Source organism: Bacteroides mediterraneensis, from assembly GCF_900128455.1.
In the GTDB taxonomy this organism is placed as follows: Bacteria; Bacteroidota; Bacteroidia; order Bacteroidales; family Bacteroidaceae; genus Phocaeicola; species Phocaeicola mediterraneensis.
On the sequence record NZ_LT635783.1, the window covers coordinates 269,480 to 730,852 of the forward strand.

Sequence of the window (461,373 nt, forward strand, 5' to 3'; positions counted from 1 at the left end):
TACTGCTGGTTTGCACCCGTAGGAAGCCCGCTTTTAATCTCTCCCAGTTCGGTCCATGCTTTTCCATCTGTGCTGGTAAACAGCTTGATGTGGGTCGGGGCTGCATTTCCGTTTTCAAAGCGGGTCCAATAGTCCAGCTTGATGGATTGGATAGGAGCAGTCAGTGTCACATCAATGTAGTTACCGTAAGTGGCATTTGTCACTGGTGTACCCCAGTTGGAGTGGAAGTGCAGGCCGGCGCCGAGACCGTCAATCAGACCAGCATAACCCGTTCCGTCACCTTCAGCAATGGAGTTTGCCTTAAATTGGCTGGCTTTCAGCACCAGTTTGTCTGGAGAGTAAGAAACACCCAACAGAACGGTTTTTTGAGTCGCTTTGATTTCCAGGCCTTCCACGCTGGGGTTGGAAATGGTAAGAGGAAGAATATATTCTCCCATTTGCAGGGCAGTCCGATTGAAAGTGACCTCCATTGTGGCAGTAGTGGCCGCTTCGGCGAAAGTTACCACACCATTGTTGGGCAGGGTGTAAGCGTTTGCCGGAAGTTGTTGGTAACGGTTACCGTTCTGTGCATTGTATTTCTTGAAAGCCTCTACCGCTTCTTCGTTGCAAGTCACGCTGCATTTCAATCCCCAGGCATTCGGAGTGGGCAGGGCCAGTTCCACCGTATGGGTCTGTTTGGCTTCCCCCTTGGAAGTGAACTGGACGGCACTTACGAATCCGGTACTGGTCAGTTTGAGCGAAGGAGCCTTGATGTCGGGAGCAATGATGAGCAAGCTGTCGTGTACGGAAGCCCCGTTGCCGTGGAGCAGCAAGGGCAAGGCATATTTCTGTCCGTGATTGCTTTCCTGCAGTTTCAAGATGTCTCTTGTTTTCAACACGACGTTCATTATTTTGTAGCGTTCCTGTGCCGAGAATTGCAGTTCCTCGTTCGGCATTGTATAATATGCGGCAGGCAGATAAGCATATTTCAGTGCATTGTTGGTACAATATGCCTGAAAAGCTTCTTCCGTCATCGGGACAAGTGTTCCGTTGGCGGGTACATCCCCCTTGCTTCCGGTTTTCATGATGGAAATAGGGATGGTTCCTTCCGCTTCGGTAGTATATAATTCCGTGTTACGGATGCCTGCATCCTTGATGTTCAATACGCAATGGTATTGTGCAGGGAACAGTTCGTCATATTTTTCGCAACTGGATAGGGCCAATGTGCCTCCTAAGACACAGATTGCCCCAAATAGATTATGTAGTTTCATATTAAATACTTTTTAATAGCCTGGTGCCTGAATAAGTTGTGGGTTTTTGTAAACTTCATTTTCAAAAACAGGAAGGAAATACATGCGGTTCGTCCATTTGAAATTCTGGCTGATAACCACCGGCGTGTTGAATTCCTCAAAGGTCGGGTCGAGCTTGCTCATGGCATTGAGTCCCTTGCGTACGCCGGCACCCATGTATTCTGGGGCAATCATCCAGCGGCGGATGTCGTAGTAACGGTGACCTTCTCCCCACAGCTCGACAAAGCGTTCATTCTGTACCCATTTCATGATAGGCATGTCGTTGGTGACGTCTTTGGCTTCGAGGTTTCTGATTCCGGCACGCTGACGGATAATATTCAGCTGTTCCAGGGCCTTAGAAGTTTCACCGAGAGCTGCATAACATTCGGCCAGATTCAGATACAATTCGGCCATACGGATCAGTGGTCTCGGCTTGTCCTGCTTTTCTTCGGCACTGGCAGTCCAGGCGAACGTAGGCTCAATGAACTTTTGAGACAGGTAACCGGTCACACAGTTATCGCGGTTGAACAAGGACGGATTGTAACCGTGAAGTTCCGATTTGCGCATTTCCAGTTTCAAGGGCTGTCCACCATAGACACGGCTTCCCATGTCGCCGCCATCGAATGCAATCCAGGCATAGAAGCGGGGCTCACGATGAGCATTCAGTTTGATGATGTCACTGCGATTGTTTACGCCGGCACTCTGGAACCATTCATTCTCACGATAGAATTTTTCGTCTTTTTCGATGGGCACTCCGTTTTCTGTGTAGAATTGCTCCACTGTATTTAGAGTGGGGGATACTCCGGAATATCCGGCTTTCCAAGTTCCCTGGTTGTTTTTGATGACACGGTGCGGAAGAGAACCGATAATCATGGTTCCCTGGTTGGCATGTCCCCAGATGGTTTCGCGGTTACCTTCCTTATAGCGGGTGGTGACCACGTATCGCATCAGCTGTACGCGTTCCATGAATTCTTTGTCCTTGTCGGCTGTTCCACCACTTTCGCTCTTGAAAGGAACGAACGGGAGCGGCAGATTGGCTTGTTTATACAAGATGCGTGCATCTTCCAGGCTGAACAGTTTATGTCCGGCTGCTTTTGCGGCTTCAATGGCTTCCAGACAGGCCTTCTTGGCTGCTTCCCATTTCTTGGGGTCGTATTGTTTGCTGATTAGTTCCTTGCCATAGCCCGGAGTCTCGAAATTCGTGTTTTCCCAGTCCTTGTAAGGGAAGCTGCCGTTGTATAGCGGAGAAGCGGCATATACCAGCAGGCGGGCCTTCAGGGCTTTGGCCATGACCGAAGTGGCTCTTCCCCATTCATCCCCGCTGCGGGTGGCAGGAAGCTGTCCGTCTTCGCAGACCTCATCGAATTTCTGGCAAATCCAGTCTTTCACGTAGTCGAAGTGCATACGTCCCCTGTACTCTGATTCAGGAGTAGCCTGGTCGATATAGGTGTCGGTAATAGGGCAAGGACCATAGGCTATCAATGTAGCCATGTGGTAGTACGCCAGCAGGAAGTTGGCTTCTGCTGCCCATGCCCTTTTCTGTTCGTCTGTCACTCCTCTGGCATTAGGCAGTTCCTGCAGGAAGAGCAGACACTGTCCGATGAAGCGGTAGTTGCTTCCCCAGCTCCATCCGTCGGCGATGTTGGTCGGGAGGTTCAAGTCCCAGGTAATTTTTTGTGAACCGGTGTTCCACAGAGGAGGAAGCACGTATTCATCAGCACCGGCTTCCACCGTCTGATAATCGAACGGACTTCTCACTCCTCCGTAGCAGGAGAAAAGAAAGCCCAGTGTGGCTTCCGGGTCTTTGGTGGCATCTGGCAAGGAGGCTTGTTCGGGTGGTACTACGTCGAGGTAGTTACATGAAGTGGTTCCTCCACATAAAGCCAGTGAGAGTAAGGCGATTTTTCCTATGTTTTTAAAAGTCTTCATCGTAATTAGATTTTTTAGAAAGTTAACTGTAATCCGATATTAAACGTTCTCTGTAAGGGGTAGCTGTTCCATGCCAGTTCCGGGTCCCACAACTTGAACGGACTGAATACGAACAGGTTATTTCCGCTGAAGTACACGCGGGCATGCTTGAAGCGGTATCCGATTTCCAGCGTCTTGAAGCGGATAAAGTTACCGTTTCTCATCCAGTAGGTGCTGGCCTGGGTGTTGTTGGCCGTCTGTGCGTCGGTCAGTCCCAGACGCGGATACGCCGCATTGGGGTTCGGGTTGGCTTCAGTCCAGTAATCATCCGCAATGAACTGCATGACGTTGAAGTCGTCTTGTCCGAACGGAGTGATACCGCTGATCATGAGGGTACGCATGGCCGAACCGTTGAAGAATACGCCGAAATTGAATCCTTTGTAGTCGATGTTCATGCCCAGACCGTACTGGATGCGCGGCATGTTGCCGTATTCTGAAATCATGACTTGGTCTTCTGTGTTGATGATGCCGTCACCGTTTACGTCGCGGTATTTCACGTCGCCTACCATTACGCTACTTCCCAAGTTTTGTGTCGGGCTGTTGTCAATCTCTTCCTGGCTTTGGAACAGTCCGTCGGCGATGTAACCTTTCTGGTGGCTCAAAGGTTTGCCGGTCACGGTCTGCCAAGTATAAGGATAGAGCGGTTCGTCGTAGTCTACGTATTTATTCTGGGTGTAGGTAAAGTTTCCTTGGAAGTCTACGGCCAGGTCTTTGTTGAACTGCTTGCGGTAGTTGACGCTGAGTTCATATCCCCAGTTGTTTACTTTTCCTTTGTTGCTCCAAGGTTTGGCAGAGTCATATCCCAGAGACTGCGGCCATGCCTCGCGGTGCAGCAGGATGTTGTAGCGCTTGTCATAGAAGAAGTCGAAGGTCAGGCTCAAGCTGCGGAACAGTTCCATGTCGAAACCGACGTCCAGTTTTTTCACACGTTCCCATCCGGCGTTCTGCACGGCATACTGAGTGACCACAGGACCGTATTTGGTGACATTCAGGTCTTCTCCAAAGGTGGCTCCCGGGCGACCGTCGCCAATCACATTCACCTGGTCGATGTACAAGAAGTGAGGTGAGCCTTCAGGACCGGTTTCGTCGCTACCTACCAGACCGTAGGAACCTCTCAGCTTCAAAGACGATATGACCTTGCTGAGGGGAGCGAAGAATTTCTCGTTGGAAACCACCCATCCCAGAGAGATGGCCGGGAAGAATTCAAAGCGGTCGCCTTTTGCCAGACGCTCGGTACCGTTGTAACCGAAGTTGATTTCAGCCAGATAACGCTGGTCGAAGTCGTAGGTGAAACGTCCGGAGAAACCTTGGTTGCGGTTCGGCAGCACGGCATTCCGGTATTCACGCTGCATATAGAGCAACATACCGCTTACGCTATGTTTTCCGAAACGGCGTTGATAGTCGAGGGTAAACTGCAGGAAGAAAGTGTTGTCACCGTCTTTTGTGATGTCCGACTGTGAGATATAGTCTGTTCCGCTTGTACCCAGTCTTTCCAGGGTATATTCTCCTGTAGAAGGATTGAAACTTCCGTCTTTAATGCGGTAGTAGTAGGGTTCGATGCTGCGGCTATACCAGTTGGACGACCAGTTCTTGAAGTTGACCAAAGCCGTGGCACTCAGTCCCTTGGTGATGAAATCAAGCTGCTGGCTGATTTTCAAAGAGGTGTTCAAGGTATTTTCCTGCATCTGCTTGTAAGAAGAGAGCATGTAGGCATACGGGTTGGTGCGCAGGTTGGTTCCGCTCAGGATGGCATTACCGAAACGGATATGTGTGTCGCCTTCCTCTGCCGGGAATGTGACAGGGAAGTTGATCGGGTTGGTGGTCAGGGCCATCTTGAACAAATCGGATGTATTATAGTTAGGACCCTGGTTGTTGCGTATCTGCGCATTCATTCGTAAGTCTACGGTCGTAGTAGACGTCAGCTTGTATTTGATGTTGTTCTGGAAGTTGTAGCTCCAGTTGTTGATGTTGTTGTTATAAGAATATACTTTTCGGGTATTCAGCAATCCGGAGTCATGGTTGGCCTGGATACTCATGTAGTAAGTGGCTCTGGAACCACCACCCTGTACGTTGATATTGGCCCGTTGGCTCATAGCCATGTCTTTGAAAATCACGTCATTCCATTTCACGCTGGGATACATGTAGGGATTGGTGCCCAGGCGGGTGTTTTCAATCTGTTCTTGCGAATATTTGGGGGCTACGCCCGGATTGCGGGTGGTCTGTGCCTCGTTGTACATTTCCATCCAGGTGGCACCGTCCACGAAGTCCGGGAAATTGGTCATGACGTTGAACGCGTTTTCCACCGTCACGTTAATCTGTGTACGTTCATTTTCCCGTCCCGATTTGGTGGTAATCAACATTACACCGTTGGCACCGCGGGCACCGTAGATGGCGGTTGCCGAAGCATCTTTCAGGATAGAGAAACTTTCAATGGTTTCCGCCGGAATGTTGTTCAGGTCGGCAGCCGAGATTTCCACGTCGTCCAGCATAATCAGCGGAGTAGCTCTTCCGCCGAACGTGCCGATACCGCGGATATAGAATTCGGCAGCCTGTCCCGGCGCACCGCTGGAAGTCTTGGCGATGACACCTGCCAGCTTACCGGCAAGGGCATTGGTCAAAGAAGAGGTAGGGGTGACAAGAGAAGAACCTTTTACACTGGTGATAGAACCGGTGACACTGACTTTTTTCTGCGTACCGGCACCGACTACTACGACTTCGTCCAGCATCTCATTGTCCGACCGCAGTTTCACGTTGATGACACCGAGGTCGGCCACGGAAATCTCACGGGTTTTGTAACCGATAAAGCTGACCACCAGGATGTCTTTGCTGGTGGCTTCGATAGAATAATTACCCTCAAGGTCGGAAATGACGCCGGTATTTTTCCCTTTCAGGACAATGTTGGCTCCGATGATAGGCGTTCCGTCGGAAGCATCGGTAATGGTACCGGTGATGGTTCGTTTTCTGGGACTTTGTGCAGTAGCCTCGATGTCTTTGGTTTCATGAAAGGAAACTGCTGGAAGGGGGCTTGCATCGAGTGTGGCACTGGATACAGCCCAGGAGGAAAGAGGTAGCATACATAATGCCAGTCCAAGTTTTTTTCCAAACTTGTTCGTTTTTCCTTGTTGCATGTCAGTAAAATTAAGGTTATTAAATTTAGGTATTAAGCTCTTGTGGAAGAGGTTTCAAGGTAAAAAATGGTAAGGGTGTAATAAGGTTGTTCAGTTTTCGTTTTTTGGGGTTTTTAGGTTACAAGGTTTAATAATGTAATTTTTTGATTATATATTTCTGTTTAGTATTAATTCTTGGTTTTATATTTTTGGTTTGTCGCAAAAATATAGTAATGGAATATATGAAAGAAATATTTTTTATTAATAAATGAAAAATAAAAATTTTTAATTTAGGAGGAAGGAGATGTTTTGTGTTGAGAATCAATGGTTTACAGGTTCTGGGTAAGGTGTCAAAAAAACGCACTTGCGTTTGCTCTTAAACGCAAGTGCGTTTTGCACAAAACGTCCTTGCGTTTGAGGTAAAACGTAAGGACGTTTTTTCAGGGATGATTTTATGCGTATAAACCGTATATTTATCCGAAACAGATACCCATCCGGCGGCCCTGTACCACCAGGTCGTGCTCTTCCGTCACCAGTTTCAGCTTTCCGGCCACTTCGCTCAGTGGTACCGAATCAATGGCGTTTCCTTTCAAGGCCACCATCCGTCCGAACAGGCCCTGTGCAATCAGCTCGGTGGCATGTCCTCCCATGCGTGTGGCCAGGTTACGGTCGTAGGCCGTAGGACTTCCTCCGCGCTGGATGTAGCCCAGCACCGTTTCGCGTGTCTCGAATCCTGTTTCGTATTCGATTTCTTCGGCAATGTATTGTGCCGCTTTTTTGCCTCCCAGCGTAGGAATACCTTCTGCCACCACCACGATGGAGTAGGGCTTACCCTTTTTGAGCCGGTTGATGATGGCATCGCCGATGCGGTGGATGTCGAACGGGATTTCCGGCAGCAGGATGATGTCACCTCCTCCAGCCATGCCCGAATAAAGGGCAATCCATCCGGCCTTGTGTCCCATCACTTCAATGACCATGACCCGCTGGTGCGCGCTGGCCGTGGAGTGCAGGCGGTCGATGGCATCGGTGGCGATGGATACTGCCGAGTCGAATCCGAACGACACGTCGGTTCCCCACACGTCGTTGTCGATGGTTTTAGGAATGCTCACCACATTGACTCCCGTTTCCGCCAGTTTGGCCGCGGTCTTCTGGGTGCCGTTACCGCCGATGCACACGATGCAGTCCAGCTGCCGGTCGCGGATGGTCTGTAGCAGGAGAGCAGGCTTGTCTTCCGAGACGGCAGTTCCCTTCTTCTTGAAAGGTTTTTCACGCGAGGTGCCGAGAATGGTCCCTCCCAGATTGAGCAGTCCGGTGAGCGAACTCTCGTCCATCGGAATGATGTCGTTGTCCAGCAGGCCCCGGAAGCCGCTGCGGATGCCATACACCTCCATTCCGTAATGATTGATGGCTGTCTTGCAAACCCCTCGGATTGTAGCATTTATGCCCGGACAGTCACCCCCTGAAGTCAAGATTCCTATCTTCATGTTTTGTGGTATTAATCGATTGTGTGGTAAAGGTAAGAAAAAACTGTATATTTGTCGTGAGGGAGGAAAAAATAATGTTCCTGCCTGCTGAATTAGGCAGAAAAAATCTACCTTTGCAACTGCCACAATAAGGATTTGAAATTTAAAACGAATGAATTCAACAAAGTTAATAGGAAAGATATTTGCTCCCAGACAGAGAGAAATCGACCTTTATGGGACAAAGGCCGAAGAAATTCAGGACCGCGTATTCCGAAAACTGATACAGAGAGCTTCCGCCACGGAGTGGGGCACAAAATATGATTTCAACCAGATCCGGAACTATACGGATTTCCAGCGGGTTCCGGTGCAGACCTATGAAGATGTGAAAGGATATGTAGACCGCATGCGCCACGGAGAAAAGAATGTGCTGTGGCCGGGAAAAGTCATCTGGTATGCCAAGTCGTCGGGTACCACCAACGACAAGAGCAAGTTTATTCCTGTCAGTCCGGAAGGTCTGAAAGGTATTCATTACCGGGGAGGCACGGATGCGGTGGCACTTTATCTGCGCGAAAATCCGCAGAGCCGCTTCTTCTCGGGAAAGGGTTTGATTCTGGGCGGAAGCCACAGTCCGAACTACAACGTGAAGGACAGTCTGGTGGGTGACCTCTCGGCCATCCTGATTCAGAACATCAATCCGCTGGTCAACCTGATTCGGGTGCCGAAAAAGGAGATAGCCCTGCTGAGTGAGTTCGAAGAGAAGGTAGAACGCATTGCCGATACCACGATTCACCAGAATGTGACCAACCTGTCGGGGGTACCTTCGTGGATGCTGGCTGTGATACATCGTATTCTGGAGAAAACCGGAGCCAAACATCTGAACGAGGTATGGCCAAATCTGGAAGTGTTCTTCCATGGGGGCGTATGCTTTACGCCCTACCGTGAACAGTACAAGCAGCTGATTCCTTCCGACAAGATGCATTACATGGAGACGTATAATGCCAGCGAAGGTTTCTTCGGCTTGCAGAGTGACCTGCACGACCCGGCCATGTTGCTGATGATTGACTACGATGTGTTCTATGAGTTCATTCCGCTGGAAGACATTGACAAACCGAATCCGGCCATCGTGCCGCTTTGGGGTGTGGAAGTGGGACGTAACTATGCGATGGTCATCACGACCTCGTGCGGCTTGTGGCGTTACCTCATCGGTGACACGGTGAAATTTACGCAGAAGAATCCTTACAAATTCATCATTTCCGGCCGTACGAAGCACTTTATCAACGCCTTCGGTGAGGAACTGATGGTGGACAATGCCGAAAAGGGGCTGGAGCGTGCCTGCAAGGAAACGGGGGCGCAGGTGCTGGAATATACGGCGGCACCGGTGTTCATGGATGCCAATGCCAAATGCCGTCACCAGTGGCTGATTGAGTTCAGTGTGATGCCCGATTCGCTGGAGAAATTCACGCAGGTGCTCGATACAGCCTTGCAGGAAATCAACTCGGACTACGAAGCCAAACGGCATAAGGACATCACCTTGCAGCGGCTGGAAGTGATTGTGGCCCGTGAGGGACTGTTCCACGACTGGCTGAAACAAAAAGGCAAGCTGGGCGGACAGCACAAGGTGCCCCGTCTGAGCAACAGCCGTGATTATATTGAAGAAATGTTGAAACTGAATAACTAGATTCTGACTGATGAAGCCTATTCCTAAATATCTGGCCTTTCTGCTCGTGATTATCGGGTTTTATGCCTGTGCGAGTACAGGTATGCCCGACGGGGGACCGTATGACGAGACACCGCCCAAATTTGTGCGGGCTACTCCTGAACCCAATGCCACCAATAACAAGCGCAAGAAAATCTCCATTGAATTCGACGAGTATATCAAGCTGGACAATGCTTCGGAGAAAGTGATTATTTCTCCTCCGCAGAAGGAAGCACCAGAAGTAAAGGTAAGCGGACACCGTGTGCTGGTGCAATTCTTTGATACACTGCAGGAAAATACCACGTATACCGTTGATTTTGGGGATGCCATTGTGGACAACAATGAGGACAATCCGTTGGGGAATTTTGCTTATGCCTTCTCTACCGGTGCACACATCGATACGATGGAAGTATCGGGTACGGTACTGAACGCCGAGAATCTGGAGCCGGTGAAAGGGATTCAGGTGGGACTTCACAAGAACTTGGAAGACAGTGCGTTTGTGAAACTCCCGTTCGACCGTATTTCGCGTACTGACAGCCGGGGACATTTTACCATCCGGGGAGTGGCGCCGGGAAAATACCGTATCTATGCCCTGATGGACGGTAACCAGAATTATCTGTTCGACTCGAAAACCGAGGCGATTGCTTTTCAGGACTCGCTCGTCGTGCCCGACATGCGGCAGGCTGTACGTCAGGATACGGTGTGGAACGAACTCGATACATTGGCCTACGATACGATTTACGATGTGCACTACACGCGCTTCCTGCCCGACAACCTGATTCTGCGTTCCTTCAAGGAAGAGAATCCGATGCAGTATCTGGTGAAGAGTGAACGGGAACAGTTGAACCGCTTCTCGCTGTATTTCAGTGCTAAAGCGGATACACTTCCCACAATCAAGGGACTGGATTTTGACGAGAAAGATGCGTTTGTCATCGAAAGCAATCCGCGCAACGATACCATCCGTTACTGGATTAAGGATACGGTGATGTGCGAACGCGATACATTGACTTTCCAGATGGATTACCTGGCTACGGATACGCTGGGTCAGCTGGTGCCGAAAACCGATACGCTGCGCATGGTGAACAAGATTGACAAGAAGCGGCGCATGGCTTTGGCGGAAGAGGCTTTGAAGAAGGAGGAAAAGGAACGCAAGCGCCGGGAAAAGAAGGGTGATACGCTGAAGGTACAGCCCAAGTTTTTTGCCATGTCGGTGGATGCTCCTTCCAGCCTTGACCTGAACCGGAACATTGTGCTGAAGTTCGACGAGCCGGTGGAACACATCGATACGGCAGCCATTCACATGGCGGTCAAGGTGGATTCCTTGTGGGAGACTATTCCGTTTATTTTGATGAAAGACTCGGTGGCCCCTCGTCAGTACCAGATTTTGGCCGACTGGCAGCCCGGACAGGAGTATCAGTTCAAGATAGATTCATTGGGCATCAAGGGTATTTACGGGCTTTATACGGACAAGGTGGAAAATGAACTGAAGGTGAAGACGCTGGAAGAGTATGGCACGTTGTACCTGAACATTGTGGGTGCCGGTCCTCATGCCATCGTGCAATTGCTGAACGGCAGTGACGAGGTGGTGCGCCAGCAGCCGGTGACGGAAAAGAACACGTGCGACTTCTATTTTCTTCAGCCCAGCACGAAATATTATATCCGTCTGTTCAATGACGATAACAACAACGGGGTGTGGGATACCGGCAATTACAGCGAAAAACGCCAACCGGAAGAAGTGTTCTACTTCCCGAAAGTCTGGGAAATGAAAGCCAACTTTGAGTTTGAGGAGACATGGGATGTCCATGCTACGCCGCTCGATAAGCAGAAGTTGGACGAGATAAAGAAACAAAAGCCCGACGAGGCGAAAAAAATCAAGGACCGCAACAAAGAGCGGGCGCGTAAACTAGGAAAAACATGATTAAGAAACTGATTCTTTGCCTTTTCCTTCTGGTAGGAGGAATGGCAGCCAACGCACAATGTGGTGCTGTAAATGATGCAATCAAGCCAGGGGAGACGCTCTCTTATGAGCTGAAGTTTAACTGGAAGTTTGTCTGGATCAATGCCGGATGGGCAAAGATGACGGTCAACGAGACAAAATACAGGGGCGTTTCGTGCCTGAAGACGGATTTGCAGTCGTACACGAACAAGAAGATTGACTTCTTCTTCAAAATGCGTGACACGCTGACCTGCATCACTTCGAAAGACCTGGTGCCGCTGTATTTCCGGAAAGGGGCGGAAGAAGGTAAACGCTATACGGTGGACGAAGTGAAGTTCAGTTACCAGAACGGGAAGTGTATTGTCGACCAGCAGCGTACGTTGCGGGGCAATACCGACAAGCATCACGAGGAACTGCCGGTGTGTGTGTATGACATGTTGAGCATTCTTTTGCAGGCCCGTTCGTATGATGCGACGGATTACAAGCCCGGACAGAAAATTCTTTTCTCCATGGCTACTGGAAGAGAGGTGGAGAAGCAGACACTGATTTACCGTCGCAAGGAGAACTACAAGGCCGAGAACGGGGTAATCTACCGTTGTCTGGTGTTCTCGCTGGTGGAATATGTGGGCGAAGAGAAAAAGGAAAAGGAAGTCATCACGTTCTATGTGACTGACGACCGGAACCATTTGCCGGTACGCCTGGACATGTACCTGAATTTCGGTTCGGCCAAGGCTTTCCTGACCGATATCAAAGGTAACCGCCATCCGCTGACTTCCATCGTCAAGGAAAAATAATCTACAAAAAATCCTCAACTATTCCTGCGGGGTAGCTGAGGATTTGTTTTATGAGGTCCAGACATTAATCACGTAGAAACAGGATTCTACGCCGTGGTCTGTGTTTCCTGTGTGTCTTTCTCTGGCGCGTCTGCAAGCTGAAACGCCGCTTCTTCTGCTTCTGCTATAATCCGTTCCACGTCATCGTTTTTCTCTGTTGTCATAACTTCTTCTTCTGTCACTTCCAGAGAAGCTGCTTCTTCCTCCCGGACAGTCGTAGGGAGGGGTGTGTGGTCCGTCTCCGGAGAATCGGCGACTACATTCTGGGCTTCTTCCGCCGCTTTTTCACGGGCTGCTTTCTTGGCAAAGATGGCATCGATAAACTGAGGGTCGTTCTTGATTTTGTTCAAGGTTTCGTGTGCAGCCTCCTGTTGCGATTCTTTCTTGGAATATCCTTTTCCTTGTCCGGCAGGAACCTGTTCCACTACGACCTGTGTCTCGAATACCGGGTTCTGTTCTTCATCGACCGACTGTTCCAATAGGTTGAACTCGATGAGGAAGCGGTTTTTCTGTCCCCATTCAATCAGTTTCGACTTGAAATTGACCTCCTTGCGTGACAGTTTATCGAGGTTCAAATAAGGCTTGATAATGCGTTCTTCCATGAAGAGCTTGCAGGTTTCGTATCCTCTGTCCAAGTAGATGGCCCCAACAAGTGCTTCAAATGCATTGCCACACATGTAACTGTTGTGTGACGACTGGCGGGTGGTGTATTTAATCAGCTTGTCCAGTCCGATTTGTACCGCAATCCGGTTCAGTGTTTCCCTTTGTACGATTTTAGATCGCGTGTTGGTCAGAAATCCTTCCCGTTTCCCCTCAAACCGTTTGTAGACGATGTCGGCCACGACCGCATCCAGAATGGCATCTCCCAGAAATTCCAGTCGCTCGTTGTTGAGCAACCGGCCTTTGGCTTTTACTGAAGAAGATTTGTGCAAGAGAGCCTGCTGGTAGATTTCGATATTCCGCGGATAGAATCCCAGCATCTTATAAAAACAAAGATAAGACTCCTTATCCTTGCGAAAAAGGAGCCTTATCTTATCTAGTATATTGCTAAACACAGTTTATTCAGTGTATTTTTTAATGATTACACATGCATTGTGTCCGCCAAATCCGAAGGTGTTGCTCAATGCGGCACGTACAGTACGCTGCTGTGCTTTATTGAAAGTGAAGTTCAGGTTATAGTCGATGTTTTCATCGTTATCGCCTTCTTCGTGGTTGATGGTCGGAGGAACAATGTCATTTTTCACAGAAAGTACACATGCAATTGCTTCTACGCCACCTGTTGCTCCCAAAAGGTGTCCGGTCATAGACTTGGTGGAACTGATGTTCAGTTTGTAGGCATGTTCGCCAAACAAGTCTTTGATAGCTTTCACTTCTGAAATATCACCTACCGGAGTAGAAGTTCCGTGTACGTTGATATAGTCGATGTCTTCCGGTTTCATTCCGGCATCTTCCAAGGCACTCTTCATAACCAGTTTCGCACCCAGACCTTCAGGATGAGAAGCTGTCAGATGATAAGCGTCGCCAGAAGCACCTGTACCGGCCAGCTCTGCATATATCTTCGCGCCACGAGCTTTTGCGTGTTCCAGTTCTTCAAGAATCAGACATCCGGCACCTTCACCCATTACGAAACCGTCACGGCTTGCGCTGAACGGACGTGAAGCATGAGTCGGGTCATCGTTGCGGGTAGACAATGCATGCATGGCATTGAAACCACCTACTCCTGCGGGGAAGATGGCTGCTTCGGCTCCACCGGTCACAATGATGTTGGCTTTTCCCAAACGGATATAGTTGAACGCATCAGCTATGGCGTTGGAAGAAGAAGCACATGCAGAGGTAGTGGTGAAGTTAGGGCCATGGAAGCCATACATAATGGAAATCTGTCCGGCAGCGATGTCTGCAATCATCTTAGGGATGAAGAACGGATTGAATTTCGGTCCGATTGTATCTTTCGTCTTTTCATATCCGGCAACTTCTTCTTCGAAAGTATGGATACCTCCGATTCCGACGCCGAGAATTACTCCGACTTTGTTCAAATCTTCTTTTTCTACGTCAATTCCGGCATCAGTAACCGCTTCTTTTGCTGCTACTACGGCATATTGTGTATAGAGGTCCATCTTGCGGGCTTCCTTACGGTCAATATGGTCGGCAGCATTGAAGTTCTTCACTTCGCAAGCGAACTGAGTCTTGAACTTCGACGCATCAAAATGAGTAATAGGTCCTGCTCCGCTGACGCCGTTCAGGAGGTTGTTCCAGAATTCCGGAACCGTATTACCTACCGGGGTCAACGCACCAAGACCTGTTACTACTACTCTTTTTAATTCCATAGGTAGAATTAATTATTTAGCGTTAGCCTCGATGTAAGAGATAGCGTCGCCTACAGTCTGGATTTTTTCTGCCTGATCGTCAGGAATAGAGATTCCGAATTCTTTTTCGAATTCCATGATCAATTCTACTGTATCCAAAGAGTCAGCACCCAGATCGTTAGTGAAGCTCGCAGTTGGAACAACTTCTGATTCTTCTACGCCCAATTTATCTACGATAATTTTCTGTACTTTTGATGCGATTTCAGACATAATTCTAATTTTTTAAGTTTATAAATAATGTAATTTATTGATTTTTCGTTGCAAAGGAATAAATATTTCTGCTTTTAAACAAGTATTCTAGCAAATAAATGCACTCCCTTTGCACATTTTTATACATTCTGTGCACGAAAACATGCATTTTTGTGTCTTATTCTCTTCGCAAGGGATAGTCTCCACGGAGTTGCTCGAACTGTTCCGGATGTGCCCGTAAATGGTCGCAGTCGGTGTGGGGATTGTATTGCTGGAGAAGTTGCAGATTCTCATCGCCGGAAAGGCTGTGACGGGGAACCTCCGATAAAGTGAGATGGAAGTTTATCGGTTTATGGAAAAAACGGCAGAAGGCTTCCAAAACCATGCGTGTGGCATTGGCTTTTCCGTCGGCGGAGTAACCGGCAATGTGGGGGGTACCGATAAAGACTTTGTCGAGTAGTTCCCGGCTGATGTGGGGTTCGTTTTCCCATACGTCGATTACGGCCCCTGCCACCGCGCCCGTGTTCAGGGCGTCCAGCAGGGCTTCTGTTTCTACCACTTCCCCACGGGAGGTATTGAGGAGGTAAGGCTTTCGTTGCAGCTGCTGGAAAAAGGTCCGGTCGGCCAGGTGGAAGGTCCGGTATTTCCCTTCCCGAATCAATGGGGTGTGGAAGGTCAGGACATCGCATTGTCTGGCCAGTGTGTCCAGTGAAGTGAATCCTTGTTCGCCCGCATCGGCTCGTGGAGGGTCGTTCAGAAGTACTTTCATGCCGATGCGTTCTGCCATCCGGCGGATGCGTTCGCCCACATGTCCCACACCGACAATGCCCAGACAGGCTCCCTTGAGTTGGAGCCCTTTTTCCTGTTGCAGCAACAGCAGGGCGGCATGTACATATTGCTCCACGGCTCCGGCATTGCATCCGGGACAGTTGCTCCACGTGATGCCGGCTTCCTGACAGTATTCCGTGTCGATGTGGTCGAAGCCGATGGTGGCTGTTCCGATAAATCGTACTTTGCTACCTTCCAGCAGCTGGCGGTTGCAGCATGTGCGGGTGCGGATGAGCAAGGCATCTGCTTCTTTCACCACTTCCGGAGTAAAGTCTTTTCCGGGAAGATAAATGACTTCGTCTGCCATCTGCTCGATGATGCCTTTTATATAAGGTATTTTGTTGTCTACGATTACTTTCATTGGTGGTGAGATTTATTGGGGTGCAAAGTTAGTATTTTCCTTGAGTGAGTGTAGTAAATTTTGGAAGACTATCAGTTGTTTATTAAGGAAACAATCATTATTTTTGTTTTTATTATTCACCGTTTAAATTGAGTTATTATGACTTTTACAGAATTATGCCGTCCTATCTTCGAACAGGCTATAAATGATTATCATAAGACTGATAATGTAGATTCTCCAATCCACAATCCTTATCCACTGAAAAGTATCGAATATTATTTGTACCTGAAAAATTGGATAGATACTGTACAGTGGCATTTTGAGGACATTATCCGTGACCCGAATATTAATCCAGCTGAAGCTTTGGTTTTAAAACGTAGAATTGATAAGTCGAATCAAGACCGCACAGACCTGGTTGAACTGATAGACAGTTATTTTCTGGATAAGTATAAAAGTGTAGTTCCATCTGCTGAGGCAACGATTAATACGGAAAGTCCTGCATGGGCTATTGACCGTTTGTCAATATTGGCGTTGAAGATTTATCATATGCGTAAAGAAGTGGAACGAACAGATACGGATGAAATGCATCATAAACAATGTGAAGCCAAGCTGGCTGTGTTGTTGGAACAGCAAAAAGATTTGTCACAGGCTATTGACCAGCTGATTGCGGATATTGAAGCGGGACGTAAATACATGAAAGTATACAAACAGATGAAGATGTACAATGATCCGGCCTTGAATCCGGTGTTGTATGGTAAAAAATAATCCGTTTCCTTTAGCGTATGTCAAGGATTCTGGTTATTCGTTTTTCGGCACTGGGAGATGTGGCAATGACAGTCCCGGTGCTTTATTCTTTTGCAAAGGCATTTCCACAACATCAGTTAGTGGTTTTAAGCCGTCCCAATATGGCGGCTTTGTTTCAGGAATCACCTCCCAATCTTTTGTTTCGGGGAGTGGATGTGAAGAAAGAATATGCCGGAGTAAAAGGGTTGTTTCGTTTGTTTCTTCTTCTTAGGCGTGAGCATTTTGATTATGTGGCTGATCTGCATGGGGTGTTGCGCAGTCGATTCCTTTCTTTCTGTTTTAGGACCAGTGGCATAAAGGTGGCTTGTATAGACAAGGAAAGAAGTAAGAAAAAGAAATTGATATCTCAAAAAAATAAGGAACTGGTGCCTCAGACTACTTCTTTCTCCCGTTATACACTCGTTTTTCAAAAATTGGGATTTTCATTTCCTGTATCTTTCCATTCTATTTATGGAACAGAAAAGGGGAATATTGAGGGTATACGGCAGTTGGTGAAATGTAAGAAAGAGAAAGAACATTGGATTGGATTAGCTCCATTTGCAGCCCATAAGGGGAAAATTTATCCGTTGTATCTTCAGGAACAGGTGTTGAAAGCACTCTCTCAAAAAGAGAATGTTACTATTTTTCTTTTTGGCGGTGGAAAAGAAGAAGTTCTTCAGCTGGAGAGATGGGCGCAGGCATATCTACATGTAATATCTGTAGCCGGAAGGTGTAAGATGGCGCAAGAATTGGCGTTAATGAGTCATCTGGATGTCATGATAGCTATGGATTCTGGGAATATGCATCTTGCTTCATTGACGGGAGTGCCAGTTGTTTCAATTTGGGGAGCTACCCATCCTTATGCCGGTTTTATGGGATGGGGACAAAGTGAGGACAATGCCATACAAGTAAATTTGCCTTGTCGTCCTTGTTCTATTTTCGGAAACAAGCCCTGTTTAAGGGGTGATTATGCTTGTCTGAATCAGATAACTCCTCGTCAGATTATACAAAAAGTGGAGAGTCTTTTATGACTTCTCCACTTTTTATTCTTATAGTGACTGCATGTCGTGCAGTCGCTTGTAATAGCCGTTTTTTTGAATCAGTTCGTCATGAGTACCCCGTTCCACAATTTCTCCTTCATAAAGTACGCATATTTCATCTGCATTTTTGATGGTAGACAATCGATGGGCTATGGCAATTGTGGTACGTGTTTTCATCAGTCTTTCCAATGCCTCTTGTACCAAGCGTTCTGATTCTGTGTCGAGTGCGGAAGTTGCTTCGTCCAAAATTAGAATTGGAGGGTTCTTCAATATGGCGCGTGCGATGCTGATGCGTTGTCGCTGTCCGCCAGAAAGCTTGCTGCCGCGGTCACCGATATTGGTGTTGTATCCTTCCGGCTTTTCCATAATGAAATCGTGTGCATTGGCAATTTTGGCAGCTTCAATCACTTGTTCCATGGTAGCTCCTTCCACTCCGAAAGCAATGTTGTTAAAGAAGGTGTCATTAAAAAGAATGGCTTCTTGGTTCACGTTTCCAATCAGGCTACGTAAATCATGAATGGCAATGTCTTTGATGTTCGTTCCATCAATGGTAATAGCTCCTTGCTGTACATCATGATAACGGGGAAGCAAATCTACCAGTGTTGATTTACCAGATCCGGATTGTCCGACCAAAGCCACTGTTTTACCCTTTTCCACGGTCAGGTTGATATGTTTCAATACTTCTTTCTTGTTGTCATAGCTAAAGGAGATATCTTTGAACTCAATCTTGTTTTTGACCTCTTTCAGCGGGTGTGGATGGGCCGGATCATGAATGGTGTTTTCTGCTTTCAAGATTTTGTCGATGCGTTCCATGGAAGCCAGTCCTCGAGGGATGTTGTAGCTTGCTTTGGAGAACTCTTTCAGCGGATTGATTACGCTGTATAGAATAACCATATAGAAAATGAAGGTAGATGCATTGATAGAGGAATGATTGGACAGAATCAGAGATCCGCCGAACCAAAGTACAGCTACAATCAGTAGTGTTCCCAGAAATTCACTCATCGGGTGAGCGGATGATTGACGGATAGCAACTTTATTCACAGCATCCCGATAATCATTGCAACATTTTTCAAACCGTGCTGTCATTTTCTTTTCTGCAATAAATGCCTTGATGATGCGTAATCCTCCCAATGTTTCTTCCAGCTGTGACATGGTGTCACTCCATCGGTTTTGTGCATCCAATGATTGTCGTTTCAAGGCACGCCCCACTTTTCCCATGACCCATCCCATGGTGGGGAGTACAAGAATGGTAAATAAGGTCAGTTGCCAGCTGGTCACAATGAGAGTGGCAAAATAAGAAATTATCAGAATTGGATTTTTCAACAACATATCCAATGAGCTGGTGATGGAGGTTTCTACTTCGTTCACATCTCCGCTCATGCGTGCAATGATATCTCCTTTTCGTTCTTCAGAGAAGAAGCCTAAAGGGAGAGATACTACTTTTTTATATACCAGAATGCGAATATCTCTTACCACGCCAGTCCGCAGAGGAATCATGATGGCTGAGGAACCAAAATAACAGGCTGTTTTCAATAATGTCATTCCAGCAAGGAACAGCCCGAGGAAAAGCAACGTGGTAGCAGGTCCAAAGCTGTCTATTAATTGTGTGGTATAGTAGTAAAAGTTATTGGTAGCTACTTCTTTGAAGTCTGCGCTTCCCCATTCCATCAGTTGGCTTACACTTTTGTTTTCTCCGGTTTTGAACAAGATATTTAATATTGGAATCAATAGTGAGAAAGAAAAGATATTAAAGACAGCGGACAATACATTCAACAGTATTGACCATCCCAGGAACTTCTTGTACGGTGAAACGAATCGCCGCATCAATTGAAAGAATTCTTTCATCATGTTGTTTGAGGGTTTGAAAATAATAGGCAAAGATAATGTAAATCTGCAAGTTTAACCTGATAAACCTTCTGAAAAAGCAGGAATTTTGTAGTTTTGCATTGTTTTTGTAAAAAGAGATTCCATGAAATTTGTATATTATCTTGTTTTTGCGTTGTGGTATTTATTGTCGCTTTTGCCTTTGAAAGTGCTTTATTTTTTTTCGGATCTTTTGTTTGTGCCTTTATATTATGGGGTTCGTTATAGAGGAAAAATCGTGCATAAGAACCTGGTAGAGTCATTTCCGGATAAGAATTTAAAGGAGATTAAGAGTATAGAAAAAAAATTCTATCATTTCTTTTGTGATTATGTGGTGGAAGTGATAAAAATGCTCTCCATTTCCCAAAAAGAGATGAAACGTCGCATGGTATTTACTAACCTTGATGAGGTGCGGGCTGAGTTGGAAAAGAATGATAAGAAATTTTGTTTTCTTTATTTAGGTCATTATTGCAACTGGGAATACATTGCTTCTTTGAGTGCCTGGATTCCAGGTATGCATGGAGGTCAGATTTATCATCGTATTTACAATCAGGCTTTTGATGAACTCTTTTTGCGGTTGCGTGGTCAGTTTGGCGGAGAATCCATTTTAATGAAAGATACACTTCGGCGAATCTTGACGTTGCGTAAGCAAGATAAAAGAGTCATGATAGGTTTTATTTCTGACCAGCTTCCCAAATGGGAAAATATGAATCACTGGACGTATTTCCTGAATCATGATACTTCTTTTTTCATTGGAGCCGAACGAATTGCCAAGCAGGTAGATGCTGCACTTTATTATGTAGATGTGGAACGAGTAAAAAGGGGATATTATCGAGCCACTTTCCGTTTGATGACTCTTCATCCTCAAGAATATCCGGATTATGAGTTGACCGATATGTATGCGCGTATGCTGGAGAAAATGATCCAGCGGGAGCCTGCCTATTGGCTTTGGAGTCACAACCGCTGGAAACGTACGAAAGAAGAATGGGAACGAAGACAAGCAGAATAATGATTAGATACATGCTTTGTTCTTTTTTATGCTTGTCCTGATATTGTTCCATCCAATAACAAAATAGAGTTTGCAGAGGAACTTTATTTTATTCCATCCTTTATCAAGCTCTTGAATGACTCGGATATTTTCTTTTAGTCCTTCAATTCGTCGTGTATTGGAAATGCCTGTACGGTCGTATATGGAAACTATTACTGGAATGTGCCGGAATTTCCTGTTTGTCAGATAGCAGAATTTGAAGAAGTAGAAATCCGCAGACATTTTGAAACGGGTGTCAAAGGGATGTTCTTTCATAAGAACCGTTCGTACAAAAACAGCCTGATGGCAAAAAAACATGCGTTGTTTGTTGCATGGTTCCAATGCCTTTTTTACAATCTTCTCGTTGTTCTTGAATGTGAAGATATCTCCATAAATAATTTCATCCTCTTTATTTCTTGTGAAAGGAAATACTTTTGTCAGCACGTCATTTGCCGAAAAAACATCTCCTGCATTTAAAAAAAGAATCCATTCACCTTGTGCATGTGAGAGTCCTTTATTCATTCCCTGATAGATACCTCCATCGGGCTCAGAACACCAGAAAGCAAGGTGTTTCGCATGTTTTTTTATAATTTCGGCCGTTCCGTCGGTAGAACCTCCATCAATGAGAATATATTCTTTTGCTGGAAAGTCCTGTTGCAGCACACTTTCAATTGTTTTTTCAATCAATGTACGGCAGTTGTAAGATACGGTTATAATTGTAAATGTTATTTTGTGGGGATGATGGTCCATATTCTTATTTGAATTTCCTGATGAGTTGAAAAAATCTTTCCAATAGAGTATTTTTCCAGCTGTGTGCACACAGATGAATAGCATAGGAGGCTGGTGTGACTTCATGCTTGTTACCTGCAAAGATTTCAGAGCGGAAAATATGCATATTCCCATCCAGGTCTTGGTCTTTGTCCAAGTATAGGAATCCGTATTTTTCTGCGATTTTGGCGTAAATCAGAGGAGCAAACATGTCTGGAGATAATTCTTTGGAGAATTGCTTGTGAATATACCAGTCGAGTACATCTTTTATAAATGGACATTGGGGTTCTGCTCCCATTACGGCGGCTTGAATCTGCATTCCGGAAATGTAGTCATCTCCTATGCGTTTTCCTTCAGGACTGATTCTATGAACAGATCCTGTTTGCTCTAACTGGCTAGGGTGATATTCTAGGCTGGAGAAGAAAGAGTAATGCAGAAAATCATCGAACCGTTTTAATATCTTTACATCAGAGTCCAGATAGATACCACCTTCTGTATAAAGTGCATACATACGAATGTAGTCTGCGGCGAAAGCCCATTTACGTGCTTTGATTGCTTCTTGTACATAAGTCGGGGCGGTTGAGACATTGAAAGTCTCCATATTCCAAAGTTTTATTTCGTAGTCGGGCATGATTTTTTTCCAGGTTTTCATGCATTTTCGAATCTTTTCAGGATATGGATCTCCGCTTAACCAGCAGAAATGGATGATTTTAGGTATCATAGGACTTTATTTTTTTAAGAATCGTTTTATTTTTTCCTTCCGGATATGCTTCTGTTCTAATTTTTTCAGATAATAGGTGGTATGTGTGAGGGTTTCCTCCTCATCCCATTTCCTTTGTCGGGCATATTCCCGAATCATGAATTCGAATAAATCTCTTCGGTGGGTAAGCGTGCTCAAATTTTTTAGACATTTTTCTTTTGGCGGACATGTATCGAAGAAAACGGAGCGGTTGATGTCGATTACCTGAAACTGATAGTGTGATTGAGGTGTCGGTTTCCGAAACAGAAAATTGCCGAAATTCAAGTCACCGTGTATAATTCCTTTCTGGTGCATGAAAATAATGAATGAAATCAAATCTTTGGCAAGTGCCTTGTCATAATTTTCCTTTGGGACCAGATAAGGGAAAGCAGGGGGATCCGGGCAGGCTGTACAAATAAAATAGCCAGTAGTGAACAATCCATGTTCTTTGGTTTCTATGAATGCGATCTCATGTGGCGTTTCAATTCCTCGTTCTCTAAATATTTTTGCGTAGCGGAAAGCTCTTTCTGCCTTGGTGCTTCGAAAGAATGAATAGGCTATTTGTTGAAAGAAATTAACACGTTTAAAACGTTTGGCTATGACTGGCGTACCTTGAATGGTGAAACGACATACCAGATTCCTGCCTGAATAGACAATCTCTCCCTGTTCCTTGTCGAACATACGTGGAATATCGAAGAGCTCTTTTGCCATGTATTGATAATCTGGAGAAATTTCTATTTTCATATTTGTTCTTTTTCTAGAAGTGAGTGATACAGATTCATCAGTTCGTCTGCTTGTCTTTTTTCAGAGAAACGAGTGACGTATTTTAACCCTTGTTCTATAGTATATTTCCTTTTTTCCGGGTTGTTCAATAATAAGTGAATAGCCTTTTTCATCCCTTCTATGTCATCCGGATGGACATACATAGAATCTGGTCCGCCGGCTTCTTCCAGGCAGGAACCCGTAGCAGCAATGACGGGTATACCCGAGTGAAGAGCTTCAATGATGGGAATGCCGAAACCCTCAAATCTGGAAGGATACACGAATATTTCGGCTTGCTGGTAAATGGCCGGAAGATATTGGAAGGTCACATTATGAAGAAGATGTACGCGTTGTTCCAGCTGATGGGCAGCTATAAAGGAATCAATCTGGCTGGTATAGCTGGTACGCTTTCCTACTAGAACGAGATGTACATCCTTGGGAACCCCGGTCATGGCTTTTACGGCCAGCAGGGCATTTTTCCTTTCTTCTATACTCCCTACACAAAGTATGTATCTGGCCGGGAGATGGTATTTGGCTTTGGCTTCTTTTTTGAGTCTTTCTTCTGCTGGATGTGTGAATGATTCATCGCATCCTTGGTAGATAACCCGGATTTTACGTGCATCAATGCCGAAATAGTGGATGATGTCCCGTTGGGTGCATTGGCTGATAGCGATAATGGCGTCTGCATCCTGACATGCCTTACGGAACTTATAAGTATAAATAAGGCGGTCAATAAATGGATAGCATTGTGGGTAATGCAGGAAAATCAGGTCGTGAATGGTTACTATACTTTTGGTATGGGATGCTTTTCGGATATTAAGCGGAAGTTCGTTGCTCAGGCCATGATAGATGGTTACGTAATCTTTTTTCAGATTGTAGGTGATGCCGATGGAACGCCACACAGAACGGCATTTTCTCCATATCCCTTTGGGAGAGATGCAGAGCAGTTTAGGGCATACAGAACGTAAACGGTTGAACGGGGGATTCGAACGGATACGAGGGGCATAAAGAATGTATTCGTTTTCTGGATAGAAACGATAAAGAATCTCAATCAGGTAACGGCTGTAGTTGCCTAATCCGGTAAAGTTCTGTACGGCTCGTTTGGCGTCAAATCCTATCCTTATCATGGGCATATCTGGTTAAGAAGTTTACAAAGGTAGGTTTTCTTCTTAATTTTACCAATGGAATAGGTATTTCATTCGTGCTTTCTAGTAAAAAAAGGCTGTACTTTTGTGTAAACATCTCTCTTTTTAGGGGTAGTATTCGTACTAAACATTTAAAAGAGAACTGTTAATTCGTACTTTTTATGTAGCTTTGCGAAAAGCATAAGCAAAAATTAATATTATCGGAACACGATGGAAAAGTACGACTATTTGATTGTGGGAGCCGGATTGTTTGGAGCTGTTTTTGCCCGTGAAGTCAAGCTGGCAGGAAAAAAATGTCTGGTAATAGATAAGCGTAGCCATAAAGGAGGGAATCTGTATTGTGAGGATGTGGATGGAATTCATGTCCATAAATATGGAGCTCATATTTTTCATACAGACAATAAGGATGTTTGGGACTATGTGAATGCGTTGGTTCCTTTCAATGGTTTTATAAACTCTCCGTTGGCGCGTTTCCAGGATAAATTGTATAATCTTCCGTTCAACATGAACACATTCCATCAATTATGGGGAGTGGTAACTCCGGCGGAGGCCAGAGAGAAGATAAAAGAGCAGTGTGCGGCATACAGTCATATTGTAACGCCGTCCAATTTGGAGGAACAGGCGTTGAAATTATGTGGAAAAGATGTGTATGAGCGTTTGATCAAGGGATATACTGAGAAACAGTGGGGACGTTCAGCAAAGGAACTTCCTGCATTTATCATTCGTCGGGTACCTTTGCGTTTTGTGTATGATAACAATTATTTCAATGACCGTTACCAAGGAATTCCCGAAGGGGGATATAATGAGTTGATCGATGCTTTATTGAAAGGCATCGAAATGAGACTGGATACCAATTTTTTTGAGAATCGTGCTTATTGGGAGGAAGTGGCCGACCGGATACTGTTTACAGGGTGCATTGATGAATTCTTTGATTATCAGTGCGGACATCTGGAATACCGTAGCCTGCGATTTGAGGAAAAACGACTGGAAATGGATGATTTTCAGGGAAATGCCGTGGTAAATTACACTGCACGTGAGATTCCTTATACCCGTATTATCGAACATAAACATTTTGAATACGGAAAGCAGGCACATACTGTCATTACGTATGAATATCCGGATGCATATGAACCGGGAAAGGAACCTTACTATCCGGTGAATGATGAACGTAACGGGGCAATGTATCGTCGGTATCAGGAGCTGGCTTTGCAATGTAAAAATGTGATATTTGGTGGACGGTTGGGTCTGTACGCATATACGGATATGGATGACACAGTGGCAGCTGCATTGAAATTGTGGAAGAATGAATGTAATCGATAGAAAATATGAGAAATTGTTATTTGTCACGCAATTATAAAGGAGTGGACGGAGCCGGGAATAAGGCAAAAACCGATATTGAGCGAATTATGGAGGAAAACGGTTATGTGAATGTAGGTTTACGTCAGACTCGCTACACCAATACGATACTTGCTTTTCTGGTCACATTGGCGGGAGTGTTAAAGCTTCCTTTTTCGTTGAGAAAAGGTGACCGTCTGGTGCTCCAATATCCATTGAAAAAGTATTTCACGTTTGTCTGCCGGATGGCTCATTGGAAAGGTGTCAAGGTAATTGTCGTGATTCACGATTTGGGTAGTTTCCGTCGTAAGAAACTTACAGTGGAACAGGAAATCCGACGTTTGAGCCATGCCGATTATATCATTGCACACAACACGCGAATGAAACAATGGTTGCTGGATAATGAATGCAGGGTACCTTTAGGCGACTTGGAAATCTTTGATTATCTTTCTGAAACAAATGCTTCTCCACATACAGCCCCTTCACATCCATACAGAGTGGTGTATGCCGGGGCTTTGAACCCTCGTAAGAATACCTTTTTGTATGAGGTGGGCACTTACATTCATTCTTATCAGTTTAATTTGTATGGGAATGGTTTCGAACTGGACAAGGCGAAAGGAAAAGAATTTTTCCATTGTAAAGGATTTGTTCGTTCGGACGAACTGATTGCCACGGTGGAAGGGGATTTCGGGTTAGTCTGGGATGGCTTTTCCGTGGATGCATGTACTGGTGATTTTGGAGAATATCTGAAGTATAATAATCCACATAAGACGTCTTTATACATTCGTTGTGAGTTACCGGTTATTATTTGGGAGCAAGCCGCTCTTGCAGATTTTGTCCGAGCTAATGGCATTGGGCTTTGTGTGTCTTCCTTGGCAGAGTTGGATGCTGTCTTGTCTTCTGTTACTCCGGAGCAGTATGTGGCAATGAAGCAGCGAACTGCGGAGATAAGCCGACGGTTAAGTCAGGGATATTACATTCAAAAGGCATTGTCGGAAGTAGTGTTTTAAGGTTATGGTGAAAGAGACTATACATATTGCTTGTAACATAGATACGTCGTATGTGAAGTATTGCATTGTGATGCTGACTTCTTTGTTTGAGAATAATCGGGAGGCGAAATTTCATATACATGTGATTGCTGGAGAACTGTCCGAAGAAGCTCGTCGGCAACTTCATAACTGGGTAGAGAGGCATTATTTACAGACACTGACAATTTATGAGGCCGGAGAAGAGCTGTTGAAAGGTTGTATGATTTATGGAGAAAGTCATATTTCGTTGGCTACTTATTATCGGATTTTTCTGGAAACCATTTTGCCACAGGATTTACAGAAAGTCATTTATTTGGATTGTGACTTGATTGTAAACGGTGCTATTCAGAATTTTTGGGATACCGATATCAGAAATTATGCAGTAGGATGCATAGAAGATATGTGGAGTGGAAAGTCGGAAAATTATACTCGTTTGCATTATGATGCTTCTTTTTCTTATTTTAATGCAGGCGTGCTGCTGGTGAATCTGGCTTGCTGGCGACAGATGAAATTTCAGGAACTGGCTGTGAAATACATCTCTCAGCATATAAATGAGTTAATTTTCAATGATCAGGACGTATTGAATGCCTTGCTTCATGACTGTAAACTGTTTTTACCGTTCCGGTACAATGTGCAGGATGGCTTTTTGCGCCGCAAGCGTCGTATCCGCCCGGAAGTATGGGATGTTTTGGATAAGGAGTTGCTTCATCCGGTTATTATCCACTATACGGGTGGGAAGAAACCTTGGCAATATAAGTCGCAGCATCCCTACAAGAAACTTTATTTCCATTATTTAGACTTGACTCCGTGGAAGGGAGAACGTCCGATTGTTCCTTTTTCCTATAAACTCAAAAGGTGGGTTGACAACTTTTTGTATTTCACAAAGCTGGCTAGACCTAAATACCGTTCTCTTCCAGAGCAAGGATGATGTCAAGGCAAATATTCAATGCTTGGTTTAAAGGTAATTGCATCTAAGCATCCACGCTTTACTGCATCCTTGAACTTTTTCTTGTCTTCTTTACTGTCGGGCCTTTTATTAATGCGATGTAAATAAATACGGTATCTGTTCAGCAGGGAGATGTAGTAAACAAGTGCGTTCTTTTTCCGGGAACGGTTTATGTACGACATGTTTCTGGCATGGTAATAGAATTTCCATGCAGTATCTACTGGAGCCGTTTGGATTTTGGGGCCATAATTTACGGCTGTTTTATGTACTACTACACTTTTCTCAATGTAGAATCCGTCATAATGATGTTGGTGTATTCTGCTTGTATATTCTAGGTCGTCAGCCCAGATAAAAAATTCTTTGATGGGTAGTCCAACTTCGCGTACTGCTTTGGCGCTGAACAGGACAGATACGAAACTACAGGATTCACATGCTAGGCCCGCAGTCTGTGGGTTGTTTTTTTGCTCGTATTTTGTGGTAATAGAATCTGAAATAAGATTGGGCCCATTCATTTTATGCAGGCTGCCATCTGTCCAGATTACCTTACTGCATACAAATCCGATATGTGCTGAAAGTGAAAGTCCTTTCGCCAGTTCTTCCAGCGCATTGTTTGTCGGAATGGTATCGTCATCCATAATCCATACATAGTCGCATCCTGCAAGTACAGCTTGTTTGATACCTTCATAGAATCCCCAAGCTCCTCCTTTATTCTCTGGAAGGTGGATAATTTCCATATGCGGATCAGGGGAAAAGCTGTCTAGAAACTCCCGGGTTCCATCGGTGGAGCAATTGTCTATAATGAAAATTTTATGAAGTTGAAGGGTTTGTGCTTTAAGTGCTTGTATATTTTCTTTGAGCAGGTTAAGTCGGTTGTAGGTTACAACGACGCAGTTTATAAGAAGAGATGTGGTGAATGAGCTCATATTTCAAAAAGTTTAGGAGGAATCAGTTAAAGTGGGTGATGGGTCAGTTTGTCATACAAGGTCGGTTGGCCTTCTGTTGAATGCGTATGCATCTGTTTGTAGCTGAGTTTATGAAATAGTTGCTGTTGGCATAACTGGAAGAATTCTTGTTCATTATAAGGTTGGTTCATCATTCCTTCCATGTCAGATAATCGTGTATGGCTGGTTGGCATAGCATTTAATGCCTGTGTGACGGAAGGAAGATTATAATAAGCGGTTGCAATTACGTAGTCAATCAGAAAATAATCAAGCAGCCTGTTTTCTTTTTCCCAGTACTGGAAAAATACTTCCCTGGTAAAACTGCATAGAATCCCTTTGGGAAAGCTTCCTAATATGAAGCCGGCCCATCTTCCTTCTGAGATGTTGTCTGTGGTAATGTGGCTGGCTACAGTAAACAACTGTTTCTGGAAGATTTCTTCCGGAATGGGTTGGCTTACATAGACGGTGGCATCTATCCATAAACCACCATGTTCGTGAAGAAGACACATGCGCAGGATATCGGAAAAGTGGGTAAATGAGATATTCCCTTTCTGTACTTTTTGCAGGATGTGCTCTGGTATGGTAACATATTCTGAGATGTTTTTTTGTGTAATGAGGTGGACTGGATGATTACCTGCCTGCTTGCATAAAGAACGAAAGCAGGTTTGTACGATAGGAGGCATGGACTCTTTTCCTTGCCACCAGCAAACCCATATCGGAGCTTGGGATGATGAATGAGGAGTTACTTCTTTTTCCTGTGTGTATTTCAGGATAAGATTTTTGTACTCTGTTTGTAAAAAATGTAATATGGCTTGTTGTTTCCGCTTTCTGCGTGCGATACGGGTTGTCCTGCTGCCAAAGTGTGGAAGGATGGCCATGGCATATATGTTATGTATACCTGCTACGCTCCATGCGTTTAGTATATCACATATTCTTTGCCTAGTTTTTCGTATCAACTTAATTTTCATAAGCATTCTGCTTATTTAGTTTGTATTCTTCTATCCGTTTCATATATTTCCGGTCTTTTTTATTCTTGCCTGGCTTGAAATTCAAGTGTTCAGGAATGTTTTTCCCATAATCAATAATCATGGGCTTTGTCCCGGATTTTATAATGTCCAGTGAATCATATAAATTGCCGGCTGGCACTTCATAGGCACTCAGGCTGAGGGTATCTCCATGAATGCGGATATATTGGTAATATCGGCTTTCAATACCATACTTATCAAAACGCTGGTCGAAGGTTATCCGGTAACTTTTGGGAGAACAGTGGCTGACTGTGTAAACAGGAGTCATTGCCGAACCTTGTTCATCGTGGAGTGTCATGCGAGCATAGGCATGTTCATGTCCTTGTAGTACAAGGTCTACTTTATATTCTTGGAGCAATGAATTAAAGATGGTTTTCTGTATCAGGTTGTTGTATTTTCCTTTTACTGAATATAAAGGGTGGTGTAACACAACGATTTTCCATCGTGCATTGCTGGCTTTCAACTCTTTTTCCAACCATTTCTTTTGTGTCCATAAATAGAAAAACTCCCGGTCGCTGTCAAGTAGGAAGATTTGCAGGTCATTGTATTGAAGTGTATATACTTGGTTGTCTCCCACCATAGAATCTTGAAAATAAGAAAATACCAGTGAAAAGCGGCGCTCCAGCTTGCGGATGAGATATTTGAGGTACTCGTGATTGCCCGTTACATTCAACACCGGATAATGTTGGCCAATGGAATCAAGCCCAGAAAAGGTTTCAGCCCAGTAGGAATCCATGGGGCGTTCCGTCAGGTCACCGCCAAAAACAAAAAATTCAGTTTTGGGGTGTGCCTGCAATGCCGCTTTCAGGTATTGGTTGACTTTGCCGTTTATGGTGTCTTGCACGTCACCTACATAGATGAAAGAGTAATCGTTTCGGATGGGCTGGTTGTATGTTCGGAAACTGTACCAAGGAGAGAATTTCCCGTCGTTGCTCACCCGGTAGCTGTAATAGGTGGCTGGTTTAAGTGACCGAAGCCGGGCAGTATAGTAAGCAGCTTTTCCACTGCGTGACTGGAAGACTTCCCCTTGTGCTTCTATGCGAACGGTATCTTTTTCCAATGTATCGGCCAGTTCTACGAAAGATGAAGAAGCTACCACCGAGTCATATTGCCAACTGATATTGCGCGACAGCTCTTTTTGGTTGCCGAATGTGAGCAACACTCTTCCAGGCTCTTTTAGAGGCAGATAGGCTGGTTCCTCCGGATTGCCGAACCATACATGCCAGCGAGAATTAATCCAAAAACCTAGCACAAGTAGAATGAGGATAGATGCGCCAATGGTGATACGTTGTTTTTTCTTCATCTTTGATTCGTTTAAAATACAAAGATATGAAGTTCTCCAAATTTATCGTTATTTTTGCCGTTCAGTATTTGTAAAAAGATGAGAATAATGAAGAAAGAATTGTTTGCCAATGTGCTGACACTGGCCTGGAATCTGGTGCTCGTTTATGTGTGTTACACTTTATGCCGCTTGGTGTTTTTGTTTGTAAACTGGGATACGTTTAGTGGACACCTGACATGGGGATATGCTGTCAGCTTGTTCGGAGCGGGTATTATCTTTGATACGACTGCCATACTTTATAGTAATGCTTTATTCATTTTGCTGTTCCTGTTTCCTTTGCATTGGAAGGAGACTCCAATGTTCTATAAAGTTGTGCGGTGGCTTTTTGCAGCTGTCAATACGTTCTTTCTGATAACCAATTTAATAGACTGCGTATATTTTCGCTTTACGGGAAGACGTACTACAATGACGGTGTTGCAGGAATTCAGTCATGAAGGAGAAAGCAAGCTGACTTCAATCTTTTTGGATGAGTTTATCACTTACTGGTATCTGGTATTGCTGGCTGCTGCATTGTTTTATGCATTATATAAATTATATCGTGCGCCGAAGCTTTTCCCGGTGAAACAAAAGCTGGCTTATTATGTCGTACAGCTGGTTATCTTGCTGGTTGCCATTCCTTTTACTGTATTTGGTATGCGTGGAGGTATGACTACTGCCACCCGTCCGATTACCTTGAGTAATGCTAATCAGTATGTGGAGCGTCCTTTGGATGCAGGGTTGGTGCTGAATACTCCTTTCTCTTTGTTCCGGACTTTGGGAAAAGCGACATTTGTGATTCCAGATTATTTACCGGAGAAGGAAGCAGAGGCTGTATATTCTCCCATTCATTTGCCGGCTGATTCCGTAGCATTTCGTCCGATGAACGTAGTGGTGATTATCTGGGAGGGCTTTAGTAAGCAACATGTCGGTTCCTTGAATCCACAGTTAGAGAATGGAGCTTATAAGGGATATACCCCCTTTATTGATTCTTTGTTGGTAAAAAGCCTGACTTTCCAGCATTCATATAGTAATGGCCGTAAGAGTATTGATGGAATGCCATCAGTATTGTCATCTATACCAAGCTTTGTGGAACCATTTTTCTTGACTCCTTCAGCTTTGAATGATGTATCCAGCATTGCTGGTGAGTTGACTAAAAATAAGGGCTATACATCTGCTTTCTTTCATGGCGCGATGAACGGTTCAATGGGTTTTCAAGCTTTTGCCCGTTCCGTGGGCTTCCAGAAGTATTTTGGGCGTACCGAGTATAATGAGGATCCGAATTATAATGGTGATGCGGATTTTGATGGGACCTGGGCTATCTGGGATGAAGAATTTTTGCAGTTCTATTGTGACCGAATGTCGGAGATGAAGCAACCTTTTGTAACTTCTGTGTTTACGGCTACATCTCACGGGCCTTTTGATTTGCCGGAACGCTATAAAGGGAAATTTCCCACAGGAAAGGATCCGTTGTTTGAAACTGTAGCTTATTCAGACTATGCCATCCGGCGTTTCTTTGAGAAGGCGGAAAAACAGCCATGGTTTAAAAATACGTTATTTGTGATTACAGCGGACCATACTAGCGGAAACTCTTATCCGGATTATGTGACCGATTTGGGATATTACAAGGTGCCGGTTATTTTCTATGCACCCGGTATGCCAAAATTGAAAGGATTGGATCAAGAAAAGATTGTGGACCAGATAGACATTATGCCGACAGTATTAGGCATTTTGGGATACGACCGTCCGTATGTGGGTTTCGGACAGGATGCTCTTCATACGCCTGCCGCAGAAAAGTTTGCGGTGAATTATTTGCCTTCAAGCGGCATCTACCAGTTCCTGAAAGGAGACTACCTGATTCAGTTCGATGGGGAGAAAGTGATTCATGCCTACCGTTTCCGTACGGATGTGCTGATGAAGGACGATGTGAAAGACACCATGCCGCAAGATACCTTGAAGGCAATGGAAACCCAGCTGAAGTCTCTCATCCAGCAATACATGGAGCGGATGAACGGCAACAACCTGGTGTATCGGGAAAAATAAAAAAGAACAGCAGATACAAGAAATCCGGGCTTTTAAGGGAGATTCCTCGAAAGCCCGGATTGTTTGTATTCAGAAATGTGCGATTATGCATTCTTGTTGGCACGCTTGCGTTCCGTCTCATCCAGGATGATTTTACGCATACGCATGCTCTTCGGAGTCACTTCCACGTATTCATCTTCCTTGATGTATTCCAGTGCCTCTTCCAGTGAGAAGATGACCGGCGGAATGATACGGGCCTTGTCGTCCGAACCGGAAGCACGCATGTTGGTCAGCTTCTTTGATTTGGTTACGTTGACCACCAGGTCGTTCTCATGTACGTGTTCACCTACCACCTGTCCGGCATATACCTCGTCCTGCGGATAGATGAAGAACTTACCGCGGTCTTGCAGCTTGTCGATGGCGTAGGCAAAGGCAGTTCCCGATTCCATGGCAATCATGGAGCCGTTGGTGCGGCGAGGGATGTCACCTTTGAACGGCTGGTATTCCTTGAAGCGGTGAGCCATGATGGCTTCACCCTGAGAAGCAGTCAGCACGTTGGTACGCAGACCGATGATACCGCGCGACGGCATGTCGAACTCGATGTTCACACGGTCGCCCTGTGTTTCCATGGACACCATCTCACCTTTGCGGCGGGTAACCATATCAATCATCTTGCTGGCAAATTCTTCGGGCACGCTGATGGTCAGCTCTTCAATCGGTTCGCACTTCACACCGTCGATTTCCTTGTAGATAACCTGCGGCTGTCCTACCTGAAGTTCGTAACCTTCACGGCGCATGGTCTCAATCAACACAGACAAGTGGAGCACACCACGTCCGGATACAATCCATTTTCCATCTTCGTTTTCGGTCTTGCGTACGCGCAAAGCCAGGTTCTTGTCGAGCTCTTTCATCAGACGGTCGTGGATGTGACGGGAAGTCACATATTTACCTTCCTTTCCAAAGAACGGAGAGTCGTTGATGGTGAACAGCATGCTCATGGTCGGTTCGTCGATGGCGATAGGTGGCAGCGGTTCCGGATTGTCGAAGTCGCAGATGGTATCACCGATTTCGAAGCCTTCCACACCGATGATGGCGCAGATGTCGCCCGAAGATACGGATTCCACTTTCTTGCGTCCCAGTCCTTCGAAAGTATGTACTTCCTTGATTTTGGACTTCACCATGGTGCCGTCACGTTTGGCCAGGGTGATGTTCATGCCTTCTTTCAGGGTACCTCTGTGCACACGGCCTACGGCGATACGTCCCGTGTAGGAAGAATAGTCGAGCGAGGTAATCAGCATCTGCGGCGTACCTTCCAGCTGTTGCGGAGCCGGGATGTATTTCACGATGGCATCCAGCAGCGGGGTGATGGTACCCGTCGGCGTCTTCCAGTCTTCGCCCATCCAGTTGTTCTTGGCCGAACCGTAGAGCACGGGGAAGTCCAGCTGGTCTTCTGTGGCGTTGAGGCTGAACATTAGGTCGAACACCATTTCGTACACTTCTTCCGGACGGCAGTTCGGCTTGTCCACTTTGTTGACCACTACAATCGGTTTCAGTCCGATTTGAAGGGCTTTCTGCAGCACGAAGCGGGTCTGCGGCATCGGGCCTTCGAAGGCGTCTACCAGCAGAATACATCCGTCGGCCATGTTCAAGACACGTTCCACTTCTCCACCGAAGTCGGCGTGTCCCGGAGTATCGATAATGTTGATTTTCGTACCGTTGTAATTGATGGAAACGTTTTTGGAAAGGATGGTGATACCTCTTTCCCGTTCCAGGTCGTTGTTATCCAATACCAGTTCACCGTTGGTCTGGTCATTGCGGAACAGGTGTCCCGCCAGCATCATCTTGTCCACGAGCGTGGTTTTCCCGTGGTCAACGTGAGCAATAATGGCAATGTTTCTAATATCTTGCATACTATACCTATAATTTGTGTGCAAAGGTACGATTTTTCTTCGAAAAAATTATTGTAAATAAAAAGAATAAGCAGGTGAACCCTTACGGATTTATCGGCTTCTCACTTTTTTATTCTGCTTCAGTTTGGGGAAAGAGGATTTGGGGCTGGTCGGAAGATGCCTTCCGGGGGGATTGAAACAGGCTTCGGTAGATTTTTGCGGAGTAAATTCTGCAAATGAAGGTCACTTTTCCGTAGGAACTTACTAACTTTGCGGTCCGTTTGTGAAAAAGTGAAAAGAGATGAACGAGGAACAGCTTAAGCAAAGAGTGCAAAAAAGAATTGTGTTGATTTCTTTTTTGATACTGATTGGAAAGTTCGCAGCCTATTGGCTGACTAATTCTGTAGGAATCCTGACGGATGCCATGGAAAGTATTGTCAATGTAGTGGCGGGGGCCGTCAGCCTTTACAGCCTGCATTGGTCGGCACGGCCCAAAGATAAAAGCCACCCTTTCGGACATGGAAAAATGGAACAGATTTCGGCTTCCGTCGAAGGCATTCTGATTACGTTTGCCGGGGTGCTGATTGTGTATGAGGGGGTATCGCACTTGTTTTTCCCGGTGGGTATACAGAAATTGGATGTGGGTATCTACATCGTCGCTTTTTCCGGACTGGTCAATTACCTGATGGGCTGGTATAGTGTGCGTATCGGGAAACGCTATAATTCGATGGCCTTGATTGCAGGGGGGAAGCATCTGCAGTCGGATACGTATTCTACCATCGGACTGGTGGCAGGGTTGCTCTTGCTCTATTTCACTAAAATAGTTTGGATTGACAGTGTGCTGGCCTTCCTGTTCGGAGGAATTATCATCGTGACGGGAATTTCCATCTTGCGCAAGACGATTGCGAATCTGCTGGACAAGGCGGATGAGGCTTTGCTGAACGATATCGCCCGGGAACTGAATGAGAAGCGTTCGCCCGACTGGATAGATATTCACAATGCCAAAGTCATCAAGTATGGAAGTTACCTGTATATGGATTGTGATTTGACGCTTCCCTGGTTTTATACCATTGAAGAGGGTCATCGTGAAGGGGCCCGTTTGAAACGCATTCTGGAAAAGAAATATGCCGACCGGATTCAGCTGACGATACATTTGGATCCGTGTACTGTTTTTGCACAGGCAAAATGCCGGAACTGCCCTTGCCTGAAATGTGTGACACGCAAAATGGAATTTAAGCAGATTGAACCGATTACATCGGCCACTTTCATTGAACATGCCAATGAGCTGAAGGCTTGAACCCTTTTTGACTTGTTTGTGAAAAAAAGTCGTAAAACGCTTGTAGTCTGAAAGATTATGCTTACCTTTGCATCCGCAAATCAAATTTATACATTTTAATAAACAGTCAAATTATGTATTTAGACGCAGCTAAAAAACAAGAAATCTTTGGAAAGTACGGAAAGTCTAACACTGATACTGGCTCACCTGAAGCGCAGATAGCATTGTTTTCATACCGTATTTCTCACCTGACTGAGCACATGAAGCTCAACAGAAAAGATTATAGCACTGAAAGAGCTTTGACAACTTTGGTAGGTAAGCGTCGTTCTTTGCTGAACTACCTGAAGAGCCGTGATATCGAAAGATATCGTAACATTGTCAAAGAACTTGGTCTTCGTAAGTAATCCGTTACTTGCTGCAGGCAAAAAAACAAGCCGCTTTTCCTTCCGGGAAGAGCGGCTTGTTTTTTTGTACCCTCGTCGGGAATCGAACCCGAATCTAAAGTTTAGGAAACTTCTATTCTATCCGTTGAACTACAAGGGCAACTTTCCGCAAAAGTAAGTCTTTTTATTGAATATTCCTGCCTTTGGTTTGAAAAAAGCGGTTTTCGCCTGATTTTTCGGCTATTTTCCTCCCTTTTTCCGGCTGTGGAAACGCCTCCAAAAAACGCACTTGCGTTTTCCTCTAAACGTCCTTGCGTTTCAATGAAAACGTCCTTACGTTTTGGAGTAAACGCAAGTGCGTTTTTCCGGGCAAAATAATCCGTGGATTTTCAGCCGGTTATGTTCGAAAAAATGATACTTTTGGAGGTCAGAATATAAAAGCTATTGATTCTATGGGAAAAATAAGTCAGTTTGTGAAAGCAAGCCTCCTGTTGCTGGCCGTGGCAGGATGCAGTTCCTCGGGAAACGGAGGAAAGGATGCGGAAATGGACCGTTTTGTCAGCGACCTGATGGGGCGGATGACGTTACAGGAAAAACTGGGGCAGTTGAATCTGCCGGCAGGAAACGATCTGGTGTCGGGGGCGGTGAAGAACAGCCAGCTGGCGGAGGCCATCCGTGCCGGGGAGGTGGGCGGCTTCTTCAATGTGAAAGGAGTCGGCAAAATCTATCAGCTTCAGCGCATGGCGGTGGAGGAAAGCCGTCTGGGTATTCCGTTGATGGTGGGGGCCGATGTGATTCATGGGTATGAGACCATTTTCCCGATTCCGCTGGCGTTGTCGTGCAGCTGGGATACGGCGGCTGTGGAGCGCATGGCGCGTATTTCTGCCACGGAAGCCAGTGCCGACGGGGTGAGCTGGACGTTCAGCCCGATGGTGGATATCTGCCGGGATGCCCGCTGGGGGCGTGTGGCGGAAGGAAGCGGGGAGGACCCGTACCTCGGTGCGTTGATGGCGGGGGCGTATGTGCGCGGTTATCAGGGCGACGGCATGAAGCGGAACGATGAAATCATGGCTTGCGTGAAGCATTTCGCCCTTTATGGGGCTTCGGAGTCGGGGCGCGACTACAATTCGGTGGATATGAGCCGCAACCGGATGTACAATGTGTATCTCCGTCCGTACAAAGGAGCGGTGGATGCCGGAGTAGGCTCGGTGATGAGCTCGTTCAATACCATCAACGGCGTGCCGGCGACGGCCGACAAGTGGCTGCTTACCGATTTGCTGCGGAACGAATGGGGGTTCAAGGGGTTTGTGGTGACAGACTACAATTCCATTCAGGAGATGAAGACACACGGGGTGGCCGACTTGCAGGAGGCTTCTGCCCGTGCCTTAAATGCGGGGACGGACATGGATATGGTGGCGCATGGCTTCTTGCATACCTTGGAGGCTTCCCTGAAGGACAAGGCGGTGACGCAGGAGCGCATTGACGAGGCTTGCCGTCGGGTGTTGGAGGCCAAGTACAAGCTGGGGCTGTTTGAGAACCCGTATAAATACTGCGATACGTTGCGTGCACGGAAGGAGCTGTTTACGGAAGCACACCGCAAGGCGGCGCGTGAGATTGCTGCGGAGACTTTTGTCTTGCTGAAGAACGACGGGCAGCTCTTGCCTTTGCAGAAGAAAGGACGCATTGCGCTGATTGGTCCGCTGGCGGATGCGCAGAACAACATGTGTGGCACGTGGAGCATGAATTGTGCGACCGACCGGCATGTGACGATGTATGAGGCGTTCCGCCGTGCCGTGGGCGACAGGGCAACGGTTTCTTATGCCAAAGGTAGTAATCTGTATTATAGTGAGGATACGGAGAAAGGAGCGGTGGGCCCGCGTCCGTTGGTGCGTGGGGATGACCGTCAGTTGCGGGCGGAGGCGTTGCGTGTGGCGGCCTCGGCAGATGTGATTGTGGCGGCACTGGGCGAGTGTGCCGAGATGAGCGGGGAATCTGCTTCGCGTACGGAGATTCGGCTTCCGGATGCACAGCAGGATTTGCTGAAAGCACTGGTGGCTACCGGAAAGCCGGTGGTGCTGGCGTTGTTCACTGGGCGCCCGCTGGATTTGTGCTGGGAAGCTGCGCATGTGCCGGCCATCCTGAATGTGTGGTTTGCCGGCAGCGAGGCAGGCGATGCCATTGCCGATGTGGTGTTTGGGGAAGTGTCTCCCTCCGGAAAGCTGACTACCAGTTTCCCGCGTGCCGTAGGGCAGTTGCCGCTGTACTACAATCACCTGAATACCGGGCGTCCGGATGCGGATGACACCTGTTTCAACCGTTATGCCAGCAATTACATTGACCAGAGCAACGAACCGCTGTATCCGTTCGGCTATGGTTTGAGCTATACGACGTTCCGCTACGGTGGTTTGCAGCTGAGTGCGGAGCGTATGCCTGAGGGCGGACAGCTCAAGGTGACGGTGCCCGTGACGAATACGGGCCGGTACGACGGAGTAGAGATTGTCCAGCTGTACCTGCACGACGTGTATGCCGAAATTGCCCGTCCGGTGAAGGAGCTGAAGGCTTTCCAGCGGATATTTCTCAAAAAAGGAGAAACGCGGAAGGTAGAGTTCGTGCTGGATGACGAGGATTTGAAGTATTATAACTCTCGTCTGGAATATGGATATGAACCGGGAGAGTTCGAAGTGATGGTGGGCCCGGACAGCCGCAATGTGCAACGGGCTGCTTTTGTGGCGGAATAAGGCCGGGCCATTTTTTGTCATTCAAGCACGACGTTGCGCACGTGTACGTCGGCGCTGTGCAGGAAAACGGAAGCGGACTCGCGGAACTTCTCTTCCGATTCTGTGGTGAGGAATTCCCGCCGTTTGTTCTTCGAGCAGCGGGCATCCATGTCCGGGTGGCGCGAAAGATAGTCTTTCAGGCTTTCGCTCACGTATTCGCCTTGGGTCACCAGCTGGATGTGGGGTGGGGTGAACTGCCGTATCTTGCGCAGCAGCAGCGGATAGTGGGTGCATCCCAGAATCAGTGTGTCGATGTCCGGGTCTTTTTGCAGGATGGCATCAATGTATTCTTTCACGAAATAGTCGGCTCCGTCTCCATCGTATTCCTTGTTTTCTACCAGCGGCACCCACATGGGGCAGGCCATTCCCGTCACTTGAATGTCGGGATAAATTTTTTTGATTTCCAGTGGATAGGATTCGGAACGCACCGTGCCTGCCGTGGCCAGCAAGCCTACGTGTCCGTTGCGCGTGATGTCGCCGATGCATTCCACTGTGGGACGGATTACTCCCAGCACGCGCCGGGTGGGGTCCAGATGGGGCAGGTCGTTCTGCTGGATACTGCGGAGGGCTTTGGCCGAGGCTGTGTTGCAGGCCAGAATCACCAGCGGGCAACCCAGTTCGAACAGTTTCTTGACCGCCTGGAGGGTAAAGTCGTAGACCACCTCGAACGAACGCGTGCCGTAGGGGGCGCGGGCGTTGTCGCCCAAGTACAGGTAGTCGTACTGTGGCAGGTGTTCGATGAACTTTCCAAGGATGGTGAGGCCTCCGTAGCCGGAATCGAAGACTCCGATGGGGCCGGTGTGGGGAGCGGATAGCGGATGCATGGATAAAACGGTTGAAGTGGTTGAAAAGAAAAATGTCATTCAGAGAAACCTTTCCGTGTTTCTCTGAATGACATGAGAAGTCAGGACGACAAAGAACCTTTGCTTACTGAGCCGGAGTAGCTGCAGGAGCGGCAGCCGGAGTAGCCGGAACGGCAGTCAGGCTGATGCCCAGTTTGGTCTTGATGTCGTTGGTAATATCTTTTGACTGAGTTTCATCGATGTAAGGGATGTCTGTACGGTTCAGGTCGAATACGTAAGTGTACGCACCGGCTTTACCTACAGCCTTTACAGCATCTTCCATTTTCTTGTAGATGGGTTCCATCATGTCAGCGTATGCTTTCTGCAGCTGCTGCTGGGCGTCCTGCTGGAACTGCATGCCCTTTTCGCTCAGGTCCTGCAATTCTTTCTGGCGGCGTTCCTGAATGTTCTGCGGCAAGTTCTTCTGTTCCTGCTGGTATTCTGCATATTTCTTGTTGAATTCATCGGAAGCACGTTTGATTTCGTCTTCGTATTGTTTCTGCATGGTCTGGATGTCAGTCTGTGCCTTTGCGTATTCCGGCATTACCGGGATGATATCCATAGATTTGAAATGCGCAAACTTCTGTGCGAATACACTCATCGGTGCGATGAGCAAAAGTAAAAAAGCAATTTTCTTCAACATAATTTCAAGTTTCTATTTGTTATTAATTATTTCAATGTAAAAATGGTCTTTATAAACCCCGGCTGCAAATGTATAAAATTAATTTGAATATCCTAGTTTTGCAAGAACCTCATTGCTGATATCGATGCGTGGAGAGGCAAAAATCATGCTTTGGGCCGATGCACGGTCAATCACGGCATCATATCCACGCTGGGTGGCGATGGTCTTCACGGCATTGTAGATGGCATCCTGAATCGGAGCAATCAGTTCCTGACGTTTCTTCATCAGCTCTCCTTCCGGTCCGAAATATTGCTTGCGGAGTTCAGCCGCTTCTTTTTCCTTGGCTACGATGGCATCTTCCTTGCTGGTCTTCTGGGCAGCCGAGAGGGTGCCTGCTGTCTTCTGGTAGTCTTCATACAGCTTCTTTGCTTCGTTGGCTTTGGCCTCAATCTGGCTTTGCCATTCCTTTGACAGTGACTCCATCTGTTGGTTGGCCTGTTGATAGGAAGGAATCTGCTTGAGGATGTACTCCATATCTACCAGTGCGAATTTCTGTGCTGAGGCCATGCCTACGGCGGCCACTAACAGCAAAACGGATAAAACGAGTCTCTTCATAATTCTTTGGTTTTTTAAGTGTTAGAATTCTTGTCCGATGATAAAGTGGAACTGGCTTCCGCTGTATTGCATTGAACCGTCAATCTTGTCGAAACCGTATGCCCAGTCAATACCCATCATACCAATCATCGGCAGGAAGATACGGACACCGACTCCGGCCGAACGTTTCAACTTGAAGGGGTTGAAGTCGGTTACGTTGTTCCATGCATTACCGGCTTCCACGAAGCCCAAGGCATAGATGCTGGTAGAGTTCTCGAGCATCAGCGGGTAGCGGAGTTCGGCACCCAGACGGATGTAAGCATAACCTTCACTTCCGTACGGGGTGAGTGAACCGTTTTCATATCCACGGAGGGCGATGGTTTCGGATGCGTAGTTGTAGCTGTAACCCGTCATACCGTCACCTCCCACGTAGAAGGTTTCAAACGGTGAGCGCTTGTACTTGTTGAAGTGGCCGAGGATACCGAATTCCGTACGGGTCATAATGACCGGACATTTCTGAATATCCATCAGGGCCGTATAAGTTTTGGCTTTGAATTTCCACTTGTGGTATTCAATCCACTTGTACATGCTGGCTGCATCTTGGTAGTTGTCTTTTCCGTAAGTAGAGTAATCCTTCTTGCTGAACAGAGAGTACGGCGGTGTAATCTGCAAGGAAGCCGAGAACTCAGAACCGTAACGCGGGAAAATCGGATTGTCCGTAGAGTTACGCGACAGGGTCAGGTTCAGGCTCAGGTTGTTGCAGTTACCGGTGTTCATATACTGTCCGTTGTTCAGCTTGATGTAGAGGTAGCTCCAGTCTTTCAGCATGAATCGCTGGTAAGACAGTTCGGCCGACAAAGTAAAGTAGTCATCCGGCCAGCGCAGACGCTTACCCCATCCTACAGATACACCGAACATTTTGATAGACTTGTCGGGGTCGTAGTAGGATTCGTAGTTGTCGTAGTAGTTTCCGTATCCTCCGTAGTAACCATAACCGCTCAGCATGTTGTAGTAGTTGTTCATGTAGGCAGAGTTGTAGTACTGGCTGCTCACGTCGGTCTGTACGGAATAGAAGGCCGATACGGAGAAAGAGTTCGGTCGTTTGCCGCCAAACCAAGGGTCGAAGAACGATACGCTGTATGACTGATAGTAACGTCCGTTGGTCTGTCCGCTGATGGTCAGGGTCTGTCCGTCACCCTGCGGCAGGATACCGCGGTAGTTGTCGTTCTTGCGGAACAGGTTGGCAAACGAGAAGTTGGTGAATTTCAAGCTCAGCTTACCGATGACACCAGTCTGTCCCCAACCTGCGGAGAATTCCACCTGGTCGTTGGCCTTGGATTCCAGTCCCCAGTTGATGTCCACCGTACCGTCCTGGAAGTTCGGCTGTACATCCGGTTTGATGTTTTCCGGGTTGAAATGTCCCATCTGTGCAATTTCACGGTAAGAACGTTCCAGCGCTTCCTTGCTGAAAAGGTCGCCCGGACGTGTACGCAGTTCGCGTCGTACGATGTTTTCATACAGACGGTCGTTACCATTGATGCGCACATGGCTGATGCTGGCCTGCGGACCTTCGGTGATACGCATTTCCAGGTCGATGGAGTCACCGTCGATGTTTACTTCCACGGGGTCCAGACGATAGAACACATATCCACGGTTGTAGTAGTTGTTACCGATGGCATCTTCATCGTTTGAGATACGGTCGTTCAACAGTTTCTGGTTGTACACGTCGCCGCGTTTCATACGGAGCTGTTCGTTCAACAGGTCGGAAGGATATACCGTATTGCCCACCCACGTGATGTCGCGGAGGTAATATTTCTGTCCTTCGTAGATTTTCATGTACACGTCTACGGTCTTTTCATCGTAAGGTGACACGCTGTCGGTAACGATTTGTGCGTCACGGTATCCCAGCTCGTTATATTTGTCGATGATTTTCTGCTTGTCTTCTTCGTAGCGCTCTTCGATGAACTTCTTCGCACGGAACAGGTTGATGAGCTTGCCTTTTTCATTGGTCTTCTTCATCACACGCTTCAGTTTCTTGTCGGTGAGCACCTCGTTGCCGTCGATGGTAATTTTGTGTACCTTGACTTTTGCTTTCTTGTCGATGTTCACATCTACATATACCTGCTCCTTGTTTTCCGGGTCTTCCCGCTCGATGATATTGACTTCCGCGTTCTTGAATCCCTTTTCATCAAAGTGTTTCTTAATCAGAATCTTGGCTCGGTCAATCAAGTTCGGGGTTACCTGCGTACCCTTGGCCATACCCAGTTTGGCCTGCAAATCTTCGCGTTCACTTTTCTTCACGCCGTGAATCACGATGTCGGTGATACGCGGGCGTTGGGTCAGCTGGATGGACAAGTAAATCTTGTTGTCCACAATCTTGTCGGCTACGATTTTCACGTCAGAGAACAAACCGTGCCGCCAGTATCTTTTTACGGCGGAAGTAATGTCGTCGCCCGGCACGGTAATGGTCTGTCCTACGGCCAAGCCGGAGATTCCTATCAGGACATAATCCTCATAGTTCTTCACACCGCTGACCTTGATGTCGGCGATTTCATATTTCTTCGGCGTTCCGTTATAGAGGATAACCGGTTTGTTGCTTGGTTCAGTTGTATTATTATTGTCTTGCGCCTGTCCCCCAACCGAAACAGAAGAGAGGCAAGCTGCAATCAGCAGGATAAGTGAAAAACGATTTTGCATTGTTCTCTGTTAAATTTGTTCACTGGTTTTGCCAAATCGGCGTTCTCTTTTTTGAAAGTCACAAATAGCCTTGCATAACTCTTCGGCCTTGAAGTCCGGCCAGAAGGTGTCGCAGAAATACAGTTCGGTGTAAGCGCACTGCCAAAGCAGGTAGTTGCTGAGCCGGATTTCACCGCCTGTTCTGATTAGCAAGTCCGGGTCGGGCATATAATGAGTGGCCAGGTTCCGGTCGATGGTCTGGTCAGTAATTTCTTCTGGAGCGAGTCTGCCTTCTTTCACTTCGCGGGCAATGGCTTTAACGGCTTCCGTAATTTCCCATTTGGAAGAATAGCTCAAAGCCAAAGTCAGACACAAACCCGTGTTTTTCGAGGTGCGCTCGATGCACTGGTTCAGGCGGGCAAGCACATTGTCCGGCAATTTTGCGGTATCTCCGATAATCCGGAAGGTGATATTGTTTTTCATGAAAGTCTCTTCCTCGATGGAATCCATGAGCAGGCTCATCAAGGCAGCTACTTCGTCTACAGGACGGTTCCAGTTCTCGGTGGAGAATGTATAAAGAGTCAGGTATTTCACTCCCAGACGTGCTGCTTCTTCCGCAATGACATGTACGGTCTCAGCACCGGCCTGATGTCCGACCGTGCGGGCTTGTCCCCGTTGTTTGGCCCAGCGTCCGTTGCCATCCATGATGATGGCGATGTGTGCCGGTATCCGGCTTCTATCCAGTTGGTCTTTATATAACATAGTCTCTTGTTTTCAAGGTTAATGTCTTACCACTTCGGGTTGAATCCCAGTCGGTTGATACGTCCGCGGCTGATATCTCCGTTTTCCCATACAATCCAGATGAAGTTACCTTTGGAAGTACTATTTTCCAGTTTGGGAGTGACCGCACACGAATAGTTACCGTGGTGTGTAGTATATAAATTTTTGAAATCGGATGGGAATGCCATACATTCGGTCACCGGTCGCCAGCAAAGTCCGTTGTCGATAGAGCAATAGAACTGGCTGAAAGGTCTGATACTTTTGGGTGTATAATCCCCTCCAAAAGCATACAGTTTCCCATCATAATATATCATCGTCACATTTTGCAAGTTAGGCAATGGCAGGTTCTGCATTCTCATCTCCCATTGGTTGCCGGTTGATGTACGGCTGAAGACAAGGGCAGTCGTGTCGTTGGAAGCGGTACCTTGGTTGTAGCACAGGGCTATTGTGGTAGTCAGGTCGGCATTGTAAGAGGCGGTAACCGTGTTCGAGAAGAAGGGCTTGCCTGAGGGGAACTGACTGTAGGCATTCTCGTCTGCGCTCCAGGCTCCTCCTTTATATATACCACTCTTCCCGTCTTTTACGGTATAAAGTTCGTTTTTGATATCATTCCCTCCAATCAGCATATCGAAAGTCTCTGTGCTCTCTTCAGTGACCTCGTTTGTTTCGGCGTTGAGTTTATAGAGCTGTTTCCCGCTTGTTCCTGCCAGAAAATAAATGTTTCCTGCCCATACAGTAGCAGAATATGTGTCGATGCCGGCCGGCACATTGGTTGTAACCGGTGTCCACGAAGTGGGATTGTCGTCTGCTACATTGGTGAATTCAATGTGAGGATTGTTTCCGTTTTTCCCGAAGACGAATACTTTGCCATTGGCGTAGACCGCTTTCTGTGCACTCAGGTTTCCGGCACTGAACGCGTTGTTGAATTGTTTCCATGCAAGCGTGTCGGGCACCTGCTGGTGTACGTTGACTTTGATTGTATAGGCTTTTCCGATGGCACCGCTATAGGCGTAGACTCTAAATTCCACAGGCTCAGTGAAATCGATGGAGTCGGTGGAAGTCCACACCGTGTCACGTTCCGCTCCTTTGGGGCGATAGCCCAGTGCACCGGCATCGTAAGTGATATTCGTTATTACTTTGTCAATATGCGTGCCATAAGGAAGTGAGTCCTTATTTTCGATTTCTCTTGTCATCTGGTTAATGGTAAATGGATAATCAGCACAGTTAAGTGTATCTACGTATGCGCTGTCCTTTCCATTCTGGTCTTTACCGACGCGGTCAATGTTCAATGTCCCCAATGAGAAGCCCGTGATGCTGGTCTCGGAAGTATAAGTAATTTGTTCTACATCATTGTTCAAACACGATGTCATTATGGATGTTGCGGCAAAGAGTGCTACAACCAATGGCAAAAACTTTATTTTCATCTGCAAATGAGTTCTTTTAATTACAAGTTGCAAAAGTAGAAAGTTTTTCTTCGATTCCTCTCTTTTGAAGTAAGTTTTATATAAAATTATATTGTGATATGCGGTTTATCAAGCTGTGTTTCATATTGTCCTGTTTTGTTAAATAGAAAAAGGTCGGTTGGAATATTGTCGGGGCAGGGGCTTGGGGAGAAAGAAAGTGGGCAGAGAAGGCTTGTTTCAGATTGTAAATCGATATTGTCCTATATAAAACAATTTTATGCAATTCATTTCACGTAAGAACGGATAATTTTGCAAACAAGTTTAATGAGAAAATGATGTATAATCTAAGAAAGTCTAATCAATGGAAAGCATGCGTGTGTTTGATATGCATGTTTTTAATCGGGGTATCTGGAAAGGCAAGCGATGTATTGCGTTCGCCCAACGGAAAGATTGTGGTAAGTGGTGTTCCTTCTGCGAAGGGATTCAAGGTGTCTTATAAAAAAGGAAATGAAGCTGTTCCGGTGGTAGATATAAATAATGTGGGGCTTCAGTTCTTGCAGGCGGACACCGATTGTGTGTATGTGGATTCTTCTCCTGTAGTTCCGGTGGAAGAAGATTACACGATGGTGACAGGCAAGCGCCGCCATTGTACGAATCAGGGGAACCAGCAGGTGTTTCATTTCAAGAATGACCGGGATGTGTGCCTTGACCTGGAGTTTCGGGTGTACAACGATGGCATTGCCTTTCGCTATGTACTTCCTGAATTGAAAGAAGAAATAGGTATTGCCGGAGAAAAGACCACTTTCCAGTTTCAGGACGGCATTACCCGCTGGACCCAGAAGCTGAGTCAGGCGTATGAAGATTTCTATTTGAAGAGTAAAGGTCGTGTGGCCGACTATTCCAAGAACCAATGGGGATTTCCAGCTTTGTTTGAGGTCTCGGATGCCGTTTTTACACTGGTTTCGGAGGCTAATATCGGGAGAGGCAACTGTGGCTCCTGGCTGAACAACGTTTCCGGCGAGTCTGCTTATCAGGTAGAAATGGCCCAACCGGCAAAAGTTTCCGGCAAATGGTGTTCTCCCTGGCGTGTGGCCATCATCGGTTCCTTGGCCGATGTGGTGGAATCCACTTTGATTACGGATGTCAGTGAGCCTTGCCGCCTGACGGATGTGTCTTGGATTAAACCGGGAGTCGTTTCCTGGATTTACTGGGCTTACAACCATGGCTCGAATGACTACCAGATTGTGAAGAAATACATTGATTTTGCAGCTGATTTTCATCTCCCATACGTTCTGATTGATGCGGAATGGGATGGAATGGCAAACGGAGGCAATGTGGACGATGCCTTGCGTTATGCGAAAGAGAAACACGTTTCCCCTTTGTTGTGGTATAATTCTTCCACTGCCTGGTGTCTGTACGGTCCTTTGTATCGGTTGAACAAGCCGGAAACACGTCAGAAGGAATTCGCCTGGCTGGAATCGGTGGGGGTGAAAGGAATAAAAGTCGACTTTTTCCATCCGGACAGCACTTCCGTGATGAATTATTTTATGGATATTCTGGAAGATGCGGCAAAGTATCATTTGATGGTCAACTTTCACGGGGCTACCATTCCCCGTGGCTGGCAACGTACATATCCTCACATGATGTCGGTGGAAGGCGTGTATGGAGCTGAATGGTATAACAACAAGGAAGTGCTGACAGATAGTGCGGCTTGGCACAACTGTACGCTGCCTTTTACCCGGAACGTGGTGGGACCGATGGACTATACCCCCTGCACCTTTACCGATTCGCAGCATCCGCATATCACTTCCAACGGGCATGAACTGGCCTTGCTGGTGGTCTTTGAGTCGGCTCTTCAACATCTGGCCGACCGTCCGGAAGGATATCATGCCCAACCGGCTGAGGTACGTTCGTTCATTTCTTCTCTGCCCACTGTCTGGGAAGACACGAAATTGCTTGACGGCTATCCTTCTCACCATGTGGTCATGGCCCGGAAGAACGGCAATTGCTGGTATGTTGGTGGACTGAACGGAACCAACGAATCCATGCCGCTTGCGGTAGATTTAAGTTTCATTCCCGAAACGATCAAAGGAATCACCTTGTATGCCGATGGCCGGGAGAGCAATCAGTTTGCTGTCCGCAACCTTTCGGGTACGGAAAAGAATGTGCAAGTGGACTGTCTCCCACGAGGCGGGTTTGTGATGAAAGTGGAGGTAGAACCTCAATAAATAGTGTAAAAGTATAGGTTTTCAGTATAGCCGGCGGTATTCTTGAGGAGTCACGCCGGTTATTTTTTTGAACAGGCGGTTGAAATAAGAATAATCCTCAAAGGCCAGTCGGAAGGCAATTTCTTTGACTGCCAGTTCTTCTGTTATCAGGAGCAGCTGCGCTTTTTCTATTTTCTTTTGGTTGATGTATTGCAGAGGAGTGGTTCCCATTCCTTTTTTAAAGAGTCGGATAAAGTGGTCCTTGGACAGACAGGCAATTTCGGCAAGCTTCTCCAGTTCAATCGTTTCGGTGATATGCTTGTGGATGTAACGTACGGTTTTGACAATCCGGTTGTCTTTCATTTCGGTTTTGGGCTGGGCATGTTTCAGAAAGTGTGACAACAGTTGCAGCACGATTCCCCTCGATTCCACTTTGTCGTAAAACGCTCTTTGTCGGTTCCGGAGCAGGTTGCGCATGAGTGTCGGATTATTGTCATAAGTAGTAGGGTCGGACTTCGGGAGCATCATGTGTGGGTTGATTTCACACAGGCGCTGAAAAAGTGACAGATCAAGTGGTCCCGCTTCTATTTCTACAGGGAATGTCCAGTGTTCCAGCCAGTCGTCTTCCGAATAGTGATCTTCGTAAATATGCAGGTAGTAGTGTGTGAAAGATGAGTCGCAGATATTGGTGTGTACCGTAAAGGCCGGTATAAAATACATGTGGTTGGGGGATAGGGTGTGTATTCCGTCGGGAAGTTCTATTTGAGCTGTTCCTTCGGTGACATAGTACAAGCGTGTAAACGGGCTGTTTACATTTTTCCAGTTCCAGTCGGCGTCATGAATGGCCAACCCTATATTTAAAACGAGCGGATGCATTTGTTCTACTTGAAGATTCATAAGCAAAGGTTTTTTCGCGATAAAATTACAGGATTCTTTTTTCTTTTCCGCATGCTTTCTTCAATAATCGATATTAGTCGGTGAAAATCGACGCAGTGATATTCAGATTGTGAGATATTTGTATAGGATATCGATATTGGCCTATAAACACACAGTTTAATCCTATTTCTCTCCCGAACTTCTCCGTACATTTGTCATTATTAAAACATAAACTTCAATCGTACTTATGAAAACAAAACTCATACTAGCTTCTTTATTTTTATCTGTCAGCGGACTGGCTGCTCAAACCTATCAGGTGCCGGTTTCGGAGAAAGACGAACCGATGATGAAAGGCAAGTTCGAACCTACCTGGGCTTCGCTTGAAAGCAACTATCAGGTGCCGGAATGGTTCCGGAACGTGAAGTTTGGCATTTGGGCGCATTGGGGGCCCCAATGTGTGGAAGGTTCCGGCGACTGGATAGCCCGTTCCATGTATATTGAAGGCTCGAATGAATATAAGTTCCATGTGGAACACTATGGCCATCCGTCGGAGGTGGGTTTCAAGGACATCATTCCGTTGTGGAAGGCCGAGAAATGGGACCCCGACAAGCTGGTGGCCTTTTATAAGGAAATCGGTGCCCAGTATTTCTTTGCTTTGGGCAATCACCACGACAACATGGACTTGTGGGACAGCAAGTACCAGCCTTGGAACTCGGTAAACATGGGACCGAAAAAAGACATTCTGGCCGGATGGGAGAAAGCTGCCCGGAAATACGGGTTGTATTTCGGCATCAGTTTCCATGCCGACCATGCGTGGAGCTGGTATGAACCCTCACAGCGTCATGATACGATTGGCCCGAAAAAAGGTATTCCTTACGATGGAAAGCTGACCAAGGCCGACGGAAAAGGTAAGTGGTGGGAAGGATACGACCCGCAGGATTTGTATGCACAGAACCATCCGTTGAGTGAAAACAGTTGGGATAATGGAATGATTCACCGACAGTGGGCGTGGGGAAACGGAGTGTGCATTCCTACCCCGGAATATTGCACAAACTTCTATAACCGTACGGTAGACGCCATCAACCGTTACAATCCGGATTTGATTTATTTTGATGTGACGGTTGCTCCTTTCTATCCCATCAGTGATGCGGGACTGAAGATTGCAGCACATTTCTATAACCACAACATGGCTACACATCAGGGAAAACTGGAAGCGGTGATGTTCGGGAAGATTCTGGATGAGAACCAGCGGAAGGCATTGGTATGGGATGTGGAACGCGGGGCACCCAATCAGATTATCGATCAGCCTTGGCAGTCATGCTCCTGTATCGGCGGGTGGCATTACAATACGTCTATCTATGAGAAGAATGAATACAAGTCGGCTGCCTATGTGGCCAAACTGTTGATTGACATCGTGAGCAAGAACGGCAATCTGTTGTTGAGCGTGCCGTTGCGGGCCGATGGCACTTTCGATGAGAAGGAAGAGAAAATCTTGAAGGAGTTTGGTGAATGGATGAACATCAACAAGGAAGCCATTTACGATACGCGTCCGTGGAAGGTATTTGGCGAAGGCCCGATTGCGGAAGAAGATATTCCCTTGAATGCGCAAGGCTTCAATGAAGGTTCCTATAGTCAGGCGGGAGCCAAGGAAATCCGGTTTACCCAAACCCCGAAAGCTTTGTACGCCACCGTACTGGCCTGGCCGGAAGATGGCAAAGTGACCGTCAAGTCGCTGGCAGCTGGCAGCAAACTTTATGAAGGAAGTATTCAGCGAGTAGAGTTATTGGGATACGGAAAAGTAGATTTTGTGCGTACGGCCGAGGGTTTGCAGGTGGTGCTTCCGGCTCAGCCGTTGAACCAGATTGCCCCCGTACTGAAGATTATCAAATGATTAATGTAAAAATGAAATGGGGAAAGTAGAAGGATATCGAGTAAAAGAATATGGAATGCCTGTCAAACGTTACTGCCAGACACTGGATTTGAAGAATAATCCTGAACTGATAGCGGAATACCGGAAAATACATAGTCGTGGAGAGGCCTGGCCGGAGATTCGGGAAGGTATCCAGTCGGTTGGGATTCTGGAGATGGAGATTTACATCATCGGCAGCCGCCTGTTCATGATTGTGGAAACTCCGCTGGATTTTGACTGGGATACCGCGATGAAACGTCTGGCCCAGTTGCCCCGTCAGGCTGAATGGGAAGACCACGTGGCCCGTTTTCAGGAATGTGTGCCGGGCAGCAGCTCGGCCGAAAAATGGCGGTTGATGGAACGAATGTTTTATTTGTATGAATCTTAAATAAAATAACTATGCAATACCATGAAATTGGAAAAACGGGGATGAAAGTTTCAGCCCTGAGTTTTGGAGCTTCTTCATTGGGAGGAGTGTTCCATGACATTAAGGAAAAAGAAGCCTTGGAGGCCGTGTTTACAGCTATCGATTTGGGGATGAATTTTATTGACGTATCCCCTTATTACGGACATTACAAGGCGGAGACCGTGTTGGGAAAGGCGTTGAAGGATATTCCTCGCGACAAGTATTACCTTTCCACGAAGGTAGGACGTTACGGAAAAGATGGGGTGAACACGTGGGATTATTCCGGCAAACGGGCCACGGAGAGTGTGTACGAAAGTATGGAACGCCTCCACATTGATTACATCGATTTGATTAACGTGCATGATATCGAGTTCGCCGATTTGAACCAGGTGGTGAATGAAACTCTGCCAGCCTTGGTGGAATTGAGAGAAAAAGGGGTGGTAGGTCATGTGGGCATTACCGACCTTCAGCTGGAGAACCTGAAATGGGTGATTGACCATGCCCCGGACGGTACGGTGGAATCGGTGCTGAATTTCTGTCATCACTGCCTGTGCGACGACAAGCTGTTGGATTTCCTGGATTATTTTGAATCGAAAGGTATCGGTGTCATCAATGCTTCTCCGTTGTCTATGGGACTGCTGACAGAGAGAGGTGTTCCGGCCTGGCATCCGGCACCTCAGCCGCTGGTCGAAGCTTGCCGGAAAGCGATGGAGCATTGCAAGGCCAAGCATTATCCCATTGAGAAGCTGGCCATGCAGTATGCGGTCAGCAATCCGCGGATTACCACGACATTGTTCAGTACGGCTAATCCGCAGAATGTGAAGAAGAATGTAGCGTATGTCGAGGAGCCGATGGATGAGGAACTGGTACGTGAAGTGCGGGAAATCATCGGCGACCAGTTCCGCGTGAGCTGGGCTAATTCATAAAGGAGGAGTTGTATATGGGGTTGATTATAGATGCACATTCTCACTTGTGGTTGAGGCAGGATACGGTGGTCGATGGACTGCCTGTCCGTACCCTGGAGAATGGGCGGTCATTGTTTATGGGGGAAGTGCGTCAGATGCTTCCCCCGTTTATGACCGACGGAGTGAACAGTGCCGAGGTATTTCTGTCGAACATGAATTATGCGCAGGTGGCTGCGGCAGTGGTGACACAGGAGTTTATCGACGGTTTTCAGAATGATTATCTGGCGGAGGTGGCTGCCCGTTATCCCGACCGTTTCTTTGTGTGCGGCATGTGCGAGTTTCGCAAGCCGGGGTATTTGGAGCAGGCACGTCAGCTCATTGCTCGCGGGTTCCGGGGCATCAAGATACCGGCCCAGCGCCTGTTGCTCAAAGAAGGCCGTGTGTGGCTGAACTGTGAGGAAATGATGCAAATGTTCCATCTGATGGAACAACACGGCGTCTTGCTGTCCATTGATATGGCCGACGGGGCTACGCAGGTGGGTGAGTTGGAAGAGGTGATTCAGGAATGTCCTGACCTGAAAGTGGCCATCGGCCATTTCGGGATGGTGACCACTCCCGGTTGGACAGAGCAAATCAAGCTGGCGCGCCATCCGAATGTGCGTATTGAATCGGGCGGCATTACCTGGCTGTTCAACGATGAGTTTTACCCGTTCAAGGGGGCTATAAGGGCCATTCGGCAGGCAGCCGATCTGGTCGGCTTCGAAAAACTGATGTGGGGCTCGGACTATCCGCGTACGATTACGGCCATCACGTATCGGATGTCATACGATTTCGTGAGCAAGTCGCAGGAGCTCTCAGACGAGGAAAAATCCTTGTTCCTTGGAGAAAACGCCCGTCGTTTTTATGGCTTTCATGAGTTGCCGGAACTTCCTTATATCAAGAATATGTCGGAATAAGCGAAAAAGCAGGATACGATGAAAAACAAGAGTTATACACTTCCGCTGGCACTGGTGTTCAGTCTGTTCTTTTTGTGGGCCATCAGCAGCAACCTGTTGCCTACCATGATCCGGCAGCTGATGAAGACCTGTGAGCTGAATACCTTTGAAGCCTCTTTTACGGAAACGGCTTATTGGCTGGCTTATTTTATTTTCCCGATACCGATTGCCATGTTCATGAAGCGTTACAGCTACAAGGCCGGTATTGTGTTCGGGCTGTTTCTGGCGGCGGTGGGAGGACTGTTGTTCTTTCCGGCAGCCATCTTGAAAGAATATTGGGCGTATCTGTGCATCTTCTTCATTATTGCCACCGGAATGTGTTTCCTGGAGACGGCGGCCAATCCGTATGTCACGGCTTTGGGTGAGGCAGCCACTGCTCCCCGGCGCTTGAACCTGGCGCAGTCGTTCAACGGGCTGGGTGCCTTCATCTCGGCCATGTTCTTGAGCAAACTGGTGTTGAGCGGTACTCATTATACGCGTGAAACGTTGCCTGCGGATTATCCGGGCGGATGGGATGCCTATATCCAGTTGGAAACGGATGCCATGAAATCTCCTTATCTGGCACTGGCCGTATTGTTGCTGCTCATTGCCGTGGTCTTCCTTTTCGCCAAACTGCCGAAGATTGGTGATGAAGGACACCGGGAGGCCACCAGGGAGAAACTGATTGACTTCGGGGTATGGAAGCGGTCGCATCTGCGCTGGGGAGTAATTGCCCAATTCTTCTATAACGGCGGGCAGACAGCCATCAACAGCCTGTTCCTGGTGTATTGCTGTACGTATGCAGGCATTTCGGAAACCGTGGCTACCACGTATTTCGGATTGTATATGCTGGCCTTCCTGCTCGGACGATGGATTGGTACCGGGCTGATGATTCGTTTCCGCCCGCAGGACATGTTGCTGGTGTATGCACTGGTGAACGTTGTGCTGTGTCTGGTAGTGGCCGTGTGTGGTGGGAGGACCGGGCTGTATGCCATGCTGGGCATCTCCTTCTTTATGTCCATCATGTATCCCACCCAGTTCTCGCTGGCATTGAAAGGGTTGGGCGACCAAACCAAGAGCGGGGCCGCTTTCCTGGTGATGGCCATTGTGGGAAATGCCTGTCTGCCTCAGTTCACGGCCTATCTGATGCATGTCAATGCGCAGATGTATCATGTGGCTTATCTTGTTCCGATGGTTTGTTTCCTGTTCTGTGCCTATTATGGCTGGAAGGGATACAAGGTGTTGGATTAAAATAGAAATGTAGAATTAAAAATAAGAAAAAATGAAAGCTGTTCAAATTGCAGCTCCCCAGCAAATGGCGGTTGTGGAGATTGAAAAACCCGAACTGCACGAAGGGGAGATATTGGTAAAGATTGAGTATGTAGGTTTTTGTGGCTCTGATTTGAATACGTATCTCGGGCGGAACCCGATGGTGAAGATGCCGGTCATTCCGGGACATGAAGTCGGTGCCGTGATAGAAGCTGTAGGGGCGGGAGTACCCGACAGTTTCAAGAAGGGCATGAGTGTGACGCTGAATCCTTATACGAATTGCGGCAAGTGTGCTTCGTGCCGGAACGGACGGGTAAATGCTTGCGAGCACAACGAGACTCTCGGCGTGCAGCGCAAAGGGGTGATGTGCGAATATGCTGTACTGCCCTGGAACAAGGTGATTCCGGCAGAGGGTATTTCTGCCCGTGACTGTGCCCTGATTGAGCCGATGAGCGTGGGCTTCCACGCAGTGTCACGCGGACAGGTGGTCGACAATGAACTGGTAATGGTCATCGGTTGCGGAATGGTCGGTATGGGAGCCATCGTACGTGCGGCCTTGCGTGGCGCTACGGTGATTGCCGTCGATTTAGATGACGAGAAACTGGCTTTGGCTCGCAGAATGGGTGCTACGTATGTCATCAACTCACAGACAGAGAATGTGCACGAACGGGTGCAGGAGTATTCCGGCGGCATGGGTGCCGATGTGGTGATAGAAGCCGTGGGCAGTCCGGCCACTTATGTGATGGCTGTCGATGAAGTGGGTTTTACCGGCCGTGTGGTATGCATTGGTTATGCCAAGAGCGGGGTAGAGTTCCAGACAAAATATTTCGTACAGAAAGAGCTGGACATCCGGGGCTCACGTAATGCATTACCGGCCGATTTCCGTGCCGTGATTCACTATATGAAGGCTGGCCACTGCCCGACGGAAGAACTTATCTCCCGTATCGTAGCTCCCGAAGGGGCCGCGGAAGCCATGGCTGAATGGGCTGCTCATCCGGGAAAAGTGTTCCGTATTCTGGTAAAATTTTGAGGTGGAAAACGGGTATTGAAAAAACGCCCTTGCGTTTGTTTTCAAACGTCCTTGGGTTTGGTGTGAAACGTAAGGGCGTTTTAGGGAAAACGTACTTGTGTTTGAAGGAAAACGCAAGTGCGTTTTTTTATGCCCGAATTTTGCCTATTTGTGTTAGAAATGTTGTACTTTTATCGGGAAAATAGACATTATTTATTGAAAACACTAAAATTAGTATGCAAATGAATATCAGAAAGATGATTTTGATAGCTTGCTGCCTTTCTTCCATTTCGGTATATGCACAGCATATTCCCACGCTGGAAGAGGTGGTGAACGGAGGATTGGTGGTCACGAAGGGAGGAAGTCAGGTAAACTGGCTTTCTGACGGAGGCAAGTATTCGAAGAAAGAAAAGAATCCCGCAGGCGGATACGACATCGTGTCGTACGATGCCTCCGGAAAGGGCAAACGGGAAGTACTGATACCAGCTGCCCTGTTTGTCAAACCGGGTACTTCCGATACCTTGTCGGTCAGGAGTTTCAGCTTTGACGCTTCGCGCAAGCAGGTGCTGGTCTATACGAATACGAAGCGGGTATGGCGCTACGATACACGCGGCGATTACTGGGTGCTTGACCGGGAAACGGGCCGGTTGCGTCAGCTGGGAAAAGATTTTCCGGAGAGCAGCCTGATGTTTGCCAAGTTTTCGCCCGACGGGACGCGGGTGGCCTACGTGAGCGGGAACAATATTTATGTGGAGAATGTGGCCGACGGGAAAATCACCCAACTGACACACGATGGAAGCAGTACGATTGTGAACGGAACTTTCGACTGGGTGTATGAGGAGGAATTCTTCTGCCGGGATGGTTTCCGCTGGAGTCCCGACGGTAAATACATTGCTTATTGGCAAAGTGATACGGAAGGTACCGGCTGGTTTGATATCATCAACAATGTCGATTCTCTGTACCCGAAAATCATCCGCTTCCCTTATCCGAAGGCTGGAACCACTAATTCAGCCGTAAAGGTGGGCTATGTGGCAGCTGCCGGAGGCGAGACCACTTGGATTGATTTGCCCGGTGACCCTCGTCAGAATTACATCATGCGGATGGATTTCATTCCGGAAAGCAACGACTTGTTTATCCAGCAGATGAACCGTCCGCAGAATACAAATAAGGTATGGATTGCGACCATCGGAGGCGGTACACCGAAAAATATCTTGACCGAGACGGATGCAGCCTGGGTGGAAACCAACGACCAGGTAACCTGGTTGAAGCACAATACGTATTTTACCTGGCAGAGCGAACGGGACGGATGGCGGCATCTTTATCGGGTGAGCCGTGACGGAAAAGATATCCAGCCCATCACAAAAGGCAATTTCGACCTGATTGAGCAGGCGGGCATGGACCTGAAGAAAGGACTGGTGTATTTTATCGCCTCGCCGGACAACTACACGCAGCGTTATCTGTATTCAGCCAACCTGTTTGGCAAGGGAGAAGTGAAACGCCTTTCCCCGCTGAACGAACAGGGCCAGCACCGATACAATATCTCTCCCGACGGGAGGTACGCCGTGCATACTTTCAGTAATGCCGTCACCCCTCCGCGGATAGAGATGGTGGCCTTGCCGTCGCACAAGACCTTGTCGGTTATTGAAGAGAACAAGGAAGCATTGGCACAATATCAGCAGCTGCAGCTGCGTCCGAAGGAATTTGTCAAGACACATTCCGGTGATTTGGTACTGGATGCCTTCATGATCAAGCCGGTAGATTTCAATCCGGCAAAGAAATATCCGGTCATCATCGATGTCTATGGGGAGCCGGCCAGTTCCACGGTACAGGACGTATGGCAAGGAGGTGATATGTGGCACCAGTTCCTGGCCAATCAGGGTTACATCGTAATCAGCATCGACAATCGGGGAGCGGCTGTCCCTCGCGGACGGGAATGGCGCAAATGCATCTACGGAGAGGTGGGTACCTTTGCCTCACAGGATCAGGCACAGGGAATCCTCGATTTGGCCCGTCAGTATCCGTTCATCGATACTTCCCGCATTGGCATCACAGGCTGGAGCGGGGGAGGAAGCCAGACCCTCAACTGCATGTTCCGCTATCCGGATGTGTTCCGCACGGGGATTGCCATTGCGTTCGTAGCCGACCAGCGGTTGTACGACACCATTTACCAGGAACGCTACATGAACACGCCGCAGGCCAATCCGGAAGGCTATCGCAAAGGTTCGCCCATCTCGTATGTGGAAGGCTTGAAAGGAAACCTGCTCCTCATTCACGGCACCGGCGATGACAACGTGCATTATCAGAACTGCGAGATGCTGGTCAACGAGCTGGTGAAACACGGCAAGGTGTTCTATCAGCTGTCCTATCCGATGCGCTCGCATGCCATCAACGAGCGGGAAGGTACCACGTATCACCTGCGGAAATCCATGACGGATTATTTCCTGAAGAATCTTCCGGCAGGGGGGGAATAAGCAAGGAAAGGCTGGCTGGTGCCGGCCTTTTATGTTTGCGGATAGTCAATCGCATGTTTTGTGGCTTATTGCCTGTCACTTTTTGCCGTAAAGAACCAATTGTAGCGATTTGGTGGGGCAATGTTTGCAAGACATATAGAAAAATACTACTTTTGCGCTCTCTTAGAGAAAGGGAATGGGACTTCCCTGTTATAAACCGCTGAAAAGCTGATAGTTCCTGTGTGAGTTGGTTCTTTGACGAGAATTGGCAGGAATTATTGCGTGTTCTTCCGTCATTATCTGTCACTGTTCCACTCATTAGACTTGTTTTATTGTTTGACAGATATATGAAAGAGAAAATTAAAAACTACATTTACCGGGTGAGGTTCGAACAGGTTATTTTCGGGTATATTCTTAAATGGATACTGATTACTGCGGTGGCCGGGGCATTGATAGGTTCTGCTTCGGCATTATTGCTGTCTTCACTGAATTGGGCTACGGATTACAGAGAGAGCCATTTGTGGATAATAGGTCTTTTGCCTCTGGCGGGACTGGTTATCGGTTTGATTTATCATTATTTTGCCGGGACAGCCGCGAGAGGGAATAACTTTCTGATTGAAGAGATACACAGTGCCCATAATATCATCCCGTTCAAAATGGCTCCACTTGTCTATATAGGGACTGTGCTGACCCATTTGTTTGGTGGCTCAGCCGGTCGTGAAGGTACAGGTGTACAGATGGGAGGAGCCATTGCGGACTTCATGTCACGTGTCTTCCGAATGCATCCATACGACCGAAAGATAATGATACAAATAGGTATTGGTGCCGGATTTGCCTCTGTTTTCGGGACTCCACTTGCCGGAGCTGTATTTGCCTTGGAAGTAATCATTGTAGGCAGGATGAGATATGATGCCATACTTCCCATCTTCTTGGCTTCATTTTTTGCGAACTATGCCTGCCATGCATGGGGAATTAAACACACAGTATACCACATAACCCAAGTTCCGGAGCTGGGCGCGGATATCTTGTTGTGGGTTTTGCTGGCCAGCGTCTTTTTCGGACTGACGGCAAGACTGTTCTCGCGTTCCATTGAGTTTTGGAGCAGGACGGCAAAGAAGTATGTGGCTTATGCACCGTTTCGTCCGCTGTTTGGAGGAATATGTATCGCTTTATGCGTATGGGTTATGGGGACTACCAAATATATAGGACTTGGTGTGCCGGTGATTGTAAACTCCTTTTCTGAGACCCAGATGTGGTATGATTTCCTGCTCAAGCTGATATTGACCACGTTTACCATCGGTGTCGGATTCAAAGGGGGTGAAGTTACACCTCTTTTCTTTGTCGGAGCAACCTTGGGAAGTGCTTTGTCTGCTGTTATACCGCTGCCTTTGTCATTCATGGCTGGTATCGGTTTCGTGGCTGTATTTGCCGGAGCAACGAATACGCCTATCGCATGTACCTTCATGGGCATTGAGCTTTTTGGTGTGGAGGCGGGAATCTATTTGGGCATAGCCTGCGTGGCATCCTATCTGTTTTCAGGACACACTGGAATCTATACGGCGCAGATTGTGGGAAGTCCGAAGCATATAGCCTACTGGAAGTCAAAAAAGGGGACTACAATAGACTAAGTTCTCGTATTCTAAGAACAATACACTCAGTGTAGCTGTCCTTGGGCAGATAGGTATAACTCCCAAAGTCGTGGAGAAGCATATCGCCAAGATGAAGGCTGAAGGAACGTTCAAGCGTGTGGGACCGGATAAAGGCGGACACTGGCTGATTGTAGAAAAAACGGATTGACTTTTCCATCAGTCGCTTGTTCCCGCTGCCGTCTGTACTAACTTCTATGGACGGAGAGGACATGGGTGTCTGATGCGTGTTCTTTAACCGCAGAATTTGCGGTTTATTATCCGTATGGTAGAATGATTCAACGTAATTTCTGAGTGGTTTGAATGGAGCGCTATTAACAAGAAAGACTGCTTGAAAGTACTTCTCTCACATTATTCATATTTTTTAGAATGGAACTGCCGAGTATCCTTCTTCATCTTGATATTGGAGTGACTTACCCCATTGGCCAAACAGACAGGTGTGGTGTATGAGTGACGGGCGGTGTGTGTGGTCAGGTTCTTCTTTATCAGGCAAAGGTCGGTAATCTCTTTCGGATAGCTGTGTGTCTTTATTTCTGTCGGATAAGCTCGGCAAGATAGTGCTTGCAGCTTTCATAACGGCAAACGTTAATCAGGGCGTAGTCTTCCCCGACCAGGGCATGGCATTGGTCATTGGGCTTCTGCATGGTGCCGATAAGGGTGCGGACCGCCTCCGGTTTTTTGTTCTGTCCGAAAAAGATTTATCTCCACCTTTTGCTCCACCTCGAACGGTAATATTTTGCCGTTTTTTGCGTGCCTGGGGAAAACAAAAAATCCCGATTTCGCTTGGAAATCAGGATTTTACTATCTTTTGCTTTTCTTCAAAGTGGTGCCACCAGAAAAATCAATCCGTTTTTTCTACGACCTGCCAGTGTCCGCCTTTATCCGGTCCGATACGCTTGAGTATTCCTTCTGCCTTCATCTTGGCAATATGCTTTTCCACAGCTTTAGGGGTTATGCCTATCCGCTCGGCAAGGGCAGCTGCACTTAGTGAATTGTCTTGAGATAGCAGAGCAATAATTTTCTCCCTACTTTTCACCTTTTTCTTCCTACTTTCTGTCAGTTTCTCCCCACTTTCCGGAATATCTTCAATGGATTTCCGATAAGTTTCAATGTCATGAGTAAGATTCTTCTCCATAGTGGCAGTCATAAAATTCCGGAATATACTTAAATCTTCATTTTCCCGGGTTTCCACCAATGCTTTGATGTATTCCTCCTTATCATCCTTAAGGATTTTGGTCGGAATCAATCCAAACTCAAATTGAAGCATGTTCATTACAAGACGTGCCATTCTGCCGTTACCATCAGCCCACGGATGTATAGTCACCAAATGATAATGGGTATCAAAACTGAGCTCGTATAATTGTGCAACACTTTTGCTTGCATAATTTTTTCGTTCTTGATTCAGCCAATTGCAAAATTCCGCGAGTTTTACCGGGACTTTACTGTAATTCATATACGATTTTCCTCCAACTCCTGCCGTAACATTCAACAGGCGTAAGTCTCCCTGTGCAGATGAGAAATCCCCCAATGCAGTCTTATACTCCTGTCCGGTATTTTTCATGACAAGAGCAGAGAGACTTTTCAATAAATCAATAGTGATATCAGTATGTGCATGAGCTAATTTTATAGCAGCCTCATAAGCGTTTTTAAGATCAAGGTTCATGTTCTGCTCCGTGATACTTTTCCCTTTCAGGCTGATTCCCTGGTCGAACATGATTTGATTTTCAAGCTCAGTTATAGTCGATCCCTCGATGGCCGTGGAATGAGTAATGAGTGAATATAAATAGAACTTGTCATAATCTATCTGCTTGTCTATTTCCAATTCCCGATAAAGGGAAATCAATTTTTCAAGTTCGGTTTTCATATTATCTTCTATTTTTCACAAATATATATTTTTCTCCCTACTTTCCATTGTTTTCTCCCCACTTTATTTGCTTTTCTTCCTACTTTTTGTAATAAAAAATAGAATCTGTATCACCTATCTGTTTGACAGGTGATACAGATTCCAATAGAGTGATACCGATTTTATTCATTAAGTCTGTACGCCTCCTTGTACCCTTTCATCAGTGTCTTTTCTATGTCGGAAGCCCGGTAGAGAATCTTGCCGCCTACCTGTGTGTAAGGCAGAATGCCGTTGTTGCGGTAGTCCTGCAGAGTTCTTCGGCTTACTTTCAGCAGATATGCCACTTCCTTGTCCGTCAGCAGTTCATCGCCATAGGCAGACGGTTGCCGTTTCTCCAACACTTTTTCGAGCAGGGCCAGCAGCCTGTCGAAATTCGAGTGGAATGTCTTTACCCACTCGTGGTCCTTTTCTCTGATTTCATTACTCATACGCGTTTGATATTGGTTTATACATTATTCTTGAAACTCGTTCAAATGGTCTTGCCTTTCCAACGGGCTTCCTTGCGCTTGTCCTCCACGTTGCCGACTACCCGTTCCACATCGTCAGGACGATAGTAAGTCCGGTTCCCGATTTTGGTAAAGGCAAGCGTCCCGTTATCCCTCAGGGTCTGCAAGGTTCTCGGACTGATGCGCAACCTGCGGCAGACCTCATGGTTGTCCATCCATTCACCTGTTTCCTTCCCGCCGTGTTCACTGCACAGACTTTCCACCCGCTGCACGAAGTAATCCAGCTTGGCGGCAATCTCCTCGAAAGTCCTCTTTTCAAAGCTGATGATTTCCATTTTCTTCATTATTTTCAGTTAAACATATATTCAAAATTCCGGAAAAGGACAGGTCTTTTACAGCCGATATTCCATCATGTCTCATTGTCCTATTCTCGGCTGGAAATGTGACTGTCTTATCCTGTTCCCACTGCAAATAAAAGCAGTAGAAATCACACTGCAATGGATTTTCAGACCGGTGACGATGCGTTGCCCGGAATGACATCATGTTACATATCAACTACATACAATGAGCCTTCTTCATAAACGGAATCCGCTTGAACAATCCGGTATGGAAGAATCACTCCGGCAAATCACGGCAGGCAGCACCGACCGTCCAATCGGTATTGTGCATAGGGTAACATAATTGCCACGGTATCTCCATTTGCTTGATTCTGTTCACTATACACATTTCCTTTGCTCACGACAACGAGTCAAGGTGCGCACCGAGACCAGTGAGTAAACCGATTAAAATCAAAAATGTATGGTAACAAAAAAGAAATTGACCAAAGAAGAATGGGAGGCCATGACGGGTACGGACATGTCATTCATTCTCCCGTCAGATGGCAGTATTGAAACTGCCCTGGAATCATCCTTGAATGATACCGGAAATAGAGAACAGGCAAAGTCAGTAGAACAAGTAGAAGTTCCATTCGAGCCCCAGCAACCTCCAACAGGAAGAGAGGAAGCCGTTCCCGTATCTCAACGTCGCATAAGCAGTAGGCAGAGGAAACTTTCTCTGGACGAATACCGGAAAGCCTTTCTTCAGGTTCCGAGAATAGAAGACCGCAAGCCTGTGTTTGTTAGCGGCGAGGTACGTGACAGGCTGGACGAGTTTGTCCGAAGGTTGGGAGGACGTAAAATGAGTGTTTCCGGACTGCTTGAAAACATCGCCCGGCAGCATCTTGAAATCTACTCGGAAGACTTCGAGCAGTGGCGAAAGCTGTGACATTTTCAGGAATGACAGACTTGCTTACTGACTCCAGTCATTACTGTATTCAGACAGTCAGTAGCCGACCTGAGGGGGTAACGGACAAAACTTCAGTTTTGGGAGTTAGCGAGGTTATCTTTCGGGCATCCCGAAAAACCTCGCTCCACTCCCGAAGAGTGGAGGCAATCCGCTCCCGGTGGTCGCAGATTGTGAGAAAAAGAATAATCAGAAATCAAACGAAGAAAATATGAATGACAGAAAGAAAAACAGACCGAGAGGACGCCCCAGAGTAAGCGGAGTGTGCAAACTCAGCAAAGCCGTTACAGTGAAATTCTCGAAGATAGACTACGAGCGGCTATGCCGACGCAGCAGACAGGCCAACCTCACGCTGGCGGAATTTCTTCGCGTATCAGCCTTTGAGACGACGATAACGACCAGGCACTCTGCCGAGGAGACTGCCTTCATACGCAGCCTTACGGGTATGGCGAACAACCTGAACCAGCTGACCCGGCTGTCCCATCAGGCCGGATTCCACCGTACCCAAAGGACGGTGACAGAACTCCTTCAGAAACTCAAGGAGATTATTGTCCGGTACAGGCACGGAGAAAGGAGGCCGTCATGATTGGCAAGATCAAGAAAGGGAAATCCTTCGGCGGCTGTATCCGTTACGTGATGGGCAAGGACAGCGCGGAAATCATCGACTCCGACGGCGTACTGCTGGAAAATATCCGGGAAATAACGGACAGTTTCAACTACCAGTGTGAGCTTAATCCGAAGATAAAACAGCCTGTCGGGCATATCGCATTAAGCTTCAAGCCGGAGGACAAGGCATTGCTGACGGATGAATTTATGGCTAAAATAGCCCGGGAATACATGGAGCTGATGGGCATAAGGAACACCCAGTTCATCCTGGTTAGACACCATAACACAGACAATCCGCACTGCCACCTGGTCTACAACCGCATCGGGTATGACGGCAAGGTAATCTCTTCCCAGAGCGATTACAAACGCAATGAAATCGCCACGAAACTGCTTAAGGACAGGTACGGGCTGACATATGCCGAGGACAAGGGCAAGACTAACGTGGAGAAACTCCATGCTTCGGAACGTGTGAAATACGAAATCTTCAATGCCGTCAAGGCGGCTTTGAAGCATTCCAAAACATGGAAAGAGTTCAACGATTACCTGCTTCGCCGGGGCATCAGGTTGGAATTTGTAAAGCGTACCAGGGAGATAAAAAGGCCGGAGGACATACAGGGAATCCGGTTCACCAAGGACGGGCAGACCTTCAAGGCTTCACAAATCAGCCGGGAGTTCAGCTTTGCCAGACTGAATGCCCGGCTGGGCTGGAAGACTTCGGAATCCCAACAGAAATCCGAACGTAAGGTGCAGCAAAGGATACCGGACGGAGGCCATCTTCTCGAAAGTACGGGACCGGGACTGTTCAGCCCGACAAGCGGCACCGCTCCCGAAGAGCCGTTATCTCAGGAAGAACTCTTGCGCAGACGCAGGAAAAAGAGACAAAAAAGGAAAGGTTTCGGATTGTAGTCCGTCCTTTCCCATTCAAATTATTCATGAACATTAAAATTGCAGGAATATGAAAATGGAAGAATGTATCGAGAGCATCTTCGGATGCCTGGAAAGAATCGAGGACAAAATCAACGGGTTGTCCGTCCCCTCGCCGGAAGGCAACAGCCCGACAGTTAATAATACACAGGATGAGTTCGTGCTGAATGAAGTCCGGAAAGGTCATGAGACATTTCGCAAATTGTTGGCTCGCGTATACGAAGGCCTTGCCGCCATCAAGAACGATATGGTTTCCATGGACAGGAAAAACTCGTCACAGGAAAGACTTGGACAGGTCTTGTCGGAAATGCATAATGAACAGCGGCAGAACCAGGAGAAAGTGGAAAACCTGTTTTGTGAGACCAATGACACAATCAGGAAGAATGCCGTCAAGACAAGCAACATCAACCATCATTTCAGCCTGAGCTTGGAATCCCCGTACATCCTTGGGAGTTTTTCCGTGATGTTCGCGGCAATCGTGGCCCTGTCCGTGGCGCTCTATTTTTCGGCAAGAACAGATAACGAGCAGGCCGATAATGATCTGAAGTACCGTTATGTCAAGATGAAAGGAGAGGCTACCCCCGAGCAACTTGTGGAACTTGAGAACCTCTTTGGACCGAACCGGGATAACGAACGGATAGAACAGATGCGTGAGGACGTGGAAGCCTACGAGGAAGCGGTACGGAAACAGGCCACCCTGACCGAGCAGGCACGGCTGAAAGAACAGGCCGCGAGAGAACTGGACAGCAAGGCGAAGTCCATCAAGGACAAGTCTATTACGGACGAACCCAAAAAGTAAGCCCATGGCCAGTGTTAAGATAAAAATTAGACTTTATACAGCCATATGGCTCTTTCATTTAATACTAAAACTTCCCTGAAAGATGGGACTTATATTTAAATGAAAAAGCCATAATACTGCCGTAGATAAAGAGTGTATATGTATAATCAATCTTCTATCATTAGTGTCCACTAAAAAATCATAGAAGTTCCTTGAAATTATTGAAATTCAATTTGTTATAGGGGATTTTGGAGAGAACGGATTTGAATTTACTTTTGTGGTAATTTTCAGACCGTTATGCATAAAGACCCATATATTTTTGCCCAATTAGTTAAGTTCCTTGACCGAAGTAAATTCAATCGTATCGTTACAAAGTATGAAGGCGATAAATATATCAAAAGCTATACCTGTTGGAATCAACTACTTACGATGATGTTCGGTCAGCTATCTAATCGAGAGAGTCTCAGAGATTTGATTGTGGCTATGGAAGCTCATGCTGGAAAACTTTACCATCTAGGAATCGGGAAGTCTGTAACTCGGAGCAATCTTAGTAAGGCTAATGAGCAACGTAACTACCGCATCTTCGAAGAGTACGCAACATTCATGATTGCCGAGGATCGCAAGCGTAGAATCAATAAAATATTCGAACTTGACGGTCATGTTTATGCATTTGACTCTACAACGATTGATCTGTGCCTGTCAGTGTTTGAGTGGGCTAAATTTCGCAAACATAAAGGCGGAATAAAGTTGCATACGCTCTACGATATTGAAGCGGAAGTACCTGCATTTGTGCATATTACATCTGCCAATATTCACGATTCAAAGGCTATGTCTGAGATTCCATACGAATCAGGAGCGCATTACATATTCGACCGAGGGTATAACGATTTCAGCAACCTTAATACAATAAATCGTATAGGCGCTTTCTTCGTTGTACGAGCCAAAACAAATGTACGGATCAAGCCTAAAACCTGGAAACGAAGATTGCCGGAAGGTGTAGTTTCGGATGTAATCGGCTGCTTTACGGTTTATAAAAGTTCTAAGGATTACCCCGAAGAACTTAGAAAACTCATCGTTGAGAATCCTGAAGACGGTACACGATACATCTTTCTGACGAATAATCTTAATGCATCTGCGGAGTTAATATCATCGCTTTATCGAAACAGATGGAGTGTTGAACTGTTCTTCAAATGGATAAAACAACACCTCAGAATTAAGAAGTTTTGGGGAACATCGGAAAACGCTGTACGCATACAAATCTATTGTGCGATAATCACTTACTGCCTAGTAGCAATAGTCCAACACGATATGAAATTAGAACGCAGCATCTATGAAGTTCTCCAAATTCTCGGAATTTCTCTAACTGACAAAACACATCTCAGTGACTTGTTTGACAAATCGAATTTCAAAAATGTCAAAGACCGATATGATTCAAGTGAATCGAATTTATTTAATTTTTAACCTTGTCCATTTTTAGTGGACAGTAGTGATCTTCTATACAAAATTCGTAATCAGATAAAAATATATCAGATTTTATATACTTTCGCTTTTTGAAGAGTAGATTTAAAGGACTTTTAAAAGAGGCGTATCATTACTCAATACAAAGCTTGATACGCCTTTTCTTTTAGAATGTTAAATTTTAATATTTTGCACACTATCACGTTCCATATAATGTTGGTTAATATCTGCTCTGTTATATCTGTTTATTATAAAAGTATAATTTTATATGCAATCGCAATGCACAGAGCGATATTTGTTGAGACATTTCTCAATTTTAGTCTTAATGCTCATTCTGTATTTATCTGGAGCTAGGACTTCAACATCAGGTCCAAAAGCTAGAATTAATTGGTCAAGTTCTCGTGTTGGTATTACTTTGATAGTAACTATGCACTTGTATTCATCAATAATTTTCTGTGAGGTGTGCAGTGGCTTTGAAACAATGTATTTAAATCGTTCTGAACTAAATTGCAAAATAATTGTTTCGGCTTCCTGTACTTCATAAGGCACCGATACCCCTACAATATCATCAAAGTAAGAGTTAAAATCCACAAGGTCATTTTTACAGAATGGTACATCACTTCTACTTATCCCTTCAATTCGGTCAAGGGCTCGGTTGACAATATAATCTCTCCCATTAATACGTCCGAATATGAACCATCTGTTATTATATTGTTTCATATAATATGGATGAAGCACATTTGTTGAACTAATGCCTGCGTGTGTTGTGTAGCTTACTTCGAGGGGCTGGTGATTGATTGTTGCGTCTATGAGAGTTGAAAGGTATTCAAGCCCTTTTAAACATGAGTTACACTGAAATGAAATAAGATTTTCTCTATCCGATTTTACTCCAAAACGAAGTTCTAGATTGGAGATAACATCTTCAAGCCAAGCATTACCAGTAACTCCACGATATTTACTAAGCATTTCAATTATCGAGCGTAAAGAATTAACCTCTTTAACCGATAGACCATTCTGGTAGATTGAATAGTTTGGCTTAGAATATCTGTAGTAGCATTTCTTTCCTCCAAATGGTTTGGCATCAAGATAGATGTTATCGGGTAGCATCTTTCTTATGGCATTTAGGTCACCTCGTAACTGACGCAACTTGATGGTAGAGTCCGAACCTTCCAATTCATAAAGATGATTGTTGACTATTTCAAGGAGATCTTCGATAGTATATTTCTTATTCCAGTCACTGAAGCATCTGTCCAGCACTTGATAACGATACTGAGCGTTTCTATTTTCTGACATTGTTAGAGTTGCTTATATGAGATGGTGTAAAGTATTCCGTTTCCTATCTGCTGTTTATTGAACAGTTCGAGATCTATATTCCAATCTTCTCTGAAATCGCGGTCGGTGCATTCAGCGTTATCTCTTCCAAATGGTGCCCATCCTTTTGCTATACCTGCATCTGGACGTATACAGACCTCTGCATTATCCGCTTTAACCGTCAGACACCGTTCATGCTCAACATAACCTGTATCTTGAATTTCCGGTTCTATTCCGGTCAGTTCAAATATAGCATCCTTCAGGAAATGATTTCTCTTCTTACCGTTGGCAAAATCTTTTATAGCATTTACTGCCACATCTGAGTCATTAATTGAGACGATATTTGTGACGATAACCTTAATTGATACCAAGACTAAGTCTGCTTCATTCTTCAGACTGGAAATCATTTTTGCCAAAAGCATACAGCCTAAGGGCGTTTTTAGGTATCTATCAGAATATTCAATAGAAACAGCCTTGCCTCGTAGGTTAGATATTATTCTATTCCAATTACCAGTTTCCGGAGCTTTCAGAGAATCAAAAAAACGACCCAACGAGCTGTGTTCTCTTATTCTATATTCGAACATAAAGGAAGAATCGTCCGATGAAAAGGCGCTCAACAGTTGCATTCTATTTATGTCGGCATAAGACAATGAATTTGGCTGTGTGGTTATGAATACATCTCCACTTCCCCAATTCTTAGAATAGGATGTATCAATATTTTTCCCAAAGTATGTTTTGACGATTCCGTCATTCATAATCACGACCATCAACGGAAATAATCCTGTCGGCAGTGTGTTTTCAAGACATTTAAAGTTGGTTTTAAATACCTCCGCAATTAAAGTTGCACTGTCAGCTGACGAGAGCGATTTTACATCTGGTACGCTTGGCAGTATAAAGGCAACGTCAACTCCTTCTAGAGATAGTTCTGTGAGAATTTTTTTAAATGGGAATGTTTCCGCATCCCATTGAGAAATGTTGTCGTCGACAAATATTCTGATACCAGAGATGTCCTTGTTCCGTGTGAGCTGATAAAACTCGGTCGTGATGTCTGATGTCACAGCATGAGAATCAGGCATTAAATAAATAATTTCCTTTGGGGCAACACGGGCCTTGACTTCCTGTCTTAACCATTCTAGAGCCTTAGGCCGGTTAAGATAGTTCGTATACCATTGCGATCTGCGATCTATAAGGCACTTCGTGCAAGACCGTTCACAGTCGCATCTTTCAAGAGTCTCCAAAGCCATTTTTAGGACTTCCTCTTTATATTCTCGGAAGAGCAATGAATAACCTGCACCACCGAGAGCAGTATCATATATGAAAATAGAATGATTTATGCCATCATAGCCGAATTCAATCTCTCCATCGTTGACTCCGAGCAGCTCCGTGAGTTTACGGCTAAGAATCACGCCGAGAGAATAGAGTGTCTCTGTGTCTTCTACCAGATTGTTGTCCTTGTCATAAAACTTGATCTCAACAAAGTCAGTCTGGTATCTTCCGACCAACAACACATGACGTCTTACTGCAGCACCGTCATTTTCGCCACCGGGACAAGAGGTCGAAGCTAGAAGATGTTTATGGTGCGACAGCATCCGCTCTGTGGAGTCTGGTGATTTTTCTGATTTCATTCTACCGCAATAAGGACAGAAAGCATATCCATACCCACTCGTTCCTTTATTATAAAAGAGAATCTCAGACCTTGGCGTTGAACAGCGGATAGACATTTTTGCAGAATTTGTCTTCAGAAGCCAGGCATCCATTTCAAGCAAAATAGGCTGAATGAAATTCATACTGCCGAGAGAGTCCATTTTTCGTGTCGGGGTCGAATCCCATGCTACGGAGAATGCAGCAGGTTCAACGACCTCTGTAAAACGCTGATCTGTCGATAGTGAGATGTCCTTTATGCCATGCATAGTTCCATGCCGACCGCACTTGGGACAATCCGTCTTAGCACTTCCATAGATAATAGTTGTATAACCACAATGAGTGCAATTTTGTATGATATACCTTGAAGTGCTGTCATCGTATTTTGTCTTCAGACGAATACCATTGGGCTCATAGACCCATTCGTTTTTCACTACTGGATTACCGGGAGCATAAGAGGAGATGGCCTGACTTATATGCAATGTCGGTGAGTTACCGTCAACCTTTTCCTTACCGCCTAGCAGACACTCAACTAGTCCTAAGGGTAAACCTGCACTTGGCAGAAAAGAATTTTCAGCAAGATATGACAACATCGAGGTCTTTAAAAGATTTTCCTCTTGTTTCTCTATAGCTTTGATAGCATTGGTCGTTCCTGATTCATTCTTCAGAGATTCAATCGCCTTTGCAAGAGCTCCTTTATGAGCATCAAAGACATTGTAAACAGCAACAATGTCTTTCTTGACTACTTGTGCGGCATCCGCCAATGTTATCTGAGCAAGACTTGTTCCCTTGATTAATTTTGAATATGGTTCTTGAAGACGTTCAACCTTTCCGCTGATTACACTATCAATATAATTTAGAAACTTATCAAAGAAAGACATCCCTTCTGCCGTGACAAAAAAATCCCTAAGAGTTGCCGTAACCCTGATTCCCCCTTGATCTGCTACAAAGGATGCGAATACCATCGCATTAACATGACGTTGAATCAACTGACGGCTTTCCAATTTTAACAACGGAGTTTCTGTTACATGTGTAATCGGATAATCTGGATTGTTCCATGTATGAGTTCCAATAGGATTGGGAGCACAAACAGTTAAAGCCAAAGCTTTAGTTTCATTTCTTCGCCCTGCACGTCCCGTACGCTGAAGGTAGTTTGATGATTTTGGCGGCACATTATTCATGACGACTTCTGTAATACCACCAATATCAACCCCCATCTCCATTGTTGTTGAGCAAGAAAGAATATTGATTTTCCCCTCATTAAACTCTCTTTCGTATCGGTCAAGATCTTCTGACGATTGCTGAGCAGAATGTTCAGCCGATATAAAAATCGGTTTTGAAGCAAATACTCTGGAGTTCATAACCCCGAACACACCAGCAGCCTTTTGTTCAAAGAAGTTCTTCTCAATCCATTCCATGACATTCTTTTCTGTCTGATCCGCAGACTTGAATGGGAAAAGCGGATTTACAAACTCCGTCTTGATTTTGAATCTATCGAAATTTTCACGACCGATGTAACCGTTCATTCTTGGGCTATAGCCACAGAACGGTGCATCTATAATAACATTGTCAACAGGACAGAGATAACCTTTTTCGATAAGTTGCAGCTTAACTTTATCCCCCATGAGATCGAGCATATATCCTTGATTTTCTACATCTGTTGCTTCAAGAACATTTTGTCTCAGAAAATCCCATGCGGCATCAAGCATTGAGTTGATGTCAGCAATCTTTATCTGATTGATTTGAGAAATATCATCATAACCTAGAACTGCACATAGAAGAAGAACGAGTCTATTCTGATTCTCATTAATACCTTTTGAACTTACATTGACTTTAAACCATTTCGATACAGGGCTCCCATTCTTCCTCAGTTCTGAATTTGAAGGATATATAGGAGAACAGTACTTATTTTGTGTAAGGTAATCTTTATAAGCTCCAGAAAGCATATAATGACGACCTCCACGAATGACATAATCCATACAAATCTTGAGAAAATTCTGCCAGTCGGTGTCTGTACATCTTTTCTGAAGGAGTGCTGGGCATTTCGCATTTTTAAGTGCTGGATAGACAAGACGTACGAATCCCATCGTTTCCAATGAGTTCGCCCGTTTAGGAATCCATCCGAATTGGTCGACAAGAAGTGCTTTCAGATAGTCCGTTGCATTCTTGAAATTTTTTCTGCCACGTGCTTTATCAACATGTTCATACAACTTCTTGAAATTTGAGTCATTTTCAAGAGACTGGCTTATTTGCCCCCATGACACCTCCTCTGGATTGGGGATTACTGGTGTGCCATTCTTTTTTTCTTCAAGTCGTTTAAATTTTTCAAAAAGTAAGGTCGGAAGATGTTCCCGAATACTCAGATATGCATTGTATTCTGCTTCCTCATCAGGAGTCAGACCACCAGGTTTCACATCATTCAAACGCATGTCGGCAAGTTTATGAAAAATGGAAGCTCGAATCCATGAACGTTCTACATCCTGATTAAGTCCCATCGCAGAACGTGCAGACCCTTGACGACTATCGGTAAATGTTATATACTTTCGGCCTTCATATACAACGTCTGCGTCATTACTGTCAATGGGTTCAGCATTATCAAGAAGCAATGTTGCTAAAGTACGTCCAATTTGAGTAGCACTTATTCTGAGATAATCAAGGTTTTTAAACTCGCTGAGATTATTGCCACAATGAGGACAAAGAACGTGATTATCTCCTGAGTGTCGAAGAGATTGATATATTATAGGAATACTTTCTTCACTTTTTAAAGAAGTAAAACACTTGTTGCTTCTATTGTCTTCAGGGACAAGTTCTATTTTACCATTCCGATGATTGAAGATGTGATATGTTCTATTCGCATTTTTCCTTAGACATGCTTTCTTCGGAATGGCGAAAAAGAAGCGAGAAAAGCCATCCGCCTCATTTTGCTCAACATCTTCTATATTTCCCATATCTTCCAAATCAATGAGATCTTCCTTTTGCTCATAGAAAAGACTCTTGTCAAGATCAATTACATTGGTGTGCATCCTAAATCCCTTAGTTGTGCTTGTTTCACCCACTATAATGGGAGAGCCGCAAGACGAACATGTAGCAAGTTCCAGCATCTTTGATTTACAAACTGGACAATTCATATTTTGATATGTTGTCAGACTTCCTATCGACAATCTATATCCCTTATGACGCTGACAATCGGGATTGGTGCAAACATACACTCCACTTATCGATCTAACAAATAAATGAGCACGTGTTGGCAATAAAGCTCCAAGGCCGCCTCCTTTGTTTATACCTTTCATTTTTTCCCCGAGAGCATCTATTATTTCCAATGAGGTATCCACATTTTTCCCAATTCCTTTATCAAGCATACGACCGATTTCCTTTGCTTTCAATACCGGCGAAGAGTTAAGCTTTTTTCTCAACTTCTCAATATCAGAATAACTCAATTCGATACTAAACTTTTTGTTTATTTTGGACAATTGATCTTCTGCAATTCCCTTGTTTAGTTCTGGAATAATGCGCTTGCCACTAATTATTTTTATATCTTCAAATGGTTTTCCAGTGAGTTGAGACACAAAAGTTTTTAGCTTTATCGTCGTTTTGGGGTCACTTTCATCCCCGATAGTCGCTGATGTTACAGCAAAATTCACTTGATCAATAGTTACGCCAAAAGCATCTAGTACACGACGGATTTGCAATGATAATTCAGCGGCTGAAGAGCCAGTATAAGTATGTGCTTCATCTAAAAGAATCCATTTGAGCTTCCCTTTGGATTTTTCCAAGATTTCACGGTCTTCTGCTCGTACCAACATATAGTTGAGCATAGTTGGATTAGTAAAGAGAATCTGAGGCGGAGTTTTCCTTATTTGAGGCCTTGTTACGAGCTGTGGATAATGAGATGCAGTATATCTGTCAGACCGATTTTCTTTGTCGGTTTCTCCATTATATATCGCATAGGTAACCTTTTCGGGAAGAGCTTTGCACCAAGCATGAATACGTTTCTGTTGGCTTTTCATCAGTGCATTCAAAGGATAAAGAAATATGGCCTGAACACAATTTTTTTCATTGGTTTTAGCCAAATCTTGCAACACTGGTATCATAAAACACTCTGTTTTACCTGATCCTGTTCCGGTAGTCACGACAATGGTTTGTGGTCGAGAAGAAAGCATAGTTCTCCAGCTTTCTGTTTGATGCTTATAAGGATGCCTGTCTAATGGAAATCTCAAATCCTTGTCAACTTCTTCGCTACTCAGTGCATTAACAAATGAAGAAGTTAACAATCTGAGTTTAGAAGAATGTTCCTCAAAACTGTCGGCACTCTCCTCCCAAGGGAATATTGATTGGAATACAGGTTCTGCAAAAAGAGGCTCATCCTTAGTCAAAATCCTCTTGATATATTCTTGTTCTTGGGCTTGACCCTTGAACCAAAGAGAGGCAAGAGAATCTATTAATAATTCCTTGGCCTTATTGTAGAATGAAAAATAATTCATATTCATTTGTTTACAATTTGTTTTACTGTCCCAATGAATATCTCACTGTAGGTTTCTTTAAAGTATTTTCGGTAAAAATTAGTGATACGAGCATAGTCTCGACTTTCCAATAAAAAAAGATTTGTGCGATTTTTTACTTGTGCGAAGTTTTCCGCAGCACACATTGCGGACTCAATCATTACACGATAGGACTTGTGCATCTCTTGATCTACATAATATTTATTTTGAAGTACAAATCGGGTTAGAGGTAGGTCTATATTGTTATCTGTACACCCATGTATTTTTGATTTAAATTGATTTATGTCCGCTCTTGAGAAAATCCTGGCATTTCCGATATTCCCTCCCGCAACATATTGGGTAAGTTCAGACGCAACTTCTGCAGATAGTGTAGCGTTGAAAAGTGCATTTATCAGTTCTGTAATCTCACCTAATTTTGTATTCATTATATTAATGAGTGTTGGAGGAAGCGAACGTATGAAACTCTCAATACATTTTCCCCACACAGTGTGCGGAATCCAATGTACTGCAATGTTTAATTCATCTTCAAAACGGTCAATTTCTTGAATGAGAACGTCGGAAGCGCCATTAATCCAACAAGCTAATATTAAGTTAACCAATAATTTAGGCTCACAACCAATAGCTTTGAAAGCATTATATGTGGTAAATGGAAGATTAAATTCTGAAATAATACGGAATGCTTTTACTGTCTTTGCCCAATACTCGCCGGCAAAAACATCATCCTTGCAAAGCCTTTCACTCCAAAGTATTGTGTTAGCAGCAGACATCTCTCCACGTACTTCCGAACTGTAATCTTCTTGTTCAAAATTGTAATACTTAGGAACAAGCCTGCGAGAACTTTCGGGACCAGAGAAAAGAATTGCTTCCGAATTCAAAAGCTCATCAGGAATTGTAAACAAGTTCATTTGTCGATTATACGGCTCAAGCTTTATCTGCACTAATTCAGCTGGTTTTATATTTTCTGAAACCGGCAATGCATATACATCACCGTCATATATGAAATCGGAAGTGTCTTCGCTGGTATAATCTGTGATTCGAATTTTATCTGAACTCAACTCACTATCAAGAACAAATTTTCTTATATAGATGCGTTTGTCAAATATTTTTAGTTCTATGGAACTACTACGGTCAAAAGTATTTGCACCATATAATTGAAACATTCTTGCAAACAAATCACGATAATCGGATAATGGAACTATACCTTCAATTACTGGACTCTTAAGATGCTTGATTGTATTGTCATCCTTTATTTTATCAGATTTGTAAGTTACATCTATCATACCAGACTGTCCATGACTGATTATATTAAAATATCTCAGGTTATCATAAGATATGATTTTTCCCGATGGCACAATTTTCCCTTCCAAATCAGATATTACTATACCCTCAAACGGTGCTACAACAGATACTTTCAAAGGAGGATTATTCTCGGCAATTATTTTCAAATTACACGTAGGAGAATATTTAGAAGCACAGGCATCTCTGGAAATCCTCCAGGTATTTTTATCCGTCATTTCAACAGATAAGTTTTCGCATTCATCAACTTTTGCAGAGATAACATGGCGAGAATATAGGTGTAGCTCTGTGGAAAACATTGTTTCGTTGCGAGAGACAAATGTCATATCGTCTATGAAATAAAATGTTTCCATCACGTATTTATTGTCAGGAAATTCAACCTTGATATCAACAAGTCCAAATGGCAAAAGGCATGAATTGGACAAATTCCGCCACTCAGCCTTACTATTATGAACACGATATTTAGGCTTGATATTCCCGACTCTAGTGCCAGTTTGGTCAAAAACGCTTATTACTGGAATGCGAGTCAATAACTTAAAATTAGATTGCTCTACCCATTGTATATATGTACCTCTGAATTCAGCGCTATAAGGCGTGAACTCATTGGTTATGGTTATATCCTCATTCGACATGCAATTGTGTAAATCTACTTTATCAGTAAACTTAATCGCCGAATAAAGTTCTCCATTTAGTAATAGATTGTGACTACCATCACACTTCCAATTAGTGGAGAAAACAGCTATATTATTTTCAGCATTCGCTGTCGATTTCAAAGAATATACATTATCATCAAGCATTTGGAAAACCTGAGGGCATTCAAAATTCGGAGGATAACTACCACATAAAGTTGGAAACAATCTGTCATCGTTGTCACACCTGATCTTAACTTCAACTACAGGTTCTCCACTCCACTTTATATCATTTGCTACGCCAACAGTTATACGAGAATATATCGCACCGATAACCTCTCCTTTGTCATCTTTAACTAGGGATTTTCTTACATACTTTCCAACAAGTATACCAGAGACAAACACATCGAAGGTGTAGCACGATTGATAGTTTAGACCTTCAATAGATTTTGATGAAATCTCTTTTACTATATTTAAATTGACAAAAAGATTTGCAGTTTTACTTGAGGTCAAACGAAGTTTCCAACTTAGAGAAAGTGGTTTGGTTCTATGTTCACTCTTAACTCGCCGGTATTCTCTTTTTAAGGATTTAGTCAGTTCCGACAAAGAGGAATCCGTATCATCATATGGTAGCCAGCGGTCTTCTTCGGATATGATTGCATGAGCAATCTGTAATGAAACATCGTAAATATTGTCATTTTTGAACGCTTTCCCAAGATAAGCTATACAATTAAAATTCTTGATTAAATCTATATTATTATCATCCCAATCAATATTTATTGAAGACAATTCTTCAACCAATCCAATGAGAAAACGTGAAAACCCGCTAAGATTAGTTCCGTTCTTTATGTAATTTACAGGAAGACCTCCTTGATTTAGTAAAGTTCTAAAATATTCATTCCCCTTGAGAGAGTGAATAAATGCAAATCCATGACTTTTAAGCCCATGACGTGCAGCTTTATATAGTTGCTCCCAACAATAATGAGGCAGTCCTAATCCGACTGCAACATCTTCTCTGGAAGGAATTCCTCCATTATAGTCTCTTCTCCACCATTCAGCGTAACACAAGGCCGCCTCTATTCCAAAATCTTCTAATCGATACGCATTTTGGACAAGAGTCTCCTTTAAGTTTGTATATTCTTCCTCGGTTAATTTAAGTTTCCAAAGGGGCATATCTGGGGTTATGGACGGTCTGTTACGAGTATCCAAAATCCTCATCAAAACAACATGCTGTTCACTATTGCATATATTAACCATGTTCTAAAAATCAATTGGTTTATGTTATGTAGGTCGGCGGCATTGCTGCCGCTTTCCCCATTAAGAACTGTACGTGCGACTTTCACCGCATACAGCTCCGATAATTCTAAATTTAATTCTCATAAAATTAAATCGGCTCGTAATCATCTTTCGATGACTTGTTTCCGATAAAGTTTTCTTTACGCACGTCGACGGGCACTTTTGAGTTTCCGCCTTTCGAAGTATTCGTCCCATACTGGGTCAAACGGATTGGCTTCGCATTTTATCTTTATGTGTCGCTTGATTGGAATCTCAGTCAGTTGTTGTAATGTGAACTTCTCCTTTATTCCTCCACATTCATATACAAATCCGAAAATCCAATTTCTGCCACCTTCATGTATAAAATACTTCTTTCTTATCCATTTCCTTGACTTGTTGGTATGTCTGTTATATGACCATCTTTTAAGCTGGTTTATTAAGATATGGTCGCATCGGCAGAACACCTCCTTTGATACCACATGGCTGTAGTAGTTGCCCCATCCCCTTATTATAGGATTGAGTTTCTCTATCAACTCCTGCTGGGATAGTGACTTACCTTTGGTCAGCACAACCTCATGCAGCTTGTCAGTGAAGCGTTTCTGACTTTTCTTTGACGGCTTTATTAACAATGTTCCGTTGTACTTCCGTACATTGAACCCTAAAAAGTCAAATCCTTCACTGATGTGTGTTATCAGTGTCTTCTCCTCGGATAGTGTAAGCCCTCTTTCCTTTAAAAAGGCTGTCAACATTTCCTTTATTTCAAGTAATGTTTCCCTTTTATCGGCTGTGACAATGAAGTCGTCCGCATATCTTACAAGATTGACTTTGGGACAGTACAGTTTTCCATTGACATAATTTGCCTTGTACTTCTCTTTGAGCATTCTTTCCATGCCGTCCAGAGTTGCATTCGCAAGTGTCGGTGATATGATACCACCCTGCGGTGTCCCTTCAAGTGTCGGTTGAAGCAGTTTGTTGAACACAACTCCACTTTTAAGCCATTTCCTTAATATCTGCCTGTCGATTCGTACGTTATCGAGAAGCCAATCGTGGCTGATATGGTCGAAGCAGCCTTTTATGTCTCCCTCCAATATCCATTCGGGAGAGCAATCCCTGCTTAGCCATCTGTGGAGTGCATCTATCGCATCTGCCGTGCTTCTGAACTTTCTGAATCCGTAAGAGTTTGCATCCGCTTCACTCTCCGTTATGGGTTCCAATGCCATAAGGTACAGTGCCTGCATGGCTCTGTCTTTCATGGTCGGTATCCCTAACGGTCTTGTCTTGCCGTTTGCCTTGGGTATGTTGACCCTTTTCAATGGGAGGGCTTTATATCCTTTCCGTGTCAAAGAACGTATAGCTTCTATTCTCTTAGCATCGGTGTCCCACTTTATGTGGTCAACCCCTGCCGTGCGTTTGCCTTTATTGGAGGTCACTTTCCTTATCGCCAGTGCCTTGGCCTCGAACGAAGTGACAAGTAGGTGCTGCAAGGCTTTCACCTTGTTGTACCTCTTTTCTGTATGAGCCTTTGCTATTCGGACTTGCAGCTTTCTGACCTTGCACTCACACTTATGAAAGTCAATGTCTTTCCATGCAGTGTTATACTTGGCTGAAGATGCACACTCGGCTTTCGCCTCGCTCCTTTGCTGTTTCTTCATTTCGTTAAAGTTCTACAATCGTTTCACAAAGAATTACCCTGCGGAAGTCTGCCTGCTTTCGCATGAGGTGACGTTAAAACCTCTATCCTCCGCATTACACGGAAGCGTTCGCTTTCTCCGCAATCCTTTACCCGCACCTCATTAGGCTTCTCTTGCGATTGGCTTACCTGCTGTATAGCTATAGGCAGGAGAAATACGGGCTTACCAAGTTCCGTACAAGTAACTGACGACCGACTTAGAGTCCGCCCTTCCACCGGCAGTGCTGTATCCGTGTAGTCCTAAAAACCAGAGAACTATCCTGACTGCATGCCTTTTGGCTATAGCTTGTTAATATCCGTAAGCTATTTCTTTATTACGATGGTGCAGCGGTTCACATCTGTTACTCATATCGGTCAGCCTAACAGCCTATACATTGGATATTTCTGCATAGAACCATATTGTCAAGAGGGCTTCGCACCAAACAATTACTCGTAAAGCACGCCTCTTTAGGCTACTGTTGACGGAACAACAGGTTCAGACATCATGCTGAACAATTACTTGTACGACTTCTTGTCGCACAATCTTTTGTAAAGATAGCGCAATTCTGTGCAATCACAATGCACAGTAAACAAAAAATCCAAGATGGATACATTTCTTTCCATGTATTGATAAATGACTTAGTTACTAGACTCACTTAAATTTGTTGGTATTGCAATAGATTTGGAGCGATAATCGAAAATAAGAAGTCAAAGCAATAAACGATTTTACCAAAATTCTGCAATGAAGATATAGAGAAAGTAGACACTGGACATTATCCATATTTTGCAGTCCATCTAGCTTTTCTCCAAAGGCAAGGGATGATTTAAAAACTAATATGCACAGTATTGTTCTTCGTTTGAAAAGCTTGTTTACTATTCCTTTTTCCCTAACAATTGTTTTGGCAATTATAGAAATACTCCGTATTTTTGCATTTAATAGAGCGTTCTTTTGGTTAATGCAAAACAAGAAAAATATAGAACTTCGCTCGTTTCTAAATCGTTACCTGTTAAAAAATATATTCTTATAAACTGCTTATTTTCAGTGTGTAGGATAAATGGTGATGCCTAGCAACATGTGTAGTCAGGTTCTTCTTTATCAAACACAGGTCGGCAATCTCTTTCAGGTAGCTGTTCATCTTCTGATTGCAGGGGACAGGCAGTAATACTCCTTTCTTTTTGCAGGCAGGATAATCTGCATATTTTCTCAGGATTTCCAAAGGAATATCCAACAGCGGGATATTACACATGTTCTTTGTTTTCTGACGTGGCTTTCTGATCCACAGGTTTCCATTGTTGTCTTTTACGATATGCTCAGGGGAAAGTTGTTGCACGTCGATGAAAGCCAGACCGGTAAAGGCGGCGAAAATAAAAACATCACGGACTACGGTGATTCGCTCCAGAGGAAACTCCTTGTGGTAGATAGTCAGCAGTTCGTCCATGGTAAGAAATTCACGGATTACTTCTTTTTCGTGGAATTTGATACCGATAAACGGGTCTTTGGCTATCCATTCATTGGCCAGTGCCAGATTAGTAATCTTCTTCAGACACTTCATATAACGGATGACGGTATTCTGCTGACATTCCTTTTCCGTTTTCAGATAAAATTCAAAGGCACGTACCAGCTCACCGTTGACTTCCGCCAGCGGCAGATCATCCTTTCCGTATTTCTGTCTGATAAGTTCGGCAAGATAGCGCTTACAGCTTTCATAACGGCGAATGGTAATCAGGGCGTAGTCTTTACCGACCAGGGCACGGCATTGGTCATTGTGTTCCTGCATGGTGCCGATGAGGGTGCGGACCGCTTCCGGTTCTTTGTCTTGTCCGAAAAATATTTCCTGCAACAGACGCGCTGTTATAGGCTGGTTCTGTTCTTCCAGCTCACAAAAAATCTGATGTAATTTGATTCTCGCATTTTCGATATAGGCATTCAGATCGCATGATTTGCGGCTTTTTCCTCTGGCAGATTCCTTTGCCTGACTCCAGAGAGACGGATCAATGCTTTTACGGATGTTGTTTTCAACTCGCGTACCATCTACTGTAATACGCATACAAACGGATGCTTCTCCGTTTTTCAGCAGCTTGGTCTTCTTCAAGAAGAAAAGCACATTGAATGAACTTCTTTTCATTTTTCCTACAGTTTTTAGTTTGTACAAAAGTAGGAAACCGAACCCGTTTTCTTGCTATGCAAAATATTGACAATCAGTGAAAAAGAGCCTAATTCGGTGGAGATTTTTGCTCCACCTTTTATCTCCACCTTTTGCTCCACCTCAAACGGTAATATTTTGCCGTTTTTTGCGTGCCTGGAGAAAACAAAAAATCCCGATTTCGCTTGGAAATCAGGATTTTACTATCTTTTGCTTTTCTTCAAAGTGGTGCCACCAGGAATCGAACCGGGGACACAAGGATTTTCAGTCCTTTGCTCTACCAACTGAGCTATGGCACCATTGTTTCTTGTTTGCGGTTGCAAAGGTACGTAAACTTTTGAAACCTGCAAACTTTTCAGTAGAAAAAATGCGTTTTTTGTGTAAAAAGAGGCTTTCTGTATGCAAAATGCACGGATGTTGCACAAAAAAAACTTCCTTTTCGCTCCGAAGAAAAGTCGGATTGCGAAAAGGAAGGTCTTATTTCCCGGTTGTAAGATAATTTTATCCTTTCAATGGATTCCAGCCTTGCGCTTTCAGTTCCAGCTCGTTGCCGTCGCGGGTGACCAGTGCACAGCCCAGTTCAGGTTTGGTGATATGACCGATGATTTTGACATCCTTCATCTGGGCTACCGTTTCGTGGGCCGTTAATGGTACGGTGAAGAGCAGTTCGTAGTCCTCGCCGCCATTCAGGGCACAGGTGCTCAGGTTCATGTTGAACTCTTCGGCCATGACAGCTGTCTGGTAGTCGATGGGGATACGCTCCTCATAGACCCGGCAACCTACGTGACTCTGTGAGCAGATGTGCATCAGTTCGGACGACAGACCGTCGGAGATGTCCATCATAGCCGTAGGCCGAAGACCGGCTTTGGCCAGACTTTCTACGATGTCCTTGCGGGCTTCCGGTTTCAGGAAGCGTTCCAGCAGGTATTCCTTTCCGGCAAAGTCGGGTTGTACGTCCTTTTCGCCCTGGAACACGGCCTTCTCGCGTTCCATCAGTTGCAGGCCCATGTAGGCGGCTCCGAGGTCACCCGATACACAGATGAGGTCGGTTTCCTTGGCGCCGTTGCGATAGACCACCTTGTCCTTGTCGGCTTCCCCGATACAGGTGATGGAGATGGCCAGACCTGTGACGGAAGAGGTGGTGTCGCCACCCACGAGGTCCACGTGATGCTGTTCGCAGGCCAGGCGCAGGCCGTCGTAGAAGTCTTCCAGGTCTTCGATGCAGAAACGCTTGGAGACAGCCAGTGAGACGGTAATCTGTTTCGGTGTACCGTTCATGGCGTAGATATCGGAGAAGTTCACCATGCCCGATTTATATCCCAGGTGCTTCAGCGGGGTATAGACCAGGTCGAAGTGTACGCCTTCCATCAGCAGGTCGGTGGTGACCAGTACCTGCTTGCCGGGAAACTCCAATACGGCGGCATCGTCGCCCACTCCGTATTTCGTTTCCGGATTTTGCAGTTTGATGTCTTGGGTGAGGTGCTTGATGAGGCCAAATTCACCCAAGGTGGAGATTTCAGTTCTGTTTCCTTCGTGCATAGTATTTTTACGCTCTGTTGATAAGTTCTCTCATAATGGTGGTCATGCGGGGCTGTGCTTCATCGGCTGCCTTCTGCACTTCTTCGTGGGATACTTCCACAATCTTGCCTTCCACGCCCAAGTCGGTGATGACCGATACGCCGAACACCTTGATGCCGCAATGGTTGGCCACGATGACTTCCGGTACGGTAGACATACCTACGGCGTCCGCGCCCAGGATACGGAACATCTTGTATTCCGACGGGGTTTCAAACGTAGGTCCTTGCGTACCGATGTACACGCCTTGTTGTACTTTGATGCCCTTTTCCTCTGCAATTTCCAGGGCTTTGGCTATCAGTTCCTTGGAATATGCCTCGCTCATGTCCGGGAAACGGGGTCCGTAGTCGATGTTCTTGCCGCGAAGCGGATGTTCGGGGAAGAAGTTGATGTGGTCGGTGATAATCATCAGGTCACCGATTTCGAAATCCGGGTTCGTGCCTCCTGCAGCGTTCGATACGAACAAGGTCTTGATGCCCAGTTCACGCATCACACGCACGGGGAAAGTCACTTCCTTCATGGAATAGCCTTCGTAAAAATGAAAGCGTCCTTGCATGGCCATGATATCTTTGTTGCCCAATTTCCCGAAAATCAGCTTGCCGCTGTGTCCTTCGACGGTGGAAACCGGGAAGTTCGGAATCTCCGAATAGTTGATTTCATACTTGTCGGTGATTTCATGCACCAGACTGCCCAGGCCCGTGCCCAGGATGATGGCTGTTTCGGGATGAGTGTGCATCTTCGCCTTCAGGAAGGCGGCGGTTTCTTGAATTTTTTCTAACATACTCAATGATTTTGGGGTTAAATACTAGTTCTCCTTTGTGCAGGAACTCCACTTCTATGGGGAGCACATAAATATAGGGTTTCAGTTCGTCGGCGAGCTGCGGGTGGCCGATGAGCCGCGAAGCATCCTTTTCGGTGGTCAGGATGAGGCGGCGGGCTACGGGCAGCCGGTGGAACCGTTGTGCAATCTGTCGCATGTCGGTGCCGTCAAAATTGTGGTGGTCGCCGAAGAGCAGGGGAGTGACGCGGGCGGCGTGGCGGTCGACTTCCTCCAACAGAGGGGCCGGTGAGGCGATGCCGGTAACCAGCAACACTTCTCTTTCTTTCAGCATGTCGAGCGGCTGTGCAGGGGTATCGGCAAACAGTGGATACAGCTTTCCGTAGACCAGAGTCGTGAAGCATACTTCCTGACGGGGAAGGGGGCGGATACGCTGCCGGATACGTGTACAGTCTTCCAGGCTGAGGCCCGGCGGACATTTGGTCACCACGAGCAGGTCGGCCCGTTGTTTGCCGCTGGCAGGTTCCCGCAATCGTCCGGCAGGCAGAAGCTGGTCACATTCCACGGGACGGTGGTAATCCATCAGCAGGATGCTCAGACCCGGCTGTACGTAGCGGTGTTGAAAGGCATCATCCAGCAGGATGACTTCCGTATCGGGTGCTCCTTCCGGTGCTGTCAGTCGGCGGATACCTTCGCAGCGGTCTCCGTCCACGGCGATACGGATGTCGGGAAACTTGCGGGCCATCTGATAAGGCTCATCTCCGATGTCCTCCATGCGGGAGGCAGGAGAGGCCAGCACGAAGCCTTTCGATTTCCGCTTGTAGCCCCGGCTCAGCACGGCCAGCCGGAACGACTGGTGCAGTAGGCGGATAAGGTATTCCGTATGAGGTGTTTTCCCGGTGCCGCCTACGGTCAGGTTACCGATGCAGATGACAGGCAGCGGAAAGCGTTCCTGCCGGAGCAGTCCCCGGTCGAACAGAAGGTTCCGTACCCTCACCCCGATGCCGTAGAGGACACTGAAGGGCCACAGTCCCCAATATATCTTGCATTTTCCATTCATGCACGTGCCTCCGCTTATTGGATGTGGAGGTCGAACGGCAGGCGGGCCTGCAGACGGTCAGATTCTCCGATGTGGCGTATCCAGTCGAAACTGCGGTAGTAATCGCCGAAGGTCTCCTGCAGCTGGCTGTGGATATAGCGGTCGGTACGGGTGTTCAGCAGTTCCGTCAGGAAGTCCTGTTTGCCGGGATAACTTTTCAGTGTATAGTTTTTCACTTTCCCCAGTTGGGCAGCCAGTTGGATGGCGGTATCCAGTCCGCCCAGTTCGTCCACCAGTTTCAGGTCTTTGGCCATGCTGCCCGTCCATACGCGTCCTTCCGCAATCTTGCAGAGCTCTTCCAGCGGAATGTTCCGTCCTTCGGCACAGCGTTTTGTGAACAGGGCATATCCCTGGTTCACCATCTGCTGCATCAGGGCCGATTCTTCCGCATTGAACGGGCGGCTCATGCTGCCCATGTCGGCCATCTTATGAGTTTTGACTCCGTCGAAATGGAGTCCCAGTTTGTTGTTCAGTAGTTCTGACGCATCGGGCACCATACCGAAGATGCCGATGGAGCCGGTCAGGGTGGTCGGTTCGGCCACAATCTTGCTGGCGGCACATGAGATGTAGTAGCCGCCGGAAGCCGCATAGTCACCCATGGATACTACCACCGGTTTTTCTGCTTTCAGCAAAGTGACTTCCCGCCAGATTTGTTCCGACCCGTAGGCACTTCCGCCCGGAGAGTTCACGCGGAGCACTACGGCTTTTACATTCTTGTCCTTGCGCAAGTCGCGCAGGTCTTTGGCCACTTTCTCGGAGTTGATGCCTTCGTCGTACGACGAGCCGTTGTCGATTTCTCCGTAAGCGTAATATACTGCCACTACGTCGCGGGTCTTGCTTTTCGGGACAGCCGGCTTGACGCGGGTCATTTCGTCCAGACTCAAGGTCTGGAGGTCTTCGTCGTCCGACAGGCCAGTGAGCGATTTCAGGTAGCTGAGCACTTCATCCTGGTACATCAGCGTGTCGGCCAGTCCGCAGCGCACATAAGTCTCTGCCGGTTGCAAGTCCATGTTTCGGTCGGCCAGCAGGTTCAGGGAGTCGGCCGACAGGTGTCTGGAGTCGGCCACATCGTTCAGGAGGCTGTTCCAGGTAGATTCCAAGAAAGCCTGCGTCTGTTCGCGGTTGGCCGGACTCATCTCGGTGCTGGTGAGCGGTTCCACAGCCGATTTGTAGGTACCCACCCGGAAAATCTGCATCTTCACGCCGATTTTGGCAAGGAAATCTTTCAAAAACATGGTTTCACTGGCCAGTCCATGCCAGGACAAGCTGCCCACGGGATTGACGATGACCTTGTCGGCTACGCTGGCCAGGTAGTATCCGCCCTGCGTGTAAGCATCGGCGTAGGCAACCAGAAACTTGCCACTTGTTTTGAAGTCGGCCAGTGCCCGGTGAATGGCCTGCAAGGAGGCGGCCGAACAAGCCAGTGCTCCAGTGTGCAGGTAGATTCCCTTAATCTGGTCGTTTTCCTTGGCCTTCTGGATAGAGTTCAGAATATCTTCCAGTCCGTAGGTGGAAATCTGGTCTTCAAAGAACTGGTCGATGGGGCTGGGCTGATACCGTTCCTCTACGGTTCCTTTCAAGTCGAGGGTAAATACGGAATTTGCCGGGACGATGGTCTCGGTATCAGACGAAATCAACATGCCGGCCAGTACGCTTATTCCCAAGATGATAAAGATGAACCCGCAAATCAGCACACCCGTAATGGTGGCCAAGGTACTTCGAAGAAATTCTTTCATGATAAGTCGTTTTAGGATTGATAAACAAAGTTATTCTTTTTGCCTGAGAAAAACAAAGATGCGGCTGCTTAAATTTCTTTTTGCCGGTTTACCGGCATCTTGTTTTAAAAAATTTCGATGCTTTTTAAAGGGAGGAGTTAATTAATATAATATATAGGTGGGCGGGAGGGGCTTTTTAGGGAAGTCTGATATAAAAAATGTGAAAATTTTTATAACTAATTGTTTTGCAGTGTGTTAGGTGGTGGCAACCTGTATGCGAACCCTTGCAGAAATTTTCTTGTCGCAGAATGGGGTCGAAAGGGGGGGAGAAAACCTCTTTGCGTTTGTTCCAAAACTCTTCGACGTTTTCCTTTAAACGCACTTGCGTTTCGGTTCAAACGCACTTATGTTTGAGGGAAAACGTCCTTGCGTTTTTTGCGAAGTGGACTAAAATAACTTCCGATTTATTTTGTTTTTTTACGGAACTTCCCCAATTTTGCCAAAATTGATTTTGTGAACTTTAAATGAATACGATATGGCAGAAGAAATGATTGTCAAGGAGCTGGACGATGTGGTTGTCCGTTTTTCGGGTGACTCCGGCGATGGAATGCAGTTGGCCGGCAATATGTTTTCGAATATTTCGGCAACCGAAGGAAATGATATCAGTACCTTCCCGGACTATCCGGCCGATATCCGTGCCCCGCAAGGTTCATTGACGGGAGTATCCGGCTTCCAGGTACACATTGGTTCTGGAAAAGTGTACACTCCGGGCGACAAGTGCGATGTGCTGGTTGCCATGAATCCGGCCGCTTTGAAAACACAATATAAGTTTTGTAAACCTCAGGCCGTCATCATTATCGATTCCGACTCGTTTACCAAACGTGATTTGGAAAAAGCGAAATTCTCGCTCGAAAATCCGTTCTCCGAACTGGGCATCAAGAACGAGGTGGTATCGGCTTCCATCACGACTATGTGCAAGGAAAGCCTGAAAGACAGCGGTCTGGACAACAAGTCCATCCTGCGCACCAAGAACATGTTTGCTCTGGGACTGGTGTGCTGGCTGTTCCATCGCGACATCGCGGTGGGCGAGAAAATCCTGCGCGAGAAATTTGCCAAGAAACCTGAAATAGCCGAAGCCAACGTGAAGGTGCTGTACGATGGCTATCACTTCGGCGAAAACACTCATGCATCGGTCTCCATCAGCTACACGGTGCCGAGCAAGGCACAGAAACAGCCGGGACGCTACATGGACATCAACGGCAACAAGGCCACGGCCTATGGATTGATGGCGGCGGCTGAAAAAGCGGGCTTGCAGCTCTATCTGGGTTCTTATCCGATTACCCCGGCTACAGACATCCTGCATGAGCTGGCCAAGCACAAATCGCTGGGTGTGAAGACTGTGCAGTGTGAGGATGAGATTGCCGGCTGTGCTTCTGCCGTAGGCGCTTCGTTTGCCGGAGCTTTGGCCGTGACCACGACTTCCGGACCGGGTATCTGCCTGAAGAGTGAGGCCATGAACCTGGCGGTGATTACGGAACTGCCGCTGGTGATTGTGGACGTGCAGCGCGGCGGACCTTCCACCGGACTACCGACAAAATCGGAACAGACCGACTTGCTGCAGGTTTTGTTTGGGCGTAACGGTGAAAGTCCGATGCCTGTCATCGCGGCTTCTTCGCCGACCGACTGCTTTGACGCGGCTTATTGGGCTTGCAAGATTGCCTTGGAGCACATGACGCCGGTGGTGCTGCTGACGGATGCCTACATTGCCAACGGCTCGGCGGCATGGCGTCTGCCCGACCTGAAAGAGTATCCTTCCATCTGTCCGCCTTACGTGAAACCAGAAATGGCGGATTCCTGGACACCGTTCTTGCGTGACCCGCAGACGGGGGTACGTTACTGGGCGACTCCGGGCATGCCGGGCTTCATGCACCGCATTGGCGGATTGGAGAAGAGCAATGAAACCGGAGCTATCTCAACCGAACCGGAGAACCATTTCCTGATGACCAAGTTGCGTGCCGAAAAGGTGGAAAAGATTGCCGATTCGCTTCCTCCTCTCACAGTTGAAGGTGATTCCGATGCGGATTTGCTGATTGTGGGATTCGGAGGTACGTACGGTCACTTGCATTCCGCCATGGACCAGTTGAATGCCATGGGCAAGAAAACGGCGCTGGCACATTTCCGCGTGATTAATCCGTTGCCGAAAAACACGGCGGAAGTGCTGCGGAAGTACAAGACTATTGTGGTGGCCGAGCAAAACATGGGACAGCTGGCAGGCTATCTCCGCATGAAAGTGGAGGGTATCCATCTGCATCAGTTCAACCAGGTGAAAGGCCAGCCGTTCGTCGTGAAGGAACTGGTAGAGGCGTTCAGCCAACTTTTTTAATGATTCATCAATAAATGTTCTGGAGGAATAACCATGAGTGAAACAAAATATACGGCAGCAGATTATAAGTTCGGACAGCCGCGCTGGTGTCCGGGTTGCGGCGACCACGCTTTCTTGAATTCTTTTCACAAGGCTCTGGCCGAACTGGGAGTGCCGCCCCATGAAATTGCGGTGATTTCCGGCATCGGATGTTCTTCGCGTTTGCCTTATTACATGAATACGTATGGCATGCACACCATCCACGGACGTGCAGCGGCCATTGCCACCGGAGCCAAGGTAGCCAACCCGAATCTGACCATCTGGCAGATTTCCGGCGATGGCGACGGACTGGCCATCGGCGGTAACCATTTCATCCACGCCATCCGCCGTAATGTGGATATCAACATTGTGTTGTTGAACAACCGTATCTACGGATTGACCAAGGGACAGTATTCGCCGACTTCGGCCCGTGGTTTCGTGAGCAAATCTTCTCCTTACGGGACGGTGGAAGATCCTTTCCGCCCGGCAGAACTGTGCTTTGGAGCCCGTGGACGTTTCTTTGCCCGTTGTGCGGCAGTCGATGGAGGTCCTTCCATTGAAGTGTTGAAAGCCGCTGCCCGCCACAAAGGTACGTCGGTGGTGGAAGTGCTGCAGAACTGTGTCATCTTCAACGACGGTACGCACAATGCCGTGGCCAAGAAGGAAGACCGTGAGCGAAACGCCATTTACCTGGAGCACGGCAAGCCGATGTTGTTCGGTCCGAACAAAGAATTCGGTCTGATGCAGGAAGGTTTCGGTCTGAAGGTGGTGAAGCTGGGAGAAAACGGGGTGACGGAAAAAGACATCCTGGTGCACGATGCCCATTGTGAGGACCACACCTTGCAGCTGAAGCTGGCTTTGATGGAAGGTCCGGATTTCCCGATTGCTTTGGGGGTAATCCGCGACGTGGAGGCACCGACCTACGATGCAGCAGTGGAAGCCCAGATAGAGGAGGTTTCAGCCAAGAAAAAATACCACACGTTTGCCGAGTTGCTCGAAACGAACGATACGTGGGAGATTAAATAAGCGAAATGAGATAAGATAAAAGGAGCCGATAAGGCATTGCTCCTAATCTGGAAGTGTAGTATCTCAAAGAGGCCGTTTCAATGTGGTTTGAGACGGCCTCTTTGAGATTACGTCTTTTTGGGGTGGTTTATTCAGTTGCAATGCTATCTTTTGTGACTTGTATGGAGTCTTTTTGGGTTCTGTATAGCCTTCCTTTTGTATCGTCTCCTAGTAAGTTACTCAACTCGTCTAGTTCTTTTTGGCTGATACCCAGTACTTTCTTGTTCTTTTCGTTTAATTCCTCCACTGCATCCATTATATTGTAGATTACTGGTACAAAAAGATTCAATTTAAGATAAACTGCCATTATTTCTGGATTCTTTAAATAGGATTTTGCAACTTTGTACACATCATATTCAGTGTATTGAGTCATAATGTCGGCTGTATTTTTGTAACTGTATTGTGAAAGTTTTTGCTCTATCTCAGTAATACGCTTTTCACTCATATCTAGAAAACTATAGCAGTTGCTGATTCGACCTATTACTTTCTCGTCATCCAGAAATTCCCAGACTTCAAAACTGCTCGAAAAGATTTCTTCAGATTTTGTATCCTGTGCCCTGGAATTTTCATAAAGCAACAGGTTTATGCATTGGCTTAAAGAATCTTCTGGCAGTTCGTCAAGCTTATCGGGCATATATGACTGTAATTTCGCGTAAACGGAATCTTTCATCATCAGTTGTTCACAGCTGTTGGTTATGCTGTTTAAGCGCACGTCAATGTTGTGAAGTGTGATTTTCGCAATTTTACGTGTCATCTCTTTTTGGTTCTCCATTTGCTGCCAATAGGTGATTCCTACGGTCAGCACGATACCTAGGATGGTACCGAAAGTAGAAGCTAAAGCATTCATCCACCATTCCGAAAGATGGAACATTTTCTTGAAATTTGTCATTGTTGTTCGTTTTAAAAATGATAAAGATGGTTATCGGTAGTCATGCCGTGGCAGGCCTTTTGGGGACCTGCCGGTTTTATTCTTTTTCTCCATAGCACAAATCGCCGGCGTCTCCCAGTCCCGGTACGATGTACGAGTGGGCGTTGAGTTCCGGGTCAATGGCACCGCACCACACTGTAGTCTTTTCTGCAGGGAATACTTTTTTGATATGTTCGATGGCTTGGCGGCTGGCAATGACCGAAGCAATGTGTATGTGTGCCGGTTCCCCTTTGGTGAGCAGTGCCTCGTAGGCCAGTTCCATGGAACTGCCGGTGGCCAGCATCGGGTCGGTGAGAATCAGAATCTTGCCGTCCAGGCGGGGCGAAGCGATGTATTCGATGTGAATGTCGAAGTTATCTTCATCGATGTATTTGCGATAGGCCGACACGAATGCGTTTTCGGCATGGTCAAAGTAGTTGAGAAAACCCTGATGCAGCGGGAGTCCGGCACGGAGGATGGTAGCCACCACCGGCTGTTCGGCGGGAATGTTCTCTACCGCTGTGGCCAGCGGAGTTTGTATGGAAACCGGATGGTAGGGAAGGGTGCGGCTGATTTCGTAGGCCATGATTTCGCCCACCCGTTCGATGTTCCGACGGAAGCGGAGCGAATCGCCTTGTACATGTACGTTACGGATTTCAGACAGGAACTGGTTAAAGAGGGTGTTGGTTTGGTTAAAGTTGATTATTTTCATAAACATTTTCAGGTGCTTAGGGGTTGTATAATTAAATTTTCGGGCTGCAAAGAAACAAAATAAAATTGATTTGTAATGTAGATTTGGCAAATTTGTTATACAAGTATAAATCTTTGAATGATTACGGATTTTTTTCAGTAATAAATTCTTTGAATAAAAAATAACTACTACTTTTGTAGCGCCTAAAACAAAGAGATGTTGAAGAGCAGAAATGGAGAGAAATTAGGCTTATGCTAAGGTAGAGAAATAAACATTTGATATAATAACCAAATTAATCATTTGAACAATGGCAAATTTAGATCTTACTAAGTACGGTATCACTGGAACCGTAGAAATCGTACACAATCCTTCTTACGACGTATTGTTCGCTGAAGAAACAAAAGCTGGTCTGGAAGGTTATGAAAAAGGTCAGGTAACTGAACTGGGTGCAGTAAACGTAATGACTGGTATCTACACTGGTCGTTCTCCTAAAGATAAATTCTTGGTAAAAGACGCTACAAGTGAAAACACTGTATGGTGGACTTCTGAAGAATACAAAAACGATAACAAACCTGTTACTACTGAAACTTGGAATGCTTTGAAGGCTTTGGCTTCAAAAGAATTGTCAAACAAGAAGTTGTATGTAGTTGATGGTTACTGCGGTGCAAACGAAGCTACTCGCTTGAAAGTTCGTTTCATCATGGAAGTTGCATGGCAGGCTCACTTCGTAACTAACATGTTCATCCGTCCTTCTAAAGAAGAACTGGAATCATTCGAACCTGACTTCGTTGTTTACAACGCTTCTAAGGCTAAAGTTGAAAACTACAAAGAACTGGGTCTGAACTCAGAAACTGCAGTTGTCTTCAACTTGACTACTAAGGAACAGGTCATCCTGAACACTTGGTACGGTGGTGAAATGAAGAAAGGTATGTTCTCTATGATGAACTACTTCAACCCGTTGCGTGGTATCGCTTCTATGCACTGTTCTGCTAACACAGACAAAGAAGGCAAGAGCTCAGCTATCTTCTTCGGTCTGTCTGGTACAGGTAAGACAACTTTGTCTACTGACCCGAAACGTCTGTTGATCGGTGATGACGAACACGGATGGGATAACGAAGGTGTATTCAACTACGAAGGTGGTTGCTACGCTAAGGTTATCAACTTGGATAAGGAATCTGAACCGGATATCTACAACGCCATCAAACGTGACGCTTTGCTGGAAAACGTAACTGTAGATGCTAACGGCAAGATTGACTTCGCTGACAAGAGCGTAACTGAAAACACTCGTGTTTCTTATCCTATCTACCACATCAACAACATCGTTAAACCGGTTTCTAAAGGTCCTCACGCAAAACAAGTTATCTTCTTGTCTGCTGATGCATTCGGTGTATTGCCTCCAGTATCTATCTTGAACGAAGAACAGGCTCAGTACTACTTCCTGTCAGGATTTACTGCTAAGTTGGCTGGTACAGAACGTGGTATCACTGAACCGACTCCGACATTCTCTGCTTGCTTCGGTGCTGCTTTCTTGTCATTGCACCCAACTAAATATGCAGAAGAATTGGTTAAGAAGATGAAGATGACTGGTGCAAAAGCATACTTGGTTAACACTGGTTGGAACGGAACTGGCAAACGTATTTCTATCCGTGATACTCGTGGTATCATCGACGCTATCCTGGATGGTTCTATCGAAAAAGCTCCGACTAAGACTATTCCTTACTTCGACTTCGTTGTTCCGACTGAATTGCCGGGTGTTGATCCGAAGATCTTGGATCCGCGTGACACTTACGACTGCGCTTGCAAGTGGGAAGAAAAAGCTAAAGACTTGGCTGCTCGCTTCATCAAGAACTTCGCTAAGTTCACTGGTAACGAAGCTGGTAAAGCTTTGGTTGCTGCTGGTCCGAAATTGTAATTCTGACTTACAAATTCTTAAATATGAAAGCGGTTTCCTTCGGGGAACCGCTTTTTTTGTTATATTTGGTCGGATGGCGGCAGGGATAGCGGGAAACTTGTCGTCGGGAGAAGAGGAAAAACGGCTGTTCTGACAGCTGGTGTGGGGAAGAGAACGAAAGAAATTGAAGATTGAGCTAATCAAAGATAAAGCGTATGAAAAAGATGATTTATTCGATGCTGGGGGCAGGCTTGCTCTGTCTTTCCAGCTGTGGCGGTCAGACACAGCAATCACAGCCGGCTGCCGAGAACGAGGCTGACAGTACGAATCAGGTTATAGAGACCATCATGGCACGTCGCAGCGTGCGGAAGTATCTGCCACAACCGGTAAATCGGGATACGATGCAGGTGATTCTGGACTGTGGTATTAATGCGCCTAACGGACAGAACAAACAGTCGTGGGCAATCCGGGTAGTAGACAATCCGGAATTCATCAATGGTCTGACAGAGGTGTACAAGAAAGCTAATCCCAAAGCGGCTGAAGACCCTGATTTCCGGAATATGTTCCGCAATGCACCGACGGTGGTGTTTATTGCCAACGACACCGCCTACGATTTCTCACAAGTGGATTGTGGACTGTTGGGTGAGAACATGATTCTTTCTGCCTGGTCTATGGGCATCGGTTCCTGCTGCCTGGGTGGTCCCATACGTTTCATGAAGACCGACCCCGGAGCCGCAGAATACCTGAAACGTCTGAACATTCCCGAAGGATATGACCTGTTGTATTGCATTGCCTTCGGATATCCGGATGAATCGCCGGCTGCCAAGCCTCGTGATGCATCGAAAGTGATGTTTGTGGAGTAATAATGTGTTATCGCGCTCCCAAATCATCGTAAGAAGATTGTAGAATCGCTTTCCCCAGTTCTGTGCGTCGTGCGTTCGGAGCTGGGGATTCTATTAATGCCTTGCCGGAGTTGTTGTCTATCAGGGTGACGCCGGTACTGTCGCAGAAGGCAAAGCCGTTGTTGTAGGTGTAGTAGGCAAAGGGGTATTTGTAATCCTTGCCCAGCACGTTGCGGCTGAAGTTGAATTCTTTGTGGCTGAGTCCCAGCTGTGCCAGCAGGGTAGCGGCCATGTCGCTTTGGTTCATCAGCTTGTCGATGACCCTGGGTTGCTTTACGGCACCGCCCAGCCAGAGCATCGGGATGTGATGGATGCGCGGGTCGTGCACCAGTCCCTCTTCCGGATAATAGAAGCCATGGTCCGGCAGGCAGACAATGAGCAGGTTCTTCCATTGTGGAAGCGCCTTGAGCTTGTCGATGAATTTTCCCAGGCAGTCGTCCGTAAAGGCGAAGGCATTGGGAATCTTCTCGTTCAGGCGATGGTAAGGCACCTCGAAAGGTTCGTGGCTGCTGAGAGTCAGAAAGGCCGTGTGCCAAGGCTGGTTGCCTGTGCGTGCCTTTATCTGTTGGTAGAGATATTCAAAAGTGATGTCATCGTTCACTCCCCATGGATTCTGTCGCTCCTCCAGACTGAAATCCACATCGGCCGTGAGATGCTGGTAACCACTGCTTAACAGGTAGCTCTTCATGTTGGTAAAGTTGATGTCACCCCCGTACAGAAAGTCGGTGGCATAACCTTGCTCCCGCAGCTTCCCGGCAATGGAAGGCAGCGTACGGCTCTTGGCCGGTGACTTCATGACCGACACGGTAGGGAAACTCTGGTAGCCGCTGAAGGTGCAGACCGTGCCCCGGTCGGTGCGGAAACTGTTGGCGTAACAGTTCGTGAAAAAGACTCCCTCCTTGCTCAGCCGTTCCAGGTTGGGGCTGACATCCGGGAGACCTCCCAGCGATTCCACAAACACCCCTCCGAAGCTCTCCATCAGGACAATCAGTACGTTGGGGCGTTGCGTGTTCAGCAGGGATACCGTGTTTTCTCCGGTGTCGGTATACAATCCGTCGAACAGGCTGGCCCGTTTTTCCTCGTCAAAGAAATTGAACTGCTGGGCGAAATCGGTCGTCTTGCTGATGGACGACAGCAGGCTGAAATCCGGATTGACCGCCGAGTGGTTCAGGAACTCGTTGTCGCAGAAATACGCCTGTCCTACGTTACTGGTAGATTCGGTGACACCGCCTCGGATGATGATGAAGAGGATACCTCCCAGCAGAATCGTGACCAGACTGCCTGTGAGACGTTTGCGGACCTGCGGCACTTGGGGGAGTTGGGCTGGCGTCATTTTATACAGTCCCCACGTGAGCAGGGCCGACAATATCAGGATACATAGCACCCGTATCAGGATGAAACCGACCGACACACTGGCCATGGCATTTTTCGGAGAGTCCAGATAGAGGAAGATGGAGGCATCGAGCTTGAATCCCCAGAACGGATACAGGGCCATGTCGCCGATGAAGACGAGGGTGGTAGCCAGTGCAATCAGCGCATAGTAGCCCACGAGGAGCTTTCGCAGCGGGAAACGGCGGAACCAGATACTCACCAGGATAATCAGCCAAGGGAGAGCGGTGAGATAACCCGTGGTGGCTGCATCGAGGGTAAAGCCGTGATACAGCACTTTCAGGTAGTCCACGAAGGATACCCCTTTCTCGCAAGCTCCGTTGTAGAGCATGAACACTGGTTTCTGAAGCAGGAAATAGCCTAAAATAGCGGCAAAAATACATCCCAGGTAAGCAAGTCTCTTTTTCATCTGTCTAGGTCTGATTATTTACGTCCGAAATCGGCGGGGACTTCCCCCCATGATTCTGTTTCCCATTTGCGCAAGGGAGTGGTGTAGGTGTTTTCCTTCAGCCATTTCTCTGCCCGTTCAATCAGCTGGAACAGGGTTTCGGTCTTGGCATTGCGTTCCAGTTTGGTCTTGCATTTCTTCTGTTTCACCCACAGGAGGGCGTTGCGGCTGTCGGAGTAGAGAGGCATGTCCAGCTGCTTCTGTTTAAGAAGGGCCAGCCCATGTACGATGGCCAGAAACTCTCCTATGTTGTTGGTGCCATACACCGGTCCGAAATGGAAAATCTCCTGTCCGGTAAGCAGATACACTCCACGGTATTCCATGGGGCCGGGGTTTCCACTGCAGGCCGCATCTACTGCCAGGCAGTTCAGGTCGAAATTTTCCGGAAGCTGTTTGGCGGAAGGTTCTTTGGGAGCCGAAGTCCGGTGGCGTTGCAGGTACACGTGTGCCGGAGTGGCAAAAGCCTGTGCGGCTTCTTCTTCTGTGTCGAATGATTTATAGATGGCTCCTTTGTATCCTTGGATTTGCAGCCGGCATTCAGTCCAGGAAGCATACACCCCCGGATTCACACCCTTCCACACTACATAGAATTTTTGTTTCGCCATAAAAAGATAAGGAGGTTAAAAAAGTCGGGTGGCTCCCTCGCCACCCGCTATTTTCAAATGAATTACATGCGTTCAGGCACTTCGATGCCCAGCAAGCCCATGGCCAGCTTGACAATCTTTCCTACGTTCTGACTCAATGCCAGACGGAAAATCTTCACAGCCTCGTTCTCTTCACGCAGAATACTGAAATCGTGATAGAACTGGTTGTATTCCTTCACCAGGTCGTAGGCATAGTTGGCCAGGATAGACGGGTTGTAGTCCGTCCCCGCCTGTTTTACCACGTTGGGGAAGTCGGCCAGCATCTGAATCAGTGCTTCTTCCTTGGTGCTCAGTTCGATACCTTCCGGAATCGCAGCCGGAATCTGTATACCGGCTTCTGCGGCCTTGCGGAGGATAGACTGGATACGTGCGTAAGTGTACTGGATGAACGGTCCCGTATTTCCGTTGAAGTCGATGGATTCCTTCGGGTTGAATGTCATGTTCTTGCGGGCATCCACTTTCAGGATGAAATACTTCAAGGCACCCAGTCCCACGATACGGGCGATGTCATCGGCCTCTTCCTTCGTCAGTCCGTCCAGTTTGCCCAGTTCGCTGCTGGTTTCCTTGGCCGTTTCAATCATGGCTTCCATCAGGTCGTCCGCATCGACTACGGTACCTTCGCGGCTCTTCATCTTACCTTCTGGCAGTTCCACCATACCGTAGGAGAAGTGAACCAAGTCCTTGCCCCATTCGAAGCCCAGCTTGTCGAGCAGGATAGACAACACCTGGAAGTGATAGTTCTGTTCGTTACCTACCACGTAAATCATCTTGTTGATGGGATAATCCTGGAAGCGCAGCTTGGCTGTACCGATGTCCTGTGTCATGTAGACCGAAGTACCGTCTGCACGGAGCAGCAGTTTCTGGTCCAGTCCTTCCGGAGTGAGGTCAGCCCATACAGAGCCGTCTTCCTTGCGGTAGAAGAGTCCTTTTTCCAGTCCTTCCAATACCTTGGCCTTTCCTTCCAGGTAAGTCTGTGATTCGTAATATATCTTGTCGAAGCTGACGCCCATCATCTTGTACGTCTCATCAAAGCCGGCATATACCCAGTCGTTCATCTTCTTCCAGAGCGCGCGTACTTCCGGGTCGTTGGCTTCCCATTTGCGGAGCATCTCGCGGGCTTCCAGCATCAGCGGAGAGTTGGCTTCTGCCTGAGCCTTGGCTTCTTCCTCGTTCATGCCTTCCGCTTCATACTTTGCCATCAGTTCTTTCACTTCCGCCTTGTAGTGCTTGTCGAACGCCACGTAGTAATCGCCAATCAGGTGGTCACCCTTCTTTCCGGAGGATTCCGGAGTCTCGCCGTTGCCATATTTCAGCCAAGCCAGCATGGACTTGCAGATATGGATACCGCGGTCGTTTACAATGTTGGTTTTCACCACCTTGTTGCCGTTGGCCGCCATGATGTTGGCCAGGGCGTTACCCAGCAGGTTGTTGCGCACGTGTCCCAGGTGGAGCGGTTTGTTGGTGTTCGGAGAAGAATATTCAATCATCACCAGCGGCGCATTGTCGGCAGCTTTCTGGATACCCCATTGACTGTCCGCCTGGATGCGGTTCAGCAAGTCAATCCATACGCTCGAAGCGATGGTCAGGTTCAGGAATCCCTTGATTACGTTGTAGCTGGCAATGGCAGGCTCATGCTGCTTCAGGTACTCTCCAATTTCCTGTGCGGTCTGTTCCGGACCTTTCTTGGACATTTTCAGGAAAGGGAAGACAACCAGTGTGAGGTGGCCTTCAAACTCTTTCTTGGTCTTCTGCAGCTGTACCATCTTGGCGGGAACTTCCTGCCCGTACAACTCCTTCACGCCGTTGATTACGGACGCCGTCAGTTTATCTTCTATTTTCATGCGTGTATGTAGTTTTATGATAATCCGTTCAATGGCGCAAAGATAGTGAATTTATTTCGTTCTTCCGACAGGGTGTTTCTTCTATTTGTGTTTTGTATTATTGTATCAGTTTGCTGCGTCCGTACCGTGACACGATGAATCCATAGTGCTCTCATAGGTACATTGTCGGGGGAATCAGGCGTCCGGCTCTTCCTTGGTGGGAGGAAGGTTTTGTGAATCCTTTTTCCAGGTCGAGGGAGAACAGCCTTCCTTTATCTTGAATTGCTTGCTGAAGTGGGCAAGGTCGGCAAAGCCTACCTGCTCGGCTACCTCGGCCAGACTGATGTCCGGATTACTGCGTATCCGGAGTTTGGCTTCTTCAATCCGCAATCCGTTAATCCATCCGTTGAAGTTTGTGTGGAAGGTTTCGTTGATGAAGTTTGAAAGGTATGTACGGTTGACGCCTATTTCCTTGCTTATGTCCTGAATGGTAAGGCTGGGATGAAGATAACTTTTGTCGGCCATCCATTCATTCAGTTTCTCTTCTATCTTTTCATAGTTCCATTTGTAGCTCTTTTTTGTCTGCAGCGCAGAAGAAGGAGTGGAAGAAGGTTGTTGCGTTTCTGGCTCCTCTTGTTGTTTCACTAGCGGGAAATCGGCTATGAAGATACCATAGTTATGATATTGCAGGGCGAACACGATGTAGAATATGGTGTAAATGCCTGTGAATATCAGTTGGCTGATGAAGTGGGGATAGATATTTATAATCACGGAGAGAGCGAAGACGGCACACAATCCGATAAGAAGCGGGTGTACTCTCTTTTTTAAATAAGGCATACGATCAGGGTGTACCTGTACCCAACGTTTGGAGATACGAAGATACACATGGACATAGAGGAACAACAGGCTGACGTAGCAGGTCATAAGTATATAGTAAAAAATACTTCCTGTTTGTCCGTCCATGCCAAAATAATAAATCAGGTTGGCAGCAGCCAGCAGAAGTGTATAAATCAACTGCCGCCGCAGGAAGCCCTCCAGCCTGTGCCCTATATATATAGGGAAGGTGATGGCCCAAAGAAACAGCAGGGCCTGGATGGGGGCCAGGCTCTGGATAAAGAAGGCTTTCAGTGTCTCATGATAATTTTCAGTAGAGAATGCAATGCCCAATGAGGTCACGCCTACCAGTGCGTAGGCTGCTTCTACATAAATCCGGCTCTGTTTGCTGCGGGTGCTCATTTCTCCTTTCGGTACTCTGGAGAAGTGGAGAAAAAGGGCGAGCAGCAAATTACTGATGCCGGAGAATGTTTCCATAGTAAAAAAAACTTTGTCCATGACTTGTTGTTTTTCGTTTGTAGTAGCGAAACCAATTAAGTCCTTGTTGGATTAGCTCCTTACTCCCGTCTTGCTTGTCAGAATATATACAAAGGCTCCATTTATCTTTTCGCAAAGTAAATTTAATAAATAGACAACTCTTTTTTTGTCGTTTTTTTGTTAATATTTACTATTGACAAAGAATGAATAGTTATCCGATGGATTTTCGTGACTATTCAGGCAAAAAAATTGCTATGACAATGGCGCAAGAACTTGTCATTCAATAAAATTATTCTACATTTTTTCTCCAGACGGAAGGAGATACTCCCTCATGCAGCTTGAATTGCTTGCTGAAATGAGCCAAATCGGTGAAACCGATTCGTTCGGCTATTTCCGACAAGTTACGCTTGGGAGACTGCTTGATGAGTATCTTAGCTTCTTCTATGCGTAGACGATTAATCCACAAGTTAAAATTCACCCCATACGTGGTGTTGATGTGATTGGACAGATAAGTTCTGTTGATTCCAATAATTTTGCTTAACTGGATGATGGTTACTCGAGCGTTTAAAAAACCCTTTTTTTCAATCCATTCTGCCAGTCTGTCTTTGATTACTTCATTCTTTTTCATAGTTTCTATTTTTCCTCGAAAGTAAGAAGTTTTAAAATTTTATGGAAAGACAAAATGTCCGATTTGGGAATATTTGTCTGTATCCAGTGATTAAGTGGTTAAAAATATATACTATCCGGTCTTTAATTTACTGATAGATTAATGTGGAAAGATAATCCTCGGCCAGTACTTCATTGGCTATATCGAGCAATTGGGAGGTGGTGAGGCTTTCAATCCGTTTAAATACCTCCTCTTTTTCCTCGTAGGTCTGGTAGTGGAGGAAGCATTTTCCCATGTTGAGAGCATTGTTCTCAAAGTTGTCGCCAGCCACTCCTATCTGTCCGATAATTTGCTTCTGGGCCGCATGGAGCTGCAAGCTTGTCAGCGACTTGTCGCGAATCCTTTTGAGTTCTTTATGCACCAGCGAAATGCAACGTGCCGTATCGTGCGGGTCGCAGCCAAAGTAGATGCAGAACGTACCGGTGTCTGTGTAGGAGGTGAGGTTCGACTCTACATTGTAGACCAGGCCTTTTTTCTCGCGCAGGGAAACGTTGAGTCGGCTGTTCATGCCAGGGCCTCCCAGGATATTGTTGAGCAGGTAAAGTCCTGTACGTCGTTCGTCGTAAGCATGATAGCCCCTTCCTCCTATCATGACGTGTGCCTGATGGGTGTCCTTGTGAAGTGTCAGCTGACGGGGGCGGTAGGCGGCAGGCTGTGTACGCAGCTGTTTTTCTCCATTAAAGAGAGGAAGGTCTGCCGTGACCTTTTCCAACGTGCGGATGACTTTGGAGAAGGGAATATCGCCTTGCACAAAGAATATCATGTTTTGAGGCTGGTAGTGCCTGTGTACGAAACGCTGGGCATCTTCGCTGGTGAACTGGCGGAGCAGTTCAGGGTTGCCAAGAATATTTCGTCCCAACGGATGGTCGGGAAAGATTAATTCTTCGAAATCGTCGAAAATGAGTTCAGCCGGACTGTCCTCGTAACTTTGTATCTCATCAATGATGACTTCCACTTCTCTTTCTATCTCGTTTGAAGGAAACAGGCTGTGAAACACGATGTCGGCCAGCAGCTCTGCCGCCCGGTCGAAATGTTCTTTCAGAAAGGCGCTGTAGATGACGGTTTCCTCCTTGTTGGTATATGCGTTCAGGTCGCCTCCCACATTTTCCATGCGGTTCAGAATATGCCAGGCCTTTCGTTTCCGGGTTCCTTTAAAAATCAGGTGTTCCACGAAATGGGCCATCCCTTGTTCCTGCGGCAGCTCATCACGTGTACCCGTGTCGATGGCAAAGCCACAATAGGCCACATTGGTAGGGCTTGTGGTGTGGATAATCCGCAGTCCGCTGGGGAGGGTGAAAGTTGAATATGCCATATATCAGGGGTGTAATTTTTATTTTGGCGCAAATTTACAATAAATACTTATTGCCTTTCCTCAAAAAATGCAGATATTTGCACCAAAGGATATTTAAAACTAATATATGAATAAAATTGCAGTCTTTTGTTCAGCTTCGGATGCCATTGCTCCCGTGTTTATGGAGAAGGCAAAAGAACTGGGAACATGGATGGGGCAGCATCGTAAATGGTTAGTTTACGGAGGTTCCAATACCGGACTGATGGAGGTCCTGGCGAAAAGTGCGAAGGAAAACGGTGCCATGATTATGGGTGTGGTACCCACGAAACTGGAAGAGCATGGAAGAGTGAGCGATTTGCTCGATGTGACGTTTCATTCGGTGAACCTGAGCGACCGGAAAGACATCATGGTGCAGGAGGCGGAGGTCATGGTGGCTTTGCCTGGCGGAATAGGTACATTGGACGAGGTGTTCCATGTAATGGCTTCATGCAGCATCGGCTATCATGACAAGCGGGTAATCTTTTATAATATCGATGGTTTCTGGAATGACATCTTAGGCTTTATGAAGCGGCTGGAGGAACAGCATTTTGCACATCGTCCCTTAAAGAATTATTTCGAGGTGGCAAATACGTTCGACGAGCTGACTCGGTTGTTGGAATAAAATTATCATTTAATCATACTCTATATGAACTCATCAATTAAAGAATTGTTACAGCGTGAGGCTCAGGCTGTGTTGAATATCCCGGTGACCGACGGGTACGAGAAGGCGGTACAGCTGATTGTGGAACAGGTGCATGAAAAGGGGGGAAAGCTGGTGACAAGTGGAATGGGAAAGGCAGGGCAGATTGCCATGAACATAGCTACGACTTTTTGTTCTACCGGTATTCCGGCCGTGTTCCTGCATCCGAGTGAGGCGCAGCATGGCGACTTGGGTATCTTGCAGAAGAATGACTTGCTGCTGCTGATTTCCAATTCAGGAAAGACCCGGGAGATTGTGGAACTCACGGACTTGGCGGCGCGGCTGGACCCTACGCTGAAGAAAATCGTCATTACGGGAAACCCGGACAGTCCGCTGGCTGAGGCGGCTGATATCTGCTTGGCTACAGGGCATCCCGACGAGGTGTGCCTGTTGGGAATGACGCCTACCACTTCGACCACAGTCATGACTGTGATAGGAGATATTCTGGTAGTGGAAACAATGCGCAAGACAGGCTTTACCATCGAGGAGTACAGTAAGCGCCATCATGGAGGTTACTTGGGAGAGCGTTCCCGTGCTTTGAGCAAGTAAAGCGGAAGATTCATACAATAAAAAACGTGACAGCACTGCTGCCACGTTTTTTTATTGCGCCACGTTTCTCAGGTGAGCTTATACTCTTCCGGATAATAGACGAAGTCGATGATGGCTTTTTCGTAATCAAACAGCTCTTCGGGTTTGAAGAAACGGGCAATTTCTTCGGCGGCTGTTTTGGGCGAATCGGAGGTGTGGACGATATTTTCCTGCGAACTGACGCAGTAATCTCCGCGGATGGTGCCTGGCACGGCTACCCGTCCGTTGGTGGCTCCAGTCATGGAGCGTACCACTTGGATGGCGTCGACTCCCTCATAGCAGCATACGATAACGGGACACGCCATCATGGAGGCTTTCACGCGGGGAAAGAAAGGTTTTCCTGCCAGGTGGGCATAATGTTCGTTGAGCAGGTCTTCTGTGAGCTGCATCATTTTCATGCCTGCTAGGCGCAGGCCTTTCCGTTCAAACCGATGGGTGATTTCTCCGATAAGCCCGCGCTGTACGGCACTGGGCTTGAGAATGACTAATGTTCTTTCCAGACTCATAGTTCGTGTATTTTAAGGTGATACAAAGATTTCTTTACGTCCTCAAATATAACGAAAAATGGACAGGTGTCCTCAAAAACCTTTATTTTTTTGTGAGAAATCATTTGTGGCCTAAGGGGATGATGCCCAAATGGATGGCTTTGAGCACGAGGTCGACAGCATTTTTGGCTTCCAGCTTGCTCATGAGGCTTTTCCGGTGTGATTCGATGGTATTGCCCGACACATGGAGGAGGTTGGCAATCTCCCTGGTGTTGTATCCTTTGGCGATGGCCTGCAGCACTTCCATTTCTCTCAGCGTGAGCTGTTCCTTGAGCTGTTCGTCTGTGTGTAGACGGTTCAGGATGGTCCGGAACCGCTTGCAGAGGTATTGCCCGCCTTTCAGGATGGTTTGGATGGCCAAGGTCAGTTCGTGGATGTCGGCCGATTTGAGTATGGCTCCGCTGATGGGCGTTTGGCTGAGTCTTTTCAATATCCAGATTTCTTCGTGCATGGTATTGATCAGGATGCGGGCTTCCGGATATTTCTGCCGTATTTGTCCTATCAGGTCGAATCCGTTGGCATCGGGCAGTTCTACGTCGAGCACATACAGGTCGAAAGGTTGCGTGCGTATCAGGAGCAGGGCTTCCGCGCCCGAAGAGGCTGTGTACACTTTGTCTATCTCGGGCATTTGTGTGATAACGTGTCGGATGCCTTGTAGTATCAGGGTATGGTCGTCGACCAATAGTATGTTTGCTTTTGCGCTTGTCATGCAGGGTGTTTTTTATGCTGCAAAGAAAAAAATATTCATTGAAAAGAATCTCACTGAAAACCGTGATTTTTCCCGTGAAGGCGTACACGGATCTGCATGCTTATTCCTCCGTCTCTGTTCTCTATTTTGTAGTTTCCCCCGATGGTTTTCAGCCGGTCGTGGATGGTCCGCAGCCCGATTCCTTTGGTGGTTTCCGCCTGCTGGTTCCATTGTCCGTCGTGCCGAACATCGATGGCCAGTTCCTCGTCGTGCTCGTCCAGTGCAATGTGGATGAGGCTTGCATGGGCATGCTTCAGGATATTTCCAGTGGTTTCCTGCATGATACGGTATATTTCATATCCGACGTGTTCCGGAATATGTGCCCATTTTGTTTGCGGTCCAGGCACGTAGTGTATGATGACTCCTGAAACTTCCTGCATCTTGGAGAAGTAGTCGGCCAGCATCTCGTTCAGGTTGGTGAACTGGAAGTTGGGGGGCATCAGTTCGTGGGAAATGGCCCGTACGCCGCTCCGTATTTCTTCCAGGGTGCGGAGGGTGGATGTTTTCAGTGCGTCGGGTGAGGTCTGTTGCTGTATTTGCAGGATGGCCCCCAGCAGGTCGTTGCACACCCCGTCGTGCAGGTCCTTGGCCAGCCGTTTGCGCTCATTCTCCAGCCCTTCGATGTATTGCCGGGCGGCAATCAGCTCTGTTTCCTTTTTCTGTAGTCTCCGTTTGTAGAGGAGGATGGAGATGGCTACCAGCAGCAGGAGGATGACGCTGCTGAAATAAACGGTGTTTCGCAGACGGATTTCCTTTTCTTGTGCCTGTCCTTTTTCCAATCGGGCTATTTTCAGTTCTTTATCGCTAATCCGGAGTTTCTCGTTCAGTTCCGACAGTTCGTCCTTGATTTTTCCATTGAAGATGGAATCCTGATACACACATACGTCCTGCAGGTACTGGTAGGCTTTCTGGTAGTTGCCTAGCCCTTCGTAGTTACGGGCCAGGAGGGTGTGGAACTTGTCATAGGGCACCTGTGTCTGAATCAATGGATTGCCGGTCAGTATCTGGAGACTTTTCTGATATTCCCCTATCCATTGGTAGAGGCTGGCTTGTATGCTGTAGAACTCAAGGGCGGTCGGGCTGTTCCGGGGAATTTTCCGGATGAGCTCCTCTCCTTTCCGTAAAACAGTCCGGACGGAATCCTTTTTGTTCCATGACTGATAGGTGCTGAGTAAGGGGCAGAGGGAACCCATGGCCAGCAGGGGCTGCTGGATTTCCAACGCTTTGCGGATGTTGGCCTTGAGAATCTGGCAGGCTTCGGCGTATCTCCCCAGTCTGCTGTAGCTGCCTCCTACGAGGCTGTTGGCATAGAGTTCCATCAGCACGTCGTGGGCTTTCCGGGCATATTCAGCCGACAGGAGGCCCTGGGTCAATGCCTCTTCATATCGTTTGTGGAGATGATAGAGCACACCAATGTTATAGTAGGTGGAAGACACGTCTTCTGGTTTTCCGGCTTTTTTGCAGAAGTCAATGGCACGGTTATAATGATATATGGCGGAATCGAACATCCCCAGTTTGCGGTAGCAGACACCGATGGAAGATTCCACGACTCCTTCCAGGTCGTATGCTCTTTTCTTGAGTTTGCGGGCGTGCGTGGCTACTGTTTTGAACGTTTCTTTGGCCTGCTCCATTTTTCCCTCCATGAACCAGTAGTTGGCCAAGGAGTTAATCAGCTGCAGGTAACCTTCCTCCTCGAAAGCAGGCTGGGGGTAGAGGGCAAGCCCTTTCTGTAGGTATCTGTAGGATGAATCGTGGTTCAGGGTCTCATATTCAGCCCCTAATGACTGGTATAGTTCGGTCAGTCTTTCCCGGGTGGCCCTCTGTTTTTCGGCAGCTTGTATCTCCCGTTTCAGGCTGTCGATGGTGGCTGTTTCTGTTTGTGCGTGCGGGTGCGCAGCGATTCCTAGCAGGATTAGGAATAGAAGAAATGTCTTTTTCATGGGGCGTGTATTGGTGATTTGCCTAAAATAACCTTTTTTGTTGGAATATACAACTTGTCGGTAAAAAATAGACAAAGTGGGAGAGATTTGTTTGGGTTGGGGAAAAGGGAACTGTAGGATTTTAAAATGAGTGGAACCGTGATAGCAGCTTTTTCTTGTGCTTTAGGGAGACTTGCAGCTCTTCTACGGAATGAAAAGGGGCAGACAGCAGGCAGTGCCGGTCTTGAATTATTTGTAGATAGTGCAAGTTTATCACATAAGATTGGTGAATTTGGACAAAGGTCTCATTGTAACTGCATAAGTTTTCGGCGCGCAAATTTCCTCTGAGGCGTATGAAAGAGCCGTCCCTCAGTGCCACTTCCCAACTTTTTTGGGTAGAATTATACCGGAAGTAGCCAATGTCGTTCGGACGTAACACACGCAGGTTGCCTGTAACGGTGTGAATGAGTAGAGGCTTTCTAAGTCTCAGGTCGGACAGTTTTCTTAAATGCTCCAAAGCTGTTTTATATCGTTGGATGTGGATGGATTCCATTCGCTATGATATTTGTATGTCTAGCAAATATAGCGGGTTTGACAAGAGAGAAAAACACGGGAAACCGTGATTTGTATTTTTAGGTACAAAGGAGTCCTCCTCGATAGGGAAGCTACTGATAAGAATTCGGACAATGCTGTTTCCCTTTGTCTTATTGGGGGATATGGGCGAGAGGCTGCAGTTGGCGGAGGTTTATCCAGCCCAGTTCTCACGGTCCAGATTACGATAGCTGATGGCTTCGGCCAGATGTTCCGGACGGATGGTAGCACAGCCTTCCAGGTCGGCGATGGTGCGCGATACTTTCAGAATGCGGTCGTAGGCCCGGGCAGACAGGTTCAGTCGGTGCATGGCATTTCGTAAGAGTTCCAAACCGGCAGTGTCAGGCTGGGCGTAACGGTGCAGGAGTCCCGGTGTCATCTGGGCGTTGCTGTAGATACCGGGTTGGTCGGCAAAGCGTTGGGCCTGTATCTGCCGGGCACGGATTACCCGTTCGCGGATGGCGGCACTGCTTTCTCCCGGCGTGTTTCTGGCTATTTCCTCGAAAGGGACGGGGACAATCTCTACCTGTATGTCGATACGGTCGAGCAGGGGGCCTGAAATCTTGTTTAAGTAGCGTTGCACCTGTCCCGGACTGCACACACAGGGGCGTGTCGGATGGTTGTAATAGCCGCAGGGACAAGGATTCATAGAGGCTATCAGCTGGAAATTGGCAGGATATTCCAAGGCGTATTTCGCCCGGGAGATGGTGATTCGATGGTCTTCGAGTGGCTGACGGAGCACTTCCAGCACACTTCGGCTGAATTCGGGAAGTTCATCGAGGAATAACACCCCGTTGTGTGCCAGGCTGATCTCACCAGGTTGAGGCGTGGCACCTCCGCCTACCATGGCTACCTGCGAGATAGTGTGGTGCGGACTGCGGAACGGGCGGGTGGCAATGAGGGAGGAGCCTTTCTTCAGTTTCCCAGCCACTGAATGGATTTTGGTGGTTTCCAGACTTTCTCCCAGTGAAAGGGGCGGAAGGATGCTGGGCAGGCGTTTGGCCATCATGGATTTTCCACTGCCAGGGGCGCCGATGAGCAGTACGTTGTGTCCTCCGGCAGCGGCTACCTCGAGAGCCCGTTTCACGTTTTCCTGTCCTTTCACTTCTGCAAAGTCGAAGGGGAATGTGGATTGATGCTTATAAAACTCTTCGCGTGTGTGGACGACTGTGGGTTGTAGTGTCTGGCCGCCGTTCAGAAAATCGATGACTTCCGTAATTTTTTCTGCACCGTATACGTCCAGATTGTTTACGACGGCTGCTTCCGATGCGTTCTGTTGCGGGAGAATGAGGCCTTTGAATCCTTGCTGGCGTGCAGCGATAGCGATGGGAAGAGCACCTTTAATCGGTTGCAGGCTTCCGTCCAGACTCAGTTCTCCAATAATCAGATAATCTGCCAGGTGTTCAGTCGCTATGGTTTCGTTGGCCGCCAGGATTCCGATGGCCAAGGGAAGGTCGTAAGAGGCTCCTTCTTTCCGGATGTCTGCCGGTGCCATATTGACCACAATCTGGCGGGTCGGGAATTTGTATCCGTTTACTTGCAGGGCCGAGACAATCCGTTCATGGCTTTCCTTTACGGCTGAATCGGGGAGCCCCACCAGATAAAACTTTATGCCGCGTGAGCAGTTTACTTCAATGGTGACAATGGTGGCGTCAATGCCTTGTACTGCGGCGCCGAAGAGTTTGACTAGCATTTAAGGTCGGTTTTAAAGGAGGTTTTATTTTGTTTTCTTATCTTCCGCCGCCAAGGCTTCCAGTTTATCCTTGAGTTCATTGCCATAGAGGTTGCATCCTAGGATTTTCCGGTTCCGGTCTATCAGGACGTTGAAAGGAAGGTCATGCACTTGTAGCTGTTTGATAATCGGATTATCCCATCCTTTGTAGTCACAGACTTCAATCCATTGCTCGCTGTCTTTTTCCGTATGGTCCAGCCATTCCGTTTTCTGGTAATCCAAGGAGAAATTGACAACCCTGAGGTCTTTTTTCAGCGTGGTTTGACATAAAGCGTACAAAGAATCTTTACGGTTCAGGCTCTCCGGATTCCAGCTCGCCCAAAAGTTGAGGAGTGAATATTGTTTCTGATTGCTGCCGCTCCATGACAGGTATTCACCATCTCTTTTCTTTATGGAGATATAGTTCAGGTAGGTTGGATTGCTTTTCTCTTTGTCGGGTATCTTTTGCAGCACTTCACTTAATATCCGGCAATCCTTTATTTTTCCGGTGAGCGGCTCTGAGAGTTTTGCCAGAAGAGTCAGGTCCGGATTTTCCGTTTGGCTGAAATATTGCCACAAGATATAGGCAGAAGCGTAGGATTGCGGGTGGCTCTGAATAAATGTTTCCGCCTGTTGTCTGATTTGTGTCGGGTTGGTGAGTGTCTGAATCGCCTGCCGGAACTCCTGATATTCATCGTTGGGACCGTTCCCTTTGATTTCCGGACGGGCAAAGCTGCCCTTTATGGAAACTTCCCATCCTTTGTCGGCAAATACGGGAATAGATTTTCCTGAATCATTGACCAGGCGGAACAGGTTCAGCGTATCGGGGGTAAACGTATAAGTGAACTTGCCATCTCTTGGATAGATGGTGTCCAGTCGGGCTTCTGGATCGTCGAATACGACCAGTATCATGTCGGAGGTAAAACCGTTTAGTTCGCCTTTCAGTTCAAATTCCTTGCTTTGTTGGCAGGAGTCCAAGCAGAACAGGAGGTACGCGGAAAAGAGAAGCAGGTATAACTTTTTCATAAACTGAATTTTATTTCTGCGAAAATACAATTTTTCATTTTATAATCTTACAAGTTCCCTACATTCTTTCCCGAAAGTGCATAAAAAAACCGGAATCACGCGGGGTGACTCCGGTTTTAATCAGTAATTTATCGGATTACTTTATTTCGTTTGCATATTTTGCAAATTCACGGTCGTTCTGAGCTTTAGCAGCCAAAGTAGCATCCTGCTGTTTTACTTTGTCCATGCTGCTCTTAACCAAGTCAGCGTTGTTGGTTCTAGCACCTACAATTGCCATCAGGTAGTTAGTGTAAGCGTCCGGATTCTTCACTGCAGACAGAGTAGATTTAGCTTTGTTGTAATCCTTAGCCAGGATCTGAGCCAAAGCAGCTGAGTTTGTCTTCGTGTCACCGAATGCCTGTACGGCACGGTCATACTGACCTTGTTTGATGTACAAGTTACCCAGAGCTTCGTTAGCAGTGTTTGCACCTGTTGATTTGCTCAGGTAAGTTTCAGCGTCAGCTACGTTACCCTTAGTCAGTGCAATCAAACCAAGGTTAGTGTTCACTTCAGCAGCGTTAGCGCTCTTGCTGGCAGCCTGTTTGAAGTAGTTTTCAGCAGCAGCCAAGTCACCGTTAGCATAAGCCATCATACCCAGGTTGTTGTAAGCACGATAGTCGTTCGGATACAATTCTACAGTTTTCTTGTAGATAGCTTCCTTACGTGCGTTATCGTTAGTCAGAGTAGCAGCATACAGCAATTCATCGTTGCTCAATACTTTTGCGTCAGTATCGAATGCAGCGTTGATTTCTTCGTCGCTACGTCCGATTACATCGTAGTTGGCAGTCAAGCGAGCACGACGCAACTGCGGCAGGATTTCGTCAGCCAAAGTTTTGTAAACTGAAGAAATGTTCTTGATTTCAGTTTCGCGCTGTTCAGGATCGCTGTACATAGAAAGCACACGCAAGATCAGGTCTTTATCCTGGATGTTTGATTTAGAAACCAATTCCTGGAATCCGTCCCAGTCCTGAGCTGTGTATTTAGCATCTACTTCAGTTTCAATCTTACCTTTCTTCAGCTGCTGGTTCATATACTTTTCAGTATTGTTCTGACGGTTTTCAGCCAGTGTAGTGTTCAGTTTTACACCACCATCAGGTGAAGCGTAAGCAGAAATTTCGATGTTGTTCAGTTTGTAGTTCTTAGTGTCACCGGCTACAGCAACCACCTGTTTGTGGAATGCTTTCAAGCTGTCTGACTTCAGTTCGCTGGCACGCAGGTTAGCTTGCTGGATCAAGAACATGATCTGAGCTTCCTTAGCCTGTTTGATGATACGCTGGAATGCATCCGGAGCGTAAGCAGCGTTAGCTGAGTTTACAGTCGGAAGTTCTGAAGTAGCGATTACACCGTCGGCAATCTTTACAGAAGGAATAGTGTATTCTTTTTTACCTTTCTTAATTTTGAAATCCAAGTAAAGTTCAGACTTAGCCATTTCAGGAACATAGTCGAAAACGGCTTTCATAGTATAAGTACCACCAGTCTTGTAAGAGATAGTCTGGTCGTTACCTTGTACTTTTTCACCCTGGAATGTAGCCGGCTGGCCTTTAGCTTCACCGCCTTCCCATCTCAAAACCGGAGTAACTTCAACAGTTGCGTTTTTCTTGAAGTATTTTTCCGGGAATTTTCCTGTAATGGTTACAGGCACCTTACCACCAATAGCTTCCAACACTTCAGGGTTGGTTGTGAAGTAGTCAGGAGACAATTCGCCCATCTTGCTACATGAAGAGAAAGCAAGGACTAACAATGCCACTAACGGCAAATACAACTTCTTAATCATGATGTTAAATATTTAGTTTGTATAAATGAATAATTCTATTCATATTTGGGGGCAAAGATAAGAAAAACTCTATTATGTGTTAATCATTGTCTGCTTTTTTTTGAAGATTCATTGGGAAAAAAGCTTAAAAAATGGGGATTTTATTCATTTTTGTGTAAATTACGCGGGTGATGTTCCAGAATTTCCTGTCGCAGGCGGCTGCGGTCAAGGTGGGTGTAGATTTCCGTGGTGCCGATGCTCTCATGTCCGAGCATGCATTGTATGGCCCGCAGGTTGGCTCCTCCCTCCAGCAGATGGGTGGCAAACGAGTGTCGGAAAGTGTGGGGGCTGATGGCCTTTTTCAAGCCGGTTTGTGCGGCCAGTTCCTTGATGATATGAAACACCATGATGCGCGAGATGTTCTTCCCGAACCGGCTGATGAACACAAAGTCCTCGTATCCCGGTTTGATGAGTCCTTGGTTTCGGTCGGTAAAATAGAGCTGCAGTTCGTGGATGGCCCGTGGGGAAATCGGTACCAGCCGTTGCTTGCTTCCCTTTCCTTCCACCCGGATAAACTTTTCTTTCAAGTACAGGTCCGAAAGCTTGAGGTTGCACAGTTCCGATACACGCAGTCCGCAGCTGTAGAGCGTTTCCAAAATGGCCCGGTTGCGCTGTCCTTCGCGTGAGCTGCGGTCGATAGCCCCGATCAGGCTGTCAATCTCTTCCACGCTCAGCACGTCGGGCAGATGCTTGCCAATCTGTGGTGATTCCAATAACTCGGAAGGGTCTTGTGCGATGTAATCGTCGAGCACCAGAAAACGGAAAAAAGAGCGGATGCCCGACAGGATTCGGGCTTGCGAGCGGGGATGGATGCCGATGTCGCGGAGTCCGGCTGAAAAGGTTTCCAGATTTTCCAGCGTCACGTCGGTGAAGTCAATGCCCTCCAGTTCCAGAAAGGCCAACAGCTTGTCCAGATCCGTGAGATAAGCATCTACGGTATTGGCTGAGAGCGACTTTTCCAGCTTCAAGTATTGCTTATACTTTATTATTATGTTTTTTTTATCGGCCTTTTTCATTTCTTTTTCGTATCTTTGCGCCAAATTCTTCTACAAAAGTATTAAAAGTTCAGCAGAAGTAAACAGATGAAAATACAAATAATCAATGGCCCGAACATTAATCTGTTAGGCAAACGAGAGCCTTCCATTTATGGAGCCGAATCTTTTGAAAGTTATCTGGAAAAATTGAAAGAACGGTATCCGTCGATTGAGTTTGCGTATTACCAGTCGAATGTAGAAGGGGAACTGATCAACAAAATTCATGAAGTAGGCTTTTCATACGACGGTATAGTGCTGAATGCAGGTGCCTACACCCATACTTCCATCGCTTTGCAGGATGCCATCCGTGCCGTGACCACTCCAGTCGTGGAGGTTCACATCTCGAATGTGCACAAACGGGAAGAGTTTCGTCATAAATCCATGATTTCCTGTGCCTGTGTAGGCGTTATCTGCGGATTCGGCCTGGATTCCTATCGTCTGGCCGTAGAATCCTTTTTAGTAGACAACAACAAATTATAGTATATTTATTATGATGCTTAAACAAACAAAGATCGTTGCGTCCATCTCGGACTTGCGCTGCGAAGTAGATTTTATCAGAGACCTTTTTAATGCAGGTATGAACGTGGTACGTATGAACACCGCACATGCCAGCCGTGAAGGTTTCGAAAAGTTGATTAATAATGTGCGTACCGTTTCCAACCGTATCGGTATCCTGATGGATACAAAGGGACCGGAAGTACGTACCACGGCCAGTGCAGAAGGCCCGATTGATTTCAAGACCGGTGAAAAAGTACGTATTGTAGGCAATCCGGAACAGGAAACCACTCATGAGTGCATTTCGGTGACTTATCCGGGATTTGTACACGATTTGTCTGTAGGCGCTGACGTGCTGATGGACGACGGCGAACTGGAACTGAAGGTTATCGACAAGAACGAAGATACGCTTTTCTGTGAAGTCTGCAACGACGCGACTTTGGGAAGCCGCAAGAGTGTGAATGTGCCGGGCGTGCGCATCAACCTGCCTTCTCTGACAGAAAAAGACCGCAACAATATCCTTTATGCCATCGAAAAGGACATCGACTTCATCGCTCACTCTTTCGTGCGCAACCGTCAGGATGTATTGGACATCCGTGAGATTCTGGATGCACACCACAGCGACATCAAGATTATCGCCAAGATTGAGAACCAGGAAGGTGTGGACAACATCGACGAAATCCTGGAAGTGGCCGACGGTGTGATGGTAGCCCGTGGCGACCTGGGTATCGAAGTGCCGCAGGAACGTATCCCGGGTATCCAGCGTATCCTGATTAAGAAATGTATCCTGGCCAAGAAGCCGGTTATCGTGGCTACGCAGATGCTGCACACGATGATTAACAACCCGCGTCCGACCCGTGCCGAGGTAACCGATATCGCCAATGCCATCTACTACCGTACCGATGCCCTGATGCTGAGTGGTGAAACAGCTTACGGTAAGTATCCGGTAGAAGCCGTGAAGACCATGGCGAAGATTGCGGCTCAGGCAGAAAAAGACAAAATGGAAGAAAACGATATTCCTATTCCTTTGACTCCGGCCAATACCGATGTGACGAGCTTCCTGGCCAAGCAGGCGGTACGTGCTACGAACCTGATGCCGATTCGTGCCATCATTACCGACAGCTTCAGCGGTCTGACTGCCCGCAACCTGGCTGCGTTCCGCGGCAAATATCCGGTGCTGGCCATCTGCTACAAAGAAAAGACCATGCGTCACTTGGCGCTGTCATACGGTGTGGAAGCAATCTATATGCCGGAAAAGGCCAACGGACAGGAATACTACTTCACTGCCCTGCGCAAGCTGATTAACGACGGTGTGCTGGCCGAAAATGAAATGGTGGCTTACTTGAGCGGTGGCAAACAGGGAACTCATACTTCTTTCCTGGAAATCAATCAGGTGGGCGACGTGCTGAAAAGCGAAGAAGAATACGTGTTGCCCAACCGTAACCGTTACTTGTAATCATGAAAGAGACAGACGCGCTCGATGAATACATTCTTCAGCATATCGACGAAGAAAGTGACTACCTGAAAGCGCTGTACCGGGCGACGCACGTGAAACTCCTGCGTCCCCGTATGGCTTCGGGCCACTTGCAGGGAAGAATGCTGAAGATGTTCGTGCAGATGATACGTCCGAAGCAGGTGCTTGAGATAGGTACTTACAGCGGATATTCTGCGCTTTGTCTGGCAGAAGGTCTGGAAGACGGAGCAATGCTCCACACTTTCGAGATCAACGACGAGCAGGAAGACTTCACCCGTCCATGGCTGGAAAATTCTCCGTATGCCGATAAAATCCGGTTTTATATCGGAGATGCCTTGCAGATGGTGCCCGATATGGACGTTGTGTTCGACTTGGCCTTTGTCGACGGAAACAAGCGTTTCTATGTGGAATACTACGAGATGATTCTGCAGAAGATGCATTCCGGCGGCTACATCATTGCCGACAACACCCTGTGGGACGGGCATGTGCTCGAAGAACCGCACCACACCGACACGCAGACCATCGGCATCAAGAAATTCAACGACCTGGTGGCTGCCGACCCACGGGTGGAGAAAGTCATCCTGCCCTTGCGCGACGGTCTGACTATCATACGTAAAAAATAAAGAAGTAATATGGAAACAACCAGACAAAACAAGATTGCCCGCCTCATTCAGAAGGAACTGAGCGAGATTTTCCTTTTGCAGACCAAGTCCATGCCGGGCGTGCTGGTTTCGGTCAGCATTGTCCGCATCAGTCCCGATATGAGTTACGCGCGTGTATATCTGAGCGTCTTCCCTTCGGAGAGAAGTGAAGAAATCGTGAAGAACATCAATGCCAACATGAAGTCCATCCGCTTTGAACTCGGCAACCGGGTGCGCCATCAGCTGCGTATCATTCCGGAACTGAAGTTCTTTGTGGACGATTCGCTGGATTACGCGGAGAAGATTGACGAATTGTTGAAGAAATAACCACATGTAAAAGACCAGTAAGAACTCACAGAAGAGGAGGGCTTTGTTCCCGGGGCTTCTGTGGGTTTTTATTTATCTATCTGAATATATAAATAAGGTATAACGGTGAATTTCCCTTTTTACATAGCCCGGCGCTATTTGTTTTCCAAGAAGTCACACAATGCCATCAATGTGATTTCCGGTATTTCGGTATGCGGAGTGGCGCTTGCCACCCTGGCCTTGGTGTGTACCTTGTCCGTGTTCAACGGTTTTCAGGACCTGGTGTCCAATCTGTTTACGGCTTTCGACCCGGAGCTGAAGGTGGTACCGGCTGCAGGGAAGGTGTTCGACGGACAGGACAAGTCCATTATGGCCATCCGGAAAATGCCCGAAGTGGCCTTGGTGTGCGAGTCGCTGGAAGACAATGCCCTGGTGCAGTATCAGGGGCGGCAGGCCATGGCCGTGGTCAAGGGAGTGGAAGACAATTTCACCGAGCTGACTCCGATTGATACCATCCTTTTTGGAAAAGGAGACCTGCTGCTTCACGACGAGGTGGCAGACTATGCCATTCCCGGCGTGCAGTTGCTGGCCAATCTGGGCACCGGTATCCGTTTTCTCGACCCGCTGGAGGTGTATGCCCCCAAGCGTGGGGCCAAGGTGAACATGGCCAATCCGGCTGCCTCCTTCACCGGGGGCAACCTGTTTTCTTCCGGACTGGTGTTTGCCGTCAATCAGGAGAAATACGACGGCTCCTACATCCTAACCTCGCTGAAGTTTGCCCGCAAGCTGTTTCAGTACACCACCGAGGTCAGTGCCGTCAACCTGAAGCTGAAGCCGGGCACCGACGTGGATGCCTTCAAGCGTAAGCTGGGAACACAGTTGGGTGAACGTTTCCGCGTGCTCGACCGCTACGAACAGCAGGCCGATACGTTCCGCATCATGAAAATCGAGAAGTTCATTTCCTATCTCTTTCTCACCTTTATCCTGATGATTGCCTGTTTCAATGTCATCGGTTCCCTGTCCATGCTCATCATCGACAAGCGTGACGATGTGACTACCTTACGCAATCTGGGAGCCAACGACCGGCAGATTGTGCGTATCTTTCTCTTCGAGGGGCGCCTGATATCGTTCATTGGTGCAGTGGCAGGTATCGTGCTGGGCGTATTGCTCTGCTGGTTGCAAGAGACCTTCGGGTTGATTTCACTGGGGGCTTCCGGCAGTTTCATTGTCGATGCCTATCCGGTCAGCGTGCACTGGCAGGACGTGGTGCTGGTGTTTGTCACCGTGCTGGCGGTAGGTTTTCTGTCGGTGTGGTATCCGGTGCGCTACCTGAGCCGCCGTCTGCTGTCGAAATAAGTTGTCCGGTGGGGAGCACGTAGATTTTGTGGGGTGCTCTTCCCTGGGTGTCCAGTTTCTTTTCCTTTACCCATTTGCTCAGGTCTTTCCAGGCCTTCGACTTCTGTAGCCCGGTCAGTTCTCCGTATTTTGTACGTGTGATGAACGGGTATTGTGTCAGGTATTCCATGACCAGGTCCAGTCGTTCCTGTTCCGTGTAGCGTGCAGAACTTTGCTGAAACTTCCATTCGGCTTTGGCCCGTGAGAGCTGTTGTCCGCGGCATCGCTGGTTGAAACTCTTGGCCGTGCGGAACCTCACCTTGTCGAAGCAGATGTTCTGCGCGTGTATTCCGTTTTCATCTGTCACTTCCTTTTCCGCTTTCAGGTTGGCTACGGCGTAGGCCATGTGTCCTATTTCCACGGACTCTCCACGGGCGATGTAGTAAGCCGTCCATTTTTCCACTTCCTCCATCACCCCGATGACCGTGCCTTCCTTGAATCCGGAAGAACGGGCTATCTGCCGGATGATTTCACTGAAGGGTACAGCCCCTCTGGTCACGAGTTTCGGATAAAGTTTCGGGTTCTTGTCTTCGTTTTTTGTTCCCGGTACGGGAAGAAAATCATATTGTGCTTCCATGGTTTTGATGATATGTATAATTGTTTTTTATGTTTTCGCAGGCGGAAACGTATGGTTTCCGCACGGAAGACATACGTTTCTCTTGTGGAAAACGTACGTTTCCTTGGTGGGAAACATCAAAATTTCCAGTGCGAATATAAGAAGATGTGCCGGGGCTTTGTAGACTTATGTAGACCTCTGTAGACTTATGTAGACTTAATGTTGTAATTTTATGCAGAACTGGTGAGATTTTGAAGCAGGACGAGGTAGGCTGGTTTAATAAACAGTTATCTTTGTCATATCAAAAAATGTCAGGATTTATGAAAAGCATATTTATTTATATTGTTCTTGCTGTTTTATCGGTCTTATTTTATGATTGTAGTTTCAGTGTTGAAAACAAGTATCAGCGTTATGCTGACTTTCCAGTGAATAGGAAGCTTGTATTGGCAGAAGAGATAGATTGCGACGATATTTTTTTACGCTATCCTTACCGGGTGGAAATAATGGATAGTCTTGCGGTTGTTCTCGACCTGCATCCTGACAGTTGCTTTCTCCATGCATTCACCTATCCGGAGTGGAGATATGTCACTTCATTCGGTAGGCGCGGAGAAGGACCGGAAGAGATACTTTCTGCCGAACGCGTTAGAATCTGTTCTCCTGACTCCGTTTGGGTTCTTGACTCTAACCGTCGTCAGATAACACGCTGGCGAATATCAAATTGTAATGCGGAACGCGCGGAAGAAATATCTTTGGATGACAGACTCATACGTACTTTGGACTTCTGTGCCGAAAACGGAGCATCCCCACCCACTCTGAACGGCTTAATCCATCCAGTTTTACCGCTAAATTGGCCTTGAAAAGTGCCTGAAAAACGGAGTATATCCGTTCATTTCAGCTAAAAACGCCACAAAACGCCATAAAAAACGGAGCATATCCGTTCAGTGGTTTTGGATTACGATAAAATGTCCGTTTTAGTATACAGAAATCGGAGTATATCCGTTCAGAGATAAGAATGTAATGATACAATAATCAGTTGTTTACATTCGAAAAACGGAGCATATCCGTTCACCTTCTCACAGAAACGACAATGCCTGCATAAAAAACGGAGCATGTCCGTTCACTTGCTACTCTTTTCCCGTATCTTGTATGCAGAAAACAATCTTCATACAATACGACTATGGCAGGAAAAAGTAAGAATATGAGCCAGATCAAACAACTTCTTCTACTAAAGAAGAGCGGAATCTCCAACCGCAAGGCTGCCGATATAATCGGCATGAACAAGGAGACAGTGAACAACTACATGAACAAGGTCAACGCTGACAGCCTGAGCCTTGATGAACTTATCAGGTTGGATGATCCCATTCTTGAGCACCGTCTCAAGGGCGGCAATCCTGCATATAGCGACAAGCGTTTTGAAACATTCAAAGCCCTTCTTCCATATCTTCAGGAGGAGATGAAGCGCAAGCATGTCACGCTGAAGCTGCTTTGGGAGGAATACCGTAATGAGCATCCGGATGACCACTACAGCCTGACACAGTTCCGTTTTCATTACAATCAGAACACAGAGGCCAGGAAGGAGTCGCCATCCACCATACTTGCCGACATGCGTACGGGCGGCGAAAAGCTTTTCCTCGATTTTGCCGGTGATACTATGGGATACGTTGACATGGAAACCGGTGAGGTCGTCCAGTGTCAGGCTTTTGTAGCCACTCTGCCTGCAAGCGACTACGGTTATATCCTCTTCGTACGTTCACAGCGTACAGAAGACTTTGTATATGCCATAACGCAGTGCCTGAAACATCTTGGCGGCGTACCAAAGATGCTTGTCCCTGACAACCTTAAAGCTGCCGTTGTCAAGACAGACAGATATGAGCCTTCGCTTAACCGTGTAATGGAGGATATGGCCAATCATTATGGCACGGTCATCATACCGGCACGTCCCGCACACCCAAAAGATAAAAGCAACGTGGAAGGGACCGTGAGGCTTGTCTATATGCGTGTGTTTGCCGAACTCCGCAATGAAACCTTCCATTCACTGGAAGAGCTTAACCGGGCAGCCTCACTCAAAATGAAAGCGCACAACCAGAAACGCATGCAAAAGCATCCTTACACGCGTGAGGAACGGTTCCTTGCCGTAGACAAGCCAAATCTTATGCCACTGCCTGACAGAGATTTTGAGATTGTGTCATATACCGATTTGAAGGTGTCAACCAACTGCTGTATCTATCTTGGACGTGACCAGCACTATTATACAGTACCGTATCAGTATATATCCAAAACCGCACATGTCGCATATACACGCACACTGGTAAAAGTATATGTGGACGGTGAGCTTGTAGCCACTCACCTACGTGATTACAACAGGGGAAAGTATACTATCGTAAAGGAGCATCTTGCAAGCAACTCCCTGGAATACAGAGGGATGAGCGCAAAATCATACATAGAGCGTGCCGAGCGTGCATCCGGCATACTTGGAGATGTAATCCGCCGCATATTTTATTCTTCCACAATGCCTCCGGAGACTCATTACAAGACCTGCGACGGGCTTCTAAACCTGCAAAGGAGCAGTGATCCGGCCGTCTTCCAGAAAGCCTGCGAGACAGCCTTGGATGTAGACAGATGCAGCTACCGCTTTATCCGTTCGCTGGTAGAGAGCAAGTGTGCCGGTGTAGGGCAGCCTTCATCTTCCTTTGCTCCTCCGCAGCACTGTAATATCCGTGGAAAATCACAGTTCAAATGACAGACTTCTAACACTCAAAACAAATAACGATGGATGAAATTATCAATGCTCTAAGAAACCTTAAGATGCCTGGAATGGCCCATTACTGGGCTACCATGCAGGAGACGCGACAGGCAGAGTCGCTCTCCTTGAAAGACGGTCTGCAACTGCTTATACAGGCTGAACTGGATAACCGGAATCAAAGCCGGAATGCCCGTCTGATAAAAAAAGCACACTTCCGTTATCAGGCATCCATAAGCGAAGTTATCTATGACAGCAAGCGTGGCGTGGACAAGCAGAAAGTGCTTAATCTCGCCACTTGTGACTATGTGAAAAACGGGGTATCCATACTTATTACGGGTGCTGCCGGTACCGGTAAAAGCTGGTTGGGTACAGCGTTTGGTCATCAGGCCTGCATGAACGGATATAAGGTTGCTTATTATAACCTGTACAGGCTCTTCGAGGAAATAAGCCTTGCCCGTATATCCAGTACCCTGCATCGTTTCTTCGCCAAGCTGGCACAGACTGACCTGCTTATACTGGACGACTTCGGCATGAAAGTTCTTGACGGACAACAGTTACTTGACTTTATGGAGATTATAGAAGACCGCCATGGACAAAAAGCTACGATCATCATATCACAACTGCCGGTTGCCAACTGGTACGATGTGATGAAAGGCAACACGACTGCAGCTGATGCAATATTAGACAGGTTGGTACACACAAGTGTGCGCTTCGAGCTACAAGGCAGCAGTTTACGTCAAAAAAGACATCAAAACTGCAACGTTACAGACGAAAATCAATAAATTTGCATCGCCATAGGTAAAGAGTATGAAAAGTGAACGGATATCACCGTTTTGGGTGAACGGATATCAACCGTTTTCAGCACTTCTGTAAGACCGCAGAGGGATTTCTGGTAACAGATTATACTGGCAATTACCGTTATCATGTACTTGACCAACATGGGAAAATCATTCAAAGTGTTGGCCATGTACCGAGTGAAAAGGATGTTGATGATTCCGATAAGCCAGCTCTATCTCAGGCATGGCGCAGTTTTATGGATTATAATCCGAAGAATGGTGTGCTAGCAATTGTAACACAACTTGGTGAGGTTGTCGAGTTGTTTAATCTAAAGACCGGAGAGCACAAGGTCTATTATGGTCCGGGAGGTGAGCCAGTGTTTTCCGTCTTAGCTAGTGAAGCCATGCCAAAAGGTATTAAAGGCTTTAATGATGTGGTGGTTTCAGATTCATGTATATATGCTATTTTTGATGGTACACCATTCAAAGACCGTATCAATTCGTTGCGATCAGGCAGGAAACTTTCAGCCGGAGGTAATAATATTTATGTATTCGGCCTTGATGGCTATCCACTGAAAAAAATGTCAACAGAATGTTCAGCTTTTGGTATTGAGTTTATAAGAGGTAATATCTATATTGTAGGCAATGATAAAGATATTCCTTTGTATTCATATAAATGTCCATAAAATTGCAGATGAAGATAAAGAGACATAAATAACTTCTCTTCGGCCTTTCTTACAATAAGAGTTTTTGATGTATACTGTTACAATTCATAGGGAGAACATTTATTAAGAGCCTTATCTGATATTTCTAAGAATATCAGATAAGGCTCTGTAATTCGTATGAAAATTTACTGAGTTGGATAGAGTTATCCTGACTTTTATTGGCATGAATCATAATTAAAGACTAATTTGTAACCTTTTCCTCTAATGGATACAACATTGATGTCCAAAATTGCGATACATTCTTTTAGTGATTTAATTAAGTGATAAGCCCGATCTTTTGTTTCTACACTTTCTACTTTTTCATATAGTTTGGATATGTCAGCATGTGATAAGAAGAAATCCTCCTTTGAAATAAACTTACGGAAAATTTTTATATTATAGCCGCTTAGAATAACTTGTGTGTTGTTGTATCTTAAAGTATTGTGATTATTGTCCCAGTAATATCCTTCATGAATCTCAATCCATTTAGTTGATTGGTATTTTCTTTGTTTTATAAGGTTTCCATCCTCATTATTTATCCCTTTTGAGAGATTTTCTTTTTTGTTTCTATTATTATAGATTATGTAGCAGGTTATCGGAATGAGCATTACAGCAAATAGAATATATGTATTTATATTATTCAGTAAAAGTACATACGCTGGGGTATATATATAAGCCTGTAATATTATATCAGATTTGTTGTTATAGTCTTTTCTAAATTTATATTCCTGTACAAGTGTAGCTTTACTGATAAACTTTTCATCGCGTGAATTATACTTTTTCCCGTTGTATGAATATCCAATGGCTGTATTAGTGTATTTGTTTATTTTATGCATTTCATCTCTGAACAAACTGTTTAAATGATTTCTTTCTGAGTCTTTTGCAATAAAATAGGCCTGATCACTCCAGTTTTTCTTTTCTTCACCTCTTATTTCATTTGGAGAATTCTTTTGATGATACTGTACGTTAATCTGTGAGATATACAGATCCTTTTCCTTGTTGATGGCATTTGCGAAAGCATTTTTAGCGCTTTCGGTAATATTTATCTTTTTTGTATTGAAATTTACGCAGATTACAATAATTGTTATTAGTGCGTATGTAGTATATGCAAAGATACGTTTTGGTTTAGTCCATTTCATGATTTGAGTCTTGCTTTCTGAAAATAATCTGAAACAAATTAGAAATCTTCCTGAAATTTTATATGATTAAATAATAGATATACAGGTAGTTATAATTTTATTCAGAAAATTTTCAGCATTTTTTCGTCATTTATTATCTACATTTGTCACAAATATACAAAGATTTTAAATGTTATGAAAGCATTGTTATTTTTAATTTTAGCAGTATTATGTATCTGTTTTGATGCGCAGCAAGGTAATGAATTGAAGTTAGGGATGGATCAACTTTTTTTGAGTAATGTAGAAGCATTAGCCAATAATGAAGGGGTTAATTATTTTTGCTATGGTGAAGGTGACATTGATTGTCATGGTATGAAAGTTGAATTTAAAGTAGAAGGTTTGAGTTTAGATTATTAACCGTACTAAAATCATAATTTCAAACTGTAAATGAGAAAGCTTGTTTTTATCTTATTTTCTTCTTTGTTTCTTTTTTCTTGCACAGATGATAAGAAACATGACATTGAAGTTTTAGTTAAGGAATGGAATAACAAGGAAATCCGTTTCCCCGATAATCCGGTGTTCACGCGTTTCGTCACAGATACGGTTCCTTATAGGATTCCAAAAACCGACTACAAGGTAGTAGTCTTTGTCGATTCTGCCGGATGTATCAGTTGCAAGCTTCAGCTACCAAGATGGAAGGATTTTATGCACGAAGTGGATTCGCTTAGTGACGGAAATGTCCCGTTTATATTCTTCTTCCAGACAAAGGATGAGCGTGAATTGAGATACATCTTGAAACGAGATAATTTTTCGTATCCTGTATGTATAGATACAGAAGACATTTTCAAAAAATTGAACCGTTTTCCTGAGGAAATGATGTTCCAGACATTCCTTATAGATTCTGAAAACCGTGTGAAGGTGATAGGAAACCCCATCCACAACCTGTCCGTAAAGGACCTTTACCTGAAGGAAATAGCCGGAATAGAAGTCGTTCCACTGTCAGTCACTACAATTGAGGCAGATTCTACAGAATATCACTATGGCGTGGTAGGAGAAAACATGACTGCAAGCAGGAAGATTATCCTGAGGAATACCGGAAAGGAAGTGTTCCGAATAAAGGGCACAACAACTTCATGCGACTGCATGACTGCGGAATACGACTGGGATGAGATACCACCCGGAAGGAAAGCTGCAATGACGATTGAATACAAGGCAGAAGAGCCCGGAGATTTCTGGCGAACCATAACTATATATGGAAATATTCCAAAAAAATCCGTTACACTGGATTTCTGGGGAACAGTCAGAAAGTGAGAGATAAAAAAAGAGTGAAGATATGAAACCTAATGTCTAGCAAACGTTTGTATCCATATCCAACTCAATGTTAAACCTATTAAAATAAGGGAGGTATCTATTATGTAAAGTTAAATCTATCTTAAGCGTGTTAAATTTATTATTTTGTAGGAATTATTAATAATTATCAAAAACTCAATTAAAAATGAAAAAGAACATTTTCACAATATTTTTTGCAACTGCATTTGCTTTGGTTGCAGGGTATAACATATATGCTTCACAGCAAAAATTTGAACTGTCTGATTTGGCTTTGGCTAATGTGGAAGCTTTAGCACAAGATTATGAATCTGGAGGAGTTGAAATTATTTGTGGACGAAACAGTGGTCCTTGCTGGATGAAAACAGGAATGCTGTGTTTTGTTGGTGAAGCACATGATTATGCTTGTCAGTTTGTTGGGTATACTTGGACTAGCTGTTCAAGTTTATGTAATTAATCTTATAATGTAGAGCAGAAAATTATTATAAGCATATGTTATTCCTATTTTATTCTTTGAGAATGATTATAAAACAAGTGTTTATGATTCGATTTGTTTTGTAAAAAGTGTAACAATTTAAAGGTGCTGAAATCTACACAACATTATTGTTTTGGACTGTTGGTCAGGAGTTTAATTTAAATCCCTGACCAACATAAATAATAAAAATTATGATAAAATGAAGAACTTAGTACATATTCATGGTTTTATATTGATAATTCTTGTATTTGCAATATCTTGTACAGAAAGGGAATCACATGGGAATAAAACAAATATATACTATTCTGAAAATGAAGATTTGCCTATGGGGAATTTCATTGACAGAATAGAGATAATTCCCCTTGAGACCGACAGTATGAATCTCATAGACCAATATCATAAAATAGAGTTTTATGATGATTTTGGCGGATACCTGATAGTTGACAAGAGACAAACAGTGTACCTGTTTACAAAAGAGGGGGATTTTATATCCAGCTCCCGTAAGTGCCGGGGAGATGGCCCCGATCAATATAATATTCTGGTTGATGCTGTTTATAATCCATATAACAAAAGTATAGAGATATTAAGTCCGTTCGGTAGTATATACTCGTATGATTTATCCTTTAATTTTCTTGGAAAAAGAGATTTGCAGGAGAAGAGTATCCATACATTCTCTCGTTTTTATCCTCTGAGCGATGATTCTTATATTTTATTGCCTACTTTGCTGGGGGAGAAAGATGCCGTAATGTGTTTTTGTGACTATACTCGACAAAGCATCATTTCCGTGGAAGATTATACTGCCGATTTTATCAGTACGCTTACAATGAATCATAATCCTTTTGTGCGATTGAATGGAGAACTTTATTTTCTTCCAGTATGTCTTGACTATAACATATATCGTATTGATGAAGATTCTTGTAAGTTAAGCAAGTATATTAGCTATTCATTTGGAGAAAATATTAATAAAGAGGATTTGGAGAAACGTTTTGGTGATATGTCCGACCGGAAGTCAGATGAAGAAAGTCTGAAGAAATCCTTTGCTGTTATGGAAAAGGTAAATAATTATCTTCTTCAATCTGATACTCCTATACCTGTGATAAAGCAGATGAATAATTCATACTTATATTTTTATATGATTAATAATGGAGTTAGAGAGACCGTAATATATGACAGAAAGTCTAAAAAGTCAATTCTTCATTCAAATAAGCATCCTGTGTGTCTTAATTTCTGTTTTTATTTAGATAAGAATTCATTGTATACAATCATTTACCCTTATGAAATGGATAAATATATAGACAAATCTCTGTTGGATGGGAATGAATTGAAGAAACTTGACCGTGTGAAAGATGATGATAACCCTATAGTAGTAAGATATGTATTGAAAAAAAGATTATGATATGAATCACAGTGAAACAGCATCATATTATGAGGATTAAACGATGTCTTTGAAAAGGTGTAGATTAAAAAAATAATAGAAATAGAACCCTATGAAAAGTAATGTCTTAAAAGCAATGCTGATAGTTTCTCTTTGTTCGTGTTCATCGGCGAAGACCTATAATGAACCTCAGTTTATTGAAGAACATGAGATAACTGGTAAATGCCTTTCCGATGACTTGATGATAAGTTATGCTTATGATATGGCAGTTGACAGCCGCTATGTCTATATACTGGCACTGTCGGAGGGCAAATGGTTGCATGTATATGACAAACATGATGGAAGGTATTTGGGCAGCACTGTTCATGCAGGGCAAGGTCCGGGTGAAATTCATACGGCTTTGTCTCTGATGGTTGATGGAGATAATCTGCAAATATATGACCAGTCTCAAAAAAAACTGTTTAATTATTCTGTCAACAATGAGGATGACAGCTTGCAGGTCTCGTTTGTCGATGATGTCAATTTTTCCTCCTGTAGCGGTATAGTCCGTAGAGCATGGGAATTGGGTGGTCAGTATCTTGTAGATGGGCAGTTGGGAGTTGAAAAGACAGGCCAGAAACGTTTTCAGCTGTATGATGGGAATTCTGTAGTTTCTCAGTACAATGATTTCCCTGTTGAAAACGAGGACATGAAGAAGGCTTTTCTTTCACCTAATGTATGTTTTTCTCCGTCTAAAAATAAAATGGCAACAGGAACATTGTATGGAGGGGTATTGGAAACATTTGACTTATCTTCAACTTCCATATCATTGTCAGGCGTTTATCGGTTTTATGAACCTTTGGTTTCTTTTAAGGCAGGAGAGTTGGTTCCGGCTACAGATATGAAGTATGGATTTTCTGCAATGTGTGCCACTGACGATGTGATTTACAGTGTATTGATAGGTGATTCAGACCCTAACAACCTATATAATATTTCAATATTTGACTGGAACGGCAAAGGATTGGCACAGTATAAGACAGACAGGCAGATTTTCAAGTTGTCTTGCTATTCAGGTACTCCGTCCGAACTGTATGCACTGACATATTCTCGTTCAGAGGGATTTTCTTTATATCTCTATCGCGTTGAAATATAATTATGTGTTGTTGGTTAATTTATAAATGAGCTATAGCTAAATATCTTAATTTATGAAGAACGTTTTATTTTTAGTGTTGTTTGGGCTGGTTCCTTTTTTTATGACGGCTCAGGTACGGAAAAAGCCTTATGGGGTTACTACGATTACCACTTCAGCAGGGAGTAAACTTGCTCCGGCCCCAAGTGAACTGGCCTTGAAATACAAGCTTGACATACCCATCAGAAGGAATGGCGATTTTTCTCTCGAATTGAAGGAATACCGGCAGGGAGTTTACGTGAAGGATTTGTTGGATGATAAAATCATCGGCGGTAAGGTCAATGAAGGTGACCGTATGGAATTCGTCCAGTTTTTGGACTTTAAGGGAGGGAAAGAATTCCAATTGTTTACTTATGTCGGTACCTCCATGTGGTATAAAAAGAAGAATACGGAAAAGAAGTTTGATTATGTACAGTATGAAGGAAATTCAAACATTGGCACATCGTTCACCTGTCCACTTTTCCTGATTTACGAGGACGACGAGAAAGGTGTATGTAAGAAGCAGCTGAGCAAGTTGTTGAAGGGGGGGAAACTGCCGGACAAATATACGCCGGAATCTGAAGCGCTGAAAAAGCTGCCCCGTTTTTTTATCGTTTGTTATCGCTATTAATCGTTTCACTGTTTATAATATGATGCATTTAGGAAAGAGTTGCTTGTTTGTGATAATCTGCTGTCTGGCATCCGCTTGCGGACACCGGATGTCGTATGATAATGCCACGTCATTTTCCTGGTCCGATTTTCAGCCGGTGGAATGTGGCGATACATTGAAACTGCCGCATGACTGTTTTCTGTCAATGCCGTTGCGCATCTTGTGCGTGGATTCGACCTTGTTTGTCCAGAATCGAAAAGGTGACGGCTTTATCCAAAGATTCAGGCTGCCCCGGCTTACTCCTATAGGAGAGGCTTGCATTTCAATGGGGAATGGTCCACAGGAACTGTTGAACGCTTATCGTATGCAGGCAATGGATTCGTTGTTCGGAATTTCCGACCTGATGGGAGGGAGTGTCATGTTCTATCCTAAAGATTCAGCCTGCAATGCGTTTCATTTCCCGTCGGGACGAAAGGTCCGGTTGGAGGAGCCGTTCAGTGATGTCGTTTTCTTGTCCGGCCGTCCACAGTTTGTCACGACCGTCTTGAATACAGAACATAAGCGTCTGACTTTCTTTGCTGCGGATGGCACCTCGCGGCAGACCACAGGAATGTACCCTACCTTTGGAACCGAACTGTCTCCTTTGGAGCAAATGGAAGGTTACGCCTGTGAGATGGCGGTTGATCCGTCGAACAGTCATATCTGGCTTTTCTATAAATCGACAGACCTGATAGAAATTTATGATTATGAAGGGAGGCTGGTTAAGCGTCTGCATGGTCCTGACCATTTTTTTCCTGCTGTAAGGGAACTTTCCAGTGAAGAGGGTCTTCAGAAAGTAAGTTCTGTTTCCGGAGAAACGCGTGATGCATATTTCTGCCCTCTTTATTCGGGTGGAAAGATCTACGTATTATATTCTGGTAGGGTGTACCACGAGGGTCAGTCTGCGGATGCTTACCTGCTGGATACCTTGCTGTCTTTCAACTTGGACGGAACTCCTGATAAGGCCTATAAGCTTCCTGTGCCTGTGTTTACATTTGCAATAGATGAAACAAACAGGACTTTATATGGCCTGAGCTTTGTGCCTGAATATCATTTGGTAAAGTATGCTTTTTAATGACAGAACACATTTGAGAAAACAGAAATAGTTTTGGTATATTTAATTATGAAAGTGCGTGTGAAAAAGATTTTTTTTAGTTTTTGTATTAGGATAAGAGACTGCCCGGTGAAAGTGCCGTTCTGACAGTGAAATATAAAGCTGAGCGCCTTATAGTAGATTAAAACTAAGAGCACGACTGTCCCGTAAAAGTGGATAAATAGTTCTTTGAAATTATTGAAACATAGTCAATTACACGGTTTTTTGAAATGAAACGGGATTGATTTTGCAACTTTGCAGTCTAATACAAATGGCTGCTATGTTCCAAGACAAATACGTATTCTCTCAATTAACCGCTTTTCTGAACAGGACTCAGTTCAACAACTATGTTCGCAAGTATGATGGCAACCGATATGTGAAACATTTCACTTGCTGGAATCAGAAGTTTGCAATGATGTTTGGGCAACTGAGTAACCGTGAGAATCTGCGAGACTTAATCGTTGCTTTCGAAGCGCATAGGGCCAAGCAATATCATCTTGGGGTAGGTCGTGAACCGATAGCCAAGACAACTCTTGCGACAGCCAACCATATATGATGAAGGAAGCCTGCGAGAAGTGGACGACCAACATCCTTGACATTTCTGGAAAGAAATATGCGTTTGATTCAACAACGATTCCGTTATGTCTAGCCACATTTCCATAGGCGAAGTTCCGAGGGAAGAAAGGAGGCATCAAAGCACGATTCTACAACAATGTCTTCAATCGTCCAGCATGATATGAAGTTGAAACGCTCAACCTATGAAGTTATGCAAATTTTCAGCATATCATTGACTGACAAAACCCACTTGCGTGACCTGTTCGACAAGACCAATTTCAATGATGTCAAAGATCTAAATGATCCCCTGATTCCGGGCTATTTGATTAATTGTTTAACTCGTCCCATTTTAACGGGACACTAATGTAAGAATATATGAAAATGCACTTATTTAAAATTACCGGTGTTATATTAATTTCTATTATAGCATCATGTACTAATGTACAAACTAAAAAAAGTTCATATACAGTTGATGTAGACCTAGGCAATGCAATTTCTTTGAAGGAAGAAACATCCTCTGTAGAAGTAATGTGCTTAAATGATTCTCTGTCGGAACATTTCCCAGGTGATATGACAAAGGTAAAATGGACAGGGAATTCTATTCTGGTTCTAGACTCATGGAAAGATCCGGGGCTTTATCAATATGACTCTGAAGGGCTTCTTATCAACTCATTTACAAATAGAGGAAACGGTCCCGGTGAATTTGTCAGGGTTGTAGATTTTAATGTCACATCATCGGGAATAATACTTCTGGATACATATTCTGAATCACAAAGACTGTTTCTAGATAAGAATCTTTCGTTCCTATACAAAAAAGATGCAGAAAAACAATCAAGTCATTTTTACCAGGAAGAGAGCAAAGAAGGCGGCGTGTGGTATGATAGAGGCAATGTAGCTTATGGAGAAAACAAGAACAAGCTAGTATATGAAAAGGATGAAAAGAAAAAGACTGTATTGCCTGTACCAAGTGAAATAGAAAATGTAACATTTGCCAGTTATAATGTCTTTGCCGGAATTGCAAATGACACTGTACTTTATTTGCCGGCTGTTGAACCTAGGATATACAAATGTTATGATGGAAAGGCCGAAGTGTTTTGTGATTTGAATTTCGGAGACTTATGGCCGGATTTTTCTGGAGTTGACAAAAGTAACCCATTGGAACTTATGCGCAGAATTGTAGACGAAGGGAAGATTTATTCCACAAATATCGTTTCTGACGGCAATGATTTTGCCATTTCTTTCTTCTGTAAAGAAAAATGTTATATAATGTTATTCAGATATCCCGAGAAAGAGCCATACAAATTACTTTACGCCGACAAGAATATAATTGAGTCGATCGGTAATCTTGTCTGCATGAAGGATGGTTGCCTTGTTTTTGGGAAGCCTGGTAAATTATTAAAATTCGGGATTAAAATGAAATAAAATATAGAGCATGTTTCTATATTAAGGAGGAATCGGAATGGAATCAAGATATTCAATACTGCGTATTTGCGTAATGATGATTTTGGGGGGCTATGTGTTTTGTGCAGCTGCTCGGACAATAGGGAAAGGCGGATGGAAAAGGTACTCGAAATGGCAAGGACAAACCGCACGGAACTGGAAAAAGTGATGGACACACTACAGGGAGGATGCCTGAAGCTGCGTGCGGCACGGTTCCTCATAGAAAACATGCAGTATCATTTCTCGGTAAACGAGAGATTCGTTTCAAAAAAAGGGAAATCATACTATTCGGACATAACACGCTTTGGAGGGGCGGCTTCCGTAAAGAGGCACTGCGACTCGCTGGTGGCTACGGGATGGAATATAGACAGGAGGACGGAGTATGCCATAAGGTGCGTGGATGCGGAATTCATGATAAGGTACATAGAAATGTCATTCAGGGCATGGGAAAAGCCATGGGATTCGGAGGTCTCATTCGGGGACTTCTGCAGGTACATACTTCCATACCGCTTGCAGAATGAGCCACTGTCGTATGCAAGAGAGAGGCTCATGGAGCGTTATACTGCTCTGCAGGGTTCTGTAGGGGCGAGAAATACGATGGAGGCGTGCCGGATTGTAAATGCAAGACTGAAGGAGGAGACGGAGGCTTCGGGAAGGGGTACATGCGACGCACTGTGCAACTACACCACAATGGTGATGCGAGCGGCGGGTGTTCCGGTTGCGGTGCAGCAGACGGTATGGACAAGGATGGATAGGGGGCTTGTGGGGTGTGCTGTGCTACATGAAGGGACATTCCACGACTTATCAATGGGGGATGTTCAGCCCGGTGAGTAACAGGCATGTGCTGGCTACAGTAAGATACCTGATGCCGGCAAAGGCGTACAGAAGGCATTTTGAATCGTACATGTCCGTACTGCCGGAAAAGGATGACGGATTTGTAACCTATCTGAAGAACCCCTGTTGGAGAATGTGACGGACGTACAGGAGATGGAGGTGTATGGCGTTGCCGTTACAAACAGGGGAGACGCTTCAGGGGGATTGTGTATCTTTGCAATAACAATGCAGGGAAATGGGTCCCCGTAGCCATGGGAAGGAGAAGTGAAGGTAAAAACATCTTCAGGAAAGTGACGGGAAGGAATCTGCTTGCCGTAGCAGAGACTGACGGGAAAGCAGGGCTGGAATTCATAAGCGACCCGTTCCTTGCAGGGCCAAGCATGGAAAGGCTTGTTTCCGTCAGGTTCGTGCGGAATGAAGGCATAACTCATGCTCGCTATACTACTGGGACAACGGCGGGGACTTCAAGGACATTCCATGCACTGCAAAAAAGACAGTGTATGGGTTATACGGCAATGTTCCTGGCAATGCCCTACAGCTGAATGTCACCGACGGAAGGGAGTATGACTCATCCGTTAGGATTGAGAAGGATGGTGTGTTCAATAGTGAATCATGGTTGTAAGATTATGAAGAAATGGTTTGATATAATAACGAAGATTGCCTTTGTGTGTATATGCTTGTTCCTATTGTGGATTCTGGCACAAGTGTTTGTGTTTACATCCTTCCGGATACCAAGTGATTCCATGTCGCCTGAACTCCGAGAGGGCGATTATGTTTTGGTGTTGAAACCGGTCGTTGGGGCACGGTTGTTTAATTTGAACAAATCGCTCAATCTGGAACAGACTGAAATATACCGTCTGCCGGGATTTAGGAAGATAAAGCGCAATGATGTGGTAGTCTTCAATTTCCCGCATCCAAACGACTGGAGCCGTATAGAGATGCACATAATGAAGTATTATATCAAGCGCTGTATCGGATTGCCCGGAGATACGCTCTCCATAAGGAAGGGGATGTTCAAGGTGAAAGGTGTAGACATGCCTTTGGGGAACGTAGCCTCACAGAAGCACATAGGATTGACGCGTCCCGAGGATTGTCCGGAGGGCGTGTACAGGTGTTTCCCATACGACTCCCTGCTGGACTGGAATATACAGGAGTTCGGACCTCTGTTTGTTCCCGGCAAGGGGGATGTGGTGAAGATGGACCGTACGGGTGGTGTATTGTACCGCAAACTCATTGAATGGGAACAAGGGAAGAAGATGTATGTAAAGGGAGATACAGTACTGCTGAACGACAGTGTGATAACTTCTTACCAGTTCCGTAAGAACTATTATTTCGTGGCGGGAGACCGTGGGGAGAACTCACAGGATTCCCGTTACTGGGGGCTGCTTCCGGAGGAGTATATCGTGGGGGTGGCTTCAAGGATATGGAAATCCGTGGACAGCTATACGGGCGATATTTGCTGGGACAGGGTATGGAAGAAGATTGAATAAAAAGGAATATGGAACTTTTTTGAGCGAGCTATGCATATTATGAATGTTGAACTAAGGAAATGGTTATGCAGAGTCATACCGTGGTTGGCAGGTCTACTGCTTGCAGGACTTACGAGTGGAACCGTGCTGGTGACAGACGGAAGTTTACCGTCCGACCTTCAGGGAAAGCAGTGGATGTGGCTTTCTGCCGTGATGACTGTTGTATTGCCTTTGTGGCTTGCCGGATATATTGTGAATCCACAGCGGACTGTCCGTATTGTGTCGGAGACAGTACAATGGGTGCTGATGGGATTCGGGGTAGTGGAGGCTCTGCATGGTCTTGGTCAGATTGCAGGTATATATCCGTCAAACCATTCGCTTTTTGTCCTTACGGGAACATTCTATAACCCGGGTCCATATTCAGGCTATCTGGCGGCAGTTCTTCCGGTAGCCCTGTACCGGATATTAATATTGAACGGGAAGAAAGACCGTCTTTCGGTTGTGCAGTATTATCTATCGATGTGTGTGCTGTTGCTGATATGCTGTGTGCTTCCGGCGGGCATGAGCCGTGCGGCATGGTTTGCTTCCCTGATTTCGTGCGGATATGTGGTTCTCAGGGTTTACCGTGTGAAAGTAAAATCGTTTGTATCGGAACACAGATATGCCGTATTAGGCGTGCTTTTAGTCGGTGCGCTGTTTGCCTCCGGTGCGTATTTCATGAAACGTGATTCGGCAGACGGCCGTTTGCTGATATGGAAGATAACTTCCCGGGCCATTACCGGCAATCCTTGGGGTGAAGAAAATGGAAGGACATTTTCCGCCATTTACGGTGATGCTCAGGAAAGATACTTCACTGATTGTGAATATTCGGAGTCGGAGGCATTGGTGGCCGGAACACCCGATTTTGCCTTCAATGAATATCTGCAGATTGCAGTTGAATATGGTGTGTGGGTATCCGTATTGTTTATAACTTTAGTACTTGTGTTGTTGAAGATAGCCGGGAGCCGTAAATCTCTTGCGGGAATGGGCGGATGCCTTGTATCGCTTATGGTATTTGCCTGCTTTTCCTATCCGCTCCATATCCCGGCTATTGTTTCCGTATGGTTACTGACGGTAATGGCGCTTTGTGGCGAGGGGCTGGTGAAGATAAAACGCAAATCGGTTGCCGTGATAATCCTGCTGCCGGTTGTTGTGGCCGGATTAACAGCTTCGGTGAATAGGTATGGTATGTACTCCGCACGCACACGGTCTGTTCGCCAGTGGATTCCTGTCAGGGTTCTGTATCATTCCGGAGCATTTAGGGCGGCAGTGGAAGAATATGGAAAGCTTTATGATAAAATGTCCTGGCATAAAGATTTCTGTTTTGAGTACGGAAGGGCATTATACAAAACCGGAAGTTACGGCAAAGCAGAAAAAGTTCTTTTGAAAGCCATGACGGTGAGCGGAGATCCGATGATATTGAATATTCTGGGACGCAGTGCGCAGGAGAGCGGAGAGTATGAGAAAGCGGAGATGTATCTGCTACGTTCCACCCGCAGATTGCCGGAGCGTGTATATCCCCACTATCTGCTGGTAAAGCTTTATGCGGAATCTGAGTATTTTGACAGGGTAAAGCTAATCAGGGAGGCAGAATATGTGCTTAACGCTGAACCTAAGGTGAATTCTACCGCTATAAGGGAAATGCGTCAGGAGGTGAAGAATATTTTAAAAGATAAAAGCATGCAATAAATTAAAACAGTGGATATTTATTAATGGTTTATGATGTCTTTTATGAGTAAGCTGGATGTGAATAGATTAAGACTGCTCGTATTTCAAGGTGCGGTGGTTCTGTTTCTGATGTCAGGATGCATAAGCAGACCGGACAGGCTGGAATATGCCCTGGAGTTTGCGGGAAAGAACAGAGTGGAACTTGAAAAGGTTCTTGAGCATTATAAAGGAGACACTATGAAATACCGTGCGGCATGTTTCCTGATAGAGAACATGCCACGGTGGTATTCATACGACGGATGGCAGCTGGATACCCTTCATGCTCTTCTGGAAAGGCAGCTGGCAGGCACATTGAGAGAATCGGACAGGATGTGGCACGGGTTTGACTTCCACACGCTTGAAAAGGTTTATGATGCAAGGGTGATTACATCGGACTATCTTATCCGTAATATAGAGATGTCATTCAGGGAATGGGAGGAAAGGCCGTGGAACCGCACACTGCCGTTTGAAGATTTCTGTGAGCTTATACTTCCTTATCGTATAGGCAATGAGAGACTGACGGAATGGCGCACGCTGTACAGGTCGTATTACGGCAGTTTATTGGATTCACTGTATACAGGCAGCGATGTGCTTGAGGCATGTAAGATCATAAATGATGAGCTGGCAAGACAGGACTGCAGGTATTGTGTGGACTGGAATGTTCCACACCATGACGCAGACCATCTTTTTCATACAAGAATAGGCTATTGCAGGGAAAACAGCGACCTGATACAGTATGCCATGCGTTCGTGCGGCATACCTGTAGCCGCCGATTTTATGCCATACTCTCCCGATTACCGCTATTCGCACGAATGGAACGTAGTACGCGATACCACAGGAAAATATATCCAGTTCGGCTATGATGGGATTGACCCCTTACGCAACAATACCCAGAGTGACGGACGTAAGAAAGGAAAGGTTTTCCGCTACTGTTTTGCCATGCAGAAAGAGAGGGAGGAAACCTGCAATGCAGCCGGTTGGAATACCGGAGGTATGGAAGGGAAGTACTGGAAGGATGTTACGTCCGGATATTTCGGCGAAAATGAGGCAGTGGTCGGGCTGTCTGCTAATGTGAATTCGCCGGTAGGACTGGCCGTCTTTTCTACCGGTGGATGGAAGGTTATAGGCGAAGGGATACGTAAAAGTGGCAATAGGGTCTGTTTCAGGAATATCGAGCCATCTATAATCTATATGCCTGTTACTTTAGATTCCAACGTACATCCCGCAGGATATCCTTTCATGCTTTGCAGAGACGGGCATGTGGAGGAGTTTGTGCCCGATACAGTAAACCAAGAAAAGGTGGTGCTCAGCAGGAAAATGGCATTGATACCAAGAGTGGCAGCCTGGGGATACTCACAGATTGGGGCACGTATAGAAGGTGATGTAAATGTTGACTTTGGCAATCCTAAGCTGATAGCCGAAATAAAAGATACCATTGATTATACATTCGGAATATTTGAAAGCAGTTGTCATGTTCCTGTCAAATATGTAAGGTATGTTCCGCCTTTTGGACTGACACAGATTGCTGAACTTAGAATGTATGATGATTCTGAGATGGAAAGGGAAATAAAACTCAGTCCGGTCACAGATTTGCCTTATATTGAAAATGTGACAGATGGCAATATATTGTCGCACTTATATCGTAAAACCGGTACGGTCTCTTCTCCACTGGTATTTGAACTTGACAGACCGTCACGGATAGAGAAGGTGTATTACATCCCGAGAACCGATGATAATTATGTATGGAAGGGGGATGTCTATGAGCTGTTGTACAATGACGGTGTGAACGGATGGAAATCTTTGGGAACGAGGACTGCTTCCGGCAAGAACATCACATTCTCTGCACCGAAGAATGCTTTGCTATGGTTGCGTGACAAGACCAAAGGAAATGAAGAACAGGTATTTATCTACAGGAATAACAGACAATGGTTTAATTCTGATTTCATATAGGGCACTTGAGTTTGCCATATTGGGAAAAAATATTTATTGAGGAAATATATTTAATATGAGAACATACTACGTATATGTGCTGCTGCTTGCCGCCGGAATGTGGGCAGGCTGCGGCGAGAAGAAAGACGACACTTCCGGAAAGGAAAAGGAAGGAGTGGAAACGGTTCTGCCCTCACAGGCGAACGAGGTGACGGTCATGACGCTGAAGAGGACCACGTTCAACCATGAGCTGGTGAGCAACGGCAAGGTGACGGCCTCACAGTATGCCGACCTCTCGTTCCGCCTCACATCGGAGCCGGTGGCGCACATCTATGTGAAGAACGGCGATGCGGTGAAGAAAGGACAGAAGATAGCCGAACTCGACCTGTTCACCCTGGAGAACAGCCTGGAGAAGGCGGAGATAGCCCTGCGCCAGTCGGAACTGGAAATGAAGGATGTGCTGATAGGTCAGGGGTATTCACCGGACCGTATGCAGGAAATCCCCAAAGACATAGTACGGCTTGCCGAGGTGAAGAGCGGCTACGGCCAGAGCCGTGCGGCATACGAGCTGGCAAAGTTCGAGCTGGAGCAGGCGGTGATCACCGCACCGTTCGACGGGGTGGTGGCCAATCTGGAGACGCGGGGTTTCAACCGTCCGGACGGTACGAAGCCCTTCTGCCGCGTGATAGGAAGCGGGGGCATGGAGGTGGCCTTCAAGGTGCTGGAGAGCGAGCTGCCGCTTGTCAGGCGGGGAGACCGGGTGGAGGTGGCCCTGTTTGCCGGGACAGCCGGGGCATGCAGCGGTACGGTGTCGGAAATCAACCCGCTGGTGGACGAAAACGGGCTGGTGAGCGTAAGGGCCAGGGTGAACGGCGGTGCAAGACTGTTCGACGGCATGAACGTGCGTGTAAGCGTGAAACGCTCCGTTCCCGGCCAGCTTGTGGTGCCGAAGACGGCGGTGGTGCTGCGCACGGGCAAGCAGGTGGTGTTTACCCTGAAGGACGGCAGGGCGGTGTGGAACTATGTGACCACCGGACTGGAGAACATGACCGAATATACCGTGACAGGCGAGGGCATGGAGGAAGGGGCACAGGTCATCGTGACCGGAAACGTGAACCTTGCGCATGAGGCTCCTGTAAAAGTGATACATTAAAACATGTCCGTACTATGGTAAGATTTCTGATAAAAAGACCGATAGCGGTACTCATGGCTTTCACCGCCTGCTTCATCGTGGGGCTGGTGACTTACTTCTCGCTGCCCGTATCGCTGCTTCCGGACATAGACATTCCGCAGATCACCGTGCAGGTGAGCGGGGAGAACTCGTCGGCCCGCGAGCTGGAGAACACGATGGTGGCTCCTTTGAGAAGGCAGCTCATGCAGGTGTCGGGGCTCAGCGAGATGCGGAGCGAGACGCGCGACGGTTCGGGCATCATCCGCCTGTCGTTCGGTTTCGGCACGGATACCGACCTGGCCTTCATCGAGGTGAACGAGAAGATTGACGCGGCCATGAACAGCCTGCCCAGGGATGCGGCAAGGCCGAAGGCCGTCAAGGCGAGCGCGACGGACATCCCGGTGTTCTACCTGAACATGACGCTGAGGAAGGATGTGCCTTACCGGGAAACGGACGGGAATGCCTTCCTGGAGATGTGCACGCTGGCGGAGAACGTGGTGAAGCGGCGCATCGAACAGCTGCCGCAGGTGGCCATGGCCGACATGACGGGGGTGCCGCAGAAGATGCTGCGCATCGTGCCGGATATGGGCAGGATGGAGAGCCTGGGCCTGGGCATTGCCGACCTGGAGGCCATCCTCTCGTCGAACAACGTGGAGCCGGGGAGCATGCTGGTGCGCGACGGGTATTATGAATACAACATCCGCATCGCCTCCATCCTCCGTACGCCGGAGGACGTGCGGCAGATCTGGTTCAACCGCAACGGACAGGTGAGGCAGCTGGGGGACATCTGCGACGTGCAGACGGTTACCTGCAACGAGACGGGGCGCTCGCTGGCAGGAGGAAAGCGGGCGGTGACGCTGGCCATCATCAAGCAGGGCGAGGAGAACATGGACAACCTGCGCCGTGAGCTGAAGGAGACCACGGACTATTTCACAAGGATATATCCCGACATTGAGTTCAGCATCAGCCGGAACCAGACGGAGCTGCTGGACTATACCATATCGAACCTGCAGCAGAACTTCACGCTGGGCTTCCTGTTCATCTTCATCGTGGCGGTGTTCTTCATCGGCGACGTGCGTTCGCCGCTGGTCATCGGCATCACCATGATTGCCTCGGTGGTGATCACGTTCTTCTTTTTCTACCTCTGCCGGGTCTCGCTCAACGTGATCTCGCTTTCGGGACTGATCCTGGCGGTGGGCATGATGATTGACAATGCCATCATCGTGACGGAGAACGTGTCGCAGTACCGTGAGAAGGGGTATTCGCTGAAGCGTGCGGCCGTGGCGGGAACCTCGGAGATGATCACGCCGATGCTGAGCTCGTCGCTCACCACCATCGCGGTGTTCGTGCCGCTGGTGTTCATGAGCGGGATAGCCGGGGCCATCTTCATGGACGAGGCGTTTTCCATCACGTCGGGACTGATGGTGTCGTATTTTACGGGCATCATGCTGCTGCCCGTGCTGTATGTGCTGTTCTACCGTACGGGTATCAGGAAGCACAACTGGTTTACCGCCAACTTTAAGAACCTGCTGAAGAACGAATGGCTGACACGGTTCTATGATGCGGGCATTGAGTGGGTGTTTGCACATAAGACTGTTACCATGTTTCTTGCCATCGTATCGCTGCCGCTGTGTGTGCTGATGTTCATGGTGATTGACAAGGAGCGTATGCCGGAGATTGACCAGAACGAGGTGGTGGTGGGCATTGAATGGAACGAGAACATCCATGTGGACGAGAACAACCGCAGGGTGAACGCCATGCTGGCCCTGGCCGATTCGCTGGTGGTGGAGCATACGGCCTACGTGGGCATGCAGGACTATCTGCTGGGCACGGAGAACGAACTTTCCACTTCCGAGGCGGAACTGTATTTCCGGACGGCTGAGCCGGAGCAGATTCCGGTACTGACCGGACTGCTGGAAAAGGCCGTCCGGAAGGATTACCCTGCGGCTGTGGTGACTTTCTCGCCGCCGGTGACCATCTTCGAGAAACTTTTCGTCACGGGGGAACCCGACCTGGTGGCGCAGCTCCGCAGGGCCGACCGCGCATCGGTTCCGGAGGCGGGGGAAGTGCGGGCCATAGAGGATGCCATGGCCAGGGAGACCGGCTGTGCGCCCGAGGGCACGCCTTTCCGCAGCCAGCTGGACCTGGAGGTGGACCGCAGCCGCCTGCTCCTGTACAATGTGGACTATGACGAGGTGGTGAGGGTGCTCCGTACGGCCCTGAAGGACAACCAGGTCTCTACCCTGCGTTCGTACCAGCAGTATCTGCCCATCGGCATCGCCGGAAGGGAGATGAGCGTGAACCGCATCCTGGCGGAGACGCTGGTGGAGACCCGGACGGACGTGGCTTCGGGAGATAGGAACTACATTCCGCTGCGCGAGCTGGTGCGCATCGTTCCCGGAGAGGACCTGAAGGAGATCACCGCCGGACGCAACGGGGAGTACATCCCGGTGAACTTCTATGAGGTGAAGGATGTGCCGCAGGTGATGGACGGCATACGCAGGGCGGTCGACGGTGACAGCCGCTGGGAGGTGTCGTTCGGCGGAAGCTTCTTCTCGAACAGGAAGATGATGGGAGAGCTGACGGTGATCNTGCAGGACTATCTGCTGGGCACGGAGAACGAACTTTCCACTTCCGAGGCGGAACTGTATTTCCGGACGGCTGAGCCGGAGCAGATTCCGGTACTGACCGGACTGCTGGAAAAGGCCGTCCGGAAGGATTACCCTGCGGCTGTGGTGACTTTCTCGCCGCCGGTGACCATCTTCGAGAAACTTTTCGTCACGGGGGAACCCGACCTGGTGGCGCAGCTCCGCAGGGCCGACCGCGCATCGGTTCCGGAGGCGGGGGAAGTGCGGGCCATAGAGGATGCCATGGCCAGGGAGACCGGCTGTGCGCCCGAGGGCACGCCTTTCCGCAGCCAGCTGGACCTGGAGGTGGACCGCAGCCGCCTGCTCCTGTACAATGTGGACTATGACGAGGTGGTGAGGGTGCTCCGTACGGCCCTGAAGGACAACCAGGTCTCTACCCTGCGTTCGTACCAGCAGTATCTGCCCATCGGCATCGCCGGAAGGGAGATGAGCGTGAACCGCATCCTGGCGGAGACGCTGGTGGAGACCCGGACGGACGTGGCTTCGGGAGATAGGAACTACATTCCGCTGCGCGAGCTGGTGCGCATCGTTCCCGGAGAGGACCTGAAGGAGATCACCGCCGGACGCAACGGGGAGTACATCCCGGTGAACTTCTATGAGGTGAAGGATGTGCCGCAGGTGATGGACGGCATACGCAGGGCGGTCGACGGTGACAGCCGCTGGGAGGTGTCGTTCGGCGGAAGCTTCTTCTCGAACAGGAAGATGATGGGAGAGCTGACGGTGATCCTGTTCATCTCGGTGCTGCTGATGTATTTCATCCTCTGCGCCCAGTTTGAGAGCTTCCTGCAGCCGCTGATCGTGCTGGCGGAGATTCCGATGGACATCGCCTTCGGACTGGTGCTGCTGTGGGCCACGGGGCATACCATGAACCTGATGTCGGCCATCGGCATCATCGTTTCCTGCGGTATCGTGGTGAACGACTCCATCCTGAAGCTGGACTCCATCAACGAGCTGCGCAGGGAAGGCATGCCGCTGCTGGAGGCCATCCATACGGCAGGTCACCGGAGGCTGAGGGCCATCATCATGACGACGCTGACCACGGTGTTCGCCATGGTGCCCCTGCTCTTCACGTCCGACCTGGGTTCGGAGATGCAGCGTCCGCTTTCGGTGGCGATGATCGGCACCATGATGGTGGGCCTCGTCATCAGCCTTTTTGTAATCCCTCTTATTTACTGGTTTATCTATAGAAAACATGAAGTCAAGAAGATTTAGCATACTGTTCCTGCTGCTGCTCTGCGCGGCGGGAATGAGGGCCCAGCGTGTGCTGCGGCTGGATTTGAAGGAGACCATCACGATGGCCAACGACAGCTCGCTGTCGGCCTTCCGTTATCAGAACATGTACCTGTCGGGCTACTGGGAGTACCGCAGCTACAAGGCGGCGCGCCTGCCGAGCCTCACGCTGAACATGACCCCGGCGCAGTATTACCGCTACATCACGCAGCGTTACGACTCGCAGGAGAATGTCGACGTGTACCGCGAGCAGCAGATGCTGAGCGCCAGCGCGGGGCTGAGCGTGGCGCAGAACTTCGACCTGCTGGGCGGTACGTTCTATGTGGACACGCAGCTGGACTACATGCGGAACTTCGGCGACACGAAGTCGACGCAGTTTTCCAGTATCCCTTTCCGTATAGGCTACCAGCAGGAACTGCTGGGCTTCAATGCCTTCCGCTGGGACCGGAAGATAGAGCCTTTGAAGTTCGAGAAGGTGAAGAAGCAGTATCTCTACAATGCAGAGAGCGTGTCGGAAGAGGCGGTAAGCTATTTCTTTACCCTTGCCATGGCGCAGGCCGATTATGAGCTGGCGCGGGACAATGTGGCCACCACCGATACGCTGTATGCCGTCGGGGAGCAGCGCCAGAAGATTGCGGCCATCTCACAGGCCGACCTGCTGACGCTGAAGCTGGACAAGGTGAACGCGCGCAACACGCTGAAGAATGCGGAGATAACGCGCAAGCGTGCGATGTCGGCCCTGGCCACCTTCCTGAACCTGGACCGCAACGCGTACATCGAGCTGGAGCTTCCGTCGCGTCCGCGGTATGTTGACGTGCCGGCCGACCGGGCCATGGTGCTGGCGCGGGAGAACAATCCGACGTACCTGGAACAGCGCCAGAACGTGCTGGAGGCGGAGCGTGAGGTGGACCGCACGAGGAAGGAGTCGCGCTTCAATGCCAGCTTCAATGCCAGCGTGGGCTTCAACCAGGTGGCCGACAACTTCAGTGCGGCGTACCGGAACCTGCTTCAGCAGGACCTGGTGTCGTTCACGGTTTCCATTCCGCTGGTAGACTGGGGCGTGAGAAAGGGCAAGTACAACATGGCCAGGAACAACCTGAACGTGGTCAAGATTGCCGCCCGTCAGGAAGAGATCAGCCTGGAGGAGGACGTGATGATGACGGTGAGTGACTTCAACGTGCAGCAGGACCTGATAGCCAGCGCCTCGGAGGCGCTCGACCTGGCGGAGCTGGCCTACGACCAGACGCGCAGGCGTTTCATCATCGGCAAGTCGGACATCAGCAGACTGACGCTGGCCCTGAACCGCCAGCAGGAGGCGCGGAAGAACTACATACAGGCGCTCCAGAACTACTGGCTGAACTACTACAAGATCCGCAAGCTCACGCTGCACGACTTTGAGACGGGCATGTCGCTTTCCGACCGTTTTGATTTTGAGAACCGTTTGAGATGAAGGGGCCATGAGCAGGAAAGAGAAAACAGAAGGCCGGCCGCTGGTCTGGTCGTCGTTCACCCTGATAGTGACGTTCGTGTGCCTGTCACTGGTGGGACTGGCACTGGCACCTCTGCTGCCGGTGAAGCTCTCGCCTTCGCGCGACATGCCGGGGCTGTCGGTGTCGTTCTCCATGCCGGGCAATTCGGCCCGGGTGGTGGAGACGGAGGTCACCAGCCGTCTGGAGGGCATGCTGGCCCGGGTGAACGGCATCCGTAGCATCAGTTCCACTTCCGACAACGGGGGTGGGCGCATCGACATGGAGCTGGACCGCCATGCGGATATCGGGGTGACCCGCTTTGAGGTGTCCACCCTTATCCGGCAGTTGTGGGCACAGCTTCCTGAAGGGGTGAGCTATCCGCTCATCTCCACGCAGCGGAGCGACGAAAACGCCTCGCGTCCTTTCATGACCTACACGCTGAACGCTCCCGCCACGCCCATCGTGATACAGAAGTACGGCGAGGAGCACATCAAGCCGCTGGTTGCGGCATTGGACGGAGTGTATAAGGTGGAGCTGAGCGGTGCCACGCCCATGGAGTGGCGCATCGTGTACGACAATGTGCAGCTGGAGCGCATCGGGGTGGGGGTGCAGGATATCCTGACCGCCATTGAGGAGAGGTACGGCCGGGAGTTTCTGGGGATTTGTGAGCTGGAGACGGCCCGCGGGACGGAATGGATACGGCTGGTGCGTACCACCGAAGGCAGTCCGGAGGGGTTTGTCCCTTCGGAGATTGCGGTGAAGGCGGCCGACGGGAGCATGGTGCCGCTGGACCGGCTGGTCAGGGTGACGCGCACGGAGGAGGAACCCACATCGTACTACCGCATCAACGGGCTGAACTCGGTGTATCTGTCCGTCACCGCCTCGGAAACGGCCAACCAGCTGGCCCTGGCGGAGAAGGTCAGGAAGGTGATAGCCGAAGCGGAGGCCGTGATGCCGGCCGGATACGAAATCCATACGGGCTATGATGCCACGGAATACATCTCGAAGGAGCTGGACACGATTTATTTCCGTACGGGAATCACCGTGCTGATCCTGTTGCTGTTCGTGGCGGTGATTACGCGCAACCTGCGGTATCTTTTCCTGATAGTGGCCGGGCTGGCGGTGAACATTGCCGTGGCCGTCATCCTGTATTATGCGCTGGGGCTGGAAATCCAGCTTTATTCGCTGGCGGGCATCACCATCTCGCTGAACCTGGTGATAGACAACATCATCGTCATGACCGACCATATTCTGAGAAGGCGCAACCTGAGGGCGTTCATGTCGGTGCTGGCGGCCACGCTGACCACCATCGGGGCGCTGGTCATCATCTTCTTCCTCGACGAGAAGATACGCCTGAACCTGCAGGACTTTGCGGCGGTGGTGATTGTCAACCTGGGCATCTCGCTGCTGGTGGCCCTGTTCTTCGTGCCTCCGATGATAGAGAAAATCGGTCTGCAAAGGGGAAAGCCGGCGCATCCGCGGCTGTGGGTGAAGCGGGGGGCCGTGCATTTCACCCGCTTTTACCGGGGGATGGTCGTGCTGCTGAGCCGCTATCGGGCGGTCGCCTTCCTTCTGCTGGTGCTCGGTTTCGGACTTCCGGTGTTCATGCTTCCGGAGAAGATAGAGGACGCGGAGCAGAAGGGGGCATGGGCAGAGTGGTATAATAAGATTTTCGACAATACGACCTGCCGGGAAGACATCAAGCCTGTAGTGGACAAGGTGCTGGGCGGTTCTCTCCGTCTCTTTGCCGAGAAGGTGTACGATGGTAGCTACTTCAACCGTGACGAGAGTGAGGTGGTGCTGTATATCAACGCCACCCTGCCCAACGGCAGTACGCTGGAGCAGATGAACGTGCTGATTAAGAAGATGGAGACCTACCTGAGCGGGTTCAAGGAGATACGCCAGTTCCAGACATCGGTGTACAATGCGCGCCGGGCGAGCATCCAGGTGTTCTTCAAGAAGGAGTACAGCCATACGGGCTTTCCCTATGTGCTGAAGTCGGACGTGGTGAGCAAGTCGCTGACCCTGGGCGGGGGAAGCTGGAGCGTGTACGGATTGCAGGACCAGGGCTTCAGCAACGACGTGCGGGAGAGTGCCGGCAGCTTCCGCGTGAAGATGTACGGCTACAACTACGACGAGCTGGGCCGCTGGGCGGAGGAGATGAAGAAGCTGCTGCTTTCCCACCGCCGCATCAAGGAGGTGACCGTCAGTTCGGAGTTCTCGTGGTGGAAGGACGACTATACGGAGTTCTATCTGGAGTTTGACAAGCGCAGGATGGCGGAGGAGAACCTGACGGCCTACGACCTGTTTGCGGTGCTGCGTCCGGTATTCATGCGCGACCAGCTGGCGGGCAGCATCCTTTACGACAACGGCGTGGAGTATCTGCGGCTGTCGTCCGCCCAGAGCCGGGACTATGATGTATGGGCTTTCATGTCGGTGCCGTTCCTGGTGAAGGGCAAGCAGTACAAGCTCTCCGACCTGGCCGTGCTGGCGAAGGGGCAGGCCCCGAAACAGGTGGCCAAGGAGAACCAGCAGTACAGGCTCTGCCTGCAATATGAGTACATCGGCTCGTCGGAACAGGGCAAGAAACTGCTGGAGAAGGACATCGAGACCCTCCGGAAGCGCCTTCCGATGGGGTATACCGTGGAGAGTGACAGTGCCTACTGGAGCTGGGGGAAGGAAGACCACAGCCAGTATTTCCTGCTGCTGATTGTCATTTCCATCATCTTCTTCATTTCGGCCATCCTCTTCAACTCGCTGAGCCAGCCGCTGGCCATCATCTTCGTGATTCCGGTGTCGTATATCGGCGTGTTCCTCACGTTCTATCTGTTCGGCCTGAACTTCGACCAGGGAGGTTTCGCTTCCTTCGTGCTGTTGTGCGGCATTACGGTGAACGCAAGCATCTACATCCTGAACGAGTATAATGCCATCCGCAGGAATTTTCCGGGACTGTCACCGCTGAGGGCCTATACCAAGGCATGGAACGTGAAGGTCATTCCCATCTTCCTGACGGTGATGTCGACCATCCTCGGTTTCGTGCCGTTCATGATAGGCGAGAAGACCCCGTTCTGGTTCCCGCTGGCCGCCGGAACCATCGGCGGACTGGTGATGTCGGTGATCGGTATCTTTATCTATCTGCCGGTATTGAGTGTGTCGGGTACGATTCGGAAAACCATACGGAGAAAAAGGAAATAGTATCAAATATAAGTTTTATTGTTTGTAAAAGAAAAAACCGCTGAATAACTGTATTCAGCGGTTTTCATGATTTTTCGTTGTTAAAAGTGGTGCCAACGGGAATCGAACCAGTGACACAAGGATTTTCAGTCCTTTGCTCTACCAACTGAGCTATGGCACCGTGGTTTTGCGTGTGCAAAGATAGGTCAAAAACTTGAATCTCCAAAATAATCGGGGCGAAAAAGAGAAAAAATAATTTTTTATGAAAAAAAAACCGTTTTTCTTTTGCAGGTATTAAAATTATATCTACCTTTGCAACCGCAAACGACAAACAAACGTTGCAATCGGAATGTAGCGCAGTTGGTAGCGCACTACGTTCGGGACGTAGGGGTCGGGCGTTCGAGTCGCCTCATTCCGACGAAAAGCGGCAGATGATTTCTATCATTTGCCGCTTTTTCATACTACTCTCTCCTGTATAAATAATTCGGTTATTATTTTGTGTGACATGAGATTATTTATATCTTTGCAAGTGATTGGATGAAAAAGGTGGAGGGGCGATTAAGCTCCTTTTTTTGTTCTTAATAGTTAATACATGATAGATAAAAACGTTGTAGCTCGGATTGTAGAGGAGTGGCTGGCAGACAAAAGCTATTTCCTGGTCGACGTGAATGTGAGCCCCGATGACAAGATTGTAGTGGAAATCGACCACGCAGAGGGCGTGTGGATAGACGACTGTGTGGAACTGAGTCGTTACATCGAGTCAAAATTAAGTCGTGAAGAAGAAGATTACGAACTGGAGGTCGGTTCTGCGGGAATCGGTCAGCCGTTCAAGGTCCTGCAGCAGTATCTGGCCCATGTGGGATGTGAGGTCGAAGTGATGGACAAGTCCGGCAAGAAATGGACCGGCGTGCTGACGGATGCCAATGAAGAGAACTTTACCCTTACGGTAGAGGTGAAGGTAAAACCGGAAGGAGCCAAACGTCCGAAGCTGGTGGAACAGAATGTAACTTTTACGTATGATGAGATAAAATACACCAAATACTTAATTAGCTTTAAATAATTATGGCCAAAAAAGAAGAAACAGTCAGCTTGATTGACACATTCTCGGAATTTAAGGAGTTGAAGAATATTGACCGCACCACCATGGTGAGCGTGTTGGAAGAATCATTCCGCAGCGTGATTGCGAAGATGTTCGGTACAGATGAAAACTATGATGTGATTGTAAATCCGGATAAGGGGGACTTTGAAATCTGGCGTAACCGTGAAGTGGTGGCAGATGACGAACTGACGAATCCCAACCTGCAGATTGCTCTGTCGGAAGCACGTAAGATTGATGCATCATACGAGGTGGGTGAGGAAGTGACCGATGAAGTGATTTTTGAGAAATTCGGCCGCCGCGCGATTCTGAATCTTCGCCAGACACTGGCTTCGAAGATTCTGGAACTGGAAAAAGACAGCTTGTACAACAAATATATTGATAAAGTGGGTACCGTCATCAGTGCGGAAGTTTATCAGATATGGAAGAAGGAAATCCTGTTGCTGGACGATGAAGGTAACGAACTGCTGTTGCCGAAGACAGAACAGATTCCGAGCGATTTCTACCGGAAGGGAGAAACAGCCCGTGCTGTGGTAGCCCGTGTGGACAACAAGAACAACAATCCGAAGATTATTTTGAGCCGTACTTCTCCGGTGTTCCTGCAGCGCTTGTTCGAACAGGAAGTACCTGAAATCAACGACGGGCTGATTACCATCAAGAAAATTGCCCGTATCCCGGGTGAACGTGCCAAGATTGCCGTAGAGTCATACGACGAACGGATTGATCCGGTAGGTGCTTGTGTAGGTGTGAAGGGTTCCCGTATTCATGGTATCGTCCGTGAACTGCGTAACGAAAATATCGATGTCATTAACTATACATCCAATACGCAGCTGTTTATCCAGCGTGCCTTGAGCCCGGCTAAAGTTTCTTCCATCGTTATGCACGAGGATGAAAAGAGAGCTGAAGTTTATCTGAAGCCGGAAGAAGTGTCTTTGGCCATTGGTAAAGGCGGATTGAACATCAAGTTGGCCAGCATGCTGACAGAATACACGATTGACGTATATCGTGAACTGGGCGAGGATGCAGGTACCGACGAGGATATCTACTTGGATGAGTTCAAGGATGAAATCGATGAGTGGGTTATCAATGCTATCAAGGGTATCGGCATCGATACAGCGAAGGGGGTATTGAATGCTCCGCGTGAGATGTTGATTGAAAAGGCAGACCTTGAAGAAAATACGGTGGACGATGTCCTGAGAATTTTAAAAGCAGAGTTTGAGGAATAACGCTTTGAAGCGGTAAACAGAGGAGAATGAATTTCATTCTCGTCTGCTTATTTATCTGTGACTGATATAATATTTCCCCTGAACTCTATTAAAATGTGATGAATTATGACTATAAGATTGAATAAAGTAACAAGAGATTTGAATGTCGGAATAACCACGGTGGTAGACTTTTTGCAGAAAAAAGGCTATACGGTCGAGGCTAATCCAAATACCAAAATTACCGAGGAACAGTATGCTGTGCTGGTGAAAGAGTTCAGCAAGGACAAAGATTTGAAAATAGAGTCGGAGAAAATTATTCAGGAGCGGCAAAATAAAGACCGAAACAAGGCTTCTGTTTCTATCGAAGATATCCACCCGGAACTGAAAAAAACGGAGGTGATAGAGACAGTGGTTCCGGATGATGTGCGCCCTAAATTCAAGCCTGTAGGAAAGATAGACTTGGATACCCTGAAGAGAAAAAAGAAACCGGCTGTGGTTGAGCCTGCTGAAGTTCCTGCCGCGCAGGAAGGGCCAGCTAAGCCAGAACCTGAAAATAAAGAACCTGAGGTAGAGAAAGTGGAAAAGGTGGAAACGGTGGAAGTTCCCACCCCCCAGCAACCTCAGCAAGTAGAAAAAGAAGAAACGAAACAGCCGGAGATAAAGGCAGAAGAATTGAAATCAGCGCCGATGGAAGAAGAAAAAAAACAACAATCCGTTCAGGAAAATAAAGAAGACGAAGTTTTTAAAATTCGCCCGACAGAATTTAAATCAAAGATTAATGTAGTAGGCCAAATCGATTTGGCTGCATTGAACCAGTCAACCCGCCCGAAGAAGAAATCGAAGGAGGAGAAGAAGAAAGAGAGAGAGGAAAAGGATAAGTTGCGCCAGGAACAGCGCAAGCAAATGAAAGATGCCATTATCAAGGAAATCCGGAAAAGTGATGATAAAACAGACAAGGGTGGCCTGAACGATGAGGCTTCGAAAAAGAAAAAACGTAACCGGATCAACAAGGAACGTGTAGACATCAACAATGCTTCGGCCAATGTAGGTGGTGCTCCACGCAATGAGAAGGGTGGCAAGTCGAACCAGAACCAGTCACAAGGCGGAAAGCATAACAAGGACCGTTTCAAGAAACCGGTGGTAAAACAGGAGGTCAGCGATGAGGATGTAGCTAAACAGGTGAAGGAAACGCTTGCCCGCCTGACCAACAAAGGAAAGAACAAGGCTGCCAAGTACCGTAAGGAAAAACGTGAGAATATCCAGAACCGCCAGCTGGAACAGGAAGAATTGGAACAGGAAGAAAGCAAGGTATTGAAGCTGACGGAATTCGTGACGGCCAACGAGCTGGCCAATATGATGGACGTACCTGTTACGCAAGTTATCTCTACTTGTATGAGCGTGGGTATCATGGTGTCTATCAACCAGCGTCTGGATGCGGAAACCATCAACCTGGTAGCCGAAGAATTTGGATTTAAGACAGAATATGTGAGCGCCGAAGTGGCACAGGCCGTAGAAGAAGAGGCCGATGCCGAAGAAGACTTGCAGCCGCGTGCACCGATTGTGACGGTGATGGGACATGTAGACCACGGTAAGACTTCTTTGCTGGACTACATCCGTAAGGCGAATGTAATTGCCGGTGAAGCCGGTGGTATTACCCAGCATATCGGTGCCTATAACGTGAAACTGGAAGACGGACGTCGTATCACTTTCTTGGATACGCCGGGACACGAAGCCTTTACGGCCATGCGTGCCCGTGGTGCGAAGGTGACCGACGTGGTAATCATTATCGTAGCTGCCGATGACAACGTGATGCCGCAGACCAAGGAGGCCATCAATCATGCCATGGCGGCAGGTGTACCTATCGTGTTTGCCATCAATAAAATTGATAAACCGAATGCCAATCCGGACCGAATCAAGGAAGAACTGGCTGCCATGAACTTCCTGGTGGAAGAATGGGGCGGAAAGTATCAGTCACAGGATATCTCGGCAAAGAAGGGTACGGGTGTACACGAATTGCTGGAAAAAGTGTTGCTGGAAGCCGAAATGCTGGATTTGAAAGCTAATCCGAACCGGAAGGCTACAGGTTCCATCATTGAATCTTCTTTGGACAAGGGACGTGGTTATGTGGCTACCGTGCTGGTTTCCAACGGAACCTTGCATGTAGGCGATATTGTGCTGGCCGGAACTTCATACGGTAAGGTAAAGGCGATGTTCAACGAACGTAACCAGCGTATGAAAGAGGCCGGTCCTTCTGAACCGGTGCTGATTCTGGGATTGAACGGTGCGCCGGCTGCGGGTGATACATTCCATGTATTGGATACGGAACAGGAAGCCCGTGAAATTGCCAACAAGCGTGAACAGCTGCAGCGTGAACAGGGCTTGCGTACCCAGAAGATGCTGACCCTTGACGAAGTGGGCCGCCGTCTGGCACTGGGCGACTTCCACGAACTGAATGTCATTGTGAAAGGTGACGTGGACGGTTCTGTAGAAGCCTTGAGCGATTCGTTGATCAAACTGTCTACCGAACAGATTCAGGTGAATGTCATCCACAAAGGCGTGGGACAGATTTCCGAATCGGATGTGTCACTGGCTGCCGCTTCCAATGCCATTATCGTAGGTTTCCAGGTTCGTCCGTCAGGAAACGCCGCGAAACTGGCTGAACAGGAAGGTGTGGACATCCGCAAGTATTCTATTATTTACGATGCGATTGAAGAAGTGAAATCGGCCATGGAAGGTATGCTGGCCCCGACTTTGAAGGAACAGGTGACTGCTACCATCGAAGTACGCGAAGTGTTCAACATCAGCAAGGTGGGTATGGTAGCCGGTGCGGTAGTAAAGACCGGAAAGGTGAAACGTACAGACAAGGCCCGCTTGATTCGCGACGGTATCGTCATCTTTACGGGTTCAATCAATGCCCTGAAACGTTTCAAGGACGATGTGAAGGAAGTGGGTACCAATTTTGAATGCGGTATCAGTCTGACAAACTGCAACGACTTGAAGGTAGGTGATGTGATTGAAACATACGAAGAAGTGGAAGTAAAGCAGACATTGTAAAGACATAGCGTCTGACCATTGTTTGGGTGCAAATAAATACATTTGTCATTCAGAGCAAAGCGAAGAATCTTGTATTCACCCATCAGTCATGGGCACAAGTTCTTCGCTTTGTTTGTTGATTTACACGTAGGGATGGAGACACTCGATTGGATAATTGTAGCCGTGCTGGCCGTGGGAGCCGTTTCAGGATTTATGAAGGGCTTTTTCAAGCAACTGGCTTCCATTGTGGGACTCGTGGCCGGATTGCTGGTGGCACGTGCCTTGTTTGCCGGTTTGGGCGAGCAGCTGGCGGTGAAGGTAGGAACTTCCGTGACTTTCGGGAAGATACTGGCCTTCCTGCTGATAGGACTTGTGGTGCCGCTGGTGTTGTCTCTGTTTGCTTCGGCATTGACCAGGATAGTGGATTGGGCAAGGCTGGGTTTTGTCAACCGCTGGCTGGGTGCCGCACTTGGGGTGCTTAAATATGCCCTGATAGTCAGCCTGGTCATTCATTTTATCGATTTTGCAGACTCTAAAGATAACTTAATACATTCAACCACTAAAAGGAGTTCATTGTTATATTATCCGATAAAGGATTTTTCGGGCTTCTTTTATCCGGTGATAGAAAACCTAAGAGAGAAATTTATAGAAACAGATAATAATCAAATTTGATATGCAATTAGAACCCAACAAATATGTGAAGGAACTGACGCAGGAGAAGTACAAATATGGCTTCACTACGGACGTACACACAGATATCATAGAGAAGGGACTGAACGAGGAGGTCGTGCGGCTGATTTCTTCCAAAAAGGGAGAGCCCGACTGGCTGCTGGAGTTCCGATTGAAGGCGTTCCGCTACTGGCAGACGCTGGAAATGCCTACATGGGCACATTTGAATATTCCGGAGATAGATTATCAGGCCATTTCATATTATGCAGATCCGACGAAGAAGAAAGACGGGCCCAAAAGCTTGGATGAAGTGGATCCGGAACTGTTGAAGACTTTCGACAAACTGGGTATTCCGTTGGAGGAACGTATGGCCCTGAGTGGTATGGCCGTGGATGCGGTCATGGACTCGGTGTCTGTAAAGACAACCTTCAAGGAAACGCTGATGGAAAAAGGCATTATTTTCTGCTCTATCAGTGAAGCGGTGCGTGAACACCCGGATTTGGTGAAGAAATACCTGGGCTCGGTGGTGGGCTATCGGGACAACTTCTTTGCCGCATTGAATTCGGCGGTGTTCAGTGACGGATCGTTCGTGTACATCCCGAAAGGGGTACGTTGTCCGATGGAGCTGTCCACTTATTTCCGTATCAATGCAGCCAATACGGGGCAGTTTGAGCGTACCCTGATTGTGGCCGACGATGACAGTTACGTGTCCTATCTGGAAGGCTGTACGGCACCGATGCGTGACGAGAACCAGCTCCATGCTGCTATCGTGGAGATTGTGGTGCTCGACCGTGCGGAAGTGAAATATTCAACCGTGCAGAACTGGTATCCGGGGGATGCGGAAGGCAAGGGAGGTGTGTATAACTTTGTGACCAAGCGAGGCAACTGCAAAGGGGTAGACAGCAAACTTTCCTGGACGCAGGTGGAAACGGGTTCCGCCATTACGTGGAAATATCCGAGCTGTATCTTAAGCGGGGATAATTCTACGGCAGAGTTCTATTCCGTGGCCGTGACCAACAACTATCAGCAGGCCGATACGGGTACCAAGATGATTCACCTGGGTAAGAATACCCGTTCTACGATTGTGAGCAAGGGTATCAGTGCCGGAAAGAGCCAGAACTCTTACCGGGGTCTGGTGCGTGTGGCCGAAAAGGCAGACAATGCCCGAAACTACAGCCAGTGTGATTCTTTGCTGCTGGGAAGCCAGTGCGGGGCACATACCTTCCCTTATATGGACATTCACAATGAAACGGCGGTGGTAGAGCATGAGGCAACCACGTCGAAGATTTCCGAAGACCAGATTTTCTATTGCAACCAGCGAGGAATCACTACGGAAGATGCCGTGGGGCTGATTGTGAACGGCTATGCAAAGGAAGTGCTCAACAAATTGCCGATGGAGTTTGCCGTAGAGGCGCAGAAATTGCTGTCTGTATCGTTGGAAGGCAGTGTGGGATAAATATAAAATTAAAGTATTATGTTAGAGATAAAGAATTTACATGCCAGCATCAATGGCAAAGAGATATTGAAAGGAATTAACCTGACCGTGAAGTCGGGAGAAGTTCATGCGATTATGGGACCGAACGGTTCAGGAAAGAGTACGTTGAGCAATGTCCTGGTGGGACATCCGGCTTACGAAGTTACAAAAGGTTCGGTGACTTTCGATGGCAAGGATTTGCTGGCCTTGAGTCCGGCTGACCGCAGCCACGAAGGATTGTTCCTGTCATTCCAGTATCCGGTGGAGATTCCGGGTGTCAGCATGGTGAACTTCATGCGTGCAGCTGTCAATGAGCAGCGGAAATATAAAGGACTGCCGGCGCTGACTGCCAGCGAGTTCCTGAAACTGATGCGCCAGAAAAGAGAAATCGTAGAACTGGACAGCAAGCTGGCCAACCGTTCCGTGAATGAAGGTTTCTCAGGTGGAGAGAAGAAGCGGAATGAGATTTTCCAGATGGCTATGCTGGAGCCGAAGCTGAGTATCCTGGATGAAACGGACTCCGGACTGGACATCGATGCCCTGCGCATTGTAGCCGAAGGAGTGAACAAGTTGAAAACGCCGGAAACCAGCTGCATCGTGATTACACATTATCAGCGTCTGCTCGACTACATCAAGCCGGATATCGTGCATGTGCTGTACAAGGGACGTATCGTGAAAACGGCAGGTCCTGAACTGGCACTGGAACTGGAGGAAAAAGGTTACGATTGGATTAAGAAAGAACTGGGAGAATAAGCATGAAAGCAGAACAGCAATATATAGATCTTTTCACGCAGTGCGAGGCGATGATTTGCCGGCAGAGTGCGGAAGTGTTGAACGCACCGCGCGCCAAGGCTTTCGCCGATTTTGAACGGCTGGGTTTCCCCACTCGCAAGCAGGAAAAGTATAAATATACGGAAGTAGGCAAGTATTTTGCCCCGGACTATGGGTTGAACCTGAACCGGCTGGAGTTCCCGGTTAATCCGTATGAAGTGTTCAAGTGTGATGTGCCCAACATGAGTACGTCGCTCTATTTCGTGGTGAACGATACGTTTGACAAGCATGTGCATCCTTCCGCCCAGTTGCCGGAGGGGGTCTGCTTTGGCAGTTTGAAGGATTTGGCTGCACAGCATCCGGAACTGGTGAAAAAGTATTACGGAAAGCTGGCGGATACGTCGAAAGATGCGCTGGCTGCCTTCAATACCATGTTCGCTCAGGATGGTGTGTTTATGTATGTGCCGAAAAACGTAGTAGTGGAACGCCCGATACAGCTGGTGAACATCCTGCGTGCGGACGTGGACTTTATGGTGAACCGCCGGGTACTGATTATCTTGGAAGAAGGTGCACAGGCCAAGTTGCTGGTGTGTGATCATGCGATGGATGACGTGAATTTCCTGTCTACTCAAGTGGTGGAAGTCTTTGCCGGAGAAAATTCAGTGTTCGACCTGTATGAGCTGGAAGAAACTCATAACAGTACGGTGCGCTTCAGCAACCTGTATGTACATCAGGAGGCCGGAAGCAATGTGTTGTTGAACGGGATGACCCTGCACAACGGAACCACCCGCAATACGACGGAAGTTACACTGGCCGGAAAGGGAGCGGAAATCAACTTGTGCGGAATGGCCATTGCCGACGCGAATGAGCAGGTGGATAACAATACTTTCATCGACCACAAGGTGTCCGACTGTACCAGCAATGAGCTGTTTAAATATGTACTTGATGACCAGGCCGTAGGCGCATTTGCCGGTAAAGTGCTGGTGCGTGAAGGTGCGCAGCATACTTCTTCCCAGCAGACCAATCGGAACCTGTGTGCTACCCGTGAAGCACGTATGTATACTCAGCCACAGCTGGAGATTTATGCCGACGATGTGAAATGCTCGCATGGAGCTACGGTAGGTCAGCTGGATGAGAACGCCTTATTCTACATGCAGCAGCGAGGCATCAGTCTGAAAGAAGCCCGCCTGTTGCTGATGTTTGCGTTTGTGAACGAGGTGATAGACCATATCCGTATGGATGCGTTGAAAGATCGCCTGCATCTGTTGGTAGAGAAACGCTTCCGTGGAGAACTGAACAAATGTCAGGGTTGTGCCATCTGTAAGTAAATAGAAGGAACAGACGATTTTAGTTATATTTAAGCGAGAATTTATGCAGTACGATGTCAACAAGATAAGGGAAGATTTCCCCATCCTTTCACGGACCGTGTATGGAAAGCCGCTGATTTATCTGGATAACGGAGCCACTACCCAGAAACCTCGTTGTGTGGTGGAATCCATTACAGATGAATATTATTCGGTGAATGCCAACGTGCATCGTGGGGTACATTTCCTTTCCCAGCAGGCCACGAACCTGCATGAGGCTTCGCGCGAGACCGTGCGTAAGTTCATCCATGCGCGCAGCACCTCGGAGATTGTCTTTACGCGTGGAACGACCGAGAGCATCAATCTGGTGGCTTCTTCCTTTGTGGACAGCCAGATGAATGAAGGCGACGAGGTGATTGTTTCAGTCATGGAGCATCACAGCAACATCGTTTCATGGCAGCTTCAGGCAGCCCGGAAGGGGATTGTGCTGAAAGTGATTCCGATGAACGACCGTGGTGAACTGCTGTTGGATGAATACAAGAAGCTTTTCTCGGAAAAGACGAAGCTAGTTTCTGTGGCGCATGTATCGAATGTGCTGGGTACTATCAATCCGGTGAAGGAAATCATCGACTTTGCCCATTCACAGGGGGTTCCTGTGCTGGTGGACGGTGCACAGAGTATTCCCCACATGACAGTGGACGTGCAGGCGCTGGATGCCGATTTTTATGTGTTCAGCGGACATAAGGTGTATGGCCCTACGGGCATTGGGGTACTCTATGGAAAGGAAGCGTGGCTGGAGAAACTGCCTCCTTATCAGGGAGGAGGGGAGATGATTAAGAACGTGTCGTTTGAAAAGACGACTTTTAATGAGCTTCCGTTCAAGTTTGAGGCAGGTACACCCGACTATATAGGTTCTACGGCATTGGCAAAAGCGTTGGATTATGTGTCGGCCATCGGCATGGACCATATTGCAGCCTATGAGCACGAACTGACCCAGTATGCAATGAAACGCTTGAAGGAAATCCCGGGCATGCGGATTTTTGGAGAAGCGGAGCAGAAAGGTGGTGTCATTTCATTCCTGGTGGGTGACATCCATCATTTTGATATGGGTACGCTGCTCGACCGTTTGGGGATTGCCGTACGTACCGGACATCACTGTGCGGAACCGTTGATGCATAGATTAGGCATTGAAGGCACCGTACGTGCTTCTTTCGGTTTGTATAATACTAAAGAAGAAGTAGATGCTCTGGTGACAGGCATTCAGCGTGTGAGCCAGATGTTTGCTTGAGTGAAGAACTCTTGAGTGAAAAAATAAACTCTCCCGGCTGGTTTTCTTGGAAAGGAAAATCGGTCGGGAGAGTTTTTTATGTGGGTCGGTCAGCAGACAGCCATCGTGGCTTTTGCCAGCCATTCTTTTTGTTCCTGAGGCAGGAACGGAGACAATGATGTGTACACTTGCTGGTGATAGCTGTTCAACCATTCCTTCTCTTCCGGGCTGAGTAATTCCGGCAAGAGCGGCTTGAGGTCGATCGGACATAGGGTGAGCGGTTCGAATTTGTAGAACTCACCAAATTCAGTCGTCTGGTCTTTGACTATCAGCATGGTGTTTTCTGTACGTACTCCGTAGTGTCCGGCTTTGTACACGCCCGGTTCGTTGGTCACTGTCATTCCCGGCAGGAGCAGGGCCGGCATGTGGTTCATGCGGAACTGATGAGGCCCTTCGTGTACGTTGAGGAAATGCCCTACTCCATGCCCCGTTCCGTGTCCGTAGTTCATACCTGCCTTCCAAATGAACTGACGAGCCAGCACATCTAATTGCGTGCCGCAAGTGCCATACGGGAAGTGTGCCATGGAAAGCTGGATGAATCCTTTCAAAATCAAGGTATAGTCTTTTTTCTGGTCTTCAGTGACAGGACCCAGGGAGATGGTACGGGTGATATCCGTGGTTCCGTCTAAGTATTGCGCTCCGCTGTCGAGCAACAAGAATCCTTCCGGCTGTAGCGTGGCGGCTGTTTCTTCTGTCGCTTCATAATGTACGATGGCTCCGTGTGCCTGATAGCCGGCAATCGTATCGAAACTGATGCCCTTGAAATCTTTCTGGGCCGCGCGGAAAGCATACAGTTTCCGGTCGATGGTGATTTCGGTTTCTTTTCCGCTCTTTACCGCTTCTTCCAGCCAGTAAAGGAAATTCACCATGGCCACACCGTCGCGGAGCATAGCCTGATGGAAACCGGCAATCTCGGTCTCATTTTTGATGGCTTTCATGTATAAAACCGGGGAATCATGGAGCAGAACTTTGCTGTGACGGCTGGCTGCCTGATATAATGCATAATTGGTAGAACCGGACAGTTGCAGGTTCTCTTCTTTATATTCTTCCAGGTCTTTGGCCACGCGGGAGTAGTCTTTGACCTGAATTTGATTTTCAGTCAGGTAGCTGCGGGTCTCTGCTGTCAGCTTGTCGGGATGAATATAGAGGGTAGCAGCATCAGCCGTAATCAACAGATAGCCGACGAAGACCGGGTTGCAATGCACGTCCGTACCTCTCACGTTCAAGACCCAAGCAATTTCATCCAAGGCTGAAATCAACAGACCTTTTGCTCCATTTTCTTTCAGCACTTGTTTTATCCGGTCGATTTTCTGCCCGCATGGCTCACCGCTGTATTCCAGAGGAAGAATAAAAGGAGGGTCGAGGGGCAGGGAAGGACGGTCTTTCCATAATGTATGGAACGGGTCGTCCACGGTTACCAGTTCCAACCCGTATGATTGAAGAGCCTTTTTCAGTTGCATGGCTTCGGAAATGCTGTTAACCCATCCGTCAATACCGACCTTATCGCCTGCTTTCAATACACTTCCCAGCCATTCGGCGATGGTAGGTGTTTCCGGCAGTCGGTCTTTAAATAAGGTAAGACCGCTTCCTTGAAGTTGATCGGCCGCTTGTAGAAAATAACGGGAGTCAGTCCACAATCCGCCGTCGGAGAGGGTGATGACTGCAGTACCGGCGGAACCTGTGAAGCCGGATATCCATTTCCGGCTTTCCCAATGTGCCGGCACATACTCGCCCGAATGAGGGTCAGTACTGGGGACGATAAAGGCAGAGACTCCTTCCGCAATCATTTGTTTGCGTAAGGCATCAATTCTTTCAGCTATAAGATTCATGATGTAAATGAATTAAATAAAAAGTATAAACCTATCAGGCAAAAATAATAAATCTGTCAGAAAGGGCCGCTTCAGTGTGTTCTTATCTTTGTTTTTTGAATAAAATATACTGGAAAGTTTTGTAAATAAAGAAAGTATGTGTAATTTTGCGCCGCAAATTGACTGCGGAATAATTTAATAACAACATACTTAATTTTAAAAACATGATTGTAGTACCAGTAAAAGAAGGCGAAAACATTGAAAAAGCGCTGAAGAAATTCAAAAGAAAATTTGAAAAAACAGGTGTTGTAAAAGAACTGAGAAGCAGACAGCAGTATGACAAACCGTCTGTTTTGAAGAGACTTAAAATGGAACGTGCGATTTACGTTCAGAAAATGCATCAGAACGAAGATTAATAATTTCACGAAACACTTGAATTATTGAATTCTTTTTCATAAATTCGTTGCTGAGAATAAAAGCGATGTCTCTATGTGGAAAGATTCTTTTCTGAAGTATCTTCTTTTCGAAAGGAACTATTCGGAGAAAACGATTATAAGTTACGGAACGGATCTGGACGAATTTGAGGTATATTTCAAAGGAGTGGATGAGGAACTTGATTTCACGAAAGTGGATGCCGATTTAATCCGTGGGTGGGTACTCTCATTGATGGAGGAAGGTTGTGCAGAAACAACGGTGAATAGGAAACTGAGTTCGCTCCGGTCATTTTATCGCTATTTGTTGCGCCAAAAGGTGGTAGCGGTGGACCCGGCCGCAAAAGTGGTAGGTCCGAAGAAAAAGAAGCCATTGCCGGTTTTCTTGAGGGATGAAGATATGGATTCGTTGCTTGAAGAAAATGGATTTGCGCAGACCTTTGAAGGGATTCGTGACAGGACGATGCTGGATGTTTTTTATTCAACTGGTATTCGTCGGGCGGAATTGATTGCTTTAAAGGATGCAGATGTAGATTTTTCTTCCTTGGTGATAAAGGTGACGGGGAAAAGAAATAAACAACGGCTGATTCCTTTTGGGGTTAGGCTGAAAGAGGTGCTGGAGTCTTATCTGGCAGAAAGAAATCGTTTTTATGCAGGTGCGTGTGAGACATTTTTTATCCGAAAACAAGGAGAACCATTGTCTCCATCGTCTGTAAACTATATTGTGAAGCGATACCTATCGAGGGTGGTGACACTGAAGAAGAAAAGCCCACATGTGCTGCGGCATACCTTCGCAACCACGATGCTGAATCATCATGCGGAGCTGGAAGCTGTGAAGGAGCTGTTGGGGCATGAAAGCTTGACTACAACAGAGGTGTACACACATACCACTTTTGAGGAGTTAAAACAAGTTTATGAACAAGCTCATCCTAGAGCGTAAAGAAAAGGAGGTTTTTATGGAAGTAAGAATTCAATCCATTCATTTCGATGCATCTGAAAAATTAGAGGCTTTTATTCAGAAGAAGGCCGAGAAGCTCGAGAAGTTTTGTGACAATATAAAGAAAGTAGAGGTGTCTTTGAAAGTAGTGAAACCTGAAACAGCGATGAATAAGGAGGCTGGTGTGCGTATTTTGGCACTTAATTCAGAGTTTTACGCAGAAAAAGTAAGTGATACATTCGAAGAATCGATAGATGTGTGCATGGATGCACTGTCTAAGCAACTGATGAAAGCCAAAGAAAAACTTCAAGGAAAATAAAAAAAGTTGCGTAAAAGTTTTGTGATTAAAAAATAATATCTAACTTTGCAGCCGCTAAGTCGTGGAAAATAAAGCGGCTGCAAAGTTTTTTAAATCTCGCCTCTTTAGCTCAGTTGGCCAGAGCACGTGATTTGTAATCTCGGGGTCGTTGGTTCGAATCCGACAAGAGGCTCGAAGAAAAAGAGGTGGTGTTAACCATCTAATTTGAGAGTGGGGCAAATACCAGAGTGGCCAAATGGGGCAGACTGTAAATCTGCTGGCTTACGCCTTCGGTGGTTCGAATCCATCTTTGCCCACTTGATTTGCGGAAGTAGCTCAGTTGATAGAGCATTAGCCTTCCAAGCTGAGGGTCGCGGGTTTGAGTCCCGTCTTCCGCTCTCTTTTTTCTTCTTTTGCTGTTATAGCTCAGCGGTAGAGCACTTCCTTGGTAAGGAAGAGGTCCCGGGTTCAAGTCCCGGTAACAGCTCGTGAAATTGTAAAGCTGATTATTAATCAAAATAAATAAGTAAAGCTATGGCTAAAGAGAAATTTGAACGCACCAAACCGCATGTGAACATTGGTACGATTGGTCACGTTGACCACGGTAAAACAACTTTGACTGCTGCTATCACTAAAGTATTGGCAGAAAGAGGTTTCACTAAAGCTGACGAAATCAAGTCTTTCGATCAGATTGATAACGCTCCGGAAGAAAAGGAACGTGGTATTACCATCAATACTTCTCACGTAGAGTATGAAACAGCAAATCGTCACTATGCTCACGTTGACTGTCCGGGACACGCCGACTATGTAAAGAACATGGTTACTGGTGCTGCTCAGATGGATGGTGCGATCATCGTAGTTGCTGCAACTGATGGTCCGATGCCTCAGACTCGTGAACACATCCTGTTGGCTCGTCAGGTAAACGTACCGCGCTTGGTTGTATTCTTGAACAAGTGTGATATGGTTGACGATGAAGAAATGTTGGAACTGGTTGAAATGGAAATGCGCGAATTGCTGTCATTCTATGACTTCGACGGTGACAATACTCCTATCATCCGCGGTTCTGCACTGGGTGCTTTGAACGGTGTGAAAGAATGGGAAGATAAGATTATCGAACTGATGGATGCAGTTGATAACTGGATTCCTCTGCCTCCACGTGATGTTGATAAACCTTTCTTGATGCCGGTTGAAGACGTATTCTCAATCACAGGTCGTGGTACTGTAGCAACAGGACGTATCGAAGCTGGTCGCGTAAAAGTTGGTGACGAAGTTGAAATCTTGGGTCTTGGTGAAGATAAGAAATCAGTTGTAACTGGTGTTGAAATGTTCCGTAAGATTTTGGACGAAGGTGAAGCTGGTGATAACGTAGGTTTGCTGCTTCGTGGTATCGACAAGAATGAAATCAAACGTGGTATGATTCTGTGTCACCCGGGTCAGGTTAAAGCTCACTCTAAATTCAAAGCTGAGGTTTATATCCTGAAGAAAGAAGAAGGTGGTCGTCACACTCCGTTCCACAACAAATATCGTCCTCAGTTCTATCTGCGTACTATGGACTGTACAGGTGAAATCACTTTGCCGGAAGGTACAGATATGGTAATGCCGGGTGATAACGTAACTATCACTGTGGAATTGATTTACCCGGTTGCATTGAACGTAGGTCTGCGCTTCGCTATCCGTGAAGGTGGTCGTACAGTAGGTGCTGGTCAGATTACTGAACTTCTCGACTAATACATCTCTGAATAAATAGTTAATAGTTCCCGGAGTCATTCGGGAACTATTTTTACGGGAATAGCTCAGTTGGTAGAGCATCGGTCTCCAAAACCGAGTGTCGGGAGTTCGAGTCTCTCTTCCCGTGCCAAAATTAAAGGAATATGTTTAAGAAGATAACGAATTATTGTAAGGAATCTTACGACGAACTAGTCCATAAAGTATCATGGCCTACTCGTTCAGAACTTTCTAGCAGTGCAGTGGTTGTTTTAACTGCTTCCCTCCTCATTGCACTCGTCGTTTTTCTAATGGATTCTGCCTTCCAGTTCATCATGGAAGATGTTATCTATCCGCACTAATAAACAGTAAAAAGAATGTCTGAGATTGAAAAGAAATGGTACGTGTTGCGTGCCGTAAGTGGAAAAGAAAGCAAGGTAAAAGAATATCTTGATGCAGACATCAAGCATGGTAACCTTGGCGATTATGTATCTCAGGTGTTGATTCCTACCGAAAAAACATATCAGGTGCGCAATGGTAAGAAAATCGTAAAAGAGAGAACTTACCTTCCTGGTTATGTGCTGGTGGAAGCTGCTTTGGTCGGTGAGGTGGCTCATCATTTGAGAAATACCCCGAACGTAATCGGTTTCCTGGGAGGAATGGATCATCCAGTCCCTCTGAGACAGTCGGAAGTGAATCGTATTCTGGGTACGGTGGATGAACTTCAAGAAGGTGGTGAGGATTTGAATATCCCTTACACCGTTGGAGAAACAGTGAAAGTTAGCGTGGGACCGTTCAGCGGATTCAGTGGACTCATTGAAGAAGTGAATGCGGAAAAACGCAAACTGAAAGTAATGGTCAAAATATTCGGACGGAAAACTCCGTTGGAATTAGGCTTTACGGATGTGGAAAAGGAATAATGCATTTTGTTACGTGCAGTTGTTCCATTCGTTAAATACTTATATAAAAATTACAAAAGAAAATGGCTAAAGAAGTTGCTGGACTAATCAAATTACAGATTAAAGGAGGCGCTGCAAATCCATCACCTCCCGTTGGACCTGCTTTGGGTTCTAAGGGTATTAATATCATGGAATTTTGCAAGCAATTCAACGCCAGAACCCAGGACAAGGCAGGTAAGGTATTACCTGTAATCATTACCTACTACACAGACAAGTCTTTTGATTTCGTAATCAAAACTCCTCCTGTAGCTATTCAGTTGCTTGAGGCTGCCAAAATCAAGAGTGGATCTGCAGAACCGAACCGTAAGAAAGTGGCTGAACTGACTTGGGATCAGATTCGTGCAATCGCTCAGGATAAGATGGTTGACTTGAACTGCTTTACTATCGAATCTGCTATGTCAATGGTAGCAGGAACAGCTAGAAGTATGGGTATCGCTGTAAAAGGTGACTTCCCGGGTAATAACTAATTAACTTCAATTGATAATGGGTAAACTGACAAAAAATCAAAAGTTGGCTGCAGAAAAGATTGAAGCAGGGAAAGCATACTCACTGAAGGAAGCTTCTGAACTGGTAAAGGAAATCACTTTCACTAAGTTTGACGCTTCATTAGATATTGACGTACGTTTAGGTGTAGACCCTCGTAAGGCTAACCAGATGGTAAGAGGTGTGGTATCTCTTCCTCATGGTACAGGTAAACAGGTACGTGTGCTTGTTCTGTGTACACCGGATGCTGAAGCTGCTGCAAAAGAAGCTGGCGCTGACTATGTTGGTCTTGATGAATATATTGAAAAGATCAAAGGTGGATGGACCGATATTGATGTAATCATCACTATGCCGTCTATCATGGGTAAGATTGGTGCGCTGGGTCGTGTGCTCGGTCCTCGTGGATTGATGCCGAACCCGAAAAGCGGTACTGTAACTATGGATGTAGCTAAAGCTGTTAAGGAAGTTAAGCAAGGTAAGATTGACTTTAAGGTTGACAAGAGCGGTATCGTTCATACTTCAATCGGTAAGGTGTCTTTTACTGCTGACCAGATCCGTGAAAATGCGAAAGAATTTATCGCTACTATCATCAAACTGAAACCGACCACAGCTAAAGGTACTTATATTAAGAGTATTTATCTTTCAAGTACTATGAGTAAGGGTATCAAGATTGACCCGAAATCAGTAGACGAAATCTAATAATTAAGGAGGAATCATGAGAAAGGAAGATAAAGGCGTAATTATTGGTCAGTTGGCTGATACCGTAAAGCAATACGGACATTTTTACTTGGTAGACACAACTGCAATGGATGCAGCTGCTACTAGCGACCTTCGTAAGAAATGTTTCAAGGCTGGTATCAAACTGATGGTTGTGAAGAATTCTTTGCTTCACAAAGCTTTGATGAGCTTGGATGTAGACTACTCACCCTTGTTTGATTCTTTGAAGGGTACTACTTCAGTAATGTTTTGCGAAACAGCTAATGTACCGGCAAAACTGTTGAAGGAATATAAGGACAGTGTTCCGACCCTGAAAGCTGCTTATGCAGAAGAAGGATTCTATGTGGGTGCAGACCAGTTGGAAGCTCTCGCAACAATCAAGAGCAAGAACGAAGTTATTGCAGACATTGTGGCTTTGCTGCAGTCTCCTGCAAAGAACGTTATTTCGGCTCTTCAATCAGGTGGCAACACCATTCACGGTGTTCTTCAGACTTTGGCAGAACGTGCAGAATAATGGCACGCTGTGCATAAGTCAAGAAACCAAAACAACTTTAATATTTAAATAGTACAAACAATTAAATTTCATACAAAAATGGCAGATTTGAAAGCTTTTGCAGAACAATTAGTTAACTTGACAGTAAAAGAAGTTAATGAACTTGCAACTATCCTTAAAGAAGAATATGGTATTGAACCTGCTGCTGCAGCTGTAGCTGTTGCTGCTGGTCCTGCTGCTGCTGGTGCAGCTGCTGCTGAAGAAAAAACTTCATTCGATGTAGTTTTGAAGAGCGCAGGTGCTGCTAAACTGCAGGTTGTTAAGGCAGTGAAAGAAGCTTGTGGTCTTGGCTTGAAAGAAGCAAAAGACTTGGTTGACGGTGCTCCTAGCACAGTAAAAGAAGGTTTGGCTAAAGACGAAGCTGAATCTTTGAAGAAAACTTTGGAAGAAGCTGGAGCTGAAGTTGAACTTAAATAAGATTATCCTGTAAATCAGGTAGTTCGGTTAAGAGTCCTCTGTAAAGAGGATTCTTAACCTTTTTGCGTCTATATTAAGTTCACTAGGTTTCAATTGTCGGAACTGTGAGAGTTCCCCGACTGTAATTATCCTAGGTTTTACATTTTAAACTCCATACAGATGTCTTCAGAAACTCAAAATCAACGAATTAATTTTGCTTCTATCAAGAATCCGATGCAGTATCCGGATTTTCTGGAAGTACAGTTGAAGTCATTTCAGGACTTCTTACAATTAGATACCCCACCCGAAAAGCGAAAGAACGACGGTTTGTATAAGGTATTTGCGGAAAATTTCCCGATTGCAGATACACGCAACAACTTCGTGCTCGAGTTCCTTGACTACTATATCGATCCGCCTCACTATACCATCGACGACTGTCTGGAACGTGGATTGACTTATAGTGTTCCCTTGAAAGCTAAACTGAAGCTTTATTGTACCGACCCCGATCACGAAGATTTTGATACAGTGATTCAGGATGTGTATCTGGGTCCTATCCCTTATATGACTCCGAAAGGCACTTTCGTCATTAACGGTGCAGAGCGTGTTGTAGTATCTCAGCTCCATCGTTCACCGGGTGTATTCTTTGGACAAAGCATCCATGCGAATGGAACAAAATTGTATTCTGCCCGAATTATCCCATTCAAAGGATCTTGGATTGAGTTTGCTACGGATATCAACAATGTGATGTATGCGTACATCGACCGTAAGAAGAAGCTTCCGGTAACTACGTTGTTGAGAGCTGTAGGATTTGAAAATGACAAGGACATCCTTGAAATATTCAACTTGGCTGAGGATGTAAAGGTCAATAAGACGAACCTGAAGAAAATCATCGGACGTAAATTGGCTGCCCGTGTATTGAAGACATGGACGGAAGATTTTGTGGATGAAGATACTGGTGAAGTAGTTTCTATTGAACGTAACGAGGTGGTTATCGACCGTGAGACGGTCATTGAACCTGAACACATCGACTTGATCATTGAATCGGGTGTACAGAATATCCTCGTTCACAATGAAGAGGCAAATGCTTCCGACTATTCAATTATTTTCAACACTCTGCAGAAAGACCCGAGTAACTCGGAAAAAGAAGCGGTGCTGTATATCTACCGTCAGTTGCGTAATGCAGACCCTGCAGATGATGCAAGTGCACGTGAGGTAATCAACAACCTGTTCTTTTCTGAAAAACGTTATGACTTGGGTGATGTGGGTCGTTACCGGATCAACAAGAAGTTGAATCTGGATACTCCGATGGATGTCAGAGTGTTGACAAAACAAGATATTATTGAGATTATCAAATATCTCATCGAGTTGATTAACTCAAAGGCAGACGTGGATGATATTGACCACTTGAGCAACCGTCGTGTTCGTACGGTGGGTGAGCAGTTATCAAATCAGTTCGCTATCGGTCTGGCTCGTATGTCTCGTACGATTCGTGAACGTATGAATGTACGCGATAACGAAGTATTCACTCCGATTGACTTGATCAATGCGAAGACAATTTCGTCTGTCATCAATTCATTCTTCGGTACCAACGCCTTGTCACAGTTCATGGACCAGACCAACCCGCTGGCTGAAATTACGCACAAACGCCGTTTGTCTGCCTTGGGTCCTGGTGGTTTGTCACGTGACCGTGCCGGTTTCGAGGTGCGAGACGTACACTACACTCACTATGGTCGTCTGTGTCCGATTGAAACTCCTGAAGGTCCGAACATCGGTTTGATTTCTTCTTTGTGTGTCTATGCAAAAATCAATGAACTGGGATTCATTGTGACTCCTTACCGTAAGGTGAAGGACGGAGTAGTAGATTTGTCAAATGAAGGCATTGAATATCTTTCTGCAGAGGAAGAGGAAGACAAAATCATTGCGCAGGGTAATGCACCGTTGAACGATGACGGTACATTCATCCGCGATAAAGTAAAGGCTCGCCGCGATGCCGATTATCCGGTGGTTACACCTGACCAGGTAGAACTTATGGACGTGGCTCCTCAGCAGATTGCTTCTATCGCCGCTTCTTTGATTCCGTTCTTGGAACACGATGACGCGAACCGTGCATTGATGGGTTCTAACATGATGCGTCAGGCAGTTCCTTTGTTGAAGACAGAAGCTCCGATTGTTGGTACAGGTATCGAAAAACAGTTGTGTGAAGATTCACGTACGCAGATTGCCGCTGAAGGTGACGGTGTGGTAGATTTCGTAGATGCAACGACAATCCGTATTCTGTATGACCGTACGGAAGATGAAGAATTTGTAAGCTTTGAACCGGCGTTGAAGGAATATCGTATTCCGAAATTCCGTAAGACTAACCAGAGCATGACCATCGACTTGCGCCCAATCTGTAACAAGGGACAGCGCGTGAAGAAGGGAGATATCCTGACCGAAGGTTATTCTACTGCGAACGGTGAACTGGCTTTGGGTAAGAACTTGCTGGTTGCTTACATGCCGTGGAAGGGCTACAACTACGAGGATGCCATCGTATTGAACGAACGTGTGGTACGTGAGGATATCCTGACTTCTGTACACGTGGATGAATATATCCTGGAAGTACGTGAAACCAAACGTGGTATGGAAGAGCTGACTTCTGATATTCCGAATGTCAGCGAAGAAGCTACCAAAGATTTGGATGAAAACGGTATTGTACGTGTGGGTGCTCGTATCGAACCGGGTGACATCTTGATTGGTAAGATTACTCCGAAGGGTGAATCAGATCCTTCTCCGGAAGAGAAACTGTTGCGCGCCATCTTTGGTGACAAGGCTGGCGACGTGAAGGATGCTTCTCTGAAGGCTTCTCCGTCACTGCGTGGTGTGGTTATCGGCAAGAAACTGTATTCACGTGTAATCAAGACACGCAGTGAAAAGAATGCAGACAAGGCAATCCTGCCGAAACTGAATGAAGAATTTGAAGAAAAAGCTGCGGCTCTGAAGACTATCCTGATTGACAAGTTGTTGGTTTTGACTGCCGACAAGGTTTCTCAGGGTGTGAAAGATTATCTGGGAACAGAAGTCATTGCCAAAGGAGCCAAGTTTACTAAATATGATCTGGAGTCATTGGATTACACTGTGATTCAGTTGAGCAAATGGACAGCAGATGCGCACAAGAACGACATGATCCGTGACCTTATCATGAATTATTTGAAGAAATACAAGGAGCTGGATGCCGAACTGAAGCGTAAGAAGTTCGCGTTGACTATCGGTGACGAACTGCCTTCAGGTATTATTCAGATGGCGAAGGTTTACATCGCCAAGAAACGTAAGATTGGTGTCGGTGATAAGATGGCCGGTCGTCACGGTAACAAGGGTATCGTTTCACGTGTAGTGCGTCAGGAAGACATGCCGTTCTTGGCTGACGGTACTCCGGTAGATATCGTATTGAATCCGTTGGGTGTGCCTTCTCGTATGAACATCGGTCAGATTTTCGAAGCTGTATTGGGACGTGCCGGAAAAGAATTGGGCGTGAAGTTTGCTACTCCTATCTTCGATGGTGCTACCTTGGAAGATTTGGATAAATGGACAGACAAAGCCGGATTGCCACGTTATTGCAAGACTTATTTGTATGATGGTGGTACAGGTGAACAGTTCGACCAGCCGGCTACGGTAGGTGTGACTTACATGTTGAAACTGGGTCACATGGTTGAAGACAAGATGCACGCCCGTTCAATCGGTCCGTACTCTTTGATTACGCAGCAGCCGCTTGGTGGTAAAGCTCAGTTCGGTGGTCAGCGTTTCGGAGAAATGGAGGTTTGGGCCATCGAAGCCTTCGGTGCGGCTCATGTACTTCAGGAAATCCTGACAATCAAGTCGGATGACGTGGTTGGACGTTCTAAGGCATACGAAGCAATTGTGAAAGGTGAGCCGATGCCTACACCGGGCATTCCTGAATCTCTCAACGTATTGTTGCACGAACTTAGAGGTCTGTGCTTGAGCATTACGCTGGAATAACTTTTTCAACTGAAGAATGGGGTATCGACTCCCATTCTTCCTGATTAAATTCTTCATTATCATAAAATAGAAAGTATGGCTTTTAGAAAAGATACTAAGATAAAAAGTAATTTCTCAAAGATTACGATCGGTCTGGCATCACCCGAAGAGATTCTGGAAAATTCTTATGGCGAGGTGTTGAAACCGGAAACCATCAACTACCGTACCTATAAACCGGAGCGTGACGGCTTGTTCTGTGAACGTATCTTCGGTCCGGTAAAGGACTATGAGTGCCATTGTGGTAAGTACAAGCGTATTCGCTACAAAGGTATCGTCTGCGACCGATGCGGTGTGGAAGTAACGGAAAAGAAAGTTCGCCGTGAACGTAGCGGACATATCCAGCTGGTAGTGCCGGTGGCTCACATCTGGTATTTCCGTTCTCTGCCGAATAAGATTGGTTATCTGTTGGGCTTGCCGACCAAGAAACTGGATGCAATTATTTACTACGAACGCTACGTCGTTATCCAGCCGGGTGTGAAGGCTGAAGACGGAGTAAGCAAATACGACTTGTTGTCTGAAGAAGAATATCTGGACATCATGGATACACTTCCAAAGGACAACCAGTATCTGGAAGACAGCGACCCGAACAAGTTCATCGCCAAGATGGGTGCAGAAGCTATCTACGACTTGTTGGTAGGACTGGATTTGGATGCGTTGTCATACGAATTGCGTCACAAAGCAAACAGCGATTCTTCTCAGCAGCGTAAGAACGAGGCCTTGAAACGTTTGCAGGTAGTGGAATCTTTCCGTGCTTCACGTGGCCGCAACAAACCGGAATGGATGATTGTACGTATCGTGCCGGTTATCCCGCCCGAACTTCGTCCGTTGGTTCCGCTGGATGGTGGACGTTTCGCCACTTCCGACTTGAACGATTTGTATCGTCGTGTGATTATCCGTAACAATCGTCTGAAACGACTGATTGAAATCAAGGCTCCGGAAGTAATCTTGCGTAATGAAAAACGTATGCTTCAGGAAGCTGTCGATTCATTGTTCGACAACTCTCGTAAGTCGAGTGCAGTGAAGACAGATGCCAACCGTCCGTTGAAATCTTTGTCAGACAGCTTGAAAGGTAAGCAAGGACGTTTCCGTCAGAATCTGTTGGGTAAGCGTGTCGACTATTCAGCCCGTTCCGTAATCGTCGTAGGTCCGGAACTGAAGATGGGTGAATGCGGTATTCCGAAACTGATGGCTGCCGAATTGTACAAGCCGTTCATCATCCGCAAGCTGATTGAACGTGGTATCGTGAAGACCGTGAAATCTGCAAAGAAGATTGTAGACCGCAAGGAACCTGTGATTTGGGATATTCTGGAACACGTAATGAAAGGTCATCCGGTATTGCTGAACCGTGCGCCGACATTGCATCGTCTGGGTATTCAGGCTTTCCAGCCGAAGATGATCGAAGGAAAAGCTATCCAGTTGCACCCGTTGGCTTGTACCGCATTCAACGCCGACTTCGATGGTGACCAGATGGCCGTACACTTGCCGTTGAGTAATGAGGCTGTATTGGAAGCTCAGATGCTGATGTTGCAGTCACACAATATTCTGAACCCGGCCAACGGTGCGCCTATCACCGTGCCTGCACAGGATATGGTTTTGGGATTGTATTATATTACCAAACTGCGTAAGGGTGCCAAAGGTGAAGGTTTGATTTTCTACGGACCGGAAGAAGCGATGATTGCTTACAACGAAGGAAAGGTAGATATCCACGCCATCATCAGTGTGGTTGCCAATGACTTGGATGAAAACGGCAACATCGTGAAGAAGATGATCAAGGAAACCTCTGTAGGTCGTGTGATTGTCAACGAACTGGTTCCTGATGAATGTGGTTATTTGAATACCATCATTTCCAAGAAATCTTTGCGTGACATCATCAGCAACGTAATCAAGGCTGTGGGTGTGGCTCGTGCTTGCGAATTCTTGGATGGAATCAAGAACTTGGGTTACAAGAAAGCATTCGAAGGTGGTCTGTCATTCAACTTGGGTGATATTATTATCCCGAAGGAGAAAGAGGAACTGGTAAAACGTGGTAACGAAGAAATCGAACAAATCATGATGAACTATAACATGGGATTCATCACCGATAACGAACGTTACAATCAGGTAATTGATACTTGGACACACGTAAACAGTGACTTGTCAGACATTCTATATAAAACAATTAAGAACGACGACCAGGGATTCAACTCTGTATTTATGATGCTGGATTCCGGAGCCCGTGGTTCTAAGGAACAGATTCGTCAGTTGTCTGGTATGCGTGGTTTGATGGCCAAGCCGCAGAAAGCCGGTGCCGAAGGTGCTCAGATTATTGAAAACCCGATTCTTTCTAACTTTAAGGAAGGTCTTTCGGTGTTGGAGTACTTTATCTCAACCCACGGTGCTCGTAAGGGTCTTGCCGATACCGCGTTGAAGACAGCCGATGCCGGATACCTGACTCGTCGATTGGTAGACGTTTCTCACGACGTCATCATCAACGAAGAAGACTGTGGTACATTGCGTGGTCTGGTTTGTACAGCGTTGAAGAACAACGATGAAGTAATCGCTACGTTGTACGAACGTATCTTGGGCCGTGTATCTGTACACGATATCATTCACCCGACTACTGGTAAGCTGATTGTAGCTGCCGGTGAAGAAATCACGGAAAGCATTGCGGAAGAAATCGAAAATTCTCCGATTGAAAGCGTAGAAATCCGTTCCGTATTGACTTGTGAGTCTAAGAAGGGTGTATGTGCGAAATGTTACGGACGTAACTTGGCTACCAGCCGTATGGTGCAGAAAGGTGAGGCTGTCGGCGTAATCGCTGCGCAGTCAATCGGTGAACCGGGTACTCAGCTGACTCTGCGTACATTCCACGCCGGTGGTATCGCCGGTAACATGGCAGCCAATGCAAGTATCGTAGCGAAGAACGATGCACGTCTGGAATTCGAAGAATTGCGTACAGTAGATGCTGTAGAAGAAACAGGCGAACCAGTGAAGATTGTCGTAGGCCGTTTGGCAGAAGTTCGTTTCGTAGATGTCAATACGGGTATCGTATTGTCTACACACAACGTACCTTACGGTTCTAAACTGTATGCTTCAGACGGTGAAGTCGTAGAAAAGGGCAAGCTGATTGCGAAGTGGGACCCGTTCAACGCCGTTATCGTGACGGAAGCTGCCGGTAAGATTGACTTTGAATCTGTGATTGAGAATGTCACTTACAAGGTAGAATCCGATGAAGCTACCGGTTTGCGTGAAATCATCATCACTGAGTCTAAGGATAAGAACAAGATTCCTTCATTGCACATCTTGGATGAAAATGGTGGAATCATCCGTACATACAACTTGCCGGTAGGTGGTCACGTAGTGGTTGAAGACAAGCAGACCGTGAAAGCGGGTGATATTCTGGTGAAGATTCCGCGTGCCGTTGGTAAGGCAGGTGATATCACCGGTGGTCTTCCGCGAGTAACCGAGCTGTTCGAAGCCCGTAACCCGTCTAACCCTGCAGTCGTATCTGAAATCGACGGTGAGGTGACAATGGGTAAGATTAAACGTGGTAACCGTGAAATCATCGTGACTTCCAAGACAGGCGATGTACGCAAGTACTTGGTTGCATTGTCCAAGCAGATTCTGGTTCAGGAAAACGACTACGTACGTGCCGGAACTCCGTTGTCGGATGGTGCCATCACTCCTGCCGATATCCTGGCCATCAAAGGTCCTACAGCCGTTCAGGAATATATCGTAAATGAAATTCAGGACGTGTACCGTCTGCAGGGTGTGAAGATCAACGATAAGCACTTCGAAATCATCGTTCGTCAGATGATGCGTAAGGTACAGATTGACGAGCCGGGTGATACCCGCTTCCTGGAACAGCAGGTAGTTGACCGCATTGAATTCAATGAAGAAAACGACCGTATCTGGGGCAAGAAAGTGGTAGTAGATGCCGGTGACTCTCAGAACCTGCAACCGGGACAGATTGTCACAGCCCGCAAGCTCCGCGATGAAAACAGTATGTTGAAGCGTCGCGACCTGAAACTGGTGGAAGTACGTGATGCAGTTCCTGCTACTTCTACTCAGATTCTGCAGGGTATCACACGTGCCGCATTGCAGACTTCAAGCTTCATGTCGGCTGCTTCCTTCCAGGAAACAACGAAGGTATTGAACGAAGCTGCTATCAACGGTAAGGTGGACAAGCTGGAAGGTATGAAGGAGAACGTAATCTGCGGTCACCTGATTCCGGCTGGTACCGGTCAGCGTGAGTTTGAAAAGATTGTGGTAGGTTCTAAAGAAGAATACGACCGCATCTTGGCCAACAAGAAGAACGTGTTGGACTATAGCGAAGTTGAATAACTCAACCGAATATAAAAAGAAAAGAGGCTGTCTCAAATTGAAATATAATTTGAGATGGCCTTTTTTGTGTCTGCAAAAAAAATCGGGCAAGCCCCAACTTCGCTCAGTCAGGACTTGCCCGTCTCCCTAATTTTTTGTATCTTAGGGAATCAAGCAATATATCCCAAAGATAATGTTTAAAAACTATACCTCCAACGATAATCTGCTTTTACCTCCGTGTTTAGGCGATTTTATTCCCCAGAACGACCCGGTCCGGGTTGTTCACCGTATCATTGAACAGATCAGCCTGGAAGAACTTTACCGCAAGTACTCCGTCAAAGGCTGTCCGGCCTACCATCCCCGCATGATGCTGCAGATTCTGGTATATGCCTATCTGCGCAACATCTATTCCAGCCGCCGCATCGAAGAGTTTTGCCGCAATGACATCCGCTTCATGTGGCTGACCGGCAATGTGACTCCTGACCACAACACCATCAACCGTTTCCGCAGCAGTCGGCTGAAGGATGTGCTCAAGACCGTCTTCGCCACCATCGTGAAGTTCCTCGTGGCGGAGGGCTTTGTAAGTCTGGACGTGGCCTGCACCGACGGGACGAAGATGGAAGCAAACGCCAACCGTTATACGTTCGTCTGGGGCAAGTCCATCCACACCCGCATCTCCAGAATCGCGGAACAGCTTGAGGAAATATGGCGGTACGCCGAGTCCGTCACCAAGCAGGAGTTGCGCGACTCCGCTCCCGTCACTTACCAGGACATCACCCCCGAGAAGGTGGAAAGGGCGCTGGAGCAGATACATGAAGCCTTGGAGGGAACGGATGCGGACCGGAAAGTGAAGGCCAAGGTTCGGCGCGTGAGGAAGGCATGGCCCGAACAGCTGAAGAAATATGAATCCCAGGGAAAGATTCTCGATGGGCGCAACAGCTACTCCAAGACAGACCCCGACGCCACGTTCATGCGGATGAAGGAGGACCACATGAGGAACGGGCAGCTCAAGCCCGGATACAACCCGCAGGTCAGTACCAACAGACAGTTCATCCTGAACTATACCCTCCACCAGTGTGCCGGTGACACCTCCACCTATCCCCTGCACATGGAAGACTTCCATTCCCTGTACGGCAGATATCCTGACGTGTCCGTCTGTGACGCCGGATACGGAAGCGAGGAGAACTACCTGTACGCCTTCAGGCATGGCATTGAAACCTTCATAAAGTACAGCTATTTCCACAAGGAACAGAAAAGGAGCTTCAGGAATGACCCGTTCCTGTCTGCCAACTTTTACTATAATGAAGAAACCGACGGGATGTACTGTCCGATGGGACAGAGGATGAAAAGACTCTCCGATGTAAAGCGGACGACGGACAACGGTTTTGTACAGACCATCTCAAGGTACAGGGCCCGGAACTGCAAGGGCTGCCCGTTAAGATGCCGGTGTCACAGAAGCCGGTCGGAAAGGATTGTGCAGGTAAACCACAGGCTGAGGAAAATCAAGGAAAGGGAACGTGAGAAACTCCTTTCTGCGGAAGGTCTTAAATACCGGAGCCAGCGGCCGCAGGATGTGGAAGCCGTATTTGGAAACCTCAAGAACAACAAGCACTTCAAGAGGTTCCATCTCCGTGGACTGAAGAAGGTGGAAATTGAATTTGGCCTGCTGGCCATAGCGCATAATCTTGCAAAAGTAGCCTCTTAGGAGGCTTCTGACCAAGAAAAAACCGTTTAAAGCGATGAAATCTGTAGAAAGAAACTTGTAAATTCCTTTTTTTGAGAAAAATCCAAACGACTTCAGTCTGATATGAAACGACAGAGGCCATCTCAATTCATTTTGAGACAGCCTCTTTTTTTATGCTTGTCATCCTGCGTCAGCGGTTTCGTTTCCTTTTCCAGAAGAGCCGGATAAAACGCCCTCCGGTGGCAATGAGCGCCAGAGAGAGTCCAGTATAGAACACGGCGATGAAACTTTCCGGCAACAAATGTGCCTTGCGGATGGTGACGCCCATCCCAATCATGAACGCCATGACAATCCACCCCTTCATATCGAAGAAAGAGAAGGGACAATGCCTTTCCCGCTTTCCCGAAGTGATACGCTGCGTATGCTTGCGGTAGAGCTTGTGGAAAACCATGCAGAAGAACAGCAGGAACACCAGACTGGCCTCACAGACCTTCAGGAGCCAGTAGTGCGTGTCCGTAATCCAGCAGGAGACGCCAATTTGCAGAATATTGAGGCCCGCTACCAGCCACACCACGCCAGCCGTCAGCAACAGGGTATTGGAAGAAACTCCGTACTTCATCTTAGCTTAGAACCATTTGATTTTCCGGAAAATGACGAATGCGGCTGCCGACAAGAGAATCGAGAAGCAGACAATCAGGGCAAACGCATGGGGCAAGCCTTCGATGTGAATATCCACGTTCATACCGTAGAAACTGGCAATCAGCGTAGGCACCATCAGGATGATGGAGAGACTGGTCATACGTTTCATGATGGTGTTCACGTTGTTGGAGATAATGGACGCGAAGGCATCCATCGTACCCGTGAGGATGTCACTGTAGATGTTCACCTGGTTGTGAGCCTGTTTCAGTTCGATGAGCACGTCGTCGGTCAGTTCCGCGTTCTGGTAATCCTGTTCATTAAAAATGTTCTGCAGCTTGCCTATCATGACCTCATTGCCACGGATGGACGTGTTGAAGTACACCAGACTCTTCTGCAGGTTCATCAACCGGAGCAAGTCTTCGTTACGGATACTCCGCTCCAGTTCCTTTTCCGCACAGTTCACTTCATTGTTAATCTGTTTCAGGTATTTCAGGAACCACACGGCCGAAGAGTAAATCAGCCGCAGAATCAGTTCGTATTTGTTGGGCACGTTGATGCCCTTGCGCTGCGTATGTTCAATGAAGTCGGGCAGCATCTCCGTAGAGTAGTAGCACACCGAAATCACCAGTTCATTGTTCGTGATGATGCCGATGGGCACCGTGACATAAGGCACCTTCGAATCGGGCGTCTGCATGGGGATACGCAAGATGGTCAGCAGCCAGTTGCCTTCCGTATCCGTACGCGGCCTTTCGTCCGTATCGGCGATATCGTTCAAGAAAGATCGGGGAACTTTCAATTCATCTTGCAGGAAGCGGAAATCCGACTCATCGGGACATTCCACATTAATCCAGCAGTTGGGCTGCCAGTTCGTTTTTTCTACGAAACCTGCTTCACAAAAAAGATACTTTCTCATGTTTCTGCTCCTTTCCTTCGTTTTAAGCCCGGAGGAGCATCTTCAGAGTAAGGTACAATCTACTCACGACACTCCTTCAGGAAGTGGTTAAAATAATGATAATACGTTCGCGAGTAAGAATCGTCCATATCGTTTCGTTTTAGGGTATAAAAAAAGTTCGTTTTTAGCAAACGAACTCTCAAGCTCTTCAGGTTGGACTTGAACCAACGACCCTCTGATTAACAGTCAGATGCTCTAACCGACTGAGCTACTGAAGAAAGTTTAAACATGTTTTCCTAAAAAGGAGCTCTTCAGGTTGGACTTGAACCAACGACCCTCTGATTAACAGTCAGATGCTCTAACCGACTGAGCTACTGAAGAAGGTTCAAACATGTTTTTTCAAAAAAGGAGCTCTTCAGGTTGGACTTGAACCAACGACCCTCTGATTAACAGTCAGATGCTCTAACCGACTGAGCTACTGAAGAAGGTTTTTCCTTAATTGCGCTGCAAAGGTAGTAGGATATTTTGAATTATGCAATATCTTTGCAAAAAAAATAAAGCAAAATGGATAAAATATTAGGAATGGGCAATGCGTTGGTAGATGTTTTGGTGAGAATTGATGACGATTCTTTATTGGAGAAGCTCCATCTGCCCAAAGGAAGCATGCAGTTGATACAGGAAGATACGCTGGCTGAGATACGTAAATCCACTGCCGGCATGAAGATACACCGGGCCACGGGCGGTTCGGCCAGCAACACGGTAAGTGCCTTGGCCGCCCTGGGGGCCACTCCCGGATTTATCGGGAAAATCGGAAAGGACGAGACCGGACAGTTCTTCGACGACACCCTCCGGCAGCGGGGAGTGAAAACCGCGCTGAAAACCTGCGATCTGCCTTCCGGCATAGCCTCCACGTTCATCTCGCCCGACGGGGAACGCACGTTCGGCACCTATCTGGGAGCAGCTGCCACCTTGCATGCCGACGACCTGTCGCGCGATATGTTTACCGGTTATGATTATCTCTATATCGAAGGCTATCTGCTGCAAGACCACGACCTGATGCTGCGGGCCATGCAGCTGGCCAAGGAAGAAGGTCTTCAGGTATGTCTCGACATGGCCAGCTACAATGTGGTGGAAGCCGAGTGCGACTTCTTTGACCATCTGATTGTGAAATACGTAGACATCGTGTTTGCCAATGAGAGCGAGGCACGGGCCTATACAGGCAAGGAACCCCACGAAGCCTTGGAAGAAATCGCCTCCAAGTGCAGCATTGCCGTGGTGAAGACCGGGAAAGAAGGCTCCCTCGTGAAGAAAGGCACCGAAGTCATCCAGCTGCTGTCGTGTCCGATTGAGGGCGTGGTGGATACCACCGGCGCCGGCGATTTCTATGCCGCCGGTTTCATGTACGGCCTGACCTGCGGCTATTCGCTGGAAAAATGCGTGCAAATCAGCACCATCCTGGCCACGGCCGTGATTCAGGAGGTAGGCACCACCCTGCCCGGAAAGAAATGGGACGAAATTAAGTTAAATATTGACGCACTTCTGCAAGTCTGACCGGAATAATGTGTTTATTTGCAGGAAGAAATAAATTGAAAACAAACGACGTATGAATGCAAGAAAAATGCTGGCCGGAGCCTTCATTGTGATGCTGGGCATGGGGATGACCAGTTTCAAGGAAGACGACCGCAATTTTCAGATATCGAAAAATCTGGACATTTTCAACTCCATTTTCAAGGAACTGGACATGTTCTATGTCGATACCGTGAATGCCGAAAAAATGATTCAGACCGGGGTGGAAGGCATGCTTTCGCTGACCGATCCCTATACGGAATACTATCCTGAAGAAGAGGTGAGCAGCCTCAAGGAGATGACGACCGGAAAATACGGGGGCATCGGAGCGGCCATCCGCTACTATGAAGCCAAAGACCGCATCGCGGTGGTAGAGCCTACCGAGGGCATGCCGGCAGCTGAGGCTGGCGTGAAGGCGGGCGACATCATCCTCTCGGTGGGAGGAAAGGAGATGGTGCGCGGCAACATGAAGCCCCAGGAGTTTTCTTCGAAAGTGAGCGAAGCCCTGCGTGGAGAGCCGGGCACCTCGTTCGTGCTGAAAGTGCTGCGCCCGTTGAAGAACGACAGCACGGTGATGGAATTCAAGCTCACCCGTAAGAACATCCGTACCAATCCCGTGCCCTATTACGGCATGGTGAAAGACAGCATCGGCTATCTGGCCCTGTCCAGCTTCACCGAAAATTCAGCCAAGGACTTCAAGAAAGCCTTCATCGAACTGAAACAGAAAGGCGCCAAGTCGCTGATTATCGACCTGCGCGACAACGGAGGAGGTTCCTTGTCGGAAGCGGTAGACATCGTCAATCTTTACGTGCCGAAGGGACAGGAGATTGTGGTGACCAAAGGCAAGCTGCGTCAGGCACAGGGTTCCTACAAGACCCAGAACGAGCCGGTCGACACCCAGATTCCGCTGGCCATCCTGGTGAACGGTTCCACGGCTTCGGCTTCTGAAATCGTGAGCGGTTCGTTGCAGGATTTGGACCGCGCGGTGATTATCGGTACGCGCACCTTCGGAAAAGGACTGGTACAGACCATCCGTCCGTTGCCCTACAACGGTACGCTGAAAGTGACTACCTCCAAATATTATATTCCCAGCGGACGTTGCATCCAAGCCATCGACTATGCCAAGAAGAACGCCGATGGTTCCGTAGCCCGTACGCCCGACAGTCTGACCACCGTATTCCACACTGCCGCCGGACGTGAGGTACGCGACGGGGGAGGTATCCGTCCCGACATCGAAGTGAAGGGCGACAAGATTCCGAACATCGTATTCTATCTGATGAACGACGACCTGATTTTCGATTACGCCACCCAATATTGCTGGGATCATCCCACACTGGCTTCGGTAGACGAGTTCAAGTTGACCGATGCCGACTATGAGGCGTTCAAGAAACTGGTGAAGTCGCGTAATTTCACCTACGACCGCCAGAGCGAAAAGCTGTTGAAGAGCCTGAAGGAAGTGGCTGAGTTCGAGGGCTACATGACCGAAGCATCCGAAGAGTTCAAGGCCCTGGAGAAGAAACTCAACCACAACCTGGACCGAGACTTGGACTATTTCGCCAAACCGATTAAGGAATATCTTTCACAGGAAATCGTGACCCGCTATTTCTACCAGCGTGGAGCCGTGATGGAACGGTTGAAAGATGATACTGACCTGGAGAAAGCCATCGAAGTTTTGCAGAATCCCGTCCGTTACCGGGAAATTCTTTCGGCACCGGTAAAGACAGACGAACCGGCCAAGAAGGAAGAACCGAAGAAATAAGGCCTCAGAAGGGCTTCTGGAGGGCCTTCAGGCAAGGCCCGGAAAACGCAAGGACGTTTTGTTTCAAACGCAAGTGCATTTGGAGTAAAACGTCCTTGCGTTTTGATTGAAACGTCCTTGCGTTTTGGAGAAAACGTAAAGGCGTTTGAGTTGAAACGCTTCGGCGTTTTTATTTGTCTCATGTACAGTTTGTTCCATACTAAACTTTTTAAAAAAACTCACATTAGTTTATCAAAGAAGATTTGTTGTATTTTTGTAGAAAATATATGACGTATGGAAAGTTCGAAAACAGCCACAACTATACAAGAACAGATTGAGACTTTAAGGGAAAGAGGTATGAGTATTGACGATGAAGGGAAAGCCATTGAGAATCTTTCTGACATCGGTTATTATCGGTTAGGTTTTTATTGGTTTCCCTTTGAGAAAACATATCCACGAAAGGAACGAAGAGATCATACATTCAAAGAGGGAACAAATTTTGATTATGTCATAAAGCTTTATTACTTTGATTTTGATTTGAGAAACCTTTTCTTGCGTTATATAAGTAGAATTGAAATAAATTTCAGGACTACTTTAATTTATATGATTTCGAATAAGTACAAGGACGATTCATTCTGGTACATCAATCCAAAGGTATTAAAGCAGGACTTTATTGATAGTGACCTTTTTCAGAAGTCCATTAAAGATGTGAATAGCGAGCCTGTGATAAAACAGGATTTAAAAACGCATAAAAGAAAATATGCTCCTGCATGGAAAGCTATTGAATATATGAGTTTTGGTGTTGTCATTTCCATATATGATAATCTACTGGATGGTGGTTTGAAACATGGTATTTCAGTTGCTTATGGAATGCAGTCTCCATCTCAGTTTTCAAATTATATCAATACAGTGCGTAGACTCAGGAATTATTGTGCTCATGGAAAAGTTCTTTTTGACATGACACTTCCCGAAGCAATCAGCAATGGACCTCTGGGGTATTTAGGTAATCAAAAGAACATATTGGTTGGTGCCTATAAGGTATTTTGTTACTTCTTGGGCAGAATATCACAAAATAGAGTTACAGAGATGAAATCGGAGTTGTTAAAGGCATTTAATCGTGTCACATATCCAACTGTGAAGGATATCATATATAACAACTCTGGATTCAGGCCAAATGATTTATAAGTTAATTTTTGGTGGCAAAAGAAATTCTTTTTATCTTTGTCCCAGATAAAGTGCACTTGTCAGCTATAGGCTTTCATACTGCACTATAAAAGGAACTGATAAGGGACTGCCCTATAGGGTAGTCCTTTTTTTATGGTTACAAGACAATTTTATCTCTTTCAGTTTATAAGTAGAGTTAGCCAATTTCCCAGTGAACGGTAATCTCTGAAAAGGATATAAACTCAGTTATTGACCATAAGTATAAGCCCTGTACCTCTTTTGGTGACAATCTCTATATGAGGGTCTTCCGCAAACAGCTTTCTTAATTTGGTGATGAACACATCGAGGCTGCGTGAGGCAAAATAATCCTTGTCAGTATTCCAGAAACGGCCCAAAATGGTCTCTCTTGTTACCACATCACCTTTATTTTGCGCGAGCAACTGTAAAATCTGAGCTTCTCTTACGGTAAGATCCGTTTTATCGCCCGATTCGTGATTATAGAGTGTGGCATGTTCGGCATCCAGCGTATAATGGCCGAACTTGCACAATCCTTCTTCGTTGCGGGTCTTACTTCCTTCCTTCATTTTCAGGATGGCGTGCAGATGTGCATCCAGTTCATCGGGGATGAACGGTTTCTTCACGTAATTATTGACGCCGATATCATATCCTTTCCTGACATCCTTGGGAGAGGTAAGTGCGGAAGCGAAAAGGATGGGGGTATCCACGTCGGTTGCCCGTATGCGCCGCACCATTTCAAAGCCATCCATCACCGGCATATCAATGTCGGAGATGATGATGTCGGGGCGATGTGCCTTCCAGGCTTCCAATCCCTCTTCCCCATTACAAGCGGTAATCACCTCATATCCCCCGATGATGTCCTGGAGGCCGGACTGTACGATGTATGACAGATTCTTGTCGTCTTCTACCAATAACAGTTTTATCATTGTTTTTGCAATTATGAAACAAATGTATGGAAATATGTGGAATATACGGCATCTCAGAAACAGATTTTGTGTATATCGTCAGTCTTTACTTGTGAAACGCTTTGTCAGCCATTTTGCATCGGGTTCTTATCTTCAGCCAGCGGCAGATAGATTGTGAATTCCGTGAACTCACCTTCTATGCTGGAGACAAATATTTTTCCGTGATGTGCTTCAACCACCTGATCAACGAAATTCAGTCCGAGTCCGAAACCGGAAGCACCATTCCGGCGGTTACGCTTAACGGCTGATGCACGTTCATACTTTCGGAAAATAAGATGAATATCTTTATCGGAAATTCCAAAACCATTGTCATGAACTTTTAGTACGGTATATCTGTCATCCCGTGCTGTGCTTATTCTTATCTCTACGCTCTCACCCGAATATTTTATGGAATTGTCTATGAGGTTGCTTAGTACCTCTTCCAGATATTCAGCATCGGCATAGGCAGTTTCGGCTTTTATATCTGTAATGAAATTCACCGTCTTTTGCGATTTTGCCTTGAACTTCTCGGTCAGTTTCTCTATTATAGGAGTAAGCTCAACTTCTGTCTTGTTCATCTCCAGTTTATGGTTCTCCAGTTTGGATATGGTCAGCACTTTATTTGTGAGGGTAAGCAGATGGTCTGCTTCGTTCTCGGCAATGTCGAAATATTTGTCCTTCATTTCCTGCCTGTTGTCAAGCTTACCACTTCTGAGGAAATTCAGTGCCATGATGATGGAAGTAAGCGGTGTTTTCATATCGTGTATCATGGCGTATGAGAAGTCTTCGCGAATCTGGAAAATCTTCTCGAATCGTGAAATGAATCTTACCTGATAGCTGATGCAGACGATTACGAGCAGCACGATGATGAATGTGCCGGCAAGCATCAGGCCCATACGCTTGAAAATATAAATATAAGGATTTAATAATACCAACTGTACTCCTTGTGACAAATCTGTTTTTATAGGAATGATTTTAGAATTCAATCTGTCGTCTAAATCAGCTTGATTTTCAGAAGTACTTTTTATGATAGTATCATTCTTAATGTCAATAATATTTATATAATGATTATTACTTATGTCCTTGTCTTTCAGAAATATTTCTACTAAAGAATCCATTCTGTTGATTGACATTTCAATGCCAATATCTTGTATGCCTTCATACAGATATGTTATTGAAGGTATGGAATCACTTTCAGGACCGGCTAATATTTCTGTACCTTCAGGAATTTCCTTACAGGCTAAATTCGTTTCTTCTCTTAGAGCTTTCTCAAATACTTCAGAACTTACTTTGAGCAAATCGTTTCTTATCAGTTCATACGAATTATATATCCATATCATCTGCAGAGCCATAGCACCGATAAGACCTACGACAGACAGTATGGTAATGAATAATATGTTTTTCTTACGTTTTGAAGTCTCCATATATGATATTATATGACTTTTTAATGGTTTTTCAATGCAAATATAATAATTGGGTTATGAACATAAATCGAAACACTGAAGTATTAACGTAAAGATAACATAGGGATAACTTAATGTTTGCCGATGCTTGGTTACCTTTGCAACAGTAAAACAAAGGAAGGCTTGAAAAGCATTTAATATAAATGGAGATTTTCATCCAGTGGAGAAGTGGAAAGTTCAATACAGATTTTTGTTAAGATTATCATTAAAAAAAGTAGGATATGGATATAAAAAGAATCGTAAATAGCAATAGCTTGTATGATAAAAAATAAGAAACTGAAATATACACTGTTTATATTGTCTATTCTTATTTCAATATTAAGTATGGTTTTACGATAAAACTACATTAAAAATAATCAAGATGAAAACATCAGATAAACAAATTAATAAAGAATCAGTTCAGCGGAAGGCATTGATTTCATACGGAAGAGGGCCTGAAGGTGAGGAAGTGATGATAGACATCACGGAGCCTAAACGGATAAATGTAAAAATCATTGTGGCCTTCGTTATTATCCTGCCAGTGATGATGTGGCTGTTTTCTGTCATTTATGGAATTGACAGTCTGAATGTCACATCAGAGAATTATTTCAGTAAAGGCCGGTATGTAATATTCTCCAGTGTGCTTTGTGGTATTTTATTGAACTGGTTAATTCAGGCCATCGTTTATATTATAATCAATCCTCGGTCATATAGTAAATTTGCAGTAATACATAATAAGCGAAACCATACCATACGTTTTTTTTATAAAGGAGATATGAGAATAATTCATTTCCGTATAGCTAATATTCTTGCGCATTGGGTATGTGGATATATCCCTTTGTTGTTGGGCTTTATTATAGGGGATATTTCTATATGTTACTTTGGTCTTTTGTCAATCATGTTCTTCTTTGATGAAACCAGTCTTGTATGGAGACTGCGCCGTTACAGCGGACAAACTTTGTGCAGTTATAAATCAGATGAAGAATAACCAAGGAGATTATGACAGAGAGTTTATTACTCTATATGAATCTACGCTCAAAACAGATTGTGCGTGTACTTGCAGGCATCGGATTGTTCCGGTGTCTGTTTCTTATCGGTATCGCTGCCATCCTGTTTTATGCTTTTGCGAAAGTAACGAGCGTATGGGTATTGCCGGTGTGTTATCTGCTTATGCTCTGGCTGTATCATAACAGCAGAAAAGACAAGAAGTTTCTGTCTTTACAGGTGCAAGGAATCAAAGGATTGTTTACGGCAGAATATTTATTGCTCGGTTTACCGTTTATTATTTCGGGGATAATTGCTGCAAATTACATTTCTTTACCGGTTATCATACTGATTGCGGTAGTTATGCCGTGGATTCACCCTGTCAGGTTTCATTCTATAGTTCTGCCTATACCCTTATTATACAATGGGGATTTGTTGTATAGAAGGATGTTCCGGAAACAAGTATCCCTGTATGCGGTATTGCTCTTTCTGGCTTTCATGGGAGTACTGCATGATAATGTCAATCTCTGTAAAGTATGCCTGATATTGTGGGGAGCAATTCAGGGAACGGCATATATGGTGACGCCACAGAAGCATGAACTCTCTGTCTATAATAGTTTCGGAATGTATCAGCTGATACTGGTCAAATCAGGGCTGAGGAATATCTTTATAACCATGTTCCCGTTAATTGTACTTATGCTTGTGCTGATACACGATACAGAAACTATACGTTTCTGTCTTGTATTGTTTTCTTCGACATTGTTATACCAGTTGAATATGGGCATGGCAAGATTCTCCTTTGAGACACAAACAGTCATGGGAATATACTGGCTGCTTTTCCCGTTGCCGTTATTTTTAGTTTCGATTATAACCCCAGTCGTACTGATACTTTATTTGGCTTTGAATATAGGCCTTACACTTTCAGTCAAGAAAAAATATAAACATATATGGAACTGATATATATAAAAGATTTGAGCAAGGCATACGGTAAGACGAGAGTGCTTGACAACCTTTCCGTTTCTTACGAATCCGGGAGAATCTACGGACTGGTGGGAGAAAACGGAGCCGGGAAAACTACACTCTTCAATTGCATTATGGGAGTGACCGATTACGACGGTGAGATAAGGAAGTCCTCCAGAATGGCCGTTGGCTATATGCCGGCTGAAAGCTTCTTCTACTCCCTTATCACAGGAAAGGAGTATCTTGAATTCTGTATTAAAGCCAAAGGGAAGAAGATGGATGCTAAAGCCATAGATTCCTTGAATAAAGTCTTTCAACTGCCATTGGAAAGATTCGCTTCTGACTATTCCACAGGAATGAAGAAAAAGCTTGCACTTATGTCCCTGCTCCTTCAGGAAAATGACCTGTACATCCTTGATGAACCTTTCAACGGGGTAGATCTTTACGGGTGTATCCAACTTAAAAGAATCATACGCGAACTGAAGGACAAAGGGAAGACTGTCATAATATCATCGCATCTTATCAATGCGTTACACGAACTGTGTGATGAGATTGATTTTCTGGATGGTCATACCATTCGGAAAAGATATATCCAGGCATCAATTGATGAGATAGAGCAGGATATATTAAATAGGGGGAACAGTAATATGTAAAAAAATGATATCATGATGGACAATAATACTTTTCATAAAATACCGGTAACCTTCTCTGATGAAAGTTATAATAAATATCAGAATGAGGTAATGAACCTGTTGCATTTTATCAGGTTATTTCATCCTGTAAGTATAGTTAATCCTGAGAGATTCAACAGATTTGAAAGACAGGCAGAGAAAATCTGCCATGAAATGAAAGGTGTGATAGACTTGCAGCATTTCCAGTTTGCCTTGAATTCTCTGTTAGCCATGCTTGAAGACGCACATACTTATTTCATGCCTGAAGATGGATTAATTTATCCATACGAGATAAGATATTATGAAGGCTGTTTTTATCTGTATGCCATAGATTCTAAATATCCTGATTTTACGGGAAAAGAGATTGTTTCCATAAATGGCATATCCGTTAAAGATATCAGGGCGGCTATGCGTAAGGCAATGCCCTCGGAGAATGAAGTAAAGGCAGGATTATGGAGTTTTTATCTGAATCGTAAAGCATTATTGCATCAGATAGGACTAGAAACTGCAAAGGGAGTTTGTCTTGGCTTTCATGATGGGAGTAGCTTGCTTTTTGAGTCGGAAACAGAGAATCGCTCCGGATGGTATCAAGTGAAATTTCCTTCCTATCCTGTTACTGTGAAGCGTGATGATTTGTTCTCCTATCAGATAATTGAAGATAAATGCTATCTGCAATTTAATGCGATGTATGATTTACAGTCGTATTTGCAATTATGCCAGATTACGGATGCCAAAGTGGAAGATAATTATCTGAACTTCCTGCCGTCATTTCTCGAATTTATAGATAAGATGAATGCCGATTTAAAGCAACATCATATACAAAAGCTGGTGGTGGATATGCGTTATAATGGTGGAGGAAACAGTATGCTTGGCGACCAGCTTCTTCAATATCTTGGGGTTGATACGGACGGTATATCAAAATATAAGACATTTGTCAGAAAATCAGATTTTCTTTTCAAGTGTATGCCTGATTTCTATGATTGCAGGAAAGGTAAACCTGGAGAACTTATTCCGATGGAGGATTGTGAACACTTGTCATTCCTTCCCAAAATAAAGAACCGTTTTGAAGGGAAGGTTATATTCATACAAGGCCAGAACACCTTCAGTAGCGCCAATTACTTGCTTACAACTATAAAGGATAATCATCTTTTCCCCATTATAGGTACTCCGACTTCGCAGAAGCCTACTTGCTTTGGCGATGTATTGCCTGTTGAACTGCCGTTTACAGGTACAAAGGGATACATAAGTCACTCTTTCTTTGAAAGACCGGATGTAAGTCGCAATGAGGAAGATTGTTTATATCCTGATTTTCATATACCTGTGTCTATGAATGAAAGGTTGAAGGGTATTGATAAATGCTGGGAATGGGTTGAAATGAATTTGTCTGATGAGTCGATAATTGTGTAATATATTGCTGTAAATAGTTTATTATAAAGATTCACGATGGTTATGAAAATGAAGTTTATAATTTCAGGCATTCTGATTGCCGCTATCGGACTGGTACTGTCGCACACATATCGTCCGTATGTATATGAGAACCATATCAATGATTATCATCTGGCAGATGTGATAGGCAGTATCGTTTGCGTACCGGCTGCGGTATTATGCGTCTATGGCATTGATAACAGATATTCGATAAAGCAGTACACAATTGGGGCTGCAGTAGTCTATATTGCATACGAGTTTCTCGGTCTTTTTCATATACATGGCACCTTCGATGTATATGATATTATTGCCATAATAATAAGCAGCCTTGTGTTTTATCGGATATGCTTGTTATTTGGAGTTTCAAGCGGCAGATAGATGGTAAATTCCGTGAACTCTCCTTCTGTGCTGTTGACGAATATTCTTCCCTCATGCGCTTTTATTACCTGGTCAACAAAGTTCAGGCCCAGTCCGAAGCCTGAAGCTCCGTTTCGGCGGCTGCGCTTTGCCGCTGCTGCGCGTTCGTATTTCTGGAAAATGATTTTCTGGTCGGCTTCGGATATGCCCAGCCCATTGTCGCGTACTTTCAGGATGGTGTAGCGTTCGCTTTCTTCAGTGGTGATGTGTATTTCCACACTCTCCTTTGAGTATTTGATGGCATTATTAATCAGATTGCTTAATACTTCACCCAGATAATCTTTGTCGGCATAAGCTGTTTTGGCCTGCAAGCTGATGATAAAGTTTACAGGTTTCTGTGCTTTGGCCTTGAATTTATCAGTCAGTTTCTCTATTATCGGTGTAAGCTCAACTTCTGTTTTATTCATCTCCAGTTTATGGTTTTCTAGTTTGGAGATGGTCAGTATCTTGTTGGTGAGTATTAACAGATGGTCAGTTTCGCTTTTTGCTATGTTCATGAATTTTTTCTTTATCTCCGGCTTACCTTCAAGTCTTCCGCTTTCCAGCATATCTTGTACCATCATAATTGTGCTGAGGGGTGTTTTCATATCGTGTATCATAGCGTATGAGAAGTCTTCGCGGATTTGTAAAATAACTTGCAGCCTTGAGATGATTTTTATTTGGAAAATAATACACGCTATTATAAAGCTTAGTACAATGATGGTGATTATAATAAGTAAATTTATTTTCCCGAAAAGAAACTTGTATGGATTTAGGATTACAAGTTGAACACCTTGTGATGAGTCTGCTGTAATATTTATGATCTCAGATTTTATTTCCCTCCATGGTAAAGCACTTGGATTGGGATTGCTTGAAGATAATATTTTATTATCGGAAATTCTTATTTTATGTACGGAAATCGAACATGGCAAATCAATGTCATTAAACATATCAGATGCTATAGAGTCTATTTTTGATAAAGACATCTTTAAGCCTATATTAGACAAGCCTTCGTTGAGACTGACTATTTCAGGTGCCAAATCATTTTTTTTAGCATCTGCTGGAATACTTACACCCACAATCTCAGTACCCTTAGGTGCTTCTTTAAATCTAATTGATATTTCTCTTCTTATCGCTTTTATCAGTATGGAATTACTCTCTTTATATAAATTATTTTCCAGAGCTACGTATGTATTATACAGCCATAATATTTGAAGTATTATTATTGCAAATGCTCCGATAAAAACGAAGACGCTAATATTCTTGTATTTCATATATATTGTATTTGCTTATTGCAAATATAGAGATATTTGAAAATTGACATATAATTATTGGACAGCATTGTTTTCACGGAGTAAATAGACACTATAGTATTTAACCTAATGCTGAAAACGGTTGATATCCGTTCACCCAAAACGGGGATATCCGTTCACTTTTCATACTCTTTACCTATGGCGATGCAAATTTATTGATTTTCGTCTGTAACGTTGCAGTTTTGATGTCTTTTTTGACGTAAACTGCTGCCTTGTAGCTCGAAGCGCACACTTGTGTGTACCAGCCTGTCTAATATTGCATCAGCTGCAGTCGTGTTGCCTTTCATCACATCGTACCAGTTAGCAACCGGCAGTTGTGATATGATAATCGTAGCTTTTTGTCCATGGCGGTCTTCTATAATCTCCATAAAGTCAAGCAACTGTTGTCCGTCAAGAACTTTCATTCCGAAGTCGTCCAGTATAAGCAGGTCAGTCTGTGCCAGCTTGGCGAAGAAACGATGCAGAGTACTGGATATGCGGGCAAGGCTTATTTCCTCGAAGAGCCTGTACAGGTTATAATAAGCAACTTTATATCCGTTCATGCAGGCCTGATGACCAAACGCTGTACCCAACCAGCTTTTACCTGTACCGGAAGCTCCCGTAATAAGTATGGACACCCCGTTTTTCACATAGTCACAAGTGGCAAGATTAAGCACTTTCTGCTTGTCCACGCCACGCTTGCAGTCATAGATAACTTCACTTATGGAAGCCTGATAACGGAAGTGTGCTTTTTTTATCAGACGGGCATTCCGGCTTTGATTCCGGTTATCCAGTTCAGCCTGTATAAGCAGTTGCAGACCGTCTTTCAAGGAGAGCGACTCTGCCTGTCGCGTCTCCTGCATGGTAGCCCAGTAATGGGCCATTCCGGGCATCTTAAGGTTTCTTAGAGCATTGATAATTTCATCCATCGTTATTTGTTTTGAGTGTTAGAAGTCTGTCATTTGAACTGTGATTTCCCACGGATATTACAGTGCTGCGGAGGAGCAAAGGAAAATGAAGGTTGCCCCACACCGGCACACTTGCTCTCTACCAGTAAACGGATAAAGCGATAGTTGCATCTGTCTACATTCAGGGCTGTCTCGCAGGCTTTCTGGAAAACGGCCGGATCACTGCTCCTTTGCAGGTTTAGAAGCCCGTCGCAGGTCTTGTAATGAGTCTCCGGAGGCATTGTGGAAGAATAAAATATGCGGCGGATTACATCTCCAAGTATGCCGGATGCACGCTCGGCACGCTCTATGTATGATTTTGCACTCATCCCTCTGTATTCCCGGGAGTTGCTTGCAAGATGCTCCTTTACGATAGTATACTTTCCCCTGTTGTAATCACGTATGTGAGTGGCTACAAGTTCACCGTCCACATATACTTTTACCAATGTGCGTGTATATGCAACATGTGCAGTTTTGGATATATACTGATAGGGTACTGTATAATAGTGCTGGTCACGTCCGAGATAGATACAGCAGTTGGTTGACACCTTCAAATCGGTATATGACACAATCTCAAAATCCCTGTCAGGCAGCGGCATAAGATTAGGCCTGTCTACGGCAAGGAACCGTTCCTCACGCGTATAAGGATGCTTCTGCATGCGTTTCTGGTTGTGCGCTTTCATTTTGAGCGAGGCTGCCCGGTTAAGCTCTTCCAGTGAATGGAAGGTTTCATTGCGGAGTTCGGCAAACACACGCATATAGACAAGCCTCACGGTCCCTTCCACGTTGCTTTTATCTTTTGGGTGTGCGGGACGTGCCGGTATGATGACCGTACCGTAATGATTGGCCATATCCTCCATTACACGGTTAAGTGAAGGCTCATATCTGTCGGTCTTGACAACAGCAGCTTTAAGGTTGTCAGGGACAAGCATCTTTGGTACGCCGCCAAGATGTTTCAGGCACTGCGTTATGGCATATACAAAGTCTTCCGTGCGCTGTGAACGTACGAAGAGGATATAACCGTAGTCGCTTGCAGGCAGAGTGGCTACAAAAGCCTGGCACTGGACGACCTCACCGGTTTCCATATCAACGTACCCCATGGTATCACCGGCAAAATCGAGGAAAAGCTTTTCGCCGCCAGTACGCATGTCGGCAAGTATGGTAGATGGCGATTCCTTTCCGGCCTCTGTGTTCTGATTGTAATGAAAACGGAACTGTGTCAGGCTGTAGTGGTCATCCGGATGCTCATTACGGTATTCCTCCCAAAGCAGCTTCAGCGTGACATGCTTGCGCTTCATCTCCTCCTGAAGATATGGAAGAAGGGCTTTGAATGTTTCAAAACGCTTGTCGCTATATGCAGGATTGCCGCCCTTGAGACGGTGCTCAAGAATGGGATCATCCAACCTGATAAGTTCATCAAGGCTCAGGCTGTCAGCGTTGACCTTATTCATGTAGTTGTTCACTGTCTCCTTGTTCATGCCGATTATATCAGCAGCCTTGCGGTTGGAGATTCCGCTCTTCTTTAGTAGAAGAAGTTGTTTGATCTGGCTCATATTCTTACTTTTTCCTGCCATAGTCGTATTGTATGAAGATTATATTCTGCATACAAGATACGGGAAAGAGTGGAAAGTGAACGGACATACCACGTTTTTTATGCAGGCATTGTCGTTTCTGTGAGAAGGTGAACGGATATGCTCCGTTTTTCGAATGTAAACAACTGATTATTGTATCATTACATTCTTATCTCTGAACGGATATACTCCGATTTCTGTATACTAAAACGGACATTTTATCGTAATCAAAAACCACTGAACGGATATGCTCCGTTTTTTTATGGCGTTTTGTGGCGTTTTTAGCTGAAATGAACGGATATACTCCGTTTTTCAGGCACTTTTCAAGGCCATTTTAGCAATAATTGTGGGTGGATTAAGCCGTTCTGAGTGGGTGGGTATGCTCCGTTTTCGGCAACCTAAAGATAACGTAGCGATAACATAAACTCTTGTGCTTTGCGCCTACCTTTGCAGCATAAGAAATAACAAATCAAGTATAATTTGAAAATTAAATTATTATGATAGCAGAATTAATCGTTTCAGCAGTAGCATCAGTGTCTTTGTCAACACCAAAGGTCGTTTATAATGTATCCTCAGATGATAAGAAAGTGACAAATATTGAGGCCTATTCGGTAAGTGAAGGTAAATATCTTAAGCGTCTGTATAAGATAAACTTTATTTATAATGCAGAGGGTGAGGTTACAAATAAGAATACTTATCAGTGGGATGAAAGAAATTCCGGTTATATATTGAAGGATACTGAGAAGTTTTCCAAATAAAATCCTTCAACTTCTCTCTTATAAAAGTTTCGCATGTTCTATCAATATACCTAAAAATATAAGTTATACAATGGATAAGACTAAAATCTGGAAAATAATTGCATCAATTTTTATGTTGATAGTTATTGGAATCCTATTAAAGAATATCAATATATCTAATATAAGTTATATTGTTTTCGTTCCTGTTATTTTATTACTAGGAATGATTTTTGAAAAACGAAATATTTACAGGGGATGGTTGATTTCAACAATTTTTGCTGTTTTATATTCCTTCCTATGGTATTTCTTTAACCCGGAAAAAGCGTTAGCTGCTATCGCTTGGATTTCAGCAGGTTCATTTATTTCATTGATAGTGATTTTTTTACTTAAACATATTAGAAAGGTTCGATAGAGCATTTGTATTAAAATTAGAGTAAGTCTGATGAATTCAGAATAAGGTAAGCCGTGTGTCAATCGTTCTCGTTACATTGACACACGGCTTATCTGGAAAGCAGCAATTACACTTAAATATTTTTGTGTTTTACTGATTATGTCTGTTGTTTGGAGTTTCAAGCGGCAGATAGATGGTAAATTCCGTAAACTCTCCTTCTGTGCTGTTGACGAATATTCTTCCCTCATGTGCCTTTATCACCTGGTCAACAAAGTTCAGGCCCAGTCCGAAGCCTGAAGCTCCGTTTCGGCGGCTGCGCTTTGCTGCCGCAGCACGTTCATACTTCTGGAAAATGACTTTCTGGTCGGCTTCGGATATGCCCAGCCCATTGTCACGCACTTTCAGGATGGTGTAGCGTTCGCTTTCTTCCGTCGTGATGTGTATTTCCACACTCTCCTTTGAGTATTTGATGGCATTATCAATCAGATTGCTTAATACTTCACCCAGATAATCTTTGTCGGCATAAGCTGTTTTGGCCTGCAAGCTGATGATAAAGTTTACAGGCTTCTGTGCTTTAGCCTTGAATTTCTCGGTCAGTTTCTCTATTATTGGAGTAAGCTCAACTTCTGTCTTGTTCATCTCCAGTTTATGGTTCTCCAGTTTGGAAATTGTAAGTATCTTGTTGGTGAGAGCAAACAAGTGGTCTGTTTCGCTTTTTGCTATACTCATATATTTGTTCTTTATCTCCGGTCTGTTATCAAGCCTTCCGCTTTCCAGCATATCCTGTATCATCATAATAGTGCTTAGAGGTGTTTTCATGTCATGCACCATGGCGTATGAGAAGTCTTCACGGATTTGGGAGATTTTGTTTAGCTTTGATATGATCTTTATTTGATATACTATGCATCCTATTATAAAAATCATCATGATTGCTGTTGCAATAATGAGTATCAACATTTGTCTAAAAATATTGTAATACGGAATTGTGATAATGGCTTGTACGTTAGATGAATTATCTAGTTTTATAGGTATTGGTTGTGTCCTAATAATGCCAAATCGTTTAATATTCCCTTGACGTGTTGTTTCTACAATATTTCCGTTTTTTATTTTTTCGATATACAAATCAGTTTTTATTTTATGCTCAAAAAGCATTTCTTTAAAAATAGAATCCAGACGATTAATATTATTAGTAATGCCATATGTTCCTAAGCTTTCTAATAAATAAGTTACCTCTGGGTATGTTCCTGTTTTCTTGGTTCTTGGAGCACCGAGAAATTTTGTTCCTTTGGGGAGTTCTGAAAAATGCGATGTCGCTTCTTCTAATGTTGCTTTTGCAAACAAATTATTGATGGATTTTTCTAATTGGTTTTTATATAGATAGAAGGAGTTTCTAAGCCATATTCCTTGGAGTGTTAATGCAAGAAATATACTTATGATGGTTATAATTCTAATATAAATACGTTGCATAATTAACAGAAAGCATTGTGATAACGAGAAGTTACTTGGCGTAGAAAGTTTAACTTTTACCTTTACAAAGGTAACATTAGAAATTGATATTATATGGAAACAGAAAGAAAATGTAAGTGAATTATCTTTTGAGGAGTGAATGGGCGGAACGAATCTTATATAGTTATCTATTATTTGGCCTATTGTCAGAGTGGTTATTGCACAACAGAGAGATTTAGGTGGGGTAATGGATTGTTTGGAACAGTGAATGGATATATTCAGATGTAACATTATGGAAAGGAGATTGAATATTTTTTTGAAGGTTGTATTAACCTAAAGATAACGTAGCGATAACATAAACTCTTGTGCTTTGCGCCTACCTTTGCCGCATAAGAATAACGAAATAACATAAAACATTTCAATTATGAGAAGAATAATGAGACTGGCTTTTGTAGCCATTGCAGGTTTTGCCTGCATGCCGGCAGTTGTAAGGGCACAGCAGATGCCTCCGGTACCGGTAGATAAGGAAGTGAGAATCGGTAAACTGGATAACGGACTTACATACTATATCCGTCACAATGAATATCCGAAGAACCAGGTGGACTTCTATATCGCCCAGAAGGTGGGTAGTATCCTGGAAGAGGACGACCAGCGCGGATTGGCGCATTTTCTTGAACACATGTGTTTCAACGGGACCAAGAACTTTCCGGGAAACTCTATGGTCAAGTGGCTGGAGTCTGTAGGTGTGAAGTTCGGTTATAACCTGAATGCCTATACCAGCATTGATGAAACTGTATATCGTATCTCCAGTGTACCTACGGAACGTATCGGGGTGCAGGACTCCTGTCTGATGATTCTGTCCGACTGGGCTGACGGTCTGTTGCTGAATGGCAAGGACATTGACGAGGAAAGGGCTGTTATCCATGAGGAATGGAGAAGCCAGCTGCCTCCAAATATGAGAATCTTGGAGAAACTGCTTCCGGAGCTTTATCCGGACAGCAGATACGGACACCGTCTTCCTATAGGAACCATGGAAGTGGTGGACCATTTTCCGCATCAGGCTTTGCGCGACTATTATGAAAAGTGGTACCGCCCGGACCTTCAGGGAATAGTCGTAGTGGGTGACATTGATGTGGACCACATAGAAGGCAAGATCAAGGAACTGTTCTCAAAGATTGAGAAGCCTGTCAATCCGGCAGAGAGGGTTTACTATCCTGTGGCCGACAATGAAAAGCCGATTGTAGCTTTCGGCTCGGATAAGGAGCAGGATAAATATGTGGCTCAGATCATGTTCAAGTATGATGCCTTGCCCGATTCATTGAAGGGCACAATGGCGGATGTCACAACCGCTTATCTGCTCGATATGGCCCAGATGATGCTTCAGATAAGACTGAACGAACTGGGACAGAAAGCTGATGCTCCGTTTGCGGCGGCTTCTGCATTTTACGGTGAGTTTATTATGGCAAAGACGAAACAGGCTTTCCAATTTGCTATGCTTCCAAAAGGTAATAGTTTCGACGAAGGACTGAAGGCGGTCTATCGTGAGGCTCTCCGTGCCAAAAGGGGAGGATTTACCGCCACTGAATATGCGCGTTGCCGCACGGAATACCTGTCTCAGCTTGAAAAGGCATACAATAACCGGAACCAGCAGGAGAACAAGACACTGGCAGAATCGTATGTGCGTAATTTCATCGACAAGAAGCCGATACCGGGTATTGAGACGGAATATCAGATGATGAGCATGATTGTGAACCAGATTCCTGTGGAAGCTGTCAATCAGGTGTTCTCGCAGATTGTTTCGGACAAGAATCTGGTGGTTCTCGGTATGATGCCTGCACGCGAAGGTGAGTCCTGTCCTAAGGATGAAGATATCCTCGCATTGCTTTCTCAGGTGGAAGCCGAAAACATTGCTCCTTACGTGGACAATGTGAAGGATGAACCTCTGGTAAGCGAGTTGCCGGCAGCCGGAAAGGTGGTGAAGGAAAACATGCTTTCTGATTTCGGGGCCAAGGAATGGATTCTTTCAAACGGTGCCAAGGTGATATTGAAGAAGACCGACTTCAAGGCGGATGAAATCAATATGATGGCCGTGGCAAAAGGCGGTACTTCGGTTTATGGAAACGACAAGGCTGCGGACTTGATGTTTATGCCTGCTGTATTGGAACAGCATGGTCTGGGCAGTTTCACCAATTCGGAGCTGACCAAGCTGATGGCCGGCAAGCAGGTTTCACTCAAAGTAAGTCTGGATGATTATGTACGCAGATTGTCAGGAAATACGACTCCTAAGGACCTGAAGACTTACATGGAGATGATTTACATGACTTTCACCGGACTGACAGTAACACCGGATGAATTTACCGCCATGCAGAATCTTTATAAAGGAGTTATTCAGAATCAGGCACAGAATCCGAACTTCGTATTCCAGAAGAAGGTGCAGGAATTCCTTTATTCTTCGCCCAACAAGCAGGTGTTCGGTGTGAGTGACATTGAGAAGGCAAACCGTGAGGATATCCTTTCCATCATCCGTGAGCAGCTTGCCAACGCAGCCGAGTTTACCTTCGTATTCAGTGGAAACTTTGATGAAGCGGAATTAAAGGCACTGGTTGAGCAGTACATCGCCACCTTGCCGTCGGTGAAGGGAAAGAAACAGGAATTGAAGCACAACCCTGCGGTTGAAATCAAGTCGGGCAACGAGGAAAAGGAATTTTCCCTGAAGATGGAAGTGCCTCAGGGTAGTGCGGCGGTTATCATTAGCGGAAAGATGCCTTACTCATTCAAGAACAGGCTGATGGCTACCATGTCGGCACAGATTATCTCTGCCCGTCTTTTGAGTGAAGTCCGCGAGAAAGAGGGAGCTGTTTACAGTATATATACGCAGGGCTCTCAGGATCGGTTGTCTGAAGTGTCTGTTGTCTATCAGACCATATTCCAGGTGAAGCCTGAAAAGAAAGACCGTGCGCTTGAAATCATCCGCAGCGAGTTTGAGAAACTGGCAAAGGAAACGCCCGTGGAAGAACTTGACAAGGTGAAGGAGTTTATGGTGAAGCAAATAACTTCAGACGAACAAACCAACAGCTACTGGTGCTCCATGATGGCCGGCAACGAACTTCTGCCTTCTGAAGTCTGTGTGAAGGCGGAACAGGTCATCCAGTCCATCACCCCGAAAGAAATCTCCGGCTATGTGAATGAAGTAATGAAGCAGAATAACTATAGGGTTCTGGTAATGATGCCTGAAGAGTAAGTAGGATATTTTTTCAAAGGAAGCACATATTCTATTTTTATTCTGCCTAAAACACAACCGTCTGCATGCCTTGAAGAAAATCTTCACGATGCATGCAGACGGTTGTGATGTGTAGGCTAGGGAGAATCAGTCTCTATAATCTCCGTTTGCCTTAATCAGTTCAATCAGTTTTTCTACGGCCTGTTCTTCCGGAATGTTCTTTTCAATGCATTCCTTCTTTTTGTACAGGCTGATTTTACCTCTTCCGGCACCTACATAGCCATAGTCGGCATCGGCCATTTCTCCCGGGCCGTTGACGATACAGCCCATGATACCGATTTTCAGTCCCTTGAGATGGGAAGTGGCTGCCTTGATACGGGCGATGGTCGATTCCAAGTCGTACAGGGTACGTCCGCAGCCCGGACAGGAGATGTATTCGGTCTTGGAAGTACGGATACGTCCTGCCTGCAGGATACCGAAGGCGGTTTCGTCCACTTTCAGGTTGCTGATTTGGTTGCCGTGGTTGTAGAGTAGGATACCGTCGCACAGCCCGTCGATAATCAGGGCACCCATGTCGGCGGCCGACTTGATTTGCAGGTCTTCCGTTTCACTTTCCTGATAAAGTTGGAAGAATACCAGCGGGTTTTTCAGCCCTTGGTTCATCAGCTGATGGGCCAATGCACGGAACTCACCGAGACGGTTGTAATGGTTGCTTTGGGCCACGATAACTACTTCCGGATGCAGGCGCAGACACGCCGTCACCTCTTCGTTCAGTCCGAGGTAGGAAGTGAAGAGGAATTTCATCTTGGCCGGATGGTGATGCAGTTCGATGAGCTGCTGGTAGTTGAAAGCCGGATAGGTATGTTCGCTGCCGTCCCAGGCACAGGCATCCACGATGTAGCCGATGTCGGCTCTCCGGTTTTCCGGCAAGCGCTGTCCGCAGTACAGGTAGTCGGGTTTGAACTGTTCGCTCACTTCCAGGTCGTTGTTCAGACGGGCGGAGATGACCACGGGAAGCTGGTCGCCTCCGATGTTACCTACGGCTACGGTTTGTCTGCGGCTGGGATGCGTGTAGTTGAACTCCGGAGCTTCGGTGGCCGGAATGTAAGGGTGTCCTTCGCGTTTCAGCACGTAATCCACCAGTTTGCGGGCCACCGGAATTTCGGCTTCGGGGGCTTCGCTCAGGGATACGCGGATGGTGTCGCCCAGTCCGTCGCACAGCAGGGCACCGATGCCCAGGGCCGATTTGATGCGTCCGTCTTCTCCGTCACCGGCTTCTGTTACTCCCAGGTGGAGCGGGAAGGCCATGCCTTCTTTCTCCATCTGTTCCACCAGCAGGCGGACGGTACGTACCATGATGACCGTGTTCGAGGCCTTGATGGAGATGACCACGTTCGTGAAATTCTGTTCCACGCAGATACGCAGGAACTCCATGCACGATTCTACCATGCCTTCCGGGGTGTCCCCGTAGCGCGACATGATGCGGTCGGACAACGAACCGTGGTTCACACCGATACGGATGGCCGTGTGGTTCTCCTTGCAGATGTTCAGGAAGGGAATGAAGCGGTCGCGTATCTTCTGGATTTCTTTTGCATACTCTTCGTCCGTATATTCCAGTTGCTTGAAGGTGCGGGCGGCATCTACATAGTTACCCGGATTGATGCGTACCTTTTCGGCATACAGGGCTGCTACCTCAGCCACTTTCGGGTTGAAATGCACGTCGGCAATCAGCGGGGTCTGGTATCCCTGGGCACGCAGGGCGGCGTTGATGTTCTTCAGGTTTTCCGCCTCACGCACGCCTTGTGTGGTGAGCCGCACGTATTCACCTCCCGCCTCGATGATACGCTTGGCCTGCTCCACGCATGCTTCGGTATCCATGGTGACGGTGTTCGTCATACTCTGTATACGGATAGGATAAGCGCCACCCATAGGAGTGGCGCCCACATATACCTCGTTCGCCTGTCGGCGAGAATAGTTGAAGTAATTCATTCAGTTAGTTGGTCTTATAAGCGTATTTGACTTCTTTCAGCTCTTCGTTGGCTTTTACGATTTTGTTTTTCAAACCTTCCTTGTAAGCTGCAAACTTCTGGGCCAGTTCCGCATCGCTCAGGGCCAGCATCTGTACGGCCAGGATAGCCGCATTCATGGCACCGTTGATGGCGACTGTAGCCACGGGGATTCCGGGAGGCATCTGGATGATGGAGTAGAGTGCGTCTACGCCGTCGAGTACAGAACCTTTTACGGGAACTCCGATGACCGGAAGGGTGGTGTTGGCTGCAATGACTCCCGGCAGTGCGGCAGCCATTCCGGCAGCTGCGATGATGACTTTGAGGCCGCGTCCGGCAGCTTCTTTCGCAAATTTCTCCACTTCAGCCGGAGTGCGGTGAGCCGACAGGGCGTTCATTTCAAACGGGACTTGCATTTCATCGAGCAGTTTGGCGGCCTTTTCCATGACGGGAAGGTCGGAAGTACTGCCCATAATGATACTTACAATTGGTTTCATTCGTTGTTTTTATTTTAGTTATTCGTTAATAATCTCTTTGTAGGCTGCGGCATCCAGCAGTTCGTCCATTTCGCCGGCATCCGTCGGTTTCAGTTTGATAATCCAGCCTTCGCCGTAGGGGTCCTGGTTCACCAGTTCCGGGTGTTCTTCCAGCTGTGGGTTGACTTCCAGAATCTCGCCTCCGATGGGGAGGAACAAATCGGAAACAGTCTTTACCACTTCGACCGTACCGAACACTTCACCTTTGTCCAAAGTCTCACCTTCAGTGGTCACGTCGATGAATACGATGTCGCCCAGCTGCTGCTGTGCATAGTCTGTGATACCTACGTAGGCAGTGTCGCCTTCCAATCGAATCCATTCGTGTTCGTTGGTGTACTTGATGTTAGTTGGGAATTCCATATTGAATAAATTTAAAGTTTAAGATAATCAGTCTTCAAATAAACAAAATTCCGATGATACCACAAAATAAACCGACCAAAAACCCGCCGCCCACTTCTTTTAAAGTATGTTGTTTGACGATAATCCGGGCCGAACCGAGCATGCCGGACAGCAGGATGAACACACAGAGCCATTCCACCGGATTGAACTGGAAGATGAAGCTGTAGGACAGCAGGCCGCCTACCATCAGTCCTCCGCTGGCCATGTGGGTGCTGATTTTGACCCGGGTGTTGATGACGGTGCAGATGACCATGCAAATCAGGGTGGCCACGATGATGCCGTTCATGTAGCGGGGCAGGTGGATATGGTACATGGTAATCAGGCAGGCCATGTAGCTCAGGATGGTCATGCCATAGGGGATGAAGCGTTTTTCCCGGTGTCCCAGTTCGCGGAGGGTCCATCCGTTGATTTTCTGGAACAGGTAGATGCCGAGCATCGGCATCAGGATGGTAAAGCAATACACAAGTCCCAGTATGGTGAGCTTGTATTGGAAGGGCATGATGCTCAGATACGTAAAGAAAAAGAGCAGGCAGAATGCCACAAAGGGTACCATGAACGGAGTAAAGACCATCGAAATGATGCGGGCTGTGGTGAACAGGGCACCCTTCGGTCTTTCCGGGTCGCGGGGAACCGGGTCATGGTAAGTCAGTTCATCAGGGATGCTGGTTTCTTCCATATAAATCAGTTATCTTCTTAATCGTGCTACGGGAATGTTCAGTTGCTGACGGTACTTGGCTACGGTACGCCGGGCGATGGGGTAGCCTTTTTCTTTCAGCATGTCGGCCAGTTCATCGTCGGTGTAGGGCTTTTCCTTGTTTTCGCTATCCACACATTCTTTCAGGATGCGCTTGATTTCGCGGACGGAAAGCTCTTCCCCGTTCTCGGTGGTATAGCCGTCGCTGAAGAAGAATTTCAGCGGATAGATGCCGTAGTTGGTCTGCACGTACTTGCTGTTGCTCACACGTGAAATGGTGGAGATGTCCAGTTTGGTACGTTCGGCCACATCTTTCAGAATCATCGGGCGGAGTAAGGATTCGTCGCCTTCCTCAAAGAACGGACGTTGCAGGTCGATGATGGCTTGCATGGTGCTCAGTAAGGTTTGCTGGCGTTGTTTTACCGCGTTGATGAATCCCTGTGCGGCGTCTACTTTCTGCTTGAGGAACATCAGGGCATCTTTCGATTCCTTGCTCTGGTTCTGCTTGTTGCGGGTATGCTCGTCGAGCAGTTCCGTAAATTCCCGACTCAGCCGCAGTTCCGGCACGTTCCGGTTGTTGAGGCTCAGGTGGATGGTGCCGTCGTCTTCCGTCTCCACCAGGAAGTCGGGTATAATCTGTTGCAGGTTTTTCCCGATAGCTTCTCCCATGGAGCTGCCCGGACGCGGGTTCAGCTTGGTCAGTTCGGCCGTAGCCGCATTATATTGTTCTTCAGTAATATTCAGTTTCTGAATGATTTTCTCCTTGTTCTTGCGTGTGAAGTCGTCACAGCATTTCCCTATGATGTCCAGCTCAATCTGTTTCAGGGGGGAGTCTTCTTTCCGGCGAATCTGGATGAGCAGGCATTCCTGCAGGCTTCTGGCGCCGATGCCGGCGGGGTCGAAGTCTTGGATGATGGATAGCACGTGCTCCAGTTGTTCGGAGGTGGTGTAGATGCCCTGGTAGATGGCCAGTTCATCGAGCAAGGTGTCGGTCGATTTGCGGAGCAGACCATCGTCATCGAGCGAGCCGATGAGGTATTCTCCCAGCTGTTTCTCTTCCGGCGTGAGGTGCTGCATGTCGAGCTGCTCTTTCAGCGTTTCGTAGAAAGACACGTTGTCCGAAAACGGAATGTCTTCTGCCTGGTCTTCTTTCGAGCGATTGTTTTCCTGCAGTTTATAGTCAGGGATGTCGTCTTCCGTGCGGTAATCGCCCAGTGAGATGTCCTCTCCCATGTCGGTATTCGGTTCTCCGTCTTCGTCGGTGGTGTTGTAATCCTCGTTGAGGTCGTCGGAATTTTCGGGCGTTTCTTTCCCTTCTTCCAGTGCCGGATTGTCCAGCAACTCTGCGTGAATCCGTTCTTCCAACTCCAGCGTAGGGAGTTCCAACAACTTGACAGCCAGTATCTGTTGCGGAGACAGGGTCTGTACCTGTTGTTGCGCTTGTGTTTGTACTTGACGTGAACCTTGTACCATTTTTCTATTTAAATCTAATGAACTGCGTGCAAAAATAATAATTTAAATGAACAACACAGCAAAAGGAAAATTTTTTAATACTGGAAGCTGCTGCCTCCCAGGAACTCTCTCAACAGGGAAGTGGGCGGAAGTTCCTTGTCCTGTACCGATACGAAATAGTTCAGGAACCGCAGCAGTCGGTAGGCTTCGGAGTATTCCGGACAGCGGTTAGGCACCTTCCGTAAGACAGGTTCCACATAGTCTTTCAGTACGGCCAGTTCGAAAAGCAGGGCCGAGTTGAACATGGCGTCGGCATTTTCCTGATAGGGGAATATCCATTTCTCTTCTCCGGCTCTTACACTTGGCCAGCGGGCGATGGTCTCTTCTGCCGAGTAGTTACGGTACTTGTAGTCGCGGATGATGCGCCGCAGCAACCGGTTGTCGGTGGTCGGAATGTAGTTGTGGTTGTCGAGCAGGATGGTGGTCAGGGCCGATACGTAGATTTTGTATTTGTTTTCTGCTGGGATGTGCGAGGTCAGGGCTGGGTTCAAGGCATGAATACCTTCAATCACCAGAATGGTATGTTCGTCTATCCGGAGCTTCTTGCCGCTCATCTCCCGTTTGCCGGTGGTGAAGTTGTAACGGGGCAATTCCACCTCCTCCTCGTGGAGCAAGGCGGTGAGCTGTTTCTCAAAGAAAGGCAGGTCTACGGCATAGAGGGATTCAAAGTCGTGCTTTCCGTTCTCGTCCAGCGGAGTATCTTCACGGTTCACGAAATAATCATCCAAAGAGATGGGGTAGGGCTTGAGCCCGTTGGTCATGAGCTGGATGCTCAATCGTTTGCTGAAGGTGGTCTTCCCGGAAGAAGAAGGGCCGGATATCAGTACCAGCTTCACCCGTTTGCCGTCTTGGTTGCGGTGGGTGATTTCATCGGCTATCTGTGCGATTTTCTTTTCCTGCAAGGCTTCCGATACGTTGATTAGGTCGGTGGCATGCCCCTCGTTGCAGGCCACATTCAGGTCGCCCACCGTACTGATGCCCAGAATCTGGTTCCAGCGGTGATATTCCTGAAAGACCTCCAGCATCTTTTCCTGTTTCACCACCTCTTCCAGCTTGGTCGGGTTGGCACGGTTGGGAATCCGCAGCAGCAGTCCGTCATAGTATTTCACGATGTCGAACAGGCGGATGTATCCGGTGCTGGGGACCAGGCTGCTGTAGTAACAATCCACGGTATCCCCCAGACGGTAGTAGTAAGAGTAGAGCTGTCCGTAGGTGTCGAGCAGGCGGGCTTTGTCTCCCATGCCCCGTTCTTCGAACAGGCGTACCACTTCGTCGGTGTGACTTTCCGTACGTATGTAGGGGATGTCGGCCGCAATGATTTCCTGCATTTTCTGCTTGATGCGCTGCACGTCATCCAGTCCGATGGTCCGGTCGATGTGGAGTTTGCAGAAATATCCTTTCGAAATGGGGTGTTCCAAAGAAATGCTCCCCTGAGGATAAAGCTCTTCCACCGCTTTGACCAGGATGAAGAACAGCGAACGGACGTAGGTCCGCATGCCCGACGGGTTAGTGATGTCCAGAAATTCCACGTCTTTGTTGTAGTATACCCGGAAGTTGAGACTTTCTACCTTATTGTTGACTTTGGCGCTGACCGGACCGTAGGGCATGGACAGATTAAAACCGTTATAAATATCCAAAAGTGAACATCCCTCGGGGAAATCTTTTGTTAAATTATTATTTTTGCAATATATTTGTAGCATAAATGTAATATGTGTTACTAACCGTGTGAATAGGCAGTTAATTTACTCATTAAACAATTAAAAGCCTCTTTCCTATTTAACTAATTACAAATGGAATATTCTTTTTATGATTTTTTAGCGCTTCTCGGCTCGTTGGCGCTCTTCCTTTATGGAATGAAAATCATGAGTGAGGGACTTCAGAAGTTTGCGGGCGACCGACTTCGCAGTATTTTAACCGCAATGACTACGAACCGTGTCACTGGAGTTCTGACCGGAATGCTGATCACTGCCTTGATTCAGTCGTCGTCTGCCACTACCGTGATGGTGGTCAGCTTCGTAAACGCCGGTTTGTTGACGCTCTCCCAGTCTATCGGGGTGATTATGGGAGCCAATATCGGAACCACCGTGACAGCGTGGATTATTTCGGCTCTCGGCTTTAAGGTAGACATTTCCGCTTTTTCTTTGCCGCTTCTGGCCATCGGTATTCCTTTACTTTTTTCGCAGAAAAGTACCCGCAAATCTATTGGGGAATTTATTTTTGGTTTCGCTTTCTTGTTCATGGGCTTGAACTTGCTGAAGACCAATGCGCCCGACTTGAGTCAGAATCCGGACATGCTGGCCTTTGTGCAGAACTATACGGACATGGGATTCCTTTCCGTGTTGCTGTTTGTCTTCATCGGTACGATATTGACCATGATTGTGCAGGCTTCGGCGGCTACGATGGCGATAACGCTGATTATGTGTGCCAACGGCTGGATTAGTTTTGAACTGGGGGCGGCCTTGGTGCTGGGTGAAAACATCGGAACCACAATTACGGCCAACCTGGCGGCCCTGACGGCCAATACGCAGGCGCGGCGGGCGGCTATGGCGCACTTGATGTTCAACGTGTTTGGGGTTATCTGGGTATTGATTCTGTTCAAGCCTTTCCTGGCAATGGTAGACTGGATTATTTCCGATTTCATGAATGTGAGTGAGGCGGATGGAGTGGCTGTTTCCTTCAAGCTCTCGGCTTTCCATACTTGTTTCAATGTGTGCAATGTATTGATTCTGATATGGTTCGTACACTTTATCGAAAAGACAGTGTGCAAGATTATCCCGCAGAAGGAACAGGAGGAAGAATATCGCTTGCAGTTCATCACCGGCGGTATGCTTTCTACGGCAGAATTGTCCATCCTGCAGGCCCGGAAAGAAATCAACTTGTTTGCCGAACGTATTCAGCGCATGTTCCGTATGGTACGCGACTTGCTTCATACCGAGAATGAGAATGATTTCAACAAGCTGTTCAGCCGGGTGGAGAAATACGAAAACATCAGTGACAATATGGAGCTGGAGATTGCCAACTACCTGACACAAGTGTCCGAAGGCCGTTTGAGTTCGGAAAGTAAACTGCAAATCCGGGGAATGCTCCGTGAGGTGACAGAGATAGAAAGCATCGGTGACAGCTGTTACAACCTGGCCCGCACGATTAACCGGAAGCGCCGGGGGAACGAAGATTTCACGAAAGCGCAGTATGAGCACATCGCGCAGATGTTCCAGCTGACGGACAATGCCTTGACACAGATGCTGGATTTGGTGAGAGATACCCATCAGCAGGTGGATGTGAACAAGTCGTTCAACATTGAGACGGAAATCAACAACTACCGGAACCAGCTGAAGAACCAGAACGTAATTGATGTCAACGAAAAGAAATACGATTATCAGATGGGGGTACACTACATGGATATCATTGCCGAGTGTGAGAAACTGGGTGACTATGTGGTGAATGTGGTAGAGGCCCATCGGGACGTAAAGGAAAAGAAGGCTTGAGAAAGAAGCCTGGATATATAAGAATCTCATCCCCGCTACAGACGGTATACGTCGGTGGCGGGGATGAGGCTTTTTAGGGGGTTATTCGGCAATTTCCACCCGGTTCACTTTCTCCAGCAGGAAGCGGTTCTGGTTCCAGTGGAAGGGCTTGTAGTCGGTATTGGTGTGGATACGGTTGCGTTTGAAGACCAGTCCGTCTACCGACTTGGCATAGAGAATGGGCAGGTCGAAGGTCTCAAATTCGTTGTCCGTAATCTGGATGGCTCCCGGTTTTCCTCCGTGGAAATACTTCACCTGATGCTCCAAATCGGGAATTTCCGGATAAATGGAAATCACGGCATTGGTAAACTGGAACATGTTGGTCAGGGCATTTACAAACCGGTTGTGACGGATAATTACTTCGCGGCAGGCTCCTGTCTCATACCAGCCGTTGCAATCGCCGCACAGCAGGATAGCGGTTCCGGAGGTATGGTCAAACAGGTTGTGTTCCACCACGGTCTTTCGGGGCGTGCTGAAAAGAGAACCTCTGGCACGGTTGTTCCGGATGGTATTGTAGGCAAAATACACTTCGGGCGTCCAAGTCAGATTCTCAATGCCGAAGGCTTCCTGGTCGTTCAATTCCTCGGGCAACGGTTGCTGGAAGCGGATACGGAACTCCTTGGCGCCATGAGCAGTCGGCTGGTCCTGAGCTTTGATGCTTTCAATGCGGTTGGTCCCGTCCAGCAGTTCCATGGTTTGTGAGCGGATGAACTGTACCTCGTCGCCGGCAAATCCCCAGTCGAACCCCCAGGCCTGTTCGTGCATGTAGCGTGCCAGAAGCGTGTGGTCGTCTACCCGTTTTGTCACTTTCAGGTAGGTGCCGTGCACGTTGATGGCGTCGTCCATCATCCCTTCATATACTCCGTTCACCGATACGATTTCACCTTTGCATTGTGAGAAATGAGTGGCGTCGGCCTGTGTCGTAAAATAGCGTGGGTCATTGTCCCCTTTCAGGCAGACACTGAAGCTGTCCATGTATATGCTGTCGCAAAGCTGTGCCAGCAGCCCCATGCCCTGTGCGTAGTGCACTTGGATATTTTTCAGGGTGGTGTGCGTGTTATGTGACAAGAAGATGCTCGGAGTGGGACGGTCCCAGGAACGCATGGCTACCACCGTACCTTCGGAAAGTCGCTTGTCCTTCCATCGGGGCGCATACACCAGTCCCTCACCAGCCTCGACGCAGCCTTTGGTGGGGCAGCTTATGTCGCTGGTATTATATATAATGTGGTGGCTTTTCGCTTCAAAGGCGATACCCGACATCGGATGTAAGGTCCATCCGTCGCCGTAAGTTTCAAAGATGGAGTCTTTGGTCAGGCGGTATTTCACCCACGAAGCGGGGCGGAAAGTGATGCCCTTGTCGCCTTCATTTTTCACAATCTGTACTTGGGCAATGTGTGGGTTTTCAAAGTCGATGCTGAAGTCCCTCAGCGTACAGTTTGTACTGCGCAGCAAGGAAAGCGGAATCATCTGTCCGTGGAAGATAAATTTCGCTCCGTTTCCTTCCAGTGTGACGGATTGCAGGTCTTCCAGTGCCAGACCTACCTTCTTGGGGTTGGCTTGGTCGTGGTTGGAAATATAATATGTGCGTTCTGCCGCTTCTTCCGGATAGAAGTGATACGTTCCACTTTGGAAGCGTAATATCAGTGTCTCGCCTTTCTTGGCTTCTTTTCTGATTTTGGCCAGCGCTCTTTCCATGCGGGCCGACATGTTGCTTTTCTTCCCGGGAGTAATGCCGAACCGGGCCATGTTATACACTTGCTGGGCACATACAGGCAGGCAAAGGGCCGTGGCCAGCAGCAGACATCCTAGTTTTCTTCTCATAGTTTATGAATTAAGTGTTTGGAATAATTAATGACAAAGGTAAATGTTTTCTTCTTTTATTGTAAATTCTAGTAGGATAGTTTATCGGCGTAGTGTGGGGAGCAAAAATGATTCCTGTTATCGTAGAATGGCTTTTATGCTTGATGTAGGAGTATATAAGCAATGGAATATAATAAACATTTTCATTTATTTTATGCATAAGATGAACTTAAAATGAAATTAAATAGTTAAATACTAAAATATTTTATAGTTATTATAGAAGTATTTGATTTTTTTCTATAAATTTGCGGGGATTAAATATAAGTCTATTCTATTAATCTCAATTTTAATATTATGAAAGTGAGAAAAACAAACAATGTCAGCCGGCTGATGGTGTTAGCGAGTGTTTTTTATTGCGCATCTCTTCCAACATTTGCTACATCCACTGTACCGGAATCAATGGCTTCGGTTGTTCAACAAACAACCAAACTTAGGGGTACTGTATTAGATGCAAAGACAGGTGAGCCGATTATCGGAGCGAATGTATTGATTAAAGGTACGGCTATCGGTACGATCACCAACTTCGATGGAGAGTATGAGTTTGAAGGTACGGTAGGTGCCAAACTGGTCATTTCTTTTGTGGGTTACAAATCTATTGAAGTGACTGCGACGGCTCATAACCAGACTATTAAGCTGAGTGAAGACTCGGAAGCACTTGATGAAGTAGTAGTAGTGGGTTATGGTATGCAACGTAAAAGCTCCATCACTGGTTCTATTTCTTCTATTAAAGCGGATAAATTGAAAGACATCACGACACCGAGTGTGGCCAATATGCTGCAGGGTAAAATCGCCGGAGCGGTAGTGGTTCCTACCTCTGGTCGTCCGGGCGACGGGGTGAGTATCCGTGTGCGTGGTATAGGTTCTATCCGTGGTAATGTAGAGCCCTTGTGGGTAATTGATGGGGTTGTGGGAGCCTCTTCTGCCGACCTCAACCCGAATGATATCGAATCCATCTCTATCCTGAAAGATGGTTCGGCTACAGCTCTTTATGGTTCTCGTGGTGCGAACGGTGTCATTCAGGTGACTACCAAACGTGCTACCACAGGGCCTTCACAATTTGATTTGTCGGTTAAGTTCGGTGTCTCTCAGTTGCAGAAAGGTAATCTGGAGATGATGTCGGGTGCGGAGTATTATGACTATGTGCGTACGGCATACGAAAATGCCGGAACACTGGATGCACAGGGTTGGTTGCAGCCTTATCTGCGTGACCGGAACTTTGACTGGTGGGATTTGGCCACTCAGAATGCATTGACACAGAATTACAACCTTGGCTACCGTTACGGTAATGAAAAAATCAAGGCATATCTGTCGGCCGATTATTATTCTGAAGAAGGTACCATCAAAGGATTCGATTACGACCGTTTCACCATCCGTTCGAACACTGATTATGTGGTGAATGACCGCTTGACTTTGAAATCAAAGATTTCTGCCAGCTACAAGGAAACTAACAACCAGGAATACTCTTTGGTACATACCAGCTATACGCCGTGGGATACTCCTTGGGATTCACATGGAAACATAAAGGATGGTACGCAGGGGGTACCGACAGCCGCAGATGCTCCAACTGCCAACCCGGATGACTACTGGTATTCCGATGGAGGTTCCAACTTCTTGTATGATAGAGCCTTGAACTGGGGAAAGACCCGTAGCAACGGTCTAGACCTGGGCCTTGGTCTTGATTTCAAGATTATCGACGGACTGACTTTTGAATCTAACAACCGTGTTGGTTTCAGTAATAATTATTCTAATTCCTACGTGGATCCTAACAGCCGTTCGGGTGCGGGAACCAATGGTTCTTACTATGACGGACAGTCAAATACCCGTTCTATCTACACCAGCCAGTTGCTTCGTTTCCTGAAGACTTTCGGTGAAAAACACGAAATCAATGCTTATTTGGGTTATGATTACGATGAATATCGTTACTGGGATCTTGCGGCTACAGCTTACAAGATTTTCCAGGGAGCCGAAATCATCAATGCAGGTGCGGATGATCCTACTGCCAGTGGAACGAAGACGGAATCGAAGAATGCGGCTATTTATCTGAATGTCAATTATTCATTCGATAGCAAATACTTGATTCAGGGTATGATTCGTCGAGACGGTTCTTCTAAATTTGGTAGTGACAAACGTTGGGCTACCTTCTGGTCAGTCGGTGCCGGATGGAATATGCACAAGGAAAACTTCCTCAGCGGGGTAGAATGGATTAACGAATTGAAGCCACGTGTGTCTTACGGTATCAGTGGTAACCAGCCGGGTGGTGCTTACGAGTGGGCTACTATTTTTGGCTATACTTCTCAGTATGCGAACGAAATCGCATTCTTGTCCAACTACCAGGGTAACCCTGACTTGTCTTGGGAGGAAACAGCTAACTTCGATGCTGGTATTGATATTCGTTTGTTCGACCGTGTGAGCATCACTCTCGATTACTATTTGAAGAAAGTGAAGAACTTGATTTACCTGCGTCACTTGCCTGCTGTAACAGGCTTCAACCGTCAGACGGCTAACAACGGTAAGATGGAAAACTCTGGTGTGGAATTAACTATTACTCCTGAATTGATTAAAACCAAAGACTGGTATTGGGACATTAGCTTCAATATGGGTTATAACCGCAACGAGGTGACTTACCTGCCCGATGGTGATGACTTGACGATGCAGGCGGTTGCTGTAGGCTATCCATATATGAACTGGTATATGAAAGAATGGGCTGGAGTAGATACCATGACGGGTACACCGCTTTGGTTCAAGGTAGATCCTGATACTGGTGTGAAGACCGTGACAGGTAATTACAATGAAGCAACGAATGTGCTGCTTGATGCTTCGCCTACTCCGAAAGTGACTGGTGGCTTGAGTACTAATCTCAGTTGGAAGGGTTTGTCACTGAACGCGAACTTCACTTTCAGTGCTGGGGCCAAGATTTACAACAGTATGCGTGCCGGTGCTCTTGACCGTGATGCAGAACGTCCTTCGCAGCCAGCTATGAAATTGCCTGATGGATGGAGCCGTTGGGAAAAACCTGGTGACATCGCTACGCATCCTCAGTTGAGAGCCGGAGGTAACAATGGTGCTTCGAACACTTCTACCCGTTACCTGGAAAATGGCGACTATTTTAAACTGAAGACTTTGACCTTGTCGTACAGCCTTCCTAAAAAATGGTTGCATTCGTTGAAGATTTCGGGAGCTAATATCAGTGTGAGCGGAGAAAATCTGTTTACGATTACTAAATTCTCTGGTCAAGATCCTGAAATTCTGTTGTCCTCTTCTTACAATGGTAATGCCAGTGGGTTTGGCTATCCTACCGTAAGACGTTTCTCTGTAGGATTGAATGTTAACTTCTAAGTACTGATAAAACAATAAGATAAAATTATGAAACTGAAATATACATTAGGAGCCTTGGTGGCTGCGTTTGCATTGGCAGGCTGCAGCTTGGACGTGAATATGTACGACGGTGTGACGGGTGAGGACGTAACAGCCCGTAACATTGTGGAATTGTCACAAGGCAGTTACAGCATGTTGAAATACGATGGCGGACTGATTGATTATGGATATTATTTCTGGGCTTATGGTGCTGACGACCTTTCATGGGGTGGTACTTCTACTGACGAGAAATTCGATATCTACGACTATAGCCGTAAAATCACCAGTTCAGTTACGGAATATGCTTGGGAGTTGGGTTATCGTACTATCGGTAACTGTAACAGGGTGATTGAGATGGGAGCCGAACTGGGTGCGGACATCACTGACGAGGAAAAAGTCATTGTCGGTGAGAATTACTATCTCCGTGCCTTGTCTTATTTCCTGTTGGTGAACGAATTCGCCCAGCCTTATTCCAATAATCCTACGCAAAATCCGGGGTTGCCATTGAAGCTTACTAGCGATCCGAACGACTTGCCAAAATTCCGTTCTACGGTAGCCGAAATCTATGATCAGGTTGTGAAGGATTTGAAGGATGCCATTACTTATATGACTTTGCCGTCAGGGCTTAGACCGAAAAATAGTTGCTATGCTACCAAAGAAGCAGCTCAGGCATTATTGGCCCGCGTGTATTTGTACATGGAAAATTGGGATGGTGCTTGGGATATGGCTAATGAAGTTATTAATTCTGGTCGTTTTAGCTTGCTTCAGGGTAATGATTATAAAATCTATTCTCAGTTTGCTCCTGAAGATAATTCTGAAACCATTTTTGCTGTACGTCGTACAAAACAGAAAGATGATAGTGGAAGTGGTAGAATGGGGGGCTTGTATATTAACGTAGACAATAACGGCTGGGAGGAAATGTATGCTTCTGCTCCTTACCTGAATTTGCTGGAGTTGTATCTGGATGACCAAGGATATCCTAAGGATTTGCGTAGTAGCTTCATTACCAAACGTTATGTAGAGGACGGAACGGATACCTCCAAGTATCCTATCACCGGTAATCCGGAACGGAATTATCAGGACTGGACCTTTGTGTATGCAGTCAAGCAGGCTGGTGCTAACGCTAATTATGAATACCGTCAGATTTCTGTCACTAAGCAGAATGATGGAACCTATGCCATGAGTGCGGACGATGCTGCCAATTTCCGGAGTGCAACCATCCAGTCTGAACCTTATAACTTGGGAACTCGCTATTATGTACAGGCTTCGGACGGTACAAAATATGTAGGCCGTATCGAGCCACGTGTGTACGATGCCAAAACGCTTCGTCAGAAGGAGGCAATGTTCCTGGTATATGCCATTAATAAATGTTCTTATCAGGAGCAGTATTATCATTTATGGTCACCCATTATCTCTCGTTTGGCTGAAATGTACCTGATTCGTGCTGAGGCTAATCTGGAGAAAGGTGGAGATACACAGACTACTCTTGATGATGTGAACGTGATTCGTAGTAGAGCCGGTATTCCTGAATGGACACTGGAAAATATCCAGACAGCTGAAAACGGTCAGCCGAAGGATATACATAAGATTATTGAAGAAGAACGTATGCTGGAATTTGCATGGGAAGGTCTCCGTCGATTCGATGTGTTCCGCTGGCGTCATACGCTCGACCGTAAATATCCAGGTGGACATACCTTGAGACAGGGCGACCGCTACTTGGAGATTCCTTACAACTCTCCTTCTGTATGCGAGTTTATCCCGCAGGCTCAGTATGATGCTTATCCTTACGATTTAGGACAGAACCCCTAATAGAATGAACTGGTAGACTGAGAATAGGGCTTGCCTGCCTTTCCCGCAGAGAGGCAGGCGGCATTTGGAAATCATATTTATTTATATATAACAGAAACTGTAAAATGAAAAAAATATCATATTTTTTGTCACTTCTCTTACTGGCATTGTTCTGTGGCTGTAAGGAACAAGAACAACCTTATGTGGGTTATATTATCATTGAACGAGCTGTACTCGATGCAGCCGAAGGTGCTACCACGACAATAACGGCTGATACGGATATTCCTTCTGAAATGATTTTTACCATGGAAGACGGAGTGGATTGGTGTACGGTGTCTGCTTCCGGTAAAGAGATTACCGTGAAAGCCACTCAGGCCAATCCGGACCCTTCTAATTATCGTACTGCCACCGTTCAGGTAAGATGTGGTTATCGTACTACTTCTTTCACCGTGTTGCAGAAGTATGAAGGTCAGACCACATTACAATACGACTGGACCAAATGGACAGCTACAGGCTCTGATGTTGAGGCTGGTGACGGAGGAGGTTATCCTAGCCTGTTCACCGATGACCGTACTCAGTTCTGGCACAGTGCTTATTCAGGTGGAAATGCACCGCTTCCTCACACATTGGTCATCGATATGCAGGAAGAACTGGAATGCATAAGCTTTGCTATCGGCCGTCGTGCATACGGGGAAAATAATTATCCTTCGGTAAAGACTTTGCAATTGTGGGTCAGCACGGACAATGAGAAGTTCATTCAAGTGGGTGGATTTACGTTCGCTTTGCCGTGGGAAGCTCCTGATGGCACTATCGTGACAGGAAACAGTCCGTTGGTTCCGGCCGAAGAGGTCATCTCATTGACTGAACCGGTAGTAGCCCGTTATGTCAAACTCGTTATCACAGAAACCAATAACGATACCGGAGTTTGTCAGGTATCTTACTTCAAGGCATACGGAAAGATTTAAAATGATGAATCTTTTTCCATACAGAAAGGCCGTTCTCCGGGTGAGAATGGCCTTTCTTGTGTGAATATGTATGTGGAGGAAACATTAGTGTCCCGTTAAAATGGGACGAGTTAAACAATTAATCAAAAAGCCCCGGAATCAGGGGATCATTTAGATTTTTGACATCATTGAAATTAGTCTTGTCGAACAGGTCACGCAAGTGGGTTTTGTCAGTCAATGATATACTGAGAATTTGCAAAACTTCATAGGTTGAACGTTTCAACTTCATATCATGTTGGACAATAGCCACAAGACAGTACGTGATAATAGCCACACTGATTTGTATGCGAACAGCGTTCTCTGTTGTGCCCCAGAATTTCTTTATCTTGAGATGCTGCTTGAGCCATTTGAAGAACAGCTCGATTAACCATCTTTTCTTATAAAGATTGGCGACATCCAGTGCAGAAAGTTGTTTTGCATTCGTCAAGAAAGTGAACTCACGGTCATCCTCTTCGTCGTAATATCGGACGAGTCTGAATGACTCAGGATATTTTTTCTCGGAGAGATATCCGGTCAGTTTCACTTCCGCATCTGTCATTATGTTCTTTGGCATTCTTCGCTTCCATTTGACTGTCTTATACTTTAAGTTCGTCTTGGCTCTGACAACAAAGAAAGAGTCTGTAAGATGTATCCTATAGAGTTCTTTAAAGGAGTCATAAGCCCTGTCGAATATATAATAAGCGTTTGGTTCATAATGGATTGAAGACATTGCTGTGGAATCGTGCTTTGATGCAGTGGTTACAGTATAGAAGGCAGGAACTTGTGCTTCAATGTCGTATAAGACATGAGCTTTCACCCCTCCTTTCTTGCTTCGGAACTTTGCCCATGGGAATGTTGCAAGACACAACGGAATTGTTGTTGAATCAAACGCATATTTCTTTCCGGAAATGTCAAGGAGGTTGGTCGTCCGCTTCTCGCAGGCTTCCTTCATCATATAGAATGCAAAGTCTTCGAAGATTCTGTAATCACGGTTCTGGTTCGCTGTCGCAAGAGTTGTCTTGGCTATCGGTTCACGACCTAAACCAAGATGATATTGCTTGGCCCTATGCGCCTCGAAAGCAACGATTAAGTCTCGCAGGCTCTCACGGTTACTCAGTTGTCCAAACATCATCGCGAGCATCTGATTCCAGCAAGTGAAATGTTTCACATATCTGTTGACATCATACTTGCGAACATAGTTGTTGAACTGAGTCCTGTTCAGAAAAGCGGTTAATTGAGAGAATACGTATTTGTCTTGGAACATAGCAGCCATTTGTATTAGACTGCAAAGTTGCAAAATCAAGTCCGTTTCATTTCAAAAAACCGTGTAATTGACTATATTTCAATAATTTCAAAGAACTATTTATCCACTTTTACGGGACAGTAGTGTGGAGGAAAGAAAATGAAAATCCCCCGCTTGTTCCTTTCTCAGAGCAAGCGGGGGATTCCCGAAGTAATGTTATAACGGTGGAAGTATATTATTTCTCGATGTCTACCAGTTCTACTTCGAAAATCAAAGTAGAGAACGGTTTGATCTTGCCGGCTTCCTGTGCACCGTATCCCAGTTCCTGCGGAATGTACAATTCCCATTTAGAGCCTACCGGCATCATCTTCAGGGCTTCTGTCCATCCTGGAATCACACGGCTGACAGCCAATGTGATGGGTTCTTTAGAGCTGTCGAATTCTGTACCGTCAATCATGGTACCTTTGTAGTTCACTTTCACGCGTGAAGTATCGGCCGGAATGGCACCTGTACCTTTGGTGATGATTTTATATTGCAATCCGCTGGCTGTAGTCTGAACACCTTCTTTTGTTTTGTTCTTAACCAGGAATTCTTCGTTCTGCTTCTTGTAGTCCGCATATTTGGCTTCCAAAGCTTTTGATTTGATCAATTCTGCTTTTGAACGTACATACACAGCTGCTGAGTCTACTGAAACAAAGCCCTGTTTCTTTACGGTAGCGATGAATCCAGCCAAGAAGTTTTCCTTGCTCAGTGACTGAGTAGAGTCTTGTCCGAAAATCTGACGGTTGTTGTAGTCGAACATGTCACCGCTGATTTGCTGGCCAATCTGCATACCTGCCAGATAGGCTTTCTGTTTGGCATCGGTTTCCTTGCAGCCTTGTTCCAGACCTTTGATGAAGTCGGCTACGTATGCTGAATCAACGCCCAGACGGCCTTGTACATATTCCATTAAACCCTGAGTGTTGGTTACACCCATCATATAAGACAAAGAGTCTACGTCGCTTTTCAGGTTGGCTTTCGGACCTTGTGCTGTACATGATGCCAGGCTGGCTGCAGCGGCAAGCATCATAAAAAATGTACCTTTTTTCATTTGCTTCGTTATTTATAATACTTCAATTAATTCTACTTCAAAAATCAGGGTACTGTGGGGCGGAATCATTTCGCCGGCTCCTTGTGCGCCGTAAGCCAGTTCCGACGGGATGTAGAGTTTCCACTTGGCACCTTCCGACATCAGCTGCAGTGCTTCTACCCAACCTTTTATGACCTGGTTTACACCGAATACAGCCGGTTCGCCACGCTTGATGGAACTGTCGAACAGCGTTCCGTCAATCAGCGTGCCTTCGTAGTGGCAGCGTACGCGGTCGGTAGCTTTCGGCTTCTTGCCGTTGCCTTCCTTGATTACTTCATACTGCAATCCGCTAGGCAGGGTTACTACGTGCGGGTTTTTCTTGTTTTCTTCCAGGAATGCTTTTCCTTTTGCTATGTTTTCTGCGTTGGTTTTCTCTTCCAGTTCCATGAAGAACTTGTTCACGATTTCACGTGCTTCTGTATGAGAAATAGCAGTCTGATTTCCTTCCAATACGTCTTTGATAGCCTGTGCGAAGTCATTTACATCGATGGAGCGTGCGCCCATGCTGAACAGGTTTTGGCCAATCCCCAGACCAATGGCGTAACTAAATTTATCCATAAATAAATCTTGTATTAAAATGTGAATTAACGGGGAGCAAAGGTATCTTTTTTCTGTGAATATGAGGAATTTTGATTGATAAATTTTCTTATTTTTGGCGGGTGAACACGTTTCTAAATCATGTATCTAAAATAAGGAGGAGAAGAATATGAAGAATCTGGTTGTATTGACAGGGGCCGGCATGAGTGCGGAAAGCGGTATCAGCACGTTCCGCGATGCAGGAGGATTGTGGGACCAGTATCCGGTGGAACAGGTAGCCACTCCCGAAGGGTATGCGGCCAATCCGGAACTGGTCATCAATTTCTACAACGACCGCCGCAAGCAGTTGCTGGAGGTGAAACCGAACCGCGGTCATGAGTTATTGGCGGAACTGGAAAAGAATTTCCATGTTACCGTCATCACACAGAATGTGGACAACCTGCATGAGCGTGCCGGAAGCCATGAAGTGATTCATCTGCACGGTGAGCTGACCAAGGTGACTTCCAGTTACAATCCCAATGACCCGCGTTATATCAAGGAACTCCGTCCGGATGAATATGAAGTGAAGATGGGCGACAAGGCGGGCGACGGTTCCCAGCTGCGTCCGTTCATCGTCTGGTTCGGTGAGGCGGTGCCCATGATTGAGACAGCCGTGGAGTATGTGGAGAAGGCCGATATCTTTGTCATTATCGGGACCTCCCTGAACGTCTATCCGGCGGCAGGCCTGCTGAATTACGTGCGCGACGGGGTGCCGGTTTATCTGATTGACCCGAAAGAAGTACGTATCGTTTCCGGGCGTCCGGTACACGTCATCCGCAAGGGAGCTTCCGAAGGAATGGAAGAATTAAAAAAAATGTTATTGGATGAAGCAAAGTAAACAAATTCTTTCTATATTTGTTATCATTTTAAACTAAGAACAAATACTAACTAATTAAGAATTGACTGATTATGAAAAAGTACATTTGCACAGTATGTGATTGGGTTTACGATCCAGAAGTGGGTGATCCAGACGGAGGTATTGCTCCGGGTACGGCTTTTGAAGATCTTCCAGAAGACTGGGTTTGCCCGGTTTGTGGAGTCGGAAAAGAAGATTTCCAGGTAGTAGAAGATTAATACACTTTTCTTGATAAGAGCGGCCTTCTAAAAAGTATGCCATATACTTTTGGAAGGCCGTTTTCTTTTTGCCTTATTCCGGCAGGGTAATGCCCATTTTCCGCATCAGGAAACAGGCATTCATGTTTTGTGCCACTCCTTCCCGCAGTTGGTAAGAGAAGGTCAGCTCGTTGTCCTTGATGTCGGCTTCGAAGCAGTAATTCCGGATTTCATCGGGGAACTGTTCGATGAGGCTGCCCAGCAGGAGGTCGTGGGTGGCGATGATGCCGTTGGCTTTCAGGCGCATGAACTGGCGAATCAGCTCGAAGGAGCCTTTCTGTTTGTCCAGCGAATTGGTGCCTTTCAGAATCTCGTCCAGAATGATGAAAAGCTGTTGGCCTTGGTTCAGCAGGTCGATGATGCGTTTCAGCCGTTTCAGCTCGGCGAAGAAATACGACTCGTTGTCGGACAGTGAGTCGGATGTGCGGAGGCTGGTAATCAGCTGATGGGGATAGAGCACCAGCTTGTCGCAACACACGGGAGCACCGATACAGGCCAGCAGGTAGTTTACCCCGATGGTACGCAGGTAGGTACTTTTTCCGGCCATGTTGGCACCGGTGATGATGAGGAAGAAGGGGCGCGACGGGAGAGTGGCGTCGTTTTTCACACATTGGGCAGGGGGCATGAGCGGATGTCCCATCCGGGTAGCCAGGAAACAGAATGGTTTCTCGGCCAGTTCGGGATAGGTATAAGCGGGGTGATTATAGGCAAAGGTGCCCAGCGAGCAGAGGGCATCCAGTTTTCCGATGGTTTCCAGCCAGCCGGTGATGTGCTGTCCGTAGCGGGCTTTCCATCGTTCGATGCGGACAATCTCCTGTAGCTGGAAGAAAAGACTTCCCTCCAGCAGGATGTACAGAAACTGGTTGTTGCGCAAGTCCAGCCGGTCGAGTTCCCTGGAGAGCTGTTGCAAGGCGTCAACGGGTGATTTGCCGTCCATATCCAACCGGTTCATCAGTTGTTGCAGGGCGGGGGCTTCCCACTGTTCCTTCTTGGCCAGCGCAATGAGTTGTGCATATCCGTTCAGGCTTTTCAGTTGTTTGCCGTAGGTTTCCTGCACGTAGGTAGCCCGTTTGACAATGCCGAAACTGAGAATCAGAAAAAGACCGAACGAGAGTCCCAGCCAGGTGAAGGAGGTCCATCCGGTCAGCGAAGTAATTAGGAGCAGCCCGTTGATAAGGGGGACTCCCCACGTAAGGGCTTTTACCCATCCGGCATGCAGGAATTGCGACGGGCTCTGACTCCAAGCGCGTAATTTCTCTCCATCGGACGGTGTACCCTGATGCACGAGTCCCGTTACCCGGAACTGTTCCCGGAACAGGGGACGGCGACTCATATCCTGTACCATTTGCTGGCGTACGCGGATGGCAGAAGGCTCACAAAGGTGGTGTTGCAGCCAGTAGGCCAGACAATCTTTCCCGAAAATGGTACAGGTGCGGTTCATGGCCTGGAACAGGGAGTGGCGTCCGAACACGTCGAGGTCGAAGGTATAAGGATGTGACGGGTTGATGTAGGCTTTTCCGTCGTCGAAGCTGCTGTAGTCGCCGGAGAGCGCCTGTAATTCTTCTTCCTGGACACATGCCTCGGTTTCCAGCCATTTCTTCCGGTAGAAGAGCCGGCTGTGCAGTTTCACGAAGATGAAAAAAGGGAGAAAGGTGAGGCAGATACTGGTTGTCAGCAATGCGGGCTGGTGGAAAAAACAATAGATTCCGGCCAGTCCGGCTACGAACAGCCCCACGCGGAGGGCGCTGACGCGTGCGATTTGTTGTTTGACTTTGCGTAGCTGACCTTCTGCCGAGGCCAGTCGTTCGTGGTAGTAGTTTTCAGGGTTCATACGTCTGTATTTGTGTAAACACGGCAAAGGAACGAAAAAGTGTAAAATTGCGGCTGAAAAATCTGTTAAAAGGTTGAATCTGTTTGTGTTTTTCATGAATAAATGTCTTCTTTGCAAGGAAATCAAAATGTATTTATAAAAAGTGTGCGCGGTAACGCGTTTTCTTTTAGTGTAAATGCGTGCTCGCACACACATTTTTTTGAGAACCTATCTATGCAGAAGAACAAAAACATGCGGCTGACCGACATTGCCCGTCTGGCCAATGTGTCGGTGGGTACAGTCGACCGTGTGATTCACAACCGGGGACGCGTTTCGGAAGAGAATATCCGTCGGGTGAAGGAAATCATGGAACAGGTGGGCTACAAGCCTAATCTGATTGCCCGTTCGCTGGCTGTCAAAAAGCCTTGCCACGTGGTAGCCTTGATTCCGGACTTCCGGGCGGGCGACTATTGGAGCGCCATGGAATATGGTATCCGCCGGGCGGAGGAAGAGCTGGAGAGCTATGGAGTGAAGGTCACGGTACTGACTTTCGACCAATACAGCGAAAGCAGTTTCGAGGAGACGGCCTCCCGTTTGCTGAACCTGCCGGAGGCGGTGGACGGCGTGGTGGTGGGAACCCTGTTCAAGGAGGCGGTCATCCGTCTGTCGGCTTTGCTCGATGCGCGTGAAGTCCCGTATGTATATGTGGATTCGGACATCGAGGAACAGCATCGGCTGGCATATTACGGTACGGATTCCGTAGCTGGCGGTGAAATCGGAGCCCGGATGCTGTTGGCTTCCATGGCCTTTCAGGGCGATATCCTGGTGGCCCGGATTCAGCACGGGAAAGGCGGACTTTCCACACAGGGAGAGAAACGTTATCTTGGTTTCCGGCGTTACCTGGCGCAGCAATGTTGCTCCATGCCGCTGCGGGAGGTGGATTTATGGATAGGGGATGAGGCACACAACAGGCAGGTGCTCGACGAGGCTTTCCGGCATTATCCGGACATCCGTGGAGCGGTGACATTCAATTCTTCCTGCTACATTCTCGGTGAATACCTGGAAAAACAGGGCCGGAAAGACATCCGGCTGGTGGGATATGATTTGATTGACCCGAACGTGAGGCTGCTGAACGAAGGTTATGTGCAGGCACTGATTGCCCAGCGTCCGGAGTTGCAGGGCTACAATGGGGTGAAGGCGCTGAGCCGGCTGCTCCTTTTCGATGAACGCCCGCCCGTGGTGAACCTGTTGCCGATAGATATTTTGTTGAAAGAGAATTATCAGTTTTATAATAAAGTATCGAATTTATTGCTAATCTAATTATTATGGCAAACGAATTATTTAATGTAGACGGCAAGGTAGTCGTCATGACCGGGGGAGCCGGTGTGTTGGGAAAAGGTATTTCCAAGTATTTGGCTGCACAAGGTGCAAAAATGGTCATCCTCGACCGTAGTGAAGAAGCGGGAAAAGCATTGGTCGCAGAAATTGTGGCACAGGGTCACGAAGCTACTTTCTGGTACACAGATGTGATGCAGAAGGAAGTGCTGGAACAGAACAAGAAAGACATTCTGGAAAAGTATGGCCGCATTGACGTGTTGCTGAACGCAGCGGGTGGAAACATGGCTGGTGCCACTATCGCTCCAGACAAGACTTTCTTCGACTTGCAGATTGATGCGTTCAAGAAGGTGGTCGACCTGAACCTCTTCGGTACGGTATTGCCGACCATGGTTTTTGCCGATGTCATGGTGAAACAGAAAAAAGGAGCTATCGTGAACTTCTGTTCTGAGTCTGCCCTTCGCCCGCTGACCCGTGTGGTAGGTTACGGGGCTGCCAAGGCTGCCATTGCCAACTTCACGAAATACATGGCTGGCGAACTGGCCATCAAGTTCGGCGACGGCTTGCGCGTGAACGCCATTGCTCCGGGATTCTTCCTGACCGAACAGAACCGTACGTTGCTGACTAATCCGGACGGTTCACTGACCGACCGTTCCAGAACGATTCTGGCTCACACTCCGTTCGGACGTTTCGGTGAACCGGAAGACCTGTATGGTACCATCCACTACCTTATCAGCGATGCATCCAGTTTCGTGACGGGTACGGTAGCCGTCATCGATGGTGGTTTTGATGCTTTCTCTATTTAATCGAGTACGAACCTTAAAAAAAGAAACGTTATGTATTTATGTGAACAAACTTGGCGCTGGTATGGTCCGAACGACCCGGTGTCTTTGTGGGACATCAAGCAGGCCGGTGCCACGGGCATCGTCAATGCCTTGCATCACATTCCGAACGGTGAAGTGTGGACGGTAGAGGAAATCATGAAACGCAAGCAGATGATTGAGGAAGTCGGCTTGAAGTGGAGTGTGGTAGAAAGTGTGCCGGTACACGAACATATCAAGACGCAGACCGGCGATTTCATGAAATATATCGAGAACTACAAGGAAAGCCTGCGTAATCTGGCCAAATGCGGCATCTATATTGTGACCTACAACTTCATGCCGGTGCTCGACTGGACCCGTACGGACTTGGCTTATACCATGCCCGACGGTTCCAAGGCTTTGCGCTTTGAACGGGCGGCCTTCGTGGCTTTCGACCTCTTTATCCTGAAACGTCCGGGAGCAGAGAAGGATTATACCGAGGAAGAAAAAGCTAAGGCCAAGGCACGTTATGAGCAGATGGATGAAGAAGAAATCCACCGCCTGACCCGCAACATGATTGCCGGACTGCCGGGTTCGGAAGAGAGCTTCACACTGGAACAGTTCCAGCATGAACTGGACCGTTACAAGGACATCGATGCCGAAAAGCTGCGTGCCAACCTGATTTTCTTCTTGAAACAGATTTGTCCGGTAGCCGATGAGGTAGGGGTGAAACTGGTCATCCATCCGGACGACCCGCCACAGACGATTCTGGGCTTGCCGCGTATCATGAGTACGGAAGAGGATTTCCGCAAGCTGGTGGAAGCCGTGCCGAACGAGTCCAATGGTTTGTGTCTTTGCACGGGTTCGCTGGGCGTCAGTGCCAAGAACGACCTGGCCGGCATGATGGAGCGCTGGGGCGACCGCATCAATTTCGTACACTTGCGCAGCACACAGCGTGATGCCGAAGGCAACTTCTTCGAAGCCAACCACCTGGAGGGTGATGTGGACATGTATCACGTGATGAAGAACTTCCTGCTCATGCAGCAGCGCCGCAAGGTCTCAATCCCGATGCGTCCGGACCACGGCCATCAGATGATTGACGACTTGAAGAAGAAAACCAATCCGGGTTACTCTTGCCTGGGCCGCCTGAGAGGACTGGCCGAACTGAGAGGACTGGAAATGGGTATCGCCAAGTCGATGGAAGAAAAGAACTGATAAATCAGCTGACCGCTGAGGGTGTATAAATGAAGAAAATGGTTCATGGAGGAGAGAATCCGTTCATGGACCATTTTTTTGTGCTTCTTAATGGAGGAAGGGGGCATTTTGTTTTCTAAATAAAAAGAGAGGGAAAGGTTAGTCTGGTTTGAGGGATACATCCTTTTGTCTTTTACGTTTCGCAGGGCCGAACCGTACGTTTTCCAGTCCGGAAACATACGGCTCCCGGTGCGGAAACGTATGTTTCCGGGTTGGGGAGCGTAGAAACCGATGAGGGGTTTCCACATGATTTCTAGGACATTTAGGACTTCTTGTGCAGGCTGAGCAGGTGTAACAGTTAGAAATGAAGCAAAAAAAACGCCCCGACCGGGAAGGGTCGGAGCGTTACAGTCATAAACTATAAGGTTCAGGGTTTATTCACACGCAATGTAGCCTTTCACCGGAGTCATGATGAAAGTAAATTCATAGTCTCCGTAAGGCAGCATGTATTGGGCTTCCGGCAGGGCACCCCAGCTGTTGACACAACCCAGACCCATCTGTGCCTTGTCAATCAGCAGGTTGGTCAGGTCGGCTTCTTCTACTTCGAAGGAGTGGCTCTGTTTCTTTTCCGTGCCGTCGTCCAAAGAAGCGATGGTGTAGTGGAGGGCAGAAGCGGAGAACGGTGCTTCAGCCACGAACATCAGTCCGTTGCCAGCCATGTTCAACTGTCTCCACCAGCGGATATCGGTCTTGGTACCGGTTTCCTGCGGACGGATGTACGGATAGAACTGGTCGCTTACGTTCTGGTTGTAGATGCCCAGGTCGGTGCAGTGGTTACGGTCGATGTAGTTTTCTATCGGGCCGCGGCCATAGTAGGAAATCTTTTCAAAGGATTTCGGCATGACCATCTGCATACCGAAGCGGAACATCGGCGATACCTTGGCGTTCTTGTCGGCCACCATTTTCTGAGTGACCTTCACGGCACCTTCGTTGTTAATCTGGTAGGTGAGATACAGTTTGGCCGATACCTCTGTGAGGTCGTAAGTGGAATTGACCACTGCCAGTCCGTTTTCTACCTTGTAGTTGAAGTCGGTGAGCTTGATGCCCGGGTTCTTCCAAGCCGCATACTTGTTTTGCAGGCCGGCACCGAAGTCGTTGTCGGTCGGGGCACGCCAGAAGTTCGGTGTCAGGGCTTCCCCTTCTTTGAGCATGCTTACTCCATTTACATCATATTTGTCCAGATATCCGTTGCGTTTGCTGAATTCCATGTAGAATCCGTCGCCTTCCACGGCGATGTAGTCCGGATAGTTCGGATTGATTTGCGGTTCAACCACCTGCTGGTTGGTAGCTGTTACGTTCTTCAGGTCCATGGCCGGAGCTTTGTACGGATTGAGTACCAACTGGTCTTTGGCCACTACGGAGCCTGCCGGGAGCAAGCCTTCGCGGTTCTTCTGGATGTATTTCACATTGAGCAGCCATTCGCCGCACTGGCAGGTCTTGCCCAAGTCAAGTTTCACGGTGGCAGTCTGGTGAGGAGCCACGTTCAGGTTGTCCACACGTCCGCTACGGATGGCTTTTCCATCTTTCAGCACTTCCCATTCCAGTGCGTAGGCCGACAGGTCGCGGAAGAAGTTCTCGTTGTACACCTTGATTTCTCCCTTTGACAGGTCGCCCGGCGTAGTCCAGATGTTCTGGTAGAAGTACTGTACTTCGTAGGCGTGCGGGTTCGGTTTGCGGTCGGGGCTGATGAGGCCGTTGTCGCAGAAGTTCTTGTCGCCGGAATCGTCCATACGGTTGAAGTCGCCGGCATAGGCATAAATCATCTTACCGTTCTTGCCGGTCCAGCGGATAGACTGGTCGACGAAGTCCCAGATGAATCCTCCCTGGTATTTCGGATACTTGCGAATCAAATCCCAGTATTCCTTGAAGCCGCCTTCGGAGTTACCCATGGCATGTGCATATTCACACTGAATCAGCGGTTTCTGGTATTTGTCGTTCTTGCTGTATTCTTCGCACCACTTGTAGTCGGCATACATCGGGCAGTAGATATCTGTCTTTCCGTCGATGCGGGCCTGTTCGTACTGCACGGCACGGCTTGGGTCTTCAGCCTTGACCCAGTCGTAAGCGGCTTCGAAGTTCGGACCGTAGCCGGCTTCGTTACCCAGTGACCAGAAGATGATGCTCGGATGGTTGAAGCCACGCTGCACGTTGCGCTGGTTGCGTTCCAGGTGGGCTTTCTTATAGCTGGGTTCTTTGGCCAGTGTCTCTTCGCCGTAACCCATTCCGTGGGATTCGATGTTGGCTTCGGCTACGACATAAATACCATATTTGTCGCAGAGGTCATACCAGAAATTGTCGTCCGGATAGTGGCAGGTTCTCACCGCGTTGATGTTGAGCTGCTTCATAATCTGGATGTCCTGAATCATGCGGGCCCGTGAAACCACGTATCCGCCGTCGGGGTCCATTTCGTGGCGGTCGGCTCCTTTGAAGAGTACCGGCTGGCCGTTGACCAGAATCTGTGCGTTCTTGAGTTCAATTTTACGGAAACCGACTTTCACCGGTACCACTTCACTGGTCTTGCTGCCGTCTTTCAGGGTTGCACGCAAGGTGTACAGGTAAGGTGTTTCCGCACTCCACTTCTGCGGGTTTTCCACTTGCAGGGTGGCAGTCACCTTGCCGGAACCTTTCACTTCGGTAGAAGCCACGGTCTGGTTCTTTGCGTCCAGCAGTTCCAGGCTGACATTGCCGTTTCCTTTCAGGTTCAGGGTGATGGCCAGTGAGCCGTTCTTGTATTCGCTGTCCAGGTCGGGAGTGACGCGGATGTCATCGATGCGTTTCTTGTTGCGGGTATAGAGGTAGCAGTCGCGTGCCACGCCGGTGTAGCGGAAGAAGTCCTGGTCTTCCAGATATGTACCGTCACACCAGCGGAACACCTGGAAGGCAATCAGGTTCTTCTGTCCCGGTTTCAGGTACGGGGTCAGATTGAATTCGGCTTCCAGCTTGCTGTCTTCGCTGTAGCCCACAAACTTGCCGTTCACCCACAGGTACATGTTGGAGCTGACAGCTCCGAAGTGGGCGATGATGTCTTTGCCGCTCCAGTCGGCCGGCACCATAATCTCCCGGCGGTAAGAGCCTACATGATTTTGTTCAGTCGGCACGTGGGGAGGATTGTTTGCGAAGCGGCCACGCCATCCATAACCTACATTGACGTAGATAGGATCGCCATATCCCTGCGTCTCCCATACACCCGGTACTTGCAGGTTGTCCCATCCCTTGTCGTTGAAGCCGACTTTCCAGAAGTCCGTGGGGCGGGCATCGGCGTTCCGTACCCAGAAGAACTTCCAGGTGCCGTTCAGGCTCATGAAGTTCTTGGAGTCTTCCTTGACTGCCTTGGCGGCCATTTCTGCATTTTCATACGCAAAGAAGTTTGCGTGCATCGGTGCCCGGTTGATGGCATTGACCTCGGGGTCCTGCCATTCTTTGAACGTCTGTGCGCTGGCCGAGAGCACACAAGCACCTAAAATTCCTAACACGAGTTGTTTTTTCATGGATAATTATATTAGAATAATAATGATTTCTTATTCCACCACCCACGCCGGATTGTGCGGGAGGATGACTCTTGGGTTGTAATACATCTCCGTCTGGTCGGGGATACGGATGAGGTATTCCTTTCCGTTATGGTTGGGAAGGGAGGTTCCCCGGAGCCAGGGGTTCATGCTTTTCAGCAGGCTGAAGTTGATGCCTTGTCCTTTGGCAAAGCGGGCCAGGTCGTCAATGTCTTCGGTCACTTTGACGGTCCGAAAAGGAATCGGAGGATACAAATCGCTGGAGCGCAGGTGGAAACCGAATTGTTTCGGGTCGGTCAGCAGCATTTTGGCAGCCAGGATACGGTACACATAGCGCGAGGTTTCCTCCACGAGATAAAGGTCGAGGGCATTGTCGGTGTATTGTCTGTCTTGTTGCTGGCTGATTCTTCCCTGTCCGGCATTGTAGGAAGCGGCCACGGTTTCCCAGTTGCCGAACTTGCGGTAAGCCTGTTTCAGGTATTTGCAGGCAGCTACGGTGGATTTCTCCACGTCGTAGCGTTCGTCCACGTGGTGGTTCACTTCCAGGTCGAAATCGCGGGCGGTGCCGCTCATGAACTGCCACAGTCCGGCGGCTCCGGCTCCCGAACGGGCCAGCGGATTGACGTTGCTTTCAATGACCATCAGGTATTTGAAGTCATCGGGAACCCCTTGTTCCTTCAGGATGGGTTCAATGATAGGGAAATAGCGGTTGGCCCGCTTGATGATTTGCAGCGAAGTGCTGTGCATGTAAGTGAACGCCATCAGCTCCCGGTCCATGCGTTCGCGCCGGTCATAGCGCGTCAGGTCGATGTCGATGCCGCAGAAATTAATGCTTTTGGGGACTTCGATGCAGCTGTAGGTCGGGGACGAGGCTGTTTCTGTCTGTGCAGTGCAGGAGGTGGAAAACCCGGGTAACAAAAAACCGGTTACAAATAGGGCGGTTGTAAGTGATAAAGTGTATAAGTGTTTTGTTAATTTCATATTCAAGGCTTTCTTGTAACTGTCGGTCTTTTGTGAATCTGTGGCAAAATAAGGACTTATTTATGTAAGTCAGGGGTATAATTTAGGCAAAAGTCAAGTAAAAATCGTTCAAAACTGGTTTGAGTCTACTTAATTCCCCGTTTGGCTATGCATATGTTGTGCTATTTTGAGCCTTTAGGGCACAAAAAATCAACAGCTCTTTGTTTAAAAATCGCTCTAAAATACGAAATAAACTTTTGGGAAACGCTACCTTTTTAATTTATTTCACAAAATTGCAGTTCTCTGAAAGTTCATTCTTCCATGCTGAAACTTTTCAGGATGGTCTCTGGAATTTTGTCATTTTCCTGGCGGTATACAATGGAAATATAGAAGCCGCAGCTTCCGTCTTTGGCCAGCAGGTAGCAATAGACGCATTTTTCTTCTTCGCAATTCCCTTTGAGCTGCACGCCGTGAAACTGTGGCAGCTCAAAAGGTTGCACTTCGCTTTGTGAGGTCACTTCATCGTCTGTGGCGATGGCTTTCAGTTCTTGTCCCAATTCTTCTTTTTTCATGCCTTCTCCTTCCAGCAGCTGGATGGTGAGGTAGTAGGTGTCGTTCCCGGCCAGATAGCCTTCGGAAGAATCATCTTCCACGGTGAGGTCGGACGGAGCCTTGAAGGATACTCCATACGAATCCCATCGGGTGGTTTTCAACTGTTGTGCGACTGCCGGAACGGCTACGGTAAAGAATGCAATCAGGATAAAGAATAACTGTTTCATGCTTTTCGTTCTGCTACTACTTTTCGTGCGTAAACTTCTTCTTCCTTATTAACCAGTACACAGACGTGTCCTCCCATATTGGCATAAGGAGAAGTGACAGCTGACAATGTTTCGTCTTTTAGCATGGCGTCCACGCCGGCTGATCTCAACAAGCCCTTTACCAATTCAGCTTCCCAGAGGTCTCCTCTGAAAACTTCAATCAATGAATCGTAATCTTTCGCTTCCATAGTCTTTTGTTTTAAGGGTTAATAATTAGAAGTTTGTTTCTCTCATATATTCTATGTCAAAGATAACAAACTTTCGGGAATAAACATGCTTTCGGGCATATATTTCTTTGGCAGTGACGATTATTTCCTTCTGATTGTTTTGGATATCTGCCTGAAATTGTATTTTTGCGATAAACTGTAATCTGAAAATGGTGAAAATGAATCTGAATGAAATATTTCAATCCGTTCGGGCTGCATCCCGTAAACTGGCAATGTGGGATGTGGAAACGGTGAATGCACTTTTGTGTGCGGTGGCCGACAAGATAGAGGAGCAAACAGACAGCCTCCTGGAGGCCAATCGGGAGGACTTGCTGCGGATGGAAGTTTCCAATCCGAAGTATGACCGTCTGAAGTTGACGAAGGAACGGTTGTCGGGGATTGCGGCCGACATGCGTCAGGTGGCTGCACTTCCTTCCCCGCTGGGGCGTGTCCTGGAGAGTTATACGGTGCCGAGCGGGCTGCGGCTGAAAAAGGTGAGTGTGCCTTTCGGCGTAATCGGGGTGATTTATGAAGCCCGTCCGAATGTGAGTTTCGATGTGTTTGCGCTGTGCCTGAAAAGTGGGAACGCTGCTATCCTGAAAGGAGGGAGTGATGCGGATGCTTCCAACCGGGCTATCGTGCAGCTCATCCAGGAAGTGCTGGAGGAGTTCGGGGCAGACCCGCACGTGGTGGAGCTGCTTCCTTCGAGCCGGGAGGCTACGGCGGCATTGTTGCATGCCGAAGGATGGGTGGACTTGATTATCCCCCGTGGAAGCAGTAACCTGATTCGGTATGTGCGTGAGGAAGCCACCGTGCCGGTCATTGAAACGGGGGCCGGCATCTGTCATACGTATTTTGACAAGGCGGGCGATCTGGCCAAGGGAGCGGCTATTGTCCACAATGCCAAGACGCGCCGGGTAAGTGTCTGCAATGCCCTCGACTGTCTGCTTGTGCATCGGGCACGGCTGGCCGACTTGCCGGACCTGTGCGCACCGTTGCAGGAAAGCCGGGTGATACTGTATGCCGATGAGCCGGCTTATGAGGCTTTGTCGGGGCGGTATCCGGTGGAATGGCTTCGTCCTGCCACGCCGGAGAGTTACGGTACGGAGTTCCTGGACTACAAGATGGCCATCAAGACGGTGGAGGATGTTGCGGAAGCTGTATCGCATATTTATGCATACGGGTCCGGACACAGTGAATGTATCGTAACGGAAGATAAAGAAGCGGCCGACTTCTTTACGCGGGCAGTGGATGCAGCCTGTGTGTATGTCAATGCGCCGACTTCCTTTACCGATGGAGCTCAGTTTGGTTTGGGGGCCGAAATCGGAATCAGTACCCAGAAACTGCATGCCCGTGGCCCGATGGGATTACGGGAGATGACTACCTATAAATGGATTGTGGAAGGCGACGGACAGATTCGAAAAAAATGAATAAAAGAGAGATGGTATTGTATTTTTATAGTATATTTGCGAGGAAAAATAAATTTATATACACTTTTACGTATGAAGACTTATACCAATGTATTCGATTTGGGCGACTTGAAGACCGCCTTGGATGAAGCGTTCGAGATTAAGAAAGACCGTTATAAATACGAAGCGTTGGGCAAGCATAAAACTTGTCTGCTGATATTCTTTAATAATAGTTTGCGTACGCGACTGAGCACGCAGAAGGCAGCCCGCAACCTGGGAATGGATGTCATTGTATTGGATGTGAATCAGGGTGCCTGGAAGCTGGAAACCGAGCGTGGCGTGGTGATGGATGGCGACAAGAGTGAGCATCTGCTGGAGGCTATTCCGGTAATGGCTTCTTATTGTGATATTATCGGCGTACGTTCGTTTGCCCGTTTCGAAAGTCGGGAGGACGACTATACCGAGAAGATTCTGAACCAGTTTATCCAGTATTCCGGCAAGCCGGTATTTTCCATGGAAGCGGCTACGGGACATCCCTTGCAGGCTTTTGCCGATTTGATAACGATTGAGGAGTACAAGCGGACCGAACGTCCGAAGGTGGTACTGACATGGGCGCCGCATCCGCGGGCTCTTCCACAGGCCGTTCCGAACTCTTTTGCGGACTTTATGAACGAGGCCAACGTGGATTTCGTAATTACACATCCGCACGGTTATGAACTCGACCCGAAGTTCGTGCGTGGCGCGAAGGTGGAATACGACCAGAAGAAGGCTTTTGAAGGAGCGGAATTCATCTATGCGAAGAACTGGGCTTGTCCGGGGGTAACTTGTCCGGAAGATTACGGAAAGATTCTGAGTAAGGATATGAGCTGGACGGTAGATACGGAGCACATGTCGTGGACCAACAATGCATTCTTCATGCATTGTCTTCCGGTACGCCGTAACATGATTGTGTCGGATGACGTGATTGAGGCTCCGACTTCATTGGTCATTCCGGAAGCTGCCAACCGGGAGATTTCGGCTACGGTAGTGTTGAAGCGTATGCTCCAGAGTTTGTAATAATCAGCACTAAAATAAATGCCGTGACGGGCGGAGGGATATTCCCTCTTGTCGGTCACGGCATTCTTTTATCTTATCTGTTTTATCGGTGTGAATTGCTTGGGGGCTGTCTTATTGCTCGATATCTTTTCCCAGTTCTTTCCAGCTTTCGAAACCCTTGTCAAGATTGTACACCTTGAAACCTTTCTTGACCAGCAGCTTGGCGGCATTCCGGCTGCGGCGGCCACTCTTGCAATAGACGGCTACCGGCTGTTCCGGGTTCAGCAGTTCATCGGCATTGGCCGAGAATTTCTCATCCAGCACGTTGATATTGATGCTGCCCGGAATGTGACCTTCACTGTATTCAGCCACGGTCCGTACGTCTACCAGCTGCACTTGGTCGTCGCTGATGAAGCGTTCAAACTCGTCGGCGGACAGATTCTTGAAATCGTCGTTTGATTTTCCTTTGCATGCTACCATGGCTACGGCGAACATGCATATAAAGAACATGAAATAAATCGTCTTAATCATAAAGTAGAGTATTAGTAAGTAAATTCGTAGCTTACAAAGCCTTTTTCGTACGTGTTGATGCGGAGAATCACCTGGTCGCCTTGTGCAAGCCGTCCTTCGTAAGCCCATAAGGGTATGGAAAGATAGCTCTTGCGGGTGAACGCCTCATAATCACCGTTCTGGTTGTGATAGAGTGTCAGGTGAAGTGTCCGGCTGCCGTCCTCATTGTCGGTGATTCCGTCTTCAATGAAATGGAAGATATGGCTTTTTTCTTTGGCCATAGGCAGCAGAATCAGGTTGAGGTAGTTTCCGGATTTCCATACACTCTGAATGTTCAGCGGATCGGTTTTGGCGATGCCGTCTGGCAGTTTGTTGGCTGTTACCGGTTTCACGGCGATAATCAGCTGGCAGGAATACAGCAGGGCTGTTGCATTTCCTTGTGTGTCTGTTTCCTTGGGTTCATAAATGGATACTGTCCGGTAAGTCGAATCGGGTGTCAGTCCGTCCAGCCCTTCCCGGTTGAGAATCTGCAACGTCTCTCCCTTGTCGGTGATAAGGTCCTGAAGGGTTCCGCTTGTATCGGTCGTTACATCGATAAAAGTGCTTATCACGTTGGGGTAGACGTACTCATCCTCCTTGCATGCCCCCAGAAAGAGCAGGCAGAAGAATGTGCTTAAAAGAAGGGGAACCCGTTTCATGCTTCGGTGGCTTTCAGGTAGTTGATAGCCGGGTTGGCATACATTTGCAGGATACACCGACGGAGGAAATCTTCGTCTTTGTTGGGCAGCTGAATCAGGTTCAGTTTCTGTTGCAGGTAGGCTTCGAAACGTTGCTTTTCTTCCGGTGTATATTTGCCAGCGAAGGTATCGGTGCCGTTCAGCAAATCACAGGCCACGTAGTTTCCCGGATATATCCGGTAGCTGCGATGGATGTGACGGTCAATCAGTGTGGCCAGACGGTTGAAGATTTCCGTCTTAGGCAGTCCCCGCAATGTTTCCAGTTCCTCGTTCATACACGGAGCCGTTTGGAAATGCACGTGTCCTTTGTAGCCGAAAATACCCGTCTGCATGTTAGTCAGGTCGTCTGCCTGGCTTTTCTTGAAATTCTCCGAATCCCGTTTCTGCTGCATTTCCTTTGCCTTCAGGAAGTCACACGGATCATACTCGTACGACAGGGCCACAGGTACGAGGTTCAGTTCCTTCAACCGGTCTACGATGTCGCCTTCCCCTCCCATGGCCAGCATTTTCAACACACTTTCCTGGGTACGGTCGTTGGAGTCCTTGGCTCTTCCTTCACGCTGGGCAATCCACACATTTTCCTTTTTCTGAGTTACGGCAAAATGGATGTAGCGCGACATGCGGGCCGACGATTCCAGCATCTGCCGCATGCTCAGGGCACGCTGCACGATAAACGACTTGTTCACCCGGACCAGCTTTTTTATCCATGGATAAATCAGCAGGTTGTCGCCGATAGCAATTTCCACGGTAGTGGGGAAACCGTTGTCCAGGAGGCCGACAGATAGAAATCCCGGATCGAGTACGATATCCCGGTGATTGGAGATAAACGTATAACTCTTCTGTTTGTCGGGCAAGGAAGAGGCATCCAGATCGAATCCGTCACTATGCTGTTGCATGATGTCGTGGAGCAGCTTGTGAAAGAACGTTTTCTGTACGTCCAGGTTGGTCTTGCAGTGGCGCAGCTGTGCCGCGATTAGCTCCATGGGAACATCCGGCATGACAGACTGGATGACAGCCTGAAAATCCTTGTCGGCCAACAGTTCCTCGCAGATTTGCGGAAGCTCTTCGGGGGTGTACGGACGAATGTCGTCAAATTCAGCAGGTATGTTCATGATATTGAATGGCTTATTCTCTTCAAAGATACAAAATTAATTGAAATGGTCTTCAATAATGTCGGTCATTACATCTTTTATATCCAGTCCGGCGGCACGTACCTGTTGCGGAATGAAGCTGGTAGCCGTCATTCCCGGAGTGGTATTGATTTCGAGCATGTTGATTTTTTCGCCTTCCGTGATGATGTAATCCACGCGGACGATGCCCTTGCAACCCAGGATGTCGTAGATGGCGGAAGTGAGTTGCTGTACGCGGCTGGTCAGTTCTGGGCTGAGGCGAGCCGGGGTGATTTCCGTCACTTCTCCTTTGTATTTGGCGTTGTAGTCGAAGAACTCGTTCTTGCTGACTACTTCGGTAATCGGGAATACTACAGCACTATTTTTAGTCTTGTAGCATCCGTTGGCCAGTTCGATACCGTCCATAAAGGCCTCAATCATCACGTCGTCCGATTCCTTGAAGGCTTCTTGCAAGGCCGGTTGGATTTGTTCCTTGGTTTTCACCTTGGTCACGCCGAAGCTGGAACCGCTGGCGTTGGGTTTAATGAAGCAAGGCAGTCCGATTTTGCTGATGACCTCCTCGTCGCTGATGCCATGGCGTTTGTTTACCAGCATGGACTCAGCTACCCGTATGCCGAAACCTTTCAGGTACTGGTTCAAGGTGAACTTGCTGAAAGTCATGGCCGATACCAGTACGTCGCAGGTAGAGTAAGGGATGCCGATTAGTTCGAAATACCCCTGCAGAATACCGTTTTCTCCCGGAGTTCCGTGGATGGTGATATAGGCAAAGTCGGGGATGATTTTCTTTCCGTGGTCCATAAAGCTGAAGTCGTTCTTGTCCACTTTGGCACGGCTTCCGTCAGAAAGGATGGCTTCCCAGTGTGCTTTGGTCAGTTCCACAATATAAAGGGTATATTTTTCCTGGTCGATAAAAGAGTAGATACCCTCTGCACTTTTCATGGAGACTTCGTGTTCGGAAGAGTCTCCTCCTGCTACAATCGCAATTGTACGTTTCATAATTATTCTCTGTTACTGATATACGTTCTCCATCGTTCCAGCAGACAGGTCATGTCTTCAGGCAGTTCGGAAGTGAAAAACATTTCCTCTCCCGTGCGGGGATGTACAAACCCCAGTGTCTTGGCATGCAAGGCCTGACGGGGACAGATTTCGAAACAGTTGTTTACAAATTGTTTGTATTTGCTGAAATGAGTTCCTTTCAAGATTTCATGGCCGCCGTAGCGTTCGTCATTGAACAAGGTGTGGCCGATGTATTTCATGTGTACGCGAATCTGATGGGTGCGTCCGGTCTCAAGCACACATTTCACCAGCGTGACGTAGCCCAGCCGTTCCAGCACCTGATAGTGAGTGACGGCATGTTTTCCCTGAGTCGGGTCGGCCATGACGGCCATCTGCATCCGGTCGCGCGGGTTTCGTCCGATGTTGCCCACGATGGTGCCTTCATCCTGTTCCACGATGCCCCACACCAAAGCATTGTATTCACGCTTGGTGGTCTTGTGGTAGAACTGTAATCCCAGGTTGGTTTTTGCGTCCGGTGTCTTGGCTACCACGAGCAAGCCCGACGTATCCTTGTCGATGCGGTGTACCAGTCCCACTTGCGGGTCGTTCGGATTATAGGTCGGCACGTCGCGCAGATGCCAGGCGATGGCATTGACCAACGTTCCGTGATAATTCCCGCAGCCCGGATGTACTACCAGTCCCGCCGGTTTGTTGATGACCATCAGGTCGTCATCCTCATACACGATGTCCAAAGGAATATCCTCCGGGATGATGTCGTTCTCGTAGCGCGGACGGTCCATCATCACGGTCAGCACATCCAGCGGCTTTACCTTATAGCTGCTCTTCACCGGTTTTCCGTTGGCCATGACAAAGCCATTGTCGGCTGCCGTCTGGATACGGTTGCGCGACGCATTGACGATGCGTTCGAATAAGTATTTGTCGATGCGGACAGGAGCCTGTCCCTTGTCTACCACCGTACGGAAATGTTCGTACAGTTCCGGTTCTCCTCCAATCGGTTCAATATCGTCTGGCGTTTCGCCGTCCAGCTCGTAATCAATCAAATCTTCTGCCATCTTTACTTTAGGAGGTTAGAACCAGGAGTCATCCACTTCAGCTTCGCTGTTTTCAGGTACTCCTTCACTTATCATTATTTGGGTAGAATCCATGGCCAGCGAATCGCGGATAGCCGTGTTGCCCACGCATAAGGTCAGCATGGCCTCGTGGGGAACCTTGTCCCCGCTCATCAGACTTCTGCCACGGTATTTGATGCCGTAAATCCAGTCTTGTTCCCCTGAAACATATTCCGGTTCCGTCAAACGGAATCCCATGGCTTTCAGTTTGGCCTCTGCCTGTCGCAGGGAACTGTTGTCAACCAAATCGGGCAGCTTCACCAGCGGCACCTTCGAAGTGGTAACGGTCAGGTAGATGGTACGCCCTTCCTTTACGCGTGCCCCTTCTGCCGGATTCTGGTCCAGTACCATACCGTCGGGCAGTCCTTTCACATAGCTGGAGTCTACTACCAGCCCTTCCAGCTTCTGGTTATGCAGCGCCAGCTGGGCTTCCCCCAGCGACTTGTTTTTGACATTGGGCACCACGTAGGCTTCTCCGTGGTGTGTATAGTGGTCGAGCCAGAGCAGTGTGCCCCAGCATGCACCGATAACAACCACAATCATGGCTATCAGGTTCAGCCAGAAAAAACGGTTCTGTTTGAATGAAAAGAATTCTTTCAGGGTTATCATGTTACGTCAAAGTCTATAATTGGGACAAAGATATAACATTTTGTTGGAATACGGGGGAGTAATCGGTGAAACCTATGTCTTTTTAACATGAAAACAGACACTTGCCACAGAAAGGGTACGGGTGAGGGGCGTGAAAGGTGTGGAGAGAAAATGTATGAGGGAGGAGGACTTTTTCTTAATGCCTTTTAAAGCAGACGGGACACTTCTTAATCTATGTTATAAAACATGCGTAAACGTGCACAATACTTGCATAATTCCAGAAAGTCCGTACCTTTGCATCGTGTTTTTCATAGTATTAGATTTAAGGTTAACAAAGGTTGGAGTTCAGCGGAACTCCTTTTTTTATGCCTTTACTTTTGGAATGCTTTCATAATACACGTAGGATGTCCATCTTCGTTAAAGGCCCCAAGTGCATAAGTAGAAGGTTTGCATTCCGGCTCCCAATAGAATACTCCTTTGCAATATCCTTGGGTATTGTTTTGGGCTTCAGACAGGATGCGCCGGAGCAGTTTCTCTCCTTCTTCTGGTTGGGCCGATTCCATACCTGTTTCCACAATCATGACATCGCAGTTATATTTTTTGCCGACTCGCCGAATGTTTTCCATACATCCGTTGATAGCTTCGTCTGCGTTTGCTACTTTTTTGTATAAGACAGACCAGTAGGGGTAAAGCGACATGCCAATCATATCCCATTTCCCTCCGTATTGTTTCAATCCATCGAAAATATAGTTATACAGGTTGTTGTCGAAACCGTTATCCAGATGTACGATGACAGTAGCTTCTGGAAAAATGGATTTTACAGCGTCGTATCCCGCTGTGGTGAGACCTGCGTATTGGGCCATCTGCGTACTGGCCCGGCCCATTTCCCATAAAAAGCCGTCGCTGGTTTCATTGCCTACCTGTACCCATTTGGGAGTGATGCCGTGATTTTTCAGCAGTTGAAGTACTTCTTTGGTATGTGCAGCCAAGGCTTTTTTCATTTCTTCATACGACAAGCCTTTCCAAGCTTGAGGTACATTTTGTTTGCCTGGGTCGGCCCACCAGTCGCTGTAATGGAAGTCTACCATCAACTCCATGTGGTTGGCCTTTACTCGCTTGGCCAATTCCAGCATATCTTCCTTGCTGCTCCATTTGTGTTGAGGATTCACCCACACACGTAGCCGAATGGCGTTCATCCCCAATTTTTTCATGAGTGAAGTACATTCTTGTTCATTGTCTTGGAAGTCGTAGAAGTGATGTCCTTCTGCTTCCAATTCTGTCGTCCAGCTGATGTCGGCTCCTTTGTAAAAAGTAGAAGTGTCCGTCTGTCCGTATAGGTGAATCATATTTCCCCATAAGAGGAGCATGAGTATGTGTCTTATTTTCATGGTTAATCATTTTTTTTGTACTGTGATAGCAATCTTTCCATTTTTCAGTCCCTTTCCGTGTGCAGACAGTTCAATTTGTCCAGATTGCTCTCCTGATTGCAGAATGACGGTCAACATTCCTCCAAAGGCATGCATCTGAGGAAGATGAAAAGCATCCAGGCAGGTGGGGTCTCCATTGGCTGAGGCCAGGAATCTTCCGGCTCCCTTTACCTTAAACTGAAGAAGACGGTTGTCGTTGGGACATAAGTTTCCTTCTTTATCTACCACCCGAAGTGTGATATAAGTCAAGTCTTTTCCATCCGCGTTTAATGTAGACCGGGAAGCGGATAATTCAATGTGATGCGCTTTCCCTGCAGTATGTATTGTTTTTTCTGCTACTGCCTTCCCAGATTCGTTGTAAGCAATTACTTTGACTTCTCCAGGCTCATAGATGGCATGAGGCCACATCAAACGGAAACGGTTCTCCGGAGTTTCTCCGTGTTTGGTCTGTTTGCCGAAACTTTTTCCATTTATGAATAACTCGGCAGAAGGATAGCTGGTGTATACAAACACAGGCACTTCGGTTCCTTCATGTCCTTCCCAGTTCCAATGGGGCAGAATATGTAAGGTTTCCGCTTTTTTGTTCCATACACTGCGATACAGATAATAGCGGTCTTTGGGGATAGAAGCCAAGTCGATGATGCCGAACATGGAACTGTGGTTGGGCCATGCGTCAGTATCATACGGACTAGGTTCTCCTAGGTAATCAAATCCGGTCCATACAAATTGTCCCAGTGTCCAGTCGTAGTCTTCTGCCAGTGCCAGGTCAATATCGGGAATATTGGACCATGCACAATGTTCCAAGTCGTAAGAAGAAGATTGATGGTCTTCATAGAGGGCATCGGCCTTGCGTACGGCTGGTAATTTGTAGACACCTCTGGAACTGACGGTGGAGGAGGTTTCGGAACCCAATATCAGGTTCTGCGGAAGACGGTCGTAGGCTTCCTGATAGCGATGGGCACGGTAATTCAATCCCGGGATGTCAATCATGGAGGCGAATCCGTTGTCCAGCACACAGCTCACCTGGTCCATTCCGCAGGTGACCGGCCGGGTAGGATCTTCTCTGTGGCATATATCCTGCAGGAACTTAGCCACCCGATAGCCTTCAGGGCTACATTGAGTGGGCACTTCGTTACCGATGCTCCACATAATTACGCTGGGATTGTTGCGATAGTGCCGGAGCATATTGACCATGTCTTTTTCGGCCCATTCTTGGAAATAGCGGTGATAACCGTTTTCACATTTGGCTATATCCCATTCGTCAAAAGGTTCAATCATCATCATGAAACCCATTTCATCGCACAGTTCCACCAGTTCCGGAGCAGGCATGTTATGGGCAGTCCGGATAGCGTCGCATCCCATATCCTTCAGGAGTGAAAGCTGGTGGCGGAGAGCTGATTTGTTGACTGCAGCTCCCAAGGGACCTAGGTCATGATGGTTGCATACCCCTTGAAATTTACGGTGCTGCCCGTTCAGGTAAAAACCTTTGTCGGCCACAAACTCAATGGTACGGATACCGAAGCGGGTGGTATAGGTATCCGTCAGTTTCCCTTCACAATAGATTTTGGATACGGCCTGATACAATGCCGGAGATTCAGGCGACCATAAAGACGGATTTGATACAAGGAAATTTTGTGTGAAAGGCTGCCCGTGGTTGATGTAGCCTTTATTTTCCTTGGATGCGACCACTTTCCCTTCCGGAGAAAGAATGTCTGTAACTACGGTCAGTTCTTTTGTGCCGGCTCCTTCAATCTGAGTGCGCAGGCATACAGAGGCAAAATCCTTGTCTACGTGGGGAGTCGTAATCTGCGTACCCCAGACAGGCACATGCATCTTTTCGGTGGATAGGACGTGCACGTTCCGGTACAGTCCGGCTCCTGGATACCAGCGTGAAGACTGAGGCTTGTTCTCCAGTCTTACGGCCAGAATGTTTTCCTTACCGTCTGCATAGACCACATCGGTCACATCACAGTAAAATGAGTTGTAACCGTAAGGCCAGAAGCAGACTTCTTTTCCATTGACATATACACGTGCTTCACTCATAGCCCCGTCGAAGACCAAGGTGGTATGCTTTCCTTGGGGAGTCTTGAATGTGGTCCGATACCAGCCGGTTCCCACATAAGGCAGCCCTCCGGTACGTCCGGTTTTTACGGAAGCTTCCGTCTCCAGGTTTTGTGTGACAGCTACGCGTTGCAGGTCATTGTTTCGGTCGAACGGTCCGTAAATAGCCCAGTCATGAGGTACTCTGACCTTCTCCCATTGGGTATCGTTGAATGTAGCCGATTGTGCATCGGCTACATCTCCTTTCATAAACTTCCAGTTCTTTTCCAACGTTTGTTCGTTACGTTGTCCGTAAGCCGACAGGAACGTCAGGAAGCATAAGCTGAAAGATAATAAACTGTTCTTCATACTTATATTTATAGTTTTGTGAATCAATCTCTTTTGAATGCATTGAATGAACTGGTGGGACGACCCTCATCGGTGAACATACCTTTGTGGTAACCTTCCCATCCTCCATAGCATTCAGGTTCCCAGGCAAAGACGCCCAGGCATCCTTCCACTTCTTTGGCTTTGGTGATGAAGTCTGTGTAGAACGCTTCGGCTTCTGCATAGTTCCAGTTGATACCGATTTCGCACATCATGACTTTTTTGTGATAACGTTCCACCAAGTCCTTCATGTTGGCAATGCAGTCGTTGTTCATGGTTCTCCAGTCTTTTTTGCTATCGTCGTCTCCATCCGGTTCCGGATACAATGACATTCCGATTACGTCCCATTTGGCTCCATCATTCTGCAACCCGTCGAACAACCAGATATACCGGTTGGGATTGTTGCCTTCATCAATATGGATGATGGTCAATGCGTCGGGATAGACACTTTTGGTTGCCTCATATCCGGCATTGATGAGTTCTGCAAAATTGCGAGTGTTTCCGCTGGAAGCTTTTCCGTCATCCCACAGCATGCCGGTACGCGTTTCATTGCCTATTTGTACCCATTCCACATCGATATCCATTGTTTTGAGGGCACTAAGCACTTCAGTCGTATGGCTTGCCACGGCTGTTTTCAATTCTTCGAAGTTGTATCCGGCCCATGCGGCAGGCTTCTCCTGATGGGCTGGGTCTGCCCAAGTGTCACTGTAATGGAAGTCAATCATCAGCCGGTAGCCTAAGTTCTTGGCACGCCAGGCTTTTATCAATACATCGTCTTTATTGCACCAGCCGTCGGTAGGGTTTACCCATACGCGCAGGCGAATGGCATTCATGCCGAGTGTGCGGAGCAACTCCATACATTCGTGTGATTTTCCGTTTGCATCGTAAAACTTGCGCCCGAAACTTTCCATCTCGGTAAGCCAGCTTACATCTGCTCCACGGGCAAATCCAGTCATATCATAGGTCTCTGTCTGTTCCTCTGTGTCAGGGAAGGTGGGGGTATCATTGTCTGTGCAGGAAACAAAGGAAGTTCCTACGAACAGCATCAAGCCAATCCACCAGTTTTTTATTGTTTTCATAAAGGTTTATTCTTTTAGGGTTGATAGTAATTAATTGATTGGTTCAAAGCTCCAGGTCATGGTAGTTAAATCAACGATGATTTGTAGTTTTAGCACAGTTTCCTCGCTCCAGCTATAGCCTTGCAGCCAGAGTGTACCAGCCGAAGAGTCTTTGCTTAATTGGAATCCGCTTGTATTCTCTTCGCTCCAGTTGGTGCCGTAGGTAACAGAGTTGTTGTCAACAAATTTGAAATCATAATTGTATATGCCTTCAAAGATTCCTTGATAAATACCTTCACTTTTCTTCTCGAGGTCTAAAACTTTCTCTCCTAACGTCCAATTATTTTTATCAAAGATATACATGCTCATGGAAGTTGGGTATTCATCGGCATTGCTGTATTGCCAAGTTAATTCACTTAAGTTGACGGTAATAGTGACATTTACCGTATTTCCTCCGTCAAACCATAAGTTCCATTTATCGCCTGCGGTTGAAAGTTTGCTGTTGTCGTTCGGGTCGCAGCCATACCATTTCTGATTAGTCTGGTCGATAATCTGGAAGTTGTAGTTATCGCCGGTATATTGTCCGCTGTAGATACCTTTCTCACGGTCAATTAGAGTGAGAGTAGTCATCGTTACTTCTGATCCATCATCATTATAATGTACTACTTCCAGTTGGTCGGGATAAACCGTTGGCAGACTGCTTCCTCCGGCTGTGATGGAAATGCTGGCTGGCTTTTGTGGGTCATCCAGTGAAACCGTCACTGTACATGTACCTGTCTGTGGAATGGAAACGGTGATTTCTTCCGGTGTCTGTGCATCAGACAATTCGATGTTTTCACCATTGCTCCGGAAGTAAATCGGAGTACTGATACCGGCTCCGGAGTTTGTACCGGTAGACACATTCCATTGCTCTCCGTTACCACTCAGTGTGACAGTCGTATTTCCGGTTTGCTCTGCGTTAAAGGTACCTACCCAGCATTTGTTTTCTTTGTCGAATGTCAGTGAAATCGGTGAACTGCCTAGTCCTTCTACCGACAAGGTGGAGATGTGCAGCGCACTCCATTCTGTTGATATGGTATTCACAATTACATAATAGCATCCGTCATTTTCAGGGAACCACATGTTCTGGCGGTTGTTGGTTGCATCGTTGGTCAAATGGAAGGCTCCTTCATCGCCTGCTGTCCCCCACAGGTTGCCGTTTGCTTCTTTCAGGAAGATATGATACCATCCGTATGGAATGGATACGAATCCTTTGTAGACGCCGTCTGCATCCGGAGAATAAAGTGTCATGTCCGTATCGCCGATGACTTGGTTGCTGTTGTCTGATTCTACGACGATTCCCGTGTGCATGTCAATCTCATAAGGGGTGACCTGGATACGGATGACGTTGCTATAGGCTGCAGGAATATTGGTACCTGCGGCACTTGCCAGACGGAAATATAACGTGCTGGCAGTGCCTACTTGGGCACCCAGATTGACAGCAATTGTATTTAATTCAGCCCCTGTGAAGGCTTTGGACAATGAAGAGGTTTCTGTGCGGGAAATCGTACCGCTGAAGTCTTCTGTCAGTGCCGCTTCCAGATACGTGCTGACTGAAACGGCTGCGCCGGCATCGGGTACACTGGATGTGAGGGTCTGTTCGGTCCAGGCAAAGGAAAGTACAATTTCCTGAGAGTGTGCTGAAGAAAGAACTATTTCCTGGGTAGAGGCTATCAGCTCATTTCCCTCCAGGCTTTTCAGGTAGATTTTATCTCCATCCTTTTCACATGCGGTGAACGACAGCAGTGAAAAAAGAATGATAAAAGTATAGGTAATGAATTTCATGATTGTCTTAGGTTTATGAAGATTAATAGTTCTCGTTATATAGATTCGGGTTGGCCGACAGTTCGGTTGCAGGAATCGGATAGATGTTGTACTTGCTGTCTACAGAAGTACCTGCTTGACTGCCTCCTTTCCATTCCCACAGTTTGTCGGCGGTGGTAAAGCAATTGAAGCGTATCAGGTCGGTGCGGCGGCTGCATTCCCAGTACAATTCCCGCAGGCGTTCGTCCAGGAAGAAGATGCAGTTGTCTTTGGTCAGCTCATTCATGGGAACGTTGAAAGAGGAGTTGCCAAAAGCTCTTTCCCGCAATGCGTTGACGTATCCTAAAGCCCGGTTCATGTCTCCCTTCCCACCTCGTGCAGTAGCTTCTGCATACATCAGGTATACATCGGCCAGTCGGAACAATGGATAATCTGTGCTTACTCCGTTGAGGTCGGTGTTAGATGCTTGCTGTCCGTCGTCTGTCAGGTTCGTCCATTTGGTAACCAAGTAACCCGTACTTTGATCGTCCATGGATGTGACTTCCTGTGTCTGTCCCTCTGTAAAAAAGCCAGCTCGTATATCACTCTGCTGGAACAGGGAAGAGGCTGCTTGGCGGATTCGCATGGAGCCCCATCCTTTGGTTGCTCCATAATCTGCAGGGACTTGGTATTCTGAGGTCTGGCTGATAGCTCCGCATACCATATATGTAGAGCTTCCCCATGATACAGTGGTGTTGGCATCTACCGGCAGGGTAAAGATAATTTCATTGGTACGCTTGTCGTTGTCGGCGTTAAACAGTTTCTTGTACTCGGGTTCGAGGGTGTAGCCTTCTTCGATAACGGCTTCACATGCCTGAATACATTCATCGTATTTGGTGGTGCCGATGTAGGTTGCGGCATTTAGGTACATTTTGGCAAGCAACGTATAGGCGGCTCCTTTGGAAGCTCTTCCGTACGGGCAAGAATTCTTGTCGAGCAAGTCACTGTCTTCTCCGGTTAGTTCTTTGAGCTCGCTTTCAATAAAATTGAAAATTTGTTCTGCCGTATAACGGGGCGGGATGAAACTTCCTACCGGGTCGTTCTCCGTCACGAAAGGAATGTCGTGAAACAAGTCCATGGCATGATAGTAGAACAAGGCCCGCATGAAACGTGCTTCTGCACGATACTGACGGATTGCAGTTTGCTCGTTCTCACTGAAACCGCTGATTTTTTCGTCCGAAGCGTTCCGCAGGAATTCATTGCAAAGCGCGATGTTGTAATAAATACGGTAGTACATATCCGATACCCAAGAGTTGTTGGCATCCCATGACAGGTTGCTGATATCCGTCAGGTTTTCTCCGCTCAACCAGGTGTAGGCCACTTCATCTGTTCCAATTTCCTGCAGGTTGAAGTAACACCGCATGTAGTCTTGGCCGTTGTTGCTGGAGAGGTCGGCATTGCCTCCTCCTTTCTCCTGTCCAGTGGTGACCATGGTGGTGTAGATTTTGGCAAGTACTTTATAATAATTCTCCGCCGATGTATAGACATTTTCGGAAGTGGTTTCCAAATGTGGATATTGATTCAGGTCGTCCACACAGGAAGGAGTAAGTAATGAGGTGCAGCAGAATAAAGCTGCATATAGTATTTTCTTCATGATAGTATGCGGTTAGAGTTAGAAATTGAGTCCAAGATTCAGTGAATAAGTACGCGGGCGTGGATAGAATGAATTATCCATTCCATTGGGGACCTCCGGATCTACTCCACTGTATTTGGTGATGCAGAATACGTTTTGTACCATAATGCTGGCATTCAGGCTGCAACCTTTGAAAATTTCGCCGAAGTTGTATCCCAAATTCAGGTTGTCCATTTTCAGGAAAGAGGCATTTTCCACATAGTAATCCGACAGATACTGGCGTTGCTGGAAACCTGTTTCGAGGTAGCTGGTCGACAGGTTGTTCAATTGGAAGGCGTTGTAGCTCATGGTTTCCATGGCGCCGGTATTCATGGCCATTCCATTGTACACATAGTTGCCGATGTTGGCACGGAAACTCATTCCCAGGGTCCATTGTTTCCAGCGGAGCGAAGTGCTCAATCCCATGATATAATCTGGAGCAGGGGAGTGGTAGCGGTAAAGGTCACCCGAATCAATGACTCCGTCGTGGTTCAAATCGGCATAGGCTCCTTCTATCGGCTTGCCGGTTTTCTCGTCATACAATTGTTTGTAGACATAGAACATATATGGTTCATATCCTTCGGTCAAGGTCTGGAACTGATAGCCGTCAATAGAGGGGCCCACAGGCATGTTGGTGGCTTCACTTCCCGGCACGATGGACAAGTTCTTGACTTTCATGGATTGCCAGGTCATGTTGAAGCTGATGTCCCAGTTAAAATCCTTGGTTTGAATCGGTGTGGCGTTGAGTGAGAACTCAATACCTTTACTGTCTACATTTCCCACGTTGGTGGTGATGTTCTTATCGAAAGTAGAACCTGCAGCGGCCGGAACGGTGGCAATCAAATCTTTTGTTTTACGGGTATAATAATCCAGACTACCGGTCAGACGGTCTTTTAAAAAGCCGAAATCGAAACCAAAGTTCCAAGAGGTGGTAGTTTCCCATTTCAAGTCAGACACATAAGCTTCCGGGCGATACGTGTAGATAGGAGTGCCTTCTACTATACCTTGTGCGCCATCCTGGCTCAGTGTATAGACCGGTAGATAATTATAGTTGCCAATTCCATCCTGCTGTCCGGTAACTCCGTAGCTTGCTCTTAGCTTGAGGTTGCTGAGCACCTTCTGGTTTTTCATGAATCCTTCTTCGGTCAAACGCCATCCCAATGCAATAGAAGGGAAGGTTCCCCATCGCTGGTTGGCTGCAAAGCGGGATGTTGCATCCCGGCGTACAGTTGCGGTCAGCATGTAACGTGAGCCGTATGAATAATTTAAACGTCCATAATAAGAGAGTAATGTATGGCGTTCATCAGAAGCCTTGAATACCGTTTGAGTCTCTCCTGCTGCATTGCGTGAATAAGTTTCCGGGGTAGTCGATTTCCAATATTGGTAGTCATATCCTACTGTCACATCGAAATTGCTGTTCAGACTTTCCACCATTTTATTGTAGTTGGCATACAGGGTCAGTAGGCGGTTCTCGTTTTTCTGTGGACCGTAGGGATAGTAATATCCTCCGGTTGTGTAATATTCTGCGGCTTCCGAGCTGACATATTCAGAACCTTTTCCTTCTGCATAGTCATAACCGAATGTGGCATGTATCTTCAAATCTGGGAAGAAATGCAGACGATAATCTACGTCGAAGTTTCCGATGAAACGCGTCACCTTGCTGTGTGCATCTTTTTGTTCCAGCAATCCCAGTGGGTTTAATACGCCGCCGGTAACGGGGTTACCGTCGCTGCCGATAGCTTCGGTATATCCGCCGAATGCATCGCTGCCGGAGTAGACCGGAATGGTCGGATTCATGGTAGCTCCTCCCCAGATGGCGCTGGTGTTGGCAAACTGGTTTTTGTTCAGAGAACCTTTCAGGTTCAATGTCAGTTTCAAGTGGTCATCCAGTAAAGAGGGAGACAGTGACACACTCCCTGTAAAACGTTCTGCATTATCGGTTTTCAACAAACCGTCCTGGTTGTAATAACCCAAAGATACACGCAAAGGCCAGTTCTTGGCAATTTTCCCAGACATGCTCAGGTTGTTGTCGGTTCCGAAGGCATTGTGGTAGATATAGTCGTTCCAGTTGGTGCGTGTAGTTCCCAGTAATGCTTTTTGTGCGTCACTTCCTTGTGTATTTACCACTTGGATAAACTGGTCACAATCCAGCATGTCGGCCAGTCTTGTGTGGGTCTGTATGGAGTTGGTCGTACTGAAGGTAAATTTCAGTTTGTCAGAGTTTCCTTTTTTGGTTGTAATGATGATGACGCCATTGGAGGCACGTGAACCATAGATGGCAGTAGAGGAAGCATCCTTCAGGATGGTCATGCTTTCAATATCGTTCGGGTTGATGAGGCTTAGGAAGTTTCCACTGTTTCCACTGATTCCTCCTTGTTCCAAGGGCACTCCATCCAATACGATAAGCGGGTCGTTGCTGGCGTTCAGTGAGGCACCTCCACGGACACGAATGGTGCTTCCAGCCGTAGGAGAACCACTGTTGGACATAATCTGCACACCTGAAATCTTACCATTGATTAATTGTTCAGGAGAACTGACCAGACCGGTGTTGAAGTCTTCGCTGGACACATTCGTCACCGATCCGGTTAAATCGCTTTTCCGTTGCGTTCCGTATCCGATGACCACGACGTCACTCAGCATCTGCGTATCCGATTGAAGTTGTACGTTCAATGTCTTTCCGTGGATGGTCAGGGTTTGTGACAAATAGCCGATATAAGAAAATTGTAGTTGGTTTTTTCCGGAGGGTACTTCCAGTGAATAATTTCCGTCGAAATCGGTGATGGTTCCGATGGTTGTTCCCGTCACCACCACATTGACACCAATAAGTGGTTCCTTGTTTTCATCAATTACCTGTCCGGTTACAATTTTGCTTCCGCCTTGCCAGGCGAGCACAGGACTTGTATTCCCGATGCATGTGATACACAGCAATATGAGGAATACTTTCAATAGATTTAAGATTTTGTCTTTCATAAAAGTATTCTTTAAAGATTTGTTTGCTGCAAATGTACATAAGGCTCCCTGAGGGCAGGGAAACATATTGGACATATCAGGATAAAATTTGGACAGGTGCTGTAAAATGTTGATTTATAGCACTTAATCATATTGCTTTGGAGTGCATCCAAAGGTTGCTTGGAAACATTTGGAGAAGTAAGATGGGTTGGAATACCCCACCATATACATGACTTCAGCAATGGTAAATTTCTTTTGTTTAAGCAACATGGCGGCCTTTTTCATCCGGATGGACTTGATATATTCTACAGGGCTCATACCGGTAAGCTGTTTTACTTTTCGGTAGATTTGTTTGCTGCCGCTGCCCGACAGGTTGCATAGGGTATTGACATTTAAGTCTGAATCTGAAATATGGTCTTCTATTAGTTGGGTGATGGTCATCAGGAACTTCTCGTCCTGTGACACCAGATTCTCTTCTTCTTTAGGAGTGGTGATGTGGCTGATTCGGGCCTGGCTCTCATAGAACGTCTTGCTGCGTAGCATTTGGGCGACCTTGTTGCGCAGCAATTCCGCTTCAAACGGTTTGGAGATAAAAGCGTCGATGTTCGATTTCAGGCTGCGGTTCTTGGTTTGCGGGTCGTCTTTTGCGGTAAGCATCAGGATGGGAATGGCAAAAGTAGACGCTTGTTTCTTTAAGAGCCGACTCATCTCCATACCGTCCATTACGGGCATCATGTAGTCAGAGATAATCAGGCTGGGACTGTATTTTTCGGCCAGATTCAAACCTTCCTTCCCGTTTGAAGCGGTCAGGAAACGGTAGCTTTCTCCTAGTATCTGCGGAATCAGTTCGTGCATGTCTTGGTTGTCGTCTACCACAAGGATAAGCGGGTGGTCTGTTCCTGGAGTGACGGAACTCGGAGAGGATGGTACATTTTGTATGTGTGTTTCATGCTGCAAATCCTCATCTATCGGGAAAGTGAGGACAAACCGGGTACCTTTTCCTTCTTGTGAGGTCACATTGATGGTGCCATGGTGTACCTCCGTATAGTTTTTTACGAGGTAAAGTCCGATGCCGGTTCCTTCGTGTGTCTTTTGGGTACGTGGAGACTGGAAAAAACGTTGGAAAATGTAGGGTAATTCATTCGAGGGAATACCGATACCTGTATCTTCGAAAGTGATGCATACCTCTTTCGTAGAGGAGGAATAAGTAAGATCGAGCTGGATTTTTCCTCCTTCTGGCGTATATTTGACTGCGTTGGACAGTAAATTCCGAAAAATGGAATCCATCTTTATGGCGTCTACATCCATATACAACGATTCGGTATTGCTGTGGAATTCCCATTGATGGGCATGTGCCACCAGGTCTGCTTCCTGAAAGTAAGAATAGATTTTGCGCAGCAAGGATACCAGTTCCATTCGTGACAAGATGAAGAGAGTGTTCTGTGCGTTGTCTATTCGGTTGAACTCAAGCAACTTGTGAATCATCTCGTTCAGTAGAAGGGCATTCCGGTAGGCGATGTCTATCATGGACTTTTGGGGGCCTTCGTGTGTATCTATCCGCAGTTTGCTCAGAGGAGAAACAATCATGCTGACAGGCGTTTTCAGGTCGTGTGAAATGTTGGACAGGAAATTCATCTTCTGCTGCGACTGTTTCAAAATCTGTTCCTTTTCCATTTTTTCCAACCGTAAACGGCTTTTGACGCGGAAGAAGTTGATAATCCACAGAATAAGGGCAAGCGTGAGGATGAGGTAACAGAGTTTGGCGTAGATGGTATAGTACCATGGCGGAAGAATGGTCAGTGTGAACAAAGGCTGTGCATTGTTCGTATCTTCTGCTTTGCAGATGAAAAGCTGATAAGTGCCGTGCTCCAGGTTGTTGTAGGTAATTTGGTTACTGTGAGCGGGCAGGTTGTGCCATGTCTCATCTACCCCTTCCAGTTTGTAGACAAAAGAAGTTTGTCCGCTCCGGGTATAGGGGAAATCGGAAAAGGAGAATACAAAGTTGTTTTGTGTGTGCGTAACCTCCGCTTTCTTGCAGTAGCGCACGCTTTGGTCACAGGTGAAAGGTTTTCCATTGACGGTGATACGAGTCAGTAGGATTTGGACAGGCTGTTCTTTCTCATGGATGATGGCAGGCTGACATTCACCGATTCCGTCATTCCCTCCCAGCAGGATGGTGTGATGCTGTGAGTCATAGTACACGTGAGTGAAGAGCTGTTCAGCAAGTTGTAAGTGATGAATGTCGTGGGTTGATTTTTCTACTGTCCATATTCCTTGTGTAGTGGAAATCCATATATAGCCTTCAGCTTCTGCCATGGACAGAATCTGCAGATTGGACGAGTCTGTGAGCTTGATGGCTTGATGTCGTTCCAACCGAGGGTCAATGCAGTACACCATATTGTGGCTCCCGGCCCAGATGAATCCGGCTTGGTCACACAGAATGAAACTGGGAATCACCTGTTGGTCCGTAGAAAGGGTGTACGAGGTGATATGTCCGTCATTGATGTGCAGTTTTTGTATCTCGTGATTGTATGGCAATATCCAGATATTCCCTATACTGTCGGGCACAATCTGGCTGACGAACATACTTTTGAGTCCGTCTTTGGTCGTGTAGTTTTCGTCGGCAAGGTATAAGTCTCCTTTGCTGTGTATCAGTTTTTGCTTGTCCACCCTGAATATACCTCCCAGGCAGGTACCTATCCATAATTGTCCTTTAGCATCTTCCAGTATGGAATAAGCCCAGTTGGCATTGTAGGTATGTGTACTGTCGGTGATATGGTAATGAATAAACTGCTGGTTCTGTGGGTTGTAGCATTCGATACTTCCGTCTGTTGCAATCCATACGTCGTGTTCTCTGTCTTCATAAATGTGGCGGATACGATTGTGTGAAATGGGGAAATCTTTCTTTCCCATTTTATACCACCGGGCTGCAGCGGGGCTGGGAGGTACCAGAATCAGTCCGTCGCTGCCTCCTAACCATCGGTTGCCTTTTGAATCGTTCAGGATAGAATAAAATTGGTTGCCCTCCCGGCTGTCACAGATTTGCCATACCGACGTGAATTTGTACAGTTTGTTGCTTTGGGCGATGGAAACACCGTTGTCACTGCCAATCCATACGTTGTGGTTTTTGTCGGTGAAGATACACCATACAATGTTATTGGTCAATGAATGAGAGTCTCTGGAGTCATGCAGAATGTGAGTGGTATGCGATTGTGGATAGTTGTACACGAAGAGTCCGTTGTCTGTACCGATAAGAAGATGATGGTCGGAATCAAAGTTAAGTGATTTTACGGAATTGTGTTGAAACGTGTCAATGGCACGCCCCTTTTCGTTGGTTAAGTCATAACGGATGAGATTGCCTTCCATACCAATCCATACGCAGTGGGTCAATGTATCTTCCAGAAGTGCATTGATGAACTGGTTTTTATGGGTCTGGTCGTGTGGAAGCTCGATGTGCCGAAAAAACTTCTCCCCTTTGGATAGAGAGCAGAGACCATCGTAGGTACCTACCAAAAGTCGTCCGTCTGTGAGTTGTAACAGAGAGTAGATGGCGGCGTGAGGTAATCCATGTGTCTCGGGCGTATAGGCTTGTTGCGTATGTTGGTCTAGATGAAAACTGTATAAACCATGCAGGGTTCCTATCCACAGGGTCCTTCCGGTAAGCAGCAAGCAACGGGTGTCGTTGGGAAACCGGATGGGAAGTGGGGTATAACGGTCCGTTTGGTAATCATAGCATAAAATGCCGTTGTCAGTAGCCAGATAGAAAAAATGGCCGTCTTGCACCTCGTCGTATATGCGTACGTTGCTTTCCTGACCGTACATGTAATGGGTTTGGAAAGTATATCCGTCAAAGCTGAGTAGTCCGGAATTGGTCCCCATCCAGATAAGGCCGCTCGAATCTTGCCAAATGGCGTTGACTACAGAAGCATCCGTATTGGTATGTAATTGCGTCAATTGCGAATAAGATATGGTTTGTGCCTGGAAAATCCCGGACAAGAATAAGGTCAGCAGTAGGAGGATAAAACGCATATTTTCATGTAATTATTTCAGGGATGTGACTACAAAGATAGTTCCTTTATCTATAAATACAAATTTTATGGGTAAAGAAACATATTGGGAGTTGTTGTTTTTCTTAATGCCTTTTAAATCGGAGGTTGAAGTTCTTAATCTATGTTATAAAACATGCGTAAACGTGCACAATACTTGCATAATTCCAGAAAGTCCGTACCTTTGCATCGTGTTTTTCATAGTATTAGATTTAAGGTTAACAAAGGTTGGAGTTCAGCGGAACTCCTTTTTTTATGCCTTTATCTGAACGACAGGAAAAACGACAGCTTGTATAGACTCTTATTAAGATACAGAAGAATGGCCGAACTTTCACCCGAAACGCTACAGTTTATCCGTGCACATCGTACAGAGGATGTGCGTACCTTGGCCTTGCAGGCCCGTAAATATCCGCAGGTAGATATGGCGGCGGCTGTGGTGCAGATTGCCGGCTGGCAGATTGCCGAGAAGAAAGTGCCCCTTTGGGCGCAGACCGAGGGCATCCGGTATCCGGCCCACCTGTCTATGGAACAGTGCTCTTCGGAAATCACGGCTCGCTACAAGGCTTCGTGGCTGAAAGGCGATACGATGGCCGATTTGACGGGCGGACTGGGGGTAGACTGTTCTTTCCTGGCACGAAACTTCCGGAAAGTGGATTATGTGGAGCGGCAGGAAGTGCTCTGTGAACTGGCCCGCCACAATTTTCCGTTGCTCGGTTTGCCGCAGGTCACGGTGCATGAGGCGGATGGAGTGGATTATTTGCGACAGATGGAACCGGTGGACTGCCTGTTTCTGGACCCGGCCCGTCGTGACAGTCAGGGAGGAAAGACCGTAGCCATTGCCGATTGTGAACCGGATGTGCAGAAACTGGAGCCGTTGCTGGTAGAGAAAGGACGCACGGTGGTGGTGAAACTTTCGCCCATGCTCGACATTTTTTCTTCGCTGCGGGAGTTGAAATACATCCGTCAGATTCACGTAGTAGCTGTGAATAACGAGTGCAAAGAGTTGCTCGTAGTACTCCAAAAACCGGAAAAATCGGCTTCAGAAGCCTCAGAAGAGGTGTGGATAAGTTGTGAACAGGCTGTTAATAACTTTTTGACGGAACCGTTTGTCTTCACTTATGCACAGGAGAAAGAAGCCCGTTGTCCGCTGGCGGAAGAAGTGGGGAATTACCTTTATGAACCGGGGGCAGCCTTGTTGAAAGCAGGACCTTACCGCCTGTTGGGAGCGCGTTTCGGTCTCCAGAAACTGCATGTGAACAGTCATTTGTATACGTCGGAGACGTTGGTCGACTTTCCGGGACGCCGTTTCCGGGTGCTGGAAGTGTCTGGTTTCGGGAAGAAGGAACTGAAACAGTTGCTGCAAGGAGTGGACAAGGCCAACCTGACGGTACGTAATTTCCCGGCGTCGGTGGCGGAACTCCGGAAAAAATGGAAATTGAAGGAAGGCGGCGACGTGTATCTTTTTGCCACTACCTTGGAAGGCGACCGACACGTGGTCATCAAATGCGTCAAGGCATAGGCCTCTACTCGAAAATTGTCAAAAAATCATACAGCGGGTGTCTAATTTTTAGACACCCGTTTTTTATAGGCGTTTTATTGTTTGTTGATAATCAGCTATTTAAAAGATTGGCACGGACTTTGTATAGGATTTAGTGGAAAATAAAATTCCAAAATGAAAATATGAATCCTATAAAACGATAAAATTATGATTAAGATTGAAAACCTGACAAAAACGTTCCGTACCACGGAAGTAGAGACACTGGCACTGAATAAAGTAAGTTTGGAGGTAAGAGACAAGGAATTTGTAGCTATCATGGGACCTTCCGGATGCGGAAAGTCTACCTTATTGAATATTATGGGGCTGCTGGACAATCCGACTTCGGGAAGCTATTTCCTCGACGGAAAGGAAGTGGGCAGCCTGAAAGAAAAAGACCGTACCAATGTGCGCAAGGGAAACATCGGTTTCGTGTTCCAGAGCTTCAACCTGATTGACGAGTTGAACGTGTTTGAGAACATCGAACTTCCGTTGACGTACCTGAAGGTGCCTTCTGAAGAACGGAAACGCCGGGTGAATGAAATCATGCAGCGGATGAACATCAGCCACCGTGCAAAGCACTATCCGCAACAGCTCTCCGGTGGTCAGCAACAGCGTGTGGCCATTGCCCGTGCCGTGGTTTCCGGACCGAAGATTATCCTGGCCGACGAGCCGACCGGTAACTTGGACTCCAAGAACGGACAGGAAGTGATGGAACTGCTGACCGAACTGAATAAGGAAGGAACCACCATTGTGATGGTGACACACAGCCAGCGTGACGCAGGTTTTGCCGGACGTGTCATCAACCTGTTCGATGGCCAGATTGTGGCTTCTATTGCGGAAATGTAAAAACGGTGCTTTATGAAACGTGCATTGAAAGGACTGTTTCGAAAAGGAGAGGCCAATGTGGTCAAGATTGTCTGCCTGAGCGTGGGACTGGCCATCGGCCTGGTCATGCTGGCGGAGGTCATTTTCGAACGGTCGTATGATAATTTTCTGCCGGGGTTGAAAGAAACCTACCGGGTGGAAGAACGCTACAAACAGAAAGGCGTCGACTGGAAGGAGTTCACGCAGACTCCCGGTGCCATCGGACCGGGGTTGCAGCGCTATTGCCCGGCGGTGGAGGTGGCCACCCGTTTTACGGGGATTGGGTCGATGACGCTGACGACGGAAGACCATAAAGAACTGGATGGGCAGGCTTATTTCTGCGATAGTACCTTCTTCCGGGTCTTCCCGCGGAAACTGCTGATGGGCGAGGAGCCTTATACGGGGTTGGAAAAGGCCAACAATGCGTATATCTCTTCCAAACTGCTGGAGGTGGCAGGCGAACAGATTATCGGGAAAACCTTGTCGTGGAAACAATACCCTGAGTTCCATGTGACCGTGGTCGGGGTGTTCGAGGCTTTTCCCGAGAATACCCATCTGCCACAGATGGATGTGCTCATTGCCCTGCCGACCATCGGGCAGGTGTCTTACGATGGAACGAACAACTGGCTGGGAAATGACCGTTACAAGACCTATGTCCGTCTGCGGAAAGGGAGCACTCCAGATGACTTGAAGGAAGGTATGGACCGCATGCTGGAAGCGAATCATGTGACGGAGGCAATGGAGCGTGCGGGAAATGAGTATGATCTTACTCTCCGCCCCGTAGCCGAAATATTCACTTCGTCCGATTACAACCGCATCATGAACATCGTGTTTCTGAGTTTTGCGATTATCATGTTGCTGGTAGCTGTACTGAACTATATCCTGCTGGTGGTTTCGTCCATGGTGAGCCGTGCCAAGGCCATTGCCACTTACCGTTGCTACGGGGCCGGGAGCGGCGACATTTACCGGATGATTCTTTCCGAGTCGTTGCTGCACGGACTGATCAGTCTGGCTCTGGCCGTATTGATTATTTTCGGCTTGCAGGATTTCCTGCAAGAACAGGTCGGACACAGTCTGGAGTCACTTTTCCCCTTGTCTACCGTATGGGTCTGTCTGGCAGTGACGGCCGGAGTGATTCTGCTTTGCGGAGTGATGCCGGGGTATCTCTATACCCGTATTCCGGTGACCTACGCTTATCGCCGCTACACGGAAAACAAGCGGAGGTGGAAACTGGGACTGCTGTGCTTGCAGTTCGCGTTGACCACATTCTTTGTCTGCCTGCTGACGGTCATCGGCCTGGAGTATAACACCTTGATGAATTTCAACCCCGGATTTGAATACCGGAACACCTTGTATGCCGACCTGTCGGGCAGCAAGATGGTGGAACGGGAACGCTGTGTGCAGGAACTGAAAAAACTGCCGGAGGTAAAGGCGGTTACCTGGGGCTACCAGCTCCTGTCGGATCATTGCAGTGGAAACAATGTGTACAATCCGGAAACAGGAGAAGAATACATGAACATTGCCGACATGTATTATGTAGGTCCCGATTATCACAAGGCTTTCCGGATTCCGGTCATCGAAGGAAATGTGTTTACCCCTACGCTGACAGATTCCTTGTCGCAGCAGGTGATGGTGAGCCGTCAGTTCGTGGAACGCATGAAAACACTGGCCGGATGGACAGGTTCCCCTATTGGGAAGTCGGTATATATTACCTCACATTCGGATAACGGAGTTGTGGCCATTGTTTGCGGGGTGTACGAAGAAATTCATTTGGGCTCTCAGGTTTTGGAAGAGCATGACGAGCGTCCTACGGTGATGTTCTATCGAAATAGACCTTCGGGTTATTTATATGTAGCGTTGAACCGGATGTCGCCCGAGGCCATGAAGCAAGTGCAGCAGGTGGTCGACCGAACGGTTGCTTCCCAGCAGCTGAAGGTGTACAGCCTGTCGCTGGAGATAGGAAACCTGTACAATGCCGTGTTGCACGTACGCAACAGCGTACTCTTTGCAGGCTTGTGTATTCTGATTATTGCCCTGACAGGACTGGTGGCCTATGTGCGCGACGAAGTGTCACGCCGCCGGGCGGAAATCGCCATCCGCATCATCCACGGGGCTTCGATGGCCGACGTGCAGAAAATCTTCCTGCTCGATTTGCTGAAGATTGCCCTTCCGGCTGTGGTGATTGGGGCCTTGTGTGCCTGGAAAGTCGGCGAACAGCTCTTGCAACTGTTTGCGGTGAAAATCGACCTCACCTGGTACCTGTTTGCCGGATGTATGCTGCTTGTCTGCGTGATTGTCTGGCTGGTGGCCTTCGGACTGGTGTGGAAAGCTGCCCGGGCCAATCCCATGGAGAATTTAAGAACAGAATGATAATATGAAGTAAAAAATAATTGGAGGTAAAGACTTATGAAATTTGGAATGAATATACTTACATTGGCCTATGCCATGGCATGTTTCAGCTGTATGGGAACTGCCCATACCGTTCAACCGAGTCAGAACTATCAGACGGAACGTCGTACCATCGGGAATATACAGGAAGTGTCTACGCTCTCTTCCATCGATGTGGTGTATCACCAGACTTCCGGCCAGCCGTATGCGGAAATTTATGCATCCGACAATGTGATGCCCTACGTGGTGCTGAAGGAATCGAAAGGTGCGCTGAGCGTGTATTATCAGGATGGAACCAGTATCCAGGGAGAGAACCGTTGCCGGGTAGATGTATATGCGCCGTCTGTCAGTCGCTTTACGACGATGGCTTCCGGCGATATCGCCATTCCTAAAGGACTGCGTACGGAAGGAAGCATCCGTTTCCAGACGAATGCCAGCGGTGACATTGAATGTCCCACGGTGCAGTGCGGCAGTTTCGAGGCCGATATCAATGCCAGTGGAGACGTGGAAGTGCAGGAAGTCAACTGCAGGAAGTTGCAGGCTCGCATCAATGCCAGCGGCGATATGAAAATCAATAAAGCGGTGTGCCGCGATGCTGCCTTGGCGGTCAATGCGTCCGGCGATTTCATCCTCTCCAATCTGCAGTGCCAGGAAACTTTGGAAGGTACGGTCAACGGCAGTGGCGATATGTTGGTATCGGGCCGTTGCCTGAAGGCCGTGCTTCGTGACAACGCTTCCGGTGATTTGGATGCCGGCAGCCTGAAGGCCGAGGAGGTGGATGCAGCCGTCCATGGTTCCGGCGATTTGTCTTGCCGGGCCTCCCAAAAACTTACGGCACAATCCTATGGCAGTGGCAACTTGGTGTATGCCGGTAACCCTTCGCAAGTGACAAAAGAAGGAAAGCACATTTATAAAAAATAAAATATAGAAAATCTCTTTTAAAGTTAAGTGGGGTGAAAGGTCCGTGAGGTCCTTTCACCTTTTTTGTGGGGCAGTCCGGACTCTTTAGCAGGAGGCTGTAAGGTTTCCCCGGGCAACCTTGTAGCAGGGAGATGAGAATGCAAGGGGGATGAGCTGAGAACCCCTTTCCTCGTTTTAGGTTTTCCGAGGCGGAAACGTAGGTTTTCCTTATGTGAAACGTAGGTTTCCCCCGTGAGAAACGTACGTTTTCCACAAGGGAAACATAAAAAACTTCGGGACGGAAGCGGATAGGTGTCGGGAGGTTTTCTCATCTGGAGCGTTTTGCTACATATTTCCTATTTTTTGGAAGGATTGTTCTATTTGAATCGGTGGTAATATCCTATTTTTGTACATCTTAAAAATAATATCGATGAAAAATGTATGGTTATTGCTCGCCCTTTGGGGAGCGTTTGCAGTGCAGCTGCATGCACAATGGAAAATGGTGGATGGAAAAATCCGTACGCAATGGGCCGAACAGGTGACGCCCGAGAATGTGTGGCCGGAATATCCGCGTCCCATTATGGAACGGGAAGACTGGAAAAACCTGAATGGACTGTGGGATTATGCCATTGTAGAGAGAGGCAAACATGTGCCTGCTACATTCGACGGGCAAATTCTGGTGCCTTTTGCCGCAGAGTCTGCCTTGTCGGGAGTGGGCAAGACGGTCGGTGCGGAAAAGGAATTGATTTATCGCCGTTCGTTCGACATTCCTTCTTCGTGGAAAGGCAAAAAGGTGCTCCTGCACTTTGGTGCGGTCGACTGGAAAACGGATGTGTGGGTGAACGAGGTGAAAGTGGGCAGTCACACCGGAGGATTTACTCCTTTCTCTTTCGACATTACGGAAGCCTTGCAGGGAGGAAAGAATACGGTCATGGTGAGAGTCTGGGATCCGACCGACCAAGGCTATCAGCCGCGGGGAAAGCAAGTGTCCCGTCCCGAAGGAATCTGGTACACTCCTGTCACCGGAATCTGGCAGACGGTCTGGCTGGAACCTGTCAGTGAATCTTATATTCAAGACCTGCGTATCACACCGGATATCGACCGTTCGCTGCTCTTTGTGCAGGCGGCGGTGAATGAAGCCCCGGCAAAAGGACAGGTAGAGGTGAAGGTTTTTGACGGACAGGAACTGGTGGCACAGGGAAAGAGCCTCAGTGGCGAGTGTGTACAGATTGAAATGCCCGAGAAGGTCAAGCTGTGGTCGCCGGACAGTCCTTTCCTTTATACGTTGAAGGTGTCCTTGAAACAGGGTGGAAAGGTGAAAGATGAGGTAGCCAGCTATGCCGCCATGCGGAAATATTCTTCCCGGCGTGATGCGAACGGGATTGTGCGGCTGGAACTGAACAACCGACCGTTGTTCCAGTTCGGTCCGCTGGACCAGGGCTGGTGGCCGGACGGACTGTATACCGCTCCTTCGGATGAGGCTTTGCGCTATGACATCCAGAAGACAAAAGATTTTGGTTTCAATATGATTCGTAAGCACATCAAGGTAGAGCCTGCCCGCTGGTATACCTACTGCGACCAGATGGGAATCATCGTATGGCAGGATATGCCCAGCGGCGACCGTAATCCAGAATGGCAGAACCGGAAATATTTTGAAGGCACGGAAATGAAGCGGAGTGCCGAATCGGAAGCCTGCTACCGGAAAGAATGGAAAGAAATCATGGATGCCTTGTACTCCTATCCGTGTATCGCTACCTGGATTCCTTTCAACGAAGCTTGGGGGCAGTTTAAGACGCCGGAGATTGTGGAATGGACGAAGCAATACGACCCGACCCGCCTGGTCAATCCGGCCAGCGGAGGAAACCACTACACCTGCGGTGACATGCTGGATTTGCACAATTATCCGGCTCCGGAGCTGTACTTGTATGATGCGCAGCGGGCTACGGTGCTGGGAGAGTATGGAGGTATTGGCTGGGTAGTGCCGGGCCATATCTGGGAACCCGACCGCAACTGGGGCTATATCCAGTTCAATTCTTCCAAGGAAGTGACCGACGAATATGTGAAATACGCGGAACAACTGTACAACTTGATTCCGAGAGGCTTCTCGGCTGCCGTGTACACCCAGACCACGGATGTGGAGGTAGAGGTAAACGGACTGATGACCTACGACCGTAAAGTCATCAAAGTGGACGAAAAGCGGGTCAATGCCGTCAACCGTAAGCTCTGCGGGGCGTTGCGTGAAAAATAGAGGCGGTAAATAAAAAAAATGTACCTTTGTCATTATGAGGAGGAAACAAGCTGTTTTATATGGTATATTGACCGCATTATTGTTCTTTTGTGGATTGGAAGGGGCGTTCCCGGCTCCTTCCTCCTATTATTTCCGGACATTAGGCATCAACGACGGGCTTTCACAGAGTACCGTGAATGCCATCTTGCAAGACCGCCGCGGCTTCATGTGGTTGGGAACGAAAGACGGGTTGAACCTGTACGACGGAGAGTTCCGGGTGTTCCAGAAGGAGAACTCTTCATTGGGCAATAATTTTATTACGGCATTGTGCGAGGACCGCGAGGGATGTATATGGGTCGGTACCGATGCCGGAGTCTATATTTACCAGCCGGTGCGGGAAACGTTCCTGCGCTTGGACGAGGTGACGGCATCGGGAGATGAAAATATTACCCGTTCGGTCACGTGGATTACCCTCGATGCGCACGGAAATGTCTGGATTTCGGCCGACAATCAGGGATTGTTCTGCTACGAGAAACAGAAAAAGCACCTGAAGCGATGCATTGCCTGTGGGGAGCCGGGAACCGCCAACGTGACGCATTTCTGGTTTGAAGGCGGCAAGCTGTGGGTGGGCCGTTATGAAGACAACCTGTACTATTCGGAAGATTACGTCTCTTTTCAGGCATTCCGGGATGCAGATGGAAAAGAAGATTTCAAAGGGATGGTCATCAATTCCTGCACGAAGGGACTGCATAATAATCTGTATGTAGGTTCTTCCAAGGGGTTGATGGAGATAAACCTGACGACTCGTAAGGTCCGGAAACTGCTGGACGAATATGTGCGCAGCATTTGTTTCCGGTCGGATACGGACTTGTGGGTCGGTACGGAACAGGGATTGTTTATCTACGAGGTGACCACCGATAAATATGTACATCTGACCGTGCCGGAGACGGATGAGCGGTATGCACTTTCCGACAATGCCATTTACAGCGTGTGTAAAGACCGTGAAGGAGGCATGTGGGTAGGCTCCTATTTTGGCGGAGTGAATTACTATCCGTATCCGTACACGTATTTTGAGAAATACTATCCGCGGGAGAACCTGCGCTACATGGGACGACGGGTACGGGAGTTTTGTGCGGGGGACGATGGCACTTTGTGGATAGGTACGGAAGACAAGGGCTTGTTTCATTTCAATCCTTCCAAGGGGGAGATTGTTCCTTTTTCTCATCCGGAACTGGGACATAACATACATGGCTTGTGCCTGGATGGGAACACCTTATGGGTGGGAACCTTTGCCAACGGACTGAGCCGTATAGATTTGCGTACAAAGTCGCTGACGCATTACAGCAGGGGAAGTGCCCCCACTACGTTGAACTCCGACAATGTCTTCTCGATATGCAAGGCCAGTACAGGGGATATCTGGATTGGAACGACCTCTGGCCTGCTCCGCTATAACCGTGCGACCGATGATTTCCTGCGGATTGAGGAGCTGGAGAACGTGTTTGTGTACGATATTCTGGAAGACAGTCAGGGCAGATTATGGATGGCCACCTATTCCGACGGGGTTTTTTGCTATGATTTGCCCCGCAAGCACTGGAAACAGTATCAATGGGTGCCGGGAGATACCGCTTCCTTGCCTTATAACAAGGTTATCAGTATCTTTGAGGACAGCCATAAGCGGCTGTGGTTCATGACGCAGGGGGCCGGCTTTTGCCGTTTCTGTCCGGAGACGGACAACTTTGTCCGTTATGACATGTCGCAAGGTTTCCCCAGCAACATCGTGTATAGGATGGTGGAAGACAACGACGGAAAGTTGTGGCTGAGCACAAACAAGGGGTTGGTGGCTTTCCAGCCCGAAACGGGTAGCAAGCATGTCTATACAACGGCCAACGGGCTGCTGAGCAACCAGTTTAATTATCAGTCTGGATTGAAGGGCCGCGACGGTGCCATCTACATGGGAAGCGTAGACGGGTTTATCGTCTTTCATCCGTCCGAATTTGGAGAGAACAAACAGGTCTCTCCGGTGGTGCTGACCGACTTTTTCTTGTGGAACAAGCGTTTGCCGGTAGGTGAAAAGTCGTCTCCTCTTGCCAAGAGCATTACGTATTCGGACGTGATTGACCTGAATGCCGGGCAGAATTCGTTTTCGTTGAGGGCATCGGTATTGAGTTATCAGGCTCCCTTGTCGAACGTGGTGAGGTATAAGTTGGAGGGCTTCGACAAGGAATGGTACACCTTGGAAGGGGGAAACTCAAAAATAAGTTACTCGAATTTGCCTTATGGCACTTATACCCTGCGGGTGAAAGGTGCCAACAGCGACGGTGTGTGGAATCCTCAGGAGCGTATCTTGAAGATACAGGTACATCCTCCTTTCTATCTGTCGTGGGTAGCCTATGTCATTTACGGGGTATTGCTCGTCGGATGGGTGTTGCTGACTGTCTATTATTTTTACCGGCGGAACCAGCGCAAGCATGTGCGGGCGATGGAAATCTTGAAGTATGAGAAAGAGCGTGAGCTGTATACGGCAAAGATTGATTTCTTCACCAATGTGGCTCATGAGATACGTACTCCCTTGACCCTGATAAAAAGCCCTTTGGAAAATGTGTTGTCTTCCTCACACCTGGATGAAAGTGTGAAGGATGATTTGGAGATTATGGACCTGAACACCAACCGTCTGCTGGATTTGGTCAACCAGTTGCTTGATTTCCGCAAGACGGAGACAAATGGTTTCAAGCTGAACTTCATGGATTATGACCTGTCGGGCTTGTTGCAGAAGATGTATAAACGCTTTACACCCTTGGCGCGCGGGAAGAACCTGAAGTTTCTTCTTGACATGCCGGCAGACCTGCATGCTTCGGTCGATAAAGAAGGGTTTACGAAGATTGTCAGCAACCTGTTTACCAATGCCATCAAATACGGTGCCACTTATATTCAGGTGAAACTGCAGGTGGAGGAAGGCCAGGACTGGTTACGGTTGTCGGTGGAAAATGATGGCCCGGTGGTTCCCCTGAATGAGCGGGAAGAGATTTTTAAGCCCTTCAAGCAATATCGGGAGGGCAATGCACAAGTGCAAGGCACGGGAATCGGGCTGGCACTGGCCCGTTCCTTGGCCGAATTGCATGGTGGAAAATTGTGGATGGATAAGGAGCTGGACTGCAACCGGTTCGTGCTTCAGCTTCCTTTACGGCATGCGCAGGCCTTGAGTCTGCCTGAGGCGGAAGGGGAAGAGGAAAAGATGCCTGTACCTGCATCGGAAGAAATGCAGCCGCCTGCACAACCCGACACTTTCTGCTATACTTTACTGGTGGTGGAAGACAATGCCGAGATGCGCAGGTTTTTGCAGAAGCAGCTCTCGGATACCTATAAAGTGCTGACGGCTGCCAACGGGGTGGAGGCTTTGAAGGTACTGAAGGAGGCCATCGTGAATCTGGTACTTTCGGATGTGATGATGCCGGAGATGGATGGAATGGAATTGTGCAATGTCATCAAGTCCGATTTGGATTACAGTCACATTCCGGTGGTACTCTTGACGGCCAAGACTACCCTGCAATCGAAGATTGAAGGCATGCAGATGGGAGCGGATGCCTACGTGGACAAACCTTTTTCCATGGAATTTCTCCGGGCCTGTATTCAGAACTTGCTGAAGAATCGCGAACAGCTGCAGGCAGCTTTCATGCATGCGCCTTTTGTACAGACAAACAGCATGGCCATCACCAAAGCCGACGAGGAATTCCTGAAAAAAATGAATGAGGTGGTGCAGGCCAATATGCAGAATCCGGAATTCAGTTTGCTGGACATGGCCGACCAGCTTTGCATGAGCCGTTCCAGTCTGAACCGCAAGATAAAAGGCATCCTGAATGTCACGCCGAATGATTACATCCGCATTGAGCGTTTGAAGAAAGCGGCCCAGCTTTTGAAGGAAGGCAACTGCAAGATTAACGAGGTGTGCTACATGGTTGGCTTTAATACTCCTTCTTATTTTGCCAAATGTTTCCAGAAGCAGTTTGGTATGCTGCCCAAAGAGTTCCTGAGTGAAAAATAAGGTGGTAGGGCAGGAATTCGGGCATTTTGATTGAATTGTGCTATGAACTGGCTGTATCGTGGGATAGTTTTTGGAGGAAGGAGCTTACCTTTGTGTGGAATCAAAAAGTACACGTATATACTTTAAATTTAAGATACAAATGAAAATCAAGTGTTTATTCTTGGGGCTCGTTCTTTCATCCAGCCTGTATGCGGCTGACAAGTATTCCAATCCGGTGATTGATTACAGTCTGCCCGACCCTTCCATTATCAAAGGGGATGACGGTTATTTCTATCTTTATGCCACGGAGGATATCCGTAATCTACCGATTCACCGTTCCCGGGATTTGGTGAACTGGGAATTCGTGGGGACTGCGTTTACTGATGCCACGCGTCCTGATTTTGAACCTGACGGAGGGCTTTGGGCGCCCGACATCAACAAGATAGGCAATCAATATGTGTTGTATTACTCGATGTCTGTCTGGGGAGGAGAGTGGACTTGCGGCATTGGTTGTGCGGTAGCCGACCGTCCGGAGGGACCGTTCAAGGACTGCGGCATGATGTTTCGGAGCAATGGCATGAAGGTGCAAAACTGCATCGATCCGTTTTACATAGAGGAAGACGGACAGAAATATTTGTTCTTTGGAAGTTTCAGCGGTATTTATGCGGTGGAACTGCGCGAAGACGGTTTGGCGGTGAAGGAGGGGGCAGCCCCGAAGCAGGTGGCAGGAACCGCTTACGAAGGAACTTATATTCACAAACGCGACGGGTATTACTATCTTTTCGCTTCGGTTGGAAGCTGCTGTGAAGGATTGAAGAGCACTTATACGACGGTGGTGGGACGGTCTGCAAACTTGCTGGGCCCTTATGAGAACAGAAAGGGAGAAGGCATGCTGGACAATCATCACGAGGTGCTCATTCATAAGAATGCGCAGTTTGTAGGAACCGGACACAATTCGGAAATCGTGACCGATGAGGCCGGGAACGACTGGATTCTGTATCATGCGGTGAGCGTGAAGCATCCCGACGGACGGGTCCTGATGCTCGATAAGGTCTCCTGGAAGGACGGATGGCCTGTGGTAGACGGGCAGAGTCCTTCTATTTCTGCGGAAAAACCATTTTTTAAGACTAAAGAATAATGCAATGAACCTAAGAAGATTATTATCAGTAATGGCTTTGGGGATGGGAGTATTGGGGGTACATGCCTTTGAGTATGGGCCGTCGAATGTGTCGGCTTCCATTGCCTTGAAAGTGCCGGGGAATAAGGCTGTGCAGTATCCGCTGACGTTAAATGCGTTGTCGGAGAGTGAGTTTGATTATCAGTTGTCAAGCCATCATAAGTTGCCCGTCCTCTTGTATCAGAATGTGACGGGAGAGGGACAGACGAAGCAGGTGCACGTATGGATTGTGGCCCTGGAGGATGTCTATTTTAATTTTAGCGAACAGCTCAAGTCGGATGCACGCCATGAAGACTGTCTGTTCTACATGCCGGGCTTCTGGTACCGGCGGAACTTGCGGTCGCCCAAAGAGGCCCCTTCCTTCCATACTTCAGACAGCTGGGTGGTGCGTGAAGACCGTTTGAGCACCCCGATGACGACGATTTTTGATGAGAAAAATAAGAAATCTCTTTCTGTGACTCGCCTGTCAGCCTTTGGAGAGGAAGCCCTGACTACACACAAGGAGGGAGAGGTGATTCTTTCAGGGAGAACTTCCATCGGTTATACGGGATTTGAGAATGTAGGGGGTACGGCAACACTGGCTTTCGGTTATCCTTATAAGGAGGCTCCTAAAACCTATATCCGTAAGCTGACGCTGGCTCCCTCGGTCGAGGCCTATCAGTTTCTGAAGAAAGGAGAGACTTTGACGCTGACCTGGGAAATTCACGAAACGGAGGCAACGGATTTCTCGGATTGTGTGAAGCAGGCCTGGGAATACAGCTATGATTTGTATAAGCCGGCTCCGGTGGAAACACCTTATACGACCGACTTTGTGAAAGAGGTGTTGAGTAATTTCTTTGTGGAGAGTTATGTGGACGATGCTGTCACGAAATACTATTCCGGGGTGGAATTGCAGACGGCCACCTGTGATAAACTGGATGTGGCCGAAGTGGGTTTTGTGGGCCGTACCTTATTGAATGCGTTTAATGCCTTGGAATATGGGGAAGAAAAGCAGCGTCCGGATTTGGTGGCCAATGCCAACCAGATTTTTGATTCTTATCTGGAGCATGGATTTTCTGCGGCTGGATTTTTCAACGAGGTAGTACATTTCAAGCGTAATTTTGTGGAAAGCATCCATAGCATCCGTCGTCAGTCGGAAGGCGTGTATGCGGTGTTGTATTATCTGGATTACGAAAAACGTCAGGGACGGAAACATCCGGAATGGGAAACACGTCTGAAGACCATGCTCGATGCCTTTTTGCGTCTGCAGCACTCCGACGGCAGCTTCCCGCGCAAGTTCAAGGATGATTTCTCTCTTGTGGATGCTTCCGGAGGAAGCACTCCGTCTGCCACTCTTCCATTGGTGATGGGGTATAAGTATTTTAAGGATAAACGTTATCTGGAAGCAGCGAAGCACTCTGTCGGCTATCTGGAAAAGGAACTGATTTCCAAGGCGGATTATTTTTCTTCGACATTGGATGCGAACTGTGAGGACAAGGAGGCTTCCTTGTATGCTTCTACGGCAGCTTACTATCTGGCCTTGGTGACCAAAGGAAAGGAACAGGCGCATTATGCCGAACTGGCAAGGGAGGCGGCTTATTTTGCTTTGTCGTGGTATTATACCTGGGACGTACCGTTCGCCAAAGGACAGATGTTGGGCGACCTGGGACTGAAAACACGCGGTTGGGGAAATGTGTCGGTGGAAAACAATCACATTGATGTGTTCGTTTTCGACTTTGCCGATGTGCTGCATTGGCTGGCGAAAGAATTCAATGAGCCTCGTTTCACTGCATTTTCGAATGTCATCAGTACGTCGATGCGGCAGCTGTTGCCCTACGAGGGCCATTTGTGTGGAATCGCCAAGAAAGGATTCTATCCCGAAGTGGTGCAGCATACCAACTGGGATTATGGAAAGAATGGAAAAGGGTATTACAATGATATCTTTGCGCCCGGATGGGTGGTCGCTTCTTTGTGGGAGCTGCTGTCACCGGGGCGTGCAGAGCGTTTTTTGGAATAGAATGACCGGAATTCTCCGGGATTTCCTTTGATGGAACAGGATGGCTTGCCGTGCAAGAAGTATTTCTTCACAGAAGCCATCCTGTGCGTTTATTCTCCTACGCTGAGTATTTCCACCACTTCCATCACGCCGTCGTATTCAGCGGCAAAGCCTTCGGTGGCACGCCCCTTTAGACGTACTTTCAGTTGGGCCGGTATGGCCGCATACGGAGGAGCTTCTGGAGAAAGAGCCGCCTTGTACCGGGTTTCCAGTGTGCCCGAAGGGTCACTGACCCAGTAGGCCGTGGTATCTCCGTCGATTGTGAAACTCTGGGCTTCGTGTCCCATCAGCAGTTGGCCATGTACTATCCGGATGGAGTCGGGGGATACGGCTTCCACGGAATTTTCACTGTTTTTCTGGGAGCCTGAGCCACAGGCGGCCAGCAGGCTGAGCCCCAAAAGGTAAATGATTTTTTTCATGATTCAAGTAGGTTGTTTAAGGGTTATTGTTGTGAAATAAGAAAAGCGGTGTAAGCTACATAGCATATCACCAGCAAGGCTCCTTCTATGCGGGTGATGGTCCGTTTTTTGAAGAACCAGCCCACCAGCCAGAAAAGGATGGAAGAGCCTACCAGCACTGCCATGTCGATGTTGTTGATATTACCCATGGGGAGAGGGGAGAGGGTGGCGCTGCATCCCAGCACGAAGAACACGTTGAACAGGTTGCTGCCAATCACGTTTCCGATGGCAATACCCGGATTCTTTTTCAAGGCTGCCGTGACGGAAGTCGCCAGTTCGGGCAGGGAGGTACCTCCGGCCACCAGTGTCAGGCCGATGATGGAATCGCTGACCCCCAAGGAGCGGGCAATGCCACTGGCTCCGTCCACAAAAAACTGTCCGCCGAAAATCAGTCCGGCCAGTCCTCCCAGAATATATACCGCCGATTTCCAGGCCGGCAGTTCCTTTACTTTCTGTACTTCGTCGTCCTCTTCATTCCCGTTGCGGGCAATGGCGAAAGTGTAGCGCATGAAAATCAGGAAAAAACCCAGCAACACCAGACCGTCTATCCGGCTGATGATATTCTGGCTTCCTCCGTCCAGCAGACAGTCGTTGGCAAAGCAGGTCAGTACCAGGGCCGAGAGGATGACCAGTGGAATTTCCTTGCTCAGGGTGCCTTGTCCCACCTGGATAGGAAGAACCAAGGCAGTACACCCGATAATCATCAGTACATTGAAGATGTTGCTTCCCACCACGTTGCCGATGGCCATTTCCGCGCTTCCCTGCAAGGCAGACAGTACACTGATGACCAGCTCGGGAGCGGAAGTGCCGAAGGCCACGATGGTCAGTCCGATGACCAGGTCGGAGATGCGGAAGCGTTTGGCTACGGAGGCTGCTCCGTCTGTCAGCCCATTGGCTCCCACCAGAATCAGGGCTAATCCGCCAAGTAATAATAGTAAATTCATCCACATAATTAGGTTCGTTTTTTATTTTCGTTTGTTGGTCGCAAATATAAGCAAGAATATGCAAAGACTGAAATTTGTCGTTTTAAATATAAGAGAAAGACAAGAGGGGGAAATGCATGATTTTCTTCCCTTTTTTGCACGAATAATTGTTGTATGTGATACACCAATTCTCTATCTTTGCACCAAACGTTAACATGTAAAGTATATGAGAAACAGAATCCTGTCTTTATTGTTCTTGCTTCCGTTCATCTCGGAATCGTTGTCTGCCGCCCTGGTGGATGAAAAAGATTATGTCGCGTATTTGTTCACTTATTTCACGGGAAACCACATCAGTGAAGAGGCGGTGTGTTATGGGGTAAGTATGGATGGATATACCTACTATGCCTTGAATCACAACAAACCGGTGATTGATTCGAAGGTAATCAGTTCTACGGGTGGTGTGCGTGACCCTCACATTCTGAGAGGGGAAGACGGCCAGACGTTTTACATGGTGGTGACCGACATGGTTTCCGACAACGGATGGGATTCGAACCGGGCGATGGTGCTGTTGAAATCGACAGACCTGGTCAACTGGTCGCATTCGGTGGTGAACATACAGAAACGTTATCCGGGACAGGAAAAACTGAAACGGGTGTGGGCGCCTCAGACTATTTTCGACAAAGAGGCAGGAAAATACATGGTCTATTTCTCCATGCAGTATGCCGGAGGACCGGACGTCATCTATTATGCGTATGCCAATGACGATTTCACGGACCTGGAAGGAGAACCGAAACCGCTTTTCATCCCGGAAGACAAGAACTCTTGCATCGATGGGGACATCGTATTCAAAGATGGGGTGTATCATCTCTTCTATAAGACCGAAGGACATGGCAACGGCATCAAGGTAGCAACTACCCGTGCGTTGACTTCCGGCAAGTGGGAAGAACAACCGGACTACAAGCAGCAGACCAAGGAAGCCGTGGAAGGTGCCGGTACGTTCAAGTTGATTGGACAGGACAAATACATTCTGATGTATGATGTGTATATGAAAGGTGCTTACCAGTTTACGGAAACCACCGACCTGAAGCATTTCAAGGTGATAGACCATGCGGTAAAGATGAACTTCCATCCGCGTCACGGTACCATCATTCCGATTACCCGCGCCGAACTGAAGCGCATCACGGACAAGTGGGGCAAACCGGCCGAGCTGGGTGAGCTTCCGGTGAATCCTGCGTTGCCGGGATTCCATGCCGATCCTGAAGTGCTGTATTCTCATCAGACGCAGCGTTATTACATCTATTCTACCACCGACGGACAGCCCGGATGGGGAGGATGGTATTTCACCGTATTTTCTTCTGCCGACCTGAAGGACTGGCAGTATGAAGGGGTGATGTTGGACTTGCGTTCGCCGCAGGTGCCATGGGCCAACGGAAATGCCTGGGCACCGGCCATTGAGGAAAAACTGATTGACGGAAAATACAAATATTTCTTCTATTACAGCGGTAACCCGAACGACGATTCCGGTAAGAAAATCGGAGTGGCAGTGGCCGATTCGCCGGTAGGGCCTTTCAAGGACATGGGCAAACCCATTGTGACGGATTCGCCGGTAGGACATGGCCAGCAGATTGATGTGGATGTGTTCACCGATCCGGTATCGGGCAAGTCGTATCTGTACTGGGGAAACGGCTACATGGCCGGTGCGGAACTGAACGACGACATGGTATCCATCAAGAAAGAAACCTTGAAGGTGCTGACCCCGAAGGGAGGTACGTTGAAAGACTATGCTTACCGCGAAGCTCCCTATGTGTTCTATCGCCAGGGTACTTACTACTTCATGTGGTCGGTAGATGATACGGGTTCGGCCAACTACCATGTGGCTTACGGCACGTCGGATTCTCCGTTGGGACCGGTTAAGGTGGCCAAAGACCCGGTGGTGCTGATACAGGACCCGTCACAGGAAATCTATGGGACTGCACATAATTCAGTGGTACGTAAACCGGGAACCGATGAATGGTATATTGTCTATCACCGCATCAACAAGAATTACTTGGACAAGGATAAAGGGCCGGGCGTACACCGTGAGGTATGCATCGACCGGATGGAGTTCAACGCCGACGGTACTATCCAGCGTGTGAAAGTATCCAAATAAACGTTCTCATTAAATCTTTTACTCAATGAAACACCTGACACACTTGGCAGCTTTGTGCGTCTGCCTTACCAGTCTTCCTGTATCAGCACACGTGCAGGAAGTGATGAACGAACCGGATTCGGTCTACTTGTTCTCGTATGCCACTGTAAAGGATGCGGGACGCAGCGGGTTGAAACTGGCGTGGAGTCCGGATGCCGACCGTTGGTTCAGTATCGGCAACGGGTATGGCTATGTGAAATGCGATTACGGGACCTGGGGGGCCGAGAAGCGCATGCTGAATCCTCATCTGACGCGGGATGCAAAAGGCGTATGGCATTGTGCCTGGCAGTTGAACGAAAGCGGAAAGGAGTGGGGACAGGCCACTTCGCCAGACTTGATGAAATGGAATCCGCAGACGTATTACCTGCAGACGCCGGGAGAAGGAACTGGAATCCGGGGAAGTGAAACCCGCAAGAAAGCGGTTGTGGACGGTGTAGTAGAACAAGGATATATGCAGAAAGTGGCCTGGGAGGAGGTGGACCGACTGTTGAAGTTTGTCGACTACCGGGCCTATAGAGACCAATTGCACAATGAACGGACGGAACAGGATGGCCAACGCTTTGCAGGGTTGGCTCCTGTATCCTTGCAGCTGACAGTCCGTGAGGAAGAAGCCAAGCCTATCAGTGACAAACTGATGGGGATTTTCTTTGAAGATATCAACTACGGAGCCGATGGCGGGCTTTATGCCGAACTGGTGCAGAACCGTGATTTTGAATATTCTTCGCAAGACGGGGCCCCTCAAGGATTTGACAGTGGTTATGCCTGGAGTATATGGGAGAACGGGCAGTCGTCGGCTGTACAGGTGGCCACGGAGCATCCTTTGCATGCCAATAATCCGCATTATGTGGTGTGGCAGGCCAAACCGGGAATGTCTCTCCGCAATACCGGCTTCGACGGGATTACGCTGAAAAAAGGTGAGAAATATGATTTCTCTCTCTTTGCCTCTATGCCCGAGGGCAGTAAGGGGGGAAAGATAGTGGTGCGTTTGCTGGATGCCCAAGGCAAGGAAGTGGCACAGTCTTCCGTAAAGGTGAAGGCGGGCGACTGGAAAAAGCAGACTGCGGTGCTGACGGCACAGGCCGATGTGGAGGCAGCGGTCCTTTCACTGGAGCCGGAACTGACGGGAGAATTGCACTTGGACATGATTTCACTCTTCCCGCAAAAGACCTTCAAAGGACATAAGAACGGGTTAAGAGCCGATTTGGCACAGACTTTGGCCGACTTGCATCCTCGTTTTATGCGTTTTCCGGGCGGTTGTGTGGCCCATGGAAACGGAATTGACAATATTTACCGTTGGAAAAATTCCGTCGGTCCGCTGGAAGCCCGCAAGCCGATGCGGAACCTGTGGGGGTATCATCAGACGCTGGGGCTGGGATATTTCGAATATTTCCAGTTCTGCGAAGATATAGGGGCAGAACCGTTGCCAGTCTTGGCCGCTGGAGTGCCGTGCCAGAATTCAGCCTGTATCCCGGGCAAACCTTTGAGCGGCGGACAGCAAGGAGGTATCCCCATGGAGGAAATGGATGCCTACGTGCAGGACATCCTGGACTTGATTGAATATGCCAACGGCGACCCGAAGACCAACAAATGGGCAAAGATGCGGGCCGAAGCCGGACATCCGAAACCGTTCAACCTGAAATACATCGGCATCGGCAACGAAGATTTGATTACTCCGATTTTTGAAGAACGCTTTGAGATGATTTTCAAGGCCATCCAAGAAAAATATCCGGAAATCACTGTCATCGGTACGGTAGGTCCTTTCTATGAAGGTTCAGACTACGAAGCGGGATGGAAATTTGCTACCCGCCTGCAGGTGCCGATGGTAGACGAACACTATTATAATACACCGGGTTGGTTTATCAATAATCAGGATTATTACGACCGTTACGACCGTTCCAAACCCAAAGTATACCTGGGAGAGTATGCCGCTCACTTGCCCGGTCGTCCGAACAACATTGAAACGGCCTTGGCTGAGGCCTTGTACCTGACGTCCGTCGAACGGAACGGCGATGTGGTATCCATGACTTCGTATGCGCCGTTGCTGGCCAAGGAAGGACACACCCAGTGGAATCCCGATTTGATTTATTTCAACAACAAGGAAGTGAAACCGACCGTAGGTTATTACACCCAGCAGCTTTACGGACAGAATGCCGGTGACATGTATTTGCCGGCCGACCGGCGGATAGACAACTCCCGTCAGGATGTACAGCGCCGAATCGGTACGTCGGTGGTACGCGACAGCAAGACGGGCGATGTGATTGTGAAGCTGGTCAACCTGCTGCCGGTTCCGGTCAAGACCCAGTTGAACGGGCTGACATTGCAGGAAGGACAGGCTACCTTGCATGTACTTTTCGGAAATCCGACCGACCAGCAGGCGCGTCCTGTGAAGAAAGAAATCTCGGTAGCAGATTTGTCTCAATATGAAATGCCGGCCTATTCTTTGAACGTAATCCGTATTCATTCGGAAAAAGAAGGGAACTGATTGATTCTTGTTTTGCTTTTGACGGATTTTTGATGGCTGGATATAGAGGAAAAGGTCTAATTTTGAACAGCAATATTATTAAGTATATCATGAAATATAAACACACATTGTGGGGCGTAGGCCTTTCTTTATTGTTCTCTTGGGGAATGCTTTCTGCTTCGGCGGCTGCGCCGGCAGGAGAAGAGACTACCGCAAAGGAAACTTTTGAGGTAGGGAAGGGAACATTTCTGTTGAACGGAAAGCCTTTTGTGGTAAAGGCTGCCGAGGTGCATTATCCGCGTATTCCGGAACCTTACTGGGAACAGCGTATTCTTTCTTGTAAGGCATTGGGCATGAATACCCTTTGCTTGTATGTATTCTGGAACTTGCATGAACAGCATCCGGGTGAGTTCGATTTTTCAGGTAACAAGGACATTGCCAAATTCTGCCGCCTGGCACAGAAACACGGAATGTATGTCATCGTACGTCCGGGACCGTACGTTTGTGCGGAATGGGAAATGGGCGGACTGCCTTGGTGGTTGCTGAAGAAAAAAGATGTGCAGCTGCGTACACTCGACCCTTACTACATGGAACGGGTCGGCATCTTTATGAACGAAGTAGGCAAACAGCTGGCCGACTTGCAGCTTTCCCGTGGGGGAAACATCATCATGGTACAGGTGGAAAATGAATACGGTTCGTATGGCATCAACAAGCCTTACGTATCGGCCATCCGCGACATCGTGAAAAAAGCGGGCTTCACCGACGTGCCACTCTTCCAGTGTGACTGGAGTTCCAACTTCACCAACAATGCGCTGGATGATTTGTTGTGGACAGTAAACTTCGGTACGGGTGCCAATATTGACGAACAGTTCAAGAAACTGAAATCGTTGCGTCCGGAAACACCGATGATGTGCAGCGAGTTCTGGAGCGGCTGGTTCGACCACTGGGGGCGGAAGCATGAAACCCGCGATGCGGCTACCATGGTGAGCGGTATCAAGGACATGCTGGACCGGAACATTTCGTTCAGCTTGTATATGACACACGGAGGTACGACCTTCGGCTGGTGGGGCGGTGCCAATAACCCGGCTTATTCGGCCATGTGCAGTTCATACGATTACGATGCGCCTATCAGTGAGGCCGGATGGACTACTCCGAAATATTTCCAGTTGCGTGACTTGTTGAAGCAATATCTTCCGGAAGGAGAAACCCTACCTGAACCTCCGGCACAGTATCCGGTGATTTCCGTGCCGGCCATTACGGACTGGAAGGTGGCTCCGTTGTTCAACAATCTGCCGCAGCCTAAGCAGTCGGAAGATATCCAGCCGATGGAAATGTTCGACCAGGGCTGGGGAACGATTCTGTATCGCACGACTTTGAAAGAAGATGTGAAAGGTACCTTGCACATCGATGAAGTACACGACTGGGCACAGGTGTTTGCCAACGGTAAACTGTTGGGACGTTTGGATCGTCGTCACGGTGAATTTACCTTGCCGTTGAAAGAAACCTTGAAGAAAGGTACCCAGCTGGACATCCTGGTAGAAGCCATGGGACGTGTGAATTTTGACAAATCTATCCACGACCGGAAAGGAATCTCAAAGAAGGTAGAGGTGGTCAATGGCGACCAGGCACAGGAACTGAAGGGCTGGACCGTGTATAACTTGCCTCCGTTCTATGAATTTGTGAGTCAGAAAAACTACCAGGCGGGTAAACCGGTGGAGGGACCTGCCTATTATAAAGCCACTTTCCATCTGGACAAGACGGGTGATACATTCCTGGACATGCAGACCTGGGGAAAAGGTATGGTTTGGGTAAACGGACATGCCATGGGACGTTTCTGGGAAATCGGTCCGCAGCAGACACTGTACATGCCGGGATGCTGGCTGAAGGAAGGCGACAATGAAATCATTGTGCTCGATTTGAAGGGCCCGGCCGAAGCCAAAGTGGTCGGCGTGGAAAAACCGATATTGGACATGTTGCGTGAAAAGGCTCCGGAAACCCATCGTAAAGACGGCCAGAACCTGAACCTGAAAGCTGAGAAGCCGGTGATGACAGGTACATTCAAGGCAGGCAACGGCTGGCAGGAAGTACGCTTTGCACAACCGGTAGCCGGACGTTACTTCTGTCTGGAAGGTGTTTCCAACTACGACGGTACCAACATTGCCGCTGTGGCAGAGATGGATGTGCTGGGCGCAGACGGAAAACCGGTTTCCCGCGAAAGCTGGAAGATTGTCTATGCCGACAGCGAAGAAACTCGCAGTGGTAACCGTACAGCCGACAAGGTGTTCGATTTACAGGAAAGTACCTTCTGGCAGACGGTGGACAATACCGCTTATCCGCATCAGATTGTCATAGATTTAGGAAAAGAATATCAGGTGACAGGTTTCCGTATGCTGCCTCGCGCGGAGGCCGGTGCGCCAGGTTTGATAAAGGATTACAAAGTATATGTAAAGAAAGCAGATTTTACATATTGATTTTCAGTTCGTATAGAACTTAAGGTAATTCAGGAGGGATATCCCGCGGACAGCAAGTCTGCGGGATATTTTTTTGTCTGATGGAAGAAAAATCCCTTTATTCCATGTCTTTATGACATTTTTTTACGAAATTTGCCGCCCAATGTGAAATTAGGTATGCAAGGAGAGTTTGCATCGGATAACAGATGAAAGAATGAACGATTCAAAACCGACATTTAAGGAAATAAACGAAAGTTATACATTAAAAGAAGCCATTGCGGAAGCCAAGCGTTGCCTGAACTGCAAGCATCCTTCCTGTAAGAAGGGATGTCCGATTGAAAATGATATTCCTGAATTTATCCATGAGTTATCGAAGGGGAACATGGGGAACGCCATGGCAATTATCAATGAAAAAAGTAATCTTCCGGCTATTTGCGGCCGTGTCTGCCCGCATGAAAAACAGTGTCAGGGACATTGCGTGCTCTATCCGAAAGGGAAAGGTATTGAAATCGGGAAGCTGGAACGCTTCATCGCCGATTTTGATACGGAGATGAATTTGATTCGTGAGAAACTGCCGCAGAAAACCCGTGGAAAGGTGGCCGTCATCGGTTCGGGTCCTGCCGGACTGACTGTGGCAGGCGACTTGGCCCGCCAGGGTTTCAATGTGACCATCTTTGAAAGTCAGGCGGAAGCCGGCGGTGTCTTGATGTACGGTATTCCGGAATACCGCTTGCCCAAACAGGTGGTACGTCAGGAAATCCAGAAGATTGAAGCGCTGGGAGTGACTTTCGTGTTGAATTGTGTGGTGGGAAAACAGCTGAACATCGATGATCTTTTTGCACAGGGCTATGATGCCATTTTTATCGGTTCGGGTACGGCGTTGCCGAAATCGCTGGATGTTCCGGGGGCCGGATTGCGTGGTGTCATTCAAGCCACATACCTGTTACACATGGCCAATATCTACAACGAAGGTACGGTGGGACGTGACAAGGTGCCGGTCATTGAAGGCGAGCATGTGGCCGTGATGGGATGCGGCAACGTAGCCATGGATGCAGCCCGTACGGCTGTACGTATGGGAGCTGCCAGTGTGACCATTGTGTACCGTCGCACGGAGGCCGACATGCCGGCCATTCAGGCAGAGTATCAGGCGGCCTTGCAGGAAGGAGTGAAATTCCTGTGGCAGACCTCTACCACGGAGTTTCTGGGCAATGCGGAAGGAAAGGTTGTCGGCTTGCGGGCCAACACCCCGGAGGGTGTCAAGGAATATGCCTTCGACCGTATCTGTCTGGCAGTAGGTTCTCGTCCGGCCAGCCGGATTGTATCTACGACCGAAGGCATTGATACCGACGATAACGGCTATGTACTGGTGAAGGAACGTCCGTTTGGCATGACCAGTCGCAAGGGAGTCTTTGCTGGAGGTGATGTGGTCCATCGGCCGCAGACTGTGGTGATGGCCATGAAAGCGGCCAAGAGTGTGGCTGTGGGTATCGCGCAGTATGTAGATGCCATAAAACTATTGAGTGAATGACCTAATTATAAAATAAATACTAAAGTTTGGGCTGTATCTCCTGATAACTCAGGAAAAAGCATTAATTTCGCGAATTCAAATGAATGTGTAGAAATTAGATACCAAAAATAATTTACGACAATGATGGAGCTTGATTTACTCACAGCTGTATCGCCGATTGACGGCCGATACAGAAGCAAAGCGGGAGCTTTGGCTGCTTATTTTTCTGAATATGCACTCATGAAATATCGTGTGCGGGTGGAAATAGAATATTTCATTACCTTGTGTGAGCTGCCGTTGCCGCAGTTGAGTTCATTCGACGCGGCTCGTTTCGAATCTCTCCGTGATATTTACCGCAACTTTTCGGAAGCTGATGCGGCACGTATCAAGGAAATCGAAAGTGTGACCAACCACGATGTGAAGGCTGTAGAGTATTTCATCAAGGAGCAGTTTGATAAACTGGGCGGACTGGAACCTTACAAGGAATTCATCCATTTCGGACTGACTTCTCAGGATATCAACAATACTTCTGTCCCCTTGTCGATTAAAGATGCGCTGGAAGAAGTTTATTATCCGCAGATTCAGAAGCTGATTGACCAGCTGACAACGTATGCGGAAGAATGGAAGAACATTCCGATGCTGGCAAAAACACACGGACAGCCGGCTTCCCCGACTCGTCTGGGAAAAGAAATCATGGTCTTTGTGTATCGTCTGAACCGTCAGCTGGCCGTATTGAAAGCTTGTCCGCTGACCGCGAAGTTCGGTGGGGCTACCGGCAACTACAACGCCCATCACGTGGCTTATCCGGAGTATGACTGGAAGGCATTCGGCAACAAGTTTGTATCGGAAAAACTGGGGCTGGAACGGGAAGAATATACCACACAGATTTCCAACTATGACGGACTGGGAGCTATCTTTGATGCCATGAAGCGGATCAATACCATCATGATTGACATGAACCGTGACTTCTGGCAATATATCTCCATGGAGTACTTCAAGCAGAAAATCAAAGCGGGCGAAGTGGGCTCCAGTGCCATGCCGCATAAGGTGAACCCGATTGACTTTGAAAATGCGGAAGGTAATCTGGGAATGGCCAACGCCATTTTTGCACATCTGTCTTCCAAGCTGCCGATATCTCGTCTGCAGCGTGACTTGACCGACTCTACGGTATTGCGTAACATCGGCGTACCGTTCGGACATACTATCATTGCCATCCAGAGTTCCTTGAAGGGCCTCGGCAAATTGCTGCTGAACGAGCATAAGATTTATGAAGATTTGGATAACTGCTGGAGCGTAGTGGCTGAAGCTATTCAGACGATTCTGCGTCGCGAAGCTTATCCGCATCCGTATGAAGCCCTGAAGGCTTTGACTCGTACGAACCAGGCTATTACGGAAGCATCCATCAAGGACTTTATCGAGACACTGAACGTGAGTGAAGACATCAAAAAAGAATTGCGTGCGATTACTCCGCACAACTATACTGGAGTATAACTTAAAACAATAAATATCGCCCGAGAGGGTGTCAGAGTATTAATTAGCATTAAACAGAAAAATTATGGCAGAAAAAGAATTCAGACAGGAAGGCGAAAACAGCCAGTCTGGCCGCGATGGTTACAAGTCTTATAACAGAGAAGGGTATAATAAGTACGGTAGAGGCGAGAAAAGCAACAGCTACGGTCGCCGTCCGTATAACAACAATAGAGAAGGGGGAGAGGGTTATCGCTCTTCCTATAATCCTCGTTTCAATAACAACAACGGGGAGGACCGTCCGCAGAGAGGTGGCTACGGCAATCGTCCGCAGCGTCCTTATGGCAACCGTCCGTATAACAATGAAGGAGGAGAACAGCGCTCTTCTTACAATCCGCGTTTCAATAACAACAATGGAGGACGTCCGCAGCGTTCTTACGGCAACCGTCCGTATAATAACAACAATGAGGGGGGTGAGCAGCGCCCGTATCGTCCGCGCTTCAACAATGGCGGACAGCAGGGTGGTGAACAGCGTTCCTATCGTCCGCGTTTCAATAACGGTGGACAGCAAGGTGGTTATGGACGTCCGCAAGGAGGGTACCGTCCGCGTACAGCTGACTACAATCCGAATGCGAAATACAGCATGAAGAAGCAGATTGAGTACAAGGATGTGCTGACCGACCCGGATGAACCGATTCGTTTGAACAAGTTCCTGGCCAATGCGGGAATCTGCTCTCGCCGTGAAGCGGATGAATTCATCACCGCCGGAGTGGTTTCAGTGAACGGTGAAATCGTGACGGAACTGGGTACGAAGGTGAAACGTTCGGATGAAGTGAAGTTCCACGACCAGCCGGTGAGCATCGAACGCAAGGTGTATGTGTTGCTCAACAAACCGAAAGATTGTGTGACGACTTCCGACGATCCTCAGGAACGCAAGACGGTGATGGATTTCGTGAAAGGTGCCTGCAAGGAACGCATTTATCCGGTGGGACGTCTGGACCGCAATACTACGGGTGTGCTCCTGTTGACGAACGACGGAGACCTGGCTTCCAAGCTGACGCATCCGAAGTTCCTGAAGAAGAAAATCTACCATGTATATTGCGACAAGAACGTGACTAAGGCGGATTTGGATCAGATTGTACAGGGTATCACACTCGACGATGGTGAAATCCATGCCGATGCCATCAGTTATGCTTCGGATACGGACAAGTCGCAGGTAGGCATTGAAATCCACTCCGGAAAGAACCGTATCGTGCGCCGTATTTTCGAATCGCTGGGATATCGGGTAGTGAAACTGGACCGTGTGTATTTCGCCGGACTGACCAAGAAGGGACTTCGTCGGGGTGACTGGCGCTACTTGACAGAACAGGAAGTAGCCATGTTGCGTATGGGGTCTTTTGAATAACGAGAAACAAATGGAACACAGGGATAGGCGGATACCAAATATCTCTGTGTTTTTTAGATTAATTGATAAAACAGAGAATCAAAATGGAAACAATTCGTAGAACAAAAATTGTTGACCTGCTGAAGCGTGAAGATTTTGGAGCGATGGTCAATGTGAAGGGTTGGGTACGTACTCGCCGTGGTAGCAAGCAAGTAAACTTTATTGCGTTGAATGATGGTTCTACTATAAATAATGTGCAGATTGTGGTTGATCTGGCTAATTTCGACGAGGAACTGCTGAAGCTGATTACCACCGGTGCATGTCTGAGCGTGAACGGAGAACTGGTGAAGTCAGTCGGTGCCGGTCAGGCTGCCGAAATCCAGGCGCGTGAAATTGAGGTACTGGGTACTTGCGACAATACTTATCCGTTGCAGAAGAAAGGACACTCCATGGAATTCTTACGTGAAATCGCTCATCTGCGTCCGCGTACGAATACGTTTGGTGCTGTATTCCGTATCCGTCATAACATGGCAATCGCCATTCATAAGTTCTTCCATGAAAGAGGTTTCTTCTATTTCCATACTCCGTTGATTACCGCTTCCGACTGCGAAGGAGCAGGACAGATGTTCCAGGTAACGACCATGAACCTTTATGACTTGAAGAAGGATGAGAACGGTTCTATCATTTATGACAATGACTTCTTTGGAAGACAGACCAGTCTGACGGTTTCCGGACAGTTGGAAGGTGAGCTGGCAGCTACTGCTTTGGGAGCTATCTATACGTTCGGACCGACTTTCCGTGCCGAAAACTCCAATACACCGCGTCACTTGGCTGAGTTCTGGATGATTGAACCGGAAGTGGCTTTCAATGACATCAATGACAACATGGATTTGGCAGAGGAATTCATTAAATATTGCGTACAGTGGGCTTTGGACAACTGTTACGACGATGTGAAGTTCCTGAATGACATGTTTGATAAGGGCTTGATTGAACGTCTGCAAGGAGTTTTGAAAGAGTCTTTCGTGCGTTTGCCCTATACGGAAGGTATCAAGATTCTGGAAGAAGCAGTAGCTAACGGCCACAAGTTTGAATTCCCGGTTTACTGGGGCGTGGATTTGGCTTCAGAACATGAACGTTTCTTGGTGGAAGAGCACTTCAAACGTCCGGTTATTTTGACGGATTATCCGAAGGAAATCAAGGCCTTCTATATGAAGCAGAACGAAGACGGAAAGACCGTACGCGCAATGGATGTATTGTTCCCGAAGATTGGCGAAATTATCGGCGGTTCAGAGCGTGAGGCAGACTACGACAAACTGTTGACCCGTATCCAGGAATTGCATATTCCGATGAAAGACATGTGGTGGTATCTGGATACCCGTAAGTATGGTTCATGTCCTCATTCAGGCTTCGGGCTGGGTTTTGAACGTTTGCTGTTGTTTGTGACTGGTATGTCGAACATCCGTGACGTGATTCCGTTCCCACGTACCCCGAGAAATGCCGAATTCTAAGCGTAAATAATATTTTTGTAAGGAGAAAAAAAGTCATTCCAAGCGGAATGACTTTTTTTTATGTGTTTTGGGTAGAAAAAAGTGCATAAAATGCGTGATTTTCAAATTATTTTATAATTTTGTAGGTAACCTAACGAGTAATTCTAATACTTTAAGTTATGAAAATACGTTATTTCTTTCTGATGGCATTTCTAATGCTTTTGGCTGTCGGCAATTCGATGGCTCAGGATGTACAGGAGAAGACTCCAATCACTTTACATGGGGTATGGCAGATGTGTTTTTATCGTTCTAATTCTCCGGATATTCCCGGTGAACTTAAGACAAGTAATTCCTTGAAGATTCTTTCAGATGACGGGCATTTTACGAATCTGCTGATGATGCAGACGGGGGCTGTGATTCTGGGGTATGGTACCTACGAAATCAACAATGAGGGCCTTTATACAGAATATGTAGAGAAAAACGTACATCTTCCACAATTAAACGGGGGAAAGAATGAAATGCATTTCGAACTGAAGGAAAACGGAACGTTGATGTATGTGAAATATTTCCTGAAAAATGACGCCAATGGAAATGAGATTGATTCGTGGTGTCATGAAATTTGGAAGAAAGTCGAAATGTCGCCGGTTTACCCGGGTGATGAACTGAGATAAGGAAATCCGAAAATGAAGAATAAAGAAGGAAGGCGGTTCCGGGATGAGGTCCGGATACCGCCTTTCTTGTTTTTGGGCATAGAGTCGCTATTCATAATCAACCGTTTATCCCGCGAAAAAAAAACTTAAAATCTTTGTCGGTTAAAAGAAAAGCCGTACCTTTGCAAGCCGATTATTATCAACTAGTGATAAATTTTTAATTCTGAGTGCTTTATTCTTCTTTGTCCGGGAAGAGTAGGGCGGGAGGAATTTGTTTTTTAGTAGTTAACATTTTAAAAAAGATTTAAGAGTGGATACTTTAAGTTACAAGACCATTTCTGCAAACAAGGAAACAGCAACGAAAGAATGGGTTGTTGTGGATGCTACCGATCAGGTTGTAGGCCGTCTCGGTGCGAAAGTTGCAAAGTTGTTGAGAGGTAAGTACAAACCTAACTTCACCCCTCATGTAGACTGCGGTGATAACGTAATCATCATTAACGCAGACAAAGTGAAATTTACAGGTAAGAAAATGACTGACAAGATTTACCTGAGCTATACAGGTTATCCTGGTGGTCAGCGTGAAATTACTCCGGCTCGTCTGATGGCAAAACCGAATGGCGCTGAGAAATTGATGAAGAGAGTAGTTAAAGGTATGCTTCCTAAGAATCGTCTGGGAGCTAAGTTGCTGGGCAACTTGTATGTTTACGAAGGAAGTGAACACAAACACGAAGCTCAGACTCCGAAAGTAATCGATATTAATTCACTTAAATAATAAAGAATGGAAGTAGTAAATGCATTAGGCAGACGTAAAAGCGCAGTTGCTCGCGTTTTCGTAAGCGAAGGTACAGGAAAGATTACTATTAACAAGAGAGACCTTGCACAGTACTTTCCATCAACGATTCTGCAGTATGTAGTTAAACAGCCGTTGAACAAATTGGAAGTGGCTGAAAAATATGATATCAAAGTAAACTTGTGTGGTGGCGGTTTCACTGGTCAGTCTCAGGCTTTGCGTCTGGCTATCGCTCGTGCACTGGTTAAAATCAACCCCGAAGACAAGAAAGCTCTTCGTGCAGAAGGCTTCATGACTCGCGATTCTCGTTCTGTTGAACGTAAGAAACCGGGACGTCCGAAAGCACGTCGTAGATTCCAGTTCAGTAAACGTTAACGAGGGGACAAGTTGGATAAGGGACAAGTTGGCAAGGATACTCTCTCTTATGGATTATTTCCTTGTTGCCTCGTCAACTGATACCTCGTCACCTAAAGAAGCGTTTAGTATCTAAACTGCCAGGATTCTTCCTGCAAGCATTTGTCGGAAAGACTACCGGACAGTTGGTTCAATAAACAAAAAAGAAAGTAAACGATTAAAATTAAAAACAATGTCAAGAGTAAATTTTGATACATTATTGGAGGCTGGTTGCCACTTCGGACACCTTAAAAGAAAGTGGAACCCTGCAATGGCTCCTTATATTTTCATGGAACGCAACGGTATTCATATCATCGATTTGAACAAAACTGTTGCTAAAGTTGATGAAGCTGCTGAAGCTTTGAAACAAATCGCAAAATCAGGAAAGAAAGTCCTGTTCGTTGCTACTAAGAAACAAGCTAAACAGGTAGTAGCTGAGAAAGCTGCTTCTGTAAACATGCCGTACGTTATCGAACGTTGGCCGGGTGGTATGTTGACAAACTTCCCGACAATCCGTAAGGCTGTGAAGAAAATGGCTACTATCGATAAACTGACTAACGATGGTACTTATTCTAACCTGTCAAAGAGAGAAATCCTGCAGATTTCTCGTCAGCGCGCTAAATTGGAAAAGAACCTCGGTTCTATCGCTGATTTGACTCGTCTGCCGTCTGCATTGTTTGTAGTCGACGTAATGAAAGAAAACATCGCAGTTCGCGAAGCTAACCGTTTGGGTATTCCTGTATTTGCTATCGTAGATACAAACTCTGACCCGACAAACGTTGATTTCGTTATTCCGGCAAATGATGACGCTACTAAGTCTGTAGAAGTTATCTTGGATGCTTGCTGCGCTGCAATGGCAGAAGGTCTGGAAGAAAGAAAAGCTGAAAAAGTAGATATGGAAGCTGCAGGTGAAAACGCACCGAAAGCTGCAAAGAAAAAATCTACTAAGGCTCGCATGGACAAGGCTGAAGAAGAAGCCATCAACGCTTCTAAAGCAGCTGCCTTCATGAACAAGGACGAAGAAGAAGCTTAATATAAAGTAAGTTGAGAATTGAAAATTGAAAATTGGGAAGACTGTATTCTCGATTCTCAATTCTCAATTCTCAACTTTGTTTTTATGCATATTATTAACTCAAAATAAAGATATTATTATGGCTGTAAGTATGGCTGATATCACCAAGCTCCGTAAAATGACGGGAGCTGGTATGATGGACTGTAAAAATGCTTTGACAGAAGCTGAAGGCGATTTCGACAAAGCAGTAGAAATTATCCGTAAAAAAGGACAGGCTGTAGCTGCAAAACGTTCTGACCGTGAAACTTCAGAAGGTTGTGTATTGGCAAAATCAACTGGCGACTATGCAGCAATGATTGCTTTGAAGTGTGAAACTGACTTCGTGGCTAAGAATGCTGATTTCGTAGCGCTGACTCAGGCTATTCTGGATGCGGCTATCGCTAACAAATGCAAGACTTTGGATGAAGTAAAAGCTCTGCCGATGGGTAGCGGTACAATTGCTGACGCAATCGTAGAACGCAGCGGTATCACAGGTGAAAAGACTGAATTGGATGGCTATAACTTTGTATCTGGCGCTTGTACAGCTGTTTACAACCACATGAACAAGAACCAGCTTTGCACTATCGTAGCTTTCAACAAGGTTTGTGATGAAAAAATCGCTCACGAAATTTGTATGCAGATTGCAGCTATGAACCCGATTGCTATTGATGAAGCCGGTGTTCCTGAAGCTGTAAAACAGGAAGAAATTAACGTGGCTATCGAAAAGACTAAAGCTGAACAGATTCAGAAGGCAGTAGAAGCTGCTTTGAAGAAAGCTGGCATCAACCCGGCTCACGTAGACAGCGAAGAGCACATGGAAAGCAACATGGCAAAGGGCTGGATTTCTGCTGAAGACGTAGCTAAGGCTAAGGAAATCAAAGAAACTGTAGCTGCTGAAAAGGCTGCCAATCTGCCGCAGGCTATGATTGAGAACATTGCGAAAGGTCGTCTGGGCAAATTCTTGAAGGAAGTTTGTCTGTTGAACCAGGAAAGCATCATGGAGCCGAAGAAGACTGTAGCTGATGTATTGAAGGAAGCTGATCCTGAATTGGCTATTACAGAATTCAAGCGTTTCACTTTACGTGCTGAATAATCATTATTCGATATCCTTTTTCGGGCATGCAGTTTTGCATGCCCGATTTGTTTTGCGGCTGTTTGTTTCAAGCAGCCGTTTTTTATTGATTATTATCAGGAAAAGTAATCTTTCAAGCTGGATATTTTGTATTTTTGCTGTCGGAAAACATAGAATGAAATTCTAACTTTTAAACAAAATAGATTATGGCAAAGAAAGCGCTTTTAATGATTTTGGATGGTTGGGGATGTGGCGACCATCAGAAAGATGATGTAATCTTCAATACTCCGACTCCTTACTGGGACAGCCTGCTGGCTACCTATCCTCACTCACAGTTGCAGGCCAGTGGTGAAAATGTAGGTCTTCCCGACGGACAGATGGGTAACTCTGAAGTAGGCCACCTGAACATCGGTGCCGGACGTATCGTATATCAGGACTTGGTGAAGATTAACCGTGCTTGTGCCGACAACAGTATCCTGAAGAACAAAGAAATCGTGTCTGCTTTCTCATACGCAAAAGAGCATGGCAAGAACATGCACTTCATGGGACTGACCTCTAACGGCGGTGTTCACTCTTCTTTGGATCACTTGTTCAAGTTGTGTGACATTGCAAAAGAATACGGACTGGAAAATACATTCATCCACTGCTTCATGGACGGTCGTGACACTGACCCGAAGAGCGGTAAAGGATTCATCGAACAGCTGACTGCGCATTGTGAGAAATCAGCCGGAAAGGTTGCCTCTATCGTAGGACGTTTCTATGCGATGGACCGTGACAAACGCTGGGCACGTGTGAAAGAAGCATACGACTTGCTGGTAAGCGGTATCGGTAAGAAGGCTACTGACATGGTACAGGCCATGCAGGAATCATACGACGAAGGTGTGACCGACGAATTCATCAAACCGATTGTCAATGCCAACTTCGACGGTACCATCAAGGAAGGCGATGTAGTGATTTTCTTCAACTACCGTAACGACCGTGCGAAAGAGCTGACTATCGTATTGACTCAGCAGGATATGCCGGAAGAAGGCATGAAGACCATCCCAGGATTGCAGTACTACTGTATGACTCCGTACGATGCTTCTTTCAAGGGCGTACACATTCTTTTCGACAAGGAAAACGTACAGAACACATTGGGTGAATACCTGGCCAACAACGGTAAGACACAGCTGCACATTGCAGAAACAGAAAAATATGCACACGTTACCTTCTTCTTCAACGGTGGACGTGAAACTCCATATACCAATGAAGACCGTATCCTGGTTCCGTCACCGAAAGTAGCCACTTATGACCTGAAACCGGAAATGAGTGCTTACGAAGTGAAAGACAAACTGGTAGAAGCCATCGGTACACAGAAATATGATTTTATCGTGGTAAACTATGCCAACGGTGATATGGTAGGTCACACAGGTATCTACGAAGCCATCGAAAAAGCAGTAGTTGCCATCGACAACTGTGTGAAAGATACAGTAGAAGCTGCCAAGGCAAACGGTTATGAAGTCATCATCATTGCCGACCACGGAAATGCCGACCATGCTTTGAATGCTGACGGTACACCGAACACAGCTCACTCTTTGAACCCGGTTCCGTTTGTGTACGTAACTGAAAACAAGGATGCCAAGGTAGAAAACGGTGTATTGGCCGATGTAGCTCCTTCTATCCTGCACATTCTGGGTATGGCCCAGCCGGCAGAAATGACAGGTCATGACCTGATTAAATAAGCTGTCTGAGAATCCTCAAGAGAACCAGATAAAAGTCGGGCTTCACTGCGGAAAAGTGGTGAAGTCCGTTTTTTTTATGCCTTGTGGTCACACCGTATACCTGATGAGACTTTGTGAATGGGGAGGGGACAGCGGAAGCACTGGACGGTTCGCCGTTTGGGAGGCGATGTGTGGTTTCTTGCCTGATGAGTGTGATACGGCTTGCTCGTGGAAACTGGATAGAAGAGGATGAAATCGCAAACATTCCGTCTTTCAGAGACTGTCCTGTTTTCTTGCCGAAATCTGACAGGAAAGAAAATAAAAAGCCGCAAAGTAAAAAAAAGGATTACTTTGCGGCTTTTCTGTCAAACAGAGTGCTTGATTAAGCTTTAACTCCGTTGTATTCGTCAGATACAGTTAATTTCTTGCGGCCTTTAGCGCGACGTGCTGCCAATACTCGGCGACCGTTAGCGGTAGCCATTCTTTCACGGAAACCGTGTTTGTTTCTTCTCTTTCTGTTAGAGGGTTGGAATGTTCTTTTCATTTTCGTATATACTATTTATGTTATTATTCCATGCGTTCGGGCTGCAAAATTAGTGACTTTTTTTTAATAATCAAAGTGCTAAATCATTTTTAGACAAATCTTTTTGCGTTTTTTCGTGATTTAGATTAATTTTGCAACCGTATTCAGAGGATAAATCAACTATAACATAATAATAAAAGGATTTAAGTTATGATTAATGCTCAAGACATTAAAATCGGAACCGCTATCCGTATGGATGGCAAATTGTATTTCTGCATTGACTTCCTGCATGTAAAACCGGGTAAAGGAAACACTTTCATGCGTACAAAGCTGAAAGATGTGGTAGACGGATACGTATTGGAACGTCGTTTCAACATCGGTGAAAAACTGGAAGATGTACGTGTAGAACGTCGTCCTTACCAGTATCTGTATAAAGAAGGTGAAGACTATATCTTCATGAACCAGGAAACTTTCGAACAGGTGCCCATCGCTCACGACCTGATTGAAGGTGTGGATTTCCTGAAAGAAGAAATGGTGGTGGAAGTGGTTTCTGATGCTTCTACTGAAACTATCCTGTTCGCTGAACTGCCGGTAAAAGTACAGTTGAAGGTGACTTACACTGAACCGGGTCTGAAAGGTGATACAGCAACCAACGCTACCAAACCGGCTACTGTAGAAACAGGTGCTACTGTACGTGTGCCGTTGTTCATCAACCAGGACGAAATTATCGAAGTGGATACTCGTGACGGTTCATACGTAGGTCGTGTAAAAGCTTGATAAGATAGATTTGTCAGAGAAATCATTCTCAAAAGATAAAAAGAAAGCCGCATTGGACATTCCAGTGCGGCTTTCTGCGTATTGATACCTTCAGCTTACAAGAGCTGGATACCTTTGTTCGCTTTCAAGTTGACGGTTCGGGTCTTTCCGTTGAAGCAGACTTTTGTCTTGCCTCCTTTTCGGGCCTGGATGTACAGGGAAGTTACCTTGCCGTCTTTCCATTCCATGTCGACCACGAAACCTCCACGGGCACAGATTCCTTTCACGCTGCCGTCTTTCCATTCTTCCGGAAGGGCCGGAAGCAGGGTGATGCTGTTTTCAGACGACTGCATGAGCATCTCAATCACGCCGGCACAACCTCCGAAGTTGCCGTCAATCTGGAACGGAGAGTGGGCGTCGAGCAGGTTCGGATAAGTTCCTCCTCCGCGGCGGGCATCTTTCCCTTTGTAACCGTCCGGGCTGACGTAACGCAACAGACGGCGGTAGATGTGGTAGGCATTCTTACCGTCTTTCAGGCGGGCATAAAGATTGACACGCCAACCGGTGCTCCAACCGGTGGTGTTGTCGCCCTTGATTTCCAATGTACGGGCGCAAGCCTTGGCCAGGTCGGGTGTGTTTTCTACCGACAGATGGCGACCGGGATACAGACCAAACAGGTGCGATTGGTGACGGTGTTGCGGGTCTTCGTCGCTCCAGTCGTGGAACCATTCCTGCAGGTTGCCGTTCTTTCCTATCCGATAGGGCAGCAGACGGGCCAGGGTCTTGTCAATCTGTTTCCGGAAGTCCTTGTCCGTACCGAGCGCTTCGGCAGCCTTGGCGGCATCAATCAGGCATTCGCGGGTCATGGCCAGGTCGGCCGTACAGCCGTAGGATGTGGCACCGACATACCCGTCGGGTGTCACGAACTTGTTCTCCGGCGAAGTGCCCGGTGAGGTGAGCAGTTTGCCGTCCTTCTCAATCAGCCAGTTCAAGCAGAATTCAGCCGCCCCTTTCAGCACCGGATAATATTGCTGCAGGAACGCCTTGTCTTGTGTGAAGGCATAACGTTCCCAAATGTGAGTCGACAGCCAGGCGCCTCCCATGGTCCAGCAGGCCCACGACGGATCGCCTACGTTCAGTCCCACGGGGCAGGTCATGGCCCAGATGTCCGTGTTCTGTCCCAGGCACCATCCCTTCTGTACACCGTAATACGCCTTGGCTGTGGCTTCTCCCGTATGTTGCAGGTTGGCAATGAATTCCATCAGCGGACGGTGCATCTCACTCAGGTTGGCTGTCTCGGCGGCCCAGTAGTTTTCCTCCAGGTTGATGTTGCTGGTATAGTTGCAGCTCCAGGGTGGAAGGAGCCGTTCGTTCCACAATCCCTGCAGGTTGGCCGGCACACCCGGTGTGCGCGAGCTGGAGATGAGCAGGTAGCGGCCATACTGGAAATACAAGGCTTCCAGTTCCGGATTCTTCTGCGACTGGTCCGTGTATTGCAGGAGCTGTATGTCGGTGGGCAGGTTGGCGATGGTTTTGTCCGTGCTTCCGAGGTTCAGCTCTACGCGGTTGAAGAACGACTGGTAGTCGGCCACATGCGCCTTTTCGAGTGTCTCGAACGATTTCCGTGCCGCCCGGTCCATACGCTGTGCCACCAGGTTCCGGTAGTCACGGCCTTCTTTCATCGGGTCCTTGTCGAAACCGTTGAAGCTGGTCACGTTGGCTACCAGAATCAGGGCCTCTTTTCCGCCCGCTATCTTCAGTTCCCCCGACGGGAAGCTCTTTACCTGGCTTTCCGGGGCGATGACCCGAATCAGCGTGCGGAAATGCGTACCCCGTTCCGGGTCGTACAGGTGCTTGTTTTTCACGTCATCGAAATATACCGGATACGAATGATAGGCTGCATAGCCTTCGGCCGAGATTTCATTGCCGGAAGCCGTGGTGGAATGGGGCAGGAGTGAGGTGAAAGAAAGAAGTGCCTGAATGCCTTTTTCGCTTTCTGTCTGCAGGCGGAGCACAATCACGGAGTCGGGAGCCGAGGCGAAATAGTCGCAGGAAAAAGCTTTGCCGTTCCGCTGGTAGCTGGTCCGTGCGAGGGCTTGCCGGATGTCCAGGCTCCGCTGGTAGCCGGTCACCTGTGCCGGTTCGTCCAGATACGTGAGGGAGAGTTGCCCCAAGGGCTGGTAGTTTTCGCTGTAATGTCCCTGCACCTTTCGTTGGGCAAGGTCGGCGCCGCGGTAGTCTTCCTTATCGAGCAAGGCCCGTATTTCTGGAATTGCCTTGTAGGCATCGGGAGTAGTGACTTTCCGGTCGGGTTCGCCGGTCCATAGTGTCAAGTCGTTCAGGGAGAGGACATCCTTGTCCGTGCCTCCGTAAAGAATGGCTCCCATCGTACCGTTTCCGATGACCAGAGCCTCTTCAAAATATTCCGCCGGTCGGTCGTAGTGCAGCACCAGCCGGTTTTGTGCGGAAAGTGAGAATGCGTGTAATGAAATGGTACAGGCCATTACCGCAATGCCTTTCCATTTACGGATAGAAATACTTTTCATAGTGTATGTGTGAATAAAGAAAATTAACAACCGCAAGTTATTAAGAAAATCCCGTACGGGCAAAAACTTGGCCTGAAACATGGAAAAAAGGGGTGAAAAAAACGCCTTTGCGTTTGACTTGAAACGCAAGTGCGTTTGAAGGAAAACACAAGTGCGTTTTGACCGAAACGTAAAGGCGTTTTTGGCGGGGTGTCAAAAGTCTTCAGAGGTCGACGAAAGTCTACAAAAAAAGCCTTCCCATCATCGCGATGGAAAGGCCTTTCTTTATTTTTCCCGAAAAATAATCAATTATTTTTTCTTGTGGTTTGCATAACGGCTCATGAACTTGTCCACACGTCCTGCTGTATCCACCAGTTTAGACTTACCAGTGTAGAACGGGTGAGATGAGCTAGAGATTTCCAGCTTAACCAACGGATAAGTTTCTCCTTCGAATTCAATTGTGTCCTTCGTAGCACAAGTTGAACGAGACAGGAACATGTCGCCGTTTGACATGTCTTTAAATACTACCGGACGGTAGTTTTCAGGATGAATGCCTTTTTTCATTTTAGTATATACTTTTTGTTGTTATTATTGACAAATAAATATGTGGTAACACCGATAAAGTGTGTAATGGTCTATTTCGGGTTGCAAAGATACGCTATTTCTTTGAAACTAAAAAGAAATAGCCGAAAAAATTATTCTGTCAGTCAAAGGCTTTTATAATATAGGTGGGCGGTTTTTGTCACATCTACTTTGCATCCTTACCGCATCTTTTGGTAAATATTCCGGTTAAAATTGATTTGCCTCAAGAAAAGACAGAAAATCTCCGATTCAGGATATTGCTAATTCTTTTTATATTGTTACTTTTGCAGGTGGAATTAATTACTAACAATTATAAAACTTACAAAAATGGTTAATTACAAAGAGTTAGGCTTGGTGAACACAAGAGATATGTTTGCCAGAGCAATCAAAGGTGGATATGCTATCCCTGCTTTCAATTTCAATAATATGGAACAGTTGCAGGCCATCATCAAGGCTGCTGTAGAAACAAAATCTCCGGTAATTCTCCAGGTTTCTAAAGGTGCTCGTAACTATGCTAACCAGACTTTGTTGCGTTACATGGCAGAAGGTGCTGTAGAATATGCAAAGGAACTGGGTTGTGCACATCCTGAAATCGTGCTTCACCTTGACCACGGAGATTCATTCGAACTGTGCAAGTCTTGCATCGACATGGGATTCTCTTCAGTAATGATCGACGGTTCTCATCTGCCATACGAAGAAAACGTAGCTTTGACTAAGAAAGTAGTTGACTATGCACATCAGTTCGACGTAACAGTTGAAGGTGAGCTGGGTGTATTGGCCGGTGTAGAAGATGAAGTTTCTGCAGAACACCACACTTATACTAACCCTGAAGAAGTAATCGACTTCGCTACTCGTACAGGTTGCGACTCATTGGCTATCTCAATCGGTACTTCTCACGGTGCTTACAAGTTCAAACCTGAACAGTGCCACGTAGATCCGGCTACTGGTCGTCTGGTTCCTCCTCCATTGGAATTCGCTGTACTGGACGCTGTAATGGAAAAACTTCCGGGATTCCCTATCGTTCTTCACGGATCTTCATCAGTTCCTCAGGAAGAAGTGGACACTATCAACAAATATGGTGGCAAGCTGGAAGCTGCTATCGGTATTCCTGAAGACCAGTTGCGTAAGGCTGCTAAATCTGCAGTTTGCAAGATCAACATCGACTCAGACTCTCGTCTGGCTATGACTGCTGCTATCCGTAAAGTATTCGCTGAAAAACCGGCTGAATTCGACCCGCGTAAATACCTGGGCCCGGCTCGTGACAACATGGAAAAACTTTACAAGCACAAAATCATCAACGTATTGGGTTCTGACAACAAGTTGGCTCAGTGCTAATCGTGTTTGATACTTATCACACCTGATAAAATGAATAAAGGCTGCTTCCCTTTCGGGAGGCAGCCTTTTCATTTGTTTGCATTCTTTTTTTACCAGAACTTGTTCTGCGAGGGGTTGTATTCGAATCCCACCGCTTTCAGACGGTTCACGATATCTTCCTTGCTCACGTTCAAATCGGCACAGAGTGCGTCGAGTGAAGGATAATAGTCTCTCAATTTCATGTTGATGAAGCTGAACAGCATCATCGGGTCTTTGGGTAATTCCATATTCTGAACTTGTTTTTACGGATTCTTCTTTTTTCGGGGTGCAAAGTTACGGCTTTTATTGTTTCCTTGTACTTATTCTATTGATAATTTATTTGTTATCTTTGCAAGGCTATGTCAACTAAACGAGTGATAGAAGATAAAGATTTCCGTCGCATTGTGATTGCCACCCGACGCGGGGCAAGAAACATCACGATGCGTGTGAAGCCCGACGGCCTGTATCTCACGGTGCCGCCTTACAGCAAGACCGATAAAGTGTTGGCCACGCTGGAACAGTTCCGGACAGATTTACTGGAGCGTTTCCGCCGGGTGGCCCAGCAGACCTTGGACTTTAATTTCCGGATAGAAGCCGATTGTTTCCGACTGTCGCTGGAACCCAGCCAGTTGAAATGTTTTACCGTACGGCTACGGCCCTCGGGCGAGGTGACCGTATTTTGTCCGGCACACACCGATTTTTCGGATGAGGCCGTGCAGAAGCTGGTACGGGCAGCCATTGTGCGGGCCCTGAAGAAAGTGGCCTCGGAATTTCTGCCTCCCTTGCTGAAAGTATGGGCCGAACGTTTCGGCCTCACCTACCGGAAGGTGCGGATTACGGGTGCCCGTTCGCGGTGGGGCAGTTGTACGTCGGCCCGCACCATCAGTCTTTCCTGCTATCTGATGCTGGTACCTTCCCACCTGATTGATTATGTCATCCTGCACGAACTGGCCCACACGAGGGAGATGAACCATGGTCCCCGTTTTTGGGAATTGCTGAACGATATGACGGCTGGACAGGCCTTGCGCCTGCGTGCGGAACTCCGTCGGTTTCATCCTTCTTTCTGAGACATTTAAAAAGAAGGGATATTGTGTCTTTTATACACTTTTTTGATGTAAATTTGCATCGGAAAAGGTTAGGTAAAAAAGATTGTTTGAATGAAAAAGAGTTTGTTGGCGTTGGCTTCCGGCACATTGGGGCTGGGCATCGCCGAATTTGTCATGATGGGAATCCTTCCCCATGTAGCTCGTGATTTAGGTATTAGTATTCCCCAGGCGGGGCATTTTATTTCGGCGTATGCCATCGGTGTGTGTGTGGGTGCTCCGTTGACGGTGTTGATTGCCCGTACACGGCCCCTGAAGCAGATATTGCTGGGGCTGGCGGCCATTTATGTGATAGGAAATCTCTGTGCGGCACTTTCGCCGGGCTATTGGATGCTGTTGCTGATGCGTTTCGTGTCGGGACTTCCTCATGGAGCCTTCTTTGGAGTGGGGTCCATTGTGGCCGAGAAAGTGGCCGATAAGGGAAAGACCTCGCAGGCTGTGGCACTGATGATTGCGGGTATGACCATAGCCAATTTGTTCGGTGTGCCTTTCGGCACGTTGCTGAGCACATTGTTCTCCTGGCGTTTCCCCTTCTTGTTCAACACGTGTTGGGGACTGCTGGTGTTCTATCTGGTGTGGAAGTGGATTCCTTCGCTGCCGGCTTTGCCCGACACGGGACTGAAGGGACAGTTCCGCTTTCTCCGTAATCTGGCTCCGTGGCTTATCATTCTGACCACGATGTTCGGCAACGGAGGGGTGTTCTGTTGGTTCAGCTATGTCACTCCGCAGATGCTGCACGAAGCTGGGTTCCAGCCGGAAAGTCTGACGTGGATTATGATGCTGGCCGGACTGGGAATGACCCTCGGTAACCTGATTGGCGGACGTTGCGGTGATTTGTACGGGCTGGCCCCTGTGGTACAGTTCACGCAAGTGTTCATGATGCTGGCTTTGCTGGGTACTTTCCTCTTTGCGGGAGTGCCGTGGCTTTCCGTCTTGCTGATGTTTGTTTGTGCGGCTGCCCTGTTTGCCGTGTCACCTCCCCAGCAGCTGTTGCTGTTGCAGAATTCCCGTGGGAGTGAGATGATGGGAGCCGCTTGCGTGCAGATTGCGTTCAATCTGGGAAATGCGGTTGGGGCATACGCCGGAGGACTGCCGATTGACGCCGGACTGGGTTACCGGTATCCGGCACTGGTGGGAGTCTTTGTGGTGGCCTTGGGATGGATTTGCGTCACTTGGTATATCAGGCGGGAGCGCAGGTGCCTTCTGAAAAGAAAAACGACAGATACGGTTGTATCATAAAACAATATACTATGAGATTGCTTTTGTTGACTTTGATAATATGGCTGGGAGGATGTTCTTTTCGTCTGGAAGCAAAAGATACTTTCTTCTCGCAATACCATTTCTATCATCTTACGGAAGAGTCGGGTTTACCCAATAACTCGGTAACTTCCGTGATAAAAGATTCGTATGGTTACGTCTGGATTGCCACTCAGGACGGACTGGCACGTTACGACGGTTACCGCTTCCTGACCTATGGGGTGGAAAAGGCCTTGTATCGCTTGAAAGGAGATTATGTGTATGCCGTGTGTGAGGACCGTTACAAGAGGCTTTGGGTAGGTTCGGGTGCCGGATTGGATTTGATAGACCTGCAGACGGGGATGCCATTATCCCTGTCGAGGTTGGGGGGAGAGGAGTTCCCGGAACTCTCAGCTTTGTTCGCTTCGTTCGTACGTTCCGTTGTGCAGGCCTCGAATGGAGATGTCTGGGTGGTAACCGACAAGATGCTGTGGTGCCTGGAGCTGGGTGATGACGGAAAGATTACGGGATGTTATCGGATGCAGGGACAGCCGGATAATTCCATTTCCGCCGTGGCAGAACTGGAAGGAGGGCTTTGTGCCGGTATAGGGAACCAGCTTTACTGGATTATGAAAAAAGGCGGCAATGTGCTCGAAAAGCAGTTGCTTTCGGATGACATTGTGCCTTTCAGCGATGACTGGCGTATTTCCTGTTTGCAGGTGGATGGTGATTTCCTATGGATAGGAAGTAACCGTGGACTTTTCCGCTACGGACGGGCCACAAGAAGTCTGAAGCGTTATCGGTATTCTTCACACCGGGAAGGGATGCTCAGTCAGGCTTATATTACAGATATCAAACGGACGTCGGACGGGCATCTGATTGTCTCTACCTTTAACGGGCTGAATGTGTATAACCGGGCTTCCGACTCGTTTTCCTTTATCCGCCGTCTGGAGGCTCCGGATGAAGGCGGATTGAATTCCAACACCATTGGTTGCCTGTTTGTCGATGGACAGGATATCTGGGCTGGCACGCAGGACGGGGGTGTGAATCTCCTGTACCGTTCGCGCAGGCTGGAGGTGTCCCGATTGGGAGATATCCCTTGGAAATTGTCGGAAGGGCGTACACCCCAAATCAGTGCCATTACAGAGGACAAGACGGGGAACTTGTGGATTGGAACGATTGAAGGAGGGCTTTATCAGATGAATCCGGTGACGGAGGCTGTAAAGCATTATGCTTTCATACCGCAGAATCCGGCGTCTATTCTTTCGAACAATGTGAACGGACTCTTGATTGACAGGGATAATCACCTGTGGGTATATACGTGGGGAGCAGGCATCAGTGAACTGGATTTGAATAAGCCGCAACCGTCGTTCCGCCAGCATTCCAATGGGAAGGTTCCCGGTCTGGAGGATGATTTTATCATGAGTGCGGCCGAAGATTCCATCAACCGGGGTATCTGGTTTGGCACCACGCATGGGCTGGTTTTTTATGACAAAGGACAGGAGCGGTTCCGTCGGGTGGATTTTCGTGCGGCGGTGTCGGAGTTCAAGTCAATCGGTTCGTTGTGCGTCGATTACAAGGGGCGCCTGTGGGTAGGTACTTCTGAGGGGCTGTTTGTGGTGGACTTGTTTTCTTTTGCACGTTCTCGTCAACATTTCAATTATATTTATTTGCGCTACAAACTCGATGATGCCAAATCCACGCAAGTGGAGCAAATCAACGTGGTTTTTCAGGACAGTCAGGGAAGAATCTGGCTGGGAGGAAAGGGCACGGGACTGTATCGTTTGGTTTCGGATGAAGGAAACCGTTTCCGGTTCAAGCATTATGGCAAAGAAGAGGGCTTTGCTGAGAATTCGGTGTATGGATTGTCGGAAGATAGCAAAGGGAACTTGTGGATTGCGACGGATAACGGGCTGTCCCGTTTGCGGGTAGCGGAAGGTACGTTTGTCTCCTACGGCAAGTCCGACGGCCTCTTGGATAGCGATTACGATGTGAATACATTGCATTTTTCTTTGAGACACAATCGATTGTATTGTGGAAAGGACCATGGGTTGTATGAGGTGTTTCTTAAAAGAATCGCTCCACATACCAACGAGCGTTCAATCGCCATCTCTTCATGTCGCATCAATGACGGAGAATGGGAGTATTGGACACAGGACTGTGTGGCTGGTCTGGAGGAGGGAGACAAACTGGAACTGGCTCTGACGACTCATGAATATGGTTATAATGAGGCTGTCCGTATCCGTTACAGAGCGGAGGAAGACGGTGGAAAATGGACGGAACTTCCGGCACAGAATCCAGTGGTGGTACTGCCCTCGCTTCCGTCGAGAAACTGCCGGCTGGAAATACAGGTCACCAATCCGGAGGGAGAATGGCAGCAGGATACGTTGAGGCTGGACTTGCAGGTACGTCCGTATTATTATAAGTCCTGGTGGTTCTGGTCGCTGATTCTTCTGGCGGCGGGCTCCCTTTCTGTTCTCTTCTATCGTTATAAGGTACGTCGGCTGAAACGCCGGCAGGTTGTTTTGGAACAGTTGGTGGCACAGCGTACACACGAACTGGAGGTACAGAATCACAGCCTGGAGGTCATGGCACATCATGTGGAAGAAATGGCCGAGGAAAAGATTCGTTTCTTTACGCACATCACCCATGAGTTCCGTACGCCGGTCACGCTCATCCACGGCCCCATTGAGCAGGCTCTGTCGCTTACTTCCGATGAGGAGGTGAAAGAGCAGCTTCAAATTGCCGAACGGAATGTGGAGGATTTACTTTCCTTGGTGAATGAACTGATGGATTTCCGGAAACTCGATGCGGAGAAAGTGAAGTTGAATGTGCATCCGTTTGATTTGGTTTCCATGATAGACGATTTGCTTCTGCCTTTTGTTACGTTTGCGAAGGACCGCCACATTACGTTGCAGACGTATTATCACTTGCAGGGACTTTCTGTCAATGCCGATCCGCAATATCTTCACCGGGTATTGACGAACTTGCTGGCCAATGCGGTGAAGTTTACACCCGATGGCGGTACTATCCGTTTGTATGCGGCCCGTGTGGTGGATGATGAAAGGAAGGTACAGCTCTATCTGGCTGTATCGGATACGGGCTGCGGTATCCCTGAAAAGGACCTTCCGCAGGTGTTCGACAGCTTCTTCCAGGCACAAAATGCCGTGGCTTACCCTGTATTCGGACAAAGCGGGACCGGTATCGGCTTGAATGTCTGTAAGCGTATTGTCGCACTTCATGGTGGGGTTATCTCTGCCCGGAATAATCCGTCTGGAGGAGCTTCTTTCCGGATTCTGCTACCCATGAAAGAAATGCCTGCAGAGGAACACCATGCAGCTGGAGAAACAGTTCTTCCACCCGAAAAGAGTGCTACGGCTGAGGCTGTTTCGGCAGCACAGGCTACCGTATTGATTGTGGACGACAACCATGACATGCGTCGTTATATCCGTTCGCTTCTGAAAAAAGACTATAAGCTGCTGGAGGCTGAAAATGGACTGAAGGCCTTGGAGGTGATAAAGCAACATTCTGTCGATTTGATTATCAGCGACTTGCTCATGCCGGAGATGGACGGACTGGAATTGTCGAAGCGGGTGAAGGAGAACCTGGAAAGCAGTCACATTCCTTTCTTGATTTTGACGGCTGTCCGCTCGGAGGAGAATGAAAAGATTTGTTATTCGGTAGGGGTCGATGAATATTTGTGTAAACCTTTCGATGCGGAGGTGTTCAAATATCGTATCCGTAACATTCTGGCTTTGCGGCGTGGCTATCGGGAAAGACTTTCCAAACCGGTTGCACTGGCGGATGTGAGTGAGCTGGGATTGATTGAAGATTCCAGAGACAAGACTTTCATGGATAAGGCGATGGAGCTGATGAAGCGGCATTATGCCGATTCCGAGTATGGGTTGGATACGTTTATCCGCGATATGGGGTATAGCAAGACGCTGGTGAACCAGAAAATGCAGAATCTGGCCGGGATGCCGATTGGACAGTTCATGAAGAATTTCCGTTTGGATATGGGATATCAGTTGCTGGAACAGAGAAAAGGAGAGGCCAATGTGTCGGAAGTAGCTTATGCGGTGGGTTTCAATGATCCCAAGTATTTCACGAAATGTTTCAAGCAGCGTTTCGGTTGCCTGCCAAGTTCTATGGGACATTCCTAAATCTGAAAAGAAGAAGCCGGAACCCGCAAGGAGTTGCGCAGTTCCGGCCTAAAAAAAAGAAATTTAGAAATGTACCGTTTCACAACGGGTGGTTTATGAGCACTAAGCTAGTGTCATTTTTGTATGATTCTGGCTGTATTCTCCAGGTGTACGTCTTCTGCGGCATAGTCGGGCCGTGTGTCTCCCCAGTTTACCATGCAGTCTTCCATCTGGATGTCAGAAGCCGTATGGATAAAGAATCCGTAGGTCTTGCCTTTCAGGAAACCTTCTCCGTCGCAAGGACGTTTGTCGTAGATTCCTCCTTCGAAGGTTGTCCGCTTATGGAGGTTCACTTCTACCTGGTCGAAGTAAATCCGGTTGATTTTGTCGGGGGTATCACCACCCACAAAGACTCCGTTCTCACTCGTACATTTGATGTTGTGGAAATAAATGCGGCTTACTTCTCCGCAGGCGCCTTTCATGGCTCCTTTGGGGAAACGCCATCCCGCGTCTTTGTGGTTGCCTACAGCCCGCGGATAGGAGGTGACATAAATGGGTTCAGCCTTGCCCCACCATACGTCGGAAAAGAAGCGGCAATCGACAATCATGTTCGAGAAAATCACGTTGGTCACCGTACCTTCGTCACGGTTCTGTATGCCGATTCCCCGGTTGCTGTCCTTGATGATGCAGTTGGTGAACAAAACGTTGTTGATTTTGTCCATGTTCTCCGAACCGATTTTTACGGCGCAGGAACGTGAAGTCATGGTGCAGTTGGTCACGACCACATCTTCGCAGCTTCCATACTCCTCAAACTCTCTTCGGTTTTTCAGGCAGATGCAGTCATCGCCCGATTCAATGAAACAGTTGGAGATGCGCACATCCTTGGAATGGTCTACGTCGATGCCGTCACCGTTCCGGATTTTGAGGTTGTTGAGGATACTGATGCCGTCAATCATGACGTTGCGGCAGCCTATCAGATGGACTGTCCAGTAGGCACTGTTGCAGATGTTCACATCGCGTATCACCAGCTTCTCGATATTGGTCAGGGTGAGTACGTGTGGGCGCGGGTCAAAGTCCGTCACCGGCTTCAGTTCATAAGAATCGTCCAGTTCCTTGCCCATGAAGGCTACTCCGTTACCGTCGATGCTTCCTGTGCCGGTGATGGACACGTTTTTCAGGTCTTTTCCGCTGATCCACATCATTCCCTCTCCGCGGTTGGCACCGAAAGCACTTTCGGTATAGATGCTTTCATCCGGGTTCGCCAGCAGCCGGGAATTAGGGGCCAGCTGTAACTCCACATAAGAAGCCAGTTTGAACGATCCGCAAAGGAAGGTATGTCCTGAGGGTACGAGAACCGTGCCGCCTCCGGCTTCCGAGCAGGCGTTGATGGCTTTCTGGATGGCTGAGGCATCGTCCGTTTCCCCGTCACCGGCAGCCCCGTAGTCCATAATGTTGTAAATCCCCGTTTGCTGCGAGTGACATGCTCCGAGAAGGAAGATGCTGAGTAGTGCAAGTAGAATATTTTTTGTTTTCATAATGTATATGGGATTTATGTTTTTATTCAGAATTTTTCAATCAGTGAAGGGGGACAGTCTTCCGGAGCACTGCCCCATGTCTTATTGGGCATATTTCCCATGACAAATACCATTTCGCCTCCCTCCGTAATATCTTTATGCGTAATGTAGTTTCGGGTATAAGGTTTCCCGTTCAAGGTTACTTGTTGTATGTAAATGTTTTCCTTGGAAGTGTTTTCTGCTTGCAGGGTAAAGGTCTTGCCGTTTTCCAAGTGTAGCGTGGCCTTGGAGAAAGACGGGCTGGCCAGTACATAATAGGGGGAGCCCGGGCAAACTGGATAGAAGCCTAAAGAGGCAAAAATATACCAGGCCGACATCTGTCCCGCATCGTCGTTGCCCGACAAGCCTCCGGGGGCATTCAGGTATTCCGTTTCCATGATGTGACGTACGGTCTGCTGGGTTTTCCATGGCTGGCCCGCATAGTTGAACATAAAGGCCACCTGATGGCAGGGTTCGTTGCCGTGCCAGTATCTTTGTGCGCTGAACATGGAGTCCAGTTTCTCCACATAATGCGGGCATCCACCCATACATTCCATGAGTCCATACGGGTCCTGTGGCGCGTACCAGGTATAATGGCAGGGTGCCCCTTCGGTGATGAACTTGGCAAACTGGAAGGCGTTCGCTTCTTTCAGGAAGGTGCCGTCGGCATGCCGTCCCTGTGCATATCCTGTAGCAGGGTCGATGACGTTACGGTAGTTCAGGGCACGGGCGGCCAATAATTTGTAATCTTCTTCTTTCTGAAGCAGTTTGGCTACTTGGGAAAGAACAAAATCATCGTAGGCATATTCCATGGTACGCGACACCTGCTCTTTGGTGTGAAAGGCATCGGGCACACTGTCCTCCAGTGGGATGTAGCCATATTCCAGGTATGACTGTAAGGCCCGGCGTCCCATCCCGTTCCGGTAGTCTGCTTCCTGGACGGGCGATTCAAAAGCATTCTGCCGCATGGCCTTGTAAGCCGTTTCGATGTCAAAGTTGCGGATACCTTTCACGTAGGCATCCCCTATGGCTGCTATGCAATGGTCGCCAATCATGGCTGCCGTATAGCTGTTCCAGCACGGGAAGATGGGTAACCAGCCACCCTGTTCATATTTGTAGACGAGCGACTGCATCATCTGTCCTCCTCGAGTGGGGTATAATAGGTTGATGAGCGGATGCAAGGCACGGTAGGTGTCCCACATGCTGAAGTCATCATAATAGGTCTCGTCTTGGGTCAGCTGGAGAATGGAATCTTTCTGTGCAAAGGCTGGGTATCTTCCATCTACGTCGTTGAATGTGCGGGGAAGGAAAGAAGCCCGATAAAAGGCTCCATAGAATTTCTCCTTGGCTTCCTGGTCAGGTGTTTCCACTTTGATGGCCGAGAGATGCTTTTCCCAGATTGCGGTAAGTTCCTTCCGCGTCTGGTCGAAATTCCAGTGCGGAATTTCCTGTTGCAGATTCTGTTCGGCTCCTTTTCTATCGGTGAAGGAAGAAGCCGCTTTGACCAATACTTGTTCATGGCTTTTTACGTGAAAGCCTATATAGATTCCGATATTTTTTTCATGACCGATTTTGGTCTGTCCAGGGAACAGACTGTCTTCCCGGAAAGTCCCGAAGTCGCAGAGGTCTTTCTGGTAGTCTATAATAAAATGTCCGCTGTATCCGGCCGGTTCTCCCCAGCCTTGATAAATGCGATGTACGGGATTGTAGCCGTAAATACGTTTCTGAAGGGTATCAATTTCGATATATCCTTCTCCTTCGTCACTGTTAGGATTGACGATGAGATAAGCTTTTCCTTCCTTTTGGTAGGAAAAACGGAAAATGGCCGACCGTGAACGGCCTGTCATTTCAGCCTGAAGATGTTCGTCAGGCAAAGTCACAGCATAATAAGATGGAGTAGCAGTTTCCTGTTCGTGCAAGAATCGGGTGGCTCTTTTTTCCGGCAAGCATCGTAATGAATCAAACGAAGCTGTTAGTGTCATGGAACCATAATCTTGTGTACATCCTCCCACAATCCAGTGGGAATTGCGGAATCCTTGAAATAAGGAATCACGATAATAATATGGTGCGATGCATTTCAGTTCGGTGTCTTGTGTCTGTGGGGTCCAGAAATTCATGCCGTTGGGTTCCAGTACGGCAGGTAAGGTTTGTCCGTATTCCTCGGTGTGCTTACCAAACATACCGGCAGTATGAGTCGTGCTGGCGGCAGTACCTACTCTTGTGTCGATGTACGACAACAGGTTTTCGGCAGGATGACCGTTAGTGCATGAAACAATGAATGGAGCAACCGCTCCATAAATCAATGATTTGAGTAATGTAGTAAAGTGTGTCTTCATGAATCTTAAATCTACGTGATTGCTATTTTTCAATAATAAGCATAGCAATTATATGGTTTGTATGGGTTTAAGACTATTCAACTCATCATTTGTACATCCCTGTTATAGAATTAACCTTTGAAAACTGAATGATAAAATGAATGGCAAATATCGGTGAGGGAAGTCCCTCACCGATATTTTATAAAGTAATCAATAACCCGGATTCTGTTTCCAGTTGGTATTGTTGTTCAACGCATCGATACTCAACGGCCACAAGCGGTATTGAGGATTCTTTGCATTCAGGTTAAACTGATCCTTGAAGCCCCAAGGCTCTTCAAATTTTCCGAAACGGATCAGGTCGTTACGACGCCAGTGCTCGTCGAGGAATTCACGTCCACGTTCATCCAGGATTTCCTGCAGGCTCGGGTCGTGGTCCAGCAGCGGAGCGTTCACATACGCACGGATCTGGTTGAACAGGCTCATCGGGGTATCGCCGTTAGTAGCTGTACCACCACGGACAATAGCTTCACATTTCATCAGGATAATGTCTGCATAACGGAAGATTGGGAAGTCATTGTCCTGGTTACGGCTGAAGTTGTTATAGTCGTTGATGTCCGGGAAGAACTTGATGGAACGGTAACCTTGTGTCCATCCTTTCAAGTCTGCACCGCAGTTCAGGTCAGCATTAGGCACTACAGGAGGATTGGCTGTCAGGTCTTCCTTCAAGGTGATGGCCTTGGTGAAAGTCACGTTCTCACCGCCATACGTGTTGCGGATGTTGGTCGGGTCACCGGTGGCATTGTCATACTGGTATACGTCGAAGGAAGGCAGTCCGATGTTCTCACCGGTACTACCGGCAATCACGTCGTTACGACGGTCGCCCGGCAGGCAGAACAATTCTACGAATTCAGGAGTCAGTGCCATATTACCACCCACTGAGTTACTCATTTCGATGCTGTAGAAACCGTTGCTGTTCTGACCACGACGCCATGTACGGAAACGGGCGAAGGTCATACCCTGAACTGTTTCTGCATCATACGGCATGGCGTAGATGAAGTCCTTGATCTGTGAGCCGTTGGTATACATGAACTTGGTCTTGTAGTCGTCGCTCAGGTCAAAATGGCCGGAAGCGATGATACGGTCGCAGGCTTTAATACACTCATTCAGTTTCTCATTCTTGTCATTGGCGTTCCAGCTTGAACTGGTCACGTCCTTGGTATAGACGTTCCAGTTGATGTACAGCTTGGCCAGCAGGGCATCCACCATCCAGCGGGTCGGCTTGCCATAAGTGGAGGCATCCACGTTCTCGTAGCAGTTGTCGCGTACGGCAAGCAGTTCCGATTCAATCCACTTGGCCACGTCGGCACGCGGGGAACGGTCAATCTTTTCGTCGTCGGCCAGCAGGTGGTCGATGATAGGAGTATCACCCCAGTGGTCCATGATCATGAAGTGGTAGAAGGCGCGCACGGCACGTACCGGAGCCAGGTCCTCGTCGGACACACCGCCGGCGCTCAGGTCGAACAGGACACGGTTACAGTTGGTGATGGCACTCTGCAGCTCATCGAACACGTTCAGCTGGTTCTTTGAGTTGGTCGGGTCGATCATGTGCAGTGAGAAGTTTGCCATATCACGGCCGTTCAGGTAGTCACCGTCGAAGCTGACGGCTGTGTACTCATCCGAGTTGCAGGATACGCCCTCGTCGAAACGGCGGCCAATGGCGTTGCGGAATCCATAGAAAGCGTTGCTCATCTGGGCCTCTATGGCGATTTCCGAATTGGGCATCTCGGTATATTGGGATTCAATATTAACGTCCAGATCGGTACAACCGAATGCGGTAAGTGCCAGGAAGGCACCAGTCAATATATTTCTTGTTTTCATATCTTAAAATCTCCTGTGTTAAGGGTTAGAAATTCACGTTTACGCCCACCATGAAGGTACGTGTACGCGGGTAAGTGGTATTACGCCAGTCCATACCCGGTTCCAGGCCGCCCAGACTGATTTCAGGGTCTACACCTTTGTAACCGGTGATGGTGAATACGTTGTTGCAAGTGGCATACAGGCGCAGGTTGTTGACCCAGTTGCCCAGTTTGCCGAAGTTATAGCCTAAAGTCAAGGTAGACAGACGGAGGTAGGAACCGTTTTCCAGGTAGCGGTCGGACGGAGCCTGTGCACGTGAGTCGTGTGCGTTCTGTCCTTCAGCCACTTCTGCCAGCACGTTCTTACCGTTGCTTACCAGGCTCACGTTGTTGTAGTAGCAGCGGGTGGCGTTGAAAATCTTGTTACCGGCCACACCCTGGAAGAAGGCGGTCAGCGTCCAGTTCTTCCATGTGAAGTCGTTGTTCCATCCGTAAGTCAGTTTCGGCTGGGCTGATCCGTGAGGACGGCGGTCTTCGTCTGCCGGAGCGTCTGTAGTACCGATCAGGTTGCCGTCGGCATCATAGTCGTTGAAGATGGAGCCTCCGTTTTCATCGTAGCCGGCCCATTCATACAGGTAGAACTGTCCGAGCGGGGCACCTTCCATGATACGCTGTACCTGTGTGCTGGTGTAACCACCTACATCCGGATTGGCACGGTCGCTGTATTCTACAGAATATGTGTCGTTTGAAAGTTTCTCTACCACGTTCTTGTTGTGAGACAGGTTAAGCGTGGTGCTCCATGTGAAGTTGTGTGTCTTCACCGGAACGGCGTTGATGGTGATTTCCACACCTTTGTTGCTGATGTCACCTACGTTGGCAGTCATCCATCCGTAAGGATAACGGTTGGTGGAAACCGCATAGTCGAAAATCAAGTCGCTGGTACGCTTGTCATAATATTCGATGGTACCGGTCAGCCGGTTGTTCAGGAAGCCGAAGTCCACACCGATGTTGAACATGCCGGTGGTTTCCCATTTCAAATCCGGGTTTGAGTTACGGGTAGCACCCAAGATACGGTATTGTGAGGAAGTACCGTTGGCATCCACGTAAGTGAACCAGCCGGTAGAACCGTAGATAGGACGGGAATAGAAGGCATCGAATCCCAGTGAGTTACCGCTGACACCGTAGCCGACACGCAGCTTCAAGTCATCGAACACGCTCTGGCTCTTCATGAAATCCTCTTCCGTGATACGCCATGCGGCAGATACAGAGGGGAAGGTACCCCAGCGGTTGTTGACACCGAATGCGGAAGAACCGTCACGACGTACAGTGGCCTGCAACAGGTATTTGCTGTTGAAACTGTAGTTGACACGTCCGTAGAAGGAAATCATACGCAGGGTGGACAGGTTGTTGCTGATCACATCGTTGATGGAGATGTTGTTGGCCACGCCCAGATTGTGATAAGTCAGGTCATCGTTGTAGAAGTTGTACACCTTCAAACCGAAACCGTCGCTGTTGTCGGCCTGTTCCCAGGAGTAACCCAGCATGACGCCCACCTTGTGCGCATCGGCAAAGGTGTGGTTCCAGTTCAGGTAAGTTTCCATTTGCTTACGAGTGTTTTCCAGTGTGCTGCGGTCAGCTTGGCCATTACGTGAAGCCACGCTCGGCAATTCAGTCTTGCTGCTGTTGTAGTTGCTGTAGATGTACTGCTGGTTCTGGTAAGACAGGTTCAGGTTCCAGTCCAGACCGTCGAGGATGTGGAGTGTGGCCTGTGCCGTTCCCTGCAGCAGCTTCTCTTTCGTGTCATAGCGGTCTTCGCTGATCATACGGACCGGGTTGAAGTTCTGTGAAATCTGTGTGTTGCCATACCAGGAACCGTCCGCATTTTTGACGGGAACCAGCGGGCTGTAGTAGTACATGGCGTCCAATACGCTCTGGCCGTTTCCGCCGGTAGGACCTGTAGAGCTGTTACGAACGCTGGCATTGACGCTGAAGGCCAGTTCCAAGCGGTCGTTCAGGGCTTTTGTCTGTACGAAAGAACGGGCGTTGAGACGGTCCATGCTGGTGCCGCGTACCACACCCTGACGGTCCATGAAGTTGATGGAGGCGCTATAGCTGGTCTTCTCGTTACCTCCGTTGATGGATACGTTGTGGTTATGGCTGAAACCGGTACGGAGCACTTCGTCCTGCCAGTTGGTATTGGCCGGGTTGTTGACGTCATAATACGGAGACAGGTCGATGTTGTTCTTGCTTGCAAAGTCCAGCAGCTGGTCTGCCGACATCATGTCGAGAGTGTTCATCGTCTTGTCCCATGCCACGTAGCCGCTGTAGCTTACGCTGGTATGTCCGTCCTTCTTTCCTTTCTTGGTTGTCACGATGATTACACCGTTGGCTGCCTTTGAACCGTAGATGGCGGTGGCAGAGGCATCGCGGAGCACATCGATGCTTTCGATGTCATCCGGGGCGATGAGTGACAGGCTGGCGCCCGGCACACCGTCGATTACATAGTACGGCTCCATGGCTTCACCTGCACGCAGTGAGGAAGCACCGCGCAAAGAGATGGAAGCTGAACCGTTCGGGTCACTGGTGTTGGCCACTGTCAGTCCCGGAACTTTACCTTGCAGCATCTGTGCAGGGCTGGTTACGACACCCACGTTCAGGTCTTCTGCCTTTACGGAAGTGATGGAGCTGGTCACATCCTTGCGCTGCATGCTACCGTAACCGATGACTACCACTTCATCCAAGGTTTCCGTATCTTCCAGAAGAGTTACGTTCATTCTGGCACCTTTCACCACATTTTCTTGTGCCACGAAACCAATATAAGAGAATACAAGTGTTTTACCTTTCTCTGTTCGAAGAGAGAAATTACCATCCAGGTCGGTAACCGTACCGTTGGTGGTACCTTTTTCAATGACGTTTACACCAATCAGTGGTTCACCTGATTTGCTCTGTACACGTCCTGTAACTGTGAGTTGCGCGAATGCCCATGAGACATTCATCAGAAAAAGAGCCATAAATAAAGCAAATGGCCTTAGTCTTGCATTTTTCAATTGTACTTTACACATAAACTTAGATTTTTAAAAGGTTAGTTTTTAAAATCATATCTTGATATATATTTTTTTCCGATGTAGGATGTAGCCCGTGATACACATGAGGGAGCAGAAAAGCAACGCATAGATGAGGGAGGCAAAATATGGATCCGTAAATACGACCAGAATGCCCTGATAAATTACTTTTCGGATACCCCATTCGGAAAAGGCGATAGCTACCACTTCACTGAGCACGTAGAGAAAGAGCGGATTCATGCCGAAAACCAGGAAGAAAGTCCAGCCTTTGTTCACTTCCTTTACGTCGATTACATACATGAGTAAGGCAAGCAGCAAGGAGCCCCATCCACAGGTTACGAAAACGAAACTCGTAGACCAGACCCGTTTGTTGAGAGGCATCCAGATGGAAAGAATATAACCCACTACCAACATTATCACTGCCACTGTGATGAGTTTGACAACCCGTTGGCTTACGGGAATCTTTTCCAATAACAGCTTGCCACACAAAAATCCGATGAGGGTGTGGGCTACAGCGGAAATGGTTGCCACCAGTCCTTCCGGATCGACCGGACTCTTCTTGTACAGGTGGGCTTCTCCGAAAATGCTTCTGTCGATGACAGCCAGAATGTTGGTGTCGTCGCAAGCATAGCCGTTTCCCACCAGCAGAAGAATGGAATAGACCACCAGCAAGCCACCTGCAATCCATGGAAGGTATTTGTGGCGGATGTAAATGACCAGCAGTGATACAATTCCGTAGCACAAACCGATGCGTTGCAGTACGCCGGGGATACGAAGCGTGTCTATCGGGAAAAATTCACCTTTGCAGGCATAGCCGAACCATTCGATACCGAGTCCGATGAGAATGATAAGGAAAGTCCGCCGGAAAATCTTTTTGACCACATCCTGCGAGGGCTTGAAGTCGAACTTCCGAAGAGAAATGTACGTAGAAATACCTACCATGAACAGGAAGAACGGGAAGACCAGGTCACATGGAGTCAGACCGTTCCATACGGAATGGCGCAACGGGGCATACGAAACGGAGCCTCCGGCATTGTTTACCAGAATCATGCCGCATACTGTAATGCCGCGTAATACATCGAGTGACAAGAGTCGTTTCATGGTGCTTTCTGTTTTAAGGGGTTAGTCCCGGCTTTTATTTATCTTTAAATACCTCGTTGAAAACTTCTTTCGCTACACTAATGCAATCACCTTCTCCTTTTGCCGGATACGGGTTGTGAGCCACTGTCCACGGTTCCTCCATGGCATAATAATCCAGCTCTACCATCGGTTTTCCATCCAACACATCCTGAAGTGTCTGCCAGTAGGCTGCCCAGCGTTTGTAGTAGAAATCTTTCAGTATTCCGTTCCATTCTTTGTGGGCATAATCACGGAGACCTCCGTCGTTGGCACATACACGGTCGCCCCAAGTGGTGATTTGTACGCGGGCGTTCCATTCGTACAGGTCTTTTTCTTCCGGAGTGGTTCCGAGGTTGCGAGCCTGTTCAATCCAGCGTCCCACGCGGAACTCGCTTCGGGTAGCCAGCAGACGGTCCTGCGCCAGTAGAATGTGTAGGAATTCCTGAGAGTGGGCGGCAAAGCTTTTCTTGTCGAAGCTCTTGAAGTCGGCTACCGTCTGGTTGTAGACGATACGTCCTCTGTCGGACAAGGACTGGCGGACAATGTCTACCAAGTCATATTCGAAGTTGTTGTTGCCTTTGTATTTGTCGGCCACTTCCAACATCAGGCGGGCAGCGTCTTCTGTGGTAGTCGGGTCATAATAGTTTTCCATTTTTGACCAGCTGGAAGCCTGGAAGTTGTTCAGGCTCGGACGGCCGCAGAAGATGGATTCGTGAGTACCCTGCTGGTTGTTGCCGAAGGGGCAGTTGTAAATACCGTTTGCCAGAATGTCCCATGCTTTGGCCACCGTTTCATCGTACGTACCATAGCGGGCCTTGATGTAGCCTTTCAACCATTCTTCTTTGGTGAATTTCTCCGGGCGCCAGGGAAGTTCGCACATCAGTTCGAACATCACCGGATTGTTTTCGCTGCCTTCCATGGTCAGACCGATACCTTTAAGGTGGGCCGCCAGCGGATTGTTTTTTGTAAGATAGAAGTTGTTCAGCAGCTGGTCCATACGTCCGTGCAAGCCTACGTTACCTCCGAAATTTTCTATCATGCAGAACAGCCAGTCATGCTGTTCATATCCTTTTTCGCGTTTCCAGATAGAAGGGATACCCCACATCGGACGGCATTCGCTGAACAAATCCAGAATCAGGATGTCTCCGTTGTTCAGGTTCTTGATCATTTCTGGGCGCGGATTTTCCGTCCATCCCTGAATGACCCATGTCGCTTTCGGATTGGCTTCCTTCATGGCTTTAAGTACGGCTTTCCCAGCAGCGTCGAAATCTACGCTTCCTGCATCTTCAAGTTCATGGAACGGGTCCATGGAGTAGTAGTTGGCTTTTCCGAACAATTTTTCCAGTTCTTTATAATATAAGGAGGCAATCTCATTAAAGCGTGCATCTGTAGGAAGCAGGAAGGCAGGACGGGTGAATCCGTTCCATAATGCCGGTTCCGTTACATTCAATCCCAGTTTTTTATTGGCATCGTGGGGTACCATTCCAGAATAGCCCGGGAATACCGGTTCGATGCCGTATTCATGCATGCGTTTCAGAATCTTTTTCTGCAAGGCTTCCTGCTGTGTGTACCAGCTGTCCGGATTGGGACCACCCCATCCTTCCAAGTTGTTCATGGCCCACCATGCCAGGAAGGCAGGTCCTGCTATGAATTTATTGATTTCTTCTTTCGTATAACCTAATTTGGCCAGCATGTTCTTCCACACGCATTCTTGTCCGACTACGGTCAGTGGCAGGTTGATGCCGTGCAAGGCCATCCAGTCGATTTCCTTTTCCCAACGATTCCAGTCCCAGAATGCCATGGTATAAGAGTAGGTGCAGTAGTTGAAATCGTATCTCAGCGAGAGGTTGGTTTCCTTACGGACCGGTGTGTCTACTTTCGGCAGACTTTCCGGCAGCTGGGCAGTCATCCCGTTCCAGGAAAGATGGATACCTGCGTAATATTTCAGGTACCAGTTGAGTCCGGTAGCAATGTTCACGTAATTGTTTCCCCGGATGACTACCTTGTTACCTTTCTGGTCAAGTTCGAAAAAGTCGTTTTCTCCTTTTTGCAATTGTATGATAAATTTGTGGGATGCCCCCGGACAAATTCTTTCCAAAAGTCCGTCGATAGGATTACTCCACAGGCTGAATGGAATGCAAATACATGCTAAGAGAATAAGTAGGAATCGTCTGGTTTTCATAATATTCATTTTTTAGTGTTACAAAATTCATATTTTATAAATAATGTAAGGGGGAAAATAGTCAAGAAAAGGGAGAAAATAGTACAATGTGAGGGGGAAGGCTTGAAATTGACCTATATCAAGATACTCTCTACAGCAAATATCGTATTTTTGCAATGTTTTTAGAGAGTTAACACGTGGAACAGACAATTCAACAGACGAACATCCGGAAGGGCTTGACGAAGCTTGTGATTCCTATCTTCATAGAGACTTTATTGATTATGATGCTGGGGGCAGTAGACACCATCATGCTGAGCCAGTACTCCGACGAGAGTGTGGCGGCAGTAGGAGTGGTGAACCAGATTGTAATGTTTGCTTTCCTCATTTTCGAGGTCATCAATATCGGTACGTCGGTGCTATGTTCACAGTATCTGGGTGCCGGACTGAAGAACAAGATGGTACAGGTGGTCGGAGTGTCTCTGTTGCTGAATCTGGTGGTGGGTATTCTGGTCAGTGCCATTCTGCATTATGGGGCTACTACCTTGTTGGGCTGGATGGGACTGCGTCCGGAATTGTTGAAGTACGGTATCGGTTACATGGAGATTGTGGGAGCCTTTGCCTTCTTTCAGGCTATTTCGCTGACCATTTCCGCTTCGCTTCGCAGTGCGAACAAGGCCATCTATCCCATGCTGGTCACCGTGCTGGTCAATGTGATGAATATCATCGGAAACTATTCCCTGATTTTCGGTAAGTTCGGTCTGCCTGCCATGGGAGCGGAAGGAGCGGCTATTTCTACCTCCATTGCCCGAGGCGTCAGCATGATTGTGTTGTTTGTCATCCTGTTCAAGAAACATATTCCTTCTTTCCCGCTGGCCCTGTTCCGTCCTTTCCCGTGGAAAGAGTTGAAAAATCTGTTGAAGGTGGGATTACCTTCGGCGGGCGAGAACATGTCGTACAGTTTCTCGCAGGTGGTGATTACTTATCTGATTAATATTTTGGGAAACGATTCGCTGGCCACCCGTACCTATACGGTGAATACCACTATGTTCGTCTACTTGTTTGCCATCGCCATGGCACAGGGTGGAGCTATCAGTATCGGACATCTGGTGGGACAGAAGAAGATTCGCGCGGCCTATCTGCTGGGAAAATACGTGATGCGCCTGTCCATTCTGGTGTCCTTGGGGCTTTCGTGCATTTGGGCCATCTTCGGCCATACCATTTTCAGTCTGCTCACCGATAACGAGCACATCATCCGCCTGGGTGTGACCATTCTGATTGTCGATGTCATTGTGGAGATTGGACGTGCCGTGAACATTTATGCCACGAATGCTCTGCGTTCGGCGGGCGACGTGAATTTCCCTTTCTATGTGGGACTGGTCGTGCAATGGACGGTTTCCGTGGGCTTGAGCTATCTGTTCGGTATCCATTGGGGATGGGGATTGGTAGGCATGTGGTGTGCCTTCCTGCTCGACGAGAATATCCGTGCCCTTATCTTTGTGAAACGTTGGAACAGTCTGAAGTGGGCCAAGAAGGGGTTTGTGAGATAAAAAGGTTTGACCGGACGTCACATCAGGTAGAGATAGAAAAGGATGATGCAGATGATGTCGATGGTCAGTGCGATGACCGACCAGCGGAGGAACCGCTTGTTCCTTTTGACAGCCCCGTACACAATGCCCAGGATGGCGGATAGGAAGACACCCGCCACGATTCCGAACAAGCCTTGTATGGCCACACCCAGCAATACCAGGATGCCCATGGTGATAAGAATGTTGTTTTTCATGTCGATTCGGGTTAAGTGAGGAAAACAGGGAGCACGAAGCCCCCTGTAGAATTCGTTTATAAACTGGCCTTGATGGCACGAATGATGGCCGACGTGAAACCGTCGTGTTCCAGTGAGTTGATGCCTTTGATGGTGATACCCCCCGGAGTGGTTACCTTTTCTATTTCGGTAGCCGGATGTGCGTGCTCGTTGTTCAGCAGCAGTTGTGCGGCTCCCTCCAGTGTCTGTGCCAGCATGGTCTGCGCGTCGTGGGGCTTGATGCCCAGTTCCACTCCAGCCTGCATGGCAGCCTGCACGTATTTCAGTACGTAGGCAATGCCACAGGAAGTCAGTGAGGTGGCGGCCGCAAACAGCTTTTCGTCAATCAGCAGGGAACGCCCCATCTCGTTGAACAAGGCAGTCATGCCTGCCACCTGTTCTTCCGAAGCATTGCGTGCGGCAATCAGGGTCATGCTGGCTCCTTCCGAGATAGCTGTATTCGGGATGACGCGGAAAATCGGCATTTCCGGGTCCACGAAGTGGGCCAGGTCTTCAATCGTCAGTCCGGCAGCTACGGACACCAGTGCCTGAGGTTGCCGCAGTCTCAAGGGTTTCAGCACTTCTTCCACCTTCCAGGGTTTTACTGCGATAATGACGATGTCGGCATCTTCTGCCGCTTCCTTGTTGGAATGAGTTACGTGAATGGCGGGAAATTCCGCTTTCAGCGCTTCCAGCTTTCCGGCACTGGGATTGGATACCGCTATCTGTTGTGCCTGAATATAATGTCCGTTGGCCAGACCACGGGCAATGGCACCTCCCATGTTTCCGGCTCCGATGATTGCTACTTTCATATTTTCCAAGTTTGAGTTGTTTATCTGCAAAGTTATAATTAAAAATGGGAGTCTGGCTATATAATGGTATTTATTTTGGCTGTTCGCGAGGGGGAGTGTAGCCATTTGGTGAAACATACGGGCATTTATACATTATTCCCCGTTCGTTTTTTATGTTTCCCTTAAGGAAAACGTACGTTTCCCTTGGCCGAAACGTATGTTTCCGCATTGGGGAACGTACGTCTCCGCTTCGGGAAACATAGAAGATGCAGAGGGACTTGGAAGAAAATGTAGCGTCATTGGAAAGATTTAGGAAAAACTTGGATAAAAAAGTACCAAGCGAATTCGCAAGAGATGCATTATCTTTGTAGAGCATTCCGCTTCGCGTTTTGTGCGGAAAGGAATGTCTGTGAAGAACGTAAAACCTGAAAGAAATAGCATGAAAACAAAGAAATGGATGGTAAGTGCCTGCCTGTTGCTGATGCAGGCAGGTGCATGGGGAAAGATTACGTTGCCTGACATTGTGAGTGACAATATGGTATTGCAGCAGCAGACCGAGGCTTGTTTGTGGGGAAAGGCGAATGCCAATGCCGAAGTAACCATCCGCCCGTCGTGGAACCGGGAAGTATATAAGGTAACCGCGGATGCGGAGGGAAAATGGGTGGCTAAAATCCAGACACCGACGGCCAGTTACCAGACCTATACGATTTCCATTTCCGATGGAGAGGAAGTGAAACTGAACAATGTGCTGGTGGGAGAAGTATGGTTCTGTTCGGGACAGTCGAACATGGAGATGCCTCTCCGTGGATTTTGGAATTGTCCGATCGCAGGAGCCAATGAAACCATTGCCACTGCCTCGAAGTGGAAAGGCATTCGGGTAGCTACTGTCGAAAAGAACGGACAATTGCAACCCGTTGAAGAGTGTAAGGGAAACTGGAAGGTGAGCAATCCGGAAAATGCGCCTGCCTTCAGTGCTACGGCTTTTAATTTTGCCATGATGATGAACCAGGTGCTGGATATTCCGGTGGGCATTATCAATTGCAGCTGGGGAGGTTCCATGGTGGAAGGCTGGTTGCCCCGTGAAATCGTGGCGCAGTACCCCGATATTGATTTGAAGAAGGATATCCGTAAGGAAGACGGACATGACTGGTGGCATTACCTGAGTCCGACGTTGATGTATAACGGTATGCTCAAGCCGTTGCAGAATTATACGATTAAAGGTTTCCTGTGGTATCAGGGCGAATCGAATGTCGGGAAACACAAGACTTATGGCGAGCGGTTGAAAACAATGGTGGAGCTCTGGCGCAAGGAATGGGGACTGGGAGAACTTCCGTTCTATTATGTGGAGATTGCTCCGTTCAATTCTACGGAGACCACAGGTTGTGCCTTGTTGCGTGAAGCACAGTTCAAGGCACAGGCGCTCATCTCGAACAGTGGCATGATTTCAACCAACGATTTGGTGGAACCTTATGAGATGAAGAACATTCATCCGAAAAATAAGACCGATGTCGGAAAGCGTCTGGCTTATATGGCACTGAGCAAGACGTATCATGTGCCGGGAATTGAGGCATACGGACCGGTGTATAAGTCGATGGAAGTGAAAGACGGGGCGGTGATTCTTTCGTTTGAGCATGCGGAGGAAGGATTTAACCGCTTGTCGGGGATGGAAGGTTTTGAAGTGGCCGGAAGCGACAAGGTGTTCTATCCGGCCAAAGCGGAAGTTTTTAACAACCTGCAGATAAAGGTGACCTGCGACAAAGTGGCACAGCCCGTAGCCGTGCGTTATTGTTTCCGTGACTTCCAGCCGGGTAACGTAGCCAATCTGCGTGAGCTTCCTTTGTATCCGTTCCGTACGGATGATTGGGAATAATTTGAAGGGACTTAAAACAAAAATCTCCTTATTCGTGTGGTTTCGGCAGAATAAGGAGATTTTTTTGTTTCTTATTTCATGACGTGTTGCAAACGGGTCAGGAAGTCATCGGCTTCCTGCATGCTCAGACAGAGCGGAGGAAGCAGACGAAGCACGTTGGTTCCACTGACTCCGGTAAATACTTTCTGTTCGAACAGGAGTTGCTTGCGGAGTTCCTTGATAGGTTCTTCAAATTCCAGTCCAATCATCAGACCACGTCCGCGTACTTCCTTGATGCCTTTGAACTTTTTCAGTTCTTCCAGCAGGTGGGCACCCACTTTAGCCGCATTCTCTACCAGATTCTCTTCCTTCATTACATCAAGTACGGCGACGGCGGCCGCACAAGCCAAGTGGTTGCCTCCGAAGGTGGTTCCCAGCTGTCCGTACACCGGGGTGAACTTCGGGCTGATTAATACGGCGGCCATCGGGAAGCCGTTACCGATACCTTTGGCCACGGTAATCATGTCCGGGCGGATGCCGTTGTACTGGTGGGCGAAGAATTTACCACTTCGTCCGTAACCGGATTGGATTTCATCGAGAATCAATACCGTGTTGGTTTCATCGCAGGCCTGGCGCATGGCTTTCATGAAATCGGTGTCGGGTACCTGAATACCGCCTACACCCTGAATGCCTTCGATGATTACTGCACAGACATCGCCCTTGGCCAGTTCGGCTTTCAAAGCTTCGGTATCGTTCAGCGGAAGGTAGGTGACATGACCGTTGTCATTGATAGGAGCAATGATTTTCGGGTTGTTGGTCACTTCTACCGCCAATGAAGTACGTCCGTGGAACGCTTTGGCGAAAGAGACGACACGGGTACGTCCGTTATAAAAAGAGGCCAGTTTCAAGGCATTTTCGTTGGCTTCTGCTCCGGAGTTAATCAGGAAAAGCTGGTAATCGTCGTAGCCGCTGATTGCTCCCAGACGGTCGGCTACTTCCTGCTGCAGTTTGTTGATGACGGAATTGGAATAGAATCCCAATGTGGCTACTTGTTTGCTGATGGCTTCCACGTAGTGAGGATGTGCGTGGCCGATGGAGATTACGGCATGGCCTCCATAGAGGTCAAGGTATTCCTGGCCTTTGTCGTCCCATACGTGACAGCCTTTTCCCTTGACGATGTTTACATCGAAAAGGGGATATACGTCGAATAATTTCATACTCATATTAAGATTAAGAATGAATAATTAAAAACAGGGACAGAGGATGCTACTTGGCCTTTCATTTTTAATTATTCATTATTCATTGATTTAGAACGCACTTGGCTTCAGTTTCAGTCCAACAGTTTCTTCCAGGTTGAACATCAGGTTCATGTTGTGTACTGCCTGACCGCTGGCTCCTTTCAGCAAGTTGTCGATGCAAGACACGATGAGCAGCTTGTCTCCATGCTTTTCCAGGTGAATCAGGCATTTGTTGGTGTTGACCACCTGCTTCAGGTCGATGTTCTTGTCCACGATGTGGGTGAAAGAATCTTCCGCATAGTATTCTTCGTACATCTTCACGATTTCTTCCAGTTCCACTTTCGTTTTCACTACGATGGTGGCGAAGATGCCGCGCGGGAAATCACCTCTATAAGGGATGAAGTCGATTTCAGAATGGAAGCTGTTCTGCAACTGTTTCAGCGACTGTTTGATTTCCGGTACATGCTGATGTGCGAACGGTTTGTAGATGCTGAGGTTGTTGTTGCGCCAGCTGAAGTGGCTGGTAGCTCCCGGTTTGACACCGGCTCCGGTACTTCCCGTAATGGCGTTGACCATGATGTCGTCGTTCAGCATCAGGTGTTTGGCCAGCGGCAGCAGACCCAGCTGGATGCAAGTGGCAAAACAGCCCGGATTGGCCACGTGCTTACTTTGGCAGATAGTCCGGCGGTTCAGTTCCGGCAGACCGTATACGAAGTCGTGGTCGTCCGACTTGATGCGGTAGTCCATGGAGAGGTCGATGATTTTCAAATCCTCTGGCACGTTGTGGCTTTCCATGAACTTCTTTGTATCTCCGTGTGCCGTACAGAAGAACAGCACATCGATGGTATCGAGCGGAAGTTCATCGGTGAATACCAAGTCGGTTTCCCCATACAGTCCTTCGTGCACATCGGTAATCTTGTTGCCGGCATTGCTGGAACTGTTGATGAATTTGATTTCTACATCCGGGTGGTTGATGAGCAGGCGAATCAGTTCGCCTGCTGTATATCCTGCACCTCCTATAATTCCTACTTTAATCATATATTGGCCTCGTCTTTATGGTTTGCATAATACGCACGAAGCGGAGTGGAAAGCACTTTGATGAAACCTTTGGCATCTTCAGCCGTCCATCCTTTCTGCATTTCACCATATTCTCCGAACTTGTTCTTTACTAAGTCGTCTTTAGAGTCTACGCCCACGGTAGAGAAGCAGTACGGACGAAGTTCCAGAATGGCAGTTCCGTTCACGTTACGCTGTGATTCCTGCAGCATGGCTTCGATATCGCGCATCACAGGTTCCAGGTACTGGCTTTCATGCAGGAACATGCCATACCAGTTGGCTACCTGGTCTTTCCAGTACTGTTGCCATTTGCTCAAGGTATATTTTTCCAAGAATTTGTGAGCACCGATAATCAGCATCGGAGCGGCTGCTTCGAAACCTACACGTCCCTTGATACCGATGATAGTGTCGCCTACGTGCATGTCACGTCCGATACCGTAAGCTGCACCGATTTCTTCCACTTTCTGGATAGCTTTGATTTTGTCGTCGAAGATGACACCGTTGACGGCATACAGCTCTCCTTTCTTGAATTCCAGTTTCAACAGTTCGCTGCCTGTCTTGCTCACCTGTTTCAGGTAAGCGCTTTCCGGCAGTCCCTGTGTAGAGTCCAGAATCTCACCGCCGCAGATGGAAGTTCCCCAAATACCTACGTTGTAGGAGTATTTCAGTTTGGTGAAGTCGGCTTCAAATCCGTGTTCTTTCAGGTAGTTGATTTCATAGTCACGGCTCAAAGCCATGTCGCGAGTCAGGGTGATGATTTCCACTCCCGGAGCCATTACCAGGAAGGTCATGTCGAAACGAACCTGGTCGTTTCCGGCACCTGTAGAACCGTGTGCGATGGCGTGTGCACCGATTTCGTTGGCATAGCGGGCAATGGCCAGTGCTTGGAAGATACGTTCAGAACTTACAGAAATGGGGTAGGTCCCGTTGCGGAGCACATTACCGAATACCATGTATTTCAGACTCTTTTCGTAGTATTCCTGTGTGACGTCCAGTGTGACATATTTTACGGCGCCCAGCTTGTATGCGTTTTCTTCGTTCTTCTTCAGCTGTTCGGGACTGAATCCGCCGGTGTTGGCACATGCCGCATATACTTCATATCCTTTTTCCTTTGCCAGGTACATCACGGTAAAGGATGTATCCAATCCGCCGCTGAAAGCAACGACAACTTTTTTCTTTTCTTCCATGGTGCTTATCTTTATTTGGGAGAAGTCTTCCAGACTGGTGTTCAGGAGAAGAAGGCTTCGTCTTCAGTTATTTTTGTATTTTAGAAATTGTTTACTTTGTCATCTGTGTGCAGGGCCGGGTCGTAGAGCATGGCGGTGCAAATACAGAACTTACGCTTCTTGGCCATCAGGATTTCGTGGTTGATGCAGCCTTCGCATCCTTTCCAGAACGATTCATCGTCTGTCAGTTCATTGAAGGTGACCGGTACATATCCCAGTTCCGTATTCATTTTCATGACGGCAGCTCCTGAAGTCAGGCTGAAAATCTTGGCTTTCGGCCATCGCAGGCGGGCCAGTGTAAACGAAGCGTGTTTGATACGTTTGGCCAGTCCCAGACCTCTGTATTTCGGATGGACAATCAGTCCGGAGGTAGCCACATATTGTTTGTTACCCCATGATTCGATGTAAGTAAATCCGGCAAAGTCGTCGCCGCACAATGCAATGATGGCTTTCCCTTCCTTCATTTTGGTAGCCACATATTCATGTGTACGTTCGGCAATTCCCGTACCGCGGACTTTGGCTGCTTCTCTGATCGTGTCCAATATTGTGTCAACATAAACCTCGTGTGAGGCGTCGGCTACCATTACATCAATTTGTTTAGTAGGTTCCATTCTTGTTCTTATCAGTTATTATTGGTTTATATTCGGAATGATAGTAGAAAGGGCATGCTTGACTTCCGTGCGGGTACTGTTTTCGCTGAGTACGAGCATGATGGTGTCATCGCCGGCAATGGTGCCGATGATTTCGTGGAAGTTATGCATGTCAATGTCGTAAGCCAGACTGCTGGCATAACCGGGTCGGGTCTTGATTACGGCGATGTTGTGGGAGAACTCGATAGAGATGAAACCATTGTGGCGCAGCATTTCGCTGGCTTTCTGCGGCTCGGTCATGCGTTTGTACATCGTGTTGTTGGGGAGTACATACACATAGTTTCCGTTCATGCTGGCGGCTTTGGCCACTTTCAGCTGTTTTAAGTCGCGTGACAAGGTGGCTTGTGTCAATTGGAATCCTTCTTTCGTCAACTCTTGCAAGAGTTCGTCCTGACTTCCAATCTCCTTGCTGGAGATGATCATTTTAATGGAATCAAGTCTGCTATTCTTGTTCTTCATTGTATAATTATTCTTTTACGGCTGCAAAAATACGGATATATTTTGAATATCATGCATAAATTCTTACTTTTTTAGGTGATTTTTCTGAAAAATGCATGAATATAATGAATAAATAACCACAATGGATTTTGTTTTGTATCTTTGTGCAGTTTATAGAAAAGAAGACAATAATGGATACTGCAATTTTGCCAAAAGAGAAAGACCCGATGGGGACTGCCATATACGAGTATTTCAAGACCGGGAAAGCCGGAAAACTGAGGGTATTTTCTTCTCAGTTCGAAGAAGATGAGATTCCGGTGAAGGAATTGTTCCGCACGTATGACCACATGCCTGTGCTGGAGCAGACGGCTTTGGAACTGGCGGAAGGAAAGATTCTGGATGTAGGTGCAGGCAGCGGATGTCATTCGCTGGCTTTGCAGGAAATGGGAAAGCAGCCGGTGGCCATCGACATTTCGCCGCTTTCGGTGGAGGTGATGCAGGCCCGCGGAGTGGATGCACGGCTGGTGAATTTGTTCGACCCGCATTTTGTGGAGCGTTTTGATACCATCCTGATGCTGATGAACGGTTCGGGCATCATTGGTCGGGTGGAAAATTTCGGGGCTTTCTTCCAGCGGATAAAGCTGCTGCTGAATCCCGGAGGTTCCATCCTGATGGATTCCAGTGACCTGAGATACCTGTTTGAGGAAGAGGACGGGAGTTTTGTGGTGGATTTGGCGGCCGATTATTACGGACAGCTGGACTTCCGGATGCAGTACAAACAAATAAAAGGGGAAGCATTCGACTGGCTGTATGTGGATTTCAATACATTGAGTCTGTATGCTTCCCAATATGGATTCAAGGCCGAACTTGTGAAGGAAGGCAGTCATTACGACTACCTGGCCCGGCTTACCTTGTAGGTCTTCGTTTCTTTTTCCACCACAGGTAATACCCGCTGAGTGGAAGTACGCCTCCTATAAAGGCGGCTAGAAAATAGAGTACCTTGGTGTAGATTCCTCCCCAGCTTCCGGTGTGGAAGGCATAAAACCAGCTTCTCAGCTTTTGCGAACGGGGTGTTTCCGTAGAGGGAATGATTCGTGTGGGTTCCCCGTTTGCCGGGTTGAATTCTACGGTATCCGTACGGCGCAGGTAGCGGCTTTGGTTCACTTGTATCTTGTTCTTTTCGATACGAAGGGAGGCATAACCGGAATACTGGGCCTGTACATGCTGGAATGCTTTATCCCATGCCGTATAGTCAGTCTCTGTGTTTCTCTTTCCTTTCGCACGCATGCTCTCTGCCTCCTGCGAGGCAGAGTGAGAATGGGGGGAGGTGGAAGAAGATGCAGTGGCACCGAAAAGTCCGTAGGCAAACGAGCGGTACCATCCGAACGACCAGGTGAGACCGGTAAGGGCCATGACCAGCAGGAAAAGGGTGGAGTAGAATCCCAGGGTTACGTGGCTGTCGTACCAGAAACGGCGCCAGCCTTTGGTGCAGGACACTTGCAGCCGGTTGCGCAGGGCCTTCCGGCTACGTGGCCACCAGATAACGAGTCCGCTTACCAGAATCACGACCATCAGCAAGGTAGAGATGCCAACGATTACTTTCCCGGCGGAGTATGCACCTTTTTGTAAAGGAGGGTTCAACAGCCAGCGGTGCAGTTTCCGCATGGTCTGGAAGAACGGATAGCTTTTGGTCCATCCGTTCACTTCTCCGGTATAGGGATTCACGCTCAGGCTTTTCCGACTCACATTCTGGAAGGTGACCATGACGGGTTCGTTGGCTGTACCCCCGTATTGGAGGGCACTCAGCCTCAACGAATCGGCGACCTGTGTTTTCAGACAGGCTACCAGCTCCGACGGAGTCAGGAGGGCGGCACTTTTCTCGGGAATGCCTACCTTATATATATGGGGATTCAACCACTGGGTGATTTCCTTCTCGAAGACCAGTGTGGCCCCCGTGAAACAGATGACCGAAAGAATGATTCCCAATGGGATGGAAATCCAGCGGTGTATTTTTCCAAATAATTTTCTCATTTTTTTATGTTATTGCGCGGTTAATGCGATTTTGCCTACCGTGGTGATTTCGTCGGCTTCTACTTCCAGCCCTTTTACGGCTTCTCCTGTTTCCGGGTTGATTTTATAGAACGTAGGAGTGGCACCTTCTTCAGTGGTCAGTACTGGGATGTAAAAATACTTATTTTCCAGATAAGGCGAATTGCCGAAAGAAGAAATCAGGCTCTTGTCGGGCAGTCCTGTGATGCTAATTAATTTTTTTTCACTAGCCTTGAAGAGGACCAGTTCGTTTTTGGGCGCGTTGGTCCCCAAGGTGGCGACTTCTTCGATACTGCATCCGTAGTTGTTGAGCAGGAAGTAGTCACCGCCTACATGCCAGCAGCGGAACAGCGGATGTCCGCTGGCACCTTCCATGGTTTCCAGATTGCAGTAATACTCGTCGAAGCGGGTGCTTCCGGCGGGGATGCGGACCACTCCCGAAGGCAGTTTGCCTTGCACTTTGGCTTTCAGGTTGGCGTCGGCTGCCGGCTGGGTGGCTGTGCGTCCGTATCCCCCGGAGAATACATACAGGTTGCCGTCGTCGTCGCTCCAGATGGTCTGGTAATATTGGGAACGCATGCGTCCGCAGGCAAAACCGATTTTATCCGTCTGGGCAATGACAGGGGTTTCGTCGAAACTGCTGCCGCTGTAGATGGCAATGTAAGCGTTGTCTGGGTACTGGGTCGACGGGATTTGTCCGGCGGTGTATTTACCGCTGCCGGTTCCTCCGTCACCGGTGGCCACATAGTCCTGGCTCAGCACCTTGTCGGGCCAGGTGTTCACTCCGTAGTGGCTCATTCCCATCGGAATGATGGAAGTGTAAAGCTTTCCGTTGGCTTCCACGAATCCGGCCATGGTCACTTTCTCGCCGTTGCCCAGATAATTTTCTGCCAGGATGTCTTTTTGATTGGTGCTGGTCGTACCGTTCTTGGCGTTCAGGTAGTTGAACAGGAAGCCTTGGGCCGCATTGCCCTTGCTGTCGGTCTGTTTGGTATTGCCGGTCGATACGGTAATCACGTTGTCACCCCAGGTGCCGTAAGTCGTGAAGCGGTTGAAGGTATAGCTGTATTTCTTCTGGGGTACGTTGTTCGCATCCAGGTAATAGCAGCCTCCGGTGCCTTGCGAGCCGTCGTTGTATTTGATGCCGAAGAAATAATTCTGGTCATAGAAAATCCAGTAGGAAATCTGTTCCTGAAACTCTTTTCCGTTGTTGAGCACTGAGATTTTTCCTTCATCCAGGCTTTCTGCCGTGAGCAGGTAGGAAGTTCCTCCGGCAGTGACCGGAATGACATAATTTCCTTTGAAGTTGTTGTGGTTGTTGAAGGTGGGGTCATTGTTTTCTTTTTGACACCCTGCGAACAGGCCTGCCATGCAGAACATGCCTAGGCCCAGCATCCAGTTTTTTGTGGTCATATACTTGTATTTTTGATGATGAATGGTCATTAATTTCCAAAATATACCCGGAATTTGCCGTAGAAGGCCCGTCCGGCTTTTTGCAGGCTGAAGTTATCGTACAACTTCTCATCCGTGAGGTTCCGGCATTCCAGTGAGAGATTGTAGCGTCCGTTGCGGATGCTGTAGCTCAGTGACAGGTTGTGTGAAAGCTGCTCCGGTACCCGGATTTTCGTGGTAGGGTCACCAAACTTTTCCCAGTACAGGGGGAAATCGTGCTGATAGAAGCAGTCCCACCCCAATGTAAGGGTGTTTCCCTTGGCAAACAGGTCGTGCCAGTAGAAATTGGCATCAAGGTTGGCATAACGGTAGGGTAGGTTCGGAATACGCTGCCCGTAGGTCAGGGCATTCTGTCCGCTGCTGGCCGCCCGTTTCTTTTCCTTGTCGCGGACATCCAGATTGTTGAAGGTACCGCCCATGCTGAACCAGTTGCTGTAGCTGTAGCGGAGAGATACGTTGAATCCCTTGGTTTCCACCCGGCCATGGTTGGTATAGCTACCGTAGCTGGTACCACCTACTGTAGACAGGTCACGCTTGATGTAATCCTGTGTGTGGCGGTAAATCAGTCCTCCTTCTGCATACAGTCCGTGTTTACCCCATTGCTTGCTGTAGCTGGCATTGAGGTTCACATTGTCACTGCGTTCCGGTTTCAGGTCGGCCTTTCCCGCTTCCAGGTCGCCGTCACCAAACAATTCCTGGGTGCTGGGCATGCGCAGTGCCTTCTCGTACGATAGTTTCAGCTGGATATCTTTCCCCAGGAAATACGTGCCTGCCGCTCCATATCCGAAGGAACGGACACTTTGTGACACCCGGGTGTTGTTTCCTACGCTGTTGTCGCTTATCTGTACCGTACCCTCACTGTAGGAACTGTAATGTTTTCCGAAGGCCGACAGGTTCCACTTTTCCGAAGGCATCAGGCGGTAGGAGAGACCGGCAATGTTTTTCCGGTTTTTGGTAGGGTCGTCAAAGTCCTCCAGCACCGAGTTCTTTTCGATGAGGCTCCGTCCTGTACGGCGGAAGGTGCTGAACACGTTGTTGAACGTAAAAGAATGCATCTTGCCCAGTCGGTACACCGCCGTAAAGGTGGCGTTCCAGTTGGTGTTGATTTGCTCACTGAACTGGTGGTTCTGTTCGCCGGCGGTCGAACGGGGGATGCGGTCGCCCAACCAGTTGTATTTGTACATTGCCGTATCCACGTTGGTGGTCAGGTTATGGTTGTAGTTGGCCGTCACCGTCACATCCAGTCCTTTGGTGAAAAGGTTGCTTTTACGGTATTCCACTGAAGGTACGACCGAGAAGCCGTGACGGTGTTTCTGTCCGAACACGATTTCCTGGTACACGCCGTTCTGTATCTCTTTGTAGAAATGCGAATAGGCCACGTTCAACATCAGCCGGTCGGCCCAGCTCTTGCCTGTCACGCCGATTTTTCCGATGACCGCCTCGTTGTGGAAAGTATCATTGAAACGCTTTACATGCTGGATGTGGCTTTCGTCGCTGATGGACGTATTGTTTTCGTGGTTGAACTCTTCCACCCAGTTGTCAATGTAGTAATTGTTGTCCGAATAGTTCTGGTATGCATTGATTTCATACGTCAGTCCGTTCTTGAAGCTTTGTCCGAAATTGACATACGATTTGTGGGTATTGAAAGAACCGTAGGAATACGAGGCATCCAGGAACCAGTTCCGTCTCTGTTTGTTGGTCACGATGTTGATGACCCCTCCCAAGGCATCGGTTCCGAAGCCTACGGGTACCACTCCCTTGTACACCTCGATTCGTTCGGCAAAGTTTACTGGAATGTTGTTCAGGTCGAATGCGGTTCCGGCTCCCTCCTGTGGTACGCCGTCGATGAACACCTTCACGTGCTTGCCGCTGAAGCCGTCGAGCATCAGTTGCATGTCCGAACCCACGCCGCCCGATTCACGCAGTTTCATTCCCGGAAGTTTCTGGAGCGCCTCACTCAGGTTTTGGGTGGAGTTTTGCAGTTCCTTGGTATCTACGGCCACTGCATTGAAGGCCGAACGCTTGACGCGTCCCACTCCGTTGGAAACCACCACTACTTCGTCCAGTTCGGTGACGGAAGGCTTCAGCACCATGTTTTGCCGGCTGCGTCCGTCGGCAAGAATTTCCACTTCTTTCTCTGCCGTTTCGAAACCGATGGCCGAAACGATTAATGTATATTTTCCGGCGGGCGCTTTCAGGTGGTACAGGCCTTTTTCATTGGTCGTACAACCGTATTGCGTACCTTTCAAGTACACAGTGGCAAAGTCGATGATGCTTTTGTCCGAAGAAAGTACTTTCCCCGACAACAAGGCACGGCCTTGGGCAGAGACTCCCACGCCGATACACCAGCACAATACAAAGAATACACCCCATTTTAAGTTTTCGCTTCCCCGCGAAAATGCTGAATTTCTCATTTACTGTAATTCGTATTTGTTGTTTCGCACTAATTTTCTGCCTGCAAAATTAGCTTGGTTGTGCGGAGAAGGCAATCGCCAAAAGTGGGTAATTTAGACAGCGTATAAATACCTACTTATGGGTATTGCAGGCCTGCATATCCTGTGACAGAACGAATTACAGTAGTGTGTACTTTATAAAATGTGGAAATGCTGCAAGGCTTTCAGGATGCCGTCGTCATCGACAGAGGCGGTTACGTAGTCGGCTACCGCCTGAATATGAGGGGCTGCATTTCCCATGGCAACCCCCAGACCTACGTGCTTCAGCATCGGGATATCGTTGCCGCCGTCTCCAAAGGCCATGGTATCTTGCAGGTCGATGCCGTAGAAAGCCAGCATCTGGTCGATGCCGTGGCTTTTGCTGTTTCCCCGGGCAATGATGTCAGCAAAGAGCGGATGCCAGCGCATCGGTTCGCAGTGCGTAAGTACGGTGCCGAAAATCTCTTCGTCCTTATCTTCCGGGAAGTAGCCCATGATTTGCAGGATTTCCTTGTCTCTGGCTGTTTCAATGGGGAGGATTTCCGGAATGCCGATGTGGATGAGTCGGGCAATCTCACGGACCGCCTCATTTTCGTGGGTCAGGAACCAGGTATTGTCGTGCACAAAGACGAAAGGCATTTCCGGATGAGTGTGCTGGTAGCGGATGAGGCGCTCGATGTCCTCCTGCGGCACACAGCCTTTGTAGATGTCCTGCCCTTCGGCAGTGAAACAGTAGGCTCCGTTCAGGGTGACATATCCGTCGAAGTCGAGGTCGCCCACGGCCTCCATCATTAACGATTTGGGGCGTCCGGTGGCAATGAATACCTTGATGCCTTTTTCTCTTAAAAGTTGCAAGGCCTTGCGGGTGGAGGCTGGTACGGTGTGGGTCTGGAAAGAAACCAGTGTGCCGTCGATGTCAAAGAATATCGCTTTTATCATTTGTCTTGTGCATTAAAAATCCGTGCAAAGATAAGGAATAAACGACAGAGAAGGTACACAGGTCGTTCTATAATCGAGGCTGGATACCTATTTTCTTTTTCCAATCTCCGGTGCGATAATGCATAAGGGGATGGCCGTTTTCTACGTTTCCTGTGGCGGAACCCTATGTTTCCCGCCCGTAAACCCTACGTTTCCGCTTGGGAAAACCTACGTTTCCCGGTGCGGAAACGTAAAGGAATCAGAAAAAGATTGGTATTTACGGGCTTGCGTTTTTTCCAGCCGCTAGGCAGGGGGAGACAACCTTTCACACGAATATCCTTTTAGGGTGATAATTTGTTTTGTTTATCCGATGTATTTATTACATTTGCTGCGCAAAGTAAAGAAAATAATGAGTGTTTGAAAGTAATTTCAGAAAAACACTTTTGTAGAGATAGAAAGAATCATGGAAAACAGAACTTATCAATATAAACGGATTGCCGTAAAGATAGGCAGCAATGTGCTGACCCGTCGGGATGGGACATTGGATGTGACCCGTATGTCGGCTTTGGTCGACCAGGTGGCCGAACTGCACAAGGCCGGAGTGGAAGTGGTATTGGTGTCATCCGGAGCGGTGGCTTCCGGAAGAAGCGAGCTGAAACCGTTGAAAAAGCTGGACAGTGTGGACCAGCGGCAACTCTTTTCTGCCGTGGGACAGGCCAAACTGATTAACCGGTATTACGAACTGTTCCGCGAACACGGCATTACGGTGGGGCAGGTGCTGACCACCAAGGAGAGTTTTTCCACCCGCCGCCACTACCTGAACCAGCGCAACTGCATGCGGGTGATGCTGGAAAACGGGGTGATTCCCATTGTGAACGAGAATGACACGATTTCCGTCACCGAACTGATGTTTACCGACAACGATGAGCTTTCGGGCATGATTGCCTCGATGATGGACATGCAGGCACTGATTATTCTCAGTAACATCGACGGCATCTACAACGGCTCTCCTTCGCAGCCGGGCACTTCGGTCATCCGTACCGTGGAGCGGGGGAAAGACCTTTCCGACTACATCCAGACCGAGAAATCCGGTTTCGGCAGAGGAGGCATGCTCACCAAGAGTACCATTGCCCGCAAGGTGGCCGATGAAGGCATTACGGTAATTATAGCCAACGGAAAGAAAGAGAATATCCTGATCGATTTGTTGTGCCGTCCTGACACGACGGTGTGTACGCGTTTCCTCCCCGCTCCGGCAGAGGTGTCGAGCGTCAAGAAATGGATTGCCCACAGTGAAGGTTTTGCCAAAGGTGAGCTACACCTGAACCGACAGGCGGTGGAGGCTGTCAGGGGCAGCAAGGCGACCAGCATCCTTCCGGTAGGGGTGACGCGGGTGGCCGGTGATTTTGAGAAAGACGACATCGTGCGTATTATGGACGAACAGGGACAGCAAATCGGGGTAGGCCGTGTGTCGGCCGATTCTGGCGAGGCCGTATTGCTGGTTGGCCGTCACGGACAGAAACCGCTGGTACACTATGACTATCTTTATCTGGAGTGAGGTTGAATCGTCCTCATTCCATGGCAACGGTTCTGTGCTCGGCGATGGACTGGATGGATAACGGAGTGATGGAAGTCCAAAGCGCCAGGTCGCGCAGGTCGGCCGGGTAAGCGAGTTCCTGTTTCAGGTCCGCTTCCAGCGCCTTGAGCATGATGTAGTCCATGCCCTCGTGGTGTGTGTCCAGACGGAGCGCTTCTTCTCCCCAGCGTTTCCAGTACGTATGTGCATATTGTTGCAGGTAAGGTGTATCCGGCTCCCAGGTTTCGTGTGGACTCCTGCCTTCCAGGTAGATGCGTCGCAGTTCCCCCTGCCAGATACCCTTGGTGCCTTGTACCTCCAGGTCGAGGCTTCGTGGACGCGGCAAGGTCGTGTCGTGGGTGAGCGAGATGAGTACGCCGGAAGCCGTTTCCAGCTGTGTCAAGACGATGTCTCCTTGAGCAACTGCCAACTGTTCGTCTCCTCCCAGTTCCCGGATACGCTGGTGCAGTCCGGCTGCTTTAGAAGAAAAGGAAGTCAGGCAGACCAGCCGGTCTTTGCGGGGAATGCCGGCGATGAGGCAGAGTGGAGCCAGCCCGTGGGTCGGATAGAGGTCCCCGTTTTCTTGCAGGTAAAACTTGCTTCGCCAGATGCTCTCCGTCTTTTTCCGGTTGCCCATATTTCCCTTGTCGTCCAGCAGGAGGTTGCGCAGGTCGTGACGGTAGCCGCCGCGCAGGTGTACGATTTCCCCCAACGCCCCTTCCCGGACCAGGTTGTACATGGCTAGTACCTCTTGCCGGAAAAGCGTGTTTTCCAGAGGAAGGACCTTCTTCCCGCAGGCATCGGCCGCCTCCAGGAGAGGCTGGTATTCGTGCAGGTAGAGTCCTCCTTTGATTTCAAGTGCCACATGGCAACCGGCCTTCAGGCAATACAAGGCATGCGTCACATGCAGTTGCCAGGGCGAGGCGATGAACACCAGTTGCGGGGCATGCGTGGCAATCATCCGTTGGTAATCGTCACCTCCCTGGTGGTAGCAAGGCACGCCATATACCTCTTCCCGGGCTTCCGGGTCGGCAATGGCGGTAATCTGGAAATAAGGAATGTGACGGCAGAGAGCCAGCAGTTGCTTGCCGCGGTATCCCATGCCGATATAAGCGATTTTGAGCGTTTCCATCGATTGAAAGGTTAGGTAGGGTGAATACGGGTCAGTGTCTGGACTCCAGAAACTGGATGAGCAGTTCGCGAGGCAGGGAGTAAGTCTTTCCGTGCGCTTGTACGTATTTCAACAAGGCCACTCCTTCTTGTTGCAGGCGGGCTTTGGGCACGATGTCTTTCGTGTCTTCCGCCATTTTCAGCATCATCATGGCAGCCAGTTCTATTTTCTCGATTCCGTCTTTGTCTTCGTGGTATTGGTCAAGCAGTTCTTTACATTCCATTTGTGCCAATTGTTCGGGTGTCACTCCCAGTATTTGCCGGGCTGTGCTTTCATATTCTTCCCAGTCCGTTTGGCTGATGCGTTTCCGGCGGAGCAGCAGGTTCGCGATGGCGGCGAAGATTTCCTGAATCATGCGTATGAGATAATCTTGTCGAATCATGGTTTTTAGGTTTTCGGTTGCAAAGTTCGAAATATTTTTCTTGCTTTTTCATAATCTTTCGTAAATTTGAGCGAAGAACTAAAAAATCGAACTATGGACGAGCAAATAAGACAAATAGGGGAACGCATCCGTGGGTTGCGCGATGCCTTGGAACTGAGTGTGGAAGAAATGGCCGACCGCTGCGGGCTGCGGATAGAACAGTATCGTGAGATTGAGTCGGGAGAGTTTGACATTGCCGTCAGCACCTTGCAGCAGATTGCGCGGAAATTTGATATTCCGTTGGATGTGCTGATGTTTGGGGAAGAGCCCAAGATGAATTCTTATTTTCTGACCCGCTGGGGAACCGGCATCTCGGTAGAACGTACGAAGGCTTATAAATATCAGGCACTGGCTTCCGGTTTCCGGAACCGCAAGGCCGATCCTTTCCTGGTAACCGTGGAACCGAAGCCGGAAGATACACCTATTTATTATAATACCCACTACGGTCAGGAGTTCAACATGGTGTTGGAAGGCCGGATGCTGCTTAGCATCAATGGAAGAGACCTGATTCTGGAGCAGGGCGACAGCCTTTATTTTGATTCTTCCCTTCCGCACGGCATGAAGGCCCTCGACGGGAAGGCCGTGAAATTCCTGGCAATTGTAATGTAGAAATTAAGATTGAAAAGATATATGTTAGAAAGATTTGTTGAACAGACACATTTTACCTCGCAGGAGGATTTTATCGCGCATTTTAAGGTAAAGGTGCCGGAGAACTTTAACTTCGGCTATGATGTGGTGGATGCTTGGGCGGCAGAACGTCCGGAAAAGAACGCGCTGCTTTGGACCAACGACAAGGGCGAGCACATTCAGTTTACGTATGCGGATTTGAAGAAATATACCGATATGACGGCTGCTTATTTTCAAAGTCTGGGTATCGGGCATGGCGACAAGGTGATGCTGATTCTGAAACGCCGGTATGAGTTCTGGTTTTCCATTATTGCCTTGCACAAAATCGGGGCCATCACCATTCCGGCCACGCATTTGCTGACCAAGAAAGACATTGTGTACCGTTGCCAGGCGGCGGGCATCAAGGCAATTGTGGCTGCCGGTGAACCGGTCATCACGAAACATATTCTGGACGCCATGCCGGAATCGCCGACGGTGGAACGGCTGGTGAGCGTGGGACCTGAATATCCGGAAGGTTTTGAAGACTTCCACAAAGGGATGGAAGCGGCTCCTCCTTTCGTGCGTCCGGCTCATGTGAATACCAACGACGACATTTCCCTGATGTATTTCACCTCGGGTACGACCGGTGAGCCGAAGATGGTGGCCCATGATTTCACGTATCCGTTGGGACACATCGCCACGGGATGTTTCTGGCATAACCTCCATGAAGACAGCCTGCATTTCACCATTGCCGATACGGGATGGGGAAAGGCCGTATGGGGAAAACTCTACGGACAGATGATTGCGGGGGCCAATATCTTTGTGTACGACCATGAGAAGTTTACGCCGGCCGATATTCTGCAGAAGATTCACGACTATCACATCACTTCGCTTTGTGCGCCTCCTACCATCTACCGTTTCCTGATTCGGGAGGATTTGTCGAAGTATGACTTGTCGTCGCTGGAATATTGTACCACAGCGGGCGAGGCTCTGAACTACTCGGTGTATGAGACCTTCAAGCGTATCACGGGCATCCGTCTGATGGAGGGTTTCGGACAGACGGAAACGGCCCTGACCTTGGCTACTTTCCCATGGATGGAACCCAAACCGGGCAGTATGGGCGTGCCTAATCCGCAGTATGACATTGATTTGCTGAAACCGGACGGCCGTTCGGCGGAAGATGGAGAACAAGGGCAGATTGTGGTGCGTACCGACAAGGGCAAACCGCTGGGACTGTTCAAGGAATATTATCGCGACCCGGCCTTGACGCACGAGGCATGGCATGACGGGGTATATTATACCGGCGATGTGGCCTGGCGTGACGAGGACGGTTACTACTGGTTTGTGGGCCGTGCCGACGATGTCATCAAGAGCTCCGGCTACCGCATCGGCCCGTTCGAGGTGGAAAGTGCCCTGATGACCCATCCGGCGGTAGTGGAATGTGCCATTACCGGTGTGCCCGACGAAATCCGCGGACAGGTGGTGAAAGCTACCATCGTATTGGCAAAGGATTACAAGCAGAAAGCCGGGCCGGAACTGGTGAAGGAATTGCAAGACCACGTGAAACGGGTGACGGCGCCTTACAAGTATCCGCGTGTCATCGAATTTGTGGATGAGTTGCCGAAAACCATCAGCGGAAAAATCCGCCGGGTGGAAATTCGAGAAAAAGACAATGCGTAAATAAATTGATACCCAGAAAGCCGGGATGCCTTCAGAAAGCGTTCCGGTTTTTTATTGCAGCCGGGACTCAGATGCGCGAATCGGCTCCCCACATCATTTTCTCGCGCAGGGTGTTGAAGAAAGAATGATGGCAGCGTTTCACGATGCGGATGAAGTGTTCTCCCCGACGGATGGTCAGCCGGCTGCCTTCGCGGAAGGTTTCGCTGCGGCCGTCGATGGCAATCAGGAAATTGTGGCTGCGGCTTTCCACTTCCAAGGTGATTTCCCAGTCGTCCCGAATCACGATGGGGCGCACGTTGAGGCTGTGCGGGGCTACGGCGGTCAGGCTGATGGTGCCGCTCTGGGGAACCAGAATCGGACCGCCCACGCTGAGGGAATACCCCGTGGAGCCGGTAGGAGTGGCCACAATCAGTCCGTCGGCCTGATATACGTTCAATAATTCTCCGTTGATATAAGCCCGGATGGAAATCATGGACGAACTGTCACGCTTCAGAATGGCGATTTCATTCAGTCCGTAGGGATATCCTTTCAGTACCTGCCCGTTGCTGGTCAGTTTCAAGACCCTTCGCGGTTCGGCCAAGTACATTCCCTGATGAATCTCTTCGAAGGTCTCCTCCATCTGGTCGGGCGTAATGTCGGCCAGGAACCCCAGACGCCCGGTGTTGATGCCCAGTATGGGAATCTCCTTGTTACCCACCAGACTGGCGGTTTTCAGGAAGGTGCCGTCGCCTCCGATGCTGAGTGCCATATCCGCTGTAAAGTCATCGTGACCGTTGAAAATCTCCAGTCCTGTCAGGTCGGCACTCGTGTGCAGGCGCAGGAACTCGTAAAATTCCCGGTGAATACAGATATGGTCTTCCTTGTGCCGGAGAATTTCCAGCAGATGGGTCACATGGGCTGATTTATGTTCCTGATACGTGTTTCCAAAGAGGGCGAATTTCATCTTCCGCTGCATATAGGGCGTTTTTTTATCAATCTTTTTAAGAATAAACATGTCAAGTTTCTCGTAAAACCTGCTAACTTTGCACGATGTTGATGCAAAGATAGTGAAAGGCGAGGGCAGAGGCAAACGGAAAACAAAGTTTTCAGATTGGGCTATGCCGAGCCGCATCCTGTCTTCGCGTGAGCAAAGATAGCGAAATTCATGGAATATGACTAAATTAAGTGTGAATATAAACAAGGTGGCTACGCTTCGTAATGCACGGGGCGGTAACAACCCGGATGTAGAGAAGGTGGCACTCGATTGCGAGCTGTTTGGGGCGGAAGGTATTACGGTTCATCCGCGTCCGGATGAACGGCATATCCGCTACTCGGATGTGTACGCCTTGCGCCCGGTGTTGAAAACAGAGTTTAATATTGAAGGATATCCCTCGAAGGAGTTTATCGATTTGGTATTGAAGGTGAAACCTACTCAGGTGACGTTGGTTCCGGATGCCCCCGACCAGATTACCTCTAACTGCGGATGGGACACCAAAACGCATCTGGCTTTTCTGACAGAGCTGATGGATACGTTTGGAGAAGCCGGTATCCGTACCTCTGTCTTTGTGGGAACCGACCTGGAACTGATTGAATATGCCGCCAAGACAGGGGCCGACCGGGTGGAACTGTACACCGAACCTTATGCTTCTCTTTATCCCAAAAATCCGGAAGCAGCTGTGGCTCCGTTTGTGGAGGCCGCCGACCGGGTACATAAACTGGGTATGGGATTGAATGCCGGACATGATTTGAGCCTGGTGAACCTGAAGTATTTCCATGATCATATTCCTTGGCTGGATGAGGTATCCATCGGCCATGCCTTGATATGCGACGCATTGTATTTAGGATTGAAGAAAACCATTGAAGAATATAAAAATTGCCTTCGTTAAATTATGATGACATTAACTTTACTGGCTGCCGCTCAGGCTGTAGCCGACACAATGGCCGGAGCAAATCCGGTGCTGACTCCGGTTTCTTCCGGTGAGCCACAGATGAATCTTTGGGACATGGCCTGCAAGGGAGGCTGGATTATGATTGTACTGGCTGTGATGTCGGTAATCGCTTTCTATATTTTCTTTGAACGGGCAGTAGCCATCCGTAAGGCGGGAAAGGATGACCCTTTGTTTATGGACCGCATCCGCGACTACATCAAGTCGGGTGAAATCAAGTCGGCCATCAACTATTGCCGCATTACGAACACTCCTTCGGCCCGCATGATTGAGAAGGGTATCACCCGTATGGGCCGTCCGGTAGCCGATGTGCAGGCCGCCATCGAGAATACCGGAAACATTGAAGTGGCCAAGCTGGAAAACGGCTTGTCTATCATGGCCACCATTTCGAGCGGGGCCCCGATGCTGGGATTCCTCGGTACGGTGACCGGTATGGTGCGTGCCTTCTGGAACATGGCCAACGCGGGCAATAACATCGACATCACTTTACTGTCGAGCGGTATTTACGAAGCCATGATTACGACGGTGGGCGGACTGGTGGTCGGCATTGCCACGATGTTTGCCTACAATCATCTGGTGTACCGTGTGGACAAGGTGGTCAGTCAGATGGAAGCACGCACACTGGCTTTCATGGACTTGTTGAATGAACCGACTGAAAAATAAACGCGTATGGCATTAAAGAGAAGACAGAAAATATCACCCAGCTTCAGCATGTCGTCCATGACCGACCTGATTTTCCTGCTGCTGATATTTTTTATGATCACTTCTACCATGGTATCGCCGAATGCCATCAAGGTACTTCTGCCCCAAGGTTCGGAGCAGACTTCGGCCAAACCTATGGCGCGGGTGATTATTGACAAAGACCTGAACTATTACGGTGCTTTCGGCAACGAGGATGAAATGCCGCTGGCCATCGATGAGGTGGCTGCGTTTCTTCAGGAATGTGCCCGGAAAGAACCGGAAATGTATGTAGCCCTGTATGCCGACGAGTCCATTCCGTATCGTGAAATCGTCCGGGTACTGAATATTGCGAACGAGAATCATTTCAAGATGGTCCTGGCGACTCGCCGTCCGGATAAAAACTAAAAAGCAGAGTGACGTTGAAAAAAAATAAGGTAATCGGAATTGTATGTACGGTGGTTTTGCACCTGCTGGTGTTGCTGCTGCTGTTTCTTCTGAAGCTGACCGTACCGGCAGAACAGGAGGAAGGCGGTGTGCCCGTGATGCTGGGCAATACGGAACTGGCGGGAGGAGAAGCCGACCCTTATACCTTGACGGAGGTGGACATGATGCCTTCGGAAGCTCCTGCTGCCCAGGAAGCGGCGGAGACGCCTGCCGTAGAACAGCCGATGATTACGCAGCAGGATGAACCTTCCTTGCAGGTGAAGAAGGAGACTCCGAAAAAAGAAACTCCCAAGAAGGAGCAGCCGAAGAAAACGCCAGTGAAGACCGAAACGCAGACTGTGAACAAGCCTAAGGAGAAGACCGAGGCAGAGAAACGGGCTGAAGCGGAAAAGGCTGCGGCACAGGCGGCTGCCAACAAGATAGCCGGTGCCTTTGGAAAGGGCTCCCAGATGGGAAGCAAGGGCAATGCCTCCGGTGCGGGTTTGCAGGGAAGTCCTACCGGGAATTCCTCCACTGGAAAGACGAGTGGCGTAGGCGGTTATGGCACTTTCGACCTGAACGGTCGTTCGCTGGGTAGCGGAAAGCTTCCGGTGCCGGTGTATAACGTGCAGGATGAGGGGCGTGTGGTGGTGACCATCGTGGTGAATCCTGCGGGACAGGTCATCAGTACCAGTATCAACAAGCGGACAAACACGGTAAATCCGGCGTTGCGGAAAGCAGCGGAAGAGGCGGCCCGGAAAGCCCGCTTCAATGCGGTGGATGGGGTGAACAACCAGAGTGGTACCATCACCTATTATTTTAAATTGAGATAATTTTTAATTCTAAACAGATAGATTTATGAAAGCAGTTTGTATCTTTTTGGCTGAAGGTTTCGAGGAAATGGAAGCCATGTTCCCGTTGGATATCATGCGTAGAGGCGGATTGAATGTGAAAACCGTGTCTGTAACCGGTAATAAGACCGTGACCAGCTCCCATCAGGTACCTATCGTAGCAGATATGTTGTTTGAAGACCTGAAAGAGGAAGAGGTGGAAATGATTGTACTTCCCGGAGGACTGCCAGGTGCCACCAACTTGGATGCACATGCCGGACTGGACAAGCTGATCATGAGTTTTGCCGCTGCCGGAAAACCGCTGGCTGCCATCTGTGCCGCACCGATGGTTTATGGCAAGCGCGGTTTGCTGAAAGGCAAGAAAGCGACCTGCTATCCGGGCTTCGACAAGTTCCTGGAAGGAGCGGAATATACGGGCAACATGGTCGAAATCGTCGACAATTTCATTTTGGGTAAAGGCCCGGGTGCCGCACCTGCCTTTGGCTTTGCCATTCTGGAAAAATATGCCGGTGCAGAAAAGACCCTTGAAGTGAAAAAAGGAATGTTGCTGGCATAATGAAGAAATATGTCATTGTGGTAGCGGGAGGAAAAGGCCTGCGTATGGGGGGAGAGATTCCCAAGCAGTTCATACCGGTAAAAGGTAAGCCGGTACTGATGCGTACGCTGGAGGCTTTCCATGCCTGTGACCCGCAGATTGAACTGATTGTGGTGCTTCCGGTGGAACAGCGTTCCTACTGGGAGCACCTTTGTGCTGAGTATGGCTTTGCCTTGTCTCATCGGATTGCGGCAGGAGGGGAAACCCGTTTCCATTCCGTGAAGAACGGACTGGCTCTGGTAGAGGAAGACGGAATTGTCGGAGTACACGACGGGGTACGTCCTTTTGTTTCTTCGCAAGTCATTGCGGACTGCTATGCACAGGCGGTAGCCTTGCAGGCCGTAGTGCCCGTGACGGATGTGGTGGAAACCGTTCGTCATCTGTTGCCCGAAGGAGGCAGTGAGACGGTCTTGCGCAATGAATACAAGCTGGTGCAGACACCGCAGGTCTTTACGGTGGAACTGCTGAAACGGGCATACGCACAGGAGTACAAGCCCTTCTTTACCGACGATGCTTCGGTGGTGGAAGCATTGGGGCAGCCGGTACATCTGGTGCCTGGCAATCGGGAAAATATCAAACTCACCACTCCTTTTGACCTGAAAGTAGCTGAATCACTTATTGACGACTGATGTTTGATTTATCCACACGCGATGTGAAATATTTACCGGGGGTAGGACCGCAGCGGGCGGCCCTGCTGAATAAGGAATTGAATATCTATTCCTTACGCGACCTGTTGTATTATTTCCCTTATAAGTATGTGGACCGCAGCCGTCTGTATTATATTCACGAGATTGACGGCAATATGCCCTATATTCAGTTGCGCGGACGGATTCTGAGCTTTGAACTGTTGGGTGAAGGCCGCCAGCGCCGGTTGGTAGGACATTTTACCGACGGTACGGGCGTGGTGGACCTGGTGTGGTTTCAGGGACTGAAATACATCACCGGAAAGTACAAGGCCAACGAGGAATACATCGTGTTCGGTAAGCCGACAGTGTTCAACGGGCGCATCAACGTGGCGCATCCCGACATCGACCTGGCACAGGAACTCACTCTTTCCACCATGGGCCTCCAGCCTTACTACAATACCACGGAAAAGATGAAGCGTACCAGCCTGAATTCGCACGCGCTGGAAAAGCTGATGAAGAATCTTTTCCAGGCCTTGCAGAAGGACAGTTTTGAGGAGACCCTGAGTCCTTCCCTGATTGCGGCTCACCAGCTGATGCCTCTGACGGATGCGTTGTATAATATTCATTTTCCGCAGAATCCGGAACTGCTTCGCAAGGCACAGTATCGGCTGAAATTCGAGGAGTTGTTTTATGTGCAGCTCAACATCCTCCGTTACACCAAAGAACGCCGCAACAAGTTCCGGGGACTGGTGTTCGAGCATGTGGGCGAAATTTTCAATACCTTTTATGCCCATCACCTGCCTTTCCAGCTGACAGGAGCGCAGAAACGTGTCATCAAGGAAATGCGTCGCGACATGGGTAGCGGGCGGCAGATGAACCGGCTGTTACAGGGTGACGTGGGGAGCGGAAAAACTCTGGTGGCCCTGATGACCATGCTGATTGCCTTGGACAACGGATTCCAGGCCTGCATGATGGCTCCTACCGAGATTCTGGCTACCCAGCATTATGAAACCATCCGCCACTTCTTGGAGGGGATGCCGGTGCGGGTGGAACTGCTGACCGGCAATGTGAAAGGTAAGCGGCGGGAAACGATTCTCCGGGACTTATTGACAGGGGATGTGCATATCTTGATAGGTACACATGCCGTGATTGAGGATACAGTGAATTTTTCTTCGTTGGGATTGGTGGTCATTGACGAACAGCATCGTTTTGGGGTAGCCCAGCGGGCCAAGCTGTGGGGCAAGAATACCCGTCCTCCCCATGTGCTGGTTATGACGGCCACTCCGATTCCCCGTACGTTGGCCATGACTTTGTATGGTGACCTCGATGTGTCGGTCATCGACGAGCTGCCTCCCGGCCGGAAACCCATCCAGACCATCCATCAGTTTGATAACCGCCGGAAAAGCATGTATGAGTTCATGCGCAAACAGATTCAGGAGGGACGTCAGGTGTATATCGTGTATCCGTTGATTCAGGAAAGTGAAAAGATGGACATCAAGAACTTGGAGGAAGGTTATCTGCACATTTGTGAGGAATTTCCCGAATACAAGGTCAGCAAGGTGCACGGCAAGATGAAACCGGCCGAGAAAGAAGAGGAAATGCAGCGTTTCCTGGCCAACGAAACCCAGATTATGGTGGCTACCACCGTGATTGAGGTCGGAGTGAACGTGCCCAATGCCTCGGTGATGGTCATTGAAAACGCCGAACGCTTTGGACTCTCCCAGTTGCATCAGCTGCGCGGACGGGTAGGCCGGGGGGCCGACCAGTCGTATTGTATTCTGGTGACCGGATACAAGTTGACGGAAGATACCCGTAAGCGCATCGAAATCATGGTGCAGACCAACGACGGTTTTGAGATTGCCGAAGCCGATTTGAAACTGCGTGGCCCCGGCGATTTGGAAGGCACCCAGCAGAGCGGAGTGGCCTTCGACCTGAAGATTGCCGACATTGCCAAAGACGGGCAGTTGCTACAATACGTTCGTGGCATCGCCGAGCGCCTGTTGGATGATGACCCTGAGGGAATGAAACCGGAAAATCGGATTGTCTGGCAGCAGCTGAAAGAACTCCGGAAGAAGAACGTGAACTGGTCGGTGATATCTTGATTCGCTGGCTTCCCAAATGCCAAGAAACGGATGGCCTGGTTTTTCTCCATAAAATTCTACATTGATTCCATAAAAGATTCTATTTTTTCATCGGATTGCGTGTGATACCTTTGAAACCGAGATTCTGTGTCTCATTTTAAGCTGGAAAAACATGAAAAGATTGATTGGAACAATGATATGCCTGATGGCCGGTGCGATGGCTATGGCGCAACAAGTGTACGAACTGGATATGCCTGTAAAGGAAAAGACGATTTACAGTGGCCACTTGAAATTGGGAGGAAGCAACCCTTCCGGTGAACGCATTGAGGTGAATAGTTATTACATGTCGATAGGAGGCAAGCCGGTCATTCCAGTAATGGGAGAGTTTCATTATAGCCGTTATCCGGAATGTCAATGGGAAGAGGAAATCCTGAAGATGAAGGTTGGCGGAGTGACGGTGATTCCCACGTATGTGTTTTGGAGTATCCATGAGGAACAGGAGGGAGTTTTCAATTGGACCGGCAACCGGAATCTTCGTAAGTTCCTGCAACTTTGCCAGAAGCATGGCATGTGGACCGTGGTGCGAATCGGCCCTTTCTGCCATGGGGAGATACGCAATGGGGGACTGCCTGACTGGCTGTTTGCCAAGCCGCTGGAAATCCGTTCGAACGATGTGAACTACTTGAAGTATGTGAAACGGTTCTATGAGGAAATCGGCCGTCAGCTGGACGGACTTTATTATAAAGACGGCGGAACGATTATCGGTACGCAGATTGAGAATGAGCACCAACACTCGGCTGCCCCTTGGGGAATTACCTATCCGGGAGAACCGAAAGACATGACATCGGCCACTTACGATGCGGACATTATCCGGATAGGGGTCAGTGTGCAGGACAAGAAGATTACGACAGCCGAACTGGGTGACCTGCATATGAAGACCTTGAAGAAAATGGCTGAGGAAGCAGGGATACAGACCCCTCTGTACACGGCTACCGGATGGGGCAATGCCGCAGTCATCGGCGAGGAAGCCATTCCTGTGACGGCAGCTTATACTTATCCTTTCTGGTCCAAACCCAAGATGTCTCCTTTCTGCTTGTTCAAGGATATTCAGAAGAGCCCCGATTATGCGCCGGTGCGTTATGATACCGAGAAGTTTCCTTCCTTCTGTGCGGAAATGGGAGTAGGCATTCAGATGATTTACACCCGTCGGCCCATTGTGACGGCCAAGGCCGCAGAGGCATTGATGGTACGCACACTGGGAAGCGGGGCCAACGGAATCGGATATTATATGTATCATGGTGGGTCTACTCCGAAAATGGGTCCGACGGCTTTCTTCAGCGATGAACCGATGGGAATGCCCAAGATTTCGTATGATTTTCAAGCCCCTTTGGGGGAATTTGGTTTGGAACACGGTTCTTATCGTGCCTTGCGTCTGCTGCATCTGTTTTTGAATGATTTTTCCGAGCAGCTGGCTCCGATGGAGACTGTGCTTCCAAAGGGATATGCACAGCTCACTCCTGCCAACCGGGAGACCTTGCGGTATGCGGCGCGGGTAAAGGGAAAATCCGGTTTTGTATTTATGGTGAACTTTCAGGATCATGATACAGCCCGGATAGACCAGAAAGATTTGTGTTTACGGTTGAAGTTTGCGGAGGAAACACTTCGTATCCCTGCTCAGGGAACTTTTACATTGCCGAAGGATGAAAGCCTGATTCTACCCTTCAATTTCCGTATGGAGGATGCGTTACTGAAATATGCTACCGCTCAACTGTTGCTGAAGCTGGATGACAAGGGAATGGAGCATTACTTTTTCTTCGTGCCGGAAGGTATTCATCCGGAGTTCATGTTTGACAAGGCTACGGTAGCCGGGAAGTACCGTTATGCTCCCGAAGCGGGATTAAAGAGTACGTTTACAGTAAAGACCGCAGGCGGGAAACGGTTCAAAGTCACTACGCTGACCCGCGAGCAGGCGTTGAACGCGTGCAAGGTGGATGGGAAGCTGCTCCTCACCTCTTCCATGGTGCTGCCGGGAGAGAAAGGGGTACGTTTGTTGAACATGGGGAATCCGGTATTCCGTTATGTGATGTATCCTTCGGCCAGAGGCTTCAAGGAACAGACTGCCGAAGTACCTGCCGTACAGCCTGAATATACATCCCGTAAGGTGGGAAGCCGCCGTCTGGCGGTTCGTTTTTCCGGCAAGGATTATCCTCAGGTAAACGATTACTTCTTGCAGCTGAATTATGTGGGCGATGTGGCCATGGCATTTCTGAAAGGAAAACTGGTGCTCGATCATTTCTATTACGGGGCACCTTGGCAGATTAGCCTGAAACGTTTCCAGCAGGAGCTGGTCAATGAGGAATTGAGTTTTTACATTCGTCCGTTACGGAAGAATGCGCCTTTCCTGTCTGATTTGCCCAAAGAAGCCGTCCCTGATTTCTCCAAAGGGGCTGTGGTCCGGGTGGATTCAGTGCAGATTGTGCCTCAATATGTGACTACCTTGCACTATCCGTTGCGAAAATGAGTTATGAAGCAGGTTTTTCACAATAATCTTGTGAACCTGCTTTCTTTTTCCGATATTCTGTTGGGGTCATTTTATATTCTTCCTTGAAGTAGTGGGTGAAGATTTTAGGTGCATTGAAGCCTACCTTATAAGCTACTTCAGCGACTGTCATCTGCGTCTTTTCCAGGAGTTTCAGGCTTTTCTTGAGCCGGATGATGCGTATGAACTCACTGGGAGAACTTCCGGTAATCGACATGAGTTTATTGTACAGGTTGCTACGGCTCATTCCGATGATACTGCTGAGTTCTTCTACTGAGAACTGAGGACTTTCGAGATACTCTTCTACTGTCTTTATCACTTTTTGAATAAAGGATTCATCCAAGGAACTGGAAGTAATGTCACTGACTGGGATATCTGAAACGGAGAATTTTCTGTGACAGTCTTGTTTCCAATGGAGTATTTTATTGATACGGAGTTTCAGGATATCTAAATTGAAAGGTTTGGCAATATAATCGTCTGCTCCTTCGGTGAGTCCGGCTGTAATATGCTCTATGTCGTCTTTCGCACTCAGCATGATGACCGGAATATGTGAGATTTTGATATCGTTTTTGATGGTACGGCATAACTCCAGACCGTCCATATTAGGCATCATCACATCTGTAATGACCATATCTATGGATTCTTTTTTAAGGATAGACAATGCATGAAGGCCATCTACAGCTGCAAGGACCTGATATTCTTTTTTCAGGGAGTCGGCCAGAAAGAGGCGTAAGTCTTGGTTGTCTTCCACTATCAGCAGCGTGGTCTGTGTGAGATTATTTTCATCTTCTGTAGCTTGTGTTGAGGCTGTATCTACGTTTTCTACCTGTGTTTCGGACTCGTTTTCAACTTCCTCCAATGCTGGTGTGGCAGGAATGGCGAAGATAAACTTTGCTCCTGTAGGAATATTGTCTTCTATGTGAATACTTCCATGGTGCAAAACCAGAAGCTCTTTTACAATGTGCAGGCCTATTCCACTGCCATAAGACATGTGGTGGTCAGGCAGCTGATAGAAAGCATCGAAGACTTTGGGCTTCTCGCTGTCTGGAATACCCTTTCCGTTGTCGGCAATGCTGGTAAAGACCTTTCCCTCTTCCATCCATACCTTGACGGTTATTTGGCCCGGATTTCCTGTATATTTTACGGCGTTGGACAACAGGTTCATGAAAATCTTGTGCATTTTTTCTTTGTCGAACTGTATTGCCAGGGAATCGATTCCTTTTTCAAAGGTGATGGAAATCTGATGGGTGTCGGCATAAATGGAGAAATGTTTGAGGATGTCCTCTATGAACTGGATATAATTACCATTTTCAGGCTGTAGCCTCATCTCCTGTACACCAATTTTCCGGAAATCCAATATTTGATTTACCAGATGGAGAAGTGTCAAGGCATTTTTATGCACTATGTTCAGGTTGGGTGTGAAGTCCTCATTTTTGTATTTTTTAAGGACTTCTTCAAGAGGAGCAATAATCAGAGAAAGTGGCGTACGGAAGTCATGACTCAGGTTGGTAAAGAAGTTCAGCCTCATTTCATCGACTTCATGTTGTTTTTTGGCCTCAAACTCCATTTCTTTGTACTTCATTCTACGTTTATGCTTTTGTTCTTTCCGATACCAAATATAGGAGAGGAACAGTAGAATTAGAAGCACGTAGAATATTTTGGCATATATATTTAACCAGACCGGCGGCTCGATTTCAATTTGGAGCGTAGTCGGTGTGCTCCATAATCCCCCAGAATTGATAGCTTTGATTTCTAGCTCGTATTTCCCGGGAGCCATGTTGTTGAATGTGATATAGTTATCTTCAAGAGGTATCCATTGGGCATGCGTTCCCTTTATCCGATAAGAAAACCGGATGTCGTGGATACGTATGAATTCTAAGGTAGAAAAGCTTATTCTAAAGGTGTTCTGATTGTGTTTCAGGGTGATATGATCGGTCAGTTCGATGTTACGGGTTAGAATCTTCTGGTGATTGTAGAGGGAATCCACATCAACTGTCTTTCCAAGCACTTTTAATTCGGTAAATACTACTTTTGAGATGTTTTTATTGTATTTTATGTTAGGGTCGATATCGTAATATCCTCCGTTACTTCCTGTAAGAATATGTCCATTTTGTGTTTTATAAATGGAGTTGTGGACAAAATCGGAAGTCTGTAGCCCGTCATTTTTAGAATAGGGAAAACAGCGGAAGGCATATCCTCGTCCATTATTGTCTGCCCTGGTCTCTATCCGGGTTATCCCGTCGGTCGTTACGACCCAGATGTTTTGATTATTGTCTTCGGTAATTCCCCGTACGAAATTACCTTCCAGACGGTGCTTCTTGTTCAGAAAATAAATACTGTCGTGGCGCATGTCAAATATGCTAAGTCCTTCTCTTCCTCCTATCCATAAAAGATTTCTGCTATCTATGTAGACGTTATTTTGAATGGAATCTTGAATATATTGTGTTTGTTTCTTGTTGTGGCGTAAGGTTGTTATGTGATGATTCTCGGTATTCAAGACACATGTACCGTTGCAAGTAGCCATATATAATGATTTCTTCTGATCAAAATATACGTTCATCACATGAACATCGGATATTCCGGAGTTCTGAGGAGTGAAAGTGTGAAAATATCCTGTGCGTGGATTGAACACATGTAAGCCACACTTCAGATTTCCCAAATATAGATTGCCATCGTTGTCCCCGGTGATACTCCATATACTGTTATTGACTGGATTTCGAGGAAACTTGGTGGAGAATGGCTGGGAATGGAATTCCCCGTCCTGGTAATATCCGAATCCATCCAGATAGGTGCCAACCCATAATTTCTTGTTGGAATCTATGTACATACAGGTGATTTTGTTGCTGAATGAGTTGTGCAGCTCCTTCTTGAAGGCCGTGATATGGCCTTCAGAATCTATTTTGTAGATTCCGTCCCCGTCTGTACCAATCCATAAGTTGTGTGCCTCATCTTCCATTTGGCAGGATATGTCATAGACGGATGGAAGCGTAATCTTGGAGAATGAAAAGAAATGAGGGTTATAATAAGATATACCGTTGCGCATGGTTCCTACCCACATGGTGTTCTCGGCATCACAATAGAAGCACCATACTTTGTTGCTTCCTAACGAATAAGGTGTTACATCCTGGGTGATATGGGTATATTCCTGTTTTTTTTTGTTGTAAATGCTGATGCCATCATATTCCAGTCCAATCCATATCTGATGGGAATTGTCTTCACAGATGTTGATTACTTTATTTTTGAGTAAAAGTGAAGTCTTTCCTACACTGCTCAGTTTCCATACATCGTTGGGTTGTTGTGTAAGTAGCCAGAGTCCTTCTGCATTCGAACTGTAAATCCAAATGTCGAAATCACTGTCTACAAAAAGCTTGTAGTTTAAATGCTGCTCTGTCTTTAATACCTTATTTAAAGGAAGAATGGCGTATGTTTTCTGGTTGAATAAATCGGTAATATGTAGCTGGTTCTCTTTATCGATATAAAAAAAACGGTTTTGACGTGCATAAAAGAAAGAGAGCTTTTCCGGCAAGTTTTTTAATGTGTAGGTCTGATGATTTTGTGGAAGATAGACCTTCATGACTTTTCCATTATAGGACCAAATGTTTTTCTGGTCATCAATCATGATTTTCTGTGGAAGTGAATTGCTGTGGAGTTTATACTGCTCCAATAGGGGCTGGGCATTGACGAATTGGTCTTTCACTCTGTCGTAAACGAAATAATATCCGTAACGTTCTATCCAGATATGGTTTTCTTTGTCGATGAGAATCTGTTGTACAGAAACGGAAAGATCGAGTCCGCTTTCTGTTTTCAGGTATGGCTTGACGTTGTAGCCGTCAAAACGGTTGATGGCACTGTTGGTCACACACCAGAGAAAACCTTCGTGGTCTTTCAGTATGTCGATGACTTCGTTATCGGCCAGACCATCGTGGACTGTAAGATGTCGGAACTGGTAGTTTTCTTTTGCTGAGATTACATTAACGATAAAACAAAGTAGAAATAGAATCAGTGCTTTCATTCAATGTATTTTTTAGGTGTGTTTACAAGGTTATTCTTTTGTGGTTCTGGTAGAGGTCGTTCAAATGTTCTTACAATAAATTCCCAAGCCTTTTATCTAATGATTTATCCTTTGCAAAGATAATATTCATTTAGATTATAGGTATATCCCCAAGGGGCTGTTTTGTCTAAAAATGGGGTATGAAATGTTGATTCTACAATCGGAGATATACTACACTACATATCAGGGCATGGTGTAGACGGGCTATGCCTAATTTTGTCGACGTGAAAAATCTTTGTTTTCTATGTTCTTTCGTGGTAGGACGTTCGTTTGGCTGAATTACCGACAACTTGGAACAACATGTTTTATTAAAATCATAACTCTATGAAAACAGTAAGTGTAAGTAAAAAAGTTCTATTTTGTGGAGCATTGTCTCTTTATGTGTTGGGAGGCATTCCACATTTGCAAGCTGCGGCTCCTGATTTATTGTGGGCTGTTCAGCAAGGAAACAAAATCACAGGTGTTATTACCGATGCTGAAGGACCGATTATCGGGGCTTCGGTTGTAGAAAAAGGTACGAGTAACGGTACTATTACCGATTTGGACGGAAACTTTACTTTGTCTGTAAAGCCTGGGGCTATTCTGATTATCAGTTATGTGGGATATGCCTCCCAAGAGGTGAAGGCGACCACAGGAACCATGAGGATTACCTTAAAAGAGGATAATCAGATGCTGGATGAAGTGGTAGTCACTGCCCTTGGAATTAAGCGGGAACGTAAGGCCTTAGGGTATGGTGTGGCAGAGGTTAAAGGAGAATCCCTGACTAAAGCAAAAGAAACCAATGTAATCAATTCAATGGCAGGTCGTGTTCCGGGTTTGGTTGTGAGCCAGACTGCGAGTGGACCTTCAGGATCAACTCGTGTCATACTGAGAGGTAGTACGGAAATGACAGGTAACAATCAGCCGTTATATGTGATTGATGGAGTGCCTTTGGATAATACAAACTATGGAAGTGCGGGAACCTATGGCGGATATGATTTGGGAGACGGCATTTCAAGCATTAATCCCGATGACATCGAGAACATTTCTGTATTGAAAGGTCCTGCAGCCTCTGCCTTGTATGGTAGCCGTGCAAGTCATGGAGTTATTCTTATCACCACGAAGAAAGCCGATAGCAAGGAGAAATTCAGCGTGGAATACAATGGTACATTGACAATTGACACGCAGCTGTCAAAATGGAATGATATCCAACAGGTCTATGGTATGGGTAGTAACGGTATATATAGTATCGATGCCGTATCTAATACCAATACAAGTTGGGGGCCTAAAGCGGATGGAAACAACATGCTGACCTATTTTGATGGAGTGTCGCGTCCATATCTGATTATTCCAGACAATACTTCAGGCTTCTTCCGTACAGGATTGACAGCTACCAATACGGCCATTATCAGTTCGAATTCGGGTAAGACAGGTATCCGTTTCTCTTACACGGACATGAGAAACAAGGATATCGTTCCGAAGACGAATATGAGCCGAAATAATTTCTCTTTACGTGCGAATACTTCTTTGGCAAAAGTCGATCTGGATTTCAGTGTGAATTATACGCGTGAGGACGTAAAGAATCGTCCGGCCATGGGAGATAGTAAAGCCAATATTGGAAAGAACCTGATGACCTTGGCAACGACTTATGACCAGGCATGGCTGAAGACTTATCAGGATGAAAATGGGGAATATAGCAATTGGAACGGTATGGACCCTTATAATGTGAATCCATATTGGGGGGTATATAAGAACCAGAATACCTCCAAGAAGGACCAGTTCCGTTTGAATGGAAAAGCTGTTTGGAATATTAATCCTCATTTGAAACTGCAAGGAACCTTGGGTACCGAGATGAACTGGTTTACTTTTGAGGATTATCAGGCTCCTACCACTCCGGGTTTTGAAGCTGGACGTCTGCAAAACAGCGTATTTGAGAACCGTATGTACAACTTCGAACTGTTGGCTCTGTACAACAATACGTGGGGTGATTTTGATTTTAACGGAACATTAGGAGGAAATCTCTTTAAAGTGGATAATCTGACTACCGTCACAACTGCTCAGGATATGCAGATTCGGGATGTGATAGCTTTACTCAGTTTTAATGAAATCAGTGTGGAGCAGAATACATACCGCAAACAGATTAATTCACTTTATGGAGCGGTAAATTTAGGGTGGAAACACATGGTGTATTTCGATGCGACATTGCGTGCCGACCAGTCTTCAACCTTGCCTTTAAATAACAATTCTTATTTGTATCCTTCGTTCTCAGGTAGCTTCATTTTTTCAGAGCTAATTAATAAGAAGAATGCATTGCCTTATGGTAAGATACGTATGTCGTGGGCACAGGTTGGTAGTGACACGAATCCGTATCAGTTAGGATTGCTCTATACAAAATCTAAATATACATATCCAGGTTATACAATAGGTTATATAAATAATAATACAATTCCCAATAAAAATTTGAAGCCGACCAGAACCAATTCATTTGAAGTCGGTCTGGAAACAAAATTCTTGAACAATCGTGTAGGTTTGGATTTCACTTATTATTCTCAGGTCAGCAAGGACCAGATTATGGGAATGGCCAGCTCTTGGAGTTCTGGATATAGCTACCGTTTGATTAATGCGGGTGAAATAGAAAACAAAGGTATTGAAATCGCATTGAACACTCGTTTGGTTCAGACAAAAGACTTCTCCTGGGACTTAAACTTGAACTTCTCTAAGAACCAGAACAAGGTAAAGAAACTGGTGGATGGAATGGATATGTTTGAATTGGAAAAGGCTTCATGGCTGGATGTTCAGGTTGCAGCAAAAGTGGGTGAAAATTATGGATCTATTATCGGTCCGGATTTTCAGCGCAACGAGAATGGAGATATCCTTATCGATCCTTCGACAGGTTTGCCTATGTATGACAAGACCTCACATGTGCTGGGTAATGCATCATGGGACTGGACAGGTGGTCTGGTTACTACCCTGGCTTACAAGAATCTGTCCTTGTCTGCCGTCTTTGATGTGAAGGTGGGAGCCGACCTTTATTCAATGTCTGCACGCTCTGCGTATGAATCCGGTAAGGCATTGGAAACATTGCAAGGACGTGAAGAATGGTATCGTTCTGAAGAACAGCGAAAGGCTGCCGGCTTGCCCAAAGGTTCACCTGATTGGAAACCGACCGGTGGTTTCATTGCTCCAGGGGTTATTGATAATGGTGACGGAACTTATCGTCCGAACGATATATACATTAATCCAGAGGATTATTGGATGAGTGTTTGTAGAAATGCACCGTCAATGTTTATCTATGACAATTCGTATGTGAAATGCCGTGAATTGACTTTGACTTACCAGTTCCCCAAGAAGCTGCTGAAGAATGTGGTGGACAACCTGACCATCTCATTTGTCGCTCGTAACCCATTCATCGTATATAAGAATATTCCTAATATCGATCCTGACTCCAATTATAACAATACCACAGGTATGGGATTGGAATATGGTTCTTTGCCGTCACGCAAAAGCTATGGATTTAATGTGAATATCAAATTCTAACCTGAGTAGAACAGTTACCTAAAATAAAATAGATATGAAATACAATAAATCAATTTTGACAATGCTACTGGCTGCATGTACGTTTTCCTTTAGTGCCTGCAGTGATAGCTATCTGGAAGATTTGAATACAGACCCTTCTAAGGCAGATATTATTGATCCTAATACTCAGCTTACCACTGCAGAGTTGCAAACGTATGGCAGATTGGATATGGTCGATATATTCAGAAACTATTTGTATGCGTTCAATCAGCAGTTTATGGGTTGTTGGAATACCACGTTCCATGGTGGCCGTCATTTTATTGATAATAATATCATGGGATATGGATGGACTTTAGGTTATACCGGAGCGGTTGCGAACCTGGTGGATGCAGAGTACCGCACAAAAGATGATCCCAATAAAGTAAACATCAACGCGGCTTTGAATATTTTTTATGTGTACACCATGTCTGTGATGACCGACTTGTATGGGGATGTTCCTTATAGTGAGGCCGGGAAAGGTTACTTGGAAAGTATCTTTACTCCCCGTTATGATGAGCAAAAAGACATCTATGACAGTTTCTTTACGGTTCTGACGAAGGCGGTCGAACAGTTTGACCCTGCTAAAGACGAGATAACCAGTGATGTCATTTATGATGGGGATATCCAGAAATGGAAAAAGTTTGCCAACTCGCTTCGTCTGCGTTTTGCCATGAGAATCTCAAATGTAGACCCGGAAAGGGCACAAAAAGAATTTGAAAGTGCACTTCAAGCAGATGGAGGGGTTTTCGAGAGTGCAAGTGATGACGCTTTGATTAAATACATGGAAATTTCTTATAGTTTTGGTTCTGAATCTTATACGGACTATAGAGGAAATGCGTTGTCTAAAGTCCTTTATGGAAATGACCCGGCAAACAATCCGACTTATTTGTGTTCCACGTTCTTTAATCAGTTGTATAACACGGGCGATCCACGTACATTTAGAATAGCTCGTTGTTATTATGATGGACTTATGAGTACTTCCAGCCCCGATAATCGTGTCGACCTGACAGAGGAGATGCAGGAAAAAGGAATTGCATTTCAACCCTGTGTCCCGGGCGCATTCTCATGGGAACCTTGGCCTACAGGATACGACAGTGACATTTTGAAGGAAATGGCTGAAACGAATCCAAGTATAAGTTCTACTGTAGCACGTGAGGTAGAACCGAAGCTGGCAACCACTTTCTTGAAAAGTGATAACCCGGGAGTGGTAATGACCTACTCTGAAGTCCTGTTCTTAAAGGCTGAAGCTGCGTTGAAAGGATGGAACGTGGGAGCGTCTGTAGAAGACTGTTACAAGAAAGGGGTAAGAGAAGCAATGAACTTCCTCTCCAATAATTATGATTGTGAGAAAATTACCGATGAGGAATTTGATACTTATTATGCAGCCAATCCCATTGGTTATACTGATGAACAGAAAAAAAGTTCAATCAATACGCAAGCATGGATTCTGCATTTCCTCAATCCGGCAGAATGTTGGGCAAATGTGAGACGTTCAGGTTATCCTGTTTTGAAGTCACCTGCTGAATACGGCTTTGAGCAATATCTGACAGACGGAAGAGACATTCCGGTACGTTTCTGTTATCCTATTCTTGAATCGTCCTATAATAAAGACAATTATGAGGAAGCATTGCAGAGAATGGGAGGTAAAGACAGTTGGTATACCCATGTATGGTGGGATGTAGATTAATTATGGATTTAAAAAGAAAAGGATATGAAAAAAATATATTTGATGCTTATGGCTTTTTTGGCCGTAAGTCTATTGGGAGTTTCTTGTAAGGAGGAAGAACCTTTCTCAACAACTACAGAAGATGATTACCCTAAAATTCTGGATCCTGTATTTCCTGATTGGGTAAATGGCGAGCCTGCTGTGGTTTCACAGATAACGCACGATGCGAATTTTACCATGAAATTAACTGTCACTCCTTCTGAGTATACGGAAGTAACTTGGTTGATTGATGGAGTTGAAGTACAGAAGGGGAATGAAATTGATATCGCATTGGAGGCCGGTACTTATCCTTTGAAAGTAGTTGCCACTACTACCAAAGGCCAGTCTACTTCCAGAGAAGGAAAGATTGTGGTAAGTCCGCTTCAAGGAGAACCTTGGTCGGAAGCTGTCGATTTTGAACGGATAGTGTCTTTGGGTTCACGTGCCCGTCTGTATGGAAGCAACCTCTCTTTGGTAAAAAGTGTGTCTCTGGGAGGTAAAACTGTCCCCGTGGTAGCAACGGGAAATGCGGAGGCTGGTGATTATATAGAATACAATGTCCCGTCAGACCTGTCGGCAGGAGAATATCGCATCAGCCTTGTAGATGTAGAGGGAAATAGCTACGGTGGAAATTTAGTCACTGTTGTGGACAGTCCTGTGGTTACGGGCGGTTTTGCACATGCAACTTCTCACAGCGAATGGGTAATGACAGGGGTAGGACTTGACAAGATAGCCTCTCTTGACATCAATGGAACCACAATCACAGAGTTTGTCAGACAAAGTGACAATGAAATAGCCCTCACTTGTCCCGACCTGGAGGATGGAATGTATGTGTTGAAAGGAAAGAATAATAATGGAGGAGAGGTCATGTTTTATTCTTCACAGAAAATGGTATCCGAAGTTTCATTAGCCGTTTCTTCAGAGATCGTTCTTTGGGAAGGACATCACTATGTGTCATGGGATTTGCCGGATGGTGATCCTAATAAGACCTTTAATCTCATTCCTTTAGAAGCTTTTGATACGATTTATCCGGGTACGACAATGTATATAAGCTATTCTATTAAGGCAGACGATGTATATCATCAGATTCGACTGACACATGTAGCCTGGGAACCCTATTTCACCGACCCAATCGATGTGACAGAAGATGGAGTTTATGAATTTGTCTTGACTCAGGATATTCTGAATACGATTAAAGAAAAGGGAGGATTTATTTGTGTGGGACACGGATATTATGTGGATAAAGTAACTGTTAAGTAACATGCTGCATTGCAATCTTGTCCTGATATTTTAGGGCAAGATTGCAATTTTGTGTTTTAAGATGGAAATGTATGAAGCATACGCTGTTTTATAGTTTGATGATACTGGCGTTAAGTGTAGTCTTTGCGTCATGTTCGAATGAAGAAAAGGTTGTGACTATGCCGGCCCTCTTGCAGAGTAATCCGGAAAATGGTGCACAGGATGTGGATTTTGCACTTTCTGAAATCGTGTTGACTTTTAACAAGAAGGTGGGTATGTCTGCTTCTGATAAGGAGAAGTTGCAGCTGAGTCCGAATGTTGAAATAGAGGATGTGGCATTTTCCGACGAGGTGCTAACCTTACAAATCTCAGAACTGGCTCCGGAAACGCAGTACACTTTGACTATACCTGGTGGGGTTCTGGTAGATGACGAGAATCATTCGGTAAGTGAAGTTACCATTTCTTTTAAGACCAAGGCCCTGCCGGTTGATGAGACACCGGATAATGTCGGCATGGAGAGTGAGGCTTTCTCTTTGTTTAAGAAAATCAAGGTGGGATGGAACCTTGGAAACTCTTTGGAAAGTTATAATGAAGGATTGGGCAACCACATGGAAGCAGAAACCTCATGGGGCAATCCGGCAGTGACAAAAGAAATGATTGATGCGGTGAAGAATACCGGATTCAATGCCGTACGTATTCCGGTCAGATGGTATTCGCATGTGACCGACCAAAATACGATGGCGGAAATCAAGACCGAATGGCTGAACCGTGTAAAAGAAGTGGTGGACTATTGCATCGACAACGGTATGTACGTGATTCTGAATACCCATCATGAAGACTGGCTGGAAAGCCATCCGTTAAAATCCGAGGCAGAGGCCGTCTTGAGGAAGGAAAGGAATCTGTGGCGTGCTATCGCGACTTTCTTTAGCGGCTATGATGAACACCTGATTTTTTCCGGTACCAATGAAGTGGAGATAAACTGGCAGGCACCTACTGCCGCTAACCTGGAAGTGCAGAACCAGTTTAATCAGTGTTTTGTCGATGCGGTACGTTCTACCGGAGGAAAAAACTATTATCGGAATCTGATTATTCAAACGTATGCCACAAATCCGGATTATGCATTTGATGGATTGACTTTCCCGACCGATGTGGTGAAAAACAGAATCGCTATCGAGTTCCATTATTATCGTCCGGCCGGTTTTTCTTATATGGATTTTGCGGATTATACGGAGACGGTGTACTATTGGGGAAAAGATTACATCCAGTATAATACGGGTGCTTCAAATGAGCAGGAAGATTATGTGGACTGGTTGTTTGGTAAGATCAAGCAGGAATGGGTGGATAAAGGCTATCCGGTAGTCATGGGTGAATATGGGGTGGTTACCCCTCCGAAAGACAAATCGGATGGAAATGTAAATGATTTGGCCGACACCAAGAGGTATTATATGAATTATGTCACTGCTGCGGCCAAAAAGAATGGAATCGTTCCGGTTGTATGGGACAATGGTACATTCTATAATCCTTTGTACGACGGACCATTTGTGGAAGGTAAAGAATATTTCGGCTTGTTCAACAGATGGTACCAGATGGAGGTGAACAATTATTCAAGGCCTATTCTGGAAGGAATTCTGGAGGGGGCAAGGACAGAGTATCCATTTTAAAGATTGAGTGTATGAAGAAATTATTGATTTTGATATTGCTGGTCGTATCCTCTGTAGGAGGTTATGCCTCTTGTCTGAATAAATTTGAGATAAAACGAGGCATCAACCTGAGTCATTGGCTGTCGCAGCGGATTGAGAACGGTCCTTCCATACAGGAGGGAATGAACGAGACGGATTTTAACCGGATTGCCCGGGCTGGCTTCGATCATGTACGGTTGCCGATTGATGAAAAAGTGTTGTGGCACGAAAACGGTGAAAAGGACAAAGAGGCTTTCTCCTATCTGCATAAAGGTATCCGATGGGCGTTGCAGAACGATTTGAAGGTCATTGTCGATTTGCATATTGTGCGTTCACATTATTTCAACGCCGGTCATGACGGCAAGAAGAACCTTTTGTGGGAAAGTGCGGAAGCCCAGGCCCATTTCCTTCAGCTTTGGCAGGAACTGGTGCAGGAACTGAAAGAATATCCTACTTCCGATGTGGCTTATGAGATTATGAATGAGCCGACTGCTCCCAATCATGAGGACTGGAACAAACTGGTAGAGAAAGCGTATCAGGTGATTCGAAAGGTGGAAAAGGAAAGGGTTCTTGTCATCGGTTCCAATATGTGGCAGGGGGTGTACACTTTCCCGTTCCTGAAAGTACCCGAGGGGGATGAATATATTTTGCTGAGCTGCCATTTCTATGAGCCGTTCTTGTTGAGTCATTATCAGGCCGGATGGACGGAATTTGGCAATTACCAGGGGGCCGTACACTATCCGGGTGAACTGGTTACCAAGCAGGAGTTCGATGCATTGTCTGAAGCCGACCGGAAACTGACGGGGCGTTTCCGTGGAATGGTCTGGAACAAGGCCATGCTGGCTTCTTTTCTGTCAAAGGCAAAGCAGGTGGCCGATGAGAAAGGCCTGAATCTGTATTGCGGAGAATTCGGAATTTACGAGAAGGCTCCCAAAGCCGACGCCTTGAGATGGTACAAAGATGTGATTGAAGTGTTTGACAGCCTGGATATCGCGTGGTCAATATGGGATTATAAAGGAGGATTTGGTGTGTACACTTCTCAAGGATTGCCTAAAAAAGAATTGATGCATACCTTGATGTCGGGCAGTGGTGAGAAGATTGCAGTGGGAGGTACACCTCTCTATCTGGATGCCCGGAAACCGTTGGAGCTTCGTGTGAAAGATGCTTTGAGCAGAATGACTTTGGAGGAGAAAACTCGCTTAAGCTACGCCGACGGCAGGTTCAGTACACCGGGATGTGCCCGCTTGGGTATTCCGGGGCTGATGTATTCTGACGGTCCTCACGGAGTACGTGCAGAGATTTGTTGGAACAGCTGGGATTATGCCGGTTGGATCAACGACAGCTGTACGGCTTTTCCGGCACTGACTTGTCTGGCTTCTACCTGGAATCCTTCTTTGTCGAAGAAATATGGATTGGCCATCGGAGAAGAAGCCCGCTTTCGTCATAAAAATGTATTGCTGGGGCCGGGAGTGAATATTTACCGGACTCCGTTGAACGGACGTAACTTTGAATACATGGGGGAAGATCCTTTTCTGGCAGCCCGTATGTGTGTACCTTATATCCAGGGAGTACAGGAGAACGGAGTGGCCGCCTGCGTGAAACATTATGCCTTGAACAATCAGGAGCATTGGCGGAATCACATTGACGTGCAGGTCAGCGACCGGGCCTTGTATGAGATTTACCTTCCGGCCTTTAAGGCAGCGGTGGAAGAAGGGAAAGTCTGGAGCATCATGGGGGCCTACAACAAGGTGAGAGGTACACATGCGGCCCATAACAAGTTGTTGAACAACGACATCCTGAAGGGAGAATGGAAGTTCGACGGTTGTGTGGTAACCGATTGGGGGGCCGCTCACAACACGTATGAGGCTGCGATGAACGGACTGGACCTGGAATTGGGAACCTTTACCAATGGATTGACTTCCAATTCCGATCAGGGATACGACAGCTATTATTTAGGTAGCGCCTATCTTCGGATGGTCAAGGAAGGCAAGGTGCCCATGAACGTAGTCGATGACAAGGCTTCCCGGGTGTTGAGGCTGATTTTCCGCACGGCCATGAATGTGGATGGAAAATTCGGTGCCATGTCCAATGATTCCCATTATGAAACAGCCTATCAGGTGGCTACGGAAGGAGTAGTGCTTTTGAAGAATGAAGCGGAATTTAAAGGAGAATCTTTACTACCTTTGAAGCAAGGAAAATATAAACACATTCTGGTGGTAGGCGATAACGCCGTCCGGAACCTGATGGCGGGAGGTGGTTCTTCTGAATTGAAACCTAAAATGGTGATTACTCCGCTGGAGGCCTTGGTGAAAGAGTTGGGCAGCGATTGTGTGACTTTCTCTCAAGGATACATGGCCGGCAGGCCGATGTTCGACCGCGCAGATGTGATTCCTCAGTCGGTAGCCGATTCGCTCTACAATGCTGCCATTGAAGAAGCACGTAAGGCTGATCTGGTCATCTTTATGGGAGGTCTGAACAAGAACTACCAGCAGGATTGTGAAGGGGAAGACCGTCTGGCATACGAGTTGCCTTTTGGGCAGAACCGTTTGATTGAAGGACTGCAGAAAGCCAATAAGAAACTCGTAGTGGTATTGACCAGTGGAAATGCAGTAGCCATGCCTTGGTTGAAGGAGGTACCTTCATTGGTTCAGTCCTGGTATTTGGGCTCCATTGGCGGAAAGGCGCTTGCCGATGTCTTGTTGGGCAAGGTAACTCCGAGCGGGAAACTGCCGTTCTCTTATCCGGCGAAGTTGGAAGACTGCCCGGCACATTATTATGGAGAAATCAATTATCCGGGCGACAGCATCCGTCAGGAATACAAGGAAGATATCCTAGTGGGGTATCGCTGGTATGATACGAAACACATCCAGCCACTGTTCCCGTTTGGTTATGGCTTGAGCTATACGCGGTTTGAATATGGCAAACCGGCCATTTCCGCCCGGGAGATGACAGATGATGACGTATTGGAAATCCGATGCAGCGTGAAGAACGTAGGAAATGTGGCTGGAAAGGAAACCGTACAGTTGTATATCGGTGATGAAAAATGCCGTGTACTGCGTCCGGTGAAAGAGTTGAAAGGCTTCTATAAAGTCGCTCTTCAGCCTGGTGAGGAAAGAGAGATTGTATTTACCGTGGACAAAGAGGATTTGATGTTCTTCGACGATCAGCTCCATGATTGGGTGGCTGAACCGGGTAAGTTCAAGGCTTACATCGGCAGCTCTTCCAAGGATATAAAGGGAGTGGTGGCGTTTGAACTGAAATAAGACGAGACCTATTGAAAAACAGGAATTAAAATTTTAGATACCATGAATTTGATAAGAAACGTGATTTTAGCCTCAGTGATTGGCACTGGAATGTGTATGGCAGACAACGTACACAGCATAAAGCCGGCCATTCCGGCAGATGAAACCATTGAAGCCAATATCCAGAAATGGCTGGAAAAGATGACCTTGGAAGAGAAGATAGGTCAGATGTGTGAGATTACGGTGGATGTCATCACCGATTTTGAGGCCACCCAGAAGAATGGCTTTACGCTCAGCGAGGCGCAGCTGGATACGGTGATTGGCAAATATAAAGTCGGGTCTATTCTGAATGTACCTTTGAGCGTAGCACAGAAGAAGGAGACTTGGGCGAAGATGATTAAACGCATACAGGAAGTTTCCATGAAAGAAATCGGTATACCGTGCATCTATGGCGTAGACCAGATTCATGGTACGACCTACACGCTGGAGGGTACCTTGTTTCCGCAGGGAATCAATATGGGGGCTTCTTTCAACCGGGAATTGACCCGGAAAGGTGCGGAGATTTCGGCGTATGAAACCAAGGCCGGCTGTATTCCTTGGACGTATGCACCGGTGGTGGATTTGGGGCGCGATCCACGTTGGCCCAGAATGTGGGAGAATTACGGAGAAGACTGTTATGTGAATGCCGAGATGGGAAAGGCTGCCGTAGAAGGGTTTCAGGGTACGGACCCGAACCACATCGGAGAGTATCAGGTGGCTGCCTGCCTGAAGCATTACATGGGTTATGGAGTACCGGTATCCGGAAAAGACCGTACGCCGTCTTCCATTTCTCGCAGTGACATGCGGGAAAAGCATTTTGCTCCTTTCCTGGCGGCCATTCGTCAAGGGGCCTTGAGTGTGATGGTCAATTCGGGGGTGGACAATGGTATGCCTTTCCACGCCAACCGTGAGTTGCTGACCGAGTGGTTGAAAGAAGGATTGAACTGGGATGGTATGATTGTAACCGACTGGGCCGACATCAATAATCTCTGTACGCGCGACCATATTGCGGCTACCAAGAAAGAAGCTATCAAGATTGCCATCAATGCCGGGATTGACATGTCGATGGTGCCTTATGAGGTGAGCTTCTGTACGTATTTGAAAGAACTGGTGGAAGAAGGGGAAGTACCGATGAGCCGAATCAATGATGCGGTGGCGCGTGTGCTGCGTCTGAAATACCGTCTGGGTTTGTTTGACCATCCTTACTGGGACATCAAGAAATTCGATAAGTTTGGTTCTGCGGAATTTGCCAAGGTAGCGCTTCAGGCGGCAGAAGAATCGGAAGTCTTGTTGAAGAACGAACAGAATGTATTGCCTGTGAAAGTGGGTAAGAAGATTCTGCTGACAGGTCCTAATGCCAACTCCATGCGTTGCCTGAATGGAGGCTGGTCGTATAGTTGGCAGGGTAACAAAGCTGATGAGTGTGCTGGTGCCTATAATACCATTTATGAGGCTTTGTGTCACAAGTATGGGAAAGCGAATGTGGTGTACGAACCGGGAGTGACTTATGCAAGCTCTGACCCGAAGGCCGTGACGAACCAGAACGACGCCTGGTGGGCAGAGAATGAACCGGAGATTGAGAAAGCCGTAGCGGCTGCCGCCAATGTGGATGTCATCGTGGCTTGCATCGGCGAGAATTCGTATTGTGAAACACCGGGAAACCTGACGGATTTGACGCTTTCTGCCAACCAGCGAAATCTGGTGAAGGCGCTTGCCAAGACCGGAAAACCGATTGTGCTGGTCTTGAATCAGGGACGTCCGCGTATCATCCATGACATCGAACCGTTGGCACAGGGGGTGATCAACGTGATGCTGCCGAGCAACTATGGAGCCGACGCGCTGGCCAACCTGATGGCAGGAGATGCCAACTTCAGTGCAAAAATGCCTTTCACTTATCCGAAATATATCAATGCCATTGCTACTTACGACTATAAGCCTTGTGAAAACATGGGCCAGATGGGCGGAAACTATAATTATGATTCCGTGATGGATGTACAGTGGCCGTTCGGTTTCGGATTGAGCTATACGACGTTTACATACAGTAACCTGAAGGTAGACAAAACTTCCTTTACGGCAGACGATGAACTGACTGTCTCAGTCGATGTCACGAATGTAGGTAAAATGGCTGGGAAAGAAGCCGTGTTGTTATATTCGAAGGACTTGGTAGCCAGCAGCACTCCCGATAATCTTCGCTTGCGTAACTTTGAAAAAGTATCGCTGAATCCGGGCGAAACCAAGACCGTGACGATGAAAATTAAAGGCAGCGATCTGGCCTTTGTGGGTTACGACGGCAAATGGCGTCTGGAGAAAGGAGACTTTAAACTGAAATGTGGCAACTTGTGGACAGATATTCATTGTGATGAAACCAAACTATGGGAAACGGCGAATAAATAAATCCATAAATTGCGTTTGGTTATTGGGCGTCTGGGGTTTCCAGGCGCCCACTTTTTTATAGAATGAAATAGTCAGAGAATCAGTTCATAATCCACGATTCCCAGCCATTTGCCGAATTTGCGGCCCACTTCGCGGAAGCTGGATACCTTCTCAAAGCCCAGCTTCTCGTGCAGGGCATAGCTGGCCTCGTTGCCTTCGGTGATACAGGCAATCAGGGCATGCAGTCCGCAGCGGCGGCATTCCTCTATCAGGTGTTGCATCAATTCGCTACCCAATCCTTTTCCCGTACAGGAAGGTGCCAGGTAAATGGTGGTCTCCACACTCTGGTTATAAGCCGCCTTCTCTTTCCATCCATGTACATAGCAGTAACCGGCAATCTGTCCTTCCACCTCGTACACGAAATAGGGGTATTGGCTACTGATGGTCTGGATGCGGGTCCACATCTCTTCTTCGCTCACCGGTTCCAGTTCAAAGGTGATGGTGGTGTGTGTGATGTAATGGTTGTAGATGGCGGTAATGGCCGGAGCATCTTCTTTGCATACTTTCCGAATCATAATTTAAAGAATCAATCCTAGGGTAAGTAATAATCCAAAAATGAGCATGTTGCGTGAAGTCTCTCCCAAGATGCCGTTCAGGGCTTTCCCGCGGTAGATGCGGGCCATGTGCTGGGTGGTCAGGATGTGCGGAATGAGGTACAGCTGCGGAAGCAGTACGGCATAGATTTTTCCGATGCGCAGGAAATAGAAGCAGCACCAGCAGGCTGCCAGTCCCAGCAGGAAATACAGAATCAGTCCGGCTTTGGCACCCAACCGCACTACCAGCGTTTTCTTCCCGCTCACTGCATCCTGTTCCCGATCGCGGAAATTATTAATCATCAGCAGGGTGTCGATGAGAAGCCCACAGGCCAGTGAGGTGAGAGTGACAGCCGTGTTCCAGTCGTGTGCCATGACATAGTAGGTACATCCCACGGGCACGAAGCCGAAGAAGACGAGCACCATCAGGTCGCCCCATCCGTGGTAAGCCAGCGGATACGGTCCGGCGGTATAGAGGAAGGCAAAAATCATGCAGGCAATGCCGACCGGAATCATTTCCAGTCCCCCGTAGTAAAGCAGGCAAAGTCCGGTGATTCCTGCCAGCAGGGTGGTACAGACTATGCCGGCCTTCATGGCCTGCGGACTGATCCATCCTTGGGCACAGGCACGTTCCGGTCCGAGACGGTCTTCGCGGTCGCTGCCTTTCAGAAAGTCGAACAGGTCGTTGATGAAGTTGGCGTCAATCTGCATCAGGAAGGCAAACAGAAAGCACAGCAGGGCCGGTACCAGTTGGAAGTGGCCGTAAATAAAGGCCAAGGCACAGCCCAGCATGACGGGAATGGCGGCTCCGGTCAAGGTCTTCGGACGGGCAGCCAGCAGCCATGCTTTTATGGAATTGGTTTTGACGTATGTCATGAAATCTGGATTTTTAGTTTTTCTTCCGGCAAAGTTAGGCATTTTTTTACGACCTTTGTCACGACCGGATAGTTATATGTAGTTCAAAATGATGAAACGACTGAATTTGCTGGCAGGTGGCTTGCTGCTGATGAGCTTCCTGCTTTCCTCTTGTGCCACGGCGTCCTTTTCCAAGTATAAGGGAGTGGGACGTGTGAAACGGTATGATTTCTACAGTGCCCAGTTGCCCGACTCCTTCGACGGTTTCCGGGTGGCTTTTGCTTCCGACTTTCATTTCGAGAGCCGGTTTACCGCCCGTCGGTTGCCGGGTATGTGCCGGGCCCTCCGTTCGCTGGAAGCGGACGTGCTGCTGTTGGGCGGCGACTATCGGGGACGTAACGGGGGAGATGTGACACAACTTTTCCAGGCCTTGAAGACCGTGGAGACTCCCTGTGGCACGTATGCCGTGATGGGCAACCACGAACGCGGAGAAGCCGATTCGCTGGCACGGAAGGCCATGCGGGAGACAGGCGTGCGTCTGTTGGAGCACCGGGTGGATACTTTGTGGCGGGGAAAGGAATATATTTTGCTGTGCGGTATCCGTAATCCGTTCGATTTGAAGCAGAACGGGGTGTCGCCTACCTTGGCCTTGCAGGAAGAAGATTTTGTGTTGATGCTGGTGCACACCCCCGATTACGTGGAAGATGTGGATGTGTCGCACACCGACCTGGCCTTGGCGGGACATACGCACGGAGGGCAGGTCAGCCTGTTCCGCCGGTGGACGCCGGCGCATTTCTCCAAATACGGCAACCGTTTCCTGACGGGATTGAAACACAACAGTGCGGGCATTCCGGTGATTATTACCAACGGGCTGGGTACGTCGCGCAAGGATGTGCGCCTCTTCACTCCGAGCGAGGTGGTGCTGGTGGTGTTGCACCGAAAGAAATGATTAGCGGTAGAGTCCTTTTTCCTGAATGATTCTGAACACTTCCGGATGCAGGAAATAGCGCAGGTCTTTGCCTTCGCGGATACCCTGACGGATGAAGGTGGAACTGATTTCGAGGAGGGGAGTCTGTACCACCCGGACATGAGGGGGAAGAGGAGTTGCATCCTCTAAGGGATAACCCCGACGTGGATAGACCAGAATGTGGTGACGGCGGATGATTTCCTCGGGCGACCGCCAGCGGTCGAAGGCCTGCCAGTTGTCGGCGCCGATAATCAGATGGAATTCCCGGTCGGGATAACATTCGGCCAGTTTGTCGAGGGTATGGATGGTGTATGAAGGGCGTGGAAGCTGGAATTCAAAATCGGAAGCCCGGAAACGGGGGTATCCGGCCACGGCAGCCTTTACCATCTCCAGACGGAGCGCATCGTCGAGCAGCGTCTCGTTTTGCTTGAACGGATTTTGAGGAGTGACCAGAAACCATACTTCCTCCAGTCCTCCGTATTCACACAGGTAATTGGCCAGTGCCAGGTGTCCTATGTGAATCGGGTTGAAGGAGCCTCCGAAAAGTCCGGTTTTTATCTGAGACTTTTCTTCCATTGGATATAGTTGAGAATCTGCCATATAGCCACCAGTAACATGGCGACGGCAATGATGTATTCTTCTTTGGCTACGGCCACTACGCCTACGGCAATGGCAGCCAGTCCGATGACGATGCAGAGCAGCGTCATCCAGCGCAGAACTTTTTTAGGATTTTTCGGCATAGTCGGACGGATTTAGTGTTGGAGAAAATGGCGGATGGTCTGCAAGGCTTCCGCTTTGGCCTTTTCCAGGTCGTCGTTTACAATCACCACGTCGAACTTATCGGCATAGCCCAGTTCGAAGGCGGCTTTTGCCAGACGGCTCTCGATGACTTCGGGCGCATCCGTACCCCGGCCTGTCAGTCGTTTGCGGAGCTCCTCGATAGAAGGCGGTTGGATGAAGACCGACAAGGCCCGGTCGCCATAGAATTTCTTGATGTTGCATCCGCCCACCACGTCGACGTCGAAAATCACGTTCTGTCCGGCGGCAAGCTGTTTTTCCACCTGTGCCTTCAGGGTGCCGTAGAAACGGTCCTTGTATACTTCCTCGTATTCCAGAAACTCGTTATTGGCAATGCGCTGCTTGAATTCTTCGGGAGTCAAGAAGAAATATTCCACACCGTTCTGTTCCGTGCCACGGGGAGCGCGGCTGGTGGCAGAGATAGAGAATGCCAGGTTCAGGTTCTGTGTCAGCAAGTAATTGATGATGGTAGACTTGCCGGAGCCGGAGGGGGCTGAAAAGATGATAAGTTTTCCTGCCATATTTTTTACATTACGTTCAACACTTGTTCCTTGATTTGTTCCAGTTCGTCTTTCATCTGCACCACGAGGTTCTGCATCTCAGCATGGTTCGACTTGCTGCCGGTGGTGTTGATTTCGCGGCCCATTTCCTGTGCGATGAAGCCCAGCTTCTTGCCCTGTCCGTGTCCGCCCGCCATGGTTTCACGGAAATATCTCAGGTGGTTGGCCAGACGCTGTTTTTCTTCGTTGATGTCCAGCTTCTCAATGTAGTAGATGAGTTCCTGTTCCAGACGGTTTTTGTCGTAGTCAATGCTCAGGGTTTTTTCCAGCGCGTCGGTGATGCGTTCCCGGATTTTGGTCACACGTTCCTTTTCGTACGGTTCGATGGACTTCAGCAGCCGTTCGATGTTGTCCAGCTTTTCCGTGAACTTCTTTTCGAGGGCGGCGCCTTCCTGCTTGCGGAAATCCACCAAGTGCTGCAAGGCCTCTTCAATGGTCTGTTTGGCCACGGCCCATTCCTCGTCCGATAGTTCCTGCACGTCCACGCGCGTCAGCACGTCGGGCATGCGCAGCAGGGTGGCGAACCAGTCTTCCGGCAACGGAATGTGGCAAGTTTCAGAAATGGTTTTTATCTGGTTGTAATAGTTTTCTACGAGAGCGGTATTGATGGGAGTGGCCGATTCGGCGGCGTCTTTTTCCACCCATATACAGAAATCCACTTTCCCGCGTTCCAGGGTCTGGGCAATCAGGTTGCGGATTTCCATTTCTTTTTCACGATACAATGGAGCGATGCGTGTGGACAAGTCCATTGCTTTGCTGTTCAACGATTTGATTTCTACGTTGATTTTTTTGTCTCCGAAGGCGGTGGTTGCTTTGCCGTATCCGGTCATTGACTGTATCATAACTCCTTTTGTTTTTTAATCATTTGAATGCAAAGGTAGGAAAAATCTGCATAAAGCGTAAACGGCTGTGTAAAAAACGTATGAAATCGCTCTGTGACGGGCAGATAAAGCCTGATGTCTCCGTGGGAATAAGTCTGTTTTTCCTTGTCTGTTTTTTCATGGATACTTGTATTTTCTCTGTCCCACACTGTGGGATACAAAAACCACAGTGTGGGATACATATTTCACAGTGTGGGATACAAATCCCGCATGGTGGTACAGAGAATGTTCCGGGGCATTCGGAAGAATGTTTACGGAAGTTTCCGGTTTTACGGACCGGGAGGTTGGAATTGGTGCGGGTCGGTGGCCCTTTCGGAGAGGCTTTGTCACTTTCTGTTCCTTTTTTCGTGAGAGAGTGAGAAGAAAAGTGTATATTTGCAGACTAATATATATAACTGTATTGAATTAATTATGTCGTGCATTTTACATATTGAAACGTCGACGGAAGTTTGCTCGGTGGCAGTGAGCCAGGACGGGGCTTCCATTTTCTCGAAAGAAGATTTTAACGGCCCTTCGCATGCGACTGTGCTGGGGGTATTTGTGGATGAGGCCTTGTCGTTTGCCGACAGCCATGCCATTCCGGTGGATGCGGTGGCGGTGAGCTGTGGCCCGGGTTCCTATACGGGACTGCGTATCGGGGTTTCCATGGCGAAGGGAATCTGCTACGGACGGAACATTCCGTTGATTGGGCTTCCTACGCTGGAGGTGATGTGTGTGCCGGTGCTGCTGGCCCACGACCTGCCGGAAGATGCTCTGCTTTGCCCGATGATTGATGCCCGCCGGATGGAAGTGTATGCGGCGGTGTACAACCGTGCGTTGAAAGTGCAGCGTGCCATCGGCGCGGATGTGGTAGACGAAAACTCGTATGCCGAGTTTTTGGAGAAGCATCCGGTATATTTCTTTGGCAACGGGGCCGCCAAATGCAAGGAGAAGCTGACGCATCCCAATGCGCATTTCCTGGACAATGTGCATCCGTTGGCCAAATGGATGTTCCCGTTGGCTGAAAAGGCGATGGCCACACAGGATTTCAAGGATGTGGCTTATTTCGAGCCTTTCTATCTGAAGGAATTTGTGGCTTCCACTCCGAAAAAGCTGTTGTAAGAAGGGATTGCCGGGTCACGTATGCCGGTGGAAGAAGAATTTGAATGATTGAATAATAGATTTTATATGGAGTATAATACCCAGCAACGAAAATTACCGCTTCCGGAATATGGAAGAAGCGTGCAGAACATGGTGGATTATGCATTGACCATCGAAGACCGTGAGGAACGTCAGCGGTGTGCCAATACGATTGTGAATATTATGGGAGGGATGTTCCCCCAACTGCGTGATGTGGAAGACTTCCGCCATAAGCTGTGGGACCATCTGGCCATCATGTCCGACTTTAAACTGGATATTGACTATCCGGTGGATATCGTGAAGAAGGAAAGTCTGGAAGTGAAGCCGGACCGGATTCCTTATTCACCGAATGTCATCCGTTACCGCCACTATGGAAGGTTCATTCAGGATTTGATTAAGATTGCGGTGGACTATCCTGAGGGTGAAGAGAAAGACCAGTTGATTAAATACATCGCCAACCACATGAAGAAAGACTATATCAACTTCAACAAGGATGGGGTGGAAGACCAGAAGATTCTGGATGATTTGTGTGAACTGTCCGACGGACGCATCAAATTGTCGGCCGAGGAATACCATCTGGTGGAACAGCGTTCCATCGGACCACGCCGCCGGCAGATGAACAACAACCAGCAGAAAAAGAAATACTAACTAAAAACCGGATACTATGGCTTCATTTGTAATCGAAGGAGGACACAAGCTGCAGGGGGAGATTGTGCCTCAGGGTGCTAAGAACGAGGTGCTGCAGGTGCTTTGCGCTACCTTGCTGACCGACGAAGAAGTGACCATCGGAAACATCCCGAACATTCTGGATGTCAACAACCTGATTCAGCTGCTCCGCGACATGGGCGTGAAGGTGGCCAAGACGGGAAGTGACACGTTTTCTTTCCAGGCCGACAGCGTGAACCTGGCTTACCTGGAAAGTGATGAATTTCTGAACCGCTGTTCCAAACTGAGGGGGTCTGTCATGCTGGTGGGACCGCTGATTGCCCGTTTCGGCAAGGCGATGATTTCGAAGCCGGGAGGCGACAAGATTGGACGCCGCCGGTTGGATACGCATTTTCTGGGTATCCAGAAATTGGGTGCTTCGTTCGATTACGATGCAGCGAAAGGTCGTTTCAGCATTACGGCCGACAAGCTGAAAGGTACGTATATGTTGTTGGATGAGGCTTCCGTGACGGGTACGGCCAACATTATCATGGCGGCGGTACTGGCCGAGGGGGTCACGACGATTTACAATGCGGCCTGTGAGCCGTATGTGCAGCAGCTGTGCCGGATGTTGAACCGGATGGGTGCCAAGATTTCGGGCATTGCTTCCAACTTGCTGACCATCGAGGGAGTGAAGAGCCTGAAAGGTTGCACACACACGGTATTGCCGGATATGATTGAGGTGGGAAGTTTCATCGGCATGGCGGCCATGACGGCCAGTGAAATCACCATCAAGAATGTGTCGTATGAGAACCTGGGAATCATTCCCGACAGCTTCCGCCGGCTGGGTATTCAGCTGGAGCAGCGGGGCGACGACATTTATGTGCCGGCACAGGAACACTACCAGATTGATTCGTTCCTGGACGGTTCTATCATGACGATTGCCGATGCACCGTGGCCGGGACTGACTCCCGACTTGCTGAGTGTGATGCTGGTGGTGGCTACCCAGGCAAAGGGAAGTGTGCTGATTCATCAGAAGATGTTTGAAAGCCGTCTGTTTTTCGTGGATAAATTAATCGACATGGGGGCGCAGATTATCTTGTGCGACCCGCACCGGGCCGTAGTCATCGGACACGACCGCAACTTCTGTCTGCGGGGAGGCAACATGACTTCTCCGGATATCCGTGCCGGTATTGCCTTGCTGATAGCCGCACTGGGTGCGAAAGGCATCAGCCACATTCATAACATAGAGCAGATTGACCGGGGATACCAGCATATCGAACAGCGTCTGAGTGCGCTGGGAGCACGTATCACCCGTATAGAATAAGGTATGATCAGAAAAGAGGAAGTTTTTAAGATAGGAATCATCAACAAGCCGCATGGGGTGAAAGGGGAAGTCGCGTTCACGTTTACCGACGACATCTTCGACCGGGTGGATTGTGAGTATCTGATTCTGTTGCTGGACGGGATTCTGGTCCCGTTCTTCATCGAGGAGTATCGTTTCCGTTCGGATAACGTGGCCCTGGTGAAATTCGAGGGCGTGGATACGGCGGAAAAGGCCCGTAGCTTTACGAATGTGGAAGTGTATTTCCCGGTGAAGTACATGGACGAGCAGGAGGAAATCACGTCGTGGAATTTCTTCGTCGGGTTCAAGGTGCACGATGTGCATCATGGCGACCTGGGCGAAGTGGTGGATGTGGACGATGCGACGATGAACGTGCTGTTTGTCATCGAAAAGGAAGGAGAGGAACTACTGCTTCCGGCGCATGAGGAGTTTATTCTGGATATAGACAGGGCACAGAAGGTGATGACCGTGGATATCCCCGACGGATTGTTGGACTAAAAAACTGGCAGGTATGAAAAAGAAAGGTCGTAAGGCATTTTGGAAGAACATCAAGTTTAAATACAAGCTGACGGTAATCAATGAAAACACCTTGGAGGAGGTGGTCGGCATTCATGTGTCGAAGCTGAACGGCTTTTCCGTGCTGCTGGCTGCATGTACGGTAATTTTTCTTTTGGCTGCCATCATCTTGGTTTTTACGCCCCTGCGGAACTACTTGCCGGGGTATATGAACAGTGAGGTTCGTTCGCAGGTGGTGACCAATGCCTTGAAAGCGGATTCGCTGGCAGAGGCGCTCGACCGTCAGAACCGGTACATCATGAACATTCAGGATATTTTCAGCGGGAAGGTCAACGTGGATACGGTGCAGTCTATCGATTCGCTGACCACCATCCGCACGAATGAACTGATGAACCGTTCGAAGGAGGAGGACGATTTCCGCCGGAAATATGAGGCACGGCAGAAAGCTGAATCGGCTGCCGAAGAAGACCATAAGTTGCCCGATTTGCTGTTCTTCCGTCCCACCAAGGGTATCGTGATGAAGGATTTTGCGCCGTCGCGTCAGCATTACGGGGTGGATATGGCAGCTGCCATGGACGAGAGTATCGTGGCTGTCATGGACGGCAAGGTGATGACGGTGGTACAGACAGCCGACAGGGGCTTCCTGATTCAGATTCAGCATGAACAGAATTTTATTTCCATCTATAAGCATTGCGGTACGCCGAGGAAGAAGGAAGGCGACCGCGTAAAAGGAGGAGAAGTTATCGCATTGGCCGGAACGGAGGACGAAGGCAAACATGTGTCATACGTGCATTTTGAGCTGTGGCACGAGGGGACTCCGATTGATCCGGCAAAATATGTTGTATTTTAAAGTTATGAAAAAACAGATTGCCATATTAGGTTCTACCGGGTCTATCGGTACGCAGGCTCTTCAGGTCATTGGGGAGCATCCGGATTTGTATGAGGTGTATGCGCTTACGGCCAACAACAAGGTGGAATTGCTGGCTGAACAGGCACGCAAGTTCCATCCGGAAGTGGTGGTTATTGCGAATGAGGATAAGTATGCGGCGCTGAAGGAAGCGCTGGCCGACGAGCCGGTGAAGGTGTATGCCGGAGCCGAGGCGTTGTGTCAGGTGGTCGAGTCGCAGCCTATCGACATCGTATTGACGGCCATGGTGGGGTATGCGGGGCTGAAACCGACCATCAATGCCATCAAGGCGGGTAAGGTCATCGCTTTAGCCAATAAGGAAACGCTGGTGGTGGCGGGGGAACTGATTACCGGACTGGCCCAGCAGTATAAGACACCGATTTTGCCGGTGGATTCTGAACATTCGGCCATTTTCCAGTGTTTGGAAATAAACAATCCCGTACATAAGGTGATTCTGACGGCCTCGGGAGGTCCGTTCCGTACGTTTACCATGGAGCAGCTGCAGACGGTGACCAAAGAGCAAGCCCTGAAGCATCCCAACTGGTCGATGGGGGCGAAAATCACGATTGACTCCGCTTCCATGATGAACAAAGGTTTTGAGGTGATTGAAGCCAAATGGCTGTTTGGGGTGACTCCTGCACAGATTGAGGTGGTGGTGCATCCGCAGTCGGTGATTCATTCCATGGTGGAATTTGAAGACGGGGCGGTGAAAGCCCAGCTGGGTGTGCCCGACATGCGTCTGCCCATCCAGTATGCGTTCTCGTATCCGAAGCGGGAGCATCTTTCGGGCGAGCGGCTGGATTTCGCCAAATACAATACATTGACTTTCGAAAAGCCGGACACGCAGCGTTTCCGCAACCTGGCACTGGCTTACGAGGCTTTGCATCAGGGAGGAAACATGCCTTGCATCGTGAATGCGGCCAATGAGGTGGTGGTGGCTGCTTTCCTGAAAGACCAGATTTCGTTCTTGGGAATGAGCGACGTGATTGAAAAGGCAATGAGCCGTGTACCTTTCATCCAGACGCCTACTTACGGCGATTATGTGGCTACTGATGCCGAAACCCGTCGCATTGCCGCGGAACTGGTGATTAACGGAATGAAATAAGAAGTGTAATCAGATAAATTAAGTAAGAAGTTAAGTAGAAATGGAAACATTTTTGATTCGTGCCCTTCAGTTGATTCTCAGCTTGTCGTTGCTGGTGATTATTCACGAGGGGGGACATTTTTTCTTCGCCCGCCTGTTCAAGATTCGGGTGGAGAAGTTTTATATATTCTTTGACCCTTGGTTCTCGTTGTTCAAATACAAGCCGAAGAACAGTGATACGGAATACGGGGTGGGATGGCTGCCGCTAGGCGGATATTGCAAGATTTCGGGAATGATTGACGAGTCGATGGATACCGAACAGATGAAACAGCCGGCTCAGCCGTGGGAGTTCCGTTCCAAACCGGCCTGGCAGCGTCTGCTGGTCATGATTGGAGGGGTCTTGATGAACTTCCTGCTGGCCTTGTTCATCTATTCCATGATTCTCTTCACGTGGGGCGACCGTTATACGGCTTTGAGTGACATGACTCTGGGAATGAAGTTCAACGAGCATGCGCAGGAAATCGGGTTCCGCGACGGAGATATCTTGAAGAGTGCCGACGGTAAGGAACTGACCCGTTTCAATATGGACATGATTCGCAGCATTGTGGAGGCTCGTGAGGTTACTGTGTTGCGGGAGGGACAGGAAAAGAAAATCTTGTTGCCGGAACTGAGCCTGCTGGACGTGGCGAAGGAAGACCCGATGTTTGTGGATGTGTTCTATCCGAATGTGGTCGATTCAGTATTGCCTGGGGGAGGTTTCGCCAAGGCAGGTGTCCAGAAAGGAGACTCCTTGCTGGCATTTGACGGGAAACCGATGACTTCCTGGAACGAGTTTCTGGACAATATGGCGGATTTGAAAGCCAAGGCCGAACTGAATAAGAAGACCTCGGGTGAGTTCACGCTGGTGTATTCGCGTGCTGGGGTACGGGATACGGTTCAGGTCATGACGGACAATCAGTTTAAGGTAGCGGCTATGGGAGGTCTGGTGGACTACAAGCAGCGTACGCTGACCTACGGGTTCTTTGAATCCTTCCCGGCTGGAGTATCTTTAGGAGTCAATACCTTGAAAGGCTATGTGAACGACATGAAATATGTGTTCACCAAAGAAGGCGCCAAGAGTGTGGGAGGTTTCGCTACCATTGGAAGCATCTTCCCGAAAGTCTGGGATTGGCAGCGTTTCTGGGAAATGACGGCTTTCTTGTCCATCATCCTGGCCTTTATGAACATTCTGCCGATACCGGCACTCGACGGTGGCCATGTCTTGTTCTTGCTGTACGAGATTATCGCCCGCCGGAAGCCGAGTGACAAATTCTTGGAATATGCACAGATGGTGGGAATGTTCCTGCTGTTCGGCTTGCTCATCTGGGCCAACTTCAATGATGTGTTGAGGTTTTTGTTTTAGCGAAAGTTTCAAATGAAATAAAGACACAAGGGTACGGAGAAAGGTTTCTCTGTTCTTTGTGTCTTTTTTGTGTAATCCATCTAATAGAATAAAGGAATGAGAAAGAAAATCCTATTGGCCGCTATCTTGTGTGGCGGCTTTTGCCTGACGGCAATTTCGGGCGGGGAAGCGGAAGAGCGTCTGCCCGGTTATCTCCAGGCGGAAAAGTTTACCAAGAGTAAACTCGACAAGATGTTGTTTTCGACCATGGTCGACCCGCACTGGTTCCAGCAGGGAACGAATTTTTGGTTTGAGTATAAGACCAGCGAAGGAAAGTTCTGGTATGTGGTCAATCCCACTGCCAAGCGCAAGGACTTGTTGTTCGACCGGGACCGTCTGGCTTCGCAGTTGACGGAGATTGTGCAGGATCCCTTCGAGGCACATCAGTTGCCTATTGCTGATTTGAAGGCGGGAGAAGACGGACGTACCTTTACGTTCAAGGTGGTGTCAAAAGCTGACTCTACGTTCTATTTCTCGTACGACTATCCCACTCAGAAGCTGACATACCTGAAGGACAAGGAGAAAGAACCGGAGCAAGTGGACTGGGCTTCCGTATCGCCGGACGGACAGCGGGTGATTTATGCCAAGGATTGCGATTTGTATTATATGAGCATTGCCGATTACCAAAAGGCCCGGAAGAACGAGAAAGACAGCACTATTGTGGAGGTGCGCCTGACGAGTGACGGAACGCCGGATTTCGGCTATGGTATTCCTTATAGCACGCTGAATACGGATACGTTGTGTAATGGCAAACGCCGGGGTGCATGGGGATACTGGTCGCCCGACTCTAGGTACTTTGTGACCATCATTGCAGACCAGCGGAATGTGAAACCGCTGTGGGTTATCAATTCCATTGCGGAACCGCGTCCTACCCTGGAGACCTATAAGTATGAGATGCCGGGAGAGACCGGTATGCCGGAATATCATCTGTATTTGTTCGATGTACAGGCGGGAACGCGGAAGGAAATCCGTACGGCGGCTTGGAAAAACCAGTCGATTGACTTGGAAGGAAAGCCGCTGGAACAGAAACAGCGCGACAAGGAACTGATACCGCGTATCTGGCAGGGCGATAACCAACGTTTCTTCCTGACTCGCAGCAGCCGTGACTTGCATCGCATTGATGTATGTACTTATACTTTGGGCGAGGATTCCATTGTGCCGGTGGTAAAGGAACGGATGAATACCTATCAGGAAACCCGCCCTATCCATGTGTTGAACGGAGGAAAAGAGTTTATCCAGTGGAGTGAACGTGACGGTTGGGCACACCTTTATTTATACGATGACAAAGGAAACCTGAAGAACCGCATTACGGAAGGTCCTTGGCACGTAGAACGTGTGGTGAAGGTGGACGAGGCTACCCGTACCGTATATTTTGTAGCCAACGGACGCGAGAAAGGCGAGAATCCGTATTACGAGCATTTCTACAAGGTCAATGTGAACGGCAGCGGATTGAAGCAGCTGACACACGGTGAGTTCTTCCACGATGTAGAGATGGACGATGAGGCCCGTTTCTTCGTGGACAATTATTCACGGGCCAATACCATTCCTTGTGCGGACTTGTTGGACCGTAACGGCAACAAGGTGATGACCATACAGGAAAGCGACTTTTCTTCTTTGAAAGCAGCCGGTTACCAGTTCCCGGAGCCGTTTAAGGTAAAGGCAGCCGACGGAGTGACCGATTTGTACGGCATAATGTACAAGCCGTTTGATTTCGATTCTACCAAAGTTTACCCGATTATTGACTATGTCTATCCAGGTCCGCAGGTAGAAGCCGTGGATTATCCGTTCCGACGGATGAGTGTGCGTACCGACCGCTTGGCACAGGCTGGATTTATCGTGATAACCGTGGGGCAGCGTGGTGGTCACCCCAGCCGTTCCAAATGGTATCACAACTACGGTTACGGCAATATGCGTGATTATCCGCTGGCCGACCATAAGGCGGCTGTGGAGCAGCTGGCAGCGCGTTATCCTTTCATTGATATCACACGGGTAGGTATTCACGGACATTCCGGAGGCGGATTCATGTCGACTGCGGCTATTTGTCAGTATCCGGATTTCTACAAGGCTGCCGTATCGTGTGCAGGTAATCATGACAACCGTATTTACAACCGCTGGTGGAGTGAAACCCATCACGGTGTGAAGGAAGAAGTCTCCGAGAAGGGAGATACGACGTTTGCCTATAAGATTGCTACCAATCCGGAAATTGTGAAGCAGTTGAAGGGACACCTGATGCTGGTACATGGCGACATTGATAACAATGTACATCCGGGAAATACCATTCGTGTGGTCAATGCCATGATTCGGGCCAACAAGCGTTTCGACATGCTGATTCTGCCGGGCCAGCGCCACGGCTTCGGCGACATGGATGAATATTTCTACTGGCGTATGGTGGATTTCTTCTCAAAATACCTGAAAGGAAAGCAGGAGGATTCGGTCGATATTCCCCAGCGATAACTCCTCATCATGTGAGATAACTTTATACAGCGGGAGGGCTCTGGCAGTCATTCCGCTGTTTTTTTGTGGATGCTGTCCGAATTATCTGAATGGAAAGTGTGTACAGTGTTTTCTACGGAGAATGGAAGCAGCCTCTTAGCCTCAGATAGCAGACGTAGGGGCACAAAAAAAGCGAGAGCTCATCAGAACCTCCGCTGCCTTCCTAAAGAACCCCCATTTAAGGGTTCTTTTCATCTTCTTAATTTTTGTGTCTTTGTTATCCTTTTTACTTTTTCTTTTTACCAGAAGATATTCCAATACCTTCTCAAACTTAATTCCTGAAAACTTTTACCTTTAAAATCTAATACCTGTACTTAATAATAATCTAATACCTTAATAGTCTAGCTAATACCTTAAATAAATTGCTTTTTACCTTTTTAGTCTCTCTATTCTAATACCTTTTCTAATTCTCTTTTTATCCATTGGTTTCACAACCACACTGCAAAGGTAAATCTTTTTTTATTGACTGCAAGAAGTAGCACATTCTTTTTTTAATAAATAGTTGTTTTCATGATATAAATCAAGAAATGGCTTATTGGGGGCTTTGTGCACGAAAACGATGCTCCGTGTGCGGAAACGGTGGTTCTTGTGTACGATAACGGGAGTGAGAAGGGAAGAAAATGACAAAATAAAAGCCGCATTTTTAGTTGCGAATTTATGAACTAAAAATGCGGCATGTGTCAAAAACGCGGTAAATCCTTATTTCAGTTTAAGAATCCGTTGGTTGCTGCTTCCGCAGAAATCCAGAAAGGGGGAATAGAGCGACTCGATGAAAGGACCGTCCACCAGCACATGGATGTAGGGGAGGAGTTCTTTGCGTTCAGGGTCCTGAAGGAGCTGTTCGTAGGTGTAGCCCGTATAGCACCAGATGTGCATTCCTGTGCGTTGGCTGATAGCTTTCAGTACCGGGAGGAACTCTTTCGGGTTGAAGAAGGGGTCACCTCCCGAGAAAGTCACTCCGTCGAGCAACGGATTGGCATTGATTTCCTGAATCATCTGCTCCAGCACCTCCGGTGTGAGTGGTTTCCCGGCTTGGGGGTTCCAAGATTCCGGATTGTGGCAGCCCTTGCAACGGTGGCTGCATCCGGCCAGGTAGATGGAGTACCGGATGCCCTCTCCGTCGACAATGGTTTCTGGATACGTGTATAAATAATGTAACATCACTCGTAAGAAGGGTTATGCATGCTTTACACGGTCACGCTCTTCGGCTCGCTTGGCCGAGTTCCAACTGTTGAGGTCGCCTGTCAGGTAACCGGTGATTCGGCGCATGCGCAGGATGTTTTCCCCGTTGCACACCGGACAGCGGCTGTAGATAACTCCCTTGTAACCGCAGTCGTGGCAGGTGTCTACCGGATGGTTGATGGAGCCGTAGCCAATCTGTTCGTCGTGCATCACCTTGACAATCTTGGCGATGGCCTTCACGTTCTTCTGTGCTTCTCCATCCAGTTCCACGTAGGTGATATGCCCGCCTCTGGTCAAGGCATGGAAAGGAGCTTCCCGCTTGATTTTCTCCACAATCGTAATCGGCTCTTTCACATCCACATGGAACGAATTGACATAGTAGTCGCGGTCGTTCACTCCTTCGATGAGGCCGTATTTTCGTTTGTCCATCCGGGTGAAACGGCCGGAAAGCCCTTCTGCCGGGGTAGCCAGCACGGAATAGTTCAAACCGTATTTCTGCTTATAAGCCTCTGCCACTTTGTTCATTTCTTCTACGGCCGCATAGAGCGTTTCCCAGGCTTTCGGATTATGTCCGTGTCCCTGTCCGTAGAGTGCCACCATGGCGTTGTGTCCTCCGATGAAGCCGATACCCAGGGTACCCTGGTTCAGCACGTCACCCACCTCCTCATTCGGATGAAGCTGTGCACCGCCTTTCCATACATTGTTGCCCATCATGAACGGGAACTGCCGGGCGAGGGCCGTACGCTGGTATTGGTAGCGGGTGTATAATTGCTCTGCAATAAATTCCGCCATGGAGTGCACCGACTGGAGGAAGAATTCCCGGGCCTTTTCCAGACGGCTTTCCGGAGTCTCATCCACAAGGGCCTCCGCTTTGCGATGTGCTTCGATGGCCAGTCGCGGCAGGTTCATGGTCGTGAAAGAGAGATTGCCTCTCCCCAGTGAGGTCTTTTCTCCGTGCAGGTTCTCGAACACGCGGGTACGGCATCCCATGGTCGCCAGCTCGTAGCGGTAGCGTTTCGGGTCGTCGGCCCGCCATTTCTCGTGTGCGTTGAAAGGAGTGTCCAGGAACATGAAGTTCGGGAACAACGCCTTGGCCGTGGTGCGGCAAGCCTGCAGGAAGAGGTCGAAGTTCGGACATTCGAAAGTCACCTTTCCTTCAAGGGCCGCTTCAAAGTCCTGCATGGCCAGCTGATAGTCGGCATCGGAATAAGTCACCCCGTCCTTGACCTTGAAAATCTGAATCGGGAACACCGGCACCTCTCCGTGGTTGCCCAAGCCCTCGATGGTGGCTTTCAGCAATTCCTGGATGACCATTCTTCCCTCGGCCGAGGTGTCTGTACCGTAATTGATGGAGCTGAAAACCACCTGGTTTCCTCCGCGGGAATGCATGGTGTTCAGGTTGTGGATGAAGCCTTCCATAGCCTGATGTGTGTCTTTGCGGGTCTGTACCAGCGTTTTGCGCAGCACGTAGTCCAGTTCCCCCCGCGTCAGCGTAAGCCCTTTGTCGGCCAGGAAGCTGAGGTAAGCGTGAAGAGTCTCTTCTCCGGCTTCAATACGCTGGAAATGTGTGCGTATGCCCTGAAGGATTTCTTTTTCCTCCGTTTCTATCCCTTTGAGATCGAACAACAAGCCGAGGTGTGTAGCCAGAATCTTCTGGAAACTCTTCAGCACTCCTTTGGCCATGAAAAAGTCAAAGGCCGGAATAGCCTGTCCTCCATGCTGCTCGTTCTGATTGGTCTGGAAGATGATGGTCGCCAGTGTAGCATAGCTCTGGATGGACTGCGGTGTGCGGATACTCCCGTTTTTGGTATGGAAACCCCGTTCGAACAGGTCATCCAGGTCGTACTGGATACAGGTCGTCGTTTTAGTAGGATAATAATCCAGGTCGTGAATGTGGATGTCGCCCAACTGGTGTGCCTCGGCATACTGCTTGGGCAACAAATATTTGTAGGTGTAATCCTTGGTGATTTCAGAAGCGAACGTCATCATCTGTCCGGCTGGCGTATGACTCGACATGTTGGCGTTGCTCAGGTTCACATCGTTCTTGTCGATGGCCACGATGCCGTCCATGATGTGTTTGATATGCGTTTTACGCTCCCGTTCAGTGTTGCGCCACTGGCGGTAGATGATGTATTTCTTGGCCACCTCCGGCTGTACCTTCATCAGCTCGTTTTCCACGAGGTCCTGGATATCTTCCACCCCGATGGTCTGTTGGGTGAAATGCGACACCACCTGTCGGGTGATGGCTTCTATTTCCTCCTCCTGGAAGTCGATGCCGGTTGCCTTGAACGCTTTACCGATGGCATTGGTGATTTTGGCGGCCGAAAAGTTCTCCTGCTTTCCGTCGCGCTTGATGATACGGATTTCTGTCAGATTCATTTTTCTGTAAATTAAAGAGTGAGACATAAATTTAGGCTTTTCCGGGCAGGTCTTCTGACTGATCTCTCGCCGTAGACGCCTTCCCATGAGCGGGCTCACAGTGGCTTGCAGAGCGTGTCACGGTTTCCACAAGAATCACAGCAGCAGGTACTGTCGCCGATTTGCACGGCATTCCCTTTTGAAACGGTTAAGTTACCTTCGGAAAAGTGAGACAAAGATAGACGTTTGGGAGGAAAATAAAAAATGAAAATTTAGACAAGTTTCTAAATTTGGCAAACTTTTTCAGTATAAATTCTGCTTACAGCATGTTGTGGCTGTGTATTTTGGTGAACTGTAATTTATACTGGTATTTTAATGTTGGAAACTTCTGTGTTATTCCTTAATTTAAGAGAGGAAGGGAATAAGAGAAGAAAAAGTCCCTCACAACCCCCGGCAGCAGCATGCATACGGGCATCGTGAGAGACGGCAGATTATTTTTTTTCGGGCAGGTTGATCGGTGTCAGGCCCATCTGTTCCGCTTTTTTCAGCATAAAGTCGAAGGCCGCATCGTGTTCGTTCGGAATCACCCCGTCGAGGATGGCGTCCTTGATGGAACTTTTCAGGCTGCCGATTTCACGGCAAGGCTGGAGGTTGAACACGTGCATGATTTCAGCTCCGTCTACCGGCGGTTGGAAGTTCCGGATACGGTCTTTCTCTTCCAAATCCTTCAGTTTCTGGCGCACCAGCTTGAAATTGTCCAAGAAGCGCTGTTTGCGGGCTTCGTTCTTCGAGGTGATGTCGGCCTCGCAGAGCATCATCAGGTCGTCGATGTCGTCGCCGGCCTCAAACAGCAGACGGCGTACGGCCGAGTCGGTCACTTCCTCGTCGGCAATGACGATGGGGCGCATGTGCAGTCCCACAAGCTTCTGCACGTATTTCATCTTCTCGTTCATCGGGAGCTTCATTTTGCGGAAAATTTCCGGAATCATCTTTTCCCCGATGAAATTATGATTGTGGAAAGTCCATCCCGCCTTGGGTTCCCAGCGTTTCGTTCTCGGTTTGCCGATGTCGTGGAGCAGGGTCGCCCAGCGCAGCCACAGGTCGTTGGTCACCTTGGAGATGTTGTCCACTACCTCCAGGGTATGGTAGAAATTATCCTTGTGTCCGCGTCCGTTGCGTACTTCCACCCCTTGCAGGGCCACCAGCTCCGGGAAAATCAGTTCCAGCAGTCCGCAGCGGTCCAGGTCGATAAACCCTTTCGACGGAACCGGCGACAAGAGTATCTTGTTCAGTTCATCGGCGATGCGTTCGCGGGAGATAATCTTGATGCGGTCCTTGTTGCGTTCCAGTGCCGCAAAGGTCTCGTCGTCGATGTAGAAATTCAGCTGTGTGGCAAAGCGGATGCAGCGCATCATGCGCAGCGGGTCGTCGCTGAAGGTGATGTCCGGGTCGAGCGGCGTACGGATGGTCCGTTCCTTCAGGTCATCCAGTCCTCCGAACGGGTCCACCAGCTCTCCGTAGCGGTCCTTGTTCAGGCAGACCGCCATGGCATTGATGGTAAAGTCCCTCCGGTTCTGGTCATCTTCCAGCGTACCGTCTTCCACCACGGGTTTGCGGCTGTCGTGGCTGTACGATTCTTTCCGTGCCCCCACGAACTCCACTTCCGTGTCCTTGAATTTGACTTGTGCCGTACCAAAATTCTTGAATACGGATATATGAGCACCTCGCCCCAGCTTCTTCCCGAAAGCCTGTGCGATTTCAATTCCGCTTCCCACTACCACTACGTCGATGTCTTTGGAAGGTCGGTTCAGGAAGATGTCTCTCACATATCCTCCCACCACATAACATTCCAGTCCCAGCTCATCGGCTGTTTCCGAGATCAGTTTGAAAATTCGGTCGGTGAAGTGTTCTTTTAATTCCATTCGATGTATCTTTTTCAATTTGCCTGCAAAGGTACAAAAAATCCTGTGAAATTCTGCACCGGCTTTTCTTGCCGCGTGCGAAAGCCTTGGGAAAAACGTCGGTATGTGGAGGGAAAAACCTTTCGTCCAGTTCTAGGGTTTCCTTGCGTGAACCCTATATCCCGCGGTCGGGAAACGTACGTTTCTGCGCCGGAAAACCTACGTTTCCGCACCGGGAAACATAGAAAATGCGGTGAAAAAAGAAAAAATGTGCGGAAAAGTTCCGGAAAATAGTTGTATTTTTGTCGCTATAGAATCATGTATAAACGTATGAAAAAGATAGGATTATTGATCTTTCCCATGGCGGTGGCACTGTGTGGATGCCAGAGTGACGAAAAGCGTGCCGGCGAATTGTTCCAGCGTGCGGAAACGGCGTACGCTGCCGGTGAGTATAGTTTGGCCAAGTTGCAGATTGACAGCATCCGCAACCTGTATCCCAAGGCTTTTGAGGTGCGGAAAGCCGGCATCAAGCTGATGCAGCAGATTGACCTTGCCGAGCAGACCAAGACCCTGGGCTATCTGGACAGTATGATGACGGTGAAGCAGGCGGCCCTCGACTCCATCAAAGGAAAGTTCGTGTTGGAAAAAGATACCGCCTACCAGGAAGTTGGCAATTATTTCTATCCCACACAGGTGGTCGAGAAGAACATCGGGCGGTCGTTCCTGCGTGCACAGGTGAGCGAGCAAGGCGAGATGTCGCTCACTTCCATCTATTGTGCCGGAGGAAGCATCCATCACACGGCAGTGAAGGTGAGCGTGGACGATACGTTTGCCGAGACACCACAGTCGGTCGACAGCTATGAGACCACCGACTTGGGCCGCCCGGTAGAGAAAGCCGACTACAAGCTGGGGCAGGACGGAGGCGTCATTGCCTTTCTGGTGGCCAACCGCGACAAGAAGAACATCCGTCTGGAGTTTATCGGCGACCGTAACTACAAGACGGTGATGCGTCCGGACGATGTGAAGGCTGTGGCTGAACTGAGCGAGCTGGCGCGTGTGCTTTCTGCAATGGAGGAAATCAAGAAAGAGCAGAAGGAAGCCAACCTGAAAATCAAGTTTGTGAAACGGAAGATGGAAGAGAATCCGGAAGAATAAAATTACCGGGAATTCTTTTTTACGTATAGATTTTGTGTGCAGCAGGGAGCAATGCCTGTTGCACATTTACTTTTTGTAGAAAAATTTAGTATTATGAAATTCAGACATGCGTTTACGTGTACGGTATTTGCCACCATGATTACGGCGACTATCGGTGCACAGGAAGCTCCCCAGCTGGGAAAGGCTCCGTTGGAGGAAGTGATTCAGGCAATGACCCTGGAAGAGAAAGTCAGTTTGTTGGTCGGCAGTGCCGGAAAGATAGAGAGTGACCAGACGGCGGCCATCGGAAATCAGGGCGCGTTGGTGCCGGGAGCCGCGGGCGAGACCAATGCGATTCCCCGCTTGGGTATCCCGGCGACGGTGTTGGCGGACGGGCCTGCGGGGGTACGTATTTCGCCGACGCGTGACAATACGAGCCAGACTTTCTACTGTACCCATTTTCCGGTGGAAACCTTGCTGGCTTCTACCTGGAACACGGAACTGGTGCATCAGGTGGGCGAGGCCATGGGAGAAGAAGCAAAACGCTATGGCGTGGATGTCTTGCTGGGACCGGCTACCAATATCCACCGGAACCCGCTGAACGGACGAAACTTTGAATATTATTCCGAAGACCCTTTGCTGGCAGGCGAGATGGCAGCGGCCATGATTGAAGGTGTCCAGTCGAACGGGGTCGGCACTTCGTTGAAGCATTTTGCCCTGAACAACCAGGAAACAAACCGTACCAGCAACGATGTGGTGGTGTCTCCGCGTACCTTCCGGGAAATCTATCTCAAGCCGTTCGAAATCGCGGTGAAGAAGGCGAAACCGTGGACCATCATGAGTTCTTACAATAAAATCAATGGTACGTATGCTTCGGAGCGTGCCGACTTGCTGACCGATATTTTGCGGCACGAATGGGGCTTCGACGGGATGGTGATGACCGACTGGTTTGGCGGACAGCACACCACCTGGCAGATGGAAGCCGGCAATGACTTGCTGATGCCGGGAAAGAAAAGCCAGTGTGAAGACCTCATCAAGGCCGTAAGAAGCGGGGTGTTGTCGCAGGACATCATCAACCGGAACGTCCGTCATATCCTGGAATACATCCTCCGTACACCGCGCTTTCAGGGATACCAGGCTACGAACGACCCTGATTTGCCGCAGCATGCCCAGATTACGCGGGCTTCGGCTTCCGAAGGTATGATTCTGTTGGAGAACAAAGGTATGACGCTTCCGTTGGATAAGAAGGCGGCCAAACGCATCGCCCTTTTCGGTTGCACGTCGTACGACTTCATTGCAGGAGGTACCGGCAGTGGAGATGTGAACAGCCGGTACACCGTGTCTTTGTCCGAAGGATTGAAGGCAGGCGGCTTTAAACTGGATAAAACTTTGACCGGTTTGTACGAAACCTATCTGGCTGAGCAGAAAAAGAGTCTGGAAAAGTCCGAAGGATTCTGGGGACACCGTCCGCGGGCCAAAGAGATGCAGCTCGGTAAGGCACAGCTGGCACAGGCCGCTTCACAAAATCAGGTGGCCATTGTGACCATCGGCAAGACATCGGGTGAATTCCTGGACCGCAGTATCCGTTCCAATTTCAATCTGGTGGCAGAGGAAAAAGAACTGATTCAGCAGGTGTGCGAAGCATTCCATGCTCGGCAAAAGAAAGTGATTGTGATATTGAATGTCTGTGGCGTGATTGAGACCGCCAGCTGGCGCGAGCTTCCCGATGCCATCCTGCTGGCTTGGATGGGCGGACAGGAAGGCGGGAATACTGTAGCCGACATTCTGGCCGGGAAAGTCAATCCGTCGGGCCGTCTGCCGATGACCTTCCCGATGCAGTATGCCGATGTGCCTTCCAAAGACAATTTCCCGGACCTCGATGCCATTTCGGAAGAAGATATGAACAAGGCGCTCCAAAACTTTGTGGATGTCCGTACGTCCGGCGACAGAAAGAATTTCGATGTGACCACGTACGAAGAAGGTATCTTTGTGGGGTACCGTTATTATGATACGAAAAATGTACCGGTAGCCTATCCGTTTGGATTTGGCCTGTCCTACACCACCTTCGATTATGCGGATGCGTCGGCACAGGTAGAAGGCGATTGCGTGAAAGTGTCGCTGAAAGTCAGGAACACGGGCAAGGTGGCCGGAAAGGAAGTCGTGCAGATTTATGTCTCGGCTCCCGGAAAGGATATGTCCAAGCCGAAGAAAGAGCTGAAGGCATTCCAGAAGACGCCGTTGCTCCAGCCGGGTGAGACACAGGAACTTCAGTTCCAGATTCCGGTGGAGGCACTGGCTTCCTTCAATGAAAAAGACAGCCGTTGGCAAGTGGAGGGTGGACAGTACCAAGTACAGGTAGCCCAGAACAGCCGGGATGTAAAAGTGAGTCTCCCGGTTCAGCTTTCGGAAAGAATCACGGAAACCGTACAACCCTTGATGTTGCCGGTGGCAGAGTGGTAAACTTTTCGGATTTCCAAACATTTTAGCCGTATAGATTGTTATAGGAGGTGAAAAAAATCACACAATCTATACGGTTATTTTTATGAAGCAATTATTTCCCATGACCTTGGGGCTGTGGGTGGTATGTGGTTTGTTCCTTTTCGGTTGCCGGAAGGAAAAACTGGAGACACCGCCTGAAAAATCCCCTGTAGAATCGGTCGATGAGACACAGGAGAAAAAAGAATCCGATACGGAAACGGAAAAAGAGGAAGACACCTCCAATGAACAGGAGGGAACAATGGAGGAATCCGGGAAAGAGAGCGATGCATTCCGCGCATTGACCAACGGCGTCTTGCGGGGTGAGAAAGAAATCGCTGTCAGGGAATTTCATATCCCCACTGCCAAGGCAGACAGTGTGTACAATGCGTTCTTGCGCAGTCATCCCCTGTTGTTTCACCTGAAAGTCAGTGGGAATATCGGTTACCGGGTGGATTTGGAGCATCCCGAATACCTGGCGGCTTTTCTGCCGCAATATGCTGTTTTGCCGACCGCCCTGCCCGACATTTATCCACGTCTGGAAGAAAGCATTGAAAATTTCTATGCCTTGTTGGACTATCGGATGAGCCAAGCGGAGGTTGCCTATACCCTGTATCAGAAACTTTGTCAAGAGGTCGTATATGGAGAACGCAACGAAGATTTCCCTAATCTGGCATACGCTTCTTTCTCGGCATTGGGCGTTTTTCTGACGCACAAGGCGGTCTGCCAAGGCTACAGCCTGTCGTATTCTTTGTTGATGAACGGACTGGGTATCCCGACCGATTATGTGACGGGAGCCATTGCCGGAACTTCCGGGCATGCGTGGAACCGCATTTATCTGGACGGGAACTGGTATCATGCCGACGCGACTTTTGATGACGCCAGCACCTATAGGATGCCGAGAATGGGAAGCATCAACAAATATTTCCTTTGCTCGGATTACTTGTTCTATGGTGCGTTTGCCCATCCGAAGCCACATTTGAACTTGCAGGAGCGTATTTATGCGCCCTCCGGGCATAAGTTTGATTCGGAGAAGTGTGTGGTCCGCCGGTACAATACCAAGGGAGAAGTCATTAAGACCGAGGCCCGCTATGTCGACGGATATTGGTATTACCAGACGGCCCGTGGTGGGAAAAAGCAAATTCTGAAAAGCGATTTCTGCGGGCAGCAGGCACAGGTTATCCGGCAGTTGCAAATGCCCTCGGTTATCGAAGATGTGGACCGGATGCAATATACCCGCGACCGGATTTATTTTATTGACTATCTCAATGGTGACTATTTTATCTGTTCGATGAACTATGACGGAAACGGTTTCCGGCAGGAGAAAAAGATTTCGTACATCGACGCGGTAAACCCCAAACTGAAATTGTCGCGTGACGACAGTGCGCCGGTTCCGGTGTGTAAAGGAGTTATCGCTTTGAAGGCAGAAACCATGCTGGCCCGCTTGAGGCTGCTGTATTGCCATGGCAACGACGATTATTTCGAATTGTCGCAACCTCAGGCCAAGGAGCTGGAGGCATTGGTGAAGAAAGTGGAGCCGCTGCTCGAAAAACCGATGGATGAGGCGCAGGCTGATGGGTTGGCCAAGGAGATGCGGGCAAAGCGAAAGGCCTACAGTGTGCCGTGCTCGGTGAGACCTTGAGACATTTTGATACTACAGCATTCCCATGAGTAGAGATTTTGAAGGGAGGACTGTAGAAAAAGAGGCTGTCTCAAAATGAATTGAGATGGCCTCTGTCGTTTCATATCAGACTGAAGTCGTTTGGATTTTTCTCAAAAAAAGGAATTTACAAGTTTCTTTCTACAGATTTCATCGCTTTAAACGGTTTTTTCTTGGTCAGAAGCCTCCTAAGAGGCTACTTTTGCAAGATTATGCGCTATGGCCAGCAGGCCAAATTCAATTTCCACCTTCTTCAGTCCACGGAGATGGAACCTCTTGAAGTGCTTGTTGTTCTTGAGGTTTCCAAATACGGCTTCCACATCCTGCGGCCGCTGGCTCCGGTATTTAAGACCTTCCGCAGAAAGGAGTTTCTCACGTTCCCTTTCCTTGATTTTCCTCAGCCTGTGGTTTACCTGCACAATCCTTTCCGACCGGCTTCTGTGACACCGGCATCTTAACGGGCAGCCCTTGCAGTTCCGGGCCCTGTACCTTGAGATGGTCTGTACAAAACCGTTGTCCGTCGTCCGCTTTACATCGGAGAGTCTTTTCATCCTCTGTCCCATCGGACAGTACATCCCGTCGGTTTCTTCATTATAGTAAAAGTTGGCAGACAGGAACGGGTCATTCCTGAAGCTCCTTTTCTGTTCCTTGTGGAAATAGCTGTACTTTATGAAGGTTTCAATGCCATGCCTGAAGGCGTACAGGTAGTTCTCCTCGCTTCCGTATCCGGCGTCACAGACGGACACGTCAGGATATCTGCCGTACAGGGAATGGAAGTCTTCCATGTGCAGGGGATAGGTGGAGGTGTCACCGGCACACTGGTGGAGGGTATAGTTCAGGATGAACTGTCTGTTGGTACTGACCTGCGGGTTGTATCCGGGCTTGAGCTGCCCGTTCCTCATGTGGTCCTCCTTCATCCGCATGAACGTGGCGTCGGGGTCTGTCTTGGAGTAGCTGTTGCGCCCATCGAGAATCTTTCCCTGGGATTCATATTTCTTCAGCTGTTCGGGCCATGCCTTCCTCACGCGCCGAACCTTGGCCTTCACTTTCCGGTCCGCATCCGTTCCCTCCAAGGCTTCATGTATCTGCTCCAGCGCCCTTTCCACCTTCTCGGGGGTGATGTCCTGGTAAGTGACGGGAGCGGAGTCGCGCAACTCCTGCTTGGTGACGGACTCGGCGTACCGCCATATTTCCTCAAGCTGTTCCGCGATTCTGGAGATGCGGGTGTGGATGGACTTGCCCCAGACGAACGTATAACGGTTGGCGTTTGCTTCCATCTTCGTCCCGTCGGTGCAGGCCACGTCCAGACTTACAAAGCCCTCCGCCACGAGGAACTTCACGATGGTGGCGAAGACGGTCTTGAGCACATCCTTCAGCCGACTGCTGCGGAAACGGTTGATGGTGTTGTGGTCAGGAGTCACATTGCCGGTCAGCCACATGAAGCGGATGTCATTGCGGCAAAACTCTTCGATGCGGCGGCTGGAATAGATGTTGCGCAGATAGGCATATACCAGAATCTGCAGCATCATGCGGGGATGGTAGGCCGGACAGCCTTTGACGGAGTACTTGCGGTAAAGTTCTTCCAGGCTGATCTGTTCAATGATACGGTGAACAACCCGGACCGGGTCGTTCTGGGGAATAAAATCGCCTAAACACGGAGGTAAAAGCAGATTATCGTTGGAGGTATAGTTTTTAAACATTATCTTTGGGATATATTGCTTGATTCCCTAAGATACAAAAAATTAGGGAGACGGGCAAGTCCTGACTGAGCGAAGTTGGGGCTTGCCCGATTTTTTTTGCAGACACAAAAAAGGCCATCTCAAATTATATTTCAATTTGAGACAGCCTCTTTTTTTATCCTTCACATCGTCGTTGATAATTAAGCATTTTCACGTTTCATGAGGTGCTTGATGCGTCGGATGCGGGGCAAACGTCCCACTACATTTTTATTTAAGAACTTCTCGAAAAGGATGAGAGCCAGAAACAAGACACCGACGATACAGACCCAGCCATACATCTCTTTCAGGCTGACCAGCGTGGCCTGTTTCATGGCTTCCCCGTAGATGCTGTGGAAAGTCTGTGCATTGAGGGCCGTGTTTACCTCATCCAGTTCGATGGAGAGGGTCTGGAAGTTTTCCGGTAAGATGTGTTGCCATATCCGGCTATAGATGGCACCTCCCAGTACGGAACCGAATCCGGTACGGATGAAACCCAGAATGGACAGCACCTGAAAGAAATGCTGGAAAGGGACGATGCCGGTGACGTACACCGTGAGCGAGATGTACAGAATGATGTAACCGGCTCCGCGCAGCAGGGTAGGGCCATAGAGCCATTCGATGTTCATGTTCGGGTCGATGAGGAAGTACATGAAACACTGGTAGCCCACAATCAAGGCAAATCCTAAAAAGACGGGCACTTTGTATCCTCCGTGCAGGCGGACGTGCCACTGGTAGGCAAAGATGCATCCCAACACCGTACCTCCCAGGTTCCACCAGTTCAGCGAGACATCGTTCAGCACGTCGTATTGCAGGATGCCGTGTGTGAAGATGTTTTGCAGGACGGTCGGTGCCGCCAGAAAGAAGCAGAGCATCAGGAACAGGAAGAGCAGGGACGTGAGGTTGCGATATTTGAAGGCTTCCAGGGCGATGTACGGATGCCGGCGGACAATCATCCGGTGGATGCTGAGGGCCAGCGAGAGAATGGCAATCAGGGTACCGAGGAGGATTTGCAGGGAATCGAACCAGTCGTAGAACTTGCCATATTCGAACACGAAGATGACAGACAGCAGGAAGATGGACCACAAGGCTCCTCCCAGCCAGTCGATGCCGAACAGGGGCAGCGGCTTCATGAACCGGAAGTGGCGGGTGAGGGCTGCCGTGAGTCCCCACAGTACGAACAGCAGTCCCATGATGAACCAGTGCATGGAGTGCCAGTTGCTCCAGTAGCCCAGGTAGACGGTGAGCAGGCCTGAAAGCTGGATGCTTCCCAGTACAATCATATACACCACGGGGAAGAACACGGCGAAGTTACGGGTCGGTGTCAGACTCAGCTGTACGTTCGACAGGGCTTCGAAGGTGCCCCACATGCGCAGCATGCCCGCAATGAAGCAGACAATGACCAGCACCGGGAGGCTTTCGGTATGCATCGTAATCAGGTTGCACACAATCAGGGCCGGACACACGAACAGCAGGATGCTGCGGGTGGTGAACCGGAATTTCAGGCGGAACAGGATGGGGAAGATAATCGTCATGCCCACGAAGGAGGCATAGCCGGCCATCATCACATCTTCCTGCATCAGGGCCAGTGAGCCGACCATCTGCGACACGGACGACAGGTAGATGCCACCGCTGAACTGGAAGGCCACGGCGAAGAAGAGACAAAGAAACACCCGTATCTTGTCCGGTACGAAGTCGCGGAACATCATGACGCGGGTAGGCATATTCGGTCCGGCCATATCAGTATCTCACTTTACATTCCACATTCATTCCGGCACGGAGGCGCGCCAGGTCTTCCGGCTTGTTGTCGGCTGTAAATTCAATGCGTACGGGGATGCGCTGTTCCACCTTGACGAAGTTGCCGGCGGAATTGTCCTGTGGCATCAGGGACAGGGAAGAGCCGGTGGCATCCGAGATGGAAGAAACCACCCCTGTGAATTTCACGCCCGGTACGGCATCCACCTGAATGTCTACTTTCTGTCCGTTCTGCATGACGGAGGTCTGCGTTTCCTTGTAGTTGGCAATGACCCACTTTTCTGTCTCGTCAATCAGGGTCACCATGGTCTGTCCCGGTTGTACCAGCTGTCCTTCGTGAATGTTCTTGCGACCGGTCATTCCGTCGGCAGTGGCCACGATGACGGTGTACGACAAGTTCAGCTTGGCCAGGTTCAGTTCGGCAGCCGCTACTTTGATGGCTGCGTCGTTCTGTTCCAGGCGTTGGGTCTGTTCATGTTTCACCAGGGAGGTGGATTGCTTCTGGCGGGTCATCTGCTCGTAGCGCGCCTTGGCCGCTTCGTATTCTGTCTTCACCCGGTCGTATTGCTGGACGGTGACGGCATGTTTCTTTATCATCTCCGTGTACCGTTTGTAGTCGGCCTCGGCATTCTTCAGGCGGACGGCTGCTTCGCGGATACCCGCATCGGTCACCAGAATGTTGCTTTGTGTGGTACTGATGGTGGTGTGCATGGCATCCTTTCCTACCAATGCATTCTGGTAGTTGGCTTCAGCCTGTGCCAGACGCAGCAGGTATTCCGAGTCCTCAATCACCAGCAGGGTGTCTCCCTTGCGGACTTTCTGGTATTCTTCGAAATAGATTTTCTTGATGAATCCCGGCACGCGGGTGTTGATGGGAGTGATGTGTTGTTTCACCTGTGCATTGTCGGTGTATTCCACGTTGCCTAGGTGGACGAAATGACTGCACACCCACACAATTCCTGCGAGGATGATGACGGTAAGAATGATATTCGAAATCTGTTTGTTTCTTTTTATATTAGCCATGATGTATAAGCGTTTGAAAATGAATGTTCTTTTTATAAAAGGAATTGATTTACAAGGTACCGATGGTCTTCTTCAGCATGAAATATTGGTAGAGGATACCTATCTGTGCGTTGGCCAGTTCCAGTTCGCTGCTCAGTTGGATGTTGCTGGCATCCAGCATGTCGGTCACCAGCGACAGTCCGTTGAGGTAGCGGCTGTGAATCACCTCGTAGTTCTCGTGGGCCAGCTGCACGTTCTTTTCCTTTGTATCCAGCCGGGTGTAAGCCTCTTCCAGATTGATATACGCCGCATTGATGCCGTTCGACAGCTGTTCGTCGGCCAGCCGTTTGTTTTCCTGTGCCTTCAGTGTGGCCAGTTTGGCCTGTTTCACCTTCTTGTTGTTCTTGAACAAGGCATCAAACTTGTAGGTGACATTCACTCCCACATACCAGTAGTTGAAGTTCTTGTTGATGGGCGGCACTTCAATCAGAATCGGGCCGTCGAAGTTATTGGCTGCAATCAGTCCAATGGTCGGACGTCGGCCGGCCCGTGCCATTTCCTGCTGTTTTTCACTCATGCGGACTCCCAAATCGGCCAGTCGCATTACCGGAGCCTGGGAGCGTGCGTCCTGCCAGTACAGCTCACTCTGTTTGTCGATACCGGCAGAAAGCAAGGTGGTGTCCGGCAGAATTTCCGTTTGGATATCCAGCCCGATGGTAGTAACCATCTGACGGTTGAGAATCCGAATCCGGTTGTTTACGTTGGTCAGTCCCAGTTCCAGGTTTTTCAACTGGAGTTCGTAGCGGGTGATGTCACTCTGAAGTGCCGCCCCCTGTTCGAAAGCCGAACGGATTTCTTCAATCAGCAGACGGGTCTGTTCGATGTTTTTCTCATACACCCTCCGCTGGTTGTGCAGCTGGAACAAGTCGAGGTAATGTCCCACCAGCATGAAGCGCACATTCTGTCGGTCGTTGTCGAGTTCCGTTTCGGCCATCTCCTTTTGCAGTTCGCTCATCTCGATGCCCGTGGAAACCGCACCGCCTGTGTAGACGGCTTGTGTGGCCTTGAACGCAAAATTGTTGCCAAAGTGCGGCATGTCCGCCTTCATGCCGTTGGAAAAATCCCGGTCACTCATCCAGCCGTCGCCGATGTAGCTGAAGGAGAGTCCGGCTTCTATGGAAGGCAGGCGGTCGTTCTTGGCCACTTTGATGGCTTGTACTGCCTCGTCGACGGCCAGGTTGTGTACTTTCAGGCTTTTGCTGTGCGCATCGGCCAGGCGGAAGAGTTCTTCTACTCCCAGCACGCGCGGTTGGGCCGAAGCAGACCAGAAGCCGATGCAGCCCAGTAACCCTGTCATGAAAAGTTTGTGAATCATAAATACGTGTTGTCTTAATTATCGGTTCAAAGGTCACGTTTTTGCGGGGAAAAGATGATGTTTCAAATTCGACAGAATTTGTCTGAGATGAAACTTTTTGCAAAAAGTTTGGTCAAATGGCCGTTTCTTTTTTATCTTTGGGAAGGTAGAAAAACAGGCTTATGGAGCGTTGTCAGATTATTAACATACAAGAAATAGTCCGGGAAAAACGGGGAGTGGCTTATCGGGGAGAAATTGGAGTGTTTGTTCCAAGTGATACTTCTGCTATTTATTTGGCCGAAGGACTTCCAGTGTATGTGAATGCTTTTTCGTATTTGCTGGCTTTGCAGGGAAAGGCCCGTCTGGTGATTGATGAAACGGAATATGAGATTCTTTCCGGTTGCCTGTGTCTGCTTTCACCCTTGCATCTGACTTGTTTTTCGGAGGTGTCGGACGATTTCCGGTGTATGTTTTTGTGTCTTCACAAGGATTTTGTGGATAGAATCGGGGTGTTCAACCTAAAGCAGCGCATTGCCAAGGGGATGCACATGCATCGTAATCCGTCTGTCCAGATGAGTGCGGCTGATACGGTGGTGTTGAAGGAGAGTATTGAAAATATCAGAAACCAGATTCTAAGGCAGGACCATTTGTACCATCTGGAACTGATGCAGAATGCCCTCATCCGGTTTTACTTGGAACTGGATAACATTCTGGACCGGAACATACAGCCGGAGGGTAGTGGGATGACAGTCACCCGGAACCGCATGAAGTTGCAAGAGTTCATCACCCTGCTGATGAATTATTTTAAGGAAGAGCATCAGGTGGCTTTCTATGCAAAGGCCATGCACATTACGCCTCAATACCTGACAGCCATAGTCAAGGCACAGACTGGAAAGACGGTGAACGCATTTGTTTATGAACTGATTTACAGTGAGGCACGCAATCTGTTGGTCTCGACCGATTTGAGTATCCAGCAGATTACGGCACGGCTGAACTTTGCCGACCAAGCTTCGTTCAGTAAGTTCTTCAAGCGGCATGCAGGTGTCTCTCCTCAGATTTTCAGGGAGGAAGCTGGAAAAATCTGAGGAGTCTGCAGGGATTTATAGTTAGGGTTTCACAGGTTCGGAAAGCTCATCGAGCGTTTTTCCTTCATAATCACAGATGGCCTGTTTGTAGGCCAGAGGAATTTCCACAGGTTCTTTGGTCAGAATGTCGTAGCCTACGAGCACGGTGCGGCACTGGCATTTCAATACGCCACTGGCTTTGTTGAAGGCCCGTTGTAGCATGGTGAAACTTTTATGCCCCAGATGGATGACGGTAGTTTCGATGATAAGGTCGTCGGAAAAGAAGACGGGAGCCAGAAAATCCGCATTGATATTGACCACTACCACATTGAATTTTTTGCATTCATCTTGTCCAAAGACATCACGGAAATAGGAGGTCTTTGCAAAGTCGTACAAGGAGAAATAAACCGAGTTGTTCATGTGACCGTATTGGTCAACATCGCTGAAACGGATTTGTACGGGGACTTCGTGTTTGAATTTGATTTCTGCGTTCATAGTAATGTTTTTAAGTTTTTCTCAAATGTACATCTTTTTTTCATAAATCTGCTATCAATGGTGGAATATTTCTTACTTTTGTCCGTCATAATGAATTGTGGATAAAAAATATAACATAAGATGAAACAGAAATTCAGCAAAGAGACACTTTGTGTGCAGGCAGGATGGACTCCGAAGAAAGGAGAACCCCGTGTATTGCCTATTTACCAGAGCACTACCTTCAAGTATGATACCAGTGAGCAGATGGCTCGCCTTTTCGATTTGGAAGACAGTGGTTATTTTTATACTCGTTTGCAGAACCCGACCAACGATGCGGTGGCTTCGAAGATTGCAGCCCTCGAAGGGGGTGTGGGCGCCATGCTGACTTCTTCCGGTCAGGCAGCCAATTTCTATGCCGTATTCAATATCTGTGAGGCGGGCGACCATTTTGTTTGTTCGTCTACTATCTACGGTGGTACTTTCAATCTGTTTGCCGTGACCATGAAGAAACTGGGTATCGAATGTACCTTCATCGATGCCGATGCACCGGAGGAAGAGATTGACAAGGCTTTCCGTCCGAACACCAAGTGTTTGTTCGGTGAAACCATTTCCAATCCGAGCATCAATGTGCTGGACATTGAGAAGTTTGCCCGTATCGCTCACAAACATGGGGTACCTTTGATTGTGGATAACACGTTTGCCACTCCGATTAACTGCCGTCCGTTTGAATGGGGGGCTGATATCGTGACTCATTCTACGACAAAATACATGGACGGACATGCCACTTGTGTGGGAGGAGCTGTGGTGGATAGTGGTAACTTCGACTGGGAAGCACATGCCGACAAGTTCCCGGGACTGACGCAGCCGGATGAATCTTATCATGGCCTGACTTATACGAAGGCATTCGGAAAAATGGCTTACATGACCAAGGCTACTGCCCAGCTTATGCGTGACTTGGGTTCTATCCAGTCGCCGGAAAACGCCTTCCTGTTGAACTTGGGGTTGGAGACTTTACACTTGCGTATGCCGCGTCACTGTGAGAATGCACAGAAAGTGGCAGAGTGGCTGGAAGCTAACCCGAAGGTGAAATGGGTACACTATTGTGGCCTGAAGAGCAACAAGTATTATGAACTGGCACAGAAATACATGCCGAATGGTTCTTGTGGTGTGATTGCTTTTGGACTCCATGGCACACGTGAAGACGCCATCAAGTTCATGGACCATCTGAAACTGGCTTGTATCGTGACACACGTGGCCGATGCCCGTACCTGCGTCTTGCATCCGGCAAGTCATACACACCGTCAGCTGACAGATGAACAGTTGATTGAAGCGGGAGTAGCTCCCGACCTAATCCGTCTGTCTGTCGGCATTGAAAATGTGAATGACATCATTGCCGACCTGGAACAGGCGATGGAACAGATTTGATTGATATCAATCGGGTGAAATAAAAAAGGAGGGCATTTTGAATGTCCTCCTTTTTTGTGTATATACGGGCGATTATCTGTAAGATTTTTGGTAAATCTGAAGTACTTCCTCGTCGGTCATCGGATGCGGATCGAGGGTGAAGAGTGAGCCCATGGTGTCGCGGGCGTTCTGTACCATTTTGGGGAAGTCCTCCGGTTTTACGCCCCAGTCGCTCAGTTTCAGCTGATATACGTTACATTCCTTTTGCATGCGGACCAGTGCGTCGATGAAGTCGCTGGGTCGGTTGCTCTTCTGCTGAGTCATGATTTCGGCCATCTTCATGTAACGTTTCATGCTGTCGTTGCGGAACGTCTCAAAGTAGGCCTCACTGATGGCAATCAGTCCGGCTCCGTGTGGCAGTTCCGGATAGAAGGCGCTCATGGCATGTTCCATGGAGTGTTCGGAAATACAGCAGGAGGTGGATTCTACCAAGCCGGCCAAGGTACTGGCCCATGCCACTTTGGCACGTGCCTTGAGGTTGCGTCCGTCTTTTACGGCTACCGGCAGGTATTTATACAGCAAGCGGATGGCTTCGAGGGCATACAGGTCGCTGATTGGAGTGGCACAGTTGGCCAGGAATCCTTCTGCCGCGTGGAAGAAAGCATCAAATCCCTGATAGGCGGTGAGATGGGGTGGAATGGAAACCATTAGTTCCGGGTCGATGATGGAAAGAGCCGGGAAGGTCAGCGGACTGCCGAAGCCGATTTTTTCCTTCACTTCCTCGTTGGTGATGACACTCCACGGATCGGCTTCCGTTCCGGTACCGGCTGTGGTCGGGATGGCAACTACTGGCAGAGCTTTTGTGACGGGACGTCCTTTTCCGGTACCAGCCGGAATGTAATCCCAGTAATCGCCTTCGTTACAGGCCATGATGGCAATGGCCTTGGCAGAGTCAATGCTGCTGCCGCCTCCTAAGCCGACAACGAAGTCACATTTTTCTGCGCGGCAGATGGAAGCGGCTTCCATCACGTGTGCCTTTATCGGGTTGGGCAGAATCTTGTCGAATACGACCGATTCCGTATTGTTTTCTTGTAACAGTTCAATCACCTTGTCTAGGTAGCCGTATTTCTTCATGGAAGTACCACAGGAGATGACAATCAGGGCCTTTTTACCTGGTAGTTTTTCTGTCGCTAACTTTCTTAACTCGCCACATCCGAACAAAATCTTGGTCGGAATGTGTAGACTGAATACAGGATTTGCGTTCATAATATAACCGTTTAAAGTTCGTTTACCCAAAAATACGAAAATAAAAGCAGAATGGATGAGGAGGCGTGTTAAAAATCGCTTTTATATCGGAGGTCGTGAGAATAAAAAAGGCCGCCATGAGGCAGCCTTTTATGAAAAGTACGCTTAAAGCGGATTATTCTTTGTCTTTGTGGTCCTTGTGGTTCTGCTGAGGACGACGTTCCCGTTTCGGGTGGTTTTCTGTCATACCTTCCGGCTTCGGAAGCAATGCTTTGTGTGACAGTTTGAACTTGCCGGTCTTCGGGTCGATGTCCAACAGTTTCACTTCGATTTCGTCTCCTTCTTTCAAACCGGTTTCTTCGATGGTTTCAAAGCGCTTCCAGTCGATTTCAGAGATGTGCAGCAGACCGTCTTTTCCCGGGAGGAATTCAACGAAAGCACCGTAAGGCATGATAGAACGAACCTTACCTGTATATACTTCGCCTACTTCCGGAACTGCCACAATGGCTTTGATCATACGCAATGCATCATCGATGCACTTCTTGTTGGTACCGGCGATTTCGATGCGGCCTACACCGTCTACTTCTTCAATCGTGATAGTAGCACCGGTTTCTTCCTGCATACCCTGGATAATCTTTCCACCCGGGCCGATTACCGCACCGATGAATTCTTTCGGAATGGTCATCGTTTCGATGCGCGGTGCATGCGGTTTCAGTTCAGGACGCGGTTCAGCGATACATTCAGTCAGTTTGCCAAGGATGTATTCACGTCCCTGTTTTGCCTGCAGCAAGGCTTTCTCCAGAATATCGTAAGTCAGTCCGTCGCACTTGATATCCATCTGTGTGGCAGTGATACCGTCGCGAGTACCTGTTACCTTGAAGTCCATATCACCCAGGTGGTCTTCGTCGCCCAGGATATCTGACAAGATAGCGTATTTATCTTCTCCGGCGTTCTTGATCAATCCCATCGCAATACCTGAAACCGGCTTCTTGATAGGTACACCTGCATCCATCAAAGCCAGTGTTCCGGCACAAACCGTAGCCATAGAAGATGAACCGTTAGATTCCAGAATATCAGAAACCACACGTACGCAGTAAGGATAATCAGCAGGAATCTGTCCCTTCAGTGCGCGCCATGCCAGATGACCGTGACCGATTTCACGACGGCCTACACCACGCTGTGCCTTTGCTTCTCCTGTAGAGAACGGCGGGAAGTTATAGTGCAACAGGAAACGTTCCTTGTGCTGGTCGAGTACATCGTCCACAATCTTTTCGTCCATCTTGGTACCCAGTGTGACTGTACTCAAAGACTGAGTTTCACCACGGGTGAAGATAGCTGATCCGTGAGGACCTGGCAGCGGACTGGTTTCACACCAGATCGGACGGATGTCGGTCGTGGCACGACCATCCAGACGTTTGCCTTCATCAAGGATGCAACGACGCATCGCTTCTTTTTCTACGTCGTGGTAGTAGCGGTCAATCATCGGACCCTTTTCTTCCAGTTCTTCTTCAGTGAATTGAGCCTTGAACTCATCGCAGATAGCAGTGAAAGCATCTTCTCTTTCGTGCTTGTTCTTGTTGCCAGATTCTGCGATGGCGTATGCTTTTTCGTAGCAGGCATCATGTACGGCCTTACGCAGGTCTTCGTCATTTTCTTCGTGGCAGTATTCACGTTTTACGGTCTTGCCGACTTCTTCCATCAGTTCCATCTGCGCCTTGCAGTGAACCTTGATGGCTTCGTGAGCGAACTTCATGGCTTCCAGCAAGTCCTGTTCAGAAACTTCTTTCATTTCACCTTCTACCATCATGATGTTTTCATAAGTAGCGGCTACCATGATGTCCATGTCGGCACGTTTCAAAGCTTCGAAAGTCGGGTCGATGACAAACTGTCCGTCGATACGGGCTACACGTACTTCTGAAATCGGACCTCCGAACGGAATGTCAGAAACAGCCAGTGCGGCAGAAGCAGCCAGACCGGCCAGTGCGTCCGGCATATCCACACCGTCGGCAGAATAAAGTATGATATTTACGTAAACTTCAGCATGATAGTTGTCCGGGAACAGAGGACGCAACGCGCGGTCTACCAGACGGCAAGTGAGGATTTCGTAATCTGAAGCCTTTCCTTCACGTTTGGTAAAGCCACCCGGAAAACGTCCGAATGCGGAATATTTTTCTCTGTACTCTACCTGGAGAGGCATAAAATCTGTACCGGGAACTGCATCTTTTGCTGCACAAACAGTAGCCAGCAACATGGTGTTACCCATGCGTAGCATAACAGCACCATCTGCCTGTTTTGCCAGCTTTCCCGTTTCGAGTGTGATGGTTCTTCCATCATTCAGCTCGATCGTCTTAACAATAGGATTGATCATAAAAATTGATTTAATATTATTTCATCTAAAAAAGCGTACAAAGATAGTGTTTTATTGCGGATAAAAGCAGGTATTTACCTAAAAGTTTCAGGGTGAAGTGCTTTTTATCCAATTATTTGTGACAAAAACACCTAATTTCGTGCGTTTGATGATGGATTTATCTTTTAAAAACTTTGTGACATCGTGAAAAGCCGTATCTTTGCACCTTGAATTTACATTAGATTGTGGGATAAAAAGAAAATAATCAGGTATGAAAAGAAATACTTATCTGTTTGTGGCATTGTTGTCGGCGGGGTTGGTGGCCTGCAACAATGAACCTTCTTTCAACGTAGAAGGAACGGTGGCCGGTGCCGCTGATAAAATGTTGTATTTGGAGCAAACCGGTTTGGAAGGAATTGTAACACTTGATTCTGTCAAGCTGAATGACGGTGGTTCGTTCCATTTCTCAGAGGCTCGTCCGGATGCGCCAGATTTCTACCGGCTTCGCTTGGATAACCAGGTAATCAATTTTGTGGTTGATTCTACGGAAACCGTAAAAGTGAATGCAGACGCCAATGGATTTGCAACGGCTTATCAAGTGGAAGGTTCGGAAAACAACCAGAAGATTAAGGAACTGGTTTTGCTACAGGCAGATTTGCAGGATAAGGTAAACAAGCTGGGACGTTCCGGACTGCCTGCAGGCATCGCACAGGACAGTTTGGTTTCACTGGTCAATGCCTATAAGAATAATGTAAAGCGTAATTATATTTTTGCCCAGCCTAACAAGGCTTATGCATATTTCGCCCTGTTCCAGGAACTGAACGGGTACATGATATTCGATCCGCTGACCAACAAGGAAGATGTGAAATGCTTTGCGGCAGTGGCTACCAGTCTGAATAATATGTATCCTCATGCCGACCGTTCCCGTAACCTTTACAATATGGTCATCAAGGGCATGAAGAATACCCGCACACCTCAGGTACAGAATGTCGATATTCCAGTGGATAAGATTAAGGAGACTTCTATCATTGATATTGAATTGAAGGATTTGAAAGGGAAAACCCATCATCTGACCGACTTGAAGGGAAAAGTGGTGCTGGTGGATTTCACAGCGTATGCTTCCGCCGTTTCGGGAGCCCGCAATCTGGCATTGCGCGAGCTGTATGATAAATACGCTTCACAAGGGTTGGAGATTTATCAGATTTCCTTGGATGCGGATGAACATTTCTGGAAAACCGCAGCCGACAACCTGCCGTGGATTTGTGTGCGTGACCCGCAAAGTACCTATTCCACTTACTTAAGTCTGTATGGAGTGACCCAGTTGCCGACAGCTTTCTTGGTAAACCGCAACAACGAGCTGACCTTGCGTATTGATGAGAAGACCAATATGGAAGAAGCCATCAAGAAATTGTTGTAACATGTTGAAAAGCATGCATTGATAAACTTGACTGGTATCATAAAAAGATTTATCTTTGCTCCCAAGATATAAGACTCTGTGCAAGAGAGGCTGTATCAAAATAAAAATTGAATTGTCAGATTGTCATTCTGAACAAAGTGAAGAATCCGTTTGTTTATCTATTCATCTGGGGTTCGCTCTTCGTTCAGAATGACTTTACTTTTGTGATAGGCGGTTTTTATTTTGGACAGCCCTTTACTTTTATCGAAACAAATCAATTAATAACGAAAATATTTAAGGAGAAAAATTATGGCTTACATGTCAGAAGAAGGCTATCAGAAGCTGGTGGCCGAATTGAAACACCTGGAATCAGTGGAGCGTCCGAAGATTGTCGCTGCCATTGCGGAGGCTCGTGACAAGGGTGACTTGTCGGAAAATGCAGAATACGATGCGGCAAAAGAAGCCCAAGGTATGCTGGAGATGAAGATTAACCAGTTGAAGGCAACCATTGGCGATGCCAAGATTATTGATACATCCAAATTGAAAACCGATACGGTACAGATTTTGAGCCGTGTGGAATTGAAGAACGTGAAGACCGGCATGAAGATGGCTTATACCATCGTATCCGAAAGCGAAGCCAATCTGAAGCAAGGCAAGATTTCCGTCAATACGCCGATTGCACAGGGTTTGCTGGGCAAGAAAGTGGGCGAAGTGGCAGAAATCACTATCCCGCAGGGAAAAATCTCATTAGAGATTACAGGTATATCATTTTAATTTGTAAGGCAGGTCTGCTCTGGCGGACTTGCCTTATTTAATATTCTATCAATATGGCAACAATATTCAGTAAAATCATTGCAGGTGAGATTCCCAGCTACAAGGTGGCTGAGAATGACAAGTTTTATGCTTTCTTGGATATCAATCCGCTGGTAAAAGGACATACGCTGGTAGTGCCCAAACGGGAAGTGGATTACATTTACGACCTGAGTGATGACGAACTAGCTCAGATGCATGTGTTTGCCAAACATGTGGCACTGGCCATTCAGAAGGCTTTCCCGTGCAAGAAGGTGGGTGAAGCGGTCATCGGTCTGGAAGTTCCCCATGCACACATTCATTTGATTCCTATCCAGAAGGAATCGGACATGCTGTTCTCCAATCCCAAGCTGCAACTTTCTCAAGAAGAGTTTACCGCAATAGCCAAGGCCATCAACGAGGCTTGGAAAGCTGAAAGCAAATAATTTTCTTCTAAAAAAATACCTTAAATATAAAGTATTCTTCGTATTTTTCAGGTGTGGTTTTCAGAAAACTGAGATTTTTGGAAACCGCACCTGATTTTTTTATCGAAATACTGTGTGCCTATGTTTTACAAACGAATTGCTCCCTTTATCCTTTTCTTGTGTTTTGTGCTGAAAGTGTTTGCCGTTGAATACCAGATAAAAGGAACCGTGATTGACAAATCCACCCGCCAACCGCTGGAGTTTGTGAACGTGCTGGTGGTGGGGTTGGGCATCGGCGCTTCGACCGACAGCAATGGAAACTTTACCATTACGCAGGTGCCTCCGGGAATCTATCGCCTGCAGGCCTCGTTTCTGGGGTATAAAACGGCACTGACTCCCGAATACCGTGTGAACCATGTCACTCCCTATGTGCAGATTGAGCTGGAGGAAGAAAATACTTCCCTGAATGAAGTGGTGGTCACTGCCTCTCCCTTTCAGAAAGTGGTGGAGAGTCCGGTCAGCCTGCGGGTCATCGGTTTGCAGGAGATAGAGAAAGCTCCGGGTGCCAACCGCGACATCTCAAAGGTGGTGCAGAATTATCCGGGAGTGGCTTTTTCTCCCATCGGTTACCGTAATGATTTGATTGTGCGAGGCGGTGGGCCTTCAGAAAACCGTTTCTATCTGGATGGAGTGGAAATTCCGAACATCAACCATTTCAGTACCCAGGGAGCTTCCGGCGGACCGGTCGGACTGATTGATGCCGATTTGATTCGTAGTGTGAAGTTTTACAGCGGGGCCTTCCCGGCCGACAAGGGCAATGCCCTGAGCAGTGTGTTGGATTTCAGTCTGCGCGATGGCGACATGGAGCGGAACTCCCTGAAAGCTACCTTGGGCGCTTCGGAAGTCTCTTTGAGTTCCAATGGGCACTTGGGTAAAAAGACCTCCTATCTGGTGTCGGTCCGCCAGTCCTACTTGCAGGCTTTGTTCAAGGTGCTGGGACTGCCTTTCCTGCCTGCGTATACCGATGCCTCCTTCAAGCTGAAAACCCGTTTCGACAGTCACAATGAACTGACTTTGCTCGGACTGGGAGGCCTTGACCGCATGAAACTGAATCTGGGTATTGAGGGAGAAGATGCCGAATACATGCTCAGTTACCTTCCCAAAATAGAGCAGGAAACCTATACCGTAGGTGGGGTGTACCGGCATTATACCCCTATACATGTGCAGACCATCGTGCTGAGTCAGAGCTATCTGAACAACCGGAACATCAAATACCGTAACAACGATGAAAGCAGTGAGGACAATTTGACGCTGCATTTGGGTTCAGTGGAACAGGAAACCAAACTGCGAATGGAGAACACCTCCTCGTGGAGTGTGTGGAAGGTAAAAGCAGGTTTTGACCTGAACTATTCCCGCTACAAAAGCGATGAATACCGGAAGATATTTGCCGATGCACTTCGGGAATACAATTACCACACCGACCTTTCCCTCTGGCGGTGGGGACTGTTTGCTTCCATTGATTATGCGGCTCCCGACAAAAGTTTTACAGCTTCCATTGGCGTGCGTACCGATGGCAACAATTACAGCGACAAAATGAAAGAACTGTGGCGCCAGCTTTCTCCCCGTCTGTCCGTGTCTTATCGTCTGGCCGACGGACTGTTCCTGAGCGGTCATGTGGGGCTGTACTACCAGCTGCCTTCTTATACCGCCTTGGGTTTCAAGGGAGAAGCCGGAAACTATGTGAACAAACACTTGGATTACATCTCCGTGTCGCAGGAGAGTGTGGGACTGTCCTGGACTCCTAATGAAAACATGGAGTTCTCGGTGGAAGGTTTCTACAAACTCTATGGAAACATGCCGTTCTCTTTGTCCGACCAGATACCCTTGTCGTGCAAGGGAAATGACTACGGGACGATTGGCAACGAAGCTCTTTCTTCCGAGGCCAAAGGACGTTCCTACGGAGCGGAACTGATGTTCAAGTGGTTGCTGACACAGAAACTGAACCTCTCTTCTTCACTGACCATTTTCAAAAGTGAGTTCAAGGACGGCAAGCAAGGCAGCTATGTGCCTTCCGCCTGGGACAATCGGTTTATCTTGAACGTGAGCGGTACCTATAACTTTCCCAAGCATTGGAGCCTGGGTGCCAAAGTCAGCTGCATCGGAGGTTCTCCGTACACTCCCTATGATGAGGCAAAATCGTCTCTGGTGGAGGCCTGGGACGTACAAGGACGGGCTTATTACGACTACAGCCGTTATAACCAGGAGCGTCTCCCCGTGTTCGGCCAGTTGGATGTGCGGGTAGACAAAACCTTTTATTTGAAGAAATACATGCTGGGCTTTTACCTCGATATCCAGAATATCACAGCCAGTAAGCTGCGTCGGCCAGATGCCCTGATGAGTACGGGGCAGATTGAAAACCCTTCTGCTCCGCTGGCTGAACAGCGTTACGTCATGAAATCCATCCGTCAGGAAAGCGGTACCCTGCTTCCCACACTGGGCATTACTTTTGAATATTGAGAATAAGACGACATAAGAAAACGGTCTGCTTCTTTCTTCGAGGAAAGCGGCAGACCGTTTTCATTATCTGAATAGACGGATTGCTTTTTGCGATTTATGAGTATTGTTCTCCGAATTTCATTTCCGCGTCGTTGACGAATTTCCGGATAGCATTCTGGTCGTCCTTCTTGCAGATGAGCAAGGCATTCCCCTGTTCGGCAATCAGGTAGTTTTCCAAGTCCTGCACTACGACCAATTTATCCTTCGGCGTCATGATGATATTTCCCTTGCAGTTGTACAACAACGTGTTGCTGTGTGTAGTCACATTCTGGTTCTCATCCTTCGGTGAGGCATCGTAGAGCGAGTTCCATGTGCCAATGTCCGCCCATCCGAAGTCACACAATAACACGTACACATTGTTCGCTTTTTCCATGATGCTGTAGTCGATGGAACTGTTCGGACATGTGCTGAACTTCGGCATGTCACATTCCACTTGCGGACACACATCCGCCATCATTTCATGAAACGCTTTCAGAATGGTATCGACATGCCATACAAAGATGCCCGAGTTCCAGTAAAATTCATTGCTCTGTACGAACACCTCCGCAAATTCCCGCAGTGGTTTTTCGACGAACGTTTTGACTTTATAGAAGTCTTCTTCCTTGTCCTCTTCAGAAATCTGGATGTAACCATAACCCGTTTCCGGGTAGCTGGGTTTGATGCCCAATGTCAGAAGCTTGTCCGTTCGGGAAGCAAATTCCAGTGATTTCAGGATATCCCGTTTGAACTCATCCATTTTGAGAATCAGGTGGTCGGACGGGGCGACGACGATACTTGCGTCGGGGTTGATTTTCTGGATGACATACGAAGCGTATGCGATGGCAGGAGCCGTATTTCGGTGTTCTTCCTCTACGATGAGCTGCGATTCCTTGAAGTCGGGGAGCGAGTTCAGTACCAGTTCCCTGTAATGCTGGTTGGTAGTGATGAAAATATTCTCTGCAGGAAGTATTTGCTTGTATCTTTCGTAAGTCTGTTGCAAGAGCGTCTGCCCAGTTCCAAAGAAGTCGAGGAATTGTTTGGGTAAGGCTTTGCGGCTATATGGCCAGAACCGACGCCCGGTTCCTCCGGCCATGATGATGCAATAAAAATTCTTACTGTCCATGGTAGATGCTAGCGTTAAAGTTTGATGCTAAGATAGAGTTTATTTTGCAAGAAACGTCAGAAAAGGATTCTAAATAGTGTTAGAAAACTTTTTTTCGTTTTTTTCGGTGGGAATCCTTGCAATATCGGAAAAGATGTGTACCTTTGCACTCGCAATCGAAAATTATGCCCAGATGGCGGAATCGGTAGACGCGCTGGTCTCAAACACCAGTGGAGTAACATCCATCCCGGTTCGACCCCGGGTCTGGGTACCACAAGAAGCTAAGCAACTGAGAAATCAATGCTTAGCTTTTTTTGTTACAATGTTTCCCAATTGTTCCCAATCACCCTTGTACAGGTCTACCACCTCTTTCTTTTATGGTTGATCGTTTGTAGGTATTATTCCAAATTATTGAAACGGTTTTACTCGGATAAAATTTTTCCATATTTTGCTAACGCTACATTAACGTATAGCAATTGTTTGTCTCAAAAATATTATAGTGTTATGGCAAGCGTGAATAATAGTTCACGTCCACGCAGTTTGTAATTATAGCTGTAGGTATTGATGGAATTGTATATCGTATAGCTATATGAATCCTGGTTTAACGCGTTTTGCAAGCTTAGATTAAACCTGAAAGCCTTGAATAGCCAGGTTATGTCAAAATCAAGCAAGCCCATTGTTTTACTCTGATTTTCAGTTAAGTCCTTTTTCACGATGTCTGATGAAGCGGACAATATAAGAGACTGTACCGGTGTAATTTTGAATGAGATTTTATGTACTTGTGACCAATAACATCTCTTGATGTCCTCATAGCTCAAGAAGGTTTTACTTATTTCACCGGAATAGTCCAGTTCAACATATTTGCAGGGCTGCGAGGTCAATGTAGGGGAAATGCCGACGTTTTGCCAGGAATAGGTTGTAAGCAAACTGTTCTGTTCCGCTTGCTGCTTTCTCCATATATACAGGCCATTTAATGAAATTTTTGTCTTTATGGATTCAATTTGTTTGGTAATGCCCAGTTGTGCCGTTATGTGATGGGTATTGTTAGGCATGTATAGGTAAGTTGACTGAATCAAGTCTGATGCTACTTTCTGGGATGCTAGCAGATTGTTATGTTCACGTTGGTACATGATGTCAGCATTTACAAACCACATATCCAATGGTATCTTATAGTCATAGTGCAGGTTTGCCATCAACGATTTATTGTCTTGTAGAATGCCGGAACTGATTTTTTGAGTGGTGTTGTCTGTCTGCACCGGGAACGTCAGGAAGTCCAGGATGTCCCCAAAGTTTCGTGTATAGGTTACTTGCGTCCTGAATGTAGAACGGCTACTGACTTTATAGTTGAAATAAATTCCGGGACATACAGAAAAGAAACTGAATTTATCTTTTCCATTCTGTATGTGATTCCTGTTGTGTATGTAATCTATCCGCATAAGTACATCGGTCCGAAAGACATATATGTGTTTCGGATGGGTATATTCATACCGCGGAGCAAAAACCACGCTTAAATTACCGCCTGTTATATCGTTCTTATTGTCTGCATTGTCCCGGCAGGACTGTAAATCTGTTTGCATTTTATCTGCCGAATAGTTCAGTGACAGTGGAAAATAAAAACGCGAGTTCTTGAAATCATAAATCGCAGACAAGAGATTCTTAGTCTGAAGGTTCAAGCTGTTTGCATGCTGACGAATGTTATTACCTTCGTTTGTTATAGTAAGCCTGACTTGTGGTGTGTTGAATAACAGAACGGAGGATGATAGTCTCCAGCGCAGTTTCTTCTTGCGCCAGCTATATGAAAAATTATTTCCTACGTAATAGTCACGCATGGACTGTTGCTGCATAAGTGCCTGGCCGTTTTCCGTAGTCGGCAAGTCGTTGCTCAGGAACGTGGCCTTGCCAAATAATGAATTGTGAAGATAGCTTGTCGACGCATTGTTTTTATAAACGATAGAGAAACTGGGGGTATGACCGGTTGAAAGCGGATTTATTCCTTGGTTAATGAGGATATTCTCATCCCCGTCGTAGAAGTTACGTTGAATGTCATAATCATATTGGCTTTTGGAATGACTGTAGTCGATGTTTCCCCGCAATGTGGCTGTTTCTGTTATTTTTTTGATAAAATTGACTGAACACATGAGTTCAGTAGGTGAGGCATATCGGTCTTTGTCTATCGGAGGAGTGGAAGCCGATATATTGCCCATCAGTTTTTCTGCCTTAGACTCTTCCTGGATTCCTCCGAAAAGGGAAGTCACTTCATCTGAAGCAAATGAATGTACGTTTCCGACTTTCAATGTGGCAATGGTTTGGAACTTGGGCTTGAAAAGCATACCGGCCCCGCTTGCCTGATATAGCCAGTCGTCACCATACCCGACGGAGCCTTCATACGTTCCAATGGGTTTTAAGCGTGCGTTGTTGTTCAGGTGGATGTTTATGGCTACGTCATCTGAAAAAATATCCTTATTCATCTTTACGGCCTGATGATTGTTCAGTACCTGAACAGAATTTACATACGAGGCCGGTATATTTGTGGTCGCTATGTTATATTTCCCGCCCAGTAAATCCAGACCGTCAATGTAAAAGTTTGAGATGTCTTTCCCCAGGTATTTGATGTTGCCTGATTTTTCCACGTTGATGCCTGGAAGTTTTTTCAGGGCGTCCTTCAATGTATAGTCACTTTGGGTAGTGTATGCAGAAAGATGAAAGGACAAAGTATCACCACGTTGGTAGATGGCCGGCGCCTTAACAATCACTTCTTTCAATTCCGTCGTTTTTTCTTTCATTGTAATGTGGCAAGTCTGGGACATATTTAAGATTTCCTTTTCCACAGATTCATATCCCATCGACTCGGCGATTAGCTTGACTTTTTTTGAATCTGTATGAAAGGCCACATTAAAATGTCCCTTGTCAGAAATTGCATAGGCAATGACGGTGCTGTCCGTAGAAATTTTGATTATCGCACCGTCAATGCCTGTGCCGTAAACATCTCTCAGCATTCCTTCTACCCGGCTTTGAGAGTAAGCGAGACCTGTAATCACGCAATATAATATACTGAGGAATAAACGCATAGTCAAACTTTCATTCTAATTCCAAAGGAGTGTAACCATTTGGGCGAATCCGCAACTGTACACCGTTGATAAGGATGGAGCTTTTCCCGTCTTCATTCTTTTGCACTGTCATATCACTGATTGATTCAAGTGGAATGTTTTTCATGGGGTCCTCTTCATATTTGTTCTTGCTTTTGACAAACTTGTCTCTTTCCACGGTCACCATGTGGGGGATATCCGGCACAGCGATGGACAATGTGCCTTTGCGGAAAGTGATGGCTTCAAAACGGTGTATGTTTTCTGTATCATAAGCCCGCATTACGAGGCCGGGAAGACCGCAAAATTTCCAGGGACCGTAAGTGGTCGGTATTTCCGGTGCGTACCATACGACCCATTTCCTTCCTCCATATTCACCCGTTGCCTTTTTGCAGACGTAACCACAGATGGTATCAGTTTCATTGCTTAAGTTCCATTGTATCGGACGGAGTTTTTCCTTGTACATATAATAATCAGGCGGTATTACACTGTAAACAGACATTTCGCCTTGCGGATGGTTCTGTAATACCGTCTGGTCGAAAAACAAACTGTTTTTCATTTCCTGCATCTGGTATTTTTTTATATCCTCGTCGGAAGCATGGGAGGTGGCGTTGACAGAATCGGACTGGAATGCCGTGTAATCCATAAAACAGGAGCAATCACGTCCTATCTGTAAAATGGTCGTATAGGTATCCGTAATGGATTTTGAATTTGTCACCTTATATTCGTACAGGCATTCATAATCTGTCGGAAACGTGTTGTTTTGTTGTGCGGACAATGATAAAGAAAGTCCCAGACTTGCACAGAGAATAAAAAAATGTTTCATATACAATAGATTTTATGGAGTTAATATCTGTTTATAGTTATTCCCCCGCAATTTGTAAAGGCGGTGGAGTTGTGCAAAGGTATCGGGGCTGTGACAGATTTGAAAAAATAATCATTATCCTATTCTTATAGAATTATTATTAAATTATTATAGCGGATTAATATTGCCTTGACCATGCTATCCATTCAATTCAAATTGCCATATATTTGCATCATGGAAAAAAGAATCAAAATACTGAATTACCTGACCGTAATTGTGATAGTGTTATTTACCATCGTGCAGGGCAAATGGCTCTATTCCCGATATAAGTACACGGTACAGACCTGTGCGGATACACTTTACAGTCGTGTTTTTGAGTCCATTGATGAATACAACAAAGTGCGTCAGAGTGCGGTCAATAACGAAATTGCCGTTGAATACACGACCAGACGGTTTATAAGGGGAGGTACTGAGATGTTTTTATTTGATATCTATACGGCAGATATGCAACATTGTTCAGCCATTGATTCACTTTCAGCTGATTTGTTTTCCAGAATATATGAAATGCAACATCCTGATTGGCTGGATAGAGAAGTGCAAGTGATTGTTGTCAAACAGGAACGGAAAGAATCGGAGGTTCTTGCTGCAATAGAACGTAGCTGTCTTAACAGACGGTCTCCTTTTTCAGTGGAAAAACTCGACACGAGAATACGGTCTAACCACATTAATATCGATACCATTTTCGCCGAAACGGCAGATTCGATAGTCTGGGAATCTTCCCGTGCAGAATGGGGTTCGTTGTTCCATCCTGTACTCTCCATAACCTATCCATACGATATTCTTGGCAAGAAGCTGGTACGAATGGATTGCCCAATTGCGTTACCGCTGATTATAAGAGAAATGTCGGATATTCTGTTCTTTTCATTCACCTTATCTGTTTTATTGGTTTTTTGCCTTGTGGCACAGATTGCCACGATCCGCAAACAGCGTAAAATAGAAAATCTCCGATCAGACTTTATACAAACAATGATTCATGAACTAAAACGTCCGATTGCAACGCTCAAGATGTGTGTATCCTATATGGGTAATGAGCGGCTTATGAAAGATATTCAGGGTAGGCAAATGGTAGTTGCTGATTCCCATACGGCCTTGGATAGCCTGTCTGCTTTGTTCTCCAAGCTGAGAGACTTGACTTTCAGTAATGCAACCGAGATTCCACTTAATATTTCAGCGTTCAGTCTGCACGATTTGCTGGATACGTGTATCCATAAACTGAATATACCAAGTGATAAAAATGTCCATATAGTTGTTCTTCCCCACGAGGATGTGATTATTGCTGCTGATAGGATGCACATGATGAATATTATCGACAATCTGTTGGAGAATGCAGTAAAATACTCGCGAGAAAAGGTGGAAATCGAAATAGATTATCAGAAATGTGACAATGACTACGTCCGTATCTCAGTTAAAGATAATGGATTTGGTATCCCTAAATCAGAACACAGGCACATTTTTGAGAAATTCTATCGTGGGCGGATTGGTTTTGAAAAAAACATAGCAGGTATGGGACTCGGACTGGCTTATGTCCGTATGCTTGTGGAAGCTCATCGGGGTAATATACACATAGAAAGTGAGCTGAATCATGGAAGTTCTTTTATTATAGAGTTACCACAATGAATAAACATGAAATACATATTTTGTTGGTTGATGATGACAGGCAGAATTCATTGCTTTTGAAACGTTTCTTAGAACTCGAAGGGTATACAGTAACCTACGCATCTGATGGAGCTGCTGCGTGGGAAATGTATAAGCAGCAACATCCCGATTTGATATTGTTGGATGTGAATATGCCTGTAATGAACGGATTCGAACTTGCACAGAAAATCCGTGAGATTGATAGTGAGGTATTCCTTTTTTTTCTTACTGATCGTACGGAAAAGGCAGACCGGTTGAAAGGATTCCACTTGAAAGGTAATGACTATATTCCCAAACCGTTTTATCCAGAAGAGTTGATTGCGAGAATTGACGAACGGTTTGAAAACAGGAAAGTGAATGTTCAATGTCACTATATGATTGGGAAAACATTGTTTGACAGTCAAAATTCAACAGTCTCATACAACGGGCTAATCCGTAATCTATCGGCACGTCAGACGGATATCCTGATTCTGCTATCACGAAGTGTCGGCACTTTGGTGACACGGGATGAAATTCTGAATCAAGTATGGGGTGACATCAGCTATTCTAATTCGATGTCTTTGAATGTACAGATTACTTATTTACGACATATTCTTGCTCCTGATAATACCCTTAATATTATTTCTGTGAAGAAGAAGGGATATATCCTTCAGATACAATGATGAACTACAAAGAATCAGTCTTTGGCTGTATGTCGGATGGAACGGTCTTATGGGTCAATCCGGACTTCTTGTTCTCCTGTCCTATAAAACGGTAATAGGATAGTGCAACGAAAATTCTTTGCAAAAATCATCGGTCATACATTAAATCTCTGTAATTTTAAACTTTGAGAACATCGTGATAATCGTTTAAATGTGATAATTGTTCACTATAAATTTAATACCCTTTTCACTATGTTGTTATATTCCAGTAGATTATATTTATTTTATATTGAATTGACGTTAAATAATAAACTGAAATCCTATGAAAACAGAATACGAAAAAATGCGCAGTCAGGAACTCTATTATTTTTCCGACCCTGAAATACACGCCAGTCTGATACACGCCAAAAAAGTGTGCGCCCGTCTGCAGACGATGACCATTTACGACGACGATTACCGTCAGGTGATGGAAGACCTCATTCCAGGTATCCCGAAAAATACCACTATCTGTCCGCCTTTCCATTGTGACCACGGCAACGGCATAATCCTGGGTGAAAATGTGTTCATGAACTACGACTGCATCATGCTCGACGGAGCTTATATCCGCATCGGGAAGAATACGCTGATAGGACCTCATTGCCAGTTCTACACGCCCCAGCACCCCATGGACTATGTGGAACGTCGTGAGGAAAAAGAAACTTCCTATCCCATAACGGTGGGTGAGGACTGCTGGCTGGGTGGCAATGTGGTGGTCTGTCCGGGAGTGACCATCGGCAACCGCTGCATCATTGCGGCAGGCAGTGTGGTGACCCGGGATATTCCCGACGATTCCCTTGCGGCAGGTGTGCCGGCAGTGGTGAAAAAAAGCCTGAAAAAATAATTTGCTTTCTACGGTACATAAATAAAAAGCTCCCCGAAGCATACTCTTTTTTGTCCTGATAAATTCTCTGTACCACACTGCGGTTTTTATATCCCACACTGTGAAATATGTATCCCACAGTGTGGTTTTTGTATCCCACACTGTGGGACAGAGAAAATGCAGGTAGTGAGAGGCTTTTTTCATAGAGGAGTTTCCCTTTTTATGGGAGAGAATTTAGTGTTTTTTTAGGACAAGGTTGGGTGAAAAAACTTAACTTTGCGCGAAACAAACCTTTAGACTATGAATGTAAGACTCTTCTTGATGGTGGGCTGTGTGGCGGGAATGTGTACAGCCTGTATCCATAAAGGGACTGGATGCCAGGTTGATAATCAGTCTGTTGTACATACGCTTATCTTGGAGGCAGACAGTTTGATGCGGAGCGATTCCTTGTTCTGGAATGTGCCGGTCGACAAAGCACATCCGCATGTCTGCATTCATGACGTATTGATTCGGGAGAAATTGGACAGCGCCATTTCGTTGTGTCCCGACAAGCAGATTTACCTTTTGAAATATACTTATTTGCTCCGCAGCTGGCGTCTGCCGGAAGTGTTGGCGTTGCTTCGCGAGATGGATACTTGCATGTGTGATTCCATGTCGCCCGAATTGTGGAATATGAAAGCGATGCTGGAGGACTATCAGGGAGATTCGGTGGTAGCAAGGAAGAATTTTCTACGGGCGGATTCAGCCTATGGAGTCAAAGTGCAGGAAGTGGCACAAGATTCTCTGATGTACGGGTTTGTTCGCTTGGAAAAGGCCCTGAATTTTTCGCTGATGAAGAACGATTTTCGTGTACTTCAGGAGGAAATCACGTTTTATGAACGGGTGAATGGCAAGGCTGTTCACGGAATGGAGCAGTGGAAGAATCTGACAGATAAAAGAGAATATTACCGGCAGGTGTTCGGTCAGCCGGAATGAGGTGAATGGATTGTTTGCCTTTATTTTTGGAAGTAGACTTGTTTTGTTGGTATATTCTCGATTTCCTCCTATAATCCCACATTTTCATCCTATCTTATTTTGCGGTTTTCTGTCTACATTTGTTTTTGTAAATCGAATCACGGGATTATCCCCAAAAAGCGAATCGTAAATTTTTAGAAAACGAAAAATAGGCATGAATCAATTTGTAATGTTAGGTTGCTTGTGGCTGGGAGCCTGTGCAACGGCTTTTTCCCAGCAGACCAGTGGGGTGAACTATCAGTTGGAACCCATGCCGTCGGTGCATAAGCCACTGCCGGAGAACTCTGTTCCGATGGGGGACAGCCAGACTTTTGAGGAAGTGAAACTGGATTTGCCGGTGACTGCCGGACCGTATGAGCCCACGTGGGCATCGATAGAGTCCAACTATCCGGGTACACCTGAATGGTTGCGGGATTCCAAGTTCGGAATATGGATTCATTTCGGACCGCAGTCGGCTGGAGAGAGTGGCGACTGGTATGCCCGCAAAATGTATGTGGAAGGGACTCCGGCTTACGAGAATCACCTGAAGAATTACGGGCATCCTTCGGAAGTGGGCTACAAGGAGGTGCTACGCGACTGGAACCCGAAGAAGTTCAATCCCAAAGAATTAGTGGATATTTACAAGGATGCCGGCGCACGGTTTTTGATTATTCAGGGAGTACACCATGACCAGTTCGACTTGTGGAACTCCAAGTATCAGGCTTGGATTGCCGAAACCCCGGTAGGTGACTGGTTCTATGGCCCGAATTTCGTGTACAGTTCGGATGCGATGATACGTTACCTGTTGGAGATTGTGGCACGTGACGGTTCGGTAGGGGTATCTATTCCGTTGCGTCCCGACGGCTCATTGGATGAAGGCTGCGTGAAGATGCTGAAAGAGGTCGGCGAATGGATGCGGGTGAACGGACAAGGTATTTACGGCAGTTCAGCCTGGCGTGTATTGGGCGAAGGGAAGGGCGGTAAGCTGAATGTGTTGCCGGGTGGATTCATCGGGGGCAGTCAGGCAAACCATACGTTCTATTCTACGGATTTCCGTTTTACGGTAGGAAAAGACAAAGCCTTGTATGCCTGGTGTATGACGGTGCCGAAACCGGGGGAGACTTTGAAGATTGTGTCTTTGGGTACAAACTCTACAGTGGAAAAGAAGAAGGTGACTTCGGTGGAACTGTTGGGTGTAAAAGGTCATAAATTAGACTGGAAACAGGAGGCAGACGGATTGCGTATTGTGTATCCGGAATCTGCTTCTTTGAAGACGGCTGTCGGATTCCGGATTGTATGTGAATGAAGATAGCGGTTAATAAAAGGCATGAAACAAAAAATGCGGGATGTGAGCGTCCCGCATTTTTTTGTTGATATAGTCTGATCAGTTTACAACTTATACCCCCACTGCTCCAAGGCGAACGACCAGTTCTTTTCAACCAGTTCAACGGTTTCGGGCTTGTATTGGTATTTGTTTTTCTTGTACCCTTTCTTCTTGTTGACGTATGCTTCGATGTCGGCACGGGCTTCGTCAAAGCCGGGAATTTGCAGCTTCTGGTAAATTTCTTGCGTCATATCGAAGGCGTTCTTTTCGTAATCCTCGAAACGAACTTCCACCAGATTGCCTTCCGGAATGAACTTCTTGTCGGCCTCGTACTTGTGATACAGCTTGGCGTAGACAGAAAGGATGTTGGCCTGCAGTTCTTCGTTGCTGATGTCCTGCAGCTTCAGTGGCTGGATGGTGTTGGTGAAGAAACTGCGGGTCGATTCGAATACCGTGTACGGGTTACGCATCAGGTAGATGAACTTGGCGTTCGGGAACATCTTCACCAGCTCTTTCACGCGTCCGGTGTGTGGCGGGTTCTTGCTGAGGAACTGTGTGCCGTGGGTGTTCCACAAGGAAATCTTGATCAGTTTGGTGAAGGTTTCCTCAAACACTTTCAGTTCGGCATCGCTGATGTCATCGAACAACAGGTACTTGTCGGCATATTCCTGCATGTATTTCGGCAGGAACCAGAAGTTGTAGTATGTGTAGGGCATCATGTTGGCCAAGGCAAACTCTTCTTCCTGCGGCAGGTCGACGGCCAGCTCCATGTTGTCGGTCGGACGCTTGTCCGGCATCAGCCAGCTCATGTTCTTCTTGAAGAAGGGTTGTCCCCACATCATCAGGTGCGGAAACACCGTCTGATAGGTGGTGTTGTAGCCAAAATGCTTGTCGCAGGAGAACACGTTGTGCATGAAGGTGGTGCCGCTGCGCCAGTGTCCGAGAATGAACACAGGGTCGTGTTCCAGGGGCTTGTCGGCCAGCAGCTTTTCATACCGTTTGTTCTGCAAGGGAACCAGGGTGGACAACAGACGGCATACGGCCTTGGTCAGGCGGTATTTGCCTTTGTACGCCGGGTCGATGGTACGTCCGGCAGTAATCTGGTTGAAGGTCTTCCAGTCGGCTCCTACCAGCGTATTGATGGGGAGTTTGTTAAATTCGAGTAATCCCATTTCTTTAATTGATAATTGACAGTTGTAAAACTCAGCTTGTCGATTTTAACTTTTAATTTTTAACTATTAATTCAATAGCGTATCCCTGACGTTCCAGTTCCTTTACGGCACGTTCGATGGCTTCGTAGTGTTCCGGACCGATGCCCAGTTTCGGCAGGTTGAGGACAGGCAGTTCCATCTGGTTGTGCATGTCTTTGTCGGCCACCTGGTTGATGATCATACCTACGGCACTGGTGTTGTTGGTAATCGGGTCAATCAGGATGAAGGCACCCGTAGCTTTGTTCTTGGTATAAGGGTCGAAGAACAGCTCCTTGGAAGAAGTCAGTACCACATGAGCAATCTGGTTGAGCTGCATGGGCACATCTTCCTTGGTCAGGCGTCCGTTTTCCACAGACAGGTGTTCCATGGTGTTGATATCTACCTTATACTTGATGCTGTCTACGCGGGTACGGCTGGTGTTAGTGGTCTGTTTCAGGAAGAAAGATTTCTCCATGTCCATCTTTTCTTCGTCCATCCATACCAGCATGGCTTCGAAGTTACGTCCAATCATCGGCATGTTGTCGGGGTGTACCAGCATTTCACCACGGGATACGTCGATTTCGTCTTCCAGAGTCAGAGTGACAGACATTGGCGGGAAGGCATAGTCGAGTTCTCCGTCGTAAGTTACGATACTCTTGATGTGCGAACGCTTTCCGGAAGGCAGGGCTACTACCTCATCACCTTTGTGTACCACGCCGGAAGCCACTTTTCCGCAGAAACCACGGAAGTCGAGGTTCGGACGAAGCACGTACTGCACCGGATAGCGGAAGTCTTTCAGGTTATGGTCGTTGCCGATGTGGACGGTTTCCAGGAATTCCAACAGGGCGGGACCTTCGTACCACGGGGTACGGTCGGATTTTGCTACCACGTTGTCGCCTTCCAAGGCTGACAGCGGAATGCACTGTACATCGGGGATACCCAGCGGGGTAATGAAGGCCATATAGTCGGCAACAATCTTGTCGAACACTTCCTTCGAGTAGTCTACCAGGTCCATCTTGTTGACAGCCAGTACCACGTGCTTGATCCCCAGCAAGGATACCAGGTAAGTATGACGGCGGGTCTGGGTGATGACACCGGTACGGGCATCTACCAGGATGACGGCCAGGTTGGCAGTCGAACCGCCGGTAATCATGTTACGGGTATATTGTTCGTGTCCCGGAGTGTCGGCAATGATGAACTTACGGTTGTTGGTCGAGAAATAACGGTAAGCCACGTCGATGGTGATACCTTGTTCACGTTCGGCTTTCAGGCCGTCGAGCAGCAGGGCATAGTCGATGTGTTCGCCGGCGTTACCCATACGCTTGCTGTCGCGTTCCAGGGCATCAAGCTGGTCTTCATACAATTTCTTACTGTCGAACAGCAGGCGTCCGATGAGGGTGGACTTTCCGTCGTCGACTGAACCTGCGGTCAGGAAACGGAGCAGGTCTTTTTGTTCGTCTTTTTTCAGGAATTCCTCGATAGACATCTTGCCTCTGGCTTCTCCTTCCATCGGGTTGCCTGATTTGCTTTTATCTAAATGTTCCATGTCGTTGCGTAATTAAAAATATCCTTCACGTTTCTTTTGTTCCATACTGGCTTCCTGGTCGAAGTCGATGACACGGGTCGTGCGTTCACTCTTGGTGGTGGTCATCATTTCCTCCACAATCTTTTCGATGGTGTCGGCTTCGCTTTCAATGGCACCTGTCAGCGGCCAGCATCCCAAGGTGCGGAAACGGATTTTCTTCATTTCAATCTTGTCGCGGTATTTTTCCGGCAGACGGTCGTCATCGGGCATAATCAGCTGTCCGTCGATGTTGACCACCGGACGTTCCTTGGCGAAATACAGCGGTACGATGGGGATATTTTCCAGGCGGATGTACTGCCAGATGTCCAGTTCAGTCCAGTTGCTCAACGGGAATACACGGATGCTTTCTCCTTTGCGGATGCGGGCATTGTAGATGTCCCAGAGTTCCGGACGCTGGTTCTTGGGGTCCCATTGGTGGAACTCGTTACGGAAAGAGAAGATACGTTCCTTGGCACGTGATTTCTCTTCGTCGCGACGTGCGCCTCCGAAGGCTGCGTCGAACTTGTATTTGTCGAGGGCGTGCAGCAGGGCCTGGGTTTTCATCAGGTCGGTGTGTACCTTACTTCCGTGAGTGAAGGGGCCTACGCCTGCGCGGAAGGCTTCCATGTTGCTTTCCACAATCAGGTTCCAGCCGTATTTTTTAGCGTATTCATCGCGGAACTGAATCATTTCCTTGAATTTCCATTTGGAATCGATGTGCATCAGTGGAAAAGGTACTTTTCCCGGAGCGAAGGCTTTTTCTGCCAGACGGACCATGACGGATGAGTCTTTTCCGATGCTGTAGAGCATCACCGGATTCTCAAATTCGGCAGCCACTTCGCGGATGATGTGAATGGACTCGGCTTCGAGTTCTTTCAAGTGGCTTAATTTGTATTCTTCTTGCATGGCTATATAATGTTTATTTTTTAGTGACTTTGGGGAGAATCAGGCCGAACAGTTGGTCGACGGATTCTTTGAGTGACAGTTTGGAGGTGTCGAGCGAAAGGGCCGGATGGACGGGGGCCTCGAACGGGGCTGAGATACCGGTGAAGTTTTTGATTTCTCCACGGCGGGCCTTGGCGTACAGGCCTTTCACATCGCGGCGTTCACATTCTTCCAGCGGGGTGCTGACGTAGATTTCCAGAAAATCGTCTTTCCCGATGATGCGGGCGGCCATTTCGCGGATTTCGTTATTGGGACTGATGAAAGCTGCCAGTGTAATGATACCGGTATCGACAAACAGCTTGCCCACTTCGGCAATGCGTCGGATGTTCTCTACCCGGTCTTCGGCCGAGAAGCCCAGGTTGTTGTTGATGCCGCTGCGGATGTTGTCTCCGTCGAGGATACGGCACAGCAGCCCTCGCTGTTGGAGTTCGCGCTCAAGGGCGATGGCGATGGTACTTTTTCCGGAACCGCTCAGTCCGGTGAACCAAATCATAAGTCCGTGTTGGTGAAGTAGCTCTTCCTTGTCTGCACGCCCCAGCATGCGGTCGAATATCGGATAGATATGAGTTGCTTTTGAATCGTTCATATTGTAATGTCTGTTTAAGTCTGTTTTAAAACGGCCATATCAGCGGAATGAGAAAGACCGATATCAGGAATGTGATGATGTTCAGCGGCAATCCGATACGGACGAAGTCGGTGAACTTGTAGTTTCCGATACCTTGTACAATCAGGTTGGTCTGATAGCCGATAGGGGTGGAGAAACTGGCCGAGGCTGCCATGCAGATGACCACGAAGAACGGCATGGGATTGACTCCCAGCTGGGTGGACAGTGACAGGGCAATGGGGAAGGACAGGGCCGCCGCCGCATTGTTGGTAATCAGTTCTGTAAAGATGTTCGTAATGATGAACAGCACGGCCAGCAACACATAAGGACCGTAGTCATGACTCAGGCTGATGATGTAACCGGCCAGCAAGTCGGCCACTCCGGAATTTTCCATGGCTTTGCTGATGGCAAAGGCACAGGCAATGGTAATCAGGATGTCCCAGGAAATGTACTTGGTATACTTTTGTGGAGGGAATATCTTGGTCCATGCCATGATGACCGTAGTGATGGACACGAAAAAAAACATATCCAGTTTGATGCCTTCGGGCAGGTATTTCTCAATGCCCGGCAGTTCACCGATGGTGGCTCCTACAATCATGAACACGAGCAGGAAAAGGGTGAACCAGCGTTTTTTCTTTCCGGTCGGTTCGTATTCTTTCCCGTTGGCCAGCATCAGGAAGACAGAAGATTCTCCCCATGTCTGGATGAAGCTGTCGTCTGTCAGTACCACCAATGTATCGCCTTCGCGAAAACTGACTTTGCTCAGGTTGGTATAAGTACGTCCACTACGGCGGAGTTCTTTCACTTCTGCTCCATAATGACGCTTGAAGTCGAATTCGCTCACCGTCTTGTTGATACCTGGGAAACGCGGACCGATGACGGCTTCTACCAGATGCAGTGAAGAGTCGTTTTCTTCCTCGTTGGTCGTGTCCGGACGGTTGGCGGGCAACAGTTTCTTGGAGAACAGAAACAGGTAGATAATGCCCGCTAAGGCGATGAATACCCCTACCTTCCCCAGTTCGAACATGCTGAAGCCTTTCATCCCGGCATCGAGAATCATGCTGTGTACCACCAGGTTGGTAGACGTACCAATCAGCGTACAGATACCACCGAGAATTGTCACGTACGACAGCGGAATCAGGAAGTAAGTGGCCGGAAGCTTGACATAGTTGGCCCACCGCTTGATGATGGGGGCAAATATGACCACCACCGGTGTATTGTTCAAGAAGGCGGATATGAAAGCGATGCTGGGCAGCATGCGTGCCTGTGCCCGGAAGACGGATGTCGTCTGCTGGGGAAGCAGCTTCTTGATGAGCTGGGTCAGCGCTCCGCTTTGACGTACACCTTCACTGACCAGAAACAACAAGGCCACGGTAATCATCCCTTTGTTGCTGAAGCCTTCCAGCATTTCTTTCGGAGTGAGTATGCCGGTGCAGAGAAAGATGACCACCACCGAGAACAGAATCATTCCCGGGCGCATCTTGTCCATAATCAGCGCGGTCAGCATGGCCACAAGTGAAAGTAGTACGATAATAATCTCGATAGACATAAGTTAGTTGGATTATTCTGCAATGAACCAAGGGTTCAGCAAGTCTGTTTTGTTGTATTGTAGCGGTTCTTTTTTCCCTGCCTGATACACTTCCTTTCCGGATGCACGGATAATGGCATGTCCGGCAGCCGTGTCCCATTCCATGGTGGGAGCAAAACGGGGATATACGTCGGCATTTCCTTCTGCGATGAGGCACAGCTTCAGGGAGCTTCCTTTGGAGATGGTTTCCACTTGTGCATGCTTTTGCTGCATTTCGTGGATATAAGCTTCTGTTTCAGGAGTCAGGTGTGAACGCGAAGCCACGACGATGAATGTGTCGTCTGTACGGTGGGCATTCGGCAGGCGTTGTGCATGCGCAATCAGTGCATCCAATGAAGTGCATGAACCGGTTTCCGTAATCTCATTGATTTTATAGGCTCCCAATGTGGTATCGGCAAAATAAAGTTCTTTTTTGACAGGGATATAAATGACTCCTGCTTCCGGGCAACCGTCTTTTACGTAGGCAATATTGACGGTGAATTCACCGTTTCGTTTGATGAACTCTTTGGTGCCGTCCAACGGGTCGACAATCCAAAGCTCTTTCCATTGCTGCCTTTCTTCGGGTGCGATTTTGGCCCCTTCTTCGCTCAGTAAAGGGTAGGGAGTACCGGCCAATGCTTGTGCTATGACGGCATGTGATTTGCGGTCAGCAATGGTCAGCGGGGAATTATCCGCTTTTTTCTCTATCTCAAAATCCGCATTCGGGTCAGTATATACAGACATGATTTCTGCTCCGGCGGCGAGTGCGGCCTGAATGGCAGTATATAATATATTCTTATTCATAATAGTATAAATCGCTGTAAAATAACAGTTTTTTTAAATGTCGTTTGTGGTTTATTATTCGTTTTTTCTGTTCCTGCCTGTTTTTTATAACTTCTTTTAAGACTCAATCGGTTGGTCCGATAAGTGCTGGTGGTTGTGAGGATGTTTCCAGATGCGCCATAAGTAGAACGCACAATGGGTGAAGGCAAAGACAAAAGAGATGGTCAGCAGAGTCTTGTCCTTATCCCATCCAACGGTCTGCTGGTGCCACAATCCCGTCACTACGCTCAAAATAGACAATATCAATCCTGTAAGGTTTAATACCATGTCACCTTTCCGGTGTTTTTGTCCGGGTTCCAGTTTGCTATGATGGATACCGTAGAAGGCATATACGTCCAGGCCGATGAGCATCCATAACACCAGTCGTATCCACGTATCGGCGGGAAGGAAACTCATCATACACAGGCAGGTTAGGATGCCCATGATGGGTACGAAGGGAACGAATGGGGTTTTGAAGGCCCGGTGTACGTGGGGCATGCTCTTGCGTACAACCAGTATGGCGGCGCAGACCAGTGTGAAGGCCAGCAGTGTACCGATACTGGTCATTTCTCCGGCTACCTGCGCTGGAATGAAGCCGGCCAGCAAGCTGACTACGACCATGAAAAGGGCATTGCTGTGAACCGGTGTACGGAAACGGGGGTTGATTTTGGAAAAGAACGGGGGAAGCAGTCCGTCGCGGCTCATGCTCAGGAAGACACGGCTTTGTCCGAGCAGAGTGACCATGATGACCGAGCAATAACCGAACAGAATAGCCAGGATGATAGCTTTGTTCAGCCACGGATAAACGGGCTGGATGATACCTTGGGCATCGGGGTACCCCATTTTTTCAATGGCTACGGCCACCGGTGCAATCCCGACTTGTCCGCTGAACTCGGTGTAGTGTGCCACTCCCGTCATGACATGGGCGAAGAGAATATATAAAATGGTGCACACCAGCAGAGATACTAAAATGCCGATAGGCATATCCCGTTTCGGATTTTTGGTCTCCTGGGCAGCGGTACTCACTGCGTCAAATCCCAAAAAGGCAAAAAAGACGATGGCAGCCCCTCGGAAAATACCCGAAATGCCGAACTCACCCAACGTGCCGGTATTAGTCGGAATATAAGGTATGTAGTTGTCGCTTTGGATGAAGCGCCAGCCCAATACCACGAATATCAGAATCACCGCAATTTTCAGGAAGACAATCAGTCCGTTAAAGAAGGAACTTCCGGCAGTACCCCGCATCAGAATCAGGCTCATGAGTACCACGATTACCATGGCGGGGATGTTTACGATACCTCCGTCCCACGGACAGGCCGTGAATGCCTGGGGAAGTTCAATTCCTACTCCCTGCAGGAAGACGGTCATATAGCGGCTCCAGCTGATACTGACGGTGGTGGCGGCTACGGTATATTCCAGAACCAAATCCCATCCGATAATCCAGGCGATGAGTTCGCCCATGGTAGCGTATGAATAGGTATAGGCACTTCCCGATACGGGAATCATCGATGCAAATTCCGCATAGCAGAGACCCGCAAAGCAACAGCCAATTGCGGCAATGATGAAAGAAAGCGTGATGGCCGGACCTGTGTAAGAAGCCGCTACGGTTCCGGTGATGGAAAACAAACCGGCTCCAATAATGACTCCCACTCCGAGTGCTACCAGACTGACGGGTCCTAATACCCGTTTGAGGGTGCCGCTTCCCGTTTCCTTGGCTTCAGCCTGTAAAGCCTCTATACTTTTTCGAATAAAAAGCCCCATGGTAATTGTATTTGTAAATTGTGCGGCAAAGATACAAAAAATTATGAAATATTTTATTTCAGGTATTGTGTCACCTTCCCGCTAAGTTGTAGCAGGGATATTTCACACATCTTCGTATCATATTCTGCGGAAAGGATGCGTTCTTCCGCATCGAGGAGGCTTTTCTGGGCTTCACGCATTTCGATTCCGGACAAATCTCCCAGCAGGTAGCGTTCTTTGGCTATCTCGTGGTTCTCTTTGGCGGAAATCAGGTTCTGGCGTTCCAGATTCAGCAAGCGGATGTTGTTGCGGTAGGCTTGCCACAGGTTACTCAGGTCGGCCCGAAGTCCTTGTTCCAGCTCGTCGCGGGCCAGCTGGGCGTTGCGGATGGCCAGACTGGCATTTCGTTTCTCGCGTTTCCGGTTGCCGTCGAAGAGGTTGAATCCTACGGTGATGCCCCCGCTGAATCCCCAGTTGCTGCGCTGGCGGGTGGCATTGACATCGTATTTATTGAGGGTATAACCGTAGCCGGCATTCAACCGTACATACGGATAGTTACGCGACAATACTTTTTTATAATCCAACTGGGCCAGTACGGTATTCTGGTCTGCTTGCAACAAGCTGGAGTTGGCCTGTAGGGTACCCTCCCACAAGGCGTTGAAATCCAGGCTTTCGTTGACATCAATCACCGAGTCTTTCACGCTGAGCGGACGGTCCATATCTTTGGCGGCCATCAGCTCGTTCAGGTTGATACGGGAAGTATGTACCAGTTCCCGTTGTTTGATATACTGCGCCCGGTCGGCATTGAAGTCCACGGTGGCCTGCTGATAATCCAGCCGGGAGAAGTTTCCGATGTGGTAGCGTTCTTCTACGATGCGCAGACGTTCCCGGGACAGCGACACGGCATAGCGGAAATTCTTCAACCGGATTTCTTGTTGGATGTAGTTATAGTATTCTGCCGTGAGGGTGGCGATGAAGTCCTCAATGGCAATCCGGGTGTTGGTGGCTCCCTGTCGTTCGAGCTCTTTCAGCTGCTTGTAAGTGGTACTGATGTTGAACCCGTCGAAAATCGTCCAGTTCAAGTCGATACCCGCGTCCAAGGTCTGGTCGTATACGCCACGGAGTTGGGTGGTTTCTCCCGTTTCACGCGACTGGCTGTTGCTGTTGTCCGCGTTTCCGGTATAGCCGGCTGTCAGGTCCACCGTAGGCAGGTAGCCCGCATTTCCCAGGGTGGCGTTGTTTTTACTTACCTGCTCTTCGTTGCGGGTAATGCGGAGCGAATAGTTGTTGGCCAATCCTTCTTCCAGGCATTGTTGCAAGGTATAAGTGTACTGGGCCTGTGCCGGAAGTCCCAGACCGAGTAAAAAAAGTGCATAGTAAATAGACCGTTTTCTCATTTCTTTTCTTTTTTAGCGCGGTTAGTCGATATATAAGAATAAATGGCCGGTACGATGTACATCGTCAGGAAGGTGGAGACCAGCATACCGCCTACTACAGCCACTCCCATGGCGATGCGCTGGTTGGCCCCTTCGCCCGACGCGAAGGCCAGTGGCAACAATCCGAGGATGGTAGAGGCACTGGTCATCAGAATTGGGCGCAGACGCTGGAGGGCCGCATCGCGGATGGCCAGCATCTTTTCTTCGCCCGCCTCCTGTTTTTGGTTGGCAAATTCCACAATCAGGATACCGTTCTTGGCCACCAGTCCAATCAGCATGATGATACCAATTTGACTGAAGATGTTCATCGTGATGTCGCCGAAGTACATGAAGACCAGGGCACCGGCGATGGCCAGCGGCACGGTGAGCATGATGATGAGCGGGTCTTTGAAACTTTCAAACTGGGCCGAAAGAATCAGGTAAATCAAAATCAGGGCCAGAATGAAGGCGAACATCAGGCTGGAGGAACTTTCGCGGTATTCCTTGGAATCGCCCGACAAGGCGGTGCGGAACGTGTCGTCCAGAACCTTGTCGGCAATCTTGTCCATCTCGTCCAGACCGTCGCCGATGGTTTTGCCTTCGGCCAGTCCCGCAGAAATGGTCGCAGAGATGAAACGGTTGTAATGATACAGTTTGGGGGGTGCCACAGCTTCCACAAATTCCACCAGGTTGTCCAGCTGTATCATCTCTCCCTTGTCGTTCCGGATATAAATCGACTTGATGTTGGCCGGCTGGTTACGTTGCTGGCGGTTGATTTGTCCGAGAATCTCATACTGCTTGCCATTCATGTAGAAATAGCCCATGCGCTGCCCGCTTAACCCGTATTGCAAGGTTTCTCCGATGTCGCGTACACTCACACCCATGGTACCAGCCTTGTCGCGGTTGATGGTGACACGCATTTCCGGACTGCTGAACTTCAGGTCCACGTCGGCCATCTGGAAGGTCGGGTTATCGTATACTTGGGCCAGAAACTCTGGCAATACCTCCTGTAGCTTTTCGATGCTGACCGCCTGAAGCACATATTGTACCGGCATACTCGCTCTTCGTCCGCCGAAAGAAGACTGCTGTTGTACGAAGGAACGGGCCTTGGTATGCGTACGGATAGCCTTAGAGATTTTTTCGGCTATCTCCATCTGGGTGTAATCGCGTTCCTTGATGTCTTTCAGGGTAACCTGGATGTTTCCGCTTCCACTCGATACGCGGGCCGTGACAAAAGCTGCATCTGGAACGATGGAGTCGACCAATGTGTTGATTTCTTCCGTATAGTCACGGATGTATTCATAGCTGGCCCCTTCGGCCGCGCTGGTCCGGATGTTGATTTGCGAGCGGTCTTCCAGTGGGGCCATCTCGGCTGGAATATGGTTCCATAAGTAACCGATGAGGGCCAAAGTAATCAGAACGAATGGTATGGCGATGATACGCTTGTGCAGAAAGGCCTGAAGGCTGCGGGCATACAGGCGGTTCATGCCTTCGAAGAAAGGCTCTGTCTTCCGGTAAAACCAGTTCTGCTTTTCCCGGTGCTTCAACAATTTGGTAGCCAGCATCGGGGTGAAGGTCAGGGCCGAGAAAGCCGAGATAATGACAGAGCCGGCTACTACGAAACTGAATTCGCGGAAGAGGCGTCCGCTGGTTCCTTCCATGAAGACAATCGGGATGAACACGGCGGCCAGGGTAATGGTGGTGGAAATCACGGCAAAGAAAATTTCTTTAGCCCCCTCGATACCAGCCTCGAATGGTTTCATTCCTCTCTCGATGCGGATATAGATGTTTTCGGTCATCACGATGGCATCGTCGACCACCAGTCCCACCGACAGGACGACGGCCAGCATGGTGAGTACGTTGATGGAGAATCCGGCGATATACATCACGAAGAAGGCTCCGATGAGGGAGACCGGAATTACGATACAGGGAATCAAGGTGACACGCCAGTCGCGCAGGAAAAGGAAGATGATGATAATCACCAGCGCGAAAGCCTCGTACACGGTACTTTCCACTTCTGCGATGGAGGCACGGATAAAGCGGGTGTTGTCGAAACCGTATGTGTATTCCACGTCGTCGGGCAAGTCTTTCTTCATCTGCTCCATGCGTTCGTACACGGCGTCGGCAATGTCGATGTGGTTGGCACCCGGTTGCGGAATGACGACGACACCCACCATGGGTACCCCGTTCATCTTCATGTAGCTCTTCAGGTCGGCCGGTCCCAGTTCCGCGTAACCGATGTCACTGAAGCGCACCACCTGTCCGTTTTGTTCTTTCAGGATGATGTTGTTGAATTCCTTCGCCGTATGCATCTGTCCCATGGTGCGCAGGGTCAGTTCCACAGTATTTCCTTCTATGCTTCCAGACGGAAGTTCCAGGTTCTGTTTGTCGATGGCATTTTTCACGTCTACCGGAGTGATGCTGTAGCCGGCCATTTTGACCGGGTCGAGCCACAGACGCATGGAATAGCGTTTCTCTCCCCAGATGGAGACGCTGCTCACGTCGGGAATGGTTTGCAGCTGTTCCTTGACGGTCAGGTCGGCAATCTCACTCAGTTCCAGCAAAGAACGGGTGTGACTTTGTATGGCCACCATCAGGATAGGGCTGGCATCGGCGTCGGCTTTGGATACGGTAGGCGGGTCACAGTCGCGGGGCAGGTAGCGCTGGGCACGCGACACCTTGTCGCGCACGTCGTTGGCAGCGGTTTCCAGGTCGACCGACAGTTCAAATTCCACGGTGATGCGGCATTGTCCCTGTTGGCTGGTACTCGACAGGGAACGGATACCCGGAATCCCGTTGATGTTTTGTTCCAGCGGTTCTGTAATCTGGTTCTCAATTACTTCTGCATTGGCTCCCGGATAGCTGCAGGTCACGGAGATGATGGGGTTGTCCACCGAAGGGTATTCACGTACCCCCAGGGTGGTGTAGCCAATCAGTCCGAAAAGCAGGATGATAATGGTGAGCACAGTGGCCAGTACGGGCCTTCTGATACTAAGTTCGGAGATGTTCATACGGCAGAAAGTTAGTTGATTTGATCAAGAATTACCGGCATGCCGGTGCGCAGTTGAAGGGTACCGGAGGTCAGGATGGTATCTCCGGCCGACAATCCTTTTAGAATCTGTACTTCTGCTTCCGTGCGGATACCGATTTCCACATCTACCGGTTCGGCCACTCCCGAGCGGTACACGAATACCTTGTTCTTTCCCATTTCCGGGACGATGGCTTCCGATGGAATGGCGATGGCGTCTTGAATTTCTTTCTGCTTCAGTTCGATGTCCGCATAGCGTCCGGGCAACAGTTCTCCGTTGCGGTTCGGATAGAGGGCGCGGACGGTCAGTGTATGGGTTTCTTCATTGATGCGTGATTCCGTGGCATAAACCTGTGAGTTGAAGGCTTCCAATCGTCCTTCAATCTTGAAGGTCAGGTTTGTGCCTTTCTTGATTTCGCGGGCATAACGTTCCGGTACGGCAAATTCCACCTTGAGCGGAGTGATTTTCGTCAGTTTGGCGATGACGGTTGTGGGGGAGGCGTAAGCTCCTAGGCTGACCTGCCGCAGTCCGATGATACCGTCGAACGGAGCACGGAGTTCCGTCATGGCAATGTTTGCTTTCACGTTCTCGATGTCTGCATTCAAGGTAGCCAGTTCCGTTTTCACCTGTTCGTAGGCTTCTTTACTCACCGCATCGCGTTGCAGCAAGGCATTCTGACGGAACACACGGTCTTCGGCCAGTGGCATCTGGGCCTCCAGCCGTTTCAGCTGGGCTTGCAACTGGCTGTCGTTCACTTTGGCCAGCAGCTGTCCTTTGGATACGAAAGAGCCCTCTGTGAAATCAATGCTCGTGATTTTTCCGGAGGTTTCAAACGACAAGTCTACTTCCTCATCCGGCATCAGTTTACCACTGACAAACAGCTGGTCGGTGAGCAAATGAGGTTTGAGTATTTTTGCATTTACGTTGAGTGCTTTGGACTTGCCGGTGGGCACTTGCTTCTCGGCTGCTTCCAGTTCTTCATTCTTCCAAGGGGTAAACGTGTGGATACCTAAGGCAATGACTCCTGCCCCTATCACTACGATGATTCCCCATTTGATGCGTTTGTCCATGTGTTTGTTAGATTAAGATTAAAACGATATACTTGGCAAATATATGAATTTATGGGAGGAATTCTATGTGTTTCATACTTTTTATAAAATAGGAAAGGCTTTTATTGGGATGGTGATTGAAACGTTAACTGTAAATAGTGGAATGGCCTTGTGAGTTGTGCTGTATGTTGATAATTAGTGGTCTATGGTGATTCTCTTATTCTATAGCCTTTATGGTTCCTGACCTTATTGATTATATTAGATTCCACTGTCAGAAGAATAACTTTTATCTTGCTATTTCATAGCCTTTTCTGTTTCTAAATTAATCCTTTTAGGTAGTTATTTAAGAGTGCAAGTCTTTTATTCCTTTTTGCTTTTAGTGAGGAAAGACTCCGATGGATTCCAGTTTCCTTTCGATAAGACATCAAATGATTGTTGCTGTAAGTGAAAGAATACGCTCAGATATAGTTGGGGACTGACTATTGGTTGAATAATTACATAGTTTGGCATTTTTGTGGCATAGGGTCCAGTGTAGGTTATCTACATTTGCATTAAAAGACAAATGTTTAAATTAAAACAACTATGAATAAATACCTTTGGAATAACTCAGCCTGATTTTTTATGTTTATCAGGAGTCAATGGTTGGTCTATTGTCTCCTGCAGAGAGAAGAGTAAAGTATAGCTTCTGTACATTTAAATCTAATATCAAAAATAAATGGTCAAAAAAATCTTATTTTTATTCCTAATTTTGTTTGCATCTTCCCTTGGGGCACAAAATGTGGCTATTACAGGAACTGTGACCGATGCAAATGGTGAACCTCTGATAGGTGTGAATGTGGTGATAAAGGGCACTTCGACAGGTGCTATCACAGACTTGGATGGTGCTTTCTCTGTGAATGGAAAGCAAGGAGACATAATGGTGTTTACGTATATTGGTATGGAAACGAAGGAAGTTCCATTTCAGGGAACACCATTGCGGGTGGTATTGAAAGATGATACGAAGGTGCTGGATGAAGTTGTGGTGGTGGGATACGGTTCTCAGAAGAAGGTGAACTTGACTGGTTCGGTGGCAACCGTCAATTTTTCTGATGAAACGCTTTCTCGCCCGGTGACTACGGTGTCTGCAGCCTTATCAGGTATGGCTGCCGGTTTGAATGTGATGACTACCAGCAGCAAACCAAACTCAGAAAGTGCTTCAGTACTGATTCGTGGTAATGGTACGTTGAATGATTCAAGTCCGTTGATTTTGGTTGATGGTATGGAGATGGACTTAAATCAGATCAATCCCAATGATATAGCTTCGATTTCAGTTCTGAAGGATGCTGCTTCTTGTGCAATTTATGGTAACCGTGGTGCCAATGGTGTTATTTTGGTGACTACGAAACAAGGTACCGATGGCAAGATTAACGTATCTTATTCGGGCAAATTTTCACTGAATACACCTGCCAGACTTATCCATCAGGTATCCAATTATGCCGATTATATGGAGCTGATGAATGAAGCTGCGACCAACAGTGGTCAGGCTGCCTTATTCACACAATCAACCATTGACCAATGGCGTGCTGCTGAAAAGGACCCTAACGGTATTTCTGAATCTGGTTATCCAAACTATGTTGCTTATCCTAATACTGATTGGTATGATGAAGTGTACAATCCTAAATGGATGCAAGAGCATACCGTTACTGTAATGGGTGCAGAGAAACGTACAACTTATAATTTGAGTGCTACCTATGTAGACAATCCGGGCTTGGCCGACAACTCGGGCATGAAGAAATACTATATGCGTTCCAATATCGAATCGAAGATTTCCGATTTTCTGAAGGTCGGTTTGCGTGCCTGGGGCTATCATACCGATCAGGAACGTAACAATATTGATGACCTGAACGGTAATATGATGCAGAAGGCTACTCCGGGTACTTATCCCTATTATGATGGCGCTTATGGTTCGCCTGCAGCAACTGAGGAAGACCCTGTTTCAACAAATCCTGTTTATTTTATTAACCGTCAGGGTGGTTTCTACAAGCAGACCAAGTTCTATGTCAATCCCTATGTTAAGATTGACTTTCTGAAACACTTCTCGCTGAGTTATAACTTCTATTATGACCACTTCCGTAATGAGCAATTTTTGCATGATACGGATTACCGTGAACAAAAGAATTTCCGTACTGGAATCGTCACGAGTACTCCTCCTACTTCTGAGACATTGGCCGAGGATATTGTATATTATTATATCGATGGAGACCAAAGTTGGAAGAGTAGCACAGTGTTGAATTACGGGCAGGTGTTCAACAAAAAGCATGATGTGGCAGCTATGATTGGTTATGAGGAATACCGTAAATGGCGCCGTACGACAGATGTGAGCAAAAAAGGTATGGTTGATTCTGGTCTGACAGATTTTGATGCTATGAGTGAGCCTAATTATTTGTCTGGTAATACGACAGAATATTCGTCTCGTTCGCTCTTTGGCCGTTTTACCTATGCTTATGACTCTCGCTATTTGTTTGAAGTCAATATGCGTTATGATGGTTCGTCACGTTTCGCTCCTGAAAGTCGCTGGGGAATTTTCCCGTCGTTCTCGGCAGGTTGGCGTATTTCGGAAGAAAACTTTATGAAAAACCTTGGCTGGTTCGATAATTTGAAATTGCGTGCTTCTTGGGGTAAGTTAGGTAATAATTCGATTGGTAACTATGATTGGCAGGCGCTTTATGGCATTAAGCAGTATGTGTTTGGCAATTCGCTTATTTCAGGTCTTGGCATGACATCCTTCTCCAACTACAATCTGGAATGGGAGGCTACCACTGTTACCAATCTGGGTCTTGATTTTGCTATACTGAACAATCGTTTGACAGGTACCATAGAATGGTATAACAAAGTGACCAACGGTATTTTGTATAACCCGACTTTGTCGCCTACGTTGTCTTATTTTAGTTCTCCAAAAGAAAATATAGCAGAGGTAACCAATCGCGGTGTTGAACTCACATTGGGCTGGCAGGATCATGTTAATGGTTTTGCTTATAACATTTCCGGCAATTTCTCGTTCAACAAGAATGAGGTGACTAAATATAAAGGAGAATTGCAACGTGGTTGGGTTGACGGGGTATGGACCACCAATTTGGGAGATGTGTCAACCGGTGGGGATACTCGTATTGTTGAAGGGCATACGATGAACGAATATTACATGCTCAAGCTGTATCATGGTAATGGCAGTGCATTCAATGTCGATGGGTCTGTGAATCCTAATGGAGGTCCTAAAGACGGTATGATACGTACTGAACAGGATATGAAGTGGTTGCAGGCCATGGTGAATGCCGGTTATGAGTTTTATCCTTCACAGGGTATTGGTAAAGACCGTATCTGGTATGGTGATATCATTTATGCTGACCTCAACGGTGATGGTATTTATGGTAGCGACAACGACCGTGACTTTATTGGTTATTCGGCTACTCCTAAATTCTACTATGGTTTTCAGGCCAGTGCTTCGTGGAAAGGATTCGATCTTTCTATGAACTGGGCTGGTGCTGCAGGATTCAAGATTCAGTGGTATACACAGACACAGAACAGTACGGTGATGACTCGTGGCTATGGTATCGGTAAGGATGTAGGTTACGATCATTATTTCTATGATCCGGAGAACCCTGAGGATCCTCGTACAAACATCACTTCTAAGAATACTCGTTTGACAATGAGCGGTACCAATCAGGTCAGTACGGTAAGCGAATGGCATCTGCATAATGGAAATTATATGAAGTTGAAGAACTTGACCATAGGTTATACCTTCCCTAAGAAGTGGATGGAGAAACTCTATGTACAGAACCTGCGTGTTTATGCTTCTGGCGAAAATTTATTGACCATTACCAAGTTTCAAGGCATGGATCCTGAAATGGCAACAGGAGCTGGTTATGCATCTATGAGACAATATGCATTTGGTATTAATGTAACATTCTAAGAAAAGGAGAAATTGAATAATGAAAAACATAGCAAAGAAATACTATAAACATGTTGCTTTGGCCGTCGGTTTGGGATGGTGTTGCGCCGGTTGTGTCAATATGGATTTGGCACCGCTTAATTCTGCCAGTGAAAGCAATGTATGGTCTAGTGAAACATTGGCGGAACAGACAGTGACAGGAGTTTATAATGTATTGTATGAAGGTGCCAAGGATGGCTGGGTTGGATGGTTTGATGTCTGGTCGTCTATGATGGATCTTGACCGCAACTGGATTGGTGGACTGGACTTTTTGTTTGCTACCAATTCTTCTACGAGTGACCGTGGCAGCGAACGTTGGTGGAAAAATTATTATGGCGGCATCTTGCGTGCCAATGATGTCATTTCTAATCTGCCTTCAGTTCCAGGTATGGACAAAGCAAAAGCTTCAAGACTGGTGTCTGAATGTCGTTTCTTGCGTTCTTGGTGGTATTATCGTTTGAATATCTTATATGGCGGTGTTCCTTATTATACAGAAGCTATCAAGAATACGGATGAAGCTAAACTCGCTCGTTCAACACAAGATCAAATCTGGGATTATCTTATTCAGGACCTTACCAAGTGTATTGAGGACCCCAATTTGCCTGATAAATATAGTTCAAGTGATGCCAATTATGGACATATAACTAAAGGAGCGGCTTACGCTTTGCGTGGTAAGGTGTATATGTGGAAGAAGGAATGGCAGAAAGCGGCAGATGACTTTGAGGCTGTGAAGAATTGTGGCTATAGCCTTTATACAGCCGATGGGGCAAATTCGTATAAACAGCTGTTCAAGGAAGAGAATGAGAGATGCGATGAAATGATATTCTCTTTGCAATGTTCTTCAGCCAATAATGGCGCATGCGCTAACAATAAGAATGGAAACTACGGCACACGTAGCATGCCTGATGATGGTACTGGAACAGGTATTGGTTGGACCAACTATATCATTAATCCTAATTTTGTGGATTCCTATGAAAATGCAGATGGTAGTAAATTCAACTGGGATGATTATATTCCTGGATACAATGAAATGACGGCCGAAGAACGTAGTGTTTATTTCCTGCGCGATGATGCCACTGAAGAAGAAAAGGCTGTTTATGCAGATTGGGGTGCTGATATGTCTAAATATATCACTCCGGGAAATGAGGCGCGTATCAAGGCTGCTTATGACCATCGTGATCCACGTTTGGCTATGTCTGTCATAACTCCTTACAGTACTTATTTGGGAGGACGTGCCGGAGTTCCTACAGAATATACTATGCGTGCTCCTTACCGTAATGTGATGGCTCCTACTTATGATTTGCAAACCGATGTGGCTTCGATGGTTTACTATGTTAATCGTAAGTTTGTGGGTGAAGGTATGGAAATCATGACATTCTACTCCCCGATTGATTTGCCTCTTATTCGTTATGCTGAGGTTTTACTGAACTGGGCCGAGGCTTTGAATGAACTGGGTGACGTATCGGGAGCTGTGGAGAAAGTAAATGAAGTACGTCGTCGTGCCGGTGCACAACCGCTGAATAGCAATGCGCCTACTACCGTTACCGGACAGGAAGATATGCGCCAGCGCATTATGAATGAATGCCACTGGGAACTGGTAGGTGAAGATGTGGTTTTCTTTGATGAAATACGTTGGAGAACTTGGAAAGACTTGAAATTCTCAAAAGATAGCCAAGGCCGTACAAATGGTATGCGCCAGGTATGGGGTACACCCACCTATCAATATACCTGGGGAGGTGACAATTATTGGGTATTGCCTATCCCAGCACGTGAGATAGAGATGAATCCTAACATGGTACAGAATGAAGGATATCAATAAATCGTTAATTAGCAATAGGTAGAGTAGGGGAGACTTGAATATATGATTTGTGGCAAGTCTCCCTTTACTTTTTGTGAAAACAGTTAGGCGGGTTGACTTTATGTAGAGGGTGGTTATCCTTCACTGGAGGCAAATGTTCTTGAAATGGATTGATTTTATAACTTAATTTAGAAGGCATGTATATCAAATTTTTTTTAGCAGGACTTTCTATGCTGGTCATAGCAAGTTGTGAGGCATCAAAGCCTGTTCAACAGCAGAAGCACGAGATATTTTACGCAGATCCTACCATTGTTTTGGACAATGGAAAGTATTATATGACTGGAACCGGGTCGCAGACTCCTTTGGGATTTACAGTCCTGATGTCTGATAATCTGCTGGAATGGACTACTGGCACGGCTGATTATTATCGCTTTATTCTACGCAAAGGTGAGTCGTATGGTGAAACCGGTTTTTGGGCACCACAATGGCTGAAGGAGGGTGATACGTATTATTTTGCCTATACGGCTAACGAACAGACTGCATTGGCTTGTGGCACTTCTGTAACCGGGCCTTTCATGCAAGATGAGATGAAGCCTATTGACGGATCAGAGAAAAACATAGATCCTTTTTTGTTCAAAGATGACGATGGGAAGTATTATTTGTATCATGTGCGTTTCAACCATGGTAATTATATTTGGGTTGCCGAGTTTGATATGCTGACCGGTACGATAAAGAGTGAGACATTAAAGCAATGTCTGGATTGTACGGAACCTTGGGAACATACCGATAATTATGTTTCTGATCCCATCATGGAAGGACCCACTGTGATTAAACTGGATGGGAAATATTATCTGTTTTATTCGGCCAATCATTATATGAACATCGATTATGCAGTGGGCTATGCCACTGCCGATTCTCCATTGGGACCTTGGAAAAAGTACGGAGGAAACCCCATTATACATCGTAGCATTATAGGGGAGAACGGTTCCGGACACGGAGATGTCTTTTTAGGTAAAGATGGGGGCTATTATTATGTATATCATGTACATAAATCGGACTCAGAGGTCTCTCCCCGTGCTACACGTATCATTCCTTTGCATCTGAAAAAGGGTCGTGACGGCTTTTATGACATATCAGTAAAAGGCGATGAAGTCATCAAGCCCTATCAACTCTATTAATGAATTGAGGAGCACATCTTGTCAACCTCTCTTTTTGAAAAGCAGCCACCGTTTTCCTTGATGGGAAGAAAATCGGTGGCTGTATATTCTTGTCTGTTTAAAATGCTGAGCGGTATTTCCCTTCTTCCTTGTCTTCCAGTATATTCAAGTAGGAGGCATACCGCGATTCGCTGATGTAGTGGTTTTCCACGGCTTCACGTACGGCGCAACCCGGTTCATGCCGGTGGGTACAGTTCCCGTATTTGCAGTGCGCGGAAAACTCGAATATTTCCTTGAAGTAGTGTCCCACTTCCTCGTCCTTCATGTCGAAGGTACCGAAGCCCTTGATGCCCGGGGTGTCAATGATGTAGCCGTTGCCCGCTACAGAGAACATTTCAGAGAAAGTGGTAGTGTGCATGCCTTTGTTGTGGGCTGTGGATATTTCGCCGGTCTTGACATTCTGTTCCGGCAGGATGGCATTGATTAAGGTCGATTTTCCTACGCCGGAATGGCCGGAGAACAAGGTTACTTTTCCTTGCAGGGCCTGTTTGATTTCCTCTACTCCGGTGCCTTCCAATGCGGAAATCCGGTAGCAAGGGTATCCGATGTGGGTGTACAAGTGAATCAGTCCCTCCAGATAATGCAATTCCTCTTCTGTATAGCGGTCCACTTTGTTGAATACCAGACAGACCGGCACGCGGTACGCTTCTGCCGAAGCCAGGAAACGGTCGATGAATATGGTGGAAGTTTCCGGATAGTTCACCGTGACCACCAGCATGCACTGGTCCAGATTGGCTGCGATGATGTGTGATTGTTTGGACAGGTTGGAAGAACGGCGGATGATGTAGTTTTTCCGGTCTTCAATTTCGGTAATGAATGCGGTTCCTTCCGCATTGACATTGATTTGTACCCGGTCGCCCACGGCGATAGGGTTTGTGCTGCGTATTCCTTTCAGGCGGAAATTTCCTTTTATCTTGCATTCAATCAGCTTTCCCTCGTCGGTTTTGACCAGATACCAGCTTCCTGTATTTTTTATGACCAGACCTTTTTCCAATAGATGTAAATTTAAAAAAAGAGGAGGGAAGAAATCCTGACGGTTCCCTCTCTCCTCGTATGGGGATGAATAAAATTTATACTGTCATGATTTCTTTGTCCTTGGCAGCCAGCATGTCGTCAATCTGCTTGATGTACTTGTCATGTACTTTCTGCAATTTGGCTTCAGAGTTTTTCTGCTCGTCTTCCGGCATACCGTCTTTTACGGCCTTTTTCAGGGCGTCGATGGCATCGCGGCGTGCGTTACGGATGCTTACTTTGGCAGTTTCTCCTTCACCTTTGCACTGTTTGCTCAGCTGTTTACGGCGTTCCTCTGTCAATGGTGGAATGCCCAGGCGGATGATTTCACCGTTGTTCTCCGGCATGATACCCAATTCAGAGTCGATAATTGCCTTTTCAATGATGCGGAACATGCTCTTGTCCCACGGCTTGATGGCAATGCTGCGTGCGTCGGGAGTAGTCACCGCGGCTACGTTGTTGATGGGCACCATGCTTCCGTAAGAGTCTACGCGGATGCCGTCCAGCAGACGTACGTCGGCTTTTCCGGCACGGATGTGAGCCAGCGCTTCGTCCAGATACATGATTGCCATATCCATTTTCTCTTCAGCTTCGCTGATAATTGTTTTAGAATCTGCCATATATTTCTTACATTTATAGGTTTTATATTCTCTGATAAGTATTTATGTGAACAAAAATAAGCTATTTTTTATTCTCTTGCAATACTTCGGAACATAAGTTTGTGTCTGTCTGGCCCGAAACTTGCCGGAAACTTCTTATCTTTGTTTGTCAACTTAAAAGCAGCACGGTTTATGATTACACTTTATTTGGCCCGTCACGGACAGACGGTGGAAAACTTGAGTCGGATTTTTCAGGGGCATTTGCCCGGTACCTTGACGGAAGAGGGCAAGCAGCAGGCTGTAGAACTGGGGAAGGCCTTGCGTGAGATTCCGTTGGATGCCGTGGTGAGCAGTGATTTGCAGCGGGTGGTGGATACGGTACGGCTGGCCGTGGGCGACCGGCATCTGCCGTGGCAGCAGACGGCTTTGTTGCGGGAAATCGACTGGGGACCATGGACCGGATTGACAGTGGGCAGTGTGGACTTGAGTCATCCGCCTGCCGGGGTAGAGACCCCTCAGATGCTGTACGACCGTGCAGGAGCTTTTCTGGAGTATCTGTGGCATCATTATGACGGCCTGCGGGTGCTGGTCGTGGCGCACGGGCAAATCAACCGCTGTCTGGAGGCCCGGATGAAAGGGGTGGCATTGGATGACCTTCGCACGATTCCCTTGATGAAAAATGCGGAATTCCACCGTTATGAACTGGCGGGTGAGTAAATGAAAACGGCAAGGAGCAGTCGCAGACCGCAGCTTGCCGTCATTTTATAGAGAAGGGTTGGGATATCAGTTGTGTACCAGCGTACCGATGTTTTCGCCCGACATCACCTTCTTCAGGTTACCTACGGTATCCATGTCGAATACAATAATCGGCAGGTTGTTTTCCTTGCACATGCAGGTAGCGGTCAGGTCCATTACTTTCAGGCCGCGTGCCAGTACTTCATCGTACGTAATGTCGTCGAATTTTGTGGCTGTCGGGTCTTTTTCCGGGTCGGCTGTATAGATACCGTCTACGCGGGTACCTTTCAGCATGACGTCGGCTTCGATTTCAATGCCTCTCAGTGACGAACCGGTGTCGGTGGTAAAGAACGGATTTCCGGTACCGGCCGACATAATGACTACTTCCCCGTTTTCCATGGCCTCAATGGCTTTCCATTTGGTATAGAATTCACCAATCGGTTCCATACGGATAGCCGTCAGTACGCGTGCCTTTACGCCGGCAGCCACCAAAGCTGAGCTTAGTCCCAAGCTGTTGATAACCGTAGCCAGCATACCCATCTGGTCACCTTTTACGCGGTCAAAGCCTTTTCCGGCTCCCGACAATCCGCGGAAAATGTTACCGCCACCGATGACGATGCCAATCTGTACGCCCATGTCATGGATTTCCTTGATTTGCTGTGCATATTCGCCCAGCCGTTTTTCGTCAATACCGTATTTTTTTTCTCCCATCAGGCTTTCGCCGCTGAGCTTTAATAGAATGCGTTTGAATTTTGCCATAATCGTAGTTGTTTTATTAGTTTGTAGCAAAGTTAGTAATAATTTCGGATATCTTCCGCTTTGTGGGGAAAACTATGACAGGGTATGTAAATCTGTGATTCTCTTCCGGTAAAGGATGATTCCTTGTACGATACCCCGCAGACTCAGGTAGACAATGAAAGCCATCCAGAGGGCATGGTTTCCCAATGTGTCGTGCAGACCGTAGTAAAGGAGGAAGAAACTGGCCGAGGCAATCCACATGGCACGCAGCATGAGGCGGGTGGCCGTGGCCCCGATGCAGATACCGTCGAGCAGAAAAGCCGAGAATCCAGCCAGTGGAATGGCCAGTACCCAGTAAATGTATTCTCCGGACGCGGCAATGACAGTCGCGTCGTCGGTCAACAGGCTGAGAAAACCTTTTCCTCCCAGTCCGTAGAGCAAGGTAAACAGCAGGGAGAGTGAGATGCCCCATTTGAAAAGATGTTTTACGGTTAGTGTCAGTGCCTTGTGGTTCCGGGCTCCGATGTATTTCCCGCTCAGCGCTTCTCCGGCGTAGGCAAATCCATCCATGAAATACGAAAAGAGGGTGAACAGTTGCATGAGCAAGGCATTGACGGCCAGTACCACATCGCCGTATGCGGCTCCCGTGGAGGTGAAAAAGACGGTTACGGCAATCAGGCAGAGCGTACGGAAGAAGATGTCCCGGTTCACTTGGAAAAAACGTTTCATTTCACTCCGGTTGAACAAAGCTTTCTGGTGCAGGTACTTCCGCAGCGGACGATAGTAGGCCAGCCAGAGCAGGCAGGCCATTCCCAGTCCCGCATATTGTGCCACGAGGGTACCGAGGGCCACTCCTTCCACTTTCATGCCGAGGGAGAAGACGAAAAACAGGCTGGCGGCAATGTTGACGATGTTTTGGGTGAGGGCGATGAACATCGGGAAACGGGAGTTCTGCATGCCGATGTACCAGCCGGTAAAGCCGTAGAGTCCCAGCGTGGCCGGAGCTCCCCAGATGCAGATATGGAAATACAGCGTAGCCAGCTTTTGCACCTCTTCACTGGTGTCCATGAAGGTGAAAGCCAGACTGCGAATCGGAAATTGGAGTATCAGCAGGGCAAGGGCCAGCAGCAGACTGATGCTCAGCGAGCGGAGCAGGATTCGGGTAGCCTCTTGCAAGTCGTGTCGGCCATAGGCCTGGGCGGTGAGTCCTCCCGTTCCCATGCGGAGGAAGCCGAAGAGCCAGTAAATCATATTGAACAGCATGCCTCCCACGGCGATGGCTCCGATGTAGGAAGCCGCTCCCAGATGGCCTACAATGCTGACGTCAATCAATCCCAGCAGGGGAACGGTGATGTTGGAAACGATGGAGGGCAGGGCAATGTGCAGAATCTGTCGGTCGGTCGTCTTCATAAGATGTATTCCACTTCCTTGAATAAATAGCCTCTTTGTTGTCCTTGCGCGTCTTCCAGTATCAGGCGTCCGCTGGGCTCGATGTCCACGATGCATGCCTGGAACTGTCCGTTCTTGTCCTGATACGGATGCATTCCCTCCTTGCGGTAGAGGGCTTCCTTGTAACGTGTTTCCAGCAGGTCGGTCTGTCCTTCCTTCAGCCGCTGGTAATAGTAGGTAACCTTGTCCATGATTTGTGCCAGTATTTCACGGATGTCATACTGGTTGCCCGTAATCTGGCACAAGGAGATGGGGTTGGGGGCATCGCTGTAGAAGCGTTCCTGGTTCAGATTGACCCCGGTTCCCGAGATGGAACGGCTGATATGGATGCCGGTCAGGTCGTTTTCAATCAGCGTGCCGCAAATCTTTTTGTCTTTCCAATAGATATCGTTGGGCCATTTGATGGAGATGCCTTCCGTATAGCTGGACAGCACGTCATACAGGGCCAGGGCAGTGACCTGTGACAGATAGAACTGGCGGTGTGCCTCCAGAAAGTCTGGATACAGCACAAAGCTGAAGAGCAGGTTTTTGCCTGCTTCCGATTCCCAGCTGTTGCCACGCTGTCCGCGTCCGGCCGACTGGAAAGATGAATATACGCTGGTCAGTTCCGGACATGGTTGCACATTGCAAAGGTCCGCCAAGTAGGAATTGGTAGAAGTGGTTTCTGCCAGTACGATAGGTTCAGGATATTTCATGGGTCTTTATGCATTAATTAGTTCCACACAGGAGGGAAGAAAGCCTCTTCGATGTGTTCAATCTGGAAAGGAGGCTGCATTCCCACCACGGTAATGAGGTCGAAGCGGACGGGAAGGTCGAGGGCGAATTTCCGGACATACGCATCGGCAGAAGCCACGATACTCCGTATTTTCCGGTTGTCCACCGCTTCTTCCGGATGGCCGAAACGGTTGTCCCTTCTGGTTTTCACTTCCACAATGACCAAGGTGCCGTCTTTTTGGGCCACGATGTCCAAATCCCGGTGTCCGGAATGCCAGTCCCGGTGCCTGATTTCATATCCTTTTTCAGTCAGATAAGCCACTGCGGCAGCCTCTCCTTCTTTTCCTAGCTCATTATGTAGTGCCATTTTCCGCTTTTTTGCAAAAATACGCATTTTTATGCTTCAATTTTAACGGAATACGCTAATTTTGCAGGACAAATGGTAAATAGCGGGAAAAAAAGAAAGAAAGTACCAGTCAGCAATCCTCCCCGTCGCCAGCGGATGGTTTGCCTGATGAGCGAAGAAGAGGTGCGGATTGTGGACCGTTATCTGGAGAAATACCAGATAACCAACAAGGCACGCTGGCTTCGCGAGACGGTCTTGTCTTTTATCCATCAGAATATGGAAGATGATTATCCCACGCTTTTCAAGGAACATGACATGCGCAGATAAACCGATGGCAGACGATTCTTTTTACATGAAACAAGCACTGGCTGAGGCTGCACGGGCCGCAGACAGAGGAGAGGTACCCGTAGGGGCCGTGGTGGTCTGCCGGGACCGCATCATTGCGCGTGCGCATAACCTGACCGAAACCTTGCACGATGTGACGGCCCATGCGGAAATGCAGGCGGTGACGGCGGCGGCCAATGCATTGGGGGCGAAATACCTGAATGATTGTACGTTGTATGTCACGGTGGAGCCTTGTGTGATGTGTGCGGGAGCGATTGCCTGGGCACAGGTAGGTCGTCTCGTTTTCGGGGCGGAAGACGAGAAAAGAGGTTACCAGCGGTATGCGCCGCAAGCCTTGCACCCTAAGACGGTGGTCGTGAAAGGAGTGTTGTCCGACGAGTGTGCCGGACTGATGAAGGACTTCTTCCGGAAAAGAAGATGAAATGTTTTATTTGATTTCTTCAAAATCCACGTATTCCCCTTCTTCTTTGTCGAAAATCTTTTTCCGTTGGCGTACGGAGGGATTTCCTTCGTTGGAATAAGCATCGAAGGACTCTTCCTGTGGCTGACTTGAACCGGAGGAATAGGTGGTCCGTTGGGAAGAACTGTTGCGTTGCATGCGTCGTTTGAATCCGAATATCATGCCGATGACTCTGTACAGGATGAACAGTCCGATGAGCAGGACGACCAATATGATGAAAAATATAAAGCCTAGAATATGGAACATTTTCTTTCGTTTTTAATTTAGAAGGAACAAAAAACGTGCCACAATTTCTCCCGTTTATTTTTTACGTGTCAGCAAGGATAAAAGGATGTACCATACGATGACGGCCGCGAAGCCGCTCAACTGGAAGATAATCAGCAGTGGAATGCTGACAATCAGGAAGATATAACTTATCTTGTTGTGTCCCCATGACAAATCTTTAAACTTCAGGGAGAACATGGGCAGTTCGGCTACCAGCAACAATGACATGACAATTACCAGAATGAAGAGGTACAGGGCATTGAAGCTGTCGGAAATCAGAAAATCGTGTGCCCCTACGGTCAGTGAGCCCCAAAACAAGGCGTTGGCAGGGGTTGGCATGCCGATGAACGAGCTGGTCTGACGTTCGTCCAGGTTGAATTTGGCCAGTCGGAGGGCAGAAAATACGGCAATCAGGAAGGCCGTGTAGGGCATGAGTCCCGACAGCGGAAGGAGAAAATCCGGATAATGCACCTCCTTGAACAGGGAGAAAGCAATGGCGGCCGGAGCCAGTCCGAAGGTAATGTCATCGGCCAGCGAGTCCAGCTCTTTCCCGATGGGAGAGGACACATGCAACAGGCGGGCTGTCATCCCGTCGAAGAAGTCGAACACCGCTCCCAGTACGATGAAAAGCAGTGCCCATTCGTATTTGCTATGAAAAGCCATGTAACAGGCTATGCATCCACAAAACAGATTACAACTGGTAATCGTGTTGGGTATATTCCGGATAATCGCGTGAGCCATGATGTAATAATAAATAAGGTATATACTGTTTTTTGGATTAGGGCAGGCGGGCAATCACTGTTTCGTTGCCGGTCGTTTTCTGTCCCATGGTCACACAGACTTCTGTACCCAGCGGCAGATACACATCCACCCGCGACCCGAACTTGATGAATCCCATGTGCTCGTCAATGTAGCAATCCTCTCCCGGCACGGCGTATGTTACAATGCGTCGCGCCACCGCACCCGCAATCTGACGGGCCATGACGGTATGACCTTCCGGGGTATCGATAACAACCATCGAACGTTCGTTTTCCGTACTGGCTTTCGGAAGCCAGGCTTTCATGAAGCGTCCGTTATGATGGTCTACATGCTTCACCACTCCATCTACCGGATACCAGTTGGCATGTACGTTGGTGATGTCCATAAAGATGGAAATCATCAGGCGGCGGTCATGGAAGTATTCGTATTCATCCACTTCCTCAATGACTACTACACGTCCGTCGGCCGGTGCCACTACCATTTTTTCCGTGTCCCCCTTGAACAAGCGTATCGGGCAGCGGAAGAAATTAACCATCAGTCCGTAGACGATGAGGCTTGCGACAGCTACTAAATAAAATGGTATCTTACATTCAATTCCCCAATACAAAGCTGCATTAATAAGGAGTAACAAGATTGCACCGGTAATCAGAATGTGAGTCCCTTCGTGATGGAGTCGGATTTTTTTGAGTTTCTTTATTTTGTTCATTCGGGTCATAACAAAGTTGCACGTTTTATCGTGCGAAGATAGGGCTATTTTAAGAACTCTGCAAATTATAGAAACAGAAAAACAGTTTAGCGCAAAGATTTCCTCTTTTATAAAGAGGAAAAAAGGTGATTTTGTAGCTTTTTGCTACTTTTCCTGCGGTGTAGGGAGAAAGTTCTTGAAAGAAGACGACATTTTTGACAAAGCTCCAATATCCTTTTTTATGTTTCCCAATCGGGAACCGTACGGTTTCGGGGTGGAAAACGTATGGTTCGCTGCCGGGAAACATACGGCTCCCGATTGGAAAACAGACACAGCTATTCGGTGGAATGTCCTTATCTCCAAGGCGTTTGGTGGTCAATGGAGACGGGTAAGAAGATGTATAAAATGGATTTGCCTTTTCAGGATGAAAAAAGACCGTCTTTCGGGAGATGCCGGAAGACGGTCTGCATGTTCTTTTCAGTCAAGTGTACGGTCAATCTTTGTCAATCTTCACGATTCCGCCTGTGGTAGGGTTGAAAATCACGCGGGTGTTGACTTTCTTGTCGAACAGGCCGTCTACCAATACTTCCGTGTAGCCGAACTGGGTAAACGCCATATCATCGTCGAAAAGTTTTTTGCCCTGGTAGGTGACGGTTACATTTCCCTTACCGGGAATATTATAGATGATGCCTTTGTTTCTCTTCTTTTTTTTCTGGTCTTCTTCCGTTGCCGGCAAGGTCGACGTGTTGCGGATGGAGACATAAATCGGGTCGCCCGCCAGATTGTTTACTGGAAGTACCCCTAACTGGGTAGAGAAGCGTGCTGCGATTTGTTCTTGCATGTTTTTCTCGGGCTCTACCAGTATGGTAAAGACTTTGTCCGTGCGGTCGGTGACCCCGGTAAAGGCTTGTGCCAATGCTTTTTCCTGCTTGTCAAGCTGTTCGATGACCAGTTGCAGGGAAGCTCCGTCTTTAGGCATGGTGTCGGCCTGTCCGCGCAAGATGAGGTTTTTGCTGTCGCGGATGTTGTAGATTTCACGGGCAGTCAGCTCGGCCATCTTGGGTGTTGAACCGGCCATGAGAATGTCTTCCGTCATGTATTTGCTGGCGTTTTCATGGGGTTGTGGAGTTTCCAGCTTGTAATCGGGAAGCTGTTCTTTCTCGGTGGAGGTGGTATTGATAGCCTTTACGATGCCTTTGTCTGTCAGTTCTACGTTGGAAGCTACATTTTTATCTTTTAATTTTATGATGTAGGCATTGGTAGAATCGGGTACACCTTCCAGCCGTACACGGATATCTTTGATTTCCCAGTGGGTCTCAGGTTTGGTGCCGATGTTGTTCAGCCGCAGGTATCGGCTTGCATAGAGGCAGAAGTCGCCCGGCTGGTAGTCTACTTTGGTGGCAATGATGTCAATGGCTACTTTAGTCTTGGGCAGGAAGTAGACGATACCTTCACCTTCCTGTGGCACATAGCTTTCTTGGGAGTAGGCGCTCAGAGAGGCCAGCAGTCCCAACGCGATGATTCCTCTTTTCATATTTTGTCTGTCATTTAATTTCCATTAGTTGTTTCCATGCTTCGGGCAGGGCATCCACAATGTCGCCGGAAGTCATGCCGATGACACCTTTCCGCTGGCAGGCAATGTCGCCGGCCAGGCCGTGTACGTAGACTCCCAGACGGCAGGCTTCTTCTTGTGTATATCCCTGTGAGAGAAGGGAAAGGAGGATACCCGTCAGTACGTCTCCGCTGCCGGCCGTTGCCATGCCCGGATTGCCTGTCGGGTTGAAATAGGTTTCTCCGTCGGGGGTGATGACGGCTGTCCATGCGCCTTTCAGCACGATGAAGCATTGCAGGTAGGCAGCCAGTTCCTTGGCCTTGGACAACCGTTCGAAACTGTTGCTGCAACGGCCGATGATACGCTCCAGTTCCTTCACGTGAGGGGTGAGGATGCTGTGGCGGGGAATGCGGGTCAGGTAGTTGCGATAGTTGCTGAAGATGTTCAGGGCATCAGCGTCGAGTACCAGCGGAATGTAGCAGTTGCTGATTTGGTCGAAGAGCGCCTGTACGGTCACTTCTTCCTGTCCCAGTCCCGGGCCGATGGCTACGGCCTGGAAATTGTCGAGGTCGGCCGCTTCGGCAAAGCAGCGGTCATGCACATCGTCCTGTACCATGGCTTCGGGCACATTGCTCTGGAGCAGGAGGTGATTGCAGACAGGGGTGTGTACGGTGAGTAGTCCGATACCGGAACGCAGACAGGCCCGCGAGGCCAGCAGGGCAGCCCCTCCCATGCCGTAGGAACCGGCTATCAGCAGGCCGTGGCCGAACATGCCTTTATGGGCAAATTTCTTCCGTGGCTTGATGAGTGCACGCATCTCGCTTGCTTCGGTGATGAGGTAAGGCGTTTTGGCTTTTTCAATGAATTCCCGGCTGATGCCGATGTCGAGCAATTGCCATTCGCCTACCACGTCGGCATTCTCCGCAAAGAGGAAGGAGAGTTTCGGCAGCTGGATGCTTAGGGTCAGGTCGGCCTTGATGATGTTCTGGCGGATGTTGTGGGTGTTGTCTTCTCCCATCAGACCAGAAGGGATATCAATGGATACTACTTGGGAAGGGGAGGCGTTGATGTATTGCACGACGGCTGCAAATCCACCACTCAGCGGCTTGTTGAGGCCGGAGCCGAACAGTCCGTCCACGATGACGTCGTGGCTGCCCAGCTGGGGAGGGTCGAACTGGCTGCTGACTTCCGTATAATTGGCAAACCCGCTTTCTTTCAGACGCTGTACGTTGGTGAGACATTCTTCGGAAAGGGTTCCTTTCACGTTAAACAGGTAGACTTCTACCGGGTAGTGTTTCAGGAAGAGGATACGGGCCACAGCCAGGGCATCGCCTCCGTTGTTGCCCGGACCGGCAAAGACGATGATGCGGTGCGATTTGTCCCAGCGGTCACTGATGGCTTGTGCCAGCAGGCCGGCCGCCTTTTCCATGAGGTTGATTGACAATATAGATTCATGGGCGATGGTATATGCATCGGCCTCTTTTTGTTGTGTACAACTTAAAATTTTCATTGTATATATAAAATAGCTATTTTGTCGGTAAAAGTACGAAAAAAGCCCCGAATGGTGTATATGTTCTATTGAAAATATCTTTAAATACTCAGGGGGATGTGTGGCGGTTTTAGGGAAAATCCGTAAATTTGCGCAATTTCTAAAAAACTACATCATAACATGGAGACGATTCAGATAAAAGACAAACGTTTCAAGACGTTTATCCCGGAGGCGGAAATTTTGAAGGAAGTGGCACGTGTAGCCGATGAAATCAATCGTGATTTGGAAGGGGAGAAACCACTGTTCCTGAGTGTGTTGAACGGCTCGTTCATGTTTACGGCCGACTTGATGAAGCATCTGACGATTCCGTGTGAGGTTTCTTTTGTGAAACTGGCTTCGTACGAGGGAACGGCTTCTACGGGCAAGGTGAAGGAACTGGTAGGACTGAACGAAGACATTACGGGACGTACGGTTGTTATCGTGGAGGATATTGTGGATACGGGACTGACCATGCAGCGTTTGTTGGAGACCCTGAAGGCACGCCATCCGAAAGAAATCCGCATTGCCACTCTGCTGGTAAAACCGGACAAACTGAAAGTGGACTTGGACATTCATTATGTGGCCATGCGTATTCCGAATGATTTTATTGTGGGATACGGGCTGGACTATGATGGTCTGGGCCGGAACTATCGCGACATTTATACGGTAATGGAATAATTTTTTATAAATCATATCTAAAACAACATGTTGAATATTGTAATTTTTGGTGCTCCGGGTTCAGGTAAGGGAACTCAGAGTGCTCGTATTGTGGAAAAGTATGGCTTGAACCATATTTCTACGGGAGATGTATTGCGTGCGGAAATCAAGAACGGTACAGAGCTGGGTAAGACAGCCAAAGGTTATATCGACAATGGTCAGCTGATTCCTGACGCATTGATGATTGATATCCTGGCGAGTGTGTTCGACAGCTTCAAAGATAGCAAAGGTGTAATCTTCGACGGATTTCCTCGTACCATCGCTCAGGCAGAAGCCTTGAAGAAGATGTTGCAGGAACGTGGCCAGGAAGTGTCTATCATGCTCGACCTGGAAGTGCCGGAAGAAGAACTGATGACTCGTCTGATCAAACGTGGACAGGAATCAGGCCGTGCCGACGACAACGAAGAAACAATCAAAAAACGTCTGGTGGTATATCATTCTCAGACAGCTCCGTTGATTGACTGGTACAAGAACGACGGTAAATATTGCCACATCCAGGGTCTGGGTACCATGGAAGGCATCTTCGCTGACATCTGTGCAGCTATCGATAAACTTTAAATAATGGAAAAACTGGCGGGCTGGGGACAGTCTGCCAGTTCTTAAACTTTAAATTATGGCTGAATCGAATTTTGTTGATTATGTAAAAATCTATTGCCGCTCCGGAAAAGGAGGCCGCGGTTCGGTGCACATGCGCCGTGAGAAGTATATGCCCAACGGAGGTCCAGACGGTGGCGACGGTGGTAGAGGAGGTCATGTGATTTTGCGGGGAAACCGCAACTATTGGACGTTGCTGCACCTGAAATACGACCGTCATGTGTTTGCGGAACACGGCGGAAACGGTTCGAAGAACAAGAGCTTCGGAAAAGACGGGGCAGACAAGGTCATCGAGGTTCCATGCGGGACTGTAGTATATAACGCCGAAACCGGCGAATATGTGTGCGACGTAACGGAGCACGGACAAGAGGTCATCTTGCTGAAAGGCGGACGTGGCGGATTGGGAAACTGGCATTTTCGTACAGCTACCCGTCAGGCACCTCGTTTTGCCCAACCGGGGGAACCCATGCAGGAGATGACGGTGATTTTGGAATTGAAATTATTGGCTGATGTGGGTCTGGTGGGTTTCCCGAATGCGGGAAAATCAACCTTGCTGGCGGCTGTGTCTGCGGCACGTCCGAAGATTGCCAACTATCCTTTTACCACGCTGGAACCGAATCTGGGTATCGTGTCCTATCGCGAAGGCAAATCGTTCGTGATGGCGGATATCCCGGGTATCATTGAAGGTGCGAGTGAAGGTAAAGGACTGGGACTGCGCTTCTTGCGTCATATCGAGCGTAACTCCCTGCTGTTGTTCATGGTGCCGGGCGATACGGATGACATCCGGAAGGAGTATGAGATTCTGCTCCATGAACTGGCTACGTTCAATCCGGAGATGCTGGACAAGCAGCGGGTGCTGGCCATCACGAAATGTGATATGCTGGATGAGGAGCTTATGCAGATGCTGGAGCCTACATTGCCTGAAGATATACCGCATGTCTTTATCTCTTCGGTATCCGGAATGGGTATCCAGCAGCTGAAGGACCTGTTGTGGATGGAATTGAATAAAGACAGCAACCAGTTGGAGGCCGTACGTCGGGAAGCCATCGTACATCGTCCGAAGGACCTGAAGAAACTCCAGAAAGAACTGGAGGATATGGGTGAGGACGAGGACTTCGAGTATGAATACGAGGAGGATACGGACGAGGATGACTTCGACTACGAGTACGAGGAGGAAGACTGGGACGACGAAACACAGAAATAATGGATCATCTGACTAAGGATAAAAGGATGTGGGTGTACGACCGGAGGAGCTCGCGCACCGACATCTTTTGTTTTTCTACCACCCGTCATGGAGGCTATAGCGAGGGAAACTATGCCTCGTTCAACTGTAACCATTATTGTGGAGATAATCCTGAAAAGGTGGAACAGAACCGGGAGTTATTGTGCTCATTGATGCCTGTCCGTCCGAAAATGCTGGTGGTACCTCATCAGACACACGGCACGACGGTGAGGGTGATTGATGATGAGTTTATCGGATTTCCTCCGGAGAAAAGAAGAGAATTGCTGGAGGGAGTGGATGCCTTGGTCAGTGACAAGGCGGGAGTGTGCCTTTGTATCTCTACCGCCGATTGTATTCCGGTGCTTTGTTATGATAGGAAGCACAAGGTGATGGCGGCTGTTCATGCCGGATGGCGGGGGACGGTAGCCCGGATTGTGGAAAAGACCCTCGACCGGATGCGCGAGCTGTACGGCACGGAAGGAGAAGATGTGTGGGCCTGTATCGGACCGGGAATTTCTCTTGAGGCGTTTGAGGTAGGCGAGGAGGTGTATGAAGCTTTTGAAACCGCAGGATTTGATATGGCGAGGATAGCCCGACGGTATGCAAAGTGGCACATCGACCTGTGGGAGGCAAATCGTCTGCAATTATTGTCGAAAGGTGTGAAAGCGTCTCATATTGAAGTGGCAGGTGTTTGTACCTATGAGCATTATACGGATTTCTTTTCGGCACGTCGTCTGGGCATTCATTCCGGACGTATTTTGTCGGGAATTATGCGAATGGAAAAATAGAAAGGAAGGTTTGCAGAATGGATTTGAAAATTGAAGTATCAGAAGAGTTACGGCAGGCTTGGCCGCAGTTTCGCGGGGCTGCCGTGTTTGCTACTGTGAAAAATTCACCTTACAGTGAAGCGTTATGGAAAAGAATCGGGGAGTTTACCGAGCTCTATCGTCAGAAATATACCATTGATTCCATCAAGGAGATGCCGGCTATTCAGGCTACCCGCCAAGCATACAAGAAATGCGGAAAGGATCCCAGCCGTTACCGTCCTTCTTCGGAAGCCTTGTGCCGCAGGCTGCTGAGAGGCCTTTCGCTGTATCAGATTGATACGCTGGTGGATTTGATTAATCTGGCTTCCATTTACAGCGGACATTCCATCGGTGGTTTCGACCGTGACAAGATTCAGGGCGACAAACTGGTGCTGGGCATCGGAAAGGCGGGTGAACCTTACGAGGGCATCGGACGTGGAGAACTGAACATTGAGGGCATGCCGGTGTATCGGGATGCCGTGGGAGGTGTAGGTACGCCGACCAGTGACAATGAGCGGACGAAGATTTCGGAGCATACCACGCATCTGTTGGCAATCATGAATGCGTACAGTGGCAGTGAGGGACTGGAGGAAGCGGTGAACTACATGGTGAACCTGCTGAAAGAATTTGCGGAGGCACAGGATGTGGAACTTTGTTATTTCAAGTAAGATGAAGCGGTTGATATGGTTGATGATTGCTTGGTGCTTCTGGGCGGGAAGTATTCGGGCCAGTGAACCGGTACCCAGTGGATTCACACACATGGAGCGAAATCATGTCAGGGTACAGACTCCGGGTTTGTTTGCCAAAGGAAACCGTTTTGAAATCCATCTGGAATGTCTGGCCGATTCGCAATTCTGCTTTCCGCTCCGTAATGGGAAAGTGATTTCGGGTTACGGTAGCCGGGGCGGACATTCGGGAGCAGATATCAAGACGAAAGCCAATGATTCCATCGTGTGCGTATTCGATGGGGTGGTACGGATGGCGAAGCATTACGGAGGATATGGAAAAGTCATTGTGGTGCGTCATGCCAACGGACTGGAGACTGTGTACAGCCATAATTCCAAGAACTTGGTGGCGTCGGGAGATACCGTAAAGGCAGGGCAGGTCATTGCATTGACCGGGAGGTCGGGACGTGCCACTACCGAACATCTGCATTTTGAACTGCGGGTGAACGGACAGCATTTCAGTCCCGGACTCTTGTTCAATATGCAGACGCGTCAGCCTCTGAAACGTACTCTGATTTGTACAAAGTCGGGTAGACATGTAAAATTGCAACCTAAAAAATAAGCAGATTATGGATATTGAAAAGATATTGACCGAAGGGATTGTCTTTAAAGGAGGAAAATCTTCGGACGGAAAGAAAAAGGAAGAGAAAGTAAAGACGAAGGCCAAGAAGAAAACGTATATTACCGGACTTCATGGCTCGGGTTCTGCCAAGATGAAGGCTGAATATCGTCGCCGGAGAGCCAACCGTCACAAACAGGGTTGAACGGTTTGGATATGAGAATTAAAGCGAGATGAGTGTATCAAATAAATTGTAGAATTAAAAAAGAAGATTATGAGAAAGTTATTTTTGCTCGTAGTGATTGTCATGGCTGCCATTTCGGCCAGTGCACAGGAAGGTGTGTATCTGGGAGGTGGTATCAGCTTGTGGAGAAACAATGATGTGGATAAAACATCGTTCTCCATCACGCCGGATGTAGGTTATAACCTGAGTAAGCAATGGGCTGTAGGTGTAGAACTGGCCTATGCGCATAAAGGGTATGACGGAGAGCTTGAGGTTAGTTCCAATGCGTTTGCATTGGCTCCGTATGCACGTTATTCATTCTATGAAAACAAAATCGTGCGCCTGTTTCTGGATATGGGATTCGGTTTCTCTACTTACAAGGCAAAACATGCCGATTCTGTCAACGGTTTTGAGATTGGCGTAAAGCCGGGTCTGGCCTTGAAGTTGAACGACCATTTCAGCTTCATTACGAAAGTCGGTTTTGCCGGTTACCGTGATGATTATTATCGTGATTTGGAGGGTAATGGATTTGGTGTCGGCCTGGATATGGAAAACATTTCCATTGGCATCGATTACGAATTCTAAGAAATAACATTTAAAACCTTGTGAGAAGGGAGCAAAAAGAGGCAAAAACTTCTTTTTTGCTCCCTTTTTATTTGTATCTCCGCTTTATCTTCTTAAATTTGTGTAATTCATCTATTTTAATCTTATGAAACGAATTGCATGTATAGTGGCTTGTTTGTTCACTGTGTTGACAATGGCCGCGCAGACGAAGGTAACCTGGAGTATGAAATTAGGACTGGGTATGAGTACTTGGATGGGGAAAGATGCGGGAGATGCTTCTCCGTTGTTTAATCAGAAAGTAGGAGTGGGGATTGATGTACCGTTGAGTGGAGTCGTTTCCTTTCAGACCGGATTGAACTGGGTATCGAAAGGGGCTAGTATGGATGCGGACATTGTGGAAGCCAACACTCAAAATGAGGTGAGCGTGCATGTAAATCAGAATTACTTTGAGATGCCCTTGTTGGCAGCCTTTCATGTGGGAACCGCATCCAACTTTGACATGGTATTTACTGTAGGTCCGTATCTGGCTTATGGAGTGAACGGCAAGCGGGATATCGACATTGACGATTTGACCGTCTCTTATAATACATTTGGTGATTCGAAAGTTGAAGAAGAAGTGATTCCGGGCTTGCGCCGTTTCGATGCCGGATTGCTTGGAGGCGTCGCACTGGATTTCCCGCGCTGGACGGTAGGGCTTGACGGAGAATTCGGTCTTTGTAAGCTGGCCAGCTATTCAAAGACACGTAACCTTGCTTTCTTCTTTACCGCCGCCTATAAGTTTTAATGCTTAGAGGGGCGATGAATGCTGGACAGTCTGTACCTTTTCTTGGTGGGCAGACTGTGCAGCATTTTCAGGGCTGCCAGATGACGGTCGCGCCATATCCGGTAGCTGACGACAATCACCAGAAAAACCGTTCCGATGATGCAAACCCAGCCGAACAGTTCTTTCAGGCTGGTCAGCATGGTCTGGGTATTGACTTCGTTGTAGAGTTGCATGAGAGAGGCATTGGGAATCGACTCTGTGAGGTCATCCAAATCACGGCTCAGCAATGCCCAGTTGTCCAGCTGGAGATGTTTCATCCAGCGGTTCAATATGGCACTGCCCAGCGGGGTGGCAATACTGGTGCGGATGAAGCTGAGCACGCACAGTGACTGGAAGAAATGTTTGAACGGAATGTGCTTGGCCACGTAGATGGTCAGTGCGATGTAGAGAATCCCGTGCCCGATTCCTTTCAGAAAGTTCGGCAAGTACAGGCTTTCAATGTTCAAGTCTGGATAAATCAGGAAATACATGTAGTACTGGTACACGACAATCAGTGTGAATCCTACTGAAATCAACAGTTTATATCCTTTTTTCAGTACGGCCTGCCGGAAGAAGACGACTCCCGCTCCGGCAAGGATACCTACAAACACGCACCAGTTCAGTGAGATGGCGTTGAGGGTATCGTATCGCAGAATGGACATCATGAAGGCATTCTGAAGTACGGATGAAGTGGCCAGAAACAGGCAGAGCATCAGGAACAGGAACAAGATGACGGGGAACTTCTTGTATTTGAATACTTGCGGGTCGATGTACGGATGGCGGATGGAAGTCATCCGGTTGATGTTGACCAGCAAGGTCACCACGGCAATCACGATGCAGGCACGTATCTGTGCGCTGTCCAGCCAGTCATAATAGTCCCCGTAAATGCAGATGAAAACAATGGCAAACAGCATGGTGGTCCATAGGGCAAGTCCTATCCAGTCGATGCCGTACAACGGCATTTTCTTCATCAGGCGGACAGAGCGGGTAAGACACATGACACAGACCCATACAATCATCAGCATACCGATGACGAACCAGTGCATGTATTGCCAGTTGGCCCAGTCGTTGATGTGCATCGTGACCAGTCCGGAAAGCTGGATACTTTCGAGCACAATGATGTAAATCACGGGGTAGAACACGGAGAAGTTGCCCGAAGGCGTGATGCTCAGACGGATGTTGGAAAAACATTCAAACGTCCCCCACATGCGGAAGAATCCCGACACAAAGCATACGCAAATCATGAGGAAGATGTTTTCCGTGTGCATGGTAATCAGGTTGCAGGCAATCAGTACCGGACAAACCGTCATGAAGATGGAGCGGGTCGTAAACCGAGCCTTCAGACGGAACAGAATCGGGAAGATGATGGTCATGCCGATGAAAGAGGCATATCCGGCCATGGTGACATCTTCCTGAATGCAGCCCAAGGCACTCGACATCTGGGTGGCTGCAGGCAGGAATACTCCTCCGTTGAACTGGAATACCATGGCAAAAAACATGGACAAGCCGATGCAGACGGAGGTGGGCAGAAAATCTTTAAAGTATAGGATACGAGGACGTTGTTCAGCCATTTCTCAACTTATTGTTTTACGTAACATTCTACATTCATTCCGGCTCTCAGACGCTGCAAGTCTTCCGGACGGTTGTTTTGGGTAAATTCGATGCGGACCGGGATGCGTTGTTCCACTTTCACGAAGTTACCGGCCGAGTTGTTTTGTGGAATGAGCGAATAAGAAGCTCCGGTGGCATCCGAGATGGAAGCGATGCGGCCTTCAAATTTTACCCCCGGAATGGCATCCACTTTCACTTCTACCAGCTGGTTTCTCCGCATGTCGGTCGTTTGGGTTTCCTTATAGTTGGCGATGACCCATTTTTCCGTGCCGTCCACCAGTGTCACCAAGGCCTGTCCCGGCTGTACCAGTTCCCCTTCGTGGATATCCTTTCGTCCGGTCACTCCGTCGGTCGTAGCCAGAATGACGGTATAAGAAAGGTTCAGCTTGGCCAGGTTAAGAGCTGCTTCCGCCAGTTTGATGGCCGATTCGTTCTGTTCCAGTCGCTGGGTCTGTTCCTGTTTCTGGAGCAAGGTAGACTGTTTCTGTCGCATCAGCTGTTCGTAGCGGGCCTGGGTGGCCTCGTAGTCCGTCTTTACCCGGTCGAACTGTTGGGGAGTGACCGCCTCTTCTTTCAGCAGTTCCTGATAACGTTTATAATCGGTTTCTGCATTCTTCAGGCGGACCCGTTGTTCGTCGATGGCCGCATCCGTGACGAGGATGTTGTTCTGCGTGGTGTTGATGGTGGTGTGCATGGCACTCTTTCCGGCCAGGGCATTGCGGTAGTCAGCCTCGGCTTGGGCTACTTTCAACCGGTATTCCGTGTCTTCGATGATGGCCAGCGTGTCTCCTTTCTTCACGGTCTGGTATTCCTCAAAACAAATCTTCTTGATGAATCCCTGTACCCGTGTGCTGACGGGGGTGAGGTGCTGTTTCACTTGCGCATTGTCGGTGTATTCCACGTTGCCCAGGTGGATGAACTTGCCGCATACCCAGCTGATGCCGGCTGCGAGGACCAGAAGTATAAAGAAGTTGGAAATCGCTCTTTTCTTGTTTCGTATCATGTCTTGATTCTTTTTGTGTGAATATAAATGGAGTTAAAGGGTTCCTGTAATCTTTTTCAACAGGTAGTACTGATACAATATACCAATCTGATAGTTGGCCAGCTGGAGTTCCATGTCCAGCTGCATGTTGCTGGCATCCAGCATGTCGGTAATCAGTGACAGCCCGTTCAGGTAGCGTTGGCGGACAATCCGGAAGTTTTCGTGTGCCAGCTGTACGCTCTTCTGTTGGGTCTGGAGCCGCACGTAGGCTTCGTTCAGGTTCACGTAGGCTTCATGCACGTTGTGCTCGATTTCTTCCTTGGCCAGCTCGTAGTTCTTTTCCGCTTTCGAAGTGGCAATCCGTGCCTGCCTCAGTTTTTTCTTGCTTTTGAACAAGGCATCCAGGTTGTATGAAATACCGACTCCGGCAAACCAGTAGGTGAAATTGTTGTTCAATGGCGGTACCTCTACCAGAATCGGACCGGTGAAGTCGTTCGTGGCTGTCAGGTTGATGTGTGGTCTGCGTTCCGAACGAATCAGGTCCTGCTGGTTGTGGCTCAGCTTGATGGCGGTTTGTGCCTGTTGAAGAGTAGGCGACTCCTGCGAGTCTTCCATCCATGAAATTTCCTGTCGTTTGTCCACATTTATATGGAACAAAGCTGTGGAATCCGGGACGATGTGTATCGAAGGCTCCAGTCCGATGGTCGTCGTCAGCTTGTGGTTCAGTACATTGAGCCTGTTTACGGTAGAAGTCAGTCCCAGCTGAAGATTCTGAAGCTGCAGTTCGTAACGGGTGATGTCACTTTTCAGCGCTGTTCCTTGCTGGTAGGCAGCCCGCATATCCTTTACCAGCAGACGCGTCTGCTCGATGTTCTTTTCATATACGGTCTGTTGGTTCCGTAGCTGAAACAAGTCCAGGTAGTAGCCCAGCAACATGAATCGTAAATCTTGCTGATTGTTGTCGTAAGTCTGTTGGGACAGTTGGTGTTGTAGTTTCGCTTTTTGTATGTTTGCGTGGATACTTCCCCCTGCATAGATGACCTGTGAGGCCTTGAGTACAAAGGTATTCCCGAAGTGTGGCATATCGGCATGTACTCCGTTACTGAAATTTCGGTCGGTCATGCAACCATCCCCAATGTAATTGAGTTCCAGTTGGGCATTGATAGACGGCAGCTTGGCATCCTTGGCCACTTTTACAGCCTGTGCACTTTCGTCGATAGCCAGTGCATGCAGCTGAATGCTCTTACTGTTCTGGTCTGCCAGCTGAAACAGTTCGTGAATGGAGAGCACCCGCTCCTGGGCCGCAATGTACATAAAAAAAGAAAGAACTCCGATACTTGCAATTAGTCTTTTATTCATTTGTCTGTGTGATATTGAAAAACAGTTTGAAACCAGCTGACCACTCTCTCGATGACCGGTTGTTGGAACCAGTATAAATCGCCGTGTCCGGCACCTTCCACCGTGACGTAAGTGGCTTGGTTGCCTTTTTCTGTCAGAGCTTTGAACAGCTGTTCGCTTTGCACGGGCGATACCAGCCTGTCGTTACTTCCATGCATAATCAGGAAGGGAGGCATGTGCTCCTTTACGTGTCCCAGCGGACTGGCTTTCATGGCCTTTTCCGGGTCGGAAAGGATGCTGGCTCCCGCAAAGTCTGCAAAGGCAGGGCCGTGTACGAGTAAAGCTTCTGTTACAGCCGGTGAGGCATGAACCTGCTGTATGGCATCAGAATAACCTTCGCCGATGTTCAGCAAATTGCTGATGCCGTAAATGGTGACGGCAGCCTGTACGTCGGACGACTGGTCGAGATAGTCTCCTTGGTCAAACTCTTTTTCTCCATTGGTTGTGCCTACCATTTGTGACAGATAACCGCCGGCAGAATCTCCGATGACTCCGATGCGGGTGGGGTCGATGCCAAATTGCGCGGCATGTGCTCTTAGGAAACGTACGGCCGCTTTTCCATCGATGACCAGTGCCGGAAATTTGTCGGGAACCGTACGGTACTCTGCAGCGGCCACCACGAATCCGGCTTTGGCCAGTGCCATACGCATTTCGATGAACTTCTCATAATCTGCAGATGTGAATCCTCCTCCGGGGAAATATACAATTGCAGGTTTGGGGGTACGGGTCCGTGGAACCAGCACGGTCATCCGCAACGCACGGTTGCTGCGAGTGGAAATGACCTGTGAATAGATAATGCCACTGATTACATCTATCTGCCCCTCCGTAATTTCCACTTTGATGCTTTCCGGTCTGTTCTCGGAAGCTTTTTCGGGCATGGCCGATGCGCGGAAGGTGGTTCCTGCAAGCAAAACTGCAAATGCCAAAATACATTTCATCATAATTTCATCGCTAATTTATAGTCTCTTCTATTGCTGGTGCAAAATTAAACCTTTATTTTTATGCGGAATATGCGATTTATGCAAAAAGATTATCATTTTAAGCCACAGAACTAGCGATGAATCAGGAACAGGAGAGTTACATTTCGTTGATAAACCGTACCAGCCGGGAGACCATCCGAATCAAGAAGACGGGTTGGGAAGAGATTAATCTGCCGGGGCATACACACGGCCAGTGCCAGATTGTATATACTCTTTCGGGCACATTGCATGTGCAGATTGGTTCGACCAACTATTTTGTGCCGGAGAAGCACATTGCCTGGATTCCCGGTTGTACGGAACACAAACTGTGCAGTAACAACCGGCAGACTTCGCTGGTAATCTTTTATTTGTCGCTCGACAGCGATGGAGGCGATGAGGCGTTGAAGGATTTTTCCATTTACCACACCGACTCTTTTGTGGCAGAAAACCTGAAGTTTATCGCTTCGAAAGGGACGGAGATAAACCGGGAGGATACCCCCGATTTGTATGCTTTTGCCCTGGGCTTTTTCCGTTTGCTTCCTTCCATCAGCCAGAACATGGGCTTCCTGTTGAAAACCCTGACCATTCCCAACGATGCCCGTTTGCATCCCATATTGGCATACTTGCAGGAACATCTGCAAGAAAACCTGAAGATGCCGCAGCTGGCCGAACATTTCGGCTTCTCGGTGCGCAACCTGAGCCGTTTGTTCAATGAATCGGGCATACGCTTCAGCTATTATGTGAACAACCTCCGGATTATGCGGGCCATCGAGCTGTTTGCCGACGGAGGCAAGACCATGCAGCAGATTGCCTACGAAGTGGGATTTACCACCCCGAACAATTTCAACCGGGTGTTCCGTCAGATTACGGGCATGTCGCCCAATGCGTTTATGAAAAACGACTGAGTCCCTTTCTTCCGTGCGCGGGCAGGGAAAGAAAAGGACTCAGCTATAATGAGAAATAAGAAATGCAGGTAGTTTATACGTAAGTTTCCAGGAAGGACACTTCACCGTCTGGCACGACTTCCAGGTTTTGGGTCGTGGCAGGGAACAAGACAGACTCACCGGCTTTCAGGGAAATGCAGTTGCCTTCATTGTCGGTCACGGTGCAGCTTCCCTTCATGCAGATGTAGATGACGAAAGAATCCAGTTCACTGTAGTCCATCGTCATGGATTCTGTCAGGTTATAGACAGAGGTGGTGAAATACGGACAGCTGACCAGCTCTACCGGTTCATCCTTGCGCGGAGTGTAATGGGTGCGATAGTCGTTTTCTACCGTATAGTCGATGGCACCTTTCGACAGTTCGGTGTGCAGCTCGCGAAGGTTGCCGTTCTTGTCTCTGCGGTTGAAGTCGTAGATGCGGTAAGTGATGTTGGAAGTCTGCTGGATTTCGGCCAGGAAACAGCCTGCTCCGATGCTGTGGATACGTCCTGCCGGCAGGAAGAACACGTCGCCCGGCTGTACGTCGTATTTGTCGAGTGCGTCGCAGATGGTATTGTCTTCAATCATCCGGGCATATTCTTCCGGAGTGATTTTTTTCTTCAGTCCGGAATAAAGATGTGCTTTTCCGCCCGTATTGTCGATGATGTACCACATCTCCGTCTTTCCCATGGACTGGTGGCGCTTCATGGCCAGTTCGTCGTTGGGGTGTACCTGGATGGATAAATCTTGTTTGGCATCGATAAATTTAATCAGCAAAGGGAATTTGCCCTGGAAACGCTGATAATTTTCTTTTCCTACCAGTTTTTCCTTATATTCTTGCATCAGTTGGGTAAGGTTCTTGCCGGCATCTGCTCCGTCGGCCACCACGGATTCATCGCCCGGCACATCGGATATTTCCCAGCTTTCTCCCACCTGTTCCTGCTGGCAGTCAAGCTGTTTGAAAGGAATGATACGTTCTCCTCCCCAGAGGGTGGATTTCAAAATCGGTTTGAATTTTAAAGGATACATCATATACTTATTGTTTAGGTCTGTACAAAAGTAGTGAAAACCCTTCATAAAATGAGGAAATCGGAAGAAAAAGAATCTCCGGTTTTCATACGCGGTGGATACTTTGCATGAAAACCGGAGAAGAAAAGCAAATCAGTGTGATGTGTTATGGTTAGAATTTATAGCCAGTCCAGCTGAAGACACTTTGGTCGGCTCCTGTGTTGCCGTCTGTGATTTTGACATTTTCGTACGGAGTATCTCCGTCATTGATTTCCTTGCCACTGAGTGTAGAGCTGATTCCATTGGTGACACTCATTTGGGTAGCGGTAGTGGCGTTTCCTTTGGAGTCGGTCACATCGATGAAGTCTTTCATCTGTCCGTTTCCAATCACCAGGGCGTTTTCAATGTGCGCGGTAGCTCCTCTGCGTATCTTGATGGCGTCGTCCATCACCTGGCCGGTAGCGTAGGTGGCAATGGTCATGTTCTTGATGGTGAAATCCGACTGTCCTTGGTGGTCAGGTCCGTTTCCGTCCAGGTTACCGTCGGCTTCCACTCCACGCGGGTCTTCCTCCGTGCTGGTGTATCCGGCTTCCCATACGCCGTAGCAGTTACTCAACGTGCCTTTATAACCTTGGGTGAAATCGAACATGTCGTCATCGCAGTTTACAGCCAGTATGTTTTCCACATTGACCGTTCCTCCAAAGAATTCAATGGCATCGTCCGCACCGTCTGTGATATAAAGGTTCTTGATGGTCGTTCCTCTTCCCACACCGTTCAGGGTCAGTCCGTTGTGCTCGATGTCCGCACTGGAACGTGCACCGGTGAACCGCAATTCCACGTATTCCAGCGTACCGCTGTTGTCGTTTTCATCCGTACCTCCGTATTTCTGGTTGTTGTCTACTTCTGTAGAGCCCTGTTCGCCGCTGGTAGCTCCTGAAATCGGTGCCTTTCCGTTGATAATCAATCCACCCCAGTATCCCGTGGTAGCATTTTCTTCATCGTCGGCGGTAAAGACAATAGGTTTGTCGGCTGTTCCTTTGGCATTGATTTTACCTCCCTGTGCCACGAGAATATAGTTTCCGAATCCTTTGGCAGCTTTGATGGTGGTACCAGCCGGAATTTCCAGTGTGCCTCCGTCGGCGACGGTCAGCGTACCGTTCAGGATATATTCATTGTTGGCATCCAAGGTCAGGGTGCCTTCCACGGTTCCGTTCAGTTCAACCTTTTCACCTCTTGTGCCTGTTTCTTCCGGATTATCGTCGTTGGAACAAGCTGTTAAACTTACGCTGCTTACTATGGCTGCAAAGGCCATTGCTGTAAAAAATACCTTTTTCATAATGAATAATTGATTAAGAAAATTGATTGTCTTTATTGCTAGTTTATGTTATGTAAAGTCTCTTGATTAGAAGTTGCAGGCCACTCCGATGCTGAAGTCCATGCCTCTCTTGTATTTGCTCAGTACCACTTCTTTTCCGTCGGCATTGCCTTTCCGGGTCAGCTGGTGGGCCGGATTCAGCAAGTTCTTTGCTTTCAGGCTGAGGGTCACGTATTTGTTCAGCTGAGCGGAAGAAACGAAGTCGAGTGTCGGGACACCGTTTTCCACGATGTCCTGATATCCCTCCGTGCCGATGGTATGGATACGGTCGCTGAAATAGTTCACCACCAGTGTATTGGTAAAACTCTTCTGCCCTTTCCGGAACAGATGGCTCAGGTCTGCATTGAAAATCCAGGGTGCGGCTCCTTCCAGTTGTGAACCGGTGGGGTCGGTGGCCAGGGGCACTTTGGCGTAGGTGTACGTATAGGCCCCGTTGATGCCCAGGCTGAGTTTGCTGACTCCGTTGCCCTGCAGGTTGCGGTTGAACAAGTCCTTTCGGAATTCCATTTCCACTCCGGCCACGGTAGCGTGGTTCGCAATGTTCTCATAAGAGAGAAATCCTCCGGCACTGGCAATCTCGATGCGTGAAATCGGGTTCTGGATGTATTTGTAGAATCCGGTGACGGAAAACAGCTCGCTCGGAGAAATATAGAAATCCCACTTCAAGTCTACGTTGTAGTTGTCCGAAGGCTTCAAGTCCGGGTTACCCTGGCTGTTGAAACTGACACTGGTATAACGGAACGGGGAAATTTCTTTGGCTTGCGGCAGGGTGTAAGTCTTGCTGGCAGCCAGGCGGAGCGCATGCTTGTCGTTGAAATTATAGCGCAGGTTGAGGCTGGGGAGGAAATAAGATT

Annotated in this window: 350 protein-coding genes, 13 tRNA genes, 3 pseudogenes and 2 riboswitches (2 of these 368 only partly in view); of the genes and pseudogenes, 195 read left to right on the forward strand and 171 right to left on the reverse strand. The window is 47.7% G+C overall.

The annotated features are described in order from the left end of the window. From BQ7480_RS01105 to BQ7480_RS01120, 4 genes are all read right to left on the reverse strand, one after another. Positions 1-1,250, reverse strand: partial view of a BT_3987 domain-containing protein gene (locus BQ7480_RS01105; RefSeq protein WP_083581729.1) — the 5' portion only. Its footprint begins 136 nt before the window's first position; only the first 1,250 of its 1,386 coding nucleotides appear in the window; it begins with the start codon at positions 1,248-1,250; its stop codon lies beyond the left edge, outside the window. A gap of 12 nt (positions 1,251-1,262) precedes the next feature. Next, a complete protein-coding gene (locus BQ7480_RS01110; protein WP_072541369.1) occupies positions 1,263-3,197 on the reverse strand; it encodes a RagB/SusD family nutrient uptake outer membrane protein in 1,935 nt (644 codons plus the stop codon). A 14-nt stretch (positions 3,198-3,211) separates the two neighbouring features. Continuing rightward, positions 3,212-6,364, reverse strand: coding sequence for a SusC/RagA family TonB-linked outer membrane protein (locus BQ7480_RS01115; protein ID WP_235816614.1), 3,153 nt, complete (start codon positions 6,362-6,364; stop codon positions 3,212-3,214). A 452-nt stretch (positions 6,365-6,816) separates the two neighbouring features. Continuing rightward, positions 6,817-7,827, reverse strand: a complete 1,011-nt coding sequence (locus BQ7480_RS01120) for an ATP-dependent 6-phosphofructokinase (RefSeq protein WP_072541370.1) — start codon at positions 7,825-7,827, stop codon at positions 6,817-6,819. A gap of 151 nt (positions 7,828-7,978) precedes the next feature. Here BQ7480_RS01120 and BQ7480_RS01125 point away from each other — a divergent pair, with 151 nt between their 5' ends. From BQ7480_RS01125 to BQ7480_RS01135, 3 genes are read left to right on the forward strand one after another with little or no spacing between them, the layout of a single operon-like run. Further along, positions 7,979-9,484, forward strand: a complete 1,506-nt coding sequence (locus BQ7480_RS01125; protein WP_072541371.1) for a GH3 auxin-responsive promoter family protein — start codon at positions 7,979-7,981, stop codon at positions 9,482-9,484. A 10-nt stretch (positions 9,485-9,494) separates the two neighbouring features. Next, complete coding sequence (locus tag BQ7480_RS01130; protein ID WP_072541372.1) at positions 9,495-11,420, forward strand: Ig-like domain-containing protein; 1,926 nt, start codon at positions 9,495-9,497, stop codon at positions 11,418-11,420. Further along, positions 11,417-12,232 (forward strand): DUF3108 domain-containing protein, encoded by an 816-nt coding sequence (locus BQ7480_RS01135; protein ID WP_139255680.1) that lies wholly within the window; start codon positions 11,417-11,419, stop codon positions 12,230-12,232. Before BQ7480_RS01130 ends, BQ7480_RS01135 begins: the two co-directional genes overlap by 4 nt. An 86-nt stretch (positions 12,233-12,318) precedes the next feature. On the opposite strand, the gene rnc is transcribed toward BQ7480_RS01135, so the two are convergent. From rnc to pdxB, 4 genes are all read right to left on the reverse strand, one after another. Continuing rightward, positions 12,319-13,326 carry a ribonuclease III gene (rnc, locus tag BQ7480_RS01140; RefSeq protein WP_072541373.1) on the reverse strand — a complete coding sequence of 336 codons (1,008 nt, stop codon included), beginning with the start codon at positions 13,324-13,326 and terminating at the stop codon, positions 12,319-12,321. A gap of 3 nt (positions 13,327-13,329) precedes the next feature. After that, positions 13,330-14,595, reverse strand: coding sequence for a beta-ketoacyl-ACP synthase II (fabF, locus tag BQ7480_RS01145; protein ID WP_072541374.1), 1,266 nt, complete (start codon positions 14,593-14,595; stop codon positions 13,330-13,332). 12 nt (positions 14,596-14,607) lie between these two features. After that, on the reverse strand, positions 14,608-14,844 hold the full coding sequence (locus BQ7480_RS01150; protein ID WP_022353800.1) for an acyl carrier protein: 237 nt from the start codon (positions 14,842-14,844) through the stop codon (positions 14,608-14,610). Positions 14,845-15,001: 157 nt separating this feature from the next. Continuing rightward, on the reverse strand, positions 15,002-16,012 hold the full coding sequence (gene pdxB, locus BQ7480_RS01155; protein WP_072541375.1) for a 4-phosphoerythronate dehydrogenase PdxB: 1,011 nt from the start codon (positions 16,010-16,012) through the stop codon (positions 15,002-15,004). Between the two features lie 138 nt (positions 16,013-16,150). On the opposite strand from pdxB, the gene BQ7480_RS01160 reads away from it, so the two are divergent. Both BQ7480_RS01160 and BQ7480_RS01165 read left to right on the forward strand, forming a co-directional pair. After that, entirely contained in the window at positions 16,151-16,756 is a 606-nt protein-coding gene (locus BQ7480_RS01160; RefSeq protein ID WP_072541376.1) for a DUF4254 domain-containing protein, read from the forward strand. A 17-nt stretch (positions 16,757-16,773) separates the two neighbouring features. Then, positions 16,774-17,805 carry a glycosyltransferase family 9 protein gene (locus BQ7480_RS01165; protein ID WP_072541377.1) on the forward strand — a complete coding sequence of 344 codons (1,032 nt, stop codon included), beginning with the start codon at positions 16,774-16,776 and terminating at the stop codon, positions 17,803-17,805. Positions 17,806-17,823: 18 nt separating this feature from the next. Here the strand turns inward: BQ7480_RS01165 and BQ7480_RS01170 are convergent, their stop codons facing one another. Next, positions 17,824-19,659, reverse strand: coding sequence for an ABC transporter ATP-binding protein (locus tag BQ7480_RS01170; protein ID WP_072543843.1), 1,836 nt, complete (start codon positions 19,657-19,659; stop codon positions 17,824-17,826). Positions 19,660-19,783: 124 nt separating this feature from the next. On the opposite strand from BQ7480_RS01170, the gene BQ7480_RS01175 reads away from it, so the two are divergent. Then, a complete protein-coding gene (locus BQ7480_RS01175; protein ID WP_072541378.1) occupies positions 19,784-20,686 on the forward strand; it encodes a lysophospholipid acyltransferase family protein in 903 nt (300 codons plus the stop codon). 3 nt (positions 20,687-20,689) lie between these two features. On the opposite strand, the gene BQ7480_RS01180 is transcribed toward BQ7480_RS01175, so the two are convergent. From BQ7480_RS01180 to BQ7480_RS01195, 4 genes are read right to left on the reverse strand one after another with little or no spacing between them, the layout of a single operon-like run. Beyond that, entirely contained in the window at positions 20,690-21,454 is a 765-nt protein-coding gene (locus tag BQ7480_RS01180; RefSeq protein ID WP_072541379.1) for a glycosyltransferase family 2 protein, read from the reverse strand. A gap of 4 nt (positions 21,455-21,458) precedes the next feature. Continuing rightward, the gene (locus BQ7480_RS01185) at positions 21,459-22,193 is read right to left on the reverse strand and encodes a glycosyltransferase family 32 protein (RefSeq protein ID WP_072541380.1); all 735 of its coding nucleotides are present in this window, start codon (positions 22,191-22,193) and stop codon (positions 21,459-21,461) included. A 6-nt stretch (positions 22,194-22,199) separates the two neighbouring features. Further along, a complete protein-coding gene (locus tag BQ7480_RS01190; protein ID WP_072541381.1) occupies positions 22,200-22,955 on the reverse strand; it encodes a lipopolysaccharide kinase InaA family protein in 756 nt (251 codons plus the stop codon). Further along, entirely contained in the window at positions 22,952-24,097 is a 1,146-nt protein-coding gene (locus tag BQ7480_RS01195) for a glycosyltransferase family 4 protein (protein WP_072543844.1), read from the reverse strand. Before BQ7480_RS01195 ends, BQ7480_RS01190 begins: the two co-directional genes overlap by 4 nt. Positions 24,098-24,328: 231 nt before the next feature. Here BQ7480_RS01195 and glf point away from each other — a divergent pair, with 231 nt between their 5' ends. The 3 genes from glf to BQ7480_RS01210 are packed head-to-tail and all read left to right on the forward strand — an operon-like array spanning position 24,329 to position 27,409. Further along, positions 24,329-25,438: a UDP-galactopyranose mutase gene (gene glf, locus BQ7480_RS01200; RefSeq protein ID WP_072541382.1), complete on the forward strand. Its 1,110-nt coding sequence runs from the start codon at positions 24,329-24,331 to the stop codon at positions 25,436-25,438. Between the two features lie 5 nt (positions 25,439-25,443). After that, on the forward strand, positions 25,444-26,463 hold the full coding sequence (locus BQ7480_RS01205) for a glycosyltransferase (protein ID WP_072541383.1): 1,020 nt from the start codon (positions 25,444-25,446) through the stop codon (positions 26,461-26,463). Positions 26,464-26,467: 4 nt separating this feature from the next. Then, positions 26,468-27,409, forward strand: a complete 942-nt coding sequence (locus BQ7480_RS01210; protein ID WP_072541384.1) for a glycosyltransferase family 8 protein — start codon at positions 26,468-26,470, stop codon at positions 27,407-27,409. Positions 27,410-27,411: 2 nt separating this feature from the next. Here BQ7480_RS01210 and BQ7480_RS01215 read toward each other — a convergent pair whose 3' ends face one another. The 3 genes from BQ7480_RS01215 to BQ7480_RS01225 form a co-directional block, all read right to left on the reverse strand. Next, positions 27,412-28,350, reverse strand: a complete 939-nt coding sequence (locus BQ7480_RS01215) for a glycosyltransferase family 2 protein (RefSeq protein WP_072541385.1) — start codon at positions 28,348-28,350, stop codon at positions 27,412-27,414. Positions 28,351-28,376: 26 nt separating this feature from the next. Continuing rightward, positions 28,377-29,246, reverse strand: a complete 870-nt coding sequence (locus BQ7480_RS01220) for a capsular polysaccharide synthesis protein (RefSeq protein ID WP_161946424.1) — start codon at positions 29,244-29,246, stop codon at positions 28,377-28,379. 79 nt (positions 29,247-29,325) lie between these two features. Beyond that, on the reverse strand, positions 29,326-30,696 hold the full coding sequence (locus BQ7480_RS01225) for a purple acid phosphatase family protein (RefSeq protein WP_072541387.1): 1,371 nt from the start codon (positions 30,694-30,696) through the stop codon (positions 29,326-29,328). Between the two features lie 87 nt (positions 30,697-30,783). Between BQ7480_RS01225 and BQ7480_RS01230 the strand changes: the two genes are divergently transcribed. Next, positions 30,784-32,754: an LTA synthase family protein gene (locus tag BQ7480_RS01230; protein WP_072541388.1), complete on the forward strand. Its 1,971-nt coding sequence runs from the start codon at positions 30,784-30,786 to the stop codon at positions 32,752-32,754. A gap of 83 nt (positions 32,755-32,837) precedes the next feature. Here BQ7480_RS01230 and typA read toward each other — a convergent pair whose 3' ends face one another. Further along, entirely contained in the window at positions 32,838-34,643 is a 1,806-nt protein-coding gene (gene typA / locus BQ7480_RS01235; RefSeq protein ID WP_072541389.1) for a translational GTPase TypA, read from the reverse strand. 280 nt (positions 34,644-34,923) lie between these two features. Here typA and BQ7480_RS01240 point away from each other — a divergent pair, with 280 nt between their 5' ends. After that, the gene (locus BQ7480_RS01240; protein ID WP_072541390.1) at positions 34,924-35,919 is read left to right on the forward strand and encodes a cation diffusion facilitator family transporter; all 996 of its coding nucleotides are present in this window, start codon (positions 34,924-34,926) and stop codon (positions 35,917-35,919) included. Between the two features lie 113 nt (positions 35,920-36,032). After that, entirely contained in the window at positions 36,033-36,302 is a 270-nt protein-coding gene (gene rpsO / locus BQ7480_RS01245; RefSeq protein ID WP_072541391.1) for a 30S ribosomal protein S15, read from the forward strand. 67 nt (positions 36,303-36,369) lie between these two features. Here the strand turns inward: rpsO and BQ7480_RS01250 are convergent. Next, positions 36,370-36,441 (reverse strand) — tRNA-Arg (locus BQ7480_RS01250). 292 nt (positions 36,442-36,733) lie between these two features. Here BQ7480_RS01250 and bglX point away from each other — a divergent pair. Next, positions 36,734-39,019: a beta-glucosidase BglX gene (gene bglX, locus BQ7480_RS01255; protein WP_072541392.1), complete on the forward strand. Its 2,286-nt coding sequence runs from the start codon at positions 36,734-36,736 to the stop codon at positions 39,017-39,019. A 17-nt stretch (positions 39,020-39,036) separates the two neighbouring features. On the opposite strand, the gene murI is transcribed toward bglX, so the two are convergent. The 6 genes from murI to BQ7480_RS01285 all read right to left on the reverse strand — a co-directional run bounded on the left by murI (position 39,037) and on the right by BQ7480_RS01285 (position 45,996). Further along, the gene (gene murI, locus BQ7480_RS01260; RefSeq protein ID WP_072541393.1) at positions 39,037-39,882 is read right to left on the reverse strand and encodes a glutamate racemase; all 846 of its coding nucleotides are present in this window, start codon (positions 39,880-39,882) and stop codon (positions 39,037-39,039) included. A 103-nt stretch (positions 39,883-39,985) separates the two neighbouring features. Beyond that, on the reverse strand, positions 39,986-40,543 hold the full coding sequence (locus tag BQ7480_RS01265; protein ID WP_072541394.1) for an OmpH/Skp family outer membrane protein: 558 nt from the start codon (positions 40,541-40,543) through the stop codon (positions 39,986-39,988). 78 nt (positions 40,544-40,621) lie between these two features. Then, complete coding sequence (locus tag BQ7480_RS01270; protein WP_072541395.1) at positions 40,622-41,137, reverse strand: OmpH/Skp family outer membrane protein; 516 nt, start codon at positions 41,135-41,137, stop codon at positions 40,622-40,624. A gap of 21 nt (positions 41,138-41,158) precedes the next feature. Further along, positions 41,159-43,813, reverse strand: coding sequence for an outer membrane protein assembly factor BamA (gene bamA, locus BQ7480_RS01275; RefSeq protein WP_072541396.1), 2,655 nt, complete (start codon positions 43,811-43,813; stop codon positions 41,159-41,161). A 9-nt stretch (positions 43,814-43,822) separates the two neighbouring features. Continuing rightward, the gene (locus BQ7480_RS01280; protein ID WP_072541397.1) at positions 43,823-44,554 is read right to left on the reverse strand and encodes an isoprenyl transferase; all 732 of its coding nucleotides are present in this window, start codon (positions 44,552-44,554) and stop codon (positions 43,823-43,825) included. A 26-nt stretch (positions 44,555-44,580) separates the two neighbouring features. Beyond that, the gene (locus tag BQ7480_RS01285) at positions 44,581-45,996 is read right to left on the reverse strand and encodes a BamI family beta-barrel-assembly machinery protein (RefSeq protein ID WP_139255684.1); all 1,416 of its coding nucleotides are present in this window, start codon (positions 45,994-45,996) and stop codon (positions 44,581-44,583) included. A 368-nt stretch (positions 45,997-46,364) separates the two neighbouring features. On the opposite strand from BQ7480_RS01285, the gene BQ7480_RS01290 reads away from it, so the two are divergent. Continuing rightward, positions 46,365-48,203, forward strand: a complete 1,839-nt coding sequence (locus tag BQ7480_RS01290) for a glycoside hydrolase family 97 protein (protein ID WP_235816615.1) — start codon at positions 46,365-46,367, stop codon at positions 48,201-48,203. 21 nt (positions 48,204-48,224) lie between these two features. On the opposite strand, the gene BQ7480_RS01295 is transcribed toward BQ7480_RS01290, so the two are convergent. Continuing rightward, positions 48,225-49,079: an AraC family transcriptional regulator gene (locus BQ7480_RS01295; RefSeq protein WP_072541400.1), complete on the reverse strand. Its 855-nt coding sequence runs from the start codon at positions 49,077-49,079 to the stop codon at positions 48,225-48,227. A 226-nt stretch (positions 49,080-49,305) separates the two neighbouring features. Here BQ7480_RS01295 and BQ7480_RS01300 point away from each other — a divergent pair, with 226 nt between their 5' ends. From BQ7480_RS01300 to BQ7480_RS01335, 8 genes are all read left to right on the forward strand, one after another. Next, complete coding sequence (locus tag BQ7480_RS01300; RefSeq protein WP_072541401.1) at positions 49,306-50,949, forward strand: alpha-L-fucosidase; 1,644 nt, start codon at positions 49,306-49,308, stop codon at positions 50,947-50,949. Positions 50,950-50,965: 16 nt separating this feature from the next. Beyond that, complete coding sequence (locus BQ7480_RS01305) at positions 50,966-51,355, forward strand: L-rhamnose mutarotase (protein ID WP_072541402.1); 390 nt, start codon at positions 50,966-50,968, stop codon at positions 51,353-51,355. Positions 51,356-51,366: 11 nt separating this feature from the next. Then, positions 51,367-52,299 carry an aldo/keto reductase gene (locus tag BQ7480_RS01310; protein ID WP_072541403.1) on the forward strand — a complete coding sequence of 311 codons (933 nt, stop codon included), beginning with the start codon at positions 51,367-51,369 and terminating at the stop codon, positions 52,297-52,299. 14 nt (positions 52,300-52,313) lie between these two features. Beyond that, positions 52,314-53,234: an amidohydrolase family protein gene (locus tag BQ7480_RS01315; RefSeq protein ID WP_072541404.1), complete on the forward strand. Its 921-nt coding sequence runs from the start codon at positions 52,314-52,316 to the stop codon at positions 53,232-53,234. Between the two features lie 18 nt (positions 53,235-53,252). Further along, entirely contained in the window at positions 53,253-54,503 is a 1,251-nt protein-coding gene (gene fucP, locus BQ7480_RS01320) for an L-fucose:H+ symporter permease (RefSeq protein WP_022353147.1), read from the forward strand. A 31-nt stretch (positions 54,504-54,534) separates the two neighbouring features. Continuing rightward, positions 54,535-55,551, forward strand: a complete 1,017-nt coding sequence (locus BQ7480_RS01325; RefSeq protein WP_072541405.1) for a zinc-binding alcohol dehydrogenase family protein — start codon at positions 54,535-54,537, stop codon at positions 55,549-55,551. 221 nt (positions 55,552-55,772) lie between these two features. Further along, positions 55,773-58,001: a S9 family peptidase gene (locus BQ7480_RS01330; protein WP_072541406.1), complete on the forward strand. Its 2,229-nt coding sequence runs from the start codon at positions 55,773-55,775 to the stop codon at positions 57,999-58,001. 162 nt (positions 58,002-58,163) lie between these two features. After that, positions 58,164-58,228, forward strand: a riboswitch (Fluoride riboswitch). Positions 58,229-58,327: 99 nt separating this feature from the next. Then, the gene (locus BQ7480_RS01335; protein WP_072541407.1) at positions 58,328-59,608 is read left to right on the forward strand and encodes a voltage-gated chloride channel family protein; all 1,281 of its coding nucleotides are present in this window, start codon (positions 58,328-58,330) and stop codon (positions 59,606-59,608) included. 859 nt (positions 59,609-60,467) lie between these two features. Here the strand turns inward: BQ7480_RS01335 and BQ7480_RS01340 are convergent. The 3 genes from BQ7480_RS01340 to BQ7480_RS01350 form a co-directional block, all read right to left on the reverse strand. Then, a complete protein-coding gene (locus tag BQ7480_RS01340) occupies positions 60,468-61,490 on the reverse strand; it encodes a Fic family protein (protein WP_072541408.1) in 1,023 nt (340 codons plus the stop codon). Positions 61,491-61,651: 161 nt separating this feature from the next. Beyond that, complete coding sequence (locus BQ7480_RS01345; RefSeq protein WP_072541409.1) at positions 61,652-61,957, reverse strand: helix-turn-helix domain-containing protein; 306 nt, start codon at positions 61,955-61,957, stop codon at positions 61,652-61,654. Between the two features lie 41 nt (positions 61,958-61,998). After that, the gene (locus BQ7480_RS01350; protein ID WP_083581730.1) at positions 61,999-62,319 is read right to left on the reverse strand and encodes a helix-turn-helix domain-containing protein; all 321 of its coding nucleotides are present in this window, start codon (positions 62,317-62,319) and stop codon (positions 61,999-62,001) included. A gap of 454 nt (positions 62,320-62,773) precedes the next feature. Between BQ7480_RS01350 and BQ7480_RS01355 the strand changes: the two genes are divergently transcribed. The 5 genes from BQ7480_RS01355 to BQ7480_RS01375 all read left to right on the forward strand — a co-directional run bounded on the left by BQ7480_RS01355 (position 62,774) and on the right by BQ7480_RS01375 (position 67,025). After that, entirely contained in the window at positions 62,774-63,238 is a 465-nt protein-coding gene (locus tag BQ7480_RS01355) for a DUF3408 domain-containing protein (protein ID WP_072541410.1), read from the forward strand. A gap of 229 nt (positions 63,239-63,467) precedes the next feature. After that, positions 63,468-63,842 (forward strand): plasmid mobilization protein, encoded by a 375-nt coding sequence (locus BQ7480_RS01360; RefSeq protein ID WP_072543845.1) that lies wholly within the window; start codon positions 63,468-63,470, stop codon positions 63,840-63,842. Next, positions 63,839-64,768: a relaxase/mobilization nuclease domain-containing protein gene (locus tag BQ7480_RS01365; protein WP_072541411.1), complete on the forward strand. Its 930-nt coding sequence runs from the start codon at positions 63,839-63,841 to the stop codon at positions 64,766-64,768. The genes BQ7480_RS01360 and BQ7480_RS01365 overlap by 4 nt, the downstream gene beginning before the upstream one ends. A gap of 49 nt (positions 64,769-64,817) precedes the next feature. Next, entirely contained in the window at positions 64,818-65,585 is a 768-nt protein-coding gene (locus BQ7480_RS01370; protein WP_072541412.1) for a hypothetical protein, read from the forward strand. Between the two features lie 276 nt (positions 65,586-65,861). Then, entirely contained in the window at positions 65,862-67,025 is a 1,164-nt protein-coding gene (locus tag BQ7480_RS01375) for an IS4 family transposase (protein ID WP_072541413.1), read from the forward strand. 261 nt (positions 67,026-67,286) lie between these two features. On the opposite strand, the gene BQ7480_RS01380 is transcribed toward BQ7480_RS01375, so the two are convergent. The 10 genes from BQ7480_RS01380 to sppA form a co-directional block, all read right to left on the reverse strand. Continuing rightward, positions 67,287-68,315: a helix-turn-helix transcriptional regulator gene (locus tag BQ7480_RS01380; RefSeq protein ID WP_072541414.1), complete on the reverse strand. Its 1,029-nt coding sequence runs from the start codon at positions 68,313-68,315 to the stop codon at positions 67,287-67,289. 2 nt (positions 68,316-68,317) lie between these two features. Then, the gene (locus BQ7480_RS01385; RefSeq protein ID WP_072541415.1) at positions 68,318-74,461 is read right to left on the reverse strand and encodes a DEAD/DEAH box helicase; all 6,144 of its coding nucleotides are present in this window, start codon (positions 74,459-74,461) and stop codon (positions 68,318-68,320) included. Continuing rightward, positions 74,458-77,571, reverse strand: coding sequence for a hypothetical protein (locus tag BQ7480_RS01390; protein WP_235816616.1), 3,114 nt, complete (start codon positions 77,569-77,571; stop codon positions 74,458-74,460). Before BQ7480_RS01390 ends, BQ7480_RS01385 begins: the two co-directional genes overlap by 4 nt. Positions 77,572-77,834: 263 nt before the next feature. Next, a complete protein-coding gene (ltrA, locus tag BQ7480_RS01395; protein WP_072541417.1) occupies positions 77,835-79,325 on the reverse strand; it encodes a group II intron reverse transcriptase/maturase in 1,491 nt (496 codons plus the stop codon). Positions 79,326-80,364: 1,039 nt separating this feature from the next. Next, on the reverse strand, positions 80,365-81,468 hold the full coding sequence (locus tag BQ7480_RS01410) for a site-specific integrase (RefSeq protein WP_235816617.1): 1,104 nt from the start codon (positions 81,466-81,468) through the stop codon (positions 80,365-80,367). Positions 81,469-81,712: 244 nt separating this feature from the next. Next, positions 81,713-81,785, reverse strand: a tRNA-Phe gene (locus tag BQ7480_RS01415). 202 nt (positions 81,786-81,987) lie between these two features. Next, positions 81,988-83,025, reverse strand: coding sequence for a thiamine-phosphate kinase (gene thiL, locus BQ7480_RS01420; protein ID WP_072541420.1), 1,038 nt, complete (start codon positions 83,023-83,025; stop codon positions 81,988-81,990). 7 nt (positions 83,026-83,032) lie between these two features. Continuing rightward, positions 83,033-83,842: a purine-nucleoside phosphorylase gene (locus BQ7480_RS01425; RefSeq protein WP_072541421.1), complete on the reverse strand. Its 810-nt coding sequence runs from the start codon at positions 83,840-83,842 to the stop codon at positions 83,033-83,035. Next, on the reverse strand, positions 83,736-84,899 hold the full coding sequence (gene lpxK, locus BQ7480_RS01430; RefSeq protein ID WP_072541422.1) for a tetraacyldisaccharide 4'-kinase: 1,164 nt from the start codon (positions 84,897-84,899) through the stop codon (positions 83,736-83,738). Before lpxK ends, BQ7480_RS01425 begins: the two co-directional genes overlap by 107 nt. 14 nt (positions 84,900-84,913) lie before the next feature. After that, positions 84,914-86,674 (reverse strand): signal peptide peptidase SppA, encoded by a 1,761-nt coding sequence (sppA, locus tag BQ7480_RS01435; protein ID WP_072541423.1) that lies wholly within the window; start codon positions 86,672-86,674, stop codon positions 84,914-84,916. 514 nt (positions 86,675-87,188) lie between these two features. Here sppA and BQ7480_RS01440 point away from each other — a divergent pair. Next, complete coding sequence (locus BQ7480_RS01440) at positions 87,189-89,036, forward strand: 2-oxoacid:acceptor oxidoreductase subunit alpha (RefSeq protein ID WP_072541424.1); 1,848 nt, start codon at positions 87,189-87,191, stop codon at positions 89,034-89,036. A 33-nt stretch (positions 89,037-89,069) separates the two neighbouring features. Beyond that, positions 89,070-90,080, forward strand: coding sequence for a 2-oxoacid:ferredoxin oxidoreductase subunit beta (locus tag BQ7480_RS01445; RefSeq protein ID WP_072541425.1), 1,011 nt, complete (start codon positions 89,070-89,072; stop codon positions 90,078-90,080). Positions 90,081-90,207: 127 nt separating this feature from the next. Here BQ7480_RS01445 and BQ7480_RS01450 read toward each other — a convergent pair whose 3' ends face one another. Next, entirely contained in the window at positions 90,208-91,008 is an 801-nt protein-coding gene (locus tag BQ7480_RS01450; protein ID WP_072541426.1) for a hypothetical protein, read from the reverse strand. A 76-nt stretch (positions 91,009-91,084) separates the two neighbouring features. Next, on the reverse strand, positions 91,085-91,738 hold the full coding sequence (gene upp, locus BQ7480_RS01455; protein WP_072543846.1) for a uracil phosphoribosyltransferase: 654 nt from the start codon (positions 91,736-91,738) through the stop codon (positions 91,085-91,087). Positions 91,739-92,024: 286 nt separating this feature from the next. On the opposite strand from upp, the gene pckA reads away from it, so the two are divergent. After that, on the forward strand, positions 92,025-93,629 hold the full coding sequence (gene pckA / locus BQ7480_RS01460; RefSeq protein ID WP_072541427.1) for a phosphoenolpyruvate carboxykinase (ATP): 1,605 nt from the start codon (positions 92,025-92,027) through the stop codon (positions 93,627-93,629). A gap of 194 nt (positions 93,630-93,823) precedes the next feature. Beyond that, positions 93,824-94,471, forward strand: coding sequence for a nitroreductase family protein (locus tag BQ7480_RS01465; RefSeq protein ID WP_072541428.1), 648 nt, complete (start codon positions 93,824-93,826; stop codon positions 94,469-94,471). A 7-nt stretch (positions 94,472-94,478) separates the two neighbouring features. On the opposite strand, the gene BQ7480_RS01470 is transcribed toward BQ7480_RS01465, so the two are convergent. The 6 genes from BQ7480_RS01470 to BQ7480_RS01495 all read right to left on the reverse strand — a co-directional run bounded on the left by BQ7480_RS01470 (position 94,479) and on the right by BQ7480_RS01495 (position 102,101). Continuing rightward, on the reverse strand, positions 94,479-96,308 hold the full coding sequence (locus BQ7480_RS01470; protein ID WP_072541429.1) for an LTA synthase family protein: 1,830 nt from the start codon (positions 96,306-96,308) through the stop codon (positions 94,479-94,481). 14 nt (positions 96,309-96,322) lie between these two features. Then, on the reverse strand, positions 96,323-96,952 hold the full coding sequence (locus BQ7480_RS01475) for a ribonuclease H1 domain-containing protein (RefSeq protein ID WP_072541430.1): 630 nt from the start codon (positions 96,950-96,952) through the stop codon (positions 96,323-96,325). 62 nt (positions 96,953-97,014) lie between these two features. Beyond that, entirely contained in the window at positions 97,015-98,832 is a 1,818-nt protein-coding gene (gene argS, locus BQ7480_RS01480) for an arginine--tRNA ligase (protein WP_072541431.1), read from the reverse strand. A gap of 174 nt (positions 98,833-99,006) precedes the next feature. Continuing rightward, positions 99,007-100,143, reverse strand: coding sequence for a helix-turn-helix domain-containing protein (locus tag BQ7480_RS18080; protein WP_235816618.1), 1,137 nt, complete (start codon positions 100,141-100,143; stop codon positions 99,007-99,009). Positions 100,144-100,411: 268 nt separating this feature from the next. Continuing rightward, on the reverse strand, positions 100,412-100,750 hold the full coding sequence (locus BQ7480_RS01490; RefSeq protein WP_072541432.1) for a helix-turn-helix domain-containing protein: 339 nt from the start codon (positions 100,748-100,750) through the stop codon (positions 100,412-100,414). Positions 100,751-100,877: 127 nt separating this feature from the next. Then, positions 100,878-102,101 (reverse strand): M16 family metallopeptidase, encoded by a 1,224-nt coding sequence (locus BQ7480_RS01495; protein WP_072541433.1) that lies wholly within the window; start codon positions 102,099-102,101, stop codon positions 100,878-100,880. 106 nt (positions 102,102-102,207) lie between these two features. Here BQ7480_RS01495 and BQ7480_RS01500 point away from each other — a divergent pair, with 106 nt between their 5' ends. Continuing rightward, positions 102,208-102,741, forward strand: coding sequence for an LOG family protein (locus tag BQ7480_RS01500; protein WP_072541434.1), 534 nt, complete (start codon positions 102,208-102,210; stop codon positions 102,739-102,741). A 24-nt stretch (positions 102,742-102,765) separates the two neighbouring features. Then, positions 102,766-103,368 (forward strand): SIS domain-containing protein, encoded by a 603-nt coding sequence (locus tag BQ7480_RS01505; protein ID WP_072541435.1) that lies wholly within the window; start codon positions 102,766-102,768, stop codon positions 103,366-103,368. Between the two features lie 68 nt (positions 103,369-103,436). On the opposite strand, the gene ndk is transcribed toward BQ7480_RS01505, so the two are convergent. The 8 genes from ndk to xerD all read right to left on the reverse strand — a co-directional run bounded on the left by ndk (position 103,437) and on the right by xerD (position 112,815). Beyond that, the gene (gene ndk / locus BQ7480_RS01510) at positions 103,437-103,913 is read right to left on the reverse strand and encodes a nucleoside-diphosphate kinase (RefSeq protein ID WP_072541436.1); all 477 of its coding nucleotides are present in this window, start codon (positions 103,911-103,913) and stop codon (positions 103,437-103,439) included. Positions 103,914-104,013: 100 nt separating this feature from the next. Continuing rightward, positions 104,014-104,661, reverse strand: a complete 648-nt coding sequence (locus BQ7480_RS01515; RefSeq protein ID WP_072541437.1) for a response regulator — start codon at positions 104,659-104,661, stop codon at positions 104,014-104,016. 50 nt (positions 104,662-104,711) lie between these two features. After that, complete coding sequence (locus BQ7480_RS01520) at positions 104,712-106,640, reverse strand: tetratricopeptide repeat-containing sensor histidine kinase (protein WP_072541438.1); 1,929 nt, start codon at positions 106,638-106,640, stop codon at positions 104,712-104,714. A 121-nt stretch (positions 106,641-106,761) separates the two neighbouring features. After that, positions 106,762-107,172, reverse strand: coding sequence for a LytTR family transcriptional regulator DNA-binding domain-containing protein (locus BQ7480_RS18345; RefSeq protein ID WP_072541439.1), 411 nt, complete (start codon positions 107,170-107,172; stop codon positions 106,762-106,764). A 192-nt stretch (positions 107,173-107,364) separates the two neighbouring features. After that, positions 107,365-108,903, reverse strand: coding sequence for a YifB family Mg chelatase-like AAA ATPase (locus BQ7480_RS01530; protein ID WP_072541440.1), 1,539 nt, complete (start codon positions 108,901-108,903; stop codon positions 107,365-107,367). Between the two features lie 24 nt (positions 108,904-108,927). Continuing rightward, complete coding sequence (locus BQ7480_RS01535) at positions 108,928-109,947, reverse strand: DUF4369 domain-containing protein (RefSeq protein WP_072541441.1); 1,020 nt, start codon at positions 109,945-109,947, stop codon at positions 108,928-108,930. 136 nt (positions 109,948-110,083) lie between these two features. Continuing rightward, positions 110,084-111,760, reverse strand: a complete 1,677-nt coding sequence (locus BQ7480_RS01540) for a tetratricopeptide repeat protein (RefSeq protein ID WP_072541442.1) — start codon at positions 111,758-111,760, stop codon at positions 110,084-110,086. Positions 111,761-111,900: 140 nt separating this feature from the next. Continuing rightward, on the reverse strand, positions 111,901-112,815 hold the full coding sequence (xerD, locus tag BQ7480_RS01545; RefSeq protein WP_072541443.1) for a site-specific tyrosine recombinase XerD: 915 nt from the start codon (positions 112,813-112,815) through the stop codon (positions 111,901-111,903). 66 nt (positions 112,816-112,881) lie between these two features. Between xerD and aroQ the strand changes: the two genes are divergently transcribed. From aroQ to BQ7480_RS01570, 5 genes are all read left to right on the forward strand, one after another. Next, positions 112,882-113,313, forward strand: coding sequence for a type II 3-dehydroquinate dehydratase (gene aroQ, locus BQ7480_RS01550; RefSeq protein ID WP_072541444.1), 432 nt, complete (start codon positions 112,882-112,884; stop codon positions 113,311-113,313). 10 nt (positions 113,314-113,323) lie between these two features. Further along, on the forward strand, positions 113,324-114,784 hold the full coding sequence (gene pyk / locus BQ7480_RS01555; RefSeq protein WP_072541445.1) for a pyruvate kinase: 1,461 nt from the start codon (positions 113,324-113,326) through the stop codon (positions 114,782-114,784). 2 nt (positions 114,785-114,786) lie between these two features. Then, entirely contained in the window at positions 114,787-115,425 is a 639-nt protein-coding gene (locus BQ7480_RS01560; protein WP_072541446.1) for an O-methyltransferase, read from the forward strand. 9 nt (positions 115,426-115,434) lie between these two features. Next, positions 115,435-115,770 (forward strand): 30S ribosome-binding factor RbfA, encoded by a 336-nt coding sequence (gene rbfA, locus BQ7480_RS01565; protein WP_022053011.1) that lies wholly within the window; start codon positions 115,435-115,437, stop codon positions 115,768-115,770. Between the two features lie 105 nt (positions 115,771-115,875). Then, positions 115,876-117,105, forward strand: coding sequence for an FtsX-like permease family protein (locus BQ7480_RS01570; protein WP_072541447.1), 1,230 nt, complete (start codon positions 115,876-115,878; stop codon positions 117,103-117,105). On the opposite strand, the gene BQ7480_RS01575 is transcribed toward BQ7480_RS01570, so the two are convergent. Continuing rightward, positions 117,029-117,721 carry an HU family DNA-binding protein gene (locus BQ7480_RS01575; protein ID WP_072541448.1) on the reverse strand — a complete coding sequence of 231 codons (693 nt, stop codon included), beginning with the start codon at positions 117,719-117,721 and terminating at the stop codon, positions 117,029-117,031. The genes BQ7480_RS01570 and BQ7480_RS01575 overlap by 77 nt on opposite strands. A 299-nt stretch (positions 117,722-118,020) precedes the next feature. Between BQ7480_RS01575 and BQ7480_RS01580 the strand changes: the two genes are divergently transcribed. The 4 genes from BQ7480_RS01580 to BQ7480_RS01600 all read left to right on the forward strand — a co-directional run bounded on the left by BQ7480_RS01580 (position 118,021) and on the right by BQ7480_RS01600 (position 121,905). Continuing rightward, on the forward strand, positions 118,021-118,557 hold the full coding sequence (locus BQ7480_RS01580; protein WP_072541449.1) for a BF3164 family lipoprotein: 537 nt from the start codon (positions 118,021-118,023) through the stop codon (positions 118,555-118,557). Positions 118,558-118,877: 320 nt separating this feature from the next. Continuing rightward, a complete protein-coding gene (istA, locus tag BQ7480_RS01585; protein ID WP_072541450.1) occupies positions 118,878-120,440 on the forward strand; it encodes an IS21 family transposase in 1,563 nt (520 codons plus the stop codon). Positions 120,441-120,469: 29 nt separating this feature from the next. Continuing rightward, a complete protein-coding gene (istB, locus tag BQ7480_RS01590) occupies positions 120,470-121,225 on the forward strand; it encodes an IS21-like element helper ATPase IstB (protein WP_072541451.1) in 756 nt (251 codons plus the stop codon). Positions 121,226-121,290: 65 nt separating this feature from the next. Continuing rightward, a complete protein-coding gene (locus BQ7480_RS01600) occupies positions 121,291-121,905 on the forward strand; it encodes a BF3164 family lipoprotein (RefSeq protein WP_083581733.1) in 615 nt (204 codons plus the stop codon). 194 nt (positions 121,906-122,099) lie between these two features. Here the strand turns inward: BQ7480_RS01600 and BQ7480_RS01605 are convergent, their stop codons facing one another. Beyond that, the gene (locus tag BQ7480_RS01605; RefSeq protein ID WP_072541454.1) at positions 122,100-123,062 is read right to left on the reverse strand and encodes a hypothetical protein; all 963 of its coding nucleotides are present in this window, start codon (positions 123,060-123,062) and stop codon (positions 122,100-122,102) included. Positions 123,063-123,236: 174 nt separating this feature from the next. On the opposite strand from BQ7480_RS01605, the gene BQ7480_RS01610 reads away from it, so the two are divergent. The 18 genes and pseudogenes from BQ7480_RS01610 (at position 123,237) to BQ7480_RS01700 (ending at position 146,792) form a co-directional block, all read left to right on the forward strand. After that, positions 123,237-123,458 carry an NVEALA domain-containing protein gene (locus tag BQ7480_RS01610; RefSeq protein ID WP_072541455.1) on the forward strand — a complete coding sequence of 74 codons (222 nt, stop codon included), beginning with the start codon at positions 123,237-123,239 and terminating at the stop codon, positions 123,456-123,458. 288 nt (positions 123,459-123,746) lie between these two features. Further along, positions 123,747-124,352, forward strand: a complete 606-nt coding sequence (locus BQ7480_RS01615; protein WP_235816619.1) for a DUF1573 domain-containing protein — start codon at positions 123,747-123,749, stop codon at positions 124,350-124,352. A 184-nt stretch (positions 124,353-124,536) separates the two neighbouring features. Continuing rightward, positions 124,537-124,824, forward strand: a complete 288-nt coding sequence (locus BQ7480_RS01620) for an NVEALA domain-containing protein (RefSeq protein WP_072541457.1) — start codon at positions 124,537-124,539, stop codon at positions 124,822-124,824. A gap of 217 nt (positions 124,825-125,041) precedes the next feature. Further along, positions 125,042-126,238 carry a 6-bladed beta-propeller gene (locus BQ7480_RS01625; protein WP_072541458.1) on the forward strand — a complete coding sequence of 399 codons (1,197 nt, stop codon included), beginning with the start codon at positions 125,042-125,044 and terminating at the stop codon, positions 126,236-126,238. Positions 126,239-126,329: 91 nt separating this feature from the next. Further along, entirely contained in the window at positions 126,330-127,349 is a 1,020-nt protein-coding gene (locus BQ7480_RS01630) for a BF3164 family lipoprotein (RefSeq protein WP_072541459.1), read from the forward strand. Positions 127,350-127,401: 52 nt separating this feature from the next. After that, positions 127,402-127,995: a hypothetical protein gene (locus BQ7480_RS01635; protein ID WP_139255686.1), complete on the forward strand. Its 594-nt coding sequence runs from the start codon at positions 127,402-127,404 to the stop codon at positions 127,993-127,995. A gap of 19 nt (positions 127,996-128,014) precedes the next feature. Further along, positions 128,015-129,088, forward strand: a complete 1,074-nt coding sequence (locus BQ7480_RS01640; RefSeq protein ID WP_072541461.1) for a BF3164 family lipoprotein — start codon at positions 128,015-128,017, stop codon at positions 129,086-129,088. A 298-nt stretch (positions 129,089-129,386) separates the two neighbouring features. Next, positions 129,387-129,766 (forward strand): annotated as a pseudogene (locus tag BQ7480_RS18085) (DUF4372 domain-containing protein); the annotation flags it as partial. 58 nt (positions 129,767-129,824) lie between these two features. Further along, a pseudogene (locus BQ7480_RS18090) lies at positions 129,825-130,025 on the forward strand (hypothetical protein); the annotation flags it as partial. 11 nt (positions 130,026-130,036) lie between these two features. Then, positions 130,037-131,083, forward strand: coding sequence for a 6-bladed beta-propeller (locus BQ7480_RS01650; protein WP_072541462.1), 1,047 nt, complete (start codon positions 130,037-130,039; stop codon positions 131,081-131,083). 132 nt (positions 131,084-131,215) lie between these two features. Then, a complete protein-coding gene (locus BQ7480_RS01655; RefSeq protein WP_072541463.1) occupies positions 131,216-131,935 on the forward strand; it encodes a hypothetical protein in 720 nt (239 codons plus the stop codon). 626 nt (positions 131,936-132,561) lie between these two features. Then, positions 132,562-133,425 carry a signal peptidase I gene (gene lepB, locus BQ7480_RS01665; protein ID WP_072541465.1) on the forward strand — a complete coding sequence of 288 codons (864 nt, stop codon included), beginning with the start codon at positions 132,562-132,564 and terminating at the stop codon, positions 133,423-133,425. A gap of 39 nt (positions 133,426-133,464) precedes the next feature. Continuing rightward, positions 133,465-135,132: an O-antigen ligase family protein gene (locus tag BQ7480_RS01670; RefSeq protein ID WP_235816621.1), complete on the forward strand. Its 1,668-nt coding sequence runs from the start codon at positions 133,465-133,467 to the stop codon at positions 135,130-135,132. 42 nt (positions 135,133-135,174) lie between these two features. Next, on the forward strand, positions 135,175-137,100 hold the full coding sequence (locus BQ7480_RS01675; protein ID WP_072541467.1) for a hypothetical protein: 1,926 nt from the start codon (positions 135,175-135,177) through the stop codon (positions 137,098-137,100). 55 nt (positions 137,101-137,155) lie between these two features. After that, the gene (locus tag BQ7480_RS01680; RefSeq protein ID WP_072541468.1) at positions 137,156-138,232 is read left to right on the forward strand and encodes an efflux RND transporter periplasmic adaptor subunit; all 1,077 of its coding nucleotides are present in this window, start codon (positions 137,156-137,158) and stop codon (positions 138,230-138,232) included. 14 nt (positions 138,233-138,246) lie between these two features. After that, positions 138,247-142,110 (forward strand): efflux RND transporter permease subunit, encoded by a 3,864-nt coding sequence (locus BQ7480_RS01685; RefSeq protein ID WP_235816622.1) that lies wholly within the window; start codon positions 138,247-138,249, stop codon positions 142,108-142,110. Then, a complete protein-coding gene (locus tag BQ7480_RS01695) occupies positions 142,091-143,578 on the forward strand; it encodes a TolC family protein (protein ID WP_072541469.1) in 1,488 nt (495 codons plus the stop codon). The genes BQ7480_RS01685 and BQ7480_RS01695 overlap by 20 nt, the downstream gene beginning before the upstream one ends. A 7-nt stretch (positions 143,579-143,585) precedes the next feature. Further along, a complete protein-coding gene (locus BQ7480_RS01700; RefSeq protein ID WP_072541470.1) occupies positions 143,586-146,792 on the forward strand; it encodes an efflux RND transporter permease subunit in 3,207 nt (1,068 codons plus the stop codon). An 87-nt stretch (positions 146,793-146,879) separates the two neighbouring features. Here BQ7480_RS01700 and BQ7480_RS01705 read toward each other — a convergent pair. Further along, positions 146,880-146,952: transfer RNA gene (locus BQ7480_RS01705), tRNA-Phe, on the reverse strand. Between the two features lie 164 nt (positions 146,953-147,116). On the opposite strand from BQ7480_RS01705, the gene BQ7480_RS01710 reads away from it, so the two are divergent. The 9 genes from BQ7480_RS01710 (at position 147,117) to BQ7480_RS01750 (ending at position 157,611) form a co-directional block, all read left to right on the forward strand. Beyond that, positions 147,117-147,189, forward strand: a tRNA-Pro gene (locus BQ7480_RS01710). A gap of 174 nt (positions 147,190-147,363) precedes the next feature. Beyond that, a complete protein-coding gene (rimP, locus tag BQ7480_RS01715) occupies positions 147,364-147,831 on the forward strand; it encodes a ribosome assembly cofactor RimP (RefSeq protein WP_072541471.1) in 468 nt (155 codons plus the stop codon). Positions 147,832-147,833: 2 nt separating this feature from the next. Further along, positions 147,834-149,093, forward strand: a complete 1,260-nt coding sequence (nusA, locus tag BQ7480_RS01720; RefSeq protein ID WP_072541472.1) for a transcription termination factor NusA — start codon at positions 147,834-147,836, stop codon at positions 149,091-149,093. Positions 149,094-149,198: 105 nt separating this feature from the next. Beyond that, positions 149,199-152,126, forward strand: coding sequence for a translation initiation factor IF-2 (gene infB, locus BQ7480_RS01725; RefSeq protein WP_072541473.1), 2,928 nt, complete (start codon positions 149,199-149,201; stop codon positions 152,124-152,126). 132 nt (positions 152,127-152,258) lie between these two features. After that, on the forward strand, positions 152,259-152,777 hold the full coding sequence (locus BQ7480_RS01730; RefSeq protein ID WP_072541474.1) for a CvpA family protein: 519 nt from the start codon (positions 152,259-152,261) through the stop codon (positions 152,775-152,777). Position 152,778: 1 nt separating this feature from the next. After that, complete coding sequence (gene sufB / locus BQ7480_RS01735; RefSeq protein WP_072541475.1) at positions 152,779-154,230, forward strand: Fe-S cluster assembly protein SufB; 1,452 nt, start codon at positions 152,779-152,781, stop codon at positions 154,228-154,230. A gap of 18 nt (positions 154,231-154,248) precedes the next feature. Beyond that, on the forward strand, positions 154,249-155,001 hold the full coding sequence (gene sufC, locus BQ7480_RS01740) for a Fe-S cluster assembly ATPase SufC (protein WP_022353307.1): 753 nt from the start codon (positions 154,249-154,251) through the stop codon (positions 154,999-155,001). Positions 155,002-155,003: 2 nt separating this feature from the next. Beyond that, a complete protein-coding gene (sufD, locus tag BQ7480_RS01745) occupies positions 155,004-156,347 on the forward strand; it encodes a Fe-S cluster assembly protein SufD (protein WP_072541476.1) in 1,344 nt (447 codons plus the stop codon). 43 nt (positions 156,348-156,390) lie between these two features. Then, positions 156,391-157,611 carry an aminotransferase class V-fold PLP-dependent enzyme gene (locus BQ7480_RS01750; RefSeq protein WP_072541477.1) on the forward strand — a complete coding sequence of 407 codons (1,221 nt, stop codon included), beginning with the start codon at positions 156,391-156,393 and terminating at the stop codon, positions 157,609-157,611. An 89-nt stretch (positions 157,612-157,700) separates the two neighbouring features. Here the strand turns inward: BQ7480_RS01750 and BQ7480_RS01755 are convergent, their stop codons facing one another. After that, positions 157,701-159,482: an aminopeptidase P family protein gene (locus tag BQ7480_RS01755; protein WP_072541478.1), complete on the reverse strand. Its 1,782-nt coding sequence runs from the start codon at positions 159,480-159,482 to the stop codon at positions 157,701-157,703. 200 nt (positions 159,483-159,682) lie between these two features. Here BQ7480_RS01755 and rpsU point away from each other — a divergent pair, with 200 nt between their 5' ends. From rpsU to BQ7480_RS01845, 18 genes are all read left to right on the forward strand, one after another. After that, the gene (gene rpsU / locus BQ7480_RS01760) at positions 159,683-159,874 is read left to right on the forward strand and encodes a 30S ribosomal protein S21 (RefSeq protein ID WP_022353311.1); all 192 of its coding nucleotides are present in this window, start codon (positions 159,683-159,685) and stop codon (positions 159,872-159,874) included. A 73-nt stretch (positions 159,875-159,947) separates the two neighbouring features. Next, complete coding sequence (locus tag BQ7480_RS01765; RefSeq protein ID WP_072541479.1) at positions 159,948-160,829, forward strand: tyrosine-type recombinase/integrase; 882 nt, start codon at positions 159,948-159,950, stop codon at positions 160,827-160,829. Positions 160,830-160,845: 16 nt separating this feature from the next. Beyond that, a complete protein-coding gene (hpf, locus tag BQ7480_RS01770) occupies positions 160,846-161,145 on the forward strand; it encodes a ribosome hibernation-promoting factor, HPF/YfiA family (protein ID WP_072543848.1) in 300 nt (99 codons plus the stop codon). A 98-nt stretch (positions 161,146-161,243) separates the two neighbouring features. Then, a tRNA-Thr gene (locus BQ7480_RS01775) sits at positions 161,244-161,317 on the forward strand. Between the two features lie 41 nt (positions 161,318-161,358). Further along, positions 161,359-161,441: transfer RNA gene (locus BQ7480_RS01780), tRNA-Tyr, on the forward strand. Positions 161,442-161,449: 8 nt separating this feature from the next. Next, positions 161,450-161,522: transfer RNA gene (locus BQ7480_RS01785), tRNA-Gly, on the forward strand. A 17-nt stretch (positions 161,523-161,539) separates the two neighbouring features. Then, positions 161,540-161,611, forward strand: a tRNA-Thr gene (locus BQ7480_RS01790). A gap of 47 nt (positions 161,612-161,658) precedes the next feature. Continuing rightward, positions 161,659-162,852, forward strand: coding sequence for an elongation factor Tu (gene tuf / locus BQ7480_RS01795; protein ID WP_072541480.1), 1,194 nt, complete (start codon positions 161,659-161,661; stop codon positions 162,850-162,852). Positions 162,853-162,906: 54 nt separating this feature from the next. Beyond that, a tRNA-Trp gene (locus tag BQ7480_RS01800) sits at positions 162,907-162,982 on the forward strand. 13 nt (positions 162,983-162,995) lie between these two features. Continuing rightward, positions 162,996-163,190, forward strand: coding sequence for a preprotein translocase subunit SecE (gene secE / locus BQ7480_RS01805; RefSeq protein WP_072541481.1), 195 nt, complete (start codon positions 162,996-162,998; stop codon positions 163,188-163,190). Between the two features lie 15 nt (positions 163,191-163,205). Next, entirely contained in the window at positions 163,206-163,748 is a 543-nt protein-coding gene (gene nusG, locus BQ7480_RS01810) for a transcription termination/antitermination protein NusG (RefSeq protein WP_072541482.1), read from the forward strand. A gap of 62 nt (positions 163,749-163,810) precedes the next feature. Then, on the forward strand, positions 163,811-164,254 hold the full coding sequence (gene rplK / locus BQ7480_RS01815) for a 50S ribosomal protein L11 (RefSeq protein ID WP_007564157.1): 444 nt from the start codon (positions 163,811-163,813) through the stop codon (positions 164,252-164,254). A gap of 16 nt (positions 164,255-164,270) precedes the next feature. Further along, positions 164,271-164,969: a 50S ribosomal protein L1 gene (gene rplA, locus BQ7480_RS01820; protein ID WP_072541483.1), complete on the forward strand. Its 699-nt coding sequence runs from the start codon at positions 164,271-164,273 to the stop codon at positions 164,967-164,969. Positions 164,970-164,985: 16 nt separating this feature from the next. Next, entirely contained in the window at positions 164,986-165,501 is a 516-nt protein-coding gene (rplJ, locus tag BQ7480_RS01825) for a 50S ribosomal protein L10 (RefSeq protein WP_022354976.1), read from the forward strand. Between the two features lie 78 nt (positions 165,502-165,579). Next, on the forward strand, positions 165,580-165,957 hold the full coding sequence (gene rplL / locus BQ7480_RS01830; RefSeq protein ID WP_007564160.1) for a 50S ribosomal protein L7/L12: 378 nt from the start codon (positions 165,580-165,582) through the stop codon (positions 165,955-165,957). 159 nt (positions 165,958-166,116) lie between these two features. Then, positions 166,117-169,929: a DNA-directed RNA polymerase subunit beta gene (rpoB, locus tag BQ7480_RS01835; RefSeq protein ID WP_072541484.1), complete on the forward strand. Its 3,813-nt coding sequence runs from the start codon at positions 166,117-166,119 to the stop codon at positions 169,927-169,929. Positions 169,930-170,004: 75 nt separating this feature from the next. Further along, positions 170,005-174,291: a DNA-directed RNA polymerase subunit beta' gene (rpoC, locus tag BQ7480_RS01840; protein WP_072541485.1), complete on the forward strand. Its 4,287-nt coding sequence runs from the start codon at positions 170,005-170,007 to the stop codon at positions 174,289-174,291. A 172-nt stretch (positions 174,292-174,463) separates the two neighbouring features. Next, positions 174,464-175,975 carry an IS1182 family transposase gene (locus tag BQ7480_RS01845; protein ID WP_083581734.1) on the forward strand — a complete coding sequence of 504 codons (1,512 nt, stop codon included), beginning with the start codon at positions 174,464-174,466 and terminating at the stop codon, positions 175,973-175,975. Between the two features lie 169 nt (positions 175,976-176,144). Here BQ7480_RS01845 and BQ7480_RS01850 read toward each other — a convergent pair whose 3' ends face one another. From BQ7480_RS01850 to BQ7480_RS01870, 5 genes are all read right to left on the reverse strand, one after another. Further along, entirely contained in the window at positions 176,145-176,573 is a 429-nt protein-coding gene (locus BQ7480_RS01850) for a hypothetical protein (protein ID WP_072541487.1), read from the reverse strand. A gap of 6 nt (positions 176,574-176,579) precedes the next feature. Beyond that, complete coding sequence (locus BQ7480_RS01855; RefSeq protein ID WP_022354972.1) at positions 176,580-177,506, reverse strand: magnesium transporter CorA family protein; 927 nt, start codon at positions 177,504-177,506, stop codon at positions 176,580-176,582. A gap of 183 nt (positions 177,507-177,689) precedes the next feature. Next, a tRNA-Asn gene (locus BQ7480_RS01860) sits at positions 177,690-177,763 on the reverse strand. Between the two features lie 29 nt (positions 177,764-177,792). Then, positions 177,793-177,866 (reverse strand) — tRNA-Asn (locus tag BQ7480_RS01865). Positions 177,867-177,896: 30 nt separating this feature from the next. Further along, positions 177,897-177,970 (reverse strand) — tRNA-Asn (locus BQ7480_RS01870). A gap of 79 nt (positions 177,971-178,049) precedes the next feature. Here BQ7480_RS01870 and BQ7480_RS01875 point away from each other — a divergent pair. The 3 genes from BQ7480_RS01875 (at position 178,050) to BQ7480_RS01885 (ending at position 181,974) form a co-directional block, all read left to right on the forward strand. Continuing rightward, positions 178,050-179,036 carry an adenosine kinase gene (locus tag BQ7480_RS01875; protein WP_072541488.1) on the forward strand — a complete coding sequence of 329 codons (987 nt, stop codon included), beginning with the start codon at positions 178,050-178,052 and terminating at the stop codon, positions 179,034-179,036. A 52-nt stretch (positions 179,037-179,088) separates the two neighbouring features. Continuing rightward, the gene (locus tag BQ7480_RS01880) at positions 179,089-180,810 is read left to right on the forward strand and encodes a S41 family peptidase (RefSeq protein ID WP_210436318.1); all 1,722 of its coding nucleotides are present in this window, start codon (positions 179,089-179,091) and stop codon (positions 180,808-180,810) included. A gap of 273 nt (positions 180,811-181,083) precedes the next feature. Next, positions 181,084-181,974 carry an Abi family protein gene (locus BQ7480_RS01885; RefSeq protein ID WP_072541489.1) on the forward strand — a complete coding sequence of 297 codons (891 nt, stop codon included), beginning with the start codon at positions 181,084-181,086 and terminating at the stop codon, positions 181,972-181,974. A 221-nt stretch (positions 181,975-182,195) separates the two neighbouring features. Here BQ7480_RS01885 and BQ7480_RS01890 read toward each other — a convergent pair whose 3' ends face one another. Continuing rightward, on the reverse strand, positions 182,196-182,897 hold the full coding sequence (locus tag BQ7480_RS01890; RefSeq protein WP_022354969.1) for a response regulator transcription factor: 702 nt from the start codon (positions 182,895-182,897) through the stop codon (positions 182,196-182,198). Between the two features lie 104 nt (positions 182,898-183,001). Beyond that, positions 183,002-183,868 (reverse strand): sensor histidine kinase, encoded by an 867-nt coding sequence (locus BQ7480_RS18095; protein WP_235816623.1) that lies wholly within the window; start codon positions 183,866-183,868, stop codon positions 183,002-183,004. 871 nt (positions 183,869-184,739) lie between these two features. Between BQ7480_RS18095 and BQ7480_RS01900 the strand changes: the two genes are divergently transcribed. From BQ7480_RS01900 to BQ7480_RS01915, 4 genes are read left to right on the forward strand one after another with little or no spacing between them, the layout of a single operon-like run. Beyond that, positions 184,740-185,345: a hypothetical protein gene (locus BQ7480_RS01900; RefSeq protein ID WP_072541491.1), complete on the forward strand. Its 606-nt coding sequence runs from the start codon at positions 184,740-184,742 to the stop codon at positions 185,343-185,345. A gap of 11 nt (positions 185,346-185,356) precedes the next feature. Next, on the forward strand, positions 185,357-186,298 hold the full coding sequence (locus tag BQ7480_RS01905; protein WP_139255690.1) for a hypothetical protein: 942 nt from the start codon (positions 185,357-185,359) through the stop codon (positions 186,296-186,298). Next, a complete protein-coding gene (locus tag BQ7480_RS01910; RefSeq protein ID WP_235816624.1) occupies positions 186,289-186,954 on the forward strand; it encodes an ABC transporter ATP-binding protein in 666 nt (221 codons plus the stop codon). Before BQ7480_RS01905 ends, BQ7480_RS01910 begins: the two co-directional genes overlap by 10 nt. A gap of 12 nt (positions 186,955-186,966) precedes the next feature. Then, a complete protein-coding gene (locus BQ7480_RS01915) occupies positions 186,967-188,379 on the forward strand; it encodes a S41 family peptidase (protein ID WP_072541493.1) in 1,413 nt (470 codons plus the stop codon). Between the two features lie 353 nt (positions 188,380-188,732). Here BQ7480_RS01915 and BQ7480_RS01925 read toward each other — a convergent pair whose 3' ends face one another. From BQ7480_RS01925 to istA (BQ7480_RS01935), 3 genes are all read right to left on the reverse strand, one after another. Next, on the reverse strand, positions 188,733-190,067 hold the full coding sequence (locus BQ7480_RS01925) for a sensor histidine kinase (RefSeq protein ID WP_072541495.1): 1,335 nt from the start codon (positions 190,065-190,067) through the stop codon (positions 188,733-188,735). Between the two features lie 191 nt (positions 190,068-190,258). After that, entirely contained in the window at positions 190,259-191,014 is a 756-nt protein-coding gene (gene istB, locus BQ7480_RS01930; protein ID WP_072541496.1) for an IS21-like element helper ATPase IstB, read from the reverse strand. Between the two features lie 29 nt (positions 191,015-191,043). Beyond that, entirely contained in the window at positions 191,044-192,606 is a 1,563-nt protein-coding gene (gene istA / locus BQ7480_RS01935; protein ID WP_072541497.1) for an IS21 family transposase, read from the reverse strand. A gap of 494 nt (positions 192,607-193,100) precedes the next feature. Between istA (BQ7480_RS01935) and BQ7480_RS01940 the strand changes: the two genes are divergently transcribed. Both BQ7480_RS01940 and BQ7480_RS01945 read left to right on the forward strand, forming a co-directional pair. Further along, positions 193,101-193,361: a DUF3836 domain-containing protein gene (locus tag BQ7480_RS01940; RefSeq protein WP_072541498.1), complete on the forward strand. Its 261-nt coding sequence runs from the start codon at positions 193,101-193,103 to the stop codon at positions 193,359-193,361. A 70-nt stretch (positions 193,362-193,431) separates the two neighbouring features. Further along, positions 193,432-193,752, forward strand: coding sequence for a hypothetical protein (locus tag BQ7480_RS01945; protein ID WP_072541499.1), 321 nt, complete (start codon positions 193,432-193,434; stop codon positions 193,750-193,752). Positions 193,753-193,881: 129 nt separating this feature from the next. Here BQ7480_RS01945 and BQ7480_RS18315 read toward each other — a convergent pair whose 3' ends face one another. Then, the gene (locus tag BQ7480_RS18315) at positions 193,882-195,468 is read right to left on the reverse strand and encodes a sensor histidine kinase (protein ID WP_317043138.1); all 1,587 of its coding nucleotides are present in this window, start codon (positions 195,466-195,468) and stop codon (positions 193,882-193,884) included. A gap of 133 nt (positions 195,469-195,601) precedes the next feature. On the opposite strand from BQ7480_RS18315, the gene BQ7480_RS01955 reads away from it, so the two are divergent. Then, positions 195,602-198,418 (forward strand): M16 family metallopeptidase, encoded by a 2,817-nt coding sequence (locus tag BQ7480_RS01955; RefSeq protein ID WP_072541501.1) that lies wholly within the window; start codon positions 195,602-195,604, stop codon positions 198,416-198,418. A gap of 126 nt (positions 198,419-198,544) precedes the next feature. On the opposite strand, the gene BQ7480_RS01960 is transcribed toward BQ7480_RS01955, so the two are convergent. The 6 genes from BQ7480_RS01960 to BQ7480_RS01985 all read right to left on the reverse strand — a co-directional run bounded on the left by BQ7480_RS01960 (position 198,545) and on the right by BQ7480_RS01985 (position 205,253). Then, positions 198,545-200,386, reverse strand: a complete 1,842-nt coding sequence (locus tag BQ7480_RS01960) for a 4-hydroxy-3-methylbut-2-en-1-yl diphosphate synthase (protein ID WP_072541502.1) — start codon at positions 200,384-200,386, stop codon at positions 198,545-198,547. A gap of 4 nt (positions 200,387-200,390) precedes the next feature. Next, positions 200,391-200,900, reverse strand: a complete 510-nt coding sequence (purE, locus tag BQ7480_RS01965) for a 5-(carboxyamino)imidazole ribonucleotide mutase (RefSeq protein ID WP_022354982.1) — start codon at positions 200,898-200,900, stop codon at positions 200,391-200,393. A gap of 18 nt (positions 200,901-200,918) precedes the next feature. Continuing rightward, entirely contained in the window at positions 200,919-201,299 is a 381-nt protein-coding gene (gcvH, locus tag BQ7480_RS01970) for a glycine cleavage system protein GcvH (RefSeq protein ID WP_022354983.1), read from the reverse strand. 34 nt (positions 201,300-201,333) lie between these two features. Beyond that, positions 201,334-201,909 carry a hypothetical protein gene (locus tag BQ7480_RS01975; protein WP_167363329.1) on the reverse strand — a complete coding sequence of 192 codons (576 nt, stop codon included), beginning with the start codon at positions 201,907-201,909 and terminating at the stop codon, positions 201,334-201,336. Between the two features lie 114 nt (positions 201,910-202,023). After that, positions 202,024-203,505: an RNA polymerase factor sigma-54 gene (gene rpoN / locus BQ7480_RS01980; RefSeq protein WP_072541503.1), complete on the reverse strand. Its 1,482-nt coding sequence runs from the start codon at positions 203,503-203,505 to the stop codon at positions 202,024-202,026. A 74-nt stretch (positions 203,506-203,579) separates the two neighbouring features. Beyond that, positions 203,580-205,253, reverse strand: a complete 1,674-nt coding sequence (locus tag BQ7480_RS01985; protein WP_210436345.1) for a nucleoside kinase — start codon at positions 205,251-205,253, stop codon at positions 203,580-203,582. Between the two features lie 81 nt (positions 205,254-205,334). Between BQ7480_RS01985 and BQ7480_RS01990 the strand changes: the two genes are divergently transcribed. Then, positions 205,335-207,029, forward strand: a complete 1,695-nt coding sequence (locus BQ7480_RS01990) for a Na/Pi cotransporter family protein (RefSeq protein WP_072541505.1) — start codon at positions 205,335-205,337, stop codon at positions 207,027-207,029. 81 nt (positions 207,030-207,110) lie between these two features. Here BQ7480_RS01990 and BQ7480_RS01995 read toward each other — a convergent pair whose 3' ends face one another. Then, on the reverse strand, positions 207,111-208,889 hold the full coding sequence (locus BQ7480_RS01995; protein WP_072541506.1) for an alpha-1,3-galactosidase-related protein: 1,779 nt from the start codon (positions 208,887-208,889) through the stop codon (positions 207,111-207,113). A 333-nt stretch (positions 208,890-209,222) separates the two neighbouring features. Between BQ7480_RS01995 and BQ7480_RS02000 the strand changes: the two genes are divergently transcribed. The 3 genes from BQ7480_RS02000 (at position 209,223) to BQ7480_RS02010 (ending at position 215,035) form a co-directional block, all read left to right on the forward strand. After that, positions 209,223-212,264 (forward strand): SusC/RagA family TonB-linked outer membrane protein, encoded by a 3,042-nt coding sequence (locus BQ7480_RS02000; protein ID WP_235816625.1) that lies wholly within the window; start codon positions 209,223-209,225, stop codon positions 212,262-212,264. Positions 212,265-212,291: 27 nt separating this feature from the next. Then, positions 212,292-214,091, forward strand: a complete 1,800-nt coding sequence (locus tag BQ7480_RS02005; protein WP_072541508.1) for a RagB/SusD family nutrient uptake outer membrane protein — start codon at positions 212,292-212,294, stop codon at positions 214,089-214,091. A gap of 104 nt (positions 214,092-214,195) precedes the next feature. Further along, complete coding sequence (locus tag BQ7480_RS02010; RefSeq protein ID WP_072541509.1) at positions 214,196-215,035, forward strand: discoidin domain-containing protein; 840 nt, start codon at positions 214,196-214,198, stop codon at positions 215,033-215,035. A gap of 118 nt (positions 215,036-215,153) precedes the next feature. Here BQ7480_RS02010 and BQ7480_RS02015 read toward each other — a convergent pair whose 3' ends face one another. From BQ7480_RS02015 to BQ7480_RS02025, 3 genes are all read right to left on the reverse strand, one after another. After that, positions 215,154-216,317: an IS4 family transposase gene (locus BQ7480_RS02015; protein ID WP_072543852.1), complete on the reverse strand. Its 1,164-nt coding sequence runs from the start codon at positions 216,315-216,317 to the stop codon at positions 215,154-215,156. 214 nt (positions 216,318-216,531) lie between these two features. After that, positions 216,532-217,386 carry a BamJ family beta-barrel-assembly machinery protein gene (locus tag BQ7480_RS02020; RefSeq protein ID WP_072541510.1) on the reverse strand — a complete coding sequence of 285 codons (855 nt, stop codon included), beginning with the start codon at positions 217,384-217,386 and terminating at the stop codon, positions 216,532-216,534. 12 nt (positions 217,387-217,398) lie between these two features. After that, positions 217,399-217,983 (reverse strand): BamJ family beta-barrel-assembly machinery protein, encoded by a 585-nt coding sequence (locus BQ7480_RS02025; protein WP_072541511.1) that lies wholly within the window; start codon positions 217,981-217,983, stop codon positions 217,399-217,401. A gap of 148 nt (positions 217,984-218,131) precedes the next feature. Here BQ7480_RS02025 and BQ7480_RS02030 point away from each other — a divergent pair, with 148 nt between their 5' ends. After that, positions 218,132-218,839 carry an SIR2 family NAD-dependent protein deacylase gene (locus BQ7480_RS02030; RefSeq protein WP_072541512.1) on the forward strand — a complete coding sequence of 236 codons (708 nt, stop codon included), beginning with the start codon at positions 218,132-218,134 and terminating at the stop codon, positions 218,837-218,839. Positions 218,840-218,910: 71 nt separating this feature from the next. Beyond that, the gene (rd, locus tag BQ7480_RS02035; protein WP_022353352.1) at positions 218,911-219,075 is read left to right on the forward strand and encodes a rubredoxin; all 165 of its coding nucleotides are present in this window, start codon (positions 218,911-218,913) and stop codon (positions 219,073-219,075) included. Positions 219,076-219,148: 73 nt separating this feature from the next. Here rd and BQ7480_RS02040 read toward each other — a convergent pair whose 3' ends face one another. Next, positions 219,149-220,945 (reverse strand): MutS family DNA mismatch repair protein, encoded by a 1,797-nt coding sequence (locus tag BQ7480_RS02040; protein WP_072541513.1) that lies wholly within the window; start codon positions 220,943-220,945, stop codon positions 219,149-219,151. Between the two features lie 213 nt (positions 220,946-221,158). Here BQ7480_RS02040 and BQ7480_RS02045 point away from each other — a divergent pair, with 213 nt between their 5' ends. Genes BQ7480_RS02045 through uxuA form a run of 3 tightly spaced genes read left to right on the forward strand, consistent with a single transcriptional unit; the run spans position 221,159 to position 224,274 of the window. Beyond that, on the forward strand, positions 221,159-222,244 hold the full coding sequence (locus BQ7480_RS02045) for a LacI family DNA-binding transcriptional regulator (RefSeq protein ID WP_072541514.1): 1,086 nt from the start codon (positions 221,159-221,161) through the stop codon (positions 222,242-222,244). A gap of 5 nt (positions 222,245-222,249) precedes the next feature. Continuing rightward, positions 222,250-223,065 carry an SDR family oxidoreductase gene (locus BQ7480_RS02050; RefSeq protein WP_022353349.1) on the forward strand — a complete coding sequence of 272 codons (816 nt, stop codon included), beginning with the start codon at positions 222,250-222,252 and terminating at the stop codon, positions 223,063-223,065. 30 nt (positions 223,066-223,095) lie between these two features. Further along, positions 223,096-224,274 carry a mannonate dehydratase gene (uxuA, locus tag BQ7480_RS02055; protein ID WP_072541515.1) on the forward strand — a complete coding sequence of 393 codons (1,179 nt, stop codon included), beginning with the start codon at positions 223,096-223,098 and terminating at the stop codon, positions 224,272-224,274. 413 nt (positions 224,275-224,687) lie between these two features. Here uxuA and BQ7480_RS02060 read toward each other — a convergent pair whose 3' ends face one another. The 4 genes from BQ7480_RS02060 to BQ7480_RS02075 form a co-directional block, all read right to left on the reverse strand. After that, on the reverse strand, positions 224,688-227,801 hold the full coding sequence (locus BQ7480_RS02060) for a beta-galactosidase, LacZ type (protein WP_072541516.1): 3,114 nt from the start codon (positions 227,799-227,801) through the stop codon (positions 224,688-224,690). A gap of 30 nt (positions 227,802-227,831) precedes the next feature. Beyond that, a complete protein-coding gene (locus BQ7480_RS02065; RefSeq protein ID WP_072541517.1) occupies positions 227,832-228,800 on the reverse strand; it encodes a lytic transglycosylase domain-containing protein in 969 nt (322 codons plus the stop codon). Between the two features lie 290 nt (positions 228,801-229,090). Further along, entirely contained in the window at positions 229,091-229,558 is a 468-nt protein-coding gene (locus BQ7480_RS02070; RefSeq protein ID WP_072541518.1) for an amidohydrolase family protein, read from the reverse strand. Beyond that, positions 229,555-229,785 carry a DUF2007-related protein gene (locus tag BQ7480_RS02075; RefSeq protein ID WP_022352806.1) on the reverse strand — a complete coding sequence of 77 codons (231 nt, stop codon included), beginning with the start codon at positions 229,783-229,785 and terminating at the stop codon, positions 229,555-229,557. Before BQ7480_RS02075 ends, BQ7480_RS02070 begins: the two co-directional genes overlap by 4 nt. 197 nt (positions 229,786-229,982) lie before the next feature. On the opposite strand from BQ7480_RS02075, the gene BQ7480_RS02080 reads away from it, so the two are divergent. Both BQ7480_RS02080 and BQ7480_RS02085 read left to right on the forward strand, forming a co-directional pair. Then, a complete protein-coding gene (locus tag BQ7480_RS02080) occupies positions 229,983-231,233 on the forward strand; it encodes a glutamate-5-semialdehyde dehydrogenase (RefSeq protein ID WP_072543853.1) in 1,251 nt (416 codons plus the stop codon). A 72-nt stretch (positions 231,234-231,305) separates the two neighbouring features. Further along, positions 231,306-232,268 (forward strand): Rossmann-fold NAD(P)-binding domain-containing protein, encoded by a 963-nt coding sequence (locus tag BQ7480_RS02085; RefSeq protein WP_072541519.1) that lies wholly within the window; start codon positions 231,306-231,308, stop codon positions 232,266-232,268. Positions 232,269-232,379: 111 nt separating this feature from the next. Here BQ7480_RS02085 and BQ7480_RS02090 read toward each other — a convergent pair whose 3' ends face one another. The 13 genes from BQ7480_RS02090 to BQ7480_RS02155 form a co-directional block, all read right to left on the reverse strand. Further along, positions 232,380-232,778, reverse strand: a complete 399-nt coding sequence (locus BQ7480_RS02090) for a rhodanese-like domain-containing protein (protein WP_072541520.1) — start codon at positions 232,776-232,778, stop codon at positions 232,380-232,382. An 11-nt stretch (positions 232,779-232,789) separates the two neighbouring features. Continuing rightward, complete coding sequence (locus BQ7480_RS02095; RefSeq protein ID WP_072541521.1) at positions 232,790-233,455, reverse strand: NigD1/NigD2 family lipoprotein; 666 nt, start codon at positions 233,453-233,455, stop codon at positions 232,790-232,792. Beyond that, positions 233,452-234,606, reverse strand: a complete 1,155-nt coding sequence (locus BQ7480_RS02100; protein ID WP_072541522.1) for an acyltransferase — start codon at positions 234,604-234,606, stop codon at positions 233,452-233,454. Before BQ7480_RS02100 ends, BQ7480_RS02095 begins: the two co-directional genes overlap by 4 nt. A 36-nt stretch (positions 234,607-234,642) precedes the next feature. Next, positions 234,643-235,620, reverse strand: a complete 978-nt coding sequence (locus BQ7480_RS02105; protein ID WP_072541523.1) for a D-alanine--D-alanine ligase — start codon at positions 235,618-235,620, stop codon at positions 234,643-234,645. Between the two features lie 2 nt (positions 235,621-235,622). Continuing rightward, positions 235,623-236,693: an RluA family pseudouridine synthase gene (locus BQ7480_RS02110; protein WP_072541524.1), complete on the reverse strand. Its 1,071-nt coding sequence runs from the start codon at positions 236,691-236,693 to the stop codon at positions 235,623-235,625. A 15-nt stretch (positions 236,694-236,708) separates the two neighbouring features. Continuing rightward, positions 236,709-237,359, reverse strand: coding sequence for a PASTA domain-containing protein (locus tag BQ7480_RS02115; protein WP_072541525.1), 651 nt, complete (start codon positions 237,357-237,359; stop codon positions 236,709-236,711). A gap of 350 nt (positions 237,360-237,709) precedes the next feature. Further along, positions 237,710-238,726 (reverse strand): glycoside hydrolase family 53 protein, encoded by a 1,017-nt coding sequence (locus BQ7480_RS02125; protein WP_072541527.1) that lies wholly within the window; start codon positions 238,724-238,726, stop codon positions 237,710-237,712. Positions 238,727-238,732: 6 nt separating this feature from the next. After that, positions 238,733-241,174 carry a glycoside hydrolase family 2 TIM barrel-domain containing protein gene (locus BQ7480_RS02130; protein WP_072541528.1) on the reverse strand — a complete coding sequence of 814 codons (2,442 nt, stop codon included), beginning with the start codon at positions 241,172-241,174 and terminating at the stop codon, positions 238,733-238,735. A gap of 23 nt (positions 241,175-241,197) precedes the next feature. Then, positions 241,198-242,271 carry a glycoside hydrolase family 53 protein gene (locus BQ7480_RS02135; protein WP_072541529.1) on the reverse strand — a complete coding sequence of 358 codons (1,074 nt, stop codon included), beginning with the start codon at positions 242,269-242,271 and terminating at the stop codon, positions 241,198-241,200. Positions 242,272-242,301: 30 nt separating this feature from the next. Further along, complete coding sequence (locus BQ7480_RS02140) at positions 242,302-244,074, reverse strand: DUF5111 domain-containing protein (protein ID WP_072541530.1); 1,773 nt, start codon at positions 244,072-244,074, stop codon at positions 242,302-242,304. A gap of 22 nt (positions 244,075-244,096) precedes the next feature. Next, positions 244,097-245,686 carry a RagB/SusD family nutrient uptake outer membrane protein gene (locus BQ7480_RS02145; protein ID WP_072541531.1) on the reverse strand — a complete coding sequence of 530 codons (1,590 nt, stop codon included), beginning with the start codon at positions 245,684-245,686 and terminating at the stop codon, positions 244,097-244,099. Positions 245,687-245,704: 18 nt separating this feature from the next. Further along, positions 245,705-248,674 carry a SusC/RagA family TonB-linked outer membrane protein gene (locus tag BQ7480_RS02150; RefSeq protein WP_072541532.1) on the reverse strand — a complete coding sequence of 990 codons (2,970 nt, stop codon included), beginning with the start codon at positions 248,672-248,674 and terminating at the stop codon, positions 245,705-245,707. A 123-nt stretch (positions 248,675-248,797) separates the two neighbouring features. After that, positions 248,798-252,607: a hybrid sensor histidine kinase/response regulator transcription factor gene (locus tag BQ7480_RS02155; RefSeq protein WP_235816626.1), complete on the reverse strand. Its 3,810-nt coding sequence runs from the start codon at positions 252,605-252,607 to the stop codon at positions 248,798-248,800. A gap of 411 nt (positions 252,608-253,018) precedes the next feature. Here BQ7480_RS02155 and BQ7480_RS02165 point away from each other — a divergent pair, with 411 nt between their 5' ends. From BQ7480_RS02165 to BQ7480_RS02200, 8 genes are all read left to right on the forward strand, one after another. After that, the gene (locus tag BQ7480_RS02165) at positions 253,019-254,218 is read left to right on the forward strand and encodes a THUMP-like domain-containing protein (protein WP_072541534.1); all 1,200 of its coding nucleotides are present in this window, start codon (positions 253,019-253,021) and stop codon (positions 254,216-254,218) included. A gap of 186 nt (positions 254,219-254,404) precedes the next feature. Then, entirely contained in the window at positions 254,405-255,082 is a 678-nt protein-coding gene (locus BQ7480_RS02170) for an ABC transporter ATP-binding protein (RefSeq protein WP_022352824.1), read from the forward strand. A gap of 12 nt (positions 255,083-255,094) precedes the next feature. After that, positions 255,095-257,470: an ABC transporter permease gene (locus BQ7480_RS02175; RefSeq protein ID WP_072541535.1), complete on the forward strand. Its 2,376-nt coding sequence runs from the start codon at positions 255,095-255,097 to the stop codon at positions 257,468-257,470. 48 nt (positions 257,471-257,518) lie between these two features. Then, positions 257,519-258,409 (forward strand): GIN domain-containing protein, encoded by an 891-nt coding sequence (locus tag BQ7480_RS02180; RefSeq protein ID WP_161946425.1) that lies wholly within the window; start codon positions 257,519-257,521, stop codon positions 258,407-258,409. A 409-nt stretch (positions 258,410-258,818) separates the two neighbouring features. Next, complete coding sequence (locus BQ7480_RS02185; protein WP_072541537.1) at positions 258,819-260,636, forward strand: glycoside hydrolase family 2 protein; 1,818 nt, start codon at positions 258,819-258,821, stop codon at positions 260,634-260,636. A 34-nt stretch (positions 260,637-260,670) separates the two neighbouring features. Then, positions 260,671-264,654 (forward strand): two-component regulator propeller domain-containing protein, encoded by a 3,984-nt coding sequence (locus tag BQ7480_RS02190; protein WP_072541538.1) that lies wholly within the window; start codon positions 260,671-260,673, stop codon positions 264,652-264,654. A gap of 139 nt (positions 264,655-264,793) precedes the next feature. Beyond that, positions 264,794-265,771 (forward strand): family 43 glycosylhydrolase, encoded by a 978-nt coding sequence (locus BQ7480_RS02195; RefSeq protein ID WP_072541539.1) that lies wholly within the window; start codon positions 264,794-264,796, stop codon positions 265,769-265,771. Between the two features lie 4 nt (positions 265,772-265,775). After that, positions 265,776-267,806, forward strand: a complete 2,031-nt coding sequence (locus BQ7480_RS02200; protein ID WP_072541540.1) for a hypothetical protein — start codon at positions 265,776-265,778, stop codon at positions 267,804-267,806. Between the two features lie 89 nt (positions 267,807-267,895). On the opposite strand, the gene BQ7480_RS02205 is transcribed toward BQ7480_RS02200, so the two are convergent. Together BQ7480_RS02205 and BQ7480_RS02210 are read right to left on the reverse strand one after the other, a co-directional pair. After that, a complete protein-coding gene (locus tag BQ7480_RS02205) occupies positions 267,896-268,264 on the reverse strand; it encodes a hypothetical protein (RefSeq protein ID WP_072541541.1) in 369 nt (122 codons plus the stop codon). A gap of 23 nt (positions 268,265-268,287) precedes the next feature. Further along, positions 268,288-269,247, reverse strand: coding sequence for a calcium/sodium antiporter (locus BQ7480_RS02210; protein ID WP_072543855.1), 960 nt, complete (start codon positions 269,245-269,247; stop codon positions 268,288-268,290). A gap of 205 nt (positions 269,248-269,452) precedes the next feature. Here BQ7480_RS02210 and BQ7480_RS02215 point away from each other — a divergent pair, with 205 nt between their 5' ends. The 13 genes from BQ7480_RS02215 (at position 269,453) to gpmI (ending at position 287,847) form a co-directional block, all read left to right on the forward strand. Beyond that, a complete protein-coding gene (locus tag BQ7480_RS02215) occupies positions 269,453-271,375 on the forward strand; it encodes a glycoside hydrolase family 43 protein (protein ID WP_072541542.1) in 1,923 nt (640 codons plus the stop codon). Between the two features lie 25 nt (positions 271,376-271,400). Then, a complete protein-coding gene (locus BQ7480_RS02220; RefSeq protein WP_072541543.1) occupies positions 271,401-273,896 on the forward strand; it encodes an alpha-L-arabinofuranosidase C-terminal domain-containing protein in 2,496 nt (831 codons plus the stop codon). 146 nt (positions 273,897-274,042) lie between these two features. Further along, on the forward strand, positions 274,043-276,346 hold the full coding sequence (locus BQ7480_RS02225; RefSeq protein WP_072543856.1) for a beta-galactosidase: 2,304 nt from the start codon (positions 274,043-274,045) through the stop codon (positions 276,344-276,346). Between the two features lie 193 nt (positions 276,347-276,539). Continuing rightward, the gene (locus BQ7480_RS02230) at positions 276,540-277,853 is read left to right on the forward strand and encodes an NAD(P)-dependent oxidoreductase (protein ID WP_072541544.1); all 1,314 of its coding nucleotides are present in this window, start codon (positions 276,540-276,542) and stop codon (positions 277,851-277,853) included. 123 nt (positions 277,854-277,976) lie between these two features. After that, positions 277,977-279,323 (forward strand): adenylosuccinate lyase, encoded by a 1,347-nt coding sequence (gene purB / locus BQ7480_RS02235; protein WP_072543857.1) that lies wholly within the window; start codon positions 277,977-277,979, stop codon positions 279,321-279,323. 64 nt (positions 279,324-279,387) lie between these two features. Further along, on the forward strand, positions 279,388-280,704 hold the full coding sequence (locus tag BQ7480_RS02240) for a pseudouridine synthase (RefSeq protein ID WP_072541545.1): 1,317 nt from the start codon (positions 279,388-279,390) through the stop codon (positions 280,702-280,704). Positions 280,705-280,787: 83 nt separating this feature from the next. After that, a complete protein-coding gene (gene asnS, locus BQ7480_RS02245; RefSeq protein WP_022352836.1) occupies positions 280,788-282,191 on the forward strand; it encodes an asparagine--tRNA ligase in 1,404 nt (467 codons plus the stop codon). A gap of 158 nt (positions 282,192-282,349) precedes the next feature. Then, positions 282,350-282,841, forward strand: a complete 492-nt coding sequence (locus BQ7480_RS02250) for a DUF4488 domain-containing protein (protein ID WP_072541546.1) — start codon at positions 282,350-282,352, stop codon at positions 282,839-282,841. A gap of 289 nt (positions 282,842-283,130) precedes the next feature. Continuing rightward, a complete protein-coding gene (gene rplM / locus BQ7480_RS02255; protein ID WP_072541547.1) occupies positions 283,131-283,592 on the forward strand; it encodes a 50S ribosomal protein L13 in 462 nt (153 codons plus the stop codon). A gap of 6 nt (positions 283,593-283,598) precedes the next feature. Continuing rightward, positions 283,599-283,985, forward strand: coding sequence for a 30S ribosomal protein S9 (rpsI, locus tag BQ7480_RS02260; RefSeq protein ID WP_072541548.1), 387 nt, complete (start codon positions 283,599-283,601; stop codon positions 283,983-283,985). A 211-nt stretch (positions 283,986-284,196) separates the two neighbouring features. Next, entirely contained in the window at positions 284,197-285,036 is an 840-nt protein-coding gene (rpsB, locus tag BQ7480_RS02265; RefSeq protein WP_072541549.1) for a 30S ribosomal protein S2, read from the forward strand. A gap of 118 nt (positions 285,037-285,154) precedes the next feature. Continuing rightward, on the forward strand, positions 285,155-286,147 hold the full coding sequence (gene tsf, locus BQ7480_RS02270; protein WP_072541550.1) for a translation elongation factor Ts: 993 nt from the start codon (positions 285,155-285,157) through the stop codon (positions 286,145-286,147). Between the two features lie 185 nt (positions 286,148-286,332). Further along, positions 286,333-287,847, forward strand: coding sequence for a 2,3-bisphosphoglycerate-independent phosphoglycerate mutase (gene gpmI, locus BQ7480_RS02275; protein ID WP_072541551.1), 1,515 nt, complete (start codon positions 286,333-286,335; stop codon positions 287,845-287,847). 361 nt (positions 287,848-288,208) lie between these two features. Here the strand turns inward: gpmI and rpmH are convergent, their stop codons facing one another. Continuing rightward, positions 288,209-288,370, reverse strand: coding sequence for a 50S ribosomal protein L34 (gene rpmH / locus BQ7480_RS02285; RefSeq protein WP_007564314.1), 162 nt, complete (start codon positions 288,368-288,370; stop codon positions 288,209-288,211). A gap of 189 nt (positions 288,371-288,559) precedes the next feature. Here rpmH and efp point away from each other — a divergent pair, with 189 nt between their 5' ends. Further along, the gene (gene efp, locus BQ7480_RS02290; RefSeq protein ID WP_072541553.1) at positions 288,560-289,126 is read left to right on the forward strand and encodes an elongation factor P; all 567 of its coding nucleotides are present in this window, start codon (positions 288,560-288,562) and stop codon (positions 289,124-289,126) included. Positions 289,127-289,221: 95 nt separating this feature from the next. Here the strand turns inward: efp and BQ7480_RS02295 are convergent, their stop codons facing one another. Both BQ7480_RS02295 and BQ7480_RS02300 read right to left on the reverse strand, forming a co-directional pair. Then, a complete protein-coding gene (locus BQ7480_RS02295; RefSeq protein ID WP_072541554.1) occupies positions 289,222-291,651 on the reverse strand; it encodes a glycoside hydrolase family 95 protein in 2,430 nt (809 codons plus the stop codon). Between the two features lie 288 nt (positions 291,652-291,939). Continuing rightward, on the reverse strand, positions 291,940-292,194 hold the full coding sequence (locus BQ7480_RS02300) for a type B 50S ribosomal protein L31 (protein ID WP_007564320.1): 255 nt from the start codon (positions 292,192-292,194) through the stop codon (positions 291,940-291,942). Between the two features lie 345 nt (positions 292,195-292,539). Here BQ7480_RS02300 and BQ7480_RS02305 point away from each other — a divergent pair, with 345 nt between their 5' ends. Further along, entirely contained in the window at positions 292,540-293,547 is a 1,008-nt protein-coding gene (locus BQ7480_RS02305) for a class II fructose-bisphosphate aldolase (RefSeq protein WP_022353505.1), read from the forward strand. Positions 293,548-293,636: 89 nt separating this feature from the next. Here BQ7480_RS02305 and BQ7480_RS02310 read toward each other — a convergent pair whose 3' ends face one another. Continuing rightward, complete coding sequence (locus BQ7480_RS02310) at positions 293,637-293,813, reverse strand: DUF4250 domain-containing protein (protein WP_022353504.1); 177 nt, start codon at positions 293,811-293,813, stop codon at positions 293,637-293,639. A gap of 111 nt (positions 293,814-293,924) precedes the next feature. On the opposite strand from BQ7480_RS02310, the gene BQ7480_RS02315 reads away from it, so the two are divergent. The 3 genes from BQ7480_RS02315 (at position 293,925) to BQ7480_RS02325 (ending at position 300,067) form a co-directional block, all read left to right on the forward strand. Then, positions 293,925-294,632 carry a M48 family metallopeptidase gene (locus BQ7480_RS02315; RefSeq protein ID WP_022353503.1) on the forward strand — a complete coding sequence of 236 codons (708 nt, stop codon included), beginning with the start codon at positions 293,925-293,927 and terminating at the stop codon, positions 294,630-294,632. Positions 294,633-294,722: 90 nt separating this feature from the next. Beyond that, positions 294,723-295,907: an MFS transporter AraJ gene (gene araJ, locus BQ7480_RS02320; protein ID WP_022353502.1), complete on the forward strand. Its 1,185-nt coding sequence runs from the start codon at positions 294,723-294,725 to the stop codon at positions 295,905-295,907. Positions 295,908-295,918: 11 nt separating this feature from the next. Further along, positions 295,919-300,067, forward strand: a complete 4,149-nt coding sequence (locus BQ7480_RS02325) for a hybrid sensor histidine kinase/response regulator transcription factor (RefSeq protein WP_072541555.1) — start codon at positions 295,919-295,921, stop codon at positions 300,065-300,067. 113 nt (positions 300,068-300,180) lie between these two features. Here the strand turns inward: BQ7480_RS02325 and BQ7480_RS02330 are convergent, their stop codons facing one another. The 6 genes from BQ7480_RS02330 to BQ7480_RS02355 form a co-directional block, all read right to left on the reverse strand. Further along, entirely contained in the window at positions 300,181-301,581 is a 1,401-nt protein-coding gene (locus BQ7480_RS02330; protein WP_072541556.1) for a glycoside hydrolase family 28 protein, read from the reverse strand. 26 nt (positions 301,582-301,607) lie between these two features. Beyond that, the gene (locus tag BQ7480_RS02335; protein ID WP_072541557.1) at positions 301,608-303,935 is read right to left on the reverse strand and encodes a GH92 family glycosyl hydrolase; all 2,328 of its coding nucleotides are present in this window, start codon (positions 303,933-303,935) and stop codon (positions 301,608-301,610) included. A gap of 189 nt (positions 303,936-304,124) precedes the next feature. Continuing rightward, the gene (locus tag BQ7480_RS02340; RefSeq protein ID WP_072541558.1) at positions 304,125-305,792 is read right to left on the reverse strand and encodes a RagB/SusD family nutrient uptake outer membrane protein; all 1,668 of its coding nucleotides are present in this window, start codon (positions 305,790-305,792) and stop codon (positions 304,125-304,127) included. 25 nt (positions 305,793-305,817) lie between these two features. Further along, entirely contained in the window at positions 305,818-308,832 is a 3,015-nt protein-coding gene (locus BQ7480_RS02345) for a SusC/RagA family TonB-linked outer membrane protein (protein ID WP_072541559.1), read from the reverse strand. A gap of 33 nt (positions 308,833-308,865) precedes the next feature. Beyond that, entirely contained in the window at positions 308,866-309,933 is a 1,068-nt protein-coding gene (locus tag BQ7480_RS02350; protein ID WP_072541560.1) for an acyltransferase family protein, read from the reverse strand. Between the two features lie 34 nt (positions 309,934-309,967). Continuing rightward, complete coding sequence (locus BQ7480_RS02355; RefSeq protein WP_072541561.1) at positions 309,968-312,133, reverse strand: alpha-N-acetylglucosaminidase; 2,166 nt, start codon at positions 312,131-312,133, stop codon at positions 309,968-309,970. 176 nt (positions 312,134-312,309) lie between these two features. Between BQ7480_RS02355 and BQ7480_RS02360 the strand changes: the two genes are divergently transcribed. Then, a complete protein-coding gene (locus tag BQ7480_RS02360) occupies positions 312,310-313,659 on the forward strand; it encodes an MATE family efflux transporter (RefSeq protein ID WP_022353494.1) in 1,350 nt (449 codons plus the stop codon). A 17-nt stretch (positions 313,660-313,676) separates the two neighbouring features. On the opposite strand, the gene BQ7480_RS02365 is transcribed toward BQ7480_RS02360, so the two are convergent. Further along, entirely contained in the window at positions 313,677-313,892 is a 216-nt protein-coding gene (locus BQ7480_RS02365; RefSeq protein WP_072541562.1) for a hypothetical protein, read from the reverse strand. A 56-nt stretch (positions 313,893-313,948) separates the two neighbouring features. Further along, positions 313,949-314,839 (reverse strand): pyrroline-5-carboxylate reductase, encoded by an 891-nt coding sequence (proC, locus tag BQ7480_RS02370; RefSeq protein ID WP_022353492.1) that lies wholly within the window; start codon positions 314,837-314,839, stop codon positions 313,949-313,951. A gap of 301 nt (positions 314,840-315,140) precedes the next feature. Here proC and BQ7480_RS02375 point away from each other — a divergent pair, with 301 nt between their 5' ends. Further along, on the forward strand, positions 315,141-316,571 hold the full coding sequence (locus BQ7480_RS02375) for a sialate O-acetylesterase (protein ID WP_072543858.1): 1,431 nt from the start codon (positions 315,141-315,143) through the stop codon (positions 316,569-316,571). Between the two features lie 71 nt (positions 316,572-316,642). Here the strand turns inward: BQ7480_RS02375 and BQ7480_RS02380 are convergent, their stop codons facing one another. The 5 genes from BQ7480_RS02380 to argR form a co-directional block, all read right to left on the reverse strand. After that, positions 316,643-317,767, reverse strand: a complete 1,125-nt coding sequence (locus BQ7480_RS02380) for an aspartate aminotransferase family protein (protein WP_072543859.1) — start codon at positions 317,765-317,767, stop codon at positions 316,643-316,645. Between the two features lie 90 nt (positions 317,768-317,857). Further along, complete coding sequence (gene argC / locus BQ7480_RS02385) at positions 317,858-318,826, reverse strand: N-acetyl-gamma-glutamyl-phosphate reductase (RefSeq protein ID WP_022353489.1); 969 nt, start codon at positions 318,824-318,826, stop codon at positions 317,858-317,860. After that, complete coding sequence (locus BQ7480_RS02390; protein ID WP_072541564.1) at positions 318,823-320,031, reverse strand: argininosuccinate synthase; 1,209 nt, start codon at positions 320,029-320,031, stop codon at positions 318,823-318,825. The genes argC and BQ7480_RS02390 overlap by 4 nt, the downstream gene beginning before the upstream one ends. Before the next feature lie 80 nt (positions 320,032-320,111). Next, positions 320,112-320,681, reverse strand: coding sequence for a GNAT family N-acetyltransferase (locus tag BQ7480_RS02395; RefSeq protein WP_072541565.1), 570 nt, complete (start codon positions 320,679-320,681; stop codon positions 320,112-320,114). 18 nt (positions 320,682-320,699) lie between these two features. Continuing rightward, positions 320,700-321,179 carry an arginine repressor gene (gene argR, locus BQ7480_RS02400; protein WP_072541566.1) on the reverse strand — a complete coding sequence of 160 codons (480 nt, stop codon included), beginning with the start codon at positions 321,177-321,179 and terminating at the stop codon, positions 320,700-320,702. A 170-nt stretch (positions 321,180-321,349) separates the two neighbouring features. On the opposite strand from argR, the gene BQ7480_RS02405 reads away from it, so the two are divergent. Beyond that, positions 321,350-322,075: a class I SAM-dependent methyltransferase gene (locus tag BQ7480_RS02405; protein WP_072541567.1), complete on the forward strand. Its 726-nt coding sequence runs from the start codon at positions 321,350-321,352 to the stop codon at positions 322,073-322,075. Here the strand turns inward: BQ7480_RS02405 and BQ7480_RS02410 are convergent. The 4 genes from BQ7480_RS02410 to BQ7480_RS02425 all read right to left on the reverse strand — a co-directional run bounded on the left by BQ7480_RS02410 (position 322,065) and on the right by BQ7480_RS02425 (position 328,030). After that, positions 322,065-323,189: a PepSY-associated TM helix domain-containing protein gene (locus BQ7480_RS02410; RefSeq protein WP_072541568.1), complete on the reverse strand. Its 1,125-nt coding sequence runs from the start codon at positions 323,187-323,189 to the stop codon at positions 322,065-322,067. The two genes, BQ7480_RS02405 and BQ7480_RS02410, sit on opposite strands and share 11 nt — an antisense overlap. 9 nt (positions 323,190-323,198) lie before the next feature. Beyond that, on the reverse strand, positions 323,199-324,620 hold the full coding sequence (locus BQ7480_RS02415) for a DUF4374 domain-containing protein (RefSeq protein ID WP_072543861.1): 1,422 nt from the start codon (positions 324,618-324,620) through the stop codon (positions 323,199-323,201). Positions 324,621-324,649: 29 nt separating this feature from the next. Further along, on the reverse strand, positions 324,650-327,073 hold the full coding sequence (locus BQ7480_RS02420) for a TonB-dependent receptor (protein WP_210436319.1): 2,424 nt from the start codon (positions 327,071-327,073) through the stop codon (positions 324,650-324,652). Positions 327,074-327,247: 174 nt separating this feature from the next. Then, the gene (locus BQ7480_RS02425) at positions 327,248-328,030 is read right to left on the reverse strand and encodes a Cof-type HAD-IIB family hydrolase (RefSeq protein ID WP_072541569.1); all 783 of its coding nucleotides are present in this window, start codon (positions 328,028-328,030) and stop codon (positions 327,248-327,250) included. Positions 328,031-328,472: 442 nt separating this feature from the next. On the opposite strand from BQ7480_RS02425, the gene proB reads away from it, so the two are divergent. Continuing rightward, positions 328,473-329,564 carry a glutamate 5-kinase gene (gene proB, locus BQ7480_RS02430; protein ID WP_072541570.1) on the forward strand — a complete coding sequence of 364 codons (1,092 nt, stop codon included), beginning with the start codon at positions 328,473-328,475 and terminating at the stop codon, positions 329,562-329,564. Between the two features lie 13 nt (positions 329,565-329,577). Here the strand turns inward: proB and BQ7480_RS02435 are convergent, their stop codons facing one another. Both BQ7480_RS02435 and BQ7480_RS02440 read right to left on the reverse strand, forming a co-directional pair. Further along, on the reverse strand, positions 329,578-330,714 hold the full coding sequence (locus BQ7480_RS02435) for a Gfo/Idh/MocA family protein (RefSeq protein ID WP_072541571.1): 1,137 nt from the start codon (positions 330,712-330,714) through the stop codon (positions 329,578-329,580). Between the two features lie 31 nt (positions 330,715-330,745). Further along, a complete protein-coding gene (locus BQ7480_RS02440; RefSeq protein ID WP_072541572.1) occupies positions 330,746-331,135 on the reverse strand; it encodes a hypothetical protein in 390 nt (129 codons plus the stop codon). A gap of 93 nt (positions 331,136-331,228) precedes the next feature. Between BQ7480_RS02440 and BQ7480_RS02445 the strand changes: the two genes are divergently transcribed. Then, positions 331,229-331,783, forward strand: coding sequence for a helix-turn-helix domain-containing protein (locus tag BQ7480_RS02445; protein ID WP_022353476.1), 555 nt, complete (start codon positions 331,229-331,231; stop codon positions 331,781-331,783). 21 nt (positions 331,784-331,804) lie between these two features. Then, entirely contained in the window at positions 331,805-333,460 is a 1,656-nt protein-coding gene (locus BQ7480_RS02450) for an AMP-binding protein (RefSeq protein ID WP_072541573.1), read from the forward strand. A 67-nt stretch (positions 333,461-333,527) separates the two neighbouring features. On the opposite strand, the gene BQ7480_RS02455 is transcribed toward BQ7480_RS02450, so the two are convergent. Continuing rightward, a complete protein-coding gene (locus BQ7480_RS02455) occupies positions 333,528-334,415 on the reverse strand; it encodes an NAD kinase (protein ID WP_072543862.1) in 888 nt (295 codons plus the stop codon). A gap of 196 nt (positions 334,416-334,611) precedes the next feature. Here BQ7480_RS02455 and BQ7480_RS02460 point away from each other — a divergent pair, with 196 nt between their 5' ends. From BQ7480_RS02460 to BQ7480_RS02495, 8 genes are all read left to right on the forward strand, one after another. Further along, positions 334,612-335,325: a pyridoxine 5'-phosphate synthase gene (locus BQ7480_RS02460; protein WP_072541574.1), complete on the forward strand. Its 714-nt coding sequence runs from the start codon at positions 334,612-334,614 to the stop codon at positions 335,323-335,325. Between the two features lie 3 nt (positions 335,326-335,328). After that, positions 335,329-336,048: a MotA/TolQ/ExbB proton channel family protein gene (locus tag BQ7480_RS02465; protein WP_072541575.1), complete on the forward strand. Its 720-nt coding sequence runs from the start codon at positions 335,329-335,331 to the stop codon at positions 336,046-336,048. 6 nt (positions 336,049-336,054) lie between these two features. Next, on the forward strand, positions 336,055-336,471 hold the full coding sequence (locus BQ7480_RS02470; protein WP_072541576.1) for an ExbD/TolR family protein: 417 nt from the start codon (positions 336,055-336,057) through the stop codon (positions 336,469-336,471). 14 nt (positions 336,472-336,485) lie between these two features. Continuing rightward, positions 336,486-337,322, forward strand: coding sequence for a TonB family protein (locus tag BQ7480_RS02475; protein ID WP_072543863.1), 837 nt, complete (start codon positions 336,486-336,488; stop codon positions 337,320-337,322). A gap of 25 nt (positions 337,323-337,347) precedes the next feature. After that, a complete protein-coding gene (locus tag BQ7480_RS02480; RefSeq protein ID WP_022353468.1) occupies positions 337,348-337,896 on the forward strand; it encodes a DJ-1 family glyoxalase III in 549 nt (182 codons plus the stop codon). Then, a complete protein-coding gene (locus BQ7480_RS02485; protein WP_072541577.1) occupies positions 337,896-338,564 on the forward strand; it encodes a 2-C-methyl-D-erythritol 4-phosphate cytidylyltransferase in 669 nt (222 codons plus the stop codon). The genes BQ7480_RS02480 and BQ7480_RS02485 overlap by 1 nt, the downstream gene beginning before the upstream one ends. Then, the gene (gene recG / locus BQ7480_RS02490) at positions 338,564-340,663 is read left to right on the forward strand and encodes an ATP-dependent DNA helicase RecG (protein ID WP_072541578.1); all 2,100 of its coding nucleotides are present in this window, start codon (positions 338,564-338,566) and stop codon (positions 340,661-340,663) included. Before BQ7480_RS02485 ends, recG begins: the two co-directional genes overlap by 1 nt. A gap of 151 nt (positions 340,664-340,814) precedes the next feature. Beyond that, complete coding sequence (locus tag BQ7480_RS02495; RefSeq protein WP_072541579.1) at positions 340,815-343,163, forward strand: beta-galactosidase; 2,349 nt, start codon at positions 340,815-340,817, stop codon at positions 343,161-343,163. Between the two features lies 1 nt (position 343,164). Here BQ7480_RS02495 and BQ7480_RS02500 read toward each other — a convergent pair whose 3' ends face one another. Beyond that, entirely contained in the window at positions 343,165-347,193 is a 4,029-nt protein-coding gene (locus BQ7480_RS02500; RefSeq protein WP_072541580.1) for a hybrid sensor histidine kinase/response regulator transcription factor, read from the reverse strand. A gap of 363 nt (positions 347,194-347,556) precedes the next feature. On the opposite strand from BQ7480_RS02500, the gene BQ7480_RS02505 reads away from it, so the two are divergent. The 7 genes and pseudogenes from BQ7480_RS02505 (at position 347,557) to BQ7480_RS02535 (ending at position 361,064) form a co-directional block, all read left to right on the forward strand. After that, entirely contained in the window at positions 347,557-350,748 is a 3,192-nt protein-coding gene (locus tag BQ7480_RS02505; protein ID WP_072541581.1) for a SusC/RagA family TonB-linked outer membrane protein, read from the forward strand. A gap of 34 nt (positions 350,749-350,782) precedes the next feature. After that, complete coding sequence (locus BQ7480_RS02510; protein ID WP_072541582.1) at positions 350,783-352,453, forward strand: SusD/RagB family nutrient-binding outer membrane lipoprotein; 1,671 nt, start codon at positions 350,783-350,785, stop codon at positions 352,451-352,453. Between the two features lie 24 nt (positions 352,454-352,477). Beyond that, entirely contained in the window at positions 352,478-353,731 is a 1,254-nt protein-coding gene (locus tag BQ7480_RS02515) for a hypothetical protein (RefSeq protein ID WP_072541583.1), read from the forward strand. A gap of 71 nt (positions 353,732-353,802) precedes the next feature. Beyond that, positions 353,803-355,371 (forward strand): cellulase family glycosylhydrolase, encoded by a 1,569-nt coding sequence (locus tag BQ7480_RS02520; protein ID WP_139255696.1) that lies wholly within the window; start codon positions 353,803-353,805, stop codon positions 355,369-355,371. Between the two features lie 161 nt (positions 355,372-355,532). Then, positions 355,533-356,393: pseudogene (locus tag BQ7480_RS18105) on the forward strand (glycoside hydrolase family 5 protein); the annotation flags it as partial. 60 nt (positions 356,394-356,453) lie between these two features. Then, the gene (locus BQ7480_RS02530; protein WP_072543864.1) at positions 356,454-358,652 is read left to right on the forward strand and encodes a glycoside hydrolase family 3 C-terminal domain-containing protein; all 2,199 of its coding nucleotides are present in this window, start codon (positions 356,454-356,456) and stop codon (positions 358,650-358,652) included. A gap of 90 nt (positions 358,653-358,742) precedes the next feature. Next, positions 358,743-361,064, forward strand: a complete 2,322-nt coding sequence (locus tag BQ7480_RS02535) for a beta-glucosidase family protein (RefSeq protein WP_394332641.1) — start codon at positions 358,743-358,745, stop codon at positions 361,062-361,064. A gap of 71 nt (positions 361,065-361,135) precedes the next feature. On the opposite strand, the gene BQ7480_RS02540 is transcribed toward BQ7480_RS02535, so the two are convergent. Then, positions 361,136-361,618 (reverse strand): GNAT family N-acetyltransferase, encoded by a 483-nt coding sequence (locus BQ7480_RS02540; protein ID WP_072541586.1) that lies wholly within the window; start codon positions 361,616-361,618, stop codon positions 361,136-361,138. A gap of 3 nt (positions 361,619-361,621) precedes the next feature. Continuing rightward, positions 361,622-362,512 carry a 1,4-dihydroxy-2-naphthoate octaprenyltransferase gene (gene menA / locus BQ7480_RS02545; RefSeq protein ID WP_072541587.1) on the reverse strand — a complete coding sequence of 297 codons (891 nt, stop codon included), beginning with the start codon at positions 362,510-362,512 and terminating at the stop codon, positions 361,622-361,624. An 88-nt stretch (positions 362,513-362,600) separates the two neighbouring features. Here menA and BQ7480_RS02550 point away from each other — a divergent pair, with 88 nt between their 5' ends. Beyond that, positions 362,601-363,440 carry a metallophosphoesterase gene (locus BQ7480_RS02550; protein WP_394332612.1) on the forward strand — a complete coding sequence of 280 codons (840 nt, stop codon included), beginning with the start codon at positions 362,601-362,603 and terminating at the stop codon, positions 363,438-363,440. Here BQ7480_RS02550 and nadD read toward each other — a convergent pair whose 3' ends face one another. The 4 genes from nadD to BQ7480_RS02570 are packed head-to-tail and all read right to left on the reverse strand — an operon-like array spanning position 363,441 to position 365,658. Further along, positions 363,441-364,034 (reverse strand): nicotinate (nicotinamide) nucleotide adenylyltransferase, encoded by a 594-nt coding sequence (nadD, locus tag BQ7480_RS02555; protein WP_072541588.1) that lies wholly within the window; start codon positions 364,032-364,034, stop codon positions 363,441-363,443. Continuing rightward, positions 364,013-364,198 carry a hypothetical protein gene (locus tag BQ7480_RS02560; protein WP_072541589.1) on the reverse strand — a complete coding sequence of 62 codons (186 nt, stop codon included), beginning with the start codon at positions 364,196-364,198 and terminating at the stop codon, positions 364,013-364,015. The genes nadD and BQ7480_RS02560 overlap by 22 nt, the downstream gene beginning before the upstream one ends. Before the next feature lie 12 nt (positions 364,199-364,210). Next, positions 364,211-364,777 carry a guanylate kinase gene (gene gmk, locus BQ7480_RS02565; protein ID WP_072541590.1) on the reverse strand — a complete coding sequence of 189 codons (567 nt, stop codon included), beginning with the start codon at positions 364,775-364,777 and terminating at the stop codon, positions 364,211-364,213. A gap of 5 nt (positions 364,778-364,782) precedes the next feature. Further along, on the reverse strand, positions 364,783-365,658 hold the full coding sequence (locus BQ7480_RS02570; protein WP_072541591.1) for a YicC/YloC family endoribonuclease: 876 nt from the start codon (positions 365,656-365,658) through the stop codon (positions 364,783-364,785). Positions 365,659-366,108: 450 nt separating this feature from the next. Here BQ7480_RS02570 and tsaB point away from each other — a divergent pair, with 450 nt between their 5' ends. The 8 genes from tsaB to BQ7480_RS02615 all read left to right on the forward strand — a co-directional run bounded on the left by tsaB (position 366,109) and on the right by BQ7480_RS02615 (position 375,208). Then, positions 366,109-366,798, forward strand: a complete 690-nt coding sequence (tsaB, locus tag BQ7480_RS02580; protein ID WP_072541593.1) for a tRNA (adenosine(37)-N6)-threonylcarbamoyltransferase complex dimerization subunit type 1 TsaB — start codon at positions 366,109-366,111, stop codon at positions 366,796-366,798. Positions 366,799-366,864: 66 nt separating this feature from the next. After that, positions 366,865-367,464 carry a DUF4290 domain-containing protein gene (locus BQ7480_RS02585; RefSeq protein WP_072541594.1) on the forward strand — a complete coding sequence of 200 codons (600 nt, stop codon included), beginning with the start codon at positions 366,865-366,867 and terminating at the stop codon, positions 367,462-367,464. A 16-nt stretch (positions 367,465-367,480) separates the two neighbouring features. Then, entirely contained in the window at positions 367,481-368,788 is a 1,308-nt protein-coding gene (gene murA, locus BQ7480_RS02590) for a UDP-N-acetylglucosamine 1-carboxyvinyltransferase (RefSeq protein WP_072541595.1), read from the forward strand. Between the two features lie 3 nt (positions 368,789-368,791). Continuing rightward, the gene (gene rimM, locus BQ7480_RS02595) at positions 368,792-369,304 is read left to right on the forward strand and encodes a ribosome maturation factor RimM (RefSeq protein WP_072541596.1); all 513 of its coding nucleotides are present in this window, start codon (positions 368,792-368,794) and stop codon (positions 369,302-369,304) included. Positions 369,305-369,317: 13 nt separating this feature from the next. After that, the gene (locus BQ7480_RS02600; RefSeq protein WP_072541597.1) at positions 369,318-370,172 is read left to right on the forward strand and encodes a M23 family metallopeptidase; all 855 of its coding nucleotides are present in this window, start codon (positions 369,318-369,320) and stop codon (positions 370,170-370,172) included. 4 nt (positions 370,173-370,176) lie between these two features. Beyond that, positions 370,177-371,334, forward strand: coding sequence for a 1-deoxy-D-xylulose-5-phosphate reductoisomerase (locus BQ7480_RS02605; RefSeq protein WP_072541598.1), 1,158 nt, complete (start codon positions 370,177-370,179; stop codon positions 371,332-371,334). Positions 371,335-371,374: 40 nt separating this feature from the next. After that, the gene (rseP, locus tag BQ7480_RS02610; protein WP_072541599.1) at positions 371,375-372,715 is read left to right on the forward strand and encodes an RIP metalloprotease RseP; all 1,341 of its coding nucleotides are present in this window, start codon (positions 371,375-371,377) and stop codon (positions 372,713-372,715) included. Positions 372,716-372,811: 96 nt separating this feature from the next. Further along, positions 372,812-375,208, forward strand: a complete 2,397-nt coding sequence (locus BQ7480_RS02615) for a S9 family peptidase (protein ID WP_072541600.1) — start codon at positions 372,812-372,814, stop codon at positions 375,206-375,208. A gap of 738 nt (positions 375,209-375,946) precedes the next feature. On the opposite strand, the gene nrdG is transcribed toward BQ7480_RS02615, so the two are convergent. From nrdG to BQ7480_RS02630, 3 genes are all read right to left on the reverse strand, one after another. Further along, positions 375,947-376,408, reverse strand: a complete 462-nt coding sequence (nrdG, locus tag BQ7480_RS02620) for an anaerobic ribonucleoside-triphosphate reductase activating protein (RefSeq protein WP_072541601.1) — start codon at positions 376,406-376,408, stop codon at positions 375,947-375,949. A gap of 15 nt (positions 376,409-376,423) precedes the next feature. Then, the gene (locus tag BQ7480_RS02625) at positions 376,424-378,808 is read right to left on the reverse strand and encodes an anaerobic ribonucleoside triphosphate reductase (RefSeq protein WP_072541602.1); all 2,385 of its coding nucleotides are present in this window, start codon (positions 378,806-378,808) and stop codon (positions 376,424-376,426) included. A gap of 29 nt (positions 378,809-378,837) precedes the next feature. Continuing rightward, positions 378,838-379,023: riboswitch (cobalamin riboswitch) on the reverse strand. A gap of 255 nt (positions 379,024-379,278) precedes the next feature. After that, entirely contained in the window at positions 379,279-380,709 is a 1,431-nt protein-coding gene (locus tag BQ7480_RS02630) for a CCA tRNA nucleotidyltransferase (RefSeq protein WP_083581736.1), read from the reverse strand. Positions 380,710-381,018: 309 nt separating this feature from the next. Between BQ7480_RS02630 and BQ7480_RS02635 the strand changes: the two genes are divergently transcribed. The 3 genes from BQ7480_RS02635 (at position 381,019) to BQ7480_RS02645 (ending at position 385,939) form a co-directional block, all read left to right on the forward strand. After that, entirely contained in the window at positions 381,019-381,843 is an 825-nt protein-coding gene (locus tag BQ7480_RS02635; protein WP_072543866.1) for an outer membrane protein assembly factor BamD, read from the forward strand. Positions 381,844-381,936: 93 nt separating this feature from the next. Continuing rightward, a complete protein-coding gene (locus BQ7480_RS02640) occupies positions 381,937-384,282 on the forward strand; it encodes a glycoside hydrolase family 3 C-terminal domain-containing protein (RefSeq protein ID WP_083581737.1) in 2,346 nt (781 codons plus the stop codon). 82 nt (positions 384,283-384,364) lie between these two features. After that, a complete protein-coding gene (locus BQ7480_RS02645) occupies positions 384,365-385,939 on the forward strand; it encodes a transglutaminase domain-containing protein (protein ID WP_083581738.1) in 1,575 nt (524 codons plus the stop codon). Between the two features lie 206 nt (positions 385,940-386,145). Here BQ7480_RS02645 and BQ7480_RS02650 read toward each other — a convergent pair whose 3' ends face one another. The 4 genes from BQ7480_RS02650 to BQ7480_RS02665 form a co-directional block, all read right to left on the reverse strand. Beyond that, positions 386,146-387,657: an IS1182 family transposase gene (locus BQ7480_RS02650; protein WP_083581734.1), complete on the reverse strand. Its 1,512-nt coding sequence runs from the start codon at positions 387,655-387,657 to the stop codon at positions 386,146-386,148. Positions 387,658-387,836: 179 nt separating this feature from the next. Beyond that, positions 387,837-389,411 carry an efflux MFS transporter permease gene (locus BQ7480_RS02655; protein ID WP_072541605.1) on the reverse strand — a complete coding sequence of 525 codons (1,575 nt, stop codon included), beginning with the start codon at positions 389,409-389,411 and terminating at the stop codon, positions 387,837-387,839. A gap of 1 nt (position 389,412) precedes the next feature. Further along, the gene (locus BQ7480_RS02660; protein ID WP_072541606.1) at positions 389,413-390,450 is read right to left on the reverse strand and encodes an HlyD family secretion protein; all 1,038 of its coding nucleotides are present in this window, start codon (positions 390,448-390,450) and stop codon (positions 389,413-389,415) included. A gap of 49 nt (positions 390,451-390,499) precedes the next feature. Then, positions 390,500-391,804, reverse strand: coding sequence for a TolC family protein (locus BQ7480_RS02665; RefSeq protein ID WP_072541607.1), 1,305 nt, complete (start codon positions 391,802-391,804; stop codon positions 390,500-390,502). Between the two features lie 161 nt (positions 391,805-391,965). On the opposite strand from BQ7480_RS02665, the gene BQ7480_RS02670 reads away from it, so the two are divergent. Beyond that, positions 391,966-392,868: a helix-turn-helix domain-containing protein gene (locus tag BQ7480_RS02670; protein WP_072541608.1), complete on the forward strand. Its 903-nt coding sequence runs from the start codon at positions 391,966-391,968 to the stop codon at positions 392,866-392,868. 21 nt (positions 392,869-392,889) lie between these two features. Here BQ7480_RS02670 and BQ7480_RS02675 read toward each other — a convergent pair whose 3' ends face one another. After that, positions 392,890-393,342: an acyl-CoA thioesterase gene (locus tag BQ7480_RS02675; protein ID WP_072541609.1), complete on the reverse strand. Its 453-nt coding sequence runs from the start codon at positions 393,340-393,342 to the stop codon at positions 392,890-392,892. 120 nt (positions 393,343-393,462) lie between these two features. Here BQ7480_RS02675 and BQ7480_RS02680 point away from each other — a divergent pair, with 120 nt between their 5' ends. Beyond that, entirely contained in the window at positions 393,463-394,746 is a 1,284-nt protein-coding gene (locus BQ7480_RS02680; protein WP_022355133.1) for an O-acetylhomoserine aminocarboxypropyltransferase/cysteine synthase family protein, read from the forward strand. Between the two features lie 72 nt (positions 394,747-394,818). Here BQ7480_RS02680 and BQ7480_RS02685 read toward each other — a convergent pair whose 3' ends face one another. Both BQ7480_RS02685 and pnp read right to left on the reverse strand, forming a co-directional pair. Next, positions 394,819-395,991 carry an iron-containing alcohol dehydrogenase gene (locus BQ7480_RS02685; RefSeq protein WP_072541610.1) on the reverse strand — a complete coding sequence of 391 codons (1,173 nt, stop codon included), beginning with the start codon at positions 395,989-395,991 and terminating at the stop codon, positions 394,819-394,821. Between the two features lie 154 nt (positions 395,992-396,145). After that, positions 396,146-398,338: a polyribonucleotide nucleotidyltransferase gene (pnp, locus tag BQ7480_RS02690; protein ID WP_072541611.1), complete on the reverse strand. Its 2,193-nt coding sequence runs from the start codon at positions 398,336-398,338 to the stop codon at positions 396,146-396,148. Between the two features lie 250 nt (positions 398,339-398,588). Between pnp and BQ7480_RS02695 the strand changes: the two genes are divergently transcribed. The 4 genes from BQ7480_RS02695 (at position 398,589) to BQ7480_RS02710 (ending at position 403,444) form a co-directional block, all read left to right on the forward strand. After that, positions 398,589-399,734, forward strand: coding sequence for a TlpA disulfide reductase family protein (locus BQ7480_RS02695; RefSeq protein ID WP_072541612.1), 1,146 nt, complete (start codon positions 398,589-398,591; stop codon positions 399,732-399,734). Between the two features lie 288 nt (positions 399,735-400,022). Continuing rightward, on the forward strand, positions 400,023-400,487 hold the full coding sequence (gene greA / locus BQ7480_RS02700; protein WP_022355129.1) for a transcription elongation factor GreA: 465 nt from the start codon (positions 400,023-400,025) through the stop codon (positions 400,485-400,487). Between the two features lie 53 nt (positions 400,488-400,540). Further along, positions 400,541-400,948 carry an HIT family protein gene (locus tag BQ7480_RS02705; protein ID WP_022355128.1) on the forward strand — a complete coding sequence of 136 codons (408 nt, stop codon included), beginning with the start codon at positions 400,541-400,543 and terminating at the stop codon, positions 400,946-400,948. A 120-nt stretch (positions 400,949-401,068) separates the two neighbouring features. Beyond that, on the forward strand, positions 401,069-403,444 hold the full coding sequence (locus tag BQ7480_RS02710; RefSeq protein ID WP_072541613.1) for a TonB-dependent receptor: 2,376 nt from the start codon (positions 401,069-401,071) through the stop codon (positions 403,442-403,444). A 94-nt stretch (positions 403,445-403,538) separates the two neighbouring features. Here BQ7480_RS02710 and BQ7480_RS02715 read toward each other — a convergent pair whose 3' ends face one another. Beyond that, entirely contained in the window at positions 403,539-404,585 is a 1,047-nt protein-coding gene (locus tag BQ7480_RS02715) for a mannose-1-phosphate guanylyltransferase (RefSeq protein ID WP_072541614.1), read from the reverse strand. 166 nt (positions 404,586-404,751) lie between these two features. Between BQ7480_RS02715 and BQ7480_RS02720 the strand changes: the two genes are divergently transcribed. Beyond that, positions 404,752-404,838: transfer RNA gene (locus BQ7480_RS02720), tRNA-Leu, on the forward strand. A gap of 220 nt (positions 404,839-405,058) precedes the next feature. Here BQ7480_RS02720 and BQ7480_RS02725 read toward each other — a convergent pair. After that, complete coding sequence (locus BQ7480_RS02725; RefSeq protein ID WP_235816627.1) at positions 405,059-407,560, reverse strand: Plug domain-containing protein; 2,502 nt, start codon at positions 407,558-407,560, stop codon at positions 405,059-405,061. 82 nt (positions 407,561-407,642) lie between these two features. Further along, complete coding sequence (locus BQ7480_RS02730; RefSeq protein WP_072541615.1) at positions 407,643-408,473, reverse strand: GLPGLI family protein; 831 nt, start codon at positions 408,471-408,473, stop codon at positions 407,643-407,645. 213 nt (positions 408,474-408,686) lie between these two features. On the opposite strand from BQ7480_RS02730, the gene BQ7480_RS02735 reads away from it, so the two are divergent. From BQ7480_RS02735 to BQ7480_RS02755, 5 genes are all read left to right on the forward strand, one after another. Beyond that, on the forward strand, positions 408,687-410,129 hold the full coding sequence (locus tag BQ7480_RS02735; RefSeq protein ID WP_072541616.1) for a sensor histidine kinase: 1,443 nt from the start codon (positions 408,687-408,689) through the stop codon (positions 410,127-410,129). Then, a complete protein-coding gene (locus tag BQ7480_RS02740) occupies positions 410,126-410,809 on the forward strand; it encodes a response regulator transcription factor (RefSeq protein WP_072541617.1) in 684 nt (227 codons plus the stop codon). The genes BQ7480_RS02735 and BQ7480_RS02740 overlap by 4 nt, the downstream gene beginning before the upstream one ends. 301 nt (positions 410,810-411,110) lie before the next feature. After that, positions 411,111-411,668 (forward strand): sugar O-acetyltransferase, encoded by a 558-nt coding sequence (locus BQ7480_RS02745; protein ID WP_072541618.1) that lies wholly within the window; start codon positions 411,111-411,113, stop codon positions 411,666-411,668. A gap of 279 nt (positions 411,669-411,947) precedes the next feature. Continuing rightward, positions 411,948-412,622 carry a hypothetical protein gene (locus BQ7480_RS02750; protein WP_072541619.1) on the forward strand — a complete coding sequence of 225 codons (675 nt, stop codon included), beginning with the start codon at positions 411,948-411,950 and terminating at the stop codon, positions 412,620-412,622. A gap of 193 nt (positions 412,623-412,815) precedes the next feature. Then, complete coding sequence (locus BQ7480_RS02755; RefSeq protein ID WP_083581740.1) at positions 412,816-413,946, forward strand: alpha-L-fucosidase; 1,131 nt, start codon at positions 412,816-412,818, stop codon at positions 413,944-413,946. 83 nt (positions 413,947-414,029) lie between these two features. On the opposite strand, the gene BQ7480_RS02760 is transcribed toward BQ7480_RS02755, so the two are convergent. From BQ7480_RS02760 to BQ7480_RS02805, 10 genes are all read right to left on the reverse strand, one after another. Next, positions 414,030-415,136, reverse strand: a complete 1,107-nt coding sequence (locus BQ7480_RS02760; RefSeq protein ID WP_072541621.1) for a sulfotransferase family protein — start codon at positions 415,134-415,136, stop codon at positions 414,030-414,032. A 52-nt stretch (positions 415,137-415,188) separates the two neighbouring features. Then, positions 415,189-416,700, reverse strand: coding sequence for a sulfate adenylyltransferase subunit CysN (cysN, locus tag BQ7480_RS02765; RefSeq protein ID WP_072541622.1), 1,512 nt, complete (start codon positions 416,698-416,700; stop codon positions 415,189-415,191). A 12-nt stretch (positions 416,701-416,712) separates the two neighbouring features. After that, complete coding sequence (gene cysD, locus BQ7480_RS02770) at positions 416,713-417,624, reverse strand: sulfate adenylyltransferase subunit CysD (RefSeq protein WP_072541623.1); 912 nt, start codon at positions 417,622-417,624, stop codon at positions 416,713-416,715. Between the two features lie 13 nt (positions 417,625-417,637). Next, positions 417,638-418,249 carry an adenylyl-sulfate kinase gene (cysC, locus tag BQ7480_RS02775; RefSeq protein WP_072541624.1) on the reverse strand — a complete coding sequence of 204 codons (612 nt, stop codon included), beginning with the start codon at positions 418,247-418,249 and terminating at the stop codon, positions 417,638-417,640. A gap of 25 nt (positions 418,250-418,274) precedes the next feature. Then, a complete protein-coding gene (locus BQ7480_RS02780; protein WP_072541625.1) occupies positions 418,275-419,816 on the reverse strand; it encodes an SLC13 family permease in 1,542 nt (513 codons plus the stop codon). 12 nt (positions 419,817-419,828) lie between these two features. Further along, positions 419,829-420,638 (reverse strand): 3'(2'),5'-bisphosphate nucleotidase CysQ, encoded by an 810-nt coding sequence (gene cysQ, locus BQ7480_RS02785; RefSeq protein WP_072541626.1) that lies wholly within the window; start codon positions 420,636-420,638, stop codon positions 419,829-419,831. Between the two features lie 96 nt (positions 420,639-420,734). Next, positions 420,735-422,417: an amino acid permease gene (locus tag BQ7480_RS02790; protein ID WP_072541627.1), complete on the reverse strand. Its 1,683-nt coding sequence runs from the start codon at positions 422,415-422,417 to the stop codon at positions 420,735-420,737. 53 nt (positions 422,418-422,470) lie between these two features. Next, the gene (locus BQ7480_RS02795) at positions 422,471-423,793 is read right to left on the reverse strand and encodes a TolC family protein (RefSeq protein ID WP_072541628.1); all 1,323 of its coding nucleotides are present in this window, start codon (positions 423,791-423,793) and stop codon (positions 422,471-422,473) included. Continuing rightward, positions 423,790-426,822 (reverse strand): efflux RND transporter permease subunit, encoded by a 3,033-nt coding sequence (locus BQ7480_RS02800; protein WP_072541629.1) that lies wholly within the window; start codon positions 426,820-426,822, stop codon positions 423,790-423,792. Before BQ7480_RS02800 ends, BQ7480_RS02795 begins: the two co-directional genes overlap by 4 nt. 11 nt (positions 426,823-426,833) lie before the next feature. Continuing rightward, positions 426,834-427,910 carry an efflux RND transporter periplasmic adaptor subunit gene (locus BQ7480_RS02805; RefSeq protein WP_072541630.1) on the reverse strand — a complete coding sequence of 359 codons (1,077 nt, stop codon included), beginning with the start codon at positions 427,908-427,910 and terminating at the stop codon, positions 426,834-426,836. A 694-nt stretch (positions 427,911-428,604) separates the two neighbouring features. Here BQ7480_RS02805 and BQ7480_RS02810 point away from each other — a divergent pair. From BQ7480_RS02810 to BQ7480_RS02820, 3 genes are all read left to right on the forward strand, one after another. Beyond that, positions 428,605-431,835 carry a SusC/RagA family TonB-linked outer membrane protein gene (locus tag BQ7480_RS02810; RefSeq protein WP_083581741.1) on the forward strand — a complete coding sequence of 1,077 codons (3,231 nt, stop codon included), beginning with the start codon at positions 428,605-428,607 and terminating at the stop codon, positions 431,833-431,835. A 19-nt stretch (positions 431,836-431,854) separates the two neighbouring features. Next, positions 431,855-433,672 carry a RagB/SusD family nutrient uptake outer membrane protein gene (locus BQ7480_RS02815; protein WP_072541631.1) on the forward strand — a complete coding sequence of 606 codons (1,818 nt, stop codon included), beginning with the start codon at positions 431,855-431,857 and terminating at the stop codon, positions 433,670-433,672. A gap of 209 nt (positions 433,673-433,881) precedes the next feature. Continuing rightward, entirely contained in the window at positions 433,882-434,829 is a 948-nt protein-coding gene (locus tag BQ7480_RS02820; protein WP_235816715.1) for a glycoside hydrolase family 43 protein, read from the forward strand. 97 nt (positions 434,830-434,926) lie between these two features. Here the strand turns inward: BQ7480_RS02820 and rsgA are convergent, their stop codons facing one another. Then, a complete protein-coding gene (gene rsgA, locus BQ7480_RS02825; RefSeq protein WP_072541633.1) occupies positions 434,927-435,862 on the reverse strand; it encodes a ribosome small subunit-dependent GTPase A in 936 nt (311 codons plus the stop codon). 76 nt (positions 435,863-435,938) lie between these two features. Next, positions 435,939-436,499 (reverse strand): ribosome recycling factor, encoded by a 561-nt coding sequence (frr, locus tag BQ7480_RS02830; protein ID WP_072541634.1) that lies wholly within the window; start codon positions 436,497-436,499, stop codon positions 435,939-435,941. 171 nt (positions 436,500-436,670) lie between these two features. Between frr and BQ7480_RS02835 the strand changes: the two genes are divergently transcribed. Beyond that, complete coding sequence (locus BQ7480_RS02835; protein WP_072541635.1) at positions 436,671-437,195, forward strand: histidine phosphatase family protein; 525 nt, start codon at positions 436,671-436,673, stop codon at positions 437,193-437,195. 66 nt (positions 437,196-437,261) lie between these two features. Here the strand turns inward: BQ7480_RS02835 and pyrH are convergent, their stop codons facing one another. From pyrH to BQ7480_RS02855, 4 genes are all read right to left on the reverse strand, one after another. Beyond that, positions 437,262-437,972, reverse strand: coding sequence for a UMP kinase (gene pyrH / locus BQ7480_RS02840; RefSeq protein ID WP_007559787.1), 711 nt, complete (start codon positions 437,970-437,972; stop codon positions 437,262-437,264). Positions 437,973-438,044: 72 nt separating this feature from the next. Then, positions 438,045-439,361, reverse strand: a complete 1,317-nt coding sequence (locus BQ7480_RS02845) for an MATE family efflux transporter (protein WP_072541636.1) — start codon at positions 439,359-439,361, stop codon at positions 438,045-438,047. Then, positions 439,358-440,095: a biotin--[acetyl-CoA-carboxylase] ligase gene (locus BQ7480_RS02850; RefSeq protein WP_072541637.1), complete on the reverse strand. Its 738-nt coding sequence runs from the start codon at positions 440,093-440,095 to the stop codon at positions 439,358-439,360. The genes BQ7480_RS02845 and BQ7480_RS02850 overlap by 4 nt, the downstream gene beginning before the upstream one ends. A gap of 17 nt (positions 440,096-440,112) precedes the next feature. After that, positions 440,113-440,481, reverse strand: a complete 369-nt coding sequence (locus BQ7480_RS02855) for a YraN family protein (RefSeq protein WP_072541638.1) — start codon at positions 440,479-440,481, stop codon at positions 440,113-440,115. A gap of 72 nt (positions 440,482-440,553) precedes the next feature. On the opposite strand from BQ7480_RS02855, the gene BQ7480_RS02860 reads away from it, so the two are divergent. After that, on the forward strand, positions 440,554-440,787 hold the full coding sequence (locus tag BQ7480_RS02860) for a hypothetical protein (protein ID WP_022355093.1): 234 nt from the start codon (positions 440,554-440,556) through the stop codon (positions 440,785-440,787). A 4-nt stretch (positions 440,788-440,791) separates the two neighbouring features. Continuing rightward, entirely contained in the window at positions 440,792-441,226 is a 435-nt protein-coding gene (locus BQ7480_RS02865; protein WP_072541639.1) for a nucleoside deaminase, read from the forward strand. Between the two features lie 6 nt (positions 441,227-441,232). Here BQ7480_RS02865 and BQ7480_RS02870 read toward each other — a convergent pair whose 3' ends face one another. The 5 genes from BQ7480_RS02870 to BQ7480_RS02890 form a co-directional block, all read right to left on the reverse strand. Further along, the gene (locus BQ7480_RS02870; protein WP_072541640.1) at positions 441,233-441,511 is read right to left on the reverse strand and encodes a DUF4834 family protein; all 279 of its coding nucleotides are present in this window, start codon (positions 441,509-441,511) and stop codon (positions 441,233-441,235) included. A gap of 54 nt (positions 441,512-441,565) precedes the next feature. Continuing rightward, a complete protein-coding gene (gene pssA / locus BQ7480_RS02875) occupies positions 441,566-442,270 on the reverse strand; it encodes a CDP-diacylglycerol--serine O-phosphatidyltransferase (protein WP_022355090.1) in 705 nt (234 codons plus the stop codon). A 37-nt stretch (positions 442,271-442,307) separates the two neighbouring features. Then, positions 442,308-442,994, reverse strand: a complete 687-nt coding sequence (locus tag BQ7480_RS02880) for a phosphatidylserine decarboxylase family protein (protein ID WP_072541641.1) — start codon at positions 442,992-442,994, stop codon at positions 442,308-442,310. A 472-nt stretch (positions 442,995-443,466) separates the two neighbouring features. After that, positions 443,467-444,507, reverse strand: a complete 1,041-nt coding sequence (locus tag BQ7480_RS02885; RefSeq protein ID WP_072541642.1) for a DUF4831 family protein — start codon at positions 444,505-444,507, stop codon at positions 443,467-443,469. A gap of 10 nt (positions 444,508-444,517) precedes the next feature. Then, complete coding sequence (locus BQ7480_RS02890) at positions 444,518-446,035, reverse strand: bifunctional ADP-dependent NAD(P)H-hydrate dehydratase/NAD(P)H-hydrate epimerase (RefSeq protein WP_072541643.1); 1,518 nt, start codon at positions 446,033-446,035, stop codon at positions 444,518-444,520. Between the two features lie 159 nt (positions 446,036-446,194). Here BQ7480_RS02890 and hpt point away from each other — a divergent pair, with 159 nt between their 5' ends. The 9 genes from hpt to BQ7480_RS02935 all read left to right on the forward strand — a co-directional run bounded on the left by hpt (position 446,195) and on the right by BQ7480_RS02935 (position 452,247). After that, positions 446,195-446,731, forward strand: a complete 537-nt coding sequence (gene hpt / locus BQ7480_RS02895) for a hypoxanthine phosphoribosyltransferase (RefSeq protein ID WP_072541644.1) — start codon at positions 446,195-446,197, stop codon at positions 446,729-446,731. A 27-nt stretch (positions 446,732-446,758) separates the two neighbouring features. Next, positions 446,759-447,328, forward strand: a complete 570-nt coding sequence (locus BQ7480_RS02900; protein WP_022355079.1) for an adenylate kinase — start codon at positions 446,759-446,761, stop codon at positions 447,326-447,328. Between the two features lie 55 nt (positions 447,329-447,383). Beyond that, on the forward strand, positions 447,384-448,568 hold the full coding sequence (obgE, locus tag BQ7480_RS02905) for a GTPase ObgE (RefSeq protein ID WP_072541645.1): 1,185 nt from the start codon (positions 447,384-447,386) through the stop codon (positions 448,566-448,568). Then, on the forward strand, positions 448,568-449,374 hold the full coding sequence (gene pgeF / locus BQ7480_RS02910) for a peptidoglycan editing factor PgeF (RefSeq protein ID WP_072541646.1): 807 nt from the start codon (positions 448,568-448,570) through the stop codon (positions 449,372-449,374). The genes obgE and pgeF overlap by 1 nt, the downstream gene beginning before the upstream one ends. A 23-nt stretch (positions 449,375-449,397) precedes the next feature. Further along, positions 449,398-450,060: a B3/B4 domain-containing protein gene (locus tag BQ7480_RS02915; RefSeq protein ID WP_083581867.1), complete on the forward strand. Its 663-nt coding sequence runs from the start codon at positions 449,398-449,400 to the stop codon at positions 450,058-450,060. 22 nt (positions 450,061-450,082) lie between these two features. Continuing rightward, entirely contained in the window at positions 450,083-450,679 is a 597-nt protein-coding gene (locus tag BQ7480_RS02920) for a M23 family metallopeptidase (RefSeq protein WP_394332642.1), read from the forward strand. Positions 450,680-450,686: 7 nt separating this feature from the next. Further along, positions 450,687-450,881 (forward strand): hypothetical protein, encoded by a 195-nt coding sequence (locus BQ7480_RS02925; protein ID WP_072541649.1) that lies wholly within the window; start codon positions 450,687-450,689, stop codon positions 450,879-450,881. A 69-nt stretch (positions 450,882-450,950) separates the two neighbouring features. Further along, on the forward strand, positions 450,951-451,484 hold the full coding sequence (locus BQ7480_RS02930; protein ID WP_072541650.1) for an outer membrane beta-barrel protein: 534 nt from the start codon (positions 450,951-450,953) through the stop codon (positions 451,482-451,484). A 124-nt stretch (positions 451,485-451,608) separates the two neighbouring features. Next, a complete protein-coding gene (locus BQ7480_RS02935; protein ID WP_072541651.1) occupies positions 451,609-452,247 on the forward strand; it encodes a porin family protein in 639 nt (212 codons plus the stop codon). On the opposite strand, the gene BQ7480_RS02940 is transcribed toward BQ7480_RS02935, so the two are convergent. Genes BQ7480_RS02940 through BQ7480_RS02955 form a run of 4 tightly spaced genes read right to left on the reverse strand, consistent with a single transcriptional unit; the run spans position 452,244 to position 457,197 of the window. Then, on the reverse strand, positions 452,244-453,836 hold the full coding sequence (locus BQ7480_RS02940) for an efflux MFS transporter permease (RefSeq protein WP_072541652.1): 1,593 nt from the start codon (positions 453,834-453,836) through the stop codon (positions 452,244-452,246). The two genes, BQ7480_RS02935 and BQ7480_RS02940, sit on opposite strands and share 4 nt — an antisense overlap. A gap of 8 nt (positions 453,837-453,844) precedes the next feature. Next, positions 453,845-454,879 (reverse strand): HlyD family secretion protein, encoded by a 1,035-nt coding sequence (locus BQ7480_RS02945; protein WP_072541653.1) that lies wholly within the window; start codon positions 454,877-454,879, stop codon positions 453,845-453,847. 33 nt (positions 454,880-454,912) lie between these two features. Then, complete coding sequence (locus BQ7480_RS02950; protein WP_072541654.1) at positions 454,913-456,217, reverse strand: TolC family protein; 1,305 nt, start codon at positions 456,215-456,217, stop codon at positions 454,913-454,915. Next, the gene (locus tag BQ7480_RS02955) at positions 456,214-457,197 is read right to left on the reverse strand and encodes an alpha/beta hydrolase (protein WP_083581742.1); all 984 of its coding nucleotides are present in this window, start codon (positions 457,195-457,197) and stop codon (positions 456,214-456,216) included. Before BQ7480_RS02955 ends, BQ7480_RS02950 begins: the two co-directional genes overlap by 4 nt. Positions 457,198-457,313: 116 nt before the next feature. On the opposite strand from BQ7480_RS02955, the gene BQ7480_RS02960 reads away from it, so the two are divergent. After that, the gene (locus BQ7480_RS02960; RefSeq protein ID WP_072541656.1) at positions 457,314-458,120 is read left to right on the forward strand and encodes a helix-turn-helix domain-containing protein; all 807 of its coding nucleotides are present in this window, start codon (positions 457,314-457,316) and stop codon (positions 458,118-458,120) included. A 73-nt stretch (positions 458,121-458,193) separates the two neighbouring features. Here the strand turns inward: BQ7480_RS02960 and BQ7480_RS02965 are convergent, their stop codons facing one another. The 3 genes from BQ7480_RS02965 to BQ7480_RS02975 all read right to left on the reverse strand — a co-directional run. After that, positions 458,194-459,165, reverse strand: coding sequence for a type I phosphomannose isomerase catalytic subunit (locus BQ7480_RS02965; protein ID WP_072543870.1), 972 nt, complete (start codon positions 459,163-459,165; stop codon positions 458,194-458,196). A 151-nt stretch (positions 459,166-459,316) separates the two neighbouring features. After that, positions 459,317-460,480, reverse strand: coding sequence for a hypothetical protein (locus BQ7480_RS02970; RefSeq protein WP_072541657.1), 1,164 nt, complete (start codon positions 460,478-460,480; stop codon positions 459,317-459,319). Positions 460,481-460,546: 66 nt separating this feature from the next. Further along, positions 460,547-461,373, reverse strand: partial view of a TonB-dependent receptor gene (locus tag BQ7480_RS02975; protein ID WP_072541658.1) — the 3' end only. 1,873 nt of this gene lie beyond the right edge of the window; only the last 827 of its 2,700 coding nucleotides appear in the window; its start codon lies beyond the right edge, outside the window; it ends in the stop codon at positions 460,547-460,549.

Bases quoted from the DNA above. Each gene is read 5' to 3' on its own strand.
- BQ7480_RS01110 (WP_072541369.1), bottom strand. From the start codon at position 3,197: ATGAAGACTTTTAAAAACATAGGAAAAATCGCCTTACTCTCACTGGCT.
- BQ7480_RS01115 (WP_235816614.1), bottom strand. From the start codon at position 6,364: ATGCAACAAGGAAAAACGAACAAGTTTGGAAAAAAACTTGGACTGGCA.
- BQ7480_RS01120 (WP_072541370.1), bottom strand. From the start codon at position 7,827: ATGAAGATAGGAATCTTGACTTCAGGGGGTGACTGTCCGGGCATAAAT.
- BQ7480_RS01125 (WP_072541371.1), top strand. From the start codon at position 7,979: ATGAATTCAACAAAGTTAATAGGAAAGATATTTGCTCCCAGACAGAGA.
- BQ7480_RS01130 (WP_072541372.1), top strand. From the start codon at position 9,495: ATGAAGCCTATTCCTAAATATCTGGCCTTTCTGCTCGTGATTATCGGG.
- BQ7480_RS01135 (WP_139255680.1), top strand. From the start codon at position 11,417: ATGATTAAGAAACTGATTCTTTGCCTTTTCCTTCTGGTAGGAGGAATG.
- fabF (WP_072541374.1), bottom strand. From the start codon at position 14,595: ATGGAATTAAAAAGAGTAGTAGTAACAGGTCTTGGTGCGTTGACCCCG.
- BQ7480_RS01150 (WP_022353800.1), bottom strand. From the start codon at position 14,844: ATGTCTGAAATCGCATCAAAAGTACAGAAAATTATCGTAGATAAATTG.
- pdxB (WP_072541375.1), bottom strand. From the start codon at position 16,012: ATGAAAGTAATCGTAGACAACAAAATACCTTATATAAAAGGCATCATC.
- BQ7480_RS01160 (WP_072541376.1), top strand. From the start codon at position 16,151: ATGACTTTTACAGAATTATGCCGTCCTATCTTCGAACAGGCTATAAAT.
- BQ7480_RS01165 (WP_072541377.1), top strand. From the start codon at position 16,774: ATGTCAAGGATTCTGGTTATTCGTTTTTCGGCACTGGGAGATGTGGCA.
- BQ7480_RS01170 (WP_072543843.1), bottom strand. From the start codon at position 19,659: ATGAAAGAATTCTTTCAATTGATGCGGCGATTCGTTTCACCGTACAAG.
- BQ7480_RS01175 (WP_072541378.1), top strand. From the start codon at position 19,784: ATGAAATTTGTATATTATCTTGTTTTTGCGTTGTGGTATTTATTGTCG.
- BQ7480_RS01180 (WP_072541379.1), bottom strand. From the start codon at position 21,454: ATGGACCATCATCCCCACAAAATAACATTTACAATTATAACCGTATCT.
- BQ7480_RS01185 (WP_072541380.1), bottom strand. From the start codon at position 22,193: ATGATACCTAAAATCATCCATTTCTGCTGGTTAAGCGGAGATCCATAT.
- BQ7480_RS01190 (WP_072541381.1), bottom strand. From the start codon at position 22,955: ATGAAAATAGAAATTTCTCCAGATTATCAATACATGGCAAAAGAGCTC.
- glf (WP_072541382.1), top strand. From the start codon at position 24,329: ATGGAAAAGTACGACTATTTGATTGTGGGAGCCGGATTGTTTGGAGCT.
- BQ7480_RS01205 (WP_072541383.1), top strand. From the start codon at position 25,444: ATGAGAAATTGTTATTTGTCACGCAATTATAAAGGAGTGGACGGAGCC.
- BQ7480_RS01210 (WP_072541384.1), top strand. From the start codon at position 26,468: ATGGTGAAAGAGACTATACATATTGCTTGTAACATAGATACGTCGTAT.
- BQ7480_RS01215 (WP_072541385.1), bottom strand. From the start codon at position 28,350: ATGAGCTCATTCACCACATCTCTTCTTATAAACTGCGTCGTTGTAACC.
- BQ7480_RS01220 (WP_161946424.1), bottom strand. From the start codon at position 29,246: ATGGCCATCCTTCCACACTTTGGCAGCAGGACAACCCGTATCGCACGC.
- BQ7480_RS01225 (WP_072541387.1), bottom strand. From the start codon at position 30,696: ATGAAGAAAAAACAACGTATCACCATTGGCGCATCTATCCTCATTCTA.
- BQ7480_RS01230 (WP_072541388.1), top strand. From the start codon at position 30,784: ATGAAGAAAGAATTGTTTGCCAATGTGCTGACACTGGCCTGGAATCTG.
- typA (WP_072541389.1), bottom strand. From the start codon at position 34,643: ATGCAAGATATTAGAAACATTGCCATTATTGCTCACGTTGACCACGGG.
- BQ7480_RS01240 (WP_072541390.1), top strand. From the start codon at position 34,924: ATGAACGAGGAACAGCTTAAGCAAAGAGTGCAAAAAAGAATTGTGTTG.
- rpsO (WP_072541391.1), top strand. From the start codon at position 36,033: ATGTATTTAGACGCAGCTAAAAAACAAGAAATCTTTGGAAAGTACGGA.
- bglX (WP_072541392.1), top strand. From the start codon at position 36,734: ATGGGAAAAATAAGTCAGTTTGTGAAAGCAAGCCTCCTGTTGCTGGCC.
- murI (WP_072541393.1), bottom strand. From the start codon at position 39,882: ATGCATCCGCTATCCGCTCCCCACACCGGCCCCATCGGAGTCTTCGAT.
- BQ7480_RS01265 (WP_072541394.1), bottom strand. From the start codon at position 40,543: ATGTTGAAGAAAATTGCTTTTTTACTTTTGCTCATCGCACCGATGAGT.
- BQ7480_RS01270 (WP_072541395.1), bottom strand. From the start codon at position 41,137: ATGAAGAGACTCGTTTTATCCGTTTTGCTGTTAGTGGCCGCCGTAGGC.
- bamA (WP_072541396.1), bottom strand. From the start codon at position 43,813: ATGCAAAATCGTTTTTCACTTATCCTGCTGATTGCAGCTTGCCTCTCT.
- BQ7480_RS01280 (WP_072541397.1), bottom strand. From the start codon at position 44,554: ATGTTATATAAAGACCAACTGGATAGAAGCCGGATACCGGCACACATC.
- BQ7480_RS01285 (WP_139255684.1), bottom strand. From the start codon at position 45,996: ATGAAAATAAAGTTTTTGCCATTGGTTGTAGCACTCTTTGCCGCAACA.
- BQ7480_RS01290 (WP_235816615.1), top strand. From the start codon at position 46,365: ATGTTTTTAATCGGGGTATCTGGAAAGGCAAGCGATGTATTGCGTTCG.
- BQ7480_RS01295 (WP_072541400.1), bottom strand. From the start codon at position 49,079: ATGAATCTTCAAGTAGAACAAATGCATCCGCTCGTTTTAAATATAGGG.
- BQ7480_RS01300 (WP_072541401.1), top strand. From the start codon at position 49,306: ATGAAAACAAAACTCATACTAGCTTCTTTATTTTTATCTGTCAGCGGA.
- BQ7480_RS01305 (WP_072541402.1), top strand. From the start codon at position 50,966: ATGGGGAAAGTAGAAGGATATCGAGTAAAAGAATATGGAATGCCTGTC.
- BQ7480_RS01310 (WP_072541403.1), top strand. From the start codon at position 51,367: ATGCAATACCATGAAATTGGAAAAACGGGGATGAAAGTTTCAGCCCTG.
- BQ7480_RS01315 (WP_072541404.1), top strand. From the start codon at position 52,314: ATGGGGTTGATTATAGATGCACATTCTCACTTGTGGTTGAGGCAGGAT.
- fucP (WP_022353147.1), top strand. From the start codon at position 53,253: ATGAAAAACAAGAGTTATACACTTCCGCTGGCACTGGTGTTCAGTCTG.
- BQ7480_RS01325 (WP_072541405.1), top strand. From the start codon at position 54,535: ATGAAAGCTGTTCAAATTGCAGCTCCCCAGCAAATGGCGGTTGTGGAG.
- BQ7480_RS01330 (WP_072541406.1), top strand. From the start codon at position 55,773: ATGAATATCAGAAAGATGATTTTGATAGCTTGCTGCCTTTCTTCCATT.
- BQ7480_RS01335 (WP_072541407.1), top strand. From the start codon at position 58,328: ATGAAAGAGAAAATTAAAAACTACATTTACCGGGTGAGGTTCGAACAG.
- BQ7480_RS01340 (WP_072541408.1), bottom strand. From the start codon at position 61,490: ATGAAAACCGAACTTGAAAAATTGATTTCCCTTTATCGGGAATTGGAA.
- BQ7480_RS01345 (WP_072541409.1), bottom strand. From the start codon at position 61,957: ATGAGTAATGAAATCAGAGAAAAGGACCACGAGTGGGTAAAGACATTC.
- BQ7480_RS01350 (WP_083581730.1), bottom strand. From the start codon at position 62,319: ATGAAGAAAATGGAAATCATCAGCTTTGAAAAGAGGACTTTCGAGGAG.
- BQ7480_RS01355 (WP_072541410.1), top strand. From the start codon at position 62,774: ATGGTAACAAAAAAGAAATTGACCAAAGAAGAATGGGAGGCCATGACG.
- BQ7480_RS01360 (WP_072543845.1), top strand. From the start codon at position 63,468: ATGAATGACAGAAAGAAAAACAGACCGAGAGGACGCCCCAGAGTAAGC.
- BQ7480_RS01365 (WP_072541411.1), top strand. From the start codon at position 63,839: ATGATTGGCAAGATCAAGAAAGGGAAATCCTTCGGCGGCTGTATCCGT.
- BQ7480_RS01370 (WP_072541412.1), top strand. From the start codon at position 64,818: ATGAAAATGGAAGAATGTATCGAGAGCATCTTCGGATGCCTGGAAAGA.
- BQ7480_RS01375 (WP_072541413.1), top strand. From the start codon at position 65,862: ATGCATAAAGACCCATATATTTTTGCCCAATTAGTTAAGTTCCTTGAC.
- BQ7480_RS01380 (WP_072541414.1), bottom strand. From the start codon at position 68,315: ATGTCAGAAAATAGAAACGCTCAGTATCGTTATCAAGTGCTGGACAGA.
- BQ7480_RS01385 (WP_072541415.1), bottom strand. From the start codon at position 74,461: ATGAATATGAATTATTTTTCATTCTACAATAAGGCCAAGGAATTATTA.
- BQ7480_RS01390 (WP_235816616.1), bottom strand. From the start codon at position 77,571: ATGCCCCTTTGGAAACTTAAATTAACCGAGGAAGAATATACAAACTTA.
- ltrA (WP_072541417.1), bottom strand. From the start codon at position 79,325: ATGAAGAAACAGCAAAGGAGCGAGGCGAAAGCCGAGTGTGCATCTTCA.
- BQ7480_RS01410 (WP_235816617.1), bottom strand. From the start codon at position 81,468: ATGAAAAGAAGTTCATTCAATGTGCTTTTCTTCTTGAAGAAGACCAAG.
- thiL (WP_072541420.1), bottom strand. From the start codon at position 83,025: ATGCACGAAGGAAACAGAACTGAAATCTCCACCTTGGGTGAATTTGGC.
- BQ7480_RS01425 (WP_072541421.1), bottom strand. From the start codon at position 83,842: ATGTTAGAAAAAATTCAAGAAACCGCCGCCTTCCTGAAGGCGAAGATG.
- lpxK (WP_072541422.1), bottom strand. From the start codon at position 84,899: ATGAATGGAAAATGCAAGATATATTGGGGACTGTGGCCCTTCAGTGTC.
- sppA (WP_072541423.1), bottom strand. From the start codon at position 86,674: ATGAAAGAATTTCTTCGAAGTACCTTGGCCACCATTACGGGTGTGCTG.
- BQ7480_RS01440 (WP_072541424.1), top strand. From the start codon at position 87,189: ATGGCAGAAGAAATGATTGTCAAGGAGCTGGACGATGTGGTTGTCCGT.
- BQ7480_RS01445 (WP_072541425.1), top strand. From the start codon at position 89,070: ATGAGTGAAACAAAATATACGGCAGCAGATTATAAGTTCGGACAGCCG.
- BQ7480_RS01450 (WP_072541426.1), bottom strand. From the start codon at position 91,008: ATGACAAATTTCAAGAAAATGTTCCATCTTTCGGAATGGTGGATGAAT.
- upp (WP_072543846.1), bottom strand. From the start codon at position 91,738: ATGAAAATAATCAACTTTAACCAAACCAACACCCTCTTTAACCAGTTC.
- pckA (WP_072541427.1), top strand. From the start codon at position 92,025: ATGGCAAATTTAGATCTTACTAAGTACGGTATCACTGGAACCGTAGAA.
- BQ7480_RS01465 (WP_072541428.1), top strand. From the start codon at position 93,824: ATGAAAAAGATGATTTATTCGATGCTGGGGGCAGGCTTGCTCTGTCTT.
- BQ7480_RS01470 (WP_072541429.1), bottom strand. From the start codon at position 96,308: ATGAAAAAGAGACTTGCTTACCTGGGATGTATTTTTGCCGCTATTTTA.
- BQ7480_RS01475 (WP_072541430.1), bottom strand. From the start codon at position 96,952: ATGGCGAAACAAAAATTCTATGTAGTGTGGAAGGGTGTGAATCCGGGG.
- argS (WP_072541431.1), bottom strand. From the start codon at position 98,832: ATGAAAATAGAAGATAAACTGACGGCGTCCGTAATCAACGGCGTGAAG.
- BQ7480_RS18080 (WP_235816618.1), bottom strand. From the start codon at position 100,143: ATGGACAAAGTTTTTTTTACTATGGAAACATTCTCCGGCATCAGTAAT.
- BQ7480_RS01490 (WP_072541432.1), bottom strand. From the start codon at position 100,750: ATGAAAAAGAATGAAGTAATCAAAGACAGACTGGCAGAATGGATTGAA.
- BQ7480_RS01495 (WP_072541433.1), bottom strand. From the start codon at position 102,101: ATGGCATATTCAACTTTCACCCTCCCCAGCGGACTGCGGATTATCCAC.
- BQ7480_RS01500 (WP_072541434.1), top strand. From the start codon at position 102,208: ATGAATAAAATTGCAGTCTTTTGTTCAGCTTCGGATGCCATTGCTCCC.
- BQ7480_RS01505 (WP_072541435.1), top strand. From the start codon at position 102,766: ATGAACTCATCAATTAAAGAATTGTTACAGCGTGAGGCTCAGGCTGTG.
- ndk (WP_072541436.1), bottom strand. From the start codon at position 103,913: ATGAGTCTGGAAAGAACATTAGTCATTCTCAAGCCCAGTGCCGTACAG.
- BQ7480_RS01515 (WP_072541437.1), bottom strand. From the start codon at position 104,661: ATGACAAGCGCAAAAGCAAACATACTATTGGTCGACGACCATACCCTG.
- BQ7480_RS01520 (WP_072541438.1), bottom strand. From the start codon at position 106,640: ATGAAAAAGACATTTCTTCTATTCCTAATCCTGCTAGGAATCGCTGCG.
- BQ7480_RS18345 (WP_072541439.1), bottom strand. From the start codon at position 107,172: ATGGAATCCATCCACATCCAACGATATAAAACAGCTTTGGAGCATTTA.
- BQ7480_RS01530 (WP_072541440.1), bottom strand. From the start codon at position 108,903: ATGCTAGTCAAACTCTTCGGCGCCGCAGTACAAGGCATTGACGCCACC.
- BQ7480_RS01535 (WP_072541441.1), bottom strand. From the start codon at position 109,947: ATGAAAAAGTTATACCTGCTTCTCTTTTCCGCGTACCTCCTGTTCTGC.
- BQ7480_RS01540 (WP_072541442.1), bottom strand. From the start codon at position 111,760: ATGATTAAGAAGTTGTATTTGCCGTTAGTGGCATTGTTAGTCCTTGCT.
- xerD (WP_072541443.1), bottom strand. From the start codon at position 112,815: ATGAAAAAGGCCGATAAAAAAAACATAATAATAAAGTATAAGCAATAC.
- aroQ (WP_072541444.1), top strand. From the start codon at position 112,882: ATGAAAATACAAATAATCAATGGCCCGAACATTAATCTGTTAGGCAAA.
- pyk (WP_072541445.1), top strand. From the start codon at position 113,324: ATGATGCTTAAACAAACAAAGATCGTTGCGTCCATCTCGGACTTGCGC.
- BQ7480_RS01560 (WP_072541446.1), top strand. From the start codon at position 114,787: ATGAAAGAGACAGACGCGCTCGATGAATACATTCTTCAGCATATCGAC.
- rbfA (WP_022053011.1), top strand. From the start codon at position 115,435: ATGGAAACAACCAGACAAAACAAGATTGCCCGCCTCATTCAGAAGGAA.
- BQ7480_RS01575 (WP_072541448.1), bottom strand. From the start codon at position 117,721: ATGGAAGCACAATATGATTTTCTTCCCGTACCGGGAACAAAAAACGAA.
- BQ7480_RS01580 (WP_072541449.1), top strand. From the start codon at position 118,021: ATGAAAAGCATATTTATTTATATTGTTCTTGCTGTTTTATCGGTCTTA.
- istA (WP_072541450.1), top strand. From the start codon at position 118,878: ATGGCAGGAAAAAGTAAGAATATGAGCCAGATCAAACAACTTCTTCTA.
- istB (WP_072541451.1), top strand. From the start codon at position 120,470: ATGGATGAAATTATCAATGCTCTAAGAAACCTTAAGATGCCTGGAATG.
- BQ7480_RS01605 (WP_072541454.1), bottom strand. From the start codon at position 123,062: ATGAAATGGACTAAACCAAAACGTATCTTTGCATATACTACATACGCA.
- BQ7480_RS01610 (WP_072541455.1), top strand. From the start codon at position 123,237: ATGAAAGCATTGTTATTTTTAATTTTAGCAGTATTATGTATCTGTTTT.
- BQ7480_RS01615 (WP_235816619.1), top strand. From the start codon at position 123,747: ATGCACGAAGTGGATTCGCTTAGTGACGGAAATGTCCCGTTTATATTC.
- BQ7480_RS01620 (WP_072541457.1), top strand. From the start codon at position 124,537: ATGAAAAAGAACATTTTCACAATATTTTTTGCAACTGCATTTGCTTTG.
- BQ7480_RS01625 (WP_072541458.1), top strand. From the start codon at position 125,042: ATGAAGAACTTAGTACATATTCATGGTTTTATATTGATAATTCTTGTA.
- BQ7480_RS01630 (WP_072541459.1), top strand. From the start codon at position 126,330: ATGAAAAGTAATGTCTTAAAAGCAATGCTGATAGTTTCTCTTTGTTCG.
- BQ7480_RS01635 (WP_139255686.1), top strand. From the start codon at position 127,402: ATGAAGAACGTTTTATTTTTAGTGTTGTTTGGGCTGGTTCCTTTTTTT.
- BQ7480_RS01640 (WP_072541461.1), top strand. From the start codon at position 128,015: ATGATGCATTTAGGAAAGAGTTGCTTGTTTGTGATAATCTGCTGTCTG.
- BQ7480_RS01650 (WP_072541462.1), top strand. From the start codon at position 130,037: ATGAAAATGCACTTATTTAAAATTACCGGTGTTATATTAATTTCTATT.
- BQ7480_RS01655 (WP_072541463.1), top strand. From the start codon at position 131,216: ATGGAAAAGGTACTCGAAATGGCAAGGACAAACCGCACGGAACTGGAA.
- lepB (WP_072541465.1), top strand. From the start codon at position 132,562: ATGAAGAAATGGTTTGATATAATAACGAAGATTGCCTTTGTGTGTATA.
- BQ7480_RS01670 (WP_235816621.1), top strand. From the start codon at position 133,465: ATGAATGTTGAACTAAGGAAATGGTTATGCAGAGTCATACCGTGGTTG.
- BQ7480_RS01675 (WP_072541467.1), top strand. From the start codon at position 135,175: ATGAGTAAGCTGGATGTGAATAGATTAAGACTGCTCGTATTTCAAGGT.
- BQ7480_RS01680 (WP_072541468.1), top strand. From the start codon at position 137,156: ATGAGAACATACTACGTATATGTGCTGCTGCTTGCCGCCGGAATGTGG.
- BQ7480_RS01695 (WP_072541469.1), top strand. From the start codon at position 142,091: ATGAAGTCAAGAAGATTTAGCATACTGTTCCTGCTGCTGCTCTGCGCG.
- BQ7480_RS01700 (WP_072541470.1), top strand. From the start codon at position 143,586: ATGAGCAGGAAAGAGAAAACAGAAGGCCGGCCGCTGGTCTGGTCGTCG.
- rimP (WP_072541471.1), top strand. From the start codon at position 147,364: ATGATAGATAAAAACGTTGTAGCTCGGATTGTAGAGGAGTGGCTGGCA.
- nusA (WP_072541472.1), top strand. From the start codon at position 147,834: ATGGCCAAAAAAGAAGAAACAGTCAGCTTGATTGACACATTCTCGGAA.
- infB (WP_072541473.1), top strand. From the start codon at position 149,199: ATGACTATAAGATTGAATAAAGTAACAAGAGATTTGAATGTCGGAATA.
- BQ7480_RS01730 (WP_072541474.1), top strand. From the start codon at position 152,259: ATGGAGACACTCGATTGGATAATTGTAGCCGTGCTGGCCGTGGGAGCC.
- sufB (WP_072541475.1), top strand. From the start codon at position 152,779: ATGCAATTAGAACCCAACAAATATGTGAAGGAACTGACGCAGGAGAAG.
- sufC (WP_022353307.1), top strand. From the start codon at position 154,249: ATGTTAGAGATAAAGAATTTACATGCCAGCATCAATGGCAAAGAGATA.
- sufD (WP_072541476.1), top strand. From the start codon at position 155,004: ATGAAAGCAGAACAGCAATATATAGATCTTTTCACGCAGTGCGAGGCG.
- BQ7480_RS01750 (WP_072541477.1), top strand. From the start codon at position 156,391: ATGCAGTACGATGTCAACAAGATAAGGGAAGATTTCCCCATCCTTTCA.
- rpsU (WP_022353311.1), top strand. From the start codon at position 159,683: ATGATTGTAGTACCAGTAAAAGAAGGCGAAAACATTGAAAAAGCGCTG.
- BQ7480_RS01765 (WP_072541479.1), top strand. From the start codon at position 159,948: ATGTGGAAAGATTCTTTTCTGAAGTATCTTCTTTTCGAAAGGAACTAT.
- hpf (WP_072543848.1), top strand. From the start codon at position 160,846: ATGGAAGTAAGAATTCAATCCATTCATTTCGATGCATCTGAAAAATTA.
- tuf (WP_072541480.1), top strand. From the start codon at position 161,659: ATGGCTAAAGAGAAATTTGAACGCACCAAACCGCATGTGAACATTGGT.
- secE (WP_072541481.1), top strand. From the start codon at position 162,996: ATGTTTAAGAAGATAACGAATTATTGTAAGGAATCTTACGACGAACTA.
- nusG (WP_072541482.1), top strand. From the start codon at position 163,206: ATGTCTGAGATTGAAAAGAAATGGTACGTGTTGCGTGCCGTAAGTGGA.
- rplK (WP_007564157.1), top strand. From the start codon at position 163,811: ATGGCTAAAGAAGTTGCTGGACTAATCAAATTACAGATTAAAGGAGGC.
- rplA (WP_072541483.1), top strand. From the start codon at position 164,271: ATGGGTAAACTGACAAAAAATCAAAAGTTGGCTGCAGAAAAGATTGAA.
- rplJ (WP_022354976.1), top strand. From the start codon at position 164,986: ATGAGAAAGGAAGATAAAGGCGTAATTATTGGTCAGTTGGCTGATACC.
- rplL (WP_007564160.1), top strand. From the start codon at position 165,580: ATGGCAGATTTGAAAGCTTTTGCAGAACAATTAGTTAACTTGACAGTA.
- rpoB (WP_072541484.1), top strand. From the start codon at position 166,117: ATGTCTTCAGAAACTCAAAATCAACGAATTAATTTTGCTTCTATCAAG.
- rpoC (WP_072541485.1), top strand. From the start codon at position 170,005: ATGGCTTTTAGAAAAGATACTAAGATAAAAAGTAATTTCTCAAAGATT.
- BQ7480_RS01845 (WP_083581734.1), top strand. From the start codon at position 174,464: ATGTTTAAAAACTATACCTCCAACGATAATCTGCTTTTACCTCCGTGT.
- BQ7480_RS01850 (WP_072541487.1), bottom strand. From the start codon at position 176,573: ATGAAGTACGGAGTTTCTTCCAATACCCTGTTGCTGACGGCTGGCGTG.
- BQ7480_RS01855 (WP_022354972.1), bottom strand. From the start codon at position 177,506: ATGAGAAAGTATCTTTTTTGTGAAGCAGGTTTCGTAGAAAAAACGAAC.
- BQ7480_RS01875 (WP_072541488.1), top strand. From the start codon at position 178,050: ATGGATAAAATATTAGGAATGGGCAATGCGTTGGTAGATGTTTTGGTG.
- BQ7480_RS01880 (WP_210436318.1), top strand. From the start codon at position 179,089: ATGAATGCAAGAAAAATGCTGGCCGGAGCCTTCATTGTGATGCTGGGC.
- BQ7480_RS01885 (WP_072541489.1), top strand. From the start codon at position 181,084: ATGGAAAGTTCGAAAACAGCCACAACTATACAAGAACAGATTGAGACT.
- BQ7480_RS01890 (WP_022354969.1), bottom strand. From the start codon at position 182,897: ATGATAAAACTGTTATTGGTAGAAGACGACAAGAATCTGTCATACATC.
- BQ7480_RS01900 (WP_072541491.1), top strand. From the start codon at position 184,740: ATGAAAACATCAGATAAACAAATTAATAAAGAATCAGTTCAGCGGAAG.
- BQ7480_RS01905 (WP_139255690.1), top strand. From the start codon at position 185,357: ATGACAGAGAGTTTATTACTCTATATGAATCTACGCTCAAAACAGATT.
- BQ7480_RS01910 (WP_235816624.1), top strand. From the start codon at position 186,289: ATGGAACTGATATATATAAAAGATTTGAGCAAGGCATACGGTAAGACG.
- BQ7480_RS01915 (WP_072541493.1), top strand. From the start codon at position 186,967: ATGATGGACAATAATACTTTTCATAAAATACCGGTAACCTTCTCTGAT.
- BQ7480_RS01925 (WP_072541495.1), bottom strand. From the start codon at position 190,067: ATGAAATACAAGAATATTAGCGTCTTCGTTTTTATCGGAGCATTTGCA.
- istB (WP_072541496.1), bottom strand. From the start codon at position 191,014: ATGGATGAAATTATCAATGCTCTAAGAAACCTTAAGATGCCCGGAATG.
- istA (WP_072541497.1), bottom strand. From the start codon at position 192,606: ATGGCAGGAAAAAGTAAGAATATGAGCCAGATCAAACAACTTCTTCTA.
- BQ7480_RS01940 (WP_072541498.1), top strand. From the start codon at position 193,101: ATGATAGCAGAATTAATCGTTTCAGCAGTAGCATCAGTGTCTTTGTCA.
- BQ7480_RS01945 (WP_072541499.1), top strand. From the start codon at position 193,432: ATGGATAAGACTAAAATCTGGAAAATAATTGCATCAATTTTTATGTTG.
- BQ7480_RS18315 (WP_317043138.1), bottom strand. From the start codon at position 195,468: ATGTTACATCTGAATATATCCATTCACTGTTCCAAACAATCCATTACC.
- BQ7480_RS01955 (WP_072541501.1), top strand. From the start codon at position 195,602: ATGAGAAGAATAATGAGACTGGCTTTTGTAGCCATTGCAGGTTTTGCC.
- BQ7480_RS01960 (WP_072541502.1), bottom strand. From the start codon at position 200,386: ATGAATTACTTCAACTATTCTCGCCGACAGGCGAACGAGGTATATGTG.
- purE (WP_022354982.1), bottom strand. From the start codon at position 200,900: ATGAAACCAATTGTAAGTATCATTATGGGCAGTACTTCCGACCTTCCC.
- gcvH (WP_022354983.1), bottom strand. From the start codon at position 201,299: ATGGAATTCCCAACTAACATCAAGTACACCAACGAACACGAATGGATT.
- BQ7480_RS01975 (WP_167363329.1), bottom strand. From the start codon at position 201,909: ATGGTCTTTACTCCGTTCATGGTACCCTTTGTGGCATTCTGCCTGCTC.
- rpoN (WP_072541503.1), bottom strand. From the start codon at position 203,505: ATGGTACAAGGTTCACGTCAAGTACAAACACAAGCGCAACAACAGGTA.
- BQ7480_RS01990 (WP_072541505.1), top strand. From the start codon at position 205,335: ATGGAATATTCTTTTTATGATTTTTTAGCGCTTCTCGGCTCGTTGGCG.
- BQ7480_RS01995 (WP_072541506.1), bottom strand. From the start codon at position 208,889: ATGAGAAGAAAACTAGGATGTCTGCTGCTGGCCACGGCCCTTTGCCTG.
- BQ7480_RS02000 (WP_235816625.1), top strand. From the start codon at position 209,223: ATGAAAGTGAGAAAAACAAACAATGTCAGCCGGCTGATGGTGTTAGCG.
- BQ7480_RS02005 (WP_072541508.1), top strand. From the start codon at position 212,292: ATGAAACTGAAATATACATTAGGAGCCTTGGTGGCTGCGTTTGCATTG.
- BQ7480_RS02010 (WP_072541509.1), top strand. From the start codon at position 214,196: ATGAAAAAAATATCATATTTTTTGTCACTTCTCTTACTGGCATTGTTC.
- BQ7480_RS02015 (WP_072543852.1), bottom strand. From the start codon at position 216,317: ATGTTCCAAGACAAATACGTATTCTCTCAATTAACCGCTTTTCTGAAC.
- BQ7480_RS02020 (WP_072541510.1), bottom strand. From the start codon at position 217,386: ATGAAAAAAGGTACATTTTTTATGATGCTTGCCGCTGCAGCCAGCCTG.
- BQ7480_RS02025 (WP_072541511.1), bottom strand. From the start codon at position 217,983: ATGGATAAATTTAGTTACGCCATTGGTCTGGGGATTGGCCAAAACCTG.
- BQ7480_RS02030 (WP_072541512.1), top strand. From the start codon at position 218,132: ATGAAGAATCTGGTTGTATTGACAGGGGCCGGCATGAGTGCGGAAAGC.
- rd (WP_022353352.1), top strand. From the start codon at position 218,911: ATGAAAAAGTACATTTGCACAGTATGTGATTGGGTTTACGATCCAGAA.
- BQ7480_RS02040 (WP_072541513.1), bottom strand. From the start codon at position 220,945: ATGAACCCTGAAAACTACTACCACGAACGACTGGCCTCGGCAGAAGGT.
- BQ7480_RS02045 (WP_072541514.1), top strand. From the start codon at position 221,159: ATGCAGAAGAACAAAAACATGCGGCTGACCGACATTGCCCGTCTGGCC.
- BQ7480_RS02050 (WP_022353349.1), top strand. From the start codon at position 222,250: ATGGCAAACGAATTATTTAATGTAGACGGCAAGGTAGTCGTCATGACC.
- uxuA (WP_072541515.1), top strand. From the start codon at position 223,096: ATGTATTTATGTGAACAAACTTGGCGCTGGTATGGTCCGAACGACCCG.
- BQ7480_RS02060 (WP_072541516.1), bottom strand. From the start codon at position 227,801: ATGAAAAAACAACTCGTGTTAGGAATTTTAGGTGCTTGTGTGCTCTCG.
- BQ7480_RS02065 (WP_072541517.1), bottom strand. From the start codon at position 228,800: ATGAAATTAACAAAACACTTATACACTTTATCACTTACAACCGCCCTA.
- BQ7480_RS02070 (WP_072541518.1), bottom strand. From the start codon at position 229,558: ATGAAACAGTTATTCTTTATCCTGATTGCATTCTTTACCGTAGCCGTT.
- BQ7480_RS02075 (WP_022352806.1), bottom strand. From the start codon at position 229,785: ATGGAAGCGAAAGATTACGATTCATTGATTGAAGTTTTCAGAGGAGAC.
- BQ7480_RS02080 (WP_072543853.1), top strand. From the start codon at position 229,983: ATGAATCTGAATGAAATATTTCAATCCGTTCGGGCTGCATCCCGTAAA.
- BQ7480_RS02085 (WP_072541519.1), top strand. From the start codon at position 231,306: ATGAAGACTTATACCAATGTATTCGATTTGGGCGACTTGAAGACCGCC.
- BQ7480_RS02090 (WP_072541520.1), bottom strand. From the start codon at position 232,778: ATGATTAAGACGATTTATTTCATGTTCTTTATATGCATGTTCGCCGTA.
- BQ7480_RS02095 (WP_072541521.1), bottom strand. From the start codon at position 233,455: ATGAAACGGGTTCCCCTTCTTTTAAGCACATTCTTCTGCCTGCTCTTT.
- BQ7480_RS02100 (WP_072541522.1), bottom strand. From the start codon at position 234,606: ATGAACATACCTGCTGAATTTGACGACATTCGTCCGTACACCCCCGAA.
- BQ7480_RS02105 (WP_072541523.1), bottom strand. From the start codon at position 235,620: ATGAAACGTACAATTGCGATTGTAGCAGGAGGAGACTCTTCCGAACAC.
- BQ7480_RS02110 (WP_072541524.1), bottom strand. From the start codon at position 236,693: ATGGCAGAAGATTTGATTGATTACGAGCTGGACGGCGAAACGCCAGAC.
- BQ7480_RS02115 (WP_072541525.1), bottom strand. From the start codon at position 237,359: ATGATAACCCTGAAAGAATTCTTTTCATTCAAACAGAACCGTTTTTTC.
- BQ7480_RS02125 (WP_072541527.1), bottom strand. From the start codon at position 238,726: ATGAAAATAAGACACATACTCATGCTCCTCTTATGGGGAAATATGATT.
- BQ7480_RS02130 (WP_072541528.1), bottom strand. From the start codon at position 241,174: ATGAAGAACAGTTTATTATCTTTCAGCTTATGCTTCCTGACGTTCCTG.
- BQ7480_RS02135 (WP_072541529.1), bottom strand. From the start codon at position 242,271: ATGAAAACAATAAAAAACTGGTGGATTGGCTTGATGCTGTTCGTAGGA.
- BQ7480_RS02140 (WP_072541530.1), bottom strand. From the start codon at position 244,074: ATGAAATTCATTACCTATACTTTTATCATTCTTTTTTCACTGCTGTCG.
- BQ7480_RS02145 (WP_072541531.1), bottom strand. From the start codon at position 245,686: ATGAAGAAAATACTATATGCAGCTTTATTCTGCTGCACCTCATTACTT.
- BQ7480_RS02150 (WP_072541532.1), bottom strand. From the start codon at position 248,674: ATGAAAGACAAAATCTTAAATCTATTGAAAGTATTCCTCATATTGCTG.
- BQ7480_RS02165 (WP_072541534.1), top strand. From the start codon at position 253,019: ATGGCCGAACTTTCACCCGAAACGCTACAGTTTATCCGTGCACATCGT.
- BQ7480_RS02170 (WP_022352824.1), top strand. From the start codon at position 254,405: ATGATTAAGATTGAAAACCTGACAAAAACGTTCCGTACCACGGAAGTA.
- BQ7480_RS02175 (WP_072541535.1), top strand. From the start codon at position 255,095: ATGAAACGTGCATTGAAAGGACTGTTTCGAAAAGGAGAGGCCAATGTG.
- BQ7480_RS02180 (WP_161946425.1), top strand. From the start codon at position 257,519: ATGAATATACTTACATTGGCCTATGCCATGGCATGTTTCAGCTGTATG.
- BQ7480_RS02185 (WP_072541537.1), top strand. From the start codon at position 258,819: ATGAAAAATGTATGGTTATTGCTCGCCCTTTGGGGAGCGTTTGCAGTG.
- BQ7480_RS02190 (WP_072541538.1), top strand. From the start codon at position 260,671: ATGAGGAGGAAACAAGCTGTTTTATATGGTATATTGACCGCATTATTG.
- BQ7480_RS02195 (WP_072541539.1), top strand. From the start codon at position 264,794: ATGAAAATCAAGTGTTTATTCTTGGGGCTCGTTCTTTCATCCAGCCTG.
- BQ7480_RS02200 (WP_072541540.1), top strand. From the start codon at position 265,776: ATGAACCTAAGAAGATTATTATCAGTAATGGCTTTGGGGATGGGAGTA.
- BQ7480_RS02205 (WP_072541541.1), bottom strand. From the start codon at position 268,264: ATGAAAAAAATCATTTACCTTTTGGGGCTCAGCCTGCTGGCCGCCTGT.
- BQ7480_RS02210 (WP_072543855.1), bottom strand. From the start codon at position 269,247: ATGAATTTACTATTATTACTTGGCGGATTAGCCCTGATTCTGGTGGGA.
- BQ7480_RS02215 (WP_072541542.1), top strand. From the start codon at position 269,453: ATGAGAAACAGAATCCTGTCTTTATTGTTCTTGCTTCCGTTCATCTCG.
- BQ7480_RS02220 (WP_072541543.1), top strand. From the start codon at position 271,401: ATGAAACACCTGACACACTTGGCAGCTTTGTGCGTCTGCCTTACCAGT.
- BQ7480_RS02225 (WP_072543856.1), top strand. From the start codon at position 274,043: ATGCTTTCTGCTTCGGCGGCTGCGCCGGCAGGAGAAGAGACTACCGCA.
- BQ7480_RS02230 (WP_072541544.1), top strand. From the start codon at position 276,540: ATGAACGATTCAAAACCGACATTTAAGGAAATAAACGAAAGTTATACA.
- purB (WP_072543857.1), top strand. From the start codon at position 277,977: ATGGAGCTTGATTTACTCACAGCTGTATCGCCGATTGACGGCCGATAC.
- BQ7480_RS02240 (WP_072541545.1), top strand. From the start codon at position 279,388: ATGGCAGAAAAAGAATTCAGACAGGAAGGCGAAAACAGCCAGTCTGGC.
- asnS (WP_022352836.1), top strand. From the start codon at position 280,788: ATGGAAACAATTCGTAGAACAAAAATTGTTGACCTGCTGAAGCGTGAA.
- BQ7480_RS02250 (WP_072541546.1), top strand. From the start codon at position 282,350: ATGAAAATACGTTATTTCTTTCTGATGGCATTTCTAATGCTTTTGGCT.
- rpsI (WP_072541548.1), top strand. From the start codon at position 283,599: ATGGAAGTAGTAAATGCATTAGGCAGACGTAAAAGCGCAGTTGCTCGC.
- rpsB (WP_072541549.1), top strand. From the start codon at position 284,197: ATGTCAAGAGTAAATTTTGATACATTATTGGAGGCTGGTTGCCACTTC.
- tsf (WP_072541550.1), top strand. From the start codon at position 285,155: ATGGCTGTAAGTATGGCTGATATCACCAAGCTCCGTAAAATGACGGGA.
- gpmI (WP_072541551.1), top strand. From the start codon at position 286,333: ATGGCAAAGAAAGCGCTTTTAATGATTTTGGATGGTTGGGGATGTGGC.
- rpmH (WP_007564314.1), bottom strand. From the start codon at position 288,370: ATGAAAAGAACATTCCAACCCTCTAACAGAAAGAGAAGAAACAAACAC.
- efp (WP_072541553.1), top strand. From the start codon at position 288,560: ATGATTAATGCTCAAGACATTAAAATCGGAACCGCTATCCGTATGGAT.
- BQ7480_RS02295 (WP_072541554.1), bottom strand. From the start codon at position 291,651: ATGAAAAGTATTTCTATCCGTAAATGGAAAGGCATTGCGGTAATGGCC.
- BQ7480_RS02300 (WP_007564320.1), bottom strand. From the start codon at position 292,194: ATGAAAAAAGGCATTCATCCTGAAAACTACCGTCCGGTAGTATTTAAA.
- BQ7480_RS02305 (WP_022353505.1), top strand. From the start codon at position 292,540: ATGGTTAATTACAAAGAGTTAGGCTTGGTGAACACAAGAGATATGTTT.
- BQ7480_RS02310 (WP_022353504.1), bottom strand. From the start codon at position 293,813: ATGGAATTACCCAAAGACCCGATGATGCTGTTCAGCTTCATCAACATG.
- BQ7480_RS02315 (WP_022353503.1), top strand. From the start codon at position 293,925: ATGTCAACTAAACGAGTGATAGAAGATAAAGATTTCCGTCGCATTGTG.
- araJ (WP_022353502.1), top strand. From the start codon at position 294,723: ATGAAAAAGAGTTTGTTGGCGTTGGCTTCCGGCACATTGGGGCTGGGC.
- BQ7480_RS02325 (WP_072541555.1), top strand. From the start codon at position 295,919: ATGAGATTGCTTTTGTTGACTTTGATAATATGGCTGGGAGGATGTTCT.
- BQ7480_RS02330 (WP_072541556.1), bottom strand. From the start codon at position 301,581: ATGAAAACAAAAAATATTCTACTTGCACTACTCAGCATCTTCCTTCTC.
- BQ7480_RS02335 (WP_072541557.1), bottom strand. From the start codon at position 303,935: ATGAAGACACACTTTACTACATTACTCAAATCATTGATTTATGGAGCG.
- BQ7480_RS02340 (WP_072541558.1), bottom strand. From the start codon at position 305,792: ATGAAAACAAGAAATATATTGACTGGTGCCTTCCTGGCACTTACCGCA.
- BQ7480_RS02345 (WP_072541559.1), bottom strand. From the start codon at position 308,832: ATGTGTAAAGTACAATTGAAAAATGCAAGACTAAGGCCATTTGCTTTA.
- BQ7480_RS02350 (WP_072541560.1), bottom strand. From the start codon at position 309,933: ATGAAACGACTCTTGTCACTCGATGTATTACGCGGCATTACAGTATGC.
- BQ7480_RS02355 (WP_072541561.1), bottom strand. From the start codon at position 312,133: ATGAAAACCAGACGATTCCTACTTATTCTCTTAGCATGTATTTGCATT.
- BQ7480_RS02365 (WP_072541562.1), bottom strand. From the start codon at position 313,892: ATGAAAAACAACATTCTTATCACCATGGGCATCCTGGTATTGCTGGGT.
- proC (WP_022353492.1), bottom strand. From the start codon at position 314,839: ATGTTTCACCAAATGGCTACACTCCCCCTCGCGAACAGCCAAAATAAA.
- BQ7480_RS02375 (WP_072543858.1), top strand. From the start codon at position 315,141: ATGAAAACAAAGAAATGGATGGTAAGTGCCTGCCTGTTGCTGATGCAG.
- BQ7480_RS02380 (WP_072543859.1), bottom strand. From the start codon at position 317,767: ATGAAATTATTCGACGTATATCCCCTTTTCGATGTAAACATCGTCAAG.
- argC (WP_022353489.1), bottom strand. From the start codon at position 318,826: ATGATTAAAGTAGGAATTATAGGAGGTGCAGGATATACAGCAGGCGAA.
- BQ7480_RS02390 (WP_072541564.1), bottom strand. From the start codon at position 320,031: ATGGAAGAAAAGAAAAAAGTTGTCGTTGCTTTCAGCGGCGGATTGGAT.
- BQ7480_RS02395 (WP_072541565.1), bottom strand. From the start codon at position 320,681: ATGGAACCTACTAAACAAATTGATGTAATGGTAGCCGACGCCTCACAC.
- argR (WP_072541566.1), bottom strand. From the start codon at position 321,179: ATGAAGAACAAGAATAGCAGACTTGATTCCATTAAAATGATCATCTCC.
- BQ7480_RS02405 (WP_072541567.1), top strand. From the start codon at position 321,350: ATGGATACTGCAATTTTGCCAAAAGAGAAAGACCCGATGGGGACTGCC.
- BQ7480_RS02410 (WP_072541568.1), bottom strand. From the start codon at position 323,189: ATGAGAAAATTATTTGGAAAAATACACCGCTGGATTTCCATCCCATTG.
- BQ7480_RS02415 (WP_072543861.1), bottom strand. From the start codon at position 324,620: ATGACCACAAAAAACTGGATGCTGGGCCTAGGCATGTTCTGCATGGCA.
- BQ7480_RS02420 (WP_210436319.1), bottom strand. From the start codon at position 327,073: ATGAGAAATTCAGCATTTTCGCGGGGAAGCGAAAACTTAAAATGGGGT.
- BQ7480_RS02425 (WP_072541569.1), bottom strand. From the start codon at position 328,030: ATGATAAAAGCGATATTCTTTGACATCGACGGCACACTGGTTTCTTTC.
- proB (WP_072541570.1), top strand. From the start codon at position 328,473: ATGGAAAACAGAACTTATCAATATAAACGGATTGCCGTAAAGATAGGC.
- BQ7480_RS02435 (WP_072541571.1), bottom strand. From the start codon at position 330,714: ATGGAAACGCTCAAAATCGCTTATATCGGCATGGGATACCGCGGCAAG.
- BQ7480_RS02440 (WP_072541572.1), bottom strand. From the start codon at position 331,135: ATGATTCGACAAGATTATCTCATACGCATGATTCAGGAAATCTTCGCC.
- BQ7480_RS02445 (WP_022353476.1), top strand. From the start codon at position 331,229: ATGGACGAGCAAATAAGACAAATAGGGGAACGCATCCGTGGGTTGCGC.
- BQ7480_RS02450 (WP_072541573.1), top strand. From the start codon at position 331,805: ATGTTAGAAAGATTTGTTGAACAGACACATTTTACCTCGCAGGAGGAT.
- BQ7480_RS02455 (WP_072543862.1), bottom strand. From the start codon at position 334,415: ATGCAGCGGAAGATGAAATTCGCCCTCTTTGGAAACACGTATCAGGAA.
- BQ7480_RS02460 (WP_072541574.1), top strand. From the start codon at position 334,612: ATGACTAAATTAAGTGTGAATATAAACAAGGTGGCTACGCTTCGTAAT.
- BQ7480_RS02465 (WP_072541575.1), top strand. From the start codon at position 335,329: ATGATGACATTAACTTTACTGGCTGCCGCTCAGGCTGTAGCCGACACA.
- BQ7480_RS02470 (WP_072541576.1), top strand. From the start codon at position 336,055: ATGGCATTAAAGAGAAGACAGAAAATATCACCCAGCTTCAGCATGTCG.
- BQ7480_RS02480 (WP_022353468.1), top strand. From the start codon at position 337,348: ATGAAAGCAGTTTGTATCTTTTTGGCTGAAGGTTTCGAGGAAATGGAA.
- BQ7480_RS02485 (WP_072541577.1), top strand. From the start codon at position 337,896: ATGAAGAAATATGTCATTGTGGTAGCGGGAGGAAAAGGCCTGCGTATG.
- recG (WP_072541578.1), top strand. From the start codon at position 338,564: ATGTTTGATTTATCCACACGCGATGTGAAATATTTACCGGGGGTAGGA.
- BQ7480_RS02495 (WP_072541579.1), top strand. From the start codon at position 340,815: ATGAAAAGATTGATTGGAACAATGATATGCCTGATGGCCGGTGCGATG.
- BQ7480_RS02500 (WP_072541580.1), bottom strand. From the start codon at position 347,193: ATGAAAGCACTGATTCTATTTCTACTTTGTTTTATCGTTAATGTAATC.
- BQ7480_RS02505 (WP_072541581.1), top strand. From the start codon at position 347,557: ATGAAAACAGTAAGTGTAAGTAAAAAAGTTCTATTTTGTGGAGCATTG.
- BQ7480_RS02510 (WP_072541582.1), top strand. From the start codon at position 350,783: ATGAAATACAATAAATCAATTTTGACAATGCTACTGGCTGCATGTACG.
- BQ7480_RS02515 (WP_072541583.1), top strand. From the start codon at position 352,478: ATGAAAAAAATATATTTGATGCTTATGGCTTTTTTGGCCGTAAGTCTA.
- BQ7480_RS02520 (WP_139255696.1), top strand. From the start codon at position 353,803: ATGAAGCATACGCTGTTTTATAGTTTGATGATACTGGCGTTAAGTGTA.
- BQ7480_RS02530 (WP_072543864.1), top strand. From the start codon at position 356,454: ATGCATACCTTGATGTCGGGCAGTGGTGAGAAGATTGCAGTGGGAGGT.
- BQ7480_RS02535 (WP_394332641.1), top strand. From the start codon at position 358,743: ATGTGTATGGCAGACAACGTACACAGCATAAAGCCGGCCATTCCGGCA.
- BQ7480_RS02540 (WP_072541586.1), bottom strand. From the start codon at position 361,618: ATGATTCGGAAAGTATGCAAAGAAGATGCTCCGGCCATTACCGCCATC.
- menA (WP_072541587.1), bottom strand. From the start codon at position 362,512: ATGACATACGTCAAAACCAATTCCATAAAAGCATGGCTGCTGGCTGCC.
- BQ7480_RS02550 (WP_394332612.1), top strand. From the start codon at position 362,601: ATGATGAAACGACTGAATTTGCTGGCAGGTGGCTTGCTGCTGATGAGC.
- nadD (WP_072541588.1), bottom strand. From the start codon at position 364,034: ATGGAAGAAAAGTCTCAGATAAAAACCGGACTTTTCGGAGGCTCCTTC.
- BQ7480_RS02560 (WP_072541589.1), bottom strand. From the start codon at position 364,198: ATGCCGAAAAATCCTAAAAAAGTTCTGCGCTGGATGACGCTGCTCTGC.
- gmk (WP_072541590.1), bottom strand. From the start codon at position 364,777: ATGGCAGGAAAACTTATCATCTTTTCAGCCCCCTCCGGCTCCGGCAAG.
- BQ7480_RS02570 (WP_072541591.1), bottom strand. From the start codon at position 365,658: ATGATACAGTCAATGACCGGATACGGCAAAGCAACCACCGCCTTCGGA.
- tsaB (WP_072541593.1), top strand. From the start codon at position 366,109: ATGTCGTGCATTTTACATATTGAAACGTCGACGGAAGTTTGCTCGGTG.
- BQ7480_RS02585 (WP_072541594.1), top strand. From the start codon at position 366,865: ATGGAGTATAATACCCAGCAACGAAAATTACCGCTTCCGGAATATGGA.
- murA (WP_072541595.1), top strand. From the start codon at position 367,481: ATGGCTTCATTTGTAATCGAAGGAGGACACAAGCTGCAGGGGGAGATT.
- rimM (WP_072541596.1), top strand. From the start codon at position 368,792: ATGATCAGAAAAGAGGAAGTTTTTAAGATAGGAATCATCAACAAGCCG.
- BQ7480_RS02600 (WP_072541597.1), top strand. From the start codon at position 369,318: ATGAAAAAGAAAGGTCGTAAGGCATTTTGGAAGAACATCAAGTTTAAA.
- BQ7480_RS02605 (WP_072541598.1), top strand. From the start codon at position 370,177: ATGAAAAAACAGATTGCCATATTAGGTTCTACCGGGTCTATCGGTACG.
- rseP (WP_072541599.1), top strand. From the start codon at position 371,375: ATGGAAACATTTTTGATTCGTGCCCTTCAGTTGATTCTCAGCTTGTCG.
- BQ7480_RS02615 (WP_072541600.1), top strand. From the start codon at position 372,812: ATGAGAAAGAAAATCCTATTGGCCGCTATCTTGTGTGGCGGCTTTTGC.
- nrdG (WP_072541601.1), bottom strand. From the start codon at position 376,408: ATGTTACATTATTTATACACGTATCCAGAAACCATTGTCGACGGAGAG.
- BQ7480_RS02625 (WP_072541602.1), bottom strand. From the start codon at position 378,808: ATGAATCTGACAGAAATCCGTATCATCAAGCGCGACGGAAAGCAGGAG.
- BQ7480_RS02630 (WP_083581736.1), bottom strand. From the start codon at position 380,709: ATGGAATTAAAAGAACACTTCACCGACCGAATTTTCAAACTGATCTCG.
- BQ7480_RS02635 (WP_072543866.1), top strand. From the start codon at position 381,019: ATGAAAAAGATAGGATTATTGATCTTTCCCATGGCGGTGGCACTGTGT.
- BQ7480_RS02640 (WP_083581737.1), top strand. From the start codon at position 381,937: ATGAAATTCAGACATGCGTTTACGTGTACGGTATTTGCCACCATGATT.
- BQ7480_RS02645 (WP_083581738.1), top strand. From the start codon at position 384,365: ATGAAGCAATTATTTCCCATGACCTTGGGGCTGTGGGTGGTATGTGGT.
- BQ7480_RS02650 (WP_083581734.1), bottom strand. From the start codon at position 387,657: ATGTTTAAAAACTATACCTCCAACGATAATCTGCTTTTACCTCCGTGT.
- BQ7480_RS02655 (WP_072541605.1), bottom strand. From the start codon at position 389,411: ATGGCCGGACCGAATATGCCTACCCGCGTCATGATGTTCCGCGACTTC.
- BQ7480_RS02660 (WP_072541606.1), bottom strand. From the start codon at position 390,450: ATGGCTAATATAAAAAGAAACAAACAGATTTCGAATATCATTCTTACC.
- BQ7480_RS02665 (WP_072541607.1), bottom strand. From the start codon at position 391,804: ATGATTCACAAACTTTTCATGACAGGGTTACTGGGCTGCATCGGCTTC.
- BQ7480_RS02670 (WP_072541608.1), top strand. From the start codon at position 391,966: ATGGAGCGTTGTCAGATTATTAACATACAAGAAATAGTCCGGGAAAAA.
- BQ7480_RS02675 (WP_072541609.1), bottom strand. From the start codon at position 393,342: ATGAACGCAGAAATCAAATTCAAACACGAAGTCCCCGTACAAATCCGT.
- BQ7480_RS02680 (WP_022355133.1), top strand. From the start codon at position 393,463: ATGAAACAGAAATTCAGCAAAGAGACACTTTGTGTGCAGGCAGGATGG.
- BQ7480_RS02685 (WP_072541610.1), bottom strand. From the start codon at position 395,991: ATGAACGCAAATCCTGTATTCAGTCTACACATTCCGACCAAGATTTTG.
- pnp (WP_072541611.1), bottom strand. From the start codon at position 398,338: ATGATCAATCCTATTGTTAAGACGATCGAGCTGAATGATGGAAGAACC.
- BQ7480_RS02695 (WP_072541612.1), top strand. From the start codon at position 398,589: ATGAAAAGAAATACTTATCTGTTTGTGGCATTGTTGTCGGCGGGGTTG.
- greA (WP_022355129.1), top strand. From the start codon at position 400,023: ATGGCTTACATGTCAGAAGAAGGCTATCAGAAGCTGGTGGCCGAATTG.
- BQ7480_RS02705 (WP_022355128.1), top strand. From the start codon at position 400,541: ATGGCAACAATATTCAGTAAAATCATTGCAGGTGAGATTCCCAGCTAC.
- BQ7480_RS02710 (WP_072541613.1), top strand. From the start codon at position 401,069: ATGTTTTACAAACGAATTGCTCCCTTTATCCTTTTCTTGTGTTTTGTG.
- BQ7480_RS02715 (WP_072541614.1), bottom strand. From the start codon at position 404,585: ATGGACAGTAAGAATTTTTATTGCATCATCATGGCCGGAGGAACCGGG.
- BQ7480_RS02725 (WP_235816627.1), bottom strand. From the start codon at position 407,560: ATGCTGAGAGATGTTTACGGCACAGGCATTGACGGTGCGATAATCAAA.
- BQ7480_RS02730 (WP_072541615.1), bottom strand. From the start codon at position 408,473: ATGAAACATTTTTTTATTCTCTGTGCAAGTCTGGGACTTTCTTTATCA.
- BQ7480_RS02735 (WP_072541616.1), top strand. From the start codon at position 408,687: ATGGAAAAAAGAATCAAAATACTGAATTACCTGACCGTAATTGTGATA.
- BQ7480_RS02740 (WP_072541617.1), top strand. From the start codon at position 410,126: ATGAATAAACATGAAATACATATTTTGTTGGTTGATGATGACAGGCAG.
- BQ7480_RS02745 (WP_072541618.1), top strand. From the start codon at position 411,111: ATGAAAACAGAATACGAAAAAATGCGCAGTCAGGAACTCTATTATTTT.
- BQ7480_RS02750 (WP_072541619.1), top strand. From the start codon at position 411,948: ATGAATGTAAGACTCTTCTTGATGGTGGGCTGTGTGGCGGGAATGTGT.
- BQ7480_RS02755 (WP_083581740.1), top strand. From the start codon at position 412,816: ATGAATCAATTTGTAATGTTAGGTTGCTTGTGGCTGGGAGCCTGTGCA.
- BQ7480_RS02760 (WP_072541621.1), bottom strand. From the start codon at position 415,136: ATGGGATTACTCGAATTTAACAAACTCCCCATCAATACGCTGGTAGGA.
- cysN (WP_072541622.1), bottom strand. From the start codon at position 416,700: ATGGAACATTTAGATAAAAGCAAATCAGGCAACCCGATGGAAGGAGAA.
- cysD (WP_072541623.1), bottom strand. From the start codon at position 417,624: ATGCAAGAAGAATACAAATTAAGCCACTTGAAAGAACTCGAAGCCGAG.
- cysC (WP_072541624.1), bottom strand. From the start codon at position 418,249: ATGAACGATTCAAAAGCAACTCATATCTATCCGATATTCGACCGCATG.
- BQ7480_RS02780 (WP_072541625.1), bottom strand. From the start codon at position 419,816: ATGTCTATCGAGATTATTATCGTACTACTTTCACTTGTGGCCATGCTG.
- cysQ (WP_072541626.1), bottom strand. From the start codon at position 420,638: ATGAATAAGAATATATTATATACTGCCATTCAGGCCGCACTCGCCGCC.
- BQ7480_RS02790 (WP_072541627.1), bottom strand. From the start codon at position 422,417: ATGGGGCTTTTTATTCGAAAAAGTATAGAGGCTTTACAGGCTGAAGCC.
- BQ7480_RS02795 (WP_072541628.1), bottom strand. From the start codon at position 423,793: ATGAGAAAACGGTCTATTTACTATGCACTTTTTTTACTCGGTCTGGGA.
- BQ7480_RS02800 (WP_072541629.1), bottom strand. From the start codon at position 426,822: ATGAACATCTCCGAACTTAGTATCAGAAGGCCCGTACTGGCCACTGTG.
- BQ7480_RS02805 (WP_072541630.1), bottom strand. From the start codon at position 427,910: ATGGACAAACGCATCAAATGGGGAATCATCGTAGTGATAGGGGCAGGA.
- BQ7480_RS02810 (WP_083581741.1), top strand. From the start codon at position 428,605: ATGGTCAAAAAAATCTTATTTTTATTCCTAATTTTGTTTGCATCTTCC.
- BQ7480_RS02815 (WP_072541631.1), top strand. From the start codon at position 431,855: ATGAAAAACATAGCAAAGAAATACTATAAACATGTTGCTTTGGCCGTC.
- BQ7480_RS02820 (WP_235816715.1), top strand. From the start codon at position 433,882: ATGCTGGTCATAGCAAGTTGTGAGGCATCAAAGCCTGTTCAACAGCAG.
- frr (WP_072541634.1), bottom strand. From the start codon at position 436,499: ATGGCAGATTCTAAAACAATTATCAGCGAAGCTGAAGAGAAAATGGAT.
- BQ7480_RS02835 (WP_072541635.1), top strand. From the start codon at position 436,671: ATGATTACACTTTATTTGGCCCGTCACGGACAGACGGTGGAAAACTTG.
- pyrH (WP_007559787.1), bottom strand. From the start codon at position 437,972: ATGGCAAAATTCAAACGCATTCTATTAAAGCTCAGCGGCGAAAGCCTG.
- BQ7480_RS02845 (WP_072541636.1), bottom strand. From the start codon at position 439,361: ATGAAGACGACCGACCGACAGATTCTGCACATTGCCCTGCCCTCCATC.
- BQ7480_RS02850 (WP_072541637.1), bottom strand. From the start codon at position 440,095: ATGAAATATCCTGAACCTATCGTACTGGCAGAAACCACTTCTACCAAT.
- BQ7480_RS02855 (WP_072541638.1), bottom strand. From the start codon at position 440,481: ATGGCACTACATAATGAGCTAGGAAAAGAAGGAGAGGCTGCCGCAGTG.
- BQ7480_RS02860 (WP_022355093.1), top strand. From the start codon at position 440,554: ATGGTAAATAGCGGGAAAAAAAGAAAGAAAGTACCAGTCAGCAATCCT.
- BQ7480_RS02865 (WP_072541639.1), top strand. From the start codon at position 440,792: ATGGCAGACGATTCTTTTTACATGAAACAAGCACTGGCTGAGGCTGCA.
- BQ7480_RS02870 (WP_072541640.1), bottom strand. From the start codon at position 441,511: ATGTTCCATATTCTAGGCTTTATATTTTTCATCATATTGGTCGTCCTG.
- pssA (WP_022355090.1), bottom strand. From the start codon at position 442,270: ATGGCTCACGCGATTATCCGGAATATACCCAACACGATTACCAGTTGT.
- BQ7480_RS02880 (WP_072541641.1), bottom strand. From the start codon at position 442,994: ATGAACAAAATAAAGAAACTCAAAAAAATCCGACTCCATCACGAAGGG.
- BQ7480_RS02885 (WP_072541642.1), bottom strand. From the start codon at position 444,507: ATGAAAAGAGGAATCATCGCGTTGGGACTGCTGGCCTCTCTGAGCGCC.
- BQ7480_RS02890 (WP_072541643.1), bottom strand. From the start codon at position 446,035: ATGAAAATTTTAAGTTGTACACAACAAAAAGAGGCCGATGCATATACC.
- hpt (WP_072541644.1), top strand. From the start codon at position 446,195: ATGGAGACGATTCAGATAAAAGACAAACGTTTCAAGACGTTTATCCCG.
- BQ7480_RS02900 (WP_022355079.1), top strand. From the start codon at position 446,759: ATGTTGAATATTGTAATTTTTGGTGCTCCGGGTTCAGGTAAGGGAACT.
- obgE (WP_072541645.1), top strand. From the start codon at position 447,384: ATGGCTGAATCGAATTTTGTTGATTATGTAAAAATCTATTGCCGCTCC.
- pgeF (WP_072541646.1), top strand. From the start codon at position 448,568: ATGGATCATCTGACTAAGGATAAAAGGATGTGGGTGTACGACCGGAGG.
- BQ7480_RS02920 (WP_394332642.1), top strand. From the start codon at position 450,083: ATGATTGCTTGGTGCTTCTGGGCGGGAAGTATTCGGGCCAGTGAACCG.
- BQ7480_RS02925 (WP_072541649.1), top strand. From the start codon at position 450,687: ATGGATATTGAAAAGATATTGACCGAAGGGATTGTCTTTAAAGGAGGA.
- BQ7480_RS02930 (WP_072541650.1), top strand. From the start codon at position 450,951: ATGAGAAAGTTATTTTTGCTCGTAGTGATTGTCATGGCTGCCATTTCG.
- BQ7480_RS02935 (WP_072541651.1), top strand. From the start codon at position 451,609: ATGAAACGAATTGCATGTATAGTGGCTTGTTTGTTCACTGTGTTGACA.
- BQ7480_RS02940 (WP_072541652.1), bottom strand. From the start codon at position 453,836: ATGGCTGAACAACGTCCTCGTATCCTATACTTTAAAGATTTTCTGCCC.
- BQ7480_RS02945 (WP_072541653.1), bottom strand. From the start codon at position 454,879: ATGATACGAAACAAGAAAAGAGCGATTTCCAACTTCTTTATACTTCTG.
- BQ7480_RS02950 (WP_072541654.1), bottom strand. From the start codon at position 456,217: ATGAATAAAAGACTAATTGCAAGTATCGGAGTTCTTTCTTTTTTTATG.
- BQ7480_RS02955 (WP_083581742.1), bottom strand. From the start codon at position 457,197: ATGATGAAATGTATTTTGGCATTTGCAGTTTTGCTTGCAGGAACCACC.
- BQ7480_RS02960 (WP_072541656.1), top strand. From the start codon at position 457,314: ATGAATCAGGAACAGGAGAGTTACATTTCGTTGATAAACCGTACCAGC.
- BQ7480_RS02965 (WP_072543870.1), bottom strand. From the start codon at position 459,165: ATGTATCCTTTAAAATTCAAACCGATTTTGAAATCCACCCTCTGGGGA.
- BQ7480_RS02970 (WP_072541657.1), bottom strand. From the start codon at position 460,480: ATGAAAAAGGTATTTTTTACAGCAATGGCCTTTGCAGCCATAGTAAGC.